This is a genomic window from Klebsiella sp. C360 (assembly GCF_048822415.1).
Classification (GTDB): Bacteria; Pseudomonadota; Gammaproteobacteria; order Enterobacterales; family Enterobacteriaceae; genus Klebsiella; species Klebsiella quasipneumoniae.
On the sequence record NZ_JBMEZZ010000005.1, the window covers coordinates 55,656 to 380,417 of the forward strand.

Below are 324,762 nucleotides of genomic sequence, written 5' to 3' on the forward strand. Positions count from 1 at the left end.
CGGCGCCAGCGATACGCCGCGGGCATCGGCGTAGCGCTGCATCCATAAAATATTATTTTCCAGCGCCGACTTTTTTAGCAGCGCGGCAGGCAGACAGACCTCTTCCGCCAGCAGATTAGCCGGCGCGGACATGAGGGCGGATTTGTGCGGAATGAGGGGTGCTGAATGGTATTTCATAACACTATCCTTTCAGGGTTTATAATCGGTGAGTTTCTGGGTATCAGTTATAAATATTTGATAATAATGTCTTTAATTAATGATTATTGTTTATTTTGAATAAAAGTATCACAAAATGATCTGGTTTTTGCGTAGTTTTCCACTGTTTTTTGCACTTGTAAATGGTTAACTTGTCGGTATGTCGAAAGGGAGTAATTGCTATGAAAGTTGACTGGCTTTTCAAAAACGTCACGGTGATCGACGGGAGCGGCGGGCCGCAATACCGTGCCGATGTGGCGGTGAAGGGCGACCGAATAATGGCTATCGCTCCGGCGCTTGACGTCGCGGCGGAGCAGGAGATAGATGGTCAAGGGCGGGTGCTGGCGCCTGGCTTTATCGATGTTCACACCCATGACGATATCAACGTCATCCGCATGCCGGAGTATCTGCCTAAGCTCAGCCAGGGGGTGACAACCGTGATCGTCGGCAACTGTGGGATCAGCGCGGCAACCGCCACCATGCGCGGCGAAGTGCCGGACCCGATGAATCTCCTCGGCGAGCAGCAGCACTTTATCTATCCCACCGTGGAGGCTTATGCCCATGCGGTAGAGGCCGCGCGACCTTCGCTTAACGTCGGGACGCTGATTGGGCACACCGCGTTGCGTAATAACCATATGGATGACCTGTTCCGCCCGGCGAGCGAGACGGAAATCGCCGGCATGCGCATACAGTTGCGCGATGCGCTGCGGCAGGGCGCTTTAGGACTGAGCACGGGACTTGCCTACGCCAGCGCCTTCCAGTCGACCACCGAAGAAGTGATGGCGCTCGCTGAGGAGCTGACGGCAGAGGGGGGAATTTACACCACCCATCTGCGTTCGGAGTTCGAGCCGATTCTGGAGGCGCTCGACGAGGCGTTCCGCATTGGTCGCCACGGCAACGTGCCGGTGGTGGTCTCGCACCATAAGTGCGCCGGCGCGAAAAACTGGGGTCGCACGAAGGAGACGCTGGCTTTCTTCGATGAGATGCGCCAGCGCCAGGAGATCGCCTGTGACTGTTACCCCTATTCCGCCAGCTCGTCGACGCTGGATATGAAGCAGGTCACCGATGAGTTCGATATCGTCATCACCTGGTCGGAAGCACAGCCCGAGCAGGCCGGAAAAACGCTGCAGCAGATCGCCGATGAATGGCAGGTGAGCCTGCACGACGCCGCGGCGCGGCTGATGCCGGCAGGCGCTATTTATTACAACATGGACGAGCAGGACGTACGGCGGGTGCTGGGTTATCCGGTGACCATGATTGGCTCCGACGGGCTGCCGAACGACCCGATGCCGCATCCGCGGCTGTGGGGCGCGTTTCCGCGAGTCCTGGGCCACTACTGCCGCGATGAACGGCTGTTTCCGCTGACTACCGCGATCCACAAAATGACCGGGCTGTCGTCGGCGCGCTTCCAGCTGGCGGATCGTGGGCTGGTAAAAGTGGGCTACTACGCCGACCTGGTGCTGTTTGACCCGCTGACGGTGCGCGATGTCGCCAGTTTCTCCGACCCGAAACGTCCGGCGGACGGTATTGAGGCGGTGATGGTTAACGGCGTGATGAGCTACGGCAGCGACAAAAAGATTATCGGGCGCGCGGGGCGTTTCCTGCGCCGCCGAATGAACTGAGGAGTGAAAAATGAGTATTAAACGTTATGGCGTAGAGGGCGGTACCGGTACCGGCGGGCAGCACCTGCCGTTCGCGCGGGCGGTGGAAGCGGGAGGCTGGCTGTACGTCTCCGGCCAGACGCCGATGAAGGACGGGGAAGTGGTGGAAGGCGGGATTGTCGACCAGTCGCGTCTGGCGATTCAGAACTGCGTAGATATCATGACCGAAGCGGGCTACACCCTGGCCGACGTGGTGCATGTTAAAGTGATCCTCACCGATGCGCGCTATTTTCAGTCTTTCAATAAAGTCTTCCGCGAGTTCTTTGGCGACAACCCGCCTGCCCGCATCTGCTGCGTAGCGGACCTGGTGGTGGATTGTAAAGTCGAAGTGGATGTGACCTGTTATAACGCTTCTCGCGCATAAAAAGTTAGTCACCAGAAATATAAACAGTCATTTTGAGCGCTGAAATAATTCAGCGCTTCGTAGCCTTTTACCTTTACAAAATTAACTGGCAGGATGTGAATTATGAATAGTCATGTCTTTTTAGTCGGCTTTATTATTTACGCGTTGGCCATGATTTGGCTTGGCTGGTACGTGTCCCGTCATCAAAAAAGCGGTGAGGATTTTTTACTCGGCGGCCGTTCTTTGCCGCTGTTCCTGACGCTGGGGTCTACCGTGGCGACCATGGTGGGAACCGGTTCAAGCATGGGCGCTGTCGGCTTCGGCTACAGCAATGGATGGGCCGGGATGCTCTACGGCGTGGGCGGCGCCATCGGTATTTTACTGGTGGCCTGGCTGTTTGCGCCGGTGCGAAAGCTGCGCTTTATGACCATGAGCGAAGAGCTTTCTTATTACACTGGTGGCAGCCATTTAATTAAAAACCTCGTCGGAATAATGATATTTATTGCCTCAATTGGCTGGCTGGGGGCGCATATTCTTGGCGGGAGTATGTATTTAGCCTGGGCGACAGGAATTAATCTGACGGTGGCAAAAATTATTATTGCCATGGCGTTTGCGATTTACGTCATTATCGGCGGTTATTCTGCTGTGGTGTGGACAGACACCATTCAGGCATTAATTCTGTTTTTCGGTTTTATCCTGATGGCGATTCTGGCGGTGGTTCACGTCGGGGGCTGGGATGCCATCGTTCAGGCGATGGATCCCAAGGCGATGAGCCTGTTTGCGGTCGATAAGTTGGGGACCATTCCGGCGCTATCGCTGGCGATGGTCATCGGCGTCGGCGTGCTGGCGACCCCTTCCTATCGCCAGCGTATTTACTCGGGAAAAGACGTCTCTTCGGTGCGGCGCTCGTTTGTCTATACCGGCGTGCTGTATCTGTTTTTCTCGGTGCTGCCGGCGATCATCGGCATGGCGGCCTGGACGATGAACCCCAATCTTGAGAACAGTAACTACGCCTTCCTGTTCGCCACCAGCTTCTTACCGGCGATCCTCGGGCTGGTGGTCCTGATTGCCGGACTTTCCGCCACCATGTCTTCGGCCAGCTCCGATGCGATAGCCGCCGTGGCCATCATGATGCGGGATGTCTATACCCTCGTGACCGGAAAAATGCCGCCGGCGCATAAGGCGATAACGCTCTCTCGCTGGATGCTGGCGTTCGTCATCGGCCTGGCGATGATCTTCGCCCTGACCTCGAACGATATCATCAGCTATATCACCAAAATGATCTCCATGCTGATGTCCGGGCTCTTCGTCTGTTCCATTCTCGGCCGCTTCTGGCTGCGCTTTAACTGGCAGGGGGCGCTCACCGCGCTGCTGAGCGGCATGCTGGTGTCTATTGTGGTTCTGGTTAAGGCCGACTGGCTGGCTTACTGGGGCAATCCGTGCATTCCGTCGGTCGTTGGCAGCTTTGTTTCCGCTATTTTTGTCACCGTCATGACGCCAGCCAGCAAAATCAGCCGTCAGCAGGCGCTGGAAATGATTACCCAGGAGCGGGAAGGGGAGGCGATCCCGGCGAAGACGGCGGTGCAGATCTCAGGAGAAGCACAATGAAGGATTATATTGCCGTCGACTGGGGCTCTACCCAGCTGCGCGGCTGGCTGATTCGCAACGGCCAGTGCGTCGAAACGAAGCAGCTGCCGCTGGGTATTACCCGCCTGAACGGACGATCGCCTGCCGATGTATTCGCGGAGCATTTGGCCCCCTGGCGCGGCGCACAGGCGCTGCCGGTGCTGATGGCCGGGATGATCGGCAGCGACGCGGGCTGGCAGGCGGTGCCGTATCTGGACTGTCCGGCGGCGATCGACGCGCCCGGGCGGCAGCTATGCGCCGTTGCTGAAGGCGTGTGGATTATTCCCGGCCTCAAGATTGAACAGGACGGGGATTTCAACGTGATGCGCGGCGAAGAGACGCAGCTGCTGGGGGCCTGCCAGCTGGCGCCAGCGGAGTGTTACGTGCTGCCGGGCACCCACTGCAAATGGGTCCAGGTGGCGGGCGGCGCGGTGCGTTATTTTGCCACGGCGATGACCGGCGAACTGCATCATCTGCTGATGACGCAATCGCTGATCGGCAAAGGGCTGCCTGCCCAGCAGCCGGACGAGGCGGCGTTTGAACGGGGGCTGGAAAAAGGGCTGGCGCAGCCGTCGCTGATTAGCGAACTGTTTGTCGCCAGGGCCGCCCGGGTGCTGGGCGGTCTGGCGGCAAGCTCGGTCAGCGATTACCTCTCCGGGCTGCTGATTGGCGCGGAGGTGGCGACCCTGGGGCAGCGTTTCCGTGCTTCTGCCGTCACGCTGGTTGGCGACCCGGCGCTGAATGCCCGCTACGGTCGGGCGATGAAGGCGCGCGGAATGACGGTTAACAGCTGCAGTGGCGATGAGGCATTGCTGGCTGGCATGGCGAGGATAATGCATGAACAAGATTAAGCTGGTGGCGATTTTACGCGGCATTCAACCCGCTGAGGCGGCAGATCATATTGAGACGCTAATCAATGCAGGCTTTCGCTATATCGAAATCCCGCTCAATTCGCCAGACTGGCAGCAGAGTATTCCGCAGATGGTTGCGCGGTTTGGCGAGCAGGCGATGATAGGCGCGGGAACGGTACTGCGCGTGGAACAGGTCGATTTTCTCGCTGAGGCCGGGGCGAAGCTTATCGTGACGCCGAATACCCAGCCTGCGGTGATCCGTCAGGCAGTGGCGCACGGAATGCAGGTTTGTGCCGGATGCGCCACCGCGACTGAGGCGTTTAACGCGCTGGATGCCGGGGCGCAGTGGCTGAAGATATTTCCGTCTTCTGCTTTCGGTCCGGACTACATTCGGGCGTTGAAAGCGGTGCTGCCGTCGGAGGTGCCGGTGCTGGCGGTGGGCGGCGTGACGCCGGAGAATCTGGCAACCTGGATGCGGGCTGGGTGCGCCGGAGCCGGTCTGGGCAGCGATCTTTATCGCGCCGGACAGGCCGTGGAACGTACCCGCCTGCAGGCGGAGAGGTTTATCGCCGCTGCCGGTGGCTAGTCGCCAAGAGGCTGGCGATCGACGCCGCCGCGGTGGCTGTCGAGGGCCAGCTTAATACGACGTAATTTGCCTTTTGCCTGAGTTTTGTTGGCCATCGCCAGTTCGGTGGCCAGCACATCGACCATCGCCAGCATCGCATAACGCGAAGTGCTGGGCTTGAAGATATAGTCGTTTTCCCGCACCAGCAGCGGCAGCACCAGATCCGCCTGTTCAGCCAGCGGCGTCCCCGCGGGGGTAATCGCAATGACCTTCGCGCCGTACTGGCTGGCAATCGCCGCGCTCTCGATGATCTCCGGGGTATAGCCGCCCAGAGACAGCACAATCACCACATCCTGCGGCGTCACCGCCGAGCTCATCATGCGTACCAGCAGACCATCGCTCTGACTGACGACCGGAAGACCAAGACGAAACAGGCGATATTGAATCTCCTGAGCGCAGATGGTTGACCCGCCGCCCATTCCAAGGGCGAGGATCTGCCGCGCTGCACTCAACCAGCTCACCGCACGTTTCAACGCCTCGATATCCAGCGCCCGGCGATTGGTCTCCAGCACGCTGATGATTGACTCATAGATCCCCTGTACGCCTTCGAGGTCCGGAACATCGAGGATAAACCGCTGGCCGACCGCAAGGGATTGCGCAAGCTTCATCTTCAGCTCACGGACGTCTTTACAGCCGAGCGCCCGGGCAAAACGGGTGACCGACGCCTGGCTGGTCTGAGTCAGACGCGCTATCTCGGCGATGGGTAGCTCCGCCGCCGCCGCGACATCATCGAGAATAAACTGCGCGATGCGCTTTTCGGTCGCCGTGAGCTCCACAAAGCGATCGGTAATACAGGAAATAATATCGATTGACCAGGACATACGGGTAGCAACAGGTAAGTTTTGATTGGTACTTTGTACCATATATCGCCGCTAAATTCAGCGCTGGCGTCTACAACGCCAGGCGCATGGCGCAGCGCGTCTCCGGCGGCAGTCCGTGCCGGGTCTCCTGTTCTCTTTTCGCCGCCAGCCCGGCGGGCAGGGTCAGCTCATCGAGTATGGCGAATCCCAGGCGGGTATAAAACGGCGCATTCCACGGCACTTCGCGGAAGGTGGTGAGGGTCACCGCCGGGTAAGCCATTTGCCGGGCGCGCTCGATAACCTGCTCCAGCAGCATCCGCCCGATACCCTGATGCTGCCAGGCCTGGTGGACGGCGATTTCGGCGATAAATAAGGCATCGTCGAGCGGTTCGGTAAGAATAAAACCAACCGGCTGCCCGGCGGCCACCGCCAGCAGACTATGTTCCGTTTCCAGATAATCATGATGGCGCGCAACGCTAATCACCTCGCTGTCCGCCAGCCAGGCGAGAGCGGGGATCTGACGAAATGCCTGAGCGGCGGAACGTTCAATGGCCGGCAGAAGGGCGATATCACTCTCCTCGGTCAGGCGTAATCCGGCGCCGGCAGTTATAGTGTTAGTTTTCATCACCTGAGCATAGCAGCCTTCGGGAGAAAAATATGGAGCTGACCGCCGTTCCCGCCACGCAGTTCAGCAGCGTGCAGTTAACGGATATTCTTAACGCCTGTTTTGAAGCCTATCTGGTACCGGTGACCCAGTCGGTGGAGGGATTTGTTCAGCGCTTTAGCGCCGAGGGGATGAGCCTGATCGATTCCCGCGTTTGGCTGGCCGGAGATGAACCGGCGGCGATCGCGATCGTCGCGCGTCGGGGGAATATGGCTCGCCTGGCGGCCTTTGCCCTGCGCCCGGCCTGGCGCGGCAAAGGTCTTGGGCGGAAATTGATGCAGGAGCTGCTGACGCTTCTGCAGCAGCAGGAGATCGAGACGGTTTCCCTGGAGGTGATCCGCGATAACCACGCGGCCGTCGCGCTGTATCAGTCGTTAGGCTTTACGCGGCGCTATGGGCTCTGCGGCTACCTGAGCGCAGAGCCTCTGGCTGCGGCGCCTGGCGTGTTACAGCCTTATCCGATCCTGGCACTGCTTCGACGCGCCGTTGAGGAGAGTAACAGTCAGCTCCCCTGGCTGATGGATCCGCTTACCTTCGCCACCCTGCCATGCCGCGTCGTGACCCTGGAACAGCGCGCCTTCGCGGTACTGAGCACCTCGGGCTCACGGCCTGTACTGCAGTTTTTATGGGTGGAACCCGCCGCCCGTCGCCAGGGGCTGGCGCAGGCGCTGCTGATGGCGCTGGCGCAGCAGTTCCCGGGGATCGGCACGTCAGTGACGGTCCCGGAAACCTTTACGCCGCTGTTTGCCGCGGCGGGGTATGCGCCGCTATCGCTGCAGCAGTATGAAATGACGATGGAGTGTGCGGCAGCGAAGTCCGCTTAGGCGGGAGTGTGCGCTGGGCCGCAAAAAACAGCACGGGGCGTCGATAAGCCTCTCTTTTGCCGCATCATATCTCTTCGTAATGGCGACGAGGGGGATGTAATGCGTAAAACGGAACTGTTGGCTTTTTTGCAAAATCAGACCGATTTTTTCGATCCGGATAACCTGAGCGACGTTTTTACCGCCAGCTGGCTGGCTCAGCGTTTCGCGATGCAAAGAAATACCGCCAGCCACTATCTCAATCAGCTGGTCGCCCAGGACGTGCTGGTGAAGATCAACACCCGGCCGGTCTATTTTCTGCATAAAAAAGCCTTCTGCCAGCAGTTCTTCCCCCTTTCCCGCAGCGAGTACGCCAGCATGGCGGAGCTGCTCGCAGAGAGTGACCGCCAGCCGGAACAGGCGGACCATTTTTCGTTGCTGACCGGGCATGACGGCAGCCTGCGTAAACCGATCGAGCAGATGAAAACCGCGCTGTTTTATCCCAACGGCGGCCTGCCGCTACTGATCGTCGGCGACAGCGGAACCGGCAAAAGCTATATGGCGGAGCTGATGCACGAGTTCGCGATCGCCCAGGGCCTGCTGGCGCCCGATGCGCCCTTTGTCAGCTTCAACTGCGCGCAATATGCCAGTAACCCGGAGCTGCTGGCCGCCAACCTGTTTGGCTATGTCAAAGGCGCGTTTACCGGCGCGCAGAGCGATAAAGCCGGGGCGTTCGAGGCGGCAAACGGCGGGATGCTGTTTCTCGACGAGGTCCATCGACTGGATGCTCAGGGGCAGGAGAAGCTCTTCACCTGGCTGGACCGCAAGGAGATCTACCGGGTGGGAGAGACCGCCCATGGCCTGCCGATTTCCCTGCGGCTGGTGTTTGCCACCACCGAAGATATTCACAGCACGTTTCTGACCACCTTTCTTCGTCGTATTCCGATCCTGGTCAGCTTGCCCGATCTTCAACACCGCAGCCGCGAGGAGAAGGAGGCGCTAACGCTGCAGTTTTTCTGGCAGGAGGCGCGGACGCTTGCCGCCAGGCTGCTGCTCACGCCGCGGCTTTTGCAGGTTCTGACGCAGTACGTTTATCGAGGCAACGTCGGCGAGCTGAAGAATGTGGTGAAGTACGCCGTTGCATCGGCCTGGGCCAGGTCTCCGGGCAGCGAGATGCTGACCGTGACGCTGCACGATCTGCCGGAAAATATCATGGCGGCGACGCCGGCGCTCAGTGAAGCCATGGGCCAGAAGGAGCCGCTGCTTATCGAGCCGCAGACCAGCCTGGTCTGGCTGCTGCGGGCGCGCGATCCGGTTCAGGGGCTGATCCATGACGTTCAGTGTCGGATTCTGGCGCTGTATGAAGCAGTGCTAAATAAAAAAACGGTCTGGGAAGAGGCGCAAAGAAGCATGGGGGAGGAGATTGAAACCCTCTTCGATCGGCTGATCTTTGATAACCAGGATGCCAGTAGCTCGCAGATGTTGCTGCTGATCGCCCATCAGGTACGGGAGGAGTATTATCGCCTGGAAAAACGCTTCAATATCCAGTTTAACGGCAACTGTCTCTACGCCCTGAGCCACTACCTGATCCATCGCTCCCGTCAGGCGGCGTCCACGATGAGCAATGAGAAAATCCGTCTGCTGGCGGATTTTCTGGCAAACAAATTCCCGCTGCTGTATCGCTTTTGCGAAGCGATCCTCGACGCGCTGGCGTTGAAGCTGGATATTGAGCCCCGGCGTATTGACCTGCTGTTGCTGGTGCTGTGGTTCCAGAAAAACGGCGCAATCAGCCAGCAGCAGGTGACCCGCGCGATTATTCTCGCTCACGGTTACGCCACCGCCAGCAGCATCGCCAGCGTGGCGAACCGCTTGCTGAAAAGCCCGCTGTTTGAGTCATTCGACATGCCGCTCGACGTGACGCCGGAGGCTATCGCTAATCAGGTGATGGCGTATATTGAGCGCCACGCGCTGGCTTCAGGGCTGATCATTCTGGTCGATATGGGATCGCTGAACGCTATTCACAGCCATTTTAATCGTCGCCTGAATACGCCGGTGGCGATTATTAACAATGTCTCCACCGGCATGGCGATGTACGTCGGGGAGCGGATTTTACACGGCGATATGCTGGAAGATATCGTCCGCGAGATCGGCGACGATCTGGCGGTTGAGCACCAGCTCTATTACCCGCAGACCGATAAACCGCGGGCGATTTTGACCACCTGCGCCACCGGCCTGGGCGCTGCGGCGAACCTTTCGGCGCTGTTAAAAGCCAGCATCCCTGAAGCGCTCGGCGTTGATATTGTGGCCTGCGATGTGGAGACCCTGGCCGACCCCGCGCGGCGGGAGCCGATGCTCAGCCGCTACGACGTGCTGGCGATCGTCGGCACCCTCGATCCGCATCTTGCCGATCTCCCATGGATCTCGCTGGATTCGCTGATCTCGGGGGAGGGAAGTCGCCCGCTAATGCGTATCTTCGGCGAACTGGCGACAGCGGAGCAGGTCAGTGAGATCAACAACCTGATCCTGAAAAACTTCTCGCTGCGGCGGGTGATCGAGTCGGTGACGATCCTCGATACCGCGAAGGTGATCAACCAGGTTGAGCAGTTTTTGCTGCGCTATGAGCATTTGGCCGGGTACGAGGTGCCCAACGAACGTAAAGTGGCGCTGTATGTGCATATCAGCTGTCTGATAGAGCGGTTAATTCGCCACGCTTCCCCAACCCATTATGCGGGAAGGCAGTGTCCGGAGCGCGAGCTGGCGACGCTGCGCGAGGCCTTTAGTGTCATAGAGAGCGGATATAGTGTCAAAATCCCCGCCGTAGAACTGTACTACATTCACGATATTCTGACGCGAGAAACGGAATTTATTCAGGAAGATCAAGAGTTTTAACGCTTCTCTCCCTTTTGTCCTTACGTTAGCCGACGCGCCACTGTTTCTGGCACGTCGGTTGCAATTAAGAAAGCAGTGGAATGCGCTTTCGAGGTAAGGATGAAACGACACTATATTTTTGCCAGCCACGGCACCTTTGCTAACGGTTTGTTGAACTCTGTGGAGCTGATCCTCGGTAAACAGCCGGATATTCATACTCTGTGCGCCTATGTGGAAGAGGAGGTCGATCTGACGCAGCAGGTGGAGGCGCTGCTGGCGCGTTTCCCGGCGCAGGATGAGCTGATAGTGATTACGGATATTTTCGCCGGTAGCGTGAATAATGAGTTTGTGCGTTTTTTATCGCGCCCGCACTTCCATTTATTGTCCGGGTTAAATCTACCATTAATTATTGATCTGCTTATTTCTGCAGCGGAAGAGAATACCGAAAAATTAATTTCTGAAGCATTAATCAACGCCAGAGAGAGCATTCAGTACTGCAATCAGACTATTGCCGGGGCGATGACTATGGATAAAGACTTCTGAAATGAGGATGCATGATGATTACGTTATTAAGGGTTGACCATCGATTACTTCACGGCCAGGTAGCCTTTTCCTGGACCCAATATGTCGGCGCCGATTGTATTTTAATCGCCAACGACAGTGTCCCTGAGGATGAACTGCGGAAAACCACCATTAAGCTTGCTAAACCACCCTCGGTGAAGCTGGTGATTAAAAATATAAATGATTCTATTGAGGCGATAAAAAGCGGGGTTACCGATAAATATAATTTATTTATTGTTGTGGAATCGGTCAATGACGCCTGGCGTATTGCCAGCGCCGTCGAGGAAATTAAAAGTATTAATCTCGGCGGAATTAAAGCCAAAGAGGGCAGTAAAAATATCTCTAAGGCGATTAATTTATTGCCGGAGGAAATAGAGCAGTTGCAACAACTGGTGGGCAAAGGCGTCGAGGTGGAGATTCGCCAGGTCCCGAACGATCGCAAACAGCTTTTTACGGAATGCGTGTGATTCCGGAGGACAGATTATGGTAGAGGCTTTCTTACTGGGTCTGGTGGCGTTTATCGCGCAATCGGAATATGCCTTAGGAACGTCGCTGATTTCCCGGCCTATCGTCACCGGGCTGCTGACCGGTCTGGTGCTGGGGGATGTGCAGACCGGCGTCATTATGGGCGCGACGCTGGAGCTGGCGTTTATCGGTTCGTTCTCCGTTGGCGCCTCGATCCCGCCCGACGTGGTGACCGGCGGTATTCTCGGCGTGGCGTTCGCCATCACCTCCGGCGCGGGCACGGAAACGGCGCTGTTGCTCGGCCTGCCTATCGCCACCCTGACCCTGATCCTGAAAAACGTTTATCTGGGGATGTTTATTCCGCTGCTCAGCCAGAAAGCGGACGGCTATGCGGAACGGGCGGATACGCGCGGCATTGAGCGGATGCATCTGATTGCCGGATTCGGCCTGTCGCTGATGCTTGCCACGGTGGTGACCGTCTCATTCCTGGTGGGCAGCAACGCGGTGAAATCCCTGCTCGATACGATCCCGGAATTTATTAAACACGGACTCAGCGTGGCCACCGGGATCATTCCGGCTCTCGGCTTCGCGATGCTCGCCAGGTTGCTGATTAACAAGAAGGTGGCGCCGTACTTTTTCCTCGGCTTTGTACTGATGGCCTATTTGAAAATCCCGGTGACCGGTATCGCCATTCTCGGCGCCATCGTGGCGGTGGTGATGGTTAACGTCACCGCATTGAGCGCACCTCGTACCACGACAGAACAAGGAGTCAGCGATGACGACGAAGATGATTTCTGAAGAGACCCTGCAGCCGCAGGAGCAGGAAGAAGCGCGAATTACGCCGCGAGATTTACGCCGGGTGTTCTGGCGCTCCTTCCAGATGGAGTTCTCGTGGAACTATGAGCGACAGATGAATCTCGCCTTTGTTTACGCGCTGATCCCGGTGCTGAAGAAGCTCTATCCGCGCAAAGAGGAGCTGGCCGGGGCGCTGAAACGCCATCTGGTGTTCTTCAATACCACGCCGCATATCGTCACCCTGCTGTTGGGGATCACGACGGCGATGGAGGAGAAAAACAGCCAGCAGAAAAATATGGATGCCAACGCGATTGATAACGTCAAAGCCTCGCTGATGGGGCCGCTGGCCGGGCTGGGAGACTCCTTCTTTTGGGGAACGCTGCGCCTGATCGCCACCGGCATCGGCACCAGCCTGGCGCTAAAGGGCAATATTCTCGGGCCGATCCTGTTTCTGCTGGTGTTTAACGTGCCGCACATTCTGGTGCGCTGGTGCTTTACCCGCTGGGGCTACGTGCTGGGCACCGGGGTGCTGCAGCGGATCCAGAAGAGCGGAATGATGGAGAGCCTGACCTACGGGGCGTCGATTATCGGCCTGATGGTGGTCGGGGCGATGACCGCCTCAATGATCGATATCACCATCCCTGTCTCCTTCGGGGCCGGGGAGGCCAAAACTCAGGTGCAGGACATCATCAACGACATTCTGCCCTGCATGCTGCCGCTGGTGAGTTTCGGCATCGTCTACTGGCTGCTGGGGCGGAAGGTTAAACCGCTCTCTATTATCGGCGGAATGGCGCTGGTGGGCATTCTGGGTTCGTGGATCGGATTGTTTTAACGGGAGTGAGCTATGCGACCAACAATGATGACCTATATCAGCGAAGAGCCGGCCTGTCTGGCGCAGATCCTGCGCGACTACCGGCGCAAGCTGGCGGCGATTGAGACCTTCGCCCGCCAGCAGCCGGTGCGGCGTATTTTGCTGCTGGCGACCGGATCGTCGCTGAATGCCGCGCTTTGCGCGCGCTATTTCTTTGAACAACGTTTTGGCGTGCTGGTGGACATAAAAGAGCCGTACAACTTTACCCATTACGAAACTATCGACCCGCATACCGATCTGGTGGTGGCGATTTCCCAGAGCGGAAAAAGCGCGTCGACGCTGGAGGCGATGCGTAAGGTACAGGCCTCAGGACTGCCGGTATTTGCCCTGACCTCCGACCCGCAAAGCCCGACCGGGCGGGCCTGCGATGGCGTTCTGGATATCAATACCGGGATCGAGAGCGTAGGGTTTGTCACCCGCGGCTTTAGCGCGACAGTGCTCAATCTGCTGCTGATAGCGCTGATGATTGCTCGCAGCCAGGGGAAGGCCAGTGAAGCCGAGGAGCAGCACTATCTTGCCGAATTCCAGCGACTGGCGGCGGCGATCCCGGAGGTCATCGCCCGCACTTCGCGCTTTATCGACCGGCATAGCGAAACGCTGCGGAGCGGCGAGCGCTTTGTCGCCACCGGCTATGGCGCGCTGGTTGGCGTGGCGAAAGAGTTCGAAACCAAATTTACCGAGACGGTGCGGGTACCTTCCAGCGGCTTTGAGCTGGAAGCCTATATGCACGGCCCCTATCTGGAAGCCAATGCCCGCCATGTGATGCTGTTTATGGAGGACTCGCCGGACGCGCGAACCCGGGCGCTGCGCGACTATATGGCGCCGTCGATTGCCCAGGCCTTTACGCTGACGCTGGGGGACGAAGAGGATGAACAAACGCTGGCGCTTAACTGCCCGTGCGAGCATCACCTGGCGCCGCTGCTGCTGATTGTCCCAGTGCAGATGCTCGCCTGGCATACCGCCGGGCTAAAAGGCATCGATCTGGCGATACGTATTTTCGACGATTTTGACCGCGTATTAAAAAGTAAAATCTGATTATTCAGGAGAAAACTATGTTGGGTTTTAATCAGGACGAGTACCTGACCAGTGCTCGCGAGATCATCGCTGCGCGTAAACAGGCTGAAACCGTGGCCGACGCTATTTATGACAGCGGCTGCAGCGCGTTATTTTTCGCCTCGGTAGGCGGTTCTTTAGCTCCGATGATGGCAATTAATGAGTTTGCCAAAGAATTAACCAGCGTGCCGGTTTATCTTGAGCAGGCGGCGGAATTAATTCATCGCGGGCATAAAAAATTAAATAAAGATGCAGTGGTGGTGACGTTATCCAAATCCGGCGATACCAAAGAGTCGGTGGCCATTGCCGAATGGTGCAAGGCGCAGGGGATACGCGTGGTAGCCATTACCCGTCATGCCGATTCGCCATTGGCTGCCGCCGCCAGCTGGCATATTCCGATGTGCCACAAAAATGGCGTGGAATATGAATATATGCTGCTGTACTGGTTATTCTTCCGTGTCATTTATCGTCACGGCGAGTTTGCGGATTATGCGCGTTTTGCCAGCCAGCTCGAGTTGCTGCCGGAAAATCTTCTGCAGGCCAAACGCCAGTTCGATCCCCAGGCGGACAGCATTGCCGCGCAGTACCATGACAGCGACTATATGATGTGGATTGGCGGCGCGGAAATGTGGGGTGAGGTCTACCTGTTCTCGATGTGTATTCTCGAAGAGATGCAGTGGAAGCGGACCAAGTCGGTAAGCTCGGCTGAATTTTTCCACGGCACTCTGGAGCTGCTGGAAAAAGAGGTCCCGCTGTTTCTGGTGAAGGGCGAGGGGAAATGTCGGGCGCTGGACGAGCGCGTCGAACGCTTTGCCGAAAAGATAACTGACCATCTGGTGGTGATCGACCCGCGCGACTATCCGCTGAACGGCATTGATGATGCGTTCCGCTGGATTATGGCGCCGTGCGTTGTGTCTACTCTGCTGGTGGACCGGCTGGCGGCCCACTTTGAGCACCATACCGGCCACGACCTGAATATCCGCCGTTATTATCGGCAGTTTGATTACTAAATCTTGCCTATGGCGGCCAGTCAGACTGGCCGCTCCGCTATTCTCCGAGGCGCTTCCCAGAAAATCATCGTCAAAACCAACCGGTTAAAAACCGGTGGTAGAGTCCGGCTTTCCTTCTCTTTCAGGCAAGCGGATGGCCATGAAAAAACGAATAACCGCCACGCCGCATGATGCGGTGTTTAAACGATTTCTTCGCCACCCGGAGACGGCGAATGATTTTCTCATGCTCTATCTTCCCGAAGCGATCCGCCAGCGGTGCGATTTCGCTACTCTGAGGCTGCAATCGGCGAGCTTTATCGATGAGGATCTACGCGCCTGGTATTCGGACGTGCTGTGGTCGGTGCAAACCACCTGCGGGGCGGGATATATTTACGTGGTGATAGAGCATCAGAGCTCGCCGGATAATCATATGGCTTTTCGTCTAATGCGCTATGCGATTGCCGCGATGCAGCGACACCTCGACGCCGGGCACAAAACGCTGCCGCTGGTGGTGCCGATGCTTTTTTATCATGGCGCAACCAGTCCGTATCCTTTTTCCCTCAACTGGCTGGATGAATTTGCCGACCCGCAGCTGGCGAAGAGGCTGTACGGCAGTCAGTTTCCATTGATCGACGTCACGGTCATGCCGGACGATGAAATCGTGCAGCATCGGCGGGTCGCCCTGCTGGAGCTGATGCAAAAGCATATTCGCCAGCGCGATCTCAGCGGCATAACGGAGTCGTTGGCGGCCGTGGTGATGCTGGGATACACTAACCCCCGGCAGTTGAGAATGCTGTTTCACTATATGCTGCAGTACGGTAACACGGCCGAGCCGGGCGTGTTTCTCCGCCGGCTGGCCCGCCGTCTGCCACAGTATGAGGAGACATTGATGTCTATCGCGCAAAAGCTTAAGCAGGAAGGTCGGCATGAGGGCCGACAGGAGGGGCGCCTGGAAGGGCGCCTTGAGGGCTTACAGGAAGGGAGCCGGCGTGAGGCGCTGCGCATTGCCGGCAGCATGTTACAGAATGGCCTCGACAAAGAGACGGTACAGAAAATTACCGGACTGTCGGCTGACGACCTCAAGCCGCTGTTTTGTTAACACCCTGCCACGGAAACCGTTGCCCGGCGCCAAAAACCGCCGGGCAAGGTGGCTTTAACCTTCGCTTTTCACCACTTTGATCTCCACCATACCGATCCCCAGCTGACGCGGGGAGTGGCCGAGGATATTGCCCTCGTTGGTAGACTGCGGGTCCGGCGGAGTGATGGTCAGCGTATTGCTGCGCGTTGGGTTGTCGAAATGCAGCGTCGTGGTGGTCACATCATTAACCAGTGTAAGTACTTGCTCACTTTGACCAACCCGCACCGGGATCGGCTTATTGGCATTGGGACCGTAGGCTTTGGCGGTGATCACCAGATCAAATTTCTCCGGCAGCGGCTCTTTATATTCAATCTTCACGTCGCTGCCCAGCTGGGCATTGGACCACCGACCCCAGGACTCGGGCCGCGAAATGCCGCTAAACTGTTTCACCTCTTCCGGCGCGCCGGCAACGTTAAACACGAAGCTGTCGGCCTTATAGCGAATATCGTTGTCGACAACTTTCAGCGTATCGACGTTGCCCTTATAGCGCTCCATATCGATAAGGGTGTCCCTGAAGGCGGTCTTACCTTGCCACTGTGGCTTATCAACGTGCTGGACCTTCTGCTCACCCCCCAGCTGTCCCTGCGAGACGCACCAGTCAGTGGAGAGCGCCAGCTCAGGAGACCACAGCTGGCCCATTTTATAGCAGCGATCGACCCACACGAAATTATCCCGCGGCGCGAAATCGGCCAGCTGGAAGCGCAGCGGCGCCGAGTATTCGCTCTCGGGCAGCGGTTCAACGCGCTGGTTCGACACCCGGAGCAGCAGCGGCAGACGGAAATGGCTGCCGGAGAAGGCGATCATGTTCTTCTGCGAGTCGATGGTGAAGTTTTTCATCTCTTTCGGGAAGTTCCACAGGCGGATCACGTCGGGTTTCCAGGCCAGGACCTTCTCTTTCATATTCATGAAAATACCGGAGAGCGACTGGCCAGAGAGACTGCTGCGCCCGAGGCCGATATAGTTATCGCCACCGAGAATATCCAGCACCGTCGCGCCGTTATCCATGGTGTTGCGTTTCACCGCCAGGGTCTCCTGCTGCGGCCGATCGCCGCGCAGGACAAAGAACAAATTGCTGCGATCGTGCTTGTTGAGGTAATCCCAGGCGCTGTTCTTCATGGCCAGGTGATCGGAAGAGACCACGATGACCGTGTTTTTGAAATAGGGAGAGGCTTTGATCTTCTCGATCAGCGCGGCGATATGTTCCTGGCTGCAGCTAACGGCGCTGAAGGAGAGGTTTTTCTTACCGTCCACGTCATAGCGTTTACGCTCGCAGGTACGCGAGATAAAGCCGTCGGGATGGTGAGTGTCCACCGTCAGGGCGAACAGTGAAAAGCGTTTTCCGGACTGCGACAGTTCTTCGAATTTTTTCCACGTCTCGTCGAGTACCGTGTCGTCATAGAAGCCCCAGTCGTTGCGGTAGGTTGGATCGGCTACCGTGGTTTTGAGCTCTTCCGCCCCGAACAGGTGATCGAAGCCGTGGGATTTGAGAAACACGTCTTTGCCGGCAAAGCGCAGGTTAGCTCCCTGCACAAAATAGTTTTCGTAACCGGAGTTTTTCAGGATATCGCCAAGGCAGATATTCTGCGGAAAGAAGCTGGAGACCGAGGCCGAAGCGTTGCCTTCAAACGGGGCAAACAGCGGAATGCCACACTGTGATGCGACCATGCCGGCGATGGTGTAATCGGTCCCCGGCAGCTGCATCGTATTGCTGAAATCAATGCCCTCATCTTTTATTCTGCCAAGCTCAGGGGTGAGGTTGGGGAAAGCATCGTTATCAAAATAGGTGCGCTCAAGGCTTTCGCCATAGATATAGACCAGATTCAGCTGCGGATTGTCGATACGCTTCGACGGTTCTTTGTAGTACGCCGCAAAGTCCGGATCTCCTTCCCGCGACTGCGATTTCACCAGCTCGCTGATTTGATGGAAGGCCGGGCTGGCGTCGACCGAGGCCAGCGCCAGCAGCAGCGCCGCCAGGCTGTAGCCGACGTGATGAGGATGATGTCGACGGCGGCGCAGCACCCACCCCAGGGCGCCAAAGACGGCAACCAGCGCGACGGCCACGCCGACGCCCGGCAGAATGTATTTGCCGATCCCGGCGCCGGTCAGGCTGTTGGTCAGAGTGTAGAGTACCGCGTCGTTGATGCCGTCGCCGGTAAAGTAGTCGCTGGCGTAGAGGGTGATATTCAGCACCACGAACAGACCTAACACCGTGAGCGTGGCGGCAAACCACCAGGTGTTACGACCCGCTTTCCAGGCATAAAGCACCACCGAAGCTAAAAATAAGGCGATGGATAACAACTCTGACACAGCTCATCCTCATTAACGCCAGTTATCGGCTGGCAGAACAGATTACTTTTCAAGCCACACTGTAATTGCAGCGCCATCTTGCTGCAATTCTAGCGTCATGAAAGTGTGCAGTTATTCAGAATTGGTTTAGAAGTTGCCTTTTTTGATCGGCGTCGCAACGGGCGGGGCGGGGAAGCGCAACGAGAAAAAGGCGAAAAAAGCCGTTTCAGGCCGCGCTGCCGTCGCGAAGGCGACAAACGCGGCATTGGCCCTCTGCGTCAGGAGAGAAAGTTAACGCCCTGTTTTAAGACCAGATCGCAGGCTTTGGTTTTCACCTGTTTCGCCAGCGAACTGTTGCCGAGGGTATTCAGGTCAAGCTGCTGGCCATTATTGCTGTTGAGCAGCCCCTGCAGGCCATCAAGATAGCTGGTGTCCTGTTTTTGTTTTTCCGGCGTGCTGAGCCCCAGCTTATCCAGCACCTGGTTTTTGACGTTATCAGCGCTGGTCGCCGAGGCGAGCTTCTGTTTGGCGCAATATGACATGATCCCGGCGGCGTTATTCATGCTGCTGGCGGTCAGCGACTGGCTGCTGCCGTTGAGCAGGCTGGTCAGAGAGGAGATGGACATTCCGCCGCCGCTGGCCTGGGTGCTGCTGCCGCTGAGCTGGCTGGCGGCGCTGTTGAGAGAATCCTGCCAGGAGGCGGCGTGGGCGCCGGAGAGGGTAAATGCGCTGAGGGTAAGCGCGGCAAGTAAGCCATTTTTTAACGATTTCATAGACGGACTCATAAGCGTGACTGAAGAATCGCTTTAGTATAACGCCGTCGTCGTCTGGAAATCTCTTAATACTCCTTGCCGGTGACGCGGTGCCGGTAACTTTCCCAGTTGAAGATAACCCACAGGCTGTTGCCCAGGCGCATACGGTCCATCACCCGTTCGCCGAGCAGCTTATTCATCTCTTCCATATTACTGTTGGTCAGCATACCGGTGGGCCGTTTGGATGAAGATCGGCGGTCAACGATCTGATTGATAATGACCTTTTCATAGCGAGACTCTGTCTGCATACCAATTTCATCAATGACCAGAAGATCGACCTTGCTGAGGTCGCTCAGTAACTGCTCTTCGCTCGTCTCCCGGTTGCCGAAAGTATCTTTCATCGCCGACATAATATCGGCCACGGTGATGATTAAGACCGACTTCCCGCGCAGCAGCAGTTCGTTGCAGATAGCCGCAGCGAGGTGGTTTTTGCCGGTGCCCGGTTTGCCGGAGAAGATAAAGCTGGCGATATTGCCATCGAACTCCTCCACGTACTGACGCGCGCGGGCGAGGGCGTTCATCTGCCCCTCGCACTCGACGCGATAGTTATCAAAGGAGCAGTTCTGATGAAGGGGGCGGATCCCCGAGCGGTTAAAGGTGCGCTGCATTTTCATCGCGCGGTTCTCCCGCTCCAGCGCTTCGGAACGCAGCTTGCCTTGCTCTTTTTGCCAGGCCAGCAGCTCTTCGCCGGTTTTAAACGCCGGTTCGATATGAGCCGGCATCATTTTCTGCAGGCGCTTCATCAGATCGCCAACGTTTTTCATGCTCATCCTCGGAAACCTCGCGGAATATGACTGTCGGGTTCGCTAACGCTGTTCACATCGCGCTTCGGCTGCCCGCCGTTGCTGGCGCGGCTGATTTGCACGCTGCGAGCCAGTTTCTGCTGCCACTGCACGTGGTGAAACACTTTACCTTCCGCCTGCCAGTAAGCGACGAAAGCGGCCAGCTCTTCCGGGGTGACCGGCTGGCTCAGCGCGATGCCCCACAGCGCGGCCAGACGCTGAAAGTCGGCGTCCGGCTGCCAGGCCGCATACATGGCAAATTTGCCCATCGGCACTGCAACCGGCGCCGCTGCGGGCTCGTCGAAAAACTGCGGGTCAAGCGCGATGTCGCTGCCGGGGCGCGCTAGCCTGGCTTCCAGCTCCAGCAGCTGCGCCAGCCGGGCTGGGGTCAGCGCATAGAACGCCGGGGCGTTGTTGGCAAAAACGGCGACGGTGCCGTCAGTCGATTTCGCCAGCAGCGCCGCGTGCTGCTGGAGGAACTCTTCCAGGCCGCTAAAATGGGAGGTTAAAATTCGCGAAGACATAACTCTATCTCAACTCTGAACTGCAAAGAGTGGGGTGATCTGCACATAGTAGCACAGAGCCCGTCGCGGAAGGAGCGTCGCGGCTCTGCCGCGACGCCGGGGTTAGACGCGAGGGCGCTTACGATACAGCCACAGACCGGGTATCGACAGGCCAATGGAGAGGGCGCCCACGATCGAAGAGGCCTTTAAAAAATTGCTCAGCAGCAAAATCATCATCTCTTCAGAATAGCCAAAATGGCTGATTTTTACCGCGGAGATCATCGCGGTGTAAGCGGAAATACCGGGAAACATCGGGATCACGGCGGCGACGGTAAAAATCTTCGGATGCGCCAGATACCAGCGCGACCACTGGATGCCGATGCAGCCCACCAGCAGGGCGGCGAGAAACGTGGCCCATTCAATGTTAAAACCAGCGCTCATCATGACCATGCGCGAACCATGGCCGATGGCTCCCAGCAGCGCGCACCAGCGCAGGGCGCGCTGCGGGACATTAAAGACCATCGCAAACCCGACGGCAGGGATCGCCGCCAGCAGCATGTCTTCCGCCAGCGCGAAAATAAACGAAATTATGCCCATCCCCGCAGCCCCCATACGGTCATTGCCATTACTACGCCAATGCAGGTGGCAAGGGTTAACAGGCTGGCGATCGCCCAGCGGGCGAGGCCAGTATTTATATGCCCTTTAAACATATCGGCGACGGCATTGATCAGCGGAAAGCCCGGGACCAGCAGCAGGACGCTGGCGGCCATGGCAATGGTCGGGGTGCTGGCAAAGGTCGGGAGGCGCAGTAGTAGCCCGGAGATCGTGGTGGCCACAAAGGCGGTGATGCAGAAGTTGATCTGCGGATGCATAGAACGGTGGGTCAGCACCTGGCGAATGTACATGGCCACCGTGCTGGCGCAGAAGCTGACCAGCGCTCCATCCCAGCCGCCGTTATTCAGTTTACAGAAACAAGCGCAGGAGAGGCCCACCATGATCACCAGCAACCAGCGGGGATAACGCAGGGGCCTAATCTGCGCGAAGCGCTTCTCGACGTCGCGATAGTCCAGCAGCTTATGCTCGGCGAGGATCACGATATGCTGCACTTCCGTCACCACATGCATATTAATGCCGCGGTCGACATTCTTACGCGTTGAGGTAAGACATTCGCCATCCTTAATGGTGGTCAGGACGATAGCGTTGGAGGAGATGGCGCTTTCGACGCTGTCCATCCCCAGCGCCAGCCCGAGACGCGTTGAAAGCTCTTCCACCAGCGCGCTTTCGGCGCCGTGCTGTAACAAAAAAAGACCACACTGGATGCATAATCGTGTGATTGCCCGCTGCTGTGCCCGATCAACCTGCATATTTCCTCTGCTGTCCGCGACGCCTGGTATCTGCCGATACTTTAACCTGAAGCGCCGGGGCGGCTGAGGGGGGTGGGATCAAATAATGTGCAAAAATCTCCCGTCCGCCGGGGTGGCGGAATTTGAAGCGTCCCACACTTTTGCCAGTTTGGTGAAAAGTGCAATTTTTGTCGCCATTCATCCCTTCTTTTTCCCGTCTGACTTATCAAAAATGCAGGAAAGCACTTTTATTAAACAAAAATTATACAAATAATTAACCCTGCAAAAGTGAGACAATCCTATGAAAACACAGGTCGCGATTATTGGCGCTGGCCCTTCCGGGCTGCTGCTGGGGCAGCTACTGCACAACGCCGGGATCCACACGGTCATTCTCGAGCGTCAAACGCCGCAGTATGTGCTGGGGCGCATCCGTGCGGGAATTCTGGAAAGCGGTACCGTCGATCTGCTCCGTGAAGCGGGCGTGGCGCAGCGGATGGATGTCGAAGGCCTGGTGCATCATGGGGTGGAGTTTCTCTTTGACGGCCAGCGGGTGCCCGTCTCACTGAGCGAGCTGACCGACGGCAAGAGCGTGATGGTTTACGGCCAGACTGAAGTGACCCGCGATCTGATGGCTGCCCGGACCGCCAGCGACGCGCCGATCGTGTACGGCGTCAGCGAAGTGACTATCCATGACGCAAAAAGCGACCGGCCGACGATCACCTATCTTAGCGAAGGTGAATTCTGCCGCCTGGAGTGTGACTTTATCGCCGGTTGCGACGGGTTCCATGGCGTGTCGCGGCAAAGTATTCCCGCTGACATCCTCAAGACTTACGAGAGCGTCTGGCCGTTCGGCTGGTTAGGCCTGCTGGCGGATACGCCGCCGGTCAATCCGGAGCTGATCTATGCGCATCATCAGCGGGGATTCGTTTTATGTAGTCAGCGCTCACTTACTCGCAGCCGCTACTATCTGCAGGTTCCGCTGAGCGATAAGGTGGAGGACTGGTCGGACGAACGCTTCTGGCAGGAGTTGAAATGCCGATTGCCGGAGGATCTGTCATCAAAGTTAGTGACTGGTCACTCACTTGAGAAAAGCATCGCTCCCTTGCGCAGCTTCGTCGTGGAGCCAATGCAATATGGGCGATTGTTCCTGGTGGGGGATGCCGCGCATATCGTACCGCCGACCGGCGCTAAAGGATTGAACCTGGCGGCATCGGACGTGAACTATCTGTGGCGGATCCTGCGTGAATACTACCATCACGGCCGGAGCGATCTGCTGGCGACCTATTCGCGACTGGCGCTGGATCGGGTCTGGAAAGGGGAACGCTTTAGCTGGTTCATGACCCGCCTGCTGCACGATTTCCCGCAGCAGAGCGAGTTCGACGCCAAAATGCAGGCGGCCGATCGCCGCTACTATCTGGGCTCGCGCGCCGGGCTGACCACTATCGCGGAAAACTACGTGGGCCTGCCCATGGAGCGTGTCGTCTGACTGAACAGGAGTCACTATGCCGCCCGTCCAAACTGTTCCGGTATTTAAGCTGTATGGCGAGGAGCGCGGCTGGCCGACGCCGGACCTGCTGCACTGCGAGTCGATTTTGCAGCGCAGCAGCCTGTATCAGTGGCATATTCGCGTCCACCAGCACGCCGAAATGGTCCAACTCCTCTATTTGCATAAAGGTCGGGCGGAGATCGAAATTGAAGGCGCCACCTCGGTGATGACGGAGTCCTGCATCCAGGTGGTGCCCGCCCTCTGCATTCATGGCTTTCATTTCTCACCCGGAACGCACGGATTTGTGCTCTCCCTGGCGCTGCCGCTGCTGAGCCGCTTTGAAAATCAGTTCGGCCGACCGCTGGATGTGCTTAGCGTTGCGCAGTGTCTGCCGGTGGGGCGTTCCCGGGGGCGTATGCATACGCTGTTTTCAGCGCTTCGCGAGGAGTACAGTGCCGATCATGATGCCCGGGAAATGATGCTTTATTCGCTGCTGGGGACGCTGCTGGCCTGGTTGAACCGGCAGTGCCGCCCCGCACCGCCCGCGGAAGATAAAGCGGAGCGAAAGCGCAGTATGATGCGTCATTTTTCCCGGCTTATTGAGAGCCACTACCGACAGCACCTCCCGCTGGCGGAGTATGCGAAGTTGATTGGGCTGTCGGTCACGCATTTAAACTATTTATGTCGCGAGTTCTATGGCTGTAGCGCCCTTGGGGTATTGCATCAGCGACTGATGCTTGAGGCGCGGCGTAATCTGCAATACACCCGCATGACGATAACGCAACTCTCTGATTATTTGGGCTTTAGCGACGCCGCCTATTTTTCTCGCTTTTTCCGCCGCTATAGCGGTATGTCGCCTAAAGCATTTAGAGAAGCAATTAAAGAGAATGCTTCATAATGTTCATGCCTGAAATTATTTTTGCTAAATAATGGTTTTATCTTTTCTAATTTATTAGCGCAGGGCGTCTGTGCTAATATTCATCGCAAGTATACACAGGAATAATATTTACTTGATATGACCACGGTTCGGTCATGCAGTATATCGTGTACGCGGGCCATGAATATGCTTTTAATATTCATCCAGTAAATGGTAGGGCGATCGAGTCACTCGCCGATCGTTTGCGGGCAAGCGAAGAAACTTCGACAGGAAGCGGAGGTGTTATGTTACCAGGACAAGGTAAGTTTGGCGTCGTTATTAGTAAAATCCCCGTCATGCAGTCAGGGTTAAAGGTGATCTTCAATGAGAACCTCCCGGATTACGAACTCAGTTTTTGTCGCACTCATGATGAGCTCACCCTTTTACAACTGCGGCGAGCGGTGCTGGTCGTTGCGGATATCTCCGGCGAGATTGCGCAACCCCGGGCCGTCTGCGAGCGTTATTACTCCCTCATGACCCAGTATCGAGATATTCACTGGGTTTTTATGGTCAGCGACAGCCTCTATCCATTAGCCGTTGAGCTTTTAATTCGTCCCGAAAGCTCGCTGATCTCCGAGAACGAGCCGGTTGACCGGCTGATTGAGGTGATTTGCGCCGGTAGCCGTGCGGCTGAGCAGATTAGCCGTACGTTGTTTACCGGGGATGTGGACAGCGATTTCGCTAGCTACCACTCAGCGGCGATGCTGACCCTGTCAGAGCGGAAAGTTCTGCGCCTTCTGGCGAAGGGATGGGGAATTAACCAGATCGCCGCGCTGTTGAAAAAGAGTAATAAGACGATTAGCGCGCAGAAAAATAGCGCAATGCGTCGTTTATCGCTACGCAGCAACGCTGAAATGTATGCCTGGATCAACAGTGCGCAGGGAATGCAAGAGCTGAATATCAATTCAGCTTACGGGGAACAAATGGAATGGAAAAAAATAGCACAACCCGTCATGTCGCCATCGTAGAAAAATGTGTGATGACGGAAATGGCCTGGCGCTATACCTTTAGCCGTGAAGAGAGCAGCCAATACCGCATTCATTTTTTTAAAAATATCAATTTGCTCAGGGCGGTGGAAACGTCGTTCCCATGGTCAGCAATCATCTTTTCACTTTCGGGGAGTCGTTCGTCCAGAGCCGAGAGCCTGCTTTTTCTTCACGAAATGGCGAGGATCCGACCGGAAGTACAAACGATTATTCTGGCTAATAATGAAAGCGAAATGCGTCTGATCGGCCATTTAATGCCGGCCTGCCTGCAGGGTATATTAAATAAATCCGCGCCGCGACGCGGATTGCAGGAGCATTTGTTACAGCTGCTGGATAATCATTCCCTTGCCGGCAAAGAGCACTTTTGCGGCAGAGAGGCATGCAACGATCCGCTAAGCCCGACGGAGCACGCCATTCTTCGGTATATGTCGTGGGGATATTCGCTTGCGGAAATTGCGGTGCAGCTGAACCGGAACATTAAAACCATCCGCGCGCATAAATTCAACGCCATGACCAAGCTCGGGGTTCGCTCTGACATTGGTTTATTAAACGCGGCGGATATCTTGCTGCATTTACCGATAAGCGGCCCGACCAGCGCCGTTAAACAGGTGGCATAACGCGGCTATATGCATACGTCTACCCATGTTGCATCGGTGAGCTGCGCCATTCGTTCCGGTTCAATGCGAACGGCGCTGTGAATGGCTCCCGCTGCGGGTAGCACCTCCTGATAGTGCCTGAGCGAGACGTCACAGAAGACGGCCAACGGATTTTCCAGACCAAACGGGCACACGCCGCCAACCGGATGGCCGGTCCAGGTTACCACCTCGTCGCTGCTCAACATACGCGCTTTAGCGCCAAAGGTCTCTTTCAGCTTTTTATTATCCAGCCGCGCATCGCCCCTGGCGACGATCAGTACAATCTTATCTTTGATCTTGAGCGACAGCGTTTTGGCTATTTGTCCCGGCTCAACGTTGTGCGCGGCAGCGGCAAGCGCCACAGTGGCGGTACTCTGGTTTAACTCAATAATTTCGATATCGGGGGCGTGTTCGGCAAAAAACTGCCGTACAGACTGCAGACTCATTGGATTCTCCTGATTTAAGGCTGGTTAAATCTGTCACAAGCCTGGCGGAGTGTAAATATCAGCGCGGACAATCCAGATTCTTTCTATTTTGTCGATCTCCTTCACATTCACCGTAACCGGTTACAGTAACCGGTTGCGGTTATCTGCATTGAGATGAATACTGGAACAGTCACTTCTCCTTTTATTTATAACAAAAGAGCCGTGTATGAATCGTTGTGTTATGGGCAGTATAGCCGGTAATCCACCCGCGGCCTGCTGCATCAATAAGCGGTCATCGTAACGGCAGGGTAATCGTTGTTGGGCCAGTATCAATAGCCTGTCAGGAGGGCTACTATGTCTGCTAACCATGCTGCGTTTAATTTGATATTTCGCTTTGTAGAAAATTACATAAGCCCCATAGCAGGGCGGATCTCATCGCAGCGTCACGTCATGGCTATCCGTGACGGTTTTATCTCCGCGATGCCGTTTATGATCGTCGGATCGTTCCTGCTGGTGTTTGCTTATCCTCCTTTCTCCCCGGATACCACCTGGGGTTTTGCCCGCGCCTGGCTGGATCTGGCAAAAGAGTTTGAGGGGCGCATTCTGACCCCCTTTGATATGACGATGGGGATCATGTCGATCTACATCTGCGCGGCAATCTCTTACAACCTCGGTAAGCACTACGAGAAATCCAATCAGCTCGATCCCTTTATGTGCGCGATGCTGTCGATCATGGCCTTTTTACTGATTGCCGCGCCGAAGACGAATGGCACGCTGCCGGTGGATAGCCTCGGCGGAACAGGGATCTTTACCGCCATTCTGGTGGCGATCTACTGTGTGGAGATGATGCGTTTTCTCAAGGCGCATAATATCGGTATCCGTCTACCGGATCAGGTCCCACCGATGATCAAAAATTCCTTTGATCTGTTGATCCCTGTGCTGGTGGTTGTGCTGACGCTCTATCCGCTGAGCCTGTTTATTCAGCACCATTTTGACATGCTGATCCCGCAGGCCATTATGGCAATTTTCAAACCGCTGGTTTCAGCAGCCGATTCCCTGCCGGCGATCCTGCTGGCGGTCCTCATCGGCCACCTGCTGTGGTTTGCCGGGATCCACGGTGCGGCGATCGTTTCCGGGATGCTGCAGATGTTCTGGCTGACCAACCTTGGTATGAACCAGCAGGCGCTGGCCCAGGGCGCGCCTCTGCCGCATATTTTTATGGAGGCGTTCTGGACCTTCTTTATCGTGGTCGGAGGTTCCGGTGCCACCATGGGGCTGGTGTTCTGCTATCTGCGCAGCCGCTCAGCGCATTTGCGCTCCATTGGGCGTTTAAGCGTGGTGCCAAGCCTGTTTAACATTAACGAGCCGGTCATCTTTGGGACGCCTATCGTCATGAACCCGGTGTTCTTTATTCCGTTCCTGCTGGCGCCGATGGTGAATGCGGTGTTGGCCTGGGCGGCAATGAAGCTGGATCTGATTGGCCGCGTCATCTCCGTGGTACCGTGGACGGCGCCGGCGCCGATTGGCGGTGCCTGGGCGCTGGGCTGGGATTTCCGGGCGGCGATTCTGGTCATCGTTCTGGCCTGCGTGTCGGCGATTATCTACTTCCCGTTCTTTAAGGTGTATGAGAAGCAGCTGCTTGCTCAGGAAGCGGAAGAGGCTGAACGGGCGGAGCAGGAGAGTCAGCAGACCGCATAAATAGTGACCGGGCGGCCACAGGCCGCCCGTTGCTTATTGTAGACAGGGCGTTATTTTAACGTGCAGTCGCCGCACTGTTGGACGTCCGGCAGGCGATAGCGCTGGCAGCAGGTGCGTCGGACTAACTGTCCTTCACGCAGCACAACCGTTCGCCATAGTGGGTTATCCTGACCATCGGCGAGTTGTTTTTCGAAGAAACAGTGCTGGCGCAGGGCGGCAAGCTGCTCATCCCCCAACAGCGCGCGCATTTCCCCAAGATACCAGTTAATCAGATAGCCAGTATTGCTCCAGATAAGTTTGCCATTGATCTCGCCCGTGGCTTCCAGCGCCTCAATAACCGGCTGCAGGGTGCGCATCACCAGGGCATCCATTCGCGACAGCGGTGACAGTCTCTCAATACCGGCATCGCTATGGACATCAATCCAGAAACAGGCCGCCCTGCCGCTTTCGTGAAATTCGACGTGGAAATGTTCCGGCGCCAGGCTGAGACCCTGTGGTTCATTGAGCAACGCCAGCATCAGCGGCGGCACCAGCAGACCGATATACCATTGCGCCCAGAGCGAGAGCAGAGGTTTTGCTTCCCGTGTCAGCGTTGGCTGATGACGATAGATATGATCGGAATAAGTGGCCAGCAGGGAGCGTAAGGCGGTGGGTCGCGACCACTCGGCAAGCGTCAAAGCGTGCCCTGGAGCGGATTCATCCAGGCGCAGGAAATCGAGCAGATGGGGGCGAAGGGTGGCGATTTTTTCCCGAATACTCTCCGCCAGGGCGCGCTCAGCCGTCGGCAAAGGGGCCCGCCAGATAAGTTCATCGCTGAGAGGAAGGGAACGCCAGGCCATTCGATTTCCAGATACAAATCTAAATGATAATGATTCCTGATATTAGTTGTTTGCAGGCGGCATGGCAAGAATTTTGTCGGCGCCACGATGCCGCGGCGCGCGCAGGTTAACTGGCCAGAATAATGTTACGGCCTTTATTCTTAGCGTCATAGAGTGCGCCGTCGGCGCGCGCCAGCGCTTGCTCAATATTGTCATCAATGAGCGGCGTCAGGCCAATACTGATGGTCACGTTGGTGGCGACGCTCTCATTAAACATATGCGGGATTTTCAGGTCATAGACCCGCTGCCGAATACGTTCGGCAGCCTGCCAGGCCGTTTCTTCGCTGCTGTTGGTCAGCAGCACCATAAACTCCTCTCCGCCAAAGCGGGCGACAATATCGCGCGAGCGTACGGCGTTGCGAATAGCAGCAGAGACGCGAATGAGCGCCTGGTCGCCCATCATATGACCATAGTGATCGTTATAGGCTTTGAAATGATCGATATCGAGGAGCAGCACGAAGTGGTTGTCGCCGTCCAGCGCCAGCAGGGTATCGAGGCGATTCTGCAGTCCGCGGCGGTTATACAAACCGGTCAGAGGATCCAGCATACTGAGATCGTTGAGGGTGTTGCGTTCCTGCATGAGTTTATCCATTAATCCTTGTGTGAAGGCATCGCTGCGCTTCTGGATAATATTTTGCAGGGTAATACCGGCAATAGGCAGCATAAAACAGTAAGTCATGCGCAACCATTGTTCCCCCTCCGCCATTATCAGGCAGGCAAGGAAAGTCGGTAAAGAGTGGAGGGTAAAGGCCGTGATATTATTGGAAAAAGCGATGGTGCCGATAAACAGAATGCTTAATAGGGCGATCACCAGATAGTTAAAATGCGGCGGTGTCAATAGCATCGCCTTTGTCACTACGTGCCATGCCCATAGCATGCCAAATAACAACGAGATAGCGGGAATATTTATTTTCGATTGCGGCCATTTCCAGTGCCAGAGCAGCAGCAACCCGCTGCAGGCCACGATCAGGGCGCAAGGCAGCGTAAAACGAACTACCGTAAATAGGGGGGTGACCAGCGACAGAGAGGATGAAATGAAATTAAGCAGTAAAAAAAGCCGTAAGGAATATTGATATTTTTGTGCGTAGTGTGCTCGCCAGGTTTGTGCAGTCATATCGGAAGAATCATTATTAGTCGTTAAATTTCAAAATGATGAAAGCCAAAAATGAAGAGTCTGATAACAATGTGCAAAAAAAGGTTATTTGCAAAATAAGAAAAATATTTAATATATATCGATAATCCGCTTAATTTATCACCTTCATGAATGTATGTCATTACCGCGAACGTAAAGAATAAGGCGCAGAGCACATCGCAAATGACAAATGATAAAAGTTATCATATGATATTGGTTATCATTATCGTTGTGAGAGGTGAAACCATGCTGCAGCGAGCATTAGGAAGCGGTTGGGGAGTCATCGTTCCCGGCGCGCTGATTGTCGCTCTCGGGTATGCCGGGGTGTCGGCTGACGTATGGCGGACGCTGGTCGCGGTGGGCATGCTGATGTCCGCGGCGATGATATGGCATCGTCAACTGCGCCATTTTATTCTGCTGCCATCGTGCGTTGCACTGGTTGGTGGAATAATGCTGATGCTTGTGGATATCAAACTGAGGGGATAACGCAGGGAGAGGGAAGAATATTGGTGCGAGGGGGGGGACTTGAACCCCCACGTCCGTAAGGACACTAACACCTGAAGCTAGCGCGTCTACCAATTCCGCCACCTTCGCACAGTATTCTTTCTTTAGATATTGCCTCGTTGGTGCGAGGGGGGGGACTTGAACCCCCACGTCCGTAAGGACACTAACACCTGAAGCTAGCGCGTCTACCAATTCCGCCACCTTCGCCCAGTGCGAGCAATATCTTCGTGGATTATGGTGCGAGGGGGGGGACTTGAACCCCCACGTCCGTAAGGACACTAACACCTGAAGCTAGCGCGTCTACCAATTCCGCCACCTTCGCATACCATCGACACTATGAAAGTATCGTTACCACGGAGGCGCATTCTAGTGGTTTTCGGCGACACGTCAATAGTTAATTATGCAGGTTGTATCGATTGCTGCAAAAATGGGCGGATTTGCCCGCAGGAAGCGCCAGCGGTACCAGAAACGGGCCGCCGGCGTGAGAAGGCGACTATTTTTTCGCCTGACGGGTCATGATGGTGCGATAGACCTTAAAACGTCCGGTCTGGGCGATCACCTCATGGAAGCCGAACGTCTCATCCAGCACCTGCGGATACGGCAGGAAGGCGTTGGCGACAATGCGCAGCTCGCCGCCGCTGTTCAGATGGCGAACCGCGCCGCGGATCAGCGCCTGGGCGGCTTCGAGGCTGGTCTGCAGCCCGTCATGGAATGGCGGGTTGGAGATGATCATGTCGAAGCGACCATTGACCTCGGAGAAGACGTTGCTGGCAAACACATCGCCAGCCAGGCCGTTGGCGGCAAGCGTCGCGCGGCTGGCTTCGACCGCAGGGGCGCTGACGTCGCACAGGGTCAGGCGCACTTTCGGCGAATGGCTGGCCAGCGCGGCGGCCAGCACGCCTGCGCCGCAGCCGACATCCAGCACTTTCCCTTTGGTATGCGGCTCGAGGGTGGAGAGCAGCAGCTGGCTGCCGACGTCCAGCCCGTCGCGGCTAAAGACGCCTGGCAGGGTTTTAATCGTCAGATTATCCAGTGTGTATTCGCCCCAGAAGGCATCGGCGTCGAAGGCGGGCTGCTTTTCCAGTCGGCCATGATAGAGGCCACAGCGGCGGGCGCTATCCACTTTGTTTAATGGCGCGTATTCAGCCAGCATCTGCTCCGCGCTGCGGACGCCGCTGCGGTTTTCACCGACGACGAAAATGTCGCTTCCCACCGGCAGCAGAGAGAGCAGGTTCATCAGCTGGAACTGTGCCTCTGGTTTATTCTTTGGCCAGTAGTAGATCAGGGTGTCGCATTCGGCGACGTCAGCGGCCTCAGCCACTAAGCTAAAACGGACGGTGTCTCCCATCTGGCGGTTGAGAACCTGCCAGTGGTGGAACTGTTGGGTGTGGGCGCGGCTGGCCGCGGTATCCAGACGCGCAGGCAGGTCATCCTGCAGGTCACCGGCAAACAGAACGCGGGCGGACTCGAAATCATCACTGTGGCGCAGCAAGACTTCACTTGCCGGGGTAAAAGCGGACATGAAACACTCCTTCATTAAGACTGGCGCCGATTATAGTAGTTTGTTGGCGCAGATACGACGGATTTGCTATATTGCGCGCTTGTTTAACAGGAGTGTTTCGCTATGACATCCCGACGAGACTGGCAACTACAGCAGCTGGGCATTACCCAGTGGTCGCTGCGCCGACCGGGGGCGTTGCAGGGCGAAATCGCTATCTCGCTTCCTGAACATATTCGTCTGGTGATGGTGGCGGAAACCCCGCCGTCGCTGACAGAGCCGCTGATTGGCGACGTATTGCGCGCGCTGGCCGTGACGCCAGATCAGGTCCTGCAGCTGACCCCGGAGCGGGTGGCGATGCTGCCGCAGGACAGCCGCTGCAACAGCTGGCGGTTGGGCACAGAGGCGTCGCTGCCGCTGGCGGGCGCCCAGGTGTCCACCCCCGCTTTTGATGAACTCCAGACCAGCGCGCCGGCTCGCAGGGCGCTCTGGCAACAAATCTGCGCACATGAACACGATTTCTACCCTCAGCACGGCTGATTTAACCCGAGCCTGGCAAATCGAAACCCGCGCCCACGCTTTCCCGTGGAGCGAACAGACCCTGGCCAGTAACCAGGGGGAACGCTATCGCAACTATCAGCTGTCGGTGGATGGCGAAATGGCGGCGTTCGCCATTACGCAAGTGGTGCTGGATGAGGCGACGTTGTTCAATATCGCGGTCGATCCCGCTTACCAGCGCCGTGGCCTGGGGCGAGCGCTGCTGGAACACGTCATTGACGAAGTCGAAAGGCTCGGCGTCGTCACGCTATGGCTGGAGGTGCGCGCCTCCAACGTTGCCGCTATCGCGCTGTATGAAAGCTTAGGCTTCAATGAGGCGACGATTCGCCGCAACTACTACCCGACGGCCGACGGGCGCGAAGACGCCATTATTATGGCTCTGCCAATCAGTATGTAAGACAAGGTGATACGATGAAATGGGACTGGATTTTCTTTGATGCCGATGAAACGCTGTTTACGTTTGATTCTTTCAGCGGCTTGCAGCGGATGTTTCTCGACTACAGCGTGACCTTTACCGCCGAAGATTTTCAGGACTATCAGGCCGTGAATAAGCCGCTATGGGTGGATTACCAGAACGGCGCCATCACCTCGCTGCAGCTGCAGCACCAGCGCTTTGACAGCTGGGCGGAACGTTTGAATGTGCCGCCGGGGGAACTCAACGACGCGTTTATGAATGCGATGGCGGAAATCTGTGCGCCGCTGCCGGGCGCGGTCTCTCTGCTCAACGCGCTGCAGGGCAAGGTCAAGATGGGCATCATCACCAACGGCTTCACCTCGCTGCAGCAGACTCGTCTGGAGCGGACCGGTTTACGCGATCACTTTGATTTGCTGATTATTTCTGAAGAAGTGGGCGTCGCCAAACCGGACGCGCGCATTTTCGATTACGCGCTGGCGCAGGCGGGTAACCCACCGCGCTCGCGGGTGCTAATGGTCGGCGATACCGCCGAGTCGGATATTCGCGGCGGCGTGAATGCCGGACTGGCGACCTGCTGGCTCAATGCGCATCAGCGCGAGCTGCCGGCGGACCTCGAGCCGGACTGGACGGTGACCTCATTAAGCGAACTGGAGCAGCTCCTGTGTAAACACTGATTGCCTCCCCCCCGTTGATGGGTAAAATAGCCGCAATTTTTCGTATTCCACATGCGTGGCTCATGGCCGCGTTTACTTAGAAGATTAATTATGACGTTGTCTCCTTATCTGCAAGAGGTGGCCAAACGCCGCACTTTTGCCATTATTTCTCACCCGGATGCCGGTAAGACCACCATCACCGAAAAGGTGCTGCTGTTCGGACAGGCGATTCAGACCGCCGGTACCGTAAAAGGTCGTGGCTCCAGCCAGCACGCGAAATCCGACTGGATGGAAATGGAAAAGCAGCGTGGTATCTCGATCACCACCTCGGTGATGCAGTTTCCCTATCATGACTGTCTGGTGAACCTGCTGGATACCCCGGGGCACGAAGACTTCTCGGAAGATACCTACCGTACCCTGACGGCGGTCGACTGCTGCCTGATGGTGATTGACGCGGCAAAAGGCGTCGAAGATCGGACCCGTAAGCTGATGGAAGTCACCCGCCTGCGCGATACGCCGATCCTCACCTTTATGAACAAACTCGACCGTGATATCCGCGATCCGATGGAGCTGCTGGATGAAGTGGAGAACGAGCTGAAAATCGGCTGCGCGCCGATTACCTGGCCTATCGGCTGCGGTAAGCTGTTCAAGGGCGTCTATCATCTCTACAAAGATGAAACCTACCTGTATCAGACCGGTAAAGGCCATACCATCCAGGAAGTGCGCATCGTGAAGGGGCTCAACAACCCGGATCTCGACGCGGCGGTGGGGGAAGATCTGGCGCAGCAGCTGCGCGACGAGCTGGAGCTGGTGCAGGGCGCGTCGAACGAGTTCGATAAAGATCTGTTCCTGGCCGGGGAAATCACCCCGGTGTTCTTCGGGACCGCGTTAGGTAACTTCGGCGTTGACCATATGCTGGATGGCCTGGTGGAGTGGGCGCCGGCGCCGATGCCGCGTAACACCGACACCCGTGAAGTCACCGCGACGGAAGAGAAGTTCACCGGCTTCGTGTTTAAAATTCAGGCCAATATGGACCCGAAACACCGCGACCGCGTGGCTTTCATGCGCGTGGTGTCAGGTAAATATGAGAAAGGCATGAAGCTGCGTCAGGTGCGCATCGGTAAAGACGTGGTGATCTCCGACGCGCTGACCTTTATGGCCGGCGACCGTTCGCACGTTGAAGAAGCCTATCCTGGGGATATCATCGGCCTGCATAACCACGGCACCATTCAGATTGGCGATACCTTCACCCAGGGCGAGATGATGAAGTTCACCGGTATTCCGAACTTCGCACCGGAACTGTTCCGTCGTATTCGCCTGAAGGATCCGCTGAAGCAGAAACAGCTGCTGAAAGGGCTGGTTCAGCTCTCTGAAGAGGGCGCGGTGCAGGTCTTCCGTCCGATCGCCAATAACGATCTGATCGTCGGCGCCGTGGGTGTGCTGCAGTTTGACGTCGTCGTGGCGCGCCTGAAAAGCGAATACAACGTGGAAGCGATTTACGAATCGGTCAACGTGGCCACCGCGCGCTGGGTTGAATCCACTGACGTGAAGAAATTCGAAGAGTTCAAACGTAAAAACGAAGTTCAGCTGGCGCTGGATGGCGGCGATAACCTGACCTACATCGCCCCGACGATGGTCAACCTGAACCTGACGCAGGAGCGTTATCCTGACGTGGTGTTCCGCAAAACGCGCGAGCACTAATCCCTGACGAAGCGCGGCGCAGGCCGCGCTTTTTTCTTCTTCCGCCCGCGCTTCCCTCCTTCTGGAAAGTTCTTAAAACGCCGCTAATTCGTCTGTTTTTTATCCATATCCTCCGCAACCCCTTCGCCTGTCTACTATATTTAATTCGTGTTTTTAAAAATGCTGGCGTAATTCACTGCGATAAGACGCCAGCGCTGGTGAAAAAACGAGGACATCACGATGACCAGACTAAAGAATGCCAATATGTTGCTGGCGCTCTTCTTAGGCTTAGCCGCGTTGAACGCCTCGGCAGAGACGGAAAAAACAACGGTAGACAGTGCGAAGTCTGCTGCCAGCAATGCGGGAGAGGCGGTAGACAATTCGATTAATAAAGTCGGCGATTTTATGGACGACAGCACCATTACCGCACGGGTAAAGGCGGCGCTGATCGACCATAAAGATATTAACTCCGGCGATATTTCGGTGAAAACGGAAAACAAAGTGGTCACCCTCAGCGGCGACGTCACCAGTGCTGAACAGAAAAGTCAGGCGCTGAGCGTGGCAAAAGCGGTCGAAGGCGTCTCTCAGGTCAACGACAAGCTGACGGTGAAGCACAAATCGTCGAGTGAGACGGCGACGCTGAAAGGCTATGCCGGGGACACCGCTATTACCAGCGAAGTGAAGGCTAAGCTGCTGGCGGATGACATTGTCCCTTCGCGCAATGTGAAAGTCGAAACTAACGCCGGCGCAGTGCATCTGACCGGCACGGTGGCTTCCGCGGCGCAGGCTGAACGCGCCGCAGAGATTGCGAAAGCGGTTTCCGGTGTGAAAAGCGTCCGCAATGATCTTAGCGTGAAGTAAATCGAGTTATTAACAAAAGTGTTGTCTGGCCAAGGTTGCCGAACGAATAGCAGCACCCACTGAGCGATGAGCTTTCCAGAAAGGGTGCGCAAACCGCTGTTCACCGTCCATTATGGTAAGGAGAAAAGTATGTTTCGATGGGGAATTATTTTTCTGGTCATTGCATTAATTGCTGCGGCCCTGGGCTTTGGTGGTCTGGCGGGTACTGCCGCTGGCGCCGCGAAAATCGTCTTTGTCGTCGGGATTATCCTGTTCCTGGTGAGCCTGTTTACAGGACGCAGACGTCCGTAGAGGGACAACAATCCGGGCGATGCTGAAGCCTGAGCGTTTTTACTGACACGTCGTCTTACACAAAGCCAGTCCTGCGGACTGGCTTTCGCGGTTTAAGCGATGGGCAAATTGCGTTACCTTGTCAGGAGAAGACTAATCGAACAGGAAAGCAGGGTGGGGCAACGCATTCCCGTTACGCTGGGCAATATCGCCCCGCTGGCGGTTAAACCCTTCCGACCAGGCAAGCTGGCGCTGGTGTGTGAAGGCGGGGGACAGCGAGGGATTTTCACCGCCGGGGTTCTGGACGAATTCATGCGCGCCGGATTTAACCCCTTTGACCTGATGCTGGGGACCTCCGCGGGGGCGCAAAACCTCTCCGCTTACATGTGTAATCAGCAAGGCTATGCCCGCAAAGTCATCACACGCTACACCACCTCACGCCAGTTTTTCGATCCGATGCGCTTTGTGCGCGGCGGCAACCTTATCGATCTCGACTGGCTGGTGGAGGCCACCTCGCAGCAGATGCCGCTGGCCATGAACTATGCCGAAACGCAGTTCGCGCTGGGCAAAGAGCTGTGGATGTGCGCCTGTCGCGGCGACGATTACTCCGCCAGCTATTTTTCACCGACGCCGCAAACCTGGCTGGATCTGATCCGCGCCTCCAGCGCCATCCCCGGGTTTTACCGCAGCGGCGTGTTACTTGACGGCGTTAGCTACCTTGACGGCGGCGTCAGCGATGCGATCCCGGTACAGGAGGCGGCCCGCCGCGGCGCTCAGACCATCGTGGTGATCCGCACTGTCCCTTCGCAGATGTTTTACACCCCGGAGTGGTTTAAGCGGATGGAGCGCTGGCTGGGGGAGAGCAGCCTGCAGCCGCTGGTCAATCTGGTGCATCATCACGAAACCACCTATCGCGCCATCCAGCAGTTCATCGAAAAACCGCCCGGCAAACTGCGGATCTTCGAAATCTATCCCCAGCGGCCGCTGCGCAGCATGGCGCTTGGCAGCCGACTGCCGGCGCTGCTGGAGGACTACAAAACCGGACGCCAGTGCGGCCGTTATTTCCTGGCCACCGTGGGTAAACTGCTGGCCGACCGGCCGCCGCTGTTGCGCCACGCGCCGCGTATCGCCCGGCCTGCGCCGGTGGTGGTGCCGCCGGTGCCGGTGGCCAATGAAGCGCCGCAGGCGACCATCATCGCTGCGCCGCAGGCCAATGACGCAAGCTTTAATCATGAGGATCTGGCGTGACGCACCGTTTTATCGATACCCACTGCCACTTCGATTTTCCCCCCTTCGCGGAAGATGAGGTCGCCAGCCTGGCGCGTGCGGCGCAGGCCGGCGTCGGGCGAATTATCGTTCCGGCCATCTCCGCTGAGCGTTTTAGCCGCGTGCTGGCGCTGGCGGCGCAGCACGAGGCGCTGTATGCCGCGCTGGGCCTGCATCCGATTGTCATCGAGCAGCACACCGATGAGGGGCTGGCGCAACTGGAGGCGTCGCTGGCGCAGCGCCCGCCAAAACTGGTGGCGGTGGGGGAGATTGGTCTCGATCTCTATCGCGACGAGCCGCAGTTCGATCGTCAGCAGGCGCTGCTGGAAGCGCAGCTGCGTCTGGCGAAGCGTTACGATCTGCCGGTGATCCTCCATTCCCGACGCACCCACGATAAGCTGGCGATGCTGCTGAAAAAACATGCCCTGCCGCGTACCGGGGTGGTACATGGCTTCGCCGGCAGCCTGCAGCAGGCCGAGCGTTTCGTACAGCTTGGCTATAAGATCGGCGTTGGCGGCACCATTACCTATCCCCGCGCCAGTAAAACCCGCGAGGTGATGGCGCGTCTGCCGCTTTCAGCCCTGCTGCTGGAGACCGATGCCCCGGATATGCCGCTCAATGGCTTCCAGGGACAGCCCAATCGCCCGGAGCAAGCTGCGCGGGTATTTGACGCCCTGTGCGAACTGCGGTCGGAGCCGCCGGCAGCCATAGCCGAAGGGATAATGCGCAACACGCTCGCCTTGTTTTCCCTGCCCTCAGCCACTGTATGGTGATCGAATTCTCATAATTGTTCATCCATATCATTGATTTGCGTAAAATGTGTGAAGCCTGGCAGGCAGGATAGTTTCATGCCGATATAATCACGCCGTTAGTGCTGGACTATCAAAACACAGGGAATCTGTATGCAAATCCTCATGGGACTTATCGGCATGGTGGCGCTGTTGGCCATTGCTGTGCTGCTCTCCAATAATCGAAAAGCCATTAACCTGCGTACTGTGCTCGGCGCCTGGATAATCCAGGTGGGTATCGGCGCGTTGATATTGTATGTACCGGCCGGGCGCTCGGCGCTGTTAGCGATGTCGAACGGCGTCGCCCGCGTAATTGCCTATGGCAATGAAGGGATCGGTTTCATCTTCGGCGGGCTGGTCTCCGATAAAATGTTCGAGGTGTTTGGCGGCGGCGGCTTTGTCTTTGCCCTGCGCGTGCTGCCGGTGATCGTCTTCTTCTCGTCGCTGATTGCCGTGCTTTATTACCTGGGCATTATGCAGCTGGTCATTCGCATTCTCGGCGGCGCGCTGCGGGCGGTACTGAAGACCTCGCGTACCGAATCGCTGTCGGCCACGGCGAACATCTTCGTTGGTCAGACCGAAGCGCCGCTGGTGGTGCGTCCTTATATCGCCACTATGACCCGCTCGGAGCTGTTTGCGGTCATGTGCGGCGGCCTGGCCTCGGTGGCAGGTTCCGTGCTGGCGGGCTATGCGCAGATGGGCGTTCCGCTGGAGTACCTGATTGCCGCGTCGTTTATGGCGGCGCCGGGTGGATTGCTGTTTGCCAAAATTATCGTACCGGAAACGGAAACGCCGGACGATAACCCGGCTCATGACCGCCAGAGCGCTGACGCGGATAAACCGGCCAACGTGCTGGACGCCGCCGCCTCCGGCGCCGCGTCTGGTATGCAGCTGGCGCTCAATGTCGGCGCGATGCTGCTGGCGTTTATCGCGCTGATCGCCCTGCTGAACGGCATTCTGTCCGGCGTCGGCGGCTGGTTTAACCATCCGGAGCTGTCGCTGCAGATGATCCTCGGCTGGGTCTTCTCACCGCTGGCGTGGGTGATCGGCGTGCCGTGGCACGAAGCGACGGTCGCGGGGTCGTTTATCGGCCAGAAGCTGATCATTAACGAGTTCGTGGCCTATATGAACTTTGGCGAGTATCTGAAGGCGGACGCCGAGGTGGCGGCGGCCGGGCTGCAGGTTATTTCAGATCACACTAAAGCCATTATCTCTTTCGCGCTGTGCGGATTCGCTAACCTGTCATCGATCGCCATCCTGATTGGCGGCCTCGGGGGGATGGCGCCCAACCGGCGTCAGGATATCGCCCAGCTTGGGCTGCGTGCGGTGGCGGCGGGGACGCTGTCTAACCTGATGAGCGCCACCATCGCCGGGGTTTTCCTCGCCCTCTAAGCCTGTTCCCTCAACCAGCGGCCGTCGCGTCGCTGGTTTTATTGAATTTGTGAAAATCCCATCATTTCTGTCTTTTGGAAAAATAGCTTATATTTCAAAACATAATAATTTCATCACCGGCTGGGTGGGCAAAATGTGCGCCACGGTGTCGAGAGTCTCTGTCATTATGTGTTAGAATTATCACATTCTCATTGGGTGCGGAGTTTCGATTATGCTTAAGAGGGGCGTGAGGATAATTGCCGCGGTATGCGCTGATATTTTGTGATTAAAGTCACATTACAGTAATGCAAATTAGTAAGTAGTTTTCATTAACTGTGATGAATGTCGAAGTGTAGCGGCGAGTGAATGTTACAATAGTAACAGACTCGCAAGGTGAACAAACTATTGAACCGGCACTGCGCCGGCGGAGTATGAAATGACTGATTTAAAAGCAAGCAGCCTGCGCGCGTTAAAACTGATGGACCTGACCACCCTGAACGACGACGACACCAATGAGAAGGTGATTGCCCTGTGTCATCAGGCGAAAACCCCGGTGGGTAACACCGCGGCGGTCTGCATCTATCCGCGCTTCATCCCGATTGCCCGTAAAACGCTGAACGAGCAGGGAACGCCGGAGATCCGCATCGCTACGGTCACCAACTTCCCGCACGGTAATGACGATATCGACATTGCGCTGGCGGAAACCCGCGCGGCGATCGCTTACGGCGCCGATGAAGTGGACGTGGTGTTCCCGTACCGCGCGCTGATTGCCGGTAACGAACAGGTCGGCTTCGAGCTGGTGAAAGCCTGTAAAGAGGCCTGCGCGGCGGCCAACGTGCTGCTGAAAGTGATCATCGAAACCGGTGAGCTGAAAGAAGAAGCGCTGATCCGTAAAGCGTCTGAAATCTCTATCAAAGCCGGGGCCGATTTCATCAAAACCTCGACCGGTAAAGTGCCGGTGAATGCTACGCCGGAAAGCGCGCGCATCATGATGGAAGTCATCCGCGATATGGGCGTTGAGAAAACCGTTGGCTTCAAACCGGCGGGCGGCGTGCGCAGCGCGGAAGATGCGCAGCAGTTCCTGGCGATCGCCGATGAGCTGTTTGGCGCCGACTGGGCCGATGCCCGTCACTACCGCTTTGGTGCCTCCAGCCTGCTGGCCAGCCTGTTGAAAGCCCTGGGTCACGGCGACGGCAAGAGCGCCAGCAGCTACTGATTGTCAGACATTGCCGGATGACGCTTCGCTTATCCGGCCTACAGGATCGTAGGGCGGGTAAGCGTAGCGCCACCCGCCACCATTCACCCGATTCCTCATGGGGGTTACCGTGTTTCTCGCACAAGAAATTATTCGTAAAAAACGTGATGGTCAGGCATTAAGCGATGAAGAGATCCGCTTTTTCATCAACGGCATCCGCGACAATACTATCTCAGAAGGGCAGATCGCCGCGCTGGCGATGACCATCTTCTTCCACGATATGTCTATGCCGGAGCGCGTTTCGCTGACCATGGCGATGCGGGATTCCGGTACCGTTCTGGACTGGAAAAGCCTCAACCTTAACGGCCCGATCGTCGATAAACACTCCACCGGCGGCGTCGGGGATGTCACTTCGCTGATGCTGGGGCCGATGGTGGCCGCCTGCGGCGGTTATGTGCCGATGATTTCCGGCCGCGGACTCGGCCATACCGGCGGTACCCTGGATAAACTGGAAGCGATCCCGGGCTTCGATATCTTCCCGGACGACAACCGCTTCCGCGAGATTATTAAAGATGTCGGCGTGGCGATTATCGGGCAGACCAGCTCCCTCGCTCCGGCGGACAAACGTTTCTATGCCACCCGCGATATTACCGCGACGGTGGACTCCATTCCGCTGATCACCGCCTCGATCCTTGCCAAGAAGCTGGCGGAAGGGCTGGATGCGCTGGTGATGGACGTCAAAGTCGGCAGCGGCGCGTTTATGCCGACTTATGAACTTTCCGCCGCGCTGGCGGAAGCGATCGTCGGGGTCGCCAACGGCGCCGGCGTGCGCACCACCGCGCTGCTGACCGATATGAACCAGGTGCTGGCCTCCAGCGCCGGGAACGCCGTTGAAGTTCGCGAAGCGGTCCAGTTCCTGACCGGCGAATACCGCAACCCGCGTCTGTTCGACGTGACGATGGCGCTGTGTGTGGAGATGCTGATTTCCGGCAAGCTGGCGGCGGACGATGCCGACGCGCGCGCGAAGCTGCAGGCGGTACTGGATAACGGTAAAGCGGCGGAAGTCTTTGGCCGTATGGTCGCGGCGCAGAAAGGACCGAGCGACTTTGTCGAGAATTATGATCATTATCTGCCGACGGCGATGCTGAGCAAAGCAGTCTATGCTGATACCGAAGGTTTTGTCAGCGCGATGGATACACGCGCGCTGGGTATGGCAGTGGTTTCTATGGGCGGCGGCCGCCGTCAGGCATCAGACACCATTGACTATAGCGTTGGCTTTACCGAGATGGCGCGTCTGGGTGACCGCGTGGACGGACAGCGTCCGCTGGCGGTGATCCATGCCAAAGACGAGAACAGCTGGCAGGAGGCCGCGAAAGCGGTCAAAGCGGCCATTAAACTGGACGATAAAGCTCCGGAAATTACACCGACAGTCTATCGCCGTATCACCGAATAGCGATATACTGATCTGATCGCTTTTTTGCAGCGCAAGATGTATGGAGAACAAGATGAAACGTGCATTTATCATGGTGCTGGACTCCTTTGGGATTGGCGCAACGGAAGACGCAGACCGCTTTGGCGACGTCGGCGCCGATACCCTGGGCCACATTGCGGAAGCCTGCGCCAAAGGCGAGGCTGACCACGGCCGCAAAGGCCCGCTGAATTTACCGAACCTGACCCGTCTGGGGCTGGTGAAAGCGCATGAAGGCTCTACCGGTAAAATTGCCGCCGGAATGGATGGCAATGCTGAAGTGATTGGCGCCTGGGCCTGGGCGCATGAACTCTCTTCTGGTAAAGATACGCCGTCCGGCCACTGGGAAATCGCCGGCGTGCCGGTGCTGTTTGACTGGGGCTACTTCAGCGATCATGAAAACAGCTTCCCGCAGGAGCTGCTGGATAAGCTGGTGAAACGCGCCAACCTGCCGGGCTACCTCGGCAACTGCCACTCTTCCGGGACGGTGATCCTCGATCAGCTCGGCGAAGAGCATATGAAAACCGGGAAACCGATTTTCTATACCTCCGCTGACTCCGTGTTCCAGATCGCCTGTCACGAAGAGACCTTTGGCCTCGACAAGCTGTATGAGCTGTGCGAAATCGCCCGTGAAGAGCTGACCGAAGGCGGCTACAACATTGGCCGCGTCATCGCTCGTCCGTTTATCGGCGATAAAGCCGGTAACTTCCAGCGTACCGGCAACCGTCACGATCTGGCGGTCGAACCGCCGGCGCCGACCGTGCTGCAGAAGCTGGTTGACGAGAAGAACGGCCACGTGGTGTCTGTCGGTAAGATAGCGGACATCTACGCAAACTGCGGCATCACCAAAAAAGTGAAAGCCACCGGGCTGGACGCGCTGTTTGACGCGACCATCAAAGAGATGAAGGAAGCCGGCGACGAGACTATCGTCTTCACCAACTTCGTCGACTTTGACTCCTCCTGGGGTCACCGTCGCGATGTCGCCGGCTACGCGGCGGGTCTGGAACTGTTCGACCGCCGTCTGCCGGAGCTGATGGAGCTGGTAGGGGAAGACGACATCCTGATCCTCACCGCCGACCACGGCTGCGACCCGGCCTGGACCGGTACCGACCACACCCGCGAGCATATTCCGGTGCTGGTGTACGGCCCGAAAGTGAAACCAGGATCGTTAGGCCACCGCGAAACTTTCGCGGACATCGGCCAGACGCTGGCGACATACTTTGGTACCTCGCCAATGGCGTACGGTAAAAACATGCTGTGATGCAATTGCCCGGTGGCGCTCAGCGATCCGGGCCTACGGTTTTGTCGGCCGGGTCAGGCGTGCCGCCGCCCGGCAAAAACAACAATGTAAAAGGAACTGAAGATGGCAACTCCTCACATTAACGCAGAAATGGGCGATTTCGCTGACGTAGTCTTGATGCCGGGCGACCCGCTGCGCGCCAAGCACATTGCAGAAACCTTTCTCGAAGACGTGCGTGAAGTGAACAACGTGCGCGGCATGCTGGGCTTCACCGGCACCTATAAAGGCCGCAAAATCTCCGTCATGGGCCACGGGATGGGTATTCCGTCCTGCTCTATCTACACCAAAGAGCTGATCACCGATTTCGGCGTCAAGAAAATCATCCGCGTCGGCTCCTGCGGCGCGGTGCGCGAAGACGTCAAACTGCGCGACGTGGTGATCGGTATGGGCGCCTGCACCGACTCCAAAGTGAACCGTCTGCGTTTTAAAGACCACGACTTCGCGGCGATTGCCGATTTCGGCATGGTGCGTAACGCGGTAGACGCGGCGAAAGCGCTGGGCGTTGACGCGCGCGTCGGCAACATCTTCTCTGCAGACCTGTTCTATACCCCGGACCCGTCCATGTTCGACGTGATGGAAAAATACGGCATCCTGGGCGTGGAAATGGAAGCGGCGGGTATCTACGGCGTGGCGGCGGAATTCGGGGCGAAAGCGCTGACCATCTGCACCGTGTCTGACCATATTCGTACCCACGAGCAGACCACTGCCGCGGAGCGTCAGACCACGTTCAACGACATGATTAAAATCGCGCTGGAATCCGTGCTGCTGGGCGATAAAGAGTAAACGCTGTTGTGCCGGGCGGCGGCTTCGCCTGACCCGGCCTGCGGTTTTCCAGGCCCGCTAAGCGCTACGCCAGCGGGCTTTTTTTAGCGTACCGCGCCGGCAATCCACACCGACAGCGCTTTGAGTTCCGCTTCCTGCTCCGGGAAGTCCTCCATCAGCGCCTCACACTGCTGCTGCAAAACCTCAGCCCGATACTGACAGCCGATTAAGCGTTCCGCCAGCGCCTCCAGCGGCGCCGGATTCAGGCTATCGGTAAAGGCCTGCGCGCGGGTGATATGGCCCTTCTCAACGTCAAAATGCAGCTCGACGCCGCCCCAGGGGAAGCGCTCGTCCAGCAGGTGGGAAAAGGCAGGCGCCTGGCCGAAGTTCCACTCCCAGCTGCTCTGGCGTGCGAAAGTGTCGGCAAAGTTCGGCAGGTCCGGCGTGTTGTCCGGGGAGATCACCTCGGCGTCTACCCGTTCGCCGTAATGGCTGAAGAACGCCTCCTGGATCGCCTCGCAAACTTGCTGATGGGTAATGCCCGGCAGCAGCTCAACCAGGTTCGCCACCCGCCCGCGCACCGAGGTAATGCCTTTAGCCTGCAGCTTTTTCTGGTCCGGGTTGAGGTAGTTGGCGAGACGGCTTAGATCGGCGTTGAGCAGCAGGGTGCCGTGGTGAAAACCGCGGTCCATGGTTTCACGATAGGCGGAGCCGGAGACTTTGCGGTCGCCGCTGTCGGTTTTGACCACCAGATCGTTGCGCCCGGAGGCGTCGGCGGTTACGCCCAGTGAATTGAGCGCCGCCAGCACAATAGCGGTGGAGACGGTTTTGTCGTACTCCGGTTTGCCTGCCATAAAGGTAAAGCAGGTATTGCCGAGGTCGTGGAACACCGCGCCGCCGCCGCTGCTGCGACGGGCCAGCCGCACATGATCTTCCTCCATGCGGCGGGTATTACACTCCTTCCACGGGTTCTGCGCGCGGCCGATGACCACGGTATCGGCATTGCGCCACAGGAACAGCACCCGCTGGGTGGCGGGCATCTGGCGGAAAATGCACTCCTCGACCGCCAGGTTGAACCACGGATCGTAAGAGTCAGAAAGCAGGAGGCGCAGTGTGGACATTATAGATTTCCTTTCTTTTCATCGTCTTCATCCTCAACCGGCTTGTTGGCGGTGAGCAGGAAGGGCGATTGCTGCCAGCGGGTGCGTTTGCCCTGCAGCAGCGTGCGGGTCAGTACCACGCCGATGGCCAGGGACAGCAACAGCATCAGGCGTAAGATATTGGTGGTATTATCTACCTGCTTCGCCTCGGTCGCCAGCGTATGGGTATCGAGGGTCAGACGCAGGTAGCCCAACGGACCGTTTTTTCCCGGTACCGGCTCGACAATCTGCTGGTTGAAGTAGCCGCCGGCTTTCTTACCATCCAGCGCCAGCCGGTCGCGAACCTCGACGCTTTCGCCAGAGCGCGCCACCAGGTCGCCCTGGTCGTCATATACCCCGGCGTCCAGTACGCGGCTGTTGTGGGTGAGCTGCGTCAACAGCTGATTGATGCGCTTTTCGTCCGGCGTCTCGCTGCGCATCAGCGGCGCGAGATTCAGCACCACCTGCTGCGCCAGCGTGCGGGCCAGCTCTTCCAGCTGCGGATTGCGTTGTTTCTGACTGTTCTGACTGAACCACGAGGCGCCCTGCATCAGCGCGACGAGTAGGGCGAGACAGATAAGGACAATGACCGCACGATGCAGCCGGAATTTCAGTTTTGCGCGAACCATATTCCACCTTTGAAAATTTGCAGCTTAATGTTGCCAGAAGCGCTGGTTACAAGGTAGCCTCATGCGTTATTTTCCTCGCCTGAATGAAGAGATGTGGAGCCGTAATGCCTAACAGTTTGACCTGGTGCGACCTGCCTGAAGACGTTTCCCTGTGGCCTGGGTTGCCGCTTTCCCTGAGCGGTGACGAGGTCATGCCGCTGGATTATCACGCCGGGCGCAGCGGCTGGCTGCTGTACGGGCGTGGGCTGGATAAACGCCGTCTGACGGACTGGCAGCGTGAGCTGGGCGCCGCGTTAGTGATCGTCGCCTCCTGGGTGGTCGAGGATTACCAGGTGATCCGCCTGGCCGGTTCGCTGACCTCCCGTGCGACGCGGCTGGCGCATGAGGCGGGGCTGGACGTCGCGCCATTGGGTAAAATCCCTCATCTGCGCACCCCGGGACTGCTGGTGATGGATATGGACTCCACGGCGATCCAGATCGAATGCATCGATGAGATCGCGAAACTGGCCGGCACCGGCGAGCTGGTGTCGGAAGTGACCGAGCGGGCGATGCGCGGGGAGCTGGACTTCACCGCCAGCCTGCGCCAGCGCGTGGCGACGCTGAAAGACGCTGATGCCAGCATTCTGCTGCAGGTTCGCGACGCGCTGCCGCTGATGCCGGGCCTGGCGCAGCTGGTGCTCAAGCTGGAAACGCTGGGCTGGAAGGTGGCGATCGCCTCCGGCGGCTTCACCTTCTTCGCCGAGTATCTGCGCGATAAGCTGCATCTCGACGCGGTGTTCGCCAACGAACTGGAGATCCGCGACGGCAAGCTCACCGGCAACGTGCTCGGCGATATCGTCGATGCCAAATACAAAGCCAATACGCTGCGCAAGCTGGCGGAAAAGTATGCGATCCCAACGGCGCAGACCGTGGCCATCGGCGATGGCGCCAACGACCTGCCGATGATTAAGGCTGCCGGGCTTGGCATCGCGTATCATGCTAAGCCTAAAGTGAATGAACAGGCGGAAGTGACTATCCGCCACGCTGACCTGATGGGGGTATTCTGTATTCTCTCGGGCAGCATGAACCAAAAGTAAGAGGTAAACGTGGCGAAAGCTCCAAAACGCGCATTTGTCTGTAATGAATGTGGTGCGGATTACCCGCGCTGGCAGGGGCAGTGCAGCGCCTGCCATGCCTGGAATACCATCACCGAGATGCGCATCGCCGCGTCGCCGCAGGTGGCGAGAAACGAGCGTTTGTCAGGCTACGCCGGTCACGCCGGCGTCTCGAAGGTGCAGAAGCTGTCAGACATCAGCCTGGAAGCGCTGCCGCGTTTCTCCACCGGTTTTAAAGAGTTCGACCGCGTACTCGGCGGCGGCGTGGTGCCGGGCAGCGCGATCCTGATTGGCGGTAACCCCGGCGCGGGGAAATCGACGCTGCTGCTGCAGACGTTGTGCAAGCTGGCGGAAGGGATGAAAACCCTGTACGTCACCGGGGAGGAGTCCCTTCAGCAGGTGGCGATGCGCGCCCATCGCCTTGGGCTGCCGACGGCGAACCTGAACATGCTGTCGGAAACCAGCATTGAGCAGATCTGTCAGATTGCCGAGGAAGAAAAACCGCAGCTGATGGTGATCGACTCTATCCAGGTGATGCATATGGCCGACGTTCAGTCGTCGCCGGGCAGCGTCGCCCAGGTACGTGAAACGGCGGCCTACCTGACGCGCTTTGCCAAAACACGCGGCGTGGCGATCGTCATGGTCGGCCACGTCACCAAAGACGGTTCGCTGGCCGGCCCGAAGGTGCTGGAGCACTGTATTGACTGCTCGGTGCTGCTGGACGGCGATGCCGACTCCCGCTTCCGCACTCTGCGCAGCCACAAAAACCGCTTTGGCGCGGTGAACGAGCTGGGCGTCTTCGCCATGACCGAGCAGGGGCTGCGCGAAGTGAGCAACCCATCCGCTATCTTCCTCAGCCGGGGAGATGAAATCACCTCCGGCAGCTCGGTGATGGTGGTCTGGGAAGGGACCCGCCCGCTGCTGGTGGAGATCCAGGCGCTGGTGGATCACTCGATGATGTCCAACCCGCGCCGCGTGGCGGTGGGGCTGGAACAGAACCGTCTGGCGATCCTGCTGGCGGTGCTGCATCGCCACGGCGGCCTGCAGATGGCCGATCAGGACGTTTTCGTCAACGTGGTCGGTGGGGTGAAGGTCACGGAAACCAGCGCCGATCTGGCGCTGCTGCTGGCGATGGTCTCCAGCTTGCGCGATCGCCCGCTGCCGCAGGACCTGGTGGTCTTTGGCGAAGTGGGGTTGGCTGGCGAAATTCGCCCGGTGCCGAGCGGACAGGAGCGTATCTCCGAAGCGGCGAAGCATGGCTTCCGCCGCGCCATCGTCCCGGCGGCCAATGTGCCGAAAAAAGTGCCGGAAGGCATGCAAATCTTTGGTGTGAAAAAGCTTTCAGACGCGCTAAGCGTTTTTGACGACTTATAATAAGTTAAAAGGAGATTAGCGATGTCGTCATTTGACTATTTAAAAAGCGCCATAAAGCAGAAAGGCTGTACCCTGCAGCAGGTGGCGGAAGCCAGCGGGATGACCAAAGGGTATCTCAGCCAACTGTTGAATGCCAAAATCAAAAGCCCGAGCGCGCAGAAGCTAGAAGCGCTGCATCGTTTCCTCGGGCTGGAGTTTCCCCGCCGACAGAAAAGCGTCGGCGTGGTGTTTGGTAAATTTTACCCGCTGCATACCGGGCACATCTATTTGATTCAACGCGCCTGTAGCCAGGTCGATGAGCTGCATATCATCATGGGCTATGACGACACTCGCGACCGCGAGCTGTTTGAAGAGAGCGCCATGTCGCAGCAGCCGACGGTGCCTGACCGCCTGCGCTGGCTGCTACAAACTTTTAAATATCAGAAGAATATTCGCATCCACGCCTTCAATGAAGAGGGGATGGAACCCTATCCGCACGGCTGGGATGTGTGGAGTCATGGGATCCGCGCTTTTATGAGCGAAAAAGGGATCGAGCCGAACCGGATCTATACCTCGGAAGAGGCCGATGCGCCGCAGTACCTTGAGCATCTGGGGATCGAGACGGTGCTTATCGATCCTAAGCGGACCTTTATGAATATTAGCGGCGGCCAGATCCGCGAGAACCCGTTCCGTTACTGGGAATATATTCCGACGGAAGTGAAACCGTTCTTTGTGCGGACTGTGGCGATCCTCGGCGGCGAGTCGAGCGGGAAATCAACGCTGGTTAATAAGCTCGCCAATATCTTCAATACCACCAGCGCCTGGGAATATGGCCGGGATTATGTCTTTTCGCATCTCGGCGGCGATGAGATGGCACTCCAGTATTCGGATTACGATAAAATAGCCCTCGGGCATGCCCAGTATATTGATTTCGCAGTGAAATATGCCAACAAGGTGGCGTTTATCGATACCGACTTCGTCAGCACTCAGGCGTTCTGCCTGAAGTACGAGGGGCGAGAGCACCCGTTCGTGCAGGCGCTGATTGATGAATACCGCTTCGATCTGGTGATCCTGCTGGAGAACAATACCCCGTGGGTGGCCGATGGGTTACGCAGCCTTGGGAGTTCGGTGGATCGTAAAGAGTTTCAGTCGCTGCTGGTGTCGCTGCTGAAAGAGAATGAGATCGAGTTCGTCCATGTTAAGGAGTCGGACTACGATACGCGCTTCCTGCGCTGCGTCGAGCTGGTGAAGCAGCTGATGGGGGAGCAGGGGTAGATCCTCTGCGGGCTGATGCCCTCACCCCGGCCCTCTCCCGGTGGGAGAGGGAGCAAACATTAAAAAAGGCAACTTGCGTTGCCTTTTTGCATTTTATTTTGAGATACGTTTGTACTTGATTCGCTTCGGCTCCAGCGCGTCGGCGCCGAGGGTGCGTTTCTTGTACTCTTCGTACTCGGTAAAGTTACCTTCAAAGAACTCCACCTTACCTTCATCCTGGTAATCCAGAATGTGGGTGGCGATACGGTCAAGGAACCAACGGTCGTGCGAGATAACCATCGCGCAGCCCGGGAACTCCAGCAGGGCGTTTTCCAGCGCGCGCAGGGTTTCGATATCCAGGTCGTTGGTCGGTTCATCGAGCAGCAGTACGTTACCGCCAACCTGCAGCAGCTTCGCCAGGTGAAGACGACCGCGTTCACCGCCGGACAGTTCGCCAACGCGTTTGCCCTGGTCTACGCCTTTGAAGTTAAAGCGGCCCACGTAGGCGCGGCTCGGCATCTCGGTGTTGCCGATCTTCATGATATCCAGGCCGCCGGAGACCTCTTCCCACACGGTCTTGCTGTTGTCCATCGCGTCGCGGAACTGATCGACGGAGGCCAGCTTAACGGTTTCGCCCAGGGTGATGGTGCCGGAATCTGGCTGTTCCTGGCCGGACATCATGCGGAACAGCGTTGATTTACCCGCGCCGTTCGGGCCGATGATGCCGACGATAGCGCCCTTCGGTACCGAGAAGCTCAGATCGTCGATCAGCACGCGGTCGCCGTAGGATTTACGCAAGTTGCTGACTTCCAGAACTTTATCGCCCAGACGCGCGCCTGGCGGAATGAACAGTTCGTTGGTCTCGTTACGTTTCTGGTATTCAACGTTGTTGAGCTCTTCAAAGCGCGCCAGACGGGCTTTGCCCTTGGACTGACGGCCTTTCGCGCCCTGGCGAACCCACTCGAGCTCTTTCTCGATGGATTTGCGACGCGCGGCTTCCTGAGAGGCTTCCTGCGCCAGACGCTGATCTTTCTGCTCCAGCCAGGAGGAGTAGTTGCCTTCCCACGGAATACCTTCGCCGCGGTCAAGTTCGAGGATCCAACCGGCGACGTTATCGAGGAAGTAACGGTCGTGGGTAATTGCCACCACGGTGCCTTCGAAGTCGTGCAGGAAGCGTTCCAGCCAGGCGACGGACTCGGCGTCCAGGTGGTTGGTCGGTTCGTCGAGCAGCAGCATGTCTGGTTTTTCCAGCAGCAGGCGGCACAGCGCGACGCGGCGGCGTTCACCACCGGAAAGATTGGCGATTTTCGCATCCCAGTCCGGCAGGCGCAGGGCGTCGGCCGCGCGCTCCAGCTGCACGTTCAGATTGTGGCCGTCGTGCGCCTGGATAATCTCTTCGAACTTGCCTTGCTGTGCGGCAAGCTTATCGAAGTCTGCATCCGGCTCGGCGTATTTGGCATAGACTTCGTCCAGGCCCTTCAGCGCGTTAACCACTTCGGCGACCGCTTCTTCAACGGACTCGCGCACGGTGTGCTCCGGGTTGAGCTGCGGCTCCTGCGGCAGGTAGCCGATTTTAATGCCAGGCTGCGGACGCGCTTCACCTTCGATCTCGGTGTCGATACCGGCCATGATGCGCAGCAGGGTAGATTTACCGGCGCCGTTCAGACCGAGCACACCGATTTTTGCGCCAGGGAAAAAGCTGAGGGAGATATTTTTCAAAATATGACGTTTCGGCGGAACCACTTTGCCGACACGATGCATGGTATAAACGAATTGAGCCACGTTGGACTTCGCCTCTTTCTATTTTGATAGATAGTTCAAAGCCGAAGTGTAGCCTTTTTCGCGCGCTAATCCCAGCGAGGCGACAGGATTCACAGAAGCGTAAAAAAATGTTCAGGACATGGCGCGTTTAGCGTTGTCTGATTAGCATAAGTAAAGCCGCCTGCCGAACCGGCAGGGGCTTTTAAGCGGCACGATGCTGCGAAAATGCACCTGAAAGAGGAAGAGCTTGTGGAAAAAGCCAAAAAAATGGCGTGGCATCTTTTGGCTGCCAGCGTTGGTCTGTTGGCGTTGAGTCAGCTGGCGCATGCGGATTCACTGGATGAACAGCGCAGCCGCTACGCACAAATTAAGCAGGCGTGGGATAACCGGCAGATGGATGTGGTTGACCAGCTGATGCCCACGTTAAGCACCTATCCCCTGTATCCCTATTTGCAGTACCGGCAGATTACCGACGATCTGATGAACCAGCCAGCGCTGGTGGTGAAAAACTTTATTGACGCCAACCCGACGCTGCCCCCCGCGCGTTCATTACGTTCGCGCTTCGTGAATGAACTGGCCCGGCGCAGCGACTGGCGCGGCTTGCTGGCGTTTAGTCCCGATAAGCCGACCAGCACCGAGGCGCAGTGCAACTACTACTACGCCAAACTGAGCGTGGGGCAGTCGCAGGAGGCCTGGAGCGGAGCGAAAGACCTCTGGCTGACGGGCAAGAACCAGCCCGGCGCCTGTGAACCGCTGTTCAGCGCCTGGCGCGACTCCGGCCAGCAGGATCCGCTGGCTTATCTCGAACGGATCCGCCTGGCGATGAAGGCCGGCAATATCGGGCTGGTGAAATCGCTGGCCCAGCAGATGCCCGCCAACTACCAGAGCATCGCCAGCGCCGTGGTTGCCCTGGCTAACGATCCTAACAGCGTCCTGACCTTTGCCCGCACCACCGGGGCGACGGACTTTACCCGCCAGATGGCCGCCGTCGCCTTCGCCAGCGTCGCCCGTCAGGATGTGGAAAATGCCCGTTTGATGATCCCTTCGCTGGTGCAGGCCCAGCAGCTCAATGAGGATCAGACCCAGGAGCTACGCGATATTGTCGCCTGGCGCCTGATGGGGAATGATGTGACCGAAGAGCAGGCCATCTGGCGCGACGATGCGATTATGCGATCGCAGTCCACGCCGCTGGTGGAGCGGCGGGTGCGGATGGCGCTGGGGACGGGCGATCGCCATGGCCTGAATACCTGGCTGGCGCGCCTGCCGATGGAGGCGAAAGAGAAAGACGAATGGCGCTACTGGCAGGCGGATCTGTTGCTGGAGCGCGGCAGGGACGAGGAGGCGCAGGCGATCCTCCGGTCGTTGATGCAGCAGCGCGGTTTCTACCCGATGGTCGCCGCACAGCGTCTCGGCGAGGAGTATACCTTCCGCATCGATAAAGCGACTGGCACGCTCGATCCGGCGCTGGCTTCCGGTCCGGAGATGGCCCGGGTACGCGAGCTGATGTACTGGAATATGGATAACACCGCGCGCACCGAATGGGCGAATCTGGTCACCAGCCGCACGAAATCTCAGCAGGCGCAGCTGGCGCGCTATGCCTTCGATCAGCACTGGTGGGATCTGAGCGTCCAGGCGACGATCGCCGGCAAGCTGTGGGATCAGCTGGAGGAGCGCTTCCCGCTGGCCTATAACGATCTGTTTGCCCGCTATATCAGCGGTAAAGATATTCCGCAGAGCTACGCGATGGCCATTGCCCGCCAGGAGAGCGCCTGGAACCCGAAAGTGCGCTCGCCGGTCGGCGCCAGCGGGCTGATGCAGATTATGCCGGGCACCGCGACGCATACCGTCAGCATGTTCCGCATTCCCGGCTACAGCGGCCCGTCGCAGCTATTGGATCCGGAAACCAACATCAACATCGGCACCAGCTATCTGCAGTACGTTTACCAGCAGTTCGGCAATAACCGCATCTACGCCTCGGCGGCCTATAACGCCGGGCCGGGTCGGGTACGCACCTGGCAGGGGAACAGCGCCGGACGGATCGACGCCGTGGCGTTTGTCGAGAGTATTCCGTTCTCGGAAACCCGCGGCTACGTGAAGAATGTCCTCTCCTATGACGCCTACTACCGCTACTTTATGGGACAGCAGGATAAGCTCTTCAGCGATGCGGAGTGGCGGCAGCGTTACTGATCGCCGGGAAGTATGTTATGCTTTGTACTCGTTGAAGAGTACATTCGACGGGCAGCGTAAGCTGCCCGTCTCAATATGGTGGCGCGATATGACCCAACAATCTCCCTATTCCGCGGCCGTTGCCGAACAACGTCATCAGGAGTGGCTGCGCTTTGTGGCGCTGCTACAGCAGGCCTATGCGCAGGATCTACATCTGCCGCTGCTGCAGCTAATGCTAACCCCTGATGAGCGCGAAGCGCTGGGAACCCGGGTGCGCATTATCGAAGAGCTGCTGCGCGGCGAGATGAGCCAGCGCGAGCTGAAAAATGAGCTCGGCGCCGGCATTGCGACCATTACCCGCGGGTCGAACAGCCTGAAGTCGGCGCCGGTTGAGCTGCGCCAGTGGCTGGAGCAGACGCTGCTGGCTAGCGATAAATAGCGTTGTGGAACGGACTTAACGCCAGCACGACCGCCTGATGGTAAACGCTGCTGCGGGTTAATTTGCCGCCGGTGAAAACCCCAATCGCCCCCTCTTTACGACCGATCTGATCGATGCCGGTATACTGCGACATGACCGGCCCGAGGGCTTCGCCAGCGCGAACCTGCTCAAGAATAACGTCAGGCAACGGCAGCGTGGCTGAGCGCGCTTCTCCGCGCTGGCTGGCGCTTTCGATGACCACCCAGCTAAAGGTACTGCCATCGTCAATTCCGGCTTCGATGGCGACCCAGAAATCGGCATGGGGCTGGGCGAGGCGCGCATTGGCGACGCGATTTCGTGCGCCAGCGCGCGTTTCCTCGCTGCCGAAGGGCTGTTCCGGCACGCCGCTCTCGACGGATACGGACTCAATGTGGCAGGATCCTTCGCCGAAAATCTCGTCAAAAGCCTGCAGAATTGCCTGAATTTTGGCGGGATTAGTGGTCGCTGAGACAACATGGTGCATAATCAAAACAACTCAGAATAAACTAACGTCATCGCAGTATACTCTAAATCACCCCCAGGGCAGGCGGTAATGCCCGAAAGCGGTCGATAACGAGTTCAGAACGGAAAAAAAGCATGTTACAGGTATACCTTGTTCGCCACGGTGAAACGCAGTGGAACGCCGAGCGACGTATTCAGGGTCAGTCCGACAGTCCGCTGACCGCACACGGTGAGCGCCAGGCCTGGCAGGTTGGCGAGCGCGCCAGAACGCTGGGGATCACCCATATCATTACCAGCGATCTGGGACGAACCCGCCGCACAGCAGAGATTATCGCCGAAGCCTGCGGCTGCAGCGTGATCGCCGATGCGCGCCTGCGCGAGCTGGATATGGGGGTGCTGGAGAAGCGCCATATCGACTCGCTCAGCGAAGAAGAAGAGGGCTGGCGCCGCCAGCTGGTCAACGGCACGCCGGATGGTCGTATTCCTCAGGGCGAATCGATGCAGGAGCTTAGCGAACGCATGCATGCGGCGCTGGCAGCCTGTCTGGAATTACCGGCCGGTAGTCGACCGCTGCTGGTGAGTCATGGTATCGCGCTGGGCTGCCTGGTGAGCACGATTTTAGGGCTGCCGGCGTACGCAGAGCGTCGGCTGCGTCTGCGCAACTGCTCTATCTCGCGCGTCGATTATCAGCAGAGCCCGTGGCTGGCTTCCGGCTGGGTGGTGGAAACGGCGGGCGACGTCTCGCATCTTGACGCCCCCGCGATGGACGAGCTGCAGCGTTAACGGCGGATCGGGATCAGATATTCGCAGCGCAACTGAATCGGCGTGTCCTGATCCCGGCTTTCATCTTCAGGATAGAAGCGTTCAATATCCAGCCCCTTGCGACGCGTCAGGTTCAGCATCGGCATGCAGGTGCCGTAGACCGTCAGGATGAATTCCTGCAGGCCGGTACCCAGCCCTTCATACGTAAACATGACATACTCGCCGCCCTCCAGCGTCACCGGATGGGCGTTCTGCAGGTGGCCGTTAGCCATCTCCGGCGTCAGCGCGGTGGTATAGAACACTTCCTGTTCATCGTCTTTCTCCAGGCTCGGACGCGGTTCATGCAGCCCATAGAGCACCGGGGGGATCGACGGCGAGTTGCCGAGGAAATCGCGCCAGAACTGGACCCGCATCTGGTTGCGGAAGTCGGAGATTTCCTCCAGCTTACAGGTATAGCTCTGGGTTACCCCCAGCAGTTGAGTCGTGGGCAGGGCGACAAATTCATGTTTCGGCAGGGTAAACTCGCCAAGACGCAGCGGCGGACGCATACCGAACGAGCTCCAGTCCGGCGAGCGGCGGTAGAGCGCCGGCGTCAGCGAGAACTGCTTCTTAAACGCCCGGGTGAAGGTCTGCTGGGAGTCGAAACGGTACTGCAGCGCAATATCAAGGATTGGACGGGCGGTAAGGCGTAATGCGACAGCTGATTTCGACAACCGGCGCGCGCGAATATAGGCACCGATGGCATGGCCGGTGACATCCTTAAACATTCGCTGCAAATGCCACTTGGAATAACCCGCCTTCGCCGCCACATTGTCCAGAGAAAGCGGCTGATCCAGGTGACCTTCCAGCCAGCTAAGGAGATCGCGAATAATCCCTGCTTGATCCATAAAATGTCCCCATCCTTAAACACAGGTGCCTGATATTAAAGTAGCGGATAATAGCATTTTTTGATGTTTTAGCATTCAGTGTTTTTTTTGCTTTTAAATGCGGTAGGTCCGTGGATCTGAACGAGAATTTTGTAAAGCTGTGATCTATAAACCTTTTCCGCAAAGTGCGTGATAATCACTCAGCTATATTTTTTAAGAATGGTAACAATATGAAATACAAGAAGTTTGCGATGGGCCTGCTGCTGCTGGCCGGCTGCCAGGTCGCTCAGGCGGAGCAGATTGGTTCCGTGGATACGGTCTTCAAATGGTTAGGGCCGGATCACAAAATTGTCGTCGAAGCCTTTGACGATCCGGATGTGCAGAACGTGACCTGCTATATCAGCCGGGCGAAGACCGGCGGGATCAAAGGCGGGCTGGGTCTGGCGGAAGATACCTCCGACGCGGCCATCTCCTGCCAGCAGGTCGGGCCGATTGAGCTGACGGACAAAATCAAAAATGGCAAAAGCCAGGGCGACGTGGTGTTCCAGAAGCGCACCTCGCTGGTGTTTAAAAAGCTACAGGTCGTTCGCTTCTATGATGCGAAACGCAATGCGCTGGTCTACCTGACCTATTCGGATAAAGTGGTTGATGGTTCGCCGAAGAACGCCATCAGCGCCGTGCCGATTATGCCCTGGAATAAATAAACGGGAGCGCGCATGCAGCAGCCACGGATTTGGTTAGTTGAGGATGAACAGAGTATCGCCGATACCCTGGTTTATATGCTCCAGCAGGAGGGCTTCCAGGTCACCGTCTTTGATCGCGGGTTGCCCGCGCTGGAGGCGGCGGCGCATCAGGTGCCCGATGTGGCCATCCTCGACGTCGGCTTGCCGGATATCAGCGGCTTCGAGCTCTGTCGGCGCCTGCTGACGCGCTTTCCGGCGCTGCCGGTGCTGTTTCTGACGGCGCGGAGCGACGAGGTCGATAAGCTGCTGGGGCTGGAAATCGGCGCTGACGATTACATCGCCAAGCCGTTTTCGCCGCGCGAAGTCTGCGCGCGGGTGCGCAGCGTGCTGCGGCGGCTGCAAAAATTCGCCGCGCCTTCGTCGGTAGTTCGCGTCGGCGAGTTTGTGCTTGACGAGCAGGCGGCGTCGATAAGCTGGTTCGGCCAGCCGCTGAACCTGACGCGCTATGAATTTCTGCTGTTGAAAACGCTGCTTCACGCGCCCGGTCGCGTCTTCTCCCGCCAGCAGCTGATGGAGCTGGTGTGGAGCGATGCCTGGGAAAGCCTCGACCGCACCGTCGACACCCACATCAAAACCCTGCGCGCTAAACTGCGGGCCGTCAATCCTGAGGTGGCGCCAATCAATACCCATCGCGGGATGGGCTACAGCCTGGGGCGCGGCTGATGCGCATCGGCATGCGCCTGCTGCTGGGCTATTTTCTTATCGTCGCGATCGCCGCGTGGTTTGTACTGTCGATCTTTGTCCAGGAAGTGAAGCCGGGCGTGCGCCGGGCGACGGAGGGGACCCTCAACGATACCGCCACCCTGCTGGCGGCGCTGGCGCGTGAGGACCTGCTGGCGGCAAACCCGCAGCAGGGCAGGCTGGCGCAGGCCTTTCACCAGCTCAACCAGCAACGGCTCAACGCCAATATTGGCGGAATTAAAAAGGTGCGGAATGAGTACCGCGTCTATCTGACCGATGCCCGGGGCAAGGTGGTGTTTGACTCGAGCGGAGAGGCGACAGGGCAGGACTATTCACGCTGGAACGACGTCTGGCTCACCCTGCGCGGCCAGTACGGCGCGCGCAGTACGCGCAGCGATCCGCATGATGAAGCCAGCTCGGTGATGTATATCGCCGCGCCGGTGATGGATAAGGGGCGGATTATCGGCGTGCTGAGCGTCGGTAAACCCAACCTGGCGATGACGCCGGTCATTCAGCGCAGCGAGCGGCGGATCCTCTGGGCCGGCGGCGCCCTGCTGGGCATTGCCCTGTTGATTGGCTGCGGCGTCGTCTGGTGGATCAATTTCTCTATCGGCAAGCTGGTGCGCTATGCGGACTCGGTGACCGCTGACCGCCCGCTGCCGCTGCCGGAGGTCGGCAGCAGCGAACTGCGTAAGCTGGCCCAGGCGCTGGAGAGCATGCGGGTGAAGCTCGAAGGCAAAAACGCCATCGAAAATTATGTCTATGACCTGACTCACGAGCTGAAAAGTCCGCTGGCGGCCATCCGCGGTGCGGCGGAGATCCTGCGCGAAGAGCCGCCGCCTGCGGTGGCGGCGCGGTTTACTGAGAATATCCTCGCGCAAAATACTCGCATGCAGCTGTTGGTGGAGCGGTTGCTCCAGCAGGCGCGACTGGAAAGCCGGCTGGAGATAAAGCCGCAGCCGGTGTCGATAGATGCGCTATACCAACGCCTGGCGGAAGAGCGCGACATCGCCCTGGCGGCGAAAGCCATCACCCTGCGCTGGCAGGAAAGTGGGATGCTGGTCAATGGCGATGGCGAACTGCTGTCCCAGGCGCTGGGCAATCTGCTCGACAACGCGATTGATTTTACCCCCCAAGGGGGCGAGATCGCCCTGGCAGTAGAGAAACGAAATGCAGAGGTGCGATTGAGCGTAACGGATAACGGATGCGGTATTCCGGAGTATGCCCTGACGCGGATCTTTGATCGGTTCTACTCGCTGCCGCGTGAAGACGGCCATAAGAGCAGCGGCCTTGGGCTGGCCTTCGTTCGTGAAGTCGCGCGCCTGCATCACGGCGATATCCGTCTACACAATCGGCCCGAAGGCGGCGTGGTTGCCACGTTGAGACTTCACCGTCCCTTCACATAGCTTCAAATTCCCCCCACACAACCGCCCTATTGTGAGGCCATCACGATAGGGAGAAAGCTATGTTGAAATCACCGTTATTCTGGAAAATCACCACGTTAATAGGCTGTATTGTGCTGTTATCTCTGCCTTTGATGATAGTCAGGGAGCTCATCAATGAGCGGGCTGATTATCGCAGCGAGGTTGTGGATGCCATTGAACAGAGCACCAGCGGCCCGCAAAAACTCGCCGGGCCGCTGATCGCTATTCCGGTAACCGAGACGCTGACCCGCAGGGAGAACCAAAAAGAGGTCGAATATCAGCGGAGCTGGGAGTACTACTGGCTGCCGGAGTCGCTGGCGGTCAGCGGCAAACAGACCGTGGAGTCGAGGAGGGTGGGCATCTACAGCGGACAGGTCTGGCATAACGCCCTGCAGATCAAGGCCACCTTCGATCCGCTGCGTCTGGCGTCATTGCGAAAAACGAATATCTCCCTGGGCCAGCCGCGGCTGGTGGTGAGCGTCGGCGATGCCCGCGGCATTGGCGCCATCCATGCCCCGGAAGTTAACGGCAGCGTATTAAGCGTGGAGCCTGGGCTGGGGATCAGCGGCGATGGGGCGGGCATCCATATGCCGATGCCTGCGCTGGCGGAGGACAACAAGCCGCTTGAGATCGCTTTTTCGCTCGATCTGAACGGGACGGGCGCATTTTCACTGGCGCCGCTCGGGCGCAACAGCGAGCTGCAGCTGACCAGTAACTGGCCGCATCCCGGCTTTCTCGGCAGCTTCCTGCCAACGAAACGCGAAGTGAATGCTGCCGGCTATCGCGCCCACTGGCAAAGCAGCTGGTTCGCCAACGATATGGGCAACTATTTCAAGGATGATATGGAGATCCCGTGGTCGCGCCTGCCTGCGTTCAGTGCCGATGTCATGTCGCTTGCCGACCAGTATCAGCTAACCGACCGGGCGACAAAATATGCCATCCTGTTAATTGGGTTGACGTTTATGGCCTTTTTCGCTTTCGAAAGCCTGACCCATCGCCCCCTGCATCCGATGCAATATTTGCTGGTGGGCCTATCGCTGGTGCTGTTTTACCTGGTGCTGCTGGCGCTTTCGGAGCACATTGGCTTTACCGCCGCCTGGCTGGCCGCCAGCCTGTCCGGCGCGGTGATGAACGGGATCTACCTCCAGGCGGTGCTCAGGGGATGGCGTAACAGCCTGCTGTTTGTCGCGGCGCTGCTGCTGCTGGACGGGGTGATGTGGTTTCTGCTGCATTCCGAGGACAGCGCGCTGCTGTTGGGTACCGGGGTGCTGGTGCTGGCGCTAAGCAGCCTGATGTTTTTGACCCGGCGAGTGGACTGGTATGCGTTATCGTTACCGAAAGGCAGTGTGCCTCCGCCGCCGTCTGCCGATGACGACAAACTGCGCCTCTGGAAAGAGTGACGGCATAAAAAAACGGCGCCCTCGGGGCGCCGTTTTCACATCATGGCTGCGGAATAAATCACATTATTCCTGCAGATCGCCACAGAAACGGTAACCTTCACCGTGAATGGTAGCGATGATTTCCGGGGTATCCGGAGTGGATTCGAAGTGTTTACGAATCCGACGAATGGTCACGTCAACGGTACGGTCATGCGGCTTCAGCTCGCGACCGGTCATTTTCTTCAGCAGCTCGGCACGAGACTGAATTTTGCCCGGGTTTTCGCAGAAGTGCAGCATCGCGCGGAATTCACTGCGCGGCAGCTTGTACTGTTCGCCGTTCGGGCTGACCAGGGAACGGCTGTTGATATCGAGTTCCCAGCCGTTGAACTTGTAGCTTTCCACGCTGCGACGCTCTTCGCTCACGGTACCGAGGTTCATGGTACGGGAGAGCAGGTTGCGCGCGCGGATAGTCAGTTCACGCGGGTTAAACGGTTTAGTGATATAGTCGTCAGCGCCGATTTCGAGGCCAAGGATCTTATCCACTTCGTTGTCGCGACCGGTTAAGAACATCAGCGCGACGTCAGCCTGCTCGCGCAGCTCGCGCGCCAGCAGAAGACCATTTTTACCCGGCAGGTTGATATCCATGATCACCAGGTTGATATCATTTTCAGACAGGATCTGATGCATTTCCGCGCCATCGGTCGCTTCGAATACATCGTAACCTTCTGCTTCGAAAATACTTTTTAACGTGTTGCGTGTTACCAACTCGTCTTCAACGATAAGAATGTGCGGGGTCTGCATGTTTGCTACCTAAATTGCCAACTAAATCGAAACAGGAAGTACCAAAGTCCCTGACCTGCCTGCTGCATGTCGCAAATTAACATGCGCGGCGTAACATGACTAAAGTACGTAATTGCGTTCTTGATGCACTTTCCATCAACGTCAACAACATCATTAGCTTGGTCGTGGGTACTTTCCCTCTGGACCCGACGGTGTCAAAAACGGCTGACATCCTAACCATTTTAACAGCAACATAACAGGCTAAGAGAGGCCGAACACCCAATAAAACTACGCTTCGTTGACATATATCAAGTTCAATTGTAGCACGTTAACAGTCTTGTGAAATCATTGCATCGCCATGCTCTTTATAGTCACAATCTTTACCCGGCTCAACTAGTTGCGTGGATAAATTAATAAATACAGTGAATCCAATGCCTGGAACGATGCGTCAGGTGAAATTTCATTGCCCATCATATGGATAAATGGGTTCTGTTAACATACTCCTTGTCATGGCCTCCTGAGAACAGTTTAGATTTTTTTATGGGTAAGAAAACGCAATTTTAGTGATTTTTGTTGCAAATTTGTAAATTTTCACCGCGTAAAATGGGGGGCTCCGCGCCTCGACAACGCCTGAGAGAGAGAAAAAAACCGCAATGCGTTTAACGATTATTTTAGTCGGTCCTGCCCGGGCCGAGAACGTCGGCGCCGCCGCCAGGGCGATGAAAACCATGGGATTTCGCGATCTGCGGATCGTGGACAGTGAAGCCCATCTGGCGCCGGCGGCACGCTGGGTGGCGCACGGCTCAGGCGACATCCTCGATGGCATCACCACCTATTCCACCCTTGCCGAGGCGCTGCACGACGTCGATTTTACCGTCGCCACCACCGCCCGCAGTCGCGCGCGGTTTCACTATTACGCCACGCCGCAGCAGCTGTTGCCGCTGCTGGAGGAGAAGGCGAACTGGATGACCCATACCGCGCTGGTATTTGGCCGTGAAGACGCCGGATTGACCAATGAGGAGCTGGCCCTGGCCGATGTGCTGACCGGCGTGCCGATGGCCGCGGATTATCCTTCGCTAAACCTCGGTCAGTCGGTGATGGTCTACTGCTATCAATTAGCATCGCTTATGCAACAACCGGCGCCCGCCGCCGCCGCGGCAGACCATCATCAGCTGCAGGCGTTGCGCCTGCGCGCCCTGGCCTTGCTTTCGCGTCTGGGCGTGGAGGATGATGCCAAACTGGCCGACTGGCTGTCGCAACGAATGGGGCTGCTGCAGCAGCGCGACACGGCAATGTTGCATCGTTTGCTGCATGATATTGAAAAAAACCTGTCAGAATAAAGCTCTGCCATATATTTTAATTATGGTTGTATGTGCTGTTTTTGCGGGAGTTACTCCGCCGATCTGGATGTTTTTCCTTGTCGGGGTGGCGCAATACGTAAGCTCGCTGAAATGGGGTTAATTGAGAAATTCATTGACTTAAGAGGGCAGATACTTTAACCAATATAGGCAGGACACACAGACAGATAAAAATACAGAGTACACAACATCCATGAATCGCATCGGCATGATTACCACCATTATCACCACCACCATTACCACAGGTAACGGTGCGGGCTGACGCGTACAGGAAACACAGAAAAAAGCCCGCACCTGAACAGTGCGGGCTTTTTTTTTGACAAGAGATCAAGGGGTAAGAACCATGCGAGTGTTGAAGTTCGGCGGTACATCAGTGGCAAATGCGGAACGGTTTCTGCGGGTTGCCGATATTCTGGAGAGTAATGCCAGGCAGGGGCAGGTAGCGACCGTCCTGTCTGCCCCGGCGAAGATCACCAACCATCTGGTAGCGATGATTGAAAAGACCATTGGCGGCCAGGATGCCCTCCCCAATATTGCCGACGCTGAACGCATTTTTACCGAACTTCTTCAGGGCCTTGCCGACGCCCAGCCCGCTTTCCCGCTCGCCCAGCTGAAAGCCTTTGTTGAGCAGGAGTTTGCTCAGATTAAGCATGTCCTGCACGGTATCAGCCTGCTGGGTCAGTGCCCGGACAGCGTCAATGCCGCGCTGATCTGCCGAGGCGAAAAGCTCTCCATCGCCATCATGGCGGGTCTGCTGGAAGCCCGTGGTCATAAAGTCAGTGTGATTAACCCGGTGGAAAAACTGCTCGCGGTGGGCCACTATCTGGAATCCACGGTCGATATCGCCGAATCCACCCGCCGCATCGCCGCCAGCCAGATCCCGGCAGACCATATGATCCTGATGGCCGGGTTTACCGCCGGCAATGAGAAGGGCGAGTTGGTGGTGCTGGGGCGCAACGGCTCCGACTATTCGGCTGCGGTACTGGCCGCCTGCCTGCGCGCCGACTGCTGCGAAATCTGGACCGATGTCGACGGCGTGTACACTTGCGACCCGCGCCAGGTGCCGGATGCGCGTCTGCTGAAATCGATGTCTTATCAGGAGGCGATGGAGCTCTCCTACTTTGGCGCGAAAGTGCTGCACCCGCGCACCATCGCCCCTATCGCCCAGTTCCAAATCCCATGTCTGATTAAAAATACCGGCAACCCGCAGGCGCCGGGAACGCTCATCGGCGCCAGCCGCGACGAGGACGATCTGCCGGTCAAAGGCATCTCTAACCTCAACAACATGGCGATGTTCAATGTCTCCGGGCCGGGGATGAAAGGCATGGTCGGCATGGCGGCCCGCGTCTTCGCCACCATGTCCCGCGCCGGCATCTCGGTCGTGCTGATCACCCAATCCTCTTCCGAGTACAGCATCAGTTTCTGCGTGCCGCAGAGCGACTGCGCGCGTGCTAAACGGGCGATGGAAGATGAGTTTTATCTCGAGCTGAAAGAGGGGCTGCTGGAGCCGCTGGCCATTATGGAGCGTCTGGCTATTATCTCGGTGGTGGGCGACGGAATGCGCACTCTGCGCGGTATCTCGGCAAAGTTTTTTGCCGCGCTGGCCCGCGCCAATATCAATATCGTGGCGATTGCCCAGGGTTCATCCGAGCGCTCCATTTCGGTGGTGGTCAGCAATGACGACGCCACCACCGGCGTGCGCGTGACCCATCAGATGCTGTTCAACACCGACCAGGTGATCGAAGTGTTCGTCATCGGCGTCGGCGGCGTCGGCGGCGCGCTGCTGGAGCAAATCAAACGCCAGCAGAGTTGGCTGAAGAGCAAACATATCGATCTGCGCGTTTGCGGCGTGGCCAACTCTCAGGCGCTGCTGACCAGCGTGCATGGTCTGAATCTGGAAAACTGGAGTGAGGCGCTGGCGGAGGCGAAAGAACCCTTTAATCTCGGTCGCCTGATCCGCCTGGTAAAAGAGTACCACCTGCTGAATCCGGTGATCGTCGACTGTACCTCCAGCCAGGCGGTCGCCGATCAGTACGCCGACTTCCTGCGCGAAGGTTTCCATGTGGTCACGCCGAATAAAAAGGCCAATACCTCTTCGCTGGATTACTATCATCAGCTGCGCCACGCCGCGAGCAGCTCGCGCCGCAAGTTCCTCTATGACACTAACGTTGGCGCTGGCCTGCCGGTGATTGAGAACCTGCAGAACCTGCTCAACGCCGGCGATGAACTGCGCCATTTCTCCGGGATCCTCTCCGGCTCTCTGTCGTTTATCTTCGGCAAGCTGGATGAGGGCGTGAGTTTCTCGGCGGCGACGGCGATGGCCCGTGAGATGGGGTATACCGAGCCGGATCCGCGCGACGATTTATCCGGGGTGGATGTCGCGCGTAAGCTGCTGATTCTGGCCCGTGAGACCGGACGTGAACTGGAGCTGTCGGACATTATCGTCGAGTCGGCGCTGCCGGCGGACTTCGACGCCAGCGGTGATGTTGAGACCTTTATGGCCCGCCTGCCGTCGCTGGATGATGCGTTCGCCTCGCGGATCGCTAAGGCGCGCGATGAAGGTAAAGTCTTGCGCTATGTCGGTAACATCGAAGAGGATGGTACCTGCCGGGTGAAAATTGCCGCCGTTGACGGCAACGATCCGCTGTTCAAAGTCAAAAATGGCGAGAACGCGCTGGCCTTTTACAGCCACTATTATCAGCCATTGCCGCTGGTGCTGCGCGGCTATGGTGCCGGGAACGACGTCACGGCGGCCGGTGTTTTCGCCGACCTGCTGCGCACCCTTTCCTGGAAGTTAGGAGTTTAAGATGGTCAAAGTATATGCCCCGGCTTCCAGTGCCAATATGAGCGTCGGGTTTGATGTGTTGGGCGCGGCGGTCACGCCGGTCGATGGCACGCTGCTTGGCGACAACGTTACTGTCGAAGCGGCGGAGCAATTCAGCCTGCAGAATCTGGGACGCTTCGCCAGCAAACTGCCGACGGCGCCGCAGGAGAACATTGTTTACCAGTGCTGGGAAAGCTTTTGCCGGGAGATCGGTAAAACGGTGCCGGTGGCGATGACCCTGGAAAAAAACATGCCGATTGGCTCCGGGCTGGGCTCCAGCGCCTGCTCGGTGGTCGCCGCGCTGGTGGCGATGAACGAGTTTTGCGGTAAGCCGCTGAACGAGACGCGCATGCTGGCGCTGATGGGGGAGATGGAAGGGCGTATCTCCGGCAGCATTCACTACGACAACGTGGCGCCGTGCTATCTTGGCGGCATGCAGTTGATGATCGAAGAGAACGGGATTATCAGCCAGCAGGTGCCCGGGTTTGATGAGTGGCTGTGGGTGCTGGCCTATCCGGGGATTAAAGTATCCACCGCCGAAGCGCGGGCGATTCTGCCGGCGCAGTACCGCCGTCAGGATTGTATCGCCCATGGTCGCCACCTCGCGGGCTTTATTCACGCCTGCTACACCCGCCAGCCGCAGCTGGCGGCAAAATTGATGAAAGATGTGATTGCCGAACCGTACCGAACCAAACTGCTGCCGGGCTTTAGCGAAGCGCGTCAGGCGGCCATGGAGATGGGCGCCCAGGCTTGCGGCATCTCCGGCTCTGGCCCAACGCTGTTCGCGTTGTGCGATAAGCCGGACACCGCACAGCGCGTCGCCGACTGGCTTGGCGCGCACTATCTGCAGAATCAGGAAGGCTTTGTTCATATTTGCCGGCTGGACACGGCGGGCGCACGCGTAGTGGGATAACCAATGAAACTGTATAACTTAAAAGATCACAATGAGCAGGTCAGCTTTGCGCAGGCCGTTACCCAGGGACTTGGCAAGCATCAGGGCCTGTTCTTTCCGCACGATCTGCCGGAATTCAGCCTGACTGAAATCGACGACATGCTGGCGCAGGATTTTGTCACCCGCAGCGCCAAAATTTTATCCGCCTTTATCGGCGATGAGATCCCGCAGGATGTCCTGCAGCAGCGGGTCCGCGCGGCGTTTGCGTTTCCGGCGCCGGTGAGCAAGGTTCAGGAGGATGTCGGCTGTCTGGAGCTGTTCCATGGCCCCACGCTGGCCTTCAAGGATTTCGGCGGCCGCTTTATGGCGCAGATGCTGACCCACATCGCGGGCGATAAGCCGGTCACCATCCTCACGGCGACCTCTGGCGATACCGGGGCGGCGGTGGCGCATGCTTTCTACGGACTGCCGAACGTTAAGGTAGTGATCCTCTACCCGCGCGGCAAGATCAGCCCGCTGCAGGAGAAGCTGTTCTGTACTCTCGGCGGCAACATTGAAACCGTGGCGATTGACGGCGACTTCGACGCCTGCCAGGCGCTGGTGAAGCAGGCGTTTGACGATGAAGAACTGAAGGCGACGCTGGGGCTCAACTCGGCTAACTCCATTAACATCAGCCGCTTGCTGGCGCAGATCTGCTACTACTTCGAAGCGGTGGCGCAGCTGCCGCAGGAAGCCCGCAATCAGCTGGTGATTTCCGTGCCGAGCGGCAACTTCGGCGATCTGACCGCCGGTCTGCTGGCGAAGTCGCTGGGTCTGCCGATCAAACGCTTTATCGCCGCCACCAATGCCAACGACACCGTTCCGCGCTATCTGCAGGGCGGCGAGTGGGCGCCAAAAGCCACCCAGGCGACGCTGTCCAACGCCATGGACGTCAGCCAGCCGAACAACTGGCCGCGTGTCGAAGAGCTGTTCCGCCGTAAAATCTGGCGTCTCAGCGAGCTGGGCTATGCCGCGGTCGATGATGAGACCACCAAAGCGGCAATGCGCGAGCTGAAGGCCATCGGCTACATCTCTGAGCCGCACGCGGCGATTGCCTGGCGCGCGCTGCGCGATCAGCTGCAGCCGGGAGAGTACGGTCTGTTCCTCGGCACCGCCCATCCGGCGAAGTTCAAAGAGAGCGTGGAGGAGATCCTGCAGGAGACCCTGCCGCTGCCGAAAGAGCTGGCCGACCGCGCCGACCTGCCGCTGCTGTCTCACAACCTGCCGGCGGATTTCGCCGCGCTGCGTAAGCTGATGATGGGCTAAATCCTTACCGTCCCCCTGTTGCGTCGATCGCCGTAGGGGGACCGTTTACTTACTGCTCGTGGCGTTTAAACACCAGTTCGCCTTTCTCCGACGCTTCTACATCAAAGAAATAGCCTTCGCTATTAAAGGATTTCAGCTGTTCCGGCTGGGTTAAGCGGTTTTCAATAATGTAGCGACTCATCAGGCCACGGGCCTTCTTGGCATAGAAGCTGATCACTTTGAATTTGCCGTTCTTCTCATCGAGGAATACCGGCTTGATCAGCTGGCCCTGCAATTTTTGCGTTTTCACCGATTTAAAATATTCATCGGAAGCCAGGTTGATGACGATATCGTCGCCCTGAGCCTGCAGCGCCTGATTCAGCTTCTCGGTAATGGTCTCGCCCCAGAACTGGTACAGATCTTTGCCGCGGGGGTTTTCCAGACGGATCCCCATCTCCAGGCGGTAGGGCTGCATCAGGTCCAGCGGACGCAGCACGCCATACAGGCCGGAGAGCATGCGCAGGTGTCGCTGGGCGAAGTCAAAGTCGTCCTCGGTGAGCGTCTCTGCCTGCAGGCCGGTGTAGACATCGCCCTTAAAGGCGAGGATCGCCTGGCGGGCATTTTGCGGCGTAAAGTCAGGGTGCCAGTCGTGGAAACGGGTGGCGTTCAGATCCGCCAGCTTGTCGCTGATGCTCATCAGCTTGCCGATTTGCGGCGCGGTCAGCTGACGGGCGATGCTGATAAGCTGTTGAGAATACTCGAGGAGTTCGGGCTGGGTATAGCGAGTCGTTGCCAGCGGGCTTTGATAATCGAGCGTTTTAGCAGGTGAAATCAGAATCAGCATATCCAGTCCTTGCAGGTAATTTCGACGAATTTTAACAAAAAAAGTGCATGGAGGGATCGATAGCTGCGATTGCCGCGCTATTCGCGCGGCAGTTCATTCCACGCGCCCGGGGCCAGCTGTTGGTGAATCTCAGGATAGCGCGACGCATCGAAAGTGGGCTGAATGCCCAGCTGGCGCTGACGCAGATAATCACTGGCGATAATCCGCACCGTCGGGGAGAGCAGCAGGATGGCCGTCAGGTTGGTCATCGCCATCAGCGCCATAATGATATCCGCGCTCTGCCAGACGACCGGCAGGCTAACCACGGTTCCCAGCAGCACCATCAGGACGGTAAGTATCCGCAGCGCCCAGATATAGCGCGGCTTATCCAGACGCAGAAAGACCAGATTATTTTCCGCGTACAGGTAGTTGGCGACGATAGAGCTAAAGGCGAACAGCAGCACGATGAAAGCGATAAAACCCGCCCCCCAGCCCCCGACCAGCATGCTCATCGCGTGCTGCAGGGCCTGGATGCCGTTGAGCGTATACTCATTGTCGGGGTGAGGCGCCAGCATGACGATAATCGCGCTGGCGGTACAGATGACGATGGTATCAATAAACACGCCAATCATCTGCACGATACCCTGCGCCGCCGGGTGCGGCGGCCAGGAGGCGGCGGCTGCGGCGGCGTTAGGCGAAGAGCCCATTCCGGCTTCATTGGAGAACATGCCGCGCTGAAAGCCGCTGGTCAGCGCCTGGCTGATGGTGTAGCCCACCGCGCCGGCGGCGGCTTCCTGCCAGCCGAAGGCGCAGCGAAAGATGGTGGCGAAAATCGTCGGCAGGGCGGTGATATGCCACAGGCCGATAATCAGGCTGGTGGCGATCCACAGCAGCGCCATGATGGGGACGATCCACTGCATCAGGCGCGCCACGCCGCGTAAACCACGGCGGATGGCCAGCAGAACGACAACGGCCAGCACGCCGCCGCTGACTGCCGCCGGCAGATCGAACGCATAGCGCAGGGCATGGGCCACGGAGTTGGCCTGTACGGTATTGAAGATAAAGCCATAGGCCAGCAGCAGGAGGATCGAAAACAGAACGCCCATCCAGCGCATGCCGAGCCCGCGCGCCATATACCAGGCCGGACCGCCGCGAAACTGCCCGCGGCTATCGCGCTCTTTATACAGCTGGGCAAGGGAACATTCGGCGAAGCTGCTGGCCATGCCGAGCAGGGCGGAGACCCACATCCAGAATACGGCGCCAGGCCCGCCGGCGGCGATAGCCAGCGTGACGCCGGCAAGATTGCCGCTGCCGACTCGCGCAGCAAGGCTGGTACAGAGCGCCTGAAAGGAGGTTAAACCGCCCGGCTGCGGGTGCAGGCTTTTTTTCAGGCTGCGGCCAAATTTGCGCACGTAACGGAACTGAATACCCCGGGTTTGCCAGCTAAACCAGATACCGGCGCCCAGTAGCAGATAAATCATCACTGAGCCCCAGAGTATTTCATTGATAAATGAGAGAAAATCAGGCATTAAACATCCTCTTGTCCATGCCGGCACGCCAGTGTAAGCGTTACCAATTAAGTGACAATCCTTGCGCTTTCAGCAAATTAATCTGCATAGTTTATCACACTCTGCGCTCTTCTCTCGTCGGCGGTTGCGCTGACCCGGCAGCGTGTTATCATCTGGGCAGACCGGTTACATCCCCTTAACTGCTGTTTAAGAGAAATATATCATGACGGATAAATTAACTTCTCTGCGTCAGTACACCACTGTCGTCGCTGACACCGGAGATATTGCGGCAATGAAGCTGTATCAGCCTCAGGATGCCACCACCAACCCTTCCCTGATCCTCGGCGCGGCTCAGATCCCTGAGTACCGTAAGCTGATTGACGACGCTGTGGCCTGGGCTCGTAGCCAGAGCAGCGATCGCGCGCAGCAGATCCTCGATGCTTCCGACAAGCTGGCGGTGAACATCGGTCTCGAAATTCTGAAACTGATCCCGGGCCGTATCTCCACCGAAGTGGATGCGCGTCTCTCCTACGACACCGAAGCGTCTATCGCTAAAGCCAAGCGCATCATCAAGCTGTATAACGACGCGGGCATCAGCAACGATCGTATTCTGATCAAGCTGGCTTCCACCTGGCAGGGCATTCGCGCCGCTGAACAGCTGGAAAAAGAGGGCATCAACTGCAACCTGACGCTGCTGTTCTCCTTCGCTCAGGCTCGCGCTTGCGCCGAAGCGGGCGTCTTCCTGATTTCGCCGTTCGTTGGCCGTATCCTCGACTGGTACAAAGCCAACACCGATAAGAAAGAGTACGCGCCGGCAGAAGATCCGGGCGTGGTTTCCGTCAGCGAAATCTACGAGTACTACAAGCAGCACGGTTATGAAACCGTGGTGATGGGCGCCAGCTTCCGTAACGTTGGCGAAATTCTGGAACTGGCTGGCTGTGACCGCCTGACCATCGCCCCGGCGCTGCTGAAAGAGCTGTCCGAAAGCGAAGGCGCCGTTGAGCGTAAACTGGTGTATACCGGTGAAGTGAAAGCGCGTCCGGAGCGTATTACCGAATCTGAGTTCCTGTGGCAGCATAACCAGGATCCGATGGCGGTAGACAAACTGGCGGAAGGTATCCGTAAGTTTGCGATCGACCAGGAAAAACTGGAAAAAATGATCGGCGAACTGCTGTAATCCCGCAGGTGGCCGACGCCCGTCGGCCACATTACACTGTCTGTCCCGCCAGCAGCAGTGTATCATTTCGTTTAACGCCACAGTTTGAACGGAATAACCATGAATACCTTACGAATCGGCTTAGTTTCCATTTCCGATCGCGCCTCCAGCGGCGTCTATCAGGACAAAGGCATCCCGGCACTGGAAGAGTGGCTGGCGCGTGCCCTTACCACCCCTTTTGAACTGCAGACTCGCCTGATCCCGGATGAGCAGGTCATTATTGAGCAAACGCTGTGCGAACTGGTTGACGAGATGGGGTGCCATCTGGTGCTGACCACCGGCGGCACCGGCCCGGCGCGTCGCGATGTGACGCCCGACGCCACGCTGGCGATTGCCGATCGCGAGATGCCGGGCTTCGGCGAGCAAATGCGCCAGGTTAGCCTACACTTTGTGCCGACGGCGATCCTTTCCCGGCAGGTCGGGGTGATCCGCAAGCAGGCGCTGATCCTCAATCTTCCCGGACAACCGAAAGCGATTCAGGAGACCCTGGAAGGGGTGAAAGATGCTGACGGCAACGTGCTGGTGCACGGTATTTTCGCAAGTGTACCTTATTGTGTACAGTTGCTGGAGGGGCCTTATGTGGAAACCGATGGCCGTGTGGTAGAAGCATTTCGTCCCAAAAGTGCCCGACGCGAAACTTTATCCTGAATTTGATGCATTTGTGACATAACATGCATCACTGATGGTGTGCCGTTTTATTTACGATATAGTGCTGTTTACTTTACACACTATAAAATACGCTGCACGCCTCAGGATGAAATCGCGTTATGTCATATGCAAACCGACCGCTCAACCGCCAGGATTATAAAACGCTGACGCTGGCCGCCCTTGGCGGCGCGCTGGAGTTTTATGACTTTATCATCTTTGTTTTCTTCGCCGCCGTCGTCGGCGAGCTCTTCTTCCCCGCGGATATTCCGGAATGGCTTCGCCAGGTACAGACCTTTGGCATTTTCGCCGCCGGTTACCTGGCGCGTCCGCTGGGGGGGATCATCATGGCCCATTTTGGCGATCTGGTTGGCCGCAAGAAAATGTTTACCCTCAGCATCCTGCTGATGGCGCTGCCGACCCTGGCGATTGGTCTGTTGCCGACCTACAGCTCGGTGGGCATCGTCGCGCCGCTGTTGTTGCTGCTGATGCGTATTCTGCAGGGGGCGGCGATCGGCGGCGAGGTGCCTGGCGCCTGGGTATTTGTCGCCGAGCATGTTCCGGAAAAACGCATTGGTATCGCCTGCGGCACGCTGACGGCCGGCCTGACCGTAGGCATCCTGCTGGGATCGGTGGTAGCGACGCTTATCAACACCAGCCTGACGCCGCAGGGGATCCACGACGGCGGCTGGCGGATCCCCTTCCTGCTGGGAGGCGTATTTGGTCTGGTGGCGATGTATCTGCGCCGCTGGCTGCAGGAGACGCCGATTTTTCTTGAGATGCAGCAGCGCAAAGCGCTGGCGCAGGAGCTGCCGGTAAAAGCGGTCGTCCTCAAACACCAGAAGGCGGTGGCGGTCTCTATGCTGCTGACCTGGCTGCTGTCGGCAGGCGTGGTGGTGGTGATCCTGATGTCGCCGGTCTGGCTGCAGAAACACTATGGCTTCGCCCCGGCGATAACCCTGCAGGCCAACAGCATTGCCACGATTATGTTGTGCATCGGCTGTCTGCTCGCCGGGCTGGCGGCGGACCGCTTCGGCGCCAGCCGCACCTTTATCGTCGGCAGCCTGCTGCTGGCGGTTGCCAGCTGGGCGTTTTACCACCTGTCTGGCGCCAGCCCGCAGCGGTTGTTTCTGCTCTACGGCACGGTGGGACTCTGTGTGGGCGTGGTGGGGGCGGTGCCTTATGTTATGGTGCGGGCCTTCCCGGCGGAAGTGCGCTTCACCGGCATCTCCTTTTCCTACAATCTGTCGTACGCGATTTTTGGCGGCCTGACGCCAATTGCCGTCACGATGCTGATGGGGGTGTCGCCGATGGCCCCGGCCTGGTATGTGCTGGCCTTGTCTCTGATGGGGCTGGGATTAGGTATCTGGCTGCGTCAGGGGCTGACGGAGGTGAGCTTGCCGGAAGGGGAGCTGCAGCGCTAGGCAGGTTTGCCGATGATGACCAGCCGCCGCCCTGTCACAGGGCGGCGGCGGAAGATTAACGCGGTTCGCCGATCGGCAGCACGGTGCGGCCGAACTGCTCGTTCAGCACTTCGCCCATCGCCAGGTAAATGGCGCTGGCGCCGCAAACCAGGCCGACCCAGCCGGCAACTTTCACGATGCCTTCGTTATCCACCAGATGACCAATCGCCAGCAGCGCAAACAGCACCGTCAGGCTCAGGAACACGAACTGCAGCATGCGTGCGGCTTTCAGCGTACCGAAGAACATGAACAACGTAAAAATACCCCACAGGCCGAGATACATGCCGAGGAAGTGCGCGTTCGGCGCATCAGCCAGGCCCATTTTCGGCATCAGGAGAATAGCAACCAGCGTCAGCCAGAAGCTGCCGTAGGAGGTAAAAGCGGTCAAGCCAAAGGTGTTGCCTTTTTTGTATTCCAGCAGGCCGGCAAAAATTTGCGCAATGCCGCCGTAAAAAATGCCCATCGCCAGGATAGCTACATCGAATGCGAACAGGCCGCTATTCGCCAGGTTAAGCAGAATAGTGGTCATGCCGAAGCCCATAAGGCCCAGCGGTGCCGGATTAGCCAACTTAGTGTTGCCCATAATTCCTCAAAATTATCATTAAAAGGGAAGCATTACCCCGCGACTTGGCGGCGGGGCGCGGCATAATAATGAGGCGCGGAAAGGCTGTCTATGATCTGGCGGGGTATTTTTCACCAATTTCAGCTGCGCCCGACGACGAGTGGAGCATTTGTCGTAAACAGGCAATATGCAAAACCGCGGGGATGGTGACCCGATAAGCGCTGCCGCTTACCGCTTTCACGCTGTTCAGCGCGGCGCCAAGCGGCCCCCCCAGCCCGGCGCCGCGTACCAGGCCATGGCCGATGACGCTCACGGCGGCGTGCGTGCGCAGGATGGCGGTTAACCGCTCATCCAGTAGCAGGGCAACGCCTTCACTCAGCTTGCGGCGCCTCAACAGATGGGGCAGCAGGCTTTCCAGCTCATGGCTCCGGCACTCCACCGCGGCGAGAAACTGCGTTTTTTGTTCCTCATCCAGCTTATTCCAGCTGTGCTGCAGAAAATGCGTCAACAACTGTTGCTCGATCTGCGGCGTCGTCATTTGTTTATCGACCTTCGCCTTTAGCCTTTTACACACATCCAGCAGGATGGCGCGATAAAATTTGCCATGGCGGCGCAGCGTATTGGCGATGCTGTCGCCGCCGAAATGCTGTAGCTCGCCGGCGATCAACTGCCAGTTGCGGCGATAGCGCTCCGGGTGGCCCTCCATAGACAGAAAGGTCTCGTTGCGCAGCAGCGTACTGGAGAGACGGGGTTTGCCATTTTCCCCGTGGGTCAGAATACGGGTAAACGCTTCCAGATGCGCCTCGCTGCACTCAGGCAGAAAGGCGAGATCGTCATCATCCAGATAGTTAATATGCATAACGTTTTCTCTCGGGCAGGGGACGACGTTAGTCGTCGCCGATAATTTTCAGTGAGGCCATATCTGAGGAGTTGACCGTGTGGCCGGAGAAGGCGATTTTTTTCACACAGCGCTTGTTGTCGTTATCGCTGTTGAGGGAGATCCAGCCGGTGGTGTGGCCCTCTTTGATCCCGGCGGGCACGTTCAGGGTGTGGCTGGCGCCGTGGCTGGCCTTAAAGTAGACCGTTGCTCCGGAGAGCTGAATATCGCCGCGTTCGGCGCTGAGCTGAATACGTTTGACCACCCGGCAGACGGGGAGCTTCAGCGTCAGATCGTTGGTCTCATTGCGCGGCATGGCTATCACGCCGAGGATCTTATGGTCGTTGGCGGCCGCCGAGGTGATAACTGACACGCTAAGGATAAGCCCGGCTGATAGCCGGAATAGTGATTTCATTAATCTGTCCCCTGAATAAGTAAAGTGCGAGGGCGGGGATCTTATCACTGCGAAAACGGGGCTTTTAGCGCACAAGTATTGCGTTTTATGTCAATGATATTATGAATATATTCGGTTTTTTTATTCGTTACTTGTATGGGTGTTTCGCCATCTTTTTTGCCGCCCGGCAACATCGTTTGCTAGGCCATCGACGGCAGCGGGCGAGGGCGTCGGCTGGCCTCCGACAAAAAATTTTTCTGCTTGCCCCTTGATGCCGGGGTGGGCGACCCCATCTTGTAGTCAACCGCAGTGAAGAACCTGAAAAAAAATGATGTCTGGGCAGTTGAAACCGCACGTTTCGCCCTTATTACAGGTTCACAACCACATGTTGATCGAATTTTTAGTGGAGACGTTTAGATGGGTAAAATTATTGGTATCGACCTGGGTACTACCAACTCTTGTGTAGCGATTATGGATGGCACTACTGCACGCGTGCTGGAGAACGCCGAAGGCGATCGCACCACGCCTTCTATCATTGCCTATACCCAGGATGGTGAAACTCTGGTTGGTCAGCCGGCTAAACGTCAGGCAGTGACAAACCCGCAAAACACCCTGTTTGCGATTAAACGCCTGATTGGCCGCCGCTTCCAGGACGAAGAAGTTCAGCGTGACGTTTCTATCATGCCATACAAAATTGTTGCCGCAGACAATGGCGACGCATGGCTGGATGTGAAGGGCACCAAAACTGCACCGCCGCAGATCTCTGCTGAAGTGCTGAAAAAAATGAAGAAAACGGCTGAAGATTACCTGGGTGAACCGGTAACTGAAGCGGTTATCACCGTACCGGCTTACTTCAACGATGCGCAGCGTCAGGCAACCAAAGATGCTGGCCGTATCGCCGGTCTGGAAGTCAAACGTATCATCAACGAACCGACCGCGGCCGCGCTGGCGTACGGTCTGGATAAAGAAGTGGGCAACCGCACGATCGCGGTTTATGACCTCGGTGGTGGTACTTTCGATATCTCTATTATCGAAATCGACGAAGTTGATGGCGAAAAAACCTTCGAAGTACTGGCGACCAACGGTGATACTCACCTGGGCGGCGAAGACTTCGATACCCGTCTGATCAACTACCTCGTTGATGAATTTAAGAAAGATCAGGGCATTGACCTGCGCAACGACCCGCTGGCGATGCAGCGCCTGAAAGAAGCCGCTGAGAAAGCGAAGATTGAACTGTCTTCTGCTCAGCAGACCGACGTTAACCTGCCGTACATCACGGCAGACGCGACCGGTCCGAAACACATGAACATCAAAGTGACGCGTGCGAAACTGGAAAGCCTGGTAGAAGACCTGGTTAACCGTTCCATCGAGCCGCTGAAAGTAGCCCTGCAGGATGCCGGTCTGTCCGTTTCCGATATCAACGACGTCATCCTCGTTGGTGGTCAGACTCGTATGCCGATGGTGCAGAAGAAAGTGGCCGAGTTCTTTGGTAAAGAACCGCGTAAAGACGTTAACCCGGACGAAGCCGTGGCGATCGGCGCTGCCGTTCAGGGCGGTGTACTGACCGGTGATGTGAAAGACGTTCTGCTGCTCGACGTGACCCCGCTGTCGCTGGGTATCGAAACCATGGGCGGCGTGATGACGGCGCTGATCAGCAAAAACACCACTATCCCGACCAAGCACAGCCAGGTGTTCTCTACCGCTGAAGACAACCAGTCCGCGGTTACCATCCATGTGCTGCAGGGTGAGCGTAAACGCGCGTCTGATAACAAATCTCTGGGTCAGTTCAACCTGGATGGCATTAACCCGGCGCCGCGCGGCATGCCGCAGATCGAAGTGACCTTTGACATCGATGCTGACGGTATCCTGCACGTCTCCGCGAAAGACAAAAACAGCGGTAAAGAGCAGAAGATCACCATCAAAGCGTCTTCCGGTCTGAATGAAGAAGAAATTCAGAAAATGGTTCGCGAAGCGGAAGCTAACGCCGAATCTGACCGTAAGTTCGAAGAGCTGGTACAGACCCGTAACCAGGGCGACCATCTGCTGCACAGCACTCGCAAGCAGGTTGAAGAAGCAGGCGATAAACTGCCGGCTGACGACAAAACTGCCATCGAGTCTGCGCTGACCGCGCTGGAAACTTCGCTGAAAGGTGAAGACAAAGCGGACATCGAAGCGAAAATGCAGGCGCTGGCGCAGGTTTCCCAGAAGCTGATGGAAATCGCCCAGCAGCAGCATGCTCAGCAGCAGGCGGGTTCCGCTGACGCTCAGGCGAGCAACGCGAAAGACGACGATGTTGTCGACGCTGAGTTCGAAGAAGTGAAAGATAAAAAATAATCGCCCTTTGAACGGGTAAAACACTGGCACGGGCGAAGAGGTTTCCTCTCCGCCCGTGCACGCATGTTAAGGGGCTGAAAAACACCGATGGCAAAGCAAGATTACTACGAGATTTTAGGCGTCTCCAAAACAGCGGAAGAGCGTGAAATCAAAAAGGCTTATAAGCGCCTGGCCATGAAGTATCACCCGGACCGCAACCAGGGTGATAAAGAGGCCGAAGCCAAATTTAAAGAAATCAAAGAAGCGTATGAAATCCTGACTGATGCCCAGAAGCGTGCGGCCTACGATCAGTACGGCCATGCGGCCTTTGAGCAGGGCGGCATGGGCGGCGGCGGCGGTTTTGGCGGCGGTGCGGACTTCAGCGATATCTTTGGCGATGTTTTCGGCGATATCTTTGGCGGCGGACGTGGCCGGCAGCGCGCGGCGCGCGGCGCCGATCTCCGTTACAACATGGAGCTGACGCTGGAAGAAGCGGTTCGTGGCGTCACCAAAGAGATCCGTATTCCGACGCTGGAAGAGTGCGACGTCTGCCACGGCAGCGGCGCCAAAGCAGGCAGCAAACCGCAGACCTGTCCGACCTGTCATGGCGCGGGCCAGGTACAGATGCGTCAGGGCTTCTTTGCAGTACAGCAGACCTGTCCGCACTGTCAGGGACGCGGTACGCTGATTAAAGACCCGTGCAATAAATGTCATGGTCACGGCCGCGTTGAGAAGACCAAAACCCTGTCGGTTAAAATCCCGGCGGGCGTGGATACCGGCGACCGGATCCGTCTGGCGGGCGAAGGCGAAGCCGGCGAGCATGGCGCACCGGCAGGGGATCTGTACGTTCAGGTTCAGGTGAAGCAGCACGCTATCTTTGAGCGTGAAGGTAATAACCTGTACTGCGAAGTGCCGATCAACTTCACTATGGCTGCGCTGGGCGGTGAGATTGAGGTCCCGACGCTCGACGGTCGCGTCAACCTGAAAATTCCGGGTGAAACCCAGACCGGCAAGCTGTTCCGCATGCGTGGGAAAGGCGTGAAATCCGTTCGCGGCGGCGCGCAGGGCGATCTGCTGTGCCGGGTGGTGGTGGAGACGCCGGTGGGGCTGAACGAGAAGCAGAAGCAGCTGCTGAAGGAGCTGCAGGAAAGCTTCGGCGGCCCGACCGGGGAAAACAACAGCCCGCGTTCGAAAAGCTTCTTTGACGGTGTGAAGAAGTTTTTTGATGATTTGACTCGTTAATCATTTCCGTCATTGCTGATAAAAAGCCTGAGATTGAGAAATCCCAGGCTTTTTTATTTCTTCTTGATGCATCCATTAATTTAACTCTTTGATTCAGAATCTTTATTTTATTGAATCAGGAGTATTAACAGCGTTCTTCCCATTGATTTATTTTTCCCTCATGGCATAACCTACATGCATTTAATATATGTGCAGTTAATCTCAATAGGGCTTTATTATTTATAACATGAATAATTGATGGTCTGGTCATTTCGATGTTGCTGGGGCATTATGTCTTAATCATCCAGGATAAAGCCCGAACGTTTCATCTGTGGTTGCCCAAATGGGTATTGTCGGACGCCGCTCAAATCAATAACGTCCTTGTGCGCCAGTTATGACAAAAATAGGTAACAGACAAGTGCGTTATGATCGTGCCGGATATTTATAAACAATAACTAACCCTCACTAAAACAACATATTTTGACACATGCCAGATAATACCCATCGTCCCTTTTGATATGAGATTTTCATCACTATTTTGATGGTGTGTTTCGCTAACAATAAGCGCCGCAGAAAAGTAGTGTATGGCTATGGACGAATTATAACTTTGGGAAATACTTTCAATGCCTCGGATAAAAAATACGCTATTGGCTTGTACGATACTTGCAGCATCCTTGGGCTTTAGTCACTCCGTACAAGCATCTTTGGACTACCAATATTCTTTTGGATCGATTAATGCAGGTTATGCTGACTGGAACAGCGGCTTTGTCGATGTAGGTCGTGGTGAAGTCTGGAAAGCCACAGCTGATTTTGGCGTCAATTTTAAAGAAGCTGAATTCTATTCTTTTTTTGAAAGTAATGTACTCAACCATTCTGTCGCGGGGCGTAACCATACGGTTTCAGCGATGACGCATGTTCGCCTTTTTGGCTCTGACTATACGCTCTTTGGCAAGATTTATGGCCAGTGGGAAAATACGTGGGGGGATGATCTGGACATGTTTTATGGTCTTGGTTATCTGGGATGGTCCGGGAAATGGGGATTCTTTAAACCTTACCTCGGACTCCACAATGAGTCGGGTGATTATGTTTCACCAAAATATGGGCAAACAAGCGGCTGGAACGGGTATGTACTGGGCTGGACGGCAGCTTATAACTTCACGCTATTTGACGAGAAATTTGTTCTGTCAGACTGGAATGAAATTGAATTTGAGCGAAATGATGCCTACGCGGAACAGCAACACGGTGATTATGGCATTAATGGCGGTTTAACGCTGGCCTGGAAATTTTATCCTCGCTGGAAGGCAACGGTAGCCTGGCGTTATTTTAAAAACAAATTAGGTTATGACGGCTTTGGCGATCAAATGATTTATATGGTTGGGTATGAATTTTAAAAAATGTCAAAGGAGTTAAAATGAAAAAAACAGTTGTTGCCAGTATGATTGGGCTGGCGCTATGTGCCGGGAGCGCGCTGTCAACAGCACATGCCGCAACAGAAAAGCGTCCTAATTTGGTTATTATTCTGGCTGATGATTTAGGGTATGGCGATCTTGCAACTTATGGACATCCCATTGTCAAAACCCCGAATATCGACAAACTGGCGCAGGAAGGGGTGAAATTCACCGATTATTATGCGCCTGCGCCGCTGTGCTCCCCCTCCCGTGCGGGTCTGTTAACCGGTCGTATGCCATTTCGCACTGGTATTCGCTCATGGATCCCGGAAGGCAAAGATGTTGCATTAGGGCGTAATGAACTGACCATCGCCAATCTGTTGAAACAGCAGGGCTATGACACGGCGATGATGGGCAAACTGCACCTGAATGCAGGTGGAGATCGTACCGATCAACCCCAGGCAAAAGATATGGGGTTTGATTACAGTCTGGTGAATCCGGCGGGATTTGTCACGGATTCCACGCTGGATAATGCCAAAGAGCGTCCTCGCTACGGGGTGGTGCATCCGACAGGATGGCTACGCAATGGGCAACGAATTGGTCGCGCAGATAAAATGAGCGGTGAATTTGTCAGCTCTGAAGTGGTGAACTGGCTGGATAATAAGAAAGATGATAAGCCGTTCTTCTTATATGTCGCGTTTACTGAGGTGCACAGCCCGCTGGCTTCGCCGAAGAAGTATCTCGATATGTACTCGCAATATATGAGCGCGTACCAAAAACAGCACCCGGATCTGTTTTATGGCGACTGGGCTGATAAACCGTGGCGTGGCACGGGGGAGTACTACGCGAACATCAGTTACATGGATGCTCAGGTCGGTAAAGTGCTGGATAAAATTAAGGCAATGGGCGAAGAAGACAACACCATCGTGATTTTCACCAGTGACAATGGCCCGGTAACGCGTGAGGCGCGTAAGGTGTATGAGCTGAACCTGGCGGGTGAGACCGATGGTTTGCGTGGCCGTAAAGATAATCTGTGGGAAGGCGGCATCCGCGTTCCGGCGATTATTAAATATGGCAAACATCTGCCGCAGGGGATGGTGACGGATACGCCGGTTTCCGGTCTTGACTGGATGCCGACGCTGGCGAAGATGATGGACTTTAAACTCCCGGATGATCGTACGTACGATGGCCAGTCTTTGGTGCCGCTGCTGGAACAGAAGCCGCTGGAGCGTGATAAGCCGTTGATCTTCGGCGTTGATATGCCATTCCAGGACGATCCAACCGATGAGTGGGCGATCAGGGATGGCGACTGGAAGATGATCATCGATCGTGAAAATAAACCGAAATACCTCTACAACCTGAAGACCGACCGTTACGAAACGCTCAATCAGATTGGCAAACGGCCGGATATTGAGAAACAACTGTACGATAAGTTCCTGAAGTATAAAGCAGACATTGATAACGATTCGTTAATGAAAGCCCGTGGCGATAAGCCGACGCCGGTCACCTGGGGCTAACCGAATAACCATAAAACCGTAGTATGCCACTTAGGGCGATGCCCGCCTGATTCGGTGTTTAAACTGAATCAGGTTCTTTTTATTGGGATGGATATAGCGATCATGCGAAGAAAGAGCTGTCAGGTCATGATTAAACCGACAGGTTCAGTATGCAATCTTGATTGTAAGTACTGCTTCTATCTGGAAAAGGAAAAGCTCTACCCGGAGCGAAAGCGCAACTACAGAATGTCAGACGAGATGCTGGAACGCTTCATTAAACAACATATTGCCGCACAAGAGATTGATGAGGTGATTTTTGCCTGGCAGGGCGGAGAACCGACGTTGATGGGGCTGCCTTTTTATCGCCGGGCGATCGAACTCCAGCAGCGTTATGCTGCGGGAAAAACGATTGTGAATACCTTCCAGACGAACGGCATTTTGATCGACGACCAATGGGCTGAGTTTTTTCGGGCCAATCAATTCCTGGTCGGTATTTCCATTGACGGTGATGCAGCCTTGCATGACGAATGGCGCGTTACGCGCTCGGGAAAACCGACGCATGCGAAAGTTGAACAGGCCATACAATGTCTGCACCGCCACGGCGTTGAATTTAATACGCTGACGGTTGTTAATCAGAGCAATATGCGCCATCCGCTTCAGGTATATCGCTATCTGAAGAGCATCGGCAGCCGTTATATGCAATTTATCCCTTTGGTGGAAAGAAGCAGCGAAAAGAGCGGCCTTGGGCTGGCGCACCCTGAGGACAGGCAAACAAAAATGATGCCGTGGTCGGTTGATCCGCTACAGTTTGGCCATTTTCTTAACGCTATTTTTGATGTATGGGTCCGCGAAGACATTGGCGACATAGGCATACAGATGTTTGAACAGACGCTTGCCGCCTGGTGTGGGTTGCCTCCCCAGGTATGCGTATTCGCGCCAACCTGCGGCAGCGCGTTTGCGATGGAGATGAACGGCGACGTTTATAACTGCGATCATTTTGTTTATCCGCAGTACAGGCTGGGAAATATTCAGGATACGACGCTACATGCGATGAATAATAGCGCGCAAAACCAGCAGTTTGGTGATGATAAAAGCCACTCAATGGCGCAGGAGTGTCGCTCTTGTCAGTGGCAATTTGCCTGCTACGGCGGCTGCCCCAAGCACCGCTTCTTGCTATCCGCGACGGGCGAGAGAAACCACAACTATTTGTGCGCAGGCTATAAAGCGTTTTTCTCTCATAGCGCGGTGACTATGAGCGCGATGAAAACACTCCATCAGAATGGTTTTTCACCGGCAGAGATAAAATCAATATTTGTTTGAAAACCATACCGTCACAGGGAGTTAATCATGTTTTCTCAGGTTAATGTCGATAGCTGCAAAACGCCAGGCTGCAAAAATCTGGGCGTGCTGAACAGCCCGGATTACCAGAACCAGGGGAAAAATGTGTTATGCAGGGCATGTGGTTTTCATTTTCCTGTGATTTCGGCAAGATCGCTGAATCTTTTTCGCCAGTCGGTAAATCGGGTATGGAAAGGGTTGATAAAATCCTGCCCCGGATGCGGCGGCGCCTCACTAAAAAAGTATGGCTTTTCCGCGCAGGGAGAGCCACGCGTCTGCTGCCAGCAGTGCCATAAAACATTTCTTTATCCCGTCAGATATAAAACCGATCCGCGCCAGGATTATCTTGCCGCACTCATCCAGGAAGGGGCTTCGCTGGCGGATATCCGATCCGCCCTTGCGTTAGACAGTACCGGACTAAGCCGCGAATTACAGAAGTTATCCCGCAGGGCAAATCAGGCGGAACGTGAGTTTGCCTTTCCCGCTTTCGACATTACCCTGAGCACCCGCGCTTTTCGGGTTAAATTTAACGGCGGTGACAATTTTCTGTATGTGCTGGTCACCGCCGAGGAGACTACCGGTCGGATTATATCCGTAACAACCAATTATTCACTCCAGCCCGTTGAAGCGGAGTATCAATACCACTCTTATTACGAAGAGCGCCTGCCGCCCGGTACGCTGGTACATCTTGTGCAACGGAAAGAAGCGATAACGATGCGGCGCGCAACGCTTTTTGATGTGGATTACGGACCGGCGGCGTTATACAAAAACGATCCGGGAATGCTGGTCAAACCCGTATTGCCGGCTTATCGCCATTTTGAATTAGTCAAAACACTGACAGATGCACGTTCCCTCAATATTCAACACTACATCGATCAGGAATGTTTTATATTAGGTGGCTGCCTGATGGCGAATTTGCAGCAGGTTCAACAAGGGCGATGCCATATCTCATTTGTCAGAGAGCGAGGCATGACGCCGCCGCTGCATGATATCCCGCCGCGCCTGTTTATGGGCGGAGGGAACCGCAACAATGTCTGGCGGACCTTCTCTACACGGGACTATGCGATGGCGGTTTGTAACCTAACCGGCAATAAAAAAACGGCCAATCTGCGGCACGCCACGTTAAATGGCGCGACGAAATTTATTCAATACCTGCACGCGCATCCTTTTTTGCCGCAGCTAAATCGCCTGTCTCCGGCGAACGTGACCGTGACGCTGGATTGTCTGAAATATGAATATAATAAAAGACAGAAAATGTGGGACGATCTGCGCGGTTAATTCTGCTTTCGTCAACGCCTGGCCTTTTGCTGCCCAGTCTATCATTGTCTTATCCCTCCTCTTTAACTCGTAAAAATCGAGCATTAGCGCAACTTAAATCTGATTTTTTCGAGTTATCAGTCTGTGTATTATACTTTTATCGAGTTATTCACCAACAGGATGAAAGTAAAAGTGAAACATCTGCAACGATTCTTCAGTAGCGATGCTTCCGGCGGCATTGTCTTAATCATCGCCGCGGCGCTGGCGATGGTCATGGCCAATACCAGCGTGACCAGCGGTCTGTATCACTCCTTCCTTGATACGCCTGTACAGCTGCGGGTGGGAGCGCTGGAGATCAACAAGAATATGCTGCTATGGATCAATGATGCCCTGATGGCGGTGTTCTTCTTGCTGATTGGCCTGGAGGTCAAACGCGAGCTGATTCAGGGCTCGCTGGCGAGTCGCCGTCAGGCGGTCTTTCCGGTGATTGCCGCGCTCGGCGGGATGATCGTCCCGGCGCTGGTCTATCTGGCCTTTAACGCTCAGGATCCTGTCGCCAGAGAGGGATGGGCGATCCCGGCGGCGACGGATATTGCCTTTGCCCTCGGCGTGCTGGCGCTGTTAGGCAGCCGCGTCCCGACGGCACTGAAGATTTTCCTGATGGCGCTGGCGATTATTGATGACCTTGGGGCTATCGTGATTATCGCGCTGTTTTATACCCACGACCTGTCAATGCTCTCGCTGGGCGTGGCGGCGGCGGCGATTGCGGTGCTGGTGGTTCTGAATCTGAGCGGCGTGCGACGCACCGGGATCTATATTCTGGTCGGTGCGGTGCTGTGGACCGCGGTGCTGAAGTCCGGCGTTCACGCGACGCTTGCCGGGGTCATCGTTGGCTTTATGATCCCGCTCCAGGAGAAGCAGGGTCAGTCACCGGCTAAAGTGCTTGAGCATGTCCTGCATCCGTGGGTGGCGTTTATGATCCTGCCGCTGTTTGCCTTCGCCAACGCGGGCGTCTCGCTGCGGGGGGTTACGCTTGATGGACTGACGTCGCTGCTGCCCCTGGGTATCATGGCCGGCCTATTTATCGGTAAGCCGCTGGGGATCAGCCTGTTCTGCTGGCTGGCCCTGAAGCTGAAGTGGGCCTCGCTACCGGAGGGGACCACCTGCCGGCAGATTATGGCGGTGGGCATTCTGTGCGGGATTGGCTTTACGATGTCGATTTTTATCGCCACGCTGGCCTTCGGCAATGTCGATCCCGCGTTAATCAACTGGGCCAAGCTTGGCATCTTAATTGGATCGGTGGTATCAGCTGTTACCGGCTACCTCATACTGCGTCAGCGCGTAACGGATACTCGCCTCGCGGTATAACCTTTCTGCAGGAGGGCCTGCCAGGCTCTCCTGGACATTATCAGGGAGAGAAGCATGTCACATATCAACTACAACCATCTGTACTACTTCTGGCACGTCTATAAAGAAGGGTCTGTCGTGGGCGCGGCGGAGGCGCTGTTTCTGACGCCGCAAACCATTACCGGGCAGATCAAAGCGCTGGAGGAGCGTCTGCAGGGAAAGTTATTTAAGCGCAAGGGAAGAGGGCTGGAGCCGAGCGAGCTCGGGGAGCTGGTTTTTCGCTATGCCGACCGGATGTTTACTCTGAGCCAGGAGATGCTCGACATCGTCAACTACCGCAAAGAGTCGAATCTGCTGTTTGACGTCGGCGTGGCCGATGCGCTATCGAAACGGCTGGTCAGCGGCGTACTGGATGCCGCCGTTGTCGAAAGCGAGCAGATCCATCTGCGCTGTTTTGAATCCACCCATGAGCTGCTGCTGGAGCAGCTGAGCCAGCATAAGCTCGATATGATTATCTCTGACTGCCCGATCGACTCGACGCAGCAGGAAGGGCTGTTTTCGGTGAAGATTGGCGAGTGCAGCGTCAGCTTCTGGTGCATGAACCCGGCGCCAATGAAGCCGTTCCCGGCCTGTCTTGAAGAGCGACGGCTGCTGATCCCTGGTCGACGCTCGATGCTGGGACGTAAGCTGCTGAACTGGATTAACGTGCAGGGGCTGAAGGTGGAGATCCTCGGCGAGTTTGACGACGCGGCGCTCATGAAAGCCTTCGGCGCCGCGCATAATGCGATTTTTGTCGCGCCGACGCTCTACGCGCATGATTTCTACCATGATGAATCGATTGTCGAAATTGGCCGCATGGATAGCGTGATGGAGGAGTATCACGCCATTTTCGCCGAACGGATGATTCAGCATCCGGCGGTACAGCGCATCTGCAATCGCGATTATTCGTCGCTGTTTACTGAACCCAGATAGCCGGAAAGCGTGGGCTGGCGTGGCTCAGGTCGCGCCAGGACGGGAAAGATGACAGGCATAAAAAAACCCGCTTTCGCGGGTTTTTTTTACAAAGCGACAACAAGCGGCGATTAAGCCAGTTTGTTGATCTGAGCGGTCAGGTTAGCCTTATGACGCGCAGCTTTGTTTTTGTGGATCAGACCTTTAGCAGCCTGACGGTCCACGATCGGTTGCATTTCGTTAAATGCTTTTTGTGCAGCAGCTTTGTCGCCAGCTTCGATAGCTGCGTATACTTTCTTGATGAAAGTACGCATCATAGAGCGACGGCTAGCGTTGTGCTTGCGAGCCTTTTCAGACTGAACGGCGCGCTTCTTAGCTGATTTGATATTAGCCAAGGTCCAACTCCCAAATGTGTTCTATATGGACAATTCAAAGGCCGAGGAATATGCCCGTTTAGCCTTCTTTTGTCAATGGATTTGTGCAAATAAGCGCCGTTTAACACCACAGCGCTTCATTACGTAGTGATGGCGCAAGATTCTACCAGCTTGTTGCAGGCGAATACAGCTTTTCCACCATAAAAATCGCCGGGGGCGGGCGGTTTTCCCGCTGACTCGCGCTGAGTGAATGAATTCCTGAGAACTTTCGTTGCCGAGGAGCAATCGCTGGTTAACGTTGACAGTTGTACAAGGTATACTCGGACGATTTTCACTGTTTTGAGCCAGACATGAAGCTGATACGCGGCATACATAATCTCAGTCAGGCCCCGCACGGGTGCGTGCTGACCATTGGCAATTTTGACGGCGTGCATCGTGGGCATCAGGCGCTGCTGCAGCGCTTGCGCGAAGAGGGCCGCCAGCGCGGTTTACCGGTGGTGGTGATGATTTTCGAACCCCAGCCGCTCGAGCTCTTTGCCGCTGATAAAGCCCCGGCGCGGTTGACCCGCCTGCGTGAAAAGCTGAGCTATCTGGCTGAAAGCGGGGTCGACTATGTGCTGTGCGTTCGCTTCGACCGCCGGTTCGCCGCGCTGACGGCGCAGGATTTTATCAGTGAACTGCTGGTGCGCCGCCTGGGCGTGCAGTTCCTTGCCGTCGGTGACGATTTCCGCTTTGGCGCTGGTCGCCAGGGGGATTTCTTGTTATTACAAAAGGCGGGGGCGGAATACGGCTTCGACGTCACCAGCACCCAAACCTTCTGCGAAGGCGGGGTGCGGATCAGCAGCACGGCGGTGCGTCAGGCGCTGGCCGATGACGATCTCCTGCTGGCGGAGACGCTGCTCGGCCATCCGTTTAGCATTTCCGGGCGCGTCGTGCATGGCGACGAACTGGGCCGTACCATAGGTTTTCCGACGGCGAACTTACCGCTGCGTCGTCAGGTTTCCCCGGTTAAAGGGGTCTATGCGGTAGAAGTGACAGGGCTGGGCGACAAGCCGATCGCCGGCGTCGCCAATATTGGCACCCGTCCAACGGTAGCGGGCGTGCGTCAGCAGCTCGAAGTGCATCTGTTGGACGTTGTAATGGACCTCTACGGTCGCCATATCAATGTAGTACTGCGTAAAAAGATACGTAATGAGCAGCGGTTTGCGTCGCTCGACGAGCTGAAGGCGCAAATCGCACGTGATGAGTTAACGGCCCGCGAATTATTTGGGCTGACCAGCCAGGCCTGAGCCACTGGTGTTTATCAAACCGAAATACGGAACCGAGAATCTGATGAGTGACTATAAATCGACCCTGAATTTGCCGGAAACAGGGTTCCCTATGCGTGGCGACCTCGCCAAACGCGAACCGGGAATGCTGGCGCGTTGGACCGATGATGACCTGTACGGCATCATTCGTGCAGCCAAAAAAGGCAAAAAAACCTTCATTCTGCATGATGGCCCTCCTTATGCGAATGGCAGTATTCATATTGGTCACTCGGTTAACAAGATTCTGAAAGACATTATCGTTAAGTCCAAAGGACTGACGGGCTATGACTCGCCTTACGTTCCGGGCTGGGACTGCCACGGTCTGCCGATCGAGCTGAAAGTAGAGCAGGAATACGGCAAGCCGGGCGAGAAGTTCACCGCCGCAGAATTCCGCGCCAAGTGCCGCGAATATGCCGCTCTGCAGATCGAGGGTCAGCGTAAAGATTTCATCCGTCTCGGCGTGCTGGGCGACTGGTCGCATCCGTATCTGACCATGGACTTCAAAACCGAAGCCAACATCATTCGCGCGCTGGGTAAAATCATCGGCAACGGCCACCTGCATAAAGGCGCCAAGCCGGTGCACTGGTGCGTAGACTGCCGTTCCGCGCTGGCGGAAGCGGAAGTGGAGTATTACGACAAGACTTCTCCATCCATCGACGTGGCGTTCCACGCGGTAGATAAAGCCGCGGTGCTGGCGAAATTCGGCGTCGCCGACGTCAACGGCCCGGTGTCGCTGGTTATCTGGACCACCACCCCGTGGACCCTGCCGGCTAACCGCGCCATCTCCCTATCGCCAGAGTTCGACTATGCGCTGGTGCAGGTGGACGGCCAGGCGCTGATCCTGGCGAAAGAGCTCGTTGAGAGCGTGATGAAGCGCGTTGGCGCGGCCGATTACACCATCCTGGCGGCGGTGAACGGCGCCGAGCTTGAACTGATGCGTTTCCAGCACCCGTTCCTCGATTTCGACGTGCCGGCGATCCTTGGCGACCACGTGACGCTGGATGCCGGTACCGGTGCGGTGCATACCGCCGGCGGCCACGGTCCGGACGATTACACGATCAGCCAGAAATACGGTCTGGAAATCGCTAACCCGGTTGGCCCGGACGGGGCTTATCTGCCAGGCACCTATCCGTCTCTGGACGGTATCAACGTCTTCAAAGCCAACGATATCATCGTTGAGATGCTGCGTGAGCGCGGCGCGCTGCTGCATGTGGAAAAAATGCAGCACAGCTATCCGTGCTGCTGGCGCCACAAGTCGCCGATCATCTTCCGCGCCACCCCGCAGTGGTTCGTGAGCATGGATCAGAAAGGTCTGCGCGCGCAGTCCCTGAAAGAGATCAAAGGCGTGCAGTGGATCCCGGACTGGGGCCAGGCGCGTATCGAATCGATGGTCGCCAACCGTCCTGACTGGTGCATCTCCCGTCAGCGTACCTGGGGCGTGCCGATGTCGCTGTTCGTGCATAAAGAAACTCACGAACTGCACCCGCGTACCCTTGAGCTGATGGAAGAAGTCGCGAAGCGTGTTGAAGTCGACGGCATCCAGGCGTGGTGGGATCTCGATTCCCGCGACATCCTTGGCGATGACGCTGACAGCTACGAGAAAGTGCCGGATACCCTCGACGTCTGGTTTGACTCCGGGTCGACCCACTCTTCCGTGGTTGACGTGCGTCCGGAATTCGCCGGTCACGCCGCCGATATGTATCTGGAAGGCTCCGACCAGCATCGCGGCTGGTTCATGTCCTCTCTGATGATTTCCACGGCGATGAAAGGCAAAGCGCCATATCGTCAGGTACTGACCCACGGCTTCACCGTCGATGGTCAGGGCCGCAAAATGTCCAAGTCTATCGGCAACACCGTTAGCCCGCAGGACGTGATGAACAAGCTGGGCGCCGATATCCTGCGCCTGTGGGTGGCTTCCACCGACTACACTGGCGAAATGGCGGTCTCTGACGAGATCCTCAAACGCGCCGCGGACAGCTATCGTCGTATCCGTAACACCGCGCGCTTCCTGCTGGCCAACCTGAACGGTTTCGATCCGGCAAAAGACATGGTCAAACCGGAAGAGATGGTGGTGCTGGATCGCTGGGCGGTCGGCTGCGCGCAGGCGGCACAGGAAGATATCCTGAAAGCCTACGAATCCTACGACTTCCACGAAGTGGTGCAGCGCCTGATGCGCTTCTGCTCCATTGAGATGGGCTCGTTCTATCTCGACATCATCAAAGACCGTCAGTACACCGCCAGGGCGGACAGCGTGGCGCGTCGCAGTTGTCAGACCGCGCTGTTCCACATCGTGGAAGCGCTGGTGCGCTGGATGGCGCCGATCATGTCCTTCACCGCGGACGAAATCTGGGGTTACCTGCCGGGCGAGCGTGAGAAATACGTCTTTACCGGCGAATGGTATCAAGGTCTCTTCGGTCTGGCCGACGACGAAGCGATGAATGACGGCTTCTGGGATGAGCTGCTGAAAGTCCGTGGCGAAGTCAACAAAGTGATTGAACAGGCGCGTGCGGATAAGAAAGTCGGCGGCTCGCTGGAAGCCTCGGTGACGCTGTATGCTGATGCCGATCTGGCCGCTAAGCTCAACGCGCTGGGCGATGAATTGCGATTTGTCCTGTTGACCTCCGGGGCGAACGTCGCAGACTATGCGAGCGCGCCTGCTGATGCCCAGCAGAGCGAACTGCTCAAAGGACTGAAAGTCGCATTGAGCAAAGCTGAAGGTGAGAAATGCCCGCGCTGCTGGCATTACACCACCGATATCGGCAAGGTGGCGGAACACGCGGAAATCTGCGGACGCTGTGTGAGCAACGTCGCCGGTGACGGCGAGCAACGTAAATTCGCCTGATGAGTAAATCGATCTGTTCAACGGGGCTACGCTGGCTGTGGGTGGTCGTAGCCGTGCTGATTATCGATCTGGGCAGCAAATTCCTGATCCTCCAGAACTTCGCTCTGGGGGAGACGGTTCCGCTGTTCCCGTCGCTTAATCTGCATTATGCCCGCAACTATGGCGCGGCCTTTAGCTTCCTCGCCGACAGCGGCGGCTGGCAGCGCTGGTTCTTTTCCGGGATCGCCATCGGCATTTGCGTGGTGCTGACGGTGCTGATGTACCGTTCGAAGGCGACGCAAAAGCTGAACAATATTGCCTACGCCCTGATTATCGGCGGCGCGCTGGGCAACTTGTTCGATCGCCTGTGGCACGGCTTTGTGGTCGATATGATCGACTTCTACGTCGGCGACTGGCACTTCGCCACTTTCAACCTCGCCGATAGCGCTATCTGCATCGGCGCGGCGATGATTGTGCTGGAAGGCTTCCTGCCGAAACCGACCGCAAAAGAGCAGGCGTAAATGTTAATGCCGGGTGGCGCCAAGTCAGCCCGGCCTACAGAATGTGTGGTCTCCCGTCGCCCGGTAAGCGTAGCGCCTCCGGGCACCAGGAGATCGAAAACAAGCGAGCAATTTGCATGTCTAAATCCGTACAGAGCAACAGCGCGGTTCTCGTTCACTTCACGCTGAAGCTGGACGATGGATCCACCGCCGAGTCCACCCGTAACAATGGCAAACCGGCGCTGTTTCGCCTCGGCGACACCTCCCTGTCTGAGGGGCTGGAGCAACAGCTTCTTGGTCTGAAAGAGGGCGAGAAAAAGGCCTTTTCGCTGGAGCCTGACGCCGCATTTGGCGTCCCGAGCCCGGACCTGATTCAGTATTTCTCTCGCCGCGAGTTTATCGACGCCGGCGAGCCGGAGATCGGCGCGATTATGCTCTTTACCGCAATGGATGGCAGCGAAATGCCTGGCGTGATCCGTGAAGTGAACGGCGATTCCATCACCGTCGACTTCAACCATCCGCTGGCCGGGCGCACCGTTCATTTTGATATTGAAGTGCTGGAGATCGATCCGGCGCTGGAGGATTAACATGCAGATCCTGTTGGCTAACCCGCGCGGCTTTTGCGCTGGTGTTGACCGCGCTATCAGCATTGTAGAAAACGCGCTGACGCTGTACGGCGCGCCGATCTATGTTCGTCATGAAGTGGTGCATAACCGCTATGTGGTGGATAGCCTGCGCAAGCGCGGCGCCATTTTTATCGAACAGATCAGCGAAGTACCGGATGGCGCGATCCTGATCTTCTCCGCTCACGGCGTATCGCAGGCGGTACGGAATGAAGCGAAGAGCCGCGATCTGACGGTGTTCGACGCCACCTGTCCGCTGGTGACGAAAGTGCATATGGAAGTCGCCCGCGCCAGCCGCCGTGGCGAAGAGTCGATTCTGATCGGCCATGCCGGGCACCCGGAAGTTGAAGGCACGATGGGGCAGTACAATAACCCGCAAGGGGGCATGTACCTGGTCGAGTCGCCGGAAGACGTTCTCAAGCTGGAAGTCAAAAACGACGCCCGGCTGTCGTTTATGACCCAGACCACCCTCTCGGTGGATGATACCTCGGATGTGATTGACGCGCTACGCGCGCGTTTCCCGAAAATCGTCGGCCCGCGCAAAGACGACATTTGCTATGCCACCACTAACCGTCAGGAAGCGGTGCGCGCGCTGGCGGAGCAGGCTGACGTGGTGCTGGTGGTTGGTTCGAAAAACTCCTCCAACTCAAACCGTCTCGCCGAACTGGCGCAGCGGATGGGTAAGGCGGCTTACCTGATTGACGATGCCTCCGATATTCAGGAAGCGTGGGTCAAGGATGCGGCCTGCGTCGGCGTGACGGCGGGCGCGTCGGCGCCGGATATTCTGGTGCAGAACGTCATTACCCGCCTGCAGGAGCTGGGCGGCGGCGAAGCCGTACCGCTGGAAGGCCGGGAAGAGAATATCGTCTTTGAAGTGCCGAAAGAGCTGCGTGTGGATGTCCGTGAAGTAGAGTAAGTTCTTTCCGTCAGCAGTATGAGAAGATGCCAGACTTAACGTCTGGCATTTTTTTAGGGAGAAACCATGCGCTTACCGATCATTCTTGATACAGACCCGGGCATCGACGATGCTGCCGCTATTGCCGCGGCGCTGTTCGCCCCTGAGCTGGATCTGCAGCTGATGACCACCGTGGCGGGCAATGTCTCGGTGGAGAAGACGACCCGTAACGCGCTGCAGCTGCTGCACTTCTGGCATGCCGATGTGCCGCTGGCGCAGGGCGCCTCGATGCCGCTGGTGCGTCCTCTGCGCGATGCCGCCTCGGTGCACGGCGAATCCGGTATGGAAGGGTATGACTTTGTTGAGCATCACCGGCAACCGCTGGCGAAGCCGGCCTTCCAGGCGATCCGCGATGCGCTGATGCATGCTGCCGAGCCGATCACTCTGGTGGCGATTGGCCCATTGACCAATATTGCGCTGCTGCTGACTCAGTATCCCGAATGCGTGTTCAACATTCGCCGGCTGGTGATCATGGGCGGCTCGGCGGGCCGGGGCAACTTTACGCCGAATGCCGAATTCAATATTGCCATCGATCCGGAAGCCGCCGCGAAAGTCTTCCACAGCGGGCTGGAGATTATCATGTGCGGGCTGGACGTCACCAATCGGGCGCTGCTGACGGCGGATTATCTGGCGACCCTGCCGACACTGAATCAGACCGGTAAAATGCTCCATGCGCTGTTTAGCCACTATCGTAGCGGCAGCATGAGTAGTGGTCTGAGAATGCACGATCTCTGCGCTATCGCATGGCTGGTCCGCCCGGAACTGTTCACCCTACAGCCGTGTTTTGTGGCGGTGGAGACGCAGGGAACCTGGACCGCCGGCGCCACGGTGGTGGATATCGAAGGGCGACTGGGCCAGCCGGCCAATGCCCAGGTGGCGCTGGATATCGATGTCGAAGGGTTTCAGCGCTGGGCGGCGGAGGTGATCGCCCTGGCGCCGTGATCGTTGATGGCGTGCGGTTCATACCTGTTGATGCGGATCCACCACGTTACACCACAGTTCGCTCGCTTCATCCGTCCACATCAGGAGTAACAGCGAAGCGAAGCGTTCTGCGGCGGCGGAAAGTGGGCGATTTTTTACACGGATCATGCCAAGCGTCCGTCTGATGACGGGTTCCACGAGCGGTACGCTTACCACTGTGCCCTTAGTATTTTGCGGCATAGCCAGACAGGGCAGTGCCGATACGCCAAGCCCCGCTTCAACCAGACCCAGGGAGGTGGATAAATGTCTCACTTCATAAAACCAGTCCAGCTTCCACGGCTTATCCGCCAGGCAACTTTCAATCAGCTGCCGATTACCGCTCGAACGCCTGACGCCAATTAACCTTTGCGAGGTGAGCTCCCGCCATTCCACCAGTTTTTTACTGGCCAGCGGATGATCCATTCTGCAGGCCAGGACAAAGGGTTCGTTGACCAGTGGACTAAATTCGATATCGGGATGTGTGATGAAGTTCATATTTATACCAAAATCGACTTCCCCCTTTCTCACCGAAGCCATGCAATTTTCTATACCTTGTTCATAAATTTGTACTTTGATATGCGGATAGCGCTGATTAAATTGAACGATAGCGCGAGGTAAAAAATAAAAGACGGCGGTGGGAATACAGGAAAGTGTAATCGTATCCTGGACATGAGAAGTCAGGTTGCTGACGTCAAAGATGGCGGCATCCAGACTGGCAATCAGCGATTTTGCTTTCGGTAACAACATTGCTCCCGCCTGCGTAAGCTGGATTTTTCGGGTGGTACGCTGGAACAAGGCAGTATTGAGATTGCTTTCTAATTTTTTTATTTTTCGCGTCAATGCTGGCTGTGTCAGATTAAGGATCTCGGCGGCTTTACTAAACGAGCCAAGTTCAGCCACGGTAACAAAGGCTTTCATACCGGATAGTTCATTGTGCATTATGACTCCCTAAGCGTAAAGAGGCTTTAAACCTTATAGTAAGGCAGCGTTAATTATCATAGTGGTGATATTTGTTATTCATGTTTTGTAGGAATAAATCTTATTTTTTAATGTTATCAATCACCAAAACCCTTGCAAGTAGAATTCTCGGGTAAACGGTTTGGCGAACAATGAAATAATAAAGTTAATAAAAAACTTTAAATTCATTAAGTGTATTAAATACGCGCCTGACGTTTATTTGATTTCATTTTCTCTATTTGTAAGGAGCGTGTTATGAAAAAAATTCCGTGCGCACTCATGCGTGGCGGCACATCAAAAGGGGCCTTTCTGTTAGCGGACGATCTCCCGCAGGATACGCAGCAACGTGACGAGGCGTTATTAACCATTATGGGTTCTGGCCATGAGCTGGAAATCGATGGTATTGGCGGCGGAAGCCCGCAAACCAGTAAGGTGGCGATTGTCAGTCAATCAGCCAGTCAGCAGGCGGATGTGGATTACCTGTTTGTTCAGGTCATTGTCAATGAACGGCGAGTGGATACTACGCCAAATTGCGGCAATATGCTCTGCGCCGTGGGGGGATTTGCCATCGAAAAAGGACTTGTCGCGGCAACCTCTCCGATAACACGGGTGCGCATTAGGAACGTGAACACCAATACCTTTGTTGACGCAGATATTCAGACCCCGAATGGACAGGTGGTTTATGAAGGAAGCACGCATATTGATGGCGTGCCGGGACACGCCGCGCCCGTTAGCCTGACTTTTCTGAACGCTGCAGGGGCAAAGTCCGGCCAGCTTTTCCCCACCGGCAATCGGGTGGATATTTTTGATAATATTCGCGTGACGTGTATCGATATGGCTATGCCTATGGTGATTATTCCGGCGCATAGCCTGGGCAAAACAGGATATGAGTCAGCAAATGAATTAGATCAGGATAAAGACTTTTTTCAACGTCTTGAATCAATCCGTAAACAAGCCGGCGCGGCAATGGGATTTGGCGACGTATCAAATATGGTAATCCCTAAACCTGTGCTGGTGGCGCCGCCACTGCAGGGCGGAACCTTAAGCGTGCGTTATTTTATGCCGCATAGCTGCCATAAATCGTTAGCGATCACCGGCGCCATCGGCCTGGCGAGCGCCTGCATTATTGCGGATACCGTGGTTAACGAAATGACCCGCATGGCGGGGGATGGCTTAATTAAAGTTGAGCATCCCAGCGGGAGCATTGATGTGAGTCTGAGTAATACTGATGGGCAGCCAGAAAGCATTCGCGCATCGGTTATTCGTACGGCTCGTAAGATCCTTTCGGGAATGGTTTACCTGCCTGATTAATCATCTTTCCAGACAATTTACAGGTTATTTGAACGGGAAACTCTCTCTTCACTGACGTTTTATCAATGTCTTAATATGATTAATTCTGGGATGGAATTAAAATGGATAAAAAATCGTTATGGAAGCTAGTCGTTATTATAGCCATACCGCTACTCATTAGTTTATTTCCCGCGCCAGAAGGGTTGACCGAGCTGGCCTGGATACTGTCAGGTATTTATCTGGCAGCGATCGTTGGGTTAGTGATTAAACCCTTTTCCGAACCGGTTGTCTTGTTAATCGCCGTTGCGGCCTCCATGGTGGTAATCGGTAATTTAGGTGATGGCACCATAAAAACATCGAGTGTCTTAAGCGGCTATGCCTCCGGCACCACCTGGCTGGTTTTCTCGGCTTTCACTCTCAGTGCTGCATTTGTCATTACCGGTCTGGGCAAACGCATCGCCTATATTCTCATTGGCAAGATAGGCAGCACCACGCTGGGATTAGGCTATGTCACCGCTTTTTTGGATCTGATCCTGTCGCCCGCGACGCCATCAAATACCGCGCGCGCCGGCGGTATCGTTTTACCGATCATAAATAGCGTGGCCGTGGCTCTGGGCTCGGAACCTGAACATAGCGCGAAGCGCGTTGGTCATTATCTGATGATGAACGTCTATATGGTCACCAAAACCACCAGCTATATGTTTTTTACGGCGATGGCCGGCAATATTCTGGCGCTCAAGATGATTGAAGATATTTGTCATATCAAATTAAGCTGGGGCGGATGGGCGCTGGCCGGCGTGTTGCCAGGCATCATAATGCTGTTAGTGACGCCGCTGATTATCTATAAGCTTTATCCACCTGAGCTGAAGAAGGTCGATAACAAAGCGATAGCCAAAGCCGGGATTGAAGCCTTAGGGCCGATGACGTTACGGGAGAAAATGCTCTCCCTCCTGTTTGTCATGGCGCTGGGCGGTTGGGTATTCAGTAAATCGCTGGGCGTGAACGAATCAACGGTCGCGATTTGTGTGATGGCCTTGATGTTGGTGTTAAAAATCGTCAGCTGGGATGACGTGATTAAGAACAAAGGTGGCTGGAACACCTTAATTTGGTACGGCGGGATTATCGGCTTAAGCTCATTGTTGTCCAGCGTGGGTTTTTTCTTATGGCTGGCGGATTTGCTGAAAAATAACATTTCTTTTGGCACACACAGCACGCTTGCCTTCATCATCATCGTTGCGTTGAGCATTGTGGTCCGTTATTTCTTTGCTTCCGGTAGCGCCTATATTGTGGCGATGGTGCCGGTTTTCGCTATGCTGGCTAATGTCTCTGGTGCGCCGATTATGCTCACAGCTCTTGCCCTGCTGTTTAGTAATTCATATGGCGGAATGGTCACTCATTATGGCGGTGCGGCAGGTCCGGTTATTTTTGGCGTGGGATACAATGATATTAAGTCGTGGTGGATTATTGGCGGCATATTGACCCTGCTGACTTTCCTCTTACATATCACCGTAGGCGTGTGGTGGTGGGAGATATTAATGTACTGGAAAATAATCTAATTTGGATTTGAAGCGTTAAGCGCCTGTGAGTTATTTGCATCACCTGCTTTTAATAATGTATATCTTTTGAATAAGGAATTATCTATTGATGTCACCAGTCGCAATTACCTTGTCACTGCTGTTATTTTCAATTGTGATGTTTATTTGGGAAAAGATTCCGCTGGCTGTCACGGCAATGATTGTGTGCATTGCTTTAGTCGTAACCGGCATTTTTGATGTGAAAATGGCGTTTGCCGGATTTATTAATCAAAACGTCATTTTATTTGTGGCGATGTTCGTGGTCGGTGGCGCCCTGTTTGAAACCGGGGTCACCGATAAGATTGGCGGCATAGTGACGCGTTACGCCAGGTCTGAGAGGCAGCTCATCGTTATTATTATGCTGGTGTGTGGCATTCTTTCCGGGTTTTTATCCAATACCGGAACGGCTGCGGTATTGATACCGGTGGTCATCGGTACCGCTATCAAATCTGGCTATGCGCAATCTCGTCTGCTTATGCCGCTGGCGTTCGCTTCGGCGCTGGGGGGAAACTTATCCCTGATCGGCTCGCCGGGAAATTTGATTGCGCAGTCGGCGCTTGAGCAAGTTGGGCAACGCTTTGATTTTTTCGAGTATGCCAAACTCGGTATTCCCATGCTGCTTTGCGGGATCATCTACTTTTTGACTATCGGCTATAAACTGCTACCGGCAAAATCGGGCCATAGTAGTGCAAATGCCAGCAAGAGCAAAAAAGTTAGCTGCCCAAAATATAAGCAAGTGATTGCCGTGCTGGTCCTGGTATTTACCGTGCTGGGAATGATTTTCGAAAATATCATCGGCTTACCCATTGCGGTTATTGGCTCCGTTGGCGCTTTACTGCTGGTGATCAGCGGTGTGATTACGGAAAAGCAGGCTTATCAGTCTATCGACTCGCAGACTATTTTTCTGTTCGGCGGAACCTTAGCGTTAGCGAAAGCGCTTGAAACCACCGGCGCTGGAGAAATCATGGCGCGCTCTGTTATCGATCTGCTTGGCCAGCAGGCTTCGCCATTCTTACTGTTAAGCGCAGTATTGATTATCTCCTGCCTGTTAACCAATTTTATGTCAAATATGGCAACGGCCGCCTTACTTATCCCGATTGGTTTGTCTATCGCCAATTCAATGGGGGCTGACTCGCGGGCGGTGCTGATGGCCATCGTGATCGGCTGTTCATGTGCCTATGCGACGCCAGTAGGCACCCCGGCGAATATGATGATTTTTTCCGCAGGAGGCTATCGGTTTATCGATTATGTACGGGTTGGTCTGCCGCTAATAGTCATATCGATTATTGTGAGTTTTATTTTACTCCCTCTCTTTTTCCCCTTCTATCCGTAGGCGTAGAGAGGTAGGGAAACTTTATCATTTTATCTACAGCAAAGGACGCAAGTCATGATTACATTACACGAGCATGGGGTTTATTTATCCCAGCAGCACGGTATTATTGCGGAACAATCATGTTCATTTCCCGTCGAAAAGGAAATTGCACGCAAGGGAACTATTTCCTGGTCAATTTTGTCATCCCACAGTCGTTCAGGTGACGAACGGAAGTTAAAAATTAAATTTGATTCCATGGCCTCCCATGATCTTACCTTCGTTGGCATTATTCAGACAGCGAAAGCGTCCGGGATGACGCGCTTTCCGCTGCCATATGTTTTAACTAATTGCCATAATTCACTTTGCGCGGTGGGCGGCACAATAAACAGTGATGATCATATTTTTGGCTTAACGTCGGCACAGAAATACGGCGGAATTTATGTTCCGCCACATATTTCCGTTATTCACCAGTATATGCGTGAGATGATGGCTAGCTGCGGTCAAATGATACTGGGGTCGGATAGTCATACCCGCTACGGCGCTCTGGGCACGATGGCGGTGGGCGAAGGGGGCGGGGAGTTAGTCAAACAGCTGCTCGGCAGTACCTGGGATATTGATTACCCTGAGGTTGTCGCAGTGTATTTAACCGGCAAACCGGCGGCTGGGGTCGGGCCGCAGGATATTGCATTAGCGATTATCGGCGCGGTGTTCAAGAGCGGCTATGTCAAGAATAAGGTCATGGAGTTCGTCGGCCCCGGCGTGGGCAGTATGTCGACTGATTTCCGAAACAGCATTGATGTGATGACCACCGAGACCACCTGTCTGTCCTCTATCTGGCAGACGGATGATGAGACGCACCATTTCTTACGCCTTCATGGCAGGGAGAAAGACTATCGGGCGCTGTCGGCAAAAGATATGGCGTACTACGATGGTTGCATTGAGGTCGATCTAAGCGCCATTAAGCCGATGATCGCGTTACCGTTTCATCCTGCCAATGTTTATGAAATCGCCACGCTTAATGAAAACCTGACGGACATTTTACGTGAAGTGGAAGTGGAGTCGGAGAAAATTTCTCTTGGCCGCGCAAAGCTGTCGCTGTTAAACAAAATTGAGAACGGCAAATTACGCGTCCAGCAGGGGATCATTGCCGGTTGCGCCGGAGGTAACTATGTCAACGTGGCCCAGGCGGCTCAAGCTCTGAAGCACCACGCCTGTGGGGATAATATTTTCTCGCTCTCTGTTTACCCCTCCTCGCAACCGGTGCTGATGGCGTTAAATAAAAAGGGGTTAATTAACGATTTAATGAGCTCAGGGGCAATTGTTCGCACGGCATTCTGCGGCCCTTGCTTTGGCGCCGGCGACACGCCGATGAATAATGGCTTAAGTATCCGGCACACGACGCGTAATTTTCCCAACCGCGAAGGCTCTAAACCGGGCAATGGCCAAATGTCCGCGGTGGCATTAATGGATGCCCGCTCGATTGCCGCTACGGCCATCAACGGCGGGTTGTTGACGTCTGCAGCAGAGCTCGATTGCTGGCAGGACGCGCCAGAGTATGAATTTGATGCTTCGTCCTACAAGAGCCGGGTTTATCAGGGCTTTGTAAAAGGGGGGACGGATCAGCCAATGATCTATGGCCCGAATATTAAAGACTGGCCGGAAATGAATGCGCTAACGGAAAATATTCTGCTGGTGGTGGCGTCAAAGATAATGGATCCAGTGACCACCACTGACGAACTGATCCCATCCGGTGAAACGTCATCGTTTCGTTCTAATCCGTTAGGCCTGGCTGAATTTACGCTGTCCCGTCGCGATCCTGACTATGTTGGGCGCAGCAAAGCTATTGCCGCTATGGAGCAACAGCGCGTTAACGGTGAGGATCTGTATAGCAGCTGTCCGCAGCTGGGCAATATTTTCTCACAACTGCGACTGCTACCTGGCCAGGAACAGATTTCCGTTGAACAGACGGAGATTGGTAGCATGGTCTATGCCGTCAAACCCGGCGATGGCTCGGCGCGCGAACAAGCCGCGAGCTGCCAGCGGGTACTCGGGGGCCTGGCCAATATCTGTCAGGAATATGCGACCAAGCGCTATCGCTCGAATATCATTAACTGGGGAATGCTGCCGCTGCAGATGAAGCAGGTGCCAGACTTCGAGGTCGGCGACTTTATCTTCATTCCGGGAATAAAAAGCGCGCTGGCGGGCGAGCTGAGCGATATCACCGCTTATGTCGTCAGTGAGAAAAAGCCGATTCAGCAGATTAGCCTCTATATGGAGAAATTAACTGCCGACGAGCAGGCGATTATTCAAGCCGGCGGACTCATTAATTATAATAAAAAACAATTAACTACTGGTCATTAATTGGTTTTCTCCCGTGCTGGCAGCCTGCTCGCTGCCAGCCATTCTTTGTCGCCAAAACCCGCTTTTTTGTGCCAGCACAGGAATCGCAGCTGGATAATCATTTAATCTGCCTTTTATTTCGTGGGGCTAAGGCGCTCAATCAGGCCTGCGACCAGTGACGTTATTCTCATGGAGAGAGACAATGACCTATGGACAGGCGTATTTAAGCGGCTGGAAAGAGACCTTTAATTTTAGCGGCCGGGCCAGCCGACAGCAGTTCTGGACGTTTTTTCTTATCAATCTACTGATCGCCAGCGCGCCGCTGGCCGTCTGGTGGCTGGCAACCAGCTTTAACCCTCAATACGGCATCCTCAGTTTTGTTGTTATTCCCTTTGCTGCGCTGTGGTTGCTGCTGATGACTCTCCCTCTGCTGGCGATCGGCTGCCGGCGGATGCATGATATCGGCCGCTCCGGGCTCTGGTTCGTGCTGGGGGTTATCATTCCGTGGTTTGCGGTTATTTCGCTGGCGCTATGCTGCCTGCGTTCAGCGCCGGCACCGTCTCGCTGAGATAATCAATCATCGCCCGCATTCTGGCGGGCATATGCTTATCTCCCGCCCAGAGCAGCCACAGATCGCCGGAGTAGCTGCTGATAAATTCCCATTCGGGCAGCACCTGCACGATATCGCCATTCGCCAGCGCCTCGCGGGCGGTGAACAGCGGCAGGCTGCCGATCCCTAAATGCTGCCTGACCGCGTCGAGGCGCACGGCGGTATGGTTGGCGGCGTACCGCCCGTATGTTTGCACCGTTTCGGTTCTCCCTTCCCGACGGAACTTCCAGCGCGCGTCGGCGGGCGTTTCGCCAAGGCTGATGCAGCTGTGCGCGCGCAGTTCCTGCGGCGTGCGCGGCATACCGTGGCGCTGTAAATAGGCCTCAGTGGCACAGATAACGTGCGTGACTGGCATCAACGGTTTGCCATGCAGACCGGGCGAGGGGGTATCGGTGATGCGTAACGCCAGATCGATACCGTCATCGATAAAATCCAGAGGGCGATCTTCCAGCCGCAGGCAGACGTCAACCTGCGGGTAACGCTGAAAAAACGCCATCATCAGCGGATGGATCACGAAGCGGCCGACGGCTTTCGGCACGCTGAGCGTCAGCTTTCCCTGGGCGACCGTTTGGCGACTGCCGGCGGAATCCATCGCCTGTCGCGCCGCTTCCAGCATCTGCTGGGCATGCTGATACACCGTTTCCCCGGCATCGCTCAGACGCAGCTTGCGGGTGGTACGCTGCAGCAGTTTGCAGCCCATCTCTCGCTCCAGCCGCGACACGCTGCGGCTAACGGCGGAAGGGGTAATGCCGCTCTGGCGGGCGACGGCGGAGAAGCTGCCCTGGTCGACGATCTGGACGAAAAGGGCAAGGTCGGGCAGGAGGCTGAGATTCATTTGTGCTCCCGGAGCAAGAGTGCATTGGCTGGTGATAGGATTATCGCTGTCGGTATTAATAATATACTGGGCGGACAGAGAGGAGAATCACTATGACTGAACGGGTTTATTACACCAGCGACGCTACCGATGGGCGCGCCCAGATCATCGCCTGCACTGCGGAAGCGGATGGCCGCTACGCCATCGAACTGGATCGGACGCTGTTTCACCCGCAAGGGGGCGGTCAACCGGCGGATCGCGGCTGGATAGCTGGTCAGGCCGTTGAGACGGTTATTGTGCGCGGCGACAGCGTGCTGCATATTCTGTCGCAACCGCTTCCCCTCGGTGAAGTGGAGATGAGAATAGATGCCTCCGCGAGACACCTGCATGCCCGCCTGCATTCCGCCGGCCACCTGCTTGGCCTGGCGGGCGAACAGCTTGGCTGGCAACCGGTGAAAGCGCACCACTGGCCTGGCGAGGGGCGGATCGCTTTCACCGGCGGGAACCACGCCGTGATACCCGACGCCAGCGCGCTGCTGAGCCAGGTGAAGGCATGGCAGGCGCAGGACCTCCCGCGTCAGGTGATCTTCGCTGAGGGTTTGCGCATGGTGGGGTTTGGCGAACTGCCCGCCTATCCCTGCGGTGGCACACACGTCGCCCGCCTGGCGGAGCTGGGCGACATTCTTATCAGTCAGATTAAGATGAAGAAGGGGCAGCTGGTGGTCAGCTATTCCCTGGCGTAAACGTTTCAGACCTGCTCAGGGGAGGTCTGTTTGCCGCGATAAATACGCTCCGGTCGACCAACCTTGCCGTAGCTGATTTCCGCTTCCAGAAAGTCGTTCTTCACCCCTTGTTCCAGATAACGGCGGGCGGTGGTTTTGCTGCTGCCAAGGATACGCGCCAGCGAGTCGGCGGTATGCACCACCGCCGGGTCGGCAAACAGCTGGAGTACGCGCTGAAAGGTGCTTTCATCGATCCCACGTAGCGGTGCGCTGGCCGGTTCCGTCTGTTCCCGAGCCTGAATATTAAACAGCGCATCGACGTGGATCTGGCTGGCCTGTTCGCTGGAACGCAGCGAGCTGCGATAGCGAGCGAAGCGCTCCAGGGTGTGCTGCAGGCGCTGATAGTGCACCGGCTTAATCAGATAGTCGAACACCCCCAGGCGCAGTGCTTCGCTGATGGTATCCATATGATTATCAGCGGTAATAAAGATAATCCGCCCCTTGTAATGGGTACTGACCGCATGGCGGATCAGGTCGATACCTTTGCCGTCAGGTAAGAAATTATCCAGCAGGATCAACTGCGGTTGATACAGTCTGAGTTGTTTCCTGGCGCTCTCGAGTTTATCCGCAATGCCAATGACGTCGAACTGGGGAAACTGTTTGATGTTATCCACCAGGATCTCCGCCAGCATAGGTTCGTCTTCAACGATAAGAGTGGTGATGCTATCCATGATGTTCATCTCGGGTCAGGGGAATATAAAGAGTAAAGATGGTGCCAAAAGGTATGTTATTTTCGACGACGATGCTGCCACCTGCCTGTTCCACGTAGCTGCGAACCAGCCAGAGTCCGATGCCATGATCTTTGCTGACGCTGCTGGTGACGCCGCGCTCGAAGATCCGATCGCGCAGCGTCTCGTCAATGCCGCATCCCTGATCGGCGACCTCGATAATCACCTCGTGGCCGTCACTGTTGATCAGGCACTCTATCTGCCTTGAGCCCTGCGGCTGTTGCAGGCTGGCATTGTAGGCGTTATCAAGCAGATTCCCCACGATCGAGATCCATTCGTTGTGAGAAAGGGCGGTGGGTAATCGGTCGACGAAGCAGGCTGGATCGAAAATCAGCTCAAGTCCAAGCTCTTTGGCCCGGTAATATTTGCCGATCAACAGCCCGGCCAGGTGGTTGTCCTGGAAATTACGCGCGATAAAATCGATGACCTTCTGGTGACTTTCCGACTGCTGTTGGATCAGATCCAGCGCATGATCGTAGCGTTTAAGAAACAGCAGGCCGGCGATGGTGGAGATCAGATTGCGATGCTCATGCTGCACGGCGCGCAGGTTATCGGCATATTGTTGTACCTGGCTAAGCTGCAGGCTGAGGGTGTTGATATCGTCTTTACTACGAAAGCTGATCACCCAGCCCTGTGGCTCATTATTTAAGATCACCGCCATCCGGCTGGCGATCACTTTGATCTGATTGAAGGTGACGATCTCGTCTTTTTTATTGGTCTGCGGCGCATCGTAGAAGAAAGCCTCCTGCGAAATCACGCTGCTGATCCCTTTACCGATAAGCGTCGTTTCCGGTTGGCTCAGGTTGAGCAACCGGCGGGCAGTCTGATTAATCGCGGTGATCTTGTAACGGGAGTCGATGGCGATAAGCCCTTCGAACACGGATTCAAACAATACGCTTTGCTGGATCAACAGCTGCGACAGCTGTTGGGGTTCCATATTCAGCATCTGCTTTTTGATATGCAACGAGAAGCGGCGGGCGCAGTAGAGCAGGAGCAGTAACATGATCGCCATCGGGATCAGCAGCGAGCTTATCTGCAGGCTGAGCCAGTTCTCTAACTGTTCAATGGTATAGCCTACCGACACAATGCCGATCACCTTGCCGGTCTCGTCCTGAATCGGTGATTTACCGCGCAGCGAGGAGCCCAGCGAGCCTTTGCGCACTGACACGTAGCTTTTCGCGTTTAATAGTGCTTCATCGCTATCGCCGCCCTCCATCGATTTGCCGATTTCATCAGGGTTGACGTGATAGAGGCGCTGGCCGTTAGCATCACCGACGGTGATATAGGTGGCGTCGGAGAACGAACGCATGGGGTCGATAAGCGCTTTGATTCTGGCGAGGTCGCGTTTCTGAACCGCCTCGACCAGCTCCGGCATCGCCGAAATCTGCATTGCCTGAATCAGCGCCCGCTGCCCGACCTGGTAATGCAGACGCTCTTCGGTAATGTCGGTCAGATACCATGACATCGCCAGCATAACGATCGTCGAGGTGAATAAGATCAGCAGGAAGATGCGATTCTGAAACGATCGCCTGGCAAACCAGTGGGTGATTTTTCGGGTATACATAGCGCCAATAGACATTAAATGATTAGTTTCCCCGTTTCGCGGCCCGAGAACCCGCAGATGGCGCACAGAACCGCTAATTTCAGAAAAGTGATCGATGGCAAAGGGGCGTTGTTAATCCTGACCCGGAGGCGGGGCAACGGCCACGCCTCCGGGGAGGACGCCGGCCTACATCGCCAGCACGTACTTGAGCATCACCCCGGCGGCGATCGCCGAGCCGATCACCCCCGCCACGTTCGGGCCCATCGCGTGCATCAGCAGGAAGTTCTGCCCGTCCGCTTCCAGACCCACCTTGTTCGACACCCTGGCCGCCATCGGCACCGCCGACACCCCGGCTGAACCGATCAGCGGGTTGATCGGGTTCTTACTGAACCTGTTCAGCAGCTTCGCCATCAGCACCCCGGCGGCGGTCCCCACGCAGAAGGCGATCACCCCCAGCAGCAGGATCCCCAGCGTCTGCGGCTGCAGGAACTTGTCCGCCACCAGCTTGGCCCCCACCGACAGCCCGAGGAAGATGGTCACGATGTTGATCAGCGCGTTCTGCACCGTATCGCTCAGCCGCTCCACCACCCCGCTCTCGCGCATCAGGTTGCCGAAGCAGAACATCCCCAGCAGCGGCGCGGCGTCCGGCAGCAGGAGCGCCACCAGCAGCAACAGCACCGCCGGGAAGAGGATTTTCTCCCGCTTACTCACCGTGCGCAGCTGCACCATGCGGATCTTCCGCTCCTTATCCGTGGTCAGCGCCTTCATGATCGGCGGCTGGATCAGCGGCACCAGCGCCATGTAGGAGTAGGCGGCCACCGCGATGGCCCCCAGCAGCTCCGGCGCCAGCTTGCCCGACAGGTAGATCGCCGTCGGGCCGTCGGCGCCGCCGATGATGCCGATGGCCGCCGCCTGCGGCAGGGTGAACGAAATCAGGCCGAAGTAGTTCAGCGTCAGCGCCCCGAGGACGGTGGCGAAGATACCGAACTGCGCCGCCGCCCCCAGCAGCAGGGTGCGCGGGTTGGCCAGCAGCGGGCCGAAGTCGGTCATCGCCCCGACGCCCATAAAAATCACCAGCGGCGCGATACCCGAGCCGATGGCGACCTTATAGAAGATGGCCAGCACCCCGGCGGAGTAGCCCATGTCCACCGCCAGGCTCTCCATCTGCCCCTGCACCGACGGCAGGGCCAGGGCCAGCGCCTCCTTAATGGCGTGGACGTCCGGCGCGCAGTGGAGCTTCGCGGCAATCACCGCCAGCTGCGCCGGGTCGTGGTGGGCCAGCAGGCTCTCCAGAGCGCTCAGCGCCAGCCCGGCCTCCGGGATGTTCGACAGCAGGCCGCCGAAGCCAATCGGCAGCAGCAGCAGCGGCTCGAACTTCTTCGCGATCGCCAGCCAGAGCAGCAGCAGGCTGACCAGCAGCATCACCGCCTGGCCGAACCCCAGGTGCATCAGCCCCATCCCCTGAATCAGGGCGTTCAGACTTTCCATTTCCGCTCCTCGTCGTTACGCCAGCTGCAGCAGGGTGTCGCCGACCGCCACCGCGTCGCCGGCTTTCACCGCGATACCGCGCACGGTCCCGGCATGAGCGGCGCGGATTTCGGTCTCCATCTTCATGGCTTCCAGAATCAGCAGCACCTCGCCTTCGGCCACCGTCTGGCCTTCCGCGGCAATGACCTTCCAGATAGTGCCCGCCAGCGGCGCGGTGACCGGGGTGCCGGCGCCGGCCGGGGCGGCGGCCGGAACCGGTGCGGAAGACGGGGTGGCCGCCGTCAGCTGGCTGACGTCGCCGCCGTCGCTGACCTTCACCACAAAGGCTTTGCCTTCCACTTCCACGGTGTAGACGCCGGAGGCGGCGGCTTTCGCCGGCGCGGCAGGCCTGGCGTCTTCCACCTGCGGCACCGGTTCAAAGGCCGCCGGGTTATGGCGGTTTTCGAGGAACTTCAGGCCGGGCTGGGGGAACAGGGCCACGGTGAGCACATCGTCGATGGCGTTCTCCGCCAGCTGAATATTCTTCTCCCGCGCCTGGCGCTTCACATCGGCTTCCAGCTGCGCCAGCTCCGGCTTCAGCAGGTCCGCCGGGCGGCAGGTGATGGCTTCAGCGCCGTCCAGTACGCGGGCCTGCAGGGCGGCGTTCACCGGCGCCGGGGTGCGGCCGTATTCACCTTTCAGAATACCGGCGGTCTCCTTCGCGATGGTTTTATAGCGCTCGCCGGTCAGCACGTTGAGCACCGCCTGGGTGCCGACAATCTGCGAGGTCGGGGTGACCAGCGGGATGAAGCCGAGGTCCTCGCGCACGCGGGGGATTTCCGCCAGCACTTCATCCAGACGGTGGGCGGCATTTTGCTGCTTCAGCTGGCTTTCGAGGTTGGTGAGCATCCCGCCCGGCACCTGGGCGACGAGGATACGGCTGTCGGTGCCTTTCAGCTGGCCCTCGAAGGCGTGGTACTTCTTACGCACCTCGCGGAAATACGCCGCGATGCTCTCCAGCTTGTGGATATCCAGCCCGGTGTCATATTTCGTGCCGGCGAGGGTGGCCACCAGCGCTTCGGTGGCCGGGTGGCCGTAGGTGGCGCTCATCGAGGAGATGGCGGTATCGACGCCGTCGACGCCGGCTTCAATGGCCTTCAGCAGGGCCATCTCCGCCATGCCGGTGGTGGCGTGGCAGTGCAGGTGCAGGGTGACGGCAAAGCGTTTTTTGATTTCGCTGACCAGCTCAAAGGCGGCGCCAGGGGTGAGAATGCCGGACATGTCTTTAATCGCGATGGAGTCGACGCCGGTCTCCAGCAGCTGTTCGGTGAGGTCGAGCCAGGTCTGCAGGGTGTGGGCCGGGCTGGTGGTGTAGCTCAGGGTGCCCTGGGCGTGGGCGCCGTGGCTGCGGACCGCCTGCAGGGCGGCCTGCATGTTGCGCGGGTCGTTCATGGCGTCGAAGACGCGGAAGACGTCCATGCCGTTTTTGACGGCTCGCTCCACGAAGCGTTCGACCACGTCGTCGGCGTAGTGACGGTAGCCGAGCAGGTTCTGGCCGCGGAGCAGCATCTGCAGCGGGGTTTTCGGCATCGCCTTTTTCAGCTCGCGCAGGCGGACCCACGGGTCCTCGCCGAGGAAGCGGATGCAGGCGTCGAAGGTGGCCCCGCCCCAGCACTCCAGCGAGCGGTAGCCGACGTCGTCAAGCTGAGCGGCGACGGGGAGCATATCGTCGAGACGCAGACGGGTGGCGAACAGGGACTGGTGGGCGTCGCGCAGGACGACATCGGTAATGGCAACGGTCATGAATTCCTCCGTGAATTAAGGGTGAAGACGGCGGTGGTGGTGAATGGCGGCGACAATCGCCGGCGTTAAGCGGGCGAAGTCGTCGGCGGGCGCAACGGCGGGCAGTGGCGTCGCTTTTGGCGCCGCAGCCGGTTCGGGGAAGAAGCGGCTGACGGCGGCGGACATCCCCTGGATGGCGAAAATCAGCAGAAACAGAAACGCCAGCACGAACCCCATGCCGAGGCACATCAGGGTGAAGCCTTCACCCAGCAGTACAGCTTCAGTCATTGAAAGACCCTAAAGTAAGGGCACGACGGCGTGTTTGAAGGTTAACCAAACGATACTTCCGGCTAAGGAGTAGGGGGGATTTCCCGAAGCCGCCCCCGGCTCTGGCCCCTGACTGGCATCGCTGTGGTTGACGCTCAAACATCGCCATCGTGCGTGTTGGTTACATCATCATGCCGAACACAATGCTGGCGATGACCAGCACAATACCGCCGCCCAGACGGGAGGAGATTTGCGCATAAGAGATAAGATTCATACGGTTACAGGCAGAGAGCACTTCCAGGTCGCCTGAGCCGCCGCGGTTAGCCATGCACAGGCCTGCGGTGATGGCGGATTCGATCGGGAAGAAGCCAATCATCCAGCCGCCGATGGCCGCCCCGATGACAGCACCCACGACGATTACCGCAGCGATGATGACGTTCGCGAAGGTAATCGCGTCGATAATTTCCTGCAGGTCGGTGTAGCACACGCCGACGCCGACCATCAGTACCCACAGCAGCTGCTTAGAGAAGAAATCAGACAGGCGTTTGGCCCCGGCTTTGATCTCCGGCGAGCAGAGGCCGGAAGCGTTCAGCGCCGCGACGATCAGCACCATCCAGGCGAAATAGTGGATTGAGACACCGCCAATGCTTGGCAAAATTTTCTTGGCAATGACGTAGGCCAGCAGGAAACAGGTGGTGGCGAGCACCAGGCCGACTGCCGTTTCGCGATGGGTAATCTGGCCTGCTTTTTCATCATCATCAACTTTAAAGGAGGCTTTACGTACCAGTTCGCCTTCCCCGCTCAGCCAGGTGTGTTTTTTACCGATAATATCGAGCAGCGCGGCAAAAACGATGGCGAAGATATTGGCGATGGTCAGAATGGCAATCGCGGTGGAGTAGTACTCTTCACGGGAGCGGCCGGTGACGGAGTGATAAATTTCAGACAGCGGAACCGCGCCTGCGCCGTTGCCGCCGCCCATAATCGGCAGGACGTACAGCATCATGATGCGGTCTACGGAAATACCGAAGCACAGGCCGATGATAATCCCGAAGATAGATGCGCCGAGGATCCCCATAAGGATCGTCGGAATATAACCCAGCAGCGATTTCAACAGTAGTTTACGGTTAACCGAGAGAATGGCGCCAGTTATCAAAACTGCGATGAATAAGTTCAGGAAGTTGCTTTTATCCATCACATTAGTGATTGCATCAATTTCTTTTTGAGTAAAAATGCCTGCGTAAACGAAATAAGCGGCGGCGAGGAAGATCATCACCGGCGCGCCACCAATATATTTATTAAATATCGGCAGCCGTTTGCCAATCTCGCCAAAGATGGCGCCGATAATAAACATAATGGCAAAGCCGCCAACCAGGTCGGTGGGTAACGCATTAAAGAAGTGGGAAAGTAATAGCGTAATTAACGCAAACGCATAAAGGGGTAACGGCATGCCGAAGATTTTAAATCCCAGCAGGTCGCTTACGCCCTTTTTCTCCGTCGCCGGAGCCTGGCTCATGTTAGTCATAAACGTTATCCTGTTTATCAATGAAGTAATAAGACCGGCGCATAGTAATAAATAGATTCAGTGTTAAGGTGTGATAACCTTCACTGAATACTCGTGTTTTTAATTAATTTAATTATTTTTATTATGCTGAATGAATTAACAACATAAAAACCATAAAGCCAATTAAGCGACGGGAAAAATTGTGATTTAAATACAAGAATCGATAGCCGAACGCTGGCGAAATACAGGTCGTTTTGGAATAACGAAGCGCTAAAAAATGACTCTGATATTAAAACGCGTTCTGCTACGGAAGGATAAATCGCGGCGAGAGGCGATTGACCTCTTTCTCCGTCAGCATCAGCTCTCATTAGAGGCTGATTGCGAAATGGCCATTGTCGCCGAGTATCAGCAGCGGCTGGTCGGCTGCGGCGCCATCGCCGGCAACGTCCTGAAGTGCATCGCTATCGACCCCTCGCTGCAGGGGGAGGGGCTGAGCCTTAAGCTACTGACAGAATTACTCACCCTGGCCTACGAGCTGGGGCGCAGTGAACTGTTTTTATTCACTAAGCCCTGTAACGCCGCACTCTTTGCCGGCGCCGGATTCTGGCCAATCGCGCAGGCCGGCGATCTCGCCGTGTTACTGGAAAATAGCCGCGAACGGCTGACCCGCTACTGCCGCCAGCTGGCGATGTACCGTCAGCCGGGACGCAAAATAGGCGCTATCGTGATGAACGCCAACCCGTTCACGCTCGGCCACCGCTGGCTGGTGGAGCAGGCGGCCCGTCAGTGCGACTGGCTACACCTGTTTGTGGTGAAAGAGGATGCCTCCCGTTTCACGTATCAGGATCGCTACACGCTAATCGAAAAAGGGATTGCCGGCATCGACAAGGTAACGCTGCATCCCGGTTCGGCATACCTCATCTCGCGGGCCACCTTCCCCGGCTACTTCCTCAAAGAACAGGGGGTGGTGGATGACTGCCACAACCAGATCGATCTCCAGCTGTTCCGCGAACATTTAGCCCCGGCGCTGAAGATAACCCATCGTTTTGTCGGCACTGAGCCGCTGTGTTCGCTGACCCGCCATTACAACCAGCGTATGAAAGCGTTGCTGGCAGCGCCAGGCGACGCGCCGCCTGTTGAAGTGGTTGAGCTGGCGCGGATCGAAAAAAACGGCGGGCCGATATCGGCTTCCAGGGTGCGCGAACTGTACCGGCAGCGCAACTGGCAGGCGGTGGCGGCGCTGGTGCCGCCGGGAACCCTCTCTTTTCTGATGCAACTGGCGGAAAGCGAACATCAAACCGCCTGATTTTTACGCCATAACAAAGGATTTGCCTCTATGGAAATGAAGATTGACGCCCTGGCCGGCACGCTGGAGTCCAGCGATGTGATGGTCAGGATTGGGCCGGCGACGCAGCCGGGCATTCAACTGGAGATCGACAGCATTGTGAAGCAGCAGTTTGGCGATGCGATTGAGCAGGTGGTCAGAGAAACCCTGACGCAGCTCGGCGTTAGCCAGGCCAACGTGGTGGTGGATGATAAAGGGGCGCTGGAGTGCGTTCTGCGCGCCCGGGTTCAGGCTGCGGCCCTGCGCGCGGCGCAACAGTCTCAATTGCAATGGAGCCAGCTATGAAACCACGTCGCAGTATGCTGTTTATCCCCGGCGCCAATGCCGCCATGTTAAGTACTTCATTCGTTTACGGCGCCGATGCGGTGATGTTCGACCTTGAAGATGCCGTTTCGCTGCGCGAGAAAGATACCGCTCGCCTGCTGGTGTATCAGGCGCTGCAGCATCCGCTGTATCAGGATATCGAAACCGTGGTGCGCATTAACCCGCTAAATACGCCGTTTGGTCTGGCCGACCTGGAAGCGGTGGTACGGGCGGGTGTGGACATGGTACGTCTGCCGAAAACCGACAGCAAAGAAGATATTCATGAACTGGAAGCCCACGTTGAGCGGATTGAACGCGAGTGCGGCCGGGAAGTGGGTAGCACCAGGCTTATGGCGGCCATCGAGTCGGCGCTGGGGGTGGTAAACGCGGTCGAGATCGCCCGCGCCAGCCCGCGTCTGTCGGCCATCGCGCTGGCGGCCTTCGACTACGTTATGGATATGGGCACCTCCCGCGGCGACGGCACTGAGCTGTTCTATGCCCGCTGCGCCGTGCTGCATGCTGCGCGGGTCGCCGGCATCGCCGCCTATGACGTCGTGTGGTCGGATATTAATAATGAAGAGGGCTTCCTCGCGGAAGCGAATCTGGCGAAGAACCTCGGCTTCAACGGGAAATCACTGGTCAACCCGCGCCAGATTGAACTGCTGCACCAGGTCTATGCCCCGACGCGAAAAGAGGTCGACCATGCGCTGGAGGTGATTGCCGCGGCGGAAGAGGCAGAGTCGCGCGGTCTGGGCGTGGTGTCGCTGAACGGCAAGATGATCGATGGACCGATTATCGACCACGCGCGCAAAGTGGTGGCGCTTTCAGCTTCCGGTATTCGTGATTAAGGGGAATAAGATGAAAGAGACAGTAGCAATGCTTAATCAGCAGTATGTGATGCCGGAAGGATTGACCCCTTACAGCGGCGTGACGGCGAAAAGCCCATGGCTGGCCAGTGAGACGGAAAAGCGGCGGCGTAAAATCTGCGACTCGCTGGAAACGGCAATCCGTCGTTCCGGCCTGCGAAACGGCATGACCATCTCGTTCCACCACGCGTTTCGCGGCGGTGACAAAGTGGTCAATATGGTGGTGGCGAAGCTGGCGGAGATGGGCTTTCGCGATCTGACCCTGGCGTCCAGTTCGCTTATCGACGCTCACTGGCCGCTGATCGAGCATATTAAAAACGGCGTGATCCGCCAGATCTACACCTCCGGCCTGCGCGGGAAGCTCGGCGAGGAGATCTCCGCCGGGCTGATGGAAAATCCGGTGCAGATCCACTCTCACGGTGGTCGCGTACAGCTGATCCAAAGCGGTGAGTTGTCCATTGACGTGGCGTTCCTCGGCGTTCCCTGCTGCGATGAGTTTGGCAATGCCAACGGCTTTAGCGGTAAGTCGCGCTGCGGCTCGCTGGGCTACGCGCGCGTTGATGCGGAACATGCCAAATGCGTCGTGCTGTTGACCGAAGAGTGGGTGGACTACCCTAACTACCCGGCCAGTATCGCCCAGGATCAGGTGGATCTGATCGTTCAGGTGGACGAAGTAGGCGATCCGGAAAAAATCACCGCTGGCGCCATTCGTCTGACCAGCAACCCGCGCGAGCTGCTGATCGCCCGCCAGGCGGCGAAGGTGGTTGAACACTCCGGTTACTTTAAAGAGGGGTTCTCGCTGCAGACCGGTACCGGCGGCGCCTCGCTGGCGGTGAGCCGCTTCCTGGAAGACAAAATGCGCCGCAACGGTATCACCGCCAGCTTCGGCCTTGGCGGCATCACCGGGACGATGGTCGATCTGCATGAGAAAGGGCTGATTAAAACGCTGCTCGACACCCAGTCGTTCGATGGCGATGCGGCGCGCTCGCTGGCGCAGAACCCGAACCACGTCGAAATCTCTACCAATCAGTATGCCAGCCCGGGTTCCAAAGGGGCCTCCTGCGAGCGCTTAAACGTGGTAATGCTCAGCGCGCTGGAAATTGACACCGACTTTAACGTCAACGTGATGACCGGCTCCAATGGCGTGCTGCGCGGCGCGTCAGGCGGCCATAGCGATACCGCCGCCGGCGCGGATTTGACCATCATTACCGCGCCGTTAGTTCGCGGCCGCATTCCCTGCGTCGTGGAAAAGGTGCTGACCCGCGTGACGCCGGGAGCCAGCGTGGATGTGCTGGTCACCGACCATGGCATTGCGGTAAACCCGGCGCGCCAGGACCTGATCGACAATTTACGCAACGCTGGTATTGCGCTGATGACCATAGAGGAACTGCAGCAGCGCGCGGAGTTGCTGACGGGCAAACCGAAAGCGATCGAATTTACCGATCGGGTGGTGGCGGTAGTCCGCTATCGCGACGGTTCGGTTATCGATGTGATCCATCAGGTGAAAAACAGCGACTAAGCGCAGAGGGGAAAGGCCATGAGCGACGTGTTAATTCAACCTCCGCGTGTGCTACGCGGAAAACCACTGAGCGCCGAAGAGGTGGTCAGCGCGGTAGAGCGCGCGCTGTTGACCGAAGTTCGCCTGACCCCTAAGCCCGGGCTGGTGGATATTCGTAACGCTGGCGCGCACCGGGATATGGATCTGGCCTCGTTTGAGGCCAGTACCGCGGTGGTGGCGCCGTGGATGGAGAAGTTTTTTATCATGGGCCACGATACCGCGGCGGTCGCGCCGGAGCAGGTGTTGATGATGCTGCGTCCGGTGGGAATGGCCTGCGAGAACGATATGCTGGAGGTCACCGGCGGGGTGAATACCCATCGTGGGGCGATCTTCGCTTTTGGCCTGCTCAGCGCGGCAGCGGGCAGGCTGGTCTCGAAAGGCGAGCCGATAGAGCAGCACCGGCTTTGCGACCAGGTGGCGCGCTTCTGTCGCGGCATGGTTATGCAGGAATTGTCCTCCGCCAGTGGGGAACGGCTGAGCAAAAGCGAGATGCATTTTCTGCGTTACGGCTTCTCCGGCGCTCGCGGCGAGGCGGAGAGCGGATTCCTGACTGTGCGCACCCAGGCATTACCGGTCTTTAACCGCATGATGGAGGAGACCGGCGACAGCAATCTGGCGCTACTGCAAACCCTGCTGCATTTGATGGCATGGAATGATGACACCAACCTGGTGTCACGCGGCGGGCTGGCTGGATTGAACTATGTCCAGCAGGAGGCGCAGCGGCTGCTGTGGCAGGGCGGCGTGCTGGCTGACGGTGGGCTGGAGGCGTTGCGCCAGTTTGATGACGATCTGATTGCCCGCCATCTTAGCCCCGGCGGTAGCGCCGATCTGCTGGCGGTGACCTGGTTTTTATCCGCGTTTCCCGCCGGCGCGCTTTTCCCGCTGTAACCCTCTGCAACATCGTCCTCGCCCGCACCGTGCGGGCGGGGCATCATCATTCGCATCCTGGTTCTCACTGCGTAAACGAGGAATTGCGGCACAATCATATAGTTTTTACTGATATCGTCCGCCGTTTGTCATAAATTTCTAATTATCGGCGTTTTTGAGTAGCGGCCCGCTGACGGGCTGGTTACTCTGAAAACAATTTACGTAATGTTAACAAAAGAGAATAGCTATGCATGATGCACAAATCCGCGTGGCCATCGCCGGCGCGGGCGGCCGGATGGGACGCCAGTTAATTCAGGCTGCGCTGCAGATGGATGGAGTGGCGCTGGGCGCGGCGCTGGAGCGTGAAGGATCCAGCCTGGTGGGCAGCGACGCCGGCGAGCTGGCGGGCGCCGGCAAAGCGGGCGTCACGGTGCAGAGCAGCCTGACGGCGGTAAAAGATGATTTCGACGTGTTGATCGATTTTACCCGCCCGGAAGGCACGCTGAACCATCTGGCGTTTTGCCGCGACCACGGCAAAGGGATGGTCATCGGCACTACCGGTTTTGACGACGCTGGCAAGCAGGCGATTAGCGATGCCGCGCAGGAGATTGCCATTGTCTTTGCCGCTAACTTTAGCGTCGGCGTCAATGTTCTGTTAAAGCTGCTGGAGAAGGCGGCGAAGGTGATGGGCGACTACACCGACATCGAAATTATCGAAGCGCACCATCGGCATAAAGTGGATGCGCCTTCAGGCACCGCGCTGGCGATGGGCGAAGCGATCGCCGGGGCATTGAACAAAGATCTCAAGGACTGCGCAGTCTACAGTCGTGAAGGCTACACTGGCGAACGCGTCCCGGGCACCATTGGCTTCGCGACCGTCCGCGCGGGGGATATCGTCGGTGAACATACAGCGATGTTTGCTGATATTGGCGAACGTATTGAGATCACCCATAAAGCCTCCAGTCGGATGACATTTGCTAATGGCGCGGTTCGCTCTGCATTGTGGCTGAAAGGCAAGAAAAATGGCCTCTTTGATATGCGCGACGTGCTGGAACTGAATAGTTTATAACGATTATTACCCATCGTGATGTGGTTATTGCTATCAATAAGTTATTGATGCAAGGGGCAATATTTTGTTGCCCTTTTTTATTTTTAGCTGTTTTTGTTTGTTTTTCATCTGAGAAGGCTATAAGTTTGTATGTGGTTCGGTTTTTTAGTGAACGAAATGTAAATTTTGACCATTTGGTCCACTTTTTTGCCGTTCAGCGCCAGGTTTTACACTCTTCGTCGTCCGCAAGCGTTTTCTCAGCCAGGTTTGTTGATCTTTTTGGCGTAAAAATCACGTGTTATGCGCCAGTGGCGTAAAATGACATTAAAAATCTCCGCTTTAAGTTGACTTTTATCCGACATCTCTCCAGAATGCCGCCGTTTGCCAAAAATCTGCGGGCAACAGATTTGCATTGATTCAGATCGTGTTTATGAATTAATATGCAAATAAAGTGAGTGGATATTCTCTGGAGGATGTTTTGATTAAGTCAGCGCTATTGGTTCTGGAAGACGGAACCCAGTTTCACGGTCGGGCCATCGGGGCAACCGGCACGGCGGTTGGGGAAGTCGTTTTCAATACTTCAATGACCGGTTATCAAGAAATCCTCACTGATCCTTCCTATTCCCGCCAAATCGTCACTCTTACTTATCCTCATATTGGTAATGTCGGCACCAACGCCGCCGATGAAGAATCTTCTCAGGTACATGCTCAGGGTCTGGTTATTCGCGACCTGCCGCTGATTGCCAGCAACTTCCGCAGTACCGAAGACCTCTCTTCCTATCTGAAGCGCCATAACATCGTGGCGATTGCCGATATCGATACCCGCAAGCTGACGCGTCTGCTGCGTGAGAAAGGGGCGCAGAACGGCTGCATCATCGCGGGCGACAGTCCGGATGCCCAGCTGGCGCTGGAAAAAGCGAAAGCGTTCCCTGGCCTGAACGGCATGGACCTGGCGAAGGAAGTGACCACCGCAGAAACCTACAGCTGGACGCAAGGCAGCTGGACCCTGGCGGGCGACCTGCCGGAAGCGAAAGCGGAAAGCGAGCTGCCGTTCCACGTCGTCGCGTATGACTTCGGCGCGAAACGCAACATCCTGCGCATGCTGGTTGATCGCGGCTGCCGCCTGACGGTGGTGCCGGCGAAAACTTCGGCGGCGGATGTGCTGGCGCTCAATCCGGACGGCATTTTCCTCTCCAACGGTCCTGGCGACCCGGCGCCGTGTGATTACGCTATCGACGCGATTGAAAAATTCCTGGAGACCGATATTCCGGTGTTCGGCATCTGCCTCGGCCATCAGCTGCTGGCGCTGGCGAGCGGCGCCAAGACCATTAAGATGAAGTTCGGCCACCACGGCGGCAACCACCCGGTGAAAGATATTGATAATAACGTGGTGATGATCACCGCCCAGAACCACGGTTTCGCCGTGGATGAGGCGACGCTGCCGGCCAACCTGCGCGTGACCCACAAGTCGCTGTTCGACGGCACCCTGCAGGGGATCCATCGCACCGACAAGCCGGCGTTCAGCTTCCAGGGCCACCCTGAAGCGAGCCCGGGGCCGCACGATGCCGCGCCGCTGTTCGACCACTTTATCGAGTTAATTGAGCAATACCGTCAGTCCGCGAAATAATCAGGAGTAAAAGAGCCATGCCAAAACGTACAGACATAAAAAGTATCCTGATTCTGGGCGCGGGCCCGATTGTTATCGGTCAGGCGTGCGAGTTTGACTACTCCGGCGCCCAGGCCTGTAAAGCCCTGCGCGAAGAGGGCTACCGCGTTATCCTGGTGAACTCTAACCCGGCGACCATCATGACCGACCCGGAAATGGCCGATGCCACCTACATCGAGCCGATTCACTGGGAAGTGGTGCGCAAAATCATCGAAAAAGAACGCCCGGACGCGGTGCTGCCGACCATGGGCGGCCAGACGGCGCTGAACTGCGCGCTGGAGCTGGAGCGTCAGGGGGTGCTGGCTGAATTCGGCGTGACCATGATTGGCGCCACCGCCGATGCGATTGACAAGGCCGAAGACCGTCGCCGTTTCGATATCGCGATGAAAAAAATCGGTCTCGACACCGCGCGTTCCGGTATCGCCCACACGATGGAAGAGGCGCTGGCGGTAGCGGCTGACGTCGGCTATCCGTGCATCATCCGTCCGTCGTTCACCATGGGCGGCACCGGCGGCGGCATCGCCTATAACCGCGAAGAGTTCGAAGAGATTTGTACCCGCGGCCTGGATCTCTCTCCCACCAACGAGCTGCTGATTGATGAATCGCTGATCGGCTGGAAAGAGTATGAGATGGAAGTGGTGCGCGATAAGAACGACAACTGCATCATCGTCTGCTCTATCGAAAACTTCGACGCCATGGGGATCCATACCGGTGACTCCATCACCGTTGCGCCGGCGCAGACCCTGACCGACAAAGAGTACCAAATCATGCGTAACGCCTCGATGGCGGTGCTGCGTGAAATCGGCGTCGAAACCGGCGGCTCTAACGTTCAGTTCGCGGTCAACCCGAAAAACGGTCGCCTGATCGTTATCGAAATGAACCCGCGCGTTTCCCGCTCCTCGGCGCTGGCCTCGAAAGCCACCGGCTTCCCGATTGCTAAAGTGGCCGCCAAGCTGGCGGTAGGTTACACCCTCGACGAGCTGATGAACGACATCACCGGCGGCCGTACCCCGGCTTCCTTCGAGCCGTCCATCGACTACGTGGTCACGAAAATCCCACGCTTTAACTTCGAAAAATTCGCCGGCGCCAACGACCGTCTGACCACCCAGATGAAGTCCGTCGGCGAAGTGATGGCGATTGGCCGTACCCAGCAGGAGTCCTTGCAGAAAGCGCTGCGCGGTCTGGAAGTGGGCGCCACTGGCTTCGACCCGAAAGTGAGCCTCGACGATCCGGAAGCGCTGACTAAAATCCGCCGCGAACTGAAAGACGCCGGCGCTGAGCGTATCTGGTACATCGCCGACGCGTTCCGCGCGGGCCTCTCGGTTGACGGCGTCTTCAACCTGACCAACATCGACCGCTGGTTCCTGGTGCAGATTGAAGAGCTGGTCCGTCTGGAAGAGAAAGTGGCAGAAGTGGGCATCAACGGCCTCGACGCTGACTTCCTGCGCACCCTGAAGCGTAAAGGCTTTGCCGATGCGCGTCTGGCGAAGCTGGCGGGCGTGCGGGAAGCGGAAATCCGCAAACTGCGCGACCAGTATGATCTGCACCCGGTCTACAAGCGCGTGGACACCTGCGCCGCGGAATTCGCCACCGATACCGCCTATATGTACTCCACTTATGAAGAAGAGTGCGAGTCCAACCCGTCCGTTGACCGCGATAAAATCATGGTCCTCGGCGGCGGCCCGAACCGTATCGGTCAGGGTATCGAATTCGACTACTGCTGCGTACACGCCTCGCTGGCGCTGCGCGAAGACGGTTACGAGACCATCATGGTCAACTGTAACCCGGAAACCGTCTCTACTGACTACGACACTTCCGACCGTCTGTACTTCGAGCCGGTCACCCTGGAAGACGTGCTGGAAATCGTGCGCATCGAGAAGCCAAAAGGCGTTATCGTGCAGTACGGCGGCCAGACGCCGCTGAAGCTGGCGCGCGCCCTGGAAGCCGCAGGCGTACCGGTTATCGGTACCAGCCCGGACGCTATCGACCGTGCGGAAGACCGTGAGCGCTTCCAGCACGCGGTTGATCGTCTGAAGCTGAAGCAGCCGGCGAACGCCACCGTCACCGCCATTGAACAGGCGGTAGAGAAAGCGAAAGAGATTGGCTACCCGCTGGTGGTGCGTCCGTCTTACGTGCTGGGCGGTCGGGCGATGGAGATCGTCTATGACGAGCAGGATCTGCGCCGCTACTTCCAGACTGCGGTCAGCGTCTCCAACGACGCGCCGGTGCTGCTGGACCGCTTCCTCGACGACGCGATTGAAGTGGATGTCGATGCTATCTGCGATGGCGAAATGGTGCTGATTGGCGGCATCATGGAGCATATCGAGCAGGCAGGCGTTCACTCCGGCGACTCCGCCTGTTCCCTGCCAGCCTACACCCTGAGCAAAGAGATTCAGGATGTGATGCGCGAGCAGGTGCAGAAGCTGGCCTTCGAGCTGCAGGTTCGCGGTCTGATGAACGTCCAGTTCGCGGTGAAAGATAACGAAGTCTATCTGATTGAAGTCAACCCGCGTGCGGCGCGTACCGTGCCGTTCGTCTCCAAAGCCACCGGCGTACCGCTGGCGAAAGTGGCGGCGCGCGTGATGGCCGGTAAGACGCTGGCGCAGCAGGGCGTGACCAAAGAGATCATCCCGCCGTACTACTCGGTGAAAGAGGTGGTTCTGCCGTTCAACAAATTCCCGGGCGTTGACCCGCTGTTAGGGCCAGAAATGCGCTCCACCGGGGAAGTGATGGGCGTCGGCCGCACCTTTGCCGAAGCGTTCGCCAAGGCGCAGCTGGGCAGCAACTCGACCATGAAGAAACAGGGGCGCGCGCTGCTCTCCGTCCGCGAAGGCGACAAAGAGCGCGTGGTCGACCTGGCGGCGAAGCTGCTGAAGTTTGGTTTCGAGCTGGATGCAACCCACGGCACGGCGATTGTGCTGGGCGAAGCGGGCATCAACCCGCGTCTGGTGAACAAGGTGCATGAAGGTCGTCCGCACATTCAGGACCGTATCAAGAATGGCGAATATACCTACATCATCAACACCACCGCAGGTCGTCAGGCGATTGAAGACTCCAAGCTGATTCGCCGCAGCGCCCTGCAGTACAAAGTGCACTATGACACCACCCTGAACGGCGGCTTTGCCACCGCGATGGCGCTGAACGCTGACGCCACCGACAAGGTGATTTCGGTTCAGGAAATGCACGCGCAAATCACCAAATAAGCGCTCCGGCCTGGCCGGATAGCAACAAACCTGGGCTGACGATATCGTCAGCCCATTTTTTTTGCTGCGGCCATCTTCAGAGAGTTCTGCTTTTAACCCCCTGTCGGGTCAGGCTAACTATAGTTAGCACCATAACGATACCTATTGATGAAAAGACAGGAGGATACAATGCGGAACAATATTCTGGTGGCATCCGCGCTGGCAGCGACGGCAATCATGTTCGTGGCCGGTTGCTCATCGAATCAGTCGATCAAAACCACCGACGGCAAGACCATTGTCACCAGCGGTAAACCGCAGGTGGATGATGATACCGGTCTGGTCTCTTACAAAAATGCCGAAACCGGACGCGTGGAGCAGATTAACCGCGATCAGGTGAAATCCATGGATGAGCTGGATAATTAAGGCCTGACGTTTTCCATTCAGGCGCGCGTTACGTACACCACCGCGACATAAATCACAGTTATCATTGTAAGCGGTTCGCTTAACTGTCTACACTCTTGCTGATTACGACAAGAGCTAACGCAGGCCAATCAATGATTCTGATAATTTATGCGCATCCTTATCCGCAGCATTCTCATGCGAATAAGCGAATGCTTGAACAAGCAGGGACGCTTGAAGGCGTAGAGATACGCTCCCTTTATCAACTCTATCCCGACTTTAATATCGATGTCGCCGCCGAGCAGGCGGCGCTCGCCCGTGCCGATCTGGTTATCTGGCAGCACCCGATGCAGTGGTATAGCGTGCCGCCGCTGCTGAAGCTGTGGATGGACAAAGTGCTGTCGCACGGCTGGGCCTATGGCCATAACGGTATTGCGCTGCGTGGTAAATCGCTGATGTGGGCGGTGACCACCGGCGGCGGTGAAAGCCACTTTGATATCGGTTCGTTTCCCGGTTTTCCGGTGCTGGCGCAGCCGCTGCAGGCCACCGCGCTTTACTGCGGGATGAAATGGCTGCCGCCGTTCGCCATGCACTGCACCTTTATCTGCGATGACGAAACGCTGCAGGCGCAGGCTCGCCACTATCGTCAACGCTTAATCGACTGGCAGGAGGCACATCAGAATGGATAGCCATACGCTGATACAGGCGCTGATTTACCTGGGCGCCGCGGCGCTGATTGTGCCCATCGCCGTCCGCCTTGGGCTTGGGTCGGTGCTGGGCTATCTCATCGCCGGCTGTATTATCGGGCCGTGGGGGCTGCGGCTGGTGACCGACGCCGAGGCGATTCTGCACTTTGCCGAGATTGGCGTGGTGCTGATGCTGTTCGTCATTGGTCTGGAGCTGGATCCGCAGCGTCTGTGGAAGCTGCGCGCTTCGGTGTTTGGCGGCGGCGCGCTGCAGATGGTGGCCTGTGGAGTATTGATCGGCCTCTTTTGCATGCTGCTGGGCCTGCGCTGGCAGGTGGCCGAGCTGATCGGTATGACCCTGGCGCTCTCCTCAACCGCTATCGCCATGCAGGCGATGAATGAGCGCAATTTGACGATGTCGCAGATGGGGCGCAGCGCCTTCGCGGTGCTGCTGTTCCAGGATATCGCGGCGATCCCGCTGGTGGCGATGATCCCGCTGCTGGCGGCCAGCGGCGGCGCCACTTCGCTGATGGCTTTTGCCCTCTCCGCGCTGAAGGTGGCCGCGGCGCTGGCGCTGGTGGTGGTTCTGGGGCGCTATCTGACCCGTCCGCTGCTGCGCTTTGTCGCCCGTTCCGGTCTGCGCGAAGTGTTCAGCGCCGTGGCCCTGTTCCTGGTCTTCGGCTTTGGGCTGTTGCTGGAAGAGGTGGGGCTGTCGATGGCGATGGGGGCGTTTCTCGCCGGGGTGCTGCTGGCCAGCTCCGAGTATCGCCATGCGCTGGAGAGCGATATTGAGCCGTTTAAGGGCCTGCTGCTGGGGCTGTTCTTTATCGGCGTCGGGATGTCGATTGATTTCGGCACCCTGGTTACCCACCCGCTGCGTATTGTGATTTTGCTGGTGGGTTTCCTGGCGATAAAAATGCTGATGCTGTGGCTTATCGCCAGACCGCTTGGCGTGCCTCGCGCCCAGCGCCGCTGGTTTGCGGTGCTGCTGGGGCAGGGGAGTGAGTTCGCGTTTGTGGTATTTGGCGCCGCGCGGATGGCGGAGGTGCTGGACGGCGAATGGGCAAAGGCGCTGACCCTGGCGGTGGCGCTGTCGATGGCGGCAACCCCCATCCTGCTGGTGCTGCTGACCCGTCTGGAGAAATCCTCCAGCGGCCAGGCGCGGGATGCGGACGAGATTGATGAAGAGCAGCCGCGGGTGATTGTCGCCGGCTTTGGCCGCTTCGGGCAGATCGCCGGGCGACTGCTGCTCTCCAGCGGGGTGAAGATGGTGATCCTCGATCACGACCCGGACCATGTCGATACCCTGCGCAAATTTGATATGAAGGTCTTCTACGGCGATGCCACCCGGGTCGATCTGCTGGAGTCGGCTGGCGCCGAAAAGGCGGAGGTGTTGATCAATGCCATTGACGATCCGCACGTCAGCCTGGAGCTGGTGGCGAGGGTAAAAGAGCATTTTCCGCATCTGCAGATTATCTCCCGCGCCCGCGATGTCGATCACTATATCCAACTGCGTCAGGCTGGCGTCGAAGCCCCGGAGCGTGAAACCTTCGAGGCGGCGCTGAAATCCGGCCGGATGACGCTGGAGGCGCTGGGGCTCGGCGCGTATGAAGCGCGCGAGCGGGCCGATCTGTTCCGTCGCTTCAACCTGCAGATGGTCGAAGAGATGGTGGCGATGGCGGAAAACGACGCGGCGTCGCGGGTGGCGGTCTTCAAGCGGACCAGCGATATGCTGACCGGCATCATCAACGAAGATCGTCATCATCTGTCGCTGGTGCAGCGTCACGGCTGGCAGGGGACGGAAGAGGGCAGGCACACCGGGGATATCGCCGATGAGCCGGAAAATAAGCCCTCCGCCTGACGTTAATCAGTAACATTTTGTTTTCGTTTGGATCCTGTTCTGGCGGCCCACGGCACGAACGTGGGCTTGCCAGCAAATCAGAAAATTTTCTTATTCTTTACCCTCCGGCCAGTCGACGAAGTTGTACGCTTTCCGTATAGTGGCGACAATTTTTTGTACTCAGGAATGAATGAATGATCAGTCTGATTGCGGCGTTAGCGGTAGATCGCGTCATTGGTATGGAAAACGCCATGCCATGGAACCTGCCTGCCGATCTCGCCTGGTTCAAACGCAACACATTAAATAAGCCGGTAGTGATGGGGCGTCTGACCTGGGAATCCATTGGGCGCCCGTTGCCGGGGCGTAAAAATATCGTGATCAGCAGCAAGCCAGGCAGCGACGATCGCGTGCAGTGGGTCTCCTCCGTTGACGAAGCGATTGCCGCCTGCGGCGATGTGGAAGAGATCATGGTGATCGGCGGCGGTCGGGTTTATGAGCAGTTCCTGCCGAAGGCGCAGAAGCTCTATCTGACCCATATCGATGCGGAAGTGGAAGGCGATACCCATTTCCCGGATTACGATCCGGACCAGTGGGAATCGGTGTTCAGCGAGTTTCATGACGCCGACGCGCAGAACTCCCACAGCTACTGCTTTGAGATCCTCGAACGCCGTTAAGCGGGAAGGATAGCAATGAAAAAACCCCGGTCGCGTCTGGCGTGACCGGGGTTTTCTTTGGCGTGAATTCAGCGCGGATGCCGCTGCCACTATTTTTCTACGCCAGGTTTCCCGTCGCGGGGTGCGTTTTTCCGGCGCGCTGCCCGGGGTGACAAATGGCACGTAAACGTAGGTCGGGTAAGGCGTTAGCCGCCACCCGACACAAACGAGGCTCCGCGCCCGCAGTTCTTGCCCGGCGGCGCTGCGCTTGCGCGGGCCTGGGCCAGGTTTCCTGTCGCGGGTGCGTCTTTCCGGCGCGCTGCCCGGGGTGACAAATGGCACGTAAACGTAGGTCGGGTAAGGCGTTAGCCGCCACCCGACACAAACGTGGCTCCGCGCCCGCAGTTCTTGCCCGGCGGCGCTGCGCTTGCGCGGGCCTGCGCCAGGTTTCCCGTCGCGGGGAGCGTTTTTCCGGAGCGCTGCCCGGGGTGACAAATGGCACGTACGTAGGTCGGGTAAGGCGTTAGCCGCCACCCGACACAAACGAGGCTCCGCGCCGGCAGTTCTTGCCCGGCGGCGCTGCGCTTGCGCGGGCCTGGGGAACGGCGCCTGTTTCTTCAGGACGCGACGGCTTCGCCTTCGTCGAGGCTTTTCTGCCGGTTCGACGGCTGGGTAAAGTACTGCTTATCCTCCCAGCGCAGGCAGGTGAGTTCCCCCCCCCAGCAGCAGCCGGTATCCAGCGCGTAAATGCCCTCCGGCGTACCGCGTCCCTCCAGCGACGCCCAGTGGCCAAAGGCAATGCTGTAGGCACTGCTGACCGGTCCCGGAATGGCAAACCACGGCTTCAGCGGCGCCGGGGCGTCCTCGGGCGCTTCTTTCGAGTACATATCCAGCTGGCCGTTCGGGAAGCAGTAGCGCATGCGGGTGAAGGCGTTAGAGATAAAGCGCAGGCGCGCCAGGCCGCTCAGCTCGTTGCTCCAGTGATTCGGCATGTCGCCGTACATGGCATCGAGGAAGAAAGGGTAGGAGTCGCTGGAGAGCACCGCTTCTACATCGCGCGCGCACTGCTGGGCAGTCTCCAGATCCCACTGCGGGGTGATGCCGGCGTGGGCCATCACCAGCTTTTTCTCTTCGTCCACCTGGAGCAGCGGCTGACGACGCAGCCAGTTGAGGAGCTCATCGGCATCCGGCGCTTCCAGCAGTGATTTCAGACGATCCTTCGGCTTGTTGCGGCTGATGCCGGCGAAGACCGCCAGCAGGTGTAAATCATGATTGCCCAGCACCAGTCGCACGCTGTTGCCCAGAGATTTGACATAGCGCAGAACCTCCAGCGACCCCGGGCCACGGGCCACCAGATCGCCGGTCAGCCACAGCGTATCGATCGCCGGGTCGAATTCAACCTGCGCTAATAATGCGATCAGTTCATCGTAGCAACCGTGAACGTCGCCAATAAGGTATGTTGACATTGTTTTAATGAATGAGCGTTGGAACTGCGAGACGGAAAACAGGGATCTCGATACGGAACGGCGCGCCGTCGATATCGATCATCTCATAATGACCCTGCATGGTTCCCAGCGGCGTTTCAATGACCGCGCCGCTGGTATATTGATATTCACCGCCGGCGGGAATATGCGGTTGCTCGCCGACCACCCCTTCACCCTGAACTTCAGTCTCACGACCGTGGCCGTTAGTGATGAGCCAGTAGCGGCCAAGCAGCTGAACCTGACTCCGCCCCAGATTGCGAATGGTGACGGTATAAGCGAAGACGTAGCGCTCTTCTTCCGGAGAAGACTGCGATTCGATATAGACGCTTTGCACCTGAACGCAAACACGAGGCGAATTGATCATGGTTAGCTCTCCTTCGATGGCAGATTGTCAGACAGCCAGTTGGCCATCTGGCAGTACTGCGCCACGGAAATATTTTCTGCACGCATGGCCGGGTCGATGCCCAGCTCGGTCAGCACGTCCACGCTGAACAGATTGCCGAGACTGTTGCGGATGGTCTTGCGGCGCTGGTTGAACGCTTCGGTGGTGATGCGGCTCAGCACCCGGATCTCTTTGACCGGATATGGCATCGTGCTGTGCGGCACCAGGCGAACCACCGCGGAATCGACCTTAGGCGGCGGGGTAAACGCGCTCGGCGGCACTTCGAGTACCGGGATCACCTGGCAATAATATTGCGCCATCACGCTTAACCGACCATACGCCTTACTGTTCGGTCCGGCAACCAGACGATTCACCACTTCCTTCTGCAGCATAAAGTGCATATCGGCAATGGCATCAGTATAGCTGAACAGATGGAACATCAGCGGGGTCGAAATATTGTACGGCAGGTTGCCGAAGACGCGCAGCGGCTGACCCATTTTCTCCGCCAGTTCGCCGAAGTTCATGGTCATCGCATCCTGCTGATAAATGGTCAGCTTCGGCCCGAGGAACGGATGCGTCTGCAGGCGGGCTGCCAGATCGCGGTCCAGCTCGATAACGGTCAGCTGGTCAAGGCGTTCACCGACCGGCTCGGTCAGCGCGGCGAGACCGGGGCCGATTTCAACCATCGCCTGGCCTTTCTGCGGATTAATCGCCGAGACGATGCTGTCGATCACAAACTGATCGTTGAGGAAGTTCTGCCCGAAGCGTTTACGGGCTAAATGGCCCTGATGGACTCGATTATTCATTGGGTATTAACAATCATTTTGATGGCGAGATTAAGCGCCGTGATAAAACTGCCGACGTCCGCTGTTCCCTGGCCCGCTAATTCCAGCGCGGTGCCGTGGTCGACGGAGGTACGAATAAAAGGTAAACCGAGCGTAATATTCACGCCGCGGCCAAAGCCCTGGTATTTTAGCACGGGCAGGCCCTGATCGTGGTACATCGCGAGTACCGCATCGGCATGGTCAAGGTATTTGGGCTGGAAAAGGGTGTCAGCCGGCAGCGGACCGCTGAGGTGCATCCCCTTCGCGCGCATCTCTTCCAGCACCGGAATGATGGTGTCTATCTCTTCCGTTCCCATATGACCGCCTTCGCCAGCGTGCGGGTTAAGCCCGCAAACCAGCACATGCGGCTGAGCAATGCCAAATTTTGTGCGCAGGTCGTGATCGAGAATCGTGATGATCTCGCGCAGCAGGTCGGGCGTTATCGCCTCGCTGATGGCTTTCAACGGCAGATGGGTCGTCACCAGCGCCACCCGCAGCTCCTCGGTCGCCAGCATCATCACCACTTTGCTGGCCTGCGCGCGCTCTTCGAAGAACTCGGTATGACCGGTGAAGGCGATGCCGGCGTCGTTGATGTTGCCTTTGTGCACCGGGCCGGTCACTAACGCCGCAAATTCGCCGCTCAGGCAGCCGTCGCAGGCGCGCGCCAGCGTCTCGACTACGTAGGCGCCGTTTTGTACGTTCAGCACGCCGGGCTCCGCCGGGACGCTCAGCGGTACGTTAAGCAGCGTCAGCGTACCGGCACGCTGCGGAACGGGCGGTTGCGCAGCATCGTATGGCAGGAGAGATAAAGGAAGACCGAGCCTCTGGGCTCGGTCAGTTAACAGGGCGCCGTCGGCGCAGATCACCAGCTCAACTGGCCAGTCGCGCTGGGCAAGCTGCACGACCAGGTCAGGGCCAATCCCGGCGGGTTCGCCGGGAGTGATAACAACTTTACGGGTTTCAGGCATCGATATTAGTTGCTCAGAATTTTAACATACGCACTGGCGCGCTGTTCCTGCATCCAGGTTGCCGCTTCTTCAGAGAATTTGCGGTTCATCAGCATACGGTAAGCACGATCTTTCTGCGCGGCGTCGGTTCTGTCGACCTGACGGCTATCCAGCAGTTCGATCAGATGCCAGCCGAAGGAGGAGTGCACCGGTCCGCTGGTCTGCCCTTTGTTCAGACGCATCAGCGCATCGCGGAACGCCGGGTCGAAGATATCCGGCGTGGCCCAGCCTAAATCACCGCCCTGGTTCGCCGAGCCTGGATCTTCAGAATACGCTTTCGCCGCTTTAGCGAAGGTGGTTTTCCCGCTCTTAATGTCGGCGGCAATCTGCTCCAGCTTAGCCTGAGCCTGCGCATCGTTCATGATTGGCGATGGCTTCAGCAGAATATGACGGGCATGCACTTCGGTGACGGAGATGTTCTGGGTCCCGCCGCGCAGGTCATTCACTTTCAGAATGTGGAAGCCGACGCCGGAACGGATCGGACCGACGATATCCCCTTTCTTCGCGGTGCTTAACGCCTGGGCGAAAATGCCCGGCAGCTCCTGGATACGACCCCAACCCATCTGGCCGCCCTTCAGCGCCTGTTGGTCGGCGGAGTAGGTGATCGCCAGTTTACCGAAGTTGGCGCCGTTGCGCGCTTGCTCAACGATGGCATTCGCTTGCTCCTGAGCCGCGGCGACTTCATCAGAGGTCGGGTTCTCCGGCAGCGGGAGCAGGATGTGGCTCAGGTTAAGCTCGGTGCTGGCGTCGTTCTGGTCGCCGATCTGTTTGGCCAGCGCTTCCACTTCCTGCGGCAGCACGGTGATGCGACGACGCACTTCATTGTTACGCACTTCCGAAATCAGCATCTCTTTACGGATCTGGTTACGGTAGGTGTTGTAGTTGATGCCTTCATAGGCCAGACGGCTGCGCATCTGATCCATGGTCATATTGTTTTGTTTGGCGATGTTGGCGATGGCCTGATCGAGCTGGTCGTCAGAGACCTTCACGCCCATTTTCTGCCCCATCTGTAACACGATCTGGTCCATGATCAGTCTTTCGAGGATCTGATGGCGCAGGGTCGCGTCATCCGGTAGCTGTTGGCCAGCCTGACCAGCATTGAGCTTAACCGATTGCATCAAACCATCGACGTCGCTTTCCAGTACGACGCCATTATTGACGACGGCCGCTACTTTATCGACCACCTGGGGGGCAGCGAAACTGGTATTCGCGATCATGGCGATACCGAGAAGCAGCGTTTTCCAGTTCTTCATACTTTTTCCATTTCGATTAACCGCAAATGCGGATGATGTTGTAAACCAGCCGCATCACAGGGAGCTCTGGTACGGTAAAATGTTCGAACGCAGCATCTGCTGGGTGCCGAGGCCGTAATTAGAGCTCAGACCGCGCAATTCGATATTGATTCCGAAGGTGTTGTCGTATTTGCTCTCGCCGCCATTGTTGTTGCTATCCCAACCGTTGACTTTACGTTCGTAGCCAAGACGGATGGCGTAGCAGCAGGAGTTATACTGGACACCCAACATCTGGTTTGCTGCTTTCCGGGTATTGGTATCGTAGTAGTAGGCCCCGACCACGGACCAGCGATCGACGATCGGCCAGCTGGCGGTCATCCCGACCTGCGAAATACCCTCTTTATATTGCGCCGCAGTGGAATATGACGGCAGCGTGGCCTGAATATATTCCGGGCTGGCGTAACGATAGTTAAGCTGGACTAAGCGGTTTTCATCGCGACGGTATTCAATGGTGCCGTTGCCGGTTGCAACGTTATCCAGACGCGTATCATACTGGATCCCGCCGCGCAGACCCCAGTTATCGGCAATGCGCCAGTAGGTGTCGCCGGCCCATACCAGTGAACCCGTGGTGTCGTTGTTCTCCCAGTTGATGTTGTCATCACCGGTGCGTGACTCGGTGAAATAGTAGATTTGACCAACGGAAATGTTAAAACGTTCCACCGCGGCGGCGTCATACACGCGCGAGGTGATACCGGTAGTGACCTGATTGGCCGACGCGATGCGGTCCAGACCGCTATAGGTACGGTCGCGGAACAGGCCGGTGTAGTCCGACTGCAACAGCGTGGAGTCGTAGCTGCCGATTTCACTCTGATCGCGGTACGGCACGTACAGATACTGCATGCGCGGTTCCAGCGTTTGGGTGAATCCCTCCTGCAGGTCGCGCTCAAAGACCATTTTGCCGTCGATTTTAAACTGCGGCATCACGCGGCTAACGGACTCTTTGTAGTCTGTACCGTTGGCGGCGTTGTACTTATCAAGATTGCTCTGCTGGTAGTGGGTCGCCAGCAGCTTGGCTTCGGTATTCAGACTCCCCCAGCCGTTGGACAGCGGCAGGTTGATCGTCGGTTCGAAGTGAACGCGGGTCGCTTCCGGCATGTTGTTGTTCGAGTTAACAAAATGGGCGACCTGGCCGTACAGATGGGTATCGAACGGACCGACATCGTTCTGGTAGTAGTTGATGTCGAGCTGCGGCTCAGCCGAGTAGGAGTTGCTCGACTCCCGATCGAAGACCTGGAACTGCTTGGTTGAGACCGTGGCGTCAAAGTTCTGATTGACATACCCGGCGCTGAATTTCTGCGTCGCATAGCCGTCGGTACTGGAACCATACTTCGAGCTGAAATCGTTGAAGTAGTCAGGATCGCTGACCTTGGTGTAGTCAGCGTTCAGACGCCACACCTGATCGATAACCCCGGAGTGGTTCCAATAGAACAGCCAGCGGCGGCTGTTGCTGTCGCTGGAGTGGTCGTCTTCGTAGACTTTATCCGACGGCAGGTAGTCAAACTCCGTTAAGCCGCTGCCGAGCTGGGTCAGATAGCGGAATTCGTTTTCCCACATCACGCCGCCGCGCTTGTTCATATAGTGCGGGGTGATAGTGGCATCGAAGTTTGGCGCGATGTTCCAGTAGTACGGCAGGGAGAATTCCACGCCGTTTTTGGTGCTGTATTTCGCGTTCGGGATCAGGAAGCCTGAACGACGCTTATCGCCCACCGGCAGCTGCAGGTAGGGGCTATAGAAAATCGGCACGGAGCCAAGCTTGAAGCGGGCGTTCCAGATCTCGGCAACTTGCTCTTCGCGATCGTGGATGACTTCGCTGCCCACGACGCTCCAGGTGTCGGAGCCCGGCAGACAGGAGGTAAAGCTGCCGTTTTCCAGAATGGTATAGCGGTTTTCGCCGCGCTGTTTCATCAGGTCAGCGGTGCCGCGTCCCTGGCGTCCGACCATTTGATAATCGCCCTGCCAGACGTTGGTATCTTTGGTATTCAGATTCGACCAGGCTTTTGGCCCTTTAAGGATCACCTGGTTATCGTCGTAGTGCACGTTGCCCAGCGCGTCCACCGTGCGCACCGGCTGCGCCTGGCCCGCGGCCTGCTGCTGATGCAGCTGAACTTCGTCGGCGCGGAGGCGGCTATTCCCCTGGTTAATATCGACGTTGCCGGTAAAGACGGCGTTGTCCGGGTAGTTGCCCTTCGCATGATCGGCGTTAATCGTCACCGGCAGATCGCCAGGCCGACCTTCCACGAGCGGACGATCATAGCTTGGCACGCCAAGCATACATTGCGTTGCGAGATCGGCAGCGAGGCCTTGTTGGCTATACAAGGCGCTGGCAATCATCGTAGCCAGGAGGCTGGGAATACGTTTTTTCATACGTTGTATTTATTGTTCCATCATCTTGTGGCAGCGGCTTGCAAACGGTCAGAGCCTAACTTACTCAACTTTATCACGCTAGTGTTAATCCTGCCCGTTTCGAGCCCGAGCGTTAGGCACCCTGTTGAATGACGAGTATGATAAAGCAAATTATAGGCTATGTCCCACAATTGACCGAGGCGCGAGTGCCGGGTAACGTGCGGTCATATTCGTGCTTAACGGCGACAAACAGTTGGGGAGTCTATGCAGTATTTGGGTAAAGTGATTGGCGTGGCAGTGGCTTTGCTGATGGGCGGTGGGTTCTGGGGCGTGGTGCTCGGCTTCCTGGTCGGCCATATGTTTGACCGGGCGCGCAGCCGCCGGTTGAATCTCTTCGCCAATCAGCAGGAGCGTCAGTCGCTCTTCTTTTCCACCACCTTTGAAGTGATGGGTCATCTGACCAAGTCCAAGGGCCGCGTTACCGAAGCGGATATTCACGTCGCCAATGTGCTGATGGATCGCATGAATCTGCACGGCGCTTCGCGCACCGCGGCGCAGCAGGCATTTCGCGACGGCAAGGCCGACAATTATCCGCTGCGCGAGAAGATGCGCCAGCTGCGCAGCGTCTGCTTTGGCCGCTTCGATCTGATTCGGATGTTTCTGGAAATTCAGCTGCAGGCGGCGTTCGCTGACGGCGAACTGCACCCTAACGAACGTGAAGTGCTGTTCGTCATCGCCGATGAGCTTGGCATCTCCCGCGCCCAGTTCGATCAATTCCTGCGAATGATGCAGGGCGGCGCCCAGTTCGGCGGCGGTTCGCAGCAGCAATCTTATGGTCAGCACGGCGGCAACGCCGGCTGGCAGCAGGCGCAGCGCGGTCCAACGCTGGAGGACGCCTGCAACGTGCTGGGGGTGAAACCGACTGACGACGCGGCGACGGTGAAGCGCGCCTATCGTAAGCTGATGAACGAGCACCATCCGGACAAGCTGGTGGCGAAAGGGCTGCCGCCGGAGATGATGGAGATGGCCAAACAGAAAGCCCAGGAGATCCAGAAGGCCTGGGAGCTGATTAAAGAGCAGCGCGGCTTCTGAGTTTTCCAGCCCCTCCCGCCCGGCGAGGGGGTTAGCGTTTGGCCTGTGCGCGGCGATACAGCCGCCGCGGATGGCCGATTTTTCCGTACAGCATCTCCACCTCCAGAAAACCGGTCTCAACGCCGTGTTCAAGATAGCGGCGGGCGGTGGTTTTGCTGAGCCCGGCGGCGCTGACCACCTCATCAACGGAAAAGCAGTGCGCTTCCCGGCCGCTAAACAGACCCTGCACCAGCGCCAGCGTTTTCTCTTCAATCCCTTTGCTGCCACTATCCATACGATAGTTCTTCGCCTGCAATTGATAGAGGGAATCGACGTTCTGCTGATCGACGATTTTCCACTCCCGCTGCTGATCGTAGAACTGGATAAAACGCTCCAGCGACTGGCTCAGCCGCTTCCATGATACCGGCTTAAGAATATAGTCGAAGGCGCCGTTGCGGATGGCCTGGCTGCAGGTTTCCATATCGCTGGCGGCGGTGATAAAGATCACTGAGCATTGGCTGGTCGCCAGCGCCGGGTCGGTCATCAGCGTCACCCCTTTGCCGTCCGGCAAATAGTTATCCAGCAGCACCAGCTGCGGCGGCGTGGCGTGGAGCAACTGACGGGCCTGAGCGAGGGAGGCCGCCATGCCCGCCAGCCGCAGGCGCGGGTGTTTCTGCACAAGCTCGGCGTGCAGGCGCGCCAGCTCGCTCTCATCTTCAATGATTAGCACATCGACCAGGTCATGATGCATCGTGGGCCTCCGGTTGCGGACAGGCGGGCGCGTCGGCCGGGATAAACAGGGTGAAGATCGTTCCCCGCGGCGCGTTATCGGCGACTTCGATGGTGCCGCCCGCCTGAGTGACATAATGTTCAATAAGATACAGACCAATGCCGTGATCGCCACGGGTTTTGGTGGTGATGCCGCGTTCAAAAATGCGCTCGCGGATATCGGGGCGGATGCCGACGCCGCGGTCGGCCACTTCGATAATCAGCTCCCGGGCGTTGAGCTGGATCAGGACTTCCACCGGCTCATGCGGAAGCTCGGCGCGCTGCGTGGCTTCGATGGCGTTATCCAGCAGGTTGCCGATGATGGAGATCAGTTCGGATTCCATCAGCGACGGCAGCGGACGGTCAATGCGGCAGGCCGGGTCGAAGCTCAGCGCCACGCCTTTTTCGCGGGCGCGAGTGGCTTTGCCGAGCAGCAGACCGCACAGCGTCGGCGAGTGGAAGTGCGAGGAGATAAAGTCCAGTAACTCCTGAGCATGCTCCGACTGGGCCTGAATATAGCGGATCGCTTCGTCATAATGGCCCATATGCAGCAGGCCGGAGAGGGTCGTCATCCGGTTGAGCTGCTCGTGGCGCATGATGCGAAGATTGTCGACATAGCGCTTCACCTGGCTCAGCTGGGCGGTGAGGGCATTGATTTCATTGCGGTCACGGAAGGTAATCACCCAGCCCTGCAGGGTATTCTCCAGCATAATGCGCACCCGACTGGCGAGCACGGTCAACTGGTTGAAGCGGCACAGTTCATCATGGGTGTCGCGCTCAAGCATGTCGCCGCTGGCGAAAAAGGGCTGCGGGGAAATCACGCTGTCGATGGACTGGCCGCGCAGCTGACGGGCGGGCTGGCCGAGTCCCAGCAGGCTGCGGGCGGCATGGTTAATCACCTCAATGCGCCGCTGGCGATCGATGACGATCACCCCCTCAAAGATCGACTCCATCATCGCCTTTTGCTGGCGCACCAGCAGGCCTATCTCCCGCGGCTCGAGCGAAAAAATCTGTTTCTTGATGCTGCGGGTAAAGTACCAGGAGAAGATAAACAGGGCGGTGAGCAGCAGGACGGCGGCGATAAAAATATTGATCACTTTGCTCAGGGTAATGCTGTCGAGATAGCTGGTGAGGTAGCCGACGGAGACAATGCCGATCACCCGCCCCGCGTCATCGACGATGGGCGTTTTACTGCGCAGCGAGACGCCCAGGCCGCCTTTGCGAATGGTGGTGATGGACTTTCCCTCCAGTACCGCCTGGTTGTCGCCGCCGACCAGCCGCGTGCCGACCCACTCCGGATGGACGGAATGAAACAGATGCATCCCCTGGCGGTCGCCGATGACGATAAAGCTGGCGTCGCTATGGGCGGCGATTTGCTGCATAAACGCCTGAATCGCCTGTGGGTCATGCCGGCTGACCTGCTGACGTAAATTTGGCATCAGGGCTATCTCTTCGGCCTGAATTTTGGCCCTGGCGCTCATTTCCTGATAAAGCTGGCGGCTGGCGTCAAAGTAATAATAAATACCCAGCGCGATAAACAGGACGGAGAAAAAAGCGACCAGCGAAATAAACAGCTTATATTGAAAAGATAATTTCATAGGTCCCGGACGACGTATTCACCATACCGGCACTCTATCATTTTTCTGTCACGTGACGTAAATGTTAAGGGAAAGTTGTGATCAGCGGCGCAGGCGCGGGCTACCGCCAGTGGTCGCGGCGGAAATAACGCGTGGCGGGAAATAAAAACCATAAAAACCACGATAATAAATCAGAGATATATCACCCCGGCGCGGATCAGCGAATAGAAACCATAAAAACCATAGTGACCATTAAAACTTCTTTTTTAATTCGGGGAGCTTCACATTAACGACGCCGCTGTCCCTTTACGCTGAAAATGAATAATAACGACAGGGCTGAATTTATGAGCACCACAGACAACGCATTCTCTGCAACCCTAGAACCGATCAATACGCCGAAAACCACGCTCAGGCAGCGCTGGTGGCACATCATGGATAACTGGAAGGTAGGGATCGTCCCGCTGCCGCTGTTTCTGCTGGCCGGGGGGCTGATCGCTCTCGACTGCCTTGGCGGTAAACTGCCGAGCGATATCGTGGTGATGGTGGCTACGCTGGCTTTCTTTGGCTTCGCCTGCGGCGAGTTTGGCAAACGCCTGCCGGTGCTGGGAAAACTCGGCGCGGCGGCGATCTGCGCCACTTTTATTCCTTCCGCGCTGGTCCATTACGGCTTGCTGCCGGACGTGGTCGTTGAATCCACCACCAAATTCTATAAATCCACCAACATCCTCTATCTCTATATCTGCTGCATTATCGTCGGCAGCATCATGAGTATGAACCGCACCACCCTGATTCAGGGCTTCCTGAAGATCTTCTTCCCAATGCTGTGCGGCGAGGTGGTCGGCATGCTCGTGGGCATCGGCGTCGGCACGCTGCTGGGCATGGAGCCGTTCCAGGTGTTCTTCTTTATCGTGCTGCCGATCATGGCCGGCGGCGTAGGAGAAGGGGCGATCCCGCTGTCGATGGGCTACGCCGCGCTAATGCATATGGAGCAGGGAGTGGCCCTGGGCCGGGTGTTGCCGATGGTGATGCTCGGCAGCCTGACGGCGATCGTCATCTCCGGCTGCCTCAACCAGCTCGGCAAGCGCTTCCCGCATCTGACCGGCGAAGGGCAGCTGATGCCGAACCGCAGCCATGAAACCCGCAGCCTCGGCGAGAGCGAAGGCATGAGCGGCAAAACCGACGTCGGGACGCTGGCCTCCGGCGCGCTGCTGGCGGTGCTGCTGTATATGATGGGGATGCTCGGCCACAAACTGATTGGTTTGCCGGCGCCGGTGGGCATGCTGTTTCTCGCGGTGCTGTTAAAGCTGGCTAATGTGGTTTCTCCGCGCCTGCAGGAGGGATCGCAGATGGTGTATAAATTCTTCCGCACCGCGGTCACCTACCCGATCCTCTTTGCCGTCGGCGTGGCGATCACCCCGTGGCAGGAGCTGGTGAACGCCTTCACCTTCACCAACCTGCTGGTGATCGTCAGCACCGTCTCCGCGCTGGTGGCGACCGGTTTCCTGGTCGGTAAAAAGATAGGGATGCACCCGATCGATGTGGCGATTGTCTCCTGTTGCCAGAGCGGGCAGGGCGGCACCGGCGATGTGGCGATCCTGACCGCCGGCAACCGCATGAGCCTGATGCCGTTCGCGCAGATCGCTACCCGGATTGGCGGGGCGATAAATGTCTCGCTGGGGTTGCTGTTCCTCAGCCACTATCTGGCGTGATATAACGCTACGCTCAGCGATAAACCTGCTATTTTCCGCTACAGAACGCCGAAAATATCTGCGTTCTGTATCCTAAATGCTCCGCATTTAGCGTTACAATCAGCGCGCGATCGGCTATCGCAACCATCATCATGACAGTCCAGGCGCTGTCGCATTTATCATATGTAGGAGAGGAATTAATGTCAGTGGATACTCCCGCCCAGGCGGGCGTCAGCATCGACGCATTGCTGGCGGCGAAAGAGCAGCGTGCAGCCCGCCAGGCCGACTGGTTGGCCCATTATCAGCAGCCTGTTATTTCCCTGACCCTGGTGACCCCCGGGGCGGTGAAGGACAGCATTCGCTATCGCAACATGATGGGCGTAGCCCTCCAGGCCTGCGATCAACTGCTGTGGAAGCACCGCTGGCAAACGCTGGATCGTCAGGTGCTGTGGCTGCCGACCGGGCCTGAAGCGCTGTGGTGCGTGGCGCACCCGGCCAGCGAAATCAAAGCGATGTGCAGTACGCTGGAGCAGAGCCATCCGCTGGGACGCTTGTGGGATATCGATGTGATCTGTCCGCAGAGCGGGCAGGTGGGACGCCAGTCGCTGGGCGAGTCGCAGCGCCGCTGCCTGCTGTGCGATGAGCCGGCGCACGCCTGCGCGCGCAGCCGTCGTCACGACACCGATCTCGTCGTTGCCCGCGTTGAGCAGATGATTGACGCGTGGTTTGCCCGCGATTAACGGGTCAGTATTCCCCGGCGGCAAAGCGCTGCCGGGGAGGTCCTAAAAGTCGATCGGCGCGCGGAAGGTCATCGCGTTGCCGTAGGCGGGGTGGGTAATGGTGAGCGTCTCGGCGTGCAGCAGCAGGCGCGGGGCCATCGCCAGCGCCTCAGGCGTGGCGTAAAAGCGGTCGCCAAGGATCGGATGCCCCAGCGCCAGCATATGCACGCGCAGCTGGTGCGACCGTCCGGTAATCGGCTTCAGGCGCACGCGGGCGGTGTTATCTTCCGCGTACTCCAGCACCTCATACTCGGTCTGCGCCGCTTTGCCGGTTTCATAACACACCTTCTGCTTTGGCCGGTTCGGCCAGTCGCAAATCAGCGGTAAATCCACCAGGCCCTCCGCCGGCTGCGGATGGCCCCAGACGCGGGCGATGTACTGCTTCTTCGGCTCGCGCTCGCGGAACTGACGCTTCAGTTCGCGTTCCGCCGCCTTATTCAGCGCCACCACAATCACGCCGCTGGTGGCCATATCAAGGCGATGCACCGATTCGGCCTGCGGGAAGTCGCGCTGAATGCGCGTCATCACGCTGTCTTTATGTTCATCAAGACGACCCGGCACGGACAACAAGCCGCTCGGCTTGTTGACCACCATGATGTGCTCATCCTGATACAGGATCACCAGCCAGGGATCCTGCGGCGGATTGTAGTTTTCCATCGCCATTTTGCGTTCCGTTACTGGTGAGTGACGACGATCAGACGCAGCGCGTCCAGACGCCATCCGGCCTGTCCCAGCGCCTCCAGCACCTGCTGGCGGTTACTTTCAATCGCCGCCAGTTCGTCGTCACGGATGTTCGGGTTGACCGCCTTCAGCGCTTCCAGACGGGAGAGCTCCGCCGTCAGCTTATCGTCGGCTTCGCTACGCGCCGCGTCGATCAGCCCCTGCGCCGCCTTGGCGATCTGCGCTTCGCCCTGCTGCAGAATGGCGTGAACGTCCTGTTGAACCGCGTTGACCAGCTTGCTGCCGGTGTGGCGATTGACCGCGCTCAGCTGGCGGTTGAAGCTTTCAAACTCCACCTGGCCGGCGAGGTTGTTGCCGTTTTTATCCAGCAGCATGCGAACCGGGGTCGCCGGCAGGAAGCGGTTGAGCTGCAGCTGCTTCGGCGCCTGCGCTTCGACCACGTAGATCAGCTCCAGCAGCAGAGTGCCGACCGGCAGCGCCTTGTTCTTCAGCAGGGAAATGGTGCTGCTGCCGGTATCGCCGGAGAGGATCAGGTCGAGGCCGTTGCGGATCAGCGGGTGCTCCCAGGTGATGAACTGCGCGTCTTCACGGGACAGCGCCACGTCACGCTCGAAGGTGATGGTGCAGCCGTCCTCCGGCAGACCCGGGAAGTCCGGGACCAGCATATGGTCGGAAGGGGTGAGGACGATCAGGTTTTCGCCGCGGTCGTCCTGGTTGATGCCGACGATATCGAACAGGTTCATCGAGAAGGCGATCAGGCTGGTGTCGTCATCCTGCTCTTCGATGCTCTCCGCCAGGGCCTGGGCTTTTTCGCCGCCGTTGGAGTGGATCTCCAGCAGACGGTCGCGGCCCTGCTCCAGCTGCGCTTTCAGGGCGTCATGCTGCTGGCGGCAGGACTTGATCAGATCGTCAAAGCCGTCGGTGGATTCCGGCGCCGCAAGGTAGTTGATCAGCTCGTCATGGACGCTGTCGTAAACGGTCCGTCCGGTCGGGCAGGTATGTTCGAAGGCGTCGAGACCTTCGTGGTACCAGCGCACCAGCACCGACTGCGCGGTCTTTTCCAGGTACGGGACGTGGATCTGGATATCGTGCGCCTGGCCGATACGGTCGAGACGGCCGATACGCTGCTCCAGCAGATCCGGGTTAAACGGCAGATCGAACATCACCAGATTGCTGGCGAACTGGAAGTTGCGTCCTTCGGAACCGATCTCAGAGCACAGCAGCACCTGGGCGCCGGTGTCTTCTTCGGCAAACCACGCCGCGGCGCGGTCGCGTTCGATAATCGACATTCCTTCATGGAACACGGCGGCGCGGATACCTTCGCGCTCGCGCAGCACCTGCTCCAGCTGCAGCGCGGTGGCGGCCTTAGCGCAGATCACCAGCACCTTCTGCGAACGGTGGCTGGTCAGGTAGCCCATCAGCCACTCGACGCGCGGGTCGAAGTTCCACCAGGTGCCGGTATCGCCTTCAAATTCCTGATAGATCTGCTCCGGATAGAGCATGTCGCGCGCGCGCTCTTCCGCGGTTTTGCGGGCGCCCATGATGCCGGACACTTTGATGGCCGTCTGGTACTGGGTCGGCAGCGGCAGGCGAATGGTGTGCAGCTCGCGTTTCGGGAAACCTTTGACGCCGTTACGGGTGTTACGGAACAGCACGCGGCTGGTGCCGTGGCGGTCCATCAGCATCGAGACCAGCTCCTGGCGCGCGGCCTGGGCGTCTTCGCGATCGCTGTTGGCGGCCTGCAGCAGCGGCTCGATATCCTGCTCGCCGATCAGATCGCCGAGGGTATTGAGTTCGTTATCGCTCAGCTTGTTGCCCGCCAGCAGCAGGGCGACGGCGTCGGCCACCGGACGGTAGTTCTGCTGTTCTTCGACAAACTGCGCGAAATCGTGGAAGCGGTTCGGATCCAGTAGGCGCAGGCGCGCAAAGTGGCTCTCCATCCCCAGCTGTTCCGGCGTCGCGGTCAGCAGCAGAATGCCCGGCACGCGCTCGGCCAGCTGTTCAATGGCTTGATATTCGCGGCTCGGCGCCTCTTCGCTCCACACCAGGTGGTGCGCTTCATCGACCACCATCAGGTCCCACTCGGCGTCGCACAGATGCTCCAGACGCTGCTTGCTGCGGCGCACGAAGTCTAAAGAGCAGATCACCAGCTGTTCGGTTTCAAACGGGTTATAGGCGTCATGCTGCGCTTCGGCGTAGCGCTCGTCGTCAAACAGCGAGAAGCGCAGGTTGAAGCGGCGCAGCATCTCCACCAGCCACTGGTGCTGAAGGGTTTCCGGGACCACAATCAGTACGCGCTCGGCGGCGCCGGAGAGCAGCTGCTGGTGCAGGATCATCCCAGCTTCGATGGTTTTACCTAAGCCCACTTCATCGGCCAGCAGGACGCGCGGAGCGTGACGACGACCCACATCGTGGGCGATGTTCAGCTGATGCGGGATCAGGCTGGTGCGCTGGCCGCGCAGGCCGCTCCACGGCATGCGGTACTGCTCGCTCTGGAACTTGCGCGCGCGGTAGCGCAGGGCAAAGCGGTCCATGCGGTCGATTTGGCCGGCGAACAGGCGGTCCTGCGGCTTGCTGAACACCAGTTTGCTGTCGAGCAGCACTTCACGCAGGGTGACGTTCGCTTCCTGGGTATCGAGGCGCGTGCCGGTGTAGGACAGCAGCCCGTTCTCTTCATGCACTTTGTCAACGTGGAGCTGCCAGCCTTCGTGGCTGGTAATGGTGTCGCCCGGGTTAAACATCACGCGAGTGATCGGAGAATCGTTGCGTGAGTACAGACGGTTTTCGCCGATGGCGGGGAAGAGGAGAGTGACCATGCGCGCATCCAGCGCTACCACCGTCCCTAATCCTAGTTCGCTCTCTGTGTCGCTAATCCAGCGTTGACCAAGTGTAAAAGGCATATATGTTCGGCTCTTTAGTTCTTTAATTGCAGGCAATAGTTGATCATCCCCATGTACAACCGGAGATGCGTCAAAATTGGGGCCAGGAATGGAAAGGGCGCTATATTACTGGATGGCAGAACGTTCGTCACGTCCTCCTCACGGTTCATTTTCAGGCTTCTGCGCCCGCAGAATGGGTGTGAAAAAATCAAAATAGCCCCAGCTGTCCTGTCACTATTGTAGCAAAGTCGTCGTTGACGAAGGGCAGGATCCCTTCCGCCACCGGCTGCAGCTGCTTTGACAAATAGTGGTCGTAATCGAGCGGCGATTGTTGATAATCCACCGGTTCCGGGCCGCCGGTGGTCCAGACGTATTTGATGGTGCCGCGCTGCTGATACTGCTGCGCCCGACCCCGCTTCAGGTTGTGCTCATCGGCAAGCCTCGCGGCGCGCACATGAGGCGGCACGTTGCGCTGATACTCCGCCAGCGGCCGGCGCAGGCGTTTGCGATAAACCAGCTGCTCATCGAGCTCGCCGTTCATCAGCCTGGCGATAGTCTCCCGCACATAATCCTGATACGGCTGGTTGCGGAAGATGCGCAGGTACAGCTCCTGCTGAAACTGCTGGGCCAGCGGCGTCCAGTCGGTGCGCACCGTCTCCAGCCCTTTGAAAACCATGCGCTGGCCGTCGCCCTCCTGAATCATGCCGGCGTAACGCTTCTTGCTGCCGGTATCGGCGCCGCGGATCGTCGGCATCAGAAAGCGGCAGAAGTGGGTTTCGTATTCCAGCTCCAGGGCGCTGGTAAGCTGGCTTTTGCCAAGCTCCTGCGCCCACCAGGCGTTGACATCGTTCACCAGCGTCCGGCCAATCTCCGCCGCCTGCGCTTCGCTGTGCGGGCGCTTAAGCCAGACGAAGGTGGAGTCGGTATCGCCGTAGATAACGTCATAGCCTTTGGCTTCAATTAACGCTTTGGTCTGACGCATGATCGCGTGGCCGCGCATGGTGATCGACGAGGCGAGACGCGGGTCGAAGAAGCGGCAGGCGCTGGTGCCCAGTACGCCGTAAAAGGCGTTCATGATGATCTTCAGCGCCTGGGAGAGCGGCTTATTGTGCCGGCGCTTGGCTTCATCGCGGCCATGCCAGATCTGGCTGACAATCCCCGGCAGGCAGTGCTTGTCTCGCGAGAAGCGGGCGCCGAGGAAGCCCTCAATGCTGTGCTGGTCATCGGGCTGCGCCAGGCCCTCCACCAGGCCGACCGGATCGATTAAAAAGGTGCGAATGATCGACGGATACAGGCTCTTGTAGTCCAGCACCAGCACCGAGTCATACAGGCCGGGGCGGGAGTCCATCACATAGCCGCCGGGGCTCGCCTGCGGCGGCACGTCGCCGAGGTTCGGCGCCACGTAGCCCAGGCGGTGCATGCGCGGAAAATAGAGGTGGCTGAAGGCGGCGACCGAGCCGCCGTGGCGATCGGCGGGCAGGCCGTTGACCGTCGCTCGTTCGAGCAGAAACGGCATGATCTCCGTTTTGTGGAAGATCCGCGTCACCAGCTCGCAGTCCTGTAGGTTATAGATGGCCAGCGCCGGTTTATCGTCATGGAAGCGGCGATCGATCTCATCCATCCGATCCCACGGGTTGTCGATGGCTTTGCCTTCGCCCAACAGCTCGCGCGCCACCGCCTCCAGCGAAAAAGAGGAGAAATTCCAGAACGCCGATTTCAGCGCCTCGATACCGTCGATAATCAGCCGGCCGTGGGCCTGGGCGAAGAAGACGCCGTTCTTAAAGCCGTGCTCGCGCCACTCCAGCTCGCTGTTGCCGCGGCCGAGCCGCAGCGGGATACGATAGCGTTCGGCATGCTTTTGCAGGACGCGCAGATCGAACTGCACCACGTTCCAGCCGATCAGCACGTCGGGGTCGTGATCGGCAAACCAGGCGTTGAGCTTTTCCAGCAGCAGGGGGCGACTGGCGACGTAGACCAGATCGAAATCGACGTCTGGCGGCGTTTCCGGTTCGGGGCCCAGCATGTAGACCACCCGCTGACCGCAGCCTTCCAGGCCGATGCAGTACAGCTCGCCGTGACGGCTGGTTTCGATATCCAGCGACACCCATTTCAGCGGCGGACGATAGTCAGGATGGGGTTTCATGCGCGCGTTGACCAGATGCGGGCCACGCGTTTCGCCTTCCACCCACACCGGGGCGGTAATAAAGCGCTCCATCAGGTAGCGCTCCGGCGGACGGATATCGCCCTCATAGAGGGTGACGCCGCTGTCGCGGAGCATCTTCTCCAGACGCATCAATTGACGATGGGCGCGGCAGTAGAGGCCGACCACCGGCTGGCGGTGGAAATCTTTCAGGGCCAGCGGGGCGAAGCGGAAGCCTTTCTCACCCTGCAGCAGTCGCTCAGCCTGCGCCCGCTGCGCGGCGGGGATAAAGGCGACGGACTCCTGCGGCGGCAGCGTGACCTGCAGCGGGCCGTCGTCGGTGGCCAGCCAGAAGGACAGCTCGGTGCCTTGCGGAGTGTCCCGCCAGTGACGGGTGAGTAAAAAACCTGCTCGTGGCTGGGTCACGGGTGCTCTCAACGATAAAAAACCAGGCCTGATTATAGCCTGGTTTCTCAGGGGGTGCTGGGGTTTTATACAGGTACTCGGCGTTAAGGTGGCGCCGGATTTCGGCTTGTGACCTTATCCGGGCTACCCGACGCGGCGGAGCCGTAGCCCTGCCAGGCGCAGCGCGAACAGGGTGATTATTGGCCGTAGTAGGCTTTAGCCCCGTGCTTACGCAGATAGTGCTTATCCAGCAGGGTCTGCTGCATATCCGGCAGCTGCGGCGCCAGCTGGCGGCAGAAGATGCCCATATACGCGATCTCTTCCAGCACGATGGCGTTATGCACCGCGTCTTCGGCATTTTTACCCCACGCGAACGGGCCGTGGGAATGAACCAGCACGCCGGGCATCTGCGCCGGGTCGATCTCGCGCTGGCGGAAGGTTTCAACAATCACCTTGCCGGTTTCCCATTCGTATTCGCCATTGATCTCCGCATCGGTCATCAGCCGGGTGCAGGGCACTGGACCATAGAAATAGTCGGCGTGGGTGGTGCCGGTCGCCGGAATAGCTTGCCCGGCCTGCGCCCAGATGGTGGCGTGGCGCGAATGGGTATGCACAATGCCGCCCAGCGTCGGGAAAGCCTGATACAGCAGGCGATGGGTCGGGGTATCCGACGAGGGCTTCTTCTTACCCTCCACCACTTCGCCGCTCTCCAGACTGACCACCACCATATCGTCGGCGGTCATTACGCGATAATCCACGCCGGAGGGTTTGATAACCAGAACGCCCTGGTCGCGGTCGACGGCGCTGACGTTGCCCCAGGTTAAGGTCACCAGATTATGCTGCGGCAGCGCTAAGTTGGCTTCCAGAACCTGGCGTTTAAGATCTTCTAACATAGTGTGCTCCGAATAGCAGGCGAGTCGGGTATCCCTCACCCCGGCCCTCTCCCGGCGGGAGAGGGAGGAAGGCGGCATCGCGCCCGGCCGGTACCCTCTCCCCGGCGGGGAAAGGGGTAGGGTGAGGGGACGACCTTTTAGCGTTTTGAACCGTAATAGACTTCATTCCAGCGCAGCGCGTCTTTGAAGGCCGGCAGACGGGTATCGTTGTCGATGACGGTCAGCTCGATATCATTCAGCTCGGCGAACTGGCGCATATCGTCGAGGTTCAGCGCATGGCTGAAGACGGTATGGTGCGCGCCGCCGGCGATGATCCAGGCTTCCGAAGCGGTACGCAGATCCGGCTGCGCTTTCCACAGGGCGTTGGCCACCGGCAGCTTCGGCAGATCGTGCGGCGTCGGGACGGTTTCAATGGTGTTGACCAGCAGACGGAAGCGGTCTCCCAGGTCGATCAGGCTGGCGACAATCGCCGGGCCGGTCTGGGTATTGAAGATCAGGCGCGCCGGATCCGCTTTGCCGCCGATGCCCAGCGGCTGGACGTCGAGGATCGGTTTCTCAGCGGTGGCGATCGTCGGGCACACTTCCAGCATGTGCGAGCCGAGCACCAGATCGTTGCCATTGTCGAAGTGGTAGGTGTAATCCTCCATAAAGGAGGTGCCGCCCTGCAGACCAGTTGACATCACCTTCATGATGCGAAGCAGAGCGGCGGTTTTCCAGTCGCCCTCGCCGGCAAAGCCGTAGCCCTGCTGCATCAGGCGCTGTACGGCGAGACCCGGGAGCTGTTTCAGGCCGTGGAGATCTTCAAAGGTGGTGGTAAAGGCATGGAAACCGCCCTGTTCGAGGAAGCGTTTCATCCCCAGCTCAATGCGCGCGGCGTCCAGCACGTTCTGGCGTTTGTCGCCGTGAACCTGCGCCGCCGGGGTCAGACGGTAGCTGCTCTCGTATTCATCGACCAGCGCGCTGATATCGCCGTCGCTGACGCTGTTGACCACCTGCACCAGATCGCCGACCGCCCAGGTGTTCACTGAGAAGCCAAACTTGATCTGCGCCGCGACTTTATCGCCGTCGGTCACCGCCACTTCACGCATGTTATCGCCGAAACGGCACACTTTCAGATGACGGGTATCCTGTCTGGAGACCGCCTGGCGCATCCAGCCGCCGATGCGCTGGTGGGCCTCTTTATCCTGCCAGTGGCCGGTCACCACGCTGTGCTGCTGGCGCATACGGGCGCCGATGAAGCCGAACTCGCGGCCGCCGTGCGCGGTCTGGTTCAGGTTCATAAAGTCCATATCGATGCTGTCCCACGGCAGCGCGGCATTGTACTGCGTATGGAACTGCAGCAGCGGCTTGTTGAGGATGGTCAGGCCGTTGATCCACATTTTTGCCGGCGAGAAGGTATGCAGCCAGACCACTAACCCGGCGCATTTGTCATCGTAGTTGGCGTCGCGGCAGATATGGGTGATCTCGTCCGGGGTAGTGCCCAGCGGCTTGAGGACCAGTTTGCACGGCAGTTTGGCTTCCGCATTCAGGCTGTTCACCACTTGTTCGGCATGCTTCGTCACCTGGCGCAGGGCTTCCGGGCCGTAGAGATGTTGGCTGCCAATAACGAACCATACTTCATAGTTATCAAAAATCGTCATATTCGTATCCTTAATGGGTGAGCGCTGCCTGAGATTGCGGGGCTTTTTCCGCCTTTGCAGCCGAAGGGAGATAGTGTTGTTCGGCGCTGACCGACCACTGCTGGTAGCGCTGATAGAGTTGTTCGAAACGTTGCGCCTGCGCCGGGCGTGGCTGCAGGGTGGTTTCCACCTGGCTTGCCATCCGCTGCTGGGCGGCGGGAATATCGTCATAGACGCCGGCGGCGACGGCGGCGAAGATAGCCGCCCCCAGCGCACAGCACTGATCGGAGGCGACAATCTGCAGCGGACGGTTCAGCACGTCGCAGCAGGCCTGCATGATGACCTGGTTTTTCCGCGCGATACCGCCGAGCGCCATGACGTTGTTAACCGGGATCCCCTGCTCGGTGAAGCACTCCATAATGGCGCGGGCGCCGAAGGCGGTGGCGGCGATCAGTCCGCCGAATAGCGCCGGCGCGTCGGTGGCCAGGTTAAGGTCGGTGATCACCCCTTTCAGGCGCTGGTTGGCATTCGGCGTGCGGCGGCCGTTGAACCAGTCCAGCACTACCGGCAGATGATCGAGCGATGGGTTACTGGCCCAGGCTTCGGTGAGCGCCGGCAGTAACTGTTTTTGGCTGGCTTTGATTTGTTCGCGCAATTCCGGATGCTGCCGGGCCAGCTGTTCCAGCGGCCAGCCGAGGATGCGCCCAAACCAGGCGTAAATATCGCCGAAGGCGGACTGGCCTGCCTCCATACCGATAAAGTGCGGGACCACGCTGCCGTCGACCTGGCCGCAGATGCCTTTGACCGTGCGGTCGCCGACGCTCTCTTTATCGGCAATCAGAATGTCGCAGGTGGAGGTGCCGATGACTTTCACCAGCGCGTTAGGCTGCGCGCCGGCGCCAACGGCGCCCATATGGCAGTCGAAGGCGCCGCCGGAGATGGCCACGGTCTGCGACAGACCCAGGCGCTGGGCCCACTCTGCGCTTAGCGTGCCGACCGGCACATCGGCCGTCCAGGTATCGGTGAACAGCGGCCAGGCCAGATGCTGGTTAATGATGGGATCAAGCTCATCGAAGAAGCTGGCCGGCGGCAGACCCCCCCAGCTCTCATGCCACAGCGATTTATGCCCGGCGCTGCAGCGGCCGCGGCGCAGATCCTGCGGACGCGTAGTGCCGGAGAGCAGGGCGGGCACCCAGTCGCAAAGCTCCACCCACGAGGCGGCTGCCTGGGCGACGGCGCTATCTTCCCGGGTGACGTGGAGGATTTTTGCCCAGAACCATTCGCTGGAGTAGATCCCGCCGATATAGCGCGAGTAATCCTCTTTGCCCGGCTGGTGGCACAGGCCGGTGATCGCCTCGGCTTCCTCGACCGCGGTATGATCCTTCCACAGGACAAACATGGCGTTAGGGTTGTCAGCGAATTCTTCGCGCAGCGCCAGCACGTTGCCCTCGGCATCAATGGGAGCCGGGGTTGAGCCGGTGCTGTCGACGCCAATGCCCACGACGTCGGCGCGCTGTTCGGCGCTCAGGGAGGCAAGTACGCTTTTCAGCGCCGCTTCCATGGACTCGATGTAATCTCGCGGGTGGTGGCGGAAGCGGTTGTTCGCGCCATCGCAATACTGTCCTTCCCGCCAGCGCGGATACCACTCCACGCTTGCCGCCAGTTCTGCGCCGGACGCGCATTCCACCGCCAGGGCGCGGACTGAGTCACTACCAAAGTCGAGGCCAATCGCAATTGCCATCTTGTTACTCCATGCAGAAATCATTCATGCAGCAACAGTAGATATCCCCGGCAAAATCCGTCAGGCCGGATTCGCTAATCTTATGGATTATTTTGCTGTCACCTCGCAAAGTGTGACGCCGTGCAAATATTCGATGTGGACTTTCCTGCCGTATTTATAGACACTTTTGTTACCCGACATATCCCGGTGGAATGCACGCTGCTGGCGCTTTTTTCGCTTGCTGTGCGGCTTTTTAGCGAAATTTCCACCGCCGTCGCAGTCGTGACAGGGCCGAGAGCGATAAAATGATGAATATGGACAATTGGTGTCACTAATACCTTCGGGAGAACCACGCGTATGGCCGAAACGCAAAACGATCCGCTGCTGCCGGGCTACTCTTTTAACGCTCATCTGGTCACCGGCCTGACGCCGATTGAGGCGCAGGGATACCTGGATTTCTTTATCGACCGCCCGCTGGGTATGAAAGGCTATATCCTCAACCTGACGATCCGCGGCGAGGGGGTAATCAACAACCACGGCGAGCAGTTTGTCTGCCGGCCGGGCGATATGCTGCTGTTCCCGCCGGGGGAGATCCATCACTACGGCCGCCATCCCGACGCCAGCGAGTGGTATCACCAGTGGGTCTACTTCCGCCCGCGCGCCTACTGGCACGAGTGGCTCAACTGGCCGACGATCTTCGCCCAGACCGGCTTTTTCCGTCCGGACGAGCAGTGGCAGGCGCGCTTTGGCGAGCTGTTCGGCCAGATCGTCGATGCCGGGCAAGGGGCGGGGCGCTATTCCGAACTGCTGGCGATTAATCTGCTGGAACAGCTCCTGTTGCGGCGGATGGAGGCCATCAACGAATCGCTGCATCCGCCGCTGGATAACCGGGTGCGCGACGCCTGCCAGTACATCAGCGACCATCTGGCGGACAGCCATTTTGATATCGCCAGCGTCGCCCAGCACGTCTGCCTGTCGCCCTCGCGCCTGTCGCACCTGTTTCGCCAGCAGCTGGGGATCAGCGTCCTCGGCTGGCGGGAGGACCAGCGTATCAGCCAGGCCAAACTGTTGCTGAGCACCACGCGGATGCCGATCGCCACCGTCGGGCGCAACGTCGGCTTTGAAGATCAGCTCTATTTTTCCCGCGTGTTCAAAAAATGCACCGGCGCCAGCCCGAGCGAATTCCGCGCGGGATGTGAATAAAAAGTAAAGAAAGTGAAATGATGACCCGCTTAAATGTCACAGCCAGTAAACTATTAAGACAATTGGTGGCTTGACGACGGCGCGATGGCTTCGGAGAATCCGGGCTTCGTTTTTTAACCGGGTACATTATGCAAGCATTGCTCGAACACTTTATTACCCAATCCACGGTCTACTCGCTGTTAGCCGTGATGCTGGTGGCCTTTCTCGAGTCGCTGGCGCTGGTGGGGCTTATCTTACCCGGAACGGTGATGATGGCCGGCCTTGGGGCGCTGATTGGCGGCGGTGAGGTTAACTTCTGGCAGGCGTGGCTGGCGGGGATCGTGGGCTGTCTGCTGGGCGACTGGATCTCATTCTGGCTCGGATGGCGCTTTAAAAAGCCGCTGCACCGCTGGTCGTTCATGAAGAAAAACCGCGCCCTGCTGGAGAAAACCGAGCATGCGCTGCACCAGCACAGCATGATCACCATCCTGATTGGCCGCTTTGTCGGGCCGACGCGTCCGCTGGTGCCGATGGTTGCCGGGATGCTCGACCTGCCGGTGGCCAAATTCGTGCTACCGAATATTATCGGCTGCCTGCTCTGGCCGCCGCTCTATTTCCTGCCTGGCATTCTCGCCGGGGCGGCGATTGATATTCCGGCCGATGAAAACAGCGCCAGCTTTAAATGGCTGCTGCTGGGGGCGGCGCTGCTCGCCTGGCTGGCAGGGTGGCTGTGCTGGCGGCTGTGGCGGAGCGCGAAAACGTCTGGCGATCGGCTGACCCGCTGGCTGCCGCGCGGGCGTCTGCTGTGGCTGACGCCGCTTATGGTCGCGCTGGTGGCAACGGCGTTAACGTTTGTCTTCCGCCATCCGCTGATGCCGGTCTATCTGGCGATCCTGCACAAGGTTATTGCGCGCTGATCCCCATCAGATAAGAGGCGCTGCTGTGGCCGCTTAACAGCTCGGCGGTAGCGCCATCCCAGACAATGCGCCCTTCGGCGACCACAATCGAGCGCGGCGCAATGCGCGCGGCATCTTCCACGCTGTGCGAGACCATCAGCAGGGTGAGCTGCTGCTGCTCGCAGACATCAGCCACCAGCGCCAGCATCTCCTGGCGCAGCGCCGGGTCGAGCGCTGAGAAGGGTTCATCCAGCAGCAGCACCGGCTGCTGGCGCACCAGACAGCGGGCCAGCGCCGCGCGCTGCCGTTGACCGCCGGAGAGCTCTCCCGGCAGGCGTTCAAGCAGGTCATCAATTCCCATCTGGGCGGCAATCGCCGTGACTTTCTGCTGCTGTTCGCGGCTCAGTTTCAGGCCAGGGTGGATCCCGAGACTGATATTCTGCCGAATGGTCAGATGGTTAAACAGGTTATTCTCCTGGAACAGCATCGAAACCGGACGCTGCGCCGGCGGCGTCGCGTGATGCGTCTCGCCGTTAATCTGCAGGCTGCCGCTGGCGGGCGGCAGAAAACCGGCGATCAGATTCAGCAGGGTGCTCTTTCCGGCGCCGCTGGGGCCGAGCACCGCGATGCGCTCGCCGCGCGCGACGTCGAGAGTAAAGCGCATCGGCAGATGCTGGTACAGCCAGGTCACATCATTGAGTTTTAGCATCACGCCCCGGAAGTTTTTCAATCAGCGTAAATAATAAGAAACAGAGCAGCAGCAGAAGCAGGGCGGTGACGGCGCCGTCCTGGCTGCGGTAGGCGCCTATCTGCTGGTACAGATAGAAAGGCAGGGTGCGGAACGCCTCGTTGCCGAACAGCGCCACCACGCCGAAGTCGCCAATCGACAGCACGCAGGCGAAGGCTAACGCCTGGGCCAGCGGGCGCCGGAGCGCGCGAAGTTCGATGACCCGCAGCCGCGCCAGGCCTTCGATCCCCAGCGACTGGCAGAGCATGCTGTAGCGGACGGCAATGTCGCGCATCGGGTTTTCCAGCACTTTAAGCGCGTAGGGGATCGCCATCAGAGCATTGGTAAAGATGACGATGCCGTCGGCGGACTCCGGCAGACCGATGCTGTTATTGAGCAGCAGGAAGAAGCCGGTAGCCAGCACGATGCCCGGCATGGCAAGGATCAGCATGCCGCTCAGCTCCATCGCCTGCCCGGCCAGCGGCCGCTGACGGGCGCGCAGCTCGCGACTGCTCCATAGCAGCATCATCGTCAGGGTGACGCTCAACAGCCCGGCGGCAATGGCGATGCGCAGAGAAGTCGTCAATGCCTGCCAGAGGGCGGGCTGCGCCAGCACGTCCAGCATGTTGCGGTTGATCCCGTCGACGATGACCGCCAGCAACGGCGGCAGCAGAAGCAGCAGGGCGGCGCCGATCAGCAACCCATCGCTCAGCCGGCTATGCAGGCGATCGTCAGGGTCGCGCCAGCCGCGGACATGGCTGACGCCGATAGCCACCGCTTTACTGAGACGCTGGCTGAGCAGCACCAGCCCGAGGCAGCAGAGCATCTGGATCAACGCCAGCATCGCCGCTCGCGCCGGATCGTAGTCAAAGCTCAGCGCCTGGTAGATAGCCAGCTCAATGGTGGTGGCCTTCGGGCCGCCGCCCAGCGACAGCACGGTGGCGAAGCTGGCAAAGCAGAGCATAAAAATCAGCGCGGCGACGGCGGGAATGTGCCGGCGCATCCATGGCCATTCGACGAGGCGGAAGAAGGCATAGCCGCGCATGCCAAGCTGGGCGGCAATTTGCCGCTGCTCGCCGGGAATGTTCTCCAGCGCCTGCAGCAGCAGGCGGGTGGCCATCGGCATATTGAAAAAGACGTGCGCCAGCAGGATGCCCTGCAGGCCGTAAGGCGAGAAATCCCACTGCCAGCCGAAAGCGTGAAACAGCGAGGCCAGCCAGCCCTGGCGGCCATAGACGCTGAGGATGCCGAACACCGCCACCAGCACCGGCAGGATCAGGGTCATCGCGCACAGGCGTAGCAGCAGGGTGCGGCCGGGGAAGCGACGCCGATAAAGCGCGCGGGCGAGAAAGACGGCCGGGCCCACCGAAAGCAGCGCTGAGAGCGACGCCTGCCAGAAGGAGAAGCGCACCACGTGCCAGAGGTAGCTATCGCTGAAGATCGTCTGCCAGCCCGTACCGGGCGCGCTGAACCACAGCGCCAGAAACGCCGCCAGCGCGACGGCGCAGAGCAGCGTGGCGGCGAACAGGCCCGGCAGCAGCCCGCTAAGGTTTAGCGGCTGACGGCGCGTTGCCATGCGCTAATCCAGGTCTGACGCTCGCTGGCGACCTGCTGCGGGGTAAACGTCAGCGTGGTCTGCGGCTTCACCAGGGTTGCAAAACCGGCCGGCAGCGCGACCTGGGTCACCGGATACATCCAGTTGCCGGTGGGGATGGTGTTCTGGAAGCCAGGAGATACCATGAATTTGAGGAATTTCTCCGCCAGTTCCGGCTGCTTGCTGGCGGCGGTACGGGCGGCAACTTCGACCTGCAGATAGTGGCCTTCGGCGAAGTTCGCCGCCGCATAGTGGTCTTTTTTCTCTTCAATAATGTGGTAGGCCGGCGAGGTGGTGTAGCTCAACACCAGGTCGCTTTCGCCTTTCAGGAACAGACCGTAGGCTTCGCTCCAGCCCTTGGTGACGGTAACGGTCTTCGCCGCCAGCTTCTGCCAGGCCTCGGACGCTTTATCGCCATAGACTTTTTGCATCCATAGCAGCAGCCCCAGCCCCGGGGTGCTGGTGCGCGGATCTTCATAGATGACGCGCCACTTCTGCGGGCTCTCGACCAACTCTTTCAGGCTTTTCGGCGGATTGGCCAGTTTGTTTTTGTCATAGACGAAGGCGAAATAGCCGTAATCGTAGGGGACAAAGGTGTCGTTATCCCAGCCGCCCGGCACGCTGACCGCGCTGGCGGGAACGTGGCTTTTAGCGAACAGCTGACTCTGCGCCGCGGCTTCCAGCAGGTTGTTATCCAGGCCCAGCACGACGTCAGCCTTACTGTTCTTGCCTTCCATGCGCAGACGATTCAGCAGCGAAACGCCATCTTCCAGCGCGACGAACTTCAGCTCGCAGCCGCAGTCCGCTTCAAACGCTTTTTTGACCGCCGGGCCGGGGCCCCAGTCGGCAGAGAAGGAGTCATAGGTATAGACGGTAAGGACAGGCTTAGCCAGAGCGGGCATGGCGACCAGCGCCAGCAGCGGGAGTAATTTTTTCAACACTTTGCACCTCAGAAAAAAGGGGTGGCAAAGGATTTTGAGTGAGCCTCAAATCCCTTCGCCGGCGTTATCCGGATCAGGTTCGACGGGTATTTTCTCAGCCCATACGCTTCATCCTTCAAGCCGCATCTGCGTTAGCTTCGCGCGTTCACCCCAGTCACATAGCTATCTATGCTCCAGGGGATTCACCCGCTTGCTGCCTTGATGCAACTTGAATGATATTGCGTATGTTTATTAGCACCCCGTTGAGAACGGCCTTAGTGTAATGATTTTGTCAGATGACGGAAAGCGCTTACGGCTCCGGCGGCGCAAACCATGCGGATTTAAAATCGAACCAGCCGAGGGTGTTCATCCGCACGCCGCGCATGCTGCGCTGGCCCTGAATCATCAGCCAGTGATGGATCAGCGGCACGATATGCTGGCTGGCCAGCAGGCGCTGACTCCAGGTAGCCGGATTAAACTCTCCCGCGCGCCAGCGGCTGGCGTCTTCCTGCCAGTCGATGGGGATGCAGCGCTGAATCAGCGGGACTTCGTACAGATAGGCGAATAGCGAGAATTCGATCGGCAAGGTGAAGTTAACGCTGTTGAGCCAGATATCGCTGACCACCTCGCCGCGATGCCAGGCATCGTACTCCAGCTCCTGGATCTCCAGCTTCACCTGGTGCGCCGCCAGCAGGTCGCGCATGATCCCGCCGATCACCCGATGTTCGACGTGATCGCGGTAGTAGGTGAGGGTGACCGTCTCCAGGCCCGCCGGCTTGTCGCAGGCGTGGTTGCTGGCGTGATGCCAGCGCGGCAGCAGGCCGTAAGCGGGAAACCAGTTGCCCTGGTAAAGCTCGCCCGCGTGGTAGAGCAGGTTCGCGGGCTGAAACAGATAGCTTAACCAGCGGCGCACCGCCTCGTTGGCGCCCAGCGGGCTTCGCGAGTCGAACAGCAGGTAGTAGCACCCCTCTTCCAGACGACTCTCCACCGCCTTTTCGCTTTCGGTATTGCCCTGCAGCGTCAGGCCGCCGTTGGGCTCTTCGCTAATTTCCGGTAGCACCCAGACGTTCACCTCATCGATCAGCGCCCGGTAGCCAAAATAGTCCTCAAAGGCGTGGATCTTGAGCTGGTTCTGATTGTTGCGCACCACGGCATACGGGCCGGTGCCGACCGGCATCGAAGAAAAGTGGTTCATGGTCCGCCACTCCTGCGGCAGCACCATCGCCGGTACCTGGCCCAGCAGCCAGGGCAGCCAGCGGTCGGGCTGGCGCAGATGAATATCCAGGGTCCAGGCGGTGGGCGACGCAATGCGTTCGATATGCGAATAGAGCGGCAGGGCATTGCTGCGCTGCAGAGAAGCGATCACATCGGTCATCTCCAGCTCACGGCCATGGTGAAAATGGATGCCTGGCCGGAGGAAAAAGCGCCAGTGGGTGGGCGTCAACTGCTGCCAGTGGTGGGCAATATCGGCTTCCAGTTCCCCATTTTCCTCATTTACCCGCGTCAGAGCGCTGAATATTTGCCGGGCGATATGGGTTTCCGAACGCCGCAGCGCGCTGCCGGGCAGTAAATTCTTCATCGGCCGGTAGTAGAGCACGCGCAGGATGTGCCGACCCTGGCGGAAGCTGCGCCCGAGATGCGAGACCAGCATCTGACGGACGGCGGCTTTATCGCCGACCAGCTGCACCAGCTGATCGATGCGATCCTGCTCAAGCAGATCTTCGGCACGCTGCTGCTGCAGGGCGAGGCCGGTATAGAGAAAGGTCAGCCGCGAGCGTTTTCCGCGGCCAGCCTCCGCCTCCCAGGTCAGCCAGCCGCGGGACTCCATCATATTGAGCAAGGTGCGCATGTGGCGGCGCGAGCAGCTCAGCATTTCCGCCAGCTCGTTGAGGGTGGTCTCCTGCGACTTGCCGTCGCAGCACTGCCATAGACGGATGAACTGTTGTTGCAGACGGCCGGAAGACATAAAAGGGGAACTCCTGCGCAAAACTCAGCAATTTATTACTCCCCATATTAAGCCAATAATGAATCCCGATGAAGCGAGGAGGTGAATATGATGAGGTCTACCGCAAAATCGTTCTACCAGCGCTACTTTTCTGCGACGCAGGAAGCGTCCTGGCTGGCCCGCCTGATGGCAGGACGACAGCAGGAAATTCTGGGAGAACTGATGCAGTGGGGAGTGACGTCAAAGACCTCTGATCATTGACTTGCAGACATCATGTGTGACTGAGTATTGGTGTTATACTCGTCGTTTTTCAAGCTGCAGGTGCGCGCGCTCGCCCGGGTTTATCGCTGTCGATGCTCCCAGAGCCCTAAGTTCTGGCCGCGTGAATCGCCCCTACGGGACTCACCCTTTCGGAGCCAGCGCAAAAACGGTTAACCGTTTGTCCTGCAACGTGAATTCCACAGAGTATAGAATCACCCGCCAGCAGAAAGCCTCTGCTGGCTTTTTTCGTTTACTTCGCGTGTGTTAAGGACATTTCATGCTGTGGTTGATGACGATGGGACGACGGCTAAACGGCGTCTATGCCGCCTTTATGCTGGTTGCTTTTATGATGGGCGTGGCGGGCGCATTGCAGGCGCCGACGTTGAGTTTGTTTCTCAGCCGCGAAGTGGGGGCGCAGCCGTTCTGGGTGGGCCTGTTCTACACCGTGAATGCGATAGCCGGGATCCTGGTGAGTCTGGCGCTGGCCAAGCGCTCCGATAGCCGCGGCGACCGGCGGCGGTTAATTATGTTCTGCTGCCTGATGGCGGTAGGCAATGCGCTGCTGTTTGCCTTCAACCGCCACTATCTGACGCTGATCACCTGCGGGGTGATGCTGGCATCCATCGCTAACGCCGCCATGCCGCAGCTCTTTGCCCTGGCGCGGGAGTATGCCGACAGCTCGGCGCGGGAAGTGGTGATGTTCAGCTCGGTCATGCGTGCCCAGCTGTCCCTGGCGTGGGTGATTGGCCCGCCGCTGGCCTTTATGCTGGCGCTCAACTATGGCTTTACCACCATGTTCTCCATTGCGGCGGGCATCTTTGTGATCAGCCTGGCGCTGATTGCCGTCAAACTGCCCTCGGTTCCGCGCGTGGAGCAGCCCTCGGAAGAGGCGGAGGCGCTGGCGCAGGCCGGCGGCTGGCAGGACAAGAACGTACGCATGTTGTTTATCGCCTCCACCCTGATGTGGACCTGCAACACCATGTATATCATTGATATGCCGCTGTGGATCAGCAGCGATCTCGGGCTTCCCGACAGCCTGGCCGGGATCCTGATGGGCACCGCCGCCGGGCTGGAGATTCCGGCGATGATCCTCGCCGGCTACTACGTGAAGCGCTTTGGTAAACGTAAAATGATGGTGGCGGCGGTGGCGGCCGGTGTGCTGTTTTATCTGGGGCTGATCCTGTTTCATGGCCGTACGGCGCTGCTGGCCCTGCAGCTGTTCAACGCCATCTTTATCGGCATTATCGCCGGGATCGGCATGCTGTGGTTCCAGGATTTAATGCCGGGGCGCGCGGGGGCGGCGACCACCCTGTTTACCAACAGTATTTCCACTGGCGTGATCCTGGCCGGCGTGATGCAGGGGGCGCTGTCGCAAAGCTATGGCCACGCCAGCGTCTACTGGACGATCGCCGCGATTTCGCTGGTGACGCTGTTTTTAACCAGCAAGGTAAAGGATATCTGACCGTCCTCTTCGCCCCGGCGTGCAATTCGCCGGGGCCGCCGGGTTTACTTCAGTTCGATTCGCTTGATGTCGCCGATGATAAAGATGTAGGCAATCACGCCGATCAGCGCCGTCAGGCCGACGTAGATCAGTGCGTAAAAGAAGTTACCCGTAGCGGAGATAATCACGCCAATTATCAGTGGGGCTATAATCGATGCCATATTAGCGCAGAAATTAAATATACCGCCGGTCAGGCCTGCCATATTTTCCGGGGCAATATCAGAAATTAACGTCCAGCCCAGGCCAACCATTCCCTGGCCAAAAAACGCCACCGACATGATAATAATAACGGTGCTGTTGGCGCTCACCCAGTTCGCCGCAATAATACAGCTGGAGAGTAATAATCCGGAAATTATTGGTAACTTCCGACTGATGTTGACGGAGCCGGTTCGCTTCAGCAGTCGGTCCGAGATCCAGCCGCCGAAGAGGATGCCGATGGCGGCGGCGAGGAACGGCCAGGTGGCGAAGAAGCCAACGTGCAGCCAGGGAAGATGGCGCTCGTTGGCCAGATAGCTGGGAAACCACGTCAGGAAAAACACCAGCGTGGTGTTACCGGCAAACTGACCCAGACTGGCGCCGAGGATCTGGCGACAGCCCAGCAGGTGCCTGGCGTCACGCCAGTTAAATGGAACGTTCTGGATTTTATTGTCAATGCCGTTTGCGCCGATATAATCCAGCTCCGCTTGATTAGCCGTGCGCGATTCATGGGGTTCGTGATAAAAACGCCACCACACCAAAGTAAATAAAATACCTAATCCGCCGGTGAGGAAAAAAAGCGTTCTCCAGCCATGATGTTCGAGGATTAAAAATAACAGCGGCGAGAAGGCCGCCAGTCCTATATATTCACCAACCGTATATGTTGCCGTCGCCCGCGCGCGCTCATGCTGCGGGAACCAGGTGCTGACGATGCGGCTGTTGGCCGGGAAGCAGGGCGCTTCACTGACGCCGAGTCCCAGGCGCAAAAGCAGCAGAGATTTAAGCCCGAGGGTGAAACTTTGCAGCAGGGTAAACAGCGACCAGAAGAAAATTGACAGGGCATAGGTCAGTTTGTTGCCGAAGCGGTCTAAAAACATGCCGCCGGGGATCTGCGCCAGGGCATAGGTCCAGGCAAAGGCGGAGAAAATGATGCCCATCATCGCCGGATCGATATGAATTTCCTGGGTTAACTGTGGGGCAACGATACCGAGGATGGTGCGGTCGAGATAATTGATCATCGTTCCGACGGACAACAGCAGTAAAATAACTATCCGAACGCGGCTTCTTTTTTTCGTCCCCGATGAGGATGTGAGGACTTCCTGAGAGTTTGACATACTCATAGCGAGTTCCTTTAAAGTTTAAAATATTTTTGCATATATTTGTATATGCAAAAATATCTCCGGGAACTATAGGTAGTATCTATGAATGGCAACGCTTTGTGGCACATTCATCCGCTTCAGAAAATAATATTTGATGCACCGCCAATATTTTCCCGCGCGTGCGCATTATTGGTGGCTTGCATGGTATATTAGCATCAGTGGATTTATTCTTATATTATACGGGCAAAAATAATGAACCTAAAGCAACTTTATTATTTTAAACGTCTGTCTGAAACTGAACATTATACCGAAGCGGCCTCCAGTCTGTGCATCACCCAGCCTTCGCTAAGCCATGCGATATCAGAGCTGGAGAAGGAGTTAGGGGTCGCGCTGTTCGCCAGACAGGGACGGAACGTTAAAATTACGCAAAACGGCAAGCGTTTTCTGCCGTATGTCGAAGATGCGCTGGCCTCACTGGAAAATGGCCGCACAGTTTTGCAAAAAAACGGCGCTGAAAATAAAGAAAACATTCGTATCGCCTTTATTTACACGATGGGCGAATATGTTGTTCCGCAGTTAATTAATAAATATTCTCTTTCACCTGAGTTTCACAACGTGACTTTTTCTTTTACTCAAGGGACCTCGCTGACGCTGTTGCAGGAGCTGAAAGCGGGAAAAGTCGATCTGGCGATCTGCTCTTATATTGCCGATGAACCCGATATCGATTTTATTCCGGTTATTCAGCAGGAGCTGGTGGTGGTGACCGCCAGGGATCATCCGCTGGCCCGGCTGTATGAACATGAAGTCGACCTCGTGGAGACGATTCATTATCCCTATATCTATTTTTCAGAAAATAGCGGCTTACGTCCGTTTATCGATAATGTATTTATGCAGCAAAAGCTGGTGCCGGAGATTGCCTGCTACGTGGAAGAGGATACCGCGATGGCCGGGCTGGTCAGCATTGACTACGGGATCGCGATCATGCCGAGGATCTCGGCGCTCTCCCATTACAACGTCCATATCCTGAAGATTAAAAACACCCTCCCTCCGCGCTATATCTATCTGGCGACCATGAAAGACCGCGGACTTTCCCCGGCGCTGCAGTCGTTTAAAAATGTGGTCATCCACGACAGCCAGAAGATCTGTTAGCGAATAGCCCGGAGAGGTCCTCCGGGCTAAGGGGTTATCAGGAGAGAATATCCATCACTTCACGCAGCTTGTCGATGGCGATCTGTCCCGGCGCGGAAGCCTGACCCACGGTACCGAAGGTCATGGCTGAGCCAAAAAGACGCCCGGTCACCCGGCTGACGCCGCCCGATTTTCCCATCGACATGGTGATCAGCGGGCGGGTGGCATACTTTTCTTTCATGATCAGCGTGGCGGCGAGCAGGGTCAGAACGTCCTGCGGCGATTGCGGCATCACCGCGATCTTCGGCAGATCGGCGCCCAGATCCTGCATGCGGCGCAGGCGATAGATGATATCTTCCTGGGCGGGGGTCTTATGAAAATCATGGTTACTCATGATCACTTTGACGCCCGCGGCATGCGCATCGTCAACCAGCGCGCGGATCTGCGCTTCATCATTGAACAGCTCGATATCAATGACATCAACCAGGCCACTGCGCGCCGCTTCGCGGTTGAGCGCGAAGTAGGCCTCGTCGCTGAGCCCGGTCTCGCCGCCTTCTTTCTTGCTGCGGAAGGTGAACAGCAGCGGCAGCGCTTTCAGCGCGCCACGGATTTCCGCCAGCGCGGCCATCACCTGAGCCATCTCTCTCACCTGAGTAAAGTGGTCAACGCGCCATTCGATGATATCGGCGCCGGCGTCGACCAGGCCGTGGGCGTTACCCAGTATTTCATCCAGCGTTTTGCCGATCAGCGGTACACAAATTAAGGTTTCCCCTTCCTGGAAGGTGATGTTCTTTACGGTAACTGCATTTGTCATGTAGGCATCCATTATTATTCGCGTTGAACCTCAGGCGGTGACTGCGGTGGGTGATACTTTTTGCGCCGCCCGAGCCTGCAGTTGACGATAGCCGATGTACAGGGCGATCACAAAGCCGATCACGGCGATCGCAAAATCAAACCACATAATGCTGGCAATACTGATCTGCGAAAGTTTGGCGGTGATCAGCGGGATCGTGAAGCTGGCGATACTGCCGGCGGTGTAGAAGATGCCGGTTGCCTTGCCTTTCCCGTTCGGGAAGCTCATCGCCATGATCGTCGCTCCCAGCTGTAGCACTCCGCCCGCGGCGGCAAAGCCGATGACAAAGGCGAAGCCGGTAACCATCATCGGCGTCGGGAACAGGCATACCAGCAGCAGCGAGACCATCGACAGGCCAGTATAGATGATCATGGCGACGGCGGAGCTGAACACCTCTTTGACGAAGGCGGCGGTCACGAAGACGCAGACCAGCGACCCGACGGTGTAGATGCTGAGCAGCTTAATCGCCGAGGCATAGGGCAGGCCGACCACGAACTGACCGTACTGCGCCAGCCACTGGCTGACCAGATAGAATGTCGCCATGCCGATATAGCCGTACAGGGTGAAGATCACCATATCCAGTTTGTTGGCCTGCGGACGGGCGGAGGTTTCCGCCTGTGGCCCTGGGGTGGCCTCTTTTTTCGCCGCCTGGCTATCCGGGAACGGCATTTTGAGCAAATAGAGGCCGCTCACAACAAACAGCGCTGCCGCAATCACGAACGACCAGCCGAACCACAGATTCGCCCAGATCAGGAAGCTGATAATGAACGGCAGCAGGAACTGTCCGGCGGAGACGAAGGCTTTGATCAGCACGTTGGCCCGGCTGGCGGAGTGCGGGAAAGATTCCATCAGCGCGGGATAGGTGCCGGAGTCGAGGAAGCTGTTCGCCAGGCCCGCCATAATGCCGAAGACATAGGCCAGATAGATATTTTTGGTCAGCAGAATGCCGATAAAAAAGATCAGATAGCTGAGGATCCCCAGATAGATAAAGGGCTTACGACCAAAGCGATCCGACAGAAAGCCGGTCACGATGGTCGCCAGTTTGCCGATCCCTAACGAGGAGATCACCACTGATACGCCGGCAGCGTCTGTTCCCCACTGCTCCTGAAGATGGGCCATGTTGAGGGTGATCAGCAGCACCCCCATGCCATGAATCAGGTAGTTGAGGTACAGCCCTGCCGCGGTAGGGACGTATTTATTTTTCATCGCTTGCCCCTTAGAACAGGATGCTTTTGATGTAATCAACCGGCATCTGTTTACCCGTCCAGATTTCGAACGCGCGCGCGCCTTGCCACAGCATCATCCCGAGGCCGTTTAGCGTACGGCAGCCTTTTTTCTCAGCCACTTCCAGCAGGTGGGTTTTGCGCGGGTTGTACACGACGTCGGAGACGATCAGGTCCGGACGCAGGAAGCTGTCGTCCGGGAGCAGCATCTGGCCTTCGAACGGCTTCATGCCGACTCCGGTGGCATTGGTCAGGATCACGCTGCTGTCGATTTCGGCACGCAGTTTGTCATGATCGTCGAGATCGAACAGATGGATCTCGCAGCGCGTGTTGTTGCGGATCTTGGCTACCGTTTCTTCAGCGTTGGCGAAGAATTTATCGCGACGGTTGAAGATCGAGATCGCCTTCACGCCATCCAGTGCCGCCTGGACGCAGAGCGCGGTCGCCGCGCCGCCGGCGCCGAGCACGGTCATCTTCTTGCCAATAATATCGATACCCGCTTCGCTAAGGGCGCGCATATAGCCGGTGCCGTCGGTAATATGCCCGGTCAGTACGCCGTCGTCATTGACCACGGTATTCACCGCCCCGACCAGCTGCGCCGCCGGCGAGAGCTTATCAAGATACTGGCAAATCTCGGTTTTGTTCGGCATAGAGACGTTAAAGCCGCGCAGCTTCAAAGCCCGGAAGCCCTGCACAACGTCTTTCAGCTCCTGATTACCGACTTCAAAAGCCAGGTAGACGTAGTCCAGCCCGAGATGGGCGAAAGCCTCGTTGTGCATGGTGGGCGACATGCTGTGGCGAATCGGGGTGGCGATCAGACCAATCAGCTCAGTGTGTCCAGTAATACGTTCTGCCATGACAAAAATCCTCAATAAGTTAGAAAGGGAATTCGTTGTGCTTCGCGGCTGCCCAGCGCACCCATGTCTTCGAGGGTGTCCAGCACGTTGCGGCCTTCGCGGATGCCGTCGATAATGCGTCGCGCCATCACGCTGTCGCCGATATTCATGATTTTGACGTTATTGGCATTGGCCCAGCGCTCGATCTCGTCGAGACCCGTCCGGTTGGCGCGCATCCCCAGGCAGACAAAGCCGTAGTCGAAGGGGATATCGAAGGTATGCTGTGTATTTTTCACCTGGAAATGGTCGGCAGCCACCGCCATCAGTTGCGTATTCATGTGCTGTTCGACCTGGTGCTCGTCGAGCATGGTCAACATGGCATTCCTGGTAATGATGTCGAGATCGCGACCGGCGGCGTCCTGCATTTCGATTAATACCGCTTGCGCGCCGCGAGCGGTAAAGTATTCGATGACGTCAAGGCCAACGGCGCCCGCGCCGACAACGGCGATGCGTTTGCCCTCGACATGGGTAAATTTCGCCAGATTGCCGATCATGCCGGTAATGGAAAAGACCTTGCCTTCCTCGGCGTCAATATTCTCCCGCAGTCCTGCAATAGGCGGCAGCAGGGGGGTTGAGCCGGTGGCATTGACGATCAGATGCGGACGCAGGGCGGAAACCGAGGCCACGTCTGCCCGTTTGCCGACCTGCAGCATCAGGTTATCCAGCGCGGCGATGCGGTTTTTCATAAACTGCGGGAAATCCGCGATGCGTTTTTTCTCCGGCAGACGGGCGATATCGCTGGCGAGACCGCCGACGTGATTTTTCGCCTCCAGCAGCCAGGTGTGGCAGCCGACTTCCGCCGCGGTGCAGGCGGCCTCCATCCCGGCAGTGCCGGCGCCGATGACGACCACGTTCGTTTCGCGATTAACGCGCCGCGTTTTGTAGGTATCGCCGTGAATGATGTCCGGGTTAATTGAACAGCGCAGCGGGCGCGAGCGGGCGATGCGATGGTCGGCGCAGCCGATGTTGCAGGAGATGCATTTGCGCATCAGGCGTTCTTTACCGCTTTGCACCTTCTGCACCCACTCCGGCTCGGCAATCAGACCGCGACCAATGGCAATGAGATCGGCATCGCCGCTGGCGAGGATATCCTCGGCCACCTGCGGGGTACGGATATTGCCGGCGATGACCGTGGGCTTATGGAATTTATCGCGCACCGCGCGGGAGAGATAACGCTTCCAGCCATCCTCCAGCGACATCTGGTCGATTTGCAGATTCAGGTTGTCGTTCTGCGCCGCCGAGACGTTGATGATATCGACCTTCTCCTGGCAAAGCTCAAGGATGCGCAGAGAATCTTCGAGGGTATTGCCGCCCTTGAGGAAGTCGTCGGCGCTAATGCGCAGGCTGACCGGAAAACGCGGCCCGACGCAGGCGCGAACTTTATCGACAATCAGACTTAATATCCGGGTGCGGTTTTCGACGCTGCCGCCAAATTCATCGGTGCGCTTGTTAAATAACGGCGATAAAAACTGGCTAATTAAATAGGAGTGGCCGGCATGAATTTCGACGCAGTCAAAACCCGCGCGACGAACGCGCTCTGCGGCGTCACCGAATTTTTCCACCGCGTGATAAATTTCCTCATGGGTCATTGGCCGCGGAATATTACCGTGCTTTTTCGAGGGCGTCGTCGAGGAGGAGAGCGGAGTCTGACCTTCGAGGCGGTAGGCATAAGCCGAAGCGCCTGCGTGATTTAACTGAATGGATACGCAGGCGCCATGTTTATGCAGGGTCTCGGTTAATTTAAACAGCCGCGGGATATATTGATCATTATCGATCCGCAGCTGGGTGGTGCCGTTGGAGGCGAAAGGAAAATCAATACAGATGTTTTCGATGGTGATAAGCCCGGTGCCGCCTTTGGCCCGCAGTTCGTAGTATTCCAGCTGTTCCTGCGAGACCTCGCCATTGAGCGTGGCCATATTGGTGCCCATCGGGGGCATAATAATGCGGTTTTTTAGCGTCATGCCGTTGATGGTCAACGGACTGAAAAGGTGCGGATAGTGGCTCATCTCTTCTCTCCACAGGAGGCCGGGAAGCCGCTATGCGGGGGCCCGGGCGTGTCCTTAGTTAATATTTCTCTGTGGGAAAAGATAGCGAGGCGAAAAATCGAAAAATAATGCTTTTTTTTGCTGTGAGCTATAGGGGTTCTCTATGAGATTAACGCTTTTTTCACATTATTATATTTTTATATTAAACACTCGTACCTTATTTTTACTTGCAGTGAAGGGATAATACATAAACCACGCAGGTCAGGGGGAGGAAAGCGGAATCATTCGTCTTTATCGCGTGGGGCAGGCCAACGTCATGGGCTGACGATCGGCGAAGCAATATTGTTTTTTGTGCGTGAGATCGCAATTTTCTGCCGCAATAAACTAAAAAGCCCGGTCAAATGACCGGGCGCGAAGATTAATTCATAAACGCCGGCAGCTTGTGCTCATAGTCGGAAATAGCCGCTTCATGTTGCAGCGTCAGGCCGATGCTATCCAGGCCATTGAGCATGCAGTGGCGACGGAAATCGTCGATCTTAAAGCTGTAGGTTTTATCCCCCGCTTTAACCACCTGCGCTTCCAGGTCCACTTCAAACGTAATGCCCGGGTTGGCCTGCACCAGTTTGAACAGCTCGTCGACCTGCTCATCGCTCAACGTCACCGGCAGCAGCTGGTTGTTGAAGCTGTTGCCATAGAAAATATCGGCAAAGCTTGGGGCGATAACGACTTTAAAACCGTAATCGGTCAGCGCCCACGGCGCATGCTCGCGCGAGGAGCCACAGCCGAAGTTTTCCCGCGCCAGCAGGATAGATGCGCCTTTGTACTCAGGAAAGTTCAGCACGAACTCCGGGTTCGGCTGTTGACCTTTATCGTCGAGGAAGCGCCAGTCGTTGAACAGGTGCGCGCCAAAGCCGGTGCGGGTCACTTTCTGCAGAAACTGCTTGGGAATGATCGCGTCGGTATCGACGTTTGCAGCATCCAGCGGAACCACCAGGCCGGTATGTTGGGTAAATTTCTCTGCCATGATGGTCTCCTTACTTCAGATTACGGATATCGGCGAAATGGCCGGTCACAGCTGCCGCCGCGGCCATTGCCGGGCTCACCAGGTGCGTGCGTCCGCCGCGGCCCTGGCGGCCTTCAAAATTACGGTTGCTGGTGGAGGCGCAGCGCTCGCCCGGGTTCAGGCGGTCGTTGTTCATCGCCAGACACATAGAGCAGCCCGGTAAGCGCCACTCAAAGCCGGCTTCGATAAAGATCTTATCCAGGCCTTCCGCTTCCGCTTGCGCTTTCACCGGACCGGAACCCGGCACCACCAGCGCCTGGACGCCCGGCGCCACTTTACGCCCTTTGGCGATTTCCGCCGCCGCGCGCAAATCTTCGATACGCGAGTTGGTACAGGAGCCGATGAATACTTTATCGATAGCCACTTCCGTCAGCGGAATGCCGGATTTCAGCCCCATATAGGCCAGCGCTTTCTCGGCGCTGGCGCGTTCCACCGGGTCGCTGAACGACGCAGGATCGGGGATATTATCGCTGACCGAAATCACCTGGCCCGGGTTGGTGCCCCAGGTCACCTGCGGGGCAATCTCAGCCGCCTGCAGCGTCACTACGGTGTCAAATGTGGCGCCGTCGTCGGTTTTCAGGGTTTTCCAGTACGCCACCGCATCGTCAAAATCTTTGCCTTTCGGCGCGTGCAGACGGCCGCGTACGTAATTGAAGGTGGTTTCATCCGGCGCGACCAGGCCCGCTTTCGCGCCCATCTCGATCGCCATGTTGCACAGGGTCATGCGGCCTTCCATGCTCAGATCGCGGATCGCTTCGCCGCAGAACTCCACCACGTGGCCGGTGCCGCCGGCGCTGCCGGTTTTACCAATGATCGCCAACACGATATCTTTGGCGGTGATGCCCGGCGCCGCTTTGCCTTGCACTTCGATTTTCATGGTTTTCGCACGACCCTGTTTCAGGGTCTGGGTCGCCAGCACATGCTCTACTTCGGAGGTGCCGATGCCGAAGGCCAGCGCGCCGAAGGCGCCGTGGGTGGCGGTATGGGAGTCGCCGCACACAATGGTCATCCCCGGCAGGGTAACCCCTTGTTCCGGGCCCATCACGTGAACGATGCCCTGGTACGGGTGGTTCAGGTCGTACAGCTCAACGCCGAACTCTTTACAGTTCTTAATCAGCTCCTGCATCTGAATGCGGGCCATCTCGCCGGACGCGTTAATATCTTTGGTCTGCGTCGAGACGTTGTGATCCATGGTGGCGAAGGTTTTACCCGGCTGGCGCACCTGGCGGCCGTGGGCGCGCAGGCCGTCAAAGGCCTGCGGGGAGGTGACTTCATGCACCAGATGGCGGTCGATATACAACAGCGGAGTTTCGTTTTGCGCCTCATACACCACGTGCGCATCAAACAATTTTTCGTATAACGTCTTCGCCATGATTACACCCCTTCTGCGACATAGCGGGCAATGATATCGCCCATTTCATCAGTGCTGACCGCTGCCGTGCCGCGCGCTAAATCGCCGGTACGAACGCCTTCCTCCAGAGCGCGGTTAATCGCGCTTTCAATCGCGCTCGCCGCCTCGTCAGCGTCGAGGCTATAGCGCAGCAGCAGCGCCAGGGAGAGGATCTGCGCGATCGGGTTAGCGATATTTTTGCCGGCGATATCCGGCGCCGAGCCGCCTGCTGGCTCGTACAGGCCGAAACCTTGTTCGTTGAGGCTGGCGGACGGCAGCATACCCATCGAGCCGGTGATCATTGCGCACTCGTCGGAGAGGATGTCGCCGAACAGGTTGGAGCACAGCAGCACGTCGAACTGGGACGGATCTTTAATCAGCTGCATGGTGGCGTTATCGATATACATATGCGCCAGCTCAACGTCCGGATACTCCTTGCCGATCTCGGTGACGATTTCGCGCCACAGAATGGACGACTGCAGGACGTTGGCTTTATCGATGGAGGTCACTTTGTGACGACGTTTACGGGCGGATTCAAACGCGATGCGCGCGATACGTTCGATTTCAAAGCGGTGATACACCTCGGTATCAAAAGCTTTCTCATGCTGACCGCTGCCTTCGCGACCTTTCGGCTGACCGAAGTAGATGCCGCCGGTCAGTTCGCGAACGCAGAGAATGTCGAAGCCGTTGGCGGCGATGTCGGCGCGCAGCGGGCAGAACTCTTCCAGCCCCTGATACAGTTTGGCCGGGCGCAGATTGCTGAACAGCTTAAAGTGTTTACGCAGCGGCAGCAGGGCGCCGCGCTCTGGCTGTTCTGCGGGCGGCAGGTGTTCCCACTTCGGGCCGCCGACGGAGCCGAACAGGATCGCGTCCGCCTGCTCGCATCCGGCGACGGTCGCCTGCGGCAGGGGAGTTCCCTGACGGTCGATGGCCGCGCCGCCGACGTCGTACTGGCTGGTGGTAATGTGCATGGCAAAACGTTGGCGCACGGCTTCCAGTACTTTCATCGCCTGGTTCATCACTTCCGGGCCAATGCCATCACCCGGCAAAACGGCAATATGGTAATTCTTCGACATTACACGGTTTCCTTATTGTTCTCTTTATTCTGAGCTTTGCGTTGCAATTCTTTTTCGACTTCGGCGGCGCGCCAGATGTTGTTCAGCACGTGAACCATCGCTTTGGCTGACGACTCTACGATATCTGTTGCCAGACCAACGCCGTGGAAACGGCGACCGTTGTAGTCAACGACGATATCCACCTGGCCCAGGGCGTCTTTGCCGTGGCCTTTCGCGCTTAAGCCATATTTCACTAATTCAATGTTGTAATCGGTGACGCGGTTAATCGCCTGGTAGATAGCATCAACCGGACCGTTGCCGTTGGCGGCTTCCGTTTTGATCTCATCCCCGCAGACCAGTTTGATCGAGGCGGTCGCGATATCGCTGGAGCCGGACTGAACGTTGAAGTAATCCAGGCGGAAATGCTCCGGCTCTTCCTGCTGCTTGTTGATGAAGGCCAGCGCTTCCAGATCGTAATCGAAGACCTGGCCTTTTTTGTCCGCCAGCTTCAGGAACGCGTCGTACAGGTGATCCAGGTTGTAATCGCTCTCCTGGTAACCCATCTCTTCCATCCGGTGTTTCACCGCCGCGCGGCCGGAGCGGGAAGTCAGGTTCAGCTGTACCTGGTTCAGGCCGATGGATTCCGGGGTCATGATTTCGTAGTTTTCGCGGTTCTTCAACACGCCGTCCTGGTGGATACCGGAGGAGTGGGCGAAGGCGCCGGTGCCGACGATGGCTTTGTTCGCCGGGATCGGCATGTTGCAGATCTGGCTGACGGTCTGGCTGGTGCGCCAGATTTCATGGTGGTTGATATTGGTGTGCACGTTCATGATGTCTTTGCGCACTTTAATCGCCATGATGACCTCTTCCAGCGCGCAGTTGCCGGCACGCTCGCCGATACCGTTCATCGCGCCTTCTACCTGGCGGGCTCCGGCGTGGACCGCGGCGAGGGCGTTGCCGACGGCAATACCCAGGTCATCATGGGTATGGACGGAGATAATGGCTTTGTCGATATTCGGTACGCGCTCATACAGGCCGCTGATAATGTTGGCGTACTCGAACGGTATGGTGTAGCCGACGGTATCCGGAATATTAATGGTGGTGGCGCCAGCGTTAATCGCGGCTTCCACGACGCGAGCCAGGTCAGCAATCGGCGTACGGCCGGCGTCTTCACAGGAGAACTCGACATCGTTAGTGTAGTTGCGCGCCCGCTTCACCATATAAACCGCACGCTCAATGACCTCATCCAGGGTGCTGCGCAGTTTGGTGGCGATATGCATCGGCGAGGTGGCGATGAAGGTGTGGATACGGAACGCTTCGGCCACCTTTAAGGATTCCGCCGCTACGTCGATATCTTTCTCGACGCAGCGCGCCAGGGCGCATACGCGGCTGTTTTTGATGGTGCGCGCGATGGTCTGCACGGATTCAAAATCGCCCGGAGAAGAAACCGGGAAACCGACTTCCATCACGTCAACACCCATGCGCTCGAGGGCCAGAGCGATCTGCAGCTTCTCTTTGACACTCAGGCTTGCCTGTAACGCTTGTTCGCCATCACGTAAGGTCGTATCGAAAATAATGACTTGCTGGCTCATGGTTTGGATCCTTAGTCTTTGTCCTGGCGCCTTGTTGACGAGCATAAAAAAACCCGCGCCAAGGCGCGGGTTTTATAGTCTTGCTGGAAGATGACTTAACGCTGAACGTCGCCCAACAGCCTACCGCGCAAATAGCATGCGTTTAGTAGTAGTAGGCTGGTGATGCGAGTGGTGCGAATCATTGCGTCAAACTCCAGATGAAATCGTTATGCTTTTAGAGTTACTGGATAGCCGTTTCAAAGTCAACCCCTGGCATGGAAAAAGCGTTTTTGGTCCGCAGCGTGAATTAGCTAATTGTGCTGATGTTAGCCCTTTTTTGCCGAAGATCCTATTTTGGACCTGCGGGGGCGCACAGGGATATGTTTCATTTGAAAATGTACTTTGCATTAAAGGCCTCGCTCACGATGCGCCGCGAGCGAAGCGGTCAAAAATCGCTATCTGAATGAAATAATTATATTTATTTTTCGTGTGAATATGTCTACCCCTTAGCGGATCTTTTTTCAATGATAAATAGTTGTTAATTTTATGGGGTGGAAAATAAAATACTTTATTATTGCTTAAGTTACAGTTAACCATTGGTGTTGTTTTTATTTTCCTGGATTATGGTTAGACTCATCTTCATTAAGTAACTCATATTGTTTGAGCAGTTTATTTATTCCGGTGGTACCGGTTTGACACTGCCACTCATAGCCTTGATATATTCCTAAAATACACCTTTGCTATTTTGCAAATGTCATTGGCATGATAAATGATATTTTCGGCGCTAATTATAGCGGTTTAGTAAAGGGAATTCATCGTGACGGCGGAACTAGATATGTTAATTGAAAGTCCAGAATATAAATCAGCCCCCGGACAGGAAGTCGTAAAACCTCAACTACGGATGGTTGATCTCAATCTGCTTACCGTTTTTGATGCGGTTATGCAGGAACAGAATATTACCCGTGCCGCCCATACGCTCGGCATGTCTCAACCGGCGGTGAGCAACGCGGTTTCACGTCTGAAAGTGATGTTTAATGATGAGCTGTTTGTGCGCTATGGCCGCGGTATTCAGCCGACGGCGCGGGCCTATCAGCTGTTTGGCTCGGTGCGTCAGGCGCTGCAGCTGGTACAAAACGAATTGCCAGGCTCCGGTTTTGAACCCTTGAGCAGTGAGCGTGTTTTCAATCTGTGCGTCTGTAGCCCGCTGGATAACATCCTGACGTCGGTGATTTTTAATAAAGTCGCCGAAATCGCGCCCAATATTCATTTAGTCTTTAAATCAGCGCTTAATCAAAATACGGAACATCAGTTACGTTATCAGGAAACGGAATTTGTGATCGGTTATGAAGAATTTCGTCGTCCTGAGTTTGCCTGTGTACCGCTATTCAAAGATGAAATGGTTCTGGTGGCTAGCCGCAACCATCCGCGTATCTCCGGACCGGTGATGGAGGCTGATATTTATCGCGAGGAGCATGCCGCGGTGGCTCTCGATCGGTATGCCTCATTCAGTCTGCCGTGGTATGACACGGCCGATAAACAAGCGCGCATCGCATATCAAGGTAATGCGATGGTCAGCGTATTAAACGTGGTGTCGCAAACGCAGATGGTGGCCATTGCGCCGCGCTGGCTGGCAAATGAGTTTGCCGATAAGTTAGCGCTGCAAATATTACCTCTGCCGCTGAAGGTGAATAGCCGGACCTGCTATCTCTCCTGGCACGAAGCGGCGGGTCGCGATAAAGGTCATCAGTGGATGGAAGAGCTGCTGGTGGATATTTGTCAGCGCTGAGCCGATGGCAATAAGCATGAAAGGGGCTTCGGCTCCTTTTTTTATATGATTTAATTACAATAATGCAGAATTTTATGCTGTTTACCCTTTCGGTTGCTCTCCGCCCGTTAGCAAAAAATGGATCAATTCCTGCTATCGCGCCTTTTCTCCGAGTATTTACTATTCTCTTTTCTTATATCTGAAGCATTCCACCATATTTCCCTCTCTCCGCTTGTTTTTCTTCTTATTCTACTTAGAAAGCATCTCCGGTGGCGAATTGCCTGCCTGCTGGCGAGCAGTTATGGTAGTGGCATGCAGTCCATTCACCTCAGTGCGGAGGGGTACTCCTTCGCATCGTGCGAGCGCGCGGAAATTGAGTTCCGCTGTCGTAAAACAATAAGCCTGGAGGCAAACCATGGAGATGTTGTCAGGAGCCGAGATGGTCGTCCAATCGCTTGTCGATCAGGGCGTCAAGCAAGTATTCGGCTATCCCGGAGGCGCAGTCCTCGATATCTATGATGCGTTACATACCCTTGGCGGTATCGATCATGTGCTGGTTCGCCACGAGCAGGCGGCGGTGCATATGGCGGATGGCCTGGCGCGAGCGACCGGGGAGGTCGGTGTGGTGCTGGTGACCTCAGGGCCTGGGGCGACGAACGCCATCACCGGTATCGCGACGGCCTATATGGACTCTATCCCGCTGGTGATCCTCTCCGGGCAAGTGGCGACATCGCTTATCGGCTACGATGCCTTCCAGGAGTGCGACATGGTGGGGATTTCCCGCCCGGTGGTGAAGCACAGTTTCCTGGTGAAGCAGACCGAAGATATTCCCGGCGTGCTGAAGAAAGCCTTCTGGCTGGCGGCCAGCGGTCGCCCCGGGCCGGTGGTGGTCGATCTGCCGAAGGATATACTCAATCCGGCGAAGAAACTGCCGTACGTCTGGCCAGACGCGGTCAGCATGCGCTCGTATAACCCGACGACCAGCGGTCATAAAGGCCAGATCAAACGCGCCCTGCAGACCCTGGTGGCGGCGAGCAAGCCGGTCGTCTACGTCGGCGGCGGGGCGATCAATGCGCATTGCGAACCTCAGCTGCGCGAGCTGGTGGAAAAGCTGAAGCTGCCGGTGGCCTCCTCCCTGATGGGGCTGGGCGCTTTCCCGGCGACGCACTCGCAGGCGCTGGGGATGCTGGGCATGCACGGCACTTATGAAGCCAACATGACCATGCACCATTCAGACGTGATTTTTGCCGTCGGCGTTCGCTTTGACGATCGGACCACCAATAACCTGGCCAAATACTGTCCGAACGCGACTGTGCTGCATATCGATATCGATCCGACCTCAATCTCGAAAACCGTGCCAGCAGATGTGCCGATCGTCGGCGATGCCCGGCTGGTGCTGGAGCAGATGCTGGAGCTGCTGGAGCAGGAAGAGGCGCAGCAGCCGCTGGACGACATTCGCGACTGGTGGCAGCAGATTGAGCAGTGGCGCGCCCGCCATTGCCTGCGCTACGACGACCAGAGCGACAAGATCAAACCGCAGGCGGTGATAGAAACGATCTGGCGCCTGACTCAGGGCGATGCCTATGTCACTTCCGATGTGGGTCAGCACCAGATGTTCGCCGCCCTCTATTACCCCTTCGACAAGCCGCGGCGCTGGATTAACTCCGGTGGCCTCGGCACCATGGGCTTTGGCCTACCGGCTGCGCTGGGGGTCAAAATGGCTCTGCCGGACGAAATGGTCGTCTGCGTAACCGGTGACGGCAGTATCCAGATGAACATTCAGGAACTCTCTACTGCGCTGCAGTATGAGCTGCCGGTCCTGGTGCTTAACCTTAACAACCGCTATCTGGGGATGGTGAAGCAGTGGCAGGATATGCTTTATTCCGGGCGCCACTCGCAGTCCTATATGGAGTCGCTACCGGACTTCGTTCGTCTGGCGGAAGCCTACGGCCACGTTGGGATCCGCATCAGCGAGCCGCAGGAGCTGGAGACGAAGCTTGCAGAAGCCCTGGAGCAGGTGCGACAGCGCCGGCTGGTGTTTGTCGATGTCACCGTCGACGGCAGTGAGCATGTGTACCCCATGCAGATCCGCGGCGGCGGCATGGATGAAATGTGGTTGAGCAAAACGGAGAGGACCTGATTATGCGCCGGATATTATCGGTATTACTGGAAAACGAATCGGGCGCATTGTCCCGCGTTATCGGCCTCTTTTCCCAGCGCGGCTATAATATAGAAAGCCTGACTGTCGCCCCGACGGACGATCCGACCCTCTCCAGGATGACCATCCAGACCGTGGGCGATGAAAAAGCGATCGAGCAGATTGAAAAGCAGCTGCACAAGCTGGTGGATGTCCTGCGGGTCAGCGAGCTGGGGCAGGGGGCTCATGTCGAACGCGAAATCATGCTGGTGAAGGTCCAGGCCAGCGGTTACGGCCGTGAAGAAGTGAAGCGCAACACCGAAATCTTTCGTGGACAGATTATCGACGTGACGCCTTCTATCTATACCGTTCAACTCGCCGGCACCAGCGATAAGCTCGACGCTTTCCTGGCCTCCCTGCGCGATGTCGCTCGGATCGTGGAAGTGGCTCGCTCCGGCGTGGTCGGCCTGTCTCGCGGTGATAAAATCATGCGCTGAGGATCGGGAACTGATGCAAAAATAGCCCGGCAGCGACTGTCGGGCTTTTTTTTTGCGAAATCAGTAGGAACTGTAAGCGAAAGCGGTTGCTGCGCTAACTATTCTGCGCTTAGATGTTATAAAAAGGGTTCCATACCTGAATAATGGTTATGTTTGGCACTTCTTACCCAAGGGGCAATTGTGAAACTGGATGAAATCGCCCGGCTGGCCGGTGTTTCAAGAACCACCGCGAGCTATGTGATTAATGGCAAAGCGAAGCAGTACCGCGTAAGCGACAAAACGGTCGAAAAAGTGATGGCTGTCGTGCGAGAGCACAACTATCACCCGAATGCGGTCGCTGCTGGCCTGCGTGCAGGACGCACACGCTCTATCGGTCTGGTGATCCCGGATCTGGAGAACACCAGCTATACCCGCATTGCAAATTATCTGGAGCGGCAGGCGCGCCAGCGCGGCTATCAGTTGCTGATTGCCTGCTCGGAGGATCAGCCCGATAACGAAATGCGCTGTATCGAGCATCTGCTACAGCGCCAGGTGGACGCCATCATTGTTTCCACCTCGCTGCCGCCGGAGCACCCTTTTTATCAGCGCTGGGCTAACGATCCGTTTCCGATTGTCGCCCTCGACCGCGCCCTTGACCGCGAGCACTTCACCAGCGTCGTCGGCGCTGACCAGGATGATGCCGAGATGCTCGCCGCCGAGTTGCGCACTTTTCCCGGCGAAACGGTGCTTTATCTGGGCGCGCTGCCGGAACTGTCGGTGAGCTTCCTGCGCGAGCAAGGCTTCCGTAAAGCCTGGCAGGAAGATCCGCGTGAGGTGCATTATCTCTATGCCAACAGCTACGAGCGAGAAGCGGCGGCCCAGCTGTTTGAGAAATGGCTTGAAACCCATCCGATGCCGCAGGCGCTGTTCACCACCTCTTTCGCGTTGCTGCAGGGCGTCATGGATGTGACGCTGCGCCGTGAGGGTAAACTGCCTTCCGAGCTGGCGATCGCCACCTTCGGCGATAATGAGCTGCTCGATTTCCTGCAGTGTCCGGTACTGGCCGTGGCCCAGCGCCATCGCGATGTCGCTGAGCGGGTGCTCGAGATCGTCCTCGCCAGCCTCGATGAACCGCGCAAGCCGAAGCCGGGCCTCAGCCGTATTCGTCGTAATCTTTATCGCCGCGGCAGCCTGAATCGCCGTTAAGGGCGCAATATCGTCAGCACCCAGGATTAATCCTGGCAGGCCTGCCAGAGAGCAGGCCGCTGGCGATAAATCAGGCAACTGACGTCCAGAATGCAAAACTGAATATATTTCAGACAAATCCCTAAACTTCTTTACGCGTTATTTTGTTTTATTCGCTGGCAATCGTTTTGCGACTCAAAACGGGACACAAAAAATGATTGTGCCGGCTTTAATTGTATTATTTTGTTACATTCACCAGGTTAATTGCTGAATTAACACCCATTTTGTTAGTCCCAACCTTTCTCTCCTGCCTTATCCCGCGCCTGGTCAGCCCTTCAGCCAGCAACAGGTACTGTTAACGGCCGGCATAATGGCCTAAAATGCCGCTCGCGTCGCAAACTGACACTTTATATTTTCCCGCCGAAGATATTTTGATGTTTATAACTGTTACGAGTTTGTTGGTTATTTTCTTACACGTATTCATAACGTTAATTTGCCTCGCCTGTTGATGATTTTTTCATCAGGGCTAATGTCGGCTGTAAATAATGGGTTTTTGAGCTCCGTTGGCATTCGTGCTGGCTTGACAAGCTTTTCCTCCGCTCCGTAAACTCCTTGTGGTGGGAATTTGTGGGATAAAGTGGCGAAAAGGGGTGAGGCTGGCATGTTCCGTGGAGCAACGTTAGTCAATCTCGACAGCAAAGGCCGCCTGGCCGTGCCAACGCGCTATCGCGATGGGCTGATCGAGGACGCTGCCGGTCAATTGGTATGCACCATTGACATTCATCACCCGTGCCTGCTGCTTTATCCATTGCCTGAATGGGAAGTCATCGAGCAGAAATTGTCGCGTTTATCGAGCATGAATCCCGTTGAGCGGCGCGTACAGCGTTTGCTTCTGGGTCATGCCAGCGAATGTCAGATGGATAATGCCGGTCGCTTGCTGATAGCGCCGGTGTTACGGCAGCATGCCGGGCTGACAAAAGAAGTGATGCTGGTCGGGCAGTTTAATAAATTTGAACTGTGGGACGAAACGACCTGGTATCAACGGGTCAAGGAAGATATCGACGCTGAGCAGTCCGCGACCGGTGAACTGTCGGAGCGCCTGCAGGATTTGTCTTTATAAAAATGATGGAAAATTTTAAACACACTACGGTACTTCTGGATGAAGCCGTCAACGGCCTCAATATTCGTCCAGACGGTATCTATATTGATGGTACCTTTGGTCGCGGCGGTCACTCGCGCCTGATCCTCTCCCAACTGGGAGCGGAAGGACGCTTGCTGGCAATCGATCGCGATCCTCAGGCGATTGCCGTCGCGCAAACCATCGATGATCCCCGCTTTTCCATCGTACATGGTCCATTTTCACAGCTTGCTGAGTACGTCGGCGAGCGCAATCTTACCGGTAAGATCGACGGCATTCTGCTCGATCTTGGCGTCTCTTCCCCGCAGCTTGACGATGCGGAACGCGGCTTTTCCTTTATGCGCGACGGGCCGCTGGATATGCGCATGGATCCGACCCGCGGTCAGTCCGCGGCCGAATGGCTGCAGACCGCTGAAGAAGCGGATATCGCCTGGGTGATTAAAACCTTCGGCGAAGAGCGTTTCGGTAAACGGATCGCCCGCGCGATCGTCGAACGTAATCGCATTGCACCGATGACCCGCACCAAAGAGCTGGCGGAGGTCATCGCCGCGGCGATGCCGGTAAAAGATAAGCACAAACATCCCGCGACCCGTACCTTCCAGGCGGTGCGCATTTGGGTAAACAGTGAACTGGAGGAGATAGAGCAGGCGCTAAAAAGCTCGCTCAGCGTGCTGGCCCCGGGCGGGCGGCTGTCGATCATTAGTTTTCATTCGCTGGAAGATCGCATTGTAAAGCGCTTTATGCGTGAGCAAAGCCGCGGTCCGCAGGTTCCGGCGGGAATACCGATGACCGAATCGCAGCTCAAAAAACTGGGCGGCCGTGAGTTACGAGCACTAGGCAAGTTGATGCCGGGCGAAGAAGAGGTGGCAGAGAATCCACGTGCCCGTAGTTCAGTGCTGCGTATCGCAGAGAGGACGAACGCATGATCGGCAGAGTGACAGAGGCCTTAAGCAAAGTTAAAGGGTCGATTGGAAGCAACGAGCGCCATGCTTTGCCTGGCGTGATCGGGGACGACCTTCTGCGGTTTGGGAAACTGCCACTCTGCCTGTTCATTTGCATCATTATTACGGCGATTACCGTGGTCACCACCGCGCACCACACGCGCCTGTTGACCGCGCAGCGTGAACAACTGGTTCTGGAACGCGACGCCCTGGACATTGAGTGGCGCAACCTGATCCTCGAAGAGAACGCGCTCGGCGATCACAGTCGGGTTGAACGGATCGCGACCGAGAAGTTGCAGATGCAACACGTCGATCCATCACAAGAAAATATCGTTGTACAGAAATAAGGATTATTGCGACGGATGAAAGCAGCGCCAAAAACGCCAAAAGCAAAACGTCAGGAAGAACAGGCCAACTTTATCAGTTGGCGTTTTGCGTTGCTGTGCGGCTGCATTCTGCTGGCGCTGACTTTCCTGCTGGGGCGCGTTGCCTGGCTACAGGTGGTCAGCCCGGATATGCTGGTGCGTCAGGGCGATATGCGTTCCCTGCGCGTACAGGAAGTGTCCACCGCGCGCGGGATGATTACCGACCGCTCCGGACGTCCGCTGGCGGTCAGCGTGCCGGTGAAAGCTATCTGGGCCGATCCGAAAGAACTCCATGATGCCGGCGGAGTAACCCTGGATACGCGCTGGAAGGCGCTGGCGGATGCCCTCAATATGCCGCTGGATCAGCTGGCGACGCGCATCAATACCAATCCGCGGATGCGTTTCATCTATCTGGCGCGTCAGGTTAACCCTGACATGGCCGACTACATCAAAAAACTGAAGCTGCCGGGCATTCATCTGCGTGAAGAATCCCGTCGTTACTACCCTTCCGGGGAAGTGACCGCTCACCTCATCGGTTTTACCAACGTCGACAGCCAGGGGATTGAAGGGGTCGAAAAAAGCTTTGATAAATGGCTCACCGGCCAGCCGGGCGAGCGTATTGTGCGTAAAGACCGCTATGGCCGGGTAATTGAAGACATCTCTTCCACCGACAGCCAGGCGGCGCACAACCTGGCGCTGAGTATCGACGAGCGTCTGCAGGCGCTGGTCTATCGTGAGCTGAACAACGCCGTGGCCTTTAACAAAGCCGAGTCCGGCAGCGCGGTGTTAGTGGACGTGAACACCGGCGAAGTGCTGGCGATGGCCAACAGCCCGTCCTACAACCCAAACAACTTCGCCGGCACGGCGAAAGACACCATGCGTAACCGCGCCATCACCGACGTCTTCGAACCCGGTTCGACGGTGAAGCCGATGGTGGTGATGACGGCGCTGCAGCGCGGTATCGTCAACGAAAATACCGTGCTCAATACCGTGCCTTATCGAATTAACGGCCACGAAATTAAAGACGTGGCGCGCTACAGCGAATTGACCCTGACCGGGGTGCTACAGAAGTCGAGTAACGTCGGTGTTTCTAAGCTGGCGTTAGCGATGCCGTCCTCAGCGTTAGTAGATACTTACTCACGTTTTGGGCTTGGAAAGGCGACCAATTTGGGGTTGGTCGGAGAACGCAGTGGCTTATATCCTCAAAAACAACGGTGGTCTGACATAGAGAGGGCCACCTTTTCTTTCGGCTACGGGCTAATGGTAACCCCGTTACAGTTAGCGCGAGTCTACGCAACGATTGGCAGCTACGGCATCTATCGCCCGCTGTCGATTACCAAAGTTGATCCACCGGTTCCGGGCGAGCGTGTCTTCCCGGAATCACTTGTTCGTACCGTCGTTCATATGATGGAAAGCGTGGCGCTGCCCGGCGGCGGCGGCGTGAAAGCGGCGATCAAAGGCTATCGCATCGCGATTAAAACCGGTACGGCGAAAAAAGTGGGGCCGGATGGCCGCTATATCAACAAATATATTGCTTACACCGCAGGCGTTGCGCCCGCCAGCCATCCGCGCTTTGCGCTGGTGGTGGTGATCAACGACCCGCAGGCAGGTAAATACTACGGTGGCGCCGTTTCCGCGCCGGTGTTCGGTGCCATCATGGGCGGCGTATTGCGCACCATGAACATCGAACCGGATGCGCTGGCAACGGGCGAAAAAAGTGAATTTGTAATTAATCAAGGCGAGGGAACAGGTGGCAGATCGTAATTTGCGCGACCTTCTCGCTCCATGGGTGCCAAACGCACCGGAGCGCATTCTGCGAGAGATGACGCTGGACAGCCGGGTGGCGGCTTCCGGCGATCTCTTTATCGCGGTACAGGGTCATCAGGCGGACGGGCGTCGTTATATCCCGCAGGCGATAGCGCAAGGTGTGGCTGCCATTATTGCTGAAGCGCAGGGCGAAGCGAAAGACGGTGAGATCCGTGAAATGCACGGCGTGCCGGTTATCTACCTGAGCCAGCTTAACGAACGTTTATCGGCGCTGGCCGGGCGTTTTTATCATCAGCCGTCGCAGCAGCTGCGTCTGGTGGGCGTGACCGGTACCAACGGCAAAACCACCACCACCCAGCTTCTGGCGCAATGGGCGAAACTGCTCGGCGAAACCAGCGCGGTGATGGGGACCGTCGGCAACGGGCTGCTGGATAAAGTGGTGCCGAGCGAAAACACCACCGGCTCTGCGGTCGATGTTCAGCACGTGCTTTCCGGCCTGGTCGAGCAGGGGGCAACCTTCGGCGCGATGGAAGTCTCTTCCCACGGGCTGGTGCAGCACCGCGTGGCGGCCGTGCAGTTTGCCGCCTCGGTATTTACCAACCTGAGCCGCGACCACCTCGACTACCATGGCGATATGGCGCACTACGAAGCGGCGAAATGGCTGCTGTACTCCACCCACCATTGCGGCCAGGCCATCGTCAACGCTGACGATGAAGTCGGTCGTCGCTGGCTGGCGAAGCTACCGGACGCGGTGGCGGTGTCGATGGAAGATCATATCAATCCGAACTGCCACGGCCGCTGGCTGAAGGCCACCGCGGTCAACTATCACGACAGCGGCGCCACCATCCAGTTTGACTCCAGCTGGGGCAACGGTGAAATCGAAAGTCGCCTGATGGGCGCCTTTAACGTCAGCAACCTGCTGCTGGCGCTGGCCACGCTGCTGGCTCTGGGCTATCCGCTGGCCGATCTGCTGAAAACGGCGGCTCGTTTACAGCCGGTATGCGGCCGTATGGAAGTGTTCAGCGCGCCCGGTAAACCGGCCGTGGTGGTGGATTATGCCCATACGCCTGACGCGCTGGAAAAAGCGCTGCAGGCCGCGCGCCTGCACTGCAGCGGCAAGCTGTGGTGCGTCTTCGGCTGCGGCGGAGACCGCGACAAAGGCAAGCGTCCGCTGATGGGGGCGATTGCTGAAGAGTTCGCCGATATCGTGGTCGTCACTGACGACAACCCGCGTACCGAAGAGCCGCGGGCGATTATCAACGATATTCTGGCCGGCATGCTCGATGCAGGTCATGCAAAAGTGATGGAAGGCCGTGCGGAAGCGGTGACCAACGCCGTGATGCAGGCGCAGGAGAACGACGTGGTGCTGGTGGCGGGTAAAGGCCATGAAGATTACCAGATCGTCGGCAACCGTCGTCTGGATTATTCCGACCGCGTCACCGTCGCGCGTCTGCTGGGAGCGGTAGCATGATTCGCTTTACGTTAAGCCAGCTCGCCGCGATCGCTCATGGCGAACGGCAGGGTAGCGATATCGCTATCGACGAGGTGACCACCGACACCCGTAAAATCACGGCGGGCTGCCTGTTTGTGGCGCTGAAAGGCGAGCGTTTCGACGCCCATGATTTTGCCGAACAGGCGAAAGCGGCAGGCGCCGGCGCGCTGCTGGTGAGCCGTCCGCTACCCTGCGATCTCCCGCAGGTGATCGTGAAAGATACCCGGCAGGCTTTCGGCGAGTTGGCCGCCTGGGTACGTCAGCAGGTGCCGACCCGCGTCGTCGCCCTGACCGGCTCGTCCGGTAAAACCTCGGTCAAAGAGATGACCGCGGCGATCCTCAGCCAGTGCGGCAACACGCTGTATACCGCCGGCAACCTGAACAACGATATCGGCGTGCCGATGACCCTGCTGCGTCTGACCAAAGAACATCAGTACGCGGTGATTGAGCTTGGCGCCAACCACCAGGGCGAAATCGCGTGGACCGTCAGCCTGACGCGTCCGGAAGCGGCGCTGGTCAACAACCTTGCCGCCGCGCACCTTGAAGGTTTCGGCTCGCTGGCGGGCGTGGCGAAGGCGAAGGGCGAAATCTATACCGGTCTGCCGGAAAACGGCATCGCCATTCTCAATGCCGACAACAACGACTGGCTGAACTGGCAGGCGGTGATTGGCGATCGCAAAGTGTGGCGCTTCTCGCCGAACGCGGCCAACAGCGATTTCACCGCGACTAACGTGCAGATCACCAGCCACGGCACCGAATTTACGCTGCAGACCCCAACCGGCAACGTTGACGTACTGCTGCCGCTGCCGGGACGCCACAACATCGCTAACGCGCTGGCGGCGACCTCGCTGGCGATGGCGGTAGGCGCCGATCTGGCGGCGGTGAAAGCCGGTCTGGCGCAGCTGCAGGCCGTTCCGGGACGTCTGTTCCCGATCCGCCTGACCGAGAGTCAGCTGCTGCTGGATGACTCCTATAACGCTAACGTCGGTTCGATGACCGCGGCGGTGCAGGTGCTGTCAGAGATGCCCGGCTTCCGGACGATGGTGGTCGGCGATATGGCGGAGCTTGGCGCGGAAAGCGCGGCTTGCCATCGTGAAGTCGGTGAAGCGGCGAAAGCGGCAGGGCTGGATTGTGTTCTCAGCGTCGGCGCCTTGAGCGCGGATATCAGCCGCGCCAGCGGCGTGGGCGAACATTTTAACGATAAAGCCGCCGTGGTGGCTCGCCTGCGCGAGCTGCTGGCGGAGCATAAGATAATGACCATTTTAGTGAAGGGTTCACGTAGTGCCGCCATGGAAGAGGTAGTACGCGCATTACAGGAGACTGGGACATGTTAGTATGGCTGGCCGAACATTTGGTCAAATATTATTCCGGCTTTAACGTCTTTTCGTATTTGACGTTTCGCGCCATCGTCAGCCTGCTGACCGCGCTGTTCATCTCTCTGTGGATGGGCCCGCGCATGATCGCCCGTCTGCAAAAACTCTCCTTCGGCCAGGTGGTTCGTAACGACGGTCCGGAGTCCCACTTCAGCAAACGCGGCACGCCGACCATGGGGGGGATCATGATCCTCACTGCGATCACCGTCTCCGTTCTGCTGTGGGCTTACCCCTCCAACCCGTACGTCTGGTGCGTACTGACGGTATTAATCGGCTACGGGATCATCGGCTTCGTTGATGACTACCGTAAAGTGGTGCGCAAAGACACCAAAGGCCTGATCGCCCGCTGGAAGTATTTCTGGATGTCGGTGATCGCGCTGGGCGTGGCGTTCGCGCTCTATCTGGCCGGGAAAGACACCCCGGCGACCGAGCTGGTGGTGCCGTTCTTTAAAGACGTCATGCCGCAGCTGGGGCTGTTCTATATCCTGCTGGCCTACTTCGTGATTGTCGGCACCGGCAATGCGGTTAACCTGACCGACGGTCTCGACGGCCTGGCGATCATGCCCACCGTCTTCGTCGCGGCGGGTTTTGCGCTGGTGGCGTGGGCGACCGGTAACATGAATTTCGCCAACTACCTGCACATCCCCTATCTGCGCCACGCCGGCGAACTGGTGATCGTCTGTACGGCGATCGTCGGCGCGGGGCTGGGCTTTCTGTGGTTTAACACCTATCCGGCGCAGGTCTTTATGGGCGACGTCGGTTCGCTGGCGCTCGGCGGCGCGCTGGGCATTATCGCCGTGCTGCTGCGTCAGGAATTCCTGCTGGTGATTATGGGCGGCGTTTTCGTGGTGGAGACCCTGTCGGTGATCCTGCAGGTCGGCTCCTTTAAGCTGCGCGGTCAGCGTATCTTCCGCATGGCGCCGATCCACCACCACTATGAACTGAAAGGCTGGCCGGAGCCGCGCGTTATCGTGCGCTTCTGGATTATTTCGCTGATGCTGGTGCTGATTGGCCTGGCGACGCTGAAGGTACGTTAATCATGGCAGATTATCAGGGTAAAAAAGTCGTCATTATTGGGCTGGGCATGACCGGCCTGTCATGCGTGGACTTTTTCATGGCGCGCGGCGTAACCCCGCGCGTGATGGACACCCGCGTCGCGCCTCCCGGGCTGGATAAATTGCCTGAATCGGTCGAATGCCATGTCGGCGGCCTCAATGATACCTGGCTGCTGGCGGCGGATCTGATTGTCGCCAGTCCCGGCATCGCGCTGGCTCATCCTTCGTTGAGCGCAGCGGCGGACGCTGGCGTAGAGATCGTTGGCGATATCGAACTGTTCTGCCGCGAAGCGCAGGCGCCGATCATCGCCATTACCGGTTCGAACGGCAAAAGCACCGTCACCACCCTGGTGGGCGAGATGGCGAAAGCGGCCGGGGTTAACGTCGGCGTGGGCGGCAATATCGGCCTGCCGGCGCTGATGCTGCTGGATACCGATCGTGAGCTGTATGTCCTGGAGCTCTCCAGCTTCCAGCTGGAAACCACCTCCAGCCTGCAGGCGGTGGCGGCAACCATCCTCAACGTGACTGAGGACCATATGGACCGCTACCCGCTGGGGCTGCAGCAGTATCGCGCGGCGAAGCTGCGGATTTACGAGAATGCAAAGACCTGCGTGGTCAACGCGGACGATGCGCTCACCATGCCGGTACGCGGCGCGGACGATCGCTGCATCAGCTTTGGCGTCGATGTCGGTGACTACCACCTTAACCGTCAGCAGGGCGAGACCTGGCTGCGCGTTAAAGGTGAGAAAGTCCTCAATGTAAAAGAGATGTCTATCACGGGTCAGCATAACTACAGCAACGCCCTGGCGGCGCTGGCGCTGGCCGATGCCGCGGGCCTGCCGCGTGCCAGCAGCCTGAAGGCGCTGACCACCTTTACCGGCCTGGCGCATCGCTTCCAGCTGGTGCTGGATCACAACGGCGTGCGCTGGATTAACGACTCGAAGGCAACCAACGTCGGCAGTACCGAGGCGGCGCTGAACGGCCTGCAGCTTGATGGCACGCTGTATCTGCTGCTGGGCGGCGACGGCAAGTCCGCTGATTTCACCCCGCTGAAGCGCTACCTTGGCGGCGATCGTATCCGCCTGTACTGCTTTGGTCGCGACGGCGCCGAGCTCGCCGAGCTGCGTCCTGAGGTGGCGGTACAAACTGAAACCATGGAACAGGCGATGCGTCAGATTGCGCCCCTGGTGAAAGCGGGCGACATGGTTCTCCTGTCGCCGGCCTGCGCCAGCCTGGATCAGTTTAAGAACTTTGAACAACGGGGCGAGATGTTTGCCCGCCTGGCGAAGGAGTTAGGTTGATGCGTTTCTCTCTCCCACGCCTGAGAATGCCGCAACTGAGCTTGCCTCGGTTGAGACTGCCGCGACTGCCGGGGATGTTTATCTTCGCCTGGCTGTTCGCCGCGCTGAAAGGCTGGGTGATGGGCTCGCGCCCAAAAGATAACGACAGTCTGGTGATGTATGACCGGATGCTGCTGTGGCTGACCTTCGGCCTGGCGGCGATCGGCTTTATTATGGTGACCTCGGCGTCAATGCCGGTGGGGCAGCGTCTGGCGAACGATCCTTTCCTCTTCGCCAAGCGTGACGGCCTGTACATTGTGCTGGCCTTTGTCCTCGCGCTGGTGACGCTGCGACTGCCGATGGATTTCTGGCAGCGCCACAGTACCGCGATGCTGATCGCCTCGATCGTCATGCTGCTGATCGTGCTGGTGGTGGGTAGCTCGGTAAACGGTGCATCGCGCTGGATCGCCCTCGGTCCGCTGCGCATTCAGCCGGCGGAGTTCACCAAGCTGTCGCTGTTCTGTTACATCGCCAACTATCTGGTGCGTAAAGCTGATGAAGTGCGCAACAACCTGCGCGGCTTCTTAAAACCGATGGGCGTGATTTTCGTGCTGGCGATCCTGCTGCTGGCGCAGCCTGACCTCGGTACGGTGGTGGTGCTGTTCGTCACCACGCTGGCGATGCTGTTCCTCGCCGGCGCCAAGCTGTGGCAGTTCATCGCCATTATCGGCATGGGCATCTCGGCGGTGGTCCTGTTGATCCTCGCCGAACCGTACCGTATTCGCCGCGTGACCTCCTTCTGGAACCCGTGGGAAGACCCGTTCGGCAGCGGCTACCAGCTGACCCAGTCGCTGATGGCCTTTGGCCGCGGCGAGATGTGGGGGCAGGGACTCGGTAACTCGGTGCAAAAACTGGAGTATTTGCCGGAAGCGCACACTGACTTTATCTTCGCCATCATCGGCGAAGAACTCGGTTATATCGGTGTGGTACTGGCGCTTTTAATGGTATTCTTCGTCGCTTTCCGCGCCATGTCGATTGGCCGAAAAGCGCTGGAGATCGATCATCGCTTCTCCGGCTTCCTCGCCTGTGCGATTGGTATCTGGTTTAGCTTCCAGGCCTTAGTTAACGTCGGGGCGGCGGCGGGGATGCTGCCGACGAAAGGTCTGACGCTGCCGCTGATCAGTTATGGTGGTTCCAGTCTGCTGATTATGTCGACGGCCATCATGTTGTTGTTGCGAATTGATTATGAAACGCGTCTGGAAAAAGCCCAGGCGTTTACACGGGGTGTTCGATGAGCGGTCAGGAAAAGCGGTTGATGGTGATGGCGGGCGGTACCGGCGGGCATGTGTTCCCGGGACTGGCGGTCGCGCACCATCTAATGGACCAGGGCTGGCAGGTTCGCTGGCTGGGTACCGCCGATCGTATGGAAGCGGATTTAGTGCCGAAAAACGGCATCGAGATTGATTTTATCCGTATCTCCGGCCTGCGTGGCAAAGGGATTAAAGCACAGCTGCTGGCGCCGGTGCGGATCTTCAACGCCTGGCGTCAGGCGCGGGCGATCATGAAGCGTTTCCAGCCGGACGTGGTGCTGGGCATGGGCGGCTATGTGTCCGGGCCTGGCGGTCTGGCGGCGTGGTCGCTGGGGATCCCGGTGGTCCTCCACGAGCAAAACGGCATTGCCGGCCTGACCAACAAGTGGCTGGCGAAGATTGCGAAGAAAGTGATGCAGGCGTTTCCCGGCGCCTTTCCGCATGCGGACGTGGTCGGGAATCCGGTGCGCACCGATGTGCTGGCGCTGCCGCTGCCGGGGCAGCGTCTGGTGGGCCGTCAGGGGCCGATTCGCGTACTGGTGGTCGGTGGCTCTCAGGGCGCGCGCGTCCTGAACCAGACCATGCCGCAGGTGGCGGCGAAGCTCGGCGATACGGTGACCATCTGGCATCAGAGCGGTAAAGGCGGCCAGCAAACCGTGCAGCAGGCCTATGCCGCCGCGGGGCAGCCGCAGCATAAAGTGACGGAATTTATTGATGATATGGCCGCGGCGTATGCCTGGGCAGATGTCGTGGTTTGCCGTTCCGGCGCGCTGACGGTTAGCGAAATCGCGGCCGCGGGCTTACCGGCGCTGTTTGTACCGTTCCAGCACAAAGATCGTCAGCAGTACTGGAATGCGCTGCCGCTGGAGAAAGCCGGCGCGGCGAAAATTCTCGAACAGCCGGCGTTCACGGTAGAGGCGGTAGCCTCTACTCTGGCGAGCTGGGATCGGGAAACCTTGCTGGATATGGCGGAACGAGCGCGTGGCGCTTCGATTCCGGACGCTACCGAGCGGGTAGCAGAAGAGGTCAGCGCCGTAGCTTTGGCGCGCTAATTGCGGTGATTTTCACCGCCCGAATACAGAAGTTGATGGCGTAAAGAATGAATACACAAGATTTGGCAAAACTGCGTTCCATAGTGCCCGAGATGCGTCGCGTCCGGCACATTCACTTTGTCGGCATCGGCGGTGCCGGTATGGGCGGTATTGCCGAAGTGTTGGCTAATGAAGGTTACCAGATCAGCGGCTCCGACCTGGCGCCGAATCCGGTGACCCAGCAGCTGTCGCAGCTTGGCGCCACCATTTATTTCAACCATCGCCCGGAAAACGTGCGCGATGCCAGCGTGGTCGTAGTTTCCAGCGCGATTTCCGCCGATAACCCGGAAATCGTCGCCGCGCACGAAGCGCGTATCCCGGTGATCCGTCGTGCGGAAATGCTGGCGGAGCTGATGCGCTTCCGTCACGGGATCGCGATTGCCGGAACTCACGGCAAAACCACCACCACCGCGATGGTGTCCAGTATTTACGCCGAAGCCGGGCTGGACCCGACCTTCGTCAACGGCGGGCTGGTGAAAGCGGCGGGCGTGCATGCCCGTCTCGGCCATAGCCGTTACCTGATTGCGGAAGCGGATGAGAGCGATGCATCGTTCCTGCATCTGCAGCCGATGGTCGCGATTGTGACCAACATCGAAGCCGACCATATGGATACCTACCATGGCGACTTCGAAAATCTGAAGCAGACCTTTATTAATTTCCTGCACAACCTGCCGTTCTACGGACGCGCGGTAATGTGCGTGGACGATCCGGTTATTCGTGAACTGCTGCCGCGCGTTGGCCGGCAGATCACCACCTACGGTTTCAGCGACGACGCCGACGTTCGCGTAGAAGACTACCGTCAGGTTGGGGCGCAGGGGCATTTCCGCCTGGTGCGTCAGGATAAAGAACTGCTGCAGGTGACACTCAATGCCCCGGGACGCCATAACGCGCTGAACGCGGCGGCGGCTGTCGCCGTGGCGACGGAAGAGGGGATTGACGATCAGGCGATCCTGCGCGCGCTGGAAAGCTTCCAGGGTACCGGTCGTCGCTTCGACTTTCTTGGCGAATATCCGCTGACGGAAGTCAACGGCAAAGCGGGCAGTGCGATGCTGATCGATGACTACGGTCACCACCCGACGGAAGTCGACGCCACTATCAAAGCGGCGCGTGCCGGCTGGCCGGATAAAAATCTGGTGATGGTATTCCAGCCGCACCGTTATACCCGTACTCGCGATCTGTACGATGATTTCGCCAACGTGCTGACCCAGGTCGATGCGCTGCTGATGCTCGATGTCTACCCGGCAGGCGAAGCGCCGATCCCGGGCGCCGACAGCCGCTCGCTGTGCCGTACGATCCGTGGTCGCGGTAAAGTCGACCCGATTCTGGTATCCGACCCGGCGCAGGCCGCGGCGATGCTGGCGTCGGTGCTGACCGGCAACGATTTAGTGCTGGTGCAAGGTGCCGGAAACATTGGAAAAATCGCCCGTCACCTGGCTGAAATCAAACTGATCCCGCAAAAAACGGAGGAGGAGCGCCATGGCTGATAAAATCGCGGTGCTTTTCGGTGGAACCTCCGCTGAACGTGAAGTGTCGCTGAATTCAGGCGCCGCGGTGCTGGCCGGGCTGCGTGAAGCCGGGGTGGATGCCCATCCGGTTGACCCGCGCGATGTCGATATTACCCAGTTGAAAAAGCTGGGCTTTAAGAAAGCGTTTATTGCACTCCACGGCCGCGGCGGGGAAGATGGCACGCTGCAGGGGCTGTTGGATCTGATCCAGCTGCCTTATACCGGCAGCGGCGTGATGGCTTCGGCGATTTCAATGGATAAACTGCGCAGCAAATGGCTGTGGCAGGGGGCCGGATTACCGGTCGCGCCGTGGGTGGCGCTGACCCGCGCCCAGTTTAGCGCCGGATTATCTGCTGATGTCGAACAGCAGATTGCGGCGCTGGGTCTGCCGCTCATCATCAAGCCCAGCCGCGAAGGCTCCAGCGTCGGGATGTCGAAAGTCAGCGAAAGCTGTGATTTAGCGAGTGCACTCGCGCTGGCTTTTCAGCATGATGATGAAGTTTTGGTCGAAAAATGGCTCAGTGGGCCGGAATTTACCGTCGCCATCGTCGGTGAAGAAATTTTACCGTCAATACGTATCCAGGCGGCTGGAACCTTCTATGATTATGAGGCGAAGTATCTCTCTGATGAGACGCAATATTTCTGCCCAGGATTGGAAGATCCAGCGCGTGAGTCAGTCATTCAGAGCCTGGTGCTTAAAGCCTGGAATGTTCTGGGTTGCAAAGGCTGGGGCCGTATTGACGTGATGCTGGACAGCGATGGCCAGTTTTATCTGCTGGAAGCGAATACTTCCCCGGGCATGACCAGCCATAGCCTTGTACCGATGGCGGCGCGTCAGGCAGGAATGAGCTTCTCCCAGCTTGTTGTACGAATTCTGGACCTGGCGGGGTGATATGTCGCAGGCTGCGCTGAATACGCGGAACCATGAAGAGGACGTTTCTTCTTCGCGTCGGAGTAATGGAACGCGGCTGGCAGGGATCGTTTTCCTGCTGGCGGTGCTGTTTACCGTGCTGGTCAGCGGGTGGATGGTTCTTGGCTGGATGGAAGACGCGCAGCGTTTACCGCTGTCGAAGATGGTGGTGACCGGCGAGCGTCACTATACGCGCAATGATGACATCCGCCAGGCGATCCTGGCGCTGGGTTCGCCGGGCACCTTTATGACTCAGGATGTGAACATCATTCAGAGTCAGATTGAACGTCTGCCATGGATTAAGCAGGCGAGCGTCCGAAAGCAGTGGCCCGATGAATTGAAGATTCATCTGGTTGAATATGTGCCGATTGCACGCTGGAATGATCAACATATGGTGGATGCAGAAGGAAATGCCTTCAGCGTGCCGGCGGATCGCACCAGCAAACAGAATTTACCGATGTTATATGGCCCGGAAGGCAGCGAGAACGAAGTGCTGCAAGGGTACCGTGACATGGGGCAGGTGCTGGCAAAGGATAAATTCACGTTGAAAGTGGCGGCAATGACCGCCCGTCGTTCCTGGCAGTTGACGCTTAATAATGACATTAAGCTCAACCTTGGCCGTGGCGACACCATGAAACGGCTTCAGCGCTTTATGGAACTCTACCCGGTTCTTCAGCAGCAGGCGCAGACCGATGGCAAACGGATTAGCTACGTTGATTTGCGTTATGACTCGGGTGCGGCAGTGGGCTGGGTACCTGCTCCCGCAGAGGAAACTAATCAACAACAGAATCAGGCACAGGCAGAACAACAATGATCAAGGCGACGGACAGAAAACTGGTAGTTGGACTGGAGATTGGCACCGCCAAGGTGGCCGCTTTAGTAGGGGAAGTTCTGCCCGACGGCATGATTAATATCATCGGCGTGGGCAGTTGCCCATCGCGTGGTATGGATAAAGGCGGTGTGAACGACCTCGAGTCGGTGGTGAAATGCGTACAGCGCGCCATCGACCAGGCCGAACTGATGGCGGATTGCCAGATTTCATCAGTTTATTTGGCTCTTTCGGGTAAACATATAAGCTGTCAGAATGAAATCGGGATGGTACCGATTTCGGAAGAAGAAGTGACGCTGGACGACGTCGAGAACGTGGTCCATACCGCGAAGTCGGTTCGCGTACGCGATGAGCACCGCGTCCTGCACGTGATTCCGCAGGAATACGCCATTGACTACCAGGAAGGGATAAAAAACCCGGTAGGGCTGTCCGGCGTGCGTATGCAGGCGAAGGTACATCTGATTACCTGCCATAACGATATGGCGAAAAACATTGTTAAAGCGGTGGAACGTTGTGGTCTGAAAGTTGACCAACTTATTTTCGCCGGTTTAGCGGCCAGTTATTCCGTATTAACAGAAGACGAACGTGAGCTGGGCGTCTGCGTGGTGGATATTGGCGGTGGTACAATGGATATCGCCGTCTATACCGGCGGCGCGCTGCGTCACACCAAAGTGATCCCGTACGCGGGCAACGTGGTGACCAGCGATATCGCCTATGCCTTCGGTACGCCCCCGAGCGACGCCGAAGCCATTAAGGTTCGTCACGGTTGCGCGTTGGGTTCCATCGTCGGTAAAGACGAAAACGTCGAAGTACCGAGCGTAGGCGGACGGCCGCCGCGTAGCCTGCAGCGTCAGACGCTGGCTGAGGTGATTGAACCGCGCTATACCGAACTGCTTAATCTGGTCAATGAAGAGATCCTGCAGCTGCAGGAACAGCTCCGCCAGCAGGGGGTTAAACACCATCTGGCGGCGGGGATTGTGTTAACCGGCGGCGCGGCGCAAATTGAAGGTCTGGCGGCCTGTGCGCAGCGCGTGTTCCATACTCAGGTGCGCATTGGCGCGCCGCTGAACATCACCGGTTTAACGGACTATGCCCAGGAGCCGTATTATTCGACGGCGGTGGGGCTGCTGCACTACGGAAAAGAGTCACATCTGAGTGGTGAAGCGGAAGTCGAAAAACGCGTGACGGCGTCGGTGGGCTCGTGGATTAAGCGACTCAACAGCTGGCTGCGAAAAGAGTTTTAATTTTTTAAGAGAACGCAGACAATTAGCGTTCTCAGGCGACAGGCACAAAACGGAGAGAAACTATGTTTGAACCTATGGAACTGACCAACGACGCGGTGATTAAAGTCATCGGCGTCGGTGGCGGCGGCGGTAATGCCGTTGAACACATGGTGCGCGAGCGCATTGAGGGTGTTGAATTCTTCGCGGTGAACACCGATGCGCAGGCGCTGCGCAAAACGGCTGTTGGCCAGACTATCCAGATCGGTAGCGGTATTACCAAAGGTCTGGGCGCTGGCGCGAACCCGGAAGTCGGCCGTAATGCGGCGGACGAAGACCGTGAAGCGCTGCGCGCGGCCCTTGATGGCGCAGACATGGTGTTCATCGCGGCAGGCATGGGCGGCGGTACCGGTACCGGCGCGGCGCCTGTTGTTGCCGAAGTGGCTAAGGATCTGGGGATCCTCACCGTGGCGGTGGTCACTAAGCCGTTTAATTTTGAAGGCAAGAAGCGCATGGCGTTTGCTGAGCAGGGGATCACCGAGCTGTCCAAGCACGTTGACTCACTGATCACCATCCCGAACGACAAGCTGCTGAAAGTACTTGGCCGCGGCATTTCTCTGCTTGACGCGTTCGGCGCGGCAAACGACGTCCTCAAAGGCGCGGTGCAGGGTATCGCCGAACTGATCACCCGTCCGGGCCTGATGAACGTCGACTTCGCGGACGTCCGTACCGTGATGTCAGAAATGGGCTACGCGATGATGGGCTCCGGCGTGGCGAGCGGTGAAGACCGTGCGGAAGAAGCGGCTGAAATGGCTATCTCTTCTCCGCTGCTGGAAGATATCGACCTGTCCGGCGCGCGCGGCGTGCTGGTTAACATCACCGCGGGCTTTGACCTGCGTCTGGATGAGTTCGAAACCGTGGGTAACACCATCCGCGCATTTGCTTCGGATAACGCCACCGTGGTTATCGGTACCTCTCTGGACCCGGATATGAACGACGAACTGCGCGTCACCGTAGTGGCGACCGGTATCGGCATGGACAAGCGTCCGGAAATTACCCTGGTGACCAACAAACAGGTTCAGCAGCCGGTGATGGATCGCTACCAGCAGCACGGTATGTCCCCGCTGACGCAAGAGCAGAAGCCGGCGGCAAAAGTGGTGAACGACAATACGCCGCAAACCGCGAAAGAGCCGGATTATCTGGATATCCCAGCCTTCCTGCGTAAGCAAGCCGATTAAGAATCGACTGGAAGTTGGGCATCTGCGCTCTTTGTGCTAAACTGGCCTCCCGATAGTGGTGTACACTTCGGTTGGATAGGTAAATTGGCGAGATTATACGATGATCAAACAAAGGACTCTTAAACGTATCGTTCAGGCGACTGGTGTCGGTTTGCATACCGGCAAGAAAGTCACACTGACGTTACGCCCTGCGCCGGCAAATACCGGGGTCATCTATCGTCGCACCGACTTGAATCCACCGGTAGATTTTCCGGCTGATGCCAAATCTGTGCGTGATACCATGCTCTGTACTTGCCTGGTTAATGAGCATGACGTGCGGATTTCTACGGTTGAACACCTGAACGCCGCATTGGCTGGCCTGGGTATCGACAACATTATTGTTGAAGTCGATGCACCGGAAATCCCGATTATGGACGGCAGTGCGGCTCCGTTCGTTTATTTGTTGCTGGACGCCGGCATCGATGAACTGAACTGCGCCAAGAAATTTGTACGTATCAAAGAGACGGTTCGCGTCGAAGATGGCGACAAATGGGCTGAATTCAAACCGTACAATGGTTTTTCGCTGGACTTCACCATCGATTTTAACCATCCGGCGATTGATGCCAGCACCCAGCGCTATACGCTGAACTTCTCGGCCGATGCGTTCATGCGTCAGATTAGTCGTGCGCGTACCTTCGGTTTCATGCGCGATATCGAATATCTGCAGTCCCGCGGCCTGTGCCTGGGCGGCAGCTTCGATTGTGCCATCGTTGTTGACGATTATCGCGTACTGAACGAAGACGGTCTGCGCTTTGAAGACGAATTTGTTCGCCACAAAATGCTGGATGCGATCGGTGACCTGTTTATGTGTGGTCACAACATTATCGGCGCATTCACGGCGTACAAATCGGGTCACGCGTTGAATAACAAACTGCTGCAGGCTGTTCTGGCAAAACAGGAAGCCTGGGAGTATGTGACCTTCGAAGACGACGCAAAACTGCCAATGGCGTTCCGCGCACCGTCGATGGTTTTGGCGTAAGCCTGACCATTCAGTAAATTCGACTGGTAACCTGGTACTCTCTCCGACCAGGGAACCAGTCGTTTTTCTTTTATAGCCTCTTCCCGTTATTTTTCGCTGCGATTTCTGGGTAATAATTAGCGCGCGTTCGCTGCTTTATTAAGCGTTTTCCCCGGGCAACAGCCTTCATTCATGCTGCCTCAGCGCGCTATTAATGTTAGTATTTGAGCGCAAAATTATTTCTCCGGGTTGCTTTACCCCGTGGACATCAGGTTGTCCTGCGAAAAACGTTAATAAAGAGACAGCCTGAACGACAACGGGTATACCAAAGAAAGGTAATGAACGTGAGTGGATTGCTGACGCGCTGGCGACAGTTTGGCAGACGGTATTTTTGGCCGCATCTCCTGTTGGGGATGGTCGCGGCCAGCCTCGGCCTGCCTGCGCTAAGCAACGGCCATGAGACCGCGACGCCAGCAAAGGCGACCGCCAGCAACCATAATCCGAGCAAAGTTAATTTCTCCCAGTTGGCGCTGCTGGAGACGAATCGCCGGCCAAACTTTACCGTCGACTACTGGCATCAGCACGCCATTCGCACCGTTATTCGTCATCTCTCATTCGCCATGGCGCCGCAGGCCTTGCCGGTGGCGGAAGAAGCGTCCCCGCTGCAGGCGCAGCATCTGGCGCTGCTCGACACGCTCAGCGCGCTGCTGACGCAGGACAGCACGCCGCCGGTGGTGTTCCGCCAGGCGGCGTATATCCCTTCCTCATATTCTGCCTTCCGCGTCAGCGCCTGGATAAGCCAGGTGGCGGGGATCCGCGCAGGGCCTCAACGTCTCAGCTGAAAATAACCACGGACTATCCTATTTTTTGTGACTCCGCACCGCGGGGCGTTTGAGATTTTATTATGCTTATTAAAATGTTAACCAAGGTTTTCGGCAGCCGTAACGACCGTACGCTGCGTCGTATGCGCAAAGTCGTCAATATCATCAACGGTATGGAACCGGCGATGGAAAAACTCTCTGATGACGAGCTGAAAGCGAAAACCGCTGAATTCCGCGCGCGCCTGGAAAAAGGCGAAGTGCTGGAAAACCTGATCCCTGAAGCTTTCGCCGTCGTTCGCGAAGCCAGTAAGCGCGTGTTCGGCATGCGTCACTTCGACGTCCAGCTGCTGGGCGGTATGGTGCTTAACGATCGCTGCATCGCCGAGATGCGTACCGGTGAAGGTAAAACCCTGACCGCGACCCTGCCGGCCTACCTCAACGCGCTGACCGGCAAAGGCGTTCACGTGGTGACCGTCAACGATTATCTGGCCCAGCGTGACGCCGAAAATAACCGCCCGCTGTTCGAATTCCTCGGCATGACCGTTGGCATCAACATGTCCGGCCTGCCGGCGCCGGCGAAGCGTGAAGCCTACGCTGCCGATATCACCTATGGCACCAACAACGAATACGGCTTCGATTACCTGCGCGACAACATGGCCTTCAGCCCGGAAGAGCGCGTTCAGCGTAAACTGCACTATGCGCTGGTGGATGAGGTGGACTCCATCCTGATCGATGAGGCGCGTACCCCGCTGATCATTTCCGGCCCGGCGGAAGACAGCTCTGAAATGTACCGCAAGGTCAACAAGATCATTCCACACCTGATCCGTCAGGAAAAAGAGGATTCGGACACCTTCACCGGCGAAGGCCACTTCTCGGTGGATGAAAAAGCGCGTCAGGTTAACCTGACCGAACGCGGTCTGGTGCTGATTGAAGAGCTGCTGGTACAGGAAGGCATTATGGATGAAGGTGAGTCCCTGTACTCCCCGACCAACATTATGCTGATGCACCACGTCACTGCTGCGCTGCGCGCCCATGCGCTGTTCACCCGCGACGTTGACTACATCGTTAAAGATGGCGAAGTTATCATCGTTGATGAGCACACTGGCCGTACGATGCAGGGCCGCCGCTGGTCCGATGGCCTGCACCAAGCCGTTGAGGCCAAAGAGGGGGTGGAGATCCAGAACGAAAACCAGACCCTGGCCTCTATCACCTTCCAGAACTATTTCCGTCTGTATGAGAAACTGGCGGGGATGACCGGTACCGCCGATACTGAAGCCTTTGAATTCAGCTCCATCTATAAGCTGGATACCGTGGTCGTCCCGACCAACCGTCCGATGATCCGTAAAGACATGGCGGATCTGGTCTATATGACCGAAGCGGAAAAAATTCAGGCGATTATCGAAGATATTAAAACCCGTACCGCAGCCGGTCAGCCGGTGTTGGTGGGGACAATCTCGATCGAGAAATCGGAAGTGGTTTCCCGTGAGCTGACCAAAGCCGGCATTAAGCACAACGTTCTGAACGCCAAGTTCCACGCCAGCGAAGCGGACATCGTCGCCCAGGCAGGCTATCCTTCCGCGGTGACCATCGCTACCAACATGGCGGGCCGTGGTACCGATATTATGCTCGGCGGTAGCTGGCAGGCGGAAGTCGCGGCGCTGGAAAACCCAACGCCTGAGCAGATTGAACAAATCAAAGCCGACTGGCAGGTGCGCCACGATGCGGTACTGGCCGCAGGCGGCCTGCACATCATCGGTACCGAGCGTCATGAATCACGCCGTATCGATAACCAGCTGCGCGGCCGTGCCGGTCGTCAGGGTGATGCCGGTTCTTCCCGCTTCTACCTGTCGATGGAAGATGCCCTGATGCGTATCTTCGCCTCCGATCGCGTATCCGGCATGATGCGTAAACTGGGGATGAAACCCGGCGAAGCCATTGAGCACCCGTGGGTCACCAAGGCTATCGCTAACGCACAGCGTAAAGTCGAGAGCCGTAACTTCGATATTCGTAAGCAGCTGCTGGAATATGATGATGTGGCCAACGACCAGCGCCGGGCAATTTACACCCAGCGTAACGAACTGCTGGACGTGTCTGATGTCAGCGAAACCATCAACAGCATCCGCGAAGACGTGTTTAAGGCGACTATCGATGCCCATATTCCGCCGCAGTCGCTGGAGGAAATGTGGGATATCGAAGGCCTGCAGGAGCGTCTGAAAAACGACTTCGACCTCGACCTGCCAATCAAAGAGTGGCTGGATAAAGAGCCGGAGCTGCATGAAGAGACCCTGCGCGAACGTATTCTGCAGAGCGCGGTAGAAACCTACCAGCGTAAAGAAGAAGTGGTCGGCGCCGAAATGATGCGCCACTTCGAGAAAGGCGTGATGCTGCAGACCCTGGATTCGCTGTGGAAAGAACACCTGGCGGCGATGGACTACCTGCGCCAGGGTATCCACCTGCGCGGCTATGCGCAGAAAGATCCGAAGCAGGAGTACAAGCGCGAATCGTTCTCTATGTTTGCCGCGATGCTGGAGTCACTGAAGTATGAAGTGATCAGCACCCTGAGCAAAGTGCAGGTGCGGATGCCGGAAGAAGTCGAGGCGATGGAGCAGCAGCGTCGTGAAGAGGCCGAGCGCCTGGCGCAGATGCAGCAGCTCAGCCATCAGAGCGATGATGAAGCCGCTGCACAGGATCTGGCGGCGCAAACCGGCGAACGTAAAGTGGGGCGTAACGATCCCTGCCCGTGCGGTTCCGGTAAAAAATACAAACAGTGCCATGGCCGTCTGAGCTAAGGGCTGATAAAAAAACAAAGGCGCAGAGTTCTGCGCCTTTTTTATGGAGCTGATTCAATGAAAAAACTGCAAATCGCCGTAGGGATAATTCGCAATCCAGAAGGCGACATCTTTATTACCCAGCGCGCCGCCGATGCCCATATGGCGAATAAACTGGAGTTCCCGGGCGGGAAGATTGAATCTGCTGAAACGCCAGAGCAGGCGTTGATCCGCGAGCTACAGGAAGAGGTGGGGATTACGGTCACCACGTTTTCACTATTTGATAAGCTGGAGTATCAGTTCCCCGATCGCCACATTACGCTGTGGTTTTTCCTCGTGGAAAGCTGGGAAGGCGAGCCCTGGGGCAAAGAGGGGCAGCCGGGACAGTGGATGGCGCGGCAGGCGCTGGATCCGGCGGCGTTTCCCCCGGCGAATGAACCGGTTATCCGCAAACTTATCGCCCAGGGCTGAGCCTCGGGTCAAGAGACTAACCCAACAGGCGTTGGGTTAGCGTGCCGTCAAATCAGGGCTGCTGTTCGCTCCAGTCATCGCTATCGGAGAGATCGCCCGCGCTGGGGATGCGCTTCTCCTCTGCTGCCCATTCTCCCAAATCGATCAGCTGGCAGCGCTTGCTGCAGAACGGACGATAGGGGCTTTGTTCGCCCCAAACCACATTTTTGCCGCAGGTCGGACAATTGACGATAGTCTCTTCTGACATGTTATCTCCTTAACAGCAGGCCAGTTCAAAATCAAAGCGCTCCGGCACGATCCCATACTCACTGTCCAGCGGCAGGAAGCGGATGGCGAAACGGCTCTTATGGCCGGAGATCTGCGGATAAAGCTGGTGGGCCAGATCGAGACGCAGGCGCAGCAGATCGGCATCTTCGCCATTATCCTGATAAAAGCCATTGAGGCTGGTCTGTTTGCGAAACTGCCCGGAGTTACGGATCAGATCGAGGATCAGGCTCAGGGACTGGACCAAAGGATCGAGGCTGGCAAGCCAGCTGGCCACCTGCTCGTCACGATGCGCCTGCGGCATATGGAGCCAGATATGCAGGGTCGGTAAATCGAAGCTGCAGCAGCCTCCAGGGATACTCAGACGCTGACGCACTAGCGCAATCAGGCGATCTTCACGCAGAAACTGACCAATGCGCGGCGCGGCCATCAGGGTGCTGGAAGACTGCTTGAGCTGCTGGCGCAGCGCGTTAATGCGCTCCTGATCGACTCCCGGCACTTCTGCCCAGGACTGGAGCTTACGCTGCTGGCGCTCCAGCTCTTTGACCAGATCGGTACGCACCTCGCCGCGCTCCATGACATCCAGCAGATCGCCGACGTTACGGAAAAAATGGAGCGCATCGGCATGGCTGGCAATCATCGGATGGAAAGCCATCTGCTGGATCAGAAATTCGATGCGCAGCCAGGTGCGCATTTTCTCATTAAGAGGATGTTCAAACAGAACGGGGGTATGCATTACGAGTTTTCCTGTGAGGCGGCCTGCGATGCCAGCGTTAAGTACTTTTCGTGCAGGCGGGCAACATCCGATGCCACTGCATCCGGCGTGCCAGTGTTTTCAATAACATCGTCCGCGACGGCCAGGCGCTGCTCGCGCGTGGCCTGGGCGGCAAGAATATGTTCAGCATGTTCGCGGCTGACCTTATCGCGCAGCATGGTGCGTTCGATTTGCGTCTCTTTTGGCACATCGACGACCAAGACGCGATCGGCCTGGCTGGACAGGCGGTTTTCGACCAGCAAAGGTACGACCCAGAGGAGATAAGGGGAGGTGGCAGCCTGCATCTGGCGGCGCGTTTCCTGCTGAATTAGCGGATGCAACAGCGCGTTGAGCCAGGCTTTTTCCTCCACCTGAGCAAAAATTTTTTCCCGCAGCAGACGGCGGTTTAGCGTGCCGTCGGGCGCGATCATCTGTGGCCCGAAGTGGCCGGCAATGGCCTGGAGCGCCGGGGTGCCGGGTTCGACCACCTGGCGGGCGATAACATCGGCATCGATAACGTTAATCCCGAGCTGCGCGAAGGCGTCGGCAACCGTACTTTTACCGCTGCCAATCCCGCCTGTTAACGCGACTGTGTACCCCATATCTTCTGACCCTGAAACGGATTGCTCGTATTTTTTGGTATTCAGACAGCGAGGACGGGCAGTATGCCGGAGAGGCGACAGCGATCTTGTCGTGATGGCCCCGTGCCAACCGGGAGCGCCGTCCGCTATTCTGTTTATTTTAATCAAGCAAATCAAATGGTTAAAAATAATACGCTGGCGGGTGGAGACATAAGCGTTTTTTTCTCCATTCACCAGGTAAATTTATACGATTGTAGCGTAAAAAAAGTGAAAATCGCAGTCTTGCGCGGGTCTGATTCGTGCGTATGATAACGTCACTGGAGTTGTGCTCTTACATTAATGCCATTAACCCCAGGAATTCGCACATGCGTATTGAAGAAGATCTGAAGCTTGGTTTCAAAGACGTTCTTATCCGCCCGAAACGCTCTACCCTCAAAAGCCGTTCTGATGTTGAGCTGGAACGTGAATTCACCTTTAAACATTCAGGCCTGACCTGGTCCGGCGTGCCGATTATTGCGGCAAACATGGATACCGTCGGCACCTTCAGCATGGCGAAAGCGCTGGCCACTTTTGGCATTCTTACCGCAGTACACAAGCACTACACCGCAGAAGAATGGCAGGCGTTTGTCCAGAGCGTATCCGCAGACGTTCTCAAGCATGTGATGGTTTCCACCGGTACTTCCGACGCGGATTTCGATAAAACGCAACAGATCCTCTCTGAGAACCCACAGTTGAATTTTGTGTGCATTGACGTCGCCAATGGCTACTCTGAACACTTCGTTCAGTTTGTGGCGAAGGCGCGCGAAGCCTGGCCGCAAAAAACCATTATCGCCGGGAACGTGGTCACCGGTGAAATGTGCGAAGAGCTGATCCTCTCCGGCGCCGATATCGTCAAAGTTGGCATTGGCCCGGGGTCCGTTTGCACCACCCGTGTCAAAACCGGGGTCGGCTACCCGCAGCTCTCCGCCGTGATCGAGTGTGCTGATGCCGCACACGGCCTTGGCGGCCAGATCATCAGCGATGGCGGTTGCACCATGCCGGGCGATGTGGCGAAAGCCTTCGGCGGCGGCGCTGATTTCGTGATGCTCGGCGGTATGCTGGCGGGCCACGAAGAGAGCGGCGGTACTGTGGTTGAAGAGAACGGTGAAAAATTCATGCTGTTTTACGGTATGAGCTCCGAGTCGGCGATGACCCGCCATGTGGGCGGTGTCGCGAAATACCGCGCGGCGGAAGGGAAAACCGTGAAGCTGCCGCTGCGTGGCCCGGTGGACAATACCGCGCGCGACATTCTCGGCGGCCTGCGTTCAGCCTGCACCTACGTTGGCGCCTCGCGACTGAAAGAGCTGACCAAACGCACCACCTTTATCCGCGTTCAGGAACAAGAGAACCGGGTATTCAACAGCCTGTAACCGGCTGCGCTGGCGCCTGCGCGGTGCCAGCGTTTCTCATCCTCCCGCCCCGCCAATGGCATCGCCCAGGTGAAAAACGGGCAAATACATCGCCACCACCAGGATCCCAACCAGCGAGCCGGTTATTACCAGCATCAGGGGTTCCAGATGCGCAGCCAGACTGTCGGCTCGCTGATGGGTCTGCTCACGATGATGATGCGCCAGGTTTTCCAGCATCTGATCCAGCGCCCCCGCGCTTTCCCCCGTACGGATGAGCTGCAGACACAGCGGTGTAAATCCGCCGCAGCGGCTTAACGCCTGCCAGATCGGATCCCCCTGAACGATCAGCGCGCGGGCCTGCGCCAGGCGCTGGCGCCACAGCGGGCACGACAGGGTCTCTTCAACGCTTTGCAGCCCCTGCAGAAAGCTGATACCGGCGCTTTGGGTTAACGCCAGAACGGTGAATATCAGGCTCAGCTGTTGGCCGCCGATCAGGGGGCCGACGAGAGGGAGCGCGTTAAGCAACTGCTGGCGACGCAGCAGCCAGTCGGCGCGCTGCCGGACCAGCTGGTTGAGCAGCAGCGGGCTCAGCAGAAAGGCCAACAGCAACGGCCAGCCGCGGCTCAGCATGTCGCCTGCCGCAATAACCATTCGCGTCAACAACGGCAGCGGCGTATTGAACGTCTGGTAGATGGCGGTGAATTCGGGAAGGACAAAATAGAGCATTCCAAGCACCACCAGCAGCGCCAGAGTGAGCACGATTAGCGGGTAGCGCAGCGCCTTTTTGACCTTGCCGGCAAGCCGCTGCTGCTCCTGCTGCTGGTTGGCCAGCTGCTGGCAGCAAATATCGAGCTTGCCCGTCAGTTCGCCGGTGCTAATCATCGCCAGATACAGTGGCGGAAAAGCCTGCGGCCACTGCGCCAGTGCGGCAGAGAAGGCTACGCCCTGGGCCAGTTCGCGGCCCAGCGCCTCAAGCAGCGCCTGCCACTGCGCATGCGGTTGCTGCTGCGCCAACAGTGATAACCCTTCCGCCAGCGGTAGCCCGGCCTGCAGCAGGGTTGCCAACTGGCGGATGGTTTCGCTGCTGTAGCGCGGGTGCCACAGGCTTTGCTTCACCGAACAGCGGCGTATAGCCAGCGGCATGATGCGCTGCTGCTGGAGGTGATGCAGCACCTCCGGACGACTGGCTTGCCATAGCATCCCCTGACAAGGAGCGCCTTGTGCATCGACGCCTCGCCAGCGCCAGAGACGCTTAGTCGCCATGGGGGATCCCCAGCACCCGCACCACCTCTTCGAGGCTCGTCAACCCCTGTTCGATAGCCTGACATCCGCTTTCAAAAAGCGTCATCATGCCCGCGGCTCGCGCCAGAGATTCGATCTCAAGGGCGTTGAGTCCCTGGACTATCCCCTGACGTAGCCCCGGGGTGACAGGCAAGACCTCGAACAGCGCCAGACGGCCATGATACCCGTGATAACAGTTTTCGCAGCCTGCTGACTGCCAGCGCGGCAGCGGGCGGGGCCACAGACTGTGCGGCAGGTCGGAGGCGCTGCCGGCATTGCGCCGGCAGTGGGGGCACAGCTTGCGGACCAGACGCTGGGCGATAACCAGCGAGAGCGCCGAAGAGATCATCCAGCGGGCGATGCCCATTTGCTGCAGGCGAGTGAGGGTTTCGCTGGTGGAATTGGTGTGCAGGGTAGAGAGCACCAGATGGCCCGTTTGAGCGGCTTTCAGCGCGATTTCAGCGGTTTCGGCATCGCGGATTTCACCCACCATCACAATATCCGGGTCCTGGCGTAACAGGGCGCGCAGCACGCTGTGAAAGGTCAGCCCGGCGCGCGGATTGATTTGCGTCTGGTTCATCCCGGCGATAGGGATCTCCAGAGGATCCTCGACGCTACAGATGTTCACTTGCTCCCGGTTTCGGGCCTGCAGGGCGCTGTAGAGGGTCACCGTTTTCCCGCTTCCGGTTGGGCCAGTGACCAGCAGCAGCCCCTGCGGCTGATTCAGCGCCTGGCGAAAGGCCGCCAGCTGAGAGGATGAGAGGCCGAGAGCCTCCAGATCCAGCGCCTGGTCAACCTGATGCAGAAGGCGCAGGACAATTTTCTCGCCATAGCGGCAGGGCAGGGTGGCGATGCGAAAGGAGAGCGGCCGTCCGGCGAGGTTCAGCGCGAACTGACCATCCTGCGGCAAACGATGCTCGGCGATATCGAGATTGGCCATCACCTTGAGTCGTGCGATAACCGGCGCGGCCAGCTCGGGTGCCAGCAGCGGCAGCGCGTGTAGCACGCCATCGACACGCAGGCGGATCCTTAAGTGCGCTTCCGTGGGCTCGATATGAATATCGGACGCCCGCTGACGCAGGGCCTGCTCGAGGATCTGGTTGACCCGCTCGGCGATGTTTTCCGGCCCTGCATTTTGCGCCAGCAGCGCCTGCTTTTCCCGGACTTGCAGGCGCTTATCCATCTGCTCCTGGCTCCAGCATTCAATATCGATCCGTTTTTGCGTCGCGAAACGCAGCGCCTCCATTAGCTCCGTCGGTGGGGTATCGACCACCGCAATGGATATCGTCTGCTCATCGCTGTGCAGCAGCAGGGCGTGATGGCGACGACAGAGAGGGATCAGCTGTTCTGTTTTCATGTTGTCGCCCTCACTTCACCCGGAAAACGTCTTCGCAGGCCTGTTGAAGTGCGCTGTTGTCGGTGATAGTGCAGACCCGCTGCCAACCGGTGACGCCTTCGGCGTTATCCCAGGTCGGGGTCAGGGTGACGCCTAGTCCGTTGAGACTTTCCTGGCCGGTGAGGGTAACGACGCCTTTGGCCACGCTCATGGCGGAGAGGTAGCGCGTGGTTGTTGGCGAGGGGATGCCATTGCTGCCGCCGTCGCATGTCGTCAGGCCGCCATGATCGAGCGCGCAAAGTTCGATTGCCGTCCGGTAGGGGACAAAGGTCTGCAGCAGGTCGGTGAGGGCGGCTTTACGCAGGTAGTTCTGGTAGGCCGGGATGCCGATGGCGCTGAGAATGGCGATGATGCCGATGACCACCATCAGTTCAATCAGGGTAAAACCTCGTTGTTTATCCATAAGTCGCTCCTTGTTGTGACAGGAGCACTGTGACGGGATTCTGGGGGGCAGGCGAGGAGACGAAAACGATCCGGGAAACCGGGTTCCAGGGTTTTTACCGGTATTGCATGGCGAGCAAGAGCGACTGCGAGTCGGGTCGCAAATTCAGGCCTTCACGCCCGGAAGCGTGAAGGCCAAATCCTCAGCGGAAACGCATCGACAGGTCGAGCGCCTGCACATGTTTGGTCAGGGCCCCGACGGAGATATAGTCGACCCCGGTCTCGGCAAATTCGCGGATGGTGTCAAAGGTGACGTTGCCGGAGACCTCCAGCGCCGCCTGGCCAGCGGTGATTTTCACCGCCTCGCGCATCAGGTCGGTGGTGAAGTTATCGAGCATAATGATATCGGCCCCGGCTTTTAACGCCTGCTCCAGCTCATCCAGCGTTTCCACTTCCACTTCCACCGGCACATCAGGATGCAGCCAGAAAGCCTTTTCCACCGCCTGACGGATCGAGCCGGAGGCGATGATGTGGTTTTCTTTAATCAGGAAAGCGTCGAACAGCCCCAGACGGTGGTTGGCGCCGCCGCCGCAGAGAACCGCGTATTTCAGCGCGGTACGCAGCCCTGGCAGCGTTTTACGCGTATCCAGGAGTTGGGTTTTGGTGCCGGCCAGCAGGTCGACATAGCGGCGGACGACGCTGGCGACGCCGGAGAGGGTTTGCACAAAGTTCAGCGCCGTACGTTCGCCAGTGAGCAGAATGCGCGATGGGCCTTCCAGCTCGAACAGGGGTTGATCGGCTTTGACCGCGTCGCCATCGGCGACGTGCCAGGTGATAGTCACGTCGTCACCGGCGAGCTGAATGAAGACCTCTTCCACCCAGCGTTTACCACAGAAGACGCCATCTTCGCGGGTAATGACCACCGCATGGGAGCGTGCATCCTGCGGCAATAATTGTGCGCTAATATCGTTGCTGGCGTCGACTTCGCCGCCCAAATCTTCCCGCAGGGAGTGTGCGACAGCATCGGTAATATCGAGATTAATTCGTTCCAGCAGCACGTCACGGCGGCGGTCGGGGTTGTAACGACGAGGCGACATGATAAAGCTCCAGATAGATAAGATTCAGAAGTGGGAAACATGCTAACCTGAACGACGTTTCAGTACCATACACACTTCATCCTTTGGGCCGGCGTGTGGCCCGGAAGCATGAGTTCGCGAAAGGAGATCCCGCATGCAGTTGAACGAGGGATGGCTGGTCGGCGCGCGTCGGGTTCCCTCGCCGCACCATGACTGCCGTCCGGATGAAGAAGCCCCTTCCTTACTGGTGGTGCATAACATTAGCCTGCCACCAGGTGAATTTGGTGGTCCATGGATTGACGCGCTGTTCACCGGCACCCTGGATCCGCACGCGCATCCTTTCTTTGCCGAGATCGCTCATCTGCGCGTTTCGGCGCATTGTCTGATTCGCCGTGATGGTGAAATCGTGCAGTATGTGCCTTTCGATAAGCGTGCGTGGCATGCGGGGGTATCCTGCTATCAGGGGCGCGAACGCTGCAATGACTTTTCCATCGGCATAGAGCTGGAAGGCACGGATACCCTGGCGTATACCGATGCGCAGTACCAGCAGCTGGCGGCGGTGACGGATCTGCTTATCACGATTTATCCTGCCATCGCCACAAACATCACGGGCCATAGCGATATCGCGCCCGTGCGCAAGACAGACCCGGGACCGGCCTTTGACTGGAAAAAATTTCGTGCGCTGCTCAGCGCGCCGTCAGAAAAGGAGACCTCATGACGCTGTTTACTACGCTGCTGGTGCTCATCGCTGAACGCCTGTTTAAACTGGGCGAACACTGGCAGCTTGATCATCGGCTGGAGGTGGTGTTCCGCCGGATAAAACATTTCTCGTTGCCGGGAACGCTGCTGATGACCCTGGTCGCCGTCGCGGTGGTCTACCTCGTTCAGCGCTTGCTGCAGGGGCAGCTGTTCAACGTACCGCTGCTGGTGTTCTGGATCTTGCTGGGTCTGCTGTGCATCGGCGCCGGCAAGGTTCGGCTGCACTATCATGCCTATCTGAAAGCGGCGTCGCGCAATGACAGCCGCGCCTGCGATGCGATGGCCAGCGAGCTGACGTTGATCCATGGCGTCCCGCCGGGCTGTGATGAGCGCGAGTACCTTAGCGAACTGCAAAATGCGCTGTTATGGATTAACTATCGTTACTACCTGGCGCCACTCTTTTGGTTTGTGGTGGGTGGGGCATGGGGGCCGCTGACGCTTATCGCTTATTGCGTTCTGCGTGCCTGGCAGACATGGCTGGCGCGCTACCAGACGCCGCATCATCGTTTGCAGTCTGGAATCGATGGTATCCTGCATATTGTCGACTGGCTGCCGGTGCGTCTGGTGGGGGTTGTCTATGCCCTGGTGGGGCATGGAGAGAAAGCGCTTCCGGCGTGGTTTGCATCGTTAGGCGACCGCCATTCGTCGCAGTATCAGGTATTGACCCGCCTGGCGCAGTATTCCCTGGCCCGTGAACCGCACGTGGATAAAGTGGCGACCCCAAAGGCCGCGGTGTCGATGGCCAAGAAAACCTCGCTGGTGGTGGTGGTGATCATGGCGCTGCTGACGATTTACGGCACCCTGGTGTAACGGCCTGCGCCCGTACTCTATCTGCCAGGATACCCCACCTGCGGGGCTTTGATTGCCGGATGGCGCTGCGCTTATCCCGCCTGGGGCTCACACCACGCAGGCCGGCAAGCAACAGCGCCGCCGGGCGCTATATCTGACGCCGTGCTTGTCATGTTGCCGGGGGGCGGCTTCGCCTGACCCGGCCAGGAAAACCCGCGCCTGCGGGCAGCATACCGAACCGCTACAGCGTATCCGCCGGCGGGATGCCGAAGTCGGGCATGCCGTCCTCTCTCCAGGCGACGAGTTTTAGCCGCGTATGACGATTGGGATCATACAGCGGGTCGCCTTCAATCTCGGTGTAATTCCGCGCGTGATATACCAGCACATCTTCCCCCGCCGGCGTTTGGGTAAAACTGTTATGGCCCGGGCCATACTGGCGGTTTTCATAGCTGGTCCGGAACACTGGCTGCGGGGCTTTATGCCAGTTTTCCGGCTGCAGCGGATCGGCCTCCCGGTCGATCCAGAGCAATCCCATGCAGTAGTTTTCATCGGTGGCGCTGGCGGAATAGCTGATGAAAAGCTTATCGCCATGCACCAGCACCGCGGGTCCTTCATTGACCTTAAATCCCCGGCACTCCCAGTCGAACTCCGGCTTGCTTAGCATGACCGGCTCGCCTTTTAGCGTCCACGGGTTGGCCATTTCAGCGAGATACAGGTTTGAGTTGCCCTCGATATGCGGAGATTTTTGCGCCCACAGATACCAGCGTTTGCCCTGATGGATAAAGGTGGTGGCATCGAGGGCGAAGGTATCGAAAGGCGTCACCACCTGGCCTTTTTCCTGCCAGCGGCCGGTCAGCGGATCGCTGTCGGCGCACTCGATAACGAACATGCGATGCTGGAACATGCCCAGCGCATCCAGATCGTGGGTATGGGTGGCGGCAAAATAGATATACCACTTACCGTCTATCTCATGTAGCTCCGGCGCCCAAATCAGCTGGCTCATCGGCCCGCTTTGCGGTGCGCGCCACACCACTACCGGCTCAGCATCGCGCAACCCCTCCAGGGTTGCCGCGCGCCGGATCTCCAGCCGGTCGTATTCCGGCACTGAGGCAATAAAGTAGTAATGATTCAGGTGGCGCAGAATAAAGGGATCTGCGCGTTGCTCAATAAAGGGGTTTGGCCAGTTGTTCATCAGGCTTTCCTTACGTGTTCACTGGTTTTCAGTTCCTGGTATTCATTCAGCTCGCTGTAGTTGCTGCGGCGCTTCTCTAAATCGCTCTGAATCTGGCGCATCAGGGTGCGGTCAACTTTAAGCAGGCGCACCACGCCGGCGGTGATCAGGTAGCCGACGCCGGGGATGACCGAGAACAGCAGCACGATGCCGTTGAGGGCCGAGGCGCTTTGCGCTTTGGCGCCGGCGTCGTAGCCGTACCATGACAGCAGGAATCCGACCATCGCCCCGGCGACCGCCAGGCCGACTTTAAGGAAAAACAGATTGCCGGAGAAGCTAATACCGGTGATGCGCTTGCCGGTTTTCCACTCGCCGTAGTCGTCAACATCGGACATCAGCGACCAGTGCAGCGGGGAGGGGATCTGATGCAGGATATTGAGCAGGAAGTAGAGCACCATAATCAGCGTGGTGGCGTGCGGATTAAAGAAATAGAAGGCGCAGGAGAAGATCGCCAGCACGATGTTGGTCCAGAAGAAGACCTGCAGTTTGCACCAGCGGTCGGTGAGGACTTTTGCCAGCATGCTGCCAATCATCATCCCGACCACGCCGAGGCTGATAAACAGCGTGGCAAAATGGGTGCTTTGCCCCATCACCCAGGTGACGTAGTACATGGTGGCGGCCATGCGGATAAAGCCCGGACAGACGTTGCATAGCGTGAGCAGCAGGATGCGTACCCACTGGTCATTTTTCCATACGTCTTTGAGATCTTTTTTCAGTTCATCATTGGTCTGCACCGCCGGGTGGATGCGTTCGCGCACGGTGGCGAAGCAGAACAGGAACATACACATGCCGATAAAGGCCAGCACGGTCATCGCCATTTGATAGCCTTTCGCTTTATCGGCGCCGCCGAACCAGTCGGCCATGGGCAACAGCGTCAATGACAGCAGCAGCGTGGCGATACCCACCATCACGAAACGATAGGACTGGCAGGCAACACGTTCTTTCGGGTCGGCGGTCATCACCGTTCCCAGCGAGCAGTAGGGTATATTAATCGCGGTATAGGTAATCGACAGCAGAAAGTAGGTGACAAACGCATAGATGACTTTGCTGTTATAGGTCCACTCAGGAGTGGTGAACATCAGCACGCTGAACAGGGCGTAGGGGAAGGCAATCCACAGCAGCCATGGACGAAAGCGGCCATATTTACTGCGGGTGCGGTCGGCGAGGGCGCCCATGATCGGGTCGGTCACCGCATCGATGACGCGCACCGACAGCAGCAGTACGCCCACCAGCGCCGGCGCCAGGCCGAAGATATCGGTATAAAAATAGTTAACAAACAGCATGATGGCGCCAAAGATGATATTGCATCCGGCATCCCCCATCCCATAACCAATCTTTTCTTTTATTGAAAGTCTATTGTCTGCCATGTGCGGTCTCTCCGTTGCAGTATGGAGAGAATTATTGGCTGCTATCGAGAGAATTACGTTGCAGGAACGCGTTGACGATATGGATAAATAAGCTATGGAGGGGAAAGTGTGAAGCAGATAACAATGCTCTGCGCCCGTTATTAAGGGAGGGCGCAGAGCAAAGAGAATTATTGATGAGATGTATTATTGTGCTTTTACGGTGGCGGCGGCTTTCTGTTTAAACAGATAACCCACGCCCAGCACTGCGATCCATACCGGGATCAGCCAAACGGAAATCGCCATCCCCGGGGTCATCAGCATAATGATCAGCACCGCGGCCATAAACAGCAGGCACACCCAGTTACCCAGCGGGTAGAAGAGGGCGGGGAAGCGGGTGGTGACGCCCTGCTGCTGTTTGGCGCGACGGAATTTGATATGCGCGAGGCTGATCATCGCCCAGTTGATCACCAGGGCGGAGACCACCAGCGCCATCAGCAGGCCAAATGCGGATTCCGGCGCCAGGTAGTTGATCAGCACACACAGGGCGGTGACCACGGCGGAGACGAGAATGGTATTGACCGGCACGCCGCGTTTGTCGACGCTGAGCAGCGCTTTCGGCGCGTTCCCCTGCTGGGCAAGGCCGAACAGCATACGGCTGTTGCAGTAGACGCAGCTGTTATACACCGACAGGGCCGCCGTCAACACCACCACGTTGAGGGCGTTTGCCACCAGCGTATCGCCAAGCTCATGGAAAATCAGGACGAACGGGCTGGTGTCCGCGGTCACGCGCGTCCACGGCAGCAGCGAGAGCAGGACCGCCAGCGAACCAACATAGAAGATCAGAATACGGTAGATAACCTGGTTGGTGGCTTTCGGAATGCTTTGCTCCGGGTTATCCGCTTCCGCCGCGGTGATACCCACCAGCTCGAGACCGCCGAAGGAGAACATAATGATCGCCATCATCATCACCAGCCCGGTAAAGCCGTGCGGCAGGAACCCGCCTTGATCCCACAGGTTACGTACCGTCGCCTGCGGGCCGCCGTTGCCGCTGAACAGCAGCCAGCCGCCGAACAAAATCATCGCCACGACGGCGACCACTTTGATAATGGCAAACCAGAACTCCATTTCACCGAACACTTTCACGTTGGTCAGGTTAATGGCGTTGATGGCGATGAAGAAAACCGCCGCTGAGGCCCAGGTCGGGATTTCCGGCCACCAGAACTGGATATATTTGCCGACGGCGGTCAGTTCCGCCATGGCTACCAGGACATACAGCACCCAGTAGTTCCAGCCGGAGGCGAAGCCGGCAAAGCCGCCCCAGTATTTATAAGCAAAGTGGCTAAACGAACCGGCTACCGGCTCTTCCACCACCATTTCGCCCAGCTGACGCATGATCAGAAAGGCGATAAAACCGGCAATCGCGTAACCAAGAATGATACCCGGGCCGGCGGACTGAATGACGGACGCGCTCCCCAGAAACAGGCCGGTGCCGATAGCCCCGCCCAGCGCGATGAGCTGGATATGGCGGTTTTTGAGGCCGCGCTTCAGCCGATCGCCGTGCTGTTGACCTTCCATATGAAACCTCGTGTGTGGTTATTTTTTGTGTACGTCATCCGTCAGGTTGCTGCTTCACTGCTGTCCCTGCCAGAAAGCATAGCCAGCGAAAATTTGGGCGAAGTGGCCCACTTTTTACCTGAGTGATGGCGCGCACATATTGTTGTGTTTGTGTATTTTTCGACTTCCGTTTCTGTATTGTTTTGTTTACGGAAGGCGGTGCAGTAATTCAGAAAAAGGCCTTTCGTCTCAGGGAGAATAGTGGTAAGCGCGCTTGAATGCACCTGCTTTATGAAGGGATGATGACCATGTGTTTAAAAAGACATCAATAGACACATTCAGTATTATTCCGACGCATTGTTCTCATTTGGTTATTTATTCAAATTAACTGCCTTTGTATTCACTTATCTGGTCGTTGAATCGGTTCAGATAGCGTAAGTTTTCGTTTCCATTAAGTTAATGCTACCTCTTTATGAGTAAACGTAACATTTGTGCAAGGTTACATTTCTGAAATGTTATTTCTGTAAGGTTGTTAAAATGTCCGTGGTTTACTGATTTCAATCAAAACCTGTATGGACAGAAGGTGAATACTTTGTTACTTTAGCGCTACGAACTTTAAATTGGTAAGACCAATTGACTCCGGGCTAATGGCAGAGACAGGGAATATGGCCTACAGCAAAATCCGCCAACCAAAATTATCCGATGTGATAGAGCAGCAGCTGGAGTTTCTGATCCTTGAGGGGACCTTGCGCCCCGGTGAAAAACTCCCGCCTGAACGCGAACTGGCTAAACAGTTCGACGTTTCCCGCCCCTCGCTGCGTGAGGCGATTCAACGCCTCGAAGCCAAGGGCCTGTTGCTTCGTCGTCAGGGAGGTGGAACGTTTGTACAGAGCCGCCTGTGGCAGAGCTTCAGCGATCCGCTGGTCGAGCTGCTGTCCGATCACCCTGAATCCCAATTCGATCTGCTTGAGACCCGTCACGCGCTGGAAGGCATTGCGGCCTATTACGCGGCGCTGCGCAGCAATGATGAAGATCGCGACCGTATCCGCGAGCTGCATCAGGCTATTGAGCGGGCTCAGCAGTCGGGCGATCTGGACGCCGAGTCCGGCGCCGTCGTCCAGTACCAAATCGCCGTCACCGAGGCGGCACACAATGTGGTTTTGCTCCATCTGCTAAGGTGTATGGAGCCGATGCTGGCGCAAAACGTGCGTCAGAACTTTGAATTGCTGTATGCCCGCCGGGAAATGCTCCCGTTGGTCAGCAACCATCGCACTCGCATTTTCGAGGCGATAATGGCCGGGGAGCCGGAGCAGGCGCGTGAGGCGTCGCACCGTCACCTGGCGTTCATTGAGGAAATTTTGCTGGACCGTAGCCGTGAGCAGAGTCGTAGAGAACGCTCGCTGCGTCGTTTACAGCAACGAAAGGACGAGAACTCCGGTTCTTAAGCGCCATTTTTAGAGCGCGGCAACTAAACGCAGAACCTGTCTTATTGAATTTTTGGTTGTTCAAAGGTGAAGAACGAAGAGTTCAATGGGACAGGTTCCAGATTAATCAACGATTAGATAGATAAGGAATACCCCCCATGTCAGAACGTTTACCAAATGACGTGGATCCGATCGAAACTCGCGACTGGCTACAGGCGATCGAATCGGTCATCCGTGAAGAAGGTGTTGAGCGCGCTCAGTATCTTATTGACCAACTCCTTTCTGAAGCCCGCAAAGGCGGGGTGAAAGTGGCTGCTGGCGCATCGACCGGCGGTTACGTAAACACTATTGCCGTTGAAGATGAACCGGAATATCCGGGTAATCTGGATCTGGAACGTCGTATCCGTTCTGCGATCCGCTGGAACGCCATCATGACCGTTCTGCGCGCATCGAAAAAAGATCTCGAACTGGGCGGCCACATGGCTTCTTTCCAGTCTTCCGCAACCTTCTACGAAGTGTGCTTCAACCACTTCTTCCGCGCACGCAATGAGCAGGATGGCGGCGACCTGGTGTACTTCCAGGGTCACATCTCTCCGGGCGTTTATGCGCGTGCTTTCCTGGAAGGTCGTCTGACTGAAGAGCAGATGAACAACTTCCGTCAGGAAGTTCACGGTAAAGGTCTGTCCTCTTATCCGCACCCGAAACTGATGCCGGAATTCTGGCAGTTCCCGACCGTTTCTATGGGCCTGGGCCCAATCGGGGCGATTTATCAGGCTAAATTCCTGAAATATCTGGAACACCGTGGTCTGAAAGACACCTCCAAACAAACCGTTTACGCGTTCCTGGGCGACGGTGAGATGGACGAGCCGGAATCTAAAGGCGCGATCACCATCGCGACCCGTGAGAAGCTGGACAACCTGGTCTTCGTTATCAACTGTAACCTGCAGCGTCTTGATGGTCCGGTCACCGGTAACGGCAAAATCATTAACGAACTGGAAGGCATCTTCGCGGGCGCTGGCTGGAACGTTATCAAGGTTATCTGGGGCGGTCGTTGGGATGAGCTGCTGCGTAAAGACACCAGCGGTAAGCTGATTCAGCTGATGGAAGAAACCGTTGACGGTGACTACCAGACCTTCAAATCCAAAGACGGCGCTTATGTGCGCGAGCACTTCTTCGGTAAATATCCGGAGACCGCCGCGCTGGTTGCCGACTGGACTGACGAGCAGATTTGGGCTCTGAACCGCGGCGGCCACGATCCGAAGAAAGTTTACGCTGCACTGAAGAAAGCGCAGGAAACCAAAGGCAAAGCGACCGTCATCCTCGCCCATACCATCAAAGGTTACGGCATGGGTGATACTGCTGAAGGTAAGAACATCGCTCACCAGGTTAAGAAAATGAACATGGACGGCGTTCGCTACGTCCGCGATCGTTTCAACGTGCCGGTTGCCGATGCCGATCTGGAAAAACTGCCGTACGTAACCTTCCCGGAAGGTTCCGAAGAGCACACCTATCTGCACGCTCAGCGTCAGAAACTGCACGGCTATCTGCCGAGCCGTCAGCCGAACTTCACTGAGAAGCTGGAGCTGCCGACGCTGGAAGATTTCCGCCCGCTGCTGGAAGAGCAGAATAAAGAGATCTCTACCACTATCGCGTTCGTTCGTGCCCTGAACGTGATGCTGAAGAACAAATCCATCAAAGACCGCCTCGTGCCGATCATCGCCGACGAAGCGCGTACTTTCGGTATGGAAGGTCTGTTCCGTCAGATCGGTATCTACAGCCCGAACGGTCAGCAGTACACCCCGCAGGACCGTGAGCAGGTTGCTTACTACAAAGAAGACGAAAAAGGCCAGATCCTGCAGGAAGGGATCAACGAGCTGGGCGCAGGCGCATCCTGGCTGGCTGCGGCGACCTCTTACAGCACCAACAACCTGCCGATGATCCCGTTCTACATCTACTACTCGATGTTCGGGTTCCAGCGTATCGGCGACCTGTGCTGGCAGGCAGGCGACCAGCAGGCTCGCGGCTTCCTGATCGGTGGTACTTCCGGTCGTACGACGCTGAACGGCGAAGGTCTGCAGCACGAAGATGGCCACAGCCATATTCAGTCTCTGACTATCCCGAACTGTATCTCTTACGATCCGTCCTACGCCTACGAAGTGGCGGTCATCATGCATGACGGCCTGGAGCGTATGTACGGTGAGAAACAAGAGAACGTTTACTACTACATCACGACCCTGAACGAAAACTACCACATGCCGGCGATGCCGGAAGGCGCCGAGGAAGGTATCCGTAAAGGTATCTACAAACTCGAAACCATCGAAGGTAGCAAAGGTAAAGTTCAGCTGCTGGGCTCCGGTTCTATCCTGCGTCACGTCCGTGAAGCAGCGCAGATCCTGGCGAAAGACTACGGCGTGGGCTCTGACGTGTACAGCGTCACCTCCTTCACCGAACTGGCGCGTGATGGCCAGGATTGCGAACGCTGGAACATGCTGCACCCGCTGGAAACCCCGCGCGTGCCGTACATCGCTCAGGTGATGAACGACGCTCCGGCTGTGGCATCCACTGACTATATGAAACTGTTCGCCGAGCAGGTTCGTACTTACGTACCGGCTGACGATTACCGCGTACTGGGTACCGATGGCTTCGGTCGTTCCGACAGCCGTGAAAACCTGCGTCACCACTTCGAAGTTGATGCTTCCTATGTGGTCGTTGCAGCGCTGGGCGAACTGGCTAAACGTGGTGAAATCGATAAGAAAGTGGTCGCTGATGCTATCGCGAAATTCGACATCGATGCAGAAAAAGTTAACCCGCGTCTGGCGTAAGAGGTAAAAGAATAATGGCTATCGAAATCAAAGTACCGGACATCGGGGCTGATGAAGTTGAAATCACCGAGATCCTGGTCAAACCTGGCGACAAAGTAGAAGCTGAACAGTCGCTGATCACCGTAGAAGGCGATAAAGCCTCGATGGAAGTCCCGTCTCCGCAGGCTGGCGTCGTGAAAGAGATTAAAGTCTCCGTCGGCGACAAAACCGAGACTGGCAAACTGATTATGATTTTCGATTCCGCCGAGGGTGCAGCAGCCGCTGCACCTGCGCAGGAAGAGAAGAAAGAAGCCGCTCCGGCCGCTGCTGCGCCAGCCGCCGCCGCGGCAGCGAAAGAAGTGCACGTCCCGGATATCGGCGGCGATGAAGTTGAAGTCACCGAGATCATGGTTAAAGTGGGCGACACCATCGCCGCTGAGCAATCCCTGATCACCGTAGAAGGCGATAAGGCCTCTATGGAAGTACCGGCGCCGTTCGCGGGTACCGTGAAAGAGATCAAAATCAACACCGGCGATAAAGTATCCACCGGCTCCCTGATCATGATCTTCGAAGTCGCGGGCGCTGCGCCTGCGGCCGCTCCGGCACAGGCTGCCGCTCCGGCTGCCGCGGCACCGGCTGCTGCTGCCGGCGCGAAAGACGTTAACGTCCCGGACATCGGCGGCGACGAAGTTGAAGTCACCGAAGTGATGGTGAAAGTCGGCGATAAAGTGGCTGCAGAGCAGTCCCTGATCACCGTCGAAGGCGACAAAGCGTCTATGGAAGTGCCGGCGCCGTTCGCGGGCACCGTCAAAGAGATCAAAATCAGCACCGGCGATAAAGTCAAAACCGGCTCCCTGATCATGGTCTTCGAAGTGGAAGGCGCTGCGCCTGCCGCCGCTCCGGCTCAGGCTGCTGCACCGGCACCGGCTGCTGCACCGGCTCAGGCTGCTAAGCCTGCCGCGGCGCCGGCTGCGAAAGCAGAAGGCAAAACCGAATTCGCTGAAAACGATGCTTACGTTCACGCGACTCCGCTGATTCGCCGCCTGGCGCGCGAGTTCGGCGTTAACCTGGCGAAAGTGAAAGGCACCGGCCGTAAAGGTCGTATCCTGCGCGAAGACGTTCAGGCCTACGTGAAAGAAGCCGTTAAACGCGCTGAATCCGCACCGGCGGCTGCCGCTGGCGGCGGTATCCCGGGCATGCTGCCATGGCCGAAGGTTGACTTCAGCAAGTTCGGCGAAATCGAAGAAGTGGAGCTGGGCCGTATCCAGAAAATCTCTGGTGCTAACCTGAGCCGTAACTGGGTCATGATCCCGCACGTTACCCACTTCGATAAAACCGATATCACCGATCTGGAAGCGTTCCGTAAGCAGCAGAACGCCGAAGCTGAGAAGCGTAAACTGGACGTGAAATTCACCCCGGTTGTCTTCATCATGAAAGCCGTGGCCGCTGCGCTTGAGCAGATGCCGCGCTTCAACAGCTCGCTCTCCGAAGATGGTCAGCGCCTGACGCTGAAGAAATACATCAACATCGGTGTGGCGGTTGATACCCCGAACGGTCTGGTGGTTCCGGTCTTTAAAGACGTGAACAAGAAGAGCATCACCGAGCTGTCTCGCGAACTGACCACCATCTCGAAGAAAGCGCGCGATGGCAAACTGACGGCGGGCGAAATGCAGGGCGGTTGCTTCACCATCTCCAGCATCGGCGGCCTGGGTACGACCCACTTCGCGCCGATTGTTAACGCGCCGGAAGTGGCCATCCTCGGCGTGTCTAAGTCCGCGATGGAGCCGGTATGGAATGGTAAAGAGTTCGTGCCGCGTCTGATGCTGCCGATCTCTCTGTCCTTCGACCACCGCGTGATCGACGGTGCTGATGGTGCCCGCTTCATTACCATCATCAACAACACCCTGAGCGACATTCGCCGCCTGGTGATGTAATCGAAAAAGCCGGCCTGACGGCCGGCTTTTTTCTGATAACCTCAGGCTGTTTGGGATTATCAGCAACAAAGGACAAAATCGTTTGCCGTTTGTTGTTTAAAAATTGTTAACAATTTTGTAAAATACACGCGGATAGAACGTCCCGGTGGACTTGGGCGTAAGAATAATAGCGTCAGACCCGCCGGATATAAATTACAGAGGTCATGATGAGTACTGAAATCAAAACTCAGGTCGTGGTACTTGGGGCAGGTCCTGCAGGCTACTCTGCAGCTTTCCGTTGCGCTGATTTAGGTCTGGAAACCGTCATCGTAGAACGTTACAGCACCCTCGGTGGGGTGTGCCTGAACGTGGGTTGTATCCCTTCTAAAGCGCTGCTGCACGTGGCAAAAGTTATCGAAGAAGCGAAAGCGCTGGCCGAACACGGCATCGTTTTCGGCGAACCGAAAACTGATATTGACAAGATCCGCACCTGGAAAGAAAAAGTCATCACTCAGCTGACCGGTGGTCTGGCTGGCATGGCCAAAGGGCGTAAAGTGAAGGTGGTTAACGGTCTGGGTAAATTCACCGGCGCTAACACCCTGGAAGTGGAAGGCGAAAACGGCAAAACCGTGATCAACTTCGACAACGCCATCATCGCGGCGGGTTCCCGTCCGATTCAACTGCCATTTATCCCGCATGAAGATCCGCGCGTATGGGACTCCACCGACGCCCTGGAGCTGAAATCCGTACCGAAACGCATGCTGGTCATGGGCGGCGGTATCATCGGTCTGGAAATGGGTACCGTATACCATGCGCTGGGTTCAGAGATTGACGTGGTTGAAATGTTCGACCAGGTTATCCCGGCGGCCGATAAAGACGTGGTGAAAGTCTTCACTAAACGCATCAGCAAGAAATTCAACCTGATGCTGGAAACCAAAGTGACTGCCGTTGAAGCGAAAGAAGACGGTATTTACGTTTCCATGGAAGGCAAAAAAGCGCCGGCGGAAGCACAGCGTTACGACGCCGTACTGGTGGCTATCGGTCGCGTACCGAACGGCAAAAACCTCGACGCAGGCAAAGCGGGCGTGGAAGTGGACGATCGTGGCTTCATCCGCGTTGACAAACAAATGCGCACCAACGTGCCGCACATCTTTGCTATCGGCGATATCGTCGGTCAGCCGATGCTGGCGCACAAAGGCGTACATGAAGGTCACGTTGCCGCAGAAGTTATCTCCGGCCTGAAACACTACTTCGATCCGAAAGTGATCCCGTCCATCGCCTACACCGAGCCAGAAGTGGCATGGGTCGGCCTGACGGAGAAAGAAGCGAAAGAGAAAGGCATCAGCTACGAAACCGCCACCTTCCCGTGGGCGGCTTCCGGCCGTGCTATCGCTTCCGACTGCGCAGACGGTATGACCAAACTGATCTTCGACAAAGAGACCCACCGTGTTATCGGCGGCGCGATTGTCGGCACCAACGGCGGCGAGCTGCTGGGTGAGATCGGCCTGGCTATCGAAATGGGCTGCGACGCTGAAGACATCGCGCTGACTATCCACGCTCACCCGACTCTGCACGAGTCTGTTGGCCTGGCGGCAGAAGTCTTCGAAGGCAGCATCACCGACCTGCCGAACGCCAAAGCGAAGAAAAAGTAACTTTTTCTTTCAGGCAAAAAGCATAAGCGGCTCCCGGAGCCGCTTTTTTTATGCCTGATGTTTACAACTATGTCGCTATTCATAAACCGCTACACCTCATACATACTTTGTAAATAGTCACTCGGTAAACTTATAGGTAGTTAACGATATCGATGAGGTGTGTGATGAAACGCTTTTTAACCACTGCGCTGGTCGCAGCAACGTGCTTATCCGGTGTAGCCTGCGCGGCTGACGCCACGATTCCGTGGGCGGATAACAGCGGCGGCACGGAAACGACCCATATCGCGGCGATGGGCCAGGATCTGAATGCCCAGCATCAGCAGGTGACGAAGACCAGTGAAGGGGTATGGGCGGCGAATTCCGGCAGCATCAGCGCTGACGAAGCGGCATTGTCCAGTACGAAACCAGCCTTTGCCGGCGATCCGTCTCTGATGCCCCACCAGGGCTAAGTGAATGAAAACGCCCGGTTGCGTATTCGTAACCGGGCGTTTTTTTATGGATTGACCACCTGCCAGCCGGCGTCAGCGTCGGGGGCAAAGCGCGTTATCGCCTGGGCCTTTGCCGCGCTCTCTTCACCGAGATTGGCCTGATAAACCGTATCGTGCTGATCGATCATAAAGCTCATCACGCCGGTTTCCCCCCACGCCACTGGCCACGCCAGCAAGGCGACGCTCTGCTCATCTCTACCGGTGATAATGCGGAAGCGGTAGCCATGGTAGCCGCTGCCGGGTACCGTCGGGCTAAAGGCGGGCCCAAGCGGGCTTGGCGCTTCGCCCGGTGAGGTGGGCCAGTACAGACCATCTTTTTTGCCTTCACTACTGATGATTTTCTGCGCCCAGCGGTGGTTCAGTTGATAGTAATCCTGCTGGGCGTCAACGTAGGCGTGCATGGCGGCTATCGCCGACAGTTCATTACGGCCAATAGCGCGGGTAAGGATCTCCTCTTCGCCAGCGGCCATATCAAAGCGCCAGCCCTGGGATGATTTGACGATGGGGACGGGCAGACGCCATGCTTCGCTACCAACGTCGAGCCAGGCATTATCACCCTGCTGCACAATCACATGTTTCACCTGCCAGTCGCGCTGGAAGCGGTCGACGGCAGTGGGGTCGATCCCGTCGGGGGGTAAAAAATGCTGCCAGTTATCGCCAAGCACCTCGCTCAGCGCCGCGTCATTTTGCTGGCCGATCGCCTCGGCCAGCGCGCTCGCGGCCTGCTCGGGGGTGGCATATTGCTGCTGGGCGAAGGCGGCAAGTGGTGAAAGCATTAACGTGAACAGGGCAATAGGTAATGGGTTTCTCATTCTGCTCATCCTCAGCGGCGGCGTAGTTCATGGTGTTCAGAAAGACGCTCTCTGGCGCCGTCGCGCTGCTCGCGGTTTACGCTGGAAAACTGACGACTCTGTCGTCCCCGTTCCTGCTGAGCTTGCCAGGAGGGGGCGCGGCTTTCGTTGCCGCTAAGGGCGCTGGCGCGCAGATGATTGACCGTCTGCTGACGCTGGGCGGGCGTGGCGGAATGGAGTTGCTGCCGGCGCTGTTGCTGCTGCGGTGTAGCATTCTGTTCGTGGTTCTTAATGGTTTCCCTACGCTGCTGTTGCTGCGGCGTCGGGTTTTTCAACTGCGCTTTCGCCGCATCTCGACGCTGCTGGGTTGATGTCGGCGCGCTGTCGTAACCGCGGTAGTTGCTGCGCTGGGTGGCTTGTTTCAACTGCGCCGAGGCCGCCTGACGCTGGGCATCGCGCGAGGGGGTGTTTGCCGCCAGGTTGCCTGCCGTGGCGGTCGACGCGCTGCGCTGCTGAAGCTGGGTCATTGCCGCCTGGCGCTGCGCCTCACGATCGACCGGCGCATGCTGGGTCGCGCTCAGTCCGCCGGATACGTTGGTCTGATGAAAGCGCTGGGCGACGGTATTATCGGGGTATGGCACGTGACCGCGATAGGCGGGATTGTGCTGCCAGTTTACGTGGTCGCCCGGCAGGTTTTGTCCGGTAATGCGGTTAAAATTATTCACATTGATATTGATGTTATCGCCATTATGCGAGTAATCCCCGCGGTGGTAGTCGTCATCGTGATGGTGGTAGTCATCATCATCATCCCAGTCGATGCTGCTGAACAGCGCCCAGGTGGTCGCCACGCCCAGGCTGTAACCGAAGCCTTTCACGAAGCTATCGGTAAACTGCTCCCCGGGAGGGGGCGGCAGATAGACCGGAGGATAGGCGCTGTTCGGCCAGGTACCATAGACGGTGGAGGGGTTGTAGTTGGGAACATAGACCACCTGCGGGTCGGTCGGTTCTATTTTTATGACCTGGGTCGGCGCAGGCGCCGCCGCGGTAGTGCTTGACGTTGATACGGTGCTACTTTTCGAAGTGGTGGCCGGCACAGGCGCCGCTGTGGCGACAATCACTTTTTGCTGCGGCGTGGATTTCAGCGTCCCTGTCTCCTGGGCGATGGCACGCAGGCGCTGCACCGCGTCCATCACATCATGCGGCTGGGCCAAAAACGCATTACCCAGATTTTCCACCCAGGGCGGATTCTCGCCCATCATCGCCAGCAGGGCAGGGAAAGCGACAAGCGATTTGACGCTGGGATCCCACGGCTGGCTGGCAACAGCCTGAACGGCGGGATCCCCTTTCATGGTGGGGTTATCCTGGGACCACTGCACCGCCTGCATGACGTTGTCCGGGTAGGTGGAAGCCATCAGCACCTGAGACAGCAGACTGTCCGGGTAGAGCGCGATGGGGGCAACCCACTGGTCAATCTGCGCCTGGGTGTAGGTGGCGGCCACCGGCTGCGCGGCGGCGGGTGCGGCTGGCGTTGGCGCTGGCTGCGCCGTCAGCTGAGTGACCGTCTCTGGAGTACGGCTTTGCACATAGAGTGTTCCCGCCGCCGCGAGTAAGCCAGCGCTACAGAGCAGGGCGATAATATGGGGTTTGAACGGCAGTGACATAGAAGCTCCTGACCCAAAAAGTAACCCATCTCGCTAAAGTATCGGCGAAAACGGCGCGTTTGCTGAGTATAAGTAAGCGGTATGGCTTTTTATTGATGATTGTTGGGATCGGCCCATGGCGTTGTACGCGGAAAGGAATTTTTGTCGCGGGATTTGAACAGAAAGCCTGCAATATCCTGCCCTTAACGATTCAGCTAAATTTTAATGTTGCTTTTTTGTAAACAGATTAACACCTTTCAAAAATCCTGCTATGCTGCCGACGCGGTATCGGGCATTTACCCTACAAACTGCTGTCTCACAGGAGCGTGAAGAAAATCGCCCAGCCACTAAATCCTTCAAGATGCGTCAAGGCGGCAAACTGCCAATACCGAAGCAGATTGATTGAAGAGGTGTAGGCCGCATTATGACAATGAGAAGCGAGGAGAACCGTCGTGCTAGAAGAATACCGTAAGCACGTAGCTGAGCGTGCCGCCATGGGGATTGTTGCCAAACCCTTAGATGCAACCCAAATGGCTGCGCTGGTAGAACTGCTGAAAAACCCGCCTGCGGGCGAAGAAGAATTCCTGTTAGACCTGCTGATTAACCGTGTACCGCCGGGCGTCGACGAAGCTGCCTATGTTAAAGCTGGATTCCTTGCCGCGATCGCCAAAGGCGAAACGACCTCCCCCCTGGTTACCCCTGAAAAAGCCGTTGAACTGCTGGGCACCATGCAGGGCGGTTACAATATCCACCCGCTGATCGATGCCCTGGACGACGCGAAACTGGCGCCGATTGCCGCGAAAGCGCTGTCCCATACTCTGCTGATGTTCGATAACTTCTACGACGTGGAAGAGAAAGCGAAAGCGGGTAACGAGCACGCTAAACAGGTTATGCAATCCTGGGCCGACGCTGAGTGGTTCCTGAACCGCCCGCAGCTGGCAGAGAAAATCACCGTTACCGTTTTCAAGGTCACTGGCGAAACGAACACCGATGACCTGTCTCCGGCGCCGGATGCCTGGTCGCGTCCGGATATCCCGCTGCACGCCCTGGCGATGCTGAAAAACGCCCGCGAAGGCATTGAACCGGATCAGCCGGGCGTGGTTGGCCCGATCAAACAGATCGAAGCCCTGCAGCAGAAAGGCTACCCGCTGGCCTACGTCGGCGATGTGGTCGGGACCGGCTCTTCACGTAAATCGGCCACCAACTCGGTGCTGTGGTTTATGGGCGACGATATCCCGAACGTGCCGAACAAGCGCGGCGGCGGCCTGTGCCTGGGCGGCAAAATCGCGCCAATCTTCTTCAACACCATGGAAGATGCGGGCGCGCTGCCTATCGAAGTGGATGTGTCAAACCTGAACATGGGCGACGTCATCGACGTTTACCCGTTCAAAGGCGAAGTGCGTAATCACGAGACCAACGAACTGCTGGCCAGCTTCGAGCTGAAAACCGATGTGCTGATCGACGAAGTCCGTGCCGGCGGCCGTATCCCGCTGATCATCGGTCGCGGCCTGACCACCAAAGCCCGTGAAGCGCTGGGTCTGCCGCACAGCGATGTCTTCCGTCAGGCGAAAGACGTGGCGGAAAGCACCCGCGGCTTCTCTCTGGCGCAGAAAATGGTTGGCCGCGCCTGCGGCGTTGCCGGTATCCGCCCGGGCGCCTACTGCGAGCCGAAAATGACCTCCGTCGGTTCTCAGGACACCACCGGTCCAATGACCCGTGATGAACTGAAAGACCTGGCGTGCCTGGGCTTCTCCGCTGACCTGGTGATGCAGTCCTTCTGCCACACTGCGGCCTATCCGAAGCCGGTTGACGTCACCACGCATCATACTCTGCCGGACTTCATTATGAACCGCGGCGGCGTCTCGCTGCGTCCGGGCGATGGCGTGATCCACTCCTGGCTGAACCGCATGCTGCTGCCGGATACCGTGGGCACCGGCGGCGACTCCCACACCCGTTTCCCCATCGGTATCTCCTTCCCGGCGGGCTCTGGTCTGGTGGCCTTCGCCGCCGCGACCGGCGTGATGCCGCTGGATATGCCGGAATCGGTGCTGGTGCGTTTCAAAGGTAAAATGCAGCCGGGCATTACGCTGCGCGACCTGGTCCACGCGATCCCGCTGTACGCCATCAAGCAGGGCCTGCTGACCGTTGAGAAGAAAGGTAAGAAAAACATCTTCTCTGGCCGCATCCTTGAGATTGAAGGTCTGCCGGATCTGAAAGTGGAGCAGGCGTTCGAGCTGACCGATGCCTCCGCTGAACGTTCTGCTGCAGGTTGCACCATCAAGCTGAACAAAGAGCCGATCGTTGAGTATCTGAACTCCAACATCGTCCTGCTGAAGTGGATGATCGCCGAAGGCTACGGCGACCGCCGTACCCTGGAGCGTCGTATCCAGGGCATGGAGAAATGGCTGGCGGATCCGCAACTGCTGGAAGCCGATGCTGACGCGGAATACGCGGCAGTGATCGACATCGATCTTGCGGATATCAAAGAGCCGATTCTGTGCGCGCCGAACGATCCGGACGATGCCCGCCTGCTGTCTGACGTACAGGGCGAGAAAATCGACGAAGTGTTCATCGGCTCCTGCATGACCAACATCGGCCACTTCCGTGCCGCCGGTAAGCTGCTGGACAGCCACAAAGGCCAGTTGCCGACTCGCCTGTGGGTGGCGCCGCCAACCCGTATGGATGCCGCGCAGCTGACCGAAGAAGGTTACTACAGCGTATTTGGTAAGAGCGGGGCGCGTATCGAAATCCCTGGCTGTTCCCTGTGTATGGGTAACCAGGCGCGCGTCGCCGACGGTGCGACGGTGGTTTCCACCTCTACCCGTAACTTCCCGAACCGTTTAGGTACCGGCGCTAACGTCTATCTGGCCTCTGCCGAGCTGGCAGCGGTGGCTTCTCTGCTCGGTAAACTGCCGACGCCGGAAGAGTACCAGACCTTCGTGGCGCAGGTGGATAAGACAGCGGAAGATACCTATCGCTATCTGAACTTCAACCAGCTGGATCAGTACACTGAAAAAGCTGACGGCGTGATCTTCCAGACCGCGGTGTAAAACTATCCGGTCAGCCCGGCTGACCGTTTGGCTACAAACTCCCCAATGCCCGGTGAACATTGCATCACCGGGCATTTTTATTTCCAAACCTCCTGCCTGTTACGCTTTTTTTCTTTCGGTCTGCTGCGATAATTACTCCATGGGTACAGTGCAGCGGTGACGCATTGCCCTTGCAGAGGAAAAGACGATGGACTACGAATTTCTGCGCGATATTACCGGAGTGGTAAAGGTGCGAATGTCGATGGATCACGAGGCGATTGGCCACTGGTTCAACGAGGAGGTGAAAGACAATCTTGCTCTGCTTGACGAAGTGGAGCAGGCTGCGCGCACCGTGAAAGGCAGTGAACGTTCCTGGCAGCGTGCCGGACATGAATATACGCTGTGGCTGGATGGCGAAGAGGTGATGATCCGCGCCAATCAGCTGGAATTTTCCGGCGACGAAATCGAGGAGGGGATGAGCTACTACGACGAAGAAAGCCTCTCTCTGTGTGGTGTTGAGGATTTCCTGCAGGTGGTTGCCGCCTATCGTGAGTTTATGCAGCAGCGTTGATGACTCGTTTTGCGCCGGGCTGCGGAAAACCGTAGCCCGGCTAAGCGTCGCGTGCGCAGGGCACATCTCCGGTCGCGACGAGTACCTTTCCCCGCTTCCCGCCGGCGCAGAACCCAGGCCCGGCGCGCAAAATCGCCGCCGGGCATTTGAGGCATTACACGGCAGGAATATTGCGGCCGTAGTAAATCTCGCGCATCTCTTTCCACAGCAGGTCGGTAATGACCTTGCGCTCTTCAGCGGTCAACTCTTCCGGTCGGGTATGGAACATGTAATGCTTAAGGTCGAACTCCTTAAGCAACATTTTGGTATGGAAGATATTTTCCTGATAAACGTTGACGTCGACCATGTCATACAGCGACTTCATATCGTCAGACATAAAGTTCTGAATTGAGTTGATTTCATGATCGATAAAATGCTTCATCCCATTAATGTCGCGGGTAAAGCCGCGCACGCGGTAGTCAATGGTCACAATGTCCGATTCCAGTTGATGGATCAGATAGTTCAGCGCTTTGAGCGGTGAAATAACCCCGCAGGTAGAGACTTCGATATCGGCGCGGAAGGTGCACAGGCCGCCTTCCGGGTGGCTCTCCGGATAGGTATGCACGCAGATATGGCTTTTATCGAGATGGGCGACCACGGTTTCAGGCAGCGGGCCGGGGTGTTCGGTCTGGTCGATAAGCCGCGGGTCGACGGGCTCTTCGCTTACCAGAATGGTCACGCTGGCGCCCTGGGGTTCATAATCCTGGCGGGCGATATTCAGGATATTAGCGCCAATAATAGAGCAGGTTTCGCTCAGGATCTCTGTCAGGCGATTGGCATTATAAAGTTCGTCGATATAGGCGATGTAGCCGTCGCGCTCTTCTGCCGTTTTGGCGTAACAGATATCGTAGATACAAAAACTCAGGCTTTTGGTCAGGTTGTTAAAGCCGTGCAGCTTCAATTTTTTCAATTTAGTTCACCCCCTTATTTCGCTTCACGGTGCGGACAGAGCATCATGCAGATATTGTGGTAAGGCGAAGGCCGCCGTATGGATTGCCGGATTGTAGTAACGGCAGGTCAGGTTGGCTTTGTGAAAGCGCGCCTGAATGATTTCGCTGGAAAGATGGCGCAGCGCCTCGTTGTCGCTCGCCCAGGCAAAGGTCATTATCCCGCCGTAATAGGTCGGAATCGCCGCCTGGTAGAAGCTGACGTCGCGAAAATAGTGGCTCAGTTTGCGATGGCTACCGACCGCTTCATCCTGCTGCAGGAAGCAGACGCCGTTCTGCGCAACGAAAATCCCTCCCGGATTCAGGCAGCGTTTGCAGCCTTCATAAAAAGCCGAGGTGAAGAGGCTTTCCCCCGGGCCAATAGGGTCGGTACAGTCCGAAATGATCACATCAAACGTTTGCGTCGTCTGGTTAACAAAATTGACGCCATCATCAATCACCAGCGTAAAGCGCGGATCGTCATAGGCGCCGGCGCTATGGTTGGGCAGGTACTGGCGGCAGAATGAGACCACCCCGGCGTCGATTTCCACCATGGTGATGCTTTCGATGCTGCGATGACGAGAGACTTCGCGCAGCATCGCGCCATCGCCGCCGCCGATGATCAGGACATGCTTGGCGTTGCCGTGAGCCAGCAGCGGCACGTGGGTCATCATTTCGTGATAGATAAACTCATCGCGTTCGGTGGTTTGCACGACGCCATCCAGCGCCATCACCCGGCCAAAGGCGCGGTTGTCAAAGATGATCAGATCCTGATGATCGGTTTTTTCGTGGTACAGCACGTTATCAACGCTAAAGTACTGACCAAAATGGTCATGCAGCGTTTCATGCCACAGTGGATTATCGGCCACGGTGAGGCTCCTCCTTCGTTAACATCTGTTACACCCGTAAAACGAGTGCAACATCATAGACAACTATAGATGAGGATGCACGGCGGTTATTGCAGCAATGCGGCAGGAATAACAGCACCGCCCGGAGAGGGCGGTGGGGAGACAGGGCTATTTTGCCGGCGCGGGTTGGCTATCCACTATCCGCACGGAATAGACCATGGTCGCGCCTGGGGGGATCTTCGGTGGCAACCCTTTACTGCCATAGGCTTTGTCGGGCGGGACGACCAGCGTCACGGAGCCGTGGTTCTGCAGGCGCTTCAGCGGCCCGCGAAATACCGGGGGATAGGCATCCAGTTTCTGGGTAAGCGCCTGATCTTTCGTCTCCATATCATTGATCACCGTTCCGTCCGTCAGCATCTCTTTGATCACCACGGTCACCAGATCGTTGCCGCTAATTTTTCCTTTACCCGGGTAATCGATACGGCTGTAGACGCCCTCTTTGAAGACCACACCTTTTTTGCGCGCAAACGCCTGCTGGTATTTCTGACCGGCGCTGATGTTTTTCTGCTCGATTTTATTCAGGTTCTGGAAAACCTGCTGTGAAATGTCAAACAGCGCTTTGTTACGCGCCTGTTCGCCGAGGCGAAGCTGGCCGCTGAAAGCATCTTCGATGCCCTGCAGCACCAGGCCTGCGTCGACGTTAACTCCCTGAGTGCGACGAGTCGTGAGGACGTTAAGCGCCTCTGTACCCATCGAGGCGCCGATGGCGTAAGCCTGCTGTTCACCTGGCGCGCTGAGTTTGGCGGCGGTTTTGCCGGTGGTATTTCTCGGCGGGACCGTCAGCTGCGTCCGCAGCAGCTGGATTTCATCCTCTTTCATCCGCAGCTGGGCGTTATCTTTGTCCGCCTGCAGGCGATAGGCCGCCACTATGGCCGCCATCTCGGGGGGCTCATCTTTTGCCGCCACGGCGGCATCGGCGCGGCTCGATGGCGCTTTCTCCGCCGCGGCGAGCCGGTTAGCCAGCGACTGCTTATCGGCGTTAAGGGCTTTGATCTGGTCGAGGGCGGTCTGCTTCTCTTTTTCCGCCGCCGCCAGCCGGTTGACCAACGGCTGTTTGTCGGTGTTAAGGGCTTTGATCTGGTCGAGGGCGGTCTGCTTCTCTTTTTCCGCCGCCGCCAGCCGGTTGACCAACGGCTGTTTGTCGGCGTTAAGGGCTTTGATCTGGTTGAGGGCGGTCTGCTTCTCTTTTTCCGTCGCCGCCAGCCGGTTAGCCAGAGACTGCTTATCGGCGTTAAGGGTTTTGACCTGGTCGAGGGCGGTCTGCTTCTCTTTTTCCGTCGCCGCCAGCCGGTTGACCAGCGGCTGTTTGTCGGCGTTAAGGGTTTTGACCTGGTCGAGAGCGGTCTGCTGCGCCTTCTCTGCCGCGGCGAGCCGGTTAGCCAGCGTCTGCTTATCTGTATTCAGAGCGGTGAGGCTGGCGCTGAGCCGTTTATTTTCAGCTGCGGCTTGCTGAAGCTGTGACGTTAATTGTTGGATCTGCTTCAGCGCGGCGGCCTGACTTTGCTGCAGAGTCGTATTCTGGACTGCGCCTTCTTTTTTAATTAACGCCTCATTTTTCGCGGTGGCGGCGGTTAAGGCGATCTGTAATTCTTTTATTTTGTTATTTAAGGCCGCTTGCTCATTCGCGATGGAGGTTTCTGTGGCCGGAGTGTTAGCAAGCTGTTTTTTTAATTGCTGAATAGTTTTATTTTTTTGCTCAATCGTCGCCTGCTGGCTGACGATTCTTTTTTGCAATTGTGCGGTATTGGGCGTCTTTTTTTTATTATCCGCAGGTTGACGATCGCCTGACGTTTGCTTTGCGGTTGCAGCATCGCTTTTTTCATGCGCCTGGGTTTGCTGCTGGGCGTAGTCAAGAAACGCCGGCGCGGCGCCGGCGAAGAAAGGTGTTGAAAGCGCCAGCGCCGCGACGAGCATCAGCAGGGGCGCGTTGAGGGTCAGCGTGGCGGCTCTGTTCATGGCTGCTTGCTTTCACCCCGCTGTACCAGGCTATCGATTAGCGTTTTCTGAATATCGGCGCACAATTTGATGGATTTAAACTGATACATGGAGTCAATGCCAAGCCGGGTGGGATCCGCCACTTTCTCGCGCACGCTGTTGTATTGTGACGCCGCACGCACTAAGGCATTGAAGTCATTGCTGAGTTTGGTTGCCTGCTGTGGGTTAACCTCTTTTAGCGAGTCCAGCGCCTGTCGGCAGGATTCAATGCGCGCTTGTTCGCTGGCCGCTCGCTCCTGCTCTGCCTGCTGCTGCGACGTTAGCGGGGTGGTGAGCGGTTTTACCTGCTGGCGAGAGGCGGTATTGCTACAGCCGGCTAATAACATAGCGGCAAGTGGAATAATACGAAGAGTCAGCGAGATATTCACAATTTCAGTCCATGAAGTAGATATATTTTCAACGGATTCTAAAAGGCTGCTTTTTATTTTGCAATATATCGTTAGGGATATTTTATTGTTTTTATCTGCCAGGGCTGTTAGTACGGGTTTAATTTATTTATTGGCTTGATGTATTGCGAGGTAGATAAAATTTATTTTGTATAAAATAATAATGGTAAATATTAAAGGCGGGTGAGTCGGGGAAAAGCGCGGCGCGTTGACGCCCGCGCGGGAAATTATTTGACGTAAGCCAGCAGGCTAAGTGAATCGCGGGCCAGCGCTTTACATTTTTTCGCCGTCGGAAGGTTAATGCCGCTGAGATCGCGATAGCTGTCTTCGCCAAGCGCTTTCATGTTGTAGCTGTCGTAGTTGCTCAGGTCCCATTGGTTCTGCTGGGCAAAGAACACCAGGGCGCGACGGATCTGCGTGTTGGGCAGGTTCTGGTAGCCACAGTCGTTTTTCAGAAACACAAAAACCGCGGTTAAATCAGCCATGTCTTCCGCTTCTGATTCGCTGAGCGCGTAGCTGTTGGCGGAGAGAGTAAGCAGGCTGCCGAGTACCATTGTTCTGAAAAGCGTCTTCATTTTTTCTACCGTTAGATCACCGACGCTTCAAATTAGCATACTTCTTTACACAGCGCCGATCTTTATTCTTACTCTTCTGCTTGACCTTCCCGTTACGGTAGGGTTTAAGCTCAAATATTCGCCCGCAGAATAAAAGGATGTGAATATGCAACGTCGAGACTTCCTCAAACTGACCGCCGCGGTCAGCATGGCCAGCGCGTTACCGCTTTGGAGCCGTGCGGTCTTTGCGGCCAGTCGCCCGGCCCTGCCGGTACCGCCGCTGTTGACGGCTGATGCGCGCAACCGTATCGCGCTGACCATCCAGGCGGGCAAAACGCAGTTTGGCGCTTTGAACGCCACCACCTGGGGGTATAACGGCTCGCTACTGGGTCCCGCGCTGCAGCTGACGCAGGGGAAGGCTATCACGGTGGACATTACCAACCAGCTGGCAGAGGAGACGACGCTGCACTGGCATGGTCTGGAGGTACCGGGCGAGGTCGACGGAGGACCACAGGGGGTCATCGCCCCGGGCGCCACTCGGACGGTGAGCTTCACGCCAACGCAGCGGGCGGCCACCTGCTGGTTTCACCCGCATCAGCACGGGACCACCGGTCGGCAGGTGGCGATGGGGCTGGCGGGGCTGGTGCTGATCGAGGATGAAGAGAGCGGACGCCTGCTGTTGCCGAAGCAGTGGGGAATCGATGATGTACCGGTGATTGTGCAGGACAAGAAGTTTACCGCCGCTGGCGAAATTGATTATCAGCTGGATGTGATGAGCGCTGCCGTCGGCTGGTTTGGCGATACGCTGCTGACCAATGGCGCTCTCTATCCTGAACATGCCGCCCCGCGCGGCTGGCTACGTCTGCGCTTGCTGAACGGCTGTAATGCCCGTTCCCTCAATTTTGCGGCCAGCGATAAGCGCCCGCTGTACGTGGTGGCCAGCGACGGCGGTCTGCTGGCAGAGCCGGTGAAGGTCAATGAATTGCCGGTCTTGATGGGGGAGCGTTTTGAGGTGCTGGTGGACACCAGCGACGGCAAACCTTTTGATCTGGTGACCCTGCCGGTGGGTCAGATGGGCATGGCCATTGCGCCTTTTGATAAACCACAGCCGGTACTGCGCGTCCAGCCGCTGGTCATTCCTGCCTCCGGCAAGCTGCTGGATACCCTGGCCGCTATGCCGGCGCTACCTTCTCTGACGGGGCTGACGCAGCGTCAGCTCCAGCTGTCGATGGATCCGATGCTCGACAGGATGGGCATGCAGGCGCTGATGGAGAAATATGGCGATCAGGCGATGGCAGGAATGGATCACGGCATGATGGGGCACGGCGGGATGGGCGACATGGGGAATATGCACCACGGCGACATGAGCAACATGAACCACGGGTCCGGCATGGATCATGGCATGTCGTCGGGCAAGGGATTTGATTTCCATAACGCCAACCGCATCAACGGCAAAGCCTTCGACATGAATGTGCCGATGTTCGCCGCCGCCAGAGGCCAGTATGAGCGCTGGGTGATTTCGGGTAAGGGCGACATGATGCTGCATCCGTTCCATATCCACGGCACCCAGTTCCGCATCCTGAGCGAAAACGGCAAGCCGCCAGCGGCGCATCGTCGCGGCTGGAAAGACACCGTGCGTGTGGAAGGGGACGTGAGTGAAGTATTAGTGAAGTTTGATCATCCGGCGCCGAAGGAGTTTGCCTATATGGCCCACTGCCACCTGCTGGAACATGAAGACACCGGGATGATGTTGGGGTTCACGGTTTAGGGCGGTATAGCCCAGGCGCGTGGGAGAGGGGATAAAGACAAAAAAAACGGCAACTTTCGTTGCCGTTTTGCGTTTTATTTCGCCTCATCCGGGAGCGCATAGGCGACGATATAATCGCCCATTTTGGTCCCGAACGAGCCGTGACCGCCGGCAGAGATGACAACATACTGTTTGCCATTCACTTCGTAGGTCATCGGGGTGGCCTGACCGCCGGCTGGCAGACGGGCTTCCCACAGCTTCTCACCGTTGCTCATATTGTACGCGCGCAGGTAGTTATCCGCGGTCGCGCCGATGAACAGAACGTTGCCCGCCGTGGAGATCGGACCGCCCAGCATCGGCATACCCATGGTGAATGGGAGTTTAACCGGCATCGGGAACGGCAGGCTGTCCTGCGGGGTACCGATACGTTTTTTCCATACCACTTCGTTAGTTTTCAGATCCAGCGCGGAGATATAGCCCCAGGCCGGCTGTTTGCACGGCAGACCGAACGGCGACAGGAACGGGTTCAGGGTGACGCCGTACGGGACGCCGTACTGCGGCTGCACGCCGGACTCGGTGCCTGAGCCTTTCGCATCTTTCGGCGGCTCCATTGGGTTGCCCGGGCCGCGTGGGATCAGTTTAGAGACGAACGGCAGCGCCATCGGGTTGGCGATAGCCACCTGACGGTTCGGATCGACGGAGATACCGCCCCATTCAAACATCCCCAGGTTACCCGGGAAGACGAGGGTGCCCTGCTCAGATGGCGGGGTGAAGATACCCTCATAGCGCATCTGATGGAAAATCACGCGGCACACCAGCTGGTCGAACATGGTGGCGCCCCACATGTCCGCCCCGGTCAGATCTTTCTTCGGACGGAAGCTCAGATCGGAGAACGGCTGGGTTTTGGCGACGTAATCGCCTTTGGCGGCGCCCTGCGGAACCGGTTTTTCCGGGGCCGGGACCACCAGCTCGCCGTTACGGCGATCCAGCACGAAGATGTTGCCGGTTTTCGCCGGAGCATAGACGACCGGCACGGTTTTGCCGTTGACTTCAATGTCAGCCAGCGTCGGCTGCGAAGGCATGTCCATATCCCACAGGTCGTGGTGGACGGTCTGGTAGCTCCAGGCCAGCTTACCGGTGGTGGCGTTCAGCGCGACAATCGAGCTGGCATAGCGCTCTTGCTCCGGCGTGCGGTTACCGCCCCAGATATCCGGAGTGGTCACGCCCATCGGCAGATAGACCAGATCCAGTTTGGCGTCGTAGGCGGCAGGCGCCCAGGAGTTGGGTGAGTTGAGCGTGAAGTGATGCTCATCGCTTGGGATGGCGTTCGGATCTTTCGCGCCTGGATCGAAGGCCCACAGCAGTTTCCCGGTATTCACATCAAAGCCGCGGATCACGCCTGACGGCTCGCGGGTAGAGAAGTTATCGGTAACTGCGCCGGCAATCACGATGGTCTTATCGGTGATAATCGGCGGGGAAGTGGGTTCATACATGCCCGGCGTGGTCACCGGCATGTTGGTCTGCAGGTTGAGAATACCTTTGTTGGCAAAGGTTTCGCACAGCTTACCGTTGTCGGCGTTCACTGCGAACAGGCGACCATCGTTCACCGGCAGGATAATGCGGCGCGGACAGTCGGCGACGACGTCGGCAGGGGCGTTATCCGCTTTCGCTTCGTGATACGAGACACCGCGGCAGGTGACGTGCTGGAACGACGGGTCGGCGTTCAGCTGCGGGTCAAAATGCCACTTCTCTTTACCGGAGGCGGCGTCAAGCGCGAACAGACGCTGGTGGGCGGTACACAGGAAGAGCGTGTCGCCGACTTTAATCGGCGTCACTTCGTTAGTGATTTCACCCGGATCGTTCGGCTGTTTCAGGTCGCCGGTGCGGAACACCCAGGCTTCCTTCAGGTTCTTCACGTTGTCGGCGTTAATCTGCTTCAGCGGGGAGAAGCGCTGGCCTTCCTGGTTGCGGCCATAGGCCGGCCAGTCGCCGTCGGCAACGTTGGAGATCGGCGCCGCCGGGGTGGCGTCGGCGCTCAGAGTGCCGTTGATCTCCTGCGGGTCGTTAAAACCGGCCCAGGTCAGCATGCCGCCGCTGATCAGCAAGGCGACGACCAGCGCGCCTACGGCGCCAGCGGAAGGCACCGGCAGACGACGCCAGACAAAGGGCAGGATCAGCCAGATACCAAAGAAGACGAGGATGTCGCTACGCGGCGTCAGCGCCCAGAAGTCGAAGCCGACTTCCCAGACGCCCCAGATCATGGTCGCCAGCAGCAGCGCGGCGTACAGCCACAGCGCAGCGCGCTTGCCGCGGAACAGCATCACGGTCACGCCCAGCATCACCAGACCGGCGACAGGGTAGTACCAGGAGCCGCCAAGCACGACCAGCCATGCTCCGCCGATTAAAAGATAGAGGCCGCAGAACGCTGCAAATAGCGCAGTCAGCGTCACCAGGAGCCTTGATTGTTGAGACTTTGTTTCAGCCATAGAAAGTTACTCATGTGTTTGTTAATTTTTTAACTGCAATTAATTATAGGATTTAACAAGTGTGATCGGAATCACAAATATGGCTTTATTAATCCCTGCACCGCAGATTTCTTTTTGCTGGTATACTGGATGGCTTGCCGGTCATCGTCGGGGCGAAAGCAGCGGCTTTGATGATTTATATTTAGAATCAAATGGTTAGTCTTATGAAACATACTGTAGAAGTGATGATCCCGGAATCCGAGATCAAAGCGCGCATCGCGGAACTGGGTCGTCAAATCAACGAACATTATCAGGACAGCGGCAGCGAAATGGTGCTGGTGGGGCTGCTGCGCGGCTCGTTTATGTTCATGGCCGACCTGTGCCGTGAAGTGCAGGTGCCGCATGAAGTCGATTTTATGACCGCCTCGAGCTACGGCAGCGGCATGTCCACTACCCGTGATGTGAAAATCCTCAAAGATCTGGACGAAGACATCCGTGGTAAAGACGTTCTGATCGTGGAAGATATCATCGACTCCGGCAATACCCTGTCTAAAGTGCGTGAGATCCTCAGCTTGCGCGAGCCGAAGTCGCTGGCCATTTGTACGCTGCTGGATAAACCAAGCCGCCGTGAAGTGAATGTTCCGGTTGAGTTCGTCGGTTTCGCCATTCCGGACGAGTTCGTGGTGGGCTACGGTATCGACTACGCTCAGCGCTACCGCCATCTGCCGTATATCGGCAAAGTCACCCTGCTGGACGAGTAAGGGGATATCCCACTCTGGCGCGCGCGCCAGAGTGGCTAAGTCTGAAGGCTATTTGTGGTTGATGTGCTTGATCTTGAGGTTGGAGATCCCGTGGCGATAGCGCTGTTCAAGGGTTTCCCGGCTCACGGCGGTCACATCCAGATCGCGCAGCAGTCCGTCGTGAATGCCATATGCCCAGCCGTGGATGGTCACCTTCTGTCCGCGCTTCCACGCCGATTGCATAATCGTCGAATGTCCCAGGTTGTAGACCTGCTCCATTACGTTCAGTTCACAAAGGGTATCCAGCCGGCGCTCCTCCGGCATTTCCCCCAGCAGCGAGCTGTGTTTAAACCAGATATCGCGGATATGCAGCAGCCAGTTGTCGATGAGCCCCAGCTCCGGGTTCTCCACCGCCGCCTGTACGCCGCCGCAGCCGTAGTGGCCGCAGATAATAATGTGCTCGACTTCGAGAACATCGACGGCATACTGCACCACCGACAGGCAGTTGAGGTCGGTGTGGATCACCAGATTCGCCACGTTACGATGCACAAACAGTTCGCCTGGCTCCAGGCCGGTGAGTCGCTCAGCGGGTACGCGGCTGTCAGAACAGCCAATCCACAGGAAGCGCGGTTTCTGCGTTTGCGACAGTTTCTCAAAAAAGCCGGGGTCCTCTTCCACCAGCATTTTTGACCATAGTGCATTGTTGCTGATGAGTGTATCTATATCATTCATGGACGTTATCGGCCTGTAACCAAGTAAGTGCGTTGCGCTAATATAGGGTAAGCTCACCTTTTTTAAAACCATCTTAACCCGTGATACTTCCGGCTGCAGATGCGCTGGCCGCGCCACTACAGCGCAAACGTCAGTCAGGCGGGTTAATGACGTGTCATGACACGAGAAGAGATATTTAATGACCATTGCTCTGGAATTAAAACAGCTCAAAAAAACCTACCCCGGCGGGGTTCAGGCGCTGCGGGGAATTGACCTGCAGGTTGAAGCGGGGGATTTCTATGCCCTGCTGGGCCCGAACGGGGCGGGAAAATCCACGACGATCGGCATCATCAGCTCGCTGGTGAACAAAACCTCCGGTCAGGTCAATGTCTTTGGCTACGATCTGGAGAAAGACGTCGTCAACGCCAAGCGCCAGCTTGGCCTGGTGCCGCAGGAGTTTAACTTTAACCCGTTCGAGACCGTGCAGCAGATCGTCGTTAACCAGGCGGGCTACTACGGCGTTGAGCGTAAAGAAGCCATTGCCCGCAGCGAAAAGTACTTAAAACAGCTCGATCTGTGGGAAAAACGCAGCGAACGCGCGCGGATGCTCTCTGGCGGGATGAAGCGCCGCCTGATGATCGCTCGCGCGTTGATGCATGAGCCGAAGCTGCTGATCCTCGACGAGCCGACCGCCGGCGTCGATATCGAACTACGCCGCTCGATGTGGGGCTTCCTCAAGGATCTCAACGATCGCGGAACCACCATTATTCTGACCACTCACTATCTGGAAGAGGCCGAAATGCTGTGCCGCAACATCGGCATCATCCAGCACGGTACGCTGGTGGAAAACACCTCGATGAAAGCGCTGCTGTCGAAGCTGAAATCAGAGACCTTTATTCTCGACCTCGCGCCAAAAAGCCCGGTGCCGAAGCTCGAGGGCTACCAGTATCAGCTGGTCGATACCTCGACGCTGGAAGTGGAGGTCCTGCGCGAGCAGGGGATTAACAGCGTCTTTGCGCAGCTGAGCGCCCAGGGGGTGCAGGTACTGAGTATGCGTAACAAAGCCAACCGTCTGGAAGAGCTGTTTGTCACCCTGGTGCATGAGCGAAAAGGAGAGTCAGCATGATGCAGCTTTATTGGGTCGCGCTGAAAAGCATCTGGACCAAAGAGATCCATCGTTTTATGCGCATTTGGGTGCAGACGCTGGTGCCGCCGGTGATCACCATGACCCTGTACTTCGTGATTTTCGGCAACCTGATCGGGTCGCGCATCGGCGAGATGCATGGCTTTACCTACATGCAGTTTATCGTGCCGGGCCTGATCATGATGGCGGTGATCACCAACGCTTACGCCAACGTCGCCTCGTCGTTCTTCAGCGCCAAGTTTCAGCGCAACATTGAGGAGCTGCTGGTGGCGCCGGTGCCGACGCACGTGATTATCGCCGGCTACGTGGGCGGCGGGGTGGCGCGCGGGCTGTGCGTGGGTATCCTGGTGACCGCGGTGTCGCTGTTCTTTGTGCCGTTCCAGGTTCACTCCTGGCTGTTTGTCGCCCTGACGCTGCTCCTCACCGCGGTGCTGTTCTCGCTGGCCGGACTGCTGAACGCGGTGTTTGCCAAGACCTTCGATGACATCAGCCTGATCCCGACCTTTGTGTTGACGCCGCTGACCTATCTCGGCGGGGTGTTCTACTCGCTGACCCTGCTGCCGCCGTTCTGGCAGGGGCTGTCGCATCTGAACCCCATCGTCTACATGATCAGCGGCTTCCGCTTCGGCTTCCTCGGTATCAACGATGTGCCGCTGGTGACCACCTTTGCGGTGCTGGTGGTCTTCATCGTCGCCTTCTATCTCCTCTGCTGGTCGTTAATCCAGCGCGGTCGCGGCCTGCGTAGCTGATACTCATCACGGTTAGCGCTTCCGGACGCCAATACGCGAAGCGCTAACCGCTTATCTTTGACCCCCATCACCGATACGCCATCTTCCCCTTGCTACATTGTTGGCTGGCTAAGGAGGGAAGCATGCTTGGTTGGGTCATTACCTGCCACGATGAGCTGGCGCAGGAGATGCTGGATCGTCTTGAACAAAAATTTGGTCCGCTGGCCCAGTGCCGGGCGGTCAATTACTGGCGCAATCTCAGCAGCAATATGTTGAGCCGGATGATGTGCGATGCGCTGCATGCCACCGACTCCGGGGACGGGGTCATTTTCCTAACCGACAGAACCGGCGCGGCGCCTTATCGGGCCGCGGCGCTGATGAGTCACAAACATACCCACTGCGAAGTGATCTCCGGCGTCAGCTATTCATTACTTGAGCGAATGTATCTGCTGCGGGACACGTTAAGCAGCGAGGCGTTTCGCCAGGCTATCGTCAGCGCGGGCGGGCCGATGGTGAGCAGCCTGTGGCATCAGCAGCAGAAGAACCCCCCGTTCCGGTTGCGTCATGATACCTTTGGAAATTAACCAGCGGGACAGATGCCGCTTTTGTTACAATAACCGCCGTTGATGGTTTACCGGTTCGATGCGCATGCTTGTCCGATTTTTTACTCTGCTTCTTTTACTGACCTCACTCAGCGCCTCCGCCAGTCTGCTTAGCCAGCAGGGCAAACCTGTGCGCTATATGCAAACCACCGAAGACGCGGTGATCTGGGCGCAGGTGGGGAACCATGTGGTCAGCGTGGGCAATGTGCGTGCCGGGCAGATCCTCGCGGTTGTCCCGACGGCGGCTGATTACTATGAGTTTCGCTTCGGCTTCGGCACCGGGTTTATTGACAAGGGCCATCTGGAGCCAGTGCAGGGTAAGCAGCGGGTGGAGGACCGTCTGGGGGATCTCAATAAGCCGCTGAGTAACCAGAATTTACTCACCTGGAAAGATACACCGCTCTATGACGCTCCCTCAGTGAGCAGCGCGCCGTTCGGCACGCTGGCCAATAATCTGCGCTATCCGATCCTCAGCAAGCTGAAAGACCGCCTCAATCAGACCTGGTTTCAGATCCGCATTGGCGATCGGCTGGCGTGGGTCAGCAGTCTGGATGCGCAGGAGGATAACGGGATCCCCGTGCTGACCTATCACCATATTCTGCGTGACGAAGAGAACACCCGTTTCCGCCATACCTCGACCACCACCTCGGTACGCGCCTTCAATAACCAGATGACCTGGCTGCGGGATCAGGGGTATACCACGCTGACCCTGTATCAGCTGGAAGGCTACGTGCGCAATAAAATTAACCTTCCGGCGCGGGCAGTCGCCATTACCTTCGATGACGGTTTGAAATCGGTAAACCGCTACGCCTATCCGGTGTTGAAACAGTATGGCTTCCACGCCACCGCCTTTATTATCTCTTCGCGCATCAAGCGTCATCCGCAGCAATGGGATCCGAAATCGCTGCAGTTCATGAGCATTTCTGAGCTCAGGCAGATCCAGGACGTCTTTGACATTCAGTCGCATACCCACTTCCTGCACCGGGTGGACGCCGGCCGGCGGCCAATCTTATTCAGCCGCAATTACCATAATATTCTGTTTGATTTTGCCCGTTCGCGCCGGGCGCTGAGCCAGTTTAATCCACATGTGCTCTACCTTTCCTATCCCTTCGGCGGCTATAACGCCACGGCGGTGCAGGCGGCGAATGACGCCGGGTTTCATATGGCGGTGACGACAGTGCGTGGGAAGGTGAAGCCGGGGGACAATCCGTTTCTGCTAAAGCGGTTATATATCTTACGCACGGATTCGCTGGAGACGATGTCGCGGCTGATCAGTAACCAGCCGCAGGGGTAAACTTCGGCGCTGCGCCTGAGCGCAGCGTCGTGGTCATCAGGCGACCTGCACCGGAATCGCTTTCGCCTGGCGCTTCATTTCGTTGTCGCCTTCGAAGTAGGCGATGTTGGGCTGCCAGCGACGCGCCTCTTCGTCAGACATGGTGACGAAGCTGGCGATGATCAGGATATCGCCGACGCTGGCGCAGTGCGCGGCGGCGCCGTTAACGGAGATGATTCTGGAACCCCGCTCGGCGGCAATGGCGTAGGTGGAGAAACGGTTACCGTTGGTGACGTTCCAGAGGTGAATGGTCTCATTCTCCAGAATACCGGCCGCATCCAGGAAATCCTGGTCAATGGCGCAGGAACCTTCATAGTGCAGGTCAGCCTGCGTCACTTTTACGCGGTGGAGCTTGCCCTGCAGCATATTACGCATCATAACTTCTACCCTTCAACCTTAATGTAGCAGAGCGGACACGACGTCCGCCCTGAGAAAAGCCCGGGCAAGTATTGCCCGATTTTTACCCGCTGTCTACTGACCGAGCGTGACGATCTGGTTGTCGATCAGGCGGGCCTGACCGAGCCAGGCGGCCATCAGGATCACCGCGCGCTGGCTGGCGTCGGTCAGCTCAAGCAGGGTGTCGGCATCGCGGATCTGAATGTCGTCGGCACGGAAACCTTTCTCGTTCAGCTCCTGCTCGGCGATAGCGATGATCTCGTCGAGCTGACGGTCGCCGGCGGCCAGTTTTTCCGCCACCGCGCTCAGCACTTTATACAGACCGGGGGCGATTTTGCGCTGGTCGGCGGTCAGATAGCCGTTACGCGAGCTCAGCGCCAGGCCATCCTTCGCGCGGACGATCGGCACGCCGATAATATCGATATCGTAGCCCATGTCGGCAACCATCTTGCGGATCAGCGCCAGCTGCTGGAAGTCTTTCTCGCCAAAGCAGGCGACGTCTGGCTGAACCAGGTTGAACAGCTTACTGACGATGGTCGACACGCCGCGAAAATGGCCCGGACGGCTGGCGCCTTCCAGCATAGTGGACAGGCCGGGGACCTCGACGTAGGTCTGGCCTTCGGTGCCCTGCGGGTAGACTTCCGCCGGCGTCGGCGCGAAGACAAAGTCGACATGACGCTTGTTCAGCTTTTCGCAATCATCCTGCAGGGTGCGCGGGTAGCGCGCCAGGTCATCGGCGCGGTCAAACTGCATCGGATTGACGAAAATACTGACCACCACCACGTCCGCGCTGGCTTTGGCTTCATCAACCAGCTTCATATGACCTTCATGCAGGTTGCCCATCGTCGGGACCAGCGCGATACGCTTGCCTTCCTGACGCAGACGGCGGATATGCTGACGCAGCAGCAGCACGGATTCTATAATCAGCACAACAAGACTCCTTAATGGAAACTGTGTTCTTCGCCCGGATAGACCCCGGATTCGACTTCGGCAATATACTGCCGCACCGCGGCGCGGATGTCGCCCGCCTCGGCAAGGAAATTCTTGGCAAATTTCGGAATGTGGCCGCCGGTAATGCCGAAAGCGTCATGCATCACCAGGATCTGCCCATCGGTGACGTTGCCCGCGCCGATGCCGATCACCGGAATGGTCAGGGCTTCGGTGATGCGTTTCGCCAGGGCGACCGGGACGCACTCCAGCACCAGCAGCTGCGCGCCTGCCGCTTCCAGCGCTAACGCGTCTTCAAACAGGGTCTGCGCCGCATCGCCGCGGCCCTGCACTTTATAGCCACCGAATACGTTCACCGACTGCGGCGTCAGGCCGAGGTGGCCGCAAACCGGCACCGCGCGTTCCGCCAGCATCCTCACGGTCTCGGCCAGCCAGGCGCCGCCTTCGAGTTTGACCATATTGGCGCCAGCGCGCATCACGATGGCGGCATTTTCGAAGGTCTGCTCCGGCGTGGCGTAGGCCATAAACGGCAGGTCGGCGAGCAGCAGGCTGTTCGGCGCGCCGCGGCGGACGGCGCGGGTGTGATAGGCGATATCTTCCACGGTGACCGGCAGGGTGGAGTCGTGACCCTGCACCGTCATTCCCAGCGAGTCGCCCACCAGCAGCACATTAATGCCTTCATCGGCGAACAGCTTCGCGAAGCTATGGTCGTAGGCGGTAATGGTGGCAAAGCGCTTCTTTTCCTGTTTGCATTTCTGCAGCAGGGCAATGGTGGTCGGTTTCATAACATTTCCTGATGATGAAAGTCATATTAACCGGCATTCTAACAGCAGCATTTAGAGGGGCAATGATTTTGGGCAACCGATTACGACGATCGCCGTAAATGCTAAAAAAGGAGAGGGAATTACCAGATAGCGGGCTTTGTCGCGCCGAGATCATCCAGTACGGTACGCAGCGCAGGGCCGTCAGGAAAGCGGAGGTCCGGGGCGATCTCGAACAGCGGCCAGAGCATAAAGCCGCGGTTTTTCATATCGTAGTGCGGAACGGTCAGACGCTCGCTGTTAATGACCGCATCGCCAAACAGCATGATATCGAGATCGAGGGTGCGCGGCCCCCAGCGTTCGGCTTTGCGCACCCGACCCTGCTGCAGCTCAATGCGCTGGGTGTGATCGAGCAGCGCCTCGGGGGCCAGCGTGGTTTCCAGCGCGACGGCGGCGTTGAGATAGTCCGGCTGATCCTGCGGGCCCAGCGGCGGCGTGCGGTAGAACGAAGAGACGTTCACCACGCGGCTGTAAGGTATTTCGCCCAGGGCGCGGATGGCCGCCTGCACCTGCGCCAGTGGCGAAGCGAGGTTACTGCCGAGGGCGATATAGACCAGGGTCATGCGTTACCCTGGCGCGGCGCGCGCTTGCGCGGACGGCGGTGGCGACGGCGCGGCGCCGGATCGTCCCCGAGGTCGTTGAGCATATCTTTTTGCGCCGGCGGCGCGGCGACCTGGAATTCGCCCCACCATTTGGTCAGACGCTGCAGTTCGCCGTTGTTTTCAGCGCCGGCGCGTAGCTCCAGCAGATCGTAGGCGGCGCGGAATTTCGGATGCTCCATCAGCTTCCAGGCGCGTTTGCCCTGGCGACGGGACATGCGCAGCTGCAGCTGCCAGATATCGCGGATCAGGGTGGTGATGCGCTTAGGGATCGCCAGCGTACGGCAGGCTTCGTCCAGTACGTCGTTCATCGCCAGCGCGAAGGCGTCATAGTACGCCAGACCGCTCTCCTGAGCGATTTTTTGCGCAGTTTCCAGCAGCGGATACCAGAACATCACCGAGAAGAGGAAGGCCGGATTGACGCGCATGTCGTTATGAATGCGGGTGTCGGTGTTCTTCAGCACCTGGTTGATGATCCGCTCCATCGGGCTATCGCCGCGCTCGGTAAAGTAGCGGGTGATGGTCGGGAACAGCGGCTGGAACAGGTTGTATTCCCGCAGCAGCAGGTAGGTCTGATAGCCATGCCCGGCCTGCAGCAGCTTGAGCACTTCTTCGAACAGGCGCGCCGGCGGCACGTCGTGGAGCAGGGCGGCCAGCCGCGGCAGCGGTTCGGCCGTTTCCGGGCTGATGGTCATATCCAGCTTGGCGGCGAAGCGCACCGCGCGCAGCATGCGTACCGGATCCTCGCGATAGCGGGTTTCCGGATTGCCGATCAGGCGGATCACGCCGTCCTGCAGATCCTTCATGCCGCCGACGTAGTCGCGCACGGTAAAGTCCGCCACGCTGTAATAGAGGCTGTTAATGGTGAAGTCGCGACGCTGGGCGTCCTCTTCGATCGAGCCGAAGATGTTATCGCGCAGCAGCATGCCGTTCTGGCCCCGCTGGGAGGTGACGCGATCGGTAGTGTGTCCTTCGTGATGGCCACGGAAGGTAGCGACCTCAATGATTTCCGGCCCGAACATCACGTGCGCGAGGCGGAAACGGCGCCCGACCAGACGGCAGTTGCGGAACAGCTTACGCACCTGATCCGGCGTGGCGTTGGTCGTGACGTCAAAATCTTTTGGCTTTTTGCCAAGCAGCAGGTCGCGGACGCCGCCGCCGACCAGCCAGGACTCGTAGCCCGCCTTGTTGAGGCGGTACATGACCTTGAGGGCGTTTTCACTGATATCTTTGCGGGAAATAGCATGCTGCTCACGCGGGATCACCGTCATAGGCGTTGGTTCGACGGCGGCTTCTGCCTCGCGCTCCTCACGGCTTAGCACCTTACGGCAAAAATTAGCGACTCGGGTAAAAATGGTGCACCTCGTAGTGTCAGACGGACTTCAGATCAACTGTACAGTGTAAAAATAGCGGCTAATCATAGCTCAGCGGGAGCCATTTGAGAATGCTCGATTTTCGCGGGCTGCCAGTTGGCGACGGCCTGGGCGAGTAAATCATCGACGCTCAGGGCCTGCCACTCCCCGGCGATCTCCTGATTCAGAAAGCGGAGCGCGCGGACGATTTCGGGGCGCGGATCGCCTTCCGGCAGCGCCGGCGCGTGGTTTTGTTTAGAGAGCTTATTGCCGTCGGCATTGAGGGCCAGCGGCAGATGGAGGTAGTCCGGCGCCTGCCAGCCAAAATGCTGATACAGCGAAATCTGCCGCACCGTCGGCTCAATCAGATCGGCGCCGCGGACGATCTCGGTGATCCCCTGAAAGTGATCATCGACCACCACCGCCAGGTTGTAGGCAAACAGCCCGTCGCGACGGTGGATAATAAAATCTTCACGCGCCAGCGGCTCGTTGGCGACCAGCGTGCCGCGCAGGCGGTCGGTGAACTGCAGAACCGGACGGGTCTGGCGCAGACGCAGCGCGGCGTTTTCCGCCCCCAGGCCAAGGTCGCGGCAGTGACCATCGTAGATCCCGCCTACGGCGTGGATCCGCGCGCGGGTGCAGGTGCAGTAATAGCTCAGCCCTTGCTCACCCAGCCAGGACAGCGCCTCGCGGTAGGCTTCGTGCCGTTGCGACTGCCAGAGCACCTCGCCGTCCCAGTGCAGACCGTAGTGGTCGAGCTGGCGCAGGATGGTGTCGGCGGCCCCGGGGACTTCGCGCGGCGGGTCGATATCTTCAATACGAACGCGCCAGATACCCTGGTTCGCGCGGGCTTGCAGGTAGCTGCCGAGCGCGGCGATCAGAGAGCCGAAGTGGAGTTCGCCGGAGGGGGAGGGAGCAAAGCGCCCTATATAGCGTGAGTCAGTCATGATACGGACAACAGAACCAGGCGGGAGAGACTCCCGCCAGAGAGTGAGGCAGCAGGGGATTAGCCCGCCATCTGTTTTTCGCGAATTTCCGCCAGGGTTTTGCAGTCAATGCACAGATCCGCTGTCGGACGCGCTTCCAGACGGCGAATGCCGATCTCCACGCCACAGGATTCGCAGTAGCCGAAGTCTTCGTCTTCAACTTTTTTCAGCGTTTTCTCGATCTTTTTGATCAGTTTACGTTCGCGGTCGCGGTTACGCAGCTCCAGGCTGAACTCTTCTTCCTGGGCGGCACGGTCTACCGGGTCCGGGAAGTTAGCAGCTTCATCCTGCATGTGCGATACGGTGCGATCCACTTCATCCCTGAGTTGATTACGCCATGCTTCAAGAATACGCTTGAAGTGCGCCAGCTGGGCTTCGTTCATATACTCTTCGCCCGGTTTCTCTTGGTACGGCTCCACCCCAGCGATGGCGAGAATACTCAGGGACGATGTTTTACGGTTTTGCCCTTCTTGCATGTTGCTTCTCCTTAACACGCACTATCGATCCCCATGTGGGGGAAAATCAGGCCGCTATAAATAGCAGATGCTTTTCCGGATAGCAATTATCTAAACGTTACACTTGACAACCCTGTGAAGAAAAGCGTATTCGCGCTTGCGACCCGAACACTATTTAGCCACTTATTTACCGGGGTTTAACACCACGGCGATCGGCTTATTCAGAGTCATCCTCGTCGTAGAAAGTTCCGCTTTCCAGGCGAGAATTTCCACCCCCTTGTCGCGGGCTTCTGTTAACAGCTGTGCGTATCTGGCATCAATATGATGCGCGGGAGAGAAACGGTCAATTGCCGAATGCAGGACGGCAAATAAAATCACCGCGCGGTCGCCATTTGCCGCGACGGCCATCAGCTCCCGCAGGTGCTTCTGACCGCGCGTGGTCACCGCATCGGGAAAATAACCGTATTCTTTCTCCGCCAACGTAACCGATTTCACTTCAATATAGCAGTTTTGGCGATCATCTGCCTGTAACATAATATCGATACGGCTATTCTCTGCGCCATATTTCACTTCGCTTTTCAGCTGGTTATAGCCTGAAAGTTCAGGGATTATTCCGGCGGAAATCGCCTCTTTCGCCAGCGTATTCGCGCGCAGCGTATTGACGCAAATAACGGCGCCCTGCTGCGTTTCAGTTAATTCCCAGGTGTGGGCATATTTGCGCTTCACATTGTCAGAGGTGGAATACCAGACGGTGTCGCCCGGGGCGGCGCAGCCGGTCATCGCCCCGGTATTCGGGCAGTGGAGCGTCAGCTCGCGGCCATCGGGGGTCACCACGTCGGCAAGAAATCGTTTGTAACGTTTAAGCAAAATGGCGGGCTGCAACGGCGGATCAAACTGCATCAATTTTCCTTATCAAACGGATAATGTTCCAGCGCCGTGTAGCGCGTGCGCCCCCGGCTAAAGCTGGATTCATAGAGCACGAACTCGTTCACCGGAAACGTCCAGCGAAAGCCGGGCGGCGGGATCGGCACCGCCTGGCGGGCGTCGCGCCACAGGGTAATATGCGGATGAAACGGCTGCGGACTCTGATAGCAGCCGCTGCGCGCCGCCTGAGCGCGCAGCATGCTGGCGAGCTGCAGCAGGCCGCGCGGCGGCTGACGGGTCCCGAGCCAGACCACCCGCGAGCGCAGCCACTGTCCGGCATCGTCCAGCGTCAGGGTAAAGCCCGGCGGCTGGAGGCGGCCGGCGAGGGCGGTCAGCGCCCGCTGTTTTTCCGCGCTCACCTCGCCGAGAAACGCCAGCGTGAGGTGAAGGTTATCCGCCGCGACGGGCCTGCCGGCATCCTCCGGGAAGTGCGTTGCCCGCCACTGGACAATCTGTTTGCGGATGGCAGGCGGCAGTTCAATCGCAAAAAACAGCCTTTTCGGCTCAGACATGATAGAGACTCGGTAATGAATTAGGGGGATGCTACAATGCGAGCCCCTGAATGTTAACCCCCGGAGCCTTTTGTGTCCTCATTGCCGGTTGCCGCCGTCCTCCCAGAATTGTTATCCGCCCTGCAGCATGCGCCGCAGGTTTTGCTCAATGCGCCGACCGGCGCCGGGAAGTCGACCTGGCTGCCGCTGCAGATCCTTGCCGAGGGCAACATCACGGGACGAATTATCCTGCTGGAGCCGAGGCGTCTGGCGGCGCGCAATGTCGCGCAGCGGCTGGCTGAACTGCTCGGCGAAAAGCCGGGGGAGACCGTGGGTTACCGCATGCGCGCCGAAACCTGCGTCGGACCGCAGACCCGCCTGGAGGTGGTCACGGAGGGGATCCTGACGCGCATGATCCAGCGCGATCCCGAGCTGACGGGCGTGGGGCTGGTGATCCTCGATGAGTTTCACGAGCGCAGCCTGCAGGCGGATCTGGCGCTGGCCCTGCTGCTTGATGTCCAGCAGGGGTTACGTGACGATCTCAAACTGCTGATTATGTCGGCGACCCTCGATAACGAGCGCCTGCAGCGTCTGCTGCCGGAGGCGCCGGTGGTGGTCTCAGAGGGGCGCGCTTATCCGGTGGAGCGTCGCTTCAGCCCGCTATCCGCGCACCAGCGTTTTGATGAGGCGGTTGCGGTAGCGGCGGCGGAGCTCCTGCGGCATGAACAGGGGTCGATGCTGCTGTTTCTGCCCGGCGTCGGCGAGATCCAGCGCGTTCTCGACCAGCTGACGGAGCGCGTGGCGGAGGATGTCATCCTCTGTCCGCTGTATGGCGCGCTGCCCCTGAGCGAGCAGCGCAAAGCGATCCTCCCGGCGCCGGCCGGGAAGCGCAAAGTGGTGCTGGCCACCAACATTGCCGAGACCAGTTTGACCATCGAGGGCATCCGCCTGGTGGTCGACAGCGCCCAGGAGCGGGTTGCCCGCTTTGACCCGCGCACCGGCCTGACCCGGCTGGTGACGCAGCGCATCAGCCAGGCATCGATGACGCAGCGCGCCGGACGCGCCGGTCGTCTCTCCCCGGGGATCTGCCTGCATTTGCTTGGCAAAGAACAGGCCGAACGAGCGGCGGCGCAGAGCGAACCGGAGATCCTGCACAGCGATCTGTCGGCGCTGTTGCTGGAGCTGCTGCAGTGGGGGGGCCACGATCCGGCCGCGCTGGCCTGGCTGGATCAGCCGCCGGCGGTGAACCTGGCCGCCGCGCGCCGCCTGCTGGAGGCGCTCTCGGCGCTGGACGGAGAGCGGCTGTCGGCGTTTGGCCGCAAAATGGCGACTCTCGGCAACGAGCCCCGGCTGGCGGCGATGTTGGCCGCTGCGCAGACCGATGACGAAGTGGCGACGGCGGCCAGGCTGGCGGCGATCCTCGAGGAGCCGCCGCGCGGCGGGCTGGTGGATTTGGCCGCCGTCTTTTCCCGTCAGCAGGCCAACTGGCAACAGCGGACGCAGCAGCTGATGAAGCGTCTGGCCTGCCGCAGCGGCCAGCCCGACGCCGGACGAATGGCTGCGCTACTGGCGTCGGCCTTCGCCGACCGCATCGCCCGTCGCCGCGGTCAGGAGGGGCGCTATCAGCTGGCGAACGGCATGGGCGCGATGCTTGACGCCGACGACGCGCTGGGCCGCCATGAGTGGCTGATCGCTCCGCTGCTGCTGCAGGGCAGCGCCTCGCCGGATGCCCGCATGCTGCTGGCTCTGCCGGTGGATATCGGCGAGCTGATCGCCGCCCGTCCCGAGCTGGCGCAGCGTTCCGACACGGTGGAGTGGGATGAAGCGCAGGGGACGCTGAAAGCCTGGCGGCGGACCGTGACGGGCCAATTGGTGATCAAGACCCAGCCGCTGGCGAAGCCATCTGAAGCGGAGCTGCATCAGGCGATGCTCAACGGTATTCGTGAGAAAGGCCTTGCGGTGCTCAACTGGACGCCAGAGGCCGAGCAGCTGCGACTGCGGCTGCAGTGTGCGGCGCAGTGGCTGCCGGAAGAGGCATGGCCCGCGGTGGATGACGCTTCGCTGCTGGCCTCGCTGGAGGCATGGCTGCTGCCGCAGATGAACGGCGTTCACTCGCTGCGGGCGCTGAAGGCGTTGGATCTGCGTCAGGCGCTACAGGACTGGCTGCCGTGGCCGCTGCGCCAGAAGCTGGATCGCGAGCTGCCGACGCACTATACCGTGCCCACCGGCAGCCGTCTGGCGATCCGATACCATGCGGAGAACCCGCCGGCGCTGGCGGTGCGTATGCAGGAGATGTTCGGCGAGGCCACGACGCCGGTTATCGCCGAGGGGCGGGTGCCGCTGGTGCTGGAGCTGCTGTCGCCCGCCCAGCGTCCTCTGCAGATCACTCGCGATCTCAGCGCCTTCTGGCAGGGAAGCTACCGCGAGGTGCAAAAAGAGATGAAGGGACGTTATCCGAAACACGTCTGGCCGGACGATCCGGCCAACGCCGCCCCGACCCGGCGCAGCAAAAAATATTCGTAGCCCCAGGCGCCGGGCGGCATTCTGCCCGGCCAGGCGAACCACTCACGCTAGACCATCTGCTGCCAGAGAAAAACGCCCCCTCCCGCCAGCGCCAGCCAGGGGCCGAAGGCCAGCGGCTGCTGCAGCGACTGCCGGGTCCACAGGCGTTGCAGCAGGGTCCACGCCAGCCCGCTGGCCGAGGCGAGCAACAGCACCTGCGGCAGAGCCTGCCAGCCGCACCAGGCGCCCAGCGCCGCCAGCAGCTTAAAATCGCCATAGCCCAGGGCCTCTTTGCCGGTCAGCAGGCGGAACAGCCAGTAGACCGACCACAGCGCCAGATAACCGGCCATCGCCCCGGCGACCGCGTCCGGCAGCGCAATGTACACCTCGTTAAGATTAAACAGCAGTCCGGCCCACAGCAGGGGCAGGGTCAGGCGATCGGGCAGCAGCTGGGTCCGGGCGTCAATCCGCGCCAGTATCAGCAGGAAGGAGAGCAGCACCAGGCCGCCCGCCAGCGCCAGGCCCGGCGCGAGCAGCGCCCCGGCGAGGATAAACAGCAGGCCGGTGGCCAGCTCGGTCAGCGGATAGCTCCACGAGATGCGCGCCTGACAGCAGCGGGCGCGACGGCCTAGCCAGAGGAAGCTGAGCAGCGGGATATTGTCCCGCCAGGCTATCGGCTGGCGACACTGCGGGCAGGATGAGCCCGGCGTGCTGAGGGTTATCGGCTCGTCTTCCGCGGTTTGGGTCAGCATGCGCGGCAGACGGTAGATCACCACGTTGTAAAAGCTGCCCAGCGCCAGGCCGAACAGCAGCAGGAAACCATACCAGACAAGGGGAAAATGCAGCGATAATGCGGCTAATGTCGTCATTTTTGCTCCTTTAATCACCATTTTCCCTGCAGCTGCCACGGCGTCGGTCCCGGGGCGTTTTTCGCCATCGGGCGGGCGACCAGCAGCGCCAGCAGGGGCGGCATCCCCTGACGGGGCTGTAGCGTACCGCGAAACAGATAGCGGCCATCGGGCGACAGGGTTCCCTGGCCGCTGAGGCTCAACTGATGAGAATCCTGGCGGATGGCCAGCGCCACGGCGCCGTTCGCCGTACAGCTTAAGGCGCCACTGACCTGGGCCAGCTCCAGGCTACCGACCGGAGAGTGCAGCCGGGCCTGACGCCACTGCGCGCGTCCGGCGGTGATTTGCCGGCAGCGCCCCTCGCTGAAGTGCGCTTCGGCCAGGCTGAACGTGACCTCTCCCTCGGCGCTGACGGGCATAGTCGGCGTTAGCCAGCGTCCAAGCAGGCTGGCGGGGGCGGTGAGCCGCCCCTCCTGCAGACGCAGATCGCGGATGCCCCACAGCCGGGCCTGACCCTCCACGCCGCGGGGATCGCTGAGCGCGATCTGCCAGCCAGCCAGGGTGAGCGACCACGTCAGCCGCTCAAGCCGCACGCCGCGCCAGGAGACCGACTGCGCCGCGCCGCGCCAGATGCTGCCGCTAAGGTTGGCCACCTGTACCTCGGGCGGCAGCATCGGGACTAACAGACGCGCCGGGGCGGTGGCGGTCAACCACAGCAGATAGAGCGCCAGCAGTAGCCCACCTGCGAGCCCGTTAGCTTTCATCGTCGCGCTCCAGCAGCAGATGGTTGACTGTGACCCAGCCCGGCCGCGACGGCTGCCCGGTTACGGACAGCGAGACCGCGTTGACGCCGCGCATCGCCGGGGCGTCCAGCCAGTCCATTAGCGCCTGGAAGGCGCAGGGCTGAAGGGTGACCTGCAGACGTTTCCCCTGCGGCTGCAGACGAACGACTTCCAGCCCGTGGCTCGCCGCCTCGCGCATCACCAGCGCGGTGAGCGCCTCTTTTGCCGCCGGCGCGGGCTGCTGGCTGAGCTGCTGCAGGCGCGGACCCTGCTGCGTCATCCAGCGCAGGCTGGCCTGCTCTTTCACCAGGGTTTGCCGCCACTGCGCCTCGCGGGCCCGCCAGGGCTGCCACAGCCCGTACCAGAGGGCGCAGGCTGTCAGCAATCCCGCCAGGCCGAGCAGCAGGCGCTGCTCGGACAGCGTGCGCTGCCGCCACCAGATGAGCAGATTAGCCATCGTTTTCCTCCAGCGTCAGCTGTCCCTCAATGCCATCCGGCCTGGTGGTCATGTCGCCTGGCCGGACGCGAAACCGCGGCTGCGCTCGCTGGGTAAACTGCTCCAGCGCCCGGGAAGAGGCCGCGGCGATATCCAGCTGCAGACGGTTGCCTGCGGCATCCCAGCTCAGCGCCCGCAGGCGGATCCCCGGCGTTTCGCTGATGATGTTTTGCAACGCGCTGAGGCGGTCGACGAGGGGGGCATGCTGCGCCTGACGGGCAAGGGTTTGCAGATGCTGCTGCATCTGCAGTCGCGGGTTAATCACCTTTTTCTCCGTTGGAAACCAGCGATGATAGTAGGCCCGGCTGGCCTGCCGGGCGGCCTCGGCCTGACGCGCCAGATCGCGATGATCCAGCACGCTGTTAACCGCCAGCAGCAGCGCCAGGGCCAGCGCGGCATACCGCGCCGGACGCCAGCTCGTCTGATCAGGCCGCCGACGGCGGACGGCGAACTCCCCCTGCAGCAGACTGAGCTTCTGCGCCGCCGGATGACTTGCGGCAAGGGAGAGCAGCGTCTGCGCAGGCTGCGCGCGCCACTCTCCCGGCGCCGCGGGCGGCGGCGAATAGCTGTCGATGAAATGCTCTTCCGCCTCGCCCTGCAGCAGCTCCGCCAGCCAGGGGGGTTCCGCCGCCATGCCGGCCCATGGCTGGTGGCGGATCAGCCACTGGTCGTCCGCCTGCACCGCGCTCCACGCCGGCGGTTGCCAGGGCAGGGCCAGCACATCGGGCGTCAACGCCAGGGGCCGTAGCGAGAGCGACTCGCAGCGCGCCAGCCAGTCGCGCATTTTTTGCCGCTGCACGGCGACGATCTCGCACTGGGCCTGCTGGCGGTGGAGCAGGGCAAAATGGGTGGCTTCCACCTCGTCGGCCAGCTGCTCTTCCAGCAGGAAGGGGGCCACCTGCAGCGGCGGTTTACGCAGGCCCGCCGGCAGGGTGAGGGTGTGAAACGCGCAGTCGCTGGCCGGGATCAGCACCCAGGCCGGGTAATGCGCCGCCAGTGTCGGGAAAGGGCTGGCGTCGTCAGCCGGCCACCGGCCGCTGGCTTCGTGGTGCGGCTCGCCGGGGGCGAAGAGTTGCCAGTGCAGCGGCGCCTGCCCGGGGGCGAAGCGCACGATCAGCATGGCCTGGGGGGAAGCGTTAAACTTATTCATCAACCACCATAGAAAGTCCGTATCGCCGCTGGACGACGGTAAAGGCGCGCCCCTCCTGTTGCAGGACGCTGTGCAGCTGAAAGCGAAGGTTGCCGGTCACCACGGTGAAGGCGGCGATAAAGCGTGTGCTGTGCACCGTCAGCCAGGGACGGGCGAGCGTGGTATCGGTTTTCTGCAGCGTCGGCTGCGCGAGAAAGGCGGCGACGCTGCTCCACCCGGTTCGCGGGCGGTGGTGCAGCAGCTGTTGCGCCTCCTGCAGCGTCAGATCGCCGGGAAAGAGGGCCGCCAGCAGGGCGGCCTGGGAGGGGCGCAGGGTGTTGACATTGACCTGCAGCGCGTCATTCGGCTGGACGCAGACGAAGGGGAGCAGGCGCTGATAGAGCGCGGCGTCCATTCCGGCCAGCAGGCGCAGCTCGCTGACATCCTGCATCGGCTGGTTGGCGGCGAGATAGCCCGGGGTTTGCGCCATATAGACCTCGTCTTCCGCGCCGTTCAGCCGCGGCTGGCCGTCGCTGTCCGTCCAGTCGCCGAGGGCGGCGGCGATCTGGCTGGCGCGCAGCGGCGACTCGCCGAGCAGCGCCAGCAGCCGGGCGAAGACGTCGGTCGGGTAGGGCGTACCGCCGCTGGTCTCATCCGCGCGATGGTTGATGGCATTGAGATTAAAGCAGGCGTGCCCGTCGCGGATCGTGGCGAGGATTTCGCCATCGTCGAGGGTAAAGCGGCGCCCCTCCTGCGCCCAGGTTTGCGCCAGGTTCGTTTGACTGGGCGAGTCCAGCGCGTCGCGTTGCAGCAGCGCGGCGGCCATGTTTTCCGCCGCCAGGGCGTACCATCTGGCCTGCAGATTATCGAGGGTCACGGCGGTGTGTTGATACATGACCGAGGTGCGTTCGGTCATGGCGCTGGCGAGGATCATCATCAGGGCGAGGATGAACAGCACCATCAGGAGCGCGACGCCGCGTTGCCGATTTTTCACTGGCCGCCTCCCGGGGTGAGTAAAAACAGGCGGGTTATCTCCCCGCTGTTCGCCTGCGTCAGGGTGATCTCCAGCCCCTGCGGCAGCGACTGCGAGCGGTCCCAGGTCTCCTGCCAGCGCCCGTCGGCATAAAACCGCAGGCGAAACGCCGTCACCTCGCGCAGCAGCACCCGGACCGTCGGCTGGCTGCCGGTCAGCGGATCCTGCTGATCGAAGCTGAGCCGTTCAAGCTGCTGCTGGCGCAGGCGGTAGCTGACGTTCTGGATCTCCGAGCGCGGGAGGATCCCCAGCGGATTCGGCCAGCCGCTGCGGCTGAAGGCCAGCCCCCAGTCGTCGCTCTGCAACTGGAAACGTCCGGCGAAGAAAAGCGTGTCGCTGTTTCTGGCGCGACGGGGAATGATGTGCGTGACATCATCGGCGATCTGGCGAAAGGCGCGCTGGAGGGCGGCGATCTGCTGGCTCTTCTCGCGGGTCAGGCCATCGGCGCGGATGACGTTCTGCAGCACCATCACGGCGGCGGCGCTGAGGACGGCGAGGATAGCCAGCGCCAGCAGCGTTTCAATCAGGGTGAAACCGCGCATTTTCGTTATCATGGCGACGTCACCCAGGTGCGAAGCGTCGCCAGCGGTGCGGGATCGCTTTTTTGCCGCCGGACCTCCACGTCCAGCGCCCGCAGCTGCGGCAGCGCGGTTTCCACCCCCTGCCAGCGGACGAACCAGCGCGTCCCGGCGGCCTCCACGGTGGTTTCGGACCAGCTGAGGGCGGGCCAGCGTTTCTCCAGCCGCAGCTGCACCAGCTGATTATCCGCCAGCCAGCTGGCGAGGATTTTCTCTTCCATACGCCCAAGCTGGCGCGTCTGCTGCAGGGTGGACTGCATCACCGCCAGGCCGGCGAGGGCGAAAATCACCAGCGCGACCATCACTTCGATAAGCGTCATTCCGCTCTCGCGTTTCATGGCTGCTCCCGCGCCGCCAGCGGCTGACTGGCGCCCTGGGCGTCGATGTTGATGCCCGTCGCGGCGTCAATCCGCAGCTGAAACGGCGTGACTTCGCCGCCGGGGAAGATGATCACGTCGGGCTGCTCGCCTGGCGTCCACGCCTGGCCGTCGGGAAAGCGCAGCGTCAGCCTGGCCTGCGGGAGGGTTTCCGCCGTGGTGGCGCGCCCGGCCTGCAGCGGCAGCCACTGCGCGTTGCCCCAGCGGTCGTCAGCCGCCGCCGGGGCGCCTTCGTCTGCAGGCTGCAAACGCATAAACTGCCAGCGGTCAGGGTGGATGACGATCCCGAAGAGCTGGCCGGTTTGCTGCCCGCGCTCGCGGACAAAGTCCAGCTGCGCCTGAAAGCGCGCCAGGATCTGCGTGGCCTCCTGGGTGCGGGCGGAGGGAAACGCCAGCAGCACCATGCTGGCGCTGATGCCGATCAGCAGCAGGACCAGCATCATTTCCAGGAGGGTGAAACCGCGCTGAGACACTATTTCTTCCCGAGGGTCCAGTTGCCGATGTCGTCATTGGTGTCGGTCATCCCGTCCGGGCCGACGCTGAAGACGTCAATGGCGCCATGCTGACCGGGGCTTAACAGCTGATACTCATTTCCCCACGGGTCCTGCGGCAGGCGGCGGATATAGCCCCCTTCCGGGTAGTTGCGGGCATGCGGCTCGGCGGCCGGGGCGGTCACCAGCGCCTGCAGTCCCTGTTCGGTATTCGGGTAGCGGCTGTTGTCCAGCTTATACATGTCCAGCGCCCCCTCGAGCGCCACCAGATCGCTGACCACCTTCTGGCGGTCCGCTTTCTCCTTGTTGCCCATCAGGTTAGGTACCACCAGGCTGGCGAGGATGCCGAGAATGACGATCACCACCATAATTTCCAGTAACGTGAAGCCGCGTTGCCGTTGCATAGTTTTCTCCATTAATACAGTCACATACTCATAAGGGTATTCAGTTGCAGGATCGGCTGCAGGATGGCCAGCACGATAAACAGCACCATGCCGGCCATGGTGACCACCAGCAGGGGTTCAAACAGGCTGAGGGACATCTGGATCTGCGCGCTCAGCTCCCGGTCCTGGTTCTCCGCCGCGCGCTCCAGCATGGCGGTCAGCTCACCGCTCTGCTCGCCGCTGGCGATCATGTAGCGCATCATCGGCGGAAACAGCGCCGTGGCCTCCAGCGCGCGATGCAGGCTGACGCCCTCGCGCACCGATTCGCTGGCGGTCTCCAGCTGGCTGCGCGCCCAGGCATTGCTGAGGACGCCGGCGCTGATGCGCATCGACAGCAGCAGCGGCACCGCGCTGGCGTTGAGAATGCTTAAGGTGCGGGCGTAGCGCGCGCTGTTGACGCTGCGCGTCACGCGGCCGATGACCGGCAGACGCAGCAGCGCCCGGTCCCAGGCGAGCCGCCGGGCGGGCTGGCGCAGCAGATAGCGCAGCCCCAGCAGCGCCAGGAATGACAGCAGCACCAGCCAGGGGCCCGCGCTGCGCACAATGTCGCTCAGGCTCATCAGTAGCCGGGTAGAGAAGGGCAGGGCCTGTTTTAGGTGGACAAACTGCTCGACGACTTTCGGCACCACGGTGGAGAGCTGAATGGCGATCACGCTGATGGCGACCAGCGTCAGCACGATGGGGTAGATCATCGCCTGTAGCAGGCGGGCGCGAAGCTGCTGGCGCTGCTCGGTATAGTCCGCCAGCCGGTTCAGCACGCCGTCGAGATGGCCGGAGGTTTCGCCGGCCGCCACCATGGCGCAGAACAGGCCATCGAAGCAGGCGGGATAGGCGCGCATCGCCTCCGCCAGCGAATGGCCTTCAAGCACTTTGCTGCGCACCCCAGCCATTAACGTTCTCAGCGACGCCTTTTCGCACTGCTGGGCGACGGCATCGAGCGCTTTTTCCAGCGGAATGCCGGCGGCGACCAGGGTGGCCAGCTGGCGAGTGAGCAGGGCTAAATCACCGGCGCTGGTGCGCCGGGCGATCAGCCCGCCGCGCCACAGCCGGCTCGCCGGGTCGGCGGCGGCCACTTCCAGCGCCAGCCAGCCCTTGTCCCGCAGCAGCTGGCGGGCGTGGCGGGCGGAGTCGGCCTGTTGAACGCCGCGGCGGGTTTTGCCCTGCGCGTCCAGCGCCTGATAGCGAAAGAGGGCCATCTCAGACGCTGTCCGCCGTTTGCTGTTCGGTGACCCGCATCACCTCCTCCCAGCTGGTGATCCCCGCCAGCGCTTTATCGCGCCCGGCATGGCGCAGGGTCTGCCAGGCTGGCCCCAGCTGCTGGATCAGGGTGATCTCATTTTCGCCGCGGTGGATGGCGGCGCGGACGCGGTCGTCAATGAGCAGCAGCTCGTGAATGCCGGTGCGTCCGCGATAGCCGGTGAAATTACACCGGGCGCAGCCTTTTGGCTGCCACAGCGGCGTACCGGCCGGGACCGCCATCTGCCGGGCGGCGTCAGCATCCGCCTGCCAGGGCTGACGACAGTGCGGGCACAGCCGACGCACCAGCCGCTGCGACATCACCGCCAGCAGCGAAGTAGAGAGTAAAAAGGGCTCCACCCCCATATCCTGCAGGCGGGAAACGGCCCCCAGCGCGCTGTTGGTGTGCAGCGTCGACAGCACCAGGTGGCCGGTCAGCGAGGCCTGGACGGCGATCTGGGCGGTTTCGCCATCGCGGATTTCGCCCACCAGCACCACGTCCGGATCCTGGCGCAGTATGGCGCGCAGGCCGCGGGCGAAGGTCATCTCGACTTTGGCGTTGACCTGGGTCTGGCCGATACCTTCCAGCTCATACTCCACCGGATCTTCAATGGTCATGATGTTGCGCTCCCGGGCGTCGAGGCGGCTGAGGGCGGCGTAGAGCGTTGTGCTTTTCCCGGATCCGGTCGGCCCGGTGACCAGAATGATGCCGTGTGGCCGGGCGATCAGCGCGTCGACCTGGTCAAGCAGGGCGGGAGGCATGCCCAGCGTCTGCAGATCCAGGTTGACGCTGTTTTTGTCCAGCAGGCGCAGCACCACGCGTTCGCCGTGGCTGGAGGGCAGGGTGGAGACGCGCACGTCTATCGCCCGCCCGCCGATACGCAGCGCCATGCGGCCATCCTGGGGCACCCGTTTTTCGGCAATGTCCAGGCTCGCCATCACCTTGATGCGCGAAATGAGCAGCGCGGCCAGCCGCCGCTGCGGGCGCAGAATTTCCCGCAGCACGCCGTCGACGCGAAAGCGAATTTGCAAATGGCGCTCATAGGTTTCGATATGGATATCGGAGGCTTTCTCTTTGATGGCCTCGGTGAGCATGGCGTTGATCAGACGGATAATCGGCGCATCGTCTTCGCTGTCGAGCAGATCGTCGGTATCCGGCAGCTCTTCGGCGAGGGTATAGAGGTCAAGCTCATTGCCGATGTCGGCCATCATCCGGTGCGCTTCCGCCGAGTCGCGCTGATAGCTGAGCACCAGCACTTTCTCGAACGCTTCCGGCGCCAGACGGCTGACGCTCATCGGTCCGTCCGCCAGGCGGCGCGCTTCCAGCAGCGCCCGGGCGGCGGTATCAGCGCGGCACAGCGCTTCGCAGCGTTCGCCGTCGCTGAGCAGCACCAGATGGTGCGCGCGGGCCCACGCGAAGGGCAACAGCGGACGGCGTTCGGCGGCTGGCGTCATGGGCGGCCTCCGAGGTTAAAGGCGTCAATGGCGGCGCTAACCTGGCGGAAGGCCTGGGTCTCCTGCTGCGGATAGATGTGCAGCAGATCGTTGCTGAGCGATGCTTCGCTGCTCTCTTTGCCCCGCTGTTTGGTTTGCGCATCGTTGAAGGCGGTGTACTGGCCGGAGGAGGCCCGGCGGTACTCATCGCGGTCGCGAATAATGGTCGGGCGGATAAACAGCATCAGGTTGCGTTTCGACACTTTCTTGCTGTCGGAGCGGAACAGCGCGCCGATCACCGGGATGTCGCCGAGCAGCGGCACTTTGTCGGCGCTATCGGTGACGCTTTTATCCAGCAGCCCGCCAACCACCACCGTTTCGCCGCTGCCCACCAGCACGGCGTTATTCACCGTCCGGGTATTAAAGGTCGCCCCGAGATCGCTGCTGGTGCTGGAGGCCGAATCGGCGACGCTCGATACTTCCTGCTCAATCTCCAGCAGCACGGCATCGCCTTCGTTAATCTGCGGTTTCACCTTCAGCTTAATGCCCACGGTTTTGCGCTCGACGGTATTGAAGATGTTGTCGCCGGAGGTGGTTTGCGAGCCGGTTAACACCGGGACTTCCTGGCCGACGTTGAAGGTGGCTTGCATATTGTCGAGGGTGACGATGCTGGGGGTGGCCAGAATATCGTTCTTGGTACTGCTGGAGAGGGCGGTGAGCAGCATCGCCCAGTTCCCCTGGTAGAAGCCGGCGGCGATACCGTTAAACGAGCCGAGGGCGCTGGCCAGCGAGCTGCTGATGGTGCCGTCTTTGTTGTACTGGTTGGCGCCGGCGATCGCGGTGGAGATCGGCAATCCGCTGTTGGTAAACTGGGTCATGCCGGCGTTTTTATTGGCCCACTGGATACCGAGGTTGAGTCCGTCGGCATCCTGCACTTCGGCGATAATCGCCTCCACCAGCACCTGCGGGCGGCGGATATCCAGCTGGGCGATCACCCGCTCCAGATCGTTCATCACGTCCGGCGCCGCGGTGACGATCAGGGCGTTGGTCTGGCCGTGGGCTTTGATAATAATATTTTTATCGATCGCGGCCACCGGCTTGGCGCTTTGCTTATCGTTCTGCAGCGAGCTGCTGATCCCGGTCAGGACCTCCACCAGATCGGCGGCTTTGGCGTACTTCAGGTAGATCACTTTGGTGTTGCCCTGCACCGCCTGCTGGCGGTCGAGCTGTTTGATCATGGCGATAATGCGCTGGCGCGAGTTTGGCTCGCCGCTCACCAGCACCGAGTTGGTGCGCTCATCGGCCACCACGTTCGCCACCATCGATCCCGGCAGCGCCGACTTGCTGGTGTCTTTGTTGAGTTCGGTAACCAGTTTGACCACCTCCGCGGCGGAGGCCCAGGAGAGAGGCACGGTCACCACGCTGCGATCCCCGGCGTTGTCGACGCGTTCGACAATGGTCAGCAGGCGTTTGATCACCGCCGCGCGGCCGGTCATCAGCAGGACGTTGGAAGGTTCATAATGGACCACGCTGCCGGCGCCAGCGTTATCGTTCAGCTGGCGGAGCAGCGGCGCGAGATCGCGAGCGGCGACGTTGGTCAGGGGCACCACCCGGGTGACGACCTCATCGCCTTCGCCCGGCGCGGCCTCGCTGGCGACCGGAACGGCCGAGGTCTTGGCATCTTTGGCGCGGACCACCTTCAGCACGCCGTTATTCATATTAATCACGGCGAAGCCATATACATCCAGCACGCTGAGGAAGAATTGATAATATTGCTCTTCATTGAGCATATCGTAACTGCGCACGGTGATAGTGCCGCGTACGCTGGGATCGATAATCACCGTTTTATTCAGGTTTTTGCTGACGGTATTGATAAATTCCTGGATATCGGTGCCTTTAAAACTGGCGGAAAATTCCTCCGCGGCGGCCGGAGAAAATAGCAGCGGGGTTAATATCAGCAGCGCAGGAAGCATTTTTCGCAGGCGTTTCATGGTTGGCAATTATTCATCCCCCAGGGAGAAAGCAATATCGTGTCGTTGGCCTTCCCGCTCAACGGTTAGCGTTATTTCGGTCATATCGGCCAGATTCTGCAGCGCATGTTGCGCTTGTTCCTGATCGCGTAAATCGATGCCATTTAAGGCGATCGCCAAATCATTTGCCTGCAGGCCGGCCTGGCGAAACAGCGAGGCGTCTTTGCCAGGGTTAAGTCGGTAGCCCTGCAGTTTGTCGCCGCTGAGTACCGGCGAAATCGTTAAATAAGTGAGGATATTTTGCGGCTGCTCACGGAGTCGCTTCATAAGGGGCGGACGGGGCGCGGCGGCGGGCGATGACGACGACGCGCGGGTATCGTTAAATAATAAAATGGCCTCCTGGCGCCCCTGATAGTTGACGATGATCCGGTCTGGCAGGATGGCAGCGATCTGTGCATCGTATCCCGGGGTGGTATCGCCGACGCTAAGGCTAACCTGCTGATTTCCTTTTTCAATAATCGCAATGGAACGCGCCGGGTTGCTGCTGGCGAGCAGCCCGGCCAGGCGTAGCTTCAGGCTGGAAACCGGCACCTGATCGAGGCTGGTGGCCTCCGCTGGCGCGGGGGGATTTTTCGTCGCCAGGCCAAACAGGGTAAACGCGGGCCGCACGTTTTTTAATTCCGGTTCCGCTGCCGGAGGCGCGGTTAACGGCAGGGCGGAAATATCCTCAGAACTGACAAGGAATACCACTCGCCAGGTTAATTTCGCCAGCTGCGGAATGGCGGTTATTAATATGATGAGCGTCACAATTTGGGGTAATAATTTAATTATCCCTTTATTTGTATTTGTTAACCCCATCACAGAAACTGGCATTTTAATCCCTTTGCTAATTTATTTTTCTGCACGCTGGCGTAATACCCTACCGAAACAGGTAGGTGATTATTGGCTTTTGAATGAATTATTGCCGGAGAGTGGCGATAAGCGTGGCGAATCATAATCAGTTTGCGGTTTGCGGTCGTCATTCCCTTTATTCATTTACTCCCCCGGCTTCCTACGCCCCCCTCTCATTTGTGGGGGATGATTGCGCCTGAGAAAGCAAAAATATCTAATTAGCGCGCTGTAAAGATATTCATCCTTTCTTACCTTTTATAATTTAATAAGCATATTAGGGACTATCGAATGCTCAGATATACCTGTCATGCCCTATTTCTTGGATCGTTAGTATTATTGAGTGGCTGTGATAACAGCTCTTCCTCCTCTTCCTCTGGCTCACCTGGCGAACCCGGTAATCCTGGCACGCCCGACCCGCAGGATGTCGTCGTCCGTTTACCGGACGTTGCCGTCCCTGGCGAAGCGGTACAGGCCTCTGCCAACCAGGCTGTCATTCACCTCGTCGATATCGCCGGCATCACCAGCAGCGCGCCGGCCGACTATGCCAGCAAAAACCTCTATCTGTGGAATAACGAAACCTGTGATGCGCTGAGCGCGCCGGTGGCGGACTGGAATGATGTCAGCACCACGCCGACCGGCAGCGACAAATATGGCCCTTACTGGGTGATCCCGCTGACTAAAGAGAGCGGGTGTATCAACGTGATCGTCCGCGATGGCACCAATAAGCTTATCGACAGCGACCTGCGCGTCTCTTTCAGTGATTTCACCGATCGGACGGTATCGGTCATCGCCGGCAACAGCGCGGTCTATGACTCCCGCGCCGACGCCTTCCGCGCCGCCTTTGGCGTGGCGCTGGCCGATGCGCACTGGGTCGATAAGACCACTCTGCTGTGGCCGGGCGGGGAAAATAAACCCATTGTGCGTCTCTATTACAGCCACAGCAGTAAGGTGGCCGCCGACAGTAACGGCGAATTTACCGATAAGTATGTCAAGCTGACCCCGACCACCGTCAGCCAGCAGGTGAGCATGCGCTTCCCGCATCTCGCCAGCTATCCTGCCTTTAAGCTGCCGGATGACGTCAACGTCGAGGAATTGCTGCAGGGCGAGACGGTGGCGATATCCGCCGAAAGCGACGGGATACTGAGCGCCGCCACCCAGGTGCAGACCGCCGGCGTGCTGGATGATACCTATGCCGCCGCCGCTGAGGCGCTGAGCTATGGCGCCCAGCTAACCGATAGCGGCGTGACCTTCCGCGTCTGGGCGCCCACGGCGCAGCAGGTCGAGCTGGTGCTCTACAGTGCGGACAAGAAAGTGATTGCCAGTCACCCGATGACCCGCGACAGCGCCTCCGGCGCCTGGTCCTGGCAGGGAGAGAGCGACCTGAAAGGCGCGTTCTACCGCTACGCGATGACGGTCTACCACCCACAGTCGCGCAAAGTCGAGCAGTACGAAGTGACCGATCCCTACGCCCACAGTTTGTCGACCAACTCGGAGTACAGTCAGGTGGTCGATCTGAACGACAGCGCGCTGAAGCCGGAAGGCTGGGACGGGCTGACGATGCCGCACGCGCAGAAAACCAAAGCTGACCTGGCGAAGATGACGATCCACGAATCGCATATTCGCGATCTCTCCGCCTGGGATCAAACCGTTCCTGCGGAGCTGCGCGGTAAGTATCTGGCGCTCACCGCCCAGGAGAGCAATATGGTTCAGCATCTGAAGCAGCTGTCGGCCTCGGGGGTGACCCATATTGAGCTGCTGCCGGTCTTCGATCTGGCGACGGTCAATGAGTTCAGCGACAAAGTCGCCGATATTCAGCAGCCGTTCAGTCGCCTGTGCGAGGTCAACAGCGCGGTGAAGAGCAGCGAGTTCGCGGGCTATTGCGACAGCGGTTCGACGGTTGAAGAGGTGCTGACTCAGCTGAAGCAGAACGACAGTAAGGATAACCCGCAGGTGCAGGCGTTGAATACGCTGGTGGCGCAGACCGACTCCTATAACTGGGGCTACGATCCGTTCCACTACACAGTACCGGAAGGATCCTACGCCACCGACCCGGAAGGCACGGCGCGCATTAAAGAGTTCCGCACCATGATTCAGGCGATCAAGCAGGATCTGGGAATGAACGTCATTATGGACGTGGTGTACAACCACACCAACGCCGCCGGCCCGACCGACCGCACCTCGGTGCTGGATAAGATCGTCCCCTGGTACTATCAGCGTCTGAACGAAACCACCGGCAGCGTGGAATCGGCCACCTGTTGCTCCGACTCGGCGCCAGAGCACCGGATGTTCGCCAAGCTTATCGCCGATTCACTGGCGGTATGGACCACCGATTATAAGATCGATGGCTTCCGCTTCGACCTGATGGGCTACCACCCGAAAGCGCAGATCCTCTCGGCCTGGGAGCGCATTAAAGCGCTGAACCCGGATATCTACTTCTTTGGCGAAGGCTGGGATTCCAACCAGAGCGATCGCTTTGAAATTGCCTCGCAAATCAATCTCAAAGGCACCGGGATCGGCACGTTCTCCGATCGTCTGCGCGACGCCGTGCGCGGCGGCGGACCGTTCGACTCCGGCGATGCATTGCGCCAGAACCAGGGCGTGGGCAGCGGGGCCGGCGTTCTGCCGAATGAGCTGACCACCCTGACCGACGATCAGGCGCGCCATCTCGCCGATCTGACCCGTCTCGGTATGGCCGGTAACCTTGCGGACTTCGTGCTGATCGACAAAGACGGCGCGGTGAAGAGAGGCAGCGAGATTGACTATAACGGCGCGCCTGGCGGCTACGCGGCTGATCCGACGGAAGTCGTGAACTATGTGTCAAAACACGACAACCAGACGCTGTGGGACATGATCAGCTACAAAGCTGCTCAGGAGGCGGATCTCGACACCCGCGTCCGGATGCAGGCGGTGTCGCTGGCCACGGTCATGCTCGGCCAGGGGATCGCCTTTGACCAGCAGGGCTCGGAGCTGCTGCGCTCCAAATCCTTTACCCGCGACTCGTATGATTCCGGCGACTGGTTTAACCGCGTGGATTACTCCCTGCAGGACAACAACTACAACGTCGGTATGCCGCGCAGCAGCGATGATGGCAGCAACTATGACATCATCGCCCGCGTGAAGGACTGGGTGGCCACCCCGGGTGAAGCCGAGCTCAAGCAGATGACCGCGTTTTATCAGGAGCTGACCGCGCTGCGTAAGTCATCTCCGCTGTTTACCCTCGGCGACGGCGCGACGGTGATGCAGCGTGTGGACTTCCGCAATACCGGCGCCGATCAGCAGACCGGTCTGCTGGTGATGACCATCGATGACGGGATGCAGGCTGGCGCCAGTCTGGACAGCCGCGTCGACGGCATCGTGGTGGCGATTAACGCCGCTCCGGAAAGCCGGACGCTGCAGGATTTCGCCGGCACATCGCTCCAGCTGAGCGCCATCCAGCAGGCGGCGGGCGACCGTTCGCTGGCCAGCGGCGTGCAGATTGCCGCTGACGGCTCGGTCACGCTGCCGGCCTGGTCGGTTGCCGTTCTCGAATTGCCGCAGGGCGAATCGCAGGGCGCCGGCCTGCCGGTGAGCAGTAAATAACGTGACGTGGGGCGCCCGTAAGGGCGCCTCTGGCTGATGACAAACCTGGTTTGATACTGTGCCGCCTTTCTGCCGGGTGGCGGCTTTCGCCTTACCCGGCCTGTGAAGGACTGCAATATCAAACCGTTATGCAGTTAGCTGTAGGCCCGTGCAAGCGCAGCGCCGCCGGGCAATCCCTGAAGATTGCGCTTTGTCAGCCGTTTGGGGCGCCCGTAAGGGCGCCTTCTCGTTATCGTGAGGGAACAGGAGATCGTGGTGATTGTTCGTGATGACAGTGAAAGAGGGATCCCCCCGCTGGTGGCGCATCAGCCGCCTTCCGCGCAGGCGGACGCGCCGGTGATCCGCGGCCGGATGGTGCAGATCCCAGGCTGGATTATCCCGCTGTATGCCGGATTATTATTCGCGCTCGGCTGGTTTGGCGGCGAGCAGTGGCGTCATCCGGCACCGCCGCAAACGCTGCCCTTGCCGGTGGCGCATGCGGCGCTTCTGCCGTTAACCGCTGCCGGAGAGGCCGCGCCAAAGACGCCGCCGCCGGCGACAAAACCCAGTGCGCCCGCCGCGCCGGTGGTGGATAGCGATACGCTGCCGCCTCTGCGCTATAGCGCGCATGTCTACGCCTCGTTAGCGGAAAAGCGCAGCATTGTGTTAAATGGCAAAGCGTGGACGGAGGGCGACTCCCCGCTGCCCAATCTGGTGGTGGAGCAGATCCAGCAGGATGTGACGATCTTTAGCTTCAACGGCACGACCTTTACCCTCGCGGCGCTGGAGGACTGGCCCGGCGGGAAAATTGACGAGGAGCCGAAAGGCGAATAAGGGGCACGCGCAATAAAATGCGCGTTGAAGATATTTTGTTTAGTCGCCGCGCAGGCTGGCAATAAAGGGAGCAAGCTGGCGATTAAATTGACTGCACTGCGCGGCTTCCGGGGTGCTGTCCTGTAAAAGCTGTTGGTAAAGCCGGTCGCTATTTTGGCTTAACGTTGCCGGGTCAATATTTCCCCAGCCGCGCGCTTTGCCGACATTCACCGCCGCCCGATAAATAGCTTCATCGGCGGGCAGATCGCTACGATTACATTTATTCTTGAGATAGCGCGTTCCTGCCGCCACGGACGAGAGCTGCTCGAGCTGCGCCTGGCTACTGATGGCCGGACTGAGCGTTGAGGCGGGTTTCTGTTGGCAGCCAGAGAGCACGGCCACCACGCAAAGCGGAAATATAAGCGGAATGCGCATAGTAGAGTAATCAAAATAATGAATCACTGGCCGCTAGTTTAACAAATATTTCCCTGGTGTCATCATAAAATATGATTCTGCATAAATGTTAACAGGCTCTCATTTTTATTGGCAGAAACTCGATTAATCCCCTTTACTTCTTTCAATAATAAACATTGGCGGCCGGAAAATATATTTTCTGCGGCAGATGATGCCGCCGCATTTGGCATCAGGGCGAGCGTCATTTTTTATGTTATTAAAAAACATACTCTTTCCCATCTTGTTACGTGAGCACGAGGTAAAATGCTGGTTAAGAATGTCGCATTTTAGTGCTATCCTGTATGCCCTGAACATTACGTGCTATGTTCTGACTCATTCTGCCAGTGATGCGTTTAACACAATGATTTTATGGTGAATTTTTATTGTTAGTATCATGTGAAACGAAGCAAACCAACCCTTTGAAAGGTGGGCGGCGCGTTCTGCCCGCCAGCAGGTTGTCGTCCCGAGGGTAAGCAGCCAGGACGTTAATTTGAGAGATTTCTTCTTCCTCTGAACAGGGGAAGTATTGAGAATCAGGCCTTTGCGCCTGAACGTTGCGGAGAAAAAGCATGGCGGGAGATGACCGCGAGCCTATCGGACGTAAGGGAAGACCCTCACGTCCGACAAAACAGAAAGTCACCCGTCGCCGGGTCCGGGAAGAGGACTACGACGACGAGTATGATGACGATGATTATGAGGATGAGAAACCGGTGCCGAGAAAAGCCAAAGGCAAAGGTGGCAAGCCTCGTCGTAAGCGCAGCTGGCTGTGGCTGCTGGTCAAGCTGGGGATTGTCTTCGCGGTGCTGATTGCCGCCTATGGCGTCTACCTCGACCAGAAAATCCGCAGCCGCATTGACGGTAAAGTCTGGGAGCTGCCGGCCGCGGTCTATGGCCGAATGGTGAACCTTGAGCCGGACATGCAGATCAGCAAAAACGAGATGGTGCGTCTGCTGAACGCCACCCAGTATCGTCAGGTCAGCGCGATGACGCGTCCCGGCGAATATACGGTGCAGGCCAACAGCATCGAGATGATCCGCCGTCCGTTCGATTTCCCGGACAGTAAAGAAGGGCAGGTGCGCGCGCGTCTGACCTTCGATGGCGACCATCTGGAAACCATCGAGAATATGGATAACAACCGCCAGTTCGGTTTCTTCCGTCTCGATCCGCGACTTATCACCATGCTGCAGTCGCCGAACGGCGAGCAGCGTCTGTTCGTGAAGCGCAGCGGCTTCCCCGACCTGCTGGTGGATACGCTGCTGGCGACCGAAGACCGCCACTTCTACGAGCATGATGGTATCAGCCTCTATTCCATCGGCCGTGCGGTGCTGGCGAACCTGACGGCAGGCCGGACGGTGCAGGGGGCAAGTACCCTGACCCAGCAGCTGGTGAAAAACCTGTTCCTCTCCAGCGAACGCTCCTACTGGCGTAAAGCCAACGAAGCGTACATGGCGCTGATCGTCGACGCCCGCTACAGCAAGGATCGCATCCTTGAGCTATATATGAACGAGGTGTACCTCGGTCAGAGCGGCGATAACGAAATTCGCGGCTTCCCGCTGGCCAGCCTGTACTACTTTGGCCGTCCGGTGGAAGAGCTGAGCCTCGACCAGCAGGCGCTGCTGGTGGGGATGGTGAAAGGGGCCTCGGTCTATAACCCGTGGCGCAACCCGAAACTGGCCCTTGAGCGACGCAATCTGGTGCTGCGTCTGCTGCAGCAGCAGCAGGTCATCGACCAGGAGCTGTACGACATGCTGAGCGCGCGTCCGCTGGGCGTGCAGCCGCGCGGCGGGGTGATTTCACCGCAGCCGGCGTTTATGCAGATGGTGCGTCAGGAGCTGCAGGCGAAGCTGGGCGATAAAGTGAAAGATCTCTCCGGCGTGAAGATCTTCACGACCTTCGACTCGGTGGCGCAGGATGCCGCGGAAAAAGCGGCCACCGAAGGGATCCCGGTACTGAAGAAACAGCGCAAGCTGGCAGATCTGGAAACCGCCATGGTGGTGGTGGACCGCTTTACCGGTGAAGTGCGGGCGATGGTCGGCGGCGCGGAGCCGCAGTTCGCCGGCTACAACCGTGCGATGCAGGCCCGCCGGTCGATTGGTTCTCTGGCCAAGCCGGCGACCTATCTGACCGCGCTGAGCCAGCCGAACCAGTATCGCCTGAATACGTGGATCGCCGATGCGCCAGTGACCATTCGCCTGTCCAACGGCCAGACCTGGTCGCCGCAGAACGACGATCGTCGCTTCAGCGGCCAGGTGATGCTGGTGGATGCCCTGACCCGTTCGATGAACGTGCCGACGGTTAACCTCGGGATGGCGCTGGGCTTGCCGGCGGTGGTCGATACCTGGACCAAACTGGGGGCGCCGAAGAATCAGCTCAACGCCGTGCCGGCGATGCTGCTTGGCGCGCTGAACCTGACGCCAATTGAAGTGGCCCAGGCCTTCCAGACCATCGCCAGCGGCGGCAACCGTGCGCCACTCTCCGCCCTGCGGTCAGTGATTGCGGAAGATGGCACGGTGCTGTATCAGAGCTACCCGCAGGCGGAGCGCGCGGTGCCTGCCCAGGCGGCCTACATGACGCTGTGGACCATGCAGCAGGTGGTGCAGCGCGGGACGGGGCGTCAGCTGGGCGCGAAGTATCCTGGCCTCCATCTGGCGGGGAAAACCGGGACCACCAACAATAACGTCGATACCTGGTTTGCCGGGATCGACGGTAGCCAGGTGACCATCACCTGGGTGGGTCGCGATAATAACCAGCCAACCAAACTGTACGGCGCCAGCGGTGCGATGTCGATTTACCAGCGTTATCTGGCGAACCAGACGCCAACGCCGCTGGTGCTGACGGCGCCTGAGGACGTGGTCGACATGGGCGTGGACAGCAACGGCAACTTCGTCTGCAGCGGCGGTATGCGTTCGCTGCCGGTGTGGACGACGCAGCCGGATGCGCTGTGCCGCCAGGGCGAAATGATGCAGCAGCAGCAGTTGCAGCAGCAGGAAGCGAACAACCCGTTCAATCAGTCCGGGCAGCAGCAGCCTCAGCAGCAACAGCAGCAGCAACAGCAGCCGCCGAAGCAGCAGGAGAAGAGCGACGGCGTCGCGGGCTGGATCAAGGATATGTTCGGCAGTAACTGATTTAAGCCCTAAGACCAGACCCCTTAAGACGAAAGTATTAAGGGGTTTTTTTATGCCTGTAAAAAAGTTAACGGCTCTTTAACTCCATAATAACTATCTGGTTATTAATTCAGCCTTCAGCCCGCAGCGACAGGCATATCGCTTGCCTTGCCTTCAACGTTTCGCCTATTATATCGCCCGTCATAATAATAATTCTCGTTTACGTTATCATTCACTTTCATCAGAGATATACCCATGGCGCGTCCAAAAACTGCTCAGCCAAACCACTCGCTGCGTAAAGTCGCAGCTGTAGTAGCCACGGCGGTTAGCGGCATGTCTGTCTACGCACAGGCAGCAGAACAACCGAAGCAAGAAGAAACCATCACCGTCGTTGCCGCCCCGGCCGCCCAGGAAAGCGCCTGGGGACCGGCGCCGACCATCGCGGCGAAACGCTCCGCCACGGCGACGAAAACCGATACCCCGATTGAAAAAACGCCGCAGTCTGTGTCGGTGGTGACGCGCCAGGAGATGGAGATGCGCCAGCCGACGACGGTAAAAGAGGCGCTCTCCTATACGCCAAGCGTCTTCTCCACCCGCGGCAGTTCGACCACCTATGACGTGGTCACCATTCGCGGCTTCACCACCTCGACGACCGTCAACACCAACCAGTATCTGGACGGCATGAAGCTGCAGGGGAATAACTACTCTGAAGTCTCCATGGATCCTTACTTCCTGGAGCGCGTGGAAGTGATGCGCGGGCCAACCTCGGTGCTGTACGGCAACAGCAACCCGGGCGGTATCGTCAGCATGGTCAGCAAACGCCCGACCACCGAGCCGCTGAAAGAAGTGCAGTTTAAGATGGGCACCGACAATCTGTGGCAGACCGGGTTTGACTTCAGCGACGCCATTGATGATGCCGGCGTCTGGTCCTACCGCCTGACCGGCCTGGGCCGCAGCCAGGATGCCCAGCAGCAGATGGCGAAATCGACCCGCTACGCGGTGGCGCCCTCCTTTAGCTGGCGTCCGGACGATAAAACCGACTTCACCTTCCTGAGCAACTTCCAGAATGATCCGGATGCGGGCTACTACGGCTGGCTGCCGCGCGAAGGCACCGTGGTGCCGTATTACGACGCCAACGGTAAGGCGCATAAGCTGCCGACCGATTTCAACGAAGGCGAGGCGGATAATAAAATCTCCCGCCGCCAGAAGATGGTGGGCTACAGCTTCTCCCATCAGTTCGATGACACCTTTACCGTGCGGCAGAACCTGCGCTATGCCGATGTGCATACGCTCTATCGTTCGGTGTACGGCAACGGCTATGTCGCGCCGGGCTACATGAATCGCGCCTATGTGCGCTCCGACGAGCACCTGAACACCTTCACCGTCGATACTCAGCTGCAGTCTGATTTCGCCACCGGCGCGGTTAGCCATACCCTGCTGACCGGCGTGGACTACTCGCGGATGCGTAACGATGTGGATGCCGACTACGGGACGGCGGATCCCATCAGCATGAACAATCCGCAGTACGGCAACCCGAATATTCAGGTCACCTTCCCGTACGCGGTGCTCAACCGGATGGAGCAGACTGGCCTGTACGCGCAGGATCAGATGGAGTGGGATAAATGGGTGATGACCCTGGGCGGCCGTTACGATTACGCCACGACCTCAACGTTAACCCGCGCCACCAACAGCCTGGCGGAGAACCACGACCAGCAGTTCAGCTGGCGCGGAGGCATCAACTACCTGTTCGATAACGGTATCTCTCCGTACTTCAGCTACAGCGAATCGTTTGAACCGGTATCGGGATCCAGCAGCAGCGGTAAGCCGTTCGATCCGTCGCGCGGTAAGCAGTATGAAGCCGGCGTGAAATATGTGCCGAAAGATATGCCGGTGGTGGTCACCGCGGCGGTCTATCAGCTGACCAAAGACAAGAACCTGACGGCGGATCCGGCTAACCAGGCGTTCAGCATCCAGACCGGCGAAATCCGCTCCCGCGGCCTTGAGCTGGAGGCGAAGGCGGCGGTGAACGCCAATATTAACGTCACCGCAGCCTACAGCTACACCGATGCGGAGTACACTCACGATACGGTGTTCAACGGCAAACGTCCGGCGGAAGTGCCGCGTAACATGGCCTCCCTGTGGGCGGATTATACCTTCCACGAAACCGCGCTGAGCGGTCTGACGATTGGGGCCGGGGCGCGCTATATCGGTTCAACGGTCAGCTACTACAAAAATGACACCAGCACCGGTAAGAAAAATGATGCCTTTAGTGTGGCCGGTTATGCGCTGATGGATGCGACGGTGAAATACGATCTGGCGCGCTTTGGCCTGCCGGGCTCGTCGGTCGGCGTCAACGTCAACAACCTGTTCGACCGCGAATATGTCTCCAGTTGCTACAGCGAATACGCCTGCTACTGGGGGGCCGGACGTCAGGTCGTCGCCACCGCCACCTTCCGTTTCTAACCACCTACGGGCGCGGTTCGCCGCGCCCTTTATCAGGTTATCGCTATGCAGGAACAGACTCCGCACGCAGAAACCACCTTCGCGCTGGATCGCGTCACTTTCCGTGTGCCTGGCCGCACGTTGCTCCATCCGCTCTCGCTCACCTTCCCGGCCGGAAAAGTCACAGGCCTGATCGGCCATAATGGCTCCGGCAAGTCGACGTTACTGAAAATGCTTGGCCGCCATCAGCCGCCTTCCGCAGGCGATGTGCTGCTGGACGGCCAGCCGCTGGAGAGCTGGGGCAGCAAAGCCTTTGCCCGCAAAGTGGCCTATCTGCCGCAGCAGCTGCCGCCGGCCGAAGGTATGACGGTGCGCGAGCTGGTGGCGATCGGCCGCTATCCGTGGCACGGCGCGCTGGGTCGCTTTGGCGCGGCGGACCGCGAGAAAGTGGAAGAGGCGATTGCGCTGGTAGGGCTGAAGCCGCTCGCCCATCGTCTGGTGGACAGCCTCTCCGGCGGCGAACGCCAGCGGGCGTGGATCGCCATGCTGGTGGCGCAGGATAGCCGCTGTCTGCTGCTCGATGAACCCACCTCGGCGCTGGATATCGCCCATCAGGTTGATGTCCTCGCGCTGGTGCATCGTCTCAGCCAGCAGCGCGGCCTGACGGTGATTGCCGTCCTGCACGACGTTAATATGGCGGCCCGCTACTGCGACTATCTGGTGGCCCTGCGCGGCGGGGAAATGATCGCCCAGGGGACGCCGGCGGAACTGATGCGCAGCGACACCCTGGAACAAATCTACGGCATCCCGATGGGGATCCTGCCGCACCCGGCCGGCGCGGCGCCGGTAAGCTTTGTCTATTAATGATGACCCCGACTCAGATAACCCGACGTCGCCTGCTGACCGCGATGGCGCTCTCGCCGCTGCTGTGGCAGATGCGCGGCGCGCAGGCGGCGAACGTTGACCCGCAGCGTGTGGTCGCCCTGGAGTGGCTGCCGGCGGAGCTCCTGCTGGCGCTGGGCGTCACGCCTTACGGCGTGGCCGATATCCCTAACTATCGCCTGTGGGTGAACGAGCCCGCGCTGCCCGACTCGGTGATCGATGTCGGTCTGCGCACTGAACCCAATCTTGAGCTGCTGACGCAGATGAAACCGTCGTTTATCGTCTGGTCAGCAGGCTACGGCCCGTCGCCGGAGAAGCTGGCGCGTATCGCCCCCGGCCGCGGATTCACCTTTAGCGACGGCAAACGCCCGCTGGCGATGGCTCAGCGCTCGCTGCTGGAGATGGCTGACCTGCTGGGCAAACCGCAGCAGGCTCAGCGCCACCTGGCGGAGTTTGAGGCGCTGATGGCGAGCCTGAAGCCGCGTTTTGCCGGGCGCGGCGACCGTCCGCTGCTGATGATCTCCCTGCTCGATCCGCGCCACGTTCTGGTGTTTGGCGAAAACTGCCTGTTCCAGGAGGTGCTTGACCGCTTTGGTATTAAAAACGCCTGGCGCGGCGAAGCGGCGTTCTGGGGCAGCGTTAGCGTTGGCATCGACCGGCTGGCGGCATTTAACGAGGCCGATGTGATCTGTTTTGATCATGGTAACGAGCGGGAGATGACCCAACTGCTGGCGACCCCGCTGTGGCAGGCGATGCCGTTCGTGCGCGCGGGACGCTTCCAGCGCGTTCCGGCGGTGTGGTTCTATGGCGCGACGCTGTCGGCGATGCATTTTGCCCGCGTGCTGGCCGAGGCCCAGGGGAGTCCGGTATGAATACGCGTATTTCACCGTTAGCCAGTATCCTGCTGGCCGCGCTGCTGGTTGCCGCCTTCGCGTTGAGTATCGTCAATCTCAATGTCGCCTTGCCCTATGCGCAATGGCGGCAGGCGCTGCGGCAGCCGGATAGCGATCAGATTGCCCAGATGCTGTTTCATTACAGCCTGCTGCCGCGGGTGGCCGTTTCACTGCTGGTGGGGGCCGGGCTGGGACTGGTCGGCGTACTGTTCCAGCAGGTGCTGCGCAATCCGCTGGCGGAGCCGACCACCCTTGGCGTCGCCACCGGCGCGCAGCTGGGGATAACGGTCACCACGCTGTGGGCCATCCCCGGCGTGCTGGCGTCGCAGTTTGCCGCGCTGGCCGGGGCCTGTCTGGTGGGTGCGCTGGTGTTTGGCGTCTCCTGGGGCAAGCGTCTGTCGCCGGTAACGCTGATCCTGGCGGGCCTGGTGGTCAGCCTCTACTGCGGGGCGCTTAACCAGCTGATGGTGATTTTCCATCACGACCAGCTGCAGAGCATGTTCCTGTGGAGCACCGGGACGCTGACGCAAACCGACTGGAGCGTGGCGCAGCGCCTGTGGCCGCAGCTGCTGGGCGGGGCGATACTCACCCTGCTGCTGCTGCGTCCGCTGACTCTGATGGGGCTCGATGACGGGGTGGCGCGCAACCTGGGGCTGGCGCTGTCTCTGGCGCGCCTCGGCGCCCTGACGCTGGCGATCGTGATGAGCGCGCTGCTGGTCAACGCGGTCGGGATTATCGGCTTTATCGGCCTGTTCGCGCCGCTGCTGGCGAAAATGCTCGGCGCCCGTCGACTGCTGGCCCGGCTGCTGCTGGCGGCGCTGATCGGCGCGCTGCTCCTGTGGCTTTCCGATCAGGTGATCCTCTGGCTGAGCCGGGTATGGCGGGAAATCTCCACCGGCTCGGTCACCGCCCTGATCGGCGCGCCGCTGCTGCTGTGGCTGCTGCCACGGCTGCGCAGCATCAGCGCCCCGGTGATGAACGGCGGCGATAATGTGCAGCCTGAGCGCTATCACGTGCAATGGTTTGTTCTCGGGGGCGTCGCGTTGCTGCTGCTGGCGATGAGCGTGGCGCTGGCCTTTGGTCGCGATGCCCACGGTTGGCTGTGGGCTCACGGCGATCTACTGGAGCAACTGCTGCCCTGGCGCTGGCCGCGGGTGCTGTCGGCGCTGTTCGCCGGGGTGATGCTGGCGGTCGCCGGCTGTATTATCCAGCGCCTGACCGGCAACCCGATGGCCAGCCCGGAAGTGCTGGGCATCAGCTCCGGCGCCGCCTTTGGCGTGGTGCTGATGCTGTTCTTCGTGCCTGGCGACGCCTTTGGCTGGCTGCTGCCGGCCGGGAGCCTTGGCGCGGCGGCCACTTTGCTGATCATTATGCTGGCCGCCGGGCGGGGCGGTTTCTCGCCGCATCGGATGCTGCTGGCGGGGATGGCGCTCAGTACCGCCTTCACTATGCTGCTGATGATGCTGCAGGCCAGCGGCGATCCGCGTATGGCGCAGATCCTGACGTGGATCTCGGGGTCGACCTACAGCGCGACGCCGGAGAGGGTGGTACGCAGCGGCGCGGTGATGCTGGTCCTGCTGGCGCTGGCGCCGCTCTGTCGCCGCTGGTTAACCATCCTGCCGCTGGGCGGGGAGGCGGCGCGGGCGGTGGGCATGGCGCTGACGTCATCGCGGATTGTTCTGCTGCTGCTGGCGGCCTGCCTGACGGCGGCGGCGACGCTGACCATCGGCCCGCTGAGCTTCGTCGGGCTGATGGCGCCGCATATTGCGCGCATGATGGGCTTCCGCCGAACGCTGCCGCATATGGTGATCTCCGGACTGACTGGCGGGCTGCTGCTGGTCTTCGCCGACTGGTGCGGACGGATGATCATGTTCCCGTACCAGATCCCGGCGGGGCTGCTGTCGACCTTTATCGGCGCGCCGTACTTTATCTATTTGCTGAGGAAGCAGAGCCGCTAACGATCCCGGATGGCCTCAACATCCCCGGTGGCGCTAGTGCTTACCGGGGCTACAGTGCTGTGCGATTTGGTAGCCCGGATAAGGCGCAATGCGCCGCATCCGGGAAACTCCCCGGTGGCGCTATCGCTTACCGGGGCTACAGCGCTGTGCGATTTGGTAGCCCGGATAAGGCGCAATGCGCCGCATCCGGGAAAATCCCTGCGTCACCAGGCATTCAAGCACCTTACAGTTTGGCAAATACCCGACGCGCGGCGTCGATGGTATTGTCGATATCTTCTTCGCTGTGGGCGACGGACATAAAGCCAGCCTCAAACGCTGACGGCGCAAGGTAAACGCCTTCCTCCAGCATCAGATGGAAGAAGCGCTTGAAGCGTTCGACATCGCACTTCACCACGTCCTGATAGCAGGTGACGGTTTCGGCATCGGTAAAGAAGATGCCGAACATGCCGCCGACGTTATTGACCACCAGCGGGATCCCGGCGTCACGCGCCGCATCGAGCAGGCCTTGCGCCAGCTGGTTGGTCAGCTCGGTGAGGGTTTCATGCACGCCCGGCTGCGCCACTTCGCTTAAGCAGGCGAAGCCGGCGGCCATGGCGATCGGGTTACCGGAGAGGGTTCCGGCCTGGTAGACCGGACCGGTGGGCGCCAGCGCGTCCATCACCTCGCGACGGCCGCCGAAGGCGCCTACCGGCATCCCGCCGCCGATGATTTTCCCGAGACAGGTCAGATCCGGCTCCACGCCGTAATAAGCCTGCGCGCCCGCCAGCGCCACGCGGAAGCCGGTCATCACTTCGTCGATGATCAGCAGGGCGCCAAATTCGTCGCACAGCGCGCGCAGGCCCGGCAGGAACTCCGGCTGCGGCGGAATGCAGTTCATATTCCCGGCGACCGGCTCGACGATGATGCAGGCGATATCCTGCGGATACTGCTCGAACGCCGCGCGCACGGAGGCGAGGTCGTTATAGGTGCAGGTCAGGGTATGTTTGGCGAAATCAGCCGGCACGCCCGGCGAGTTCGGCTGGCCGAGAGTCAGCGCGCCGGAACCGGCTTTCACCAGCAGGCAGTCGGCATGGCCGTGGTAGCAGCCTTCGAACTTGATGATCTTGTCGCGGCCGGTGAAGCCGCGCGCCAGGCGAATCGCGCTCATGGTGGCTTCGGTACCGGAGTTCACCATGCGCACCATATCCATGGTCGGCACCAGCTCGGTCACCAGCGCCGCCATTTTTACTTCCATTTCGGTCGGCGCGCCAAAGCTCAGGCCGCGGGACGCCGCCTCGATCACCGCGTTGCGGATCGCCGGATGGTTGTGGCCCAGCACCATCGGACCCCAGGAGCCGACATAATCGATATAGGCTTTCCCATCCACGTCATAGAGGTAAGCGCCATCCGCGCGTTCGATAAACAGCGGGGTGCCGCCGACGCCGGTGAAGGCGCGGACCGGCGAGTTAACGCCGCCGGGGATCAGTTCACGCGCGGCGTGGTACAGATTTTCAGATTTGCTCATGGCCAGGGTCCTGGTTCGTGAAAAATGTTTTATCGGCTATTCTAAGTTATTCCAGGATGGTTATGAAAGTTTTGCCCAATTGAAACAATGTGCCGCAAGGGCATTTTTTTGACGACGCAGCGCGCCGGGGCGGCTAAAATGCCTCTCTCTTCATTTGTATTACCAATAATTGATAATGGCATGAAAGCAGAAACTCCCTCTTTTGAGGCACATCAGTTCGTGCGGGTGCGTCGCGGCGATGCGGTGCGCCGGTTGATTCAGCGCGATAAAACGCCGCTGGCGGTGCTGTTTATGGCGGCGGTGGTCGGCACGCTGGCCGGGCTGGTGGGCGTGGCGTTTGAGAAGAGCGTGAACTGGGTGCAGAACCAGCGGATCGGCGCGCTGGCGCAGGTGGCGGACCACTGGTATCTGGTCTGGCCGCTGGCGTTTATCTTGTCGGCGCTGCTGGCGATGGTCGGCTATTTCCTCGTGCGCCGTTTTGCGCCGGAGGCTGGCGGATCGGGGATCCCGGAAATCGAAGGGGCGCTGGAGGAGCTGCGGCCGGTGCGCTGGTGGCGCGTGCTGCCGGTGAAATTCATCGGCGGCATGGGGACCCTGGGCGCCGGAATGGTACTGGGACGCGAGGGGCCGATGGTGCAGCTTGGCGGCAACATTGGACGCATGGTGCTGGATATTTTCCGCATGCGCAGTCCGGAAGCGCGGCACACGCTGCTGGCGACCGGTGCGGCGTCGGGGCTCTCAGCGGCCTTTAACGCGCCGCTGGCCGGTATCCTGTTTATCATCGAAGAGATGCGCCCGCAGTTCCGCTACAACCTGATCTCCATTAAAGCGGTATTTACCGGCGTGATCATGTCGAGCATTGTGTTTCGCATTTTCAACGGCGAGGCGGCAATTATAGAGGTGGGCAAGCTGAGCAATGCCCCGGTGAATACCCTGTGGCTGTACCTGGTGCTGGGGATGCTGTTTGGCTGCTTTGGTCCGCTGTTTAATTTTCTGGTGCTACGCACCCAGGATCTGTTCCAGCGCATTCACGGCGGCAACATCAAAAAATGGGTGTTAATTGGCGGGGTCATCGGCGGGCTTTGCGGCCTGCTGGGGCTGATGCAGCCCTCCGCGGTGGGGGGCGGCTTTAACCTGATCCCCATCGCCGCCGCCGGTAACTTCTCCGTCGGTTTGCTGCTGTTCATCTTTATTGCCCGCGTGGTGACCACGCTGATCTGCTTCTCTTCCGGCGCGCCGGGCGGCATTTTCGCCCCGATGCTGGCGCTCGGCACGCTGCTGGGCACGGCGTTCGGCATGGCGGCTATTCCGCTGTTTCCGTCCTACCATCTCGATGCCGGCACCTTCGCCATCGCCGGTATGGGGGCGCTGCTCGCCGCCTCGGTGCGCGCGCCGCTGACCGGGATTGTGCTGGTGCTGGAGATGACCGATAACTATCAGCTCATTTTGCCAATGATTATTACCTGCCTTGGCGCAACACTACTGGCGCAATTCCTCGGCGGTAAGCCTTTGTATTCGACCATTCTGCAACGTACTCTGGCGAAGCAGGAGGCCGAGCAGGCGGCAAAAGCGCAGCAGGCACCCCGGGAGAATACTTGAACGATTTACCAGGGTATTAGATAATGGCTCAAAAGGTCCGGTTATTCTTTAACCGGCCGGAAGTATCAATGGGAGCAAAAAATGAGTGATGACGTAGCGTTGCCGCTGGAGTTTACCGAAGCCGCAGCCAATAAAGTAAAACACCTGATTGCGGATGAAGATAATCCGAACCTGAAACTGCGCGTGTATATCACCGGCGGCGGTTGCAGCGGTTTCCAGTATGGCTTCACCTTCGACGATCAGGTGAACGAAGGGGATATGACCATTGAGAAACAGGGTGTCGGCCTGGTGGTTGACCCGATGAGCCTGCAGTACCTGGTCGGCGGCTCTGTCGACTATACCGAAGGGCTGGAAGGTTCGCGCTTTATCGTGACCAACCCGAACGCGAAAAGCACCTGCGGCTGCGGGTCCTCGTTCAGCGTTTAAAGCGAGCGCGGCAGGGGGCTTTTTCTCGCAGCGAGAGGGCGCCAACGCTAAAAACGGTAACCTCAAGGTTACCGTTTTGCTTTTATGACCGTCCGTTATCGTCCAGGGCAAACGTCGGCAGCTTCAGGTGCCAGCGGATCGCCGCCAGCCGGATCGCCAGGGTCACCACCATCCCCATCATCGCCGAATTCTCCAGCGGGAGATGGAAGGTGTCGTGCGCGGTGGCGTGGACAATGCCGCCGACAATACAGGCGGTGGCGTAGATCTCGGTGCGCAGAATCATAGGAATTTCGCGCGCCAGCACGTCGCGGATTATCCCGCCGCCAACGCCGGTCACCACCCCCATGCATACCGCTACCAGCGGGCCGCTGCCGGCGAGAAAGGCTTTATTCACGCCGATGCCGACAAACACCGCTAAACCGACGGCGTCGAGCACCGGCAGGATCCATTTCGGCAGCCGGCGCGGCTGGCGGACCAGCAGGATGGTCAGCATGCTGGTGACCATCGCCACCACCAGATCGGTGGGATCTTTGACCCAGAATACCGGGCCATTCGCCAGCGCCATGTCGCGGATGGTTCCGCCGCCCACCGCCGTCACCACGCCTAACACCAGCACGCCAAACGGGTCCATGCGTAATTTTCCGGCCAGCAGAACGCCGGAGATCGCGAAAACGGCCGTGCCAATAATATCCAGCCAATAGACAAGCATCGTTGATTCCCACTGAACATCCGCTTTACCGGATGGTTATTTTACCTGGTCGAGCGCCGCACAAAGTTGTTTGGCGGCGAGGATAATACGTGGGCTTGCGCGTTCAAACCAGTCGCTGTGTAACGCAATCAACGAAATGGTGAGCTGATGTTGCCAAAAGCGCTGCGCCTCGGCGATGCGGCTGGCGTCGCCGGTCACCACAATCGCCTGCGGCTGACGGGCCAGCACCTGTTCGCGGCTCACCTGCGGCCAGGGAACGCGGCTGGCGGCAAAGATATTCTCGCCGCCGCACAGCCTCAGCACCTGATCCTGAATCGAGCCGGGGCCGCTGGTGAACAGCGGGGCGGAACCGAACTGCAGGAAGACGCGTTTCTTCGGCGCGCTGGCATAGCGCGCTTTCAGCGCATCGTATTCCTGCTGCATCGCCTGCGCCGCCTGCTGCGCTTTTTCCGGCTGCGGGCTCCACTGCGCCAGCTGACGCAGGGTGGCGATGATCTCTTCGATGGTCGAAGTCTGCACCCAGAGGACGTGGATACCCAGCGACTGCAGCTGGTTAACCTGACGTTCGGCATTACCGCCGCGCCAGGCCAGCACCAGGTCTGGCTTTAACGCTACGATGCGCTCCAGGTTCATCCCCTGCCAGCTGGCAACCTGCTCAATCGTTTTGGCCTGCGGCGGATAATCGGAATAGCTACTGACGCCGACCGGCGTGATCCCGGCGGCAAAGGCCAGTTCGGTATTGGCGGGGGAGAGGGCGATCACCCGCGGCGCGGCCAGCAGCCACGCCGGGGCGAGTAACAGCAGCGCGGCAAGCGCGAAGGAGAGCGACTTAGCCACGTGCCAGGTTCTGGACCAGATTCTCCACCATCAGGGTGGACTGTCGGGCGGCGACCGCAAGGAACTCCTCAAAGCTGAGGTGAGACTGCTGGTCGGCCACATCGGAGATGGCGCGAACCACCACGAAGGGAACCTTAAAGTTATGGCAAACGTGAGCGATAGCGGTCGCTTCCATTTCCACAGCGATCGCCTGCGGGAAATTATGGCGGATCTTCGCCAGACCGACAGAGCCGTTAATGAAGGCATCGCCGCTGACGATCAGGCCGCGAACGGCATTGAGATCTAACGCGTTAATGCAGCTCTCCGCGGCGGCCACCAGTTTTTCGTCCGCTTTAAAGCCCGCCGGGCAGCCAGGCAGCTGGCCGTACTCATAACCGAAGGCGGTGACGTCGGCGTCGTGGTAGCGCGCTTCATCGGAGACGACGATATCGCCGACCTTCAGCGTCGACGCCAGGCCGCCGGCTGAGCCGGTATTAATGATCACGTCAGGCTGGCAACGCTCCAGCAGAAGGGTCGCGCCCATCGCCGCCGCCACTTTCCCGATACCAGACTTCAGCAGCGCGACGTCAACGCCGTGAAGTTGGCCGGTATAGATTTCGCTCCCGCCAATAGTGATAGTCTGGCGGTTTTCGATTTTGTCGCGCAGAAGGGTAACTTCCTCTTCCATAGCGCCAATAATGCCAATTTTCATAGATTTACTCGCGATGTGTCAGGTTTAGTTGCATAGTCTATCATGCGCTTAAGGGGAAGCGTATTGCTCGCGCGGGAGAGGCTATGGCAAAGATTGATTTTCGCAACAAGATAAACTGGCGTCGACGCTTCCGTTCGCCGCCGCGTGTCGAGACGGAGCGCGACATCCTGCGGATCTTCGAAAGCGATCGGGGACGGATCGTCAACTCGCCGGCCATCCGTCGCTTACAGCAAAAAACTCAGGTCTTCCCGCTGGAGCGAAACGCGGCGGTGCGTACCCGTCTGACCCACTCGCTGGAGGTGCAGCAGGTGGGGCGTTATATCGCCAAAGAGGTACTGAGCCGGCTGAAAGAGCAGAGGCTGCTGGAAGAGTATGGCCTGGAAGAGCTGACCGGGCCATTCGAGAGCGTCGTGGAGATGGCCTGCCTGATGCACGATATCGGCAACCCGCCGTTTGGCCATTTTGGCGAGGCGGCGATTAACGACTGGTTCCGCCAGCGTCTGGCGCCCGGCGATGCGCTCGGGCAGCCGCTGACCGACGATCGCTGTGAAGTGCAGGCATTACGCCTGCAGGAGGGGGAAACGTCGCTTAACGCGCTGCGCCGTAAAGTGCGCCAGGATCTCTGCTGCTTTGAGGGCAACGCCCAGGGCATTCGTCTGGTCCATACGCTGATGCGCATGAATCTGACCTGGGCGCAGGTCGGCTGTATTCTGAAATATACTCGTCCGGCGTGGTGGTCCGAGGCGACGCCAGCCAGCCACAGTTATTTAATGAAGAAGCCTGGCTACTATTTAGCCGAAGAGGAGTATGTGGCGCGCCTGCGTAAAGAACTGGATCTGGCGCCTTACAATCGGTTCCCATTAACCTGGATTATGGAAGCCGCGGATGACATCTCATATTGCGTCGCGGATCTCGAGGACGCGGTGGAAAAACGTATTTTCAGCGCTGAGCAGCTTTATCAGCATCTTTACGACGCCTGGGGCAGCCATGAAAAAGGATCGTTATTCTCGCAGGTGGTTGAAAATGCCTGGGAGAAATCACGAGCCAATTCCCTGAAGCAGAGCGCGGAAGATCAGTTTTTTATGTATTTGCGGGTGAACACGCTGAATAAGCTGGTGCCCTACGCGGCGCGCCGATTTATTGACAACCTGCCGGCCATCTTTACGGGCGACTTTAATCATGCGCTGCTCGAGGACGACAGCGATTGCAGTCAGCTGCTGGAGCTTTATAAAAATGTGGCGATGAAACAGGTGTTTAGCCATCCGGATGTCGAGCAGCTGGAATTGCAGGGCTACCGGGTGATCAGCGGCCTGCTGGATATCTATCAGCCGCTGCTGAAATTATCACTGGAGGATTTCAGCGAATTAGTGGCGCAGGAGCGGGTACGGCGTTTACCCATTGCCTCCCGACTGTATCAGAAACTTTCAACCCGCCACCGGCTGGCCTATGTGGAAGCGGTAAATAAGCTCGCGCGCACAGCGCCTGAATTTGCGCTGATGGAATACTATTATCGCTGCCGTCTGATTCAGGATTATATCAGCGGGATGACGGATTTATATGCGTGGGATGAATATCGACGACTGATGGCGGTGGAATAGGCTGGAGTTTTGTAAAGATGGACAATAAATTTTTACTTTTTCCAGAAACTTAATTCCGGAACTTAGCGCTATAAAATGACTCTGATAGTCACGTACACAGCAACTTTCGTTTTCTGATATTGAGATTGAAACTGATGAAAAAAACCACGTTAGCAATGAGTGCACTGGCTCTGAGTTTAGGTCTGGCATTGTCCCCGCTCTCTGCGAGCGCGGCGGAAACGGCATCTTCGGCCACTAACGCGCAGCAGATGCCAAGCCTGGCCCCGATGCTGGAGAAAGTGATGCCGTCGGTGGTGAGCATTAACGTTGAAGGTAGCACCACCGTTAATACCCCACGGATGCCGCGTAACTTCCAGCAGTTCTTTGGCGATAACTCGCCGTTCTGCCAGGATGGTTCTCCATTCCAGAGTTCGCCGTTTTGCCAGGGCGGCGGACAGGGCGGTCAGCCTGACGGCGGCCAGCAGCAGAAATTCATGGCGCTGGGCTCCGGCGTGATTATTGATGCGGCCAAAGGGTATGTGGTGACCAACAACCACGTCGTGGACAACGCCACCACGATTAAGGTCCAGCTGAGCGATGGTCGTAAGTTTGATGCCAAAGTCGTGGGTAAAGACCCGCGCTCTGATATCGCGCTGATTCAGATTCAGGATCCGAAAAACCTGACGGCAATTAAGCTTGCCGACTCTGACGCGCTGCGCGTCGGCGACTACACCGTGGCTATCGGTAACCCGTTCGGTCTGGGCGAAACCGTGACCTCCGGGATTGTTTCCGCGCTGGGTCGTAGCGGCCTGAACGTGGAAAACTACGAAAACTTTATCCAGACCGATGCGGCGATTAACCGCGGGAACTCCGGCGGCGCGCTGGTGAATCTCAACGGCGAGCTGATCGGCATCAACACCGCCATTCTGGCGCCGGACGGCGGCAACATCGGTATCGGTTTTGCTATCCCGAGCAACATGGTGAAAAACCTGACCGAGCAGATGGTGAAATATGGCCAGGTGAAACGCGGCGAGCTCGGCATCATGGGCACCGAACTGAACTCTGAGCTGGCGAAAGCGATGAAAGTCGACGCCCAGCGCGGCGCCTTCGTCAGCCAGGTGATGCCGGGATCGGCGGCCGCGAAAGCGGGCATTAAAGCCGGCGATGTGATCACCTCCCTCAACGGGAAGGCGATCAGCAGCTTCGCCGCGCTGCGTGCTCAGGTCGGCACCATGCCTATCGGCAGCAAGGTTGAGCTTGGCCTGCTGCGCGATGGCAAACCGGTGACCGTCACCGTCGAACTGCAGCAGAGCAACCAGACCCAGGTTGACTCCAGCACCATCTTCAACGGGATTGAAGGGGCGGAAATGAGCAACAAGGGTCAGGACAAAGGCGTGGTGGTCAATAATGTGAAAGCCGGCACCCCGGCGGCGCAGATTGGCCTCAAGAAAGGCGACATCATTGTCGGGGCCAACCAGCAGCCGGTGAAAAACATCGCCGATCTGCGGAAAATCTTCGACGCCAAACCGTCCGTGCTGGCGCTGAACATTCAGCGCGGCGACGCCTCTATCTACCTGCTGCTGCAGTAATCGTCAGCGCTTGATCCCAGCCCCTTCCCTCGCCGAGGGCAGGGGCTTTTTTCCGTTCTGTGACCGCTTCCACAACTCCACATATCTCATCCGGGCTTCGGGCATATGCACAATGCGGCAGGGCGACGACTCTTTTATGCTGGTGCCCTGCAAAGGGGAGGATTACATGGCTGGCTGGCATCTCGATACCAAAATGGCGCAGGATATTGTGGCGCGGACGATGCGCATCATCGATACCAACATCAACGTGATGGATGCCCGCGGGCGGATTATTGGCAGCGGCGATCGGGAAAGGATTGGTGAATTGCACGAAGGCGCGCTGCTGGTGCTTTCCCAGGGGCGGGTGGTGGATATCGACGACGCGGTGGCTCGCCATCTGCACGGGGTGCGCCAGGGCATTAACCTGCCGCTGCGCCTGGAGGGGGAGATCGTCGGGGTGATCGGCCTGACCGGCGAGCCGGAGTCGCTGCGAAAATATGGCGAGCTGGTGTGCATGACGGCAGAAATGATGCTGGAGCAGTCGCGACTGATGCATCTCCTGGCGCAGGACAGCCGTCTGCGCGAAGAGCTGGTGATGAACCTGATTCAGGCGGAAGAGCATACCCCGGCGCTGAACGAATGGGCTCAGCGATTAGGCATCGACCTGAATCAGCCGCGCGTGGTGGCGATGATTGAGGTGGACAGCGGCCAGCTCGGCGTAGACAGCGCGATGGCGGAACTACAGCAGCTGCAGAACGCGCTGACCACGCCCGATCGCCATAATCTCGTGGCCATTGTCTCGCTCACGGAAATGGTGGTGCTGAAACCGGCGCTGAACAGCTTTGGCCGCTGGGACGCCGACGATCACGTCCGGCGCGTCGAGCAGCTTATCGCCAGGATGAAAGAGAATGGCCAGCTCCGTTTCCGCGTGGCGTTGGGCAACTTCTTCACCGGTCCCGGGAGTATCGCCCGCTCTTACCGTACCGCTCGCACGACGATGATGGTGGGCAAGCAGCGGATGCCGGAGAGCCGCTGCTATTTCTATCAGGATCTGATGCTGCCGGTGCTGCTTGACAGCCTGCGCGGCGGCTGGCAGGCCAATGAGCTGGCTCGTCCGCTGGCGCGTCTCAAGGCGATGGATAACAACGGGCTGCTGCGACGAACGCTGCAGGCGTGGTTTCGCCATAACGTGCAGCCGCTGGCGACGTCGAAGGCCCTGTTTATTCATCGCAATACGCTGGAGTACCGGTTGAATCGTATCTCGGAGCTGACGGGGCTGGATCTTGGCAGCTTTGACGACCGGCTGCTGCTGTATATCGCGCTGCAGCTGGATGAACAACGCTAAGGCGTGGAGGTAAAAAAATGCCGGGTAGCGACTCGCCATACCCGGCCTGGACGATGCATGCTGTCGGTAGCGGTTTGATACCGCCAGCCCGGTCAGGCGACGCGCCGCCGGGGATGCGCTTACTTACGGGTGAGCTTTTCCAGATCGGCTTCGATTTCGCTGATCTTATTGGTGACCACGCTTTCTAGATGGCGTAAATCGTCGAGGATTTTACGCTTGAGATCGATTTCAGTGCGGTCGCGCTGGCAAATCTGATCCAGCTCATCGATGACGTAACGCAGATTGGGGCTGATCTCCTGGACCTCTTTGTAGCCCTGGCCGACGCCGTCGGCGACGACGGTTTTGCGCTGACGCGGATATTTGAACTTCACGCTCTTGGCGAAGAATTCGCCTTTGTCTTTCTGAAAATAGATTTTCAGAATGTCGTTGTTAGCTTCCTGCCGCAGGCTATAGCGATCGATCTCATCAGGGTTGGTAATGCCAAGACTTTTCAGATTATCGTACATAACGGTACCTTTGATAGCATCATAACCATTGAATAATTAACGAAAAAATCCATTCTCGCCAGCATCAAATATCAAAAAAGCGGGATATCTCCCGCTTTTTATTTGCTTTAGTCGATGGTGCGCAGCAGTTCGTTAATGCCGACCTTGCCGCGAGTTTTAGCATCGACTTTCTTCACGATCACTGCGCAGTACAGACTGTATTTACCATCTTTCGACGGCAGGTTGCCTGACACCACTACCGAGCCAGCCGGCACGCGGCCGTAGAAGACTTCGCCGGTTTCGCGATCGTAGATTTTGGTGCTCTGACCCAGGTAAACGCCCATGGAGATCACGGAGCCTTCTTCGACAATCACCCCTTCAACTACTTCAGAGCGCGCGCCGATGAAGCAGTTATCTTCGATGATGGTCGGGTTCGCCTGCAGCGGCTCCAGTACGCCACCGATGCCGACGCCGCCGGACAGGTGAACGTTTTTACCGATCTGCGCGCAGGAGCCGACGGTGGCCCAGGTGTCAACCATGGTGCCTTCGTCAACGTAGGCGCCGATGTTAACGTAGGACGGCATCAGCACAGTGTTGCGGGCGATGAACGCGCCCTGGCGCACCGCTGCCGGCGGCACCACGCGGAAACCTTCTTTCTGGAAACGCGCTTCGTCATAGTCAGCGAATTTCATCGGTACTTTATCGAAGTAGCGGCTTTCCGCACCATCGATAACCTGGTTATCGTTAATACGGAAAGAGAGCAGTACCGCCTTCTTCAGCCACTGATGCGTCACCCACTGACCGTCGATCTTCTCAGCGACGCGCAGCGCGCCGGAATCCAGAAGGGCAATAACCTGGTTAACCGCTTCGCGGGTCACGGTATCCACATTGGCCGGCGTGATGTCGGCGCGACGCTCGAAGGCGGACTCAATAACGTTCTGTAACTGCTGCATTGTTTCTTTCCATTCACTAAAAAAAATACGTCACCCTTTATCGTTTGGATTGAGGGCCGCTGTCAACCGTTGTTGCACTTCTTGTTGCAGCTCATTATTAAGGGCACGCCGGTCGGCGGTAGCGATTATAAATAAATCTTCTACTCGCTCACCAATTGTCGTAATTCGCGCCCCGTGAAGCGAAATTCCGAGGTCGGCGAACACCTGACCGACGCGGGCGAGCAGCCCGGGCTGGTCAAGGGCAATCAGCTCGAGAAACGATTTGCGATCGGTATGGGTCGGCAGGAAATTCACCTCGGTGTCCACCGAAAAATGACGCAGCTTTGCCGCCTGACGACGGGGCGCCGGGGGCTCCCAACTGCGCTGGGTGATGGTCTGTTCCAGACCCTGGCGGATCGCCTCGTGGCGGTCGGCGGACAGCGGACTGCCGTCAGGCTCAAGGACGATAAAGGTATCCATCGCCATGCCGTCGCGGGTGGTAAAGATCTGCGCGTCGTGGACGCTGAGGTTGCGACGGTCCAGTTCGCCACACACCGCGGCGAACAGGTAAGGGCGATCCGGGCTCCAGATAAAAATCTCCGTTCCGCCGCGAGTGGCCTGCGAGCTCAGGAGGATCATCGGCTTATTCAGATCGTGGCGCAGCAGGTTGCGGGCGTGCCAGGCGAGCTGCGTCGGCGTATGTCGCACGAAATAGTTGGCGCGGCAGCGGTTCCAGATTTGATGCAGCGCCTCTTCATTAATATTGTCCATCCGCAGCAGGGCCAGCGCCTGCAGCTGATGGTGACGCACCCGTTCGCGCATGTCCGGGGTGCTTTGCATGCCGCGACGCAGCTGTTTTTCAGTGGCGAAATAGAGTTCGCGCAGCAGGCTCTGCTTCCAGCTGTTCCACAGGGTTTCGTTGGTGGCGCAGATATCGGCGACGGTCAGGCACACCAGATAGCGCAGGCGATTTTCCGTTTGCACCTCCTCGGCGAACTGCTTAATCACCTCCGGATCCTGAATATCGCGCCGCTGGGCGGTGACCGACATCAGCAGGTGGTGACGCACCAGCCAGGCGACCAGCTGCGTTTCACGGGAGTTCAGCCCGTGCAGTTCGGCAAATTTCAGCACATCCTGCGCGCCGAGGATCGAGTGGTCGCCGCCGCGCCCTTTGGCGATGTCGTGGAACAGGGCGGCGATTAAAATCAGCTCCGGGTGCGTTAAGCGCGGCCACAGTTCCACGCACAGCGGGTGGCGGCTACGGGTCTCTTCTTTAGCAAAGCTCTCCAGCTTGAGCATCACGCGGATGGTGTGTTCATCGACGGTGTAGGCGTGAAACAGGTCGAACTGCATCTGGCCGACGATATGGGACCACTGCGGCATATAGGCCCACAGCACGCTGTGACGATGCATCGGCAGCAGTCCGCGACTCACTGCCCCCTGATGGCGCAGCATGCTGAGAAAGAGCGTGCGCGCCTCCGGGATATAGCACAGCGGCTGGGTCAGATGACGGCGGGCGTGGCGCAGATGGCGCAACGTCGTGGAGTAGATGCCGGTGATGGTGCTGTTGCGCACCATGATATAAAACATGCGCAGAATGGCCTGCGGCTCGCGAATAAACAGCGTATCGTCACGCAGATCGATCAGCGTGCCGCGCAGCTGGAAATCATCATCGATCGGGCGCGGTTTTTCATCCTCGGTCAGGGCGAGGATGGCCTCTTCAAACAGCTGCAGCAGCATCTGGTTCAGCTCGCTCACCCGGCGGGTGACGCGGAAGAAGTCCTTCATCATATGCTCAATCGGCTGGTTGCCGTCGCCTTCATAGCCGAGCCGGCGGGCGACGCTGAGCTGGCGGTCGAAAAGCAGGCGGTTGTCATAGCGAGTGAGTTCGAGATGCAGCGCGAAGCGGATACGCCACAGCTGGTGCAGACACTCGTTGAGCTCATTGCGCTCGGCTTCGGTCAGAAAGCCGAAGCCGACCATCTCATCCATCGAGGTGGCGCCGAAATGGCGGCGAGCCACCCACTGTAGCGTATGGATATCGCGCAGGCCGCCGGGGCTGCTTTTCACGTCCGGCTCGAGGTTATAGCTGGTGCCGTGATAGCGCTGATGACGGACGTTCTGCTCTTCAACTTTCGCGGCGAAGAACTTTTCTGATGGCCAGAAGCCGTCGCTAAAAATATGTTTTTGCAGTTCAAGGAACAGCGCGACGTCGCCGATCAGCAGGCGCGATTCGATTAAGTTGGTGGCGACGGTGAGGTCCGAAAGCCCTTCCAGCAGACACTCTTCGAGAGTGCGCACGCTGTGGCCTACCTCCAGTTTGACGTCCCACAGCAGCGTCAGCAGTTCGCCGACCTTTTGCGCCTGGTCGTCCGGCAGCTTTTTGCGGCTGAGGATCAGCAGATCGACGTCAGAGAGCGGATGCAGCTCGCCGCGGCCATAGCCGCCGACGGCCACCAGCGCCAGGTCGCAGACGGATTCAAAGCCGCAGGCGATCCACAACCGCTGCAGCAGCTGGTCGATAAATTCGGTGCGCGCCGCAATGAGCTGCTCCGCGGCGATACCGGCGTCAAACGCCTCGCCCAGCCAGTGCTGAAAGGTATCGATGTGCGCCTTAATTGCAGCACAGTTCAGATCGCCCTGCGGCCAGCTCACCGGATGTTCCGGCGGGATGGGCAGAAGGGGGGAGGCTGTGTCAGGTAATGAGTTGCTCATCGCGTCACCATAAGAAAAAACTATCTAATAAAAAAGCCGGCGGGCGCCGGCTTTTCATCATTCATCGTGCGAGATTATCGCCGGGATGGTGTCATCCTTACGTAGCGTCAGAATTTCGCAGCCGTTGTCTGTCACCACAATAGTATGCTCGTACTGCGCAGACAAGCTCCGGTCTTTGGTTTTCACCGTCCAGCCGTCTTTCATGCTGCGGATCTCTTTTTTACCGGCGTTGACCATCGGCTCGATGGTGAAGGTCATGCCTGGTTTGAGCACGACGTTGGTTTCCGGCGAGTCGTAGTGCAGCACCTGCGGCTCTTCATGGAAGCCGCGGCCGATGCCGTGACCACAGTATTCGCGAACCACGGAGAACCCTTCCGCTTCCACATATTTCTGGATCGCCGCGCCGATGGTGCGCAGGTTGATTCCCGGCTTCACCATCTTCAGCGCCAGGTACAGGCTTTCCTGAGTGATGCGGCACAGGCGCTCGCCGAGAATCGTCGGTTTGCCGACGATAAACATTTTGGAGGTATCGCCATGGAAATCATCTTTAATGACGGTCACGTCGATATTCACGATATCGCCATCTTTCAGCAGCTTGCCGTCGTCAGGGATACCGTGACAGACCACTTCGTTGACCGAAATGCAGACGGATTTCGGATAGCCGTGATAGCCGAGACAGGCGGAAATGGCCTTCTGCTCGTTAACGATATAGTCGTTACAGATACGGTCCAGTTCGCCAGTGCTGACGCCCGGCTTAACCCAGGGTTCGATCATTTCCAGCACTTCAGCGGCCAGGCGACCGGCAACGCGCATTTTTTCAATATCTTCAGATGTCTTAATAGAGATAGCCATGGAGTATGTCCAGCAGTGTCGATATTTTCGACAATAATAGAGTAAGTCCTGTCAATGGTAACAGTCCGGGTAGGCTGGTGCCAAACTGAGAATCATTAACAGCACGTGACGTCAACAAGAGTTGGTGTCTGGATGGATTTTGTGATATAAAGCGCGCCGGACTTCCGTTCCATCTCAGATACACAAGGATGGGACGTAAGCGACATCGCTCACTTTGTGTAATAACACACACGTATCGGCACATATTCCGGGGTGCCCTTCGGGGTCGGTAATATGGGATACGTGGAGGCATAACCCCAATTTAATCTATAGAGGTTTTAAACATGGCAACTGTTTCCATGCGCGACATGCTCAAGGCTGGTGTTCACTTCGGTCACCAGACCCGTTACTGGAACCCGAAAATGAAGCCGTTCATCTTCGGTGCGCGTAACAAAGTTCACATCATCAACCTTGAGAAAACCGTACCGATGTTCAACGACGCTCTGGCTGAACTGAACAAGATCGCTGCTCGTAAAGGTAAAATCCTTTTCGTTGGTACTAAGCGCGCTGCAAGCGAAGCGGTAAAAGACGCTGCTCTGAGCTGCGACCAGTTCTTCGTGAACCATCGCTGGCTGGGCGGTATGCTGACTAACTGGAAAACCGTTCGTCAGTCCATCAAACGTCTGAAAGACCTGGAAACTCAGTCTCAGGACGGTACTTTCGACAAGCTGACCAAAAAAGAAGCGCTGATGCGTACTCGTGAGCTGGACAAGCTGGAAAACAGCCTGGGCGGTATCAAAGACATGGGCGGCCTGCCGGACGCACTGTTCGTTATCGACGCTGACCACGAGCACATCGCTATCAAAGAAGCAAACAACCTGGGCATCCCGGTATTTGCTATCGTTGATACCAACTCTGATCCGGACGGCGTAGACTTCGTTATCCCGGGTAACGACGATGCAATCCGCGCAGTAAGCCTGTACCTGGGCGCTGTTGCTGCTACCGTTCGTGAAGGTCGCTCTCAGGACCTGGCTTCTCAGGCGGAAGAAAGCTTCGTAGAAGCTGAATAATAAGGTTTAAGCCCTTATTAGTACCGTGTATGAATAGGGGCCCATTATCGGCCCCTTTTTTCAATTTACGCTGTTTGGCCGTTGGCCGGGCAGTATCCACATCTCCCGAGGATTTTAGAATGGCTGAAATTACCGCTTCCCTGGTAAAAGAGCTGCGCGAACGTACTGGCGCAGGCATGATGGATTGCAAAAAAGCGCTGACTGAAGCGAATGGCGACATCGAGCTGGCAATCGAAAACATGCGTAAATCCGGCGCGATCAAAGCGGCGAAGAAAGCAGGCAACGTGGCTGCTGACGGCGTGATCAAAACCAAAATCGAAGGCAACTACGGTTATATTCTGGAAGTTAACTGCCAGACTGACTTCGTTGCTAAAGATGGTGGTTTCCAGGCATTTGCTGACAAAGTACTGGACGCCGCTGTTGCGGGTAAAATCTCCGACGTTGAAGTTCTGAAAGCGCAGTTCGAAGAAGAACGTGTTGCCCTGGTTGCTAAAATCGGTGAGAACATCAACATCCGTCGTATCGCTGTTCTGGAAGGCGACGTTCTGGGCAGCTACCAGCACGGTGCGCGCATCGGCGTTCTGGTTGCCGCTAAAGGCGCTGACGAAGAGCTGGTTAAGCAGCTGGCAATGCACGTTGCCGCAAGCAAGCCGGAATTCGTTAAGCCGGAAGACGTGTCTGCTGAAGTGGTAGAGAAAGAGTACCAGGTTCAGCTGGACATCGCGATGCAGTCCGGTAAGCCGAAAGAAATCGCAGAGAAAATGGTTGAAGGCCGCATGAAGAAATTCACCGGCGAAGTTTCTCTGACTGGTCAGCCTTTCGTCATGGAGCCGAGCAAATCTGTTGGTCAGCTGCTGAAAGAGCACAACGCTGACGTGACTGGCTTCATCCGCTTTGAAGTGGGCGAAGGCATCGAGAAAGTTGAGACTGACTTTGCAGCAGAAGTTGCTGCGATGTCCAAGCAGTCTTAATTTTTACAAGGAGCCGCCTGAGGGCGGCTTCTTTTTGCGCCCATTTTGTAAATTCAGCCAACTGCTTATAGTGACCGCGCTGAAATGCGACATACAATGTCGCCGGAATTCTCACATCTCATTCGTTGACAGTCTCAGGAAAGAAACATGGCTACCAATGCAAAACCCGTCTACAAACGTATTCTGCTGAAATTAAGTGGCGAAGCGCTGCAGGGCTCAGAAGGCTTCGGTATTGATGCAAGCATACTTGACCGCATGGCTCAAGAGATCAAAGAGCTGGTTGAGCTGGGTATTCAGGTTGGCGTAGTAATTGGTGGCGGTAACCTGTTCCGTGGTGCTGGTCTGGCGAAAGCGGGTATGAACCGCGTTGTGGGCGACCACATGGGCATGCTGGCTACGGTTATGAATGGCCTCGCGATGCGCGATGCGCTCCACCGCGCCTATGTGAACGCTCGTCTGATGTCCGCCATTCCGCTGAACGGCGTGTGCGACAACTACAGCTGGGCAGAGGCGATCAGCCTGCTGCGCAACAACCGCGTGGTGATCCTTTCTGCGGGTACCGGCAACCCGTTCTTTACCACCGATTCCGCAGCCTGCCTGCGCGGGATTGAAATTGAAGCCGATGTGGTGCTGAAAGCCACCAAGGTTGACGGCGTATTCACCGCCGATCCGGCCAAAGATCCTTCCGCCACGATGTACGATCAGCTGACCTACAGCGAAGTGCTGGAAAAAGAGCTGAAAGTGATGGATCTGGCGGCCTTCACCCTGGCGCGTGACCATAAATTGCCGATTCGCGTCTTCAACATGAACAAACCTGGCGCGCTGCGTCGCGTGGTGATGGGCGAAAAAGAAGGCACATTGATCACGGAATAATTCCCGTCAGCGCCAAATCCGGGTAAGATTCCGCTTTACTTTCGCGGGGATATTACCCGGTGATTTTCATTAAATCTGACTATACTTAGCTCATTTTCCGACGGGTGCCCCGTCTGGTCTGACTGAGACAAGCTTTCAAGGATTCGTAACGTGATTAGCGATATCAGAAAAGATGCTGAAATCCGCATGGAAAAATGCGTCGAAGCATTCAAAAACCAAATCAGCAAAATTCGCACGGGTCGTGCTTCTCCGAGCCTGCTGGACGGGATTGTTGTTGAATACTACGGTACGCCGACCCCGCTGCGCCAGCTGGCCAGCGTCACCGTCGAAGACTCCCGTACCCTGAAAATCAACGTCTTTGACCGTTCTATGTCCGCGGCTGTTGAAAAAGCGATCATGGCGTCCGACCTCGGTCTGAACCCAAGCTCTGCCGGTAGCGATATTCGGGTTCCGCTGCCGCCGCTGACCGAAGAGCGTCGTAAAGATCTGACCAAGATCGTGCGTGGTGAAGCTGAGCAGGCGCGCGTTGCCGTACGTAACGTTCGCCGCGACGCCAACGACAAAGTCAAAGCGCTGCTGAAAGAGAAAGAGATCAGCGAGGATGACGATCGCCGTTCTCAGGACGACGTGCAGAAAATGACTGACGCCGCCATCAAGAAAGTTGACGCGGCGCTGGCAGACAAAGAAGCGGAACTGATGCAGTTCTGATGCTCTGCCCTTACTCGGGCCTGACAGCGTCTGGCCTGAGTAAAATCCGAAACGCCGTACAGAAGACTGTACGCTCAATTCTCGGGATTGCGTTGCGACCGCTGGCCTTGTAGCCTTTAGCGCTAAGTTGAAGGCCTGATGCCGCCGTCTTATCCCTGATAATTGCTGCGTAGGGGCTTGCTGGCGGCGTTTTGCTTTTTATTCTGTTTCCACTCTTCTGGACGTCTCATGAAGCAATTAACCGTTCTCGGTTCGACCGGCTCCATTGGCTGTAGCACGCTGGACGTGGTACGCCATAATCCCGGTCGCTTTTCCGTCGCCGCGCTGGTCGCGGGGAAAAACGTTGACCGTATGGTTGAACAATGCCTTGAATTTACCCCCCGTTACGCCGTGATGGACGATGCGCAAAGCGCTGAGCGGTTGCGCACCCGTCTGCAGGAACATGGCTGCCGTACCGAGGTGCTGAGTGGCCAGCAGGCGGCGGCAGAGGTCGCGGCGCTGGAGGAGGTCGATCAGGTGATGGCGGCTATCGTCGGCGCGGCGGGTCTGGTGCCGACGCTGGCGGCGATCCGCGCCGGAAAAACGGTGTTGTTAGCAAATAAAGAGTCGCTGGTGACCTGCGGTCGCTTGTTCATGGAGGCGGTTCAACGGTCGGGGGCGCGATTGCTGCCGGTCGACAGCGAACATAACGCGATTTTTCAGAGTATGCCGGAGACAATTCAGCAGCATCTGGGATACGCTGACCTGGCGCAGAACGGCGTTTCGTCCATTCTGCTGACCGGCTCGGGCGGGCCTTTCCGCGAGACAGCGGTAGCTGAACTGGCGGCGATGACGCCGGATCAGGCCTGCCGTCATCCCAACTGGTCGATGGGACGCAAGATCTCCGTCGACTCCGCCACGATGATGAACAAAGGTCTGGAATATATTGAAGCGCGCTGGCTGTTTAACGCCTCGGCCCGGCAGATGGAGGTCCTTATCCATCCGCAGTCGGTGATCCACTCGATGGTTCGCTATCAGGACGGCAGCGTGCTGGCGCAGCTTGGGGAACCGGATATGCGCACGCCGATCGCCCATACCATGGGCTGGCCGCAGCGGCTGAACTCCGGCGCTAAGCCGCTGGACTTCTGTCAGCTGAGCAATCTGAGCTTCTCCGCGCCAGACTATACGCGGTATCCGTGCCTGAAGCTGGCGATGGAGGCGTTTGACGTCGGCCAGGCGGCGACCACCACGCTGAATGCGGCCAATGAAGAGTCGGTTGCCGCGTTTCTGCAGGGCGATATCCGCTTTACCGATATTGCGGCGGTTAACCTGGCAGTGCTGGATAAGATGAACCTGCTGGAGCCGCAAAGCATTGATGACGTTCTGGTTATCGACGCTGAGGCCCGCGCGGTTGCTCATCAACAGCTGAAGCGGTTGGTCACCCAGGCGTAACGCGGTGATATTTGTGGGCGCAAAGCTTCAGTGATATAGTCTGCGCCACCCGATCGTTGCATTTTGTTGTTGAAGATTACGGTGGCCGTGGCAAAACACGGCTTTTTTGCGTAAAGCTTTTGGTTGTTCTCTGCGATTGGCTGCAGCCCCGGCACCGGATAAAAATGCGTATCCAGCGCGGCCCGGTGGCCTCTGTTTGGTGGCTAGTTAATCCTTATTATGGACTTAAAACGCGTGATGTTGTCTGCTAATCAAACTGTCAGCGAAATATCGCCTACACATGGCTGCCGTCATGTCGCCATTATTATGGATGGCAACGGCCGTTGGGCGAAACGGCAAGGTAAAATTCGCGCTTTCGGGCACAAGGCCGGTGCGAAATCCGTGCGTCGCGCGGTCTCTTTCGCGGCGAATAATGGAATTGAGGCGTTAACGTTATACGCGTTCAGCAGCGAAAACTGGAACCGTCCGGCTCAGGAAGTCAGTGCGCTGATGGAGCTGTTCGTCTGGGCGCTGGATAGCGAAGTCAAAAGCCTGCACCGACACAATGTGCGTTTGCGGATTATTGGCGACACCACGCGCTTCAATGCGCGCCTGCAGGAGCGTATCCGCAAAGCGGAAGCGCTGACCGCGAACAATACCGGCTTAACCCTGAATATTGCGGCCAATTACGGCGGTCGCTGGGATATTACCCAGGGCGTTCGTTTTCTGGCGAAACAGGTACAGGACGGGACGCTGCTGCCTGAGCAGATCACGGAAGACATGCTGAGTCAGCAGGTCTGCATGCATGAACTGGCTCCCGTAGATTTAGTTATTAGGACCGGGGGAGAGCACCGAATAAGTAATTTTCTGATTTGGCAAATTGCCTATGCCGAACTTTACTTTACGGATGTTCTTTGGCCCGATTTTGCTGAACAGGACTTTGAAGGTGCACTCCATGCCTTTGTTAATCGAGAGCGTCGTTTCGGCGGCACTGAGCCGGGTGGCAGTCATGCCTGATGGGGGTCACTTTTGCTGAAGTATCGCCTGATATCTGCTTTCGTCTTAATCCCCGTCGTCATTGCGGCGCTGTTTTTATTGCCGCCGATGGGGTTTGCTATCGTGACCCTGGTGGTCTGTATGCTCGCCGCGTGGGAGTGGGGGCAACTGAGCGGTTTCACCTCGACGTCGCAGCGGGTCTGGCTGGCGGTGTTGTGCGGCCTTCTGCTGGCGGCGATGCTGTTTTTGCTGCCGGAATACCATTATGACGTTCATCAACCGATGGTTGAAGGCTCGCTGTGGGCCTCTTTCGCCTGGTGGATCGTCGCGCTGCTGCTGGTGCTCTCTTATCCGGCGTCGGCGGCATTCTGGCGGCACTCGAAAGTGCTGCGCCTTATCTTCGGTATCCTGACCATCGTCCCGTTTTTCTGGGGCATGCTGGCGCTGCGCGCCTGGCACTATACCGATAACCATTACAGCGGCGCGCTGTGGCTCCTGTATGTGATGATTTTGGTCTGGGGCGCGGACTCCGGCGCCTATATGTTTGGCAAAATGTTTGGCAAGCACAAGCTGGCGCCGAAGGTCTCGCCGGGGAAAACCTGGCAGGGCTTTTTTGGCGGTTTGCTGACCGCGGCGGTGATCTCCTGGGCCTACGGGGTGTGGGCCCATCTTGACGTTACGCCAACGGTGCTGCTGGTCTGTTCGGTGGTGGCAGCCCTGGCTTCGGTGCTGGGCGATCTGACGGAAAGTATGTTTAAGCGCGAGGCCGGCATTAAGGATAGCGGGCACTTGATTCCCGGACATGGCGGTATTCTCGATCGTATCGACAGCCTGACGGCGGCGGTGCCGGTCTTCGCCTGTCTGCTACTGTTGGTCTTCAGGACGATTTGACGGAAGGTTATATGCTGAGCGTGCTCTGGAATCTGGCAGCTTTTATCATTGCGCTTGGCGTACTGATTACGGTGCATGAGTTTGGCCATTTTTGGGTAGCGCGCCGCTGCGGTATCCGGGTTGAGCGTTTTTCTATCGGCTTCGGCAAAGCGCTATGGCGGCGGATGGATAAGCAGGGTACGGAGTTCGTCATTGCCCTGATCCCGCTGGGCGGCTATGTCAAGATGCTGGATGAGCGTGTTGAAGCGGTGGCGCCGGAGATGCGCCACTACGCTTTCAATAATAAAACCGTCGGCCAGCGTGCGGCGGTGATTGCCGCCGGTCCCATCGCTAACTTCCTTTTCGCTATCTTTGCCTACTGGTTGGTCTTCATCATCGGCGTTCCTGGAGTTCGCCCGGTAGTGGGTGAAATAACCCCCAATTCGGTTGCCGCGCAAGCACAAATTGCAAAAGGCACGGAACTTAAAGCGATAGATGGTATCGAAACGCCTGATTGGGATGCGGTGCGTCTGCAGCTGGTGGCCAAAATCGGCAACCCGCAAACAATACTTACCGTCGCCCCTTTCGGGACCAATCAGCGCCAGGATAAAATCGTCGATCTGCGGCACTGGGCGTTTGAGCCAGACAAGCAAGATCCCGTGACGTCGCTAGGGATCCAGCCGCGCAGCGCGCAGATTGATACGGTGCTGGCGGAAGTCCAGGCGGGCTCGGCAGCTCAGAAAGCAGGTTTGCAAGCGGGCGACCGGATCGTTAAAGTCGATGGACAACCGTTAACGCAGTGGATGACGTTTGTTAATCTGGTGCGCGATAATCCGGGCAAAGCGCTGGCGCTGGAGATTGAACGGCAGGGGAGTGCGCTGCCGTTAACCCTGACGCCGGATGCAAAAACGGTGAAAGGTAAGGCAGAAGGGTTCGCAGGGGTGGTGCCAAAGGTCATCCCGCTGCCTGAAGAATACAAGACAGTACGTCAGTACGGACCGTTTGCCGCCATCGCTGAAGCCACGGATAAAACCTGGCAGCTGATGTCGCTGACGGTCAGGATGCTGGGTAAATTGATAACCGGTGATGTCAAACTGAACAACCTCAGTGGGCCGATCTCTATCGCTCAGGGGGCTGGAATGTCAGCGGAGTTTGGGTTGATTTATTATCTGATGTTCCTTGCGCTGATTAGCGTGAACCTCGGAATCATCAACCTGTTCCCACTACCCGTACTGGATGGGGGACATCTGCTGTTTTTGGCGATTGAAAAGCTGAAGGGCGGGCCGGTATCCGAGCGAGTTCAAGACTTTAGTTATCGCATTGGCTCAATACTGCTGGTGCTGTTAATGGGGCTTGCACTTTTCAATGATTTCTCTCGGTTATAAGAGAGTTTGTTAGGAAGAACGCATAATAACGATGGCGATGAAAAAGTTGCTCATAGCGTCGCTGCTGTTTAGCAGCGCGACTGTATACGGTGCTGAAGGGTTCGTGGTGAAGGACATTCATTTCGAAGGCTTGCAGCGTGTCGCTGTTGGTGCGGCCCTCCTCAGTATGCCAGTGCGTCCTGGCGATACGGTGACCGACGATGATATCAGTAACACTATTCGCGCGCTGTTTGCCACTGGCAACTTCGAGGACGTCCGCGTCCTGCGCGATGGTGATACCCTGCTGGTGCAGGTGAAAGAGCGTCCGACGATCGCCAGCATCACCTTCTCCGGCAACAAGTCGGTGAAAGATGACATGCTCAAGCAGAACCTTGAGGCCTCTGGCGTTCGGGTGGGCGAGTCGCTTGACCGCACGACCATCGCGGACATCGAGAAGGGTCTCGAGGATTTCTACTACAGCGTCGGTAAATACAGCGCCAGCGTCAAAGCGGTGGTTACTCCGCTGCCGCGAAACCGTGTCGACCTGAAACTGGTCTTCCAGGAAGGCGTCTCCGCTAAAATTCAGCAGATCAACATCGTCGGCAACCATGCGTTTTCGACTGATGAGCTGATCTCCCACTTCCAGCTGCGCGATGAAGTACCGTGGTGGAACGTGGTCGGCGACCGTAAATACCAGAAGCAGAAGCTGGCGGGCGACCTTGAAACCCTGCGCAGCTACTACCTGGATCGCGGCTATGCCCGTTTCAACATCGATTCTACCCAGGTCAGCCTGACGCCGGATAAGAAAGGGATCTACATCACCGTCAACATCACCGAAGGCGATCAGTACAAGTTTTCCGGGGTGCAGGTGACGGGCAACCTCGCCGGCCATTCCGCGGAAATCGAAGCGCTGACCAAAGTCGAGCCGGGTGAACTGTATAACGGCGCGAAAGTGACCAAGATGGAAAACGACATCAAGAAACTGTTGGGTCGTTATGGTTACGCCTACCCGCGCGTGCAGTCGCAGCCGGAGATCAACGACAGCGATAAAACCGTTAAGCTGCACGTCAACGTCGATGCGGGCAACCGCTATTACGTGCGTAAAATTCGCTTCGAAGGCAACGACACCTCCAAAGATGCCGTTCTGCGCCGCGAAATGCGCCAGATGGAAGGCGCGTGGCTGGGCAGCGACCTCGTCGATCAGGGTAAAGACCGTCTCAACCGTTTAGGCTTCTTCGAAACGGTCGATACCGATACCCAGCGCGTCCCGGGCAGCCCGGACCAGGTCGACGTAGTCTACAAGGTGAAAGAGCGTAACACCGGTAGCTTCAACTTCGGTATCGGGTACGGTACCGAGAGCGGCGTCAGCTTCCAGGCGGGCGTTCAGCAGGATAACTGGTTAGGTACTGGCTATGCTGTCGGGATCAACGGCACCAAAAACGACTACCAAACCTATACCGAGCTGTCGGTGACCAACCCGTACTTCACCGTAGACGGTGTGAGCCTCGGCGGCCGTGTCTTCTATAATGACTTTGATGCGAACGATGCGGATCTGTCTGACTATACTAACAAAAGCTATGGTACAGACATCACGCTGGGCTTCCCGGTCAACGAATACAACACGCTGCGCGCCGGCGTCGGGTATGTGCATAACTCCCTGTCCAATATGCAGCCGCAGGTGGCGATGTGGCGTTACCTGAACTCGATGGGCCAGTATCCGGACAACACCAACGACCGGAACTCGTTCAGTGCGAATGACTTCACCTTCAACTACGGTTGGACCTATAACAAGCTTGACCGCGGCTTCTTCCCAACGGAAGGTTCGCGCGTCAACCTGAACGGTAAAGTGACCATTCCGGGTTCGGACAACGAATACTACAAAGCGACGTTGGATACCGCCACCTATGTGCCGATCGACAACGATCATGAATGGGTGGTGCTGGGTCGTACCCGCTTTGGCTATGGCGATGGTATCGGCGGCAAAGAGATGCCGTTCTATGAGAACTTCTATGCCGGTGGCTCCAGCACCGTGCGTGGCTTCCAGTCGAACACCATTGGTCCGAAGGCAGTGTATTTCCCGGCAAGCAGCCGTCATGACGATGATGACAGCTACGATAATGAATGTAAGAGCACCGAATCCGCACCGTGTAAATCCGATGATGCGGTGGGCGGTAACGCGATGGCGGTGGCCAGCCTGGAGCTGATTACCCCGACGCCGTTCATTAGTGACAAATATGCGAACTCGGTCCGGACTTCCTTCTTCTGGGATATGGGTACCGTATGGGATACTCACTGGGATTCGAGCGCGTATGGCGGTTATCCGGATTACAGCGATCCGAGCAACATCCGTATGTCTGCGGGTATTGCCGTGCAGTGGATGTCGCCGTTGGGGCCGTTGGTCTTCTCCTACGCCCAACCGTTCAAAAAGTACGATGGAGACAAAGCCGAACAGTTCCAGTTTAACATTGGTAAAACCTGGTAATTGTTGGCGGCAATGGAATGCAAGTGCAGTATAGCGCTGACCGTAGGCGATAACGCGTTTATCGCCTCGCCACGCAAATAACGGTACCCCTGGGTACTCATGGGATGGTAAGGAGTTTATTGTGAAAAAGTGGTTATTAGCTGCAGGTCTGGGTTTGGCAATGGTAACTTCCGCTCAGGCGGCAGATAAAATTGCCCTGGTGAACATGAACAGCCTGTTCCAACAGGTTGCCCAGAAAACTGGCGTTTCCAACACGCTGGAAAACGAGTTCAAAGGCCGCGCTAGCGAACTGCAGCGTATGGAAGGCGACCTGCAGTCTAAAATGCAGCGTCTGCAGTCCATGAAGCCGGGCGCCGATCGTACCAAACTGGAAAAAGACGTGATGGCTCAGCGCCAGACCTTCTCCCAGAAAGCGCAGGCGTTTGAACAGGATCGCGCTCGTCGTTCCAACGAAGAGCGTGGCAAACTGGTGACCCGTATCCAGACTGCCGTACAGAGCGTAGCGAAAGATCAGAGCATCGATCTGGTGGTTGACGCGAATGCCGTTGCATACAACAGCAGCGATGTAAAAGACATCACCGCTGATGTGCTGAAACAGGTTAAATAAGTAATGCCTTCAATTCGACTGGCTGATCTTGCGCAGCAGTTGGATGCAGAATTACACGGTGATGGCGATATCGTCATCACCGGCGTTGCGTCCATGCAGAGCGCGAAAACGGGCCAAATCACTTTCATGGTCAACCCTAAGTACCGTGAACACCTGGCCGCTTGCCAGGCTTCTGCCGTTGTGATGACGCAGGATGATTTGCCTTTTGCCCATAGCGCCGCGCTGGTAGTGCGTAATCCCTACCTGACCTACGCGCGCATGGCTCAAATTCTGGATACCACGCCGCAGCCGGCACAGGATATCGCGCCGAGCGCGGTTATCGATCCGACGGCGAAGCTGGGTAGCAACGTTGCCATCGGCGCCAACGCCGTTATCGAATCCGGGGTAGAGCTGGGCGATAACGTGGTCATCGGCGCAGGCTGCTTCGTTGGGAAAAATACGAAAATAGGCGCCGGCTCGCGTTTGTGGGCCAATGTGACCGTTTACCATGAGATTGAGATCGGCGAGAATTGCCTGATCCAGTCCAGCACGGTGATCGGCGCGGATGGCTTCGGCTACGCCAACGATCGCGGCAACTGGGTGAAGATCCCGCAGCTGGGTCGCGTCATTATTGGCGATCGCGTGGAGATCGGCGCCTGCACCACAATTGACCGCGGCGCGCTGGACGATACCGTGATTGGCAACGGGGTTATCATTGATAACCAGTGCCAGATTGCGCATAACGTGGTGATTGGCGACAATACCGCGGTTGCCGGCGGTGTCATCATGGCAGGCAGCCTGAAAATCGGCCGCTACTGCATGATTGGCGGCGCCAGCGTGATTAACGGCCATATGGAAATCTGCGATAAGGTCACCGTCACGGGGATGGGGATGGTGATGCGTCCTATCAGCGAACCAGGCGTATACTCCTCCGGTATTCCGCTGCAGCCGAACAAGGCGTGGCGTAAAACCGCTGCGCTGGTGATGAATATTGACGAGATGAGCAAGCGCCTGAAAGCGATTGAGCGCAAGGTTAATCAACAAGACTAATTCATCATTTGGTCACATGACATTTCCGGCCTGTTGCATTCGCTAAAAGATTGCCGCAGGCCGTGTTATTATTGCCTTTTAGTACATTTAGACAGGAAGAGTATTTTGACTACTGACACTCATACTCTGCACATTGAAGAGATTCTGGAACTTCTGCCTCACCGTTACCCGTTCCTGCTGGTAGACCGCGTGCTGGATTTTGAAGAAGGTCGTTTTCTGCGCGCAGTAAAAAATGTTTCTGTAAACGAGCCGTTTTTCCAGGGGCATTTCCCTGGTAAGCCGATTTTGCCGGGCGTCCTGATTCTGGAAGCAATGGCGCAGGCCACCGGGATTCTGGCATTCAAAAGCGTTGGAAAACTGGAACCAGGCGAGCTGTATTACTTCGCGGGTATCGATGAAGCACGTTTCAAACGCCCGGTAGTACCAGGCGATCAGATGATTATGGAAGTCACTTTCGAGAAAACCCGCCGCGGCCTGACCCGTTTCAAAGGCGTTGCGCTGGTTGACGGTAAAGTGGTTTGCGAAGCGACGATGATGTGTGCGCGTAGCCGGGAGGCCTGATACGTGATTGATAAAACCGCTTTTGTTCATCCTACCGCCATTGTTGAAGAAGGCGCCGTGATTGGCGCTAACGTCCACATTGGTCCGTTTTGTATTGTTGGCGCCAACGTCGAAATCGGCGAAGGCACCGTACTGAAGTCTCACGTTGTCGTTAACGGCCACACCAAAATCGGCCGTGACAACGAGATCTATCAGTTCGCTTCCATCGGCGAAGTTAACCAGGATCTGAAATATGCTGGCGAACCAACCCGGGTGGAAATTGGCGATCGCAACCGCATTCGCGAAAGCGTCACCATTCATCGCGGCACAGTACAGGGCGGTGGATTAACAAAGGTGGGCAACGATAACCTGCTGATGATCAACGCCCACGTGGCGCACGATTGTACGCTTGGCGATCGCTGCATCCTGGCCAATAACGCGACGCTCGCGGGCCATGTTTCGCTGGATGATTATGTCATTATCGGCGGCATGACTGCGGTGCACCAGTTCTGCGTCATTGGCTCACACGTTATGGTTGGCGGCTGCTCCGGCGTGGCGCAGGACGTTCCGCCGTTCGTGATTGCCCAGGGCAACCATGCGACGCCGTTCGGCGTCAACATCGAAGGTCTGAAACGCCGCGGCTTCAGCCGGGAAGCGATTACCGCGATCCGCAACGCGTATAAACTGCTGTACCGCAGCGGCAAGACGCTGGAAGAAGCCAAGCCGGAGATCGCCGAACTGGCGACTCAGCATCCTGAAGTTCAGCCGTTTGTCGATTTCTTTGCCCGCTCTACCCGCGGCTTGATTCGTTAATGGCTGAACAGCGTCCCCTGACGATTGCCCTGGTCGCCGGAGAAACCTCCGGCGATATTCTTGGCGCCGGCCTCATCCGCGCCCTCAAAGCACGCATCCCGAATGCGCGCTTTGTCGGCGTGGCGGGACCGCTGATGCAGGCAGAAGGGTGTGAAGCCTGGTACGAAATGGAAGAGCTGGCGGTGATGGGTATTGTTGAAGTGCTCGGTCGCCTGCGTCGCTTACTCCATATTCGCGCCGATTTGACCCGCCGCTTCGGCGAGGTGCGTCCCGATGTTTTCGTCGGTATCGACGCCCCTGACTTCAATATTACCCTCGAAGGGAATCTGAAAAAGCAGGGCATCAAAACCATTCACTACGTCAGCCCATCGGTTTGGGCCTGGCGACAAAAACGCGTTTTCAAAATCGGCAGATCAACCGATCTGGTGCTGGCCTTTCTGCCTTTCGAAAAAGCGTTTTATGACAAATTTAACGTTCCCTGCCGCTTTATCGGCCATACCATGGCGGATGCGATGCCGCTGGATCCTGACAAAGGCGCCGCGCGCGACCGGTTAGGGATCCCGCACGACGTGCGTTGCCTGGCGCTGTTGCCCGGTAGCCGCGGCGCGGAAGTCGAAATGCTCAGTGCGGACTTCCTGAAAACCGCGCAGCTTCTGCGGGCTACCTATCCCGATCTGCAGGTGGTGGTGCCGCTGGTTAATGCTAAACGGCGGGAGCAGTTTGAGCGAATTAAAGCTGAGACGGCGCCGGATATGATCGTGCATATGCTGGACGGCCAGGCGCGCGATGCGATGATCGCCAGCGACGCCGCGCTGCTGGCCTCCGGGACGGCGGCGCTGGAGTGTATGCTGGCGAAATGCCCGATGGTGGTTGGCTATCGCATGAAGCCGTTCACCTTCTGGCTGGCGAAGCGGTTGGTTAAAACCGACTACGTCTCGTTGCCGAACCTGCTGGCCGGGCGCGAGCTGGTTAAAGAGCTGCTGCAGGATGAGTGCGAGCCGCAGGCGCTGGCTGCCGCCCTGCAGCCGCTGCTGGCCGATGGCAAAACCAGCCATGAGATGCATGAGACATTCCGCGCGCTGCATCAGCAGATCCGCTGCAACGCCGATGAGCAGGCGGCGGACGCCGTACTGGAGTTAGCAAAACAATGATGGAGTTCGTCTATCCGCATACCCATCTGGTTGCCGGCGTCGATGAGGTCGGGCGTGGCCCCCTGGTTGGCGCGGTGGTGACCGCGGCGGTGATCCTCGATCCGGCGAAGCCGATTGTGGGTCTGAATGATTCCAAAAAACTCAGCGAGAAGCGTCGACTGGCGCTCTTCGATGAGATTAAAGAGAAAGCGCTGTGCTGGAGCCTTGGGCGCGCCGAGCCGCATGAGATCGATGAGCTGAATATCCTGCATGCCACTATGCTGGCGATGCAGCGCGCCGTCGCCGGCCTGAGCATTGTGCCCGAGTTTGTTCTGATCGATGGCAACCGCTGTCCGTCGCTACCGATGCCCTCCCTGGCGGTGGTGAAAGGCGACAGCCGGGTGGCAGAAATCAGCGCAGCGTCTATTCTGGCAAAAGTCACTCGTGACGCCGAAATGGCCACGCTGGACCTCGCATTTCCCCACTACGGATTTGCCCAGCATAAAGGCTATCCCACCGCTGTTCACCTGCAGAAGCTGCAGGAACACGGCGCAACAGAGCATCACCGGCGCAGTTTCGGCCCGGTGAAGCGTGCCCTGGGCCTGGCGTCCAACTAAGTCACCGGGATCTAAAGATGGCTGAACCACGTTTCGTACACCTGCGGGTGCACAGCGACTATTCCATGATCGATGGGCTGGCAAAGACCGGGCCGCTGGTCAAGAAGGCGGCCTCGCTTGGCATGCCAGCGCTGGCGATCACCGATTTCACCAACCTCTGCGGGCTGGTGAAGTTCTACGGGACGGGACACGGCGCGGGGATTAAGCCGATCGTCGGCGCCGATTTCCACGTGCAGTGCGACCTGCTCGGCGACGAATTTACCGAGCTGACCGTGCTGGCGGCGAACAACACCGGCTACCAGAACCTGACTCTGCTGATTTCCCGCGCCTATCAGCGCGGCTACGGCGCCCTGGGGCCGTGGATCGATCGCGACTGGCTGGTGGAACATCAGGAAGGGCTGATTCTGCTCTCCGGCGGCCGTAAAGGCGACGTCGGCGTCAGCCTGATCCGCGGCAACATGCCGCTGGTTGAGCAGTGCGTCTCCTTCTATGAAGAGCATTTCCCGGATCGCTATTTTCTGGAGCTGATCCGCACCGGTCGTCAGGATGAAGAGAGTTATCTCCATGCCGCCGTGGCGCTGGCGGAAGCGCGTGGTCTGCCGGTGGTGGCGACCAACGATGTCCGCTTCCTCGACACTGGCGACTTTGACGCCCATGAAATCCGCGTCGCTATTCACGACGGCTTCACCCTCGACGACCCGAAACGGCCGCGCAACTACTCGCCACAGCAATATATGCGCAGCGAGGAGGAGATGTGCGAGCTGTTCGCCGATATTCCGGAAGCGCTGGCAAACAGCGTCGAGATCGCCAAACGCTGCAACGTCACCGTGCGGCTTGGCGAATATTTCCTGCCGCAGTTCCCGACCGGCGATATGACCACGGAAGATTTCCTGGTAATGAAATCGAAAGAGGGTCTGGAAGAGCGGCTGGAATTCCTCTTCCCGGATCCGGAAGTGCGCGCGAAGCGCCGGCCGGAATACGACGAGCGTCTGGATATCGAGCTGCAGGTGATCAACCAGATGGGCTTCCCCGGCTACTTCCTGATCGTGATGGAGTTTATTCAGTGGTCGAAAGATAACGGCGTGCCGGTCGGCCCGGGCCGCGGTTCCGGCGCCGGCTCGCTGGTGGCCTACGCGCTGAAGATCACCGATCTTGACCCGCTGGAATTCGACCTGCTGTTCGAACGTTTCCTCAACCCGGAACGTGTTTCGATGCCCGACTTCGACGTCGACTTCTGCATGGAGAAACGCGACCAGGTTATCGAGCACGTGGCGGATATGTATGGCCGCGACGCGGTATCGCAGATCATCACCTTCGGTACCATGGCGGCGAAGGCGGTCATCCGCGACGTGGGCCGCGTGCTGGGTCACCCGTACGGCTTTGTCGACCGCATCTCCAAGCTGGTGCCGCCCGATCCGGGCATGACGCTGGCGAAAGCCTTTGAGGCCGAGCCGCAGCTGCCGGAGATCTACGAGGCGGACGAAGAAGTGAAAGCGCTGATCGACATGGCGCGTAAGCTGGAAGGGGTGACGCGAAACGCCGGTAAGCATGCGGGCGGCGTGGTTATCGCGCCGACCAAAATCACCGACTTCGCCCCGCTGTATTGCGATGAGCAGGGGCTGCATCCGGTTACCCAGTTTGACAAGAACGACGTGGAATACGCCGGGCTGGTGAAATTCGACTTCCTCGGTCTGCGTACGCTCACTATCATTAACTGGGCGCTGGAGATGATTAACAAGCGCCGTGAGAAGAACGGCGAAGGGCCGCTGGATATCGCCGCCATCCCGCTGGATGACAAGAAAAGCTTCGACATGCTGCAGCGCTCGGAAACCACCGCGGTCTTCCAGCTTGAATCGCGCGGCATGAAAGATCTGATTAAACGCCTGCAGCCGGACTGCTTCGAAGATATGATCGCGCTGGTGGCCCTGTTCCGCCCGGGCCCGCTGCAGTCGGGGATGGTAGATAACTTTATCGACCGTAAGCACGGCCGCGAAGAGATCTCGTATCCGGACGTACAGTGGCAGCATGAAAGCCTGAAACCGGTGCTGGAGCCGACCTACGGCATCATCCTGTACCAGGAACAGGTCATGCAGATTGCCCAGGTGCTGTCCGGATATACCCTCGGCGGCGCGGATATGCTGCGTCGTGCGATGGGTAAGAAAAAGCCGGAGGAGATGGCCAAGCAGCGTTCTATCTTTGAGGATGGGGCGAAGAAAAACGGCGTTGATGGCGAGCTGGCGATGAAAATCTTCGACCTGGTGGAGAAATTCGCCGGTTACGGGTTTAACAAATCGCACTCCGCCGCATACGCGCTGGTTTCTTACCAGACGCTGTGGCTTAAGGCGCACTATCCGGCTGAGTTTATGGCGGCGGTAATGACCGCCGATATGGACAACACCGAGAAGGTCGTTGGCCTGGTGGACGAGTGCTGGCGTATGGGGCTGAAAATTTTGCCCCCGGATATTAACTCCGGCCTGTACCATTTCCACGTCAACGACGACGGCGAGATCGTCTACGGTATCGGCGCCATCAAGGGCGTCGGCGAAGGGCCGATCGAAGCGATCATTGAGGCGCGCAACAACGGCGGTTATTTCCGCGAGCTGTTCGACCTCTGCGCGCGAACCGATATTAAAAAGCTCAACCGTCGGGTGCTGGAAAAACTGATTATGTCCGGGGCGTTCGATCGTCTCGGTCCGCATCGCGCGGCGCTGATGAACTCACTGGGCGATGCGCTGAAAGCCGCCGATCAGCACGCCAAAGCCGAGGCCATCGGCCAGGCCGATATGTTCGGTGTGCTGGCGGAAGAGCCTGAGCAGATTGAACAGTCCTACGCCAGCTGCCAGCCGTGGCCTGAGCAGGTGGTGCTGGATGGTGAAAGGGAGACCCTGGGGCTGTACCTGACCGGGCACCCGATTAACCAGTATCTGAAAGAGATTGAGCGCTACGTCGGCGGCGTGAGGCTCAAAGACATGCATCCGACCGATCGTGGAAAAGTGACCACGGCGGCGGGGCTAGTGATTGCGGCGCGGGTAATGGTCACCAAGCGCGGCAATCGTATCGGCATCTGTACCCTGGATGACCGTTCCGGGCGGCTGGAAGTGATGTTATTCACCGACGCGCTGGATAAATATCAGCAGTTGCTGGAAAAAGACCGCATACTTATCGTCAGCGGACAGGTCAGCTTTGATGACTTTAGCGGGGGGCTTAAAATGACCGCCCGTGAAGTCATGGACATTGACGAAGCCCGGGAAAAATATGCTCGCGGGCTTGCTATCTCGCTGACGGACAGGCAAATTGATGACCAGCTTTTAAACCGACTCCGTCAGTCTCTGGAACCCCACCGTTCGGGAACCATTCCAGTGCACCTCTACTATCAGAGGGCGGATGCACGCGCGCGGTTGCGTTTCGGCGCAACATGGCGCGTCTCTCCGAGCGATCGTTTACTCAACGATCTGCGTGGCCTTATCGGCTCGGAGCAGGTGGAACTGGAGTTTGACTAATACAGGAATACTATGAGTCTGAATTTCCTAGATTTTGAACAGCCGATTGCAGAGCTGGAAGCGAAAATCGATTCCCTGACTGCGGTAAGCCGTCAGGATGAGAAACTGGATATTAACATCGACGAAGAGGTGCATCGTCTGCGCGAGAAAAGCGTAGAGCTGACGCGCAAAATCTTCGCCGATCTCGGTGCATGGCAGGTTGCGCAACTGGCGCGCCACCCGCGCCGTCCTTACACCCTGGATTATGTCCGCCTGGCGTTCGACGAATTTGACGAACTGGCCGGTGACCGCGCCTTCGCTGACGATAAAGCGATTGTCGGCGGTATCGCGCGTCTTGACGGTCGTCCGGTGATGATCATCGGCCACCAGAAAGGTCGCGAAACCAAAGAAAAAATTCGTCGCAACTTTGGTATGCCGGCCCCGGAAGGCTACCGCAAAGCGCTGCGCCTGATGGAGATGGCTGAGCGGTTTAAAATGCCGATCATCACCTTTATCGACACCCCGGGCGCCTACCCGGGCGTCGGCGCGGAAGAGCGCGGCCAGTCGGAAGCGATTGCCCGCAACCTGCGTGAGATGTCGCGTCTGAGCGTGCCGGTTATCTGCACCGTGATCGGCGAAGGCGGCTCCGGCGGCGCGCTGGCGATTGGCGTGGGCGACAAGGTCAATATGCTGCAGTACAGCACCTATTCGGTGATTTCGCCGGAAGGCTGCGCCTCCATTCTGTGGAAGAGCGCGGATAAAGCGCCGCTGGCTGCGGAAGCGATGGGCATTATCGCCCCGCGTCTGAAAGAGCTGAAGCTGATCGATTCTATCGTTCCGGAACCGCTGGGCGGCGCCCACCGCAACCCGGAAGCGATGGCGGCAAGCCTGAAAGCGCAGCTGCTGGCGGACCTGGCCGATCTCGATCTTCTCAGCGAAGAAGAGCTGCTGAACCGCCGCTATCAACGTCTGATGAGCTACGGTTACGCCTAAGTTTTCCGCTAGCGCAAAACACTAAGGGCCGGATTTTCCGGCCCTTTTTTTATGTGCGATGCGCCCAGGGGATTGCTATGATGCTGGACTTAGGTGAATACCAGGAGGAAAGCGTGAATATCATCGCCATCATGGGGCCTCACGGCGTCTACCACAAAGACGAGCCGATCAAAGAACTGGAAGCGGCGCTGCAGCGCCAGGGCTTTCAGACCATCTGGCCGCAAAATAGCGCCGACCTGCTGCAGTTTATCGAGCACAACCCGCGCATCTGCGGCGTGATCTTCGACTGGGATGAGTACAGCGTCGATCTGTGCAGCGATATTAACCAGCTCAATGAATATCTGCCTCTGTACGCCTTTATTAACGCCCACTCGACGATGGACGTCAGCAGTCAGGATCTGCGCATGACGCTGTGGTTCTTCGAATATGCGCTGGGACTCTCCGAAGAGATCGCCACCCGCATCGGGCAGTATACCCGCGAGTACCTGGACAATATCACCCCGCCATTTACCCGCGCGCTGTTTAACTATGTGCAGGAGGGGAAATATACCTTCTGTACGCCGGGTCATATGGGCGGTAGCGCCTATCAGAAAAGCCCGGTGGGCTGCCTGTTCTATGATTTCTTTGGCGGGAATACGCTGAAGGCGGATGTCTCGATTTCGGTCACCGAGCTGGGCTCCCTGCTGGATCATACCGGCCCGCATCTGGAGGCGGAGGAGTATATCGCTCGCGCCTTTGGCGCCGAGCAAAGCTATATGGTGACCAACGGTACCTCGACGTCCAATAAAATTGTCGGTATGTACTCGGCGCCCGCCGGCAGTACCCTGCTGATTGACCGTAACTGTCACAAATCGCTGGCCCACCTGCTGATGATGAGCGATGTGGTTCCCCTGTGGCTGAAGCCGACCCGCAATGCGTTAGGGATCCTCGGCGGTATCCCCCGGCGCGAGTTTACCCGCGACAGTATTCAGCAGAAAGTGCGCGACACGGGCGGGGCGCAGTGGCCCGTGCATGCGGTGATCACCAACTCCACCTACGATGGGCTGCTCTACAACACCACCTGGCTTAAAGAGACGCTCGACGTCCCGTCGATCCATTTCGATTCCGCCTGGGTGCCGTATACCCATTTCCATCCGATATATCAGGGGAAAAGCGGCATGAGCGGTGAGCGGATCCCCGGAAAAGTCATCTTCGAGACGCAGTCGACGCATAAGATGCTGGCCGCGCTGTCGCAGGCCTCGCTGATCCACATTAAGGGCAACTATGATGAAGAGACCTTTAATGAAGCCTTTATGATGCATACCTCTACGTCGCCGAGCTATCCCATCGTCGCGTCGATTGAGACCGCGGCGGCGATGCTGCGCGGTAACTCCGGTAAGCGCCTGATCCAGCGCTCCATTGAGCGGGCGCTGGATTTCCGCAAAGAGGTGCAGCGACTGCGCGAGGAGTCGGACGGCTGGTTCTTTGATATCTGGCAGCCGGAAGCGGTGGATAAAGCCGAGTGCTGGCCGGTGGCGCCGGGCGATGACTGGCACGGTTTCAAAGATGCCGATGCGGATCATATGTACCTCGATCCGGTGAAAGTCACCATTCTGACGCCGGGTATGGACGAGCAGGGGAATATGGATGAAGAGGGGATCCCGGCGGCGCTGGTGGCGAAGTTCCTCGACGAGCGGGGCGTGGTGGTGGAGAAAACGGGCCCCTACAACCTGCTGTTCCTCTTTAGCATCGGTATCGATAAAACCCGGGCGATGGGTCTGCTGCGCGGCCTGACCGAATTTAAGCGCGCCTACGATCTCAATCTGCGGGTGAAAAATATGTTGCCGGATCTGTACGCGGAAGATCCCGACTTCTACCGCAACATGCGGATCCAGGATCTGGCACAGGGGATCCACCGCTTGATCCGCCAGCACCAGCTGCCGCAGCTGATGCTCAGCGCCTTTGACGTCCTGCCGGAAATGAAAATGACGCCGCATCATGCCTGGCAGCGCCAGATCAAGGGTGAGGTGGAAACCATTGAACTGGAGAACCTGGTGGGCCGGATTTCGGCCAACATGATCCTCCCTTATCCGCCGGGCGTACCGCTGCTGATGCCGGGAGAGATGATCACGGAGGAGAGCCGGGCGGTGCTCGACTTCCTGCTGATGCTCTGCTCAATAGGACGTCATTACCCGGGGTTTGAGACCGATATTCACGGCGCGAAGCGCGATGAGGACGGCGTGTATCGGGTACGAGTCTTAAAAAATGACGAAAGGCTTGCGCGTTAACGGCGCGCACGAGTAACGTGGCTGGCTTAACAGAAGGAGTTTGACCATGCTGGGTTTGAAACGGGTTCACCATATTGCCATCATTGCGACTGACTACGCCCGCAGTAAAGCGTTCTATTGCGATATTCTGGGGTTTACGCTGCAAAGCGAGTTTTATCGCGCCGAACGTGACTCCTGGAAGGGCGATCTGGCGCTCAACGGCGAGTATGTGATTGAGCTGTTCTCGTTCCCGTTTCCGCCGGCCCGACCCAGTCGTCCGGAAGCGTGCGGGCTGCGTCATCTGGCCTTTAGCGTGGATGATATCGACGCTGCGGTGGCGCACCTGACGGCGCATGGCGTGGAGTGCGAAGCGATTCGCGTCGATCCCTTTACCGGTAAACGCTTTACCTTCTTTAGCGATCCGGACGACCTGCCGCTGGAAATATATCAGCAGTAAACCTTGCCAGCGCGACCCTGGCCCGGTAACGTGCCGGGCCATCACTTCTCGGTATGTTTGTGGTTATGACGGCTAACATTGCGCATACGCTTCATCCCCATCGCCAGCTGCTGGTGGCCTTCAGCGGCGGTCTGGACTCGACGGTTCTCCTGCATCAGCTGGTGCTGCTGCGGGAACAGGATCCCTCTCTGACGCTGCGGGCGGTGCATATTCATCACGGCCTTAGCGCCCACGCAGACGACTGGGTGGCGCATTGTCGGCAAATTTGCCAGCAGTGGCAGGTGCCGCTGGCGGTGCATCGCGTGACGTTAGCCCGGGGCGGCCTGGGCGTCGAGGCCCATGCCCGCGCGGCGCGCTATCAGGCCTTTCAGGAGACGCTCCGCGCCGGCGAAGTGTTAGTGACCGCTCAGCACCAGGACGATCAGTGTGAAACGCTGCTGCTGGCGTTAAAACGCGGCAGCGGTCCGACCGGCCTGTCGGCGATGGCGCCATCGTCTCCCTTTGCCGGCAGTCGACTGCTGCGTCCTCTCCTCAATGAAACCCGGGAATCGCTGCGCCAGTGGGCGCTCGCCCACCAGCTGTCGTGGATTGAAGATGAGAGTAATCAGGACGATACCTATGACCGCAACTTCCTGCGCCTGCGGGTGATCCCGGTGCTGCGCGAGCGCTGGCCGCACTTTAGCGAGGCCGTCGCCCGCAGCGCCAGCCTGTGCGCCGAGCAGGAGCAGCTGCTGGACGAGATGCTGGCGGCGGAGCTGGCGTCGCTGGTGGCCGAAGACGGGTCGCTGGCTATCGCGCCGCTGACGTCGATGAGTTCTCCCCGCCGCGCGGCGTTGCTGCGTCGCTGGCTCGCCGGGCAGCAGGCGCCGATGCCGGCCCGCGAGGTGCCTGAGCGCCTCTGGCACGAGGTGGCGCTGGCGCGGGAAGATGCCAGCCCCTGCCTGCGGTTGGGGGAATTTACCGTCCGCCGTTTTCAGCAGCGCTTGTACTGGGTGAGATATGTACCCGGGCAGACGGACAGCGTCCAGCGCTGGACAGACTGGCGCCAACCGCTGCGGCTGGCGGACGGTCTTGGTGAGCTGGTGCTGCAGCCGGGCGGCAGGCTGCGCCCGCCCCCGGCGGATGAGCCAGTCACCGTCCGCTTTCGCGCCAACGGCCATCTGCATATCGTCGGGCGTCATGGCGGCCGTAAGCTGAAGAAGATCTGGCAGGAGCTGGGCGTTGCTCCGTGGCGACGAGACACCACGCCGCTGCTGTTTTACGGCGAAACGCCGATTGCCGCAGCGGACGATCTGTTTGTGACCAACGAAGGTGAAGTCAAAGACGGGGAAGGGGTCAGTCTGGCGTGGAGGAAAACGGGCGGTTAAGCCCGTTTTGATTCAGGATTCGCTCACCACCACGGTGCCGATTTCCGGGTGACTGAAGCTGGCGATTTTATCCAGGCGCAGCTCGCGGACGTTGCCGGCGAGTTCGACCACAAGATACTCGATATTTTTACGCGAGATTAGATCGCTGGCCTTCGCCTGCAGCTGTTCGCCATCCTTCAGCGCCAGCGTCAGCACCAGGTGATGCTGGCAGGCCAGCTCCAGGTTGTCGTAATCATCGCAGTTAATGGGTTGATAAGTATCATTCATTGACATAATCGCTCACCAGTAAGTTTGCTGCCGCATAAGCGGCCTTTTCCCTGACTGACTCCGAAAGGGCCTCATCCGCCGCAATCTCATTCAATACTTTCAACACGCAACCCAGCGCATCCGGGATATACCCTAAGTCTCCGCTGGCTATTTCCGCATACCGCTTGCGTATTAACTCACAATAGTGGTCCACATGCCCTCCTGTCAGCGTTCTGACTCAACCGTGGGATGCAAGTTTAAGCCTACGAAGATAAACTCTGTTTAGCAAGGGAACTATATCATAGTCATTTAAGCAATTTCAGCAGGATGAAACAGGTTGCTGCGATTGCTGACAGCCTTTTGTCGCCAGTTTCGCTACAATGTACGCCATTTTTTTCAGGAGTTTGTTCATGGCGCTGAAAGCGACGATATATAAAGCCGCGGTGAATGTAGCCGATCTGGATCGCAACCAGTTTCTGGATGCTAACCTGACGCTGGCGCAGCACCCGTCGGAAACCCAGGAGCGCATGATGCTGCGCCTGCTGGCGTGGATCAAATATGCCGATGAGCGGCTGCAGTTTACGCGCGGCCTCTCGTCAGACGACGAGCCGGAGCTGTGGCTGCTTAACGATCATCTCGGGGTTGATCTGTGGATCGAGCTGGGGCTGCCGGACGAGAAACGTCTCAAGAAAGCCTGCTCGCGGGCGCAGGCGGTGGCGTTGTTTGCCTATAACAGCCGGGCGGCTGAAATCTGGTGGCAGCAGAATCAGAACAAGCTTGCGGCATACCCGAAGCTGACTATCTGGTATCTTGATGATGCCCAGCTGGCGCAGCTTAGCGCTTTTGCCGACCGCACGATGATGCTGCAGGCCACTTTGCAGGAGGGGAGCATCTGGTTGTCCGACGCTCAGAATAATCTGGAAATTCAGCTTACCACCTGGCAAGGGCCGGCATGATTACTATCAGCCGCAGCGTGGCCATTGCCGATAACGAGATCACGCTGGAAGGTATTCGCGCCCAGGGGGCCGGGGGCCAGCACGTGAACAAAGCGTCGACCGCGATCCATCTGCGCTTCGATATTAAAGCCTCGAGCCTGCCGGCGTTTTACAAAGAGCGCCTGCTCGCCGCCAGCCACCATTTAATTTCTGCTGACGGTGTGGTTATCATTAAGGCTCAGGAATATCGCAGTCAGGAGATGAACCGCGAAGCGGCGATCGCCCGGCTGGTGGCCCTTATCAAAGAATTGACCGCAGTGCAAAAAAGTCGCCGGGAGACGCGACCGACTCGGGCATCCAAAGAGCGACGCCTTGCTTCCAAGGCGCAAAAGTCCTCAGTCAAGGCGCTGCGTGGGAAAGTTCGCCAGTGAAGGCGTCGGCGAACGGGTGGAATGGATCATAAGGAAAGTAGAGTGAAGAAAATCATATTCTCCGTGATAGCGGCCTGTTCGCTGTTCGCGCTGTTTGGTTGTAACCATCGCGCCGAAACTGACACGGTCCAGCCGGCGGCGATGGAAGAGCTCAAGCCGATGCAGCAAAGCTGGCGCGGGGTGCTGCCTTGCGCGGATTGCGAAGGCATCGACACCTCGCTGTTCCTGGAAAAAGACGGCACCTGGGTGATGAATGAGCACTACCAGGGCGCGCGTCGTGAACCATCCTCCTTTGCCTCTTACGGCACCTGGGCGCGTACGGCGGATAAGCTGGTACTGACCAACAGCAAGGGCGAAAAATCGTACTTTCGCGCGAAGGGCGACAAGCTGGAGATGCTCGACCGCAACGGGAGCCCCATTCAGTCTCCCCTCAACTATACCCTGGAGCCGGTGAAGGCCAGCCTGCCGACTACCCCGATGACGATGCGTGGTATGTACTTCTATATGGCCGATGCGGCAACCTTTACTGATTGCGCGACCGGTAAACGCATCGCGGTGGCGAATAATGCCCAGCTTGAGCGGGATTATGCCGCTGCCCGCGGCAATGATTCAGGTCCGGTGCTGCTGGTGGTGGAGGGGCACTTTACCCTCGAGGCGAACCCGGATACCGGCGAAATGATGAAAACGCTGATGACGGATCAGGCTGGCAAATTTATTCCTGGGAAGGACTGCGGACACTGATTGTCCGGCTCCTGCCCGGGAAACGGGTAGGGGATACGTCTCAGCGGTAGCCGGCCAGCGGAATTGGGTCATTGCGGTTTTACCGTCCCCCCTTTTCCACCAACCATAGCGCACGAAGCATGAGCCTCATGACGGGGGGTAAAGGGCAAATCGTTCTTTTACTCCGCACCGGCCTTCGGTTTGCTCAACCCCACCAGTTTACCGGCCTGAAGATAAACCCCTGGTTTCAGATGCCCGACATACTGCAGCTGCGTCTCGGGTTTAAAGGTGGCGACATCTCCTTCCCGCATGTGCAGCAGATCGGAAGGGCTGATCCACGCCGCCTGCGCCAGGGTCAGCGGATGCCCGGCTCTGACAAAGGCCTCGCTGACAAACTCCGAGCAAAACCACGCTTTCTTGTCGGGGCTGGCCCCATCGCCCAGTTGCGCTTTGGCCAGGCCGCTTACGCACTGCTGGCGAAAGTTACGCGAGAAAGGGTTGAGCGAGCAGAGCGGTTTGGTGACCATATAAGGGATAAACTGAATAATGCCGCGATAGTTATACCCGCTGTCTTTGACCTGCCAGGCAAAACCTCTCATCGCCATCGCCTGGTCCGGCGTCAGATCGGGCACTCTGAGGGCAAAGAGTTTATCGCTGTGCGCCATCGCTTGCTGTAGCGATATCACCTGCACACCGGCGCCGGTAGCTTCCGCAATTTGACCCTCGCCGAGATACAGCGCGACGTGGCTCACGGAAGAGGCGCTGAAGGCGCGGATCCCAAGCGAAGTGACGCCAAGGCTGGAGGAGAAGAGCAGGTCGCCGGAACGAAGGTCGTTTTCGGCGATTTCGCGCAGCCCGCTGCCGGCAATCGAGCTTTGACGCTGGAGGGTGACAGCCCATGGCGGTGAGCGGCCATCGGTAGCGGATGCGGAAGGGACGCTGCGGCCGACGTCTACAGTGCAGGCGGTAAGCAGGAGCAGGGCGGAGGTAAGCAGCCCGCTGCTGAGGAGAGGTGCAGTCATGGGTACAGTCCTTGTAAAAAAAAGGCCCTGACATCCGTTCAGGGCCCTGAATCGGGTGATTAGCCTTTTATCGCTTTAACCAGATATTCCACAATATCCCCGGTCTTGATCAGCTGCTTCTCACCGTTGCGACGATACTTGTATTCGATATCGTCGTTGTCGAGGTTACGATCGCCCAGCACGATGGTGTGCGGGATACCGATCAGCTCCATATCGGCGAACATCACGCCCGGACGCTCTTTACGATCGTCCATCAGCACTTCAATACCCTGGGCGCTCAGCTCGGCGTACAGTTTCTCCGCCAGCTCCTGCACACGGTAAGATTTATGCATGTTCATCGGCAGGATCGCCACCTGGAACGGCGCAATCGCATCCGGCCAGACAATACCGCGATCGTCAAAGTTCTGCTCAATCGCCGCCGCCACTACGCGAGTGACCCCGATACCATAGCAACCCATGGTCAGGATCTGGTTGCGGCCATCTTCGCCCTGGACCGCGGCTTTCATCGCCTCGGAGTACTTCGTCCCCAGCTGGAAGATATGACCCACTTCGATACCGCGCTTGATAAGCAGGGTACCTTTGCCGTCCGGGCTCGGATCGCCGGCAACGACGTTACGGATGTCAGCGACTTCCGGCGTGGCGACATCGCGGTCCCAGTTGATGCCGAAATAGTGTTTGCCGTCGATGTTGGCGCCGGCGGCGAAATCGCTCATCACCGCCACAGTACGGTCGATAATCACCGGCACCGGCAGGTTCACCGGACCCAGGGAGCCCGGACCGGCTTTCACCAGGGCGCGGATCTCTTCTTCGGTGGCGAAGGTCAGCGGGCTGGCGACCTGCGGCAGTTTTTCCGCTTTCACTTCGTTCAGCTCGTGATCGCCGCGCACCAGCAGGGCAACCAGCGGGGAAGCGCTATCTTCAACCGCTTTCACCAGCAGGGTTTTCACGGTTTTTTCGATCGGCAGGTTGAACTGCTCAACCAGCTCGGCGATGGTTTTGGCGTTCGGCGTGTCGACCAGGGTCAACTCCTGGGTGGCGTCCGCGCGCGGCGTTTTCGGCGCAACGGCTTCCGCAAACTCGATGTTTGCCGCGTAGTCGGAGCTGTCGGAGAAGATCACATCGTCTTCGCCGCTCTGCGCCAGCACCTGGAATTCATGAGAGGCGCTGCCGCCGATGGAGCCGGTATCAGCCTGTACCGCACGGAAATCCAGCCCCATACGGCTGAAGATTTTGCTGTAAGCGGCGTACATCGCATCGTAGGTTTCCTGCAGCGATTCCTGCGAAGTATGGAAAGAGTACGCATCTTTCATCAGGAATTCGCGGGAGCGCATCACACCGAAACGCGGGCGCACTTCGTCGCGGAATTTGGTCTGGATCTGATAGAAGTTCAGCGGCAGCTGCTTATAGGAGTTCAGCTCGTTGCGGATCAGATCGGTGATGACCTCTTCGTGGGTTGGACCGAGGACGAACGGACGATCGCCACGATCGGCAATGCGCAGCAGTTCCGGGCCGTACTGCTCCCAGCGACCGCTCTCCTGCCACAGTTCAGATGGCTGAACGACCGGCATTAACACCTCGATCGCACCGGCGTTGTTCATCTCTTCACGCACGATGTTTTCGACTTTTTTCAGGACGCGCACGCCGGTCGGCAGCCAGGTGTATAACCCGGAGGCCAGCTTGCGGATCATCCCGGCGCGCAGCATCAGCTGGTGGCTGATTACCTCGGCGTCGGCAGGTGTCTCCTTCAGAGTGGAGAGCAGATATTGGCTAGTACGCATGTTGTAACGGTTCCAGTTAAACGAGCGGAACAGGCTGGTTGCCCAGCCTGAAACAAAAAAAGTGGTTTAGTTTACCAGTGTGGCAAAGATGCCAAAAGAGAGGAAAATAAAATTAGCGCGCTTCGAGGGCAAAGACTTCAAAACCGGAGGCAGTCACCCGCCAGCGGACGTTGAAATCCAGCAGCCAGACGGCGTAATTTTTGCCTGCCTCTTCCTCCTTACGGTAGGCCGGACGCGGATCCTGCGCCAGCACCTCTCGGATAAACGCCTTCAGGTGCGGATAACGCTTCTCCAGATGCAAAAGCTGCGTTTCGACGTCGGCGGTAAAACTGACGACCTGATCCGCCTGCGGCGCCTGTTGCGCGTAGCTGGCGTGCGCGTTGGGCAGCGCTTCGGCAAACGGCAGATAGGGTTTGATGTCGACCACCGGCGTACCGTCGACGAGATCGAGGCTGCCGAGTTCCAGTATCACCTGCTCTTTCTGACAGCGGACGCCCTTCAGCTCAACCAGAGACATGCCAATGGGATTGGGGCGAAAGGTGGAGCGGGTGGCGAAGACGCCCATACGCGCGTTGCCCCCGAGACGGGGAGGGCGCACCGTCGGACGCCAGCCGCCTTCCATGGTCTGATGAAACACAAACAGGATCCACAGATGGCTGAAGCTTTCCAGACCACGCACGGCGTCGGCCTGGTTGTAGGGCGCGATCAGATGGAGTTCTCCGCCGCCGTGCTTGACCAGACCCGGCTGGCGAGGTACGGCAAACTTCTCTTTATACGGCGAGCGGATCACGCCTATCTGCGCGAACTGAAATGCACTCATTGCGCCGAGACGTTAAGCGCCGAGCCCAGACAAACCGCCTGACGGTAGCAGCCTGGGGTGCCGCTGGTCACTTCGCAGCGGTGCAGCAGGACAGCATTGGCTTTCATACGTGCGGCATTAATCTGCAGGCGCTTGCGGGCGGTAGGGATATTCGGCGGAGAATCCTGATTCGAGGCCTGGCAGGACTCGCCAGACACTTCCCCCAGATCGCGGAATGGTTTACCTACCAGCTCTGACGCATCGGTATAAATACGTACCGGTGCCGGACGGGTTGCGCGTGGTTTGCTCGGCTCCGATTTAACCGGGGGAGTTGCAGTGCTTTGAACAGGTTCAACGGGAGATCTGCTTAGCATGGAACAACCGCTTAACATGAGTGCTAACAAACAGACCGGTAAAGCACGCATAGTATTTCCTCAATGAATAAAAAACAGGGCGTTATTGAATCAGGTGCTTGCATAAATGACAAGACGGGCGTGAAGCCCGTCCTGAATGATATTACGGTGAGAAAAGATTACCAGCCTTTCACTGCGCCGCCGTTAAAGATCTTGTTTGCTGCTTCGTAAACTTCATCGCTCTGGTAAGCCTGAACGAATTTTTTCACATTCTCAGCATCTTTATTGTCTTCACGCGCCACGATCAGGTTCACGTACGGCGACTCTTTCCCTTCAACAAAGATGCCGTCTTTCGCCGGGGTCAGGCCAATCTGGCTGGCGTAAGTGGTGTTGATAACGGCCAGCGCGATCTGCGCGTCGTCAAGAGAACGCGGCAGCTGCGGCGCTTCCAGTTCAACAATCTTCAGGTTTTTCGGGTTCTCGACGATATCCAGCGAGGTCGGCAGCAGGCCTACGCCGTCCTTCAGTTTGATCAGGCCCACCTGCTGCAGCAGCAGCAGAGAACGACCGAGGTTGGTCGGATCGTTAGGGACGGCGATCTGCGAGCCCGGCTGCAGTTCGTCCAGCGATTTGATTTTCTTCGAGTAACCCGCGATCGGGTAGACGAAGGTGTTGCCGACAGCCACCAGCTTGTAGCCGCGGTCTTTAATCTGCTGGTCGAGATACGGTTTATGCTGGAAGGCGTTGACGTCGATATCGCCTTTGCTCAGCGCTTCGTTCGGCAGAACGTAATCGTTGAAGGTCACCAGCTCAACGTCAAGGCCATACTTCTCTTTTGCCACTTTCTGCGCGACTTCAGCGACCTGCTGCTCCGCCCCGACGATAACGCCGACTTTAATATGATTCGGATCTTTTTCATCCTGACCGCAACCCACCAGCGCCAGAGAACCGATTAACGCACCAACTGCCGCAAAGGTTTTGAAATTAAAGGCCATGTTATTTCCTTCCTGTAAGAATGAGTGTTGTCTGCCAATAACGTTATTTATGAGTCACAGCCCGGACGATGCGATCGCCAGAGAATTGAATTAAATAAACCAGAATAACCAGCAATACCAGTACGGTATTCATCACGGTGGCGTTGTAACCGATATAGCCATACTGGTAACCAATCTGCCCCAGACCACCGGCGCCCACCGCGCCGCCCATGGCGGAATAGCCCACCAGGGTGATCAGGGTGATGGTGGCGGCGTTGACCAGACCCGGCAGCGCTTCAGGCAGCAGAACCTTACGCACGATCTGCAGCGGCGTGGCGCCCATCGCCCGGGAGGCTTCGATAAGGCCGGTCGGGATCTCCAGCAGGGCGTTCTCCACCATGCGAGCGATAAACGGCGCGGCGCCCACCGTCAACGGCACGATCGCCGCCTGCAGGCCGATTGAGGTGCCGACGATCACGCGGGTAAACGGGATCATCCAGACCAGCAGGATAATGAACGGGATGGAGCGGAAAATGTTCACCAGCGCCGACAGCGTCCGGTACAGTTTAGCATTGGCGACGATTTGCCCCGGACGGGTCACGTACAGCAGCACGCCCACCGGCAGACCAAGGACAAAACCGAAGAAGCCGGAGACAAAGGTCATTGCCAGCGTTTCCCATACGCCGCGCAACAGCAGCCACATCATTGCCTCAGACATAACCCAATACCTCTACTTTTACATGATGTTCCTGCAGCCAGGCGATAGCCGCCTGAGTGTCTTCCTGTGTACCGTGCATTTCGGTCAGCATGATGCCGAACTTCACCCCGCCGGCATAATCCATCTGCGCGCTAATAATGTTGTTATTCACGTTGAAGCGACGCGCGGTTTCAGAAAGCAGCGGCGCATCGACGGAGTGGCCGGTAAATTCCATGCGCAGCATCGGTACGCTATCCGCTGTGGCGGTAGGTTTCAGGCGCGCCTGGTAGTCATCAGGAATATCCAGGTGCAGCGTCGACTGAATAAACTGCTGGGCCAGCGGCGTCTTCGGATGGGAGAAGACTTCGCTCACCGTGTCCTGTTCAATCAACTGGCCGTTGCTAATCACCGCCACGCAGTCGCAGATGCGTTTCACCACATCCATTTCGTGGGTGATCAGCAGGATGGTCAGCCCCAGACGACGGTTAATGTCTTTCAGCAGTTCGAGAATGGAACGGGTGGTGGCCGGATCCAGAGCGCTGGTGGCTTCATCGCACAGCAGCACCTTGGGGTTACTGGCCAGCGCGCGGGCAATGGCGACACGCTGTTTCTGGCCGCCGGAGAGATTAGCCGGATAGCTGTCGTGCTTATCGCCCAGGCCGACAAGATCCAGCAGCTCCGTCACACGGCGTTTGATTTCTGCCTGTGGCGTGTTATCCAGCTCCAGGGGTAACGCCACGTTGCCGAAAACGGTGCGGGATGCCAGCAGGTTAAAATGCTGGAAAATCATGCCAATCTGACGGCGAGCGCGGGTTAGCTCTTTTTCCGACAGCGCAGTCAGTTCCTGACCGTCAACCTGTACGCTGCCCTCGGTCGGGCGCTCCAGCAGGTTAACGCAGCGAATCAGCGTACTTTTACCGGCGCCTGAGGCACCGATGACGCCGTAAATTTGTCCGGCAGGGACATGCAGGCTGACATTGTTCAGCGCCTGAATGCTGCGATTCCCCTGCTGGAACACTTTGGTGATATTGGAAAGTTTAATCATCAGTTATTTATTATCGTTTAGCCGTTTGCCGTGGCATTTTCTTCTGCCGTATCCAGGCGATGCCTGGCAATGAAATGGATGTTAAGGCATCCAGACGTCTAAATCAATCTGACTCTTTATAATGAGCACTTTCTTGCATGCGGAAACATGCGATACTAACGGCACTAGCCTTTTTCAGGAGCAAACCGGTGGCAAAGTCAGTACCCGCAATTTTTCTCGACCGTGACGGCACCATTAATGTCGATCATGGCTACGTCCACGAAATCGACAATTTTGAATTTATCGATGGCGTCATTGACGCAATGCGCGAGCTCAAAGAGATGGGCTACGCGCTGGTGCTGGTCACTAACCAGTCCGGTATTGCTCGCGGTAAATTTACCGAAGCCCAGTTTGAAACGCTGACCGAATGGATGGACTGGTCTCTGGCAGACCGTGGCGTCGATCTGGACGGTATCTATTATTGCCCGCATCACCCGCAGGGTGCGGTTGAGGAGTACCGTCAGACCTGTGATTGCCGTAAACCGCATCCGGGGATGCTGATCTCCGCCCGCGATTATCTGCATATCGATATGGCCGCTTCCTATATGGTAGGGGACAAACTGGAAGATATGCAGGCTGCAGCGGCCGCTGATGTCGGTACTAAAGTGCTGGTGCGTACCGGTAAGCCTGTTACTGAAGAAGCGGAAAAAGCCGCGGATTGGGTGCTAAATAGCCTGGCCGAGCTGCCGGCGGCGATTAAAAAGCAGCAAAAATAAGCGTTGCGTATAAAAGATGAGCGGTTGAAATAAAATTGTATTTTTCCGCTTGTCATTCCCGGCGGGCTCCCTATAATGCGCCTCCATCGACACGGCGGATGTGAATCACTTCACACAAAT

General features: G+C 57.9%; 293 protein-coding genes, 3 tRNA genes, 1 pseudogene, 1 riboswitch and 1 other annotated feature (1 of these 299 cut by a window edge). Of the genes and pseudogenes, 170 read left to right on the forward strand and 127 right to left on the reverse strand.

The window, feature by feature from the left end; genetic code table 11:
- Together ACOI7D_RS15200 and ACOI7D_RS15205 are read right to left on the reverse strand one after the other, a co-directional pair.
- A protein-coding gene (locus ACOI7D_RS15200; RefSeq protein WP_109546678.1) for an amino acid deaminase crosses the window boundary here: on the reverse strand, nt 1-177 show its 5' end (the start). 1,044 nt of this gene lie to the left of the window's left edge; only the first 177 of its 1,221 coding nucleotides appear in the window; its start codon is at nt 175-177; its stop codon lies beyond the left edge, outside the window.
- Nucleotides 178-253: 76 nt separating this feature from the next.
- Nucleotides 254-400 carry a hypothetical protein gene (locus ACOI7D_RS15205; protein ID WP_044525291.1) on the reverse strand — a complete coding sequence of 49 codons (147 nt, stop codon included), beginning with the start codon at nt 398-400 and terminating at the stop codon, nt 254-256.
- On the opposite strand from ACOI7D_RS15205, the gene ACOI7D_RS15210 reads away from it, so the two are divergent.
- The 5 genes from ACOI7D_RS15210 (at nt 378) to ACOI7D_RS15230 (ending at nt 5,262) form a co-directional block, all read left to right on the forward strand.
- The gene (locus tag ACOI7D_RS15210) at nt 378-1,817 is read left to right on the forward strand and encodes an N-acyl-D-amino-acid deacylase family protein (protein WP_109546677.1); all 1,440 of its coding nucleotides are present in this window, start codon (nt 378-380) and stop codon (nt 1,815-1,817) included. The genes ACOI7D_RS15205 and ACOI7D_RS15210 overlap by 23 nt on opposite strands.
- A 10-nt stretch (nt 1,818-1,827) precedes the next feature.
- Nucleotides 1,828-2,220, forward strand: coding sequence for a RidA family protein (locus ACOI7D_RS15215; protein ID WP_004204205.1), 393 nt, complete (start codon nt 1,828-1,830; stop codon nt 2,218-2,220).
- 102 nt (nt 2,221-2,322) lie between these two features.
- On the forward strand, nt 2,323-3,807 hold the full coding sequence (locus ACOI7D_RS15220; RefSeq protein ID WP_023291859.1) for a sodium:solute symporter family protein: 1,485 nt from the start codon (nt 2,323-2,325) through the stop codon (nt 3,805-3,807).
- Nucleotides 3,804-4,676 carry a 2-dehydro-3-deoxygalactonokinase gene (locus tag ACOI7D_RS15225; protein WP_072421110.1) on the forward strand — a complete coding sequence of 291 codons (873 nt, stop codon included), beginning with the start codon at nt 3,804-3,806 and terminating at the stop codon, nt 4,674-4,676. The genes ACOI7D_RS15220 and ACOI7D_RS15225 overlap by 4 nt, the downstream gene beginning before the upstream one ends.
- A complete protein-coding gene (locus ACOI7D_RS15230; protein ID WP_023291861.1) occupies nt 4,663-5,262 on the forward strand; it encodes a 2-dehydro-3-deoxy-6-phosphogalactonate aldolase in 600 nt (199 codons plus the stop codon). The genes ACOI7D_RS15225 and ACOI7D_RS15230 overlap by 14 nt, the downstream gene beginning before the upstream one ends.
- Here ACOI7D_RS15230 and ACOI7D_RS15235 read toward each other — a convergent pair.
- Both ACOI7D_RS15235 and ACOI7D_RS15240 read right to left on the reverse strand, forming a co-directional pair.
- Entirely contained in the window at nt 5,259-6,122 is an 864-nt protein-coding gene (locus ACOI7D_RS15235; protein ID WP_032429092.1) for a MurR/RpiR family transcriptional regulator, read from the reverse strand. The genes ACOI7D_RS15230 and ACOI7D_RS15235 overlap by 4 nt on opposite strands.
- A 70-nt stretch (nt 6,123-6,192) precedes the next feature.
- Nucleotides 6,193-6,726 carry a GNAT family N-acetyltransferase gene (locus tag ACOI7D_RS15240; protein WP_032454780.1) on the reverse strand — a complete coding sequence of 178 codons (534 nt, stop codon included), beginning with the start codon at nt 6,724-6,726 and terminating at the stop codon, nt 6,193-6,195.
- Nucleotides 6,727-6,758: 32 nt separating this feature from the next.
- Here ACOI7D_RS15240 and ACOI7D_RS15245 point away from each other — a divergent pair, with 32 nt between their 5' ends.
- The 9 genes from ACOI7D_RS15245 to ACOI7D_RS15285 all read left to right on the forward strand — a co-directional run bounded on the left by ACOI7D_RS15245 (nt 6,759) and on the right by ACOI7D_RS15285 (nt 16,266).
- Entirely contained in the window at nt 6,759-7,589 is an 831-nt protein-coding gene (locus ACOI7D_RS15245; protein ID WP_032454781.1) for a GNAT family N-acetyltransferase, read from the forward strand.
- Nucleotides 7,590-7,688: 99 nt separating this feature from the next.
- Entirely contained in the window at nt 7,689-10,454 is a 2,766-nt protein-coding gene (locus ACOI7D_RS15250) for a sigma 54-interacting transcriptional regulator (RefSeq protein ID WP_244341734.1), read from the forward strand.
- Nucleotides 10,455-10,553: 99 nt separating this feature from the next.
- Nucleotides 10,554-10,976 (forward strand): PTS sugar transporter subunit IIA, encoded by a 423-nt coding sequence (locus ACOI7D_RS15255; protein ID WP_109546676.1) that lies wholly within the window; start codon nt 10,554-10,556, stop codon nt 10,974-10,976.
- Between the two features lie 14 nt (nt 10,977-10,990).
- Entirely contained in the window at nt 10,991-11,461 is a 471-nt protein-coding gene (locus ACOI7D_RS15260; RefSeq protein WP_023319678.1) for a PTS sugar transporter subunit IIB, read from the forward strand.
- 16 nt (nt 11,462-11,477) lie between these two features.
- Nucleotides 11,478-12,257: a PTS mannose/fructose/sorbose/N-acetylgalactosamine transporter subunit IIC gene (locus ACOI7D_RS15265; protein WP_072422421.1), complete on the forward strand. Its 780-nt coding sequence runs from the start codon at nt 11,478-11,480 to the stop codon at nt 12,255-12,257.
- Nucleotides 12,235-13,086, forward strand: a complete 852-nt coding sequence (locus tag ACOI7D_RS15270; RefSeq protein WP_023291869.1) for a PTS system mannose/fructose/sorbose family transporter subunit IID — start codon at nt 12,235-12,237, stop codon at nt 13,084-13,086. The genes ACOI7D_RS15265 and ACOI7D_RS15270 overlap by 23 nt, the downstream gene beginning before the upstream one ends.
- Nucleotides 13,087-13,098: 12 nt before the next feature.
- A complete protein-coding gene (locus tag ACOI7D_RS15275) occupies nt 13,099-14,160 on the forward strand; it encodes an SIS domain-containing protein (protein ID WP_065883273.1) in 1,062 nt (353 codons plus the stop codon).
- 17 nt (nt 14,161-14,177) lie between these two features.
- Entirely contained in the window at nt 14,178-15,188 is a 1,011-nt protein-coding gene (locus ACOI7D_RS15280) for an SIS domain-containing protein (protein ID WP_032454785.1), read from the forward strand.
- Between the two features lie 133 nt (nt 15,189-15,321).
- Nucleotides 15,322-16,266 (forward strand): Rpn family recombination-promoting nuclease/putative transposase, encoded by a 945-nt coding sequence (locus ACOI7D_RS15285; RefSeq protein ID WP_072422418.1) that lies wholly within the window; start codon nt 15,322-15,324, stop codon nt 16,264-16,266.
- 54 nt (nt 16,267-16,320) lie between these two features.
- On the opposite strand, the gene opgB is transcribed toward ACOI7D_RS15285, so the two are convergent.
- The 6 genes from opgB to ACOI7D_RS15315 all read right to left on the reverse strand — a co-directional run bounded on the left by opgB (nt 16,321) and on the right by ACOI7D_RS15315 (nt 22,052).
- Nucleotides 16,321-18,612, reverse strand: coding sequence for a phosphatidylglycerol--membrane-oligosaccharide glycerophosphotransferase (gene opgB, locus ACOI7D_RS15290; RefSeq protein WP_023291873.1), 2,292 nt, complete (start codon nt 18,610-18,612; stop codon nt 16,321-16,323).
- A 257-nt stretch (nt 18,613-18,869) separates the two neighbouring features.
- Entirely contained in the window at nt 18,870-19,364 is a 495-nt protein-coding gene (locus ACOI7D_RS15295; protein ID WP_023291874.1) for a DUF2501 domain-containing protein, read from the reverse strand.
- A gap of 65 nt (nt 19,365-19,429) precedes the next feature.
- Nucleotides 19,430-20,167 carry a DNA replication protein DnaC gene (gene dnaC, locus ACOI7D_RS15300; protein WP_025999144.1) on the reverse strand — a complete coding sequence of 246 codons (738 nt, stop codon included), beginning with the start codon at nt 20,165-20,167 and terminating at the stop codon, nt 19,430-19,432.
- 2 nt (nt 20,168-20,169) lie between these two features.
- On the reverse strand, nt 20,170-20,709 hold the full coding sequence (gene dnaT, locus ACOI7D_RS15305; protein ID WP_032454787.1) for a primosomal protein DnaT: 540 nt from the start codon (nt 20,707-20,709) through the stop codon (nt 20,170-20,172).
- A gap of 102 nt (nt 20,710-20,811) precedes the next feature.
- Nucleotides 20,812-21,285, reverse strand: coding sequence for a threonine/serine exporter (locus ACOI7D_RS15310; protein WP_004886472.1), 474 nt, complete (start codon nt 21,283-21,285; stop codon nt 20,812-20,814).
- The gene (locus ACOI7D_RS15315; RefSeq protein WP_004886474.1) at nt 21,276-22,052 is read right to left on the reverse strand and encodes a threonine/serine ThrE exporter family protein; all 777 of its coding nucleotides are present in this window, start codon (nt 22,050-22,052) and stop codon (nt 21,276-21,278) included. The genes ACOI7D_RS15310 and ACOI7D_RS15315 overlap by 10 nt, the downstream gene beginning before the upstream one ends.
- A gap of 280 nt (nt 22,053-22,332) precedes the next feature.
- On the opposite strand from ACOI7D_RS15315, the gene pobA reads away from it, so the two are divergent.
- The 4 genes from pobA (at nt 22,333) to bglJ (ending at nt 26,036) form a co-directional block, all read left to right on the forward strand.
- On the forward strand, nt 22,333-23,517 hold the full coding sequence (gene pobA / locus ACOI7D_RS15320) for a 4-hydroxybenzoate 3-monooxygenase (RefSeq protein ID WP_109546675.1): 1,185 nt from the start codon (nt 22,333-22,335) through the stop codon (nt 23,515-23,517).
- Nucleotides 23,518-23,533: 16 nt separating this feature from the next.
- On the forward strand, nt 23,534-24,415 hold the full coding sequence (locus ACOI7D_RS15325) for a helix-turn-helix domain-containing protein (protein ID WP_109546674.1): 882 nt from the start codon (nt 23,534-23,536) through the stop codon (nt 24,413-24,415).
- Between the two features lie 263 nt (nt 24,416-24,678).
- On the forward strand, nt 24,679-25,401 hold the full coding sequence (locus ACOI7D_RS15330) for a helix-turn-helix transcriptional regulator (protein ID WP_044525327.1): 723 nt from the start codon (nt 24,679-24,681) through the stop codon (nt 25,399-25,401).
- Nucleotides 25,362-26,036, forward strand: a complete 675-nt coding sequence (gene bglJ, locus ACOI7D_RS15335) for a DNA-binding transcriptional activator BglJ (protein ID WP_032454790.1) — start codon at nt 25,362-25,364, stop codon at nt 26,034-26,036. The genes ACOI7D_RS15330 and bglJ overlap by 40 nt, the downstream gene beginning before the upstream one ends.
- Nucleotides 26,037-26,041: 5 nt before the next feature.
- Here the strand turns inward: bglJ and ACOI7D_RS15340 are convergent, their stop codons facing one another.
- The gene (locus ACOI7D_RS15340; RefSeq protein ID WP_023291881.1) at nt 26,042-26,500 is read right to left on the reverse strand and encodes a YbaK/EbsC family protein; all 459 of its coding nucleotides are present in this window, start codon (nt 26,498-26,500) and stop codon (nt 26,042-26,044) included.
- A 333-nt stretch (nt 26,501-26,833) separates the two neighbouring features.
- Between ACOI7D_RS15340 and ACOI7D_RS15345 the strand changes: the two genes are divergently transcribed.
- Nucleotides 26,834-28,177: a PTS cellobiose transporter subunit IIC gene (locus ACOI7D_RS15345; RefSeq protein WP_002887650.1), complete on the forward strand. Its 1,344-nt coding sequence runs from the start codon at nt 26,834-26,836 to the stop codon at nt 28,175-28,177.
- A gap of 50 nt (nt 28,178-28,227) precedes the next feature.
- Here the strand turns inward: ACOI7D_RS15345 and fhuF are convergent, their stop codons facing one another.
- The 3 genes from fhuF to ACOI7D_RS15360 all read right to left on the reverse strand — a co-directional run bounded on the left by fhuF (nt 28,228) and on the right by ACOI7D_RS15360 (nt 30,363).
- On the reverse strand, nt 28,228-29,016 hold the full coding sequence (gene fhuF, locus ACOI7D_RS15350) for a siderophore-iron reductase FhuF (protein ID WP_109546673.1): 789 nt from the start codon (nt 29,014-29,016) through the stop codon (nt 28,228-28,230).
- Between the two features lie 106 nt (nt 29,017-29,122).
- Nucleotides 29,123-30,169, reverse strand: a complete 1,047-nt coding sequence (locus ACOI7D_RS15355; protein ID WP_044525300.1) for a GGDEF domain-containing protein — start codon at nt 30,167-30,169, stop codon at nt 29,123-29,125.
- A gap of 23 nt (nt 30,170-30,192) precedes the next feature.
- Nucleotides 30,193-30,363, reverse strand: coding sequence for a hypothetical protein (locus ACOI7D_RS15360; RefSeq protein ID WP_072096669.1), 171 nt, complete (start codon nt 30,361-30,363; stop codon nt 30,193-30,195).
- 70 nt (nt 30,364-30,433) lie between these two features.
- Between ACOI7D_RS15360 and ACOI7D_RS15365 the strand changes: the two genes are divergently transcribed.
- A complete protein-coding gene (locus ACOI7D_RS15365; protein ID WP_023291884.1) occupies nt 30,434-30,673 on the forward strand; it encodes a DUF1435 domain-containing protein in 240 nt (79 codons plus the stop codon).
- A 21-nt stretch (nt 30,674-30,694) separates the two neighbouring features.
- On the opposite strand, the gene ACOI7D_RS15370 is transcribed toward ACOI7D_RS15365, so the two are convergent.
- From ACOI7D_RS15370 to rsmC, 4 genes are all read right to left on the reverse strand, one after another.
- Nucleotides 30,695-30,781, reverse strand: a tRNA-Leu gene (locus tag ACOI7D_RS15370).
- A 30-nt stretch (nt 30,782-30,811) separates the two neighbouring features.
- Nucleotides 30,812-30,898 (reverse strand) — tRNA-Leu (locus ACOI7D_RS15375).
- A 28-nt stretch (nt 30,899-30,926) separates the two neighbouring features.
- Nucleotides 30,927-31,013 (reverse strand) — tRNA-Leu (locus ACOI7D_RS15380).
- Between the two features lie 171 nt (nt 31,014-31,184).
- Nucleotides 31,185-32,213 carry a 16S rRNA (guanine(1207)-N(2))-methyltransferase RsmC gene (gene rsmC / locus ACOI7D_RS15385; RefSeq protein ID WP_023291885.1) on the reverse strand — a complete coding sequence of 343 codons (1,029 nt, stop codon included), beginning with the start codon at nt 32,211-32,213 and terminating at the stop codon, nt 31,185-31,187.
- A gap of 102 nt (nt 32,214-32,315) precedes the next feature.
- Between rsmC and ACOI7D_RS15390 the strand changes: the two genes are divergently transcribed.
- From ACOI7D_RS15390 to deoD, 13 genes are all read left to right on the forward strand, one after another.
- The gene (locus tag ACOI7D_RS15390; protein ID WP_004886506.1) at nt 32,316-32,729 is read left to right on the forward strand and encodes a DNA polymerase III subunit psi; all 414 of its coding nucleotides are present in this window, start codon (nt 32,316-32,318) and stop codon (nt 32,727-32,729) included.
- A complete protein-coding gene (rimI, locus tag ACOI7D_RS15395) occupies nt 32,698-33,144 on the forward strand; it encodes a ribosomal protein S18-alanine N-acetyltransferase (RefSeq protein WP_023291887.1) in 447 nt (148 codons plus the stop codon). Before ACOI7D_RS15390 ends, rimI begins: the two co-directional genes overlap by 32 nt.
- A 14-nt stretch (nt 33,145-33,158) precedes the next feature.
- Nucleotides 33,159-33,836 carry a pyrimidine 5'-nucleotidase gene (gene yjjG / locus ACOI7D_RS15400; protein WP_023291888.1) on the forward strand — a complete coding sequence of 226 codons (678 nt, stop codon included), beginning with the start codon at nt 33,159-33,161 and terminating at the stop codon, nt 33,834-33,836.
- A gap of 90 nt (nt 33,837-33,926) precedes the next feature.
- Nucleotides 33,927-35,516, forward strand: coding sequence for a peptide chain release factor 3 (gene prfC, locus ACOI7D_RS15405; protein ID WP_002887711.1), 1,590 nt, complete (start codon nt 33,927-33,929; stop codon nt 35,514-35,516).
- A 219-nt stretch (nt 35,517-35,735) separates the two neighbouring features.
- Complete coding sequence (gene osmY, locus ACOI7D_RS15410) at nt 35,736-36,356, forward strand: molecular chaperone OsmY (RefSeq protein WP_032454796.1); 621 nt, start codon at nt 35,736-35,738, stop codon at nt 36,354-36,356.
- 129 nt (nt 36,357-36,485) lie between these two features.
- Nucleotides 36,486-36,647 carry a DUF1328 domain-containing protein gene (locus tag ACOI7D_RS15415; RefSeq protein ID WP_002887716.1) on the forward strand — a complete coding sequence of 54 codons (162 nt, stop codon included), beginning with the start codon at nt 36,486-36,488 and terminating at the stop codon, nt 36,645-36,647.
- A gap of 153 nt (nt 36,648-36,800) precedes the next feature.
- Entirely contained in the window at nt 36,801-37,874 is a 1,074-nt protein-coding gene (locus tag ACOI7D_RS15420; RefSeq protein WP_023291890.1) for a patatin-like phospholipase family protein, read from the forward strand.
- A complete protein-coding gene (locus ACOI7D_RS15425; protein ID WP_032452382.1) occupies nt 37,871-38,665 on the forward strand; it encodes a metal-dependent hydrolase in 795 nt (264 codons plus the stop codon). The genes ACOI7D_RS15420 and ACOI7D_RS15425 overlap by 4 nt, the downstream gene beginning before the upstream one ends.
- 129 nt (nt 38,666-38,794) lie before the next feature.
- Nucleotides 38,795-40,072, forward strand: a complete 1,278-nt coding sequence (locus ACOI7D_RS15430) for a NupC/NupG family nucleoside CNT transporter (RefSeq protein WP_023291892.1) — start codon at nt 38,795-38,797, stop codon at nt 40,070-40,072.
- A 415-nt stretch (nt 40,073-40,487) separates the two neighbouring features.
- Nucleotides 40,488-41,267, forward strand: coding sequence for a deoxyribose-phosphate aldolase (deoC, locus tag ACOI7D_RS15435; RefSeq protein ID WP_032452384.1), 780 nt, complete (start codon nt 40,488-40,490; stop codon nt 41,265-41,267).
- A gap of 109 nt (nt 41,268-41,376) precedes the next feature.
- On the forward strand, nt 41,377-42,699 hold the full coding sequence (gene deoA / locus ACOI7D_RS15440; protein ID WP_032429093.1) for a thymidine phosphorylase: 1,323 nt from the start codon (nt 41,377-41,379) through the stop codon (nt 42,697-42,699).
- A 52-nt stretch (nt 42,700-42,751) separates the two neighbouring features.
- Complete coding sequence (gene deoB / locus ACOI7D_RS15445; protein ID WP_109546672.1) at nt 42,752-43,975, forward strand: phosphopentomutase; 1,224 nt, start codon at nt 42,752-42,754, stop codon at nt 43,973-43,975.
- A gap of 102 nt (nt 43,976-44,077) precedes the next feature.
- Nucleotides 44,078-44,797: a purine-nucleoside phosphorylase gene (gene deoD / locus ACOI7D_RS15450; RefSeq protein ID WP_002887789.1), complete on the forward strand. Its 720-nt coding sequence runs from the start codon at nt 44,078-44,080 to the stop codon at nt 44,795-44,797.
- An 83-nt stretch (nt 44,798-44,880) separates the two neighbouring features.
- On the opposite strand, the gene lplA is transcribed toward deoD, so the two are convergent.
- Nucleotides 44,881-45,897, reverse strand: a complete 1,017-nt coding sequence (gene lplA / locus ACOI7D_RS15455; protein WP_032452385.1) for a lipoate--protein ligase LplA — start codon at nt 45,895-45,897, stop codon at nt 44,881-44,883.
- A complete protein-coding gene (locus ACOI7D_RS15460) occupies nt 45,897-46,544 on the reverse strand; it encodes a YtjB family periplasmic protein (RefSeq protein ID WP_023291897.1) in 648 nt (215 codons plus the stop codon). The genes lplA and ACOI7D_RS15460 overlap by 1 nt, the downstream gene beginning before the upstream one ends.
- A 104-nt stretch (nt 46,545-46,648) precedes the next feature.
- On the opposite strand from ACOI7D_RS15460, the gene serB reads away from it, so the two are divergent.
- Genes serB through nadR form a run of 3 tightly spaced genes read left to right on the forward strand, consistent with a single transcriptional unit; the run spans nt 46,649 to nt 50,266 of the window.
- Nucleotides 46,649-47,620, forward strand: coding sequence for a phosphoserine phosphatase (gene serB / locus ACOI7D_RS15465; protein ID WP_109546671.1), 972 nt, complete (start codon nt 46,649-46,651; stop codon nt 47,618-47,620).
- Between the two features lie 9 nt (nt 47,621-47,629).
- A complete protein-coding gene (radA, locus tag ACOI7D_RS15470) occupies nt 47,630-49,012 on the forward strand; it encodes a DNA repair protein RadA (protein WP_023291899.1) in 1,383 nt (460 codons plus the stop codon).
- A gap of 21 nt (nt 49,013-49,033) precedes the next feature.
- Nucleotides 49,034-50,266, forward strand: coding sequence for a multifunctional transcriptional regulator/nicotinamide-nucleotide adenylyltransferase/ribosylnicotinamide kinase NadR (nadR, locus tag ACOI7D_RS15475; protein ID WP_004886547.1), 1,233 nt, complete (start codon nt 49,034-49,036; stop codon nt 50,264-50,266).
- Between the two features lie 93 nt (nt 50,267-50,359).
- Here nadR and ettA read toward each other — a convergent pair whose 3' ends face one another.
- On the reverse strand, nt 50,360-52,027 hold the full coding sequence (ettA, locus tag ACOI7D_RS15480; RefSeq protein WP_023291900.1) for an energy-dependent translational throttle protein EttA: 1,668 nt from the start codon (nt 52,025-52,027) through the stop codon (nt 50,360-50,362).
- Between the two features lie 228 nt (nt 52,028-52,255).
- On the opposite strand from ettA, the gene sltY reads away from it, so the two are divergent.
- Complete coding sequence (gene sltY / locus ACOI7D_RS15485) at nt 52,256-54,193, forward strand: murein transglycosylase (RefSeq protein ID WP_044525328.1); 1,938 nt, start codon at nt 52,256-52,258, stop codon at nt 54,191-54,193.
- 88 nt (nt 54,194-54,281) lie between these two features.
- Entirely contained in the window at nt 54,282-54,611 is a 330-nt protein-coding gene (gene trpR / locus ACOI7D_RS15490; protein ID WP_004204213.1) for a trp operon repressor, read from the forward strand.
- Here trpR and yjjX read toward each other — a convergent pair.
- The gene (yjjX, locus tag ACOI7D_RS15495; RefSeq protein WP_032452387.1) at nt 54,598-55,113 is read right to left on the reverse strand and encodes an inosine/xanthosine triphosphatase; all 516 of its coding nucleotides are present in this window, start codon (nt 55,111-55,113) and stop codon (nt 54,598-54,600) included. The genes trpR and yjjX overlap by 14 nt on opposite strands.
- Nucleotides 55,114-55,226: 113 nt before the next feature.
- Here yjjX and gpmB point away from each other — a divergent pair, with 113 nt between their 5' ends.
- Nucleotides 55,227-55,874, forward strand: coding sequence for a 2,3-diphosphoglycerate-dependent phosphoglycerate mutase GpmB (gene gpmB, locus ACOI7D_RS15500; RefSeq protein ID WP_004204216.1), 648 nt, complete (start codon nt 55,227-55,229; stop codon nt 55,872-55,874).
- Here the strand turns inward: gpmB and robA are convergent.
- Nucleotides 55,871-56,740: an MDR efflux pump AcrAB transcriptional activator RobA gene (gene robA, locus ACOI7D_RS15505; RefSeq protein WP_023291903.1), complete on the reverse strand. Its 870-nt coding sequence runs from the start codon at nt 56,738-56,740 to the stop codon at nt 55,871-55,873. The two genes, gpmB and robA, sit on opposite strands and share 4 nt — an antisense overlap.
- 209 nt (nt 56,741-56,949) lie before the next feature.
- On the opposite strand from robA, the gene creA reads away from it, so the two are divergent.
- Genes creA through creD form a run of 4 tightly spaced genes read left to right on the forward strand, consistent with a single transcriptional unit; the run spans nt 56,950 to nt 60,967 of the window.
- Entirely contained in the window at nt 56,950-57,423 is a 474-nt protein-coding gene (creA, locus tag ACOI7D_RS15510; RefSeq protein WP_009309170.1) for a protein CreA, read from the forward strand.
- Nucleotides 57,424-57,435: 12 nt separating this feature from the next.
- Nucleotides 57,436-58,125 (forward strand): two-component system response regulator CreB, encoded by a 690-nt coding sequence (gene creB / locus ACOI7D_RS15515; protein ID WP_060591469.1) that lies wholly within the window; start codon nt 57,436-57,438, stop codon nt 58,123-58,125.
- Complete coding sequence (gene creC, locus ACOI7D_RS15520; protein WP_044525307.1) at nt 58,125-59,549, forward strand: two-component system sensor histidine kinase CreC; 1,425 nt, start codon at nt 58,125-58,127, stop codon at nt 59,547-59,549. Before creB ends, creC begins: the two co-directional genes overlap by 1 nt.
- Nucleotides 59,550-59,608: 59 nt before the next feature.
- Nucleotides 59,609-60,967, forward strand: coding sequence for a cell envelope integrity protein CreD (gene creD, locus ACOI7D_RS15525; RefSeq protein ID WP_162543096.1), 1,359 nt, complete (start codon nt 59,609-59,611; stop codon nt 60,965-60,967).
- A gap of 63 nt (nt 60,968-61,030) precedes the next feature.
- Here creD and arcA read toward each other — a convergent pair whose 3' ends face one another.
- Nucleotides 61,031-61,747, reverse strand: coding sequence for a two-component system response regulator ArcA (gene arcA, locus ACOI7D_RS15530; RefSeq protein ID WP_002887843.1), 717 nt, complete (start codon nt 61,745-61,747; stop codon nt 61,031-61,033).
- A gap of 95 nt (nt 61,748-61,842) precedes the next feature.
- Between arcA and yjjY the strand changes: the two genes are divergently transcribed.
- The 6 genes from yjjY (at nt 61,843) to thrC (ending at nt 68,105) form a co-directional block, all read left to right on the forward strand.
- Nucleotides 61,843-61,983: a protein YjjY gene (gene yjjY, locus ACOI7D_RS15535; protein ID WP_004146984.1), complete on the forward strand. Its 141-nt coding sequence runs from the start codon at nt 61,843-61,845 to the stop codon at nt 61,981-61,983.
- Nucleotides 61,984-62,379: 396 nt separating this feature from the next.
- Nucleotides 62,380-63,066, forward strand: a complete 687-nt coding sequence (locus ACOI7D_RS15540) for a tRNA/rRNA methyltransferase (RefSeq protein ID WP_032452390.1) — start codon at nt 62,380-62,382, stop codon at nt 63,064-63,066.
- 211 nt (nt 63,067-63,277) lie between these two features.
- Nucleotides 63,278-63,346 carry a thr operon leader peptide gene (thrL, locus tag ACOI7D_RS15545; RefSeq protein ID WP_004222578.1) on the forward strand — a complete coding sequence of 23 codons (69 nt, stop codon included), beginning with the start codon at nt 63,278-63,280 and terminating at the stop codon, nt 63,344-63,346.
- Nucleotides 63,285-63,402, forward strand: a sequence feature (Thr leader region). It overlaps the preceding gene by 62 nt.
- A 25-nt stretch (nt 63,403-63,427) precedes the next feature.
- Nucleotides 63,428-65,890 carry a bifunctional aspartate kinase/homoserine dehydrogenase I gene (gene thrA, locus ACOI7D_RS15550; RefSeq protein WP_044525310.1) on the forward strand — a complete coding sequence of 821 codons (2,463 nt, stop codon included), beginning with the start codon at nt 63,428-63,430 and terminating at the stop codon, nt 65,888-65,890.
- Between the two features lies 1 nt (nt 65,891).
- Nucleotides 65,892-66,821, forward strand: a complete 930-nt coding sequence (gene thrB, locus ACOI7D_RS15555; protein ID WP_002887853.1) for a homoserine kinase — start codon at nt 65,892-65,894, stop codon at nt 66,819-66,821.
- 3 nt (nt 66,822-66,824) lie between these two features.
- Nucleotides 66,825-68,105, forward strand: coding sequence for a threonine synthase (gene thrC / locus ACOI7D_RS15560; protein ID WP_109546670.1), 1,281 nt, complete (start codon nt 66,825-66,827; stop codon nt 68,103-68,105).
- 49 nt (nt 68,106-68,154) lie between these two features.
- On the opposite strand, the gene yaaA is transcribed toward thrC, so the two are convergent.
- Nucleotides 68,155-68,928, reverse strand: a complete 774-nt coding sequence (gene yaaA / locus ACOI7D_RS15565) for a peroxide stress protein YaaA (protein WP_023291910.1) — start codon at nt 68,926-68,928, stop codon at nt 68,155-68,157.
- Between the two features lie 77 nt (nt 68,929-69,005).
- The gene (locus tag ACOI7D_RS15570) at nt 69,006-70,436 is read right to left on the reverse strand and encodes an alanine/glycine:cation symporter family protein (protein WP_049014564.1); all 1,431 of its coding nucleotides are present in this window, start codon (nt 70,434-70,436) and stop codon (nt 69,006-69,008) included.
- A 202-nt stretch (nt 70,437-70,638) separates the two neighbouring features.
- Between ACOI7D_RS15570 and tal the strand changes: the two genes are divergently transcribed.
- The 3 genes from tal (at nt 70,639) to ACOI7D_RS15585 (ending at nt 73,700) form a co-directional block, all read left to right on the forward strand.
- A complete protein-coding gene (tal, locus tag ACOI7D_RS15575; RefSeq protein WP_004204228.1) occupies nt 70,639-71,592 on the forward strand; it encodes a transaldolase in 954 nt (317 codons plus the stop codon).
- A 99-nt stretch (nt 71,593-71,691) separates the two neighbouring features.
- Entirely contained in the window at nt 71,692-72,279 is a 588-nt protein-coding gene (gene mog, locus ACOI7D_RS15580) for a molybdopterin adenylyltransferase (protein WP_004204229.1), read from the forward strand.
- A gap of 119 nt (nt 72,280-72,398) precedes the next feature.
- Nucleotides 72,399-73,700 carry an MFS transporter gene (locus tag ACOI7D_RS15585; protein WP_109546669.1) on the forward strand — a complete coding sequence of 434 codons (1,302 nt, stop codon included), beginning with the start codon at nt 72,399-72,401 and terminating at the stop codon, nt 73,698-73,700.
- 55 nt (nt 73,701-73,755) lie between these two features.
- Here the strand turns inward: ACOI7D_RS15585 and satP are convergent, their stop codons facing one another.
- The 3 genes from satP to ACOI7D_RS15600 all read right to left on the reverse strand — a co-directional run bounded on the left by satP (nt 73,756) and on the right by ACOI7D_RS15600 (nt 75,593).
- A complete protein-coding gene (satP, locus tag ACOI7D_RS15590; RefSeq protein WP_032452395.1) occupies nt 73,756-74,322 on the reverse strand; it encodes an acetate uptake transporter in 567 nt (188 codons plus the stop codon).
- An 88-nt stretch (nt 74,323-74,410) separates the two neighbouring features.
- Entirely contained in the window at nt 74,411-75,160 is a 750-nt protein-coding gene (msyB, locus tag ACOI7D_RS15595) for an acidic protein MsyB (RefSeq protein ID WP_060591459.1), read from the reverse strand.
- A 28-nt stretch (nt 75,161-75,188) separates the two neighbouring features.
- Entirely contained in the window at nt 75,189-75,593 is a 405-nt protein-coding gene (locus tag ACOI7D_RS15600; RefSeq protein ID WP_023291916.1) for a DUF2541 family protein, read from the reverse strand.
- Between the two features lie 396 nt (nt 75,594-75,989).
- On the opposite strand from ACOI7D_RS15600, the gene dnaK reads away from it, so the two are divergent.
- The 8 genes from dnaK to nhaR all read left to right on the forward strand — a co-directional run bounded on the left by dnaK (nt 75,990) and on the right by nhaR (nt 86,904).
- Complete coding sequence (gene dnaK / locus ACOI7D_RS15605) at nt 75,990-77,906, forward strand: molecular chaperone DnaK (RefSeq protein WP_023291917.1); 1,917 nt, start codon at nt 75,990-75,992, stop codon at nt 77,904-77,906.
- An 87-nt stretch (nt 77,907-77,993) separates the two neighbouring features.
- Nucleotides 77,994-79,127 (forward strand): molecular chaperone DnaJ, encoded by a 1,134-nt coding sequence (gene dnaJ, locus ACOI7D_RS15610; protein ID WP_002887955.1) that lies wholly within the window; start codon nt 77,994-77,996, stop codon nt 79,125-79,127.
- Between the two features lie 602 nt (nt 79,128-79,729).
- Nucleotides 79,730-80,497, forward strand: a complete 768-nt coding sequence (locus ACOI7D_RS15615; RefSeq protein ID WP_244341732.1) for an outer membrane protein OmpK — start codon at nt 79,730-79,732, stop codon at nt 80,495-80,497.
- Between the two features lie 20 nt (nt 80,498-80,517).
- Nucleotides 80,518-82,011 carry a sulfatase gene (locus ACOI7D_RS15620; RefSeq protein ID WP_109546668.1) on the forward strand — a complete coding sequence of 498 codons (1,494 nt, stop codon included), beginning with the start codon at nt 80,518-80,520 and terminating at the stop codon, nt 82,009-82,011.
- A 99-nt stretch (nt 82,012-82,110) separates the two neighbouring features.
- Nucleotides 82,111-83,310 (forward strand): anaerobic sulfatase maturase, encoded by a 1,200-nt coding sequence (locus tag ACOI7D_RS15625; protein ID WP_109547569.1) that lies wholly within the window; start codon nt 82,111-82,113, stop codon nt 83,308-83,310.
- Between the two features lie 27 nt (nt 83,311-83,337).
- On the forward strand, nt 83,338-84,606 hold the full coding sequence (locus tag ACOI7D_RS15630; RefSeq protein WP_044525318.1) for a hypothetical protein: 1,269 nt from the start codon (nt 83,338-83,340) through the stop codon (nt 84,604-84,606).
- A gap of 171 nt (nt 84,607-84,777) precedes the next feature.
- Nucleotides 84,778-85,953 carry a Na+/H+ antiporter NhaA gene (gene nhaA, locus ACOI7D_RS15635; protein ID WP_032429094.1) on the forward strand — a complete coding sequence of 392 codons (1,176 nt, stop codon included), beginning with the start codon at nt 84,778-84,780 and terminating at the stop codon, nt 85,951-85,953.
- A gap of 54 nt (nt 85,954-86,007) precedes the next feature.
- Nucleotides 86,008-86,904, forward strand: coding sequence for a transcriptional activator NhaR (gene nhaR, locus ACOI7D_RS15640; protein ID WP_023291923.1), 897 nt, complete (start codon nt 86,008-86,010; stop codon nt 86,902-86,904).
- A 110-nt stretch (nt 86,905-87,014) separates the two neighbouring features.
- Here the strand turns inward: nhaR and rpsT are convergent, their stop codons facing one another.
- Entirely contained in the window at nt 87,015-87,278 is a 264-nt protein-coding gene (rpsT, locus tag ACOI7D_RS15645; protein ID WP_002887965.1) for a 30S ribosomal protein S20, read from the reverse strand.
- A gap of 116 nt (nt 87,279-87,394) precedes the next feature.
- On the opposite strand from rpsT, the pseudogene ACOI7D_RS15650 reads away from it, so the two are divergent.
- From ACOI7D_RS15650 to rihC, 7 genes and pseudogenes are all read left to right on the forward strand, one after another.
- Nucleotides 87,395-87,600, forward strand: a pseudogene (locus tag ACOI7D_RS15650) (DUF2575 domain-containing protein); the annotation flags it as partial.
- Nucleotides 87,601-87,607: 7 nt separating this feature from the next.
- On the forward strand, nt 87,608-88,546 hold the full coding sequence (gene ribF / locus ACOI7D_RS15655) for a bifunctional riboflavin kinase/FAD synthetase (protein ID WP_004204236.1): 939 nt from the start codon (nt 87,608-87,610) through the stop codon (nt 88,544-88,546).
- A gap of 43 nt (nt 88,547-88,589) precedes the next feature.
- Entirely contained in the window at nt 88,590-91,406 is a 2,817-nt protein-coding gene (gene ileS / locus ACOI7D_RS15660; RefSeq protein ID WP_109547568.1) for an isoleucine--tRNA ligase, read from the forward strand.
- The gene (gene lspA / locus ACOI7D_RS15665) at nt 91,406-91,906 is read left to right on the forward strand and encodes a signal peptidase II (protein WP_023291926.1); all 501 of its coding nucleotides are present in this window, start codon (nt 91,406-91,408) and stop codon (nt 91,904-91,906) included. The genes ileS and lspA overlap by 1 nt, the downstream gene beginning before the upstream one ends.
- A gap of 116 nt (nt 91,907-92,022) precedes the next feature.
- Entirely contained in the window at nt 92,023-92,472 is a 450-nt protein-coding gene (fkpB, locus tag ACOI7D_RS15670; protein WP_023291927.1) for an FKBP-type peptidyl-prolyl cis-trans isomerase, read from the forward strand.
- A 1-nt stretch (nt 92,473) separates the two neighbouring features.
- Complete coding sequence (ispH, locus tag ACOI7D_RS15675; protein ID WP_002887979.1) at nt 92,474-93,424, forward strand: 4-hydroxy-3-methylbut-2-enyl diphosphate reductase; 951 nt, start codon at nt 92,474-92,476, stop codon at nt 93,422-93,424.
- A gap of 66 nt (nt 93,425-93,490) precedes the next feature.
- A complete protein-coding gene (rihC, locus tag ACOI7D_RS15680; protein ID WP_023291929.1) occupies nt 93,491-94,405 on the forward strand; it encodes a ribonucleoside hydrolase RihC in 915 nt (304 codons plus the stop codon).
- Between the two features lie 18 nt (nt 94,406-94,423).
- Here the strand turns inward: rihC and ACOI7D_RS15685 are convergent, their stop codons facing one another.
- The gene (locus ACOI7D_RS15685; RefSeq protein WP_048336374.1) at nt 94,424-95,362 is read right to left on the reverse strand and encodes a LysR family transcriptional regulator; all 939 of its coding nucleotides are present in this window, start codon (nt 95,360-95,362) and stop codon (nt 94,424-94,426) included.
- Nucleotides 95,363-95,635: 273 nt separating this feature from the next.
- Between ACOI7D_RS15685 and ACOI7D_RS15690 the strand changes: the two genes are divergently transcribed.
- The 5 genes from ACOI7D_RS15690 to ACOI7D_RS15710 all read left to right on the forward strand — a co-directional run bounded on the left by ACOI7D_RS15690 (nt 95,636) and on the right by ACOI7D_RS15710 (nt 102,464).
- A complete protein-coding gene (locus ACOI7D_RS15690; protein WP_101978442.1) occupies nt 95,636-96,691 on the forward strand; it encodes a 4-oxalomesaconate tautomerase in 1,056 nt (351 codons plus the stop codon).
- Nucleotides 96,692-96,792: 101 nt separating this feature from the next.
- Nucleotides 96,793-98,226, forward strand: a complete 1,434-nt coding sequence (locus ACOI7D_RS15695) for an anion permease (protein ID WP_048336376.1) — start codon at nt 96,793-96,795, stop codon at nt 98,224-98,226.
- 88 nt (nt 98,227-98,314) lie between these two features.
- Nucleotides 98,315-99,577, forward strand: coding sequence for an SLC13 family permease (locus ACOI7D_RS15700; RefSeq protein WP_048336377.1), 1,263 nt, complete (start codon nt 98,315-98,317; stop codon nt 99,575-99,577).
- A gap of 54 nt (nt 99,578-99,631) precedes the next feature.
- Nucleotides 99,632-101,917, forward strand: a complete 2,286-nt coding sequence (locus ACOI7D_RS15705) for a hydratase (protein ID WP_109546667.1) — start codon at nt 99,632-99,634, stop codon at nt 101,915-101,917.
- 181 nt (nt 101,918-102,098) lie between these two features.
- Nucleotides 102,099-102,464: a DUF805 domain-containing protein gene (locus tag ACOI7D_RS15710; RefSeq protein ID WP_049014574.1), complete on the forward strand. Its 366-nt coding sequence runs from the start codon at nt 102,099-102,101 to the stop codon at nt 102,462-102,464.
- On the opposite strand, the gene ACOI7D_RS15715 is transcribed toward ACOI7D_RS15710, so the two are convergent.
- Nucleotides 102,412-103,341, reverse strand: coding sequence for a LysR family transcriptional regulator (locus ACOI7D_RS15715; RefSeq protein WP_023291931.1), 930 nt, complete (start codon nt 103,339-103,341; stop codon nt 102,412-102,414). The genes ACOI7D_RS15710 and ACOI7D_RS15715 overlap by 53 nt on opposite strands.
- A gap of 92 nt (nt 103,342-103,433) precedes the next feature.
- Here ACOI7D_RS15715 and ACOI7D_RS15720 point away from each other — a divergent pair, with 92 nt between their 5' ends.
- Nucleotides 103,434-104,063 carry a serine-tRNA(Ala) deacylase AlaX gene (locus tag ACOI7D_RS15720; protein WP_050534018.1) on the forward strand — a complete coding sequence of 210 codons (630 nt, stop codon included), beginning with the start codon at nt 103,434-103,436 and terminating at the stop codon, nt 104,061-104,063.
- Between the two features lie 5 nt (nt 104,064-104,068).
- Here ACOI7D_RS15720 and ACOI7D_RS15725 read toward each other — a convergent pair whose 3' ends face one another.
- From ACOI7D_RS15725 to citS, 6 genes are all read right to left on the reverse strand, one after another.
- Nucleotides 104,069-104,773, reverse strand: coding sequence for a response regulator (locus tag ACOI7D_RS15725; protein WP_048296651.1), 705 nt, complete (start codon nt 104,771-104,773; stop codon nt 104,069-104,071).
- A complete protein-coding gene (locus ACOI7D_RS15730) occupies nt 104,766-106,394 on the reverse strand; it encodes an ATP-binding protein (protein ID WP_086075196.1) in 1,629 nt (542 codons plus the stop codon). The genes ACOI7D_RS15725 and ACOI7D_RS15730 overlap by 8 nt, the downstream gene beginning before the upstream one ends.
- A 165-nt stretch (nt 106,395-106,559) precedes the next feature.
- A complete protein-coding gene (locus tag ACOI7D_RS15735) occupies nt 106,560-107,861 on the reverse strand; it encodes an oxaloacetate decarboxylase subunit beta (protein ID WP_023291143.1) in 1,302 nt (433 codons plus the stop codon).
- Nucleotides 107,862-107,876: 15 nt separating this feature from the next.
- A complete protein-coding gene (oadA, locus tag ACOI7D_RS15740) occupies nt 107,877-109,643 on the reverse strand; it encodes a sodium-extruding oxaloacetate decarboxylase subunit alpha (protein ID WP_109546665.1) in 1,767 nt (588 codons plus the stop codon).
- 15 nt (nt 109,644-109,658) lie between these two features.
- Nucleotides 109,659-109,910 (reverse strand): oxaloacetate decarboxylase subunit gamma, encoded by a 252-nt coding sequence (locus tag ACOI7D_RS15745; protein ID WP_109546664.1) that lies wholly within the window; start codon nt 109,908-109,910, stop codon nt 109,659-109,661.
- A gap of 160 nt (nt 109,911-110,070) precedes the next feature.
- Nucleotides 110,071-111,411, reverse strand: coding sequence for a citrate/sodium symporter CitS (citS, locus tag ACOI7D_RS15750; protein ID WP_109546663.1), 1,341 nt, complete (start codon nt 111,409-111,411; stop codon nt 110,071-110,073).
- A 256-nt stretch (nt 111,412-111,667) separates the two neighbouring features.
- Between citS and citC the strand changes: the two genes are divergently transcribed.
- The 12 genes from citC to folA all read left to right on the forward strand — a co-directional run bounded on the left by citC (nt 111,668) and on the right by folA (nt 125,824).
- Nucleotides 111,668-112,696 (forward strand): [citrate (pro-3S)-lyase] ligase, encoded by a 1,029-nt coding sequence (gene citC / locus ACOI7D_RS15755; RefSeq protein WP_044520982.1) that lies wholly within the window; start codon nt 111,668-111,670, stop codon nt 112,694-112,696.
- A gap of 30 nt (nt 112,697-112,726) precedes the next feature.
- A complete protein-coding gene (gene citD / locus ACOI7D_RS15760; RefSeq protein WP_023291940.1) occupies nt 112,727-113,020 on the forward strand; it encodes a citrate lyase acyl carrier protein in 294 nt (97 codons plus the stop codon).
- Nucleotides 113,017-113,886: a citrate (pro-3S)-lyase subunit beta gene (gene citE, locus ACOI7D_RS15765; protein WP_023291941.1), complete on the forward strand. Its 870-nt coding sequence runs from the start codon at nt 113,017-113,019 to the stop codon at nt 113,884-113,886. Before citD ends, citE begins: the two co-directional genes overlap by 4 nt.
- A 10-nt stretch (nt 113,887-113,896) precedes the next feature.
- Nucleotides 113,897-115,423: a citrate lyase subunit alpha gene (citF, locus tag ACOI7D_RS15770; protein ID WP_032429096.1), complete on the forward strand. Its 1,527-nt coding sequence runs from the start codon at nt 113,897-113,899 to the stop codon at nt 115,421-115,423.
- An 18-nt stretch (nt 115,424-115,441) separates the two neighbouring features.
- Nucleotides 115,442-116,350: a triphosphoribosyl-dephospho-CoA synthase CitG gene (gene citG / locus ACOI7D_RS15775; RefSeq protein WP_109546662.1), complete on the forward strand. Its 909-nt coding sequence runs from the start codon at nt 115,442-115,444 to the stop codon at nt 116,348-116,350.
- 226 nt (nt 116,351-116,576) lie between these two features.
- Complete coding sequence (gene dapB / locus ACOI7D_RS15780; protein WP_109546661.1) at nt 116,577-117,398, forward strand: 4-hydroxy-tetrahydrodipicolinate reductase; 822 nt, start codon at nt 116,577-116,579, stop codon at nt 117,396-117,398.
- Nucleotides 117,399-117,855: 457 nt separating this feature from the next.
- The gene (gene carA, locus ACOI7D_RS15785; protein ID WP_023291945.1) at nt 117,856-119,004 is read left to right on the forward strand and encodes a glutamine-hydrolyzing carbamoyl-phosphate synthase small subunit; all 1,149 of its coding nucleotides are present in this window, start codon (nt 117,856-117,858) and stop codon (nt 119,002-119,004) included.
- 17 nt (nt 119,005-119,021) lie between these two features.
- Nucleotides 119,022-122,246 carry a carbamoyl-phosphate synthase large subunit gene (gene carB, locus ACOI7D_RS15790; RefSeq protein ID WP_004204267.1) on the forward strand — a complete coding sequence of 1,075 codons (3,225 nt, stop codon included), beginning with the start codon at nt 119,022-119,024 and terminating at the stop codon, nt 122,244-122,246.
- 168 nt (nt 122,247-122,414) lie between these two features.
- Nucleotides 122,415-122,648 carry a YgdI/YgdR family lipoprotein gene (locus ACOI7D_RS15795; protein WP_002888059.1) on the forward strand — a complete coding sequence of 78 codons (234 nt, stop codon included), beginning with the start codon at nt 122,415-122,417 and terminating at the stop codon, nt 122,646-122,648.
- Between the two features lie 131 nt (nt 122,649-122,779).
- Nucleotides 122,780-123,313, forward strand: a complete 534-nt coding sequence (gene kefF, locus ACOI7D_RS15800; RefSeq protein WP_004204269.1) for a glutathione-regulated potassium-efflux system oxidoreductase KefF — start codon at nt 122,780-122,782, stop codon at nt 123,311-123,313.
- Nucleotides 123,306-125,171 (forward strand): glutathione-regulated potassium-efflux system protein KefC, encoded by a 1,866-nt coding sequence (kefC, locus tag ACOI7D_RS15805; protein WP_023291948.1) that lies wholly within the window; start codon nt 123,306-123,308, stop codon nt 125,169-125,171. The genes kefF and kefC overlap by 8 nt, the downstream gene beginning before the upstream one ends.
- A 173-nt stretch (nt 125,172-125,344) precedes the next feature.
- The gene (gene folA / locus ACOI7D_RS15810) at nt 125,345-125,824 is read left to right on the forward strand and encodes a type 3 dihydrofolate reductase (RefSeq protein ID WP_004204271.1); all 480 of its coding nucleotides are present in this window, start codon (nt 125,345-125,347) and stop codon (nt 125,822-125,824) included.
- 596 nt (nt 125,825-126,420) lie between these two features.
- On the opposite strand, the gene apaH is transcribed toward folA, so the two are convergent.
- From apaH to lptD, 6 genes are read right to left on the reverse strand one after another with little or no spacing between them, the layout of a single operon-like run.
- Nucleotides 126,421-127,269 (reverse strand): bis(5'-nucleosyl)-tetraphosphatase (symmetrical) ApaH, encoded by an 849-nt coding sequence (gene apaH / locus ACOI7D_RS15815; RefSeq protein WP_060591119.1) that lies wholly within the window; start codon nt 127,267-127,269, stop codon nt 126,421-126,423.
- 4 nt (nt 127,270-127,273) lie between these two features.
- Nucleotides 127,274-127,651, reverse strand: coding sequence for a Co2+/Mg2+ efflux protein ApaG (gene apaG / locus ACOI7D_RS15820; protein WP_004204274.1), 378 nt, complete (start codon nt 127,649-127,651; stop codon nt 127,274-127,276).
- Nucleotides 127,652-127,653: 2 nt separating this feature from the next.
- Entirely contained in the window at nt 127,654-128,475 is an 822-nt protein-coding gene (gene rsmA / locus ACOI7D_RS15825; RefSeq protein WP_023291950.1) for a 16S rRNA (adenine(1518)-N(6)/adenine(1519)-N(6))-dimethyltransferase RsmA, read from the reverse strand.
- Nucleotides 128,472-129,461, reverse strand: coding sequence for a 4-hydroxythreonine-4-phosphate dehydrogenase PdxA (pdxA, locus tag ACOI7D_RS15830; RefSeq protein ID WP_023291951.1), 990 nt, complete (start codon nt 129,459-129,461; stop codon nt 128,472-128,474). Before pdxA ends, rsmA begins: the two co-directional genes overlap by 4 nt.
- A gap of 5 nt (nt 129,462-129,466) precedes the next feature.
- Nucleotides 129,467-130,753 (reverse strand): peptidylprolyl isomerase SurA, encoded by a 1,287-nt coding sequence (gene surA, locus ACOI7D_RS15835; protein ID WP_023291952.1) that lies wholly within the window; start codon nt 130,751-130,753, stop codon nt 129,467-129,469.
- 54 nt (nt 130,754-130,807) lie between these two features.
- Nucleotides 130,808-133,156: an LPS assembly protein LptD gene (gene lptD / locus ACOI7D_RS15840; protein WP_032429098.1), complete on the reverse strand. Its 2,349-nt coding sequence runs from the start codon at nt 133,154-133,156 to the stop codon at nt 130,808-130,810.
- Between the two features lie 243 nt (nt 133,157-133,399).
- Here lptD and djlA point away from each other — a divergent pair, with 243 nt between their 5' ends.
- Nucleotides 133,400-134,227: a co-chaperone DjlA gene (gene djlA, locus ACOI7D_RS15845; protein WP_008807470.1), complete on the forward strand. Its 828-nt coding sequence runs from the start codon at nt 133,400-133,402 to the stop codon at nt 134,225-134,227.
- Between the two features lie 31 nt (nt 134,228-134,258).
- Here the strand turns inward: djlA and ACOI7D_RS15850 are convergent, their stop codons facing one another.
- Entirely contained in the window at nt 134,259-134,957 is a 699-nt protein-coding gene (locus tag ACOI7D_RS15850; protein ID WP_023291954.1) for a response regulator, read from the reverse strand.
- Nucleotides 134,947-136,572, reverse strand: coding sequence for an ATP-binding protein (locus tag ACOI7D_RS15855; RefSeq protein WP_060591121.1), 1,626 nt, complete (start codon nt 136,570-136,572; stop codon nt 134,947-134,949). The genes ACOI7D_RS15850 and ACOI7D_RS15855 overlap by 11 nt, the downstream gene beginning before the upstream one ends.
- 323 nt (nt 136,573-136,895) lie before the next feature.
- Between ACOI7D_RS15855 and ACOI7D_RS15860 the strand changes: the two genes are divergently transcribed.
- Nucleotides 136,896-138,260: a 2-hydroxycarboxylate transporter family protein gene (locus tag ACOI7D_RS15860; RefSeq protein WP_104467227.1), complete on the forward strand. Its 1,365-nt coding sequence runs from the start codon at nt 136,896-136,898 to the stop codon at nt 138,258-138,260.
- A 179-nt stretch (nt 138,261-138,439) separates the two neighbouring features.
- Nucleotides 138,440-138,979, forward strand: a complete 540-nt coding sequence (gene citX, locus ACOI7D_RS15865; RefSeq protein WP_004204286.1) for a citrate lyase holo-[acyl-carrier protein] synthase — start codon at nt 138,440-138,442, stop codon at nt 138,977-138,979.
- Between the two features lie 42 nt (nt 138,980-139,021).
- Here the strand turns inward: citX and rluA are convergent, their stop codons facing one another.
- From rluA to araB, 6 genes are all read right to left on the reverse strand, one after another.
- A complete protein-coding gene (rluA, locus tag ACOI7D_RS15870; RefSeq protein ID WP_023291957.1) occupies nt 139,022-139,681 on the reverse strand; it encodes a bifunctional tRNA pseudouridine(32) synthase/23S rRNA pseudouridine(746) synthase RluA in 660 nt (219 codons plus the stop codon).
- A gap of 11 nt (nt 139,682-139,692) precedes the next feature.
- Nucleotides 139,693-142,599: an RNA polymerase-associated protein RapA gene (gene rapA, locus ACOI7D_RS15875; RefSeq protein WP_032453828.1), complete on the reverse strand. Its 2,907-nt coding sequence runs from the start codon at nt 142,597-142,599 to the stop codon at nt 139,693-139,695.
- Between the two features lie 187 nt (nt 142,600-142,786).
- Nucleotides 142,787-145,144, reverse strand: a complete 2,358-nt coding sequence (gene polB, locus ACOI7D_RS15880) for a DNA polymerase II (RefSeq protein ID WP_109546660.1) — start codon at nt 145,142-145,144, stop codon at nt 142,787-142,789.
- 176 nt (nt 145,145-145,320) lie between these two features.
- A complete protein-coding gene (gene araD / locus ACOI7D_RS15885; protein WP_017901201.1) occupies nt 145,321-146,016 on the reverse strand; it encodes an L-ribulose-5-phosphate 4-epimerase in 696 nt (231 codons plus the stop codon).
- A gap of 137 nt (nt 146,017-146,153) precedes the next feature.
- Complete coding sequence (gene araA, locus ACOI7D_RS15890) at nt 146,154-147,656, reverse strand: L-arabinose isomerase (protein WP_060591127.1); 1,503 nt, start codon at nt 147,654-147,656, stop codon at nt 146,154-146,156.
- Nucleotides 147,657-147,666: 10 nt separating this feature from the next.
- Nucleotides 147,667-149,376, reverse strand: a complete 1,710-nt coding sequence (araB, locus tag ACOI7D_RS15895; RefSeq protein ID WP_109546659.1) for a ribulokinase — start codon at nt 149,374-149,376, stop codon at nt 147,667-147,669.
- 336 nt (nt 149,377-149,712) lie between these two features.
- Between araB and araC the strand changes: the two genes are divergently transcribed.
- Nucleotides 149,713-150,558 carry an arabinose operon transcriptional regulator AraC gene (gene araC, locus ACOI7D_RS15900; RefSeq protein WP_004204301.1) on the forward strand — a complete coding sequence of 282 codons (846 nt, stop codon included), beginning with the start codon at nt 149,713-149,715 and terminating at the stop codon, nt 150,556-150,558.
- 128 nt (nt 150,559-150,686) lie between these two features.
- Nucleotides 150,687-151,454 carry a DedA family protein gene (locus tag ACOI7D_RS15905; RefSeq protein WP_109546658.1) on the forward strand — a complete coding sequence of 256 codons (768 nt, stop codon included), beginning with the start codon at nt 150,687-150,689 and terminating at the stop codon, nt 151,452-151,454.
- On the opposite strand, the gene thiQ is transcribed toward ACOI7D_RS15905, so the two are convergent.
- The 4 genes from thiQ to sgrR form a co-directional block, all read right to left on the reverse strand.
- The gene (thiQ, locus tag ACOI7D_RS15910) at nt 151,441-152,142 is read right to left on the reverse strand and encodes a thiamine ABC transporter ATP-binding protein ThiQ (protein ID WP_032453831.1); all 702 of its coding nucleotides are present in this window, start codon (nt 152,140-152,142) and stop codon (nt 151,441-151,443) included. The genes ACOI7D_RS15905 and thiQ overlap by 14 nt on opposite strands.
- Entirely contained in the window at nt 152,126-153,736 is a 1,611-nt protein-coding gene (gene thiP, locus ACOI7D_RS15915) for a thiamine/thiamine pyrophosphate ABC transporter permease ThiP (protein ID WP_032453832.1), read from the reverse strand. The genes thiQ and thiP overlap by 17 nt, the downstream gene beginning before the upstream one ends.
- Nucleotides 153,712-154,695 (reverse strand): thiamine ABC transporter substrate binding subunit, encoded by a 984-nt coding sequence (gene thiB / locus ACOI7D_RS15920; RefSeq protein WP_109546657.1) that lies wholly within the window; start codon nt 154,693-154,695, stop codon nt 153,712-153,714. The genes thiP and thiB overlap by 25 nt, the downstream gene beginning before the upstream one ends.
- Nucleotides 154,696-154,727: 32 nt before the next feature.
- Nucleotides 154,728-154,947, reverse strand: a riboswitch (TPP riboswitch).
- Between the two features lie 37 nt (nt 154,948-154,984).
- Nucleotides 154,985-156,640, reverse strand: coding sequence for an HTH-type transcriptional regulator SgrR (gene sgrR, locus ACOI7D_RS15925; protein WP_023291965.1), 1,656 nt, complete (start codon nt 156,638-156,640; stop codon nt 154,985-154,987).
- 87 nt (nt 156,641-156,727) lie between these two features.
- Here sgrR and sgrT point away from each other — a divergent pair, with 87 nt between their 5' ends.
- Entirely contained in the window at nt 156,728-156,880 is a 153-nt protein-coding gene (gene sgrT, locus ACOI7D_RS15930) for a glucose uptake inhibitor SgrT (protein ID WP_004204309.1), read from the forward strand.
- A 277-nt stretch (nt 156,881-157,157) separates the two neighbouring features.
- Entirely contained in the window at nt 157,158-158,342 is a 1,185-nt protein-coding gene (locus ACOI7D_RS15935; RefSeq protein WP_023291966.1) for a sugar efflux transporter, read from the forward strand.
- 44 nt (nt 158,343-158,386) lie between these two features.
- Here the strand turns inward: ACOI7D_RS15935 and ACOI7D_RS15940 are convergent, their stop codons facing one another.
- The gene (locus ACOI7D_RS15940; protein ID WP_109546656.1) at nt 158,387-159,697 is read right to left on the reverse strand and encodes an MFS transporter; all 1,311 of its coding nucleotides are present in this window, start codon (nt 159,695-159,697) and stop codon (nt 158,387-158,389) included.
- A 231-nt stretch (nt 159,698-159,928) separates the two neighbouring features.
- Here ACOI7D_RS15940 and ACOI7D_RS15945 point away from each other — a divergent pair, with 231 nt between their 5' ends.
- A complete protein-coding gene (locus tag ACOI7D_RS15945) occupies nt 159,929-160,825 on the forward strand; it encodes a LysR family transcriptional regulator (RefSeq protein WP_004204315.1) in 897 nt (298 codons plus the stop codon).
- Between the two features lie 37 nt (nt 160,826-160,862).
- Here the strand turns inward: ACOI7D_RS15945 and aroD are convergent, their stop codons facing one another.
- The 9 genes from aroD to leuL all read right to left on the reverse strand — a co-directional run bounded on the left by aroD (nt 160,863) and on the right by leuL (nt 171,043).
- A complete protein-coding gene (gene aroD, locus ACOI7D_RS15950; protein WP_109546655.1) occupies nt 160,863-161,618 on the reverse strand; it encodes a type I 3-dehydroquinate dehydratase in 756 nt (251 codons plus the stop codon).
- A gap of 30 nt (nt 161,619-161,648) precedes the next feature.
- On the reverse strand, nt 161,649-162,863 hold the full coding sequence (locus tag ACOI7D_RS15955; RefSeq protein ID WP_032453837.1) for an MFS transporter: 1,215 nt from the start codon (nt 162,861-162,863) through the stop codon (nt 161,649-161,651).
- A gap of 10 nt (nt 162,864-162,873) precedes the next feature.
- Nucleotides 162,874-163,737, reverse strand: coding sequence for a shikimate dehydrogenase (locus ACOI7D_RS15960; RefSeq protein WP_017901194.1), 864 nt, complete (start codon nt 163,735-163,737; stop codon nt 162,874-162,876).
- Between the two features lie 11 nt (nt 163,738-163,748).
- Nucleotides 163,749-165,782 carry an FAD-dependent oxidoreductase gene (locus ACOI7D_RS15965; protein WP_044521016.1) on the reverse strand — a complete coding sequence of 678 codons (2,034 nt, stop codon included), beginning with the start codon at nt 165,780-165,782 and terminating at the stop codon, nt 163,749-163,751.
- 397 nt (nt 165,783-166,179) lie between these two features.
- The gene (leuD, locus tag ACOI7D_RS15970) at nt 166,180-166,785 is read right to left on the reverse strand and encodes a 3-isopropylmalate dehydratase small subunit (protein ID WP_023291972.1); all 606 of its coding nucleotides are present in this window, start codon (nt 166,783-166,785) and stop codon (nt 166,180-166,182) included.
- Nucleotides 166,786-166,795: 10 nt separating this feature from the next.
- Nucleotides 166,796-168,196, reverse strand: coding sequence for a 3-isopropylmalate dehydratase large subunit (leuC, locus tag ACOI7D_RS15975; RefSeq protein ID WP_023291973.1), 1,401 nt, complete (start codon nt 168,194-168,196; stop codon nt 166,796-166,798).
- Nucleotides 168,197-168,198: 2 nt separating this feature from the next.
- Nucleotides 168,199-169,290, reverse strand: a complete 1,092-nt coding sequence (gene leuB, locus ACOI7D_RS15980) for a 3-isopropylmalate dehydrogenase (protein ID WP_023291974.1) — start codon at nt 169,288-169,290, stop codon at nt 168,199-168,201.
- Nucleotides 169,290-170,861, reverse strand: coding sequence for a 2-isopropylmalate synthase (gene leuA, locus ACOI7D_RS15985; protein ID WP_109546654.1), 1,572 nt, complete (start codon nt 170,859-170,861; stop codon nt 169,290-169,292). Before leuA ends, leuB begins: the two co-directional genes overlap by 1 nt.
- Nucleotides 170,862-170,956: 95 nt before the next feature.
- The gene (leuL, locus tag ACOI7D_RS15990; RefSeq protein WP_072013397.1) at nt 170,957-171,043 is read right to left on the reverse strand and encodes a leu operon leader peptide; all 87 of its coding nucleotides are present in this window, start codon (nt 171,041-171,043) and stop codon (nt 170,957-170,959) included.
- Nucleotides 171,044-171,657: 614 nt separating this feature from the next.
- On the opposite strand from leuL, the gene leuO reads away from it, so the two are divergent.
- From leuO to mutT, 23 genes are all read left to right on the forward strand, one after another.
- On the forward strand, nt 171,658-172,626 hold the full coding sequence (leuO, locus tag ACOI7D_RS15995) for a transcriptional regulator LeuO (RefSeq protein ID WP_072140386.1): 969 nt from the start codon (nt 171,658-171,660) through the stop codon (nt 172,624-172,626).
- Between the two features lie 394 nt (nt 172,627-173,020).
- Entirely contained in the window at nt 173,021-174,745 is a 1,725-nt protein-coding gene (gene ilvI, locus ACOI7D_RS16000) for an acetolactate synthase 3 large subunit (protein ID WP_002888534.1), read from the forward strand.
- Between the two features lie 2 nt (nt 174,746-174,747).
- The gene (gene ilvN, locus ACOI7D_RS16005; protein WP_002888536.1) at nt 174,748-175,239 is read left to right on the forward strand and encodes an acetolactate synthase small subunit; all 492 of its coding nucleotides are present in this window, start codon (nt 174,748-174,750) and stop codon (nt 175,237-175,239) included.
- Nucleotides 175,240-175,419: 180 nt separating this feature from the next.
- Nucleotides 175,420-176,424, forward strand: a complete 1,005-nt coding sequence (gene cra / locus ACOI7D_RS16010) for a catabolite repressor/activator (protein ID WP_244341730.1) — start codon at nt 175,420-175,422, stop codon at nt 176,422-176,424.
- A 640-nt stretch (nt 176,425-177,064) separates the two neighbouring features.
- A complete protein-coding gene (gene mraZ, locus ACOI7D_RS16015) occupies nt 177,065-177,523 on the forward strand; it encodes a division/cell wall cluster transcriptional repressor MraZ (RefSeq protein WP_004204327.1) in 459 nt (152 codons plus the stop codon).
- Between the two features lie 2 nt (nt 177,524-177,525).
- Nucleotides 177,526-178,467, forward strand: coding sequence for a 16S rRNA (cytosine(1402)-N(4))-methyltransferase RsmH (gene rsmH, locus ACOI7D_RS16020; protein WP_004204328.1), 942 nt, complete (start codon nt 177,526-177,528; stop codon nt 178,465-178,467).
- The gene (ftsL, locus tag ACOI7D_RS16025) at nt 178,464-178,829 is read left to right on the forward strand and encodes a cell division protein FtsL (RefSeq protein ID WP_002888550.1); all 366 of its coding nucleotides are present in this window, start codon (nt 178,464-178,466) and stop codon (nt 178,827-178,829) included. Before rsmH ends, ftsL begins: the two co-directional genes overlap by 4 nt.
- 15 nt (nt 178,830-178,844) lie before the next feature.
- Nucleotides 178,845-180,611, forward strand: coding sequence for a peptidoglycan glycosyltransferase FtsI (locus tag ACOI7D_RS16030; protein ID WP_023291977.1), 1,767 nt, complete (start codon nt 178,845-178,847; stop codon nt 180,609-180,611).
- Nucleotides 180,598-182,085: a UDP-N-acetylmuramoyl-L-alanyl-D-glutamate--2,6-diaminopimelate ligase gene (gene murE, locus ACOI7D_RS16035; RefSeq protein ID WP_023291978.1), complete on the forward strand. Its 1,488-nt coding sequence runs from the start codon at nt 180,598-180,600 to the stop codon at nt 182,083-182,085. Before ACOI7D_RS16030 ends, murE begins: the two co-directional genes overlap by 14 nt.
- Nucleotides 182,082-183,440: a UDP-N-acetylmuramoyl-tripeptide--D-alanyl-D-alanine ligase gene (gene murF, locus ACOI7D_RS16040; protein ID WP_044521021.1), complete on the forward strand. Its 1,359-nt coding sequence runs from the start codon at nt 182,082-182,084 to the stop codon at nt 183,438-183,440. Before murE ends, murF begins: the two co-directional genes overlap by 4 nt.
- Nucleotides 183,434-184,516: a phospho-N-acetylmuramoyl-pentapeptide-transferase gene (gene mraY / locus ACOI7D_RS16045; protein WP_004204335.1), complete on the forward strand. Its 1,083-nt coding sequence runs from the start codon at nt 183,434-183,436 to the stop codon at nt 184,514-184,516. Before murF ends, mraY begins: the two co-directional genes overlap by 7 nt.
- 2 nt (nt 184,517-184,518) lie before the next feature.
- On the forward strand, nt 184,519-185,835 hold the full coding sequence (gene murD / locus ACOI7D_RS16050; protein WP_023291980.1) for a UDP-N-acetylmuramoyl-L-alanine--D-glutamate ligase: 1,317 nt from the start codon (nt 184,519-184,521) through the stop codon (nt 185,833-185,835).
- Nucleotides 185,835-187,109, forward strand: a complete 1,275-nt coding sequence (gene ftsW, locus ACOI7D_RS16055; RefSeq protein ID WP_004204337.1) for a cell division protein FtsW — start codon at nt 185,835-185,837, stop codon at nt 187,107-187,109. The genes murD and ftsW overlap by 1 nt, the downstream gene beginning before the upstream one ends.
- Nucleotides 187,106-188,176, forward strand: a complete 1,071-nt coding sequence (murG, locus tag ACOI7D_RS16060; RefSeq protein ID WP_032429099.1) for an undecaprenyldiphospho-muramoylpentapeptide beta-N-acetylglucosaminyltransferase — start codon at nt 187,106-187,108, stop codon at nt 188,174-188,176. Before ftsW ends, murG begins: the two co-directional genes overlap by 4 nt.
- 47 nt (nt 188,177-188,223) lie before the next feature.
- Nucleotides 188,224-189,699: a UDP-N-acetylmuramate--L-alanine ligase gene (gene murC, locus ACOI7D_RS16065; RefSeq protein ID WP_023291982.1), complete on the forward strand. Its 1,476-nt coding sequence runs from the start codon at nt 188,224-188,226 to the stop codon at nt 189,697-189,699.
- The gene (locus ACOI7D_RS16070; RefSeq protein WP_023291983.1) at nt 189,692-190,612 is read left to right on the forward strand and encodes a D-alanine--D-alanine ligase; all 921 of its coding nucleotides are present in this window, start codon (nt 189,692-189,694) and stop codon (nt 190,610-190,612) included. The genes murC and ACOI7D_RS16070 overlap by 8 nt, the downstream gene beginning before the upstream one ends.
- A gap of 1 nt (nt 190,613) precedes the next feature.
- Complete coding sequence (gene ftsQ / locus ACOI7D_RS16075) at nt 190,614-191,444, forward strand: cell division protein FtsQ (RefSeq protein WP_004204342.1); 831 nt, start codon at nt 190,614-190,616, stop codon at nt 191,442-191,444.
- Nucleotides 191,441-192,703 carry a cell division protein FtsA gene (gene ftsA / locus ACOI7D_RS16080; RefSeq protein WP_004204343.1) on the forward strand — a complete coding sequence of 421 codons (1,263 nt, stop codon included), beginning with the start codon at nt 191,441-191,443 and terminating at the stop codon, nt 192,701-192,703. Before ftsQ ends, ftsA begins: the two co-directional genes overlap by 4 nt.
- Nucleotides 192,704-192,765: 62 nt before the next feature.
- A complete protein-coding gene (gene ftsZ, locus ACOI7D_RS16085) occupies nt 192,766-193,917 on the forward strand; it encodes a cell division protein FtsZ (protein WP_002888628.1) in 1,152 nt (383 codons plus the stop codon).
- Between the two features lie 100 nt (nt 193,918-194,017).
- The gene (lpxC, locus tag ACOI7D_RS16090) at nt 194,018-194,935 is read left to right on the forward strand and encodes a UDP-3-O-acyl-N-acetylglucosamine deacetylase (RefSeq protein WP_002888632.1); all 918 of its coding nucleotides are present in this window, start codon (nt 194,018-194,020) and stop codon (nt 194,933-194,935) included.
- Between the two features lie 323 nt (nt 194,936-195,258).
- Nucleotides 195,259-195,756, forward strand: a complete 498-nt coding sequence (gene secM / locus ACOI7D_RS16095) for a secA translation cis-regulator SecM (protein ID WP_196531386.1) — start codon at nt 195,259-195,261, stop codon at nt 195,754-195,756.
- 62 nt (nt 195,757-195,818) lie between these two features.
- Nucleotides 195,819-198,524 carry a preprotein translocase subunit SecA gene (gene secA, locus ACOI7D_RS16100; protein WP_023291985.1) on the forward strand — a complete coding sequence of 902 codons (2,706 nt, stop codon included), beginning with the start codon at nt 195,819-195,821 and terminating at the stop codon, nt 198,522-198,524.
- A gap of 57 nt (nt 198,525-198,581) precedes the next feature.
- Nucleotides 198,582-198,974, forward strand: coding sequence for an 8-oxo-dGTP diphosphatase MutT (mutT, locus tag ACOI7D_RS16105; protein ID WP_004204347.1), 393 nt, complete (start codon nt 198,582-198,584; stop codon nt 198,972-198,974).
- Between the two features lie 52 nt (nt 198,975-199,026).
- Here mutT and yacG read toward each other — a convergent pair whose 3' ends face one another.
- Genes yacG through coaE form a run of 3 tightly spaced genes read right to left on the reverse strand, consistent with a single transcriptional unit; the run spans nt 199,027 to nt 200,594 of the window.
- Entirely contained in the window at nt 199,027-199,221 is a 195-nt protein-coding gene (gene yacG, locus ACOI7D_RS16110; RefSeq protein ID WP_004204348.1) for a DNA gyrase inhibitor YacG, read from the reverse strand.
- A gap of 9 nt (nt 199,222-199,230) precedes the next feature.
- Nucleotides 199,231-199,974: a cell division protein ZapD gene (gene zapD, locus ACOI7D_RS16115; RefSeq protein ID WP_109546652.1), complete on the reverse strand. Its 744-nt coding sequence runs from the start codon at nt 199,972-199,974 to the stop codon at nt 199,231-199,233.
- Nucleotides 199,974-200,594, reverse strand: a complete 621-nt coding sequence (gene coaE / locus ACOI7D_RS16120; protein WP_032453842.1) for a dephospho-CoA kinase — start codon at nt 200,592-200,594, stop codon at nt 199,974-199,976. Before coaE ends, zapD begins: the two co-directional genes overlap by 1 nt.
- A gap of 344 nt (nt 200,595-200,938) precedes the next feature.
- Between coaE and ACOI7D_RS16125 the strand changes: the two genes are divergently transcribed.
- A complete protein-coding gene (locus ACOI7D_RS16125; protein ID WP_023291988.1) occupies nt 200,939-201,982 on the forward strand; it encodes a GMP reductase in 1,044 nt (347 codons plus the stop codon).
- Nucleotides 201,983-202,018: 36 nt separating this feature from the next.
- Here the strand turns inward: ACOI7D_RS16125 and hofC are convergent, their stop codons facing one another.
- The 4 genes from hofC to nadC all read right to left on the reverse strand — a co-directional run bounded on the left by hofC (nt 202,019) and on the right by nadC (nt 206,116).
- Nucleotides 202,019-203,224: a protein transport protein HofC gene (hofC, locus tag ACOI7D_RS16130; RefSeq protein WP_032453844.1), complete on the reverse strand. Its 1,206-nt coding sequence runs from the start codon at nt 203,222-203,224 to the stop codon at nt 202,019-202,021.
- Nucleotides 203,214-204,599 carry a type II secretion system protein GspE gene (gene gspE / locus ACOI7D_RS16135; protein ID WP_109546651.1) on the reverse strand — a complete coding sequence of 462 codons (1,386 nt, stop codon included), beginning with the start codon at nt 204,597-204,599 and terminating at the stop codon, nt 203,214-203,216. The genes hofC and gspE (ACOI7D_RS16135) overlap by 11 nt, the downstream gene beginning before the upstream one ends.
- 10 nt (nt 204,600-204,609) lie before the next feature.
- Entirely contained in the window at nt 204,610-205,041 is a 432-nt protein-coding gene (ppdD, locus tag ACOI7D_RS16140) for a prepilin peptidase-dependent pilin (RefSeq protein ID WP_004204358.1), read from the reverse strand.
- Between the two features lie 181 nt (nt 205,042-205,222).
- Nucleotides 205,223-206,116: a carboxylating nicotinate-nucleotide diphosphorylase gene (gene nadC / locus ACOI7D_RS16145; RefSeq protein WP_023291991.1), complete on the reverse strand. Its 894-nt coding sequence runs from the start codon at nt 206,114-206,116 to the stop codon at nt 205,223-205,225.
- Between the two features lie 133 nt (nt 206,117-206,249).
- On the opposite strand from nadC, the gene ampD reads away from it, so the two are divergent.
- The gene (gene ampD, locus ACOI7D_RS16150) at nt 206,250-206,813 is read left to right on the forward strand and encodes a 1,6-anhydro-N-acetylmuramyl-L-alanine amidase AmpD (RefSeq protein ID WP_023291992.1); all 564 of its coding nucleotides are present in this window, start codon (nt 206,250-206,252) and stop codon (nt 206,811-206,813) included.
- Entirely contained in the window at nt 206,810-207,664 is an 855-nt protein-coding gene (gene ampE / locus ACOI7D_RS16155; protein ID WP_023291993.1) for a beta-lactamase regulator AmpE, read from the forward strand. Before ampD ends, ampE begins: the two co-directional genes overlap by 4 nt.
- Before the next feature lie 220 nt (nt 207,665-207,884).
- Here ampE and ACOI7D_RS16160 read toward each other — a convergent pair whose 3' ends face one another.
- The 3 genes from ACOI7D_RS16160 to aroP all read right to left on the reverse strand — a co-directional run bounded on the left by ACOI7D_RS16160 (nt 207,885) and on the right by aroP (nt 211,795).
- Nucleotides 207,885-208,835, reverse strand: a complete 951-nt coding sequence (locus ACOI7D_RS16160; protein ID WP_048296696.1) for a family 43 glycosylhydrolase — start codon at nt 208,833-208,835, stop codon at nt 207,885-207,887.
- Nucleotides 208,835-210,241, reverse strand: a complete 1,407-nt coding sequence (locus ACOI7D_RS16165; RefSeq protein WP_017901173.1) for a glycoside-pentoside-hexuronide (GPH):cation symporter — start codon at nt 210,239-210,241, stop codon at nt 208,835-208,837. The genes ACOI7D_RS16160 and ACOI7D_RS16165 overlap by 1 nt, the downstream gene beginning before the upstream one ends.
- A gap of 183 nt (nt 210,242-210,424) precedes the next feature.
- On the reverse strand, nt 210,425-211,795 hold the full coding sequence (gene aroP, locus ACOI7D_RS16170) for an aromatic amino acid transporter AroP (RefSeq protein ID WP_023291995.1): 1,371 nt from the start codon (nt 211,793-211,795) through the stop codon (nt 210,425-210,427).
- Nucleotides 211,796-212,439: 644 nt separating this feature from the next.
- On the opposite strand from aroP, the gene pdhR reads away from it, so the two are divergent.
- The 5 genes from pdhR (at nt 212,440) to ACOI7D_RS16195 (ending at nt 220,013) form a co-directional block, all read left to right on the forward strand.
- On the forward strand, nt 212,440-213,219 hold the full coding sequence (gene pdhR / locus ACOI7D_RS16175; RefSeq protein WP_002888699.1) for a pyruvate dehydrogenase complex transcriptional repressor PdhR: 780 nt from the start codon (nt 212,440-212,442) through the stop codon (nt 213,217-213,219).
- A 137-nt stretch (nt 213,220-213,356) separates the two neighbouring features.
- Nucleotides 213,357-216,020, forward strand: a complete 2,664-nt coding sequence (aceE, locus tag ACOI7D_RS16180; protein ID WP_023291996.1) for a pyruvate dehydrogenase (acetyl-transferring), homodimeric type — start codon at nt 213,357-213,359, stop codon at nt 216,018-216,020.
- 14 nt (nt 216,021-216,034) lie between these two features.
- Complete coding sequence (aceF, locus tag ACOI7D_RS16185) at nt 216,035-217,933, forward strand: pyruvate dehydrogenase complex dihydrolipoyllysine-residue acetyltransferase (protein WP_032453848.1); 1,899 nt, start codon at nt 216,035-216,037, stop codon at nt 217,931-217,933.
- A gap of 206 nt (nt 217,934-218,139) precedes the next feature.
- A complete protein-coding gene (lpdA, locus tag ACOI7D_RS16190; protein ID WP_002888731.1) occupies nt 218,140-219,564 on the forward strand; it encodes a dihydrolipoyl dehydrogenase in 1,425 nt (474 codons plus the stop codon).
- Nucleotides 219,565-219,728: 164 nt separating this feature from the next.
- Complete coding sequence (locus ACOI7D_RS16195; RefSeq protein WP_023291998.1) at nt 219,729-220,013, forward strand: hypothetical protein; 285 nt, start codon at nt 219,729-219,731, stop codon at nt 220,011-220,013.
- A 44-nt stretch (nt 220,014-220,057) separates the two neighbouring features.
- Here the strand turns inward: ACOI7D_RS16195 and ACOI7D_RS16200 are convergent, their stop codons facing one another.
- Nucleotides 220,058-220,864: a DUF2950 family protein gene (locus ACOI7D_RS16200; protein ID WP_032453849.1), complete on the reverse strand. Its 807-nt coding sequence runs from the start codon at nt 220,862-220,864 to the stop codon at nt 220,058-220,060.
- 11 nt (nt 220,865-220,875) lie between these two features.
- The gene (locus ACOI7D_RS16205; protein WP_109546650.1) at nt 220,876-222,504 is read right to left on the reverse strand and encodes a DUF3300 domain-containing protein; all 1,629 of its coding nucleotides are present in this window, start codon (nt 222,502-222,504) and stop codon (nt 220,876-220,878) included.
- A 431-nt stretch (nt 222,505-222,935) separates the two neighbouring features.
- Here ACOI7D_RS16205 and acnB point away from each other — a divergent pair, with 431 nt between their 5' ends.
- Both acnB and yacL read left to right on the forward strand, forming a co-directional pair.
- Nucleotides 222,936-225,533: a bifunctional aconitate hydratase 2/2-methylisocitrate dehydratase gene (gene acnB, locus ACOI7D_RS16210; protein WP_004204372.1), complete on the forward strand. Its 2,598-nt coding sequence runs from the start codon at nt 222,936-222,938 to the stop codon at nt 225,531-225,533.
- Between the two features lie 187 nt (nt 225,534-225,720).
- On the forward strand, nt 225,721-226,083 hold the full coding sequence (yacL, locus tag ACOI7D_RS16215) for a protein YacL (protein ID WP_004204373.1): 363 nt from the start codon (nt 225,721-225,723) through the stop codon (nt 226,081-226,083).
- A gap of 154 nt (nt 226,084-226,237) precedes the next feature.
- Here the strand turns inward: yacL and speD are convergent, their stop codons facing one another.
- From speD to ACOI7D_RS16240, 5 genes are all read right to left on the reverse strand, one after another.
- Entirely contained in the window at nt 226,238-227,032 is a 795-nt protein-coding gene (speD, locus tag ACOI7D_RS16220; RefSeq protein WP_004204375.1) for an adenosylmethionine decarboxylase, read from the reverse strand.
- A gap of 24 nt (nt 227,033-227,056) precedes the next feature.
- Nucleotides 227,057-227,917, reverse strand: coding sequence for a polyamine aminopropyltransferase (speE, locus tag ACOI7D_RS16225; protein WP_004204376.1), 861 nt, complete (start codon nt 227,915-227,917; stop codon nt 227,057-227,059).
- Nucleotides 227,918-228,064: 147 nt separating this feature from the next.
- Nucleotides 228,065-229,255 (reverse strand): FKBP-type peptidyl-prolyl cis-trans isomerase N-terminal domain-containing protein, encoded by a 1,191-nt coding sequence (locus ACOI7D_RS16230; RefSeq protein ID WP_162543140.1) that lies wholly within the window; start codon nt 229,253-229,255, stop codon nt 228,065-228,067.
- A gap of 653 nt (nt 229,256-229,908) precedes the next feature.
- Nucleotides 229,909-230,319 (reverse strand): hypothetical protein, encoded by a 411-nt coding sequence (locus ACOI7D_RS16235; protein ID WP_004204380.1) that lies wholly within the window; start codon nt 230,317-230,319, stop codon nt 229,909-229,911.
- 245 nt (nt 230,320-230,564) lie between these two features.
- Nucleotides 230,565-230,912 carry a YacC family pilotin-like protein gene (locus ACOI7D_RS16240; RefSeq protein WP_004204381.1) on the reverse strand — a complete coding sequence of 116 codons (348 nt, stop codon included), beginning with the start codon at nt 230,910-230,912 and terminating at the stop codon, nt 230,565-230,567.
- Between the two features lie 145 nt (nt 230,913-231,057).
- Here ACOI7D_RS16240 and cueO point away from each other — a divergent pair, with 145 nt between their 5' ends.
- Nucleotides 231,058-232,659 carry a multicopper oxidase CueO gene (gene cueO, locus ACOI7D_RS16245; RefSeq protein ID WP_060591159.1) on the forward strand — a complete coding sequence of 534 codons (1,602 nt, stop codon included), beginning with the start codon at nt 231,058-231,060 and terminating at the stop codon, nt 232,657-232,659.
- Between the two features lie 74 nt (nt 232,660-232,733).
- Here cueO and ACOI7D_RS16250 read toward each other — a convergent pair whose 3' ends face one another.
- Entirely contained in the window at nt 232,734-235,124 is a 2,391-nt protein-coding gene (locus tag ACOI7D_RS16250; RefSeq protein WP_032455031.1) for a glucose/quinate/shikimate family membrane-bound PQQ-dependent dehydrogenase, read from the reverse strand.
- Nucleotides 235,125-235,203: 79 nt separating this feature from the next.
- Between ACOI7D_RS16250 and ACOI7D_RS16255 the strand changes: the two genes are divergently transcribed.
- Both ACOI7D_RS16255 and hpt read left to right on the forward strand, forming a co-directional pair.
- The gene (locus ACOI7D_RS16255) at nt 235,204-235,323 is read left to right on the forward strand and encodes a hypothetical protein (RefSeq protein WP_032426021.1); all 120 of its coding nucleotides are present in this window, start codon (nt 235,204-235,206) and stop codon (nt 235,321-235,323) included.
- A gap of 4 nt (nt 235,324-235,327) precedes the next feature.
- On the forward strand, nt 235,328-235,864 hold the full coding sequence (hpt, locus tag ACOI7D_RS16260; protein ID WP_004204384.1) for a hypoxanthine phosphoribosyltransferase: 537 nt from the start codon (nt 235,328-235,330) through the stop codon (nt 235,862-235,864).
- A gap of 48 nt (nt 235,865-235,912) precedes the next feature.
- Here hpt and can read toward each other — a convergent pair whose 3' ends face one another.
- Nucleotides 235,913-236,575, reverse strand: coding sequence for a carbonate dehydratase (gene can, locus ACOI7D_RS16265; RefSeq protein ID WP_004204385.1), 663 nt, complete (start codon nt 236,573-236,575; stop codon nt 235,913-235,915).
- 178 nt (nt 236,576-236,753) lie between these two features.
- On the opposite strand from can, the gene ACOI7D_RS16270 reads away from it, so the two are divergent.
- The 4 genes from ACOI7D_RS16270 to ACOI7D_RS16285 all read left to right on the forward strand — a co-directional run bounded on the left by ACOI7D_RS16270 (nt 236,754) and on the right by ACOI7D_RS16285 (nt 240,322).
- Nucleotides 236,754-237,680 carry an ABC transporter ATP-binding protein gene (locus tag ACOI7D_RS16270; protein WP_004204387.1) on the forward strand — a complete coding sequence of 309 codons (927 nt, stop codon included), beginning with the start codon at nt 236,754-236,756 and terminating at the stop codon, nt 237,678-237,680.
- Nucleotides 237,677-238,447 carry an ABC transporter permease gene (locus ACOI7D_RS16275; RefSeq protein WP_004204389.1) on the forward strand — a complete coding sequence of 257 codons (771 nt, stop codon included), beginning with the start codon at nt 237,677-237,679 and terminating at the stop codon, nt 238,445-238,447. Before ACOI7D_RS16270 ends, ACOI7D_RS16275 begins: the two co-directional genes overlap by 4 nt.
- A gap of 122 nt (nt 238,448-238,569) precedes the next feature.
- Nucleotides 238,570-239,010 (forward strand): PTS sugar transporter subunit IIA, encoded by a 441-nt coding sequence (locus ACOI7D_RS16280; protein ID WP_023292007.1) that lies wholly within the window; start codon nt 238,570-238,572, stop codon nt 239,008-239,010.
- Nucleotides 239,011-239,068: 58 nt separating this feature from the next.
- Entirely contained in the window at nt 239,069-240,322 is a 1,254-nt protein-coding gene (locus tag ACOI7D_RS16285; RefSeq protein ID WP_023292008.1) for a polysaccharide deacetylase family protein, read from the forward strand.
- 36 nt (nt 240,323-240,358) lie between these two features.
- Here the strand turns inward: ACOI7D_RS16285 and panD are convergent, their stop codons facing one another.
- From panD to thpR, 9 genes are all read right to left on the reverse strand, one after another.
- Complete coding sequence (panD, locus tag ACOI7D_RS16290; RefSeq protein WP_004204397.1) at nt 240,359-240,739, reverse strand: aspartate 1-decarboxylase; 381 nt, start codon at nt 240,737-240,739, stop codon at nt 240,359-240,361.
- 93 nt (nt 240,740-240,832) lie between these two features.
- Nucleotides 240,833-241,687 (reverse strand): pantoate--beta-alanine ligase, encoded by an 855-nt coding sequence (panC, locus tag ACOI7D_RS16295; protein ID WP_109546648.1) that lies wholly within the window; start codon nt 241,685-241,687, stop codon nt 240,833-240,835.
- A gap of 11 nt (nt 241,688-241,698) precedes the next feature.
- Nucleotides 241,699-242,490, reverse strand: a complete 792-nt coding sequence (gene panB, locus ACOI7D_RS16300; protein ID WP_023292010.1) for a 3-methyl-2-oxobutanoate hydroxymethyltransferase — start codon at nt 242,488-242,490, stop codon at nt 241,699-241,701.
- A 119-nt stretch (nt 242,491-242,609) separates the two neighbouring features.
- The gene (folK, locus tag ACOI7D_RS16305) at nt 242,610-243,089 is read right to left on the reverse strand and encodes a 2-amino-4-hydroxy-6-hydroxymethyldihydropteridine diphosphokinase (protein WP_048296707.1); all 480 of its coding nucleotides are present in this window, start codon (nt 243,087-243,089) and stop codon (nt 242,610-242,612) included.
- Nucleotides 243,086-244,480, reverse strand: a complete 1,395-nt coding sequence (gene pcnB / locus ACOI7D_RS16310; protein WP_071787251.1) for a polynucleotide adenylyltransferase PcnB — start codon at nt 244,478-244,480, stop codon at nt 243,086-243,088. Before pcnB ends, folK begins: the two co-directional genes overlap by 4 nt.
- 62 nt (nt 244,481-244,542) lie before the next feature.
- Nucleotides 244,543-245,424 carry a tRNA glutamyl-Q(34) synthetase GluQRS gene (gene gluQRS / locus ACOI7D_RS16315; protein ID WP_044521054.1) on the reverse strand — a complete coding sequence of 294 codons (882 nt, stop codon included), beginning with the start codon at nt 245,422-245,424 and terminating at the stop codon, nt 244,543-244,545.
- A 59-nt stretch (nt 245,425-245,483) separates the two neighbouring features.
- Nucleotides 245,484-245,939, reverse strand: coding sequence for an RNA polymerase-binding protein DksA (gene dksA, locus ACOI7D_RS16320; protein WP_002888845.1), 456 nt, complete (start codon nt 245,937-245,939; stop codon nt 245,484-245,486).
- A gap of 162 nt (nt 245,940-246,101) precedes the next feature.
- The gene (gene sfsA, locus ACOI7D_RS16325; protein WP_023292014.1) at nt 246,102-246,818 is read right to left on the reverse strand and encodes a DNA/RNA nuclease SfsA; all 717 of its coding nucleotides are present in this window, start codon (nt 246,816-246,818) and stop codon (nt 246,102-246,104) included.
- Nucleotides 246,818-247,354 carry an RNA 2',3'-cyclic phosphodiesterase gene (gene thpR, locus ACOI7D_RS16330; protein ID WP_060591166.1) on the reverse strand — a complete coding sequence of 179 codons (537 nt, stop codon included), beginning with the start codon at nt 247,352-247,354 and terminating at the stop codon, nt 246,818-246,820. The genes sfsA and thpR overlap by 1 nt, the downstream gene beginning before the upstream one ends.
- A gap of 72 nt (nt 247,355-247,426) precedes the next feature.
- Between thpR and hrpB the strand changes: the two genes are divergently transcribed.
- On the forward strand, nt 247,427-249,856 hold the full coding sequence (hrpB, locus tag ACOI7D_RS16335; RefSeq protein ID WP_109546647.1) for an ATP-dependent helicase HrpB: 2,430 nt from the start codon (nt 247,427-247,429) through the stop codon (nt 249,854-249,856).
- 47 nt (nt 249,857-249,903) lie between these two features.
- Here the strand turns inward: hrpB and ACOI7D_RS16340 are convergent, their stop codons facing one another.
- The 14 genes from ACOI7D_RS16340 to ACOI7D_RS16405 are packed head-to-tail and all read right to left on the reverse strand — an operon-like array spanning nt 249,904 to nt 261,647.
- Nucleotides 249,904-250,704, reverse strand: a complete 801-nt coding sequence (locus tag ACOI7D_RS16340) for a prepilin peptidase (protein WP_109546646.1) — start codon at nt 250,702-250,704, stop codon at nt 249,904-249,906.
- 14 nt (nt 250,705-250,718) lie between these two features.
- A complete protein-coding gene (locus ACOI7D_RS16345; protein WP_048296713.1) occupies nt 250,719-251,447 on the reverse strand; it encodes a type II secretion system protein N in 729 nt (242 codons plus the stop codon).
- A complete protein-coding gene (locus tag ACOI7D_RS16350) occupies nt 251,437-251,922 on the reverse strand; it encodes a type II secretion system protein M (protein WP_023292019.1) in 486 nt (161 codons plus the stop codon). Before ACOI7D_RS16350 ends, ACOI7D_RS16345 begins: the two co-directional genes overlap by 11 nt.
- Entirely contained in the window at nt 251,915-253,111 is a 1,197-nt protein-coding gene (gene gspL / locus ACOI7D_RS16355) for a type II secretion system protein GspL (protein ID WP_109546645.1), read from the reverse strand. The genes ACOI7D_RS16350 and gspL overlap by 8 nt, the downstream gene beginning before the upstream one ends.
- Nucleotides 253,104-254,084, reverse strand: coding sequence for a type II secretion system minor pseudopilin GspK (gene gspK, locus ACOI7D_RS16360; RefSeq protein ID WP_077263830.1), 981 nt, complete (start codon nt 254,082-254,084; stop codon nt 253,104-253,106). The genes gspL and gspK overlap by 8 nt, the downstream gene beginning before the upstream one ends.
- On the reverse strand, nt 254,081-254,677 hold the full coding sequence (gene gspJ / locus ACOI7D_RS16365; protein ID WP_109546644.1) for a type II secretion system minor pseudopilin GspJ: 597 nt from the start codon (nt 254,675-254,677) through the stop codon (nt 254,081-254,083). Before gspJ ends, gspK begins: the two co-directional genes overlap by 4 nt.
- On the reverse strand, nt 254,674-255,039 hold the full coding sequence (gspI, locus tag ACOI7D_RS16370) for a type II secretion system minor pseudopilin GspI (RefSeq protein WP_032452553.1): 366 nt from the start codon (nt 255,037-255,039) through the stop codon (nt 254,674-254,676). The genes gspJ and gspI overlap by 4 nt, the downstream gene beginning before the upstream one ends.
- Nucleotides 255,036-255,551, reverse strand: coding sequence for a type II secretion system minor pseudopilin GspH (gspH, locus tag ACOI7D_RS16375; RefSeq protein ID WP_109546643.1), 516 nt, complete (start codon nt 255,549-255,551; stop codon nt 255,036-255,038). The genes gspI and gspH overlap by 4 nt, the downstream gene beginning before the upstream one ends.
- Nucleotides 255,551-255,973, reverse strand: coding sequence for a type II secretion system major pseudopilin GspG (gene gspG, locus ACOI7D_RS16380; RefSeq protein WP_109546642.1), 423 nt, complete (start codon nt 255,971-255,973; stop codon nt 255,551-255,553). The genes gspH and gspG overlap by 1 nt, the downstream gene beginning before the upstream one ends.
- A 20-nt stretch (nt 255,974-255,993) precedes the next feature.
- Nucleotides 255,994-257,208 carry a type II secretion system inner membrane protein GspF gene (gspF, locus tag ACOI7D_RS16385; RefSeq protein ID WP_281166485.1) on the reverse strand — a complete coding sequence of 405 codons (1,215 nt, stop codon included), beginning with the start codon at nt 257,206-257,208 and terminating at the stop codon, nt 255,994-255,996.
- Between the two features lies 1 nt (nt 257,209).
- Nucleotides 257,210-258,703, reverse strand: a complete 1,494-nt coding sequence (gene gspE, locus ACOI7D_RS16390) for a type II secretion system ATPase GspE (RefSeq protein ID WP_044521064.1) — start codon at nt 258,701-258,703, stop codon at nt 257,210-257,212.
- On the reverse strand, nt 258,700-260,673 hold the full coding sequence (pulD, locus tag ACOI7D_RS16395; RefSeq protein ID WP_023292027.1) for a GspD family T2SS secretin variant PulD: 1,974 nt from the start codon (nt 260,671-260,673) through the stop codon (nt 258,700-258,702). Before pulD ends, gspE (ACOI7D_RS16390) begins: the two co-directional genes overlap by 4 nt.
- A 9-nt stretch (nt 260,674-260,682) precedes the next feature.
- On the reverse strand, nt 260,683-261,525 hold the full coding sequence (gene gspC / locus ACOI7D_RS16400) for a type II secretion system protein GspC (RefSeq protein WP_109546641.1): 843 nt from the start codon (nt 261,523-261,525) through the stop codon (nt 260,683-260,685).
- Entirely contained in the window at nt 261,510-261,647 is a 138-nt protein-coding gene (locus ACOI7D_RS16405) for a hypothetical protein (RefSeq protein WP_032429281.1), read from the reverse strand. The genes gspC and ACOI7D_RS16405 overlap by 16 nt, the downstream gene beginning before the upstream one ends.
- Nucleotides 261,648-261,831: 184 nt before the next feature.
- Here ACOI7D_RS16405 and pulA point away from each other — a divergent pair, with 184 nt between their 5' ends.
- On the forward strand, nt 261,832-265,122 hold the full coding sequence (gene pulA, locus ACOI7D_RS16410) for a pullulanase-type alpha-1,6-glucosidase (RefSeq protein ID WP_109546640.1): 3,291 nt from the start codon (nt 261,832-261,834) through the stop codon (nt 265,120-265,122).
- 255 nt (nt 265,123-265,377) lie between these two features.
- Nucleotides 265,378-265,935: a type II secretion system assembly factor GspB gene (gene gspB / locus ACOI7D_RS16415; protein ID WP_044521071.1), complete on the forward strand. Its 558-nt coding sequence runs from the start codon at nt 265,378-265,380 to the stop codon at nt 265,933-265,935.
- A gap of 39 nt (nt 265,936-265,974) precedes the next feature.
- Here the strand turns inward: gspB and gspS are convergent, their stop codons facing one another.
- Nucleotides 265,975-266,349 (reverse strand): type II secretion system pilot lipoprotein GspS, encoded by a 375-nt coding sequence (gene gspS, locus ACOI7D_RS16420; RefSeq protein ID WP_023292031.1) that lies wholly within the window; start codon nt 266,347-266,349, stop codon nt 265,975-265,977.
- Nucleotides 266,350-266,411: 62 nt separating this feature from the next.
- A complete protein-coding gene (locus ACOI7D_RS16425) occupies nt 266,412-266,558 on the reverse strand; it encodes a hypothetical protein (protein WP_044521095.1) in 147 nt (48 codons plus the stop codon).
- Between the two features lie 378 nt (nt 266,559-266,936).
- Here ACOI7D_RS16425 and mrcB point away from each other — a divergent pair, with 378 nt between their 5' ends.
- From mrcB to fhuB, 5 genes are all read left to right on the forward strand, one after another.
- Entirely contained in the window at nt 266,937-269,492 is a 2,556-nt protein-coding gene (gene mrcB / locus ACOI7D_RS16430) for a bifunctional glycosyl transferase/transpeptidase (RefSeq protein WP_032455574.1), read from the forward strand.
- Between the two features lie 234 nt (nt 269,493-269,726).
- Entirely contained in the window at nt 269,727-271,934 is a 2,208-nt protein-coding gene (gene fhuA, locus ACOI7D_RS16435) for a ferrichrome porin FhuA (RefSeq protein ID WP_023292033.1), read from the forward strand.
- A 45-nt stretch (nt 271,935-271,979) separates the two neighbouring features.
- Nucleotides 271,980-272,777 (forward strand): Fe3+-hydroxamate ABC transporter ATP-binding protein FhuC, encoded by a 798-nt coding sequence (gene fhuC, locus ACOI7D_RS16440; protein ID WP_032452785.1) that lies wholly within the window; start codon nt 271,980-271,982, stop codon nt 272,775-272,777.
- Nucleotides 272,777-273,667 (forward strand): Fe(3+)-hydroxamate ABC transporter substrate-binding protein FhuD, encoded by an 891-nt coding sequence (gene fhuD / locus ACOI7D_RS16445; RefSeq protein ID WP_060591184.1) that lies wholly within the window; start codon nt 272,777-272,779, stop codon nt 273,665-273,667. Before fhuC ends, fhuD begins: the two co-directional genes overlap by 1 nt.
- Complete coding sequence (gene fhuB, locus ACOI7D_RS16450) at nt 273,664-275,646, forward strand: Fe(3+)-hydroxamate ABC transporter permease FhuB (RefSeq protein WP_050533866.1); 1,983 nt, start codon at nt 273,664-273,666, stop codon at nt 275,644-275,646. Before fhuD ends, fhuB begins: the two co-directional genes overlap by 4 nt.
- Before the next feature lie 223 nt (nt 275,647-275,869).
- On the opposite strand, the gene hemL is transcribed toward fhuB, so the two are convergent.
- Nucleotides 275,870-277,150: a glutamate-1-semialdehyde 2,1-aminomutase gene (hemL, locus tag ACOI7D_RS16455; RefSeq protein WP_017900647.1), complete on the reverse strand. Its 1,281-nt coding sequence runs from the start codon at nt 277,148-277,150 to the stop codon at nt 275,870-275,872.
- 180 nt (nt 277,151-277,330) lie between these two features.
- Here hemL and clcA point away from each other — a divergent pair, with 180 nt between their 5' ends.
- Complete coding sequence (gene clcA, locus ACOI7D_RS16460) at nt 277,331-278,749, forward strand: H(+)/Cl(-) exchange transporter ClcA (protein WP_032429103.1); 1,419 nt, start codon at nt 277,331-277,333, stop codon at nt 278,747-278,749.
- 81 nt (nt 278,750-278,830) lie between these two features.
- Nucleotides 278,831-279,175: an iron-sulfur cluster insertion protein ErpA gene (gene erpA, locus ACOI7D_RS16465; RefSeq protein ID WP_002889275.1), complete on the forward strand. Its 345-nt coding sequence runs from the start codon at nt 278,831-278,833 to the stop codon at nt 279,173-279,175.
- Between the two features lie 82 nt (nt 279,176-279,257).
- On the opposite strand, the gene ACOI7D_RS16470 is transcribed toward erpA, so the two are convergent.
- The 3 genes from ACOI7D_RS16470 to mtnN are packed head-to-tail and all read right to left on the reverse strand — an operon-like array spanning nt 279,258 to nt 281,412.
- Nucleotides 279,258-279,884, reverse strand: coding sequence for a TRIC cation channel family protein (locus ACOI7D_RS16470; RefSeq protein WP_023292038.1), 627 nt, complete (start codon nt 279,882-279,884; stop codon nt 279,258-279,260).
- Nucleotides 279,885-279,920: 36 nt separating this feature from the next.
- Nucleotides 279,921-280,721: a vitamin B12 ABC transporter substrate-binding protein BtuF gene (gene btuF / locus ACOI7D_RS16475; protein ID WP_050533865.1), complete on the reverse strand. Its 801-nt coding sequence runs from the start codon at nt 280,719-280,721 to the stop codon at nt 279,921-279,923.
- Complete coding sequence (gene mtnN, locus ACOI7D_RS16480) at nt 280,714-281,412, reverse strand: 5'-methylthioadenosine/S-adenosylhomocysteine nucleosidase (RefSeq protein WP_023292040.1); 699 nt, start codon at nt 281,410-281,412, stop codon at nt 280,714-280,716. Before mtnN ends, btuF begins: the two co-directional genes overlap by 8 nt.
- A gap of 83 nt (nt 281,413-281,495) precedes the next feature.
- On the opposite strand from mtnN, the gene dgt reads away from it, so the two are divergent.
- From dgt to cdaR, 3 genes are all read left to right on the forward strand, one after another.
- Entirely contained in the window at nt 281,496-283,010 is a 1,515-nt protein-coding gene (gene dgt, locus ACOI7D_RS16485; RefSeq protein WP_049013573.1) for a dGTPase, read from the forward strand.
- 134 nt (nt 283,011-283,144) lie between these two features.
- On the forward strand, nt 283,145-284,578 hold the full coding sequence (gene degP, locus ACOI7D_RS16490) for a serine endoprotease DegP (RefSeq protein ID WP_023292042.1): 1,434 nt from the start codon (nt 283,145-283,147) through the stop codon (nt 284,576-284,578).
- 166 nt (nt 284,579-284,744) lie between these two features.
- A complete protein-coding gene (gene cdaR, locus ACOI7D_RS16495) occupies nt 284,745-285,902 on the forward strand; it encodes a DNA-binding transcriptional regulator CdaR (RefSeq protein WP_023292043.1) in 1,158 nt (385 codons plus the stop codon).
- Between the two features lie 119 nt (nt 285,903-286,021).
- On the opposite strand, the gene ACOI7D_RS16500 is transcribed toward cdaR, so the two are convergent.
- The 4 genes from ACOI7D_RS16500 to map form a co-directional block, all read right to left on the reverse strand.
- Nucleotides 286,022-286,408, reverse strand: coding sequence for a DUF3461 family protein (locus ACOI7D_RS16500; protein ID WP_002889292.1), 387 nt, complete (start codon nt 286,406-286,408; stop codon nt 286,022-286,024).
- A gap of 107 nt (nt 286,409-286,515) precedes the next feature.
- On the reverse strand, nt 286,516-287,340 hold the full coding sequence (gene dapD / locus ACOI7D_RS16505) for a 2,3,4,5-tetrahydropyridine-2,6-dicarboxylate N-succinyltransferase (protein ID WP_002889295.1): 825 nt from the start codon (nt 287,338-287,340) through the stop codon (nt 286,516-286,518).
- A 30-nt stretch (nt 287,341-287,370) separates the two neighbouring features.
- The gene (gene glnD / locus ACOI7D_RS16510) at nt 287,371-290,034 is read right to left on the reverse strand and encodes a bifunctional uridylyltransferase/uridylyl-removing protein GlnD (RefSeq protein ID WP_023292044.1); all 2,664 of its coding nucleotides are present in this window, start codon (nt 290,032-290,034) and stop codon (nt 287,371-287,373) included.
- A 57-nt stretch (nt 290,035-290,091) separates the two neighbouring features.
- Nucleotides 290,092-290,886 (reverse strand): type I methionyl aminopeptidase, encoded by a 795-nt coding sequence (gene map / locus ACOI7D_RS16515; protein ID WP_004204446.1) that lies wholly within the window; start codon nt 290,884-290,886, stop codon nt 290,092-290,094.
- Nucleotides 290,887-291,209: 323 nt separating this feature from the next.
- Between map and rpsB the strand changes: the two genes are divergently transcribed.
- From rpsB to tilS, 20 genes are all read left to right on the forward strand, one after another.
- Complete coding sequence (gene rpsB / locus ACOI7D_RS16520) at nt 291,210-291,935, forward strand: 30S ribosomal protein S2 (RefSeq protein WP_004204447.1); 726 nt, start codon at nt 291,210-291,212, stop codon at nt 291,933-291,935.
- A 119-nt stretch (nt 291,936-292,054) separates the two neighbouring features.
- Nucleotides 292,055-292,906: a translation elongation factor Ts gene (gene tsf / locus ACOI7D_RS16525; protein ID WP_004151930.1), complete on the forward strand. Its 852-nt coding sequence runs from the start codon at nt 292,055-292,057 to the stop codon at nt 292,904-292,906.
- A 147-nt stretch (nt 292,907-293,053) separates the two neighbouring features.
- Entirely contained in the window at nt 293,054-293,779 is a 726-nt protein-coding gene (pyrH, locus tag ACOI7D_RS16530) for a UMP kinase (protein WP_002889306.1), read from the forward strand.
- 150 nt (nt 293,780-293,929) lie between these two features.
- Nucleotides 293,930-294,487, forward strand: coding sequence for a ribosome recycling factor (frr, locus tag ACOI7D_RS16535; RefSeq protein ID WP_002889308.1), 558 nt, complete (start codon nt 293,930-293,932; stop codon nt 294,485-294,487).
- Between the two features lie 228 nt (nt 294,488-294,715).
- Nucleotides 294,716-295,918 carry a 1-deoxy-D-xylulose-5-phosphate reductoisomerase gene (gene ispC / locus ACOI7D_RS16540; protein WP_044521082.1) on the forward strand — a complete coding sequence of 401 codons (1,203 nt, stop codon included), beginning with the start codon at nt 294,716-294,718 and terminating at the stop codon, nt 295,916-295,918.
- Nucleotides 295,919-296,155: 237 nt separating this feature from the next.
- Entirely contained in the window at nt 296,156-296,914 is a 759-nt protein-coding gene (gene ispU / locus ACOI7D_RS16545; RefSeq protein WP_032429282.1) for a (2E,6E)-farnesyl-diphosphate-specific ditrans,polycis-undecaprenyl-diphosphate synthase, read from the forward strand.
- A gap of 12 nt (nt 296,915-296,926) precedes the next feature.
- Complete coding sequence (cdsA, locus tag ACOI7D_RS16550) at nt 296,927-297,784, forward strand: phosphatidate cytidylyltransferase (RefSeq protein ID WP_023292047.1); 858 nt, start codon at nt 296,927-296,929, stop codon at nt 297,782-297,784.
- An 11-nt stretch (nt 297,785-297,795) separates the two neighbouring features.
- Nucleotides 297,796-299,148: a sigma E protease regulator RseP gene (gene rseP / locus ACOI7D_RS16555; protein ID WP_004204451.1), complete on the forward strand. Its 1,353-nt coding sequence runs from the start codon at nt 297,796-297,798 to the stop codon at nt 299,146-299,148.
- A gap of 31 nt (nt 299,149-299,179) precedes the next feature.
- Nucleotides 299,180-301,609, forward strand: a complete 2,430-nt coding sequence (bamA, locus tag ACOI7D_RS16560) for an outer membrane protein assembly factor BamA (RefSeq protein WP_023292048.1) — start codon at nt 299,180-299,182, stop codon at nt 301,607-301,609.
- Nucleotides 301,610-301,730: 121 nt separating this feature from the next.
- The gene (skp, locus tag ACOI7D_RS16565; RefSeq protein ID WP_002889325.1) at nt 301,731-302,216 is read left to right on the forward strand and encodes a molecular chaperone Skp; all 486 of its coding nucleotides are present in this window, start codon (nt 301,731-301,733) and stop codon (nt 302,214-302,216) included.
- A 3-nt stretch (nt 302,217-302,219) separates the two neighbouring features.
- A complete protein-coding gene (gene lpxD, locus ACOI7D_RS16570) occupies nt 302,220-303,245 on the forward strand; it encodes a UDP-3-O-(3-hydroxymyristoyl)glucosamine N-acyltransferase (protein ID WP_032452898.1) in 1,026 nt (341 codons plus the stop codon).
- Nucleotides 303,246-303,350: 105 nt separating this feature from the next.
- On the forward strand, nt 303,351-303,806 hold the full coding sequence (gene fabZ / locus ACOI7D_RS16575) for a 3-hydroxyacyl-ACP dehydratase FabZ (RefSeq protein ID WP_004145858.1): 456 nt from the start codon (nt 303,351-303,353) through the stop codon (nt 303,804-303,806).
- 3 nt (nt 303,807-303,809) lie between these two features.
- On the forward strand, nt 303,810-304,598 hold the full coding sequence (lpxA, locus tag ACOI7D_RS16580) for an acyl-ACP--UDP-N-acetylglucosamine O-acyltransferase (RefSeq protein ID WP_004204455.1): 789 nt from the start codon (nt 303,810-303,812) through the stop codon (nt 304,596-304,598).
- A complete protein-coding gene (gene lpxB, locus ACOI7D_RS16585; RefSeq protein ID WP_060591192.1) occupies nt 304,598-305,749 on the forward strand; it encodes a lipid-A-disaccharide synthase in 1,152 nt (383 codons plus the stop codon). The genes lpxA and lpxB overlap by 1 nt, the downstream gene beginning before the upstream one ends.
- A complete protein-coding gene (gene rnhB, locus ACOI7D_RS16590; RefSeq protein WP_004204458.1) occupies nt 305,746-306,345 on the forward strand; it encodes a ribonuclease HII in 600 nt (199 codons plus the stop codon). Before lpxB ends, rnhB begins: the two co-directional genes overlap by 4 nt.
- A 17-nt stretch (nt 306,346-306,362) precedes the next feature.
- Nucleotides 306,363-309,845, forward strand: a complete 3,483-nt coding sequence (gene dnaE / locus ACOI7D_RS16595; protein WP_023292051.1) for a DNA polymerase III subunit alpha — start codon at nt 306,363-306,365, stop codon at nt 309,843-309,845.
- Nucleotides 309,846-309,857: 12 nt separating this feature from the next.
- Nucleotides 309,858-310,817 carry an acetyl-CoA carboxylase carboxyl transferase subunit alpha gene (accA, locus tag ACOI7D_RS16600; protein WP_004145855.1) on the forward strand — a complete coding sequence of 320 codons (960 nt, stop codon included), beginning with the start codon at nt 309,858-309,860 and terminating at the stop codon, nt 310,815-310,817.
- A gap of 113 nt (nt 310,818-310,930) precedes the next feature.
- A complete protein-coding gene (locus ACOI7D_RS16605; protein WP_032429283.1) occupies nt 310,931-313,084 on the forward strand; it encodes a lysine decarboxylase LdcC in 2,154 nt (717 codons plus the stop codon).
- A gap of 46 nt (nt 313,085-313,130) precedes the next feature.
- The gene (locus ACOI7D_RS16610) at nt 313,131-313,520 is read left to right on the forward strand and encodes a VOC family protein (RefSeq protein WP_002889387.1); all 390 of its coding nucleotides are present in this window, start codon (nt 313,131-313,133) and stop codon (nt 313,518-313,520) included.
- A gap of 53 nt (nt 313,521-313,573) precedes the next feature.
- Nucleotides 313,574-314,887 carry a tRNA lysidine(34) synthetase TilS gene (gene tilS, locus ACOI7D_RS16615; protein ID WP_048296742.1) on the forward strand — a complete coding sequence of 438 codons (1,314 nt, stop codon included), beginning with the start codon at nt 313,574-313,576 and terminating at the stop codon, nt 314,885-314,887.
- A 12-nt stretch (nt 314,888-314,899) separates the two neighbouring features.
- Here the strand turns inward: tilS and rof are convergent, their stop codons facing one another.
- Entirely contained in the window at nt 314,900-315,160 is a 261-nt protein-coding gene (rof, locus tag ACOI7D_RS16620) for a Rho-binding antiterminator (RefSeq protein WP_002889424.1), read from the reverse strand.
- Nucleotides 315,147-315,347: a YaeP family protein gene (locus ACOI7D_RS16625; RefSeq protein ID WP_002889429.1), complete on the reverse strand. Its 201-nt coding sequence runs from the start codon at nt 315,345-315,347 to the stop codon at nt 315,147-315,149. Before ACOI7D_RS16625 ends, rof begins: the two co-directional genes overlap by 14 nt.
- 196 nt (nt 315,348-315,543) lie before the next feature.
- On the opposite strand from ACOI7D_RS16625, the gene ACOI7D_RS16630 reads away from it, so the two are divergent.
- The 3 genes from ACOI7D_RS16630 to nlpE are packed head-to-tail and all read left to right on the forward strand — an operon-like array spanning nt 315,544 to nt 317,240.
- Complete coding sequence (locus ACOI7D_RS16630) at nt 315,544-316,089, forward strand: YaeQ family protein (RefSeq protein WP_060591194.1); 546 nt, start codon at nt 315,544-315,546, stop codon at nt 316,087-316,089.
- Nucleotides 316,086-316,499 (forward strand): alternative ribosome rescue aminoacyl-tRNA hydrolase ArfB, encoded by a 414-nt coding sequence (arfB, locus tag ACOI7D_RS16635; protein WP_004204468.1) that lies wholly within the window; start codon nt 316,086-316,088, stop codon nt 316,497-316,499. The genes ACOI7D_RS16630 and arfB overlap by 4 nt, the downstream gene beginning before the upstream one ends.
- A gap of 42 nt (nt 316,500-316,541) precedes the next feature.
- Complete coding sequence (gene nlpE / locus ACOI7D_RS16640) at nt 316,542-317,240, forward strand: envelope stress response activation lipoprotein NlpE (protein ID WP_093515487.1); 699 nt, start codon at nt 316,542-316,544, stop codon at nt 317,238-317,240.
- A gap of 158 nt (nt 317,241-317,398) precedes the next feature.
- On the opposite strand, the gene ACOI7D_RS16645 is transcribed toward nlpE, so the two are convergent.
- From ACOI7D_RS16645 to metN, 7 genes are all read right to left on the reverse strand, one after another.
- Nucleotides 317,399-318,241 carry a YaeF family permuted papain-like enzyme gene (locus ACOI7D_RS16645; protein ID WP_060591195.1) on the reverse strand — a complete coding sequence of 281 codons (843 nt, stop codon included), beginning with the start codon at nt 318,239-318,241 and terminating at the stop codon, nt 317,399-317,401.
- A gap of 59 nt (nt 318,242-318,300) precedes the next feature.
- Nucleotides 318,301-320,019, reverse strand: coding sequence for a proline--tRNA ligase (gene proS / locus ACOI7D_RS16650; RefSeq protein ID WP_032452990.1), 1,719 nt, complete (start codon nt 320,017-320,019; stop codon nt 318,301-318,303).
- A 112-nt stretch (nt 320,020-320,131) separates the two neighbouring features.
- On the reverse strand, nt 320,132-320,839 hold the full coding sequence (gene tsaA / locus ACOI7D_RS16655; RefSeq protein ID WP_032452991.1) for a tRNA (N6-threonylcarbamoyladenosine(37)-N6)-methyltransferase TrmO: 708 nt from the start codon (nt 320,837-320,839) through the stop codon (nt 320,132-320,134).
- Complete coding sequence (gene rcsF / locus ACOI7D_RS16660) at nt 320,836-321,243, reverse strand: Rcs stress response system protein RcsF (protein ID WP_023292059.1); 408 nt, start codon at nt 321,241-321,243, stop codon at nt 320,836-320,838. Before rcsF ends, tsaA begins: the two co-directional genes overlap by 4 nt.
- 107 nt (nt 321,244-321,350) lie before the next feature.
- Complete coding sequence (metQ, locus tag ACOI7D_RS16665; protein ID WP_002889445.1) at nt 321,351-322,166, reverse strand: methionine ABC transporter substrate-binding lipoprotein MetQ; 816 nt, start codon at nt 322,164-322,166, stop codon at nt 321,351-321,353.
- A gap of 43 nt (nt 322,167-322,209) precedes the next feature.
- The gene (locus tag ACOI7D_RS16670; RefSeq protein ID WP_004204478.1) at nt 322,210-322,863 is read right to left on the reverse strand and encodes a methionine ABC transporter permease MetI; all 654 of its coding nucleotides are present in this window, start codon (nt 322,861-322,863) and stop codon (nt 322,210-322,212) included.
- The gene (gene metN / locus ACOI7D_RS16675; protein ID WP_002889450.1) at nt 322,856-323,887 is read right to left on the reverse strand and encodes a methionine ABC transporter ATP-binding protein MetN; all 1,032 of its coding nucleotides are present in this window, start codon (nt 323,885-323,887) and stop codon (nt 322,856-322,858) included. Before metN ends, ACOI7D_RS16670 begins: the two co-directional genes overlap by 8 nt.
- Before the next feature lie 188 nt (nt 323,888-324,075).
- On the opposite strand from metN, the gene gmhB reads away from it, so the two are divergent.
- On the forward strand, nt 324,076-324,642 hold the full coding sequence (gene gmhB, locus ACOI7D_RS16680; RefSeq protein WP_023292060.1) for a D-glycero-beta-D-manno-heptose 1,7-bisphosphate 7-phosphatase: 567 nt from the start codon (nt 324,076-324,078) through the stop codon (nt 324,640-324,642).
- Nucleotides 324,643-324,762: the final 120 nt, after the last annotated feature.

Coding starts and splice junctions, on each gene's coding strand:
- gspF (WP_281166485.1), bottom strand. CDS start 257,208: ATGGCCCTCTTTCGCTATCAGGCGCTGGACGCGCAGGGCAAAACCCGC.
- apaG (WP_004204274.1), bottom strand. CDS start 127,651: ATGATCAATTCGCCTCGTGTTTGCGTTCAGGTGCAAAGCGTCTATATC.
- bamA (WP_023292048.1), top strand. CDS start 299,180: ATGGCGATGAAAAAGTTGCTCATAGCGTCGCTGCTGTTTAGCAGCGCG.
- ACOI7D_RS15240 (WP_032454780.1), bottom strand. CDS start 6,726: ATGAAAACTAACACTATAACTGCCGGCGCCGGATTACGCCTGACCGAG.
- citE (WP_023291941.1), top strand. CDS start 113,017: ATGAAACCACGTCGCAGTATGCTGTTTATCCCCGGCGCCAATGCCGCC.
- dksA (WP_002888845.1), bottom strand. CDS start 245,939: ATGCAAGAAGGGCAAAACCGTAAAACATCGTCCCTGAGTATTCTCGCC.
- cueO (WP_060591159.1), top strand. CDS start 231,058: ATGCAACGTCGAGACTTCCTCAAACTGACCGCCGCGGTCAGCATGGCC.
- bglJ (WP_032454790.1), top strand. CDS start 25,362: ATGGAAAAAAATAGCACAACCCGTCATGTCGCCATCGTAGAAAAATGT.
- metN (WP_002889450.1), bottom strand. CDS start 323,887: ATGATTAAACTTTCCAATATCACCAAAGTGTTCCAGCAGGGGAATCGC.
- rsmC (WP_023291885.1), bottom strand. CDS start 32,213: ATGTCCGCTTTTACCCCGGCAAGTGAAGTCTTGCTGCGCCACAGTGAT.
- ilvN (WP_002888536.1), top strand. CDS start 174,748: ATGCGCCGGATATTATCGGTATTACTGGAAAACGAATCGGGCGCATTG.
- hofC (WP_032453844.1), bottom strand. CDS start 203,224: ATGGCGACTAAGCGTCTCTGGCGCTGGCGAGGCGTCGATGCACAAGGC.
- ACOI7D_RS16255 (WP_032426021.1), top strand. CDS start 235,204: ATGGCTTTATTAATCCCTGCACCGCAGATTTCTTTTTGCTGGTATACT.
- ampE (WP_023291993.1), top strand. CDS start 206,810: ATGACGCTGTTTACTACGCTGCTGGTGCTCATCGCTGAACGCCTGTTT.
- ACOI7D_RS15795 (WP_002888059.1), top strand. CDS start 122,415: ATGCGGAACAATATTCTGGTGGCATCCGCGCTGGCAGCGACGGCAATC.
- ACOI7D_RS15540 (WP_032452390.1), top strand. CDS start 62,380: ATGCGTTTAACGATTATTTTAGTCGGTCCTGCCCGGGCCGAGAACGTC.
- ACOI7D_RS15235 (WP_032429092.1), bottom strand. CDS start 6,122: ATGTCCTGGTCAATCGATATTATTTCCTGTATTACCGATCGCTTTGTG.
- rsmH (WP_004204328.1), top strand. CDS start 177,526: ATGATGGAAAATTTTAAACACACTACGGTACTTCTGGATGAAGCCGTC.
- ACOI7D_RS16030 (WP_023291977.1), top strand. CDS start 178,845: ATGAAAGCAGCGCCAAAAACGCCAAAAGCAAAACGTCAGGAAGAACAG.
- gspE (WP_044521064.1), bottom strand. CDS start 258,703: ATGACGCCAGCCGCCGAACGCCGTCCGCTGTTGCCCTTCGCGTGGGCC.
- fhuD (WP_060591184.1), top strand. CDS start 272,777: ATGATGACCCCGACTCAGATAACCCGACGTCGCCTGCTGACCGCGATG.
- pdxA (WP_023291951.1), bottom strand. CDS start 129,461: ATGCCTGAAACCCGTAAAGTTGTTATCACTCCCGGCGAACCCGCCGGG.
- ACOI7D_RS15285 (WP_072422418.1), top strand. CDS start 15,322: ATGGCCATGAAAAAACGAATAACCGCCACGCCGCATGATGCGGTGTTT.
- thrC (WP_109546670.1), top strand. CDS start 66,825: ATGAAACTGTATAACTTAAAAGATCACAATGAGCAGGTCAGCTTTGCG.
- ftsQ (WP_004204342.1), top strand. CDS start 190,614: ATGTCGCAGGCTGCGCTGAATACGCGGAACCATGAAGAGGACGTTTCT.
- pdhR (WP_002888699.1), top strand. CDS start 212,440: ATGGCCTACAGCAAAATCCGCCAACCAAAATTATCCGATGTGATAGAG.
- ACOI7D_RS15860 (WP_104467227.1), top strand. CDS start 136,896: ATGAGCACCACAGACAACGCATTCTCTGCAACCCTAGAACCGATCAAT.
- lpxC (WP_002888632.1), top strand. CDS start 194,018: ATGATCAAACAAAGGACTCTTAAACGTATCGTTCAGGCGACTGGTGTC.
- gspC (WP_109546641.1), bottom strand. CDS start 261,525: ATGCCAGTTTCTGTGATGGGGTTAACAAATACAAATAAAGGGATAATT.
- gspL (WP_109546645.1), bottom strand. CDS start 253,111: ATGAATAAGTTTAACGCTTCCCCCCAGGCCATGCTGATCGTGCGCTTC.
- ACOI7D_RS16195 (WP_023291998.1), top strand. CDS start 219,729: ATGAAACGCTTTTTAACCACTGCGCTGGTCGCAGCAACGTGCTTATCC.
- proS (WP_032452990.1), bottom strand. CDS start 320,019: ATGCGTACTAGCCAATATCTGCTCTCCACTCTGAAGGAGACACCTGCC.
- leuB (WP_023291974.1), bottom strand. CDS start 169,290: ATGTCGAAGAATTACCATATTGCCGTTTTGCCGGGTGATGGCATTGGC.
- ACOI7D_RS15390 (WP_004886506.1), top strand. CDS start 32,316: ATGACATCCCGACGAGACTGGCAACTACAGCAGCTGGGCATTACCCAG.
- creD (WP_162543096.1), top strand. CDS start 59,609: ATGTTGAAATCACCGTTATTCTGGAAAATCACCACGTTAATAGGCTGT.
- sfsA (WP_023292014.1), bottom strand. CDS start 246,818: ATGCAGTTTGATCCGCCGTTGCAGCCCGCCATTTTGCTTAAACGTTAC.
- ACOI7D_RS16670 (WP_004204478.1), bottom strand. CDS start 322,863: ATGTCTGAGGCAATGATGTGGCTGCTGTTGCGCGGCGTATGGGAAACG.
- dnaJ (WP_002887955.1), top strand. CDS start 77,994: ATGGCAAAGCAAGATTACTACGAGATTTTAGGCGTCTCCAAAACAGCG.
- ACOI7D_RS15265 (WP_072422421.1), top strand. CDS start 11,478: ATGGTAGAGGCTTTCTTACTGGGTCTGGTGGCGTTTATCGCGCAATCG.
- surA (WP_023291952.1), bottom strand. CDS start 130,753: ATGAAGAACTGGAAAACGCTGCTTCTCGGTATCGCCATGATCGCGAAT.
- ACOI7D_RS15250 (WP_244341734.1), top strand. CDS start 7,689: ATGCGTAAAACGGAACTGTTGGCTTTTTTGCAAAATCAGACCGATTTT.
- satP (WP_032452395.1), bottom strand. CDS start 74,322: ATGGGCAACACTAAGTTGGCTAATCCGGCACCGCTGGGCCTTATGGGC.
- panB (WP_023292010.1), bottom strand. CDS start 242,490: ATGAAACCGACCACCATTGCCCTGCTGCAGAAATGCAAACAGGAAAAG.
- ACOI7D_RS15905 (WP_109546658.1), top strand. CDS start 150,687: ATGCAAGCATTGCTCGAACACTTTATTACCCAATCCACGGTCTACTCG.
- ACOI7D_RS15685 (WP_048336374.1), bottom strand. CDS start 95,362: ATGCACAATGAACTATCCGGTATGAAAGCCTTTGTTACCGTGGCTGAA.
- metQ (WP_002889445.1), bottom strand. CDS start 322,166: ATGGCCTTTAATTTCAAAACCTTTGCGGCAGTTGGTGCGTTAATCGGT.
- folK (WP_048296707.1), bottom strand. CDS start 243,089: ATGACCCTGGTCTATATCGCCCTCGGCAGTAACCTCGCTTCGCCACTG.
- ACOI7D_RS16240 (WP_004204381.1), bottom strand. CDS start 230,912: ATGAAGACGCTTTTCAGAACAATGGTACTCGGCAGCCTGCTTACTCTC.
- ACOI7D_RS15715 (WP_023291931.1), bottom strand. CDS start 103,341: ATGAATCTCAGCCTCCTGCCCGACCTTGCCCTTTTCGTCCAGATCGTC.
- ACOI7D_RS15945 (WP_004204315.1), top strand. CDS start 159,929: ATGAACCTAAAGCAACTTTATTATTTTAAACGTCTGTCTGAAACTGAA.
- murF (WP_044521021.1), top strand. CDS start 182,082: ATGATTCGCTTTACGTTAAGCCAGCTCGCCGCGATCGCTCATGGCGAA.
- ACOI7D_RS16275 (WP_004204389.1), top strand. CDS start 237,677: ATGATGCAGCTTTATTGGGTCGCGCTGAAAAGCATCTGGACCAAAGAG.
- ACOI7D_RS15725 (WP_048296651.1), bottom strand. CDS start 104,773: ATGGATAGCATCACCACTCTTATCGTTGAAGACGAACCTATGCTGGCG.
- ACOI7D_RS15365 (WP_023291884.1), top strand. CDS start 30,434: ATGCTGCAGCGAGCATTAGGAAGCGGTTGGGGAGTCATCGTTCCCGGC.
- serB (WP_109546671.1), top strand. CDS start 46,649: ATGCCTAACAGTTTGACCTGGTGCGACCTGCCTGAAGACGTTTCCCTG.
- ftsZ (WP_002888628.1), top strand. CDS start 192,766: ATGTTTGAACCTATGGAACTGACCAACGACGCGGTGATTAAAGTCATC.
- ACOI7D_RS15310 (WP_004886472.1), bottom strand. CDS start 21,285: ATGGGCATAATTTCGTTTATTTTCGCGCTGGCGGAAGACATGCTGCTG.
- pyrH (WP_002889306.1), top strand. CDS start 293,054: ATGGCTACCAATGCAAAACCCGTCTACAAACGTATTCTGCTGAAATTA.
- apaH (WP_060591119.1), bottom strand. CDS start 127,269: ATGTCAACATACCTTATTGGCGACGTTCACGGTTGCTACGATGAACTG.
- ispH (WP_002887979.1), top strand. CDS start 92,474: ATGCAGATCCTGTTGGCTAACCCGCGCGGCTTTTGCGCTGGTGTTGAC.
- ACOI7D_RS16500 (WP_002889292.1), bottom strand. CDS start 286,408: ATGTACGATAATCTGAAAAGTCTTGGCATTACCAACCCTGATGAGATC.
- rluA (WP_023291957.1), bottom strand. CDS start 139,681: ATGGCGATGGAAAACTACAATCCGCCGCAGGATCCCTGGCTGGTGATC.
- arfB (WP_004204468.1), top strand. CDS start 316,086: ATGATTACTATCAGCCGCAGCGTGGCCATTGCCGATAACGAGATCACG.
- ACOI7D_RS15630 (WP_044525318.1), top strand. CDS start 83,338: ATGTTTTCTCAGGTTAATGTCGATAGCTGCAAAACGCCAGGCTGCAAA.
- leuC (WP_023291973.1), bottom strand. CDS start 168,196: ATGGCGAAGACGTTATACGAAAAATTGTTTGATGCGCACGTGGTGTAT.
- erpA (WP_002889275.1), top strand. CDS start 278,831: ATGAGTGATGACGTAGCGTTGCCGCTGGAGTTTACCGAAGCCGCAGCC.
- ACOI7D_RS16340 (WP_109546646.1), bottom strand. CDS start 250,704: ATGACGACATTAGCCGCATTATCGCTGCATTTTCCCCTTGTCTGGTAT.
- dnaT (WP_032454787.1), bottom strand. CDS start 20,709: ATGTCTTCGCGAATTTTAACCTCCCATTTTAGCGGCCTGGAAGAGTTC.
- ACOI7D_RS15260 (WP_023319678.1), top strand. CDS start 10,991: ATGATTACGTTATTAAGGGTTGACCATCGATTACTTCACGGCCAGGTA.
- robA (WP_023291903.1), bottom strand. CDS start 56,740: ATGGATCAAGCAGGGATTATTCGCGATCTCCTTAGCTGGCTGGAAGGT.
- rihC (WP_023291929.1), top strand. CDS start 93,491: ATGCGCTTACCGATCATTCTTGATACAGACCCGGGCATCGACGATGCT.
- ACOI7D_RS16285 (WP_023292008.1), top strand. CDS start 239,069: ATGCGCATGCTTGTCCGATTTTTTACTCTGCTTCTTTTACTGACCTCA.
- ACOI7D_RS15225 (WP_072421110.1), top strand. CDS start 3,804: ATGAAGGATTATATTGCCGTCGACTGGGGCTCTACCCAGCTGCGCGGC.
- ACOI7D_RS15315 (WP_004886474.1), bottom strand. CDS start 22,052: ATGCAGGTTGATCGGGCACAGCAGCGGGCAATCACACGATTATGCATC.
- mraZ (WP_004204327.1), top strand. CDS start 177,065: ATGTTCCGTGGAGCAACGTTAGTCAATCTCGACAGCAAAGGCCGCCTG.
- ACOI7D_RS16645 (WP_060591195.1), bottom strand. CDS start 318,241: ATGACTGCACCTCTCCTCAGCAGCGGGCTGCTTACCTCCGCCCTGCTC.
- osmY (WP_032454796.1), top strand. CDS start 35,736: ATGACCAGACTAAAGAATGCCAATATGTTGCTGGCGCTCTTCTTAGGC.
- trpR (WP_004204213.1), top strand. CDS start 54,282: ATGACCCAACAATCTCCCTATTCCGCGGCCGTTGCCGAACAACGTCAT.
- murC (WP_023291982.1), top strand. CDS start 188,224: ATGAATACACAAGATTTGGCAAAACTGCGTTCCATAGTGCCCGAGATG.
- rnhB (WP_004204458.1), top strand. CDS start 305,746: ATGATGGAGTTCGTCTATCCGCATACCCATCTGGTTGCCGGCGTCGAT.
- ACOI7D_RS15585 (WP_109546669.1), top strand. CDS start 72,399: ATGTCATATGCAAACCGACCGCTCAACCGCCAGGATTATAAAACGCTG.
- rof (WP_002889424.1), bottom strand. CDS start 315,160: ATGTCAATGAATGATACTTATCAACCCATTAACTGCGATGATTACGAC.
- lptD (WP_032429098.1), bottom strand. CDS start 133,156: ATGAAAAAACGTATTCCCAGCCTCCTGGCTACGATGATTGCCAGCGCC.
- ACOI7D_RS16165 (WP_017901173.1), bottom strand. CDS start 210,241: ATGGCAGACAATAGACTTTCAATAAAAGAAAAGATTGGTTATGGGATG.
- citS (WP_109546663.1), bottom strand. CDS start 111,411: ATGACTAACATGAGCCAGGCTCCGGCGACGGAGAAAAAGGGCGTAAGC.
- ACOI7D_RS15355 (WP_044525300.1), bottom strand. CDS start 30,169: ATGACTGCACAAACCTGGCGAGCACACTACGCACAAAAATATCAATAT.
- ACOI7D_RS16070 (WP_023291983.1), top strand. CDS start 189,692: ATGGCTGATAAAATCGCGGTGCTTTTCGGTGGAACCTCCGCTGAACGT.
- yjjY (WP_004146984.1), top strand. CDS start 61,843: ATGACTAAAGTACGTAATTGCGTTCTTGATGCACTTTCCATCAACGTC.
- ACOI7D_RS16160 (WP_048296696.1), bottom strand. CDS start 208,835: ATGAACAACTGGCCAAACCCCTTTATTGAGCAACGCGCAGATCCCTTT.
- thiP (WP_032453832.1), bottom strand. CDS start 153,736: ATGGCAACGCGCCGTCAGCCGCTAAACCTTAGCGGGCTGCTGCCGGGC.
- ACOI7D_RS15695 (WP_048336376.1), top strand. CDS start 96,793: ATGGATAAAAAATCGTTATGGAAGCTAGTCGTTATTATAGCCATACCG.
- citG (WP_109546662.1), top strand. CDS start 115,442: ATGAGCGACGTGTTAATTCAACCTCCGCGTGTGCTACGCGGAAAACCA.
- ACOI7D_RS16345 (WP_048296713.1), bottom strand. CDS start 251,447: ATGAAAGCTAACGGGCTCGCAGGTGGGCTACTGCTGGCGCTCTATCTG.
- fhuF (WP_109546673.1), bottom strand. CDS start 29,016: ATGGCCTGGCGTTCCCTTCCTCTCAGCGATGAACTTATCTGGCGGGCC.
- yaaA (WP_023291910.1), bottom strand. CDS start 68,928: ATGCTGATTCTGATTTCACCTGCTAAAACGCTCGATTATCAAAGCCCG.
- carB (WP_004204267.1), top strand. CDS start 119,022: ATGCCAAAACGTACAGACATAAAAAGTATCCTGATTCTGGGCGCGGGC.
- ACOI7D_RS15220 (WP_023291859.1), top strand. CDS start 2,323: ATGAATAGTCATGTCTTTTTAGTCGGCTTTATTATTTACGCGTTGGCC.
- ACOI7D_RS16425 (WP_044521095.1), bottom strand. CDS start 266,558: ATGCCAAATGCGGCGGCATCATCTGCCGCAGAAAATATATTTTCCGGC.
- ACOI7D_RS15935 (WP_023291966.1), top strand. CDS start 157,158: ATGCTGTGGTTGATGACGATGGGACGACGGCTAAACGGCGTCTATGCC.
- ACOI7D_RS15330 (WP_044525327.1), top strand. CDS start 24,679: ATGTTACCAGGACAAGGTAAGTTTGGCGTCGTTATTAGTAAAATCCCC.
- ACOI7D_RS15705 (WP_109546667.1), top strand. CDS start 99,632: ATGATTACATTACACGAGCATGGGGTTTATTTATCCCAGCAGCACGGT.
- tilS (WP_048296742.1), top strand. CDS start 313,574: ATGTTTGTGGTTATGACGGCTAACATTGCGCATACGCTTCATCCCCAT.
- yjjG (WP_023291888.1), top strand. CDS start 33,159: ATGAAATGGGACTGGATTTTCTTTGATGCCGATGAAACGCTGTTTACG.
- creC (WP_044525307.1), top strand. CDS start 58,125: ATGCGCATCGGCATGCGCCTGCTGCTGGGCTATTTTCTTATCGTCGCG.
- dnaK (WP_023291917.1), top strand. CDS start 75,990: ATGGGTAAAATTATTGGTATCGACCTGGGTACTACCAACTCTTGTGTA.
- dgt (WP_049013573.1), top strand. CDS start 281,496: ATGGCAAAGATTGATTTTCGCAACAAGATAAACTGGCGTCGACGCTTC.
- ACOI7D_RS16405 (WP_032429281.1), bottom strand. CDS start 261,647: ATGATTCGCCACGCTTATCGCCACTCTCCGGCAATAATTCATTCAAAA.
- rcsF (WP_023292059.1), bottom strand. CDS start 321,243: ATGCGTGCTTTACCGGTCTGTTTGTTAGCACTCATGTTAAGCGGTTGT.
- creA (WP_009309170.1), top strand. CDS start 56,950: ATGAAATACAAGAAGTTTGCGATGGGCCTGCTGCTGCTGGCCGGCTGC.
- gpmB (WP_004204216.1), top strand. CDS start 55,227: ATGTTACAGGTATACCTTGTTCGCCACGGTGAAACGCAGTGGAACGCC.
- aceF (WP_032453848.1), top strand. CDS start 216,035: ATGGCTATCGAAATCAAAGTACCGGACATCGGGGCTGATGAAGTTGAA.
- can (WP_004204385.1), bottom strand. CDS start 236,575: ATGAATGATATAGATACACTCATCAGCAACAATGCACTATGGTCAAAA.
- rpsB (WP_004204447.1), top strand. CDS start 291,210: ATGGCAACTGTTTCCATGCGCGACATGCTCAAGGCTGGTGTTCACTTC.
- cdaR (WP_023292043.1), top strand. CDS start 284,745: ATGGCTGGCTGGCATCTCGATACCAAAATGGCGCAGGATATTGTGGCG.
- ACOI7D_RS15965 (WP_044521016.1), bottom strand. CDS start 165,782: ATGAGCCACTATCCGCACCTTTTCAGTCCGTTGACCATCAACGGCATG.
- map (WP_004204446.1), bottom strand. CDS start 290,886: ATGGCTATCTCTATTAAGACATCTGAAGATATTGAAAAAATGCGCGTT.
- gspI (WP_032452553.1), bottom strand. CDS start 255,039: ATGAAACGCGAGAGCGGAATGACGCTTATCGAAGTGATGGTCGCGCTG.
- ACOI7D_RS15735 (WP_023291143.1), bottom strand. CDS start 107,861: ATGGAAAGTCTGAACGCCCTGATTCAGGGGATGGGGCTGATGCACCTG.
- ACOI7D_RS15745 (WP_109546664.1), bottom strand. CDS start 109,910: ATGACTGAAGCTGTACTGCTGGGTGAAGGCTTCACCCTGATGTGCCTC.
- ACOI7D_RS15940 (WP_109546656.1), bottom strand. CDS start 159,697: ATGAGTATGTCAAACTCTCAGGAAGTCCTCACATCCTCATCGGGGACG.
- ACOI7D_RS15710 (WP_049014574.1), top strand. CDS start 102,099: ATGACCTATGGACAGGCGTATTTAAGCGGCTGGAAAGAGACCTTTAAT.
- ACOI7D_RS16250 (WP_032455031.1), bottom strand. CDS start 235,124: ATGGCTGAAACAAAGTCTCAACAATCAAGGCTCCTGGTGACGCTGACT.
- aroP (WP_023291995.1), bottom strand. CDS start 211,795: ATGGAAGGTCAACAGCACGGCGATCGGCTGAAGCGCGGCCTCAAAAAC.
- ACOI7D_RS15615 (WP_244341732.1), top strand. CDS start 79,730: ATGCCTCGGATAAAAAATACGCTATTGGCTTGTACGATACTTGCAGCA.
- ftsA (WP_004204343.1), top strand. CDS start 191,441: ATGATCAAGGCGACGGACAGAAAACTGGTAGTTGGACTGGAGATTGGC.
- araC (WP_004204301.1), top strand. CDS start 149,713: ATGGCCGAAACGCAAAACGATCCGCTGCTGCCGGGCTACTCTTTTAAC.
- ACOI7D_RS15460 (WP_023291897.1), bottom strand. CDS start 46,544: ATGGTTCGCGCAAAACTGAAATTCCGGCTGCATCGTGCGGTCATTGTC.
- yacL (WP_004204373.1), top strand. CDS start 225,721: ATGGACTACGAATTTCTGCGCGATATTACCGGAGTGGTAAAGGTGCGA.
- ribF (WP_004204236.1), top strand. CDS start 87,608: ATGAAGCTGATACGCGGCATACATAATCTCAGTCAGGCCCCGCACGGG.
- ACOI7D_RS15255 (WP_109546676.1), top strand. CDS start 10,554: ATGAAACGACACTATATTTTTGCCAGCCACGGCACCTTTGCTAACGGT.
- ACOI7D_RS16200 (WP_032453849.1), bottom strand. CDS start 220,864: ATGAGAAACCCATTACCTATTGCCCTGTTCACGTTAATGCTTTCACCA.
- leuA (WP_109546654.1), bottom strand. CDS start 170,861: ATGAGCCAGCAAGTCATTATTTTCGATACGACCTTACGTGATGGCGAA.
- ACOI7D_RS15570 (WP_049014564.1), bottom strand. CDS start 70,436: ATGCCTGATTTTCTCTCATTTATCAATGAAATACTCTGGGGCTCAGTG.
- gspS (WP_023292031.1), bottom strand. CDS start 266,349: ATGCGCATTCCGCTTATATTTCCGCTTTGCGTGGTGGCCGTGCTCTCT.
- gspG (WP_109546642.1), bottom strand. CDS start 255,973: ATGCAACGGCAACGCGGCTTCACGTTACTGGAAATTATGGTGGTGATC.
- citC (WP_044520982.1), top strand. CDS start 111,668: ATGACTCTGATATTAAAACGCGTTCTGCTACGGAAGGATAAATCGCGG.
- kefC (WP_023291948.1), top strand. CDS start 123,306: ATGGATAGCCATACGCTGATACAGGCGCTGATTTACCTGGGCGCCGCG.
- aceE (WP_023291996.1), top strand. CDS start 213,357: ATGTCAGAACGTTTACCAAATGACGTGGATCCGATCGAAACTCGCGAC.
- thrB (WP_002887853.1), top strand. CDS start 65,892: ATGGTCAAAGTATATGCCCCGGCTTCCAGTGCCAATATGAGCGTCGGG.
- mraY (WP_004204335.1), top strand. CDS start 183,434: ATGTTAGTATGGCTGGCCGAACATTTGGTCAAATATTATTCCGGCTTT.
- ACOI7D_RS15230 (WP_023291861.1), top strand. CDS start 4,663: ATGAACAAGATTAAGCTGGTGGCGATTTTACGCGGCATTCAACCCGCT.
- ispC (WP_044521082.1), top strand. CDS start 294,716: ATGAAGCAATTAACCGTTCTCGGTTCGACCGGCTCCATTGGCTGTAGC.
- pobA (WP_109546675.1), top strand. CDS start 22,333: ATGAAAACACAGGTCGCGATTATTGGCGCTGGCCCTTCCGGGCTGCTG.
- ACOI7D_RS16630 (WP_060591194.1), top strand. CDS start 315,544: ATGGCGCTGAAAGCGACGATATATAAAGCCGCGGTGAATGTAGCCGAT.
- aroD (WP_109546655.1), bottom strand. CDS start 161,618: ATGACAAATGCAGTTACCGTAAAGAACATCACCTTCCAGGAAGGGGAA.
- nadR (WP_004886547.1), top strand. CDS start 49,034: ATGTCGTCATTTGACTATTTAAAAAGCGCCATAAAGCAGAAAGGCTGT.
- ACOI7D_RS15850 (WP_023291954.1), bottom strand. CDS start 134,957: ATGCATCATGACCTGGTCGATGTGCTAATCATTGAAGATGAGAGCGAG.
- pulD (WP_023292027.1), bottom strand. CDS start 260,673: ATGAAACGCCTGCGAAAAATGCTTCCTGCGCTGCTGATATTAACCCCG.
- dnaC (WP_025999144.1), bottom strand. CDS start 20,167: ATGAAAAACGTTGGCGATCTGATGAAGCGCCTGCAGAAAATGATGCCG.
- ACOI7D_RS15280 (WP_032454785.1), top strand. CDS start 14,178: ATGTTGGGTTTTAATCAGGACGAGTACCTGACCAGTGCTCGCGAGATC.
- msyB (WP_060591459.1), bottom strand. CDS start 75,160: ATGCATATTAACTATCTGGATGATGACGATCTCGCCTTTCTGCCTGAG.
- ACOI7D_RS15270 (WP_023291869.1), top strand. CDS start 12,235: ATGACGACGAAGATGATTTCTGAAGAGACCCTGCAGCCGCAGGAGCAG.
- ACOI7D_RS15275 (WP_065883273.1), top strand. CDS start 13,099: ATGCGACCAACAATGATGACCTATATCAGCGAAGAGCCGGCCTGTCTG.
- leuL (WP_072013397.1), bottom strand. CDS start 171,043: ATGATTCGCACCACTCGCATCACCAGCCTACTACTACTAAACGCATGC.
- glnD (WP_023292044.1), bottom strand. CDS start 290,034: ATGAGCAACTCATTACCTGACACAGCCTCCCCCCTTCTGCCCATCCCG.
- djlA (WP_008807470.1), top strand. CDS start 133,400: ATGCAGTATTTGGGTAAAGTGATTGGCGTGGCAGTGGCTTTGCTGATG.
- oadA (WP_109546665.1), bottom strand. CDS start 109,643: ATGACCGTTGCCATTACCGATGTCGTCCTGCGCGACGCCCACCAGTCC.
- thrA (WP_044525310.1), top strand. CDS start 63,428: ATGCGAGTGTTGAAGTTCGGCGGTACATCAGTGGCAAATGCGGAACGG.
- ispU (WP_032429282.1), top strand. CDS start 296,156: ATGTTGTCTGCTAATCAAACTGTCAGCGAAATATCGCCTACACATGGC.
- yacG (WP_004204348.1), bottom strand. CDS start 199,221: ATGTCAGAAGAGACTATCGTCAATTGTCCGACCTGCGGCAAAAATGTG.
- mtnN (WP_023292040.1), bottom strand. CDS start 281,412: ATGAAAATTGGCATTATTGGCGCTATGGAAGAGGAAGTTACCCTTCTG.
- mutT (WP_004204347.1), top strand. CDS start 198,582: ATGAAAAAACTGCAAATCGCCGTAGGGATAATTCGCAATCCAGAAGGC.
- ACOI7D_RS15720 (WP_050534018.1), top strand. CDS start 103,434: ATGACTGAACGGGTTTATTACACCAGCGACGCTACCGATGGGCGCGCC.
- clcA (WP_032429103.1), top strand. CDS start 277,331: ATGAAAGCAGAAACTCCCTCTTTTGAGGCACATCAGTTCGTGCGGGTG.
- dnaE (WP_023292051.1), top strand. CDS start 306,363: ATGGCTGAACCACGTTTCGTACACCTGCGGGTGCACAGCGACTATTCC.
- citD (WP_023291940.1), top strand. CDS start 112,727: ATGGAAATGAAGATTGACGCCCTGGCCGGCACGCTGGAGTCCAGCGAT.
- ACOI7D_RS15730 (WP_086075196.1), bottom strand. CDS start 106,394: ATGTATACCCGAAAAATCACCCACTGGTTTGCCAGGCGATCGTTTCAG.
- mog (WP_004204229.1), top strand. CDS start 71,692: ATGAATACCTTACGAATCGGCTTAGTTTCCATTTCCGATCGCGCCTCC.
- lplA (WP_032452385.1), bottom strand. CDS start 45,897: ATGTCCACACTGCGCCTCCTGCTTTCTGACTCTTACGATCCGTGGTTC.
- nhaR (WP_023291923.1), top strand. CDS start 86,008: ATGTCACATATCAACTACAACCATCTGTACTACTTCTGGCACGTCTAT.
- ACOI7D_RS16125 (WP_023291988.1), top strand. CDS start 200,939: ATGCGTATTGAAGAAGATCTGAAGCTTGGTTTCAAAGACGTTCTTATC.
- arcA (WP_002887843.1), bottom strand. CDS start 61,747: ATGCAGACCCCGCACATTCTTATCGTTGAAGACGAGTTGGTAACACGC.
- ampD (WP_023291992.1), top strand. CDS start 206,250: ATGCAGTTGAACGAGGGATGGCTGGTCGGCGCGCGTCGGGTTCCCTCG.
- ACOI7D_RS16205 (WP_109546650.1), bottom strand. CDS start 222,504: ATGTCACTGCCGTTCAAACCCCATATTATCGCCCTGCTCTGTAGCGCT.
- lpxB (WP_060591192.1), top strand. CDS start 304,598: ATGGCTGAACAGCGTCCCCTGACGATTGCCCTGGTCGCCGGAGAAACC.
- ACOI7D_RS16280 (WP_023292007.1), top strand. CDS start 238,570: ATGCTTGGTTGGGTCATTACCTGCCACGATGAGCTGGCGCAGGAGATG.
- dapD (WP_002889295.1), bottom strand. CDS start 287,340: ATGCAGCAGTTACAGAACGTTATTGAGTCCGCCTTCGAGCGTCGCGCC.
- lpdA (WP_002888731.1), top strand. CDS start 218,140: ATGAGTACTGAAATCAAAACTCAGGTCGTGGTACTTGGGGCAGGTCCT.
- ACOI7D_RS15210 (WP_109546677.1), top strand. CDS start 378: ATGAAAGTTGACTGGCTTTTCAAAAACGTCACGGTGATCGACGGGAGC.
- ACOI7D_RS15325 (WP_109546674.1), top strand. CDS start 23,534: ATGCCGCCCGTCCAAACTGTTCCGGTATTTAAGCTGTATGGCGAGGAG.
- mrcB (WP_032455574.1), top strand. CDS start 266,937: ATGGCGGGAGATGACCGCGAGCCTATCGGACGTAAGGGAAGACCCTCA.
- ACOI7D_RS15295 (WP_023291874.1), bottom strand. CDS start 19,364: ATGAAATCGTTAAAAAATGGCTTACTTGCCGCGCTTACCCTCAGCGCA.
- prfC (WP_002887711.1), top strand. CDS start 33,927: ATGACGTTGTCTCCTTATCTGCAAGAGGTGGCCAAACGCCGCACTTTT.
- murD (WP_023291980.1), top strand. CDS start 184,519: ATGGCAGATTATCAGGGTAAAAAAGTCGTCATTATTGGGCTGGGCATG.
- deoB (WP_109546672.1), top strand. CDS start 42,752: ATGAAACGTGCATTTATCATGGTGCTGGACTCCTTTGGGATTGGCGCA.
- rimI (WP_023291887.1), top strand. CDS start 32,698: ATGAACACGATTTCTACCCTCAGCACGGCTGATTTAACCCGAGCCTGG.
- coaE (WP_032453842.1), bottom strand. CDS start 200,594: ATGGGGTACACAGTCGCGTTAACAGGCGGGATTGGCAGCGGTAAAAGT.
- citX (WP_004204286.1), top strand. CDS start 138,440: ATGTCAGTGGATACTCCCGCCCAGGCGGGCGTCAGCATCGACGCATTG.
- araB (WP_109546659.1), bottom strand. CDS start 149,376: ATGGCAATTGCGATTGGCCTCGACTTTGGTAGTGACTCAGTCCGCGCC.
- hpt (WP_004204384.1), top strand. CDS start 235,328: ATGAAACATACTGTAGAAGTGATGATCCCGGAATCCGAGATCAAAGCG.
- ileS (WP_109547568.1), top strand. CDS start 88,590: ATGAGTGACTATAAATCGACCCTGAATTTGCCGGAAACAGGGTTCCCT.
- sgrR (WP_023291965.1), bottom strand. CDS start 156,640: ATGTCTTCCGGCCGTCTGCAACAACAGTTCATCCGTCTATGGCAGTGC.
- ACOI7D_RS15855 (WP_060591121.1), bottom strand. CDS start 136,572: ATGAAATTATCTTTTCAATATAAGCTGTTTATTTCGCTGGTCGCTTTT.
- ppdD (WP_004204358.1), bottom strand. CDS start 205,041: ATGGATAAACAACGAGGTTTTACCCTGATTGAACTGATGGTGGTCATC.
- ACOI7D_RS15430 (WP_023291892.1), top strand. CDS start 38,795: ATGCAAATCCTCATGGGACTTATCGGCATGGTGGCGCTGTTGGCCATT.
- dapB (WP_109546661.1), top strand. CDS start 116,577: ATGCATGATGCACAAATCCGCGTGGCCATCGCCGGCGCGGGCGGCCGG.
- leuD (WP_023291972.1), bottom strand. CDS start 166,785: ATGGCAGAGAAATTTACCCAACATACCGGCCTGGTGGTTCCGCTGGAT.
- fhuC (WP_032452785.1), top strand. CDS start 271,980: ATGCAGGAACAGACTCCGCACGCAGAAACCACCTTCGCGCTGGATCGC.
- araA (WP_060591127.1), bottom strand. CDS start 147,656: ATGACGATTTTTGATAACTATGAAGTATGGTTCGTTATTGGCAGCCAA.
- gspJ (WP_109546644.1), bottom strand. CDS start 254,677: ATGATAACGAAAATGCGCGGTTTCACCCTGATTGAAACGCTGCTGGCG.
- thpR (WP_060591166.1), bottom strand. CDS start 247,354: ATGTCTGAGCCGAAAAGGCTGTTTTTTGCGATTGAACTGCCGCCTGCC.
- ACOI7D_RS16350 (WP_023292019.1), bottom strand. CDS start 251,922: ATGGCTAATCTGCTCATCTGGTGGCGGCAGCGCACGCTGTCCGAGCAG.
- fhuA (WP_023292033.1), top strand. CDS start 269,727: ATGGCGCGTCCAAAAACTGCTCAGCCAAACCACTCGCTGCGTAAAGTC.
- panD (WP_004204397.1), bottom strand. CDS start 240,739: ATGATGCGTAATATGCTGCAGGGCAAGCTCCACCGCGTAAAAGTGACG.
- gspE (WP_109546651.1), bottom strand. CDS start 204,599: ATGAAAACAGAACAGCTGATCCCTCTCTGTCGTCGCCATCACGCCCTG.
- ACOI7D_RS15955 (WP_032453837.1), bottom strand. CDS start 162,863: ATGAAAAATAAATACGTCCCTACCGCGGCAGGGCTGTACCTCAACTAC.
- rsmA (WP_023291950.1), bottom strand. CDS start 128,475: ATGAATAATCGAGTCCATCAGGGCCATTTAGCCCGTAAACGCTTCGGG.
- ACOI7D_RS15690 (WP_101978442.1), top strand. CDS start 95,636: ATGAAAAAAATTCCGTGCGCACTCATGCGTGGCGGCACATCAAAAGGG.
- secA (WP_023291985.1), top strand. CDS start 195,819: ATGCTTATTAAAATGTTAACCAAGGTTTTCGGCAGCCGTAACGACCGT.
- deoC (WP_032452384.1), top strand. CDS start 40,488: ATGACTGATTTAAAAGCAAGCAGCCTGCGCGCGTTAAAACTGATGGAC.
- ACOI7D_RS15245 (WP_032454781.1), top strand. CDS start 6,759: ATGGAGCTGACCGCCGTTCCCGCCACGCAGTTCAGCAGCGTGCAGTTA.
- accA (WP_004145855.1), top strand. CDS start 309,858: ATGAGTCTGAATTTCCTAGATTTTGAACAGCCGATTGCAGAGCTGGAA.
- ACOI7D_RS15340 (WP_023291881.1), bottom strand. CDS start 26,500: ATGAGTCTGCAGTCTGTACGGCAGTTTTTTGCCGAACACGCCCCCGAT.
- tsf (WP_004151930.1), top strand. CDS start 292,055: ATGGCTGAAATTACCGCTTCCCTGGTAAAAGAGCTGCGCGAACGTACT.
- degP (WP_023292042.1), top strand. CDS start 283,145: ATGAAAAAAACCACGTTAGCAATGAGTGCACTGGCTCTGAGTTTAGGT.
- rseP (WP_004204451.1), top strand. CDS start 297,796: ATGCTGAGCGTGCTCTGGAATCTGGCAGCTTTTATCATTGCGCTTGGC.
- yjjX (WP_032452387.1), bottom strand. CDS start 55,113: ATGCACCATGTTGTCTCAGCGACCACTAATCCCGCCAAAATTCAGGCA.
- ftsL (WP_002888550.1), top strand. CDS start 178,464: ATGATCGGCAGAGTGACAGAGGCCTTAAGCAAAGTTAAAGGGTCGATT.
- fkpB (WP_023291927.1), top strand. CDS start 92,023: ATGTCTAAATCCGTACAGAGCAACAGCGCGGTTCTCGTTCACTTCACG.
- ACOI7D_RS16270 (WP_004204387.1), top strand. CDS start 236,754: ATGACCATTGCTCTGGAATTAAAACAGCTCAAAAAAACCTACCCCGGC.
- ACOI7D_RS15215 (WP_004204205.1), top strand. CDS start 1,828: ATGAGTATTAAACGTTATGGCGTAGAGGGCGGTACCGGTACCGGCGGG.
- citF (WP_032429096.1), top strand. CDS start 113,897: ATGAAAGAGACAGTAGCAATGCTTAATCAGCAGTATGTGATGCCGGAA.
- tal (WP_004204228.1), top strand. CDS start 70,639: ATGACGGATAAATTAACTTCTCTGCGTCAGTACACCACTGTCGTCGCT.
- ACOI7D_RS15620 (WP_109546668.1), top strand. CDS start 80,518: ATGAAAAAAACAGTTGTTGCCAGTATGATTGGGCTGGCGCTATGTGCC.
- fhuB (WP_050533866.1), top strand. CDS start 273,664: ATGAATACGCGTATTTCACCGTTAGCCAGTATCCTGCTGGCCGCGCTG.
- lspA (WP_023291926.1), top strand. CDS start 91,406: ATGAGTAAATCGATCTGTTCAACGGGGCTACGCTGGCTGTGGGTGGTC.
- lpxD (WP_032452898.1), top strand. CDS start 302,220: ATGCCTTCAATTCGACTGGCTGATCTTGCGCAGCAGTTGGATGCAGAA.
- ilvI (WP_002888534.1), top strand. CDS start 173,021: ATGGAGATGTTGTCAGGAGCCGAGATGGTCGTCCAATCGCTTGTCGAT.
- ACOI7D_RS15700 (WP_048336377.1), top strand. CDS start 98,315: ATGTCACCAGTCGCAATTACCTTGTCACTGCTGTTATTTTCAATTGTG.
- ftsW (WP_004204337.1), top strand. CDS start 185,835: ATGCGTTTCTCTCTCCCACGCCTGAGAATGCCGCAACTGAGCTTGCCT.
- araD (WP_017901201.1), bottom strand. CDS start 146,016: ATGTTAGAAGATCTTAAACGCCAGGTTCTGGAAGCCAACTTAGCGCTG.
- gluQRS (WP_044521054.1), bottom strand. CDS start 245,424: ATGACTGACTCACGCTATATAGGGCGCTTTGCTCCCTCCCCCTCCGGC.
- deoD (WP_002887789.1), top strand. CDS start 44,078: ATGGCAACTCCTCACATTAACGCAGAAATGGGCGATTTCGCTGACGTA.
- ACOI7D_RS16470 (WP_023292038.1), bottom strand. CDS start 279,884: ATGCTTGTCTATTGGCTGGATATTATTGGCACGGCCGTTTTCGCGATC.
- zapD (WP_109546652.1), bottom strand. CDS start 199,974: ATGCATACCCCCGTTCTGTTTGAACATCCTCTTAATGAGAAAATGCGC.
- pulA (WP_109546640.1), top strand. CDS start 261,832: ATGCTCAGATATACCTGTCATGCCCTATTTCTTGGATCGTTAGTATTA.
- murG (WP_032429099.1), top strand. CDS start 187,106: ATGAGCGGTCAGGAAAAGCGGTTGATGGTGATGGCGGGCGGTACCGGC.
- nadC (WP_023291991.1), bottom strand. CDS start 206,116: ATGTCGCCTCGTCGTTACAACCCCGACCGCCGCCGTGACGTGCTGCTG.
- kefF (WP_004204269.1), top strand. CDS start 122,780: ATGATTCTGATAATTTATGCGCATCCTTATCCGCAGCATTCTCATGCG.
- ACOI7D_RS16610 (WP_002889387.1), top strand. CDS start 313,131: ATGCTGGGTTTGAAACGGGTTCACCATATTGCCATCATTGCGACTGAC.
- creB (WP_060591469.1), top strand. CDS start 57,436: ATGCAGCAGCCACGGATTTGGTTAGTTGAGGATGAACAGAGTATCGCC.
- sgrT (WP_004204309.1), top strand. CDS start 156,728: ATGATGAGGTCTACCGCAAAATCGTTCTACCAGCGCTACTTTTCTGCG.
- tsaA (WP_032452991.1), bottom strand. CDS start 320,839: ATGAGTGCATTTCAGTTCGCGCAGATAGGCGTGATCCGCTCGCCGTAT.
- ACOI7D_RS15415 (WP_002887716.1), top strand. CDS start 36,486: ATGTTTCGATGGGGAATTATTTTTCTGGTCATTGCATTAATTGCTGCG.
- ACOI7D_RS15960 (WP_017901194.1), bottom strand. CDS start 163,737: ATGGCAGAACGTATTACTGGACACACTGAGCTGATTGGTCTGATCGCC.
- rapA (WP_032453828.1), bottom strand. CDS start 142,599: ATGCCTTTTACACTTGGTCAACGCTGGATTAGCGACACAGAGAGCGAA.
- ACOI7D_RS15600 (WP_023291916.1), bottom strand. CDS start 75,593: ATGAAATCACTATTCCGGCTATCAGCCGGGCTTATCCTTAGCGTGTCA.
- folA (WP_004204271.1), top strand. CDS start 125,345: ATGATCAGTCTGATTGCGGCGTTAGCGGTAGATCGCGTCATTGGTATG.
- hemL (WP_017900647.1), bottom strand. CDS start 277,150: ATGAGCAAATCTGAAAATCTGTACCACGCCGCGCGTGAACTGATCCCC.
- ACOI7D_RS15345 (WP_002887650.1), top strand. CDS start 26,834: ATGTCTGCTAACCATGCTGCGTTTAATTTGATATTTCGCTTTGTAGAA.
- thiQ (WP_032453831.1), bottom strand. CDS start 152,142: ATGCTAAAACTCAATGATGTGACCTGGCTGTACCAGCATCTGCCGATG.